The 461,373-nt window shown below is 32.1% G+C and carries 398 protein-coding genes, 2 tRNA genes, 3 rRNA genes, 13 pseudogenes and 1 CRISPR repeat array (2 of these 417 running past the window's edge); of the genes and pseudogenes, 233 read left to right on the top strand and 183 right to left on the bottom strand.

The annotated features are described in order from the left end of the window. On the bottom strand, positions 1–1,234 hold the 5' end (the start) of the coding sequence (locus tag GM3708_RS10950; protein ID WP_066346736.1) for a DUF3769 domain-containing protein. Its footprint begins 1,433 nt before the window's first position; the window shows 1,234 of its 2,667 coding nt (coding positions 1–1,234); its start codon is at positions 1,232–1,234; its stop codon lies off the left edge, out of view. Between the two features lie 247 nt (positions 1,235–1,481). Between GM3708_RS10950 and GM3708_RS10945 the strand changes: the two genes are divergently transcribed. Beyond that, positions 1,482–4,682, top strand: coding sequence for an alpha-mannosidase (locus tag GM3708_RS10945; protein ID WP_066346734.1), 3,201 nt, complete (start codon positions 1,482–1,484; stop codon positions 4,680–4,682). 472 nt (positions 4,683–5,154) lie between these two features. Here GM3708_RS10945 and ispG read toward each other — a convergent pair whose 3' ends face one another. From ispG to GM3708_RS10920, 5 genes are all read right to left on the bottom strand, one after another. Continuing rightward, positions 5,155–6,372: a (E)-4-hydroxy-3-methylbut-2-enyl-diphosphate synthase gene (gene ispG / locus GM3708_RS10940; RefSeq protein WP_066346731.1), complete on the bottom strand. Its 1,218-nt coding sequence runs from the start codon at positions 6,370–6,372 to the stop codon at positions 5,155–5,157. A gap of 108 nt (positions 6,373–6,480) precedes the next feature. After that, positions 6,481–7,566: an LOG family protein gene (locus GM3708_RS10935; RefSeq protein WP_396229632.1), complete on the bottom strand. Its 1,086-nt coding sequence runs from the start codon at positions 7,564–7,566 to the stop codon at positions 6,481–6,483. A gap of 55 nt (positions 7,567–7,621) precedes the next feature. Then, the gene (trxA, locus tag GM3708_RS10930) at positions 7,622–7,945 is read right to left on the bottom strand and encodes a thioredoxin (protein ID WP_066346726.1); all 324 of its coding nucleotides are present in this window, start codon (positions 7,943–7,945) and stop codon (positions 7,622–7,624) included. 375 nt (positions 7,946–8,320) lie between these two features. After that, complete coding sequence (locus GM3708_RS10925) at positions 8,321–9,712, bottom strand: NAD-dependent malic enzyme (protein ID WP_066346723.1); 1,392 nt, start codon at positions 9,710–9,712, stop codon at positions 8,321–8,323. Positions 9,713–9,920: 208 nt separating this feature from the next. Continuing rightward, positions 9,921–11,390, bottom strand: coding sequence for a glycoside hydrolase family 13 protein (locus GM3708_RS10920; protein WP_066349425.1), 1,470 nt, complete (start codon positions 11,388–11,390; stop codon positions 9,921–9,923). A 102-nt stretch (positions 11,391–11,492) separates the two neighbouring features. Between GM3708_RS10920 and cysH the strand changes: the two genes are divergently transcribed. Beyond that, entirely contained in the window at positions 11,493–12,245 is a 753-nt protein-coding gene (cysH, locus tag GM3708_RS10915) for a phosphoadenosine phosphosulfate reductase (RefSeq protein ID WP_066346720.1), read from the top strand. Positions 12,246–12,402: 157 nt separating this feature from the next. Here the strand turns inward: cysH and GM3708_RS10910 are convergent, their stop codons facing one another. Both GM3708_RS10910 and cax read right to left on the bottom strand, forming a co-directional pair. Further along, positions 12,403–13,080: an ATP-dependent Zn protease gene (locus GM3708_RS10910; RefSeq protein WP_066346717.1), complete on the bottom strand. Its 678-nt coding sequence runs from the start codon at positions 13,078–13,080 to the stop codon at positions 12,403–12,405. A gap of 112 nt (positions 13,081–13,192) precedes the next feature. After that, the gene (cax, locus tag GM3708_RS10905) at positions 13,193–14,287 is read right to left on the bottom strand and encodes a calcium/proton exchanger (protein ID WP_066346715.1); all 1,095 of its coding nucleotides are present in this window, start codon (positions 14,285–14,287) and stop codon (positions 13,193–13,195) included. A gap of 238 nt (positions 14,288–14,525) precedes the next feature. On the opposite strand from cax, the gene GM3708_RS10900 reads away from it, so the two are divergent. From GM3708_RS10900 to GM3708_RS10890, 3 genes are all read left to right on the top strand, one after another. Next, complete coding sequence (locus tag GM3708_RS10900) at positions 14,526–15,725, top strand: lipid-A-disaccharide synthase-related protein (protein ID WP_066346713.1); 1,200 nt, start codon at positions 14,526–14,528, stop codon at positions 15,723–15,725. Between the two features lie 117 nt (positions 15,726–15,842). Further along, a complete protein-coding gene (locus tag GM3708_RS10895; protein WP_066346711.1) occupies positions 15,843–16,082 on the top strand; it encodes a hypothetical protein in 240 nt (79 codons plus the stop codon). Positions 16,083–16,121: 39 nt separating this feature from the next. Continuing rightward, positions 16,122–16,854 (top strand): IS1 family transposase gene (locus GM3708_RS10890; protein ID WP_231932911.1). Its coding sequence is split into 2 segments (ribosomal slippage): positions 16,122–16,460 and positions 16,462–16,854, totalling 732 coding nucleotides; the frame shifts between segments, so codons are not numbered across the junction. 41 nt (positions 16,855–16,895) lie between these two features. Here GM3708_RS10890 and GM3708_RS19380 read toward each other — a convergent pair. The 5 genes and pseudogenes from GM3708_RS19380 to GM3708_RS10870 all read right to left on the bottom strand — a co-directional run. After that, positions 16,896–17,660 (bottom strand): annotated as a pseudogene (locus GM3708_RS19380) (IS4 family transposase); the annotation flags it as partial. 15 nt (positions 17,661–17,675) lie between these two features. Continuing rightward, positions 17,676–18,047, bottom strand: a complete 372-nt coding sequence (locus GM3708_RS19375; RefSeq protein WP_231932887.1) for a hypothetical protein — start codon at positions 18,045–18,047, stop codon at positions 17,676–17,678. Positions 18,048–18,202: 155 nt separating this feature from the next. Continuing rightward, positions 18,203–18,553, bottom strand: a pseudogene (locus GM3708_RS19370) (transposase); the annotation flags it as partial. Positions 18,554–19,079: 526 nt separating this feature from the next. Next, positions 19,080–20,345 (bottom strand): dihydroorotase, encoded by a 1,266-nt coding sequence (locus GM3708_RS10875; RefSeq protein WP_066346709.1) that lies wholly within the window; start codon positions 20,343–20,345, stop codon positions 19,080–19,082. A 34-nt stretch (positions 20,346–20,379) separates the two neighbouring features. Beyond that, on the bottom strand, positions 20,380–20,610 hold the full coding sequence (locus GM3708_RS10870) for a hypothetical protein (RefSeq protein ID WP_066346707.1): 231 nt from the start codon (positions 20,608–20,610) through the stop codon (positions 20,380–20,382). Between the two features lie 346 nt (positions 20,611–20,956). Here GM3708_RS10870 and GM3708_RS10865 point away from each other — a divergent pair, with 346 nt between their 5' ends. Continuing rightward, on the top strand, positions 20,957–21,157 hold the full coding sequence (locus tag GM3708_RS10865; RefSeq protein WP_066346704.1) for a hypothetical protein: 201 nt from the start codon (positions 20,957–20,959) through the stop codon (positions 21,155–21,157). A gap of 62 nt (positions 21,158–21,219) precedes the next feature. On the opposite strand, the gene glgA is transcribed toward GM3708_RS10865, so the two are convergent. The 6 genes from glgA to GM3708_RS10835 all read right to left on the bottom strand — a co-directional run bounded on the left by glgA (position 21,220) and on the right by GM3708_RS10835 (position 29,732). Further along, positions 21,220–22,593 (bottom strand): glycogen synthase GlgA, encoded by a 1,374-nt coding sequence (gene glgA / locus GM3708_RS10860; RefSeq protein ID WP_066346702.1) that lies wholly within the window; start codon positions 22,591–22,593, stop codon positions 21,220–21,222. Between the two features lie 815 nt (positions 22,594–23,408). Then, positions 23,409–24,260 (bottom strand): HIT family protein, encoded by an 852-nt coding sequence (locus GM3708_RS10855; RefSeq protein ID WP_066346700.1) that lies wholly within the window; start codon positions 24,258–24,260, stop codon positions 23,409–23,411. Between the two features lie 41 nt (positions 24,261–24,301). Continuing rightward, complete coding sequence (locus GM3708_RS10850) at positions 24,302–25,096, bottom strand: ABC transporter permease (RefSeq protein ID WP_066346698.1); 795 nt, start codon at positions 25,094–25,096, stop codon at positions 24,302–24,304. 317 nt (positions 25,097–25,413) lie between these two features. Then, the gene (locus tag GM3708_RS10845; RefSeq protein WP_066346696.1) at positions 25,414–26,034 is read right to left on the bottom strand and encodes a TIGR04282 family arsenosugar biosynthesis glycosyltransferase; all 621 of its coding nucleotides are present in this window, start codon (positions 26,032–26,034) and stop codon (positions 25,414–25,416) included. 43 nt (positions 26,035–26,077) lie between these two features. Next, positions 26,078–27,511, bottom strand: a complete 1,434-nt coding sequence (locus GM3708_RS10840) for a YcjF family protein (RefSeq protein WP_066346693.1) — start codon at positions 27,509–27,511, stop codon at positions 26,078–26,080. Positions 27,512–27,887: 376 nt separating this feature from the next. Next, positions 27,888–29,732, bottom strand: coding sequence for a hypothetical protein (locus GM3708_RS10835; protein ID WP_066346687.1), 1,845 nt, complete (start codon positions 29,730–29,732; stop codon positions 27,888–27,890). Positions 29,733–29,905: 173 nt separating this feature from the next. Between GM3708_RS10835 and GM3708_RS10830 the strand changes: the two genes are divergently transcribed. The 4 genes from GM3708_RS10830 (at position 29,906) to GM3708_RS10815 (ending at position 33,212) form a co-directional block, all read left to right on the top strand. Next, positions 29,906–30,310, top strand: a complete 405-nt coding sequence (locus tag GM3708_RS10830) for a ferredoxin (RefSeq protein ID WP_066346686.1) — start codon at positions 29,906–29,908, stop codon at positions 30,308–30,310. A 61-nt stretch (positions 30,311–30,371) separates the two neighbouring features. Further along, positions 30,372–31,010 (top strand): response regulator transcription factor, encoded by a 639-nt coding sequence (locus tag GM3708_RS10825; protein ID WP_066346684.1) that lies wholly within the window; start codon positions 30,372–30,374, stop codon positions 31,008–31,010. A gap of 37 nt (positions 31,011–31,047) precedes the next feature. Next, the gene (gene cobW, locus GM3708_RS10820) at positions 31,048–32,067 is read left to right on the top strand and encodes a cobalamin biosynthesis protein CobW (protein WP_066346674.1); all 1,020 of its coding nucleotides are present in this window, start codon (positions 31,048–31,050) and stop codon (positions 32,065–32,067) included. A 266-nt stretch (positions 32,068–32,333) separates the two neighbouring features. Further along, entirely contained in the window at positions 32,334–33,212 is an 879-nt protein-coding gene (locus GM3708_RS10815; protein ID WP_066346670.1) for an IS982 family transposase, read from the top strand. 97 nt (positions 33,213–33,309) lie between these two features. On the opposite strand, the gene GM3708_RS10810 is transcribed toward GM3708_RS10815, so the two are convergent. Both GM3708_RS10810 and GM3708_RS10805 read right to left on the bottom strand, forming a co-directional pair. Beyond that, positions 33,310–34,749, bottom strand: coding sequence for an NAD(P)/FAD-dependent oxidoreductase (locus tag GM3708_RS10810; RefSeq protein ID WP_082714076.1), 1,440 nt, complete (start codon positions 34,747–34,749; stop codon positions 33,310–33,312). 43 nt (positions 34,750–34,792) lie between these two features. Continuing rightward, positions 34,793–35,776, bottom strand: a complete 984-nt coding sequence (locus GM3708_RS10805; RefSeq protein ID WP_231932909.1) for a glycosyltransferase family 2 protein — start codon at positions 35,774–35,776, stop codon at positions 34,793–34,795. Between GM3708_RS10805 and GM3708_RS10800 the strand changes: the two genes are divergently transcribed. The 16 genes and pseudogenes from GM3708_RS10800 (at position 35,769) to GM3708_RS10730 (ending at position 55,559) form a co-directional block, all read left to right on the top strand. After that, positions 35,769–36,992, top strand: a complete 1,224-nt coding sequence (locus tag GM3708_RS10800; protein WP_197671656.1) for a glycosyltransferase family 4 protein — start codon at positions 35,769–35,771, stop codon at positions 36,990–36,992. The two genes, GM3708_RS10805 and GM3708_RS10800, sit on opposite strands and share 8 nt — an antisense overlap. A 144-nt stretch (positions 36,993–37,136) precedes the next feature. Further along, a complete protein-coding gene (locus tag GM3708_RS10795; RefSeq protein WP_066346661.1) occupies positions 37,137–38,234 on the top strand; it encodes a UbiA family prenyltransferase in 1,098 nt (365 codons plus the stop codon). Between the two features lie 60 nt (positions 38,235–38,294). Continuing rightward, the gene (locus GM3708_RS10790) at positions 38,295–39,344 is read left to right on the top strand and encodes a prenyltransferase/squalene oxidase repeat-containing protein (RefSeq protein ID WP_066346658.1); all 1,050 of its coding nucleotides are present in this window, start codon (positions 38,295–38,297) and stop codon (positions 39,342–39,344) included. A 99-nt stretch (positions 39,345–39,443) separates the two neighbouring features. Then, positions 39,444–40,385: a phytanoyl-CoA dioxygenase family protein gene (locus GM3708_RS10785; RefSeq protein WP_066346655.1), complete on the top strand. Its 942-nt coding sequence runs from the start codon at positions 39,444–39,446 to the stop codon at positions 40,383–40,385. A gap of 317 nt (positions 40,386–40,702) precedes the next feature. Next, a complete protein-coding gene (locus GM3708_RS19365; protein WP_231932887.1) occupies positions 40,703–41,074 on the top strand; it encodes a hypothetical protein in 372 nt (123 codons plus the stop codon). 15 nt (positions 41,075–41,089) lie between these two features. Continuing rightward, positions 41,090–41,854 (top strand): annotated as a pseudogene (locus tag GM3708_RS19360) (IS4 family transposase); the annotation flags it as partial. A gap of 575 nt (positions 41,855–42,429) precedes the next feature. Continuing rightward, positions 42,430–42,818: pseudogene (locus GM3708_RS19810) on the top strand (transposase). Positions 42,819–43,230: 412 nt separating this feature from the next. Next, the gene (locus tag GM3708_RS10770) at positions 43,231–43,410 is read left to right on the top strand and encodes a hypothetical protein (RefSeq protein ID WP_066346652.1); all 180 of its coding nucleotides are present in this window, start codon (positions 43,231–43,233) and stop codon (positions 43,408–43,410) included. 75 nt (positions 43,411–43,485) lie between these two features. Beyond that, positions 43,486–44,226, top strand: coding sequence for an ABC transporter permease (locus GM3708_RS10765; RefSeq protein WP_066346650.1), 741 nt, complete (start codon positions 43,486–43,488; stop codon positions 44,224–44,226). After that, the gene (locus GM3708_RS10760) at positions 44,223–45,599 is read left to right on the top strand and encodes an ABC transporter ATP-binding protein (RefSeq protein WP_066346646.1); all 1,377 of its coding nucleotides are present in this window, start codon (positions 44,223–44,225) and stop codon (positions 45,597–45,599) included. Before GM3708_RS10765 ends, GM3708_RS10760 begins: the two co-directional genes overlap by 4 nt. Before the next feature lie 144 nt (positions 45,600–45,743). Continuing rightward, complete coding sequence (locus GM3708_RS10755) at positions 45,744–49,001, top strand: thiamine pyrophosphate-dependent enzyme (RefSeq protein WP_082714071.1); 3,258 nt, start codon at positions 45,744–45,746, stop codon at positions 48,999–49,001. Between the two features lie 93 nt (positions 49,002–49,094). Further along, entirely contained in the window at positions 49,095–49,952 is an 858-nt protein-coding gene (locus GM3708_RS10750; RefSeq protein WP_066346640.1) for a phytanoyl-CoA dioxygenase family protein, read from the top strand. A gap of 142 nt (positions 49,953–50,094) precedes the next feature. After that, positions 50,095–50,988: a phytanoyl-CoA dioxygenase family protein gene (locus tag GM3708_RS10745; RefSeq protein ID WP_066346637.1), complete on the top strand. Its 894-nt coding sequence runs from the start codon at positions 50,095–50,097 to the stop codon at positions 50,986–50,988. Positions 50,989–51,487: 499 nt separating this feature from the next. After that, the gene (locus GM3708_RS10740) at positions 51,488–52,363 is read left to right on the top strand and encodes a phytanoyl-CoA dioxygenase family protein (RefSeq protein WP_066346635.1); all 876 of its coding nucleotides are present in this window, start codon (positions 51,488–51,490) and stop codon (positions 52,361–52,363) included. A 68-nt stretch (positions 52,364–52,431) separates the two neighbouring features. After that, entirely contained in the window at positions 52,432–54,273 is a 1,842-nt protein-coding gene (gene asnB / locus GM3708_RS10735) for an asparagine synthase (glutamine-hydrolyzing) (RefSeq protein ID WP_066346628.1), read from the top strand. Between the two features lie 5 nt (positions 54,274–54,278). Further along, a complete protein-coding gene (locus tag GM3708_RS10730) occupies positions 54,279–55,559 on the top strand; it encodes a glycosyltransferase family 4 protein (RefSeq protein ID WP_066346626.1) in 1,281 nt (426 codons plus the stop codon). 78 nt (positions 55,560–55,637) lie between these two features. On the opposite strand, the gene GM3708_RS10725 is transcribed toward GM3708_RS10730, so the two are convergent. After that, the gene (locus GM3708_RS10725) at positions 55,638–56,483 is read right to left on the bottom strand and encodes a hypothetical protein (protein WP_066346625.1); all 846 of its coding nucleotides are present in this window, start codon (positions 56,481–56,483) and stop codon (positions 55,638–55,640) included. A 233-nt stretch (positions 56,484–56,716) separates the two neighbouring features. On the opposite strand from GM3708_RS10725, the gene GM3708_RS10720 reads away from it, so the two are divergent. Next, on the top strand, positions 56,717–58,051 hold the full coding sequence (locus GM3708_RS10720) for a glycosyltransferase family 4 protein (RefSeq protein WP_066346623.1): 1,335 nt from the start codon (positions 56,717–56,719) through the stop codon (positions 58,049–58,051). A gap of 380 nt (positions 58,052–58,431) precedes the next feature. On the opposite strand, the pseudogene GM3708_RS19805 reads toward GM3708_RS10720, so the two are convergent. Continuing rightward, positions 58,432–58,859: pseudogene (locus tag GM3708_RS19805) on the bottom strand (oligosaccharide flippase family protein). Between GM3708_RS19805 and GM3708_RS10710 the strand changes: the two are divergent. Further along, positions 58,849–59,095, top strand: a pseudogene (locus GM3708_RS10710) (hypothetical protein); the annotation flags it as partial. The pseudogenes GM3708_RS19805 and GM3708_RS10710 overlap by 11 nt on opposite strands. 33 nt (positions 59,096–59,128) lie before the next feature. Beyond that, positions 59,129–59,470 carry a hypothetical protein gene (locus tag GM3708_RS19010; protein ID WP_066346614.1) on the top strand — a complete coding sequence of 114 codons (342 nt, stop codon included), beginning with the start codon at positions 59,129–59,131 and terminating at the stop codon, positions 59,468–59,470. A gap of 31 nt (positions 59,471–59,501) precedes the next feature. Here GM3708_RS19010 and GM3708_RS10700 read toward each other — a convergent pair whose 3' ends face one another. Continuing rightward, entirely contained in the window at positions 59,502–60,533 is a 1,032-nt protein-coding gene (locus GM3708_RS10700) for a TauD/TfdA family dioxygenase (protein ID WP_066346611.1), read from the bottom strand. 99 nt (positions 60,534–60,632) lie between these two features. Between GM3708_RS10700 and GM3708_RS10695 the strand changes: the two genes are divergently transcribed. Beyond that, positions 60,633–61,646, top strand: a complete 1,014-nt coding sequence (locus GM3708_RS10695; RefSeq protein WP_066346608.1) for a hypothetical protein — start codon at positions 60,633–60,635, stop codon at positions 61,644–61,646. Between the two features lie 163 nt (positions 61,647–61,809). Beyond that, positions 61,810–63,579, top strand: a complete 1,770-nt coding sequence (locus GM3708_RS10690; protein ID WP_158505868.1) for a glycosyltransferase family 2 protein — start codon at positions 61,810–61,812, stop codon at positions 63,577–63,579. Positions 63,580–63,722: 143 nt separating this feature from the next. Here the strand turns inward: GM3708_RS10690 and GM3708_RS10685 are convergent, their stop codons facing one another. Together GM3708_RS10685 and GM3708_RS10680 are read right to left on the bottom strand one after the other, a co-directional pair. Then, the gene (locus GM3708_RS10685) at positions 63,723–64,913 is read right to left on the bottom strand and encodes an ABC transporter ATP-binding protein (protein ID WP_158505867.1); all 1,191 of its coding nucleotides are present in this window, start codon (positions 64,911–64,913) and stop codon (positions 63,723–63,725) included. A gap of 25 nt (positions 64,914–64,938) precedes the next feature. Continuing rightward, a complete protein-coding gene (locus GM3708_RS10680) occupies positions 64,939–65,796 on the bottom strand; it encodes an ABC transporter permease (protein ID WP_066346603.1) in 858 nt (285 codons plus the stop codon). Between the two features lie 57 nt (positions 65,797–65,853). Between GM3708_RS10680 and GM3708_RS10675 the strand changes: the two genes are divergently transcribed. Continuing rightward, the gene (locus GM3708_RS10675) at positions 65,854–66,459 is read left to right on the top strand and encodes a DUF1796 family putative cysteine peptidase (RefSeq protein WP_066346601.1); all 606 of its coding nucleotides are present in this window, start codon (positions 65,854–65,856) and stop codon (positions 66,457–66,459) included. Here the strand turns inward: GM3708_RS10675 and GM3708_RS10670 are convergent, their stop codons facing one another. From GM3708_RS10670 to GM3708_RS19340, 5 genes and pseudogenes are all read right to left on the bottom strand, one after another. Further along, a complete protein-coding gene (locus GM3708_RS10670) occupies positions 66,460–66,975 on the bottom strand; it encodes a glycosyltransferase (RefSeq protein ID WP_158505866.1) in 516 nt (171 codons plus the stop codon). Positions 66,976–67,052: 77 nt separating this feature from the next. After that, positions 67,053–67,541 (bottom strand): adenylyltransferase/cytidyltransferase family protein, encoded by a 489-nt coding sequence (locus GM3708_RS10665; protein WP_066346597.1) that lies wholly within the window; start codon positions 67,539–67,541, stop codon positions 67,053–67,055. Positions 67,542–67,573: 32 nt separating this feature from the next. Then, positions 67,574–68,650 carry a radical SAM protein gene (locus GM3708_RS10660; protein WP_066346594.1) on the bottom strand — a complete coding sequence of 359 codons (1,077 nt, stop codon included), beginning with the start codon at positions 68,648–68,650 and terminating at the stop codon, positions 67,574–67,576. Between the two features lie 142 nt (positions 68,651–68,792). Next, positions 68,793–69,254 (bottom strand): polysaccharide biosynthesis C-terminal domain-containing protein, encoded by a 462-nt coding sequence (locus GM3708_RS19345; RefSeq protein ID WP_255358448.1) that lies wholly within the window; start codon positions 69,252–69,254, stop codon positions 68,793–68,795. Between the two features lie 24 nt (positions 69,255–69,278). After that, positions 69,279–70,214: pseudogene (locus GM3708_RS19340) on the bottom strand (lipopolysaccharide biosynthesis protein); the annotation flags it as partial. A 122-nt stretch (positions 70,215–70,336) separates the two neighbouring features. Between GM3708_RS19340 and GM3708_RS10645 the strand changes: the two are divergent. From GM3708_RS10645 to GM3708_RS10630, 4 genes are all read left to right on the top strand, one after another. Continuing rightward, positions 70,337–71,212, top strand: a complete 876-nt coding sequence (locus GM3708_RS10645; RefSeq protein WP_066346586.1) for an ABC transporter permease — start codon at positions 70,337–70,339, stop codon at positions 71,210–71,212. A 1-nt stretch (position 71,213) separates the two neighbouring features. Then, positions 71,214–72,482, top strand: a complete 1,269-nt coding sequence (locus GM3708_RS10640; RefSeq protein ID WP_066346574.1) for an ABC transporter ATP-binding protein — start codon at positions 71,214–71,216, stop codon at positions 72,480–72,482. A gap of 10 nt (positions 72,483–72,492) precedes the next feature. Beyond that, a complete protein-coding gene (locus GM3708_RS10635; protein ID WP_066346572.1) occupies positions 72,493–73,350 on the top strand; it encodes a sulfotransferase family 2 domain-containing protein in 858 nt (285 codons plus the stop codon). Between the two features lie 528 nt (positions 73,351–73,878). Next, a complete protein-coding gene (locus tag GM3708_RS10630) occupies positions 73,879–74,916 on the top strand; it encodes a phytanoyl-CoA dioxygenase family protein (protein ID WP_066346571.1) in 1,038 nt (345 codons plus the stop codon). Positions 74,917–75,036: 120 nt separating this feature from the next. On the opposite strand, the gene GM3708_RS10625 is transcribed toward GM3708_RS10630, so the two are convergent. From GM3708_RS10625 to GM3708_RS10605, 5 genes are all read right to left on the bottom strand, one after another. Continuing rightward, positions 75,037–76,107 (bottom strand): hypothetical protein, encoded by a 1,071-nt coding sequence (locus GM3708_RS10625; RefSeq protein ID WP_066346569.1) that lies wholly within the window; start codon positions 76,105–76,107, stop codon positions 75,037–75,039. A gap of 37 nt (positions 76,108–76,144) precedes the next feature. Beyond that, positions 76,145–77,188: a UbiA family prenyltransferase gene (locus GM3708_RS10620; protein ID WP_066346560.1), complete on the bottom strand. Its 1,044-nt coding sequence runs from the start codon at positions 77,186–77,188 to the stop codon at positions 76,145–76,147. Continuing rightward, entirely contained in the window at positions 77,188–78,249 is a 1,062-nt protein-coding gene (locus tag GM3708_RS10615; RefSeq protein WP_066346558.1) for a hypothetical protein, read from the bottom strand. Before GM3708_RS10615 ends, GM3708_RS10620 begins: the two co-directional genes overlap by 1 nt. 153 nt (positions 78,250–78,402) lie before the next feature. Beyond that, positions 78,403–79,665 carry a glycosyltransferase family 4 protein gene (locus tag GM3708_RS10610; protein WP_066346554.1) on the bottom strand — a complete coding sequence of 421 codons (1,263 nt, stop codon included), beginning with the start codon at positions 79,663–79,665 and terminating at the stop codon, positions 78,403–78,405. Positions 79,666–79,689: 24 nt separating this feature from the next. Next, positions 79,690–80,796 (bottom strand): glycosyltransferase family 2 protein, encoded by a 1,107-nt coding sequence (locus tag GM3708_RS10605; RefSeq protein WP_066346545.1) that lies wholly within the window; start codon positions 80,794–80,796, stop codon positions 79,690–79,692. 761 nt (positions 80,797–81,557) lie between these two features. On the opposite strand from GM3708_RS10605, the gene GM3708_RS10600 reads away from it, so the two are divergent. Continuing rightward, complete coding sequence (locus GM3708_RS10600) at positions 81,558–82,031, top strand: hypothetical protein (RefSeq protein ID WP_066346543.1); 474 nt, start codon at positions 81,558–81,560, stop codon at positions 82,029–82,031. 280 nt (positions 82,032–82,311) lie between these two features. Here the strand turns inward: GM3708_RS10600 and GM3708_RS10595 are convergent, their stop codons facing one another. From GM3708_RS10595 to GM3708_RS19000, 8 genes are all read right to left on the bottom strand, one after another. Beyond that, a complete protein-coding gene (locus GM3708_RS10595) occupies positions 82,312–82,569 on the bottom strand; it encodes a hypothetical protein (RefSeq protein WP_066346537.1) in 258 nt (85 codons plus the stop codon). Positions 82,570–82,638: 69 nt separating this feature from the next. After that, positions 82,639–83,589 carry a lipopolysaccharide biosynthesis protein gene (locus tag GM3708_RS10590; protein WP_066346533.1) on the bottom strand — a complete coding sequence of 317 codons (951 nt, stop codon included), beginning with the start codon at positions 83,587–83,589 and terminating at the stop codon, positions 82,639–82,641. A 73-nt stretch (positions 83,590–83,662) separates the two neighbouring features. After that, entirely contained in the window at positions 83,663–84,529 is an 867-nt protein-coding gene (locus tag GM3708_RS10585; RefSeq protein ID WP_066346530.1) for a sulfotransferase, read from the bottom strand. A 39-nt stretch (positions 84,530–84,568) separates the two neighbouring features. Then, entirely contained in the window at positions 84,569–85,459 is an 891-nt protein-coding gene (locus GM3708_RS10580; RefSeq protein WP_231932904.1) for a sulfotransferase, read from the bottom strand. Between the two features lie 22 nt (positions 85,460–85,481). Further along, a complete protein-coding gene (locus GM3708_RS10575) occupies positions 85,482–86,489 on the bottom strand; it encodes a GNAT family N-acetyltransferase (protein WP_066346523.1) in 1,008 nt (335 codons plus the stop codon). Positions 86,490–86,509: 20 nt separating this feature from the next. Next, entirely contained in the window at positions 86,510–88,063 is a 1,554-nt protein-coding gene (locus GM3708_RS10570; RefSeq protein WP_066346520.1) for a GMC oxidoreductase, read from the bottom strand. 41 nt (positions 88,064–88,104) lie between these two features. Then, positions 88,105–88,530, bottom strand: coding sequence for a glycosyltransferase family 2 protein (locus tag GM3708_RS19005; RefSeq protein ID WP_231933166.1), 426 nt, complete (start codon positions 88,528–88,530; stop codon positions 88,105–88,107). A 6-nt stretch (positions 88,531–88,536) separates the two neighbouring features. Beyond that, a complete protein-coding gene (locus GM3708_RS19000) occupies positions 88,537–88,932 on the bottom strand; it encodes a glycosyltransferase family A protein (protein ID WP_197671655.1) in 396 nt (131 codons plus the stop codon). Between the two features lie 516 nt (positions 88,933–89,448). Here GM3708_RS19000 and GM3708_RS10560 point away from each other — a divergent pair. Further along, positions 89,449–90,399 (top strand): glycosyltransferase, encoded by a 951-nt coding sequence (locus tag GM3708_RS10560; protein WP_066346517.1) that lies wholly within the window; start codon positions 89,449–89,451, stop codon positions 90,397–90,399. A 33-nt stretch (positions 90,400–90,432) separates the two neighbouring features. Here the strand turns inward: GM3708_RS10560 and GM3708_RS10555 are convergent, their stop codons facing one another. Both GM3708_RS10555 and GM3708_RS10550 read right to left on the bottom strand, forming a co-directional pair. After that, on the bottom strand, positions 90,433–91,581 hold the full coding sequence (locus GM3708_RS10555) for a glycosyltransferase 87 family protein (RefSeq protein WP_066346516.1): 1,149 nt from the start codon (positions 91,579–91,581) through the stop codon (positions 90,433–90,435). Continuing rightward, positions 91,571–92,587 carry a glycosyltransferase family 2 protein gene (locus tag GM3708_RS10550; RefSeq protein WP_066346513.1) on the bottom strand — a complete coding sequence of 339 codons (1,017 nt, stop codon included), beginning with the start codon at positions 92,585–92,587 and terminating at the stop codon, positions 91,571–91,573. The genes GM3708_RS10555 and GM3708_RS10550 overlap by 11 nt, the downstream gene beginning before the upstream one ends. Before the next feature lie 186 nt (positions 92,588–92,773). Between GM3708_RS10550 and GM3708_RS10545 the strand changes: the two genes are divergently transcribed. Beyond that, positions 92,774–94,270 carry a DEAD/DEAH box helicase gene (locus GM3708_RS10545; protein ID WP_066346510.1) on the top strand — a complete coding sequence of 499 codons (1,497 nt, stop codon included), beginning with the start codon at positions 92,774–92,776 and terminating at the stop codon, positions 94,268–94,270. A 38-nt stretch (positions 94,271–94,308) separates the two neighbouring features. Here GM3708_RS10545 and GM3708_RS10540 read toward each other — a convergent pair whose 3' ends face one another. Further along, complete coding sequence (locus GM3708_RS10540; protein ID WP_066346507.1) at positions 94,309–95,322, bottom strand: thiamine phosphate synthase; 1,014 nt, start codon at positions 95,320–95,322, stop codon at positions 94,309–94,311. Between the two features lie 260 nt (positions 95,323–95,582). Here GM3708_RS10540 and GM3708_RS10535 point away from each other — a divergent pair, with 260 nt between their 5' ends. The 7 genes from GM3708_RS10535 (at position 95,583) to GM3708_RS10505 (ending at position 103,479) form a co-directional block, all read left to right on the top strand. Beyond that, entirely contained in the window at positions 95,583–97,205 is a 1,623-nt protein-coding gene (locus tag GM3708_RS10535) for an ABC transporter substrate-binding protein (protein ID WP_066346505.1), read from the top strand. 158 nt (positions 97,206–97,363) lie between these two features. Beyond that, entirely contained in the window at positions 97,364–98,296 is a 933-nt protein-coding gene (locus GM3708_RS10530) for an NAD(P)-dependent oxidoreductase (RefSeq protein ID WP_066346504.1), read from the top strand. Between the two features lie 158 nt (positions 98,297–98,454). Beyond that, the gene (locus tag GM3708_RS10525; protein ID WP_066346502.1) at positions 98,455–99,438 is read left to right on the top strand and encodes a glycosyltransferase; all 984 of its coding nucleotides are present in this window, start codon (positions 98,455–98,457) and stop codon (positions 99,436–99,438) included. Between the two features lie 108 nt (positions 99,439–99,546). Then, complete coding sequence (locus GM3708_RS10520; RefSeq protein WP_066349419.1) at positions 99,547–100,272, top strand: sugar phosphate nucleotidyltransferase; 726 nt, start codon at positions 99,547–99,549, stop codon at positions 100,270–100,272. Positions 100,273–100,299: 27 nt separating this feature from the next. Next, the gene (locus tag GM3708_RS10515; RefSeq protein WP_066346497.1) at positions 100,300–101,274 is read left to right on the top strand and encodes a folate-binding protein YgfZ; all 975 of its coding nucleotides are present in this window, start codon (positions 100,300–100,302) and stop codon (positions 101,272–101,274) included. A 165-nt stretch (positions 101,275–101,439) separates the two neighbouring features. Beyond that, positions 101,440–102,618, top strand: a complete 1,179-nt coding sequence (locus GM3708_RS10510; protein ID WP_066346495.1) for a YcjF family protein — start codon at positions 101,440–101,442, stop codon at positions 102,616–102,618. Positions 102,619–102,753: 135 nt separating this feature from the next. Then, a complete protein-coding gene (locus tag GM3708_RS10505) occupies positions 102,754–103,479 on the top strand; it encodes a heme oxygenase (biliverdin-producing) (RefSeq protein ID WP_066346487.1) in 726 nt (241 codons plus the stop codon). 287 nt (positions 103,480–103,766) lie between these two features. Here GM3708_RS10505 and GM3708_RS10500 read toward each other — a convergent pair whose 3' ends face one another. Beyond that, complete coding sequence (locus GM3708_RS10500; protein WP_066346486.1) at positions 103,767–105,497, bottom strand: ABC transporter ATP-binding protein; 1,731 nt, start codon at positions 105,495–105,497, stop codon at positions 103,767–103,769. 134 nt (positions 105,498–105,631) lie between these two features. Here GM3708_RS10500 and bchM point away from each other — a divergent pair, with 134 nt between their 5' ends. Further along, positions 105,632–106,336: a magnesium protoporphyrin IX methyltransferase gene (gene bchM / locus GM3708_RS10495; RefSeq protein WP_066346485.1), complete on the top strand. Its 705-nt coding sequence runs from the start codon at positions 105,632–105,634 to the stop codon at positions 106,334–106,336. Positions 106,337–106,369: 33 nt separating this feature from the next. On the opposite strand, the gene GM3708_RS10490 is transcribed toward bchM, so the two are convergent. Continuing rightward, the gene (locus tag GM3708_RS10490) at positions 106,370–106,930 is read right to left on the bottom strand and encodes a ComEA family DNA-binding protein (RefSeq protein WP_066346482.1); all 561 of its coding nucleotides are present in this window, start codon (positions 106,928–106,930) and stop codon (positions 106,370–106,372) included. 155 nt (positions 106,931–107,085) lie between these two features. Here GM3708_RS10490 and psaM point away from each other — a divergent pair, with 155 nt between their 5' ends. Then, positions 107,086–107,181, top strand: a complete 96-nt coding sequence (psaM, locus tag GM3708_RS10485) for a photosystem I reaction center subunit XII (RefSeq protein WP_066346475.1) — start codon at positions 107,086–107,088, stop codon at positions 107,179–107,181. A 95-nt stretch (positions 107,182–107,276) separates the two neighbouring features. Here the strand turns inward: psaM and GM3708_RS10480 are convergent, their stop codons facing one another. Both GM3708_RS10480 and GM3708_RS10475 read right to left on the bottom strand, forming a co-directional pair. Further along, complete coding sequence (locus tag GM3708_RS10480; RefSeq protein WP_066346473.1) at positions 107,277–107,669, bottom strand: hypothetical protein; 393 nt, start codon at positions 107,667–107,669, stop codon at positions 107,277–107,279. Between the two features lie 139 nt (positions 107,670–107,808). Continuing rightward, positions 107,809–108,900 carry a pentapeptide repeat-containing protein gene (locus tag GM3708_RS10475; protein ID WP_066346472.1) on the bottom strand — a complete coding sequence of 364 codons (1,092 nt, stop codon included), beginning with the start codon at positions 108,898–108,900 and terminating at the stop codon, positions 107,809–107,811. Positions 108,901–109,052: 152 nt separating this feature from the next. On the opposite strand from GM3708_RS10475, the gene GM3708_RS10470 reads away from it, so the two are divergent. From GM3708_RS10470 to GM3708_RS10455, 4 genes are all read left to right on the top strand, one after another. Then, positions 109,053–110,042: an aspartate carbamoyltransferase catalytic subunit gene (locus GM3708_RS10470; protein ID WP_173645010.1), complete on the top strand. Its 990-nt coding sequence runs from the start codon at positions 109,053–109,055 to the stop codon at positions 110,040–110,042. 91 nt (positions 110,043–110,133) lie between these two features. After that, positions 110,134–111,105, top strand: coding sequence for an SDR family oxidoreductase (locus tag GM3708_RS10465; protein ID WP_066346470.1), 972 nt, complete (start codon positions 110,134–110,136; stop codon positions 111,103–111,105). A 92-nt stretch (positions 111,106–111,197) separates the two neighbouring features. Beyond that, entirely contained in the window at positions 111,198–112,448 is a 1,251-nt protein-coding gene (locus tag GM3708_RS10460; protein ID WP_066346469.1) for a SufS family cysteine desulfurase, read from the top strand. Between the two features lie 120 nt (positions 112,449–112,568). Beyond that, positions 112,569–113,207, top strand: coding sequence for an LON peptidase substrate-binding domain-containing protein (locus GM3708_RS10455; protein WP_066346467.1), 639 nt, complete (start codon positions 112,569–112,571; stop codon positions 113,205–113,207). Positions 113,208–113,234: 27 nt separating this feature from the next. Here the strand turns inward: GM3708_RS10455 and GM3708_RS10450 are convergent, their stop codons facing one another. Then, positions 113,235–114,998: an N-acetylmuramoyl-L-alanine amidase gene (locus tag GM3708_RS10450; RefSeq protein WP_066346465.1), complete on the bottom strand. Its 1,764-nt coding sequence runs from the start codon at positions 114,996–114,998 to the stop codon at positions 113,235–113,237. Between the two features lie 518 nt (positions 114,999–115,516). Between GM3708_RS10450 and hpf the strand changes: the two genes are divergently transcribed. Then, positions 115,517–116,104: a ribosome hibernation-promoting factor, HPF/YfiA family gene (gene hpf / locus GM3708_RS10445; protein WP_066346462.1), complete on the top strand. Its 588-nt coding sequence runs from the start codon at positions 115,517–115,519 to the stop codon at positions 116,102–116,104. A gap of 75 nt (positions 116,105–116,179) precedes the next feature. Here hpf and GM3708_RS10440 read toward each other — a convergent pair whose 3' ends face one another. Both GM3708_RS10440 and GM3708_RS10435 read right to left on the bottom strand, forming a co-directional pair. Further along, positions 116,180–116,440: a MoaD/ThiS family protein gene (locus GM3708_RS10440; protein ID WP_066346460.1), complete on the bottom strand. Its 261-nt coding sequence runs from the start codon at positions 116,438–116,440 to the stop codon at positions 116,180–116,182. Positions 116,441–116,564: 124 nt separating this feature from the next. After that, positions 116,565–117,749: a TRC40/GET3/ArsA family transport-energizing ATPase gene (locus GM3708_RS10435; protein WP_066346458.1), complete on the bottom strand. Its 1,185-nt coding sequence runs from the start codon at positions 117,747–117,749 to the stop codon at positions 116,565–116,567. Between the two features lie 320 nt (positions 117,750–118,069). Between GM3708_RS10435 and GM3708_RS10430 the strand changes: the two genes are divergently transcribed. The 11 genes from GM3708_RS10430 to GM3708_RS10380 all read left to right on the top strand — a co-directional run bounded on the left by GM3708_RS10430 (position 118,070) and on the right by GM3708_RS10380 (position 130,099). After that, on the top strand, positions 118,070–118,504 hold the full coding sequence (locus tag GM3708_RS10430) for a hypothetical protein (protein ID WP_144439306.1): 435 nt from the start codon (positions 118,070–118,072) through the stop codon (positions 118,502–118,504). Further along, a complete protein-coding gene (locus tag GM3708_RS10425; RefSeq protein WP_071827612.1) occupies positions 118,479–119,093 on the top strand; it encodes a prepilin-type N-terminal cleavage/methylation domain-containing protein in 615 nt (204 codons plus the stop codon). Before GM3708_RS10430 ends, GM3708_RS10425 begins: the two co-directional genes overlap by 26 nt. A 298-nt stretch (positions 119,094–119,391) precedes the next feature. Next, positions 119,392–120,879: ribosomal RNA gene (locus GM3708_RS10420) — 16S ribosomal RNA — on the top strand. Between the two features lie 69 nt (positions 120,880–120,948). Then, positions 120,949–121,022: transfer RNA gene (locus GM3708_RS10415), tRNA-Ile, on the top strand. A 47-nt stretch (positions 121,023–121,069) separates the two neighbouring features. Beyond that, positions 121,070–121,142 (top strand) — tRNA-Ala (locus GM3708_RS10410). Positions 121,143–121,246: 104 nt separating this feature from the next. Then, positions 121,247–124,032, top strand: a 23S ribosomal RNA gene (locus GM3708_RS10405). Positions 124,033–124,093: 61 nt separating this feature from the next. Then, positions 124,094–124,210: ribosomal RNA gene (gene rrf / locus GM3708_RS10400) — 5S ribosomal RNA — on the top strand. The 16S, 23S and 5S rRNA genes sit together here with 2 tRNA genes alongside, the layout of an rRNA operon. A gap of 221 nt (positions 124,211–124,431) precedes the next feature. Then, positions 124,432–125,205, top strand: coding sequence for an SDR family NAD(P)-dependent oxidoreductase (locus GM3708_RS10395; RefSeq protein ID WP_066346455.1), 774 nt, complete (start codon positions 124,432–124,434; stop codon positions 125,203–125,205). A gap of 266 nt (positions 125,206–125,471) precedes the next feature. Beyond that, positions 125,472–126,539, top strand: a complete 1,068-nt coding sequence (locus GM3708_RS10390) for a DUF4432 family protein (protein ID WP_066346452.1) — start codon at positions 125,472–125,474, stop codon at positions 126,537–126,539. A 40-nt stretch (positions 126,540–126,579) separates the two neighbouring features. After that, positions 126,580–127,209 (top strand): NAD(P)-dependent oxidoreductase, encoded by a 630-nt coding sequence (locus tag GM3708_RS10385; protein ID WP_066346450.1) that lies wholly within the window; start codon positions 126,580–126,582, stop codon positions 127,207–127,209. 355 nt (positions 127,210–127,564) lie between these two features. Next, entirely contained in the window at positions 127,565–130,099 is a 2,535-nt protein-coding gene (locus tag GM3708_RS10380; RefSeq protein WP_066346447.1) for a hypothetical protein, read from the top strand. A gap of 314 nt (positions 130,100–130,413) precedes the next feature. Here the strand turns inward: GM3708_RS10380 and GM3708_RS10375 are convergent, their stop codons facing one another. After that, a complete protein-coding gene (locus GM3708_RS10375) occupies positions 130,414–131,130 on the bottom strand; it encodes an SDR family NAD(P)-dependent oxidoreductase (protein WP_066346441.1) in 717 nt (238 codons plus the stop codon). 160 nt (positions 131,131–131,290) lie between these two features. On the opposite strand from GM3708_RS10375, the gene GM3708_RS10370 reads away from it, so the two are divergent. Continuing rightward, on the top strand, positions 131,291–131,950 hold the full coding sequence (locus GM3708_RS10370) for a hemerythrin domain-containing protein (RefSeq protein WP_066346439.1): 660 nt from the start codon (positions 131,291–131,293) through the stop codon (positions 131,948–131,950). A 36-nt stretch (positions 131,951–131,986) separates the two neighbouring features. Next, entirely contained in the window at positions 131,987–132,454 is a 468-nt protein-coding gene (locus GM3708_RS10365) for a nuclear transport factor 2 family protein (protein ID WP_066346438.1), read from the top strand. A gap of 86 nt (positions 132,455–132,540) precedes the next feature. Here GM3708_RS10365 and GM3708_RS10360 read toward each other — a convergent pair whose 3' ends face one another. Beyond that, a complete protein-coding gene (locus tag GM3708_RS10360) occupies positions 132,541–132,966 on the bottom strand; it encodes a nuclear transport factor 2 family protein (protein ID WP_066346437.1) in 426 nt (141 codons plus the stop codon). Positions 132,967–133,060: 94 nt separating this feature from the next. After that, positions 133,061–134,713 carry an iron uptake porin gene (locus GM3708_RS10355; RefSeq protein ID WP_066346435.1) on the bottom strand — a complete coding sequence of 551 codons (1,653 nt, stop codon included), beginning with the start codon at positions 134,711–134,713 and terminating at the stop codon, positions 133,061–133,063. Between the two features lie 260 nt (positions 134,714–134,973). Here GM3708_RS10355 and GM3708_RS10350 point away from each other — a divergent pair, with 260 nt between their 5' ends. From GM3708_RS10350 to GM3708_RS10255, 20 genes are all read left to right on the top strand, one after another. Beyond that, positions 134,974–135,366 (top strand): nuclear transport factor 2 family protein, encoded by a 393-nt coding sequence (locus GM3708_RS10350; RefSeq protein WP_066346428.1) that lies wholly within the window; start codon positions 134,974–134,976, stop codon positions 135,364–135,366. Between the two features lie 156 nt (positions 135,367–135,522). Then, the gene (locus tag GM3708_RS10345; protein ID WP_066346425.1) at positions 135,523–135,870 is read left to right on the top strand and encodes a carboxymuconolactone decarboxylase family protein; all 348 of its coding nucleotides are present in this window, start codon (positions 135,523–135,525) and stop codon (positions 135,868–135,870) included. A gap of 47 nt (positions 135,871–135,917) precedes the next feature. Further along, on the top strand, positions 135,918–136,493 hold the full coding sequence (locus tag GM3708_RS10340) for a hypothetical protein (RefSeq protein WP_066346423.1): 576 nt from the start codon (positions 135,918–135,920) through the stop codon (positions 136,491–136,493). A gap of 68 nt (positions 136,494–136,561) precedes the next feature. Next, a complete protein-coding gene (locus GM3708_RS18005; RefSeq protein ID WP_082714062.1) occupies positions 136,562–138,784 on the top strand; it encodes a nuclear transport factor 2 family protein in 2,223 nt (740 codons plus the stop codon). 65 nt (positions 138,785–138,849) lie between these two features. Continuing rightward, on the top strand, positions 138,850–139,296 hold the full coding sequence (locus GM3708_RS10330; RefSeq protein WP_071827610.1) for a VOC family protein: 447 nt from the start codon (positions 138,850–138,852) through the stop codon (positions 139,294–139,296). 134 nt (positions 139,297–139,430) lie between these two features. Further along, entirely contained in the window at positions 139,431–140,021 is a 591-nt protein-coding gene (locus GM3708_RS10325) for a DJ-1/PfpI family protein (protein ID WP_066346418.1), read from the top strand. Between the two features lie 105 nt (positions 140,022–140,126). After that, complete coding sequence (locus GM3708_RS10320) at positions 140,127–141,947, top strand: AGE family epimerase/isomerase (protein ID WP_066346416.1); 1,821 nt, start codon at positions 140,127–140,129, stop codon at positions 141,945–141,947. Between the two features lie 50 nt (positions 141,948–141,997). Further along, positions 141,998–142,327 carry an STAS domain-containing protein gene (locus GM3708_RS10315; protein WP_066346413.1) on the top strand — a complete coding sequence of 110 codons (330 nt, stop codon included), beginning with the start codon at positions 141,998–142,000 and terminating at the stop codon, positions 142,325–142,327. Positions 142,328–142,409: 82 nt separating this feature from the next. Then, complete coding sequence (glgX, locus tag GM3708_RS10310) at positions 142,410–144,530, top strand: glycogen debranching protein GlgX (protein ID WP_066346405.1); 2,121 nt, start codon at positions 142,410–142,412, stop codon at positions 144,528–144,530. A gap of 56 nt (positions 144,531–144,586) precedes the next feature. Further along, a complete protein-coding gene (locus GM3708_RS10305) occupies positions 144,587–144,907 on the top strand; it encodes an STAS domain-containing protein (RefSeq protein WP_066346401.1) in 321 nt (106 codons plus the stop codon). Positions 144,908–145,076: 169 nt separating this feature from the next. Beyond that, complete coding sequence (locus GM3708_RS10300) at positions 145,077–145,502, top strand: ATP-binding protein (RefSeq protein ID WP_231932902.1); 426 nt, start codon at positions 145,077–145,079, stop codon at positions 145,500–145,502. Positions 145,503–145,608: 106 nt separating this feature from the next. Further along, complete coding sequence (locus GM3708_RS10295) at positions 145,609–148,059, top strand: response regulator (protein WP_082714060.1); 2,451 nt, start codon at positions 145,609–145,611, stop codon at positions 148,057–148,059. A 225-nt stretch (positions 148,060–148,284) separates the two neighbouring features. Beyond that, positions 148,285–149,304 carry a sulfotransferase gene (locus tag GM3708_RS10290; RefSeq protein ID WP_066346394.1) on the top strand — a complete coding sequence of 340 codons (1,020 nt, stop codon included), beginning with the start codon at positions 148,285–148,287 and terminating at the stop codon, positions 149,302–149,304. Then, positions 149,297–150,559: a chromate efflux transporter gene (gene chrA / locus GM3708_RS10285; protein ID WP_066346392.1), complete on the top strand. Its 1,263-nt coding sequence runs from the start codon at positions 149,297–149,299 to the stop codon at positions 150,557–150,559. The genes GM3708_RS10290 and chrA overlap by 8 nt, the downstream gene beginning before the upstream one ends. Positions 150,560–150,901: 342 nt before the next feature. Next, positions 150,902–151,264, top strand: coding sequence for a response regulator (locus tag GM3708_RS10280; RefSeq protein WP_066346390.1), 363 nt, complete (start codon positions 150,902–150,904; stop codon positions 151,262–151,264). A 36-nt stretch (positions 151,265–151,300) separates the two neighbouring features. After that, positions 151,301–153,073, top strand: coding sequence for a SpoIIE family protein phosphatase (locus GM3708_RS10275; RefSeq protein ID WP_066346388.1), 1,773 nt, complete (start codon positions 151,301–151,303; stop codon positions 153,071–153,073). Positions 153,074–153,168: 95 nt separating this feature from the next. Further along, positions 153,169–155,313, top strand: coding sequence for a ComEC/Rec2 family competence protein (locus GM3708_RS10270; protein WP_231932900.1), 2,145 nt, complete (start codon positions 153,169–153,171; stop codon positions 155,311–155,313). 198 nt (positions 155,314–155,511) lie between these two features. Further along, positions 155,512–156,864 (top strand): cation:proton antiporter, encoded by a 1,353-nt coding sequence (locus tag GM3708_RS10265; protein WP_066346381.1) that lies wholly within the window; start codon positions 155,512–155,514, stop codon positions 156,862–156,864. A gap of 49 nt (positions 156,865–156,913) precedes the next feature. Further along, entirely contained in the window at positions 156,914–157,813 is a 900-nt protein-coding gene (locus GM3708_RS10260; RefSeq protein WP_066346379.1) for an amino acid ABC transporter substrate-binding protein, read from the top strand. Between the two features lie 185 nt (positions 157,814–157,998). Then, complete coding sequence (locus tag GM3708_RS10255) at positions 157,999–159,348, top strand: cation:proton antiporter (protein WP_066346377.1); 1,350 nt, start codon at positions 157,999–158,001, stop codon at positions 159,346–159,348. A 228-nt stretch (positions 159,349–159,576) separates the two neighbouring features. Here the strand turns inward: GM3708_RS10255 and GM3708_RS10250 are convergent, their stop codons facing one another. Further along, positions 159,577–161,979 carry a phosphoketolase gene (locus GM3708_RS10250; RefSeq protein WP_066346375.1) on the bottom strand — a complete coding sequence of 801 codons (2,403 nt, stop codon included), beginning with the start codon at positions 161,977–161,979 and terminating at the stop codon, positions 159,577–159,579. 215 nt (positions 161,980–162,194) lie between these two features. Between GM3708_RS10250 and GM3708_RS10245 the strand changes: the two genes are divergently transcribed. The 4 genes from GM3708_RS10245 (at position 162,195) to cdaA (ending at position 166,258) form a co-directional block, all read left to right on the top strand. Beyond that, on the top strand, positions 162,195–162,839 hold the full coding sequence (locus GM3708_RS10245) for an ATP-binding cassette domain-containing protein (RefSeq protein WP_066346370.1): 645 nt from the start codon (positions 162,195–162,197) through the stop codon (positions 162,837–162,839). Then, positions 162,805–163,620, top strand: a complete 816-nt coding sequence (locus tag GM3708_RS10240; RefSeq protein ID WP_231932898.1) for an ABC transporter permease — start codon at positions 162,805–162,807, stop codon at positions 163,618–163,620. The genes GM3708_RS10245 and GM3708_RS10240 overlap by 35 nt, the downstream gene beginning before the upstream one ends. Before the next feature lie 164 nt (positions 163,621–163,784). Further along, positions 163,785–165,194 carry a diaminopimelate decarboxylase gene (lysA, locus tag GM3708_RS10235; protein WP_066349411.1) on the top strand — a complete coding sequence of 470 codons (1,410 nt, stop codon included), beginning with the start codon at positions 163,785–163,787 and terminating at the stop codon, positions 165,192–165,194. A gap of 113 nt (positions 165,195–165,307) precedes the next feature. Continuing rightward, positions 165,308–166,258, top strand: coding sequence for a diadenylate cyclase CdaA (cdaA, locus tag GM3708_RS10230; protein ID WP_066346368.1), 951 nt, complete (start codon positions 165,308–165,310; stop codon positions 166,256–166,258). 233 nt (positions 166,259–166,491) lie between these two features. Here cdaA and GM3708_RS10225 read toward each other — a convergent pair whose 3' ends face one another. The 3 genes from GM3708_RS10225 to GM3708_RS10215 all read right to left on the bottom strand — a co-directional run bounded on the left by GM3708_RS10225 (position 166,492) and on the right by GM3708_RS10215 (position 169,432). Beyond that, positions 166,492–167,526 (bottom strand): long-chain acyl-[acyl-carrier-protein] reductase, encoded by a 1,035-nt coding sequence (locus GM3708_RS10225; protein ID WP_066346365.1) that lies wholly within the window; start codon positions 167,524–167,526, stop codon positions 166,492–166,494. A gap of 539 nt (positions 167,527–168,065) precedes the next feature. Next, positions 168,066–168,758 carry an aldehyde oxygenase (deformylating) gene (locus tag GM3708_RS10220; protein ID WP_066346362.1) on the bottom strand — a complete coding sequence of 231 codons (693 nt, stop codon included), beginning with the start codon at positions 168,756–168,758 and terminating at the stop codon, positions 168,066–168,068. Between the two features lie 203 nt (positions 168,759–168,961). Continuing rightward, positions 168,962–169,432 carry a DUF4168 domain-containing protein gene (locus GM3708_RS10215; RefSeq protein ID WP_066346359.1) on the bottom strand — a complete coding sequence of 157 codons (471 nt, stop codon included), beginning with the start codon at positions 169,430–169,432 and terminating at the stop codon, positions 168,962–168,964. A gap of 159 nt (positions 169,433–169,591) precedes the next feature. On the opposite strand from GM3708_RS10215, the gene GM3708_RS10210 reads away from it, so the two are divergent. Continuing rightward, positions 169,592–171,742, top strand: coding sequence for a WD40 repeat domain-containing protein (locus GM3708_RS10210; RefSeq protein ID WP_066346357.1), 2,151 nt, complete (start codon positions 169,592–169,594; stop codon positions 171,740–171,742). Between the two features lie 131 nt (positions 171,743–171,873). On the opposite strand, the gene GM3708_RS10205 is transcribed toward GM3708_RS10210, so the two are convergent. Continuing rightward, a complete protein-coding gene (locus tag GM3708_RS10205; RefSeq protein ID WP_066346355.1) occupies positions 171,874–172,953 on the bottom strand; it encodes a GTP-binding protein in 1,080 nt (359 codons plus the stop codon). 158 nt (positions 172,954–173,111) lie between these two features. On the opposite strand from GM3708_RS10205, the gene GM3708_RS10200 reads away from it, so the two are divergent. From GM3708_RS10200 to cydB, 8 genes and pseudogenes are all read left to right on the top strand, one after another. Then, positions 173,112–173,486, top strand: coding sequence for a hypothetical protein (locus GM3708_RS10200; protein ID WP_066346352.1), 375 nt, complete (start codon positions 173,112–173,114; stop codon positions 173,484–173,486). Positions 173,487–173,761: 275 nt separating this feature from the next. Beyond that, complete coding sequence (locus GM3708_RS10195) at positions 173,762–174,277, top strand: diacylglycerol kinase family protein (protein ID WP_066346351.1); 516 nt, start codon at positions 173,762–173,764, stop codon at positions 174,275–174,277. A gap of 22 nt (positions 174,278–174,299) precedes the next feature. Then, on the top strand, positions 174,300–174,902 hold the full coding sequence (locus tag GM3708_RS10190; protein ID WP_066346348.1) for an aminodeoxychorismate/anthranilate synthase component II: 603 nt from the start codon (positions 174,300–174,302) through the stop codon (positions 174,900–174,902). Positions 174,903–175,006: 104 nt separating this feature from the next. Then, positions 175,007–175,810 carry an MBL fold metallo-hydrolase gene (locus tag GM3708_RS10185; protein ID WP_082714058.1) on the top strand — a complete coding sequence of 268 codons (804 nt, stop codon included), beginning with the start codon at positions 175,007–175,009 and terminating at the stop codon, positions 175,808–175,810. 43 nt (positions 175,811–175,853) lie between these two features. Then, on the top strand, positions 175,854–176,729 hold the full coding sequence (locus GM3708_RS10180; protein ID WP_071827609.1) for a carbohydrate ABC transporter permease: 876 nt from the start codon (positions 175,854–175,856) through the stop codon (positions 176,727–176,729). Positions 176,730–176,786: 57 nt separating this feature from the next. After that, positions 176,787–177,881, top strand: coding sequence for an RIP metalloprotease RseP (gene rseP / locus GM3708_RS10175; protein WP_066346343.1), 1,095 nt, complete (start codon positions 176,787–176,789; stop codon positions 177,879–177,881). 125 nt (positions 177,882–178,006) lie between these two features. Then, a pseudogene (locus tag GM3708_RS19800) lies at positions 178,007–179,429 on the top strand (cytochrome ubiquinol oxidase subunit I). 137 nt (positions 179,430–179,566) lie between these two features. Further along, positions 179,567–180,571 carry a cytochrome d ubiquinol oxidase subunit II gene (gene cydB, locus GM3708_RS10165; protein ID WP_066346340.1) on the top strand — a complete coding sequence of 335 codons (1,005 nt, stop codon included), beginning with the start codon at positions 179,567–179,569 and terminating at the stop codon, positions 180,569–180,571. Positions 180,572–180,592: 21 nt separating this feature from the next. Here cydB and uvrA read toward each other — a convergent pair whose 3' ends face one another. Beyond that, the gene (gene uvrA, locus GM3708_RS10160; protein ID WP_066346337.1) at positions 180,593–183,412 is read right to left on the bottom strand and encodes an excinuclease ABC subunit UvrA; all 2,820 of its coding nucleotides are present in this window, start codon (positions 183,410–183,412) and stop codon (positions 180,593–180,595) included. Positions 183,413–183,498: 86 nt separating this feature from the next. Then, positions 183,499–184,263 (bottom strand): DUF6816 family protein, encoded by a 765-nt coding sequence (locus tag GM3708_RS10155; RefSeq protein ID WP_071827663.1) that lies wholly within the window; start codon positions 184,261–184,263, stop codon positions 183,499–183,501. 214 nt (positions 184,264–184,477) lie between these two features. On the opposite strand from GM3708_RS10155, the gene GM3708_RS10150 reads away from it, so the two are divergent. Both GM3708_RS10150 and GM3708_RS10145 read left to right on the top strand, forming a co-directional pair. After that, positions 184,478–184,879 (top strand): hypothetical protein, encoded by a 402-nt coding sequence (locus GM3708_RS10150; RefSeq protein WP_066346333.1) that lies wholly within the window; start codon positions 184,478–184,480, stop codon positions 184,877–184,879. A gap of 36 nt (positions 184,880–184,915) precedes the next feature. Continuing rightward, complete coding sequence (locus GM3708_RS10145; RefSeq protein ID WP_066349406.1) at positions 184,916–185,764, top strand: ABC transporter permease; 849 nt, start codon at positions 184,916–184,918, stop codon at positions 185,762–185,764. A 166-nt stretch (positions 185,765–185,930) separates the two neighbouring features. Here the strand turns inward: GM3708_RS10145 and trpA are convergent, their stop codons facing one another. From trpA to GM3708_RS18995, 8 genes are all read right to left on the bottom strand, one after another. After that, positions 185,931–186,725, bottom strand: coding sequence for a tryptophan synthase subunit alpha (gene trpA / locus GM3708_RS10140; protein ID WP_066346328.1), 795 nt, complete (start codon positions 186,723–186,725; stop codon positions 185,931–185,933). Between the two features lie 250 nt (positions 186,726–186,975). After that, entirely contained in the window at positions 186,976–187,266 is a 291-nt protein-coding gene (locus GM3708_RS10135; RefSeq protein WP_066346325.1) for a DUF3007 family protein, read from the bottom strand. Positions 187,267–187,307: 41 nt separating this feature from the next. Continuing rightward, positions 187,308–187,559: an NAD(P)H-quinone oxidoreductase subunit L gene (ndhL, locus tag GM3708_RS10130; RefSeq protein WP_066346323.1), complete on the bottom strand. Its 252-nt coding sequence runs from the start codon at positions 187,557–187,559 to the stop codon at positions 187,308–187,310. A 67-nt stretch (positions 187,560–187,626) separates the two neighbouring features. After that, entirely contained in the window at positions 187,627–188,673 is a 1,047-nt protein-coding gene (locus tag GM3708_RS10125) for an aromatic ring-hydroxylating dioxygenase subunit alpha (protein ID WP_066346321.1), read from the bottom strand. 101 nt (positions 188,674–188,774) lie between these two features. Further along, positions 188,775–189,059, bottom strand: coding sequence for a hypothetical protein (locus GM3708_RS10120; protein WP_144439305.1), 285 nt, complete (start codon positions 189,057–189,059; stop codon positions 188,775–188,777). A 58-nt stretch (positions 189,060–189,117) separates the two neighbouring features. Then, positions 189,118–191,196 carry a choice-of-anchor Q domain-containing protein gene (locus GM3708_RS10115; protein ID WP_066346312.1) on the bottom strand — a complete coding sequence of 693 codons (2,079 nt, stop codon included), beginning with the start codon at positions 191,194–191,196 and terminating at the stop codon, positions 189,118–189,120. Between the two features lie 166 nt (positions 191,197–191,362). Next, a complete protein-coding gene (locus GM3708_RS10110; RefSeq protein ID WP_066346311.1) occupies positions 191,363–193,987 on the bottom strand; it encodes a choice-of-anchor Q domain-containing protein in 2,625 nt (874 codons plus the stop codon). A gap of 53 nt (positions 193,988–194,040) precedes the next feature. Next, a complete protein-coding gene (locus GM3708_RS18995; RefSeq protein WP_066346308.1) occupies positions 194,041–195,759 on the bottom strand; it encodes a choice-of-anchor Q domain-containing protein in 1,719 nt (572 codons plus the stop codon). Positions 195,760–196,513: 754 nt separating this feature from the next. On the opposite strand from GM3708_RS18995, the gene GM3708_RS10100 reads away from it, so the two are divergent. Beyond that, positions 196,514–196,894 (top strand): hypothetical protein, encoded by a 381-nt coding sequence (locus tag GM3708_RS10100; protein WP_066346300.1) that lies wholly within the window; start codon positions 196,514–196,516, stop codon positions 196,892–196,894. Positions 196,895–196,960: 66 nt separating this feature from the next. On the opposite strand, the gene GM3708_RS10095 is transcribed toward GM3708_RS10100, so the two are convergent. From GM3708_RS10095 to GM3708_RS10085, 3 genes are all read right to left on the bottom strand, one after another. Beyond that, positions 196,961–197,497 (bottom strand): DUF2808 domain-containing protein, encoded by a 537-nt coding sequence (locus tag GM3708_RS10095; protein ID WP_066346297.1) that lies wholly within the window; start codon positions 197,495–197,497, stop codon positions 196,961–196,963. 70 nt (positions 197,498–197,567) lie between these two features. Next, complete coding sequence (locus tag GM3708_RS10090; protein ID WP_197671715.1) at positions 197,568–198,152, bottom strand: 5-formyltetrahydrofolate cyclo-ligase; 585 nt, start codon at positions 198,150–198,152, stop codon at positions 197,568–197,570. Positions 198,153–198,215: 63 nt separating this feature from the next. Beyond that, a complete protein-coding gene (locus GM3708_RS10085) occupies positions 198,216–199,328 on the bottom strand; it encodes a geranylgeranyl reductase family protein (RefSeq protein WP_066346292.1) in 1,113 nt (370 codons plus the stop codon). A 119-nt stretch (positions 199,329–199,447) separates the two neighbouring features. Here GM3708_RS10085 and GM3708_RS10080 point away from each other — a divergent pair, with 119 nt between their 5' ends. The 3 genes from GM3708_RS10080 (at position 199,448) to GM3708_RS10070 (ending at position 204,290) form a co-directional block, all read left to right on the top strand. Continuing rightward, positions 199,448–201,097: an NAD(P)H-quinone oxidoreductase subunit 4 gene (locus GM3708_RS10080; protein WP_066346290.1), complete on the top strand. Its 1,650-nt coding sequence runs from the start codon at positions 199,448–199,450 to the stop codon at positions 201,095–201,097. A gap of 243 nt (positions 201,098–201,340) precedes the next feature. Beyond that, positions 201,341–201,697 carry a DUF1815 family protein gene (locus GM3708_RS10075; RefSeq protein WP_066346288.1) on the top strand — a complete coding sequence of 119 codons (357 nt, stop codon included), beginning with the start codon at positions 201,341–201,343 and terminating at the stop codon, positions 201,695–201,697. A gap of 139 nt (positions 201,698–201,836) precedes the next feature. After that, the gene (locus GM3708_RS10070) at positions 201,837–204,290 is read left to right on the top strand and encodes an endonuclease MutS2 (protein ID WP_066346285.1); all 2,454 of its coding nucleotides are present in this window, start codon (positions 201,837–201,839) and stop codon (positions 204,288–204,290) included. 203 nt (positions 204,291–204,493) lie between these two features. Here the strand turns inward: GM3708_RS10070 and GM3708_RS10065 are convergent, their stop codons facing one another. Both GM3708_RS10065 and GM3708_RS10060 read right to left on the bottom strand, forming a co-directional pair. Further along, on the bottom strand, positions 204,494–205,876 hold the full coding sequence (locus GM3708_RS10065) for a Rieske 2Fe-2S domain-containing protein (RefSeq protein WP_066346283.1): 1,383 nt from the start codon (positions 205,874–205,876) through the stop codon (positions 204,494–204,496). A gap of 405 nt (positions 205,877–206,281) precedes the next feature. Beyond that, positions 206,282–206,833, bottom strand: coding sequence for a thioredoxin family protein (locus GM3708_RS10060; RefSeq protein WP_066346281.1), 552 nt, complete (start codon positions 206,831–206,833; stop codon positions 206,282–206,284). A 51-nt stretch (positions 206,834–206,884) separates the two neighbouring features. Here GM3708_RS10060 and GM3708_RS10055 point away from each other — a divergent pair, with 51 nt between their 5' ends. The 6 genes and pseudogenes from GM3708_RS10055 to GM3708_RS10030 all read left to right on the top strand — a co-directional run bounded on the left by GM3708_RS10055 (position 206,885) and on the right by GM3708_RS10030 (position 213,345). Further along, entirely contained in the window at positions 206,885–207,289 is a 405-nt protein-coding gene (locus GM3708_RS10055; RefSeq protein WP_066346277.1) for an NIL domain-containing protein, read from the top strand. 257 nt (positions 207,290–207,546) lie between these two features. After that, positions 207,547–207,783, top strand: a complete 237-nt coding sequence (locus GM3708_RS10050) for a hypothetical protein (protein ID WP_066346272.1) — start codon at positions 207,547–207,549, stop codon at positions 207,781–207,783. Between the two features lie 239 nt (positions 207,784–208,022). Continuing rightward, positions 208,023–208,874, top strand: a pseudogene (locus GM3708_RS10045) (IS982 family transposase). Between the two features lie 363 nt (positions 208,875–209,237). After that, on the top strand, positions 209,238–210,350 hold the full coding sequence (locus GM3708_RS10040) for a reverse transcriptase domain-containing protein (RefSeq protein ID WP_066346271.1): 1,113 nt from the start codon (positions 209,238–209,240) through the stop codon (positions 210,348–210,350). A 28-nt stretch (positions 210,351–210,378) separates the two neighbouring features. Next, complete coding sequence (locus tag GM3708_RS10035) at positions 210,379–211,278, top strand: hypothetical protein (RefSeq protein WP_066346269.1); 900 nt, start codon at positions 210,379–210,381, stop codon at positions 211,276–211,278. A gap of 12 nt (positions 211,279–211,290) precedes the next feature. Next, positions 211,291–213,345, top strand: coding sequence for an AAA family ATPase (locus GM3708_RS10030; protein WP_066346266.1), 2,055 nt, complete (start codon positions 211,291–211,293; stop codon positions 213,343–213,345). A gap of 21 nt (positions 213,346–213,366) precedes the next feature. Here GM3708_RS10030 and GM3708_RS10025 read toward each other — a convergent pair whose 3' ends face one another. The 4 genes and pseudogenes from GM3708_RS10025 to GM3708_RS10010 form a co-directional block, all read right to left on the bottom strand. After that, entirely contained in the window at positions 213,367–213,588 is a 222-nt protein-coding gene (locus GM3708_RS10025; RefSeq protein ID WP_066346263.1) for a type II toxin-antitoxin system HicB family antitoxin, read from the bottom strand. A 137-nt stretch (positions 213,589–213,725) separates the two neighbouring features. Continuing rightward, positions 213,726–214,091 (bottom strand): annotated as a pseudogene (locus tag GM3708_RS10020) (type II toxin-antitoxin system VapC family toxin); the annotation flags it as partial. Positions 214,092–214,109: 18 nt separating this feature from the next. After that, entirely contained in the window at positions 214,110–214,343 is a 234-nt protein-coding gene (locus tag GM3708_RS10015; RefSeq protein ID WP_231932894.1) for a DUF2281 domain-containing protein, read from the bottom strand. Positions 214,344–214,511: 168 nt separating this feature from the next. Beyond that, positions 214,512–214,736, bottom strand: coding sequence for a hypothetical protein (locus GM3708_RS10010; RefSeq protein ID WP_066346261.1), 225 nt, complete (start codon positions 214,734–214,736; stop codon positions 214,512–214,514). Positions 214,737–215,040: 304 nt separating this feature from the next. Here GM3708_RS10010 and vap15 point away from each other — a divergent pair, with 304 nt between their 5' ends. The 6 genes from vap15 (at position 215,041) to GM3708_RS09980 (ending at position 220,019) form a co-directional block, all read left to right on the top strand. Next, positions 215,041–215,271, top strand: a complete 231-nt coding sequence (gene vap15 / locus GM3708_RS10005) for a type II toxin-antitoxin system VapB15 family antitoxin (RefSeq protein ID WP_066346260.1) — start codon at positions 215,041–215,043, stop codon at positions 215,269–215,271. Continuing rightward, positions 215,249–215,671, top strand: a complete 423-nt coding sequence (locus GM3708_RS10000; RefSeq protein ID WP_066346258.1) for a putative toxin-antitoxin system toxin component, PIN family — start codon at positions 215,249–215,251, stop codon at positions 215,669–215,671. Before vap15 ends, GM3708_RS10000 begins: the two co-directional genes overlap by 23 nt. Positions 215,672–215,969: 298 nt before the next feature. Next, positions 215,970–216,608, top strand: coding sequence for a hypothetical protein (locus GM3708_RS09995; protein WP_066346256.1), 639 nt, complete (start codon positions 215,970–215,972; stop codon positions 216,606–216,608). 92 nt (positions 216,609–216,700) lie between these two features. Continuing rightward, entirely contained in the window at positions 216,701–217,924 is a 1,224-nt protein-coding gene (locus GM3708_RS09990; RefSeq protein WP_071827608.1) for an AAA family ATPase, read from the top strand. Between the two features lie 47 nt (positions 217,925–217,971). Continuing rightward, positions 217,972–219,519 (top strand): hypothetical protein, encoded by a 1,548-nt coding sequence (locus tag GM3708_RS18990; RefSeq protein ID WP_071827607.1) that lies wholly within the window; start codon positions 217,972–217,974, stop codon positions 219,517–219,519. Further along, positions 219,516–220,019: a hypothetical protein gene (locus GM3708_RS09980; protein WP_066346253.1), complete on the top strand. Its 504-nt coding sequence runs from the start codon at positions 219,516–219,518 to the stop codon at positions 220,017–220,019. Before GM3708_RS18990 ends, GM3708_RS09980 begins: the two co-directional genes overlap by 4 nt. A gap of 13 nt (positions 220,020–220,032) precedes the next feature. Here the strand turns inward: GM3708_RS09980 and GM3708_RS09975 are convergent, their stop codons facing one another. After that, the gene (locus GM3708_RS09975) at positions 220,033–220,278 is read right to left on the bottom strand and encodes a hypothetical protein (protein ID WP_066346250.1); all 246 of its coding nucleotides are present in this window, start codon (positions 220,276–220,278) and stop codon (positions 220,033–220,035) included. A 242-nt stretch (positions 220,279–220,520) separates the two neighbouring features. Between GM3708_RS09975 and GM3708_RS19645 the strand changes: the two genes are divergently transcribed. Together GM3708_RS19645 and GM3708_RS09965 are read left to right on the top strand one after the other, a co-directional pair. Next, positions 220,521–220,652 (top strand): hypothetical protein, encoded by a 132-nt coding sequence (locus GM3708_RS19645; protein WP_255358386.1) that lies wholly within the window; start codon positions 220,521–220,523, stop codon positions 220,650–220,652. Between the two features lie 16 nt (positions 220,653–220,668). Then, the gene (locus GM3708_RS09965; RefSeq protein ID WP_197671654.1) at positions 220,669–220,866 is read left to right on the top strand and encodes a hypothetical protein; all 198 of its coding nucleotides are present in this window, start codon (positions 220,669–220,671) and stop codon (positions 220,864–220,866) included. 45 nt (positions 220,867–220,911) lie between these two features. On the opposite strand, the gene GM3708_RS09960 is transcribed toward GM3708_RS09965, so the two are convergent. Continuing rightward, positions 220,912–221,376: a hypothetical protein gene (locus tag GM3708_RS09960; RefSeq protein ID WP_066346245.1), complete on the bottom strand. Its 465-nt coding sequence runs from the start codon at positions 221,374–221,376 to the stop codon at positions 220,912–220,914. 486 nt (positions 221,377–221,862) lie between these two features. On the opposite strand from GM3708_RS09960, the gene GM3708_RS09955 reads away from it, so the two are divergent. From GM3708_RS09955 to GM3708_RS18715, 3 genes are read left to right on the top strand one after another with little or no spacing between them, the layout of a single operon-like run. Beyond that, positions 221,863–222,531: a hypothetical protein gene (locus GM3708_RS09955; RefSeq protein WP_066346243.1), complete on the top strand. Its 669-nt coding sequence runs from the start codon at positions 221,863–221,865 to the stop codon at positions 222,529–222,531. A 26-nt stretch (positions 222,532–222,557) separates the two neighbouring features. Beyond that, the gene (locus GM3708_RS09950) at positions 222,558–222,914 is read left to right on the top strand and encodes a hypothetical protein (protein ID WP_066346241.1); all 357 of its coding nucleotides are present in this window, start codon (positions 222,558–222,560) and stop codon (positions 222,912–222,914) included. Between the two features lie 5 nt (positions 222,915–222,919). Then, on the top strand, positions 222,920–223,066 hold the full coding sequence (locus GM3708_RS18715) for a hypothetical protein (RefSeq protein ID WP_158505864.1): 147 nt from the start codon (positions 222,920–222,922) through the stop codon (positions 223,064–223,066). A gap of 63 nt (positions 223,067–223,129) precedes the next feature. Here GM3708_RS18715 and GM3708_RS19795 read toward each other — a convergent pair whose 3' ends face one another. The 5 genes from GM3708_RS19795 to GM3708_RS09925 all read right to left on the bottom strand — a co-directional run bounded on the left by GM3708_RS19795 (position 223,130) and on the right by GM3708_RS09925 (position 228,226). Next, positions 223,130–223,444 carry a hypothetical protein gene (locus tag GM3708_RS19795; RefSeq protein ID WP_066346239.1) on the bottom strand — a complete coding sequence of 105 codons (315 nt, stop codon included), beginning with the start codon at positions 223,442–223,444 and terminating at the stop codon, positions 223,130–223,132. A gap of 75 nt (positions 223,445–223,519) precedes the next feature. Beyond that, positions 223,520–223,708 (bottom strand): hypothetical protein, encoded by a 189-nt coding sequence (locus tag GM3708_RS19790; protein ID WP_066346236.1) that lies wholly within the window; start codon positions 223,706–223,708, stop codon positions 223,520–223,522. Between the two features lie 987 nt (positions 223,709–224,695). Beyond that, positions 224,696–225,790: a Holliday junction branch migration DNA helicase RuvB gene (gene ruvB, locus GM3708_RS09935; RefSeq protein ID WP_066346234.1), complete on the bottom strand. Its 1,095-nt coding sequence runs from the start codon at positions 225,788–225,790 to the stop codon at positions 224,696–224,698. A 39-nt stretch (positions 225,791–225,829) separates the two neighbouring features. After that, a complete protein-coding gene (locus GM3708_RS09930; RefSeq protein WP_066346232.1) occupies positions 225,830–226,636 on the bottom strand; it encodes a sulfatase-like hydrolase/transferase in 807 nt (268 codons plus the stop codon). 117 nt (positions 226,637–226,753) lie between these two features. Further along, positions 226,754–228,226 (bottom strand): sulfotransferase family protein, encoded by a 1,473-nt coding sequence (locus GM3708_RS09925; protein WP_066346229.1) that lies wholly within the window; start codon positions 228,224–228,226, stop codon positions 226,754–226,756. Positions 228,227–228,560: 334 nt separating this feature from the next. Here GM3708_RS09925 and GM3708_RS09920 point away from each other — a divergent pair, with 334 nt between their 5' ends. The 9 genes from GM3708_RS09920 to GM3708_RS19335 all read left to right on the top strand — a co-directional run bounded on the left by GM3708_RS09920 (position 228,561) and on the right by GM3708_RS19335 (position 251,352). After that, entirely contained in the window at positions 228,561–230,183 is a 1,623-nt protein-coding gene (locus GM3708_RS09920; RefSeq protein WP_066346226.1) for a calcium-binding protein, read from the top strand. 718 nt (positions 230,184–230,901) lie between these two features. Next, the gene (locus GM3708_RS09915; protein WP_066346223.1) at positions 230,902–233,757 is read left to right on the top strand and encodes a calcium-binding protein; all 2,856 of its coding nucleotides are present in this window, start codon (positions 230,902–230,904) and stop codon (positions 233,755–233,757) included. A gap of 545 nt (positions 233,758–234,302) precedes the next feature. Beyond that, positions 234,303–235,034: a hypothetical protein gene (locus GM3708_RS09910; RefSeq protein ID WP_066346213.1), complete on the top strand. Its 732-nt coding sequence runs from the start codon at positions 234,303–234,305 to the stop codon at positions 235,032–235,034. 2 nt (positions 235,035–235,036) lie between these two features. Then, positions 235,037–236,650 carry a hypothetical protein gene (locus GM3708_RS09905; protein ID WP_066346208.1) on the top strand — a complete coding sequence of 538 codons (1,614 nt, stop codon included), beginning with the start codon at positions 235,037–235,039 and terminating at the stop codon, positions 236,648–236,650. Positions 236,651–236,701: 51 nt separating this feature from the next. Next, positions 236,702–238,348, top strand: a complete 1,647-nt coding sequence (locus GM3708_RS09900; protein ID WP_158505863.1) for a glycosyltransferase — start codon at positions 236,702–236,704, stop codon at positions 238,346–238,348. 176 nt (positions 238,349–238,524) lie between these two features. Continuing rightward, positions 238,525–240,093, top strand: coding sequence for a glycosyltransferase (locus tag GM3708_RS09895; RefSeq protein ID WP_066346203.1), 1,569 nt, complete (start codon positions 238,525–238,527; stop codon positions 240,091–240,093). Between the two features lie 183 nt (positions 240,094–240,276). Then, positions 240,277–242,175 carry a molecular chaperone DnaK gene (gene dnaK, locus GM3708_RS09890; RefSeq protein WP_066346202.1) on the top strand — a complete coding sequence of 633 codons (1,899 nt, stop codon included), beginning with the start codon at positions 240,277–240,279 and terminating at the stop codon, positions 242,173–242,175. Between the two features lie 207 nt (positions 242,176–242,382). Beyond that, positions 242,383–243,375: a glutaminase A gene (gene glsA, locus GM3708_RS09885; protein ID WP_066346201.1), complete on the top strand. Its 993-nt coding sequence runs from the start codon at positions 242,383–242,385 to the stop codon at positions 243,373–243,375. A 174-nt stretch (positions 243,376–243,549) separates the two neighbouring features. Next, on the top strand, positions 243,550–251,352 hold the full coding sequence (locus GM3708_RS19335) for a choice-of-anchor I domain-containing protein (protein ID WP_066346200.1): 7,803 nt from the start codon (positions 243,550–243,552) through the stop codon (positions 251,350–251,352). Between the two features lie 107 nt (positions 251,353–251,459). Here GM3708_RS19335 and GM3708_RS09875 read toward each other — a convergent pair whose 3' ends face one another. Continuing rightward, complete coding sequence (locus GM3708_RS09875) at positions 251,460–252,098, bottom strand: DUF3038 domain-containing protein (RefSeq protein WP_231933165.1); 639 nt, start codon at positions 252,096–252,098, stop codon at positions 251,460–251,462. Between the two features lie 194 nt (positions 252,099–252,292). On the opposite strand from GM3708_RS09875, the gene GM3708_RS09870 reads away from it, so the two are divergent. Then, the gene (locus GM3708_RS09870; protein ID WP_066346197.1) at positions 252,293–252,814 is read left to right on the top strand and encodes an adenine phosphoribosyltransferase; all 522 of its coding nucleotides are present in this window, start codon (positions 252,293–252,295) and stop codon (positions 252,812–252,814) included. Between the two features lie 87 nt (positions 252,815–252,901). On the opposite strand, the gene GM3708_RS09865 is transcribed toward GM3708_RS09870, so the two are convergent. Next, positions 252,902–253,876, bottom strand: coding sequence for a Sll0314/Alr1548 family TPR repeat-containing protein (locus GM3708_RS09865; protein ID WP_082714053.1), 975 nt, complete (start codon positions 253,874–253,876; stop codon positions 252,902–252,904). Between the two features lie 62 nt (positions 253,877–253,938). Between GM3708_RS09865 and GM3708_RS09860 the strand changes: the two genes are divergently transcribed. The 5 genes from GM3708_RS09860 (at position 253,939) to GM3708_RS09840 (ending at position 260,164) form a co-directional block, all read left to right on the top strand. After that, on the top strand, positions 253,939–254,619 hold the full coding sequence (locus tag GM3708_RS09860; RefSeq protein WP_066346196.1) for an ABC transporter ATP-binding protein: 681 nt from the start codon (positions 253,939–253,941) through the stop codon (positions 254,617–254,619). A gap of 48 nt (positions 254,620–254,667) precedes the next feature. After that, on the top strand, positions 254,668–255,825 hold the full coding sequence (locus tag GM3708_RS09855; RefSeq protein ID WP_066346194.1) for a tyrosine-type recombinase/integrase: 1,158 nt from the start codon (positions 254,668–254,670) through the stop codon (positions 255,823–255,825). A 225-nt stretch (positions 255,826–256,050) separates the two neighbouring features. Continuing rightward, complete coding sequence (locus GM3708_RS18710; RefSeq protein WP_158505862.1) at positions 256,051–256,215, top strand: hypothetical protein; 165 nt, start codon at positions 256,051–256,053, stop codon at positions 256,213–256,215. A 78-nt stretch (positions 256,216–256,293) separates the two neighbouring features. Beyond that, complete coding sequence (locus GM3708_RS09845) at positions 256,294–259,056, top strand: DUF5906 domain-containing protein (RefSeq protein ID WP_066346190.1); 2,763 nt, start codon at positions 256,294–256,296, stop codon at positions 259,054–259,056. An 859-nt stretch (positions 259,057–259,915) separates the two neighbouring features. Further along, on the top strand, positions 259,916–260,164 hold the full coding sequence (locus GM3708_RS09840) for a hypothetical protein (protein WP_066346189.1): 249 nt from the start codon (positions 259,916–259,918) through the stop codon (positions 260,162–260,164). Positions 260,165–260,233: 69 nt separating this feature from the next. Here the strand turns inward: GM3708_RS09840 and GM3708_RS09835 are convergent, their stop codons facing one another. The 3 genes from GM3708_RS09835 to GM3708_RS09825 all read right to left on the bottom strand — a co-directional run bounded on the left by GM3708_RS09835 (position 260,234) and on the right by GM3708_RS09825 (position 262,407). Continuing rightward, complete coding sequence (locus GM3708_RS09835; RefSeq protein WP_066346187.1) at positions 260,234–261,058, bottom strand: hypothetical protein; 825 nt, start codon at positions 261,056–261,058, stop codon at positions 260,234–260,236. A gap of 592 nt (positions 261,059–261,650) precedes the next feature. Further along, on the bottom strand, positions 261,651–262,139 hold the full coding sequence (locus tag GM3708_RS09830; RefSeq protein WP_144439304.1) for a hypothetical protein: 489 nt from the start codon (positions 262,137–262,139) through the stop codon (positions 261,651–261,653). Positions 262,140–262,188: 49 nt separating this feature from the next. Next, on the bottom strand, positions 262,189–262,407 hold the full coding sequence (locus tag GM3708_RS09825; protein ID WP_066346182.1) for a hypothetical protein: 219 nt from the start codon (positions 262,405–262,407) through the stop codon (positions 262,189–262,191). Between the two features lie 140 nt (positions 262,408–262,547). Between GM3708_RS09825 and GM3708_RS09820 the strand changes: the two genes are divergently transcribed. From GM3708_RS09820 to GM3708_RS09810, 3 genes are read left to right on the top strand one after another with little or no spacing between them, the layout of a single operon-like run. Beyond that, entirely contained in the window at positions 262,548–263,108 is a 561-nt protein-coding gene (locus tag GM3708_RS09820; protein WP_066346181.1) for a hypothetical protein, read from the top strand. A gap of 55 nt (positions 263,109–263,163) precedes the next feature. Further along, a complete protein-coding gene (locus GM3708_RS09815) occupies positions 263,164–263,376 on the top strand; it encodes a hypothetical protein (RefSeq protein ID WP_066346180.1) in 213 nt (70 codons plus the stop codon). Positions 263,377–263,435: 59 nt separating this feature from the next. After that, positions 263,436–263,849 carry a hypothetical protein gene (locus tag GM3708_RS09810; RefSeq protein ID WP_066346179.1) on the top strand — a complete coding sequence of 138 codons (414 nt, stop codon included), beginning with the start codon at positions 263,436–263,438 and terminating at the stop codon, positions 263,847–263,849. Here GM3708_RS09810 and GM3708_RS18705 read toward each other — a convergent pair. The 3 genes from GM3708_RS18705 to GM3708_RS09800 form a co-directional block, all read right to left on the bottom strand. Further along, a complete protein-coding gene (locus GM3708_RS18705; protein WP_158505861.1) occupies positions 263,846–264,007 on the bottom strand; it encodes a hypothetical protein in 162 nt (53 codons plus the stop codon). The two genes, GM3708_RS09810 and GM3708_RS18705, sit on opposite strands and share 4 nt — an antisense overlap. 17 nt (positions 264,008–264,024) lie before the next feature. Continuing rightward, positions 264,025–264,369: a hypothetical protein gene (locus GM3708_RS09805; RefSeq protein WP_066346178.1), complete on the bottom strand. Its 345-nt coding sequence runs from the start codon at positions 264,367–264,369 to the stop codon at positions 264,025–264,027. Positions 264,370–264,545: 176 nt separating this feature from the next. After that, a complete protein-coding gene (locus GM3708_RS09800; RefSeq protein WP_066346177.1) occupies positions 264,546–265,058 on the bottom strand; it encodes a hypothetical protein in 513 nt (170 codons plus the stop codon). Between the two features lie 252 nt (positions 265,059–265,310). Here GM3708_RS09800 and GM3708_RS09795 point away from each other — a divergent pair, with 252 nt between their 5' ends. The 4 genes from GM3708_RS09795 (at position 265,311) to GM3708_RS09780 (ending at position 268,433) form a co-directional block, all read left to right on the top strand. After that, entirely contained in the window at positions 265,311–265,580 is a 270-nt protein-coding gene (locus GM3708_RS09795; RefSeq protein WP_066346174.1) for a single-stranded DNA-binding protein, read from the top strand. 220 nt (positions 265,581–265,800) lie between these two features. Next, complete coding sequence (locus tag GM3708_RS09790; RefSeq protein ID WP_066346172.1) at positions 265,801–266,352, top strand: siphovirus Gp157 family protein; 552 nt, start codon at positions 265,801–265,803, stop codon at positions 266,350–266,352. A 125-nt stretch (positions 266,353–266,477) separates the two neighbouring features. Beyond that, positions 266,478–267,755: a MarR family transcriptional regulator gene (locus GM3708_RS09785; protein WP_066346170.1), complete on the top strand. Its 1,278-nt coding sequence runs from the start codon at positions 266,478–266,480 to the stop codon at positions 267,753–267,755. Between the two features lie 357 nt (positions 267,756–268,112). Beyond that, entirely contained in the window at positions 268,113–268,433 is a 321-nt protein-coding gene (locus tag GM3708_RS09780) for a hypothetical protein (RefSeq protein ID WP_066346167.1), read from the top strand. A gap of 468 nt (positions 268,434–268,901) precedes the next feature. Here GM3708_RS09780 and GM3708_RS09775 read toward each other — a convergent pair whose 3' ends face one another. Further along, positions 268,902–274,877 (bottom strand): hypothetical protein, encoded by a 5,976-nt coding sequence (locus GM3708_RS09775; RefSeq protein ID WP_144439303.1) that lies wholly within the window; start codon positions 274,875–274,877, stop codon positions 268,902–268,904. A gap of 359 nt (positions 274,878–275,236) precedes the next feature. Between GM3708_RS09775 and GM3708_RS09770 the strand changes: the two genes are divergently transcribed. Next, the gene (locus GM3708_RS09770) at positions 275,237–275,728 is read left to right on the top strand and encodes a hypothetical protein (RefSeq protein ID WP_066346162.1); all 492 of its coding nucleotides are present in this window, start codon (positions 275,237–275,239) and stop codon (positions 275,726–275,728) included. A gap of 283 nt (positions 275,729–276,011) precedes the next feature. Here the strand turns inward: GM3708_RS09770 and GM3708_RS09760 are convergent, their stop codons facing one another. Further along, positions 276,012–276,215, bottom strand: a complete 204-nt coding sequence (locus tag GM3708_RS09760) for a hypothetical protein (RefSeq protein ID WP_066346158.1) — start codon at positions 276,213–276,215, stop codon at positions 276,012–276,014. Between the two features lie 219 nt (positions 276,216–276,434). Here GM3708_RS09760 and GM3708_RS09755 point away from each other — a divergent pair. From GM3708_RS09755 to GM3708_RS09745, 3 genes and pseudogenes are all read left to right on the top strand, one after another. Then, positions 276,435–276,728, top strand: a pseudogene (locus GM3708_RS09755) (ATP-binding cassette domain-containing protein); the annotation flags it as partial. Positions 276,729–276,881: 153 nt separating this feature from the next. Next, positions 276,882–277,205, top strand: coding sequence for a co-chaperone YbbN (locus GM3708_RS09750; RefSeq protein ID WP_066346156.1), 324 nt, complete (start codon positions 276,882–276,884; stop codon positions 277,203–277,205). 100 nt (positions 277,206–277,305) lie between these two features. Then, a complete protein-coding gene (locus tag GM3708_RS09745; protein ID WP_066346154.1) occupies positions 277,306–278,475 on the top strand; it encodes an LL-diaminopimelate aminotransferase in 1,170 nt (389 codons plus the stop codon). A gap of 332 nt (positions 278,476–278,807) precedes the next feature. On the opposite strand, the gene GM3708_RS09740 is transcribed toward GM3708_RS09745, so the two are convergent. Further along, positions 278,808–279,491 carry a diacylglycerol/polyprenol kinase family protein gene (locus GM3708_RS09740; protein WP_066346151.1) on the bottom strand — a complete coding sequence of 228 codons (684 nt, stop codon included), beginning with the start codon at positions 279,489–279,491 and terminating at the stop codon, positions 278,808–278,810. Further along, positions 279,481–280,863 (bottom strand): IctB family putative bicarbonate transporter, encoded by a 1,383-nt coding sequence (locus tag GM3708_RS09735; protein ID WP_066346148.1) that lies wholly within the window; start codon positions 280,861–280,863, stop codon positions 279,481–279,483. The genes GM3708_RS09740 and GM3708_RS09735 overlap by 11 nt, the downstream gene beginning before the upstream one ends. A 394-nt stretch (positions 280,864–281,257) precedes the next feature. Here GM3708_RS09735 and pyrH point away from each other — a divergent pair, with 394 nt between their 5' ends. From pyrH to GM3708_RS09715, 4 genes are all read left to right on the top strand, one after another. Further along, positions 281,258–281,980 carry a UMP kinase gene (gene pyrH / locus GM3708_RS09730; protein ID WP_066346139.1) on the top strand — a complete coding sequence of 241 codons (723 nt, stop codon included), beginning with the start codon at positions 281,258–281,260 and terminating at the stop codon, positions 281,978–281,980. 16 nt (positions 281,981–281,996) lie between these two features. Continuing rightward, positions 281,997–282,518 carry a ribosome recycling factor gene (gene frr, locus GM3708_RS09725; protein WP_396229668.1) on the top strand — a complete coding sequence of 174 codons (522 nt, stop codon included), beginning with the start codon at positions 281,997–281,999 and terminating at the stop codon, positions 282,516–282,518. 249 nt (positions 282,519–282,767) lie between these two features. Continuing rightward, the gene (locus tag GM3708_RS09720) at positions 282,768–283,244 is read left to right on the top strand and encodes a hypothetical protein (RefSeq protein ID WP_066346129.1); all 477 of its coding nucleotides are present in this window, start codon (positions 282,768–282,770) and stop codon (positions 283,242–283,244) included. A 41-nt stretch (positions 283,245–283,285) separates the two neighbouring features. Beyond that, positions 283,286–284,248 (top strand): glutathione S-transferase family protein, encoded by a 963-nt coding sequence (locus GM3708_RS09715; protein WP_066346126.1) that lies wholly within the window; start codon positions 283,286–283,288, stop codon positions 284,246–284,248. Here the strand turns inward: GM3708_RS09715 and GM3708_RS09710 are convergent. The 5 genes from GM3708_RS09710 to GM3708_RS09690 form a co-directional block, all read right to left on the bottom strand. Next, complete coding sequence (locus GM3708_RS09710; RefSeq protein ID WP_066346123.1) at positions 284,245–285,195, bottom strand: ABC transporter ATP-binding protein; 951 nt, start codon at positions 285,193–285,195, stop codon at positions 284,245–284,247. The two genes, GM3708_RS09715 and GM3708_RS09710, sit on opposite strands and share 4 nt — an antisense overlap. A 46-nt stretch (positions 285,196–285,241) precedes the next feature. After that, the gene (gene obgE / locus GM3708_RS09705) at positions 285,242–286,282 is read right to left on the bottom strand and encodes a GTPase ObgE (protein ID WP_066346121.1); all 1,041 of its coding nucleotides are present in this window, start codon (positions 286,280–286,282) and stop codon (positions 285,242–285,244) included. Between the two features lie 160 nt (positions 286,283–286,442). Next, the gene (locus GM3708_RS09700; RefSeq protein WP_066346119.1) at positions 286,443–287,105 is read right to left on the bottom strand and encodes a Mo-dependent nitrogenase C-terminal domain-containing protein; all 663 of its coding nucleotides are present in this window, start codon (positions 287,103–287,105) and stop codon (positions 286,443–286,445) included. Between the two features lie 83 nt (positions 287,106–287,188). Then, complete coding sequence (locus tag GM3708_RS09695; RefSeq protein WP_066346116.1) at positions 287,189–287,563, bottom strand: group 1 truncated hemoglobin; 375 nt, start codon at positions 287,561–287,563, stop codon at positions 287,189–287,191. A gap of 74 nt (positions 287,564–287,637) precedes the next feature. Beyond that, a complete protein-coding gene (locus GM3708_RS09690) occupies positions 287,638–288,219 on the bottom strand; it encodes an HPP family protein (RefSeq protein WP_082714051.1) in 582 nt (193 codons plus the stop codon). A gap of 128 nt (positions 288,220–288,347) precedes the next feature. On the opposite strand from GM3708_RS09690, the gene accC reads away from it, so the two are divergent. From accC to GM3708_RS09670, 4 genes are all read left to right on the top strand, one after another. Further along, positions 288,348–289,697: an acetyl-CoA carboxylase biotin carboxylase subunit gene (gene accC, locus GM3708_RS09685; protein ID WP_066346113.1), complete on the top strand. Its 1,350-nt coding sequence runs from the start codon at positions 288,348–288,350 to the stop codon at positions 289,695–289,697. Positions 289,698–289,760: 63 nt separating this feature from the next. Beyond that, positions 289,761–290,336 (top strand): hypothetical protein, encoded by a 576-nt coding sequence (locus GM3708_RS09680; RefSeq protein WP_066346108.1) that lies wholly within the window; start codon positions 289,761–289,763, stop codon positions 290,334–290,336. Positions 290,337–290,687: 351 nt separating this feature from the next. Then, on the top strand, positions 290,688–291,500 hold the full coding sequence (locus GM3708_RS09675) for a squalene/phytoene synthase family protein (RefSeq protein ID WP_066346103.1): 813 nt from the start codon (positions 290,688–290,690) through the stop codon (positions 291,498–291,500). A 165-nt stretch (positions 291,501–291,665) separates the two neighbouring features. Continuing rightward, positions 291,666–292,259 (top strand): SIS domain-containing protein, encoded by a 594-nt coding sequence (locus tag GM3708_RS09670; RefSeq protein ID WP_066346101.1) that lies wholly within the window; start codon positions 291,666–291,668, stop codon positions 292,257–292,259. Positions 292,260–292,266: 7 nt separating this feature from the next. On the opposite strand, the gene GM3708_RS09665 is transcribed toward GM3708_RS09670, so the two are convergent. The 3 genes from GM3708_RS09665 to rsfS all read right to left on the bottom strand — a co-directional run bounded on the left by GM3708_RS09665 (position 292,267) and on the right by rsfS (position 294,300). Beyond that, entirely contained in the window at positions 292,267–293,220 is a 954-nt protein-coding gene (locus tag GM3708_RS09665) for an asparaginase (RefSeq protein ID WP_066346098.1), read from the bottom strand. Positions 293,221–293,328: 108 nt separating this feature from the next. Next, complete coding sequence (locus GM3708_RS09660) at positions 293,329–293,835, bottom strand: CGLD27 family protein (protein WP_066346097.1); 507 nt, start codon at positions 293,833–293,835, stop codon at positions 293,329–293,331. Between the two features lie 42 nt (positions 293,836–293,877). Continuing rightward, positions 293,878–294,300, bottom strand: a complete 423-nt coding sequence (gene rsfS, locus GM3708_RS09655; protein ID WP_066346095.1) for a ribosome silencing factor — start codon at positions 294,298–294,300, stop codon at positions 293,878–293,880. Positions 294,301–294,516: 216 nt separating this feature from the next. Between rsfS and GM3708_RS09650 the strand changes: the two genes are divergently transcribed. Continuing rightward, entirely contained in the window at positions 294,517–295,428 is a 912-nt protein-coding gene (locus GM3708_RS09650) for a metallophosphoesterase (RefSeq protein WP_231932893.1), read from the top strand. A gap of 285 nt (positions 295,429–295,713) precedes the next feature. Here GM3708_RS09650 and psaK read toward each other — a convergent pair whose 3' ends face one another. After that, entirely contained in the window at positions 295,714–295,980 is a 267-nt protein-coding gene (gene psaK / locus GM3708_RS09645) for a photosystem I reaction center subunit PsaK (RefSeq protein ID WP_066346094.1), read from the bottom strand. 142 nt (positions 295,981–296,122) lie between these two features. Between psaK and miaA the strand changes: the two genes are divergently transcribed. Continuing rightward, complete coding sequence (gene miaA / locus GM3708_RS09640) at positions 296,123–297,007, top strand: tRNA (adenosine(37)-N6)-dimethylallyltransferase MiaA (RefSeq protein ID WP_066346092.1); 885 nt, start codon at positions 296,123–296,125, stop codon at positions 297,005–297,007. A gap of 40 nt (positions 297,008–297,047) precedes the next feature. On the opposite strand, the gene GM3708_RS09635 is transcribed toward miaA, so the two are convergent. Both GM3708_RS09635 and GM3708_RS18700 read right to left on the bottom strand, forming a co-directional pair. Beyond that, positions 297,048–298,385 (bottom strand): histidine phosphatase family protein, encoded by a 1,338-nt coding sequence (locus GM3708_RS09635; protein ID WP_066346090.1) that lies wholly within the window; start codon positions 298,383–298,385, stop codon positions 297,048–297,050. A gap of 47 nt (positions 298,386–298,432) precedes the next feature. Then, positions 298,433–298,609, bottom strand: a complete 177-nt coding sequence (locus tag GM3708_RS18700) for a hypothetical protein (RefSeq protein ID WP_158505860.1) — start codon at positions 298,607–298,609, stop codon at positions 298,433–298,435. Between the two features lie 242 nt (positions 298,610–298,851). Here GM3708_RS18700 and GM3708_RS09630 point away from each other — a divergent pair, with 242 nt between their 5' ends. Then, positions 298,852–299,667: a class I SAM-dependent methyltransferase gene (locus tag GM3708_RS09630; protein WP_066346085.1), complete on the top strand. Its 816-nt coding sequence runs from the start codon at positions 298,852–298,854 to the stop codon at positions 299,665–299,667. Positions 299,668–299,967: 300 nt separating this feature from the next. Here the strand turns inward: GM3708_RS09630 and GM3708_RS09625 are convergent, their stop codons facing one another. The 5 genes from GM3708_RS09625 to GM3708_RS09605 form a co-directional block, all read right to left on the bottom strand. Continuing rightward, positions 299,968–301,146 (bottom strand): PleD family two-component system response regulator, encoded by a 1,179-nt coding sequence (locus GM3708_RS09625; protein ID WP_066346084.1) that lies wholly within the window; start codon positions 301,144–301,146, stop codon positions 299,968–299,970. A 117-nt stretch (positions 301,147–301,263) separates the two neighbouring features. Next, positions 301,264–304,167, bottom strand: a complete 2,904-nt coding sequence (locus GM3708_RS09620; protein WP_066346083.1) for a hybrid sensor histidine kinase/response regulator — start codon at positions 304,165–304,167, stop codon at positions 301,264–301,266. A gap of 86 nt (positions 304,168–304,253) precedes the next feature. Then, the gene (locus tag GM3708_RS09615; RefSeq protein WP_066346080.1) at positions 304,254–306,620 is read right to left on the bottom strand and encodes a methyl-accepting chemotaxis protein; all 2,367 of its coding nucleotides are present in this window, start codon (positions 306,618–306,620) and stop codon (positions 304,254–304,256) included. A 52-nt stretch (positions 306,621–306,672) separates the two neighbouring features. Continuing rightward, a complete protein-coding gene (locus tag GM3708_RS09610; protein ID WP_066346076.1) occupies positions 306,673–307,194 on the bottom strand; it encodes a chemotaxis protein CheW in 522 nt (173 codons plus the stop codon). 109 nt (positions 307,195–307,303) lie between these two features. After that, positions 307,304–307,663, bottom strand: a complete 360-nt coding sequence (locus tag GM3708_RS09605; RefSeq protein WP_066346073.1) for a PleD family two-component system response regulator — start codon at positions 307,661–307,663, stop codon at positions 307,304–307,306. Positions 307,664–307,930: 267 nt separating this feature from the next. On the opposite strand from GM3708_RS09605, the gene GM3708_RS09600 reads away from it, so the two are divergent. The 5 genes from GM3708_RS09600 to GM3708_RS09580 all read left to right on the top strand — a co-directional run bounded on the left by GM3708_RS09600 (position 307,931) and on the right by GM3708_RS09580 (position 312,224). Next, positions 307,931–308,950: a sulfate ABC transporter substrate-binding protein gene (locus GM3708_RS09600; RefSeq protein ID WP_066346070.1), complete on the top strand. Its 1,020-nt coding sequence runs from the start codon at positions 307,931–307,933 to the stop codon at positions 308,948–308,950. A 238-nt stretch (positions 308,951–309,188) separates the two neighbouring features. Continuing rightward, a complete protein-coding gene (locus tag GM3708_RS09595) occupies positions 309,189–310,217 on the top strand; it encodes a sulfate ABC transporter substrate-binding protein (RefSeq protein WP_066346068.1) in 1,029 nt (342 codons plus the stop codon). Positions 310,218–310,284: 67 nt separating this feature from the next. Continuing rightward, on the top strand, positions 310,285–310,683 hold the full coding sequence (locus GM3708_RS09590; RefSeq protein ID WP_066346065.1) for a hypothetical protein: 399 nt from the start codon (positions 310,285–310,287) through the stop codon (positions 310,681–310,683). 30 nt (positions 310,684–310,713) lie between these two features. Further along, on the top strand, positions 310,714–311,397 hold the full coding sequence (locus GM3708_RS09585) for a phosphatase PAP2 family protein (RefSeq protein WP_066346063.1): 684 nt from the start codon (positions 310,714–310,716) through the stop codon (positions 311,395–311,397). Between the two features lie 5 nt (positions 311,398–311,402). Continuing rightward, complete coding sequence (locus tag GM3708_RS09580) at positions 311,403–312,224, top strand: prohibitin family protein (protein WP_066346061.1); 822 nt, start codon at positions 311,403–311,405, stop codon at positions 312,222–312,224. 31 nt (positions 312,225–312,255) lie between these two features. Here the strand turns inward: GM3708_RS09580 and GM3708_RS09575 are convergent, their stop codons facing one another. Next, positions 312,256–312,597 (bottom strand): hypothetical protein, encoded by a 342-nt coding sequence (locus tag GM3708_RS09575; RefSeq protein WP_066346058.1) that lies wholly within the window; start codon positions 312,595–312,597, stop codon positions 312,256–312,258. Between the two features lie 349 nt (positions 312,598–312,946). Here GM3708_RS09575 and mreD point away from each other — a divergent pair, with 349 nt between their 5' ends. Further along, on the top strand, positions 312,947–313,486 hold the full coding sequence (gene mreD / locus GM3708_RS09570) for a rod shape-determining protein MreD (protein WP_066346055.1): 540 nt from the start codon (positions 312,947–312,949) through the stop codon (positions 313,484–313,486). Positions 313,487–313,548: 62 nt separating this feature from the next. Here mreD and GM3708_RS09565 read toward each other — a convergent pair whose 3' ends face one another. The 3 genes from GM3708_RS09565 to secA form a co-directional block, all read right to left on the bottom strand. Next, entirely contained in the window at positions 313,549–315,381 is a 1,833-nt protein-coding gene (locus GM3708_RS09565; protein ID WP_066346052.1) for a M48 family metallopeptidase, read from the bottom strand. A 52-nt stretch (positions 315,382–315,433) separates the two neighbouring features. Further along, positions 315,434–315,778, bottom strand: coding sequence for a hypothetical protein (locus tag GM3708_RS09560; protein ID WP_066346049.1), 345 nt, complete (start codon positions 315,776–315,778; stop codon positions 315,434–315,436). A gap of 182 nt (positions 315,779–315,960) precedes the next feature. Continuing rightward, positions 315,961–318,780 (bottom strand): preprotein translocase subunit SecA, encoded by a 2,820-nt coding sequence (gene secA / locus GM3708_RS09555; protein ID WP_066346046.1) that lies wholly within the window; start codon positions 318,778–318,780, stop codon positions 315,961–315,963. A gap of 410 nt (positions 318,781–319,190) precedes the next feature. Between secA and GM3708_RS09550 the strand changes: the two genes are divergently transcribed. Next, positions 319,191–320,591 carry a sensor histidine kinase KdpD gene (locus tag GM3708_RS09550; RefSeq protein ID WP_231932892.1) on the top strand — a complete coding sequence of 467 codons (1,401 nt, stop codon included), beginning with the start codon at positions 319,191–319,193 and terminating at the stop codon, positions 320,589–320,591. 28 nt (positions 320,592–320,619) lie between these two features. On the opposite strand, the gene GM3708_RS09545 is transcribed toward GM3708_RS09550, so the two are convergent. After that, positions 320,620–321,636, bottom strand: a complete 1,017-nt coding sequence (locus GM3708_RS09545; RefSeq protein ID WP_066346042.1) for an AI-2E family transporter — start codon at positions 321,634–321,636, stop codon at positions 320,620–320,622. Positions 321,637–321,905: 269 nt separating this feature from the next. Between GM3708_RS09545 and GM3708_RS09540 the strand changes: the two genes are divergently transcribed. Together GM3708_RS09540 and ppc are read left to right on the top strand one after the other, a co-directional pair. Beyond that, entirely contained in the window at positions 321,906–322,103 is a 198-nt protein-coding gene (locus GM3708_RS09540; protein WP_066346040.1) for a hypothetical protein, read from the top strand. A 548-nt stretch (positions 322,104–322,651) separates the two neighbouring features. Continuing rightward, the gene (ppc, locus tag GM3708_RS09535; RefSeq protein WP_071827606.1) at positions 322,652–325,699 is read left to right on the top strand and encodes a phosphoenolpyruvate carboxylase; all 3,048 of its coding nucleotides are present in this window, start codon (positions 322,652–322,654) and stop codon (positions 325,697–325,699) included. 250 nt (positions 325,700–325,949) lie between these two features. On the opposite strand, the gene GM3708_RS09530 is transcribed toward ppc, so the two are convergent. After that, positions 325,950–326,378, bottom strand: coding sequence for a YlqD family protein (locus GM3708_RS09530; RefSeq protein ID WP_066346033.1), 429 nt, complete (start codon positions 326,376–326,378; stop codon positions 325,950–325,952). A gap of 107 nt (positions 326,379–326,485) precedes the next feature. After that, positions 326,486–328,408: a long-chain fatty acid--CoA ligase gene (locus tag GM3708_RS09525; protein WP_066346030.1), complete on the bottom strand. Its 1,923-nt coding sequence runs from the start codon at positions 328,406–328,408 to the stop codon at positions 326,486–326,488. Positions 328,409–328,862: 454 nt separating this feature from the next. Here GM3708_RS09525 and GM3708_RS09520 point away from each other — a divergent pair, with 454 nt between their 5' ends. Together GM3708_RS09520 and GM3708_RS09515 are read left to right on the top strand one after the other, a co-directional pair. Beyond that, on the top strand, positions 328,863–330,407 hold the full coding sequence (locus GM3708_RS09520; RefSeq protein ID WP_066346028.1) for a calcium-binding protein: 1,545 nt from the start codon (positions 328,863–328,865) through the stop codon (positions 330,405–330,407). A 120-nt stretch (positions 330,408–330,527) separates the two neighbouring features. Continuing rightward, positions 330,528–331,769 (top strand): LL-diaminopimelate aminotransferase, encoded by a 1,242-nt coding sequence (locus GM3708_RS09515; RefSeq protein WP_066346026.1) that lies wholly within the window; start codon positions 330,528–330,530, stop codon positions 331,767–331,769. 30 nt (positions 331,770–331,799) lie between these two features. On the opposite strand, the pseudogene GM3708_RS19640 reads toward GM3708_RS09515, so the two are convergent. Together GM3708_RS19640 and GM3708_RS19785 are read right to left on the bottom strand one after the other, a co-directional pair. Further along, positions 331,800–331,991: pseudogene (locus GM3708_RS19640) on the bottom strand (hypothetical protein); the annotation flags it as partial. 146 nt (positions 331,992–332,137) lie between these two features. Next, positions 332,138–332,579: pseudogene (locus GM3708_RS19785) on the bottom strand (DNA methyltransferase); the annotation flags it as partial. 1,080 nt (positions 332,580–333,659) lie between these two features. Between GM3708_RS19785 and GM3708_RS09505 the strand changes: the two are divergent. Continuing rightward, positions 333,660–334,475 (top strand): SWIM zinc finger family protein, encoded by an 816-nt coding sequence (locus GM3708_RS09505; protein ID WP_066346024.1) that lies wholly within the window; start codon positions 333,660–333,662, stop codon positions 334,473–334,475. Between the two features lie 191 nt (positions 334,476–334,666). Here GM3708_RS09505 and rsmA read toward each other — a convergent pair whose 3' ends face one another. After that, positions 334,667–335,494: a 16S rRNA (adenine(1518)-N(6)/adenine(1519)-N(6))-dimethyltransferase RsmA gene (rsmA, locus tag GM3708_RS09500; protein ID WP_066346017.1), complete on the bottom strand. Its 828-nt coding sequence runs from the start codon at positions 335,492–335,494 to the stop codon at positions 334,667–334,669. A 231-nt stretch (positions 335,495–335,725) separates the two neighbouring features. Here rsmA and hisIE point away from each other — a divergent pair, with 231 nt between their 5' ends. Then, positions 335,726–336,376, top strand: coding sequence for a bifunctional phosphoribosyl-AMP cyclohydrolase/phosphoribosyl-ATP diphosphatase HisIE (gene hisIE, locus GM3708_RS09495; protein ID WP_066346014.1), 651 nt, complete (start codon positions 335,726–335,728; stop codon positions 336,374–336,376). Positions 336,377–336,426: 50 nt separating this feature from the next. Here the strand turns inward: hisIE and GM3708_RS09490 are convergent, their stop codons facing one another. The 10 genes from GM3708_RS09490 to purS form a co-directional block, all read right to left on the bottom strand. After that, complete coding sequence (locus GM3708_RS09490; RefSeq protein ID WP_066346011.1) at positions 336,427–337,080, bottom strand: Uma2 family endonuclease; 654 nt, start codon at positions 337,078–337,080, stop codon at positions 336,427–336,429. A gap of 58 nt (positions 337,081–337,138) precedes the next feature. Further along, positions 337,139–338,665, bottom strand: coding sequence for a peptide ligase PGM1-related protein (locus tag GM3708_RS09485; RefSeq protein WP_066346008.1), 1,527 nt, complete (start codon positions 338,663–338,665; stop codon positions 337,139–337,141). A 61-nt stretch (positions 338,666–338,726) separates the two neighbouring features. Then, on the bottom strand, positions 338,727–339,287 hold the full coding sequence (locus tag GM3708_RS09480; RefSeq protein ID WP_066346005.1) for a thioredoxin family protein: 561 nt from the start codon (positions 339,285–339,287) through the stop codon (positions 338,727–338,729). Between the two features lie 307 nt (positions 339,288–339,594). Further along, positions 339,595–341,121 carry a YifB family Mg chelatase-like AAA ATPase gene (locus GM3708_RS09475; protein ID WP_066346003.1) on the bottom strand — a complete coding sequence of 509 codons (1,527 nt, stop codon included), beginning with the start codon at positions 341,119–341,121 and terminating at the stop codon, positions 339,595–339,597. A 307-nt stretch (positions 341,122–341,428) separates the two neighbouring features. Then, positions 341,429–343,054 carry a chaperonin GroEL gene (gene groL / locus GM3708_RS09470; RefSeq protein WP_066346001.1) on the bottom strand — a complete coding sequence of 542 codons (1,626 nt, stop codon included), beginning with the start codon at positions 343,052–343,054 and terminating at the stop codon, positions 341,429–341,431. A 119-nt stretch (positions 343,055–343,173) separates the two neighbouring features. Further along, entirely contained in the window at positions 343,174–343,485 is a 312-nt protein-coding gene (gene groES / locus GM3708_RS09465; protein ID WP_066345994.1) for a co-chaperone GroES, read from the bottom strand. Positions 343,486–343,806: 321 nt separating this feature from the next. Then, a complete protein-coding gene (locus GM3708_RS09460; RefSeq protein WP_066345992.1) occupies positions 343,807–345,102 on the bottom strand; it encodes a phosphatidylserine/phosphatidylglycerophosphate/cardiolipin synthase family protein in 1,296 nt (431 codons plus the stop codon). A gap of 13 nt (positions 345,103–345,115) precedes the next feature. Then, positions 345,116–345,796: a uracil-DNA glycosylase family protein gene (locus GM3708_RS09455; protein WP_066345990.1), complete on the bottom strand. Its 681-nt coding sequence runs from the start codon at positions 345,794–345,796 to the stop codon at positions 345,116–345,118. Between the two features lie 63 nt (positions 345,797–345,859). Next, the gene (gene purQ, locus GM3708_RS09450) at positions 345,860–346,540 is read right to left on the bottom strand and encodes a phosphoribosylformylglycinamidine synthase subunit PurQ (protein ID WP_066345984.1); all 681 of its coding nucleotides are present in this window, start codon (positions 346,538–346,540) and stop codon (positions 345,860–345,862) included. Between the two features lie 46 nt (positions 346,541–346,586). Then, positions 346,587–346,847, bottom strand: coding sequence for a phosphoribosylformylglycinamidine synthase subunit PurS (gene purS, locus GM3708_RS09445; RefSeq protein ID WP_066345977.1), 261 nt, complete (start codon positions 346,845–346,847; stop codon positions 346,587–346,589). 430 nt (positions 346,848–347,277) lie between these two features. On the opposite strand from purS, the gene GM3708_RS09440 reads away from it, so the two are divergent. After that, complete coding sequence (locus GM3708_RS09440) at positions 347,278–347,508, top strand: ferredoxin-thioredoxin reductase variable chain (protein ID WP_066345975.1); 231 nt, start codon at positions 347,278–347,280, stop codon at positions 347,506–347,508. Positions 347,509–347,783: 275 nt separating this feature from the next. Here the strand turns inward: GM3708_RS09440 and gloB are convergent, their stop codons facing one another. Continuing rightward, positions 347,784–348,557: a hydroxyacylglutathione hydrolase gene (gene gloB, locus GM3708_RS09435; RefSeq protein WP_066345974.1), complete on the bottom strand. Its 774-nt coding sequence runs from the start codon at positions 348,555–348,557 to the stop codon at positions 347,784–347,786. A 257-nt stretch (positions 348,558–348,814) separates the two neighbouring features. Here gloB and GM3708_RS09430 point away from each other — a divergent pair, with 257 nt between their 5' ends. Next, positions 348,815–349,453, top strand: coding sequence for a hypothetical protein (locus tag GM3708_RS09430; protein WP_066345970.1), 639 nt, complete (start codon positions 348,815–348,817; stop codon positions 349,451–349,453). A 12-nt stretch (positions 349,454–349,465) separates the two neighbouring features. Beyond that, on the top strand, positions 349,466–349,999 hold the full coding sequence (locus GM3708_RS09425; RefSeq protein ID WP_066345968.1) for a pentapeptide repeat-containing protein: 534 nt from the start codon (positions 349,466–349,468) through the stop codon (positions 349,997–349,999). A 13-nt stretch (positions 350,000–350,012) separates the two neighbouring features. On the opposite strand, the gene GM3708_RS09420 is transcribed toward GM3708_RS09425, so the two are convergent. After that, positions 350,013–350,492 carry a DNA phosphorothioation-associated protein 4 gene (locus tag GM3708_RS09420; protein ID WP_066345967.1) on the bottom strand — a complete coding sequence of 160 codons (480 nt, stop codon included), beginning with the start codon at positions 350,490–350,492 and terminating at the stop codon, positions 350,013–350,015. A gap of 33 nt (positions 350,493–350,525) precedes the next feature. On the opposite strand from GM3708_RS09420, the gene GM3708_RS09415 reads away from it, so the two are divergent. Then, complete coding sequence (locus GM3708_RS09415; RefSeq protein ID WP_066345965.1) at positions 350,526–351,104, top strand: molybdenum cofactor guanylyltransferase; 579 nt, start codon at positions 350,526–350,528, stop codon at positions 351,102–351,104. A gap of 271 nt (positions 351,105–351,375) precedes the next feature. Beyond that, the gene (locus tag GM3708_RS09410; RefSeq protein WP_066345963.1) at positions 351,376–353,781 is read left to right on the top strand and encodes a GH116 family glycosyl hydrolase; all 2,406 of its coding nucleotides are present in this window, start codon (positions 351,376–351,378) and stop codon (positions 353,779–353,781) included. 3 nt (positions 353,782–353,784) lie between these two features. On the opposite strand, the gene recN is transcribed toward GM3708_RS09410, so the two are convergent. Next, positions 353,785–355,518 carry a DNA repair protein RecN gene (recN, locus tag GM3708_RS09405; protein ID WP_066345961.1) on the bottom strand — a complete coding sequence of 578 codons (1,734 nt, stop codon included), beginning with the start codon at positions 355,516–355,518 and terminating at the stop codon, positions 353,785–353,787. A gap of 90 nt (positions 355,519–355,608) precedes the next feature. Beyond that, positions 355,609–355,854 (bottom strand): hypothetical protein, encoded by a 246-nt coding sequence (locus GM3708_RS09400; RefSeq protein WP_144439302.1) that lies wholly within the window; start codon positions 355,852–355,854, stop codon positions 355,609–355,611. 154 nt (positions 355,855–356,008) lie between these two features. On the opposite strand from GM3708_RS09400, the gene GM3708_RS09395 reads away from it, so the two are divergent. The 6 genes from GM3708_RS09395 to GM3708_RS09370 all read left to right on the top strand — a co-directional run bounded on the left by GM3708_RS09395 (position 356,009) and on the right by GM3708_RS09370 (position 361,570). Next, positions 356,009–356,782, top strand: a complete 774-nt coding sequence (locus tag GM3708_RS09395; protein ID WP_066345954.1) for a transporter substrate-binding domain-containing protein — start codon at positions 356,009–356,011, stop codon at positions 356,780–356,782. 155 nt (positions 356,783–356,937) lie between these two features. Next, on the top strand, positions 356,938–357,240 hold the full coding sequence (locus GM3708_RS09390) for a hypothetical protein (protein WP_066345953.1): 303 nt from the start codon (positions 356,938–356,940) through the stop codon (positions 357,238–357,240). Positions 357,241–358,201: 961 nt separating this feature from the next. Next, entirely contained in the window at positions 358,202–358,600 is a 399-nt protein-coding gene (msrB, locus tag GM3708_RS09385) for a peptide-methionine (R)-S-oxide reductase MsrB (RefSeq protein WP_066345951.1), read from the top strand. Between the two features lie 304 nt (positions 358,601–358,904). Further along, positions 358,905–359,273 carry a YccF domain-containing protein gene (locus GM3708_RS09380; protein WP_066345948.1) on the top strand — a complete coding sequence of 123 codons (369 nt, stop codon included), beginning with the start codon at positions 358,905–358,907 and terminating at the stop codon, positions 359,271–359,273. A gap of 206 nt (positions 359,274–359,479) precedes the next feature. Beyond that, the gene (leuC, locus tag GM3708_RS09375) at positions 359,480–360,880 is read left to right on the top strand and encodes a 3-isopropylmalate dehydratase large subunit (RefSeq protein ID WP_066345943.1); all 1,401 of its coding nucleotides are present in this window, start codon (positions 359,480–359,482) and stop codon (positions 360,878–360,880) included. A 99-nt stretch (positions 360,881–360,979) separates the two neighbouring features. After that, positions 360,980–361,570 (top strand): GUN4 domain-containing protein, encoded by a 591-nt coding sequence (locus GM3708_RS09370; RefSeq protein WP_066345941.1) that lies wholly within the window; start codon positions 360,980–360,982, stop codon positions 361,568–361,570. Between the two features lie 241 nt (positions 361,571–361,811). After that, a CRISPR array of direct repeats spans positions 361,812–367,902; the repeat unit is 37 nt; unit sequence GTTTCAATCCCTGATAGGTATTAATAATAATTTAAAC. 226 nt (positions 367,903–368,128) lie between these two features. Here the strand turns inward: GM3708_RS09370 and cas2 are convergent. The 17 genes from cas2 to GM3708_RS09285 form a co-directional block, all read right to left on the bottom strand. Next, positions 368,129–368,404, bottom strand: coding sequence for a CRISPR-associated endonuclease Cas2 (gene cas2, locus GM3708_RS09365; RefSeq protein ID WP_066345939.1), 276 nt, complete (start codon positions 368,402–368,404; stop codon positions 368,129–368,131). Positions 368,405–368,415: 11 nt separating this feature from the next. Continuing rightward, the gene (cas1d, locus tag GM3708_RS09360) at positions 368,416–369,423 is read right to left on the bottom strand and encodes a type I-D CRISPR-associated endonuclease Cas1d (protein WP_066345935.1); all 1,008 of its coding nucleotides are present in this window, start codon (positions 369,421–369,423) and stop codon (positions 368,416–368,418) included. 60 nt (positions 369,424–369,483) lie between these two features. Beyond that, positions 369,484–369,852: a four helix bundle protein gene (locus tag GM3708_RS09355; RefSeq protein ID WP_066345934.1), complete on the bottom strand. Its 369-nt coding sequence runs from the start codon at positions 369,850–369,852 to the stop codon at positions 369,484–369,486. Positions 369,853–369,937: 85 nt separating this feature from the next. Beyond that, positions 369,938–370,531: a CRISPR-associated protein Cas4 gene (gene cas4, locus GM3708_RS09350; RefSeq protein ID WP_066349397.1), complete on the bottom strand. Its 594-nt coding sequence runs from the start codon at positions 370,529–370,531 to the stop codon at positions 369,938–369,940. A gap of 58 nt (positions 370,532–370,589) precedes the next feature. After that, positions 370,590–371,408 (bottom strand): CRISPR-associated endoribonuclease Cas6, encoded by an 819-nt coding sequence (gene cas6 / locus GM3708_RS09345; RefSeq protein ID WP_066345931.1) that lies wholly within the window; start codon positions 371,406–371,408, stop codon positions 370,590–370,592. Positions 371,409–371,539: 131 nt separating this feature from the next. After that, the gene (gene cas5d, locus GM3708_RS09340; protein WP_066345929.1) at positions 371,540–372,289 is read right to left on the bottom strand and encodes a type I-D CRISPR-associated protein Cas5/Csc1; all 750 of its coding nucleotides are present in this window, start codon (positions 372,287–372,289) and stop codon (positions 371,540–371,542) included. 60 nt (positions 372,290–372,349) lie between these two features. Beyond that, the gene (gene cas7d / locus GM3708_RS09335; RefSeq protein ID WP_066345926.1) at positions 372,350–373,369 is read right to left on the bottom strand and encodes a type I-D CRISPR-associated protein Cas7/Csc2; all 1,020 of its coding nucleotides are present in this window, start codon (positions 373,367–373,369) and stop codon (positions 372,350–372,352) included. A gap of 37 nt (positions 373,370–373,406) precedes the next feature. Then, positions 373,407–373,613, bottom strand: coding sequence for a hypothetical protein (locus GM3708_RS09330; protein WP_066345924.1), 207 nt, complete (start codon positions 373,611–373,613; stop codon positions 373,407–373,409). A 2-nt stretch (positions 373,614–373,615) separates the two neighbouring features. After that, positions 373,616–373,894: a hypothetical protein gene (locus tag GM3708_RS09325; protein ID WP_066345915.1), complete on the bottom strand. Its 279-nt coding sequence runs from the start codon at positions 373,892–373,894 to the stop codon at positions 373,616–373,618. A 20-nt stretch (positions 373,895–373,914) separates the two neighbouring features. Further along, positions 373,915–377,421 (bottom strand): type I-D CRISPR-associated protein Cas10d/Csc3, encoded by a 3,507-nt coding sequence (cas10d, locus tag GM3708_RS09320; protein WP_066345914.1) that lies wholly within the window; start codon positions 377,419–377,421, stop codon positions 373,915–373,917. A 69-nt stretch (positions 377,422–377,490) separates the two neighbouring features. Then, a complete protein-coding gene (locus tag GM3708_RS09315) occupies positions 377,491–377,745 on the bottom strand; it encodes a hypothetical protein (protein ID WP_066345912.1) in 255 nt (84 codons plus the stop codon). Positions 377,746–377,963: 218 nt separating this feature from the next. Further along, a complete protein-coding gene (locus GM3708_RS09310; protein WP_066345909.1) occupies positions 377,964–378,281 on the bottom strand; it encodes a hypothetical protein in 318 nt (105 codons plus the stop codon). Positions 378,282–378,547: 266 nt separating this feature from the next. Next, positions 378,548–380,728 (bottom strand): type I-D CRISPR-associated helicase Cas3', encoded by a 2,181-nt coding sequence (cas3, locus tag GM3708_RS09305; RefSeq protein WP_066345903.1) that lies wholly within the window; start codon positions 380,726–380,728, stop codon positions 378,548–378,550. Positions 380,729–380,785: 57 nt separating this feature from the next. Further along, positions 380,786–381,160 (bottom strand): type VII toxin-antitoxin system HepT family RNase toxin, encoded by a 375-nt coding sequence (locus GM3708_RS09300; RefSeq protein WP_231932890.1) that lies wholly within the window; start codon positions 381,158–381,160, stop codon positions 380,786–380,788. Positions 381,161–381,163: 3 nt separating this feature from the next. Next, positions 381,164–381,616, bottom strand: coding sequence for a type VII toxin-antitoxin system MntA family adenylyltransferase antitoxin (locus GM3708_RS09295; RefSeq protein WP_066345902.1), 453 nt, complete (start codon positions 381,614–381,616; stop codon positions 381,164–381,166). Continuing rightward, positions 381,609–381,953, bottom strand: a complete 345-nt coding sequence (locus GM3708_RS09290; protein ID WP_066345901.1) for a DUF86 domain-containing protein — start codon at positions 381,951–381,953, stop codon at positions 381,609–381,611. Before GM3708_RS09290 ends, GM3708_RS09295 begins: the two co-directional genes overlap by 8 nt. Positions 381,954–381,991: 38 nt before the next feature. Continuing rightward, positions 381,992–382,255, bottom strand: a complete 264-nt coding sequence (locus GM3708_RS09285; RefSeq protein WP_066345898.1) for a nucleotidyltransferase family protein — start codon at positions 382,253–382,255, stop codon at positions 381,992–381,994. Between the two features lie 127 nt (positions 382,256–382,382). Here GM3708_RS09285 and GM3708_RS09280 point away from each other — a divergent pair, with 127 nt between their 5' ends. The 8 genes from GM3708_RS09280 (at position 382,383) to GM3708_RS09245 (ending at position 388,664) form a co-directional block, all read left to right on the top strand. Beyond that, on the top strand, positions 382,383–383,237 hold the full coding sequence (locus tag GM3708_RS09280; protein WP_066345895.1) for a WYL domain-containing protein: 855 nt from the start codon (positions 382,383–382,385) through the stop codon (positions 383,235–383,237). Positions 383,238–383,364: 127 nt separating this feature from the next. Continuing rightward, positions 383,365–384,042 (top strand): response regulator transcription factor, encoded by a 678-nt coding sequence (locus tag GM3708_RS09275; RefSeq protein WP_066345893.1) that lies wholly within the window; start codon positions 383,365–383,367, stop codon positions 384,040–384,042. Beyond that, on the top strand, positions 384,008–385,357 hold the full coding sequence (locus GM3708_RS09270) for a cell wall metabolism sensor histidine kinase WalK (RefSeq protein WP_066345892.1): 1,350 nt from the start codon (positions 384,008–384,010) through the stop codon (positions 385,355–385,357). The genes GM3708_RS09275 and GM3708_RS09270 overlap by 35 nt, the downstream gene beginning before the upstream one ends. A gap of 152 nt (positions 385,358–385,509) precedes the next feature. Next, positions 385,510–385,800, top strand: a complete 291-nt coding sequence (locus GM3708_RS09265; protein WP_066345889.1) for a hypothetical protein — start codon at positions 385,510–385,512, stop codon at positions 385,798–385,800. A gap of 74 nt (positions 385,801–385,874) precedes the next feature. Then, a complete protein-coding gene (locus GM3708_RS09260; protein ID WP_066345887.1) occupies positions 385,875–386,066 on the top strand; it encodes a hypothetical protein in 192 nt (63 codons plus the stop codon). A 52-nt stretch (positions 386,067–386,118) separates the two neighbouring features. Further along, complete coding sequence (gene gcvT, locus GM3708_RS09255; RefSeq protein WP_066345885.1) at positions 386,119–387,222, top strand: glycine cleavage system aminomethyltransferase GcvT; 1,104 nt, start codon at positions 386,119–386,121, stop codon at positions 387,220–387,222. A 49-nt stretch (positions 387,223–387,271) separates the two neighbouring features. Then, positions 387,272–387,742: an MEKHLA domain-containing protein gene (locus GM3708_RS09250; RefSeq protein WP_066345883.1), complete on the top strand. Its 471-nt coding sequence runs from the start codon at positions 387,272–387,274 to the stop codon at positions 387,740–387,742. A gap of 100 nt (positions 387,743–387,842) precedes the next feature. Further along, positions 387,843–388,664: a lysophospholipid acyltransferase family protein gene (locus GM3708_RS09245; RefSeq protein WP_066345881.1), complete on the top strand. Its 822-nt coding sequence runs from the start codon at positions 387,843–387,845 to the stop codon at positions 388,662–388,664. A gap of 8 nt (positions 388,665–388,672) precedes the next feature. Here the strand turns inward: GM3708_RS09245 and GM3708_RS09240 are convergent, their stop codons facing one another. Next, on the bottom strand, positions 388,673–390,388 hold the full coding sequence (locus GM3708_RS09240) for an ammonium transporter (protein ID WP_066345879.1): 1,716 nt from the start codon (positions 390,386–390,388) through the stop codon (positions 388,673–388,675). A gap of 212 nt (positions 390,389–390,600) precedes the next feature. After that, a complete protein-coding gene (locus GM3708_RS09235; protein ID WP_066345878.1) occupies positions 390,601–391,674 on the bottom strand; it encodes a TrkA family potassium uptake protein in 1,074 nt (357 codons plus the stop codon). A 244-nt stretch (positions 391,675–391,918) separates the two neighbouring features. On the opposite strand from GM3708_RS09235, the gene GM3708_RS09230 reads away from it, so the two are divergent. Further along, entirely contained in the window at positions 391,919–394,093 is a 2,175-nt protein-coding gene (locus tag GM3708_RS09230; protein WP_066345877.1) for a glutamine synthetase III, read from the top strand. Positions 394,094–394,378: 285 nt separating this feature from the next. Here the strand turns inward: GM3708_RS09230 and rodA are convergent, their stop codons facing one another. The 3 genes from rodA to GM3708_RS09215 all read right to left on the bottom strand — a co-directional run bounded on the left by rodA (position 394,379) and on the right by GM3708_RS09215 (position 397,948). Further along, complete coding sequence (gene rodA, locus GM3708_RS09225) at positions 394,379–395,605, bottom strand: rod shape-determining protein RodA (RefSeq protein ID WP_082714048.1); 1,227 nt, start codon at positions 395,603–395,605, stop codon at positions 394,379–394,381. 152 nt (positions 395,606–395,757) lie between these two features. Beyond that, positions 395,758–396,819, bottom strand: coding sequence for an Mrp/NBP35 family ATP-binding protein (locus GM3708_RS09220; RefSeq protein WP_066345875.1), 1,062 nt, complete (start codon positions 396,817–396,819; stop codon positions 395,758–395,760). A 562-nt stretch (positions 396,820–397,381) separates the two neighbouring features. Then, the gene (locus GM3708_RS09215) at positions 397,382–397,948 is read right to left on the bottom strand and encodes an RNA-binding protein (protein WP_066345871.1); all 567 of its coding nucleotides are present in this window, start codon (positions 397,946–397,948) and stop codon (positions 397,382–397,384) included. Between the two features lie 539 nt (positions 397,949–398,487). On the opposite strand from GM3708_RS09215, the gene GM3708_RS09210 reads away from it, so the two are divergent. Continuing rightward, positions 398,488–398,664: an NblA/ycf18 family protein gene (locus GM3708_RS09210; protein WP_066345868.1), complete on the top strand. Its 177-nt coding sequence runs from the start codon at positions 398,488–398,490 to the stop codon at positions 398,662–398,664. Between the two features lie 64 nt (positions 398,665–398,728). Here the strand turns inward: GM3708_RS09210 and gap are convergent, their stop codons facing one another. From gap to aat, 3 genes are all read right to left on the bottom strand, one after another. Beyond that, the gene (gene gap / locus GM3708_RS09205) at positions 398,729–399,742 is read right to left on the bottom strand and encodes a type I glyceraldehyde-3-phosphate dehydrogenase (protein ID WP_066345866.1); all 1,014 of its coding nucleotides are present in this window, start codon (positions 399,740–399,742) and stop codon (positions 398,729–398,731) included. A 168-nt stretch (positions 399,743–399,910) separates the two neighbouring features. After that, a complete protein-coding gene (gene rsmI / locus GM3708_RS09200; RefSeq protein WP_066345864.1) occupies positions 399,911–400,744 on the bottom strand; it encodes a 16S rRNA (cytidine(1402)-2'-O)-methyltransferase in 834 nt (277 codons plus the stop codon). A 12-nt stretch (positions 400,745–400,756) separates the two neighbouring features. Next, positions 400,757–401,335, bottom strand: a complete 579-nt coding sequence (gene aat, locus GM3708_RS09195; RefSeq protein WP_066345863.1) for a leucyl/phenylalanyl-tRNA--protein transferase — start codon at positions 401,333–401,335, stop codon at positions 400,757–400,759. 59 nt (positions 401,336–401,394) lie between these two features. On the opposite strand from aat, the gene GM3708_RS09190 reads away from it, so the two are divergent. Continuing rightward, positions 401,395–401,727, top strand: coding sequence for a hypothetical protein (locus tag GM3708_RS09190; RefSeq protein WP_066345862.1), 333 nt, complete (start codon positions 401,395–401,397; stop codon positions 401,725–401,727). Between the two features lie 394 nt (positions 401,728–402,121). On the opposite strand, the gene GM3708_RS09185 is transcribed toward GM3708_RS09190, so the two are convergent. Continuing rightward, complete coding sequence (locus GM3708_RS09185) at positions 402,122–402,973, bottom strand: YaaW family protein (RefSeq protein ID WP_396229631.1); 852 nt, start codon at positions 402,971–402,973, stop codon at positions 402,122–402,124. A 164-nt stretch (positions 402,974–403,137) separates the two neighbouring features. Between GM3708_RS09185 and GM3708_RS09180 the strand changes: the two genes are divergently transcribed. The 5 genes from GM3708_RS09180 (at position 403,138) to GM3708_RS09160 (ending at position 407,997) form a co-directional block, all read left to right on the top strand. Continuing rightward, a complete protein-coding gene (locus tag GM3708_RS09180; protein WP_066345860.1) occupies positions 403,138–403,593 on the top strand; it encodes an NAD(P)H-quinone oxidoreductase subunit N in 456 nt (151 codons plus the stop codon). A 135-nt stretch (positions 403,594–403,728) separates the two neighbouring features. After that, entirely contained in the window at positions 403,729–404,418 is a 690-nt protein-coding gene (locus GM3708_RS09175) for a salt stress protein, Slr1339 family (protein ID WP_066345858.1), read from the top strand. A 5-nt stretch (positions 404,419–404,423) separates the two neighbouring features. Then, complete coding sequence (locus GM3708_RS09170; RefSeq protein ID WP_066345855.1) at positions 404,424–405,731, top strand: AMP-binding protein; 1,308 nt, start codon at positions 404,424–404,426, stop codon at positions 405,729–405,731. Positions 405,732–405,814: 83 nt separating this feature from the next. After that, a complete protein-coding gene (locus tag GM3708_RS09165; RefSeq protein ID WP_066345854.1) occupies positions 405,815–406,741 on the top strand; it encodes a TIGR01777 family oxidoreductase in 927 nt (308 codons plus the stop codon). A gap of 50 nt (positions 406,742–406,791) precedes the next feature. Further along, entirely contained in the window at positions 406,792–407,997 is a 1,206-nt protein-coding gene (locus GM3708_RS09160; protein ID WP_231932889.1) for an MFS transporter, read from the top strand. 195 nt (positions 407,998–408,192) lie between these two features. On the opposite strand, the gene GM3708_RS09155 is transcribed toward GM3708_RS09160, so the two are convergent. Next, complete coding sequence (locus GM3708_RS09155; protein WP_066345851.1) at positions 408,193–409,350, bottom strand: ferrochelatase; 1,158 nt, start codon at positions 409,348–409,350, stop codon at positions 408,193–408,195. A 189-nt stretch (positions 409,351–409,539) separates the two neighbouring features. On the opposite strand from GM3708_RS09155, the gene GM3708_RS09150 reads away from it, so the two are divergent. From GM3708_RS09150 to rlmN, 4 genes are all read left to right on the top strand, one after another. Next, entirely contained in the window at positions 409,540–411,552 is a 2,013-nt protein-coding gene (locus GM3708_RS09150; protein WP_066345849.1) for a glycoside hydrolase family 10 protein, read from the top strand. A gap of 82 nt (positions 411,553–411,634) precedes the next feature. Beyond that, positions 411,635–412,405: an SDR family oxidoreductase gene (locus GM3708_RS09145; RefSeq protein WP_066345841.1), complete on the top strand. Its 771-nt coding sequence runs from the start codon at positions 411,635–411,637 to the stop codon at positions 412,403–412,405. Between the two features lie 176 nt (positions 412,406–412,581). Next, positions 412,582–414,519, top strand: a complete 1,938-nt coding sequence (gene gyrB, locus GM3708_RS09140; RefSeq protein WP_066345838.1) for a DNA topoisomerase (ATP-hydrolyzing) subunit B — start codon at positions 412,582–412,584, stop codon at positions 414,517–414,519. 349 nt (positions 414,520–414,868) lie between these two features. Beyond that, positions 414,869–415,888: a 23S rRNA (adenine(2503)-C(2))-methyltransferase RlmN gene (gene rlmN, locus GM3708_RS09135; protein WP_066345836.1), complete on the top strand. Its 1,020-nt coding sequence runs from the start codon at positions 414,869–414,871 to the stop codon at positions 415,886–415,888. A 24-nt stretch (positions 415,889–415,912) separates the two neighbouring features. Here rlmN and mreC read toward each other — a convergent pair whose 3' ends face one another. Next, on the bottom strand, positions 415,913–416,671 hold the full coding sequence (gene mreC, locus GM3708_RS09130) for a rod shape-determining protein MreC (protein WP_066345828.1): 759 nt from the start codon (positions 416,669–416,671) through the stop codon (positions 415,913–415,915). A gap of 149 nt (positions 416,672–416,820) precedes the next feature. Here mreC and GM3708_RS09125 point away from each other — a divergent pair, with 149 nt between their 5' ends. The 3 genes from GM3708_RS09125 (at position 416,821) to queF (ending at position 419,988) form a co-directional block, all read left to right on the top strand. Then, positions 416,821–417,816: a glycosyltransferase family 2 protein gene (locus tag GM3708_RS09125; protein ID WP_066345826.1), complete on the top strand. Its 996-nt coding sequence runs from the start codon at positions 416,821–416,823 to the stop codon at positions 417,814–417,816. Between the two features lie 212 nt (positions 417,817–418,028). Beyond that, positions 418,029–419,399, top strand: a complete 1,371-nt coding sequence (gene tig / locus GM3708_RS09120) for a trigger factor (protein WP_066345823.1) — start codon at positions 418,029–418,031, stop codon at positions 419,397–419,399. Positions 419,400–419,592: 193 nt separating this feature from the next. After that, the gene (gene queF, locus GM3708_RS09115; protein ID WP_066345820.1) at positions 419,593–419,988 is read left to right on the top strand and encodes a preQ(1) synthase; all 396 of its coding nucleotides are present in this window, start codon (positions 419,593–419,595) and stop codon (positions 419,986–419,988) included. A 19-nt stretch (positions 419,989–420,007) separates the two neighbouring features. On the opposite strand, the gene GM3708_RS09110 is transcribed toward queF, so the two are convergent. The 4 genes from GM3708_RS09110 to GM3708_RS09095 all read right to left on the bottom strand — a co-directional run bounded on the left by GM3708_RS09110 (position 420,008) and on the right by GM3708_RS09095 (position 425,380). Then, on the bottom strand, positions 420,008–420,958 hold the full coding sequence (locus tag GM3708_RS09110) for a hypothetical protein (RefSeq protein ID WP_066345817.1): 951 nt from the start codon (positions 420,956–420,958) through the stop codon (positions 420,008–420,010). Between the two features lie 184 nt (positions 420,959–421,142). Further along, positions 421,143–422,420 carry an ATP-grasp domain-containing protein gene (locus GM3708_RS09105; RefSeq protein ID WP_066345815.1) on the bottom strand — a complete coding sequence of 426 codons (1,278 nt, stop codon included), beginning with the start codon at positions 422,418–422,420 and terminating at the stop codon, positions 421,143–421,145. Between the two features lie 99 nt (positions 422,421–422,519). Next, complete coding sequence (crtH, locus tag GM3708_RS09100) at positions 422,520–424,013, bottom strand: carotenoid isomerase (RefSeq protein WP_173645009.1); 1,494 nt, start codon at positions 424,011–424,013, stop codon at positions 422,520–422,522. 266 nt (positions 424,014–424,279) lie between these two features. Continuing rightward, positions 424,280–425,380, bottom strand: a complete 1,101-nt coding sequence (locus GM3708_RS09095; RefSeq protein ID WP_066345810.1) for an ArsA family ATPase — start codon at positions 425,378–425,380, stop codon at positions 424,280–424,282. 353 nt (positions 425,381–425,733) lie between these two features. Here GM3708_RS09095 and GM3708_RS09090 point away from each other — a divergent pair, with 353 nt between their 5' ends. From GM3708_RS09090 to GM3708_RS18695, 14 genes are all read left to right on the top strand, one after another. Beyond that, complete coding sequence (locus GM3708_RS09090; protein WP_066345809.1) at positions 425,734–426,189, top strand: PqqD family protein; 456 nt, start codon at positions 425,734–425,736, stop codon at positions 426,187–426,189. Positions 426,190–426,352: 163 nt separating this feature from the next. Beyond that, positions 426,353–427,408 carry a hypothetical protein gene (locus GM3708_RS09085; RefSeq protein ID WP_066345806.1) on the top strand — a complete coding sequence of 352 codons (1,056 nt, stop codon included), beginning with the start codon at positions 426,353–426,355 and terminating at the stop codon, positions 427,406–427,408. Next, positions 427,408–428,103, top strand: a complete 696-nt coding sequence (locus GM3708_RS09080) for a glycosyltransferase family A protein (protein WP_066345803.1) — start codon at positions 427,408–427,410, stop codon at positions 428,101–428,103. Before GM3708_RS09085 ends, GM3708_RS09080 begins: the two co-directional genes overlap by 1 nt. A gap of 14 nt (positions 428,104–428,117) precedes the next feature. Beyond that, positions 428,118–428,801 (top strand): glycosyltransferase family A protein, encoded by a 684-nt coding sequence (locus tag GM3708_RS09075; RefSeq protein ID WP_066345801.1) that lies wholly within the window; start codon positions 428,118–428,120, stop codon positions 428,799–428,801. Between the two features lie 9 nt (positions 428,802–428,810). Then, complete coding sequence (locus tag GM3708_RS09070; RefSeq protein ID WP_066345798.1) at positions 428,811–429,509, top strand: glycosyltransferase; 699 nt, start codon at positions 428,811–428,813, stop codon at positions 429,507–429,509. Between the two features lie 7 nt (positions 429,510–429,516). Next, positions 429,517–430,200: a glycosyltransferase gene (locus GM3708_RS09065; RefSeq protein ID WP_066345795.1), complete on the top strand. Its 684-nt coding sequence runs from the start codon at positions 429,517–429,519 to the stop codon at positions 430,198–430,200. Positions 430,201–430,226: 26 nt separating this feature from the next. Next, positions 430,227–431,438, top strand: coding sequence for a glycosyltransferase family 2 protein (locus GM3708_RS09060; RefSeq protein ID WP_066345788.1), 1,212 nt, complete (start codon positions 430,227–430,229; stop codon positions 431,436–431,438). Positions 431,439–431,610: 172 nt separating this feature from the next. Further along, entirely contained in the window at positions 431,611–432,369 is a 759-nt protein-coding gene (locus tag GM3708_RS09055; RefSeq protein ID WP_066345787.1) for a glycosyltransferase family A protein, read from the top strand. A 137-nt stretch (positions 432,370–432,506) separates the two neighbouring features. Beyond that, entirely contained in the window at positions 432,507–432,869 is a 363-nt protein-coding gene (locus GM3708_RS09050; protein WP_066345784.1) for a hypothetical protein, read from the top strand. Positions 432,870–432,947: 78 nt separating this feature from the next. After that, positions 432,948–433,265, top strand: coding sequence for a hypothetical protein (locus GM3708_RS09045; protein ID WP_066345782.1), 318 nt, complete (start codon positions 432,948–432,950; stop codon positions 433,263–433,265). A gap of 72 nt (positions 433,266–433,337) precedes the next feature. Next, on the top strand, positions 433,338–433,610 hold the full coding sequence (locus tag GM3708_RS09040; protein ID WP_066345780.1) for a hypothetical protein: 273 nt from the start codon (positions 433,338–433,340) through the stop codon (positions 433,608–433,610). A gap of 68 nt (positions 433,611–433,678) precedes the next feature. Then, complete coding sequence (locus GM3708_RS09035) at positions 433,679–434,143, top strand: SDR family NAD(P)-dependent oxidoreductase (RefSeq protein ID WP_082714046.1); 465 nt, start codon at positions 433,679–433,681, stop codon at positions 434,141–434,143. Between the two features lie 69 nt (positions 434,144–434,212). Beyond that, entirely contained in the window at positions 434,213–436,009 is a 1,797-nt protein-coding gene (locus tag GM3708_RS09030; protein WP_066345776.1) for an ABC transporter ATP-binding protein, read from the top strand. Positions 436,010–436,146: 137 nt separating this feature from the next. Then, complete coding sequence (locus GM3708_RS18695; protein ID WP_158505859.1) at positions 436,147–436,296, top strand: hypothetical protein; 150 nt, start codon at positions 436,147–436,149, stop codon at positions 436,294–436,296. Positions 436,297–436,306: 10 nt separating this feature from the next. Here the strand turns inward: GM3708_RS18695 and GM3708_RS09025 are convergent, their stop codons facing one another. Next, positions 436,307–437,548, bottom strand: coding sequence for a nucleotidyltransferase family protein (locus GM3708_RS09025; RefSeq protein ID WP_066345774.1), 1,242 nt, complete (start codon positions 437,546–437,548; stop codon positions 436,307–436,309). Between the two features lie 158 nt (positions 437,549–437,706). On the opposite strand from GM3708_RS09025, the gene GM3708_RS09020 reads away from it, so the two are divergent. Beyond that, entirely contained in the window at positions 437,707–438,711 is a 1,005-nt protein-coding gene (locus GM3708_RS09020; protein WP_066345771.1) for a nucleotidyltransferase family protein, read from the top strand. Between the two features lie 380 nt (positions 438,712–439,091). Here the strand turns inward: GM3708_RS09020 and GM3708_RS09015 are convergent, their stop codons facing one another. The 3 genes from GM3708_RS09015 to GM3708_RS09005 all read right to left on the bottom strand — a co-directional run bounded on the left by GM3708_RS09015 (position 439,092) and on the right by GM3708_RS09005 (position 441,044). Then, positions 439,092–439,292: a DUF2862 domain-containing protein gene (locus tag GM3708_RS09015; RefSeq protein WP_066345769.1), complete on the bottom strand. Its 201-nt coding sequence runs from the start codon at positions 439,290–439,292 to the stop codon at positions 439,092–439,094. A gap of 89 nt (positions 439,293–439,381) precedes the next feature. Further along, complete coding sequence (locus GM3708_RS09010; protein ID WP_231932888.1) at positions 439,382–440,221, bottom strand: DUF4382 domain-containing protein; 840 nt, start codon at positions 440,219–440,221, stop codon at positions 439,382–439,384. Between the two features lie 121 nt (positions 440,222–440,342). After that, on the bottom strand, positions 440,343–441,044 hold the full coding sequence (locus GM3708_RS09005; protein ID WP_066345767.1) for a fatty acid desaturase: 702 nt from the start codon (positions 441,042–441,044) through the stop codon (positions 440,343–440,345). A gap of 188 nt (positions 441,045–441,232) precedes the next feature. Between GM3708_RS09005 and GM3708_RS09000 the strand changes: the two genes are divergently transcribed. From GM3708_RS09000 to gcvH, 7 genes are all read left to right on the top strand, one after another. After that, the gene (locus GM3708_RS09000; protein ID WP_066345765.1) at positions 441,233–442,192 is read left to right on the top strand and encodes an orange carotenoid-binding protein; all 960 of its coding nucleotides are present in this window, start codon (positions 441,233–441,235) and stop codon (positions 442,190–442,192) included. Between the two features lie 146 nt (positions 442,193–442,338). Next, entirely contained in the window at positions 442,339–442,671 is a 333-nt protein-coding gene (locus GM3708_RS08995; RefSeq protein WP_066345763.1) for a hypothetical protein, read from the top strand. Positions 442,672–442,898: 227 nt separating this feature from the next. After that, entirely contained in the window at positions 442,899–443,342 is a 444-nt protein-coding gene (tsaE, locus tag GM3708_RS08990) for a tRNA (adenosine(37)-N6)-threonylcarbamoyltransferase complex ATPase subunit type 1 TsaE (protein ID WP_066345762.1), read from the top strand. A 149-nt stretch (positions 443,343–443,491) separates the two neighbouring features. Continuing rightward, complete coding sequence (locus tag GM3708_RS08985) at positions 443,492–445,126, top strand: AarF/ABC1/UbiB kinase family protein (RefSeq protein WP_066345757.1); 1,635 nt, start codon at positions 443,492–443,494, stop codon at positions 445,124–445,126. 581 nt (positions 445,127–445,707) lie between these two features. Then, complete coding sequence (locus GM3708_RS08980; RefSeq protein ID WP_066345751.1) at positions 445,708–447,474, top strand: iron uptake porin; 1,767 nt, start codon at positions 445,708–445,710, stop codon at positions 447,472–447,474. A gap of 243 nt (positions 447,475–447,717) precedes the next feature. Then, the gene (locus tag GM3708_RS08975) at positions 447,718–448,863 is read left to right on the top strand and encodes a hypothetical protein (RefSeq protein WP_066345749.1); all 1,146 of its coding nucleotides are present in this window, start codon (positions 447,718–447,720) and stop codon (positions 448,861–448,863) included. A gap of 134 nt (positions 448,864–448,997) precedes the next feature. Continuing rightward, on the top strand, positions 448,998–449,396 hold the full coding sequence (gene gcvH, locus GM3708_RS08970; RefSeq protein ID WP_066345747.1) for a glycine cleavage system protein GcvH: 399 nt from the start codon (positions 448,998–449,000) through the stop codon (positions 449,394–449,396). A gap of 33 nt (positions 449,397–449,429) precedes the next feature. Here gcvH and sfsA read toward each other — a convergent pair whose 3' ends face one another. The 6 genes from sfsA to GM3708_RS08940 form a co-directional block, all read right to left on the bottom strand. Beyond that, on the bottom strand, positions 449,430–450,161 hold the full coding sequence (gene sfsA / locus GM3708_RS08965; protein ID WP_066345746.1) for a DNA/RNA nuclease SfsA: 732 nt from the start codon (positions 450,159–450,161) through the stop codon (positions 449,430–449,432). 42 nt (positions 450,162–450,203) lie between these two features. After that, a complete protein-coding gene (locus GM3708_RS08960) occupies positions 450,204–450,680 on the bottom strand; it encodes a Dps family protein (RefSeq protein ID WP_066345744.1) in 477 nt (158 codons plus the stop codon). Positions 450,681–450,758: 78 nt separating this feature from the next. Next, positions 450,759–451,271 carry an anti-sigma factor gene (locus GM3708_RS08955; RefSeq protein ID WP_066345739.1) on the bottom strand — a complete coding sequence of 171 codons (513 nt, stop codon included), beginning with the start codon at positions 451,269–451,271 and terminating at the stop codon, positions 450,759–450,761. Positions 451,272–451,309: 38 nt separating this feature from the next. Then, on the bottom strand, positions 451,310–451,975 hold the full coding sequence (locus GM3708_RS08950) for a sigma-70 family RNA polymerase sigma factor (RefSeq protein WP_066345737.1): 666 nt from the start codon (positions 451,973–451,975) through the stop codon (positions 451,310–451,312). Positions 451,976–452,201: 226 nt separating this feature from the next. Further along, positions 452,202–453,284 (bottom strand): FkbM family methyltransferase, encoded by a 1,083-nt coding sequence (locus GM3708_RS08945; protein ID WP_066345734.1) that lies wholly within the window; start codon positions 453,282–453,284, stop codon positions 452,202–452,204. A 43-nt stretch (positions 453,285–453,327) separates the two neighbouring features. Further along, the gene (locus GM3708_RS08940; RefSeq protein ID WP_066345732.1) at positions 453,328–455,736 is read right to left on the bottom strand and encodes a glycosyltransferase; all 2,409 of its coding nucleotides are present in this window, start codon (positions 455,734–455,736) and stop codon (positions 453,328–453,330) included. A gap of 296 nt (positions 455,737–456,032) precedes the next feature. Between GM3708_RS08940 and GM3708_RS08935 the strand changes: the two genes are divergently transcribed. The 5 genes from GM3708_RS08935 to GM3708_RS08915 all read left to right on the top strand — a co-directional run bounded on the left by GM3708_RS08935 (position 456,033) and on the right by GM3708_RS08915 (position 461,081). Then, positions 456,033–456,515, top strand: a complete 483-nt coding sequence (locus GM3708_RS08935; RefSeq protein ID WP_144439301.1) for a hypothetical protein — start codon at positions 456,033–456,035, stop codon at positions 456,513–456,515. A 253-nt stretch (positions 456,516–456,768) separates the two neighbouring features. Continuing rightward, positions 456,769–457,818, top strand: coding sequence for a glycosyltransferase family 4 protein (locus GM3708_RS08930; protein WP_066345729.1), 1,050 nt, complete (start codon positions 456,769–456,771; stop codon positions 457,816–457,818). Then, positions 457,815–459,101 (top strand): glycosyltransferase, encoded by a 1,287-nt coding sequence (locus GM3708_RS08925; protein ID WP_066345727.1) that lies wholly within the window; start codon positions 457,815–457,817, stop codon positions 459,099–459,101. The genes GM3708_RS08930 and GM3708_RS08925 overlap by 4 nt, the downstream gene beginning before the upstream one ends. Further along, positions 459,102–460,697 carry a glycoside hydrolase family 3 N-terminal domain-containing protein gene (locus GM3708_RS08920; protein ID WP_066345725.1) on the top strand — a complete coding sequence of 532 codons (1,596 nt, stop codon included), beginning with the start codon at positions 459,102–459,104 and terminating at the stop codon, positions 460,695–460,697. A gap of 150 nt (positions 460,698–460,847) precedes the next feature. Next, positions 460,848–461,081 carry a DUF4327 family protein gene (locus tag GM3708_RS08915; protein WP_066345722.1) on the top strand — a complete coding sequence of 78 codons (234 nt, stop codon included), beginning with the start codon at positions 460,848–460,850 and terminating at the stop codon, positions 461,079–461,081. Positions 461,082–461,153: 72 nt separating this feature from the next. On the opposite strand, the gene cobD is transcribed toward GM3708_RS08915, so the two are convergent. Then, positions 461,154–461,373 carry the 3' end of a threonine-phosphate decarboxylase CobD gene (gene cobD, locus GM3708_RS08910; RefSeq protein ID WP_066345719.1) on the bottom strand. It continues 830 nt past the right edge of the window, so 220 of the gene's 1,050 nt are visible here — the last part of the coding sequence; its start codon lies off the right edge, out of view; its stop codon occupies positions 461,154–461,156.

Here is a 461,373-nt window from a genome sequence, read left to right as displayed (position 1 = left end):
CTTGTCCACCAATTGCCGCAGGATTACTACCGCCTCCTCTTCCCACTAAAGAATATTCTCTGATGCTACCCACAGCAAAACTCACACCTTCGGCAGAAACGACTCTTCTCAAGGGTTGATTTGCTTCAAACTGCCAACTCAATGGGTTTTGAGGGAGAGGATTATTCGCCGTTTGTCCTCGAAAATCTTGAGAAAGACTTGGCTGATAAATTTCACCGTTAGCATTAAATATAATTCCTTTGTCTTGCACAAAGTAGTACTCAAAACGATCGCCTTTAAGAGACTGATCTCCTCTTTTTAAGGTGACATTTCCTTCCGCCACGGCTATTCGATCAACTAAATTGACTAAAACTTCATCTGCAATTAAGATACCATTAGAGAAGCGAATAACTACATTTCCTTTAGCTTTGATAATTTGTTGTTGATCCAAATATTCTTGTTCATCAGCTAAAATTTCCACTACATTAGGAGGGTTAGTATTAGTTTCTGTTGTTTGGTTATTTTGTCCGATTTTTGGAGTATTTTCGGTATCTTGGACTATTTCAAAAGAAGATGAATTAAAATTATAATTAAACTGACGAGATTCTCCTTGACGAGAAGTAATAATTAATTTTTTGCTGATATTAAATTTTAAGGAAGAATTTTCATCTACTATAAATTCAGAATTTGATTGATTTAGCTTTAAACTCAGAGGTTTTCCTAAATCATTGGCACTAAGTTGGGGAGGATTTTCTACGGGGATTGAGACAGGAGAAGGTAAACTTTCCAGTTTTTTTTCTTGATTTAGAGGAAGAATCTCTTTCTCGCTAGAAGAAATGGTAATAGTAGAGGGTAAACTTTCCAGTTTTTTTTCTTGATTTAGGGGAAGAATCTCTTTCTCGCTAGAAGAAACGGTAATAGTAGAGGGTAAACTTTCCAGTTTTTTTTCTTGATTTAGAGGAAGAATCTCTTTCTCGCTAGAAGAAATGGTAATAGTAGAGGGTAAACTTTCCAGTTTTTTTTCTGTATCAATGGAAGTAAATTTTATACTTTTAGGGGATGATTCGGTTGAAGGAATTAGAGTTATAGACTCAGAATGAGAAGGAGAATTACGGAAAGATTCATTATCTACAGAATTAATATTATCTTCAACTATAGCCAGAGATGATTGAGAATGATCAATTTCCGTCAATTCAGACGTATCAATATGATGGGGAGTCGTGGCAATCAATACACTACTAATAATCGGAATCATCGGCTCAAAAATTAGCTAAATTAATATAATCAACAAATTAAGTATTAAAACTTATAGACTTTAGTATAATCCACAATTGATAATTGATAATCAATTCTATCCATTAATGTTTTTTTAGCATTGGAGCGGTTAAACCTTCATAAATAAAAAAGATAGCTTTATTGTCCTAATTTTTTTATTGAAATATTTTATTGATTTTTTTGTTTTAGAATTTAGTTTTTATTATTATTGAGCAATTTTTTTTATTATGCACTTACAAGAGACTATTATAAATTTGAGAAAATTAACGGAATTAAATATACAAAGTAATTGGTTTTTTCTCGATCAAAATTTAGATAAAGCTCCTTTAATCATAGAAAAAAATTGGCAAAAAGCAAGAGTCAATGATAAAAATTATTTAGTATGGGAAAAAGGAAATAAAATAAGATGGTTTGCTCAACAAATTATTATTCCCGAAACTTTAAACTATGGTTATACTTTAGAAGATTTAACAGTTAGAATCGCTTTAATATGGTGGGCAGAATCAGCTCAAATTTTCATCAATGATAAGTTAGTTTGTGAAGGTGATTTATTTGATTCTTCTAGTCGTATTTTATTAACAGAAAAAGCACAAAAAAATCAAAAGTTTATTATTAGTTTACGTCTGATTAGTCCTCGTCATGATATTGGTGGTTTAATGTCTTCTCAATGTCTTTATGAAAATAATTATAATGATATTGATCCTAGCTTTGTTGCTAATGAATTGACTATTTTAGATCGATATATTAATAAATTTTATACAGAAAAACAAGCCTTTTTAGAAGAAGAAACAAAAAATATTAATTGGAATAATATTCATAACCAGTCATTATTTAACCAAGAATTAACTAATCTAAGAAATCGACTTTTACCTTTATCTAATTATATCAAAGAACGTAATTTTTATTTACTGGGTCATGCTCATTTAGATATGGCTTGGTTATGGACAATTAAAGAAACTTATCAAGTAGCTCAAAGAACTTTTAATTCGGTTTTAAACTTACAAAAAAAATATTCTTATTTAACTTTTGGACATACAACAGCATATCTATATAAGTGGATAGAAGATAATAATTTACCATTATTCAATCAAATTCAAGAAGCAGTTAGTAATAATAGATGGGAAATTTTAGGAGGAATGTGGGTTGAACCTGATGTCAATTTAATTAGTGGAGAGTCTTTAGTTAGGCAGTTATTATATGGGCAAAAATATTTCTTAGAAAAATTTGGTAAATATAATAAAGTTGCATGGTTGCCAGATACTTTTGGTTTTCCTTGGCAGTTACCACAAATTTTACAACAGGCTGAAATTAATTATTTTGTTACAGGAAAATTGCACTGGAATGATACCACGAAATTTCCTCATGGTTGTTTTTGGTGGCAATCTCCCGATGGTAGTCGTATTTTTTCAACGATGTCTCCTCCTAATGTAGCGGGGGTGATGGATACCAATCCAATTACCATGACTAACTATAGCCTTGATTGGGAAAATCAGACGGGATTAAAAGATATTTTTTGGCTTCCGGGGGTTGGTGATCATGGTGGAGGTCCTACTCGTGATATGTTAGAAGTAGGAAAACGTTATAATAATTCTCCTTTTTTTCCAAAGATAAATTTTACGACTGCAGAAGAATATTTAGATAAAATTAGCTCTATTTCTCCAACAAATTTACCTATTTGGAATAGTGAACTTTATTTAGAATTACATAGAGGTTGTTATACCACTCATGGAGATCAAAAATCATTTAATCGTTACTCAGAAAGATTACTTTATCAGGCTGAGTTATTTTCAACTATTGCGACAACTTTAGATTATCAATTTGAGTCTAATATTAAAGTTAAAGCTAATTATAGAGAAAAAATTAAGAATATTTGGCAAAAAGTATTATTAAATCAATTTCATGACATTTTACCCGGTACATCTATAAATCCTGTTTTTACTGAAGCGAATCAACTTTGGCAAGAAATTATTAACGATACTCAATCTATTTTAAATGATAGTTTGAATGCGATAACATCTTATATAAATTTCGATAAAATAGCCTTAAAAGATAGTAAAATTTTAGTGATTTTTAATGCCTTAAATTGGCAAAGATCTGAAATTATTGAGTTAGAAATAGAAGGCAATAAATATCAAATTTTTGATGAAGAAAAAAAACCATTAAAAACACAAATTTCTCACGAAGGCAAATTATTATTTTTAGCAGAAAATATTCCTAGCATTGGTTATAAATCATATTATTTAATCCCCAATTCATCAAATAATGTCATAGTTAATCCCTTAAATCAAGAAGAAAGTTCATCAAATATAAAAGATTATAAATTTACAAATACTGCAACTATTAGTAATGACATATTGCCTGATAATACAATAATCACAGGTTTAAATCTTGTAACCATAGCTGAATTTATTTTAGAAAACGATTATGTCAAAATTATTGTCGAAGAAAAAACGGGTAACTTAATTAGTGTTTATGACAAAATTAATGACCAAGAAATTATAGAAGGTTATGGTAATGAATTACAATTATTTCAAGATCAAGGACAATATTGGGATGCTTGGAATATAGATCCTAATTATGAAAATCATAGATTAGAAAATCCAAATTTAACATCAATTAAATGGTTAGAAAAAGGAGAATTAAGACAAATAATCAGAATAGAAAAGTTTTTTAACTTTTCTACCTTTACTCAAGATTATATTTTAAACTTTAATTCACAAATATTAACTATCAAAAATAAAGTTAATTGGCAGGAAAAATATACCTTATTAAAAGTAAACTTTTCTCTAAATATTGAAAGTGATTTTGTTACTTATGACATAGCTTGTGCTAATATTAAACGTACAACAAAGCCTAAAAGTGAAGCTGAAAAAGCACAATGGGAAGTTTGTGGACATCAATGGGCAGATTTAAGTAATAATAATTATGGAGTCAGTTTACTTAATAATTGTAAATATGGTTATGATAGTAAGCCGAATCAATTAAGATTAAGCTTGTTACGTAGTCCACAATGGCCCGATGAAAAATCAGATCAAGGTTATCATGAATTTACATATAGTTTATATCCTCATAAATCTGACTGGAAAAAGGCGAAAACTGTCAGAAAAGGCTATGAATTAAATACTCCTTTACAAGTTTTATTCTTATCTAAAAATCAATCAAAATTAGCAGTTTTACCTCCTAATGCAGAGTTAATTAACATTAAAGAAAATAACATAATTTTAATGGCGTTAAAAATAACCGAGAATAATCCTAATAATATTATTTTGCGTGGTTATGAATGTCATGGAGAATCGACTAATTTATCAATAACAAGTCTTTTAGATTTATCCTTAAAAACCAGAGTTAATTTACTAGAAGATAAAATTAATAGTCAAGATCAATCAATTAAACCTTATCAAATTTTTAGCTTTATTTTTGGTGATTAATTTAATTCACAGAAAGAAAAAAATGATAAATCATGCACCTATTTTAAATTTCTTATTACTAAACAGAAAATCTTCTCTTTACACCTAAAGGGAGGATAATGAAGCTAAACAGAAGATTCAGTAAAGGATTGAATATGCTAATCTGGAGAAAAACAGATATTTTCAGTATTTATAGGGGAAGAAATAAAAAGAAAAGGAATAAGTGAATATATAGTTCGTCCGCCAGAAAAAGGAAGAAAATATAAAAGACAGAGTAATTTTTCGATTAGTTTAAATGAAATAAAATGGTTAAGTGAAATTTGCTTTTTATAAGAAAAATTATCAGAGTTAACTTCTTTATTTCCTCAGAAATACTGCTATTATCCTCAAGGTATCAGAGCTATTTTTTTATTTAATCTGCATTGTAATTGATTTGTTGCCCTTTCAGCTAATTTACTTATTACTTATTGATTATTACTTACTAATTATTTAATTATGGCTCAACCCATCTACCGTCAGCTTTAATTAAATTGATTAATTCTGTAACGCCTTCAGTTTCTGGGACTTTTTTAATTTCTTCCTTGCCACGATAAAGGGAAATAAAACCGGGTTGTTTACCCACATAACCGTAATCAGCGTCAGCCATTTCACCAGGCCCATTAACAATACAACCCATTACAGCTATATCTAAACCAGTTAAATGTTTTGTTGCTTCTCTGACTTTATGTAATACTTCTTCGAGATTAAACAAAGTACGTCCACAAGAAGGACAAGCTACATACTCAACCATAGTTTTACGTAGTCCTAGTGCTTGTAGGATACTGTAGCAGACAGGAATTTCTTTTTCTGGGGCTTCGGTTAAAGAAACTCGAATAGTATCGCCGATGCCATCTGCAAGTAGTGTGCCAATTCCTGCGGTAGATTTTATTCTGCCATATTCTCCATCTCCTGCTTCAGTTACGCCTAAATGTAGAGGATAATCCATACCCAAATCATCCATACGTTTTACCATTAAGCGATAAGCAGATAACATAACAGGCACACGAGAGGCTTTCATGGAGATGATTAAGTTACGAAAATCTAAAGACTCACAAATCTTAATAAATTCGATGGCAGACTCTACCATTCCTTCAGGAGTATCACCATAAGTGAATAGCATTCTTTCCGCTAAAGAGCCATGATTAACACCGATACGCATAGCTTTTCCTTGATCTCTTAAGGAAATTACTAACGGTTCAAGAGTTTCTCTAATCTTATCACCAATATCTTCAAATTCTGTATCAGAATACTCTATACGATCGCTTTTTGGTTTTTCAAAAACGTATAAACCCGGATTAATACGTACTTTATCAACGTGTTTAGCTACTTCAAGAGCAATTTTCATGCCGTTATGATGTACATCAGCAACTAATGGCACTGCTTGATAAGTTTTGATTAATTTAGCCTTAATTTCTCCTACAGCTTTTGCATGGGCAAGACTTGGCACTGTCACCCTGACAATTTCGCAACCAATTTCATGTAAACGACGAATAGCGGCAACAGAAGCATCAAGGTCGAGGGTATCTTCATTAATCATTGACTGCACCACAACAGGATTATTACCGCCAATTGTAATATTTCCGATTTTTACAGGGCGAGTTTTACGTCTATGAATACTACCATCAAATAAATTTTTATCGGAATTAGTTATAGGTTTATCAATAGTTTGCATCGTTTTCCCTCAATGGTTACGATTATTTTCATTTTAATTTTACAGCAATTGGCTATCACGAGTAATCAGTAATGAAAAGAGAAAACAAAATTTCTAATTCCTCATTGTTTAACGATATTGGGGTGGACAATAAGCCGAATCTTCACAAGGTAAAGTATTGATTAGGTTAATCATTTGATAAAGACGACTAAATTTTCTCGGTTGTAGATAAAAACCAATACTAGGTAAATGGGGAATTTCTCTTTTATCTTTTTTTGGAGTTGGCATTTTTTCTATTTTCCCTGTCATTAATATATCTTTGAAATTTTCGTTTAATTGTTCAATTTGATTAGGAGTTAAATCATAATTTAATCTCATAACGAATAAATCTTTCACATAGCGACAAGAATGATAGACTCGATAAAACTCTTGAATAACTTTACAAGCATGATTTACATTATCTGTAATGGTATAAAGTGCTGTATCTTCGGGTTGAATATAACCGTCTTTTAAAAGATGATCACAAATATAATTATGCCAACTTTGCCAATAATTACCATCAGGTTTATCAATTAATACCAAAGGAATAGGAGGTTGTCTGCCTGTTTGACACAAAGTTATAGTTTCAAAAGCCTCATCTTGAGTGCCGAATCCTCCAGGGAAAAGTGCAATAGCATCGCTTTCTTTTAAGAAAAACAATTTGCGAGTAAAAAAATATTTAAAATTAATTAATTTAGAATCATCTTTAATAAAAGAATTAGCATATTGTTCAAAAGGTAATTTGATATTTAAACCAAAAGAATTTTTGGATGTTGCACCTTCATTTCCTGCTGCCATAATTCCGCCACCAGCACCAGTTAAAACCATAAAACCTAATTCGGTAACTTCTTTAGCAAAATCCTTTGCAAGGTTATATTCTAAAGTATCAACAGGAGTTCTTGCTGAACCAAAAATAGTAATTTTACGATAGTGACGATAATCAGAAAAAATTCTAAATCCTTTTTCTAAATCTTTTAAAGTAGCTGTTAGAATTTTCCACTCTAAAACATCTATTTGATTTTTTTTTACTATTTTTCCTAAAGTTTTTAAAGACTTTTTCAACCATTTGTTACCATCATAATTAGGTAATTCATTTAATAAAGGTTGAAGATTTTTTTGTTGATATAAATATTTTTTATCACCAGACATTGATAAAGACATTAGTTTCTTATCCATCAAAAAAATTCCCACGAGATAATAACGTGGGAGAAAGTAAGTTTTAGATAAACTTTTAAAGATGTTTTTCTAAAGTGTTAGAAAGAGTAGTTTTAGGCACTGCACCGACTACCATTTCTTGTTTTTGCCCATCTTTAAAAACCATCAGAGTCGGAATGCTACGAATTCCATACTGACTAGCAATTTGAGGATTTTCATCAGTGTTGAGTTTGACAACTTTGACTTTACCTTCATATTGTTGAGCAATTTCTTCAACGACAGGTGCAACCATACGACAAGGGCCACACCAAGGCGCCCAAAAATCAACCAATACAGGAAGTTCACTTTCTAAAACAACTTCTTTAAAATCTGCTTCTTTGACTTCTGTCACTTCTGACATTTTGCTTATTCCTTAACTAGATTATTTGCATTAAAAATACTATCAGATTTTACCATAGCAAATATTTGATCTGTTGCTCTCAATTATTTCTATAAGTTTACATTGGTTGACTCAAAAACCTTTTTATGATTAAACAAAGAAATCCGCCCCTACAATGTAAGAGCGGGTTATGGTGTGAGGAGTGAACGGAAACTTTGTCTCCGTCATCTCTATTGTAGCTTACTTATGGGATTCTACATCCTTAATTTTATTTGAGTTCCATTTAAAAATAGTAAAAGACATAGAAGAAGACGGAGATTTGTTTTGTTAAAACTTAGGGAATTTCGTCAATATTTAGGCTATTTCTTGTTTTCATCAAAAAAATAATCAATTTTATTATAATTTAGCAACACCTGCTTCTCGGGCGGCTTGTTGCACTGCGGCAGATACTGTAGTAGCAACTCGATTATCAAACACAGAAGGAATAATATGTTCTTTATCTAATACATTAGGAGAAACTAAAGAGGCGATGGCTTTTGCGGCTTGAAGATACATCTCCGTTGTTAAGGCAGTAGCACGACAATCTAAAGCACCTCGAAATAAACCCGGAAAAGCCAACACGTTATTAATTTGATTAGGATAATCACTTCTACCAGTAGCAACAACAGCCGCAATATCTTGGATTAATTCCGGTTGAATTTCAGGGATAGGGTTAGCCATAGCAAAAACAATCGGGTTTTTTGCCATCATTTTTACCATTTCTGGAGTTAGAATTTTGGGGGCACTAACTCCGATAAAGACATCCGCCTCCACTAAAGCATCTTTTAGTAAACCACCTTTTTCTACCGCAAAAAATTGCTTTTCTGAGGTTAAATTTTCCCGATCTTTACTTATAATACCTTTAGAGTCACAAATAATTATATGAGTACAATTAGCTTTATTCAATAAACGAGCGATGGCAATACCTGCCGCACCAGCACCATTAATAACCACCCGAATGGTTTCCATTTCTTTTTTGACAAGTTTCAAAGCATTGATTAATGCCGCTACGGTGACAATCGCAGTACCATGTTGATCATCATGAAAAATAGGAATTTTTAATTCTTCCTGTAATCTTTTTTCGATTTCAAAGCAACGAGGTGCGGCAATATCTTCGAGGTTAACCCCACCAAAAACAGGGGCAATATTTTTAACGGTTTTAATAATTTCTTCGACATCCTGAGTTGCTAAACAGACGGGAAAAGCATCTATGTCAGCAAATTCTTTAAATAACATAGATTTTCCTTCCATGACAGGTAATGCCGCTTCTGGGCCTAAATTTCCTAATCCCAATACGGCACTACCATCAGTAACAATTGCTACACTATTACTTTTAATTGTCAAAGAATATACATTTTCGGGATCTTCATGAATAGCTTTACAAATTCTACCAACACCGGGAGTATAAGCCATTGCTAAGTCAGAGGAAGAGGTTATCTGGATACGACTTTGAATATGAATTTTTCCTCCTCGGTGAATATCAAAAGTGCGATCGCTTACATGAAGAACATTAACTTCAGCAACAGATTTAATTGCAGCGACAATTTTTTCTGCGTGTTCTGTGCTGAAAGCATCAATAGTCAATTCTCGTTTGATAGTTTTCAAATTCCGCTCAATGAGGGAAACTTGTCCCAAATTACCACCAACTTCGGCGATAGCTTTGGTAACTTTTGCTAATGTACCTGCTCGGTTTAATAATTCTAAGCGGACTGTTAAACTAAAACTAGAATTAGGGGTTAAATCTGCCATTTTTGAGAATATAAATATAAATATTCTTTGAATTGTATCCTAAACCATGAATAGCTTTTGATTCTGTTTGTTACGAAATCACTATTTTTTTTGAAAGTTTGACAAAAGGGAATATTCTGGGTAAAGAATAAAATTATTAGGAAAAAAGCAATAAATAATCCGTAAAATTGAGAATAATTAATTTCAGTTCTTAAACCCTAAATTAATCTTAAATATTAGCGAAAATAATGCTGTTACGGGCAGGAATAGTCAGAAATAAATCTATAGTAGAATCCTTTTTTTGATAATTATAAATTCCTTCACCGAATATAATTTTTATAGATATAAATGATAGAGAAAAATTTTTAATAATGATATTTGATTCACTTATACCGCTATTGATAGCAATTATTATTGTTTCTTGCTCAAGAGTGCGACTAAAAATATAAACATCTTTTTCTGCGAATAAAACTTGATAATTTCCCGTACGTAAAGCTGAATATTGATGACGTAATTTAATTAATTTTTTGTGATATTCTAATAATTCTAAATTCCAATCATCTTTAGCAGGAAAACTACGGCGACAATCAGGATCAAATCCACCTGCTAACCCTACTTCATCTCCATAATAAATACTAGGAGCTCCCGGAAATGTTAATAAAAGTAAAGTCGATAATTTGACTGTATTTATATCCTCTCCAGCGATAGTTAACAGTCTAGCGGTATCATGACTGGCTAATAAATTTAATTGAGTTAGGGTAATTTCCCACGGATATAATTGTAAAAGATGTTCTATTTTTTGCTGATATTCTGACGCAGATAAAAGGGGATAAGGTTTATAAGGTGGTTGCTCAACATATTCTTTAATAATACGATCACCGCCAATAAAAGCCATGGTTGACTCGGTAAAAAGATAATTCATCACCCCATCAAATTGAGTGCCATCCAACCATTGACGGGCATCTAGCCAAATTTCTCCCACAATATAAGCATCAGGATTAATCCCTTTAACACGATGACGAAACTCTTGCCAAAAACTTGCTGTGGTGATTTCATTCGGCACATCTAAACGCCAACCATCAATACCTTCTTGAATCCAGTATTCTGCCACTTGCATGATATATTCTTTGACTTGAGGATTATCATGATTAAATTGAGGCAAAGCACGATTATTAATCCAACTGGCATAATTAGCAGGATAAGAACCATCATAAGCAGATAAGGGCCAGTCTTCAACTTTAAACCAATCTAACCAAGGAGAATGAGGACCATTTTCAAGAATATCATTAAAATAAAAAAAGCCTCTGCCGACATGGTTGAAAACACCATCTAAGACAACTTTAATATTGCGTTTGTGAGCTTGTTGAAGAAATTCCTTGAAAGCAATATTACCACCTAAAAGAGGATCAACTTGATAATAATCATGAGTATGATAGCGATGATTACATGTAGATTGAAAAATAGGGGTAAAATAGATGGCGTTGATTCCTAACTCTTGTAAATAGTCGAGTTTATTAATGATGCCCCAAAAATTACCACCTTTATATTTTTGAGGAGTGGGTTTTGCTTCCCAAGATTCTAAATTCGATGATTGCCAATACCCAGAATAATTTATTTTAGGATGGCTATAGGCAAAACGATCAGGAAATATTTGATAAAAAACTGCATCTTTTACCCATTGAGGAGTTTGAATATTAATCATTAGGCTTCTTTTACATATTTAAGATAATATTGTGATTAGGAAAACATAAAAGCCATTTATTTATTGAAAGCAAACCCAGAGAAATCATCCCGAAAACCAGTGTATCAATTATCTAACTTTCATTTTGATCTCGATATTATCAATGATAATTTAAGTGTCGCCAGTGCTGAAGAAATCATAGCATGGGCAAGTAATGAATTTGGCAGACATTTAGTTATGAGTACCAGTTTTGGGATTCAGTCGGCAGTAATGTTGCATTTAGTCACTCAAGTTGTTCCTAATATTCCTATTATTTGGGTGGATACGGGTTATTTACCGAAAGAAACGTATATTTTTGCTCAAGAACTAACTGATAGACTTAATCTCAATTTAAAAGTATATCAATCTCATCTTTCTCCTGCTCGAATGGAAGCTATTCACGGAAAATTATGGAAACAAAAAGATTTAGATTCCCTGAATTTATATGATCGTATCAGAAAAGTTGAACCTATGCAAAGGGCTTTAAAAGACTTAGAAGCCAAAGCGTGGTTAGCAGGTTTAAGACAGAATCAAACAACATTTCGCCAAAAACTCAGTTATGTTAATCAACAAGGTGAGCAATATAAGATTTTGCCTATACTAACTTGGACTTCCAAAGACATTTATCAATACCTTATTAAATATGATTTACCTTATCATCCTTATTTCGATCAAGGTTATGTTTCTGTAGGTGATTGGCATTCAAGTCGTCCTCTTACCGCCAATGATAACAGTGAAAGAGATACTCGTTTTCATGGTGTTAAACAAGAGTGTGGCTTACATTTACCTGTAAGCGTTGAAGAAGCACAAAGTTTAGATTCTAGTCAACTATAAATAAGTTTCAGACGCATCTAAGTGGAGTTGTGAGAGTAGGCAAGAGGCAATAAATCAGAATTTCATCAATTTTTATGAATATTAAATTATGCTAGTTAAATATGTTTTAGCTTAATAAATAATTAGGAATTAGAAAATTATCTATTGTCTGTAATTGTTAATTATTTACGGTTTTTATAATGGCTTCACATTCTTTTACAGATTTTCTTTTTTTCATAGCTTCTACTAAGGCTAAATAAGACTCTTTATTAGTTTCAATAATCGAAGTTGCCTGTATAATTGCTAATCTTTGTTTAATCTGAAAATTAGAATAAGTTAAAGTTAAATTACTATAAATTTCTTGAAACTTTTGTCGATCTTCTTGCCCACCTTCGCTGTTATTATAGATAAACTTTTCGGCGGCAATTCCAGCCATTAACACAACTCCAAAACGCTCAATTATTAGATTAAATTCTTTTAAATCTTGAGCCTTTTTTTGAGTGATAAAATTATTATCAAATATTACCCCTGCAGAGCCTGAAATTTTCTTTTTGATTGCTTCCCAAGGGTTTAAAGTATAATCAATAATAGGAATTTGGTATAAATAAGCTGTTAAAAAATGTCCAGCTTCATGATAAATAATTCTTTCTTTTTCTTGTTGAGAAGCAAATATATTTAATAATAGATTTACCCCCTGATTTTTCCAAGATAAAGTATCAATGGTAATTAATCCTAAAATTATGAAAGTTGCTCCTGCAGGGATAAAAGGGGATAAGTTAAAAAGTGGTCCTAATAATACTGACAATGTTATCGAAAAAATAGCGATCGCTAAAATATTTAAACCAGTATCTTGCATAACAATTAACAATTAATAATTTTTAATTATAATAAATGATTCTTTAATGAAGACTTTACCATTAAAATTACATCTATAAAATACTTATTAATTATTAATTATTAATGATTTTCTAAGCTAATCCTTCGATAGCAGGATGGAAATAAAAGGCTAAGGCAATCACTACATAAGTAGCCAATAATAAAACACCTTCTAACCAGTTAGAATTACCATCGGAACTGATAGAATTAGCAATTAATACCGATACTGCCACCGCTACTAATTCAAAAGGATTAAAATTCAAATCCATGGGTTGCCCAATTATCCAACCTGCAATAACTAAGACTGGTGCAACAAATAAAGCTATCTGTAAACTTGAGCCTAATGCGACAGATACCGATAAATCCATTTTATCTTTCATTGCCACAGTTACAGCCGTAGCATGTTCGGCGGCGTTACCAATAATCGGCAAGAAAATTACCCCTGTAAATAAAGCAGGTAAACCTAAATCTTTAGTTGCTATTTCAAGGGATTCTACCAATAATTCTGATTCTACGGCTACTCCCAAGGTGACGATTAACAAAATTCCCACCCATAACCAAATATTTGGCTGATGAGAGGGTTTTTCCCCGTCTTCTTCTTCATTTTCCGCCACCCCTACATCATATAAATAGGAGTGAGTTTTCATGGAGAAAAACAAAGTTAATACATAAACACTAATTAAAACAAGAGCAACGGCAACGGATAAAGTTTGTATCGTTTCGGGTGCGATACCTGTGGAGGTATATTCTACTGCCGTAGGTAATAATAAGGCTATTACTGCTAAATTCATCGATGAAGCATTCAAACGAGCGGTGGTAGGCTGAAAATTTTGCTCTTTATAGCGTAATCCGCCCAAAAACATAGCAAATCCCATTACTAACAGTAAATTACCTATAATTGAGCCTGTTAATGTGGCTTTTACTACTTGCACTAATCCACTTTTTAAGGCGATGAAGGCTAAAATTAATTCTGTAGCATTTCCAAATGTAGCATTCATTAAACCACCCAAATTTGGTCCGACAACTACAGCAATTTCTTCTGTGGCAAGTCCCATAAATGCGGCTAAAGGTATAATAGCCATGGCAGAAGTTAAAAATATTACGGATTCACTCCAATGCAAAAAATGTCCTGTGATGGAAATAGGGATAAAGACTAATAAAATAGAAAAAATGAGATTTTTATTCATACTTATAAATCAATGATTGTTAACTTGAGTGTCAGCCACATTTATTTTAATTGATCTTAAAATATACAATCTAATTAACCCATAATGGTAAAACAGCTATTATCGTTACAGACGTTTTTATTTTATTAGTATATTAAAACCCCAAGATCATCAAAAGCTAAAAACTGCTTTGATTAATTGTTAGATTTTAAAATTTAGTTAATTATCTCTAAACTATACTCTTAAAAATTAACTTAATATGATCAAAAAAAAGAAAAAAATAACTACAATTTTATTAATTAGTAATGGTCATGGTGAAGACTTAAATGGTAGTTTAATTGGAGAAGCTTTAAAATCAGTTGATAATAATTTAACTATTGATGCTTTCCCTATTGTCGGCGAAGGAAAATCTTATTTTAGTAAAAACATTAACATTGTTGCTCCTCTTGAATCTATGCCTTCTGGTGGTATTTTTTATCTGGATCCTCTCAACTTAATTAAAGATTTATCTTCAGGTTTATTATCCTTAACTATTAAACAAATTATTACTATTAATAAACTTAAAAATAATTATGATTTAGTCATTTCAATTGGTGATATTGTATCGTTATTTTTTGCTTATTTAACTGATAACAATTTTGTAAGTTTTCTAGTGGCTAATTCTAGTTATTATGAAGGAAAATTAAAACTTCCTTTCTTAACTAAGATATTCTTAAAATCTTCTCGTTGTCAATTAATTTTTGCTAAAGATAAATTAACTGCCGATGATTTACAAACTCAAGGATTTAAAAAAACTATTTGTGAAGGTTATCCTATTATGGATGCTTTAAAACCCATTGGAAAAAATCTCGAATTATACCCCGAAATACCGATGATTGCCCTATTACCCGGTAGTCGTTTACCTGAAGCCTTACATAACTTGAGCTTACACTTAGAAGTCTGTAAAATTTTGGTAAAAATATCTAATCAAAATTGGCAATTTCGAGGTGCATTAGTACCAAATATTACCAATAATGACTTAAAAGCTATTGCTGATAATCTTGGTTGGGATTATAATTCAGGGGTTTTTAGTACAGAAATTGACGGTAAAAATGTCTTAGTGAAGGTTTATAACGATGCTTTTGCAGATATTTTACTACAATGTAACTTAGTTTTAGGCATGGCAGGAACTGCTGTAGAACAGGCTGTTGGCTTAGGTAAGCCTGTAATACAAAATTCAGGAAAAGGACCTCAATTTACGTATCGATTTGCTGAAGCACAAATGAGACTATTAGGGAGTAGTACAATTACTATAGAGGATGATGATAATAAAACCATAATTTATGAGAAAACGGCACTTAAGATAATAGAAATATTAAAAGATAAAGAATTTTTAGCTAAGTGTATTGATAACGGTAAAAAGAGAATTGGTGACAGTGGTGCATCATTAAAAATGGCAAAAAAAATCTTATTAATGTAACGACTTTCTTGCATACATCGAAAAAGATAATTTGATGGTGCTTTTTCAATTTTTGTTATTTATTACTATCAATATAAAAAGTCATTTCTTGTTATTTGTCAATATTATTATCATAGTATGGACTTAGAAAGATTAGAAAACAACCATCAAGAATGGTTAACCGATGAATTTGTGGGGGTAGCTAATGGGTTATTATCTCTCTGTCTTCCTGACATTAAGGGTAATAGCAAAGTTAAAGAAAAAATTAACATTCGTCTAGTGCGAAGTTACACCAGTCAAAGGTTGATGGATGAGCTTATTCGTCAAAATCGTTATGTTTTTTATCGTCATATTTATTTTTTAGGCGTTGGTGAATGAGGGTATGATAGAAAGAGGAAAAAAGTGAAGTAAAAAAACATGAAATGTCCAGAATGTGGCTCCAAGAATATCAATAAAAATGGCATAAAAAAAGGAAAACAAAATCATATTTGTGTTCATTGTCGCGGACAATTTATAGCTCCAGAACAACTCAGTGGTAAAGGTTATAGTGATGATCTCAGAAAAGAATGCTTAAAAATGTACGTCAATGGTATGGGTTTTCGAGCTATTGGGAGGATTAAACAGGTGCATCATACAACGATCATCTCTTGGGTTAAAGCAGTGGGTCAAATTTTGCCACAGAGCTATCATCCAGAAACGCGACCAGAAGTTGGAGAATTAGATGAATTGCAAACCTTTGTCGGCTCAAAAAAAACCAATCTGGCGATGGACAGCGGTAGATCATTTTCACGAGGGTATATTGGAATGGGTCATAGGGGATAGAAGTGCAAAAACATTTAGACCGTTGTGGGAGCAAGTAAAAAAATGGCATTGTTATTTTTATGTAACAGACGGGTGGAAAGTCTATGGAAACTTTATTCCTGAGGGCGACCAAATCATCTGTAAAACATACATGACCAGAGTGGAGGGAGAAAATACGAGATTAAGACATTATCTTGCTAGACTACATCGAAAAACTTTATGTTATTCAAAATCCATGGAGATTTTAAAGTATTCTGTTTCACTATTGATTCACTATCTCAAATTTAAAGATATACCAATTCCTTTTCGTCCTTTAGGGAGACCTACTTTTAGTCTTCTTCATACCTAAAATCACCAATGCCATTTTTTACTGAGGGGGCGACAGAACATTCAGAATGCAGATTGGATAAGGGAAATAGCCCTCATACCTTGACGATAATAGGACTGTTTCTGAGGAAATAAAGAGGTTAACTTATCTAATTGTTCTTGAAAAAAGCAGATTTCACTTAGCCATTTTATCCCATTTAAACCAATAGAAAAATCACTATATCTTTTATATCTTCTTCTTTTTTCTGTGGGTCTAACTAGATATTCACTTATTCCTTTTCTTTTAATTTCTTCTCCTATAAATGTTGAATAACTATAGGATAATGTTATCAGTATAATTAAAGAAATTAGTCGTTCATTTTCAAGTTTTGTACTTTCTAAGTTATAACCTCCTAATTTAAAATCTCTAAACATTTCTTCAATACCCATTCTTTTGGAATAAGCAGAGATTGTTTCCGACATACTTTCTAAATTTGTGAGAATAAACCATGGCTGTTTACTCGATTTATGTCTATAGTTTTTCTTCCATTTTGCTGCTAAATTAATTCCTGAGAATCCCTTGGTTTTTGTAACTTTTATTCCTCGATAATATACGGAGAATCCTGGAGATAAACCTAATTCACTCAATCGAAACCATATATCAGTTTCTAACTCCACATATTCACTCTTTTTTAAACGTAGAGATAAATAAACCTGTTTCTCTACTGATAACCATTTTGCTAAATCCACAGAGCAAAATTCTCTATCTCCTAAAACGATTATTTTATATTCAATTAATAAATTAATACTTGCTTCTAATACTTGTTTTTGTTCTGATAAATTACTACTTCCTTTTTTATTTAATCAGATAAAATATACAGGGATAGCTCCTTGATGATGAACTAAACTTACCATCAATATATTAATGTTTTGCCACTGTGTTCTATCCATGACTAAATAAATTACTTTGTTTGATTCCCATTGGTTCATAATCCATGATTTTAAAATCGGAAACCATATGGTTTCAACTTTCCAATTTTTCAGACTTAAAAATCTTTGTAACTTTTTAATTCTACTTCTTAATTTAATCGGATAAGGAAAAAGTTTTGCCATTTCTTCTAACCTAACAGTTTTAAGATTTTGAAGTAAATTAACTAAAAGACAAAGAGTTAAATATTGAGGTAAATTAAACTGTTTTTTTAAATACTCCTGATAAAATTGGGGAAGTTGAAACATCTTTTTCTATAGTAATTAATATAAAAACTAAAAACATCTTATTTTTATCCAGATTACCAGCTTCAATCTCTTATGCCATCGTCTGTTTACCTTCATTGTCGCCCCCTCAGCATTTTTTACAGTTATAGTTAGTTATTCCAAATATAAACTGAACACTAAGAAATACAATAATTAAAAATAATTTTATCTATAGAAGTTTCAACTGATACATACATTCTTGTTCTTTTTAAAGCACTAAAATCATATTCAATATCATTCAAATCTGGAGAGTAAGGAGGTAAGAATATGACTTTGTGTTATGTGTTTTCTATCAATTGTTTGATTATATTTTTGCGATGAATAGGTGCATTATCCATAATTAAAATTGATGGCATAGTTAATGAAGGTAATAAATAAATTTCTGGCCATTTTTCAAAACTTTTGGCGTTAAGACTTCCTCGAAAAATCATTGGTGCGATAAAATCTTTTTTGTATTTTCTTCTCCCAGCAATTAAATTGTCTCTAACTTCATTTTTTTCTCCCTTGCTCACCATAATTTTTTCTTGAAGTGTAAAAAAATATTTACTGATGACAACATACAAATATGTATCATTTTTTAATTATCGGACTCCAGAAAAAAGTGAGATCGACTTTTGTAAGGAGGGGTTCGATCACCTGTATAACTAAGACAAAAAAAGTAGTTTTTTTTACATAAACATACAATTAATTTTGCTTACTTAGTCATCGTTTAGACATAAAAAAATTAACAAACAATTAAAAAAGAAAAGGAAAAAGATATAGTGATTTTTCGATTGGTTTAAATGGAATAAAATGGTTAAATGAAATCTGCTTTTTGTAATAACAATTACAAGAGTTAACGTCTTTATTTCCTCAGAAACAATCTTATTATTATTAAGGTATGAGAGCTATTTTCTTTATTCAATCTGCGTTATAAATACTTCCTTTATCTCTTTCTAGTACACAATGGGTTTAAACCGATTTCTATAATAAGTTTGAGACAAATAAAACGCATAATTAATTTTACCCTTTTACTTAATTGTTAATTATTAAAACCACTTTCCCCTTTATTTCTTTATCTAACCAATAGGTATTTGAGGATAAAGATTTTAATTGAGACGAGGTTACTTGCCATGATTGTTGAGGTGAAAATAAAACTAATTCCGCAGATTGCCCAATTTGTAAGTTAATCGGTTTTTGATTTAAACACTTTAAGGGATTAACACTCAAACTACGCCATAATTCCAACGGTGATAAAACTCCTGTCGCAACTAAATTTTCCCATAACAAGGGTAATATTAATTCTAATCCTATTGCTCCTGTTGGTGTTTGAGCAAAGGCAACGGTTTTTTCTTCATAGGTATAAGGTGTATGATCAACGGCGATCGCATCTATTATATTATCTTTGAGGCTCTGTATTAAAGCAAGTCTATCTATTTCTGTACCTAAAGGAGGCTCAAATCGTAAATTAGGATTATAACTAGCTATAGTTTCTGTATTTAAGAGCAAATGATGCCAATTGACACTAGCTGTAACGGGCAAATTATTTTCTTTAGCTTGTTTAATTAATTCCACTCCTCTGGCGGTAGAAATGCGCATTAAATGAACGGGAGTTTTTGTTAAAAAGACAATTTCTAAAATAGAAGCAATACCAACTGCTTCCGCAACTTCAGGATTACCAACTAAACCAAGACGAATAGAAGTACTACTTTCCCGAATAACTCCATTTCCCCTTAATTGTATATTCGTTGGTACTAATGCCACTGGCAAATTCAAAGGTTGAGCATATTCTAATAACTTTCTTACCAATTGCAAATTATGATGAGGACGATTATCTGTAAAACCAATTACCCCTGCTTGTGCCAATTGTGCTAATTCGGCAATGGTTACACCTTCCAAATCTTTTGTTAATCCACCCCAAAGATAAAATTTAGTGTTACTGTGTGAAGTTTTTTCTTTTATCCATGTCACCATACTTGGATTATCAATAACAGGGTTAGTATTTGGTAAAATTCCTAAACGGCTAAAACCCCCGTCTTGTGAAGCTTCCATTAAACTTTTTAAAGTTTCTCTTTCTTCGTATCCGGGCTCACCACTTCTGCTATATAAATCTACTAATGCTGGTGCTAAGATTAAATTTGTACCGTCAATCACTTCAATTTGACCATCATCGGATATATTATGATCTCCTATTTCTGTAATAACACCTTGATCTAAGAATAAGTTAGTAACTTCATCAATACCTGATAATGGATCTAAAATTCTAATTTGTTGAAAAAACTTTCTATTATTCACCGTGATTTTTTGTTAACGTTTAATGTCGGCAATCAGAGTATTATGGTAAATTCCTCCATGCCTGAGTTACTATTTTACTTAACCATTGTCTTTGTACTTGATCTAATATTGGATCATCTTGTAAAACTTCTGCCACTAAATCATCTAAAGATTGTCCTTGATAACGTGCTGATTCTACCACACAGGCGATCGCTTCAGCTACTACTTCTTCAGAAACGGGATTATCAGGATTGGGAGGGGGAAAGTCAAAATGGAAACAGGGAATCATCATGATGAAAAATAAGAATAATGTTAAGATTTGTCAACCTTTTTTAAGATTAAGGTTCTCAAGAGTCTAACGCAAAAATAATAATAATAGTAAAAACTACTTTTTTTTTAATATTTTGTAAACTATTATTCAGTCTCTACTAATTTTGGTTGTTATTTTTGTCTTATAGATTTGAAAAAAATTACAATAATCTTGTAATCATTTTTAATAATTGTTCAAAAATCATAATCTCATGATTAATTTTCTCATAAATGTTAATTTTTATAAAGAAAACTGATTTTAGTAACAAATTATACAGAATCTTGTTTAATATATAAATATGTGGAAAACATTTTAGGAGAAAAGAAATATGGATACTCAAAAACAAGCCCGTGCCTTAATGATGCGTCATCATAAAATGATTAAAAATCGTCAACAGTCTATGTTGGGTCGTGCTGCTTCTGAAATAGGGATGGATATTAACCCTTCTGAATATTGGAATCCCACCCAAGGCAAACCTAACGCTAGTTTCCGTGTCACCTATGACCGTAGTAATGCTTCTTTAAGTTAAATTGACAATAAAAAATCAATAATGAAGCTTTTAATTGTTAATTGTTAGTTGATTATTAATTATTAATTCTTAATTGTTTCTTCATACATTTTTAGGTATTCAATGGCGGATTTATACCAACTGAAATCTTGATTCATACCTCGAATTTGCAGTTTTTGCCATTCTTTTTTAAAGCGGAAACCTTCATAGGCTCTGATCATACAGGTGTATAGATCTAATGGTTCATAACGATCAAAACTATAGCCAGTACCAGATTCGGCAGTAGGATCAAAGAAAGAAACAGTATCAACTAAACCGCCTGTTTTGCGTACAATGGGAATGGCACCATAACGCATTGCCAATAGTTGACTTATACCACAAGGTTCAAATCGAGAAGGCATTAAAAAAGCATCAATCCCGCTATAAACTCGACGAGAAATAGCTTCATTATGCAATAATTGTACGGAAATTCGTCCCCGATGACGAGAAGAAAGTTCCCATAATTGAGTTTCGTAAAAGCGATCGCCTGTACCCAAAAGAATTAATTGTGCATCAGTGTAAGCTAAAAATCGATCAATAGTTTGTAAGACTAAATCAATACCTTTTTGCTCTACTAATCTTGTCACCATTCCGACAAGAAAAGCATTACGGTTAACTTCTAAGCCCGATTCTTCTTGAAGTTTAACTTTATTTAGCCGTCGTTTATCAATAGTTTCAGTGCTAAAATTTTGATGAATTAATTTATCTGTAGCAGGATCATATTTTTCTGTATCAATGCCATTAACAATACCCCGTAATTTGCCACTAATCCAAGACAATAAACCGTGTAGGTTTTCCCCATATTCAGGGGTTTTTATTTGAGCAGCATAGGTAGGAGAAACGGTGTTAACTATATTTGCAAACTGTAAAGCGGCTGACATTACATTATCTCCCATCATATACCAAGGACACCATGTCATTGTTTCTAATATTTCTCGACTCGGTCCTTGATAGGCTAGATTATGAATAGTAAAGATAGTGCTAATATCAGGAGATTGGTGCATCCATACAGGAATCATACCTGTATGCCAATCATGACAATGAATAATATCTGGTTTCCAGTAATTCCAAGCAAATTCTGCTGCACCATTGGAAAAAAAGGTAAAACGCCAGTATTCATCATCGCCACCATAAACATTTCTGCCACCAAAACAAGGATGACCAAAAAGATATAGTGGTACATCTGTTTCTGGCAAAAGAGTTTCATAGACTGCAAATTTCTGAAACATAGCATCACCCCACCAAATTGGTTCACTAGGAACATCTAATTTATCGGGTAAAAAGCCATAATACGGCATGAAAATTCGCACATCATGACCTAATTTGCGTAAAATCTGAGGTAACGCACCCACAACATCTCCCATTCCCCCAATTTTAGCTACTGGTGCAGCCTCTGCCGCCACAAATAAAATTTGCATAGTGATTTAGTTTAAGTGTGATTTCTAAAGACTAGGGTGATTGTGCCATAATCTCAGTACTTATGCAAAATTTTTTTCTTTAACTCTGTTTTGGTAAACTCTGAATTGAAAGAGGAATAAAGGACTCATAATACAGGTTAAATGACAAAAACAGCGCTTATACTTTAACAATAATATGAGTATTTTTGAGGGAATAAGCTAAGACGTATTTAACCTTCTTTTTTTTACTCAAATCCTTTGCAATCAGAGATTTGGGATTGCAAAATAAATGCGTTTTAGTTCAAATAGGTTAATTATTTTAATTGTTCTTGAAAAAAGCAGATTTCACTTTTATTATTTTTAAAACAATCAAATAATCAAAATATCTTTTATGTCTTCTTCCTTTTTTTGTCGGACGAAATAAGTGTTTACTTGTACAAGTGTTGGATAACTATAGGCTAATGTTATTGGTATAGAACTAATTTGGTATTTATTATAATCTTATGAGAAAATGCTTGTAACTTTTGTTGTATTTAATTCCATACAAAAAGTAAACATATACTTTATCCCTTTTTTGTCACCTTCCATTTTTTCTATTACTAATATTTTTCACAACCGTTCAAAATCAAAGGACTAAACAGACTATAAATTATTTTTGTCAAATTTAAAATATTTTTTATTTTATAAAATCAAATAAGTGGATGGGCGGCGTCGCTGTCTCTTCAGCATTGCCTTCTATTAAAGGCTTATAAAATTATTGATAAATTGCAAGTATTTTGGAGTTTGACAAAATAGGATTAGTTTAAAGTTTTGATTTTTTTAATTTTTGCCAACAATTAAGGAATAACACATCGAATACCGTGTTTTTTTCCTTGATTATCTCCTCGATAGCGGGGAATTATGTGAATATTCGTATGATTAATTTTTTGTCCTCCTGCTTGGTGTATATTTAAACCAATATTAAAACCATCTATTTGATATTTTTTGGTGATGATATTTTGCACTTCATTTACCATTTGCCAACAGTGATTTTGAATAGAAAAAGGTAAATTAAAGTAATTTTCTTCGTGAATTTTCGGAATAATTAAACTATGTCCTTTACTAAGGGGATAACCGTCTAAAATAGCATAGGCTAAACTTGATTCAGTTAACAAAGTTAATTTAGAATAAGGATTACAGAAAATACATCGATTAGTATTATTTTTTTGTTGATTATAATGTCTATATTCATAAATTTCGCAAAATTCATCTAAGTATATAGATTTAAAAGGTAATGTTACTAAACATTGATAAGTTAATTTTTTGTGAATATAATGTTTTCTAAATCCTTCAGTTTTTAAATCTCTTCTTACAGCAAAATAAGCTTTTCCTTTTGGCTTTAATAGTTGGGAAATTGCTATAATTACTGATTCTTGTATTTCCTTTAAAAGTACATTTAAGACATAAATACAGCAAATTGTATCAAATTTTTTTTGAGGATATTGAGGAAAATAATAACTATCATATCCCTCGATATTCAAACCTTCTTTTCTTAAAACTTCAACATCTTTACCATAGCCACAACCAAAATCGAGAATATTTCCTTTCAATAATTTATTTTTCAGTAGATATTGTGTGGGAAGAGATATTTTTTCTCTTTCTATTGCAGTTAAATGAGTATATTTATTTTCTGACAAATCGTCTCTCATTTTTAAATCTTATTTTCCTTTCTATCATTCCTATTTATTATTTATTTTCTGGTAAATCTTAAAGTTTCTATAGATTGGGAAGTTAAAAATAAACCCAAAATTATATAGGTCAAAAATACGATTAAATTACTTGTTTCAAAAACTCCTCTAACAAAATTTTCATAATTTTTTAGTAAAGAAAAATGAGCAATTATTTCCCCAATTTGTCCACCAAAAAGATTTCCTATTCCATCTAAAATTGAAATAATAATCACGAGGGTAAATGTCATAATTGCAGAAAAAATTGTGCTATCTGTTAAAGAAGAAATAAACATTCCTAGAGATAATATTGATGCCGCCATTAAAATTAAGCCCACATGAGCTAAGATAATCACTTCAGGATTTACAGGAGGTGTTGCCCCTTGAAAAGCGATCGCTTCATATAATAAGATAGGCATGATCATAGTTATAAAAAATAGCAAAACTCCTAATAATTTACCTACTGCTACTACCCAATTGAAAATAGGAGAAGTTGCAAGTAACTCTATTGTACCTTGTTTTCTTTCTTCAGCATATAAACCCATGGATAAAATCGGTAAAATAAAGATAGTTAATGAACCAATTACACCGAAAAATATCTGCATAAACTCATAAACAACATCAATAGAAATCTGATTTCCCATTTGTTCTTGTACAGTAACATTTTGAATTACTCCTTGATCACTTAAAAGAATAAATATAAAGAATAAACCAGAAATTAACCAAAAAATTCCTGCAATACTAAAAGCTAAAGGAGATCTAAAATAACTTTGTAACTCTTTTTGTAAAATAGCGATTATATTGTTAATTATTCTCATATTTATTATTTTTAATAAAAATTACTTAAAGACTTGTAAAATTAATTTGTAAATTTGTCTAAGACAACAAAATATTGTAAATTAAGGACTTTCTTGAATTTGTTAGAGGATTTCTTTAATGTTATCAATTAGGTGTAAATTAAATTATTTTCAAAGGCATTATAGCTTATTTTTCTATTACACTTCACTTTTTATTTTGACAACTCAATCCTTAAACAGATAAAGGTTTTAATTTTTATTGGCAACCGTTAATTAGTTAAGCAGGATAATACTCTTTCTGTTGCTGAAAAAAAAGGATGGAATTGAGTAATTTTTTGTTAAAAAAAATCAATATGATAAAATTTTAGATCTTCAGGTGTGTCTATATCTCTTAACACTGGTAATTGATAAACACTCCATTTCAGTTTATTGGCGATCTCCATAGTTTGATTAAAAACTTGATTTGTACCCCAATTAATATTAGTAAATAAAGATTTTTTTAATTGATTTAAACCTAAGAGATAATAACCTCCATCCATAGCTTTACCGATGACTAAATCATAATTATTTAGAGCGATAAATGCTTCTTTTAAAATCTCAGAATCTAATGTTGGGCAGTCAATACCAATAATAATAACTTGTTGATTATCTTGATTAAAAATATCTTGAAAAGCAGAATACATTTTTAACCCTAAATCTCCTTCTATTTGTTGATAATAATGATATTTTTTCCCTAACCATGCTATCATTAAATCTAAATTACCACCGGTAAAATAAATATTAATTTCTACGGCTAAAAACTTCTTTAGTTTCTCTACTTTTAGAAGAGTTTTTTCTGTCATTATTTGTTGTAAATTTGCAGCTTTTTTTTTACCAATAGCAGGAATTAATCTAGTTTTTGTTTTTCCAATTTCTGGATAGCGAGTAAAAATAATTACAGACTTTTTCGGTAATAACATTATAATTTAAAATGTGGATTCTGCATTTCTATATTTGACCTTTTTATATATTTTGAAATTGTAAAGCAGTTTTTTGTACAAATTTCGTTAAGAAATTATTATCTTTATTTTTCTGAAAAATTAACTGTAATTTCTCTTTAATTTTAGTTAAATTTATCCCTTCATTATTGTTAAAATCGATTACTTCATAATATTCTATTAAACTTAAACCACAAATACGGGTTAAATAAGCCGCACTAATACCTTGAATAGCGCCCCCAGCTACGTAAGTAATGAGATTGCTTTTTAAAATAGCAGTTATGGCTTGACTGGATATTTCAACGATACCTAATTTAACCATTAATTTTCCTAAAGCGATGGAAATTTCTTGAGCTTGATTTAAAGATAATGACTGTTGATAAATACCACTTAAATCTATGATCATTTGAGTATTTATCGCCGCTGTTGCTAATAAATCTAAACTTGATACAGGATTAGCAAAAGTAGCTGTAGCCGCAATAATTTGATATTTTTCAATTAAAGGTAAAGCTTTCTGTTTTCTAATTAGATTAAATTTTTCTTGAATATCTTTTTGTAAATTAAGAATATTTCTATAGGCTGTGAATAAGATTAATTTTTCTTTCTCATCATCCACAATATCTTTAAAAATATTTGTTAATAATTTATAATCTCCTTGAGTGGTTTCTTCCCATTCTCTATAATTAATTTCATCATCATATTTTTTGACTTTAATTATCTGAGTTTTTGTTGATATTTTTATTAAATATTTTGATTGAATAATGTCTTTAACTTTAGTTTTAATATTTTCAAAAATTATAGCTTTTTCTTCAGCTAAATTATAATCTATATCATTGAATAAGACTAATATTTGCTGATTATTATTTGTAATTTTCTGAATAATATTTTTTTCCGATTCAGTTATATCACCATGAATCATAAACAAAATTAAATCTGATTGTAAAGATAATATTTCGAGATTAATATCTACATTTTCTAAGATATTAAAAGTTTCTATTTTGATATTAAATTTAAGGTCACTAAAATTAATTTTTAAAATATCCTTTAAACTTGATGGACTGACTTTATTACTACTAAGAATAACTATATCTAAATAATCTTTTTTACTATTATTCTCAATTATTGTTAATCTTTCCTCAAAATTATTATAGTTAATATTAAATTCTTTTTTATAATCAGATTCTTCTGCCTCTGTAATTAAATTACTGATCATTATTTTTATGGTACTAATTTTTTTTTGAAAATCTTGAGAAGTGATAAATAATTTCTGAGGCAAATTAATTAAATTTTGACTTTTTTTTCGTTTTATCAGTAACCAAAAACCAGCCATAATAGTTATGATCAAAACATTAAGATCACCTATTTCACCCACAGAATTTTTAAAAATTTGCAGAATCCAAAGTAAAAAAGAAATACTTATTCCTGCAAATAAAATAGGTTTTTTTATAGATATATTCATGATAATTAAGTTTAACAAAAAGAATTATTCAATATATAGCAAAAGGCAAGAGATAAACAAGAAATATGGACTTATAATTACTTCTTCGATTTTTAGAATGTCTTAATCAACTCGTTTTCTGCTATCATGATAAATCAATAATTAGACAAAATTATATTTACTTAAATTTTCTTTAACTAAGTTTCAAAAAAAAGTTATCGTGTTGCTTAATCTAGCTTAAGAATTATACACCACCACTAAATGTAGATTGGGTAATCCCCGCTCCACACTACTGTCAATATTCAAATCTGATCACAGTATTTTTTCTGTGTACCTTATGTAAGATGAAAAATATCCAATTAATTAATAATCATATTTCTAATCATCAATCCCAAGATTAATTATAAAAATTGGTTTCTTGAATAGGACTATTATCATTTATAGAAGGATTTAATTCATTTTTCCAACTTCTAATTTCTTGTCTGGCTTGATTATAAGCTGAACTACTAGACGGGATCATTTCCGCAATGCGAATAGCTTGTTCAATTGATGATGGTGCGTAATCTCCTGCTACTCTTCGAGCTATAATTAATAATTGTTCTGACCAACGATTGACAGCTTGACGACTTTGAGATTCTACAGTGGAAGAAGATGGTATTCTACGAGCGATACTAATAGCACTTGATAAGGATTGAGGATCATTATTTTGTGCTGTTTGATATGCTCTTTGTAAATCTTCTTGCGCATTGATTTCTCTACGCCATCGACGGATTTGGTTTTGTGCATCAGAATATAATGCCCTTCCTCTGCCAATACGACTAGCAATATTAACGGCTTCTTGGTAATTATTATTATTTCCTAGGGCGATAGCTTGATCTAATACGGGTTGATCTTCAACTCTTTCAATATTACGGCGCCATTCACGCATTAAATTACTAGCTTCAGTATATAATGCCCGATCCGATTTAATTTGACTAGCCTGATTAATAGCATTCTGCCATCCTTGAAGATTATTTACCCTTGCTAATTCTTCTGCTTTAGTTAATAAAGGTTTATCTTCTTGAATTTGAATGTCTCTTTTCCATTGTCGTATTTCTTGTCGTGCTTCCCGATAAAGAGGATTTTCGTTATTAACTAATTCAGCCTTCGCAATCGCAGCATTCAAATCACCTACTTGACCAGATCTCGCTAAATCTCTAGCATTAGCTAAATAGGTTAAATCTTCTTTTTGAGTCATCCATCCTTGAACTAATTCTCGACTTTGATTATAAAATTTACTATCACTAGGAATCTGTTCTACTTCAGCGATAGCTAATTCCATACCAGATACTGTACCTAAATTAGCATTTTTCCCGGCACTCGCAATAATGTTCCAATCTCTGGCTTGATTTTTAAGATTGCTATTATCAGGAATTTTCATTGTTAACTCTGATAAATTATTCCAATCCTGATTTTCGACAAATTTTTCAACAATAGCCGTAATTTTTTCTTCTGCTTCTTTAATTAATTTACTAGCTTCATTATAAGAATAACTAGAAGGGGGAATTACCGATGCGGTTTCAATGGTTTTAAGCAAACTATCAATATCACCAGCCCTCAAAGTAACATAAGCTCCATCTAGTTGTTTACTTTCCTCTCTGGCTAAATTAATGGTTTTAACTGTTTCTTGATATTTTATATTTTGCCAATAATCATTATCAATATTTAAAAATTTCACGGCTACTAAGAAAGCCTTATTCCATTGAGAATTTCTTAATTCGGCTTCTACTTCTTCTTGAATTACTTCAGCTTGATCCCAAATTTCAGTCCATTGGGCAATTTTGTCTTCGATAGCAGTATAATTTTTTACCTCTGAGGGGATTTTTCGAGCAATGGCAATGGCTTCTTCTAGTTTTCCTTTATTTAATTCTTTGTCTGCTAATAATAAAATATCATTAGACCATTCCTCCACATGACGATTAATTTCATTGCGTAAAGGATGATTAGGTGATAAAGCTTCCACCAAAGTAATCGCTTCTAATAAACTATCTACCGTGTTTTTTTCTGCCTGTAACTGTGCACAGTAAATTCTATTTGTAGCTGAACTGAAAAATAAAGAAATACGATTACAACTAGGATTATTTGGTAAACGTAATAAAGCAGTGGTAGCGATAAATCCCACCCCACCAAAAGAAACAGCTAAAATAACACTTAATAACTGCCATGAAATTTTCCAATTATTACTTTCAGTTTTTGTAATCATATGATCAGAGAATGAATTTAAAATTGCTTTTTAAGAGTAAATATAATTTAATTAAATGAAGGAGAATATTTCGAGGATTTAAAATAATGACAGAAGAAATTTTACTTAGCATATCTTAACATGACAATGAATTCTTGACACCCGAAACTTCACAATAACGATATGATCATTTTATGAGTAGTAAAAACCCCTTAGCTGAATCAATACAACAATTAGGATTATCGGTCATACAACGTCATGTTTTTTTGTGTTGTGATCAAGCTAAACCAAAATGTTGCTCAAAAGAAAATAGTTTAAAATCTTGGGAATATCTAAAAACTAGATTGAAAGAGTTAAACTTAGATCGTCCTACTTTAGATAATCCTCATTGTATTTTTAGGACTAAAGCTGATTGTTTAAGGGTTTGTATTGACGGACCAATTTTGTTAGTTTATCCTGATGGTACTTGGTATCGTCACGCTACACCTGAAGTAATTGAAAAAATTATTCAACAGCATTTAATTAACAATGAAATCGTGAAAGAATACTTATTTCATGAACATTCTTTGCCTTTATTGGAATCTAAAAACAATTCTTAAAAAGCTAATTTTTCAGTAACCATATCATAATAAATATATTACTTATTCAGTTATTAAAATCATGAAAGATTCATCTAAACAAAAATTATTACTTATTGATGATGATCCTAATTTAATTTTATTAGTAAAAGATTATTTAGAATTTAGTGGTTATCAAGTTTTAACGGCTAGTCAAGGCAGAGAAGCCATTAAAATTCTTGAACAAGATACTCCAGATTTGATTATTTGTGATGTGATGATGCCAGAAATGGATGGTTATACTTTCGTACAACAAATCAGGCAAAATCCTCGCTTAGAATGGTTGCCAGTGATTTTCTTATCTGCTAAAGGCCATAGTAAAGATCGTATTAAAGGTTTAACTCAAGGTGCTGATATTTATATGGTAAAACCCTTTGAGCCTGATGAGTTAGTGGCACAGGTGCAATCCACTCTTAATCAAAGTTTACGAATGATGGGGGGAAGTCATCGCAAAGTAGATAATATACCTCGAATTCAAGTGCCAAAAAGTGTAGAATTAACACCTACAGAAAAAAGAGTAGTAGATTTAGTGGCACAGGGAAAATCTAACAAGGAAATATCCCAAGAATTAGGAGTTAGTCAACGTACAATTGAAAGTCATGTTTCTAATATGTTAAATAAAACTGGTTTGCATAATCGCACAGAATTATCTCGTTGGGCGATTCAAAATGAAATTGTATAACTTCTAACTATATCTCAATTTAAAAATATAAATAAATATGCACAAAATACCCGTTACCGTCATTACAGGCTTTCTTGGAGCAGGAAAAACCACTTTATTACGCAATCTTTTACAAAATAATCAAGGCAAAAAAATCGCCGTTGTTGTTAATGAATTTGGCGAAATTGGGATCGATGGGGAATTATTGCGTAGCTGTCAAGTTTGTGATGATGATGGCGAAATTAATAGTAATATTATCGAATTAACTAACGGTTGTCTTTGTTGCACAGTTCAAGAAGAATTTTATCCCACTATGCAAGAATTGTTAACCAGAAAAGATCAAATTGATGCTATTGTCATCGAAACTTCTGGGTTAGCCTTACCAAAACCTTTAATACAAGCCTTTAAGTGGCAAGAAATTCGTAATCATACTACCGTTGATGGAGTTATTACTATTGTAGATGCCTATGCTTTGGCTAATGGTGCTATAGTCGGTGACTTAGATGCTTTAGAGAAACAAAGATCAGATGATCTAAATTTAGATCATGAAACCCCTATTGAAGAGTTGTTTGAAGATCAATTAGCTTGTGCTGACTTGGTATTATTAACTAAAACTGATTTATTAAAACAAGGTGAATTAAGTCAAGTCAAAGATTGGTTAGAAAAAAAATTGCCCCTCGGAATGAAAATTATACCCTGTCATCAAGGAGAAATTAATTCTGAGGTTTTATTAGGTTTTAATGCCGCCGTTGAAGATGATATTATTAATCGTCCTTCTCATCATGATACTGAGGAAGAACATGATCATGATGATGAAATTAATTCTTTAGAATTATCTATGGAAGAAACCATTAACCCTCAAGTTTTAGTGTCTCGCCTAAAAAATCTTGTCAAAAATTTAGAAATCTATCGTATAAAAGGCTTTGTTAATGTTACCGATAAACCTATGCGTATGGTGTTACAAGGAGTAGGCGATCGCTTTGAAACATTCTATGATCGATTATGGCAACCAGAAGAAAAAAGAACCACTAAATTAGTCGTCATTGGACGTAATTTAAAAGCCTCAGACTTTGAATAGTTAAATAAAGTAGTATTAAGTAAAGTCAGGCACATTTAATTAGAATAATAGGGTAAGCAGTCTTGCAATGGGTAAAAGTTTTTTGATTTTTTACCAATTTTAAGAAATGCAAGTTAAATATGTTTTTGCTTATCAGTGAAAAAAAGTGGAGAATATTTTTCTTTTACCAATTGCCGATTTTATTCTACTATTAACCTCAGTTTTGGATAAGAAAACAGGCAAATAGTAAGCTGAATATAGCAAACTATCAAACTAACTACTGCCTTATGTTTAATTTAGACTATTTATTTTGTCATGTCGATGATTTCTGCCAACAATTTGAGACTCAATGGCAACAAAAGCTCTTATCTCATGGAGCTATTACTCGTCTTAGAGCCAAAAGTCTTTGTCTAAGTGAAATTATGACCATCCTTATCGCTTTCCATCAGAACCATTACCGTAATTTCAAACATTTTTATCTCAATCACGTTCAACAATATTGGTTCGATGCTTTTCCAAAACTACCTAGTTATCAACGTTTTATTCAATGGGTACCATCAACTGTCATTCCTTTGTGTGTTTATCTCAAACATTGCTTTGGCAATTGTACAGGGATTAGTTTTATTGATTCTACGAAGATTCAAGTGTGTCATAATCGACGTATTTCACGACATAAGGTATTTCAGGATTTAGGGGCGAGAGGAAAAACCTCTGTGGATTGGTTTTTTGGTTTTAAACTTCATCTAGTAGTCAATGAACTGGGAGAAATTCTCCATATGAGTCTGACTGGGGGAAATGTGGATGACCGAAAACCAGTAATTGATCTTCTCCAAAAACTTTGGGGTAAAGTGTTTGCTGATGGAGGTTATGTATCTCAAAAATTAACGACCAAACTTTTGAAAGATTACGGAATCGAGTTTTTTGCCAAGAGGAAACGTAACATGAAAAACAAATTAATGCGTCTTCACGACAAATTACTATCTCGTAAGCGATCGATTGTCGAAACCATTAATGATCAATTAAAGAATATCTCACAAATAGAACATTCACGCCATCGTTCACCAATAAATTTTTGTGTCAAATTATTATGTGGATTAATCGCATATTCTCACCAAGCAAAAAAGCCGAGTCTCCTTTTAGAATGGCTTTTACCTCAATCTGCTTAACCAAAACTCAGGTTACTATTATATATTTTCAAATTTCTCGAAAAAGAAAACCGATTTAACGATGCAACTACATTTATATGATTCAGTATTATTTTAATTAATTTACAGTAGTTTTAGAACTTACCTGAAATTCTTCATAATAAGATTTTTCTGTATTAACTTTCCATAAGTCGTGTTTTTCCCCTAATATATTTTTAGCAGCTAATAATCCTGTTAACATAGAATGGTCTTGATTATTGTAACGGTGCATTCCATTTCTACCAATAGTTTGTAAGTTTTCAAAAGTGCCTAAATAATCTTTAATTATTGTTAAATATTCATAATAATTTTTGTCATAGACAGGATAGGCTTTTTTCTGACGTAACACTGTACCTCCTTCAACTAATTTATATCTAGCTAATCCTAATTCTTTTAATTCTTTAGTTGCTAATTCAATTAATTCTGGATTGGATAAATTCCATAAGTCATCACCTTCTGAGCAAAAATATTCCATTCCTAAACAAGTTTTAGTTATATCAGGTACCATTTTTGGACTCCAATTTTTAAAATTTTGAATCCTACCTACCCTAAAATTTTGGTCATGAATATATATCCAATTATCAGGAAATAAATTTTCTGCATCAATAATTAAAGCAACAATTAAAAAGTCTCTATAGTTTAATTTATTCGCTGTTTTTAAAACGTTTTCTGGTGGCTTTGGTTCAATTATATTTAACAATTTTGTTAACGGCATGCTAGAAATAAAATGCTTTCCTTCTATTATTTTTATTTCTCCTTTTTCTTCTACTTCTATCGATAATATTTTTGTGCTTTTTCGATTAATTTTAATTATTTTACTATTTAATTGTACTTTCCCTCTTTTATTTTCGATCACATCTGCAAAGGCTTCCCACATCATTCCAGGGCCTAGAATGGGATAGTCAAATTCATTGATTAAACTTTTAGCGTTACTTTTACCAAAAAAAATATTAATTATTGCCTCTTTCAAAGATAATCCTTTTATTCTTTGTTTTGCCCATTCAGCCTGAATTTGATTACAAGGAATTCCCCATACTTTTTCTGTATAAGTTTTAAAAAAAGTGTAATATAGTCTTTCTCCAAAACAATGAATTATCCAATCTTCAAAAGTTTCCGATTTTTTTTTGTTTATAATAAATCTTAATTTTGCTTTCAAATAACTTAAAATAATTAAGGAACTTTCTATTAAACCTAAGTTAAATAATGTACTTTTTAAAGATAAAGGATAATCAAAAAATTTGCCCTGATAATAAATACGAGATAAACGAGGTACTCGAATAAAATTATCTCCTAAAACTTCTCGCCATAATTGTTCTACTTGTGTTACTTTAGTATAGAAACGATGACCACCAATATCAAAACGATAACCTTCATAAACTTCAGTTCGAGATATTCCACCTACTAAATTTGCTTGTTCTAAAACTAAAGGTTGATGATTATTTTTTACTAATTCATAAGCACAAGTTAAACCAGCAGGACCAGCACCAATTATAATGATATTTTGGTAATTTATTTTCATTAATTTAAAATAAATATAATCTTCCTTTATATCATAAATTATCCTATTTGTTTAACAAAAATCCTATAGTATTAGCTATTTGAGAAACAATAAAGAGTATGATTATTTTAATATTTTTGATTTCTAATTTACCTTTAATGGGAAATATTAAGAGATTGAAATAAAAATTAAGGGGTTCTATTTTTATATTTGTGGAATTATTTTTTGCTTTAATTTTATGAAAATATCTTGCCCCTTTTCCATAATTTATATGTTGTCGCCAAAAAGTTTTGAGAGTTAAATAATGAGAATGTTTTACTTGAGCTTGGGGTGAATAAATCATTTTATAACCTTGAGAATAAATCCTTTCACACAATTCTCTATCTTCTGCTGCCGCTAAAGAAAAAGTAGTATTGAAACCGCCTATTTTTTCAAAAATTACTTTAGGAATAACAAAATTATTAGATGTAAAAAACTTAGCTTGATCGAGAATAACATTATAATAACTATAAAGATAATCAACTAATTTTTGACTAGCTTCTGAATAAATATTTTCCGTAAGTTTATTGATAGTATATCCTCCTAATATTGCATTAGGACTTCGTTGAAAACCGTCAGCAAAAATTGACAACCATGAAGGAGTTACTTCACAATCATCATCGATAAAAGCAATATATTTCCCTTGAGCTTGAGAAACCCCATTATTTCTTGCTGTAGCAGGACCAGAATTTTTTTGTTGAATAAATTTCAGCTTAATTAAAGGTTGAAAATAATTGATAATTGACTCTAAAGATTGAGAACTACCATCATCGACAATAATAACTTCAAATTGATCGAGAGGATAATCTAATTGAGTTATAGATTTAAGACAATTTTTTAGTTTTTTAGGACGATTATAGGTAGGAATAATTATAGAAAAAAAAGGTAATTTATTATTTGTATTTAACATTTGTATTATTAATGGTATAGTTATCATGCCCATTAATTGCCATAAATAAGATTTTAATACTTTAATGCCGAATTTATCCTCTTTTAAATTTGTGTTCATTAGTTCTTGTCCTGATTCTTGGGGAGGTAGCGAAGAACTTTGGTTTCAAACAGCTATTTATCTACATCAAGAACATCATCAAGTTAAGGTTTTTAAAACTTATGTTGATCAAAAACATAGAAAAATTCAAAAATTACAAGAGTTAGGAATTGACATTTTTGATATTTATAAATTAGGTTTCAAACTACTTCCCAAACCTCTTAAAAACTTACATTATCATATATCTTTCCCGAATTTTTTTTCTCATAAATTGATAGTTGAAGTAGTTGATAAAACTAAATTATACATGAATAAAATATATAAATCGTTGCGAATACAAGATTATCTTTCATTATTTTTTCTTAAATACTCTTTAGCATCGATTAAACCTGATTTAGTTTTGATTTCTCAAGGAGAAAATTTTGACGGTTTTATATATATGTATCTATGTCAATCTCTTGGACTCAATTATGCTATTCTTTCTCAAAAAGCCTCAGATCATATTTGGCCTTCTGATGAAATTCGCCCTTTACTAATAGAGGGTTATCAAAAATCTCTTTATAGTTTTTTTGTATCAAATCATAATTTAAAGTTAACACAATTTCAATTAGGGATTAAATTACTATTATCTGAAGTGGTTAAAAATCCTTATCAGGGAATGATTTCAGAACCTTTATCTTACCCTCAAGATGAGGAATATTTAAAATTAGCTTGTGTTGCTCGTTTATGGATATTAGATAAAGGACAAGATATTTTACTAAATGTTTTAGCACAAGATAAATGGCGAAAAAGAAATATAAAAGTATCTTTTTTTGGTCAGGGCGGTAACTATAATGGTTTAGTAGATATGGCAAAAATATTAGAACTAAAAAACGTTGATTTTTTGGGATTTAAGCAAAATATTATCGAAATTTGGCAAGATCATCACGGTTTAATATTACCTTCTAGGGCGGAAGGATTACCTCTCGCTTTAGTGGAAGCGATGATGTGTGGTAGAGTTTCGATCGCCACTTCCGTAGGTGGGATTCCAGAACTTTTAGAAGATGAAATTACTGGTTTTATTGCTCAAGGAGCTTGTGTTGAAGCCGTTGACTCAGCCTTGGAAAAAGCATGGCAATGTCGTTATGAGTGGGAAGAAATGGGCAAAATGGCTTCCATTGCTGCTAGAAAATTTATTTCACCACATCCTGAAAAAGATTTAGGAGAGCGTTTAATTCAATTGTGTAAAAACACTTAACAAAAAAAAATGTCATTCCAAGTGACAGGGTATTTTTTCCGAGTAAGGGTTTTAATCCTGATTCTTTTTTTCTTTAGTTATTTTCCTCATGAAGATATTAGTTACATTTGATCGCATAAAAATTACTTCATTAATCAATATTTTATGATTAATTCACAGATAAAAACTAATAAATTAACTTTTATCAAAGAAAAATTGGTATCTGTTTTTAATTTATTTCGTGGTAGTGATTGGTGGTTATCCCAAACTCCAAAATTACTTGCTGTTGGGTATGCTGAAATTTTACTGGAAGGAATATCCCCACAAAAATCAATTATGACAGTTATTCCCCTTATAACTTCTATGTTCTTTGTAGCTTCTTATGGTCATGTAATTAATGATACTTTTGACATTGACGCTGATTTAAAAGCAAATAAGCCAAATAGAATAGCTTACCTCTCTAAATTAAAACGTATTTTACTCATTATAGGATTGGCGATCGCGGGCCTAATTCCTTGGTTATGGATTGGATTTATGCCATTTTCAGCGATTTTACTGGCTACACTATATATTTCTCTAACCATTTATGCAGCACCGCCTTTAAGACTTAAAGAAAGAGATGCTTGGGGTGTCATTAGCGACGCTTTTTCAGTACATCTAATACCCACTCTACTAGTAGCTACTATATTTTCACACCTAAACTATCCGACTAGACCAGAAAGTTCATTCCTAGGTTTTGTATCAACTGCTTGTTTCTTTTTGATGGGGATTCGGGGAATTATATCTCATCAAATTTCAGATCGAGAGAACGATTTAAAATCTGGCGTTAAAACATTAATAACAAATCTAGAATTAGTGGGCATTAATCAAATTAAATTCTGGATAACTCGTATTGTCTTACCTACTGAAATCATTTTTCTGGTGGCAATGTTAACTATTATTTCTCAATCTCAACTTTTGCTGATAGCTTTCTTTGTTTTTTATGCTATTTTGAGTATTATCAATTTTAAACGGTGGTTCTTTAATACAATCGATTTAACTTATCTTGAAGGTTATTATATATTTCCTCACGATTTATATGAAGTATGGTTGCCCTTATCTTTACTGTGTTTTTTGTCATTACAAAAACCTTCTTTTGCTATATTGCTAATACTACATATACTTTTATTTTACCCCGGAATAATAGGTAGATGGAGTTCCTTAAGTCCAATTTTTGTGTCCACCATAAGTTATATTCAAGGAAACAAAAATTTCTGGAGATGAAATTATCCCCTAACTACAAATGTAAGCAATGAATTACAAACCAGATATACAGAATTATTTATGCGATCGCCTTCCACTGAATTAGAAATTAGTATATCCAAAGCGATAGATTATTTAGAGAAAAATCAACTAGATGATGGCGAGTTTCCAACCGCTTTACCAAAAGAAATGTTGAGTCTAACTTATCAAAATTTTGGTATTAATGAGGAGTTAACCGAAAATCTAGTTTTTGATAGTTCCCCCTTTGTTACTTCATTAATTTTGTATTCATTAAGTTTTTTAAGGCATAAAGATAAAGTAAAGAACTTAATAGATAAAGGGCTGAGTTTTGTTTTAAATGAAATGGAGAAGGGTGGTTTGTGGAGGTATTGGTCATCTAAGAATAAATTACACAGGACTATCCCCCCCGATTTAGATGACATCTCGTGTATATCCTACGTTCTCAAAATGAACAATGTTCCATTTCCAGATAACACTAAAATCATTTTTGAGAATAGAAACGATCGAGGTTTATTCTATACATGGGTACTAAACAATTCTCCCAGAAGACTAATTTTATCACTTTTAACCAAAGGTAAATCTTTTGCTCATGTCGATAAAATCTGGAACTTAACAAATAAGGAAGATATTTGTTGTACTGTTAATGCCAATGTCGCTTTATATCTAGGCGAAATCCCACAAACCCAAAAGTTAATTAATTATCTGATTGATGTTGTTCTTAAAGATACCGAAGATAAAGATATATCATTTTATAATCATAAAGTGAGTTTTTACTATATGCTTTCAAGAGCATATTTTAATGGTGTGACATCTTTAAGATTTGTAAAAGTCTCGTTGGTTAATAAAGTTTTGAATTTACAAAAATCCGATGGCTCTTTTGGCGATGAATTACTGACTGCTTTGGCAATATCTACATTGCTAAATTTTAATTACCAATCTCCAAATTTAGATAAAGCAATTGATTATTTATTAAAAACTCAGCAGACTGATGGTTCATGGCAGTTTATCCCTTTCTATGGGGGATACTATAAAGCAATCTTTGGCTCGGCAGTGTTAACCACTGGTTTTGCCATAGAAGCTTTAACTAGATATCGTACCTCACATAAATAAGACGAATCAAAACATTTATCCTAATATGATATATTGAGACTGACAGATTTAAAATTTTCTACTCCCTTGTAGTTGTTTGTTTTAGAAAAAATTTCCATTATGAAACCTTTATTCAGGGATATTACGCTTCAAGAAAAGTTCGATCAAGACGGTTTTTTAGTATTACCTATGCTTAGTCCTCAAGAAATTCAGGTATTATCGAAATTATATGAAGAAGTCAATCCTGGCGAATTGAAACGAATTTATTCCAATGTTTACAATAGGAGGGATCAAAAACAGAACCGTCATGTTGGTAAAGTTATTACGGATTTGTTTAAACCTCATATAGACCAAATTTGCATGAATCATAGAATTGCAGGAGGCAGTTTTCTGGTGAAAGGTGTTGGAAGTGAAAGTGCATCTCAACTGCATCAGGATTTTAACAACATTGACGAACGTGAGGGAATTTCCCTGAGTTTTTGGGTTCCTCTCGAAAATGTTAATGAGCATAACGGTTGCCTTCAAGTAATTCCAAGTAGCCATAAATTCTTCACAACAGTACGTTGCCTGACTAAGCCCAGCCTTTTTCTTGAGTTTGATGATGAGTTAGAACCTTGTTTGCAACCAGTGCCGATGAAAACAGGCGAAGTCTGCATTTATGCTCACAATCTCTTTCATGGGTCAAAGCCTAATAACTCTGACCATAACAGGGTTGCTGTAGTTTGCAGCGTATTCCCTGAAGATAGTAGAAATATTCATTATTATCAGGAATCAGGCGATGGCAAGCCGATCGAAATTTATGAGACTGACGACAACTTTTATTATGACAATTTTCCGGAGCTGATAGAAGGGAAAAGACCACAATGGTACAGAAATCTAGGACCAATAGACTTTGAGCCCGAATCACTAGATCGAAAGGCATTTTTTAGAAAATACCGACAGGAAAAAGGGATTCCCGAAAACACATCAGTTGTAATTGAAACATTATCAGAACCTAAAAAAATGGAACTTTTTCGCTGGGTTACTAAGAATATTCAAGCATTAATAAGACTTACGCAATAGCCTCTAGATTTAGGTTGAGAACGAGGATCACCTGAGTTTGATGTAAGAAAATAAGCTGTAATTTTTTGTCTGTATAAATTGGAAAAAGATGCGATGCCAAAGGCACAGCTACGCTGCACGCTACTCTCCTTAACAATTTTTAATATTTATTACTTATGTAATGAGGAAAAGTAATCAAATTTTATCAATAAATGTTAATTTTTTGACCTGAGGGGGCGACAATGAAGGTAAACAGACGATGGTATAAGAGATTGAAGCTGGTAATCTGGATAAAAATAAGATGTTTTTAGTTTTTATATTAATTACTATAGAAAAAGATGTTTCAACTTCCCCAATTTTATCAGGAGTATTTAAAAAAACAGTTTAATTTACCTCAATATTTAACTCTTTGTCTTTTAGTTAATTTACTTCAAAATCTTAAAACTGTTAGGTTAGAAGAAATGGCAAAACTTTTTCCTTATCCGATTAAATTAAGAAGTAGAATTAAAAAGTTACAAAGATTTTTAAGTCTGAAAAATTGGAAAGTTGAAACCATATGGTTTCCGATTTTAAAATCATGGATTATGAACCAATGGGAATCAAACAAAGTAATTTATTTAGTCATGGATAGAACACAGTGGCAAAACATTAATATATTGATGGTAAGTTTAGTTCATCATCAAGGAGCTATCCCTGTATATTTTATCTGATTAAATAAAAAAGGAAGTAGTAATTTATCAGAACAAAAACAAGTATTAGAAGCAAGTATTAATTTATTAATTGAATATAAAATAATCGTTTTAGGAGATAGAGAATTTTGCTCTGTGGATTTAGCAAAATGGTTATCAGTAGAGAAACAGGTTTATTTATCTCTACGTTTAAAAAAGAGTGAATATGTGGAGTTAGAAACTGATATATGGTTTCGATTGAGTGAATTAGGTTTATCTCCAGGATTCTCCGTATATTATCGAGGAATAAAAGTTACAAAAACCAAGGGATTCTCAGGAATTAATTTAGCAGCAAAATGGAAGAAAAACTATAGACATAAATCGAGTAAACAGCCATGGTTTATTCTCACAAATTTAGAAAGTATGTCGGAAACAATCTCTGCTTATTCCAAAAGAATGGGTATTGAAGAAATGTTTAGAGATTTTAAATTAGGAGGTTATAACTTAGAAAGTACAAAACTTGAAAATGAACGACTAATTTCTTTAATTATACTGATAACATTATCCTATAGTTATTCAACATTTATAGGAGAAGAAATTAAAAGAAAAGGAATAAGTGAATATCTAGTTAGACCCACAGAAAAAAGAAGAAGATATAAAAGATATAGTGATTTTTCTATTGGTTTAAATGGGATAAAATGGCTAAGTGAAATCTGCTTTTTTCAAGAACAATTAGATAAGTTAACCTCTTTATTTCCTCAGAAACAGTCCTATTATCGTCAAGGTATGAGGGCTATTTCCCTTATCCAATCTGCATTCTGAATGTTCTGTCGCCCCCTCAGTTTTTTGACTGATAGATTGTTTTCTTAAAGTTTAAATTCATAATAATTCTGTCGTTTTTGCTAAGAATGAATTTTATGGAATTAGAACAACTTTTTTGTGATGTTAACGATTTTTATCTGATGTTTGAACCATCTTTTCAGGCTCAACTTTTGTTCTCTTCTGAAAGAAAAAGAATCAAACATTCTCAATTATGTTTGAGTGAAATTATGACTATTATTATTTACTTTCACCATTCAAATTATCGTAATTTTAAACATTATTATTAACATCATATTTGTATATATCATCGCCAATATTTTCCCAATTTCGTCGGTTATAATCGTTTTTTTTACTCATGTCTCACGCTCTTATTCCTTTGATTTATTATATGAATACTCGTAAGGGAAAATAAATATACAGAAATTTCATTTATTTATACTATGGGAATAGCCATTTGTCATAATAAAAGAGCAAAAAGAAACAAGGTTTTTGATAAGTGAGCATCGTTGGGGAAAAGCTCTTTTGACTATTATTTTTGCTTTAAACTTCATTTAATTATCAATGACTAGGGTGAAATTATTAGTTTTAAAATAACTTCTGGAAATATTGATGAACGAAAAATAGTTCTTTACTTAACCAAGGATTTATGGGGTGTATTATTTGGAGATAAAGGCTATATTTCGCAAGATTTATTTCAAAAATTATATAGAAAAAATATAAAATTAATTACCCCTTTCAAAAAAATATGAACAATCGACTATTAGAAGTCTGGGAAAAATTAATGCTGAGAAAAAGATCATTAATTGAAACTGTTAATGATCAATTGCAAAACATATCACAAATAATTCATTTACGTCATCGTAGTTCCATTAATTTTTTAGTAAATGTAATTGCGGGATTAATTGCTTATACATGGCAAGATAAAAAGCCAAAACTACAACTAGAAAAAGATGAGATGAATTGATTATCTACTTTAGTAATTTAGTTATTTAAGTAATATTAATTTATATTAAAATTAAGCTAAAATTCTTATTTTTAGCTCCAATTTGTTATGATCATTTATAACAGAAAATAAGTTAAAAGCCTAAAACCTTTACTATACATTGTTTTCATGTTTATTTTTAGATCGAACTCAGGTTACTATCGCACTAAAACATAGACTTTTTGTCACTTACTATAATCAAGAGATAATCTCTAGTGTTGTTTTTAGTATTCTATTAAAATATGCGGAATGTGGGTTATAATCCTTGTCTATCACTACACCATCTATTGTTTGGTCTATATGTCTTTTATCTAAAAGAATCGTTATCTATTTTACCAAAAGAGCAGTTTCTATTCCTCAAGAGTGAGATTTATTAAGCGATCCATCAGGTACAATGAAAAGCGTTTATCAATTTTTGGGTTTATCTTATCATCAACTTAGTTTTTACAGAAATAGTAATATTGGTTCTTACTCCCCTATCTCCGATGATTTACGCTCTAAGCTAAAAGCATTTTATCGTGCTTATAATCAGGAATTAGAAAAATATTTAGGTATGGAATTTGACTGGGAGTGAGACAATTTAATGAAATACATGAGTAATAATCAAAGAAATAGCTTTTTTCTGAATTTTTATAAGTACAGGCGGTATATGTTTTACAACGCTTGGTACGAATTGCGTCATCGCTATGCTGGTACTGGAATAGGCATACTTTGGAATGTGATTAGCCCACTATTTGAAATCATTATTTATACGATCGTTTTCTCACTTTTGATCCCTAATAAAATCGAGGGTAATTCTTATTCGTTATATCTTATGGCGGCTTTATTACCCTGGCGTGGTTTTACAGAAACTATTGTTCAAGGTAGTGATGCTTTTTTTAAAAATGCTATCTATTTAAGACGTTTAGCAATCCCTTCAGAAATTTTTGTCGGTAAAGTTACATTAGCTTCCTTGTTCCTTGTTTATATTTATTTAGGCTTAATAATACTGATCACTCCTCTGTTTGGCAAAGATTTAGGCTGGAATATTTTGTTTTTACCAATTGTGGGGCTACTTTTTCAAGGATTAGCTTTTGGGATGAGTTTAGCTTTAGCAAATCTACAAATTCTCTTCCCTGACATTAAACAAATTTTACAATTTATTATTCCTCTGTGGTCTTGGACAATACCGATTTATTATCCAACCTCAATCATTCCCGATCGCTTCTTACCTTGGCTCTATGCTAATCCTCCCTATGCTTTCATTAAATCATTTCGTGATTTAGTTTTAGAAGATAGAATTCCAGATCTGAATATTTGGGTGATAATGATAGGCTGGATAGCTTCTTTTGTCTGGTTAGGGGCTAATATAAATGACAAACTCCAGAGTGAAGTTAGAGACAGGATATGAATGATGACATTATTTTGCGCGTAGAAAACCTAGGTAAATGTTTTAAGATTTATGATAATCCTTGGAATAGGGCTAGGGAATGGCTCAGTATAAGCAAGCGCAGCTATCATCAACCATATTGGTCAATTAAAGATATTTCCTTTGAAGTGCGTCGAGGTGATTTTATTGGTATTATTGGCGAAAATGGTGCCGGTAAAAGTACATTACTTAAAATCATTACAGGAGTACTACGATCAACAGAAGGAACCTATGAATTAAATGGTAAAGTTCTTTCACTATTGGAATTAGGGACTGATTTTAATCCGGAACTTAGTGGTAGGGCAAATGCTATTTATAGTGCCGAATTGTTAGGTTTTCCAGAAGGTTATGTTCAAGAAAGAATGGAAGAAATCGCTCAGTTTTCTGAGTTGGAAGAATTTTTTGATCGGCCGATGAAATTATATTCATCTGGAATGAAAATAAGACTAGCTTTCTCCCTCTTCGCTTTCTTGGAGAGTGATATCTTAATATTAGATGAGGTTTTAGCAGTTGGCGATATTTTTTTCAAACAAAAATGTTATCAGCTTCTCGAAGAACTTATTGCTAAAAAAACAACAATTATTTTAGTTACTCATGAGTTAGGTGCTGTGCAGCAATATTGTCAAGAAGTCTTATTATTACATCAAGGCAAAAAAATCTATCAAGGTCTTCCGAAGGAAGGTATTTGGCAGTTTCATCAGCTCAAGCATGGATTTATACAGAAGAAATCTCTGGGCATAAAAACAGATACTTCTAGCCAAAAATCATCTCTACCATCATTTAATAGTTCCGATAATTTTTCTTGGCCTAATGATGAATTTTTCATTCCTGTGGATTTTCCCGATGCTAGTTATGCTCAACTAACTCGCTATGCTATGTGTAATTCTAAAGGTGAGCCGACCTTAAATTTTTTACAAGGTGAAGAATCCTATATCTATTGTGAATTCCTGATTAAGCAAGATATAGGTGTGCCGATTGTTGGTGTGAGCATTACTAATAAGTATAATGTAATAATTCATAACAAAACTTCATTTCAGCACAAAATTAATGTTCCTAGCCAGGTTAATAAGGGCGATTGCATTCGCTTCAGTCGCCATATTACCTTGAGTATAGAGCCGAACGAATATGTTCTTAATATTGCATTCGGTACGATGTCTAAGGATGATTATGCCTCCTTAAACGTAGTTTTAAAAGATGAGTTTATTAGCCACTTACAAGTAGGCGATGTTTATGACGGAATTGTGGCGTTTAATCTTCTTCATCGTTACAGCTATGATGAACACTCGCATTTTGGAATTTGTAACTTACTCGGTGATTGCCAAATCCAAGTCAAGCCAAATAAGCAGAAAATATAACTAAATTTAAGATCTAACAATACTCCAGACAGTTTTAAAATATTGTATTATCAATTAGTATAAAGCGATATATTTTGTTCTTATCAAACCTGCTTATATCTAAATTTTCCTGTTTTTAAACCCTTACTAAGAATTATAGTCTATATGTCAGATTCTATTCTTCATTCTAATCCTTCTCCATTGTCTCCGGACTTGTTGAATCAATTTCTCAATCTTTATCAAAATATGATAACAGCAAGAGAAATTGATTATATAGAAGAGCAATACGTCACCCAAGGTGAAGCATTTTTTCATGTTTCTGGAGGTGGGCATGAGGCGGTTGCGATGCTAAACCCTCATCTCATTTCCGCAGATTACCTACATTTACACTATCGAGATAAAGCTCTGATGCTCGCTCGTGGTATCTCTCCTGAGATGTTTTTTCATAGCCTGTTTGCTAAAAATGATTCCCATTCACGCGGACGTCAAATGAGTGCTTTTATGAGTGATCGCAATACCAACATTGTAAATATGGTAGTACTTGTCGGGAATAATGCTTTACAGGCTGTCGGTATAGCAGCACAGATCAAAGAAAACCCTAATCATCCTTTAGTAGTCTGTGCTTTAGGTGATGGTACAACGCAACAAGGGGAAGTAATTGAAGCTATTGGCGAAGCTGTAAGGTTTTCATTACCAGTTTTGTTTTTAATTGAGGACAATCGTTTCTCTATCTCTACTGTCACCGACAAGAAGACTTTTTATAAATTGCCCGACCAAACTCCAGAGACTTTTTATGGATTGCCAATTCATCGTGTCAAAGGATGGGATTGCATTGCTTGTTATGAGACTTTTGAAAAAATTATCTCTAGCATTCGTCACACAAGGAAACCAGCCCTAATAGTTATGACTCTTGAACGATTGAATAGTCACACTAATGCTGATGATCAAACCCTTTATCGTCAGGTTTCGGAAATCGATCGGATACGAGCAGAAGCCGACCCGATTAAAAACTTGAGAAATTATCTACAGCAATTGGGGGTAACAACTAAGGAACTAGAAAAAATTGATGCTGATATTCAAAAATCAGTCAAAAATGCAGCCAAGAAATCTCAATCTAGCTGTGATCCCCAAGCAATTTTCCATGCTAAAAAAACTTTGTCTCATGGACTGTCTGATCCTTCTAGTGAATATACAGGGTATAACAGTGCAAATCGACTAACCATGCGTGAAGCTATCTGCAAGGTATTTTGGCATCGGATGAAAAGAGAACCACAGATTACTTTATATGGGGAAGACATCGAAGATCCAAAAGGAGATGTATTTGGTTTAACGAAAGGATTGAGTACAGAGTTTCCAGGACGGATCATCAACTCTCCATTGAGTGAATCAACTATTATTGGCACTTGTATCGGTAGAGCACTTGCTGGTGGTCGTCCAGTAGCTTTTTTGCAGTTTGCTGATTTTATGCCTTTGGCTTTCAACCAAATTATTTCTGAGTTAGGGAGTATCTATTGGCGTACCGATGGGGAGTGGGAATGTCCAGTCATCGTTATGATTAGTTGTGGTGGGTATCGTCCAGGACTAGGCCCATTTCATTCTCAGTCTTTAGAATCTATAGCAGTTCATACACCTGGTATTGATGTAGTTATGTGTTCAACGGCAGGAGATGCGGCCGGAACTCTAAACGCCGCTTTTGATTCCCATCGTCCTACCCTATTCTTCTATCCGAAAAGTTGCTTAAATTTGGTTGATTTAACCGCCACCACTTCGTCAGATGTTCATAAACAATTTGTTCCTATCGGTAAGGCTCGTATTGTCCGCACTGGATCTGACATTACGTTTGTTGCTTATGGTAACTTAGTACAGAAATGTAGCCAAGCGGCAGAAGCACTAGCGATTGTGGGTATCCAATCAGAGGTAATCGATCTGCGTTGGCTATCACCTTGGGATTCCGAGACGGTAATTGCTTCAGTTCGTAAGACTGGTAAATTAATTGTTACCCATGAGGATAATCACAGTTGTGGCATGGGAGGTGAAATTATGGCTACTGTTGCCGAGGCACTTAACTCCTCTGTCCGTATGAAACGAGTCACAAGACCTGACACCTATATTCCATTTAATTTTTCTAATCAATTGGAAGTTTTACCATCATATAAGCGGATACTTGAATCTGCTGTCGATCTTTTAGATCTTGAGATAGATTGGATTTTTACACCCGAAAAATCTCAAGAAGGTAGTTTTATGATTGAGGCTGTTGGAGTGGCACCTTCGGATGAAGTTTTAAAGGTTTTAGAGTTATGTGTTCAGGTAGGAGAAGAAATTTCTGAGGGGCAAACGGTAGCATTGTTAGAAACTTCAAAAGCAGTCCTTGATTTTGATAGTCCTGTCAATGGCATTATAGAAAAAATTTTTGTAGGTGAAAATCAAAAAATCTTAGTTGGCTCTCCATTGCTAGAAGTCAGCCTTTCTCGCAACCATTTAGTTGCACCTAAACCAGTCACACGTGAAGAAATAGGGACACCAGTATTTAAACAGAAGGAGCGAAAAAAGGTTTCATCGGAAGCCTCCGAAAAAAAAATCTATCCGATGAGCTTTAGCCACAAAGTTATTCTGCCCACTTTAACACCACCATCAAAAATTGAGAGAGTAGTAAGTTTGTCTTCTCAAGACAAAAACAATTTAGACTCTATAGCTATTGTGCCTCTGAAGTCAACCGGTCATAAAATACCATTTTTCTATGTACATGGGGTAACTGGTGATCATCCAAATGTCACCTTAGATTTTATCAAGTACATCGATCCAGAACGACCAATTTATGGAATGCAAGCGTTAGGAATTAATGGGGAAAATTCCCCTTATACAAAGATAGAGGATATCGCAAATTACTATATTCAGGAAATTCAGAAAGTGGTTTCTAAAGGACCTTATCTAATTGGGGGTGTTTGTATGGGCGGAAGTATTGCTTTTGAAATTGCACAAAAAATGACTAAACACGGTCAAGAAGTATTACCTATTATGATGGTAGATAGTCCCAAGCCATTTCTTTTGGAGAAGGATATTGGGTTCTTAGCAGATACAATTTCTCAACAAGGAAAATTTCCACCACCTTGGACTTATGATACAGAAGAATATCTATTGTCTGTTGAAAATCTTACTAGATTTAGAATGTGGAAGGCAAATATTAAAGCTCTAGGTAACTACAAGCCTCAATTATATGATGGCAAAATCATATATTTTTCAGCTACTGAAAAGATGATTGAGGGCAATTACTTTAATCCTACACAACCAAATAGTTGGAAGAGTCTTGTTTGCGGTGGATTTGAAATGCATCAAATTGAAGGTAATCATCTCTCTATTTTGTTCGATCCTAATGCGGAGAAGCTCGCTGAAAAAATTAATATTTGTTTAGAGCATTTTGATTAACTTGATCCTCTCCCACGAATTCACCTATAATCATGTGTGCAACTAAATTATGGGCATTGATGCAACGCCGAATTTTTTGAAGTAAAAAATATCATGCGACAAATATTTCAAGACAATGATTTACAGAAAAGCTTTTTGAAAAAAGGCTATGTACAAGTTCCAATGTTATCTTCAACGCAAGTTATGTATCTCTTAGAAGAAATAGCTAAGTTGCGTCCATATGACAATTTTGCACCAAAAAACTCTTACCATTGTTCATTCCTAGACCCAAATCTTGAATATAAACGCCAAACTTACAATCTAATTAGAGGGATATTTACGCCTTTTGTAAATGAATACCTTGTAGGATACGAAATTCTCAACTGCAATTTTTATGTCAAACCTCCCCATACAGGGGAATTTCAAATTCATCAAAACTGGCCAGCGATCGCTGATATTAACGACACTACAGTGACTATTTGGTGTCCGCTAGTGGATGTTATTGAATCAAACGGTGCTATTCAGGTTGTTGCGGGTAGTCATAAAATCCTGCCCCATATCGAAGCACCAAATAGTCCCCCCTATTTTGTAAACTTCCAAGAGGCATTGATTGAGAAATACCTCAAACCGTTCCCAATGAAGGCAGGAGAAGCGATCATTTTTGATGATGGACTCATTCATTGGTCTCGAAAGAATGACTCTGATCAGTCTCGCATTGCGATTCAAATACTCTGTATTCCCAGTGATGCTACCCCAACATTCTTTTTTAAAGAATGTGAGGAGAGATTTGAATTGATTCATGCGGACAGTGAATTCTTCCTCACAAGTCATGTCAGCGACTTGTATGGCGATCGCAAACCTGACTGGAAGAGTGTAGGTTTTGTCAAAAATCAAAATCGTTTGATTACAGAGGAAGAGTTTGCGAAACTTCTCAAAAATGGTGAAGAAATTAGAAGCCAAATCTATTCTTGAAAATAATTCAGAGTTATGCAAAACTGCTTTGAATGTCTGATTTTACCGTAAGGGTAATTCGTGAATTTCGTCACATTTTTGACACTTGCGTAAGTTTTATCTTCAAAATTTTAAAATTATTCACTCAATAGAGGTAAAATCCGTGATATTTGATGAAGAGAAGATCATTTTAGATATAAAAAGAGATGGGTATACTATAGTTGAATTTTTAGACTATCAGGAAATAATTGATATACAACATTTCTATGATTCTCTATCCCACAATTTTAATAGTGGTTTTGCACCTACTATGATAAGTAATGATATTCATTATCGTCAATTAATTAATAGTAGGCTCAAGAAAATTCTGGCACAAAAAATGAGCCATTTTTTCAAATCATATCGTCTTTGTCATTGGAGTTTTCTTGTCAAGCAAGCCCAAAGATTAGATAGCACACTAGGGCTACACTATGATTGGTCATTTGTGGATAAAGAAAAATTTAATTCCTTGAATATTTTTTGTCCGCTTATTGATGTTGATAATTCAAATGGTTGTCTTAAAGTAGTTAAAGGTAGTCACAACTTGAATAATAAACCATGGGGAGTATTTATGGATTTTCCTTATAAACATCTTTTATCAATAATTGAAGATAAGTATTTAACGGAGTTGCCGATTAAAGCGGGGGAAGCTGTAATTTTTGATACTAGGGTTTTTCATTGTTCACCACCAAATCAAACTAAGACCGAACGAGTGGTTTTATCAGGCATAATGATCCCTATCAATAGTACCATGCGTTATTATCATTGTGACACTGAAAAAAATGACTCGAAGATAGAAGTTTTTGAGGTTGATGATGAGTTTTATACCTCGCACATCTGGGGAGTTAGACCAGAAGGTTTAACTAGCTTGGGTTTTGTCGATCGTGAATTTGAGCCAATAACTATAGAAGATTTTGTTAATAAAATGGACAAAGACGGTCATCAAAATGGGAAACCGTTGAGGTGGGCAAAAGATTTCATTTCAAAATTATCTGACTATATAAACTGGGATAAATAAGAAGTTTGTTCGGTTGTCTTGTCGACCTATCTACTATTAGGCTTGACTATAATTGTGAGATACTGTAAAGTTTGGTAGCATTTTTAGTGTGAAGTAGGAATCATCTATATCGCGCTTGACTACGAAAGGGCTATATCTAAAATTAAAGCAATAAATTTAAATTTATTTAAGTTGTTTGGAGCTAATTTCATGCAGACAGTGAATTCTTTCTTACAAGCAATGTCAGCGAATTATATGACGATCGCAAACCTGAATGGAAGAGTGAAGGATTTGTCAAAAATCAAAATCGGCTAATTTCAGAAGAAGAGTTTGTGGAACTACTCAAAAATGGCGACGAAATCAGAAGCCAAATCTATTCTTGAGAAAAATTAAGATCTACGCAGAATAGCTTTGAATCTCTGTTTTTACCGTAAAGGCAATTCATGAATTCCCTCGCACGTTTGCATAGATCTTTTCCTCAGAACTTTAAAATTATTAACTCACTGGGAGGTAAAAATTCGTGATAGTTGATGAGAAAAAGATCATTTTAGATCTAAAAAAAGACGGCTATGCTGTCGTTAAATTTTTAGCTGATCAGGAAGTAGTTAGCATACAAGATATCTATAATTCTCTAACCCACAATTTTAGTAGTGGTTTTGTCCCTACTATGATGAGTAATGATATTCATTATCGTCAATTTATTAATAGTAGTATCAAGAAAATTCTTGCTCAAAAAATGGCTCATTTTTTGAGATCATATCGTCTATGTCATTGGAGTTTTCTTGTCAAACACGCCCAAAGATTAGATAGCACAATAGGATTACACTATGATTGGTCATTTGTAGATATAAATAGATTTAATTCTGTGGGGGTTTGGTGTCCTCTGATTGATGTTAATAATTATAATGGTTGTCTTAAAGTAGTTAAAGGTAGTCACAACTTGAATAACAAACCATCAGGAGGGTACAGTGATTTTCCTTATAAACATCTTCTGCCAACAATTGAAGAAAAGTATTTAACGGAATTGTCGATTAAAGCAGGAGAAGCCGTGATTTATGATACAAATATTTTCCATGGTTCGCCACCGAATCAAACTACCAACGAGCGAGTGGTTCTAGCTGGGTTAATGATTTCAATCGATAGTACCTTGCGTTATTATTATTGTGACACTGAAAAGGATGCCTCGAAGTTAGAAGTTTTTGAGGTTGATGATGAGTTTTATACCTCGAACATCTGGGGAGTTAGACCAGAAGGTTTAACTAGCTTGGGTTTTGTCGATCGTGAATTTGAGCCAATAACTATAGAAGATTTTGTTAATAAAATGGACAAAGACCGTCATCAAAATGGGAAACCGTTGAGGTGGGCAAAAGATTTTATTTCAAAATTATTTGGTTAGTTAGATTGGTACTAATGACTAGATAGAAATTTAGTTAACACATATTTTAAGAGACAATAATAACCATTATGTGTGGTATCACTGGCATTCTTCAATTCCAAGAAAAAGCTAATCGTCAAGACATTCAATTAATGACAAATTCCCTTAGTCATCGTGGTCCAGATGGCGACGGGATCTGGATCAATGGACAAGTGGCGATTGGTCATCGGAGATTAGCTATTATCGATTTAGATACAGGAGGGCAACCACTTTGCAATGAAGATGAAACTATATGGATAACATTTAATGGAGAAATTTATAACTATCAAGAACTAAGACAACAGTTAGTTAGTAAAGGTCATAGATTTAAAACCAATTCTGATACAGAAGTAATTGTACATAGTTATGAAGAATGGGGCGATTCTTGTGTCCAAAGATTTCGCGGAATGTTTGCCTTTGGCATTGTTGATTTGAATCGTCAAAAAGTTTTTATTGCTCGTGATCCATTAGGAATTAAGCCTTTATATTATATTTTTACCGATACTTTTTTTGCCTTCGCTTCAGAAATTCAGGCTTTACGTCAACTTTCAATTAACTTAGATATAGATTTACAAGCAATTGATCAATATCTTTGGTTAAAATATATTCCAGCTCCAAAAACCATATTTCAACAGATCAAAAAATTACTTCCAGCTCATTATATTAATATCACCTTTGGCGGTGCTATTTCCGAAAGCAAACAATATTGGCATTTAGACTTCAAGCCCAATAACACTAAAAATGAAGCAGATTGGTTAGAAGAATTTGACTTTGTTTTCAAGGAATCAGTCAAAGCACATTTGGAATCTGATGTTCCCTTCGGAGCGTTTCTCTCAGGAGGTGTTGATTCAAGTGCAATAGTTGCCTACATGAGTCAATTATTAGAACAACCTGTGAAAACTTTCAGTATTGGTTTTGATGAAGCTGATTTTAATGAACTTCAATATGCAGAAATTGTAGCTCAGAGATGGAAAACAGACCACCATACAGAAATTGTTAAACTGGAAGCACTAGAAGAGCTTTTACCTAAATTAGTTAAACATTATGGTGAACCCTTTGGAGACAGTTCAGCAATTCCAACCTATTACGTCAGTAAAATGGCACGTCAACAAGTAACAATGGTTTTGTCAGGGGATGGAGGCGATGAATTGTTTGCTGGCTATAATAATTATCTTGATTGGATGTATTGGCTACATAAATATCAAGAAGAAAAGCCCCGATGGGAAAAAATAACCCATCCTTTTTTTTATCGCTTTTGGAAACGAGATCACTATCCCTATCGTATTCCTGACTTGCAAACTTGGTTTCGGCATATAACTCAAATGTCCTCTGACGATCGCCTTGAATTATGGAGGAGGGAACATAATTCTATCGTTAATCAACCGATAAATATTTTTGAAGAAGAATACAAGAAAGTTAGTAATTATAATTGGAATCAAAAAGCTCAATATTTAGACATCAAAACTTATATGCCTTCTTGTATTTTGACAAAAGTAGATATAGCGAGTATGATGAACGGACTAGAAGTAAGAACACCCATTGTTGATACCAAGGTATTTGAGTTTGCAGGAAGTATTCCTGAGTCTTTTAATATTGGCAGAAACGATCAAGGGATTTGGGAAGGAAAGCTACTTCTTAAAAAATTACTAAGTCGTTATTATTCTGATGATTTTTTACATCGTCGAAAGATGGGATTTAGTCCTCCTATTGAAAAATTTTTGTCTGCTGATGGTAATTATAGAAAAATATTAGAGGCGCGTTTCCTAGATTCTGGGTGTAAAATATATGAATATTTCCGTCCAGAAACAATTAAGAAAATGATTGAACAGGAACAAACTAATTCCCTTTGGTTACTTCTTGTTCTGGATGAATGGCTTAATCAAAATATCTAATATTTATGGATTTAGTTATGGAAGATAATAAATCAATTTTAACAATTGTTTTAGTCACAACTGAGTATGTTACTGAAGACTTTTTTGATGGTGGACTATCTAACTATGTTCATAGAGCTGCCTTAGGGTTAAAAAAACTTGGACATAAACCGATTGTTTTCGTTCTCTCTCACGAAAATGAGGATGTATTTATTCATAAAGGTATTGAAGTACATAGATTTAGAGTTTACACTGGGATATTTTTTGAAATATTTAACTCTAGAAAGTACAATGATTCTCTATTTAGATTTTGGAATTGGATAACTTTTGGAAAACTGTATCACTCTACTATCCAAGTTTTAATGAGTTGGCAATTAAGAGAGAAACTCAAACAAATTGAACATCCCATATCTCTTGTTCAATATCCAAATTGTGCTGCCCTTGGACTATTCCACCTAAAAAATGTCCCTAAAGTAACTCGTATTTCTGGATATTTGCCTCAATGGAATGATGCCTATGGATTAAAAAGAACACTCGATATTTGGTTAATGGAAAAGCAAGAAGATTTGGCTAATAAACTATCGGATGCTTTATTTTGTCCTAGCAAACTCAATGCAATAACAATAGAAAAGATTGTTAGAAAAAATGTTGAGGTTATCGAAACACCGTTTATCATTGAGACTGAATCACTAAATTATAGTATTTACAAAGAGTATTTGGAAGGTAAACAATATTTACTATTCTTTGGAACAATTGGAATAATGAAGGGATGCGGATTAATTGCAGAAATAATTTATTCTTTGTTGGCTTTTAAGGAAAATTTGTTCTTTGTTTTTGTGGGAAAGGATAAAGACTATATGGGATTTCAGGGAAAAAGTACGATGGATAAAATCAGAGAAAATGCAGGGGAAAATAAGGACAGAGTAATTCATTTTGACAGGTTAACTCACGATTATCTTTATCCAATTGTTGCTAATGCTAATGCTGTGGTTTTACCATCTAGAATAGATAATTTTCCTAATACCTGTATTGAGGCTATGGGACATAAACGAATTGTTATTGGTACAAATGGCACAAGTTTTGAACAATTAATCGAAGATGGAGTAAGTGGTTTTTTGTGCGAAAATGATAACTCTCAAGATCTGTTAAGAGTTATAAAGGAAGTGTTAAACTTAACCGAAAAAAAAAGATTGGAAATAGGGGAAAAAGCATATCAGAGAATACAGGATTTACAACCAGAAAAGGTTATTAATCAGCTTGTTGATTTTTACAGACAAACGATCGATGATTTTCATTCAAAATATTGAAAACAATAGATGTCGTAATGTGAATAGATGGTATAAGAAAACTTTGTGACCCAACACTTGTTCACCGAGAAGAGATTATCAGATCCAATAATATTGATACCGAGAATCCAAAGATTCTGTTATGAAACCACCAATCGTTATTCTGTTAGTATCCCCCTGAACCGCATTAATCTTATGCCATATCCTATTTGCAGCAAAGATAATCATCTCGCCTTCGGATAGGCTTATATGCATTTGATCAAGGTTGTCTAAAAAGTTATTACGTTGTTCAGCCATAAACACTTCTGGACGGATATATTCTTTGGGTGTATTGTGCCATTGCAAATCGTACAATGTAAGAGCACCGCCACTACTGGGCTTTTGCAACATTAGATAGTAACTTAACTCGGTTTCTAAACGACTGATGGCAGCAATCTTTTGATACAAAGGAAAATACAGCCCAAATTCACGGTGAATATGGGCGTTCAGAGCTTTATGTTCTGGTTTACAAATTCTAACTGAAGCAGGACTAGTAGACTTATCAGTGTCTGGGAATCGAGCTTGAAACACTCTCTGTCCTCCAGTTAGTTTGGAAAGTACCCCTGTAACGAGAGAACAAAAATTACCTTGAAAAACCGACTCAAAAAAATTTAATGAACGACAAGCTCTATCTAAATAGGCTTTTAGATTATTTTCCATTAGTGAAGAACCAATTACAGAGCCAAAGTCTGTTTCTGCATACAGGTCACTCCCCTTGATCTGTTCTGAAAATTTTTGAAACTGAGACTGAAATGCCTTTAATTCGTTTGCATCAAATATCCCTGAAATGACCACTCCATCAAGCTTATCTTCCTGCATATCTTTCAAAAGGTTTCCAGATGGAGGAAGCTGCTCAAAAGAAAATTCTAAAAAATTGTATAAGCCTTTATTAATAAATTCAGCCATATTTTTCTTTTATACTATAAAGTTGGTGGAATTTGGATTTACGCTAGGCGGAAAGATTATAGCACAACCGTTTCGCAATAAATTGTGGGACAAATATGGTAAGTTTTTTAGTGTTTCAAAAATGGAGCATCAAGGAGTAAGAAACCATAAGAAAAAACTTCTCAAATGTGATACCCCTTGATTAATAAATTCAGATATAGTATCTTTTTTCTATCCAAACAATTTTTAGTATAATGACTGTTGCAAGTTATCATAAGCCCTCCCTAATTGCATTTGCCCACTACAGCAAAAAAAACGACATTGGTGGAGTTACAACTTGGTTACAAAAATTTTTATTGCATTTGCATAGTAATGAGATACCAATTATAGTTTACCTTATACATGGTGGTTTAGATGTCGAGGAATCCTCTCTATTGCATATTTTAAGAGAAGCTGGAATATCCTTTGAAATTGCTATGCAATCATCTTATATAGAAGAAGATATATCTAGTATGTTAGCTTTTATTAATCGCCATCAACCTCGAGTATTCCTGCCTCAATGTCTTGAATCAACATATCATACAGCAGGTATTGCAGGTTCCTATGGATTGCCTTGGGCAATGGCCATTCATTCTGATGATCCAGTTTACTGGGCTTTTGCTGAAACAGTTGCACCAGAAACGAATAATGGTTTGATGATAGGCGTATCAGATTACATAAGTAAAAAAGCTATACAGAAAGAGTTAGCTCATCAACCTATAACCATTCCCTACGGAGTATCCATGTTTGAAAATGCCGCTTTATTTTCTGATTCTCCATTTCGAGTTGTCTTTTGTGGGAGAGTGGTTGAAGAACAAAAAAGAATTTCCTTGGTTTTGGCAGCGATGTCTCAAGCCTGTTGTCTTGATCCACGGATTGAATGTTGGATAATTGGTGATGGCGATGAAATTAATAGATCTCGTGATTGGGTAAATGAGCGTGGATTAGGCGATCGCATTATTTTCTTAGGTCGCTTAGAATCATCGACAGTTCAATCTAGACTTGCTTTATGTCAGGTCATATTATTAATGTCTGATTATGAAGGTTTACCAGTTGCGTTACTTGAAGCGATGGCGATAGGAGTCGTTCCTATAGTTCGGTCAATTCCTAGTGGTATTCCTGAACTGGTTAAAAATAATGAATCTGGACTATTAGTGGATGATACTCCTGAACAGGCTGCCAATGCTATTGTTCGCTTACTCAATCATCCCCAACTTTGGTTGAAATGTTCTACAACATCTCAATCATTAATAGCTGAAAACTATAGTGAAGAAATCAGCTACCAGCGTTGGCTGAATGTAATTTTCGAACTTAGCGATCGCTCTACAATTACTTATCCTATAAAAATCCCCAAAAGAATTTGTTTACCACCAGTACACCCAGACTTAGTAGGACGCACTCAGGGACGAAAACCGCATATATTTAGATTATTTATGATAAATCTAAGACTAAGTATAGTCAGTACTTGTTTTGAGATTGGTAGGAAAGTTTTACCAAAATCATTTTGGCATCAACTATTTATAAAATATAGTAATTTTTTTTCTATTTAATTATAATTTTTTTCTTATTATTAAATTAATTCAAGGAGATTATCGAAATAGATTTCTTTTTAACGAAAAACAATGGAATGTAATTTCTTCAATGTGGGGGCTTATACATTTGTAAATTCTTTATCTGAAATAGAGTAATAATTATTTCTAGTGTTAAAGCCAACAACCCCAAAAATACAGGAAAAGCAATTAAACTAGTGAATTTTATTGCCTGTAAAAATGTTTGCTGGAAAAGAGCTATATCTGTTTATATTTCTGGAAATATAGAAAAGCTACTTGATTGATTACTCCTATTAATATAATTGAGTCATTACTTCTAAAATTCGATAAGTGATCGTATAATATCCTAAAGCGATTTCACTTAAAAAATAACCAATAAGTTAATTATCTGATTTTCTATAAAAAAACATTAAAAATTGACTAAAAAAAACGTAAATACTAAAATTTAGTAAATCTTGAAAATGTGGATAAGAAAATCTTAATTTTGATCGCCAATTAATCGCTCTCCACATTACAATAACTATCACAGATTCATCAGTAAATTGTTGAATTACTAAACTCCAAACTCCGAAGCCTAAAAATGTAAAAATCCACTAATAATAATTACTATTAATGATCGAACTGCTAAAATTTTGAAGCGTAACTCTTTTTTTTTAATTGCTTGAAATACATGACCAAAAGAATTAATAATAAACAGAAAAAAGAAACATTGAATAATAAAAGTTAATCGAGGTTGATGAAAAAGTATGACAATATTTTCCGCTAGAAAAAAACTAATAATAGTTAATAATATTCCGGCTATCGTCATGAATGCAAAAAGTTTTGAGAAATCCACCGATATTGATTATTTAATTACTAATGAAACTGGGAAAAAAGAAAAAAGTCTATGCAAATTGGATAGTAGAAGCTTATACACAAAGAAATTGGGCAGCATTTCGTACGGCAGTGTCTTTTCGTTTTTTTCAATGGTTAAAGGACAACGTCGAAGTATTTAGCTTATATAAAGCCAGTTTAGGGTTTATTCGATGCTCAATTTTTGTCTAAATACCGATAAGTAATTAACCGAGCTTGATATTCATGAATAATTCTGAAAACAACAAAACAAATGTCTCTCCTTCTATTGTTTATAATGCCAGTAGTCAATTAGTTCCCTTCAAGTCTTTTTTGCAAACTGTTAGAAATGATGTTATTCAAGTACTTCCTTTTGCTAAACGATTATTTATCCAAAATGTAGTTAAACGCTATCGTTACTCTTCTTTAGGGCTATTTTGGGCTTTTATTCCCTCAGCTTTAATTGCTATTTTATTAACTTTAGGTCAAAAGGCAGGTATTTCGGCTTTAACAACACAAAACGTTCCTCCCCAAGTTTATGGTATTTTTGGAATCGTGATGATGCAAATATTCTTAGAAAGTTTGTAAGCGTTTATGATTTAATCAATTTCTTTTTGTTTTAAAATTCTTCAAACATTCTTCTTCTGTCTTTGTCAACTAGATCTACAAAATCATCTACACTATGAAAAGCCCCTTTGTATCTGATTTGAGTTAATCTTTGAGATTTTTGAGTGTTAAAAATTTTATTTACATAAAAAATAGATCGAGCCATTGTTCTTTGATCTCCATCTTGAATGTTGGTTGGTCTTTTGTGTAAGGTAATTTCTTGATCCATAAACACAATTTGTCCATCTTGCCAATTCTGGGTATAAATGTATTTTTCGTTATAAGTTGTTTTTTTGATTTCATCCATGATGCGATCGCTCTCTGCCCTCGACATCCCTACAAATCCATCAAAACTGTGACTAGGGATTTTCATTCCGGGTAAACCAGAAGCTGTTTCACTATAAAGTCTAGTTTCCATCCCATCAATTGGAACCATACCATAACGGAGAGTGACATTTTGGAGAGAATTGAGTCCGGGAGCCATAAAATTGTCAACCCACTTGTGTTTCACAATAAGTTCTTTAATCATACTTTGCATCTGGGAACTCAAAGACTCATAGGCATCATGAGTACACAAAAACTGTGTTTGACTGTTTTCACTTCCACTTAAACTTTGAAGTCCGATAATTCTTTGACCATCATCAAAGGCACATTGATCGCTGTGCCAATTTAACTCACCATTCTGGAAAAAACCTAATGGTCTATTTTTCTTACTTTTCTTATAACTTATAATACTTGCATATTTAGGGATATTTTCATCGATTTCTTTATTCGGATAACCGACGTTAAGAAATATCTCTCTCCAGTGTCTGCCATGAACTTGTTTAGAAATAATTGCTTCATGAATAAGAGCGATACTGGGATCTCCCCAACGGATCATAACTTCATTGATTTTTTTGACAGGAATATTTTGATTAACAAAAACAATACATTGTGAAGCACACAATTTACCCAGTTCGATAATTTCTTCTTGACAATCCCAATCAATATTATATACTTCAAGTCCAACACTTGCTCCATAATTTGATAATGGTTTTGTTTTCATTTTTTCTTATCTCAGGATTTATTAATTATTTAATTTCAGATTATACTGTTTACAGCAATCAGTTGTTTAACCATTATTTGCTAGGCTCAAATCAGAATAATGACAATAAAAAAGGATATTATTGCAAATATTCTCAGAAAAATTAAACAAAAACTCAATTTGGTCAAGAGATTCTGCGAAGACTTCTTATGGGTATTATGTCGTCGCCTACGGTTTAAAATAGCTAGTCTGGTGGCAATTCTACCATTAGACTATTCTGTACAAAATAGCATTGCTTATCAACTTGGGCGTATATTGAGTCCTTTTCGTAGGGTACATCCTGTTTTGTTGTCATCTTTTCAGACTGCTCTCGGAGTCAATTTGTCTGAAGCAAAAACTATCTTAAATCAATGGGAAGCCAGTAAAGGGCTTAGTACTTTGAATATATTTAGATATTTCCAGATTGATAAAGAATGGATAAATCGATATGTAGAGATTGAAAACATTTCTGTTTTAGAAAAAATAGCAAAAGTGGGGGGATTAGTACTTACTTATCATACATTTCACCAAAATATGTTACCTATAATTTTTAGTTCTTTTGGAATACGTTTGATAGCAGTGGGAGCGAATCCATTTAAACATTTGCATTATCGTCATGTCACTCGATATAAACATCTTAGAAACAAGGCTATAGATAAGAAATTAAAATTATCTGGGGGGAATATTATTTACACTGATGATAAATATAATTTGATAAAAAGTGCGAAAACAGCTTTTGCCAACGGAGATGTGGTTTTGTTGGCTTGTGATACCCATCACATAGACAGCAAATTCCCCCCTCTAAATTTATTAGGACTTCCTATTAGGATAAATGCAGGAGGAATGTTACGGTTAGCCAAAAAAGCGAAAGTTCCCGTCTATTTTGCCATTCTTTATCCTAATTTTACAGGAGGATATAATCTTCATCTAAAGGCTATGCCACCATTAATGAATATTGAACAAGATATGCAAGGATATTTCGATTTTTTGGAAACACATTTACAGAATGTATCATGGGCTTGGGAGGGATGGTGGTGGTATCCTAGTATGTTAGATTGGGCATTGTATCCAGTACATCCTGTGATAAACATCTAAAAAGTTAAGTGTATCGATATAAACTTTTATAGTAAGCCGTATATTTTTAATGCTAAGTTCGTATTTTTATTTATTTCTTAATTTTTTGCAAAACTGCTTTAAATACTTAAAAAAACTTCTTCTTGACCCCAAATATTTTTTTAGAGTCTTATCTAGGATTAAATTGGAAGGAAGTAAAAGTATTTTCCTTTTCATGTTTCAGCCGAGAGAAATAACACCATTAATGTATCAAATTTGGCTTCAGAAATATAATATAAAATCAAAAGACTATCCAGTATTCAAAAATATAAGCAGTTCATGGCATAAACCTCCCCTTATTTCCATTATTATGCCTGTCTATAATCCAGACCGAAAGCATCTCATAGAGGCGATCAAGAGTGTTCAAAAACAGGTTTATCCTCATTGGCAATTATGTATCGCTGACGATGCTTCCTCGGAAACTTCTGGTATAAAGGATATTCTTCGTGCCTACGAACAAAAAGATTATCGCATTAAAGTAACCTTTCGTAGCTGTAATGGTCATATTTCTGCAGCGAGTAACTCGGCATTGAGCTTGGCAACGGGCGAATTTGTGGCATTACTGGATCATGATGATGTCTTGCATCCATTAGCTCTTTGGTTCGTAGCCGAATCAATTGTCAAAAATCCTAATGTCGGTCTAATTTACAGCGACCATGATAAATTATCCTTCGATGGGAAGCGTTATGATCCATACTTTAAGTGCGATTTCAATCTTGAATTGATGTTTACACATAATTTAGTCGCTCACTTCTCCTGTTATCGTCTTAATTTAGTCAATGAAATAGGAGGTTTGAGGGAAGGATTTGAGGGAGCACAAGACTATGATCTTGCGTTGAGATGTATTGAGCTTCTGGCGGCAGATCAAATTATTCATATTCCTTACGTTTTATATCACTGGCGAATGTCTAATACAAGTACATCGTTTACTCTCAAAGCCAAGCCTTATGCTGCTACTGCGGCGATAAAAAGTGTGTCAGATTATCTGAAAAGGAACAACTTACCGGGGAGAGTAGTCCCACATCCTGAACTTGAAGGGATGAATCGTATCGAACCAGAGTTTTCTTCTAGTAGTCTCCCGTTAGTTTCAATTATTATACCGACTCGAAACAGACTTGATCTGCTCAAACCTTGTCTTGATTCAATTTACTCTATGACCACTTACCCTTCTTATGAAATAATTATTGTAGATAATGCTAGTACAGATCCCGAAACCAAAGAGTTTTTAACACATTTAGAACAAAAAGGAGTAAATATTATTCGAGATGAAGGAATATTTAACTATTCCCGCTTAAATAATCTTGCGGCAAAAGAAGCAAACGGAGATCTTCTTTGTCTTTTAAATAATGATACCCAAATTATTACTCCTCATTGGCTTGAAGAAATGGTATTTTTCGCCATAAAATCTGATGTAGGTGTCGTCGGTGCTAAATTATTTTATCTGGATAATCGGATAGAACATTGTGGTGTTATACTTGGTCTGAGTATACATGGAATAGCAGGACATTCGTTTGATAGTTTATTGCCTGAAGAACCTGGATATATGGGTAGGGCAAAACTACAACAAGAAATAAGTGCTGTTACGGGTGCTTGTCAATTAGTGCGTAAGTCGGTATTCTGGGGAGTTAATGGTTTGGATGAGTCCCTAGCTGTTAACTACAATGATATAGATTTCTGTCTGAGAGTACGTCGTGCCGGTTATCGTAATATTTTGACTCCCTTTGCACAATTATATCATGTGAGATCCGCATCTCGTGGCCAAGATAGTACTCCCGAAAAGTTCTCCAGATTTGAGCAAGAGATAGAGTTCATGCAACAACGCTGGGGTTATTTGTTACTAAAAGATCCGTTCTATTCTTCAAATCTCAGTTTAGAAAATGACTATACTCTTGCATTTCCTCCTAGAAATTCGTAAATAAAAATCAAGATAAAATGAATAAAAATCAATTTTCAATAGTTTTAAATCAATAGACATCTCCAAAAATTTATAATGCTTTTATTTACAACCCACATTCCGCACGTCAACTTGTAATATTAAAGAAATGTCCAAATTGATTTTCAGCTATTTTCCGAATTATTAGAGCTTAACCATTGGTGAGGAATAGTTACTAATCCGGGTAAAATATGCTCTTGGTCAACAATAATTATACCAATATGTTCGGCGGCATCATAGACATGAATACCACGTTCACACATCAGAAAAACAGAAAGAGAATATTTCCCTTTTAATAAGGGTAACTTAGAATAAGTTAAGGTAACACTTCCTTTCCCCTCTGAATCCCTCTCAAGCACAATACCATCTACCCAACTACCATTACTTGTTATTTTTCTCCCATCAGCGGCATCAATCGTTACACCAACTGTCGGAGGAGGCAATTCTGGATCTGATTGGTAAGATAAAAATATTTCTAAGTTGCTAAAACCATTTCTTGCTCTTAGATGACTTCCTGTAACACCATCACAGCAAACTTTGATGTTAGATAGTTTAGCTTGTCCTTTTATAGAACTGTCTCCCCCGTATATTTGTGAATATGTATCGGTTTGAGATTGTTGATTCATCCAAGTTTCATATTCGGTAACGACTGATGAGGCTGATCCTTGTACCTGTAATTTTCCTTGGTGAAGCCACAGTGCTTCTTCGCATAATGCCTCTATTTGAAATAAAGAATGGGAGCAGAAAATCAATGTTACTCCTTGTTCTTTTAGCTCAAAAATGCGATCGAAGGATTTACGAGCAAATTGACCATCACCGACTGCAATCGCTTCATCAATTACTAAAATATCAGGTCGAATGCTAGTTGCGATCGCAAAAGCTAGGCGTACATACATACCGCTAGAATAGGTGCGTACAGGTTGATCAATAAAAGAACCGATATCTGCAAAGGCGATAATATCTTGAAGACTAGCCATAGTTTCTTCCTTAGAAAGACCTAATAAAGCGGCATTTAGAAAAATATTTTCTCGCCCAGTAAATCTCGGACTAAAACCTGCACCCAGTTCTAAAAGAGGTGCTACTCGCCCATTTACTTTGATCATTCCGGTTGTTGGGGTGAGTATGCCACAAATAAGTTGTAAAAGAGTGGATTTTCCCGCACCATTTTTGCCGATAATACCTATAGATTGACCAGCATATATGTCTAGATCTAATTGGGAAAGTGCATGAAAAGATCGTGTTCCACGAGGTCTAAAGCATAGCATACTGATAATACGATTGAGAGGCGTTCGATAAATATCATAAGCTTTGCTCACTCTCCGCGCTAAAATAACTTTTCGTTTAGACAACATCTGCAAAACCTCTGCGTAAACGATTATGCAATATAGCTCCAAGAATCGCAATGACTAGACAAGCACTTATTTCATTTATCCACATTTCCCAACTAGGGTATAAACCAGAAAAGATCGCTGATCGACTTTGTTCTATGATTAAGGTGAGAGGATTTAGATATATAATCCTTTGGAATCGTTCAGGAAGAACCGAAACAGTGTAGAATATGGGGCTTAAAAACTGTAATAATGGCACAAAAAGAGCAATAATATGTCGTAAATCTCGAAAATACACCCCTATGGCAGAGCAACCCCAAGTTATCCCTAACACCAAAGGTACTAAAGGAAACCAAATCAAAGGAAGAGTGAACCAAGCTGGAGTTATACTTGTTGCACCTAGTATCAAACAACTAAGAAGCAAGAATCCTATCAAAATGAGTGTAGAGAAACCTGTTGATATTAATAATGCCCAAGCTAATATTTCCGTTGGGAAACGAACTTTTTTGACTAAGTTGGGCTGTTCTAAAATTAACATTGGGGCTTGAATTACGCATTCTGCAAAAAATGAGAAAACTGCTAACCCAGTTAACATGAACAAAGCAAAATTAAACGTGTTTCCATCATTTTCAGTCCACTTCAACTTCAGAGCATACTGAAAAACGAAGGTATAAACCCCTAACTGAAATAATGGGGTTAACAAACTCCAAGCCAATCCCAAGACAGAACCACGATATTTAATTTGTATTTGTCTGGAAACGAAAAGTTGGAGCAGCCATCTGTCACTCCAAGGAATAAAATAAGGAAGATAACGATTCTTTATAAAATTTATCCAGAGTTTGATCAAACGATCTAATGACTTAAATATCATATTAAAGGAATATTATAGACAACTAAGAAATAATAAACCGAATCGGATCAGAATAAAATGGAAAGTATCTCATTGGGATGGAATTGTTATCCTGCAATTAAAGGTGTTCAGATGGGAATAAGAAAACGAAAGGAAAACGGATACAAAACGTGTCCTTTTGATGAATGTATAAGTAATTATAATGGCATCATTTTATGTTTGGAAGAAAATTTTGAATTTTTTTGTGACCCCAGATATTTAGAAATAATTGAAGCTCCTTTTTCGGTGGGCGGAATTATAAGGGGTGAAAAACTTTTATATAATAATAGATATAGATTTATTTTTAATCATGAAAGCCCTGGCCACGCTAATTTATACATAACGCAAAAATGGACTGGAGGAATCAACCATTATATCAAGAATAACTACTTTTTGTTTAAAAAACGTTACAGGGATAGAATAAACAATTTTAGAAGTTATCTCAGCAATGAGAACATGATATTATTTTTAATCTCAAGGTATCAAAAAAATATGGATATTCTCAATTATACAATCAACAAAAAATATCCTAAATTACGATACAATATTAAATGTTTTACACCTGAATTTAACAAAAAAATTATGGAAAAACACTATGAAATTATGAAATTGTCTAGGGATGAAATTAGAGATGAGTTAAATTAGTTAGTTGTTTATATAAAGACATTTGTTAACTCGAATCCAAGATGCACCCTGTTTTACCATATCTTGAATCAACAAACCGTCAGCTTCATAAATTGAGTGGTTATAGCCTACAGGACGAGCTTCTTTTACACAAACAAGTACATTTCCTCTATCAGTACCACCAATTATCGGATGTGCAACAATAACATTACTATCTGGACGATGTTTAAAATCACATAGAACAACATCAAAGCCTTCTCTTGCTCGTTTCATCATTTCTAACAAGTAATTATCCTCGTAATAACTATCTGCGTTGAAAAAGCAAATAAAGTCAGACGTTGCTTCTTCAATAGCTTGTTTACATTTACCATGTCCCCAATCATTTAAGTTCGGACATTGAACAATTTTCCATTCAGGGGGGGCATCTCCAAAATATTCGTTACTATAGTACAAAACAATATTGTCAGGTTTTTTTGTTTGACGTTCTATAATTCTTTTAATACCCTCTATATTTTGTTCATGGCAAATAATAGCCACAGTAACCGTTAGGTGCGATCTTACAAGATAGCAAATCTTTCTGTATAAAAAAACAAGACACTTTTTGGATAGATTAGCTATTTTTCGCCACAATCTGAAGATTTTTGCCATTGTTTTATAATCCTATTTTTTATATCTGTTGTACTAATCCCCTTATATCGAGGAACATATTTGACAACTCTATGAAATAAATCAAGATCAATATTGCTTACACCCATCTGAATCGGATAATTCTCAGAGTTCCAATCATCACCTATAACTATACTAAACATATTGCCATATCCGTGAGCAACAGCATGATTTTTAATGGTATAAAAACATTTTTCACACTCAACATTGGGAATAACCTGATTCACAAAACTATTCGTTATAATAATCGCTTCTCGCTCTTCATAAGACAGAATAGGTGGTTGCCCTTTATATGTTTCAATAAAATTATCTGTATTTAGCACAACTATCAAGAAATTTCCTATTTGGTTACACTTGCGAAATAACTCAACGTGTCCTTTATGCAACAGGTCAAATGTCCCAGCCGTATATACTATATGTCTTGATAATTGTTCCATTCCAACATTTCGATTAATTTACGGAATTCTTTTTAAGACTCCCAATCAACAAAGTGTAGTTTACACCATGTGTAATAAATATCCAACCAACTTTCAAAAGATTCAAGAGATTTTAATGCAGGTCTAATGCCATCCATTAGTTTAGTATATACTGATACATAGTGTCTACACTCTCGGCAGTCTGTGTTAGCAATACAACATTCGTTATCATCATAGGAAAAGTCTGTATGATGTTGTCGATGATATGGCTTGTTCAAAATTATGCAATCTTTAGCGATGTCTGTAGCTTTGTCGAAATTCCATAACGTTTTACCACTATTGACATATTCGTTATAGTATTTGGAATAAATTACGGTTTGAGGATCTTGATCTATTCTTTCCTCTAAGATGTCACGAATTCTTTTTAAATCATCTTGGGTTAGCATTAGATTATCGTCCTTTGTGGATAGACGAAATGTGCTATATTCTTGGGTTTTCTCATTCAATTCAATTTTGTTTTCATATTGACGAGAAGGACTATAGTGATTAAAGGAAATTTTAACCCCATGATCCTTACAAATTTTTACTACCTCGTTTATGTTATCAATGTTTTTTTTATTGATGGTGTACATAAATATTGACTTGTTGTCTCCTTGTGCATTTTGTAATGCTTTTTTGAAAACTGCTGCCCCTCTCAGATATTCATCGGTTTCAAAATTTCCCCAAACAGAAATATGTTTCATAAAAGTGATGGCAGGATCAAATTTGAATGTGCCATTGGTGTAAATTAATCCTCTATCCCAAAACTGGTTTGCAACTAATAACCTATCTTGTACTAATCCGGGTTCCGCACCAGCAAAGTGAGGATAAGTAATTCCACGTTTCACCTCATTAGCAAAAAAAACTTTATATTCTTCAATATTCTTGATTTCTTCGTATTTAGTTGATAATTCACCCTCAAAGAAAAAACATCCTTCACAACGAAGATTACACCGCTTTGTAATATCATATCCTGAGATTACTATATTACTGGCTTTATCCCTTACCTTAGTATATTTATATTTTAGATCTGGACGTGAATCAAGATAGGATTGTAATTTACTTTTTTTTGCTGTTTGATGTTGTGACATTAATATCCTTTTTGATTATTGATTTGATCATAGAATTGGGCTAAATTATTGATGTCTCAAACGAGTTTTATCTCGAACTAAGGTTAATCAGAGAATCAGAACTTACGCAATTTTACCAAAAATCATGATTATTTTTTAGGAATTATTCTTGTTGTTGCCTATTATATAAATTTTGTTTAGAGAATATTGCCTTAATTTGTAAAATACTTATTGTATAAGTTAATGAAGCGACTATTGTACAGATAATCAATAAAATTATTGTGTTGAAATACATCGCCAAAAAGTATTTAACCGATAAAATAGCCAATATCATGATAAGTGAACTAATTAAAGGAGTAATAAATTGCTGTAAATATTCTTTTAGAGAAATAGAGATTAACTTAATTAACATCCATAAAGCAAAAGGAAAAATTAAGTAACTACTAAAGACAAAAGCGAAAGCAACGGCAATAATTCCCCATTTGATAAGGAAACAAGCAAGAGTAACACTGAGGATAATAGTTATTAAAGTCAGGAAAAATTGTAAATAGGATTTTCCTAAAGTTAAAAATATTGCTCCCATACAGGAAAAAAAAGAAGATAAAATTCCTGAAAAAATTAATATTTGTAGTACTAAAATTGATGGAGTCCATTGTTTACCAAATAAGGTAATTATTATTTCTGGTGTTAAAGTTAATAAACCAAAAAATACAGGAAAAGCGATTAAACTGGTGAATCTTATTGCCTGTAAAAATGTTTGGGGTAAAAGATTTATATCCGTTTGTATTTTTGAAAAAGCTGGAAAGGCGACTTGATTAATTACTCCGATTAATAATTGAGTCATTACTTCTAAAATTCGATAGGCGATCGTATACTATCCTAAAGCGATTTCACCTAAAAAATAACCAATAAGTAGGTTATCTGATTTGCTGTAAAAAAAAATTAAAAATTGACTAAAGAAAATATAAATACTAAAGCTAAATAACTCGTGAAAATGCTGATTAGAAAACTTTAATTTTGGTCGTCAATCAATGGCAGTCCACATAAATATAACAATCACGGATTCATAAGCAAATTGTTGAATGACTAAACTCCAAACTCCAAAGCCTAAAAAGGCAAAAGTAATCGCTAAAAATCCACTAATAATAATTGCTATTAACGATCGAACTGCTAAAATTTTAAAGTTTAAATCTCTTTTTAGAATGGCTTGAAATACAAGACCAAAAGAATCAATAATAAACAGAAAAGAAAAACATTTAATAATAACAGTTAATCGAGGTTGATGAAAAAGTGTAGCGATATTTTCAGCTAAAAAAAAACTAATAAAAGTTAATGATATTCCCGCTATTAATTGAGTGCAAAAAGCTGTGTTTAAATGTTCGGATTCTAATTTTTCCCTTTGAATTAAAGCGGAAGTAAATCCTTGCTCAAGAAAAATATTCATGAAAGCTAAAAAAATATTAGCTAAACTTAATAAGCCAAAATCTTGAGGAGTTAGTAAACGGGCTAAAATTAAAAAGACAATAAATGAACCTGTTTGACTACCCCAATTTTGAATAACTGACCATAAAAATCCTTGAAACATCTGTTTATTAATGGTCATTAGATAATTATTTTTTTAACTTTGTAAAATCTATCAATTTAGGGTTTATTCGATGCTCAATTTTTGTCTAAGTACCGATAAGTAATTAACCGAGCTTGATATTCATGAATAATTCTGAAAACAACAAAACAAATGTCTCTCCTTCTATTGTCTATAATGCCAGTAGTCAATTACTTCCCTTCAAGTCTTTTTTGAAAACTGCTCAAAAAGATGTTATTCAAGTACTTCCTTTTGCTAAACGATTATTTATCCAAAATGTAGTTAAACGTTATCGTTATTCTTCTTTAGGGCTATTTTGGGCTTTTGTTCCCTCAGCTTTAATTGCTATTTTATTAACTTTAGGTCAAAGAGCAGGTATCTTAGCATTAACAAGCCAAAATGTACCCCCTCAAGTCTATGGTATTTTTGGCATTGTTATGATGCAAATATTTTTGGAAAGTTTTAATAGCCAAAGAATGTTTTTAACTTATAATCTTCACTTGTTCATACGTCAAAAAATTCCCCTTGAAGCTTTTATCCTAGCAGGTTTTGGCGAAAATATGTTTAACTTATTTATGCGCTTACCCGTTCTTCTAGCCGTCTTAATATTTTTTGATATTACACCAAAGGTAACTATTATTCTTCTGCCTCTTGGTTTTTTATTGTTGATTCTTCTTGGTTCTGGTATGGGATTATTATTAGCTCCTTGGAATGCTCTTAGTAACGATCTCGATAGTATAATGCAAGTTTTACCTTGGTTTTTGTTTGGTATCACTCCAGTATTTGTCATGCCGTCTGATGGAACTTTATTACATCGCATTTTTTTGTATAATCCTCTCACCCATATATTTGAGGCAATTCGCTGGTTAACTTATGGAGGAGAGATAAATCATCCCTTAATTTTTTGTATTGTAACTTTGATGACCATATTCTTGTTTTTCGTTGGTTGGTTATATTGCAAAATGTGTTTACCTTATGTAGTTGAACGAACCTTAAATTAAGATGGGAGATTTGCTTTTAGAAACTCAAAATTTATCTAAACGATTTTGTCGAGAGCCAAAACTAGCTTTCAGATATACTCTAACAGACATTTTTGGGGAATTTCGTTGTTTACCAGAAGCAAGTAAAAAGTTAAGAAAAGGCGAATTTTGGTGTTTGAAAAATATTAACTTTAAACTAAATAGAGGCGAAGCCCTTGGGTTAATTGGTCATAATGGTTCAGGGAAAAGTACTTTAATTAATTTATTAATGGGGATTATACGCCCCACAGAAGGTGAAATCCGTTGGTATACTGATAATATTGTTACGATCGATCAACAATCTGGATTAAACCCATTACAAACGGGACGAGAAAATATTTATAATAAATTATCCCTGCACGGTTTATCAACTCGAAAAATTGTCAAAGAAATTGACGGAATTATTCAATATTCAGGTATTTCTGACTTTATTGATGCTCCGTTGGGTACATATAGTGCAGGAATGAGATTACGTCTTGTATTTTCAATTTATACTCGTTTGCGTCCAGATGTATTTATTATTGATGAAGCTCTTGGAGTCGGTGATATGAGATTTCAGGAAAAATTTGCTTCTTTTCTAAGAAATTATCTTGATTCGGGGGGAAGCATTATCTTAGTTTCTCATCATCTGTATCAAATTCAATCTCTTTGTCATCGTTGTTTAATCTTAGATCAAGGACAAATTATTAGTCAAGAATCGACAGAAAAAGCTATGTCTGATTATTATGAATTAATGCAGATAAAAACACAAAGGGAATCAATGTTAGAACCTCTTTTTTGCGAGGAAACAAAGCAACTATTGACCGAAACAAAAGAAGAATATGGTTTAGTCAAAATCTTGGATTTGAAGATTACACCTTTAAATACAGAACAGATACAGTCAGGCGGAAAAGTTCTATTTGAGTTAATTTGTGATTCTCCCATTAAAAAACCATCGGTAGCCCCTTTTATTCTCATCAGTTTCGGTAACTCAAATCATTTAGCAGTTATGCAGAGCGGTGAAGGCGATCGTCTTTACTCACTGGAGATAGGAATTAATAAATTTTCTTGTGTCGTTGAAGAACTACCCTTAATGCCGGGGAAGTATGAGATTATCACAGCGATTAAAGATATTGATTCCAAAGCAACATTAACGGTTAAAGGATTAGAAGATTTACCATTCATCATGGAAGTCAAAAATTATCAAAACTCAGTTTTACAATTATCTCAAGCCTTAAAAACAAGCATATATATATCAGCAAAATGGAGTTAAAAACTCAAATATGAAAAACGTATCAAACCCATTCTATTTTTTGCATATACCTAAAACGGCGGGGACATCTTTATCAACTTTTCTGGAAACCCACTATCGTAAGGGAAAATGGTTAAAAGCTGATGAAATTAAAGACTTATTAACATTTAGTCAAGAAGAAATTAATTCTTATCAATGTTTTCATGGACATTTTGGTACTTTACTCTTTAGTTTGCTTAATAAACCTATTACCACAATTACCATGTTACGAGATCCTTTGGATCAGTTAATTTCACATATTTATTTTAGTAAAAAATTATTATATGAACATAAGGTATTTTATGAACACCTCTCGGATGAAGAGCTTAATTTAAAAAATCTACTTGAAAATAGTTCCCTAGAAGAAATTGTGGAAAATCCAATATTGAATATGCATTTATCAAACCTTCAATCTCGTTATCTAGGATGTGAATTAAATTTGGATAATGTCCGTAATGCTCCTTTAAAATTCCCGGATGTGTTGACTCAACAAGAAAAAGATATGGACATGATTGTAGCAAAGGCAAAAGAAAGATTAGATCAAATGGCTATAGTAGGTATAACAGAAAGATTTAATGATTCCTGTGATTTAATTTGTGATTTTCTCAACATTAAACCTCCTAAAATTTATCCTCAACTTAATGTCACTCCAAAACAATATAAAGTGAAAACGTCTAATAATATTTCTCCTGAATTAGCTAATAAAATTAGGGAAATAAATAAATATGATATGGGAGTTTATGAATATGGAAAAAAGATCTTTGAGAATCAGATGGAAATTTTTGAAGAAAAAAAAGCAAATAATTCTAGTTCCTTAATCCCTTGGATTTCTAAACTATTTCAACGTTGAAAATTACGATTAACCTTTTGACTAATAGATTAATTAAATTTTAAAAAAGTCTTGTTCTTATCCGAGTTAATGACTGATGGATTTATAAGTTAGCATCAATTTTAGGCACTGCTTATGCTACTGCAACGATTTTAGAAACATCTCTGATTTCGATAGCGAGTTTGGTGGTGGCTTCGTGATTTTTTCTTTTTACTAAGATGGGATATTCCAAATAAAATCTTAAAAAATATACATTAACTTATATATTTAATGAAATTTAGGCTACAATCGTGAAAATTCTAATCATTTACTGAAAACAATATAAAAATTGAGGAAATTTTGGAAACCTATGACGAAATCCTTCCGAAAATTTACTTTCCCAACACAAATCCTAACTCATGAGTCATCACCATGCGAAACATACTTCATAATAAAACTCAAAATAGCTTATTGATAAAAAGAGGCTATATTCAACAACAAATTTTATCAGAATCCGAAATTCAATATTTGTAGGATCAGGTTCGTAAAGTCTTTCCTGAAAGTGACTTTTTGCCCACTGGAGATGTTTCTTCATACCCCAACATCTTTTCCAGTTATCATTCGGTAAATACTCAAAATCTACGCATATTTGGTTCCAGGATTGTACAGGAAGTTCTATTCCCTCACGTTGAGCAACTTTTTGACAACTACCGTATCATTAGTTGTGGATTATTTATTAAAGCTCCAAAAGGCGGATGGATTGACATTTATTATCATCACCAGATAAACATTGATGAAGAGAAATATTGGATGATGGATATTTGGTGTCCTTTAACGGATACAAGTGTTTCTAATGGCACATTTCATGCTGTTCTAGGAAGCCACAAACTCTTTCCAAAAATCGTTCATCCTACCCATAGCTACGCTTCCTTTTTTCAGGATTATACCCAAGTTATTCGAGAGAAATACTCGATTCCGTTACCTTCTAAGGCCGGAGAGGCGGTAATTTTTGAAGATACTATGCTTCATTGGTCGCCCAATAACATGACTGACTACCCACGATATGCTATTCACTGTATTTGTATCCCAAAAGAAGTAACTCCCATTCATGTGCATTTTGATCCCAAGTCTCCCCAGCAATTTGAACTGTATGAGGCAACCGATAAATTTTTAACCGAAACCCTCTTTGATAAAGCATTACCGAGACCAAGTGATCTAAAATTGCTGGAAATTATCCCTAATAATAATCACGACTACACTTTGGAGGAGTTCGAGGAACGAATGCAGAATTCTGAGCAAATTCGCCGTGAACTTTATCCCGATACCCCTGATATTTCTGAGGCAGAGTTTCAGAAACTCATTGAGAAAGAGAAAGAAATCCGCCAAAACACGTCTTTTCCCAACACAACCCCTAACACTTCGGAAACCAGTCCCGAAACTAGGGTAAGTTGGTCTAATAATCTGGAGGAGGAACACATTGGTTCAAATACAGCTAAAATGCCACCACTTCTGATCCACATTATTTCGGCTTGCATTCGTCTTTTGGGTGTAAAGTCTCGATCAACGGCGAAAACCCCGTCTATTCCTCAGACATCAGGTGATGAGTAGATATAATCAGTTTCAACTGGGTTCTTTATGACAAAAATAGCTATTCTGAAACCAAGCTATAGTAGGCTTTTTTACTAAATGTCATGTTTTTTTGATATAAATGTCAGATTTCGCTCGTATCTAGTCTTCCCCCAATCCAGAAAAACATATAGCTTGTTGGTATCTTACCAGTGCTTCAATACAGATTCCAGTCGTTAACTCTGCGGATCCATACCAAGAAATACGTTTTGGACTATCAAAGTAAAAAGGACTAATAGCCCAACTTCCATCATTTCCTTGATTTGCTAACAAAAAGCCAATAGCTTTTTCTAAAGTGGGTGTTATCTGCCCGAAATTAAGAAATGTACAAGCGACTAATGCTGTATCAAGAGAATTGTCAAAGCCTTCTTGCTCAAACTTTTGTTCTGAATTTGAGATGATCGTTTCTTCCAAAACTTCTAGTCGTTTAACACCATTAAAATAAGCACGAGAAAGAAAATAGTAATGAGTAAAAATACTTAAATACCGTTTATCAGATTCTATCTCCTTTCCTTTAAGAGTTACATCAATTAAATAATCTATAACTTTGTTAGTTTCCTCAATTTCTCCTAAATAAAGAACAAGATTAGCACTTGCTCCAAGATCCACTTCATTCGATACAGGTGGAAATTTTTTCCACCATTGGGAATAAGGTGGAGTTGTTAATCGATACTTCAACCAATATCCAGTATGAGTAAACAACATAGAAAAACGAGGTGCGATCAAAGTAGAAATCAAACCATCTTGATTCCGATTGGCTAAAAGCAATTTCTTATTATTGACGACAATACCATACTTTTTTAAAACGAATGATATACAGGAAGTAGTATCTATGTCGGGGGGTAAAAAAAGAGTATGTAAAAACGGATTTACGGATGAATAATAGTACCATATTCCGGGGCGTAGCATATTGCTCAATAGAAAGTTTAGTCCTTCTAATCTCATCTTTTCGATTTTAGGAGTTTCTCGAAGAAAAGAAAGCGCATAAATAATTAATGCAGTCGAGAAGTTACAACTGTCAAAATTGCAAGTTATTCCTCTAACTTTTCTTTCTGTAACATAGGTTGCAAATTCACCATGGGGAAGTTGGTTAGAGTAAAGAAAATCAATAGCTCGATCGATGGTAGTTTCGAGTAGGGAATTATCAAATCTTAATTCTGGCTGTTGTTTCATTATTAGAAAAGTTTAAAAACAAGTAAAAGATAGCAGGTCAATTTTCTACTTTATGAAAATATTTTGGAATATCCCATACTAACAGAGAATAAATATCTCTGAGCCACCACCATAGACGATTTGAATAAAATATGGTAAAAAGTCCTAAAAAAATTAAATTGATTGGGTCTTGAGATATGGCTAAATATATAAATCCTAATGGGTAAAATATCTCATAATATTCAAATAAAGCAAAACGGTTATCAGAAGAAGGCACAACAATAATGATCTCCATCTTCCAAAAATAATGTCTGAGATATTCTGTTATTAAATAAATCAATAGTAAAATCCAAACTAAGGTATTATGAAAAAGAAACAACATTCCCATTAGGGCTGTAATCTCCACTGGAAAGACAATCCATTTTCCTAGTCTTTGTAAAGTTTGAGTAGATCTGTTTACAGCAAAAGTGTTAATTCCAGCACGAAGATCATTCTGAAGATCATCCATTTGATGCCACAAAATACTTCTTAATCCAGTTGCAAAAGACCAAACACTAACAAGAATGAGCCACATGACTGGTAAACCCTTGTGTACATTATTCACTATCAATAATGCGGTAAACAAGTGTGGGAGGAAACTTTCGCCCAATGCTATTGCCAAGATTCCCCAAAAACCACGTTGTTTAAGGCGGATTGGTGGTATTGAGTAAGTGACAAAAACTAGCCAGTTGCTCACATAAACCCCTAAAATTAAAGGTGTTGGTATCATTAATATTGACACCACTATCCCTAGTAAAATAGTAGCTGTTAAAATTAAGGCAATAAAAAGTGAAGATCTGCCAACCATGTAATTAACTTTTCCACTCAGTTGATCTTCCTCTCGATCGCAAATATTGTTAATTATGCTGGCGAAACTTGCATCCAAAATTACGGCAATTAGAAGGAATATCAAAGAAGACCAAAGGGAGAACAAAGAGACATTTAAAATGGTGGCAGTGGCATAAGCGGTTCCAAATATTGGTGCTATTTTGCATACCCACCAATCCTTTGCTCTAATGAGAGTAACTAAGTTCTGTACTTGAATAATAAACTTATTGATCATTAAGTTTGGGAAATATTTGAGGAACATATAGCCTGTTGGTATCTTATCAATGCTTCAACACAGACCCCTGTGGTTAACTCCAATGATCCAAAGCTTTTTGTGCGTGTTGGACCTATAAAGTAAAAAGGGCTACTAACCCAACTTCCATCATTTTTTTGGTTTGCTAACAAAAAGGCAATGGTTTCTTGTAAAGTAGGTGTTATCAGCCCAAAGTTGAGAAAAGTACAGGCGGCTAATGCTGTATCAAGAGGATTATTATAGCCTTCTTGCTCAAACTTTTGTTCTAAATTTGAGACGATCGTTTCTTTTAAAACGCCTAATCTTTTAACCCCATTAAAATAAGCACGAGAAAGAAAATAGTAATGAGGAAAACTGCTTAAATACCATTTATCAAATTCTGTCTCCTTTCCTTTAAGAGTTACATCAATTAAATAATCTATAACTTTTTTGGTTTCCTCAATCTCTCCTAAATAAAGAACAACATTAGCATTAATTCCACAATCAAGATCATTCGGACGACATTCAGAAAATCGCCAAAACGTTGAGTAAGATGGAATTGATAACAAAGAATTCAACCAGAATTGGGGATGAGTAAATAACATCGAAAAGCGAGGTATAATCCAAGTATAAAATAAACCATTTTGATTGCGATTCGCCAAAATTAGGTCTTTATTATTCAGAGTTATTTTGTATTTTTTAAAAATAAAAGCAACACAGCACGTATCATCTACATCAGGGGGACAAGTGTGACGAAACTTTGTTTTTGTAGAGAAGTAGCGCCAGAGTCCGGGTTGATCCATATTGGTATTGAGAAAGTTTAAGGCTTTTTCTCTTATCCCTTCAATTTTAAAATTTTCTCGAAAAGAAAGATTATAAAGAATAAGTGCAGTGCCGAAGGTACAGCTATCAAAAAAAGAGGTTTTCTCTGAATCGCTTTCTTGTGTTATGTGTACCTTAAATTCTCCATCGGGAAGTTGGTTAGACCAAAAAAAATCAATAGCTCGATTTATAGCACTTTCGATGGCGGAATACTCCAACTGTAATTCTGTTTTTTTTATCATTTCAGTATTTAACTTGAGTTCGGGATAATGTTGATGAAGGTAAGCCAGTCGTTGATCTTGTCAAAGAACTTTAAAGAAAAATATTTTGCGATCTCTCTAAAGATGTGACAAACATTTTATAGTTTATTTATATCAAATTGCTGTAACTATTCGTTATAGATGCTTTTTAAGTTCTTCAACATAGAGCTTTTGAGTTTTATCGGCTACTTCTTGAATAGTTAAACGTTCTGATATTCCAGTAGATAACTTTTCCCATAGTCCTTCTTCGTTTACCGCTCTGGTGATACAATTAGCTAAATCAATGGGATCACCAACCTTAAAATGTAACCCTGACTTTTCATGTTGTACTTTTTGATTCATGTTGTCAATATTACTACAAATTACTGGACGTTTGTGCATAAAAGCATCTTCTATAACTAAAGGAGCAACTTCCCACCAAATCGATGGAACAATTACCCAATCTACGTTAGATATTAATTGAGCTAATTCTGCTGATTGACCATATACTATGTAGCGGACACAGTCTTTAGTTTTATTGAGGAGTTCCGAAAACCTGTTCTGGAAAGACTTTGGCTGTAATTCTAAATTAGCTCCATAAATATCTAAAGAGATATTTTTTCGTGTTTCTTTAGTCAACTTTTCTATGGATTCTAATAATATAAAAATTCCCTTAAAAATATTGAGTTGTCCAAAGTAAGCAAAGTGGTTTCTCTGCTGATCTAATAGCTTTCTTGGTGGAACTGGAGTAACTGTAAGTTGTCCATGCTCGATATATATTATTTTTTCTCTTGCTATTCCCCAATTTAAATATCTTTCCAACAAAAACTGACTGGGTGCAATGAACACATCTACTAAGTTAAAAAATGATTTGATATACATTTTTCTAAGTTGAAAATCTTCAGGAGTTTTATGAGGAAAGCATTTATGACAGTCAATAGGATTAGGATCTGAACATAACTTGTAGTCAGATGTTTTCACCATTTTCCCATTATGATTACAGATTGCCCAATAGTCATTAAGTGTCACAATAATCGGGATATTTTTTGCATATTTATGTACTTCTCTAATCGCTTCAAGTCCAAGATGTATATAGTGATAAAAGTGGACAACATTAGGTGCAAAAGATTCCAAAAAACTGCGAAACTCATAACAAGTCAATCGAGTATTTAACTGAGATAGGATAAAATAATCAAAATTTCCTCCAGTTATTAGCACTTCTGAGCCATCAGATTTAAGAGTTTCAAAAGGGGTAGAAGAGTAAATAGGTTCACCTTGTCTATAAGCTAAAAAAACAACATCACAATTATCACGACTACGCAGTTCTTTAAAAAGATTATAAGCGGCAATTTCTCCATCTCCTTTGATTAGTTCGGGATGTCCGTGAGAGATAATTAAAATTTTTAGTCTATCTGGCATATTATTCATTACTCAAATTTGTCGTTAAAGATTTTTCTCATTAATATATTTCCCCCACTCTTGATTAAAAAGCCAACAATTATATTTTGTCCGATTGATTTGCCATAGTTCTTCGTTTTTATGGTAGAGTGACACAGATTGTCTTTCTAAATGAAATAGTTCTATCTCAGGTATGTAATAATTATCAAATCCTTGAGTATGAAGTTTTAAGCAAAAATCAGAATCTTCATAATCATTAATAATATATTCTTCATTTAGACCACCAACTTGATCATATAATTGCCTAGAAACCATCAAACAAGCACCTGTTACCGCCGTTAACTTTTGTTGTTTAGAGTCATACTCAGGAAAATTAGGTTGGTTTTTATGTGGGTGGTCATTAATCAATAAATCACCCCAAGGGGCACACTTCATAAATTTCATCCCAGCATGTTGAATACTGCCATTTCCATAAAGTAATTTAGGTCCGATCGTTCCTACATTATTAAGACTCTTATATATATTGACTAATGATGAAACCCAACCCGATTCTATTGGCATCACATCTGAATTTATAAGAAGGATTAGCTGTCCACTAGAAACAGATACTCCTAGATTGTTTGCCCCTGAGAAGCCTAAATTTGCCCCTGAATAGACTGTTTTAAATGGTACTTGGAAGGTGGCGGCTTGTGCCTCAGAATAATCAACAAAATCCTTATATAGTCGAGGATCGTCTAAAACATAGATCAACTCATTGTCTTGAAAGTCGGGATCATCAGCAAATAGAGCTAATTGATACTTCATAAAGTCTAGTCTGGCGTAGAGAGGAACAACTATAGAAACTTTAGGGTTACTTATCTTGCTTCCATATTCTTTGACAACTTTGATAATTTCTGGCTTTCTACGATTCTTCAGTATATTTCTAATAGTAGTTCCCAAATAACCATTTAGAGTCGAACTCATTGGATAGCCAGGAATAGGGAAAATCCTTAATAAAAATTTGATTATTTGTGGAGGATTATCAACTTTTTGAACGCTTATTTTCTCTTTTAAAATTTCTTGCGATCGCCTCACAAAATAAAAGAAAAAATTACTCAAAAGTTTTAATAGCTCTACGAAAATTTCAATTTTTAGCAAACTGTATTTAATCATTACTATTCTAACGGGACTTAAACTTAAACATAAAAATGAAAATACAAAGGTTATAATTTTTATTAAAATCGACTTTCCTGAGATATGAATATATCTTGATATTTCTTTACATTCTCAAAATTTATTCAACGATAAAATGTTGTTATCGAGGATTTGATCACCAAGGGTGGCGCTGCGTGATCGTACTCAATTCAATATTTACTGAGAATCTTCTTAACAAATATTTATATTAGCGTATGTCACTATAAATATCTAAAAATAGTGATACGAGTAATCGAGTTTTTTGCATACAACCCTTGCTGATTAACACTATAAATAGCTTTCTTCAATCGAACTTGATAATAATATAGCCCTACGCATCCCTCGTTTTATTTACTTTAAAACACCATGGAAATTAAGCAAATTTTGGAGACTTATGACGATGCCTATGCCCAAATAATCAAACTTTTCTTACGGATATTGAATCTTAAGTAAAAACTAAATGTGAACTGGAAATACTCAGCAAAATATTAAATCATAGAAAAAAAATGTTAGATGGTTAGATGTTGCCTGTGGAACTGGTTATGTTCTCAGTTGTTCTCCTGATATTGAAAGAACGGGATTAGATTTATCACCCTCAATGTTGCAAATTGCCAGAAAAAAAATCTGATATTAAATTAATTCAAGGGGATTACCGAAATAGAACTCTTTTTAAAGAAAAAGAATGGGATGTCATTTCCTCAATGTGATGGGCTTATACATTTGTAAATTCTTTATCTGAAATGAAACAATTTATTAGTAATGTATCTTATTGGTTATCTGATGATGGCATTTTTTTTATTCCCATTGCTGAATTTAAAAATTTAGTTAATGGAACACAATATAATGACATAGAATTTCCTTTTATTATTACAGACAATGCTCCTGTATATGGTGGTCAAATATTAGCAACTGCGTTTATGTGGTCTTGGGTAGAACCTAGTGGAAAAAGACATGATAACATGCTTGTTTCTCAAGTTGAAATAATGATCGAGATGTTTAACAAATATTTTCAAAGTGTGGAACTAATTGAATATGCAAATGGATATTATAAAGGAATTGTAGCTACAAATAATAAGCAAGACTTATCTGAATTAATATCTAATTTTTCTTTCAATAATAATGAAATGAGTAGTATATTACCAGAAAAATTATCATTAATAAATAAAGTTAAAAATAATTTTAAAAAAGTTTTAAATTTATTTAAGAAAAATTAAGTAAGTTTTATTACTCAATAATTATTTAAGTACTTATGCAAAATTAATTGTATAGAGTTAATCGATTTAAAACCCTTGTTAACATAGCTTTGAGAAAAATAAAAGGCATCGATTAATGTTACTCACTTACTTATTAGTTTTGTTTAAACGATATTGCCTTAATTTGTAAAATACTTATCATGTAAATTAATGAAGCGACTATTTATTGTACAGGTAATCAATAAAATTATTGTGTTGAAATACATAGCAAAAAAGTATTTAACCGATAAAATAGTAAACATCATAATAACAAAACAAAACTTATTAAAGGAGTAATAAATTGTTGTAAATATTGCTTTAGAGAAATAGACATTAACTTAGTTAACATCCATAAACTAAAGGGAAAAATTAAGTAACTACTGAAAACAAAAGCGAAAGCAACGGCAGTAATTCCCCATTTGATGAGAAAACAAGCAAAACTAACACTAAGGATAATAGTTATTAAAGTCAAATAAAATTGTAAATAAGGTTTTTCTAAAGCTAAAAATACTGCAAACATACAAGAAGAAAAAGAAGATAATATTTCTAAAAAAATTAATACTTGTAATACAGAGATTGATGGTATTCATTATTCCCCAAATAAAGTAATAATTATCTCTGGTGTTAAGGGTAATAAACCCAAAAATACGGGAAATGCAATTAAACTGGTAAATCGTATTGCTTGTAAAAATGTTTGCCGAAAAACAGTTATATCTGTTTGTATTTTTGAAAAAGCAGGAAAAGCTACTTGATTGATTACCCCTATTAATAATTGAGTCATTATTTCTAAAATTCTATAGGCGATCGTATAATATCCTAAAGCAATCTCACCTAAAAAATAACCGATAAGTAAATTATCTGACTTTCTGTAAAAAAACATTAAAAATTGATTTAAAAAAACATAAATACTAAAATTTAATAGATCTTGAAAATGTGTATAAGAAAATCTTAATTTTGGTCTCCAATTAATCGCTCTCCACATTATAATAACCAGCACAGATTCATAAATGAATTGTTGAATTACTAAACTCCAAACTCCGAAACCTAAAAATGCAAAAATAATCGCTAAAAATCCACTAATAATAATTGCTATTAACGATCGAACTGCTAAAATTTTGAAGTGTAACTCTTTTTTTAAAACTGCTTGAAATACATGACCAAAAGAATTAATAATAAACAAAAAAGAGAAACATTGAATAATAAAAGTTAATCGAGGTTGATGAAAAAGTGTGGCAATATTTTCAGCTATTAAAAAACTAATAAAAGTTAATAATATTCCGACTATTAATTGAGTGCAAAAAGCAGTATCTAAGTGTTCGGATTCTAATTTTTCTCTTTGAATTAAAGCTGAAGTAAATCCTTGTTTAAGAAAAATATTCATAAAAGCTAAAAAGATATTAGCTAAACTTAATAATCCAAAATCTTGAGGAGTTAGTAAACGGGCTAAAATTAAAAAAACAATAAATGAACCTGCTTGACTGCCCCAATGTTGAATGATTGACCACAAAAACCCTTCAATGGTTTTTTGTTTTATACTCATTGTTTCTTAGGCTAAAATGCCATTTAAGCAAATTTTGTGAAGATTTTTGACTTAATCTAAATTACTGATTTATTTAATCATTATAGTTATAACCGTGTAAAAATGAATAATGATTAATTCTATTTTGAACTTCCTCAATTAATTCTGATGTCCAAACAATACTGTAACGACTTTTATTTGGAAATTTATAGACAATGTTGGCACAATCTTCCAGATAGCTTTTTGTAGTACTAACCCCTAAAAAATTACAAATTTCTTCAAGATAGACTTTAGGATTTTCAATAAATAACTCATATTTTAATTCATATATTTCATCGGATTTAAGAGTTTTTTTAAACTCATTAACAATATTACATAGAAAAAAATAGTATTCAATACTTTTTGACAAATGAAAATCTAATTTTAAATTTTTTTTTGACATTGTGGTAATATTATCATAAGGATTTCTAATAATATGAATAAACTTTATTTTGACATTAATAATCTTCCTTAAACGCTGTAAAAAAAGAGGGCTATCTTCAATTTTTAAAGTTGTCCCTTCTCCTTTTTTGTCACCAATTACCAGTATCTGTGTAAATTTTCCTTGCCATTGATTAGGAACATCATAATTATATCCACCTGATTTGTCATTTGGGTTTACTCCTAATTTGGCTTTGTCGAGTAAAAGATGATAAAGTTGCCAACGTCTAAATCCCAAATAAGTATATTTTAAATCATTCAATTCATGGGCAATAACAATATTTGGATGAGCGTTTAATAATGCTCCAATTAAACTATGTCCACTTCTGGAATAACCAATAAATAAACAGTAGGTATTAATATTTTGCCAAAGTTGCCTATTTTCCCAACCTCCATAAGCCGAAGGAAAATATAATAGCAGAGCATCCCAAAGTTTAGTTAAATTCTTTAATAATGAATCATTTTTTATAGTTTTTTTCATATTTTTCCTGTACTTTAAGTTTTAAAGAAAATTTTTTTATTAAACACACCATTCCTGAAAATCTTTGTCTGTAAATTTTCGTAATTTATGAACATCCGTTTTAAAATATTGAATTAATTGATTTTTCAAATCTTTTTCTAGTATAGGTTTGCTAATTCCTTGAGAAAAAGGAAAATAAACTATTTTCTTAATATAATGTCTTAAAGGAGGAGATAGAGTATCAATATTATTTATTAAAGGGAGTTTACTAATGGTATTTCCCAAATCTGTTCTTCTTCGTTTATAAATAGAGCGATGAAGTTTTCTCTTATAGTTTATCATTTGAAAATTCTCGGATACTTCTAAAAATTTAAAAATAGTTTGGAGAGTTTTTTGAGGAAATTGGGATAATTCTTCTGTGGTAATAATCAGAATATTAGAAGGGGAAAAATATTTTAAATATTGTTCTAATTGAAAATAATAACGACTACAAGACAGATAATAACGATAACCATTTTCTTGACAATTGGCTAAAGCATCCGTGAGGGAGTGATTTTCTATTCTATCCGCATAGTGATGAATATAATGAGAAATTAATCTTTCAATAGGATCTCTAACTAAATAAATAAGTTTAGCATGGGGCACAGTTTGATACATCAATTTTGCTGTTTCTGACCATTTGGGAAAATAAGTGTAATTAGGGGATGCTTCTCCATAAATTTTACCATTACCCTGAAATTGAGATTGATACCACTGAATTCCCTTATTCCAATTTCTTTCATAAATGAAAAAGTTTAATTCTTTTTCCCTTGACATAGAAATTTCGGGATGACAATTAAGATAATAATGCAAACTGGTAGTTCCACATTTCATAGCACCAATAATAATAAAATTGGGAAGATTTCCTGATTGTTTTTTAGGTATGAATAAATTATTAATTAATTTCATCATTTGTACTTAGTGTTTATGTATATTAATCTTTAAAAGTCAATTTTTGATATATACGATAACTAAAATGGGGCGGTTTAATAACTATCCAGTTAGTAATTAATTCTCCTCCTATTTGATTTTTAAAATCTTTAACTTGATTCAAAGAAGCCCCTGTTAAATTATTACTTTCATAGCCAAGTTCGGCTAATCTTTCAAAGGATTTCCAACGTAAAAAAGGAATACTACCAAGATTTAGGTAATTAACATCACTACCAGTACAAACTGTATGACTAACGGGATGAGAACTTGTTAAAATTAAAAATGCACCGATCGATTTACCATTATCTAAACGTACTTGGTGAAGTTTGCAAAGATTTTTTTCTCGCAAAAGTTCAAAATATTGTCGATATTTATCTTCAGGAAGATACAACGAAAAATTTTTTCTTTGAGATGCTTCTAAATGCCATTTATAAAAACTATCAAAATCATCATCTTCAGTAAAAACGAAACCATTTTTAATTCCTCTGTTAACTAAACGACGAAAATTTTGCTCCATTTTTTGCCAAATTTGTTGAGTATCTTTTAGAGATACCATATAACCATAAACGGGCGAAACTTCCCAACCTACTTCCAGAAAAAGCCTCATATCGTTAATTAAATAAAAAATAGTTAGGTTTAAATATACATAAGGAAGGGTTGATAATTTATCAATTAAAGCTCGTAAAATAGCGGTATATTTACTTCTTATATGACTGGGATAATTACTTTCATAAGCTCGTAAAACTGGACTATGGTAAGATAAAAGTAGTCGAGGACAAGCTACGGCAACCAATGAAAAGAATTTCCACGTTTCATAAAGGGCAATACCCCCCACTAATTCATTACCTTGAAATACTGCTAAAATCCTGAAACGATCTCCTGTTACTGTACATAAAATTTCTAAATATTCAGGTAAACTATAAACACTTCCTGTGGGAGATTCACAAACAAATTTTGTCCATTTTTCATATTCATTTTCTGATAAAAACCTTGTGGTTAATTGTTGAGTCATAAATGTCAAAATTAGTATTGTTATTGATTAATTTGAAAAAGATGATCGGCTAAACGTAAAGCTAAAGCAACGATCGTAAAAGTAGGATTTGCCGCCCCTCCTGTTGGAAAAATAGAACTTCCTGCAATGTATAAGTTATCGACATCATGTACTTTACCGTTGGCATCAACTACTCCATAACGAGGATTGGGGTGCATTCTAGTAGTACCCATGGGATGATAACCAACTTTATCATAGAAAGTTAGATGTTGTAGGCGATCGCAATCATATTCTAACTGACCAAAACCCCTTTCTGATAAAATTTTACTGAGACAAGACATAGATCGATCGACACTTTCCCACATTTTTTGACTAAAATTCAAAGTAAGATTAACTAAAGGTTGTCCTAAAAAATCGCATTTTGACGATAAAGTAATACGATTGTGAAAATCTGGCTCTTGTTCTACTAAACCAACAAAGCGAATATGATCAAAATGAGCGGAGGGATTGAGTCTATTGTAAAAATGCCACCACAGATAACGAGGTATGACAGTCAAGTCACCTTGCCATAGTAATTGCCACTGCTGAATCATTTGGGAAAAATCACCTTGAGAAAATTGTTTTGCTAACTTTTTAGCCGTGATAACAGTTTGAGTGTCTTCTAAAAGATTGTAACGACAAATACGCCAGTGAATATTTAAAAGTTGTTCTCTATCTCGCAAATCATCACTTAAACCGAAAACATCTTGAGCATAGGTATTCCCAAAAGGGTAACGATGAGTAAAAGATGTGATAAATTCTGATTTTTGATTAATCGGCAAAATCCCCGCAACTTTGAAATAATGTTCCATGAAAAAGCGCCCTACTAAATCATTATGATTGCCTAAACCTTGAGGAAAATAACTATTCGAGGCTAATAAAAGTCGTGCATTTTCCATCCCCCCTGTAGATAAGATAACTGTACGAGCTTTAACGATAAAACCATTACCGTCACTTCCTTGCACCTTTAAAGATTCTATTAATCTCCCTTCCTGATGGGGAATTAACTCAATAACATTGCTATGAATAATCAGACTAATATTTTTGGACTCAATTATTTCCTGCTTATATTTTTTGCCTAAATCAAGGGGATTACTATATTTTAATATTTTCGTTTTTAAGGGAGATTGATGAAAAGGTGATTTATCGCTGAGATTCAAAGTTTTTTGTGGCAATCCGAAAATTTCTTCAGCTTTTTGATAATAAGGTAAAAGTTCGGACTTAGAAAAAGGCCAACCGCTATAAGTCAACCATGATTTGTGTTCAAAATCTCCCTCATCTAAAGGAATACATATACCACTCCAACGGGTAGTTGAACCTCCGAAACAACGAAAGCGAGATTCTTTAAAAGGGTAGATTTCGCCATCACTTGTACCATCTGCCAAAGATTGAGTCATGAGATCATTTTTTAAACCACCACTCTCTAAAAGTAAAACTGAAACTGAAGTATTATTAAATTGTCGAGCTAAAGTCAATCCTGCCGCCCCGGCACCAACAATACAAATATCGGCTTTTAAGATTTCTTCTTGTGGAATATTTTGTCCGTTAATAATCATTTTTCAGTTAGATTGTTTTTTCCCAGTAAAAACCCAGTCAGTTAGCTAGTTGAGCGATGAAAAGAATTAACCAATATTTTAAGGAGAATTGCAGTGAAAAACTCAAGGTAAAAGGAATAAGTTATCAGCTTTTGATAAAATTGTGGTTCAATTTTTAAACCGTGCAAACCTCGTTCAACTCTACTTTGATAAAATCTAAATGCTCCTCTACCATAATTAAAATGTTGTCGCCAAAAACTATCTAGTGTTAAGTAATGGTCATGGTAAACTAAGGTAGATGGTACATATTTTAAATCAAATCCTTTTTGCAACCAGCGATCGCAAAATTCCTGATCTTCCGAAGTGTAAAAACTCTCATTAAATCCTCCTAAATCTAAAAAATCAAAACGAGAAAGAGCAAAATTATTGGAAGCAAAAAAACGTAGTGTTTTCCCAAGTTGATGATAGTAACTATAAACTACATCAATAATAGCTTAAGATGTTACAGAATAAGGATTATCAAATAAAGCATTTTCTGTTTTACCTCCTACTAAACAATGAGGATATAATCTCAAAACTTCTACTAGAGATGTAAGCCAAGTTGCTGTGGGTAAACAATCATCATCGGTAAAAGCAAGATATTCACCTTGAGCGACTTTTGCTCCCGTATTACGAGCGGATGCCGCCCCCTGATTTTTCTGTGTAATTAATTTGATGTTTAGTTGAAACTCAAAATTTACAATAATATGTTCGATCGAGTTTACACTACCATCATCAATAATAATTACCTCAAAAGAAGGGTGTAGTATTTGACTTAAGGCTTTTAAACAATTAAATAATTGTTGTGGTCGATTATAGGTAGGATTGACACTCCATCGGGCTAAAGCCACGAGGATTCTTTAGAAGAGATAACTAACACAATGCTAGTCATTGCTCGAACAACTACATTTGTTCAAAGTGCCAAAACACTAATCCAAAAAGCAGTTCAAAAGGCGGTGTCAATTGCCTGTACACTGTTGGCTAATGCCTTCAGTTTACTTTTAGGTTTATGCTTTTCACTCCCTTAATATCTTTGCTTGTGGGGGCTGAGTCTGTAGTGTATTGCACCGAGTACCATTTCGGTAACTCATCTTTTCAACAGGTGTCCCACGACTGGGAGTTGCACTGTACAATTAAGGTCTTAGTGGCTACCTTGATTTTAACCTAAAACCACTAAATATAAAGCCGTCCTAGAAAGACGGGGTTTCAGATCCAAGAATTTTGATGATAACAGAAATCTCTAAATTTTCCATAAATTGCGATTATGATATTCATTTATTCCCATTTCTGATCAAGACTGAATTGAAAATTCTGACTCTCTTATTATCATTAACGTGGGTTAAAACTCAAATCCAATTTGTATATTTATGCCTTCTTTAATAGTTCCAAAAATGTCGGTTATTTTACCAACTCCAGATAAGTATCATACTATAGCGAAAACCCTTGATTATTTACGTCAACAAACTGTCAAAAAGAATTTAGAAATTATCATTGTTGCACCTTCGGCTTCTGAAATAACACCGCATATAAAAGAAATTGATGATTTTTTTGCGATCGAAGCTATTGGCATAGGTAAAATAAAATCTATTGCTTTTGCATACACAGAGGGTATTCGCCATTCCCAAGCCCCTATTGTTGCCTTAGCGGAAGATCATTGTTTTCCTGATGCTGATTGGGCAGAATATCTCATTGAAGCCCATAAACAACCTTGGGCAGTAGTCGGCCCCGTATTACGAAATGCTAATCCCAATAATGTCGTAAGTTGGGCAGATATGTTAATTGCTTATGCACCCTGGTTAGATTTTACACCTTCGGGAATAGTCAATTTTCTTCCAGGTCATAATAGTAGCTATAAAAAAGATATTCTGCTTTCTTATGAAGAAAAATTAGCAGAAATGATGGAGACCGAAACTATATTACATTGGGATATACAAAGTAAAGGTTATCAACTTTATTTAGAGTCAAGGGCAAAAACTTCTCATACTAATTTTGGTGATTTATTTACTTGGATTCAAGTGCAGTTTTATTGTGGTAAATTATTTGCTGGCGATCGTGTTAACAATCAAAATTGGAATATGGGTAAAAAGTTAATTTATACAATGGCTTCTCCTTTAATTCCTTTTGTTCGTTTATGGCGAATTTATCGACAATTAGAAGAGCGTAAATTACAAAAGTTATGGTCTTTAAAACTATTTTTAACTCTTTTTTTGGGCTTGATTATTGATAGTATTGGGCAAGGTATTGGTTACATTTTTGGAGTGGGAAAAGCCATGGCAAAAATATCAAAATTTGAATTTCATCGAGATCAATATTCTTAACACAATTAAAACTTTATCAGTAAATTATTGTTATCATTTTTTTTGAGCTATTAATAAATAAACTCCCGCTAAAATCCAAATAATAAACTGTATCTTATACTCATAAAAAGGAAATAAATTAACAGCTTTTGCAGGAATCCATAACGTTATTCCGACTATTAATAACACTATAAAATTTAATTTATCGGGATTTTTAAAAGTTAATTCTAATAATGCTAACAACAAAAAAACTATCATAACATTATCATAAATTAGATGATAAAAACAGACTCTCCCCATGATAGAGGCGATCGCAAATAGAGTTAATAAAGAATAATTGCGGTATAAATAAAAAACAGTTAAACAAATTATTATCCCCAACACTCCTAAAATAATCGTGGCATTATTAGGGGATATTCCTAAGGGTAAAAATAAATTAACTAAAGAGTTACCTTGTGCTGTGAAAAAATTAGATTGTTTATAAATATCCGTTAATATTAACAATAAATTTGTATTGGTAATTTTCACAATAGAAAAAGTGGCAACAATAATATAAAGTGAAAAAACTATGATCGTTTTCAATCTTTTTTGAGTAACAGGAATTAAAAAATAAAAAGCAGAAATATTTGGTTTTAACATAGCTATTCCTAAAAATAATCCTGCTAAACTATTTTGATTTTTCTGCAATGAAATATAAAAAATAATCAAAAGAGCATTAATAATTACACCATATTGACCTACCCCTAATGTTGAAGAATTAGCACTGATAGCTAAAACAGAAGCTACAGCAAATAAACTATAAGATCGGTAATAATTTTTCCCTAAATTATAGGCAAATAAACCTAAAATACTTAAAGAAATAAGATTCAAAAAAACATGATATACACGAGTTAAAGGATAAGAAATAGGGGGAAAAAATAAAAATCCACTAAAAAATGACCAAGGAAGATAACCTCCAGATTGGATTGCACCAATTTCTTTGATAACAAAATCCATACCTTCTCTGGCAAAATAAGGATAATATCCATGATAAATATATTGTTGTTCTTGCCAACGAAAATATAAATCACCTGCACCTTGATCATGAGATAATAAAAAACTAAAACCCTTAACAATATAAGCGATAATTAGTAATAATAAAAAAACAGATAAAATATTTAATTTTTGTGTAAAGCTGATCTTTTTAAAGAAATTAATTAACATTTTTGAACCTAAATAAAATTAAACCTAACATAAAACCAAAACCACCATATAAATAGTAAAACCAATGCCATAAAATAGCATTTAAACTAAAAATTAAGCCTTTTTTTTTATAAAAGAAATAATAAACTTTTCGATTAATTATTAATAGGGTAATGATGATAATAATAAATAAATAAACAAAGTTAAACCAAAAGGATAATACTGTCAATATTATAAGACTATAAATCAGTAAAATACTTACTCTATTCGTCCAACTTAAATTAAGATCATTAACCATATTACCGTATTTTAATAATAAAATAGTCCAAGGAATAGCTCGTTGAAAAATATCAGCTTTTAACAGAGAAATTATAGTCCATTTTTTCAAATGTTTAACCTGAATATCTTTAACTAAATTAATTTTATAACCTGCTTCGGTAAGTCGATAACCTAACTCAACATCTTCTACTGAAGGCAACTTATAACTATTATTAAAACCTCCTATTTTTTCAAAAATATCTCGCTTAATAACACCACAAGCACCCCAAAAAGTTAATGCGTTTTCTTGTCCTTGTTGATGGGTATAATGATGAAATAAATTTTTATATTGAGACAAAAAATTAATCGCACCGGGTTGATCATCATAAGAACCAATTAAGGCAGTTATTTCTGTGTTTTCTGCAAAAAATAGCTTAATTTTAGGAATAGTTTGTTCCTTAATAGAAACATCGGCATCTAAGAAAAAAAGTAACTCTCCTGTGGCAATTTTAGCACCTAAATTTCTTGCATTTGCAGGACCTAAAGCTTGATCATTTATAATTATTTTAGATGTAAATTTTTGAGCTAATTTTCTTGAATCATCAGTATCTCCATCAGCTACAACAATAATTTCTATTTCTGGAGGAGCAAATTTTTTGATACTTAATAAACAGTGATAAAATGCTTCACCTCCGTTATAGACAGGAATTACTATAGATAATTTTTGTTTTGTTTTTAAGTTTAAAGATAGTTTCTTTTCTTCAGGCATAACATTTTTTAATGATAAAATAATTTCTTTGATTATCTATTTTTAAATCAAATGGAATTTTATAAAATAAGAGAATGTTTAAAAATTTGTATATCTAGGATTAAGACTCAAATTAATTTTCTTCGTATCATAGGAATTATTCCTTTTCAACATATAATTGAGATGTTCATTTTGCTGTAATTATTAATGAGTCGTGCGACTAAATTAACTTATGATCGTGGTACACTAATTTTACATCCACCGCCAAGAGGTAAGGCATGGATTGAATTTGCAACATGGGATGACAGAATCGAAAAATTTCGCATTCCAGCTATTTATTATCGTGCATTAATCGAGGCTTTTGAGCAAGAAAACATTAATTTCGTTGACTCCGCCAAGGCATTTTTTCCCTTAGAAATTCAATCTAATTTAACCAAAACTCCTTATCCTCATCAAATAGAAGCCTTAGAAGCGTGGAAATTGGCTCAAAGAAAAGGGGTTGTTGTCTTACCAACAGCGGCAGGTAAAACTTATTTGGCACAATTAGCGATCGCCTGTACCCCAAGAACAACTTTAATAGTAGTACCAACTTTAGACTTATTACATCAGTGGTATGCACAAATTGAGTTAGCTTTTCCCAAGATAAAAGTTGGATTGTTAGGAGGAGGCTCACATGATCGCACTCCAATTTTAATAGCAACTTATCATAGTGCGGCGATTCATGCTAAGACATTAGGGAATCATTACGGTTTGTTGATTTTCGATGAATGTCATCATTTACCTACAGATTTTTTTCAAGTGATAGCAGAAGAATCCATTGCACCTTATCGTCTTGGGTTGACGGCTACCCCCGAAAGAGGTGATGGTAGTCATAGTTATTTAGACAATTTAATTGGTAAAATTATTTATCGTAAAACACCTCAAGAATTATCAAATAATACTCTTTCAGAATATCAAGTTATTCCCATAAAAGTATCTTTAGAAATAGAAGAAAAAAAAAGATATAATGAAGTCATAAATATTAGAAATACTTTTTTAAAACAGTCGAATATTTCTCTTTCTAGTCTCGATGGTTGGCAATTATTTGTTAAAGCCAGTGCCAGAACAAATGAAGGAAGAAGAGCAATGTTAGCCCATCGAGAATCAAAGGAAATCGCTTCAGGTACCACTGCAAAATTAAAGGTATTAAGTGAATTAATAGAAAAACATTATCCTGATAAAATCCTGATTTTTACTAATGATAATGCCACAGTTTACCGCATTTCTCAACAATATTTAATTCCAGCAATAACTTATCAAACACCTGTAAAAGAGCGTCATCAAATTTTAACAAAATATCATAGGGGAGAATATAAAATTTTAGCGGCTTCTCATGTACTTAATGAAGGCGTTGACGTGCCTGATGCTAAAATAGCAATTATATTGTCTGGCACAGGCTCAACTAGAGAATATATTCAAAGATTAGGGCGAATTTTACGCAAGGCTAATAACACTGAAAAATTAGCGATTTTATATGAAGTAATAGCGGAAGAAACTAGCGATGAAAAAACTGCCGCTAGAAGAAAAGGAGAGAGTTATCAAGACAATAAAAATAAGGAAAATTATCAAGGGGAAATTATACTTTATCGCCAAAATAGTCAACAAAATTCATCTTTAAAAGCTGCTGAATCTAAGCCTAATTGGAAAAAAAATGACGAAGGATAAAGAATTAACTATCAAGATAACCTTTATATTTTGCTTTTTCAAAAGTTTTTGAGAAGATTTTTTGTTTCTTCTGTGGGGTTTTCTGCCGCCATAATTGCCCTAACCACTGCCACTTTTGTTGCCCCTGCTTTTATGACATCTCGAATATTATTACTATCAATACCACCGATGGCAAACCAGGGAATTGTAGCATTAGATTGAGCATAACGAATATATTCTAATCCTGTCGCTTTTTTACCTGCTTTAGTAGGAGTTTCATAAACAGGTCCAACTCCGATATAATCAGCACCATCACTGATAGCTTTTGCCATTTCTTGAGGGTTGGTGGTGGATTTACCGATGATTTTTCCTGTGCCGAGAATTTGCCGTGCTAACCCTACTGGGCAGTCTGTTTGTCCTAAGTGTACTCCATCTGCATTCACCGCCAAAGCAATATCAATGCGATCGTTAACGATAAATAAAGCGTTATAGTTATTACATAATTGTTTTAATTTATAGGCTTCTTTAAGTTTTATTAAATCATCTTGATCTTTGTGACGATATTGGACTAACTTTAAACCTCCTTTTAAAGCAGATTCCACAACGTTGAAAAAATTATCCACAGGAGAAGTGACTAAGTATAGTGAAGATTTGACTAATAATTGTAAACGAGATTGACCAAATAATTGACTTTCAAGAGTATAAACTTGATATCGCATTTGTTTCATCGCCGCCGCAAATTCGACATCATATAATTTTGCATATTCTTCTAACACCCTCAAGGCTTCTTGCACTCTACATAAATTGGCTTGTAATAAATCAGGTAAATTCTCTCTTTCCGTTTCTTGAGGATGGGTTACATCTGTACCAACATCATTAGGTGTATCCCTGGCTGTGCGTAATTCTGAGGAATGCCAACTAGCTAATTCCTGACGCATTTCTTTACAGGTAGTTGCCATTTCTTTCTCATTCAAACCAAATCGACACCATTCCTCAATGATTCTTAATCCTTCTCTGGCTCGATCTAAGTTAGCATCTAGTATGCGATATATGGCGGTTTGTTGATTAATCATTAACTCAAAAAAAATCTAGGCACTTGCGTAATCGATTATATATTAGATTCATGAACAATAAACTATTTACTTTACTGAATATTTTTCTTGAAAAAATAAATTCATTATTTCTCTTCACCCTTATCTCCTGACTTCTAACTCCTATCCTCATACTTTTTCGTCACACCCTAATCATAAAAAAAAACAGACGTTATTACTTATCTTATTTGTGTCAAAATTTAACAAGTTTGCTGAAAATATAATGTTATTTGTAATAAAACATGAGGAAAATAGTTAAAATATTAAAATATATTGCCCTTTCTTTTGCCTGTTTAGGGTTAATTGTGGCGTGTAATGCTAATAATAGATTACAAAATACTCCTAATTCTACCACAAATAATAACGGTAGAATTACTATTGGAACTACATTGAAAGCTAGAACATTAGATCCAGCAGATAGCTATGAATTAGCAGGTTTAAACTTGATTTATAACATTGGTGAGAGCCTTTATACCTACAAACTAGGCACAACGGAATTAATCCCTTTATTAGCCACGGCGATGCCAACGATTAGTGATGATGGCTTAACTTATAAAATACCTTTAAGAGAGGGAGTCAAGTTTCATGATGACACAGTTTTTAATGCTGAAGCCATGAAGTTTTCTTTAGATAGGTTTATGAAAAATGGTGGTAAGCCTTCTTTTCTATTGAGTGATGCGGTAAAAGAAATTCAGGCAACGGGAGAATATGAATTAACTATTACTCTCAATAAACCTTTTGCGGCATTTCCTGCTTTATTAGCATTTCCTGGAGTTTGTGCAGTTTCTCCTCAAGGTTATACCATAGGTCAAGGACAATTTAAACCGAATGAATTAGTCGCTACAGGCCCTTACAAATTGACTGCTTTTAATAGTGATTCCGTTACTTTAGATGTTTTTGACAATTATTGGGGTGACAAACCAACAAATAAAGGTATTGATTTACAAATTTATGCGGGTAACTCTGCTAATCTTTATAATAGTTTCTTAACTGGTGCCGTCTCCGTCGCTTATCAAACTTTTGCTCCTGAGCAAATTACTACTCTAGTACAAGATGCTACTGCTGGTAGATTTCAAATGACGGAAGGATCTGGTACTGTTGTTAGTTATATGGTTTTAAATCGTAATCAAAAACCATTAGATCAACTTGAAGTACGACAAGCGATAGCAGCTTTAATTGATCGTAAATTAATCGTGGATAGGGTATTATTAGGACAATCTGAGCCTTTATATAGCTTAATTCCTAATGTTTTTGATGTTTTTCAACCAGCTTTTCAAACTAAATATCAAGACAATAATATTGCTTTAGCTAAAGAGTTATTAACTAAAGCGGGTTTTTCTCCTACAAATCCTGCTGTTGTAGAAGTTTGGTATCCTTCCGCCTCTAAAACTCGTAGTGCGGCAGCAAGTACATTGAAAGCCATCGCAGATCAACAATTAGAAGGTATCATTCAATTTATCCCTAATGCGGTAGAAAGTGCCACAGCTTTTAGTAACTTAGGTAAAGGAATTTATTCCTCATTTTTAGGTGATTGGTATCCTGATTTTCTCGATGCAGATAATTATATTCAACCTTTCCTACAATGCGTTAAAGGTAACGAAAAAGATGGGTGTTTGGAGGGTGGTGCACAAACTCAAGGCTCTTTTTTTTATAATACAAAAGTGAATCAATTAATCGATAAACAACGCCAAGAATCAGACATTGAAGTGCGAAAAACTGCCTTTGGTGATATTCAATCTATCATGGCTGAAGAAGTACCTTATATTCCTCTATGGCAAAATAAAGATTATGCTTTTGCCCAAAATGGTATCACGGGGGTTACTATCAATCCTAGTCAAAATTTTCCTTTTTGGACGATAAAGTAAAGGCTTATTCAATTCAGCTATCTACTTAAAGAATAGGAGATTATTCCCCAATAAAGGATTTTCAAGAATAGTTAATAATTTTCATTATTAATTGTTCAATGTCCTTTATGATTGAATACGGCAAAGATTAATAAATATTTAAACTTGATATTCTAACTATGAAAATTTTAATTACTGGAGGCGGTGGTTATATTGGCTCAGTATTGACACCTGTCTTATTAAGTAAAGGTTATGAAGTAACCGTAGTTGATAACTTCATGTTTCGTCAAAATAGTCTCGCTGAATGTTGTCAATACGATACTTTTAAGGTAATAAGAGGCGATTGTCGTGAAGAAAGTTTGATGAAAGACTTAGTTAAAGATGCCGATGTAATTATTCCTTTGGCGGCATTAGTCGGTGCACCTTTATGTGGTAGAGATAAAATTGCCACAGAAACCACAAATCGAGATGCGATTCAAATGTTATGTCGTTTGGCTAGTAAAGAGCAAAGATTTTTAGTGCCAATTACTAACAGTGGTTATGGCATCGGCGAAAAAGGTAAAATGTGTACCGAAGAAAGTCCATTACGCCCTATTTCCGCTTATGGTGTCACTAAAGTAGAAGCTGAAAAAGCTATTTTAGAAAGAGAAAATAGTATTAGTTTTCGTTTGGCTACAGTTTTTGGAATGTCTCCTCGTATGAGAGTGGATTTACTTGTCAATGATTTTGTTTATCGTGCCGTAACGGATCGCACTGTGGTAGTATTTGAAGGACACTTTAAACGTAATTATATCCATATCCGTGACGTGGTAAAAGTATTTTTACACGGTTTAGATAACTTTGAAACCATGAAAGGGAAACCTTATAATGTTGGTTTAGAAGATGCTAACTTGTCAAAATTAGAACTATGTGCGGAAATTCAGAAACAAATACCCAATTTCTATTATATTGAAGCACCTATCGGCGAAGATCCTGATAAAAGAGATTATATTGTTTCCAATGCCAGAATTTTAAGTACTGGTTTTACCCCTGATTGGACATTAGCCAGAGGGATTCAAGAGTTAATCAAAGGCTACACTATTCTTCGTAATACTATTTATTCCAACGTTTAGGATTTTGCCCCTTATTTGGTAGAATTTTATCGTCTTTTTTCTCAATTATGAGAAATTATTTTGTCTAATTTTTGCCCTTTTAATTCAATTATCCTAGAAAATCAATAAAGTTAAAGTCCCCAAAATTGGGGATTAAGGGTTTTTTTTATCTAAAAACTATGACACAACGGAATCTCTATTTTCTCTTTCCAGAAATGAACATCAATAGCGGTGGACATATTGCTCAACTGAAATTTATGGCTATTGCACAATCACTTTTTAAAGCTCAACCCGTTACTTATAAAAAAAAAGAAAAGAATATTTTGTTTCTAAATGATGTAATTAAAGATATTAATGCGACTAATAATATTTATATTATTCATTGGGGTCCTCACATTCAAGAACTTTTAACAAAACTTAAAAATTTTAATGTAGTTTATTTTGCTCACAGTACAGGATATAAATTTAAAATATCATCAAAAGTGCCAATAATAACCGTTAGTAAACATTCTCAAGCCTATTGGGGAAGATATGCCCCAAATAACTTAATTTTTTATCTTCCTAACGAGATTTCCGATAAATATCATAACCAACAACAGCAAAGAAAAATTGATGTATTGGTACAGAAACGCAAATCTTCAAAATATTTGATAGAAGAACTAGTACCAGCCTTAAATCCCCATTGTAATTTGACTTTAATTGATTATTGGGTAGAAGATTTAGCCACTATTTTTAATCAAACTAAAGTCTATCTTTATGACTCAACGGAATATTGGGTACAAGCAAAAGCTAGTGAAGGTTTCGGATTGCCTCCTTTGGAAGCAATGGCTTGTGGATGTACAATTTTTTCTAGTATAAATGATGCTTTATCAGACTATTTAGATCCTAGTTTTAATTGTCATAAATTGCGAGTTTATTCTAAAGAATATGATGTTCAAAGAATTTTAAAGGCTGTAGAAAATTGGCAAAACAATTCAGTCAATATAAACATAGTTAATAATTATCGTTTATCTTTAATTAAAGAGCGTATCGTAAGAATATTTGAGGAAATTAATAACTTTTTTGATCATCAACAATCTTTCTCTGAAAATATACCAAATATTATTAAATACAAGCCTTTTTCTTTAGATAAAGTTATAAAAAAAATAAGCTCATTTTTCTAAACTTGTTCGTAGTTTGGGCTTTAGCCCTAATAAAAAAATAACGAAAAAATCACTAAAGTCATTACTACAGACTATTAATTATATAATTATCCTATGATAAATTCTGAAATGCAAAATATAATCGCAGTTATTTTGGCAGGAGGTTTTGGTACTAGAGTTAAGCATTTATTACCTAACATTCCTAAGCCTATGGCAAAGGTAGCAAATAAACCTTTTCTTGAATGGATTATTAACTATTTACATCAACAAAATATAAATAACTGTATTGTTTCTACTGGTTATTTAGGTGATATTATTGAATCTTATTTTAATAACCAATATGTAGAAAATATTAATGTTAAATGTTATCAAGAAAGTGAACCTTTAGGCACGGCAGGAGGTTTTATTAATGTAGTCAATTTATCAAATCAACAACCCTCTTCATGGTTAATAACTAACGGCGATTCTCTTATTTTTACTGACTTAAAACCTTTATTTAATTATTTAGAAAATGATGAGATTGAAGGGGCTATTTTAGGGTTATCTTTACCTGATGCTTCTCGTTATGGTTCGTTAAAATATGATGACGATTATAATTTAATTAGTTTTGCGGAAAAACAACAAGGAAAAGGTGTTATTAATGCGGGGGTTTATTTATTTAAACACTCAGTTATGAACAAATTTCCCAACAAAAAACCTCTTAGTTTTGAATATGATGTTTTTCCTGAATTGCTCAATCAAGGTTGTAAAATAAAAGTACATATAACCGAAGCATCTTTTTTAGATATTGGCACACCGGAAACTCTAATTCAAGCTGAAAATTTTATCTTAAATAATTTTAAGATTAATAATTGATAATAATTAGAAAAATTTAGAAAAAATATGATTAATATAGATACTATTAAAAATTCTGTAGCTTTAATTGATAGAAGTAATTGGGGTTTATTAAAAGTAACAGGAGATGATAGACTTCGTTTTTTACATAATCAAACAACTAATAATATTCAAGGTTTAAAAGTAGGGGAAGGATGCGATACTATTTTTGTTAATTCCACTGGTAGAAATATTGATTTAGTTAGTGCTTATATTCAAGAAAATGAAGTTTTATTATTAGTATCTCCCGAACAAAATAAAAAGTTATATGATTGGATGGATCGTTATATTTTTCCTTTTGATAAAGTAGGGATCAAAGATATAACTAATGATTATAAAATTTTTACATTGATAGGAGAAAAAAGTGTTGAGTTGTTGTCAAGTTTGGTAGATAATGAGTTTTTAAAATCCCCTGAGTTTAGCCATAAAATTATTAAAATTGATGATATTGAATTAATCATTAGTGTTGGGTGCAATTTAAAATTAACAGGATTTAACTTAATTATTTCTCAAGAAAAAGCTTCTTATATTTGGAATAAAATAACTACAAAAAATCCCTTAATTATCAATAATCGAGATTACGAAAATTTACGCATTTTACAAGGGAAGCCAACGCCAAATAAAGAATTAACCGAAGAATATAATCCTCTGGAAAGTGGTTTATGGGATGCTATTTCTTTTAATAAAGGTTGTTATATCGGACAAGAAACCATCGCTCGTTTAAATACTTATAAAGGCGTTAAACAAAAACTTTGGGGTATAAAATTAAATAACTCAATTAATCCTGAAATAGATAATATTATCACTGTTGAAGGAGAAAAAGTTGGTAAAATAACCAGTTATTTAGAAACGAAATCGGAAAAATTTGCTCTTGGTTATATTCGCACAAAAGCAGGAGATATTGGCTTAAAAGTTAACATTGCAGAAGTGGAAGGAGAAGTAGTTAATTTACCTTTTATTCGCCATGAATACTATCAACCATAATCAATTTTAGCATTATTAATATTAATAAAAGTGTGAAATCAAAAATTTAAAATGATAGCTAAAAGTTTTTTTGCGTCTTTGTTTCATTACCTCATTACCTCTTTCTACCTTTGCGCCTTTGCCTGAAAAAATTCATTTTCTTATTACTTATTTCCTTCTTGACTTATGAAACTCTCTTTAGTAAAAGAAACCCTGCGTAAAACTTTTGATTTATTTAGGGTTGATGAAACAGAAATTGCTAATGTTTTAGAGTCCGTGCGATCGCAATTACCTACTACAGAAGCATTGCTCATCGGTAAACCCCAAGCAGGAAAAAGCTCAATTGTAAGGGGTTTAACAGGGGTTGGTAAAGAAATTATTGGACAAGGTTTTCGCCCTCATACCCAATATACTGAGCGTTATGCTTACCCTTCTGAAGATTTACCTTTACTGATTTTTACTGATACTGTTGGTTTGGGTGATGTTGATAAAAATACCGAAGAAATTATTACGGAATTAACGACTCAATTAGACATCGAAACTAAACGAGCAAGAATTTTAATTCTAACGGTAAAAATTAATGATTTTGCAACGGATAGTTTAAAAAATATTGCGGCAAATCTTAGAAAAAAATACCCTCAAATTCCTTGTTTATTGGTAGTAACTTCTTTACATGAACTTTATCCGAATCTCGACACTAATCATCCTGAGTATCCCCCTACTTTTACCGAAATTGATCGAGCATTTACTGAAATAAATAATACTTTTAGTGGTTTATTTGATCAAGCAATATTAATTGATTTTACTTTAGAAGAAGACGGATTTATTCCTGTTTTTTACGGTTTAGAAAATCTCCGAGATTCTTTGACAGAATTATTACCTTCAGCGGAAGCAAAAACCATTCATCAACTATTAGATGAAACCGTTAATTCTCAATTAGAAAATCTTTATAAAGACGTTGCCAGACGCTATATCTTAGCTTTTTCGATAATGGCTGTAACCCTTGCCGCCGTGCCTCTTCCCTTTGCAACTATGCCCGTTTTAACCGCTCTAGAAGTGACAATGGTAGGGGTTTTAGGAAGACTTTATGGACAAACCATTAACCCTTCTCAAGCCGGAGGAATTATAAGTGCCATCGCTGGAGGATTTTTAGCTCAAGTAATCGGTAGAGAGTTAATTAAGTTTATACCTGGTTTTGGCTCATTTGTCGCCGCTAGTTGGGCAGGAGCATACACATGGGCTTTAGGAGAAGGTGCTTGTGCTTATTTCGGAGATATTGTCGGTGGCAAAAAACCCGATGTGGAAAGAATCAAAAAGGTGATAAAAAATGCTTTCAATACAGCAAAAGAAAAATCAACTATGTAATCAAAAGAATTATGAAACTGTAAAAAATCTTAATGTAAAGTGACATTGATTCGGTTTAAGGTAAAAAATTAGCAATAAAAAAAGTTTTGTAAATTTTTATAACCAAAATCTTAGAAATCAAGGATAGTAAGAAGCATGAGCGTTAATTTAGCCACAATGTTAAAAGAAGGCACAAAAAAATCCCATTCTATGGCAGAAAACATGGGTTTTATTAAGTGTTTTTTGAAAGGAGTTGTTGAGAAAAATTCCTATCGTAAATTGGCAGCAAATCTTTATTTTGTCTATGGTGCGATGGAAGCAGAAATGGAGCGTTTAAAAGATCATCCTCTTGTTGGTAAAATTTATTTTCCTGAATTAAATCGTGAATCCAGTTTAGCAAAAGATCTTCAATTTTATTATGGTGCTAACTGGAGAAATGAAATTCAGATTACTCCCAATGGACAATTATACGTCGATCGCATTCATGAAATTGCGAACAATGCTCCTGAATTATTTGCTGCACACTCCTATACTCGTTACTTAGGTGATCTTTCCGGCGGACAAATCTTAAAAAATATTGCTCAAAAAGCGATGAATTTAGACGGTGAAGGCACTGCTTTTTATGAGTTTGAAACTATCAGCGATGAAAAAGCCTTTAAAACTATGTATCGCCAAGCATTAAATGATTTACCTGTAGATGAAGCAACCGCAGAAAGAATCGTACAAGAGGCTAATGACGCTTTCGGAATGAATATGAAAATGTTTCAAGAGTTAGAAGGTAATTTAGTAATGGCTATCGGCAAAATGCTATTTAATACTTTAACTTCTCGCCGTCGTCGTGGTAGTAATGAATCTAATCCTGAATTAGCAACCGCAGAATAATTGATATTTGGTTAAATAAGTAATAAGTAATAAGTAAATAGAGTTTACTGAAAAAATATGAGTGATGAGGGTAGATTTCAAGTTTCAAGCATCAGGTATTAAGTTAAATAATCGAAAATCAAGGTTTTTAGACTTTTAATGCTACACAAAAATACAAAGATAGTTTTAAAAATAAGGTCAAAAGTGTTCGCTTTTTGAATAAAAATCCTCAAAACTTAGCACTTTTCTGTTAATGTATTGTATCTAAACCTTTGATTTTAATCGCTTTGTAATTTGTTCAGCAAACCCTAATTGTTTAAAAATTGTTGGGCATGGAAACGGGCATATCTGCCTTCTTGGGCTAATAATTCTTCATGACTACCAGACTCTACAATTGTACCATGTTCTAAGACTAATATTTTAGTAGCTTTTCTGACAGTGGCTAAACGGTGGGCGATAATAAAAACTGTACGTTGCTCCATTATGCGCTCTAATGCTTCCTGCACTAATGCTTCCGATTCTGAGTCTAAGGAAGAAGTCGCCTCATCTAAGATTAATATTTTCGGGCTTAAAAAGATAGCCCTAGCGATGGCAATTCTTTGACGTTGCCCACCAGAAAGGCTAATTCCTCTTTCTCCCACATAGGTATAATAACCTTGAGAAAAAGTGCTAATAAATTGATGTGCATTGGCAATTTTACTTGCTTTTTCTACTTCTTCTATATCAAAATTAGTGCAACCAAAAGCAATGTTTTCAGCGATAGTGCCTGAGAATAAATTAGTGTCTTGGGGTACAATACCAATTTGTTTTCTAAGACTTTTAATAGTGACATCTTTTATATTTATATTATCGATTAAAATTTCTCCTGATACCACGTCATAAAAACGAGGTAGTAAATTAATTATGGTACTTTTTCCTGCTCCAGAAGCACCAACTAAAGCAATTACTTCTCCTTGTTTGGCAGTTAAATTAATATTTTTTAATACAGGTTGATCAATATTATATGCAAAAGTGACGTTACGATACTCGACTAAACCATTTATATTTGATAAAGAAATTGCATCTTTTTTGTCTATAATTAAAGGCTGAATATCCAGTAATTCTACTATGCGTTCAACAGATGCTTGTCCTTGTTTAAATTCATTATAATTATTAGTTGTAATCGAAATAGGATCAATTAATAAAGCAACCGCAGCAATATAACTAACAAAATCTGTGCCTGTCATATTTTGAGCAGAGATTTGCCATGCACCCAAAAAGAAAAGAAAAATAACGCTCATGGCTTCTAAAAAACCGACGACAACAAACTGTAAAGCCTTAATTTTTTCAGCCGCAAATTTACTTCTGCGATTATTTTCTGATTCCTGATTAAAACGATTAATTTCATATTCTTCAGCCGTATAAGCCTGAACTAATCTAATACCTGAAAAAACCTCAGTAATCAATGCGGATAAATTTGATACTTTACTTTGACTTTTTCTAGTCAATTCTAATAGTTGAGAACCAAATAAAGTAATTAAAAGTGCCATAACAGGGGCAACAATAAAAGTAGCAATAGTTAACCGCCAATTGACGTAAAACATATATCCTAAAACCACAATTAATTGTAAAACACTAGGAATAAATTGCTGAAAAATTTTATTAATAACTTCTCCAATTCTATCTATATCTTCTGTTAAACGATAAGCTAAATCACCTGTTTTTGCCACTTCAAAATAATTTAAACTTAAGGTTTGTAAATGAGCATATACCAATTTACGCAAATCGAAGGCAATCTTTAAGGCGGCTTTTGCCATAAAAGTATCTTGTCCGTATTGCACCGCACCTCTTACTAAAAAAACGATGGCGGCAAATCCTGCAAAATAAATAATTGAGTTTATATCGCCTTTTCCTACATATTCAGCCATACGCCCTGCTAACCATGCTAAGAGGGGCCAGAAAATAGTAAAACCAATAGTACAAACAAATGCTATACCAATAGTCTTGGCTTCTCGCCGAAGATAAGGGAATAAATAGCTAATTTTAGATGGTAATTTCAAAATAATTATGGTAACTCAACGTTTATGCAGTTTACCTGAAAATGTCCTTAAAAGTAAATGTAAAAACTTGAAACTCAAAACAATGATAAATTATTAAATTAGATTCTAATAATTTAATTTACACATATAGAAAAATGGTTAATACATTACAAAAAGGTCAAGATGATAAAGCTATTGTTAAAGATTACTTTAATGCTACTGGCTTTGATCGTTGGCGCAATATTTACGGTGACGGTGAAGTCAATAAAGTACAGTTAGATATAAGAGTTGGACATCAGCAAACTATTGATACTGTGGTTGGTTGGTTAAAAGATGATGGTAATTTATCCCAATTATCTATTTGTGACGCAGGTTGTGGTGTCGGTAGTTTAACAATACCTTTAGCCGAAGAAGGAGCGACAGTTTTCGCTAGTGATATATCCACTAAAATGGTAGGGGAAGCGGCACAGAGGATAAAACAAGTTATTAAAAATCCTCGCAATATTAGGTTAGCAGTACAAGATTTAGAATCTATTAGGGGAGAGTATAATACGGTTATTTGTTTAGATGTATTAATTCATTATCCTACCAATGAAGCCGCTGATATGATCAAACATTTATCATCTTTAGCAAAATCTCGAATAATCCTCAGTTTCGCTCCTAAAACTTTCTTTTTAACTATTTTAAAGCGTATTGGTGAACTTTTTCCAGGTCCTAGTAAAACTACTCGTGCTTACCAACATAAAGAAGAAGATATTATTAATATTCTTAAAAATAATGGTTTTGAAATTAAACGCACAGGAATGACTAGCACCAGTTTTTATTATTCTCGTATTTTAGAAGCGGTTAGAATCAATTAATAATTAACAATTAATAACTTTTAATAACTTTTTTTAAAATTGAAAATAATTCATTAGATGATAAGCAAAATCAGGAGTTAAATTTAATCTTTTTTGTAAATCGGCTATATTACGATAATTACCACTATTTTCTCTTTCAGTAATCATTTTTTTTGCTATATCCAAATCTAAATTAGGTATAGTGATTAATTGATTTAAACTGGCATTATTCAAATTAATTTTAGCGGGAAAATAAAAACTATCTGAGGCGTAATAGGCAAAATAAACAATGGGTTGCCAAGACTGAATTTTTAACACCGAAACACCTAAGGCTGACGCTAAATCTTCTAAGCATAAAAAATGTATCCCTGAATTGGTTATTTCTACTAAATTCCTAGCTTGATTAATAGATATTCCGGGTAATCTTAGCCAATCATCCACCGAAGCTAAATTAGCATCAATTTTTATACCTAATTCAGCAGCAATATTAATTTCTATATCCGATTGGAAGCGATAATAAGGATTACCTTGAATTTTTTTGACTATAGCTTGACGAGAAATATTTATTTTTTGAGAGATTTTTTTTGCCGATGATAGCCATTTTGGTAGAGTCATAAAGTGTCACCTCGAAAAAATTTACTACTCTTTTTCTTGATTTTCTGTTGCAAATTATTACGAAATCATGCAAAAGTTACCATCTTAAGGCAAATTAAATATTAATTTAAACCTAATTGTATCAATTTATCTTCATTAGAGGAGTATTTTAGATTATGTCTATTTCTGAAACTCAAGTTTTCGTTGCTTTAATAATTGCTCTTATTCCGGGTATTCTAGCTTTTCGTTTAGCTACCGAACTTTATAAGTAAACTAACTTGATGATATAACTATCAGGAGTAGGATAATGTTGTTAATTATAATTAATTCATGTCTTACTCCTTCGTAAAAACACTGCCCATAAGTTTTACTCAAATAAAATATCTTCAAAACATTTTTCTCCCACTTCTCGTAACTGTCGCCCTACTTTAGAGTTACTATCGGCTTGACGACTTATTTCTCTGAATTTTTCTGTGGCGTAACGTTTTCTAAATTCTTTTATACTGCAATCACAGACACTTTTTGCGGCTTCTGGGGGTAATCCTTCTTTTTGCGATCGCACTAAACACTCTTGTTTAAAATTGCACCATACAGAGGCTTGTTCAGTTTTTAAGCCTTCTTTGACAAAACCTTGAATACATTGTTGCTGATTAAAGATTGGTTTAGAAGATTGTGCGAAAGATTTAGAAGCAAAAACAGACAAAGAAAATGTGAATAATGATAAATTAACCACAGTTAAAATAATCTTAGAATTGAGCATGATTTATTCTCAACAAATTTATATTTAAGAGTTATTATTATTGAAGACGAGAATAATGTTAAAGAAGTTCCTAAAGAATTTTATAACAAAATATTTGATTATTTATAATAGAACAAAAAATTAAAATAAAGTTAATTAATTATTCAATAAAAATAGCTCCTTCTTTAATTAAGTCTTGTTTTTTGTCTTCATCTAAACCTAAATTTTTGCTAAAAATCGTCCCCTTGACATTAGTTTTGCCTAAGCTAGTATTTTGTAAATTAGTATTAGTTAAATTAGCATTGTTTAAATTCGCCCCAATCACGTTTGCTAATGCTAAACTGGCATTTTGTAAACTGGCATTTTGTAAATTTGTTCCGTCTAAATAAGCACCACTTAAATCAGCACCATTAAGTTTAATATATTGTAAATTAGCTTCACTTAAATCAGTATCAGTTAAATCAGCACCTCTAAGATTTGCAGAAGTAAAATTGCTTCCGCTCAAATTTAATCCGCTCAAATTGGCCGCAGTTAAATCTCCTCCCGCAAAATCTGTTAGGGGATTTAAACTTGCTATTTCTGCTAATTCAGTAAAACTATTTTTATTATTTTGATAAATAATTTGGATTATTTTTTTCAAAACAATACTTTGTTCTTTTCTAAGATTAGCTTGTTGTTCGTGAAACAAATTAGGAGTAAAATCTAAATTTTCAGAACCAAAAATTGCTTGAGAAATATAAGGCTTTAATTGAGTATTTTCTATAAATTCTGCTAATTTTCTCTCTAAAATTGCGTGTTTATTAGGACTAATATCATGAAACCATAAACCTTCAATATCAGTTAAAAAAACATCAGCTTTTTTTGCTAAAAGTTGAGCAGTTAATTGATAAGGATAACTTTGAATTTCTAAAATTCCTAACTGAATATTAATCAATTTATCTTCTAAGAATTTCTTCTGGGAATGATGACGAATTTCCCATGTTGGTTGTTTAGAAAAAGCATTATTAGTTACACTAATTAACGGAGAATTTAAAGATATATTTTCGATAAACTTAAGATTATTTAAACTCAATGATAACTTACTAGATCTAAGACTAAATTTAACTTTTCCTTCTAAAACTTCTTCTTGTTGTTGATTATATTGAAGATTAAGATATAACTCAAATTGATTATCAGTATTAGCTTTAGGAAGAATTTGTAATTCCATTAATACGCAATCTGGACATTGATTATGAGATTCTAATAACTGCATCGTAAGCTCGTTTGAAATAAAGTATAAATAAGTTTGATGATTAATTATCTTTAAACAGAATATCATCTCAGGTTATGATACTGAAGACAAGATTAGCATTGTTTAGTTAACTCAACAAAAAAAGCACTTATCCTTAATCAATTTAAACAGAAATGACTGCTATACCATGGACAAGAAAACATATTATTTCCTTAGAAGATTTCACTGTAGATGAATATAATGCTGTTTTAACTACCGCTTCAAGTTTTAAAGATGTTTTACAAAGTCGCACAAAAAAAGTTCCCGCCTTACAAGGGCAAGTAGTCGCTAATATGTTTTTTGAGCCTTCTACCCGCACTCGTAGTAGTTTTGAACTTGCAGCCAAAAGACTTTCTGCTGATATTCTTAATTTTGCTCCTAGTAGCTCTTCTTTAACTAAGGGTGAGACAATTTTAGATACAGCTAAAACTTATTTAGCGATGGGTGCAAATATTATGGTAATTCGCCATAGTCAATCAGGAGTGCCATTAAATATTGCCTTAGAAATGGATAAATTAAAATCAGGGGTAAGTATTTTTAATGCTGGTGACGGTTTACATCAACATCCCTCTCAAGGTTTATTAGATTTATTCACCATTTGTTCATTATTAGATGAAAAAAATCCGCACATTTCGTTACTAAAAGGCAAAAAAATTGCTATCGTTGGGGATATTTTACATTCTCGTGTAGCTCGTTCTAATATTAACAGTTTATTAGCGGGAGGGGCAGAATTACATTTAGCCGCACCTCCAACACTTTTACCCTCTCTATTCGCTGAAACTATCAACAATACCTATAGAGAACGTTTATTTTTACACTGGCAGTTACCACCAGCCTTAGAAAAAGCCGATTTTGTCATGACTTTAAGATTACAAAAAGAGCGTATGACAGATTATCTTTTACCTAGTTTAAGGGAATATCATCAATTATTTGGTATCAATTACGAGCGTTTACAGTATTGTCAACCTAACGTAAAAGTATTACATCCAGGACCTGTAAACAGGGGAGTTGAAATTAGTTCTGATTTGATGGATGATCCTCAGTTTAGCTTAATTTCTGATCAAGTTACCAACGGAGTGGCAGTACGTATGGCTTTGTTATATTTAATCGGCAATTCAAAATAATTGATGTTCATTTTTCATTGTTCATTGCTCTTCCTCTTTTCTGATAAAATCTTAATGAAATTTAAAAATATGTAAATAAACTTAATAATTAATGAAAATATTAGTAGTTGGCGCAACAGGCACTTTAGGAAGACAAATAGTGCGTCATGCCATAGATAAAGACTATCAAGTACGTTGTTTAGTTAGAAATAATGCTAAAGCCAGTTTTTTGAAAGAATGGGGTGCAGAATTAGTAAAAGGTGATATTTGTAAGCCTCAAACTTTAATTTCTGCTTTAGAAGGGGTAGATATAATCATTGATGCGGCAACGGCAAGGGCTACAGATTCTCTCAGAATTAAAGATGTTGATTGGCAAGGAAAAGTTAATTTAATTCAAGCGGCAAAGAAAGCTAATATTAAACGCTATATCTTTTTCTCTATACTCAATGCAGAAGATTTTGAAAGTGTTCCTTTAATGGAAATTAAGCATTGTACAGAGCTATTTTTACAAGAATCTGGCGTAAATTATACTATTCTGAAGTTAGCTGGATTTATGCAAGGTTTAATCGCTCAATATGGTATTCCTATTCTTGATAATCAACCTGTTTGGGTAAGTGGTGAAAATACCCCTATTGCTTATATGAATAGTCAAGATATTGCTAAATTTGCCATTAAAGCTATTGAAATTCCTGAAACGGTAAACAGTAGTTATCCTGTAGTTGGTACACGTCCATGGACTGGAGAACAAATAATTCAACTTTGTGAGCGATTATCAGGTAAACAAGCTAAAATTTCCCGTATTCCCATTAGTTTACTTCGTTTTTTACGAGGTTTTACCCGTTGGTTCAAGTGGACTTTGAATACATCTGATCGTCTTGCTTTTGCTGAAGTTTTAGCCAGTGGTAAACCTTTAGATGCTTCGATGGAAGAAGTATATAAAACTTTTAATTTAGATCCCCAAGATACTACCACTTTAGAAGACTATTTACAAGAATACTTTGATCGAATTATGAAAAAAATTAAAGAAATTGATTATGAGAAAAATAAAACTAAAAAACGCAAAAAAAACAGTTTTTTTAAATAACAATTAATTATAATTGACTATAACAGTCTTATTATAATCACACTAAAAATAATGAGCCTTAATGATTCATTATCAATTATCAATTATTTATCATGATTTTTACTCAAATTAAAACCATCGCTGATGAAGTTAGAAAAGATTTTCCGATTCTTCACCAAAAAATTCACGATAAACCTTTAATCTATTTTGATAATGCAGCTACGTCTCAAAAACCTAAGATGGTGATTGATGCTTTATGTCATTATTATGAACATGATAATGCCAATGTACATAGGGGTGCCCATACCCTTAGTAGCAGAGCAACTGATGCTTACGAAGGTGCAAGAGATAAAGTAGCTAAATTTATTAATGCCAAAAGTCGTAATGAGATTATTTATGCTCGAAATGCTAGTGAAGCTATAAACATTGTTGCTTACACATGGGGATTAAATACTCTTAAAGCTGGTGATGAGATTATTCTCACAGTTATGGAACATCATAGTAATATTGTCCCATGGCAAATTATCGCTGAAAAAACAGGGGCTGTAATTAAGTATGTAGAGTTAACTCCGACTCAGGAATTTGATTTTAATCACTATCAATCTTTATTGTCAGACAAAACTAAACTGGTATCAGTCGTCCATATTTCCAATACCTTAGGTTGTATCAATCCTGTAGAAAGTATCATTAATTTAGCTCATCAATATGATATAAAAATTCTCATTGATGCCTGTCAGAGTTTACCTCATTTACCCATTGATGTTCAAAAAATGGACTGTGATTGGCTTGTAGGTTCAGGTCACAAAATGTGTGCTACTACTGGTATTGGTTTTTTATATGGTAAAGAAGATTTATTAACAGCGATGCCTCCTTTTATGGGTGGTGGCGAAATGATTGCGGATGTCTATTTAGATCATTTTACCTGTGGTGAATTACCTCATAAATTTGAAGCTGGTACTCCCGCTATTGGTGAGGCGATCGCACTTGGGGCTGCAGTAGATTATCTTACTAAAATAGGGATGGATAATATTCATCATTATGAAGAAGAATTAACAGCATATTTATTTAAACAATTAAATGAAATACCAGACTTAACCATTTATGGAAATCAACCAACTTCCAATGGCAAAGGTAGAGCTGCTTTAGCCGCATTTAATGTTACAGGTATTCATGGTAGTGATTTAGCAACACTTTTAGATCAAGAAGGTATTGCTATTCGCTCTGGTCATCATTGTACCCAACCTTTGCACCGTTATTTAAACATTTCTGGTAGTGCAAGAGCTAGTTTATATTTTTACAATACTTTTGCTGAAATAGATACTTTTATTATTGCTCTTAAAGAAACTATTGCATTTTTCAAATAAGATAAAATCTAATTCTAATTAACAATTAATAATTAACTATTGAAAAATTTGATAGAACTTGCTTAATTGATGTCAAAATCCGCTAAATTAGAAAAAAGTGCATAATTAGAGCGAAAAATCATGGCATCTTCTTCCATCGCAGTTAGAGAATTACCTTTATTTCCCCTTCCTGAAGTAGTTTTATTTCCAGGACGCCCTTTACCTTTGCATATTTTTGAATTTCGTTATCGCATGATGATGAATACTATCTTAGAATATGATCGGCGGTTTGGAGTATTAATGATCGATCCTAACACGGGGGAAATTGCCAAGATAGGTTGTTGTGCAGAAATAATTCATTTTGAACGTTTACCAGATGATCGCATGAAGGTGTTAACTTTAGGGCAACAAAGATTTAGAGTCTTAGAATATGTCAGAGAAAAGCCCTATAGAGTTGCTTTAGTAGAATGGTTTGAAGATAATTCTACCCAACATAATTTGCGAGATAAAGCCAAGGAAGTAACTACTTTATTACATGATGTTGTTCAATTATCTGCTAAGTTAACAGATCAAAAAATAGAATTACCAGAGAACTTACCTACTTTACCAAGAGAATTATCTTACTGGATAGCTAGTAATCTTTATGGAGTAGCAGTTGAACAACAAGCATTACTGGAAATGCAAGACACTGCTGAGAGATTACAGAGAGAGATTGATATTTTGGCAACAACAAGAAGTAATCTAGCCGCTCGAACTGCATTAAAAGATGCTTTTAATTAAATGACGAGTTATGAGATTATTAATTTCTCATTTCTCATTTTTCATTATCCATGTATTTATTCCCTCGGCAATAGTCAAAGCTAATTTTTGTTGTGCTTCGGTATTTGTAATCCACTCAAATTCGTAAGGATTAATCATAAAACCTAATTCTAATAATACACTAGGGGCGATATTCGGGCGAGTGAGGGCAAGATTATTCCAAAATACCCCAGCAGAAGAACGATTTAACTTTTCTGTGAGATAATTGTGCATGAATACTGCTAAATCATGGGCTTGGGGATGATACCAAAATGTACTTACTCCCTTAGTTTTCTCCGCATCTCCGCCATCGGGTAAGGCGTTATAGTGTATGGAAAAAGCTAAAGTCGGTTTTAGTTGATTAATAATTTTTTGGCGATCGCCTAATGCAACAAACCTATCATCTTCTCGGGTTAAGTAAACCTGTGCACCTAGATTTCGTAAATTTTGAGCTAGTAATAGAGATACTACTAAATTAACATCTTTTTCAGGATAACCTGTTGAACCTAAAGAGCCTAATTCATTACCACCATGACCAGGATCTAATAAAATAGTCACACCTTCAAGATTATTATTGCTCAATTTCGGAGGATGATTGAATGTCAAAATCAAATTACTGCCTTCGTAACGCACATCATAACCCCATTGCTGAGGGGATTTAAAATTAAAAATATAGTCAACTTTTCTCGGCTGAGTTTGATACCAGTCTAAACGCTTAATCCAAGGGTTATCATCAAAACGAATCGTATCAGTTTCTGCGGTCGTGTTATATAAAGATAAAGTAAAAGTTTGATCACTTTGTTGAATGGCTATGGGTACAGGATTTTGTAATGGGAAAATAACTTCTGTCCTATTGCCGACCTGACGAGAAGTTACACTCCGAATAATGGTATAAGGAGGTACATTTGTCGGTAAAATTCGGGTTTCTTCTGCTTTTATCCAACCGCCATAATCTAACCGTAACCAATCTCCTTCTGTCGCTGTAACTGTTGCTCTTGTGCCTTTTGGTAGAGGAGTTAATCTTGAATGATTCGTACTAGCCCCAGTTCGTGCTACTCCTTGTTCTGCAATAACTTCAATTACCATTAAATTTTGAGGATCTAAAGTACTAATCTTACCTTGACTTGCTTGACTAATAGTTTTTCCTTCATAATTCATTACAAAAATAGGTTGAATATTCTTGCCTGTTTCTTCAAATTTAGTACATCCTTTTACCTTTTCCCAGTATTTTTTTATAATATTTTTACTCTGATTCTGATCAATTAAGATGGCAGAATTAGGAGGTAAATCAGCGATCAATAATGGTGAGGTCAAATTTAAGGTTTTTGTGCCTAAATTCACTGCTATTTGACCATTTAATGGAGCTATTGCTTCAAAACAAACTAATTCATTAGGCAATTTACTAATATTAATTTGAGGTGATAATAAGCTAGGAGATAAACTCAAAATATCTTCAATTTTAGGTTGATTATTAACTTTGGTGATAACTCTTTTTATTTCTTCTTTTCCATAACGAATTATTAACTCATTTTTCCCTATTTTTAACGGAAAACTAGGGGCGAAATTACCTTGAGGCGATCGCATAATGGGTTTATTATTAATAATAACATTACCTTGAGCATTAGCTGAACCAATAATAAAAATCGAATCAGCTGTTGTTTCATGATTAGCCGGAGGATAAACTACTTTCAAACTTTGAGCTGAAACTGACTCTATCATCAAGTTTAAGAAGAAAGTATAAATTATCCCTTGCCAAAAAAAAATTTGTTTCATTAGTTTTTTATTAAAAAAGTTGACTATAACTATTTTTATATTTTTTGTAGATTATCGCCCAAAATATAAATTCTTTTTTCAGTTAAGTATGCTTTAAAAACAGCATTATTTTAACATTAGATGGTTCAGAATTCATTATAAAAAATTTTTTTAGTTTTTTTTGGTTCTTTTTTGTTACAAAACTTTATAAACAGAAAGAAAACATGAAAATAAATTAAAATCAGTGCTTTTTATAACGTAAAAGTGCTAATCTATAAAGTATAGAGAAAGTTTTAAGGAGGAAAGATCAACTAAATAACATAAAACGCCCCTAAAAAAAGTTTTGTTATTTAGGTGAAAATAAATTGTTTAAAAAACTTAAATTCTCAAAGTACTTAACTTAATTTTATTAAGGATAACATTGGACATTTATAGCTAAATATACTATAACTGACTGATTTTTGAGGATTAGATGGAAAGACTTTCGTTAATTTTAAATAGAAAAGGTTAGTAATTGCCTAAGAAATGGAGTATTAATTATGAAATTTTTAATTCAAGGAAACAATATTGAAGTCACTGAATCTATCCATGATTATGTAGAGGAAAAATTAGAAAAAGCTGTCAAACATTTTCAAAATTTAGCCACAAAAGTCGATGTTCATTTATCTGTTGCTCGAAATGCTCGTATCAGCAACAAACATAAAGCGGAAGTTACCGTTTATGCTAATGGTACAGTCATTAGAGCTCAAGAACATAGTGAAAATTTATACGCCAGTATTGACCTTGTTTCTGATAAAATTGCTCGTCAATTACGTAAATATAAAGAAAGACAATTAGGTAAAAAAACTCATTCTCAAGTTAAAACTGCTGACTCTATTGAAGAAAAACCCGTTGAAACTAGCCTCATCGGCGATCGCCAACCAGAATTACCAACGGAAGTAGTTAGAATGAAATATTTTGCTATGACTCCTATGACCATAGATGAAGCATGGGAGCAACTTCAACTGGTTGATCACGATTTTTATATGTTTAGCAACAAGGAAACAGGAGACATAAACGTGATTTATCAGAGAAATCATGGTGGTTTTGGTGTTATTCAACCTCGTCAAGCTAATCATCAAGACTAAGTTATTTCTCAGTGAATAAATTGATAACCCTGTTACATAATTTTTTGATACCTAAAAAATAAAAATATATGTAATTTATCCTCCACTAACAGGAGGAATCAAGGCAATTTCATCACCGTTTTTAACTTCAAAATTAGGGGAAACAAATTCTAAATTCACTGCTAATTTAGTAATGTTTTCCCAATTTTTTAATGATGGTTGCTTCTGAATAATAATATCTAAAATATCTTTTACTTTACTTTGATCAGGTATATTTAAAGTAAGTTCTTTCTCTTTACATATTTCAGAATAAATAGCAAATAATTTGACTTTTACCGTAATTAGATTTTTAGTCATATCCTAATTAAATTTAATTTAAAAGTATCCTTCTAAAGTTGACTGATAATTAAAAAAGTTATAAATTTTTTATTCCTCCCCCCTGCAATAGAATTTTGAGGAGGAATAGGCTTTATAAATTTATTTATTGAATATTAGTAAATTTGATTTTTAAATAATCTTCTTCCATTTTTGCACCAGAAGGAGTTAAAGCCGCTAATGCTTGAGGCAAAACTAAATTGCGACGATGATTACCAATTCTAACATTCAATTCGTCTCCAGTTTTATTCAACTTTATTTGTTGTTTCGGAATACCAGGAAGATATAATTCTAAGCTATAACTATTATCTACTTTTACTACTCTAATTGTATTTTCTTTATAATATACTTTACTGGGATCTTCATCTTTTTCATAAAGTATATCTTTTAATCTTTCTAGGGCTTTTAAACCACACATTTCCTCAGAAAATAAAGGAGCTTCTTTAATAGGTAATGGATGAAAATTATCGTATATCTCTTGTTTATAAATAACCTGATTTTCTTTCCATTTTTTAAAAAAGGGATCTTCTACTTCTTCAGGAATAATACGATTAGCAATAATTAAATCTGTAGAAACGTTATATAGACTTAAATAAGCATGAGCCCTCAAAGATTCTTTAATAACCATTTTTTCAGGATTAGTGACCAATCTAACCGAAGTTTGAGCATTATCAGTTAAAACTTTTTCCAAAGCTTCTATTTGTTGATAAAATTCATAGGGTGCATCCATCACTTCATTAGTAGGTAAAGAAAATCCAGCAATAGGTTTAAAAATAGGCTCAAATAAAGGACGTAAAGCCGCTGACATACTCTGAAAAGGCTTATAAAATCGTCTCATATACCAACCACTCACTTCAGGAAGACTTAACAATCTTAATGCTGTACCTGTCGGAGCAGAATCAATAATTAGTACATCAAAATCTCCTTCATCATAATGTCTTTTCATCCGTACCAACCCAAAAATCTCATCCATACCCGGAAGAATAGCTAATTCCTCGGCTTGTACTCCATCTAATCCCCTAGCCTGTAAAACTTCAGTAATATAACGCTTAACCGCTCCCCAATTACCTTCTAATTCCATTAAAGCATCTAATTCCGCCCCCCAAAGGTTATTAACTACGGGTTGAGGATCATGACCTAATTCCAGATCAAAACTGTCAGCTAAAGAGTGAGCAGGATCTGTACTTAAAACTAATGTTTTGTATCCTAATTCAGCACATTTTAGACCAGTAGCAGCTGCTACTGATGTTTTACCGACTCCTCCCTTTCCTGTCATTAAAATTACGCGCATTATTTCTTCCTAACTAAGTTAAAATTTTTTGATATTAATAATTGCTATTCTCTTTAAAATATAACGTTTTGTTACGATTCTTTCTATCACAGTTTTAATTTTGTCTTTTAAAATCAAGTTTGATATGAGGTGTTATGTTATATCGATTCTTCAAGTTTATACTCTATAACGATCAAGTTTTATTCACTAATTATTCTTTAAAATTTTTCAGAAGTCATACTTTTAAATTCTTATCCCTTCAAAAGAAATCTGTCATTCCAAACCTCAAAGATAAATCAGACGAAAATGGATTTACAATTCTGGAAACATTAGTAACTATATTGGTTAGTGCAACATTCCTATTAGGATCATTACAAGCTACAGTTTTAGCTACCTTATTAAGAGTACAAGCTCAAAATAAACAAGAAATTTCTAACTGGATACAAGAGGATTTAGAGTTAATCAAGCATAGTGCTTTTATTTTGGCATCTAATTCAAATCAGTGTGGAAATTACGGTGATACTTTGAAAAACAATATAGACGGCACTACTTCGGGAAAATTTGTTTCCCAAGAAACTATTTCTATCCCTAATCATAATCCCAAACCCTATGATATAACCAGAGAATATTATGCTTCGGGAAACACTCTTAAAATTACCTATGTTGTCACCTATAGTGTTAACCATCCCCACTACACTAATTCGGGAACTAATAATCAAATAGCCACTTTCTTAACGGAGGTAATCCCCAATGCGGCACTTAATTGTAGTTTTTAACTCTATCCATAACAAAAAAAGTGGTTTTAACTTATTTGAATTAATCATAGCTTTAACAATTATCAGTATTTTAACCATCATCGCTTTACCAAATCTACTAGAATCTCATAGACAACAAAAAGTTAACGAAGCATTTACTCGCATTAGACAGGGGATAATTGAAGCTCAACTAAATGCCAATCGTCAAAGTCTTACCTGTACAATTAACATTACGAGTACAAAAATTACAGCTTCTCCTTCTGGTTGTATATTAGAAAACATTATTATTGATAATAAAATAGTAGAAATAATATCTAATCGTAATAGTCTCCCTTTAAGCATCCCTTTTTCATTTAAAGGAACAACAAGTCAATCTCAAACATTGCAAATAAGAAGGAAAGATTTTTCAGGTAAACCAATACCAGAAACAGGAAAATGTATTGTTATTTCTAGTATTGGCATGATTAGAACAGGTATTTATGATCAAACTATTCAGAGTACTAATTGTAACAATGTGGAAAATCAACGTTATGACAATTCCATTTCTTCCTCAATTTTGATTGATATTGATTCTAAAAAAATAAAAATCTCAAGAAATAAAAATACATAAATTTTATATCTAACATAGGTTATAGACTTGTATCGACTTCAAATTTGAAAAAATATTTAAAAAAGAGTTGCAGATTTTAGAATTATTAGTTATATTAGTAAATGTGCGATTGAGCCAATTGACTCAGTCTAACACACCACGAACCTCGACAATTTAATAGTTTGAAAGCCATTTTCAAATATAACATACACCCTTGTTAAAGAACTTTAAATTAACAAAACAAGTATTAAATTACTAACAAAAAGAGCAATCAAAAAGCTCGTTGAGAGAACTAAGTAACTTAGGTGAAAAGGAATCTACAATGGAGAGTTTGATCCTGGCTCAGGATGAACGCTGGCGGTATGCTTAACACATGCAAGTCGAACGGTCACTTAGGTGATAGTGGCGGACGGGTGAGGAACACGTGAGAATCTGCCTTGAGGTCGGGGACAACAGTTGGAAACGACTGCTAATACCGGATGAGCTGAGAAGTAAAAGATTTATCGCCTGAAGAGGAGCTCGCGTCTGATTAGCTAGATGGTAGTGTAATGGACTACCATGGCGACGATCAGTAGCTGGTCTGAGAGGATGAGCAGCCACACTGGGACTGAGACACGGCCCAGACTCCTACGGGAGGCAGCAGTGGGGAATTTTCCGCAATGGGCGAAAGCCTGACGGAGCAATACCGCGTGAGGGAGGAAGGCTCTTGGGTTGTAAACCTCAAAACTTAGGGAAGAAGAAAGTGACGGTACCTAATATAAGCATCGGCTAACTCCGTGCCAGCAGCCGCGGTAATACGGAGGATGCAAGCGTTATCCGGAATCATTGGGCGTAAAGCGTCCGTAGGTGGCATTTCAAGTCTGCTGTCAAAGACCGAAGCTCAACTTCGGGTAGGCGGTGGAAACTGAAAAGCTAGAGTATAGTAGGGGTAGAGGGAATTCCTAGTGTAGCGGTGAAATGCGTAGAGATTAGGAAGAACACCAGTGGCGAAGGCGCTCTACTGGGCATATACTGACACTGAGGGACGAAAGCTAGGGTAGCGAAAGGGATTAGATACCCCTGTAGTCCTAGCGGTAAACGATGGATACTAGGTGTTGTCTGTATCGACCCAGACAGTGCCGAAGCAAACGCGTTAAGTATCCCGCCTGGGGAGTACGCACGCAAGTGTGAAACTCAAAGGAATTGACGGGGACCCGCACAAGCGGTGGAGTATGTGGTTTAATTCGATGCAACGCGAAGAACCTTACCAAGGCTTGACATCCTGCGAATCTTTTGGAAACGAAAGAGTGCCTTAGGGAACGCAGAGACAGGTGGTGCATGGCTGTCGTCAGCTCGTGTCGTGAGATGTTGGGTTAAGTCCCGCAACGAGCGCAACCCTCGTCCTTAGTTGCCAGCATTAAGTTGGGGACTCTAGGGAGACCGCCGGGGAGAACTCGGAGGAAGGTGGGGATGACGTCAAGTCAGCATGCCCCTTACGTCTTGGGCTACACACGTACTACAATGGTTGAGACAAAGGGAAGCGAAGCTGCGAAGTGGAGCGAATCCCAGCAAACTCAGCCCCAGTTCAGATTGCAGGCTGAAACTCGCCTGCATGAAGGAGGAATCGCTAGTAATCGCAGGTCAGCATACTGCGGTGAATCCGTTCCCGGGTCTTGTACACACCGCCCGTCACACCATGGAAGTTGGTCACGCCCGAAGTCGTTACTCCAACCTGTAAAGGAGGAGGATGCCGAAGGTGGGACTAGTGACTGGGGTGAAGTCGTAACAAGGTAGCCGTACCGGAAGGTGTGGCTGGATCACCTCCTTAAAGGGAGACTTCGAATAGAAGTCAGCAAGAGTGAGAAAAAGGCATTCAAACTATTAAGAATAGGTTCACGGGCTATTAGCTCAGGTGGTTAGAGCGCACCCCTGATAAGGGTGAGGTCCCTGGTTCAAGTCCAGGATGGCCCACTTCTTTTGGGAGAAGAAGTAAATTTTTCCAAGAGAGAAAAAAGATTGGGGGTATAGCTCAGTTGGTAGAGCGCCTGCTTTGCAAGCAGGATGTCAGCGGTTCGAGTCCGCTTATCTCCAGGGAACAAATTAGCACCAAAAAATGGATGCTGAACCGTTGTTCAGTAAGAACCTTGAAAACTGCATAGAAAAAGTAAGTAGAAAAAGCTGTAAAATGACAGACAGGTCAAGCAATCAAGGGCTGATGGTGGATACCTAGGCACACGAAGGCGAAGAAGGACGTAGCAACCTACGAAAAGTCTCGGGGAGTCGGAAGCAGACTATGAGCCGAGAGTGTCCGAATGGGGCAACCCTAAAAACACACTACTATTAGTAGTGATGAGCGAACCTGGTGAACTGAAACATCTTAGTAGCCAGAGGAAGAGAAAACAAAAGTGATTCCCCTAGTAGCGGCGAGCGAAGCGGGAACAGCCTAAACCAGTGTTTACGAAGACTGGGGTAGTGGGACATCGAGATGGAAAGAAGAGGTTAAACGAACTAGCTGAAAACTAGACCAGAGAAGGTAAAAGTCCTGTAATTGAAAACCAAATTAATCCTAGGTGAATCCCGAGTAGCACGAGATAAGTGGAATCTAGTGTGAATCAGCCACGACCACGTGGTAAGGCTAAATACAAAGTGTGACCGATAGAGAAAAGTACCGCGAGGGAAAGGTGAAAAGAACCCCGGGAGGGGAGTGAAATAGAACATGAAACCATCAGCTTACAAGCAATGGGAGTCCGATTAAACGGATGACCGTGTGCCTGTTGAAGAATGAGCCGGCGACTTACAGGCAGTGGCAGGTTAAATCGAAAAGATGAAGCCAAAGGGAAACCGAGTCCGAAAAGGGCGTTAGTCACTGTTTGTAGACCCGAACCCGGGTGATCTAACCATGGCCAGGATGAAGCTTCGGTAACACGAAGTGGAGGTCCGAACCGACCAATGTTGAAAAATTGGCGGAGGAGCTGTGGTTAGGGGTGAAATGCCAATCGAACCCGGAGCTAGCTGGTTCTCCCCGAAATGTGTTGAGGCGCAGCGGTGTATCAGGAAATGGGGGGTAAAGCACTGTTTCGTTGCGGGCTGCGAGAGCGGTACCAAGATGAGACAAACTCAGAATACCCATAACTATAGCACTAGTGAGACGGTGGGGGATAAGCTTCATCGTCAAGAGGGAAACAGCCCAGACCATCAGCTAAGGTCCCAAAGTATTAACTAAGTGAGAAAGGAGGTGGGAGTGCTTAGACAACCAGGAGGTTTGCCTAGAAGCAGCAATCCTTGAAAGAGTGCGTAATAGCTCACTGGTCAAGCGCTCCTGCGCCGAAAATGAACGGGGCTAAGTTAATCACCGAAGCTATGGACTCAATGGAAACATTAAGTGGTAGGGGAGCGTTCTATATAGGGTGAAGCATTAGCGGCAAGCAGATGTGGACAGTATAGAAGTGAGAATGTCGGCTTAAGTAGCGAAAATTAAGGTGAGAATCCTTAACCCCGAAAGCCCAAGGGTTTCTCCAGAAGGCTCGTCCGTGGAGAGTTAGCCCGGACCTAAGGCGAAGCGAAAAGCGTAGTCGATGGCAAGCAGGTGAATATTCCTGCGTGGCTTTATGGGAGTCATCATCGGGACCCGTGAAAACTAAACACACCCTGAGTGGATTGGGAGCAGTTTACTGCGCGTGTAGAAAGATAGCGGCAAGAAAAGCGATGATGATGTTGAAAATAAAGTCCCGGTACCCGAAACCGACACAGGTGGGCAAGTAGAGAATACTAAGGGGAGCGAGAGAACTCTCTCTAAGGAACTCGGCAAAATGACTCCGTAACTTCGGGAGAAGGAGTGCCAACGGAAACGTTGGTTGCAGTGAAAAGGCCCAGGCGACTGTTTAGCAAAAACATAGGTCTCTGCAAACTCGAAAGAGGAAGTATAGGGGCTGACGCCTGCCCAGTGCCGGAAGGTTAAAGAAGTTGGTCAGGAGTAATCTGAAGCTAGCGACTGAAGCCCCGGTGAACGGCGGCCGTAACTATAACGGTCCTAAGGTAGCGAAATTCCTTGTCGGGTAAGTTCCGACCCGCACGAAAGGCGTAACGATCTGGGCACTGTCTCGGAGAGAGACTCGGCGAAATAGGATTGTCTGTGAAGATACGGACTACCTGCACTTGGACAGAAAGACCCTATGAAGCTTTACTATAGCTTGGAATTGTGTTCGGGCTTGCTGTGCGCAGTATAGGTGGGAGGCGTTGAAGGTATCCTTGTGGGGATACTAGAGCCAACAGTGAGATACCACTCTCAGAAAGCTAGAATTCTAACGGTAAAACCGGAAAGTTTCAGGTGGGTAGTTTGACTGGGGCGGTCGCCTCCAAAAAAGTAACGGAGGCGTACAAAGGTTACCTCAGACTGGTTGGAAATCAGTCGAAGAGTGCAAAAGCAGAAGGTAGCTTGACTGCGAGACTGACAAGTCAAGCAGGGTGGAAACACGGTTTTAGTGATCCGACGGTGCTGTGTGGAAGGGCCGTCGCTCAACGGATAAAAGTTACTCTAGGGATAACAGGCTGATCTCCCCCAAGAGTTCACATCGACGGGGAGGTTTGGCACCTCGATGTCGGCTCATCGCAACCTGGGGCGGAAGTACGTCCCAAGGGTTGGGCTGTTCGCCCATTAAAGCGGTACGTGAGCTGGGTTCAGAACGTCGTGAGACAGTTCGGTCCATATCCGGTGCAGGCGTGAGAATATTGAGAGGAGCCTTCCTTAGTACGAGAGGACCGGGAAGGACGTACCGCTGGTGTACCAGTTATCGTGCCAACGGTAAACGCTGGGTAGCCAAGTACGGAGAGGATAACCGCTGAAAGCATCTAAGTGGGAAGCCCACCTCAAGATGAGTATTCTGGTGTAAGGTCACGGGAAGAACACCCGTTAATAGGCACGAGGTGGAAGTGCAGTAATGTATGGAGCCAAAGTGTACTAACAGACCGTCCGCTTGACCTAATCTTAAAATCTATTTACTATTTCATGCAGTCTTGAGGGTTATTTAACTTTCATAGTCTTAGCTGGTGTGTTTAGCATTGTGGAACCACTACGATCCATCTCGAACTCGTGGGTGAAACGCAATCGCGGCGACGATACTCTGGGGGTAGCCCCACGGGACAATAGTTCCATGCCAGCTTTAATTTTCTCACACTCTAAATAAGATACATATCAGAACTTAAAAGCACTCTATCAATACTTAGGGTGCTTTTTTCCATAAAAATTTTCGAAATTTTATTGTTGTATTTTTTATAATTGCAAAATAAATATTAAAACTTAGGAAAATTTTGACCAAAAAAAATCATTCTAGGTTAACAATTAAGGTAGAAAAATTTTTTATTGAACAATTAATTCAAATTTATGAAGTTAGAAAATAAGGTTGCGATTGTTACGGGCGGTTCAAAAGGAATTGGAAAAGGGGTTGCGTTGGTGTTTTGCCAAGAAGGAGCAAAAGTTGTGATTGCGGCGAATGGAGTTAGAGAAGGACAAGAAGCTGTGGCAGAAATTAAGGAAAAAGGAGGAGAAGCTATTTTTGTTAAATGTGATATTGCGAATGAAAACGAAGTTCAAGATTTAGTGAATAAAACGATTGATACTTATGGTCGTCTTGATATTTTAGTAAATAATGCTGGTATTGGCACTTATAAATCTGTTTTGGAATGTACTAGCGAAGAGTGGGATCGTTGTTTAGCCGTTAATCTGAAAGGGTTTTTTCTTTGCTCGAAATACTCAATTCCTCATATGCAGTCTATTGGCAAAGGAGTGATTATTAATATGTCTTCTGTTCACTCTCATGCTTCTGCTAAAGGTACTGCTCCTTATTGCGCATCAAAAGGGGCAATTACTTCTTTAACTCGTAATATGGCTCTTGATTATGGTCCTGTAATTAGAGTTAATTCTATTGCTCCGGGCTGGGTGTTAACTCCTTTGATTGAAGATTTATTTAATAGTTATGATGATCCTGCGGCTGCTCGTAAAAAAATTGAGGATCGTCAAGTTATGAAAAGGATTGGCACTCCCGAAGATGTTGGTTATGCTTGTGCTTTTTTGGCCAGTGACGAGGCTTCTTTTATTACTGGTACTCAGCTATTTGTTGATGGTGGATTAACTGCTGTTTTAGAAGATTGGGAATAATCCTAGTATTTCATATTTTCATTTTAAATCTGAATTCGAGATAAAAATAATAAATAAAAGACGTGAAAGACGGACGGACAAAAAATATTTCTTACTGATAAATTAAAATTTGAGAAAATATTGATCACGATGAGATTTTATTTTTTCCCTTAATACTTCAACTTGTCCATCTGTCTTGTCTTTAACAATTTTCTTATATCGAATTGAGATAATTAAAACTCAAAAAGAAAAATACAATTTTACATTTTGAAAATTAAAATTTAATTATGTACACTCACGGCAGAAAACAAGGCTGTAGAATAAGTTTAGATTACACCTATAAAGGAATGCAGGTAGCTTTTCTTGAGAATGATTTGATCAGAATTGGTGTTTTAATCGATAAAGGTGGAGATATTTTTGAGTTTACTTACAAACCAAAAGATCTCGATTTTATGTGGCAATCTCCTATTCCGATGCGTCGTCCTTTTGTAGCTACAAGTGTTTTAGCTGAGGGTGCTTATCATGATTATTATTATGGTGGCTGGCAAGAAATTTTACCTTCTGCTGGTTGGTCATCTGAACCTTATCAAGGTACGTATCAAGGATTACACGGTGAAGTTTCTTTATTGCCTGTAGAAGCGAAAATTTTAGTGGATACGCCAGAATTAGTTACCTTAAAAACTGAAGTCACTTTTTATCGTTCACCATTAAAGTTAGAAAAGCAATTATCTTTGAAAAAAGGAATACCAGCACTATTTATTACAGAAAAATTGACGAATAATTCTCATCAAGACTTTGCTATTATGTGGGGACATCATCCAGTAGTTGGTGAACCATTTCTTGATGATAGTTGCGTTGTTCAAGCACCCGCAAAAAAAGTGGAAGTGATGGCTTATCATCCTAATGGTTTATGGGAAACTAACACGGAATTTGATTTTCCTATGGTTAAAAATCGCCGTACGGAAAAAATGCAAGATATAACCAAAATCTTAGGAAAAGATGCTAAATCTGTAGATGTCGTGTTTTTTAAAGAACTTTCTGAGGGTTGGTATGGTATTAATAACCATAATTTAAACTTGGGATTTGGTATGGCATGGGATCATAATCTGTTTAAATATATTTGGATGTGGCAAGTTTATCAAGGACACAATGATTATCCTTGGTATGGACGCACCTATAATATAGGAGTTGAACCCTTTACAAGTTATCCTCCATCTGGAATTAATAATGCTATCAAAAATGGTTCAGCATTAATTATGAAACCACAAGAAGTGATTGAAACGGAATTAGTCACCGTTGCCTATGAAGCCACTAAGATAAAAAAAATTACTTTAGACGGCACAGTTCATCTTTAAATAATGTTAATTAACTTAAACCAAAATATAAAGAAAAAAAATGAAAATCGCAATCATTGGTGCGTCAAGAGGTATTGGTTATCAATTACTAAAAACTTCTCTTGAGGAAGGACATGAAGTTTCTGCATTACTACGAAATACGACTGATTTTGATATTACTAATCCAAAATTAAATATCGTTAAAGGAGATATTCGTAATTTAGAATCAGTGAAAGCAGTAGTTAAAGATCAAGACGCCATTTGTATTTGTATCGGTATTTCACCCACCAATAAGCCTGTGGATATATTCTCCGTTGGTGCAAATAATGTACTTTCGGCAATGGGGGAAAATTCTTCACAAAAACTAATTTCAGTAACAGGAATTGGTGCAGGAGAAACAAAAGGACATGGAGGTTTTTTGTACGATCGGATTTTAAATCCTCTTCTTTTAAAGACAATTTATGCTGATAAAGATAGACAAGAAGCGATAATCAAAGCCAGTAAAGTTGATTGGTTAATTGTACGTCCGGGATTTTTAACCGATGGTGAAAGAACAGGAAAATATCGTGTTATTGATAATTTGTCTGGTATTACGGCGGGTAAAATTTCACGATTAGATGTCGCTGATTTTATTCTCAAGCAATTGGCAAATCCAACCCATTTCGGTAAAACGCCATTATTAATGTACTAAGATTAACTTCTTAGAAAATTTTTCTGAATTTAGAGGTTGATAATCCTTTTTTTGCATAAGTTTTAGGTATTAAGAGAATGATAATTTTAACAAATATTACTTGATTTCTAATTAGTAATTTAAGACTTTTATCTTCTCAAATAATTATTTGATAAAAATTGATATTTTTTGGTTTATAAAACTTAATATTTTATAATTTTTGATATTTTATAATGTTTTAAGTTTTAAAAGATTTTTTTGTCAAGAATTTAGAATATCATTGAAAATATCCTGTTTTTTATGATTAATAGTATTGATTTTTGGCAAAACAGGAATAATCTCAACTCATAAACTGAGCAATGGAGAATTAGGCTTTATGAATCCAGAATATTACATTTTTTTGAGTGGTCCAACGGATAATACCGTAAAAGTAGCAGATCCAGAAGGAAACTTTTTGGGTAATCTTGTTCAGTCTGATCCTAGTCTCAATGGCGGATTAGTTGGCACAGATGGTTTAGAAATTACTGTAAACGGAGATTTATTGGTTGGTGCTGTTCTTAGTGAAAATATTTTACGTTACAATGGAAGGACAGGAGAATTTTTAGGAGAATTTATCCCTCGTGATAGTGGAGGTTTTTTTGATCCTGAAAGACAAACAGGATTAGATACCGTCACACAAATTAAATTTGGACCAGACGGCAATCTTTATGTTAGTAATTTTATTGCTTTTGATGGATTTGACCCCGTTACTAGAGAACCTGTTTTGAGTACAGATCCTACTCAAAGTGTTGATAATGTTTTAGTATTTGATCCTAGTGGAAACTTTTTAACCCAGTATGATTTTCCTTCTGGCGGTCCAGAAATACCTCTAGGGATAGAATTTGTCGGTAATAAACTTTTAGTAGTAAGTCGTCTTGATAATGCGATTTATAAATTTGATGACATCACATCAGCAGATCTTACTCAACCGAATCTATTAACTCCATTTATAGATGGTAATGATCCTGATATTCCTTTAAATGGTCCTGCTGGTTTATTAGTTGCCTCAGATGGAAATCTTTATGTAAGTAGTTTAGACTCTCAACAAATTCAACGTTATAACCCTAACGATGGTAGTTTTATTGATATTTTTGTAGATAAAACTAACGAAAAGGGAATTACTGGACCTAGTGCTTTGTTAGAAACCCCTGATAGTAAAGAATTAATTGTCACAGGTTTTTCCAGTCTTAATGCCGCTAGAATCGATTTTGAGGGAGCAGATGCTGGTACTGTGATTGATGTTTTTATTCCTGTACGTGGAAATACTACTTGGGGATTTGGTAAAAATGAAGGTGCAAAAATTGTTACCCCAGAAGACATTGGTGGACCACTTCTTTTTAATAAGTCTTTATATGTCAGTAACGTTAATAATACTTTCGGAGTAGGTCCTGTTGTCAATATCAATTTAGACCTTGATGGTAATATCGAATCTGTAACTCCTAATTTTGAACCCGGAGTATATTACTCTAGTATCTTAGAATATAATGCTTTTACGGGAGACTTTTTGAAAGAGTTTGTACCGAAAGGTTCAGCTTCTCAAGATGGTATTTTCTTTTCTTCGGGTATTACTTTTAAAGACAACATTCTTTATGCTAATGATCAAGGATTTCAAGTTAATAGTGGAGTCGAAAATCCAGCAGATAGTCTTTATGGAAGAATTCTTAAGTTTGATGCTCGTACAGGGGAGTTATTAGGAGAGTTTATCTCTGGGGATAATTTAACAGCAAATGGATTAAACTTTCCTGAAGATTTGCTATTTGGACCTGATGGAGATATTTACATTAGTGGCTTAGGTGGCGGCGGTGTACAAAAATTTGATGGTGTTACGGGTGCTTATGAAGAGACTATCATCAAAACTAATCCTTTTACGGGTAAAGATTTGATTGCAGCGGGATTAAATTTTGGACCTGATGGTAATTTGTATATCAGTAGTGTATTGAATGATAACAGTATTATTCAGTATAATCCAACGACAAAAGCTGTTGAGCAATTTATTGCCCCAGAATTTGCACCACAAATTCCTTCAGGCTCTACGTTTACCCCAGATGGTAGTTTATTTTTAGATGGTACTTTTGTCAGCCTTGATGGTAGTCCTGTAACTATTCAACAATATGATGGAGAAACAGGAGAAAGTAAAGGCTTTTTTGTATCAGCCTCTAATAATGGAGGATTAACATCAGCTTCTAGGATGAGATTTGACGAAGGTGGAAATTTATATGTAAGTGATTTTAACGGTAGTCAAATAGTTCGTTTTGATGGGAATGGTAATCCCATTGATGGTGGTATTTTTATCCCTAGTGGTAGTGGTGGATTAAATAATCCCGGAGGTATTGCTTTTTATGCTTCTTCTTCTGAAAATAAACAGATTGATATAGCGCCCTTATATCGTTTCAAAAACATAAGTTATACTACAGGAGCTTATTTATTTGTTGGGGAAGAGGAAAAAAATTCTATTTTAGCGAACCCTGACTACAATAAAACTTTTAAACTCGAAGGCGGTGGAAATCCTGCTTTTCAAGTTAGCTTGGAACCCGGAGATAACTTAACAGGTTTTTATCGTCTCCGAAGTACTGAACTTGCTGGTACATACTTATTTGTAGGTAAAGAAGAATATAATTCTATCTTCTCCGAAAATTCTGATCAAAAAAATAAGTGGGTTAAAGAAGGTTTCGATAGTAACGGTAACGACATAGCAGATTTTTATGCTTATGGTGCAGATGCGGGCAAAGGTGAACCTTTTAATCGTTTTCAAAATAAGGAAAATGGTGGTTTCTTATTTGCTGGACCGGCAGAAACTAATAGTATTTTAAATAATTCTTCTTTAGCAAATGCTTTCATTAATCAGGGTGAAGCGTTTGAAGCTCTTGTCTAAGTGAGGGTTACTGAAAAGTCTTTTGGTGAGGGTAGGCTCATTGGCAACAGGCAGGAGTTTTAATGGTTTGGCAAGGGGCTTAAGCCCCTTGTTGGAATGAGAGTATTGGATTCTATAACATTTACCTATTTTCTGATTAAAATTTTCTAAAACTGTACATTTTTTAAGCAGTATTCTGTTCAAACTATTGGTTTTTATAATTTTTAAACCCGCAACCACAGCTCCTAAGTATTAGAATCTTTTAATTTTTTTTTAATAACTGCTTGTCCGTCAATATTTTTAAGGGACAAGCATTTTTTTGTCCAACCCAAACCTTATTGAGAACGTTGATTAATATGAAGAATACTATTAGTAATCATATAGGCTTCATCTGATGCTAACCAAGAAGTAAAATCGCCAATTTCTTTCGGAGTAATCCAGTTAGGTTGACTATAAGCCTCCATAACTTTAGTTTTCACCATACCTTGAATAATTACTTCATTAATTCTAACTCCACTATCTTTCATTTCTTCCATAACGATTTTTGCCATCATTAATTGTCCTGCGGCGGTAATTCCTACAGGGCTGACATTTGCCAAAGGAACTTCTGCCGCTGTACCTCCCAAGAGAGTATAACTACTACCTTTAGTTTTTGCTAACACGGGTAAAAAGGTTTTTGCACAGAGAAAATGAGAGGTGAGATTACCGTTTAAATAACTTTCCCAAGTTTCCAAATCTACTTCAGTGAGAGGCTTATTTCCAGTCCACCAACCACCAAGAGAAACTAATACACCATCTAACCGCCCAAATTTGGCGATAATTTCATCTCGTAATTTTTCTGCTCCTTCTAAAGTACCAATATTTCCGACTATTGGTACATAATTATCTGTCGCTAAATCTCCTAAAGATTGTCCGAGCTTATCTAAAGAATCTTGCCGACGAGAGGGAACAATTACTTTTGCACCTTGTTTTAGAAAAACAGGTACGATTCCCTCCCCTACATTACCAGAACCACCAGCAATGAATATGATTTTTCCATCAAGTTTTGCCATAATTAATCCTTATTATTTTTAGAAACTTTGTAGCTTTAATTTTCTTTTATATAATAGGCTTTTTTTTTGTTTTGAACATTTAAAAAAATATTAAGATTATGTAACTTTAATTTAATTTAATTTTGAGTTATATTATTACAAAATAAAATGATTTACGATTATGAATAATACTGTTGCGAAAGATCTTATTAGAATTCATATTGTCATTACTCGTGCTATTGTTATAGGTATTGAAAAATGTCAAATATTTAAAAATAATGGTAAAATCGATGATGTTTTAAAAGAAGGTTTTATTAATTATCTCAATAGTCTTCTGAGTTTATTTCATTCTCATCATTTAGTAGAAGATGACCTAATTTTTCCTTACTTTAAAAATAAACAATTTGATGCACCTTATGAAATAATGGCAACTCAGCATGGAGATTTATTACCCTTACTTGATGAGTTAGAAATTTGTATTAATAATTTGAACTCGAACTCTTCTAATCAAGAATTTATCGATAATTTATTAGAAAATTTAGAACAAATACAACAAGCATGGATTCCTCATTATCAGTTAGAAGAAGAATATCTTAATGATCAAAATATTAGTAATTTAATTAGTGATGAAGAACAACAAAAACAATGTCTTGAATTTGGAGAATATGCAGGAAAACATCTTGAGCCAGATTATTTAGTTATTCCTTTTATTTTATATAATCTTCCTCTTAAGGAAAGAGAGTTGATGGCTGAAGTCTTTCCTCCTGAAATTATTCAAGACTTAATTCCTCATGAATGGAAAGAAAAATGGCAATCAATGTCTCCTTTTTTCCTCATTTAATTAAGTTTTTTATTCTTTTTATTTATAAATAAAACAATGCCAGAAATAATTAATCAAAATAATCAAATTATTAATGAATTTTTGATTCAGAAACAAGTTGCTAAATTTGCTGATGCTGTTAATCGTCGTGATCAAAAAGAGTTTACTTCTTTATGGCTATCCGATGGTATTTGGGAACTAAAACCTCCTATGAATATTAATGTGCAAGGAAAAGAAAATATTGAGCAAACTTTTATTCAATTACTCAATAATTGGGAATTTTTTGTACAAATGGCACACAGTGGAGTTATCGAAATTAACGGTAATCAAGCAACAGCCCGTTGGTGCATGAATGAAATAGGTAGAGATTATGACGGAAAAGGATTTCAAAATTTTGGAATGTATGAAGATCAATTGATTTTACAAGAAAATATTTGGTTATTCATAAAACGTACTTATCATTTTGCTTATATTGATGAACCAAAATTATCAGGTACAGCTTTTTCTCTAAGTCATATTGTTTAAACTTGGATCTTGAAATTAACTATATATTTTGTCGCAAGGGGTTTAAATGCCCCTTATCTGATTAAAATCATCAATATTTGATTAATTTAAGGGGTAAAAGCCTCAATCCCTTGAACTGTATCCATAAAATCACGCATTCCTTTAATTTTGCCATTTTCTACCGTCCAAACAGCAACTAAATCATTTTCATATTCTTTTCCCGTGGCGATAGCTACTGCTTTCATTCGTCCAATTACTACTACTTTATTTTTATCAACAATAAATTCTTGCAAATCAAAGCCTTTCATTTGAACGGTATCGTGCATCACACCAAAAAACTTTTTAACCTCTTCTTTTCCTTCCCATTTTCCGCCAAAAGGAACTATTTCTCTAGGATGAGGCATATCCCATTGAGCATCATCAGTTAACATCTCTAAAACTGTAGGTATATCCCCTTTACCTAAAGCCCCATAAAAATTTTTTACTATCTGTAGATTATCTGTGGAATTGGAACTTTCGTTTGGATTACTCATGACTTAAAATCCTGTGATTTTAGATAAAATAATTAATCATTTTTACGATAACATTCAACTTATTTAGTTTTCTCAAAGTTTTATTAAGAAAAACTTAAAATTTAAAGGAAGTTCTCACTAAACCCATCAAAATATCCTGATTATTTTTGTCTTGATTAGGAGAATTAATCCAAATTAAAGCAGGGGTGATGGAAATATTATCATTAACCTGAAATCTATAATATGTTTCTATATGAAGCCCTGTATCCTTTTTAAAATCCTCATAAGGAAGAGATGTTTTTAAATCTGTTAAAGTCGGTTCAACGCCGATAATAAAGCCACCTAAGTTATTTTCTTTAAATAAATCAGGAAATGTTAAAGCAAACCAATAAGACCAAATATCTGCGTCTCCCATGCCAATTAATCTTGCATCAGTTTTATTGATTGAACCACCTATTAAGAATTTAGGGGTAATGGCAAAATAACTTAAAAGCATATAAGAATTAACACTCACATTTGCATCTCGATCAAATAAAACGCCCGATTCATCGAAGCGATTTGCCAATGCAGTACCAATAAAACCCTTATTAAAATCTAAACCATTATCATAACTAAAGCTACCTTTTCCAAAATAACCATTGAGATAGACAAATTCTGTATAAAAATCTTGACGAGGATTATAACTTAAACGACCAGTAGCAATATAATTGCCATTAAATAAACCTTGTCCTTGAGATGGATTGTTTCCCGCACTAGCATAATAAGATAAATTGAACATCAAAGAATCTCTTATTTTATAGTTAAGATCCGCTCCAGCACCAGAAGCAAGACGATAAATAGCGGGCATTTGAGCAAAAGTAGATACAGGTCCATCTCCAACGTTATAATATGGCAAAAAGTTAGAAGATAACATTGAACGACTAAAAAATTCAAATCCTCTCAAGGTTAGTGATAAATTATCATTAACGGGAAAACTATATTTTAAGTTAGTTAAAAAAGTCTGACTGTTAGTATTTCCTGCCCCTGCTATTAATGCCGTGCCTTCACGAGTTGATCCAATTTCTCTCCCATCATTTTCTGGAGCTAATTCTGGTAGAGGAGAGGCTGTGGTAGAAAACCCTAAAAATAAAGAATCTTTCCCTGTGAAACTGGCGTTCAAAACTGTAAAATTAGAATATTGCAATACTGTTGAATTATCTCCTTGACCTGAAAAAAATGATAAACTATTAATGCGAATTAATCCAAACATTTTCACGGTGGGAGAAAATTGATTCTCTTTTAAAGCGGATAATGATGTCTCTAAGGAATTTATTTGAGAAGATAAATTGGTTAATTCAAGATCTAAGTTTTTTGCCAAACGGTTTAAAATACTTATATCTTCAGATTTCAAGTTTATTCCTAATTGTTTACTTTTATCAATATTTTCTAAACATAATTGTAAGTAAGAAGCCAATTCATCACGAGTCAATAGAGATTGATTCAAATTAATGTTTTTTGTAAGGGAATTAAGGCAGTTATAATCAGCATCTAAATTTTTTAAAGCTGTTATTTCCCAATCTTGTTGTTGAAAAGATCTTAATTGAGAAACGGAGGGAATAGACTTTAAAGCCTCTTGATTGTTTTCAAAGTTACTATTCGCAATATCAATATCTTCACTAGGAAAATAAAATTTTAGATTAGACTCATCATCATTTTTTGTTTGTGCAAAAGAAGAACTTAAACCGCAAAATAAAGATATTAAAATTGTAAAAATATATTTAAGGAACATGAATTCAAAAACATCAATAAATAAATTTCATTAAAGTCAATATTTAATCTGAAAATAATTATTACGAACTTTTATGACAAAATTGTAATGTTTCTTAACTTTGTCTAATTATCATGACAATTACTAATTAAAATATCAGGGAAGAAATGTTAATAATTTAATAGTTTCTTAACAATAAATCTGAGCAATTGTGGCTATCATAAAAAGCAAAGTTGTACTAGACTTTTAGTAATCAAAATTAAACAATAAATGAGGTAAAAATGTCAGAAGAAAAATCCTTAAACAGACAGACTTGTGAAAAAATGTTTTCTTCCATGATCGCTCTCGATTGGGATTCTTTTCAAGAATGTTTAGCCGATGATGTCTTTTATCGTATTGGTTCGGGAGAAGAAATAATAGGAAAAGAAAACGTCACAAAAACTCTTCAGGGATTATATACTCAAGTATCAATGCAAGCCCCTGATGTTAGACAAGTTCTCGATTTGCCTGAACAAGATCAAGTAATTTTTGAATTTGAAGCTCACTATATATATTTAGCTGACGGTTCAACCTTAAATTTTGCCTGTACCGATGTTTTGAGAATGAAAGATTCAAAAGTAAATGAATGGCGGGTTTATGTTGATATGAAACCTTATTACGATAAACAAAAATAATTTTTATTTTGGGGATCAAAAATAGTTGATGGTTAAATTTATATGTGATTTATCCATCCTTTCTATTACTAATTATCTTGACTAATTGTCTATAGCAATTGATCCCTTTTTAAATGACACAAAACTTTAACCCAAAAACTGAACAGAAAAAGAAATATGACTTATAAAAATGCAGTTTTAGACGATAAAGAATTACAAGCAGGTTTAAACAGCATCAATCCCAAATTTGGTGATTTCTGTACCCGTGTAGCTGGAGAGGCATGGGGTTTACCGTTAATTGACCAAAAAACAAAAGCCTTAATTACGATCGCAATTGATGTTGTCAATCAAGATCAAGTAGGTGCAGGTAGTCCATTTGCCGCTCATGTTCATATGGCAATGAAACAAGGAGCAACAAAAGAAGAAATAGAAGAATTATTATTATTTACCTGTGTTTATGCTGGTTTTAATAAAGCGGCTGGTTGCTTTGGAACATTACAAGAAATATTTGCCGAAAAGTCTTAACTTAAAATAGTCATAATTGTTGGAAAAATGGAGTTTAAATAAAAAAAATGCCCCAAAATAAAAGAGTTAATTACTATCAAGATTTATCAGCAAATTATTCTCGACCTGGCTTAATTTCTCCTGAATTAGCAACGAAACTAATTGCTGAAGCAGAAAGAATACTCACCCTGAAAGAAGATAAAATACCCTCGATAGATGCTAACTACACTCTTGAACAAATTGAGCAAGAAAATAAAGATTGGTGGCCAACCCATTGTGAAGCCTTAAGACAAGGACGAGGAGATATTTTGACGGGGGAATATCGAGATGATCTGATTTATTTTTGTCAAGATGGTCCTTATAAAGGTTTAGAGCAACAAAAAGAACGAGAAAAACATTGGTGGGCTTTAATCGCTCAACCCGGTGTAACTATGTGTTGGCCTATTGTCATGTTTTCGGGAGAACATACTTATTTTGAGTGGAAGTGCGTTGATGATGAAACAAATGAAACTTTAGCTAAGGGGAATGTAACATGGGTTCGTCGTGGTCATAGAGGTGCGTGTTATCTAAAAACAGAGCAACTTACTTTTTATCGAGATGTGTTTGCCCCAGAATCATTAATTCAATTGATTACAACGGCTTAAATTGTGAAAAATATTCCCCGGAAGAAACATTAAACCCCAATGAAAAACTTTATTCAAGGATAAAAATTATGGTATCAATGGATTATTCAAGTCGAGATCAACAAGGTAAAGTAGCCTTTTATGTTTTGCTTTGGAAAAGACAAGGAATTTCTTTAGAATTATTTGATAATTACTGGAAAGACGTTCACGGTCCAGTTTGTGCTCGTTTACCCGGTCAACATCAATACTGGCAGTTTCATGTTGCTCACAATGAAGGTGGTTTCTGGTTAATGCCCGATGACTCCTTAAATGCCTCTGCCAAAGAAGAACAATTTGACGGTATTGCTGAATTAACTTTTACTTCCCCTGAAGAACGTAATATTTGGTTTAAGGCGGCGGGAATTTTAATGGATGATGAGCGAAATATTTTTAGTAAAGCGATCGGATACAACACAAATGTGGGAAATTCTATCACTTATGTGGATAAAATAGCCGATGGTTGTCCTAATGGTGAACAAAATCTGATTAAATATCATTGTCTGATTCGTAAAGCCGACGGTGTAGGAGTTTCTGAATTTCGTAAATATCTTAAAGATCGCTTAATTCCCGTATTTTCCAGTAGTTCTCATATCCTTAAATCTCGTCTCCATTTATTTGAGGAAATTGACAATTCTCGTCCAGAAGCAGGTCCTGTTGCCCATACAGAAACCCCTGGACAACAATATGATGCAGCATTAGAAGTCGCTTTTGCTAATCAGCTAGATGCGGCTTTATTTTTAGAATCTGATGCTTATCAAAATTTAGCTAAAGAATCTCGTCCATATATCAAGCATTTTAAACCTTTTCCTCAAAGAACAGCTCATACATTCGTACATAATGGAAACATTACTTTAGTAGGACAAAGAAGTTCTTTTGTTGCCAATCTAATTACAAGTATCGGTGCTTCAAATCAGGTTAGAGAAAATATCCTTAAGTTAATGATGGGTAGTAATGCTAGTTATACCAAGCCTAGTAGCACCACCGAAATTATACAAGGAAAAAGAACAGAATTAGTTCAAGCCTTATTTGCCAGAGGAGAAGCTTTTGATTCTCAAGGTTTTATCGAAATTTTCACTGATAAACCAGTATATCAATTTGGTAATTATGAACCCTGTTTAAATAAAGAAGCCATTTTTCAGTCTGTTAAATATTTCTTTAGTCAAGTATCTGCACTTTACCACGATATAAAAATGATGTGGGAAGTTGGTAGTACTGTTTTTGTAGAAATGGATGTTACTTATTGGCGTTTAGATGGTAGTGTAGTGACTTTGCCTTGTTTTGATATTTGTCGTTTTGAAGGGGAAAAGTTGGCAGAATTAAGAATCTTTATGGATGCTAACCCCGTAGGCGATGCAACTATTCCCGTTTCGGCGACTTCTTCTGTGATGACTTTACCTCATCAACAACGTTATCAACCTGCCGATGCTATGAAACGCTTTTTCATCGAAAATCCTTTAGGAAAACAGCGAGTCTTGCAAGGATTTACTCCCAAATGGGCGATCGCAGGTCCTCGTTGGTCTGTGGTTGATCAGAATACTCATTTTAACAGTGGCACAAATAATCCTCAATCTTCTTTATTAGAAACTTTACCCGGACGCAAAACGGAAATTGTCACTGCTTTATTTGCCAGAGGAGAAGCCTTCGATTCTCAAGGATTTACTGAATTTTTTGTAGATAATCCTGTATATCAATTTGGTAATTATGAACCCTGTTTAGATAAAGGAGCGATTTTTAATTCCGTTGAAGCCTTTTTCGGACAAGTTGCGGCACTATATCACGATATAAAAATGATGTGGGAAACAGGCAATATTGTTTTCGTAGAAATGGATGTTATGTATTGGCGTAAAGATGGTAGCAAAGTTACTTTACCTTGTGCTGATATTTTCCGTTTTGATGGCGAAAAAGTAGCAGAATTGAGAATATTTATGGATGCTAACCCCGTAGGTAATCCTAATATTCCTGTTACAGATACTTCTTCGGTAATGACTTTAAGTGAAGGTAGCAAATATGAACCTACGGATGTTATGAGAAAATTTTTCCTCGATCATCCCCAAGGACAAGCAAGAGTAGCACAAGGATATATCCCTAAATGGGCGATCGCTGGTCCTCGCTGGGCTGTAAATACTTCTATCATCAATATTGAAGCTAATGGCAACGGTAGTATCGCTAATAGTAATAACTTTAACTGGAGTCAATTGAGAAGTTATCTTAAAGGGTTAAAACTAGATGATTTAGTTCAACTTTTAGCCTCAGATATAGGGGAGAGAAGATAAAAGACAAAAATAGAGAATTGAACTGTTAATTATTCATTTAGCAAAAAATCCCAAAGAGGTAAATTATGATAGAAAGAATTTTCCATTTTAATATTAACTGTAGCAATTTACAGGAATCGGTGACATTCTATAAAAAGCTCGGATTTGAGGTAATTCTTGATTTTGGCGAAGGAATGGAAAGTAAAGAAATGGCAGAGGCTTTTGATATGGAAGTCGCAGACATCAAAGGAGTGCATTTACGAATTGGAGATAATACCAGTGCAACTCGTATTGACTTATTAGAATTTAAAAATCCACCGCCAACAGGTAAACCTTATCCTCACTTGTATCACACAGGTATTGCTAGAATGTGCTTAAAAACTACAGATATAGAAAAAGATTATCAAGACTTAAAAGCAAAAGGTATTGAATTTATTTCTGAACCAAAATTGTTGCCTGGCACTACTGTTAAAATTGTTTGTTTTAAAGATCCTGATGGCACTTTTCTCGAATTATTACAAGGAGATTTTTAACTAAAAAGTTATCCTTTTCATACTCTTAAAGAAAATAGTTAATAATTGTAAATTAATTGAGATAAAAAGCAATTAGTTAACTAGAATTTCAGTCAGAATGGTCTGGTAAATTTAAAAGTCATTATCCTAAAAAAATGTCAAAAGGTAAAATCGGTGTAATTATTGAAGAACATTTTGACGCAACAGAATTTAAGCGTTTTAATGAGTTCTTTCCTGAACATGGTTATGAGGTAGAATATATTTCCCATTTATGGGGTAATAAAGAACTTAAATTTGGTTCTAATCCTGAAAATGATATTATCGAATTTCATGCTACTGTCACTACAGAAATCAATGATGTTTCTCCGTCAGATTATAAAGGTATAATTTGCATTGGTGCTTACGCAATGGATAGGTTACGCTATCAAGTAAGTGTCAAAAAAGGACAAAAAAATCAAGCTCCAGCAGTGGAATTTTTACGAAAAGCAGTAACAGAAAATACAGTTAAATTAGGCACAATTTGTCATAGTTTATGGTTATTCTGTGCAGATCCTGATTTACTTAAAAACAAAAAAGTTACCTGTGCTCATAACATTATTTGTGATGTAGAAAATGCAGGAGGTGACGTAGTTTATGAAGGAGATGTAACGGCGGATTTAGTTATTGATGGTAACTTAATTACTGGCAAACATCCCGGTGTTGTCGAAGAATTTATGGTCGCTTTCATCGCAGAAATTGAAAAGTAGTTATTTAATTTTCATTCTGGATTAATAATAACTTTTAATAGCCTAGAAATCAAATAGTTTTGATGAACCAAAATAAGTTTATTGAGATAAATTACAGGTACAAAAATGAGTATTGCAATTGATTTTCCTTTTTCTGATCTAATCGCTGGTTATGTCACCAGTTATAATCAATCTCAAGATTTTTTCACAATTAAAACCTCTGACGAAAGAGAATTTAAAGTAAAAATAAGCCCGATGGCTTATGCAAAATTAATTCAAAATTTTGATGAAGGTTATCCCGATGCTACAGGTAGTATGCGATCGATGTTAGAAGTCGGTCGTTTTTTGTTTGTGTATGGAGTTTTCTATCCTGATAGTGATTTTTTTGACGCTAAACAAATTGTCTTTGCTGGACGTAAAAAGACAGATTTCGTTTTTGAAAAACAAAATTGGTGGATAAATCAGATTAATGCTTTAGGCAAATTTTATATTAAGGCACAATTTGGTGATGGGGAATTTGACTATCGCAAGTATCGCACTAATCTTTCTATCAGTGGCATTCAATCGGATACAAATTTTCGTCAGGAAACCGATACTATTTCTCGTTTAGTTTATGGTTTTGCTACAGCTTTTTTAATGACGGGCAATGATAGTTTTCTCAAAGCTGCCGAAAATGGGACAGAATATTTGCGCGAACACATGAAATTTGAGGATCTCGATGAAGGGATCGTTTATTGGTATCATGGTATTGATGTAAACGGCGATCGAGAAGAAAAAATATTCGCCTCAGAGTTTGGTGACGATTACGACGCTATTCCTGCTTACGAACAAATTTACGCTTTAGCAGGGCCGATTCAAACCTACCGTTGTACAGGCGATCCTCGTATTATGGCGGATACCGAAAAAACTATCAAACTTTTTAACGAGTTTTTCTTAGATAAAGGCGAACATGGTAGTTATTTCTCTCACCTTGATCCTATCATGTTAGACCCTCTCAGCGACACTTTAGGACGCAATCAAGGACGCAAAAACTGGAATTCCGTAGGAGATCACGCTCCAGCATATTTAATCAATCTCTGGTTAGCTACGGGTAAACAGGAGTATGCAGATATGTTGGAGGACACCTTCGACACCATCGCCAAACGTTTCCCTGATTTTGAGAATAGCCCTTTTGTGCAAGAAAAATTCTATCAAGATTGGACACCAGATCAAACTTGGGGATGGCAACAAAACCGAGGAGTTGTAGGTCATAACTACAAAATTGCTTGGAATTTGATGAGGATGCAAAGCCTCAAACCGAAAGAGGAGTATGTTGAATTAGCCAAAAAAATTGCTGATTTAATGAATGAACATGGAAGCGATCGCCAAAGAGGTGGTTGTTATGATGTAGTAGAAAGAATTGTACCTGAAGGAGAAAAATATCATCGTTATGTATGGCATGATCGCAAACCTTGGTGGCAACAAGAACAAATGATCCTAGCCTACTTCATTCTTTCAGGAGTATTAAATGATCAAGATTATCACCGTTTAGCTCGTGAATCCGCCGCTTTTTATAATGCGTGGTTTTTAGATTTAGAAGACGGCGGTATCTATTTCAACGTCTTAGCCAACGGTATTCCCTTCTTAGCTGGTGGTAACGAAAGAGGAAAAGGTAGTCACTCCATGAGCGGTTATCACTCTTTTGAATTATGCTATCTAGCGGCAGTTTATACGAATTTATTGGTAACAAAACAACCAATGGATTTTTACTTTAAACCTATTCCGGGAGGATTTGAAGATAATATTTTACGAGTTTCTCCTGATATTTTACCTCCTGGTAGTATCAAAATTGGCAAGGTAGAAATTGATGGCGAACCTTACAGTAACTTCGATGCGGAAGCCTTAACGGTAAAACTACCAAAAACTGACAGCAGAGTTAAAGTTAAAGTAACCATTGTACCAGTGTAATTAATTAATAAGTGATAAGTAATAAGTTTTGATTGTTTATATAGAGAGATATGGAAATAAATATAAATACCATTGATAATGTACAAATCGTAACTCTTAAAGGAGATATTGATTCTTCAGTGGCATCAGAAGTAACAGAAAGCATCATTCCTTTAGTAACAGAAAAAGTAAAAATTATCCTTGATATGACAGCCGTTAGCTATATGTCTAGTGCCGGTTTAAGGACTTTATTGTCAATACATCGTCAAGCATCTAATAACAATGTTCCATTGATTTTAGTTGGATTATCAGAGGAAATTCAAGACACAATGTCAGTTACGGGATTTTTAAACTTTTTTACCGTGAGTGATTCCCTTGAAAATGCAAAAGGGATGATTTAAGTAATAGATGTATTGCCTGTAATTGCTCATTCCTTGGGTGAAAATAATTCACTTTAAATAATTCCTCATTCTTCAAAAAATAATGCAAAGAATCGACATCCATCCAACCCATACCCATGGTAATTTTAAATTAAGACGGGGTAATCCTTCCCCTTTTGGAGCTACTTTTGTCCCCGGTGGTGTTAACTTCTCTATTTTTTCTAGTTATGCCACATCCTGCACTTTAGTTTTGTTCGAAAAACACGCTCCCAAACCTTTTGGAGAAATTCCTTTTCCCGATGAGTTTCGTATTGGTAATGTCTATTCTATGATAGTTTTTGATTTAGACTATGAAAATCTTGAATATGGTTATCGCATGGATGGACCTAATAATTTTCAAGAAGGACATTGGTTCGATCAAAATAAAATTTTACTTGATCCTTATGCAAAAATAATTGGTGGTAGGGATGCGTGGGGTGTAACTCCTGACTGGGATGATATTTATCATCATCGTGCTAGACTGGCTTTTGATGATTTTGATTGGGAAGACGATCGCCCCTTAGAAATTCCTCCAGAGGATCAAATTATCTATGAAATGCACGTTCGTAGTTTTACCAAACATCATTCATCAGGAATCAAAGAAAGTCATCGAGGCACATTTGCGGGGATTCGAGATAAAATTCCTTACCTGAAAGAATTAGGGGTAAATGCCATCGAATTGATGCCTATTTTTGAATTTGATGAGTTTGAAAATAGTCGTCCTAATCCCCAAACAGGAGAAACTCTTTATAATTACTGGGGTTATAGTACCGTTGGATTTTTTGCCCCTAAAGCTGGTTATGCCGCTACAGGTAGATTCGGGATGCAAGTAGATGAAATTAAAGCCTTAGTAAAAGAACTACATAAAAATGATATTGAAATTATTTTAGACGTAGTTTTTAATCATACGGCTGAGGGTAACGAAAGAGGACCAACTATTTCCTTTAGGGGAATCGATAATAAAACCTATTATATGCTTACCCCAGAGGGCTATTACTATAATTTCAGTGGTTGCGGTAATACCTTAAATTGTAACAATCCCATTGTGCGAGGTATCGTCCTTGATTGTCTTCGTTATTGGGCTTCAGAATATCACATTGACGGTTTTCGTTTTGATTTAGCCTCCATTTTAGGGCGAGATCCTTGGGGTGCTCCCTTAGCAAATCCGCCTCTATTGGAAACTTTAGCCTTTGATCCCATTTTGGCAAAATGTAAATTAATTGCCGAAGCATGGGACGCTGGAGGGCTTTATCAAGTGGGTTCGTTCCCCGCCTATGGGCGTTGGGGAGAATGGAATGGTAAATATAGAGATAGTATTCGCAAATTTATTAAAGGTGACGGTACGGTAGGGGATATGGCTCAAAGGTTACAAGGTTCACCTGATTTATATGCCCCTGCAGGAAGAGCTCCGGCAACATCCATTAATTTTATTACTGCTCATGATGGTTTTACTCTAATGGATACGGTTTCTTATGATGGTAAACATAACGAAGCTAACGGAGAAAATAATAACGATGGTAGTAATGATAATGATAGTTGGAATTGTGGTTGGGAAGGGGAAACCGATAATCCTCACATTAACGCCTTACGTCACCGTCAAATAAAAAATGCCATCGCTCTGCTACTTGTATCTCAAGGTGTTCCCATGATCTTAATGGGGGATGAAATGGGTCGTACAAAATATGGTAATAACAATACTTATTGCCACGATAACGATCTTAACTGGCTAAATTGGGATTTATTGAAGAAAAATAACGATCTATTTCAATTTACCAAAAATTGTATTGCCTTCCGTAAAGTTCATCCTGTATTGAGAAATACATGGCATTTTCAAAATCGTGATTACGTCGGTAGCGGTTATGCTGATATTACTTGGCATGGTACAAAGGCATGGGGTGCAGATTGGTCAACTATCAGTAAGACGTTAGCATTTATGCTGTGTGGCAAACACGCCAAAGGCGGTACTGTAGAAGATAACTACATTTATGTAGCCATGAATGTTTATTGGGAATCCCTTTGGTTTGAGTTACCTCAATTACCACCATCTTTGAAATGGCACGTTTTCGCTAATACAGGTGCACCTTTCCCTGAAGATAGTTGGACTGTTGGCAGTGAACCTGTTTTAGGAGATCAATCTGGGTTATTATTAGGCGATCGATCTATAGTTATTTTAGTAGGAAAGTAAATAATAAGTAATAAGTAATAATTGTCTTATTAAATCCATCAAAAAGGAGTAAAAAAATGTCTTTAGATATAAGTTTAGTGATAGAAAATGATGTTGCAAAAATTACTTTAGCGGGAGAATTAGATGGTAGTAATGCCTCTGATTTTAAGGCAAAAATTGAAGAAGCAGCGGCGGCTGATGCTAAAAAATTAGTTCTGTTTATGTCTGAATTAGAATTTATGGCTAGTGCTGGTTTACGAGTATTCGTATTTTCTAAACAAAAAATGGGTGCGGGGGTTGACGTTTATGTGATTGGAGCACAAGAAATGATTTTAGAAACTATTGAAAAAACTGGACTAAATCATAGTTTAATTATTCAAGATGAATATCACGATTAATTAGTAATTAAGTAATAAGTAATAAGTAATAAGTAATATACTTTTAAAAATTTTTTAATAGATATTTAATAAAGGCTTTAGCTCGAATTTAATCAATTAATTAAAGAGCATCAAATATTTAATTTGTATGAATAATTTAAGTTAGTAATAAATTCTAAACTCTAATTTTATGATGATAGAAAAATTAACAGTATCTGCCACATTAGACTCTCTAAAAAATATTGCTGAATATGTTGCTAAAGTCTCAAATTTAGCAAATTTAGACAAGAAAGCTATGTATAAATTACGTCTTGCTATTGATGAATTAGCTACAAATATTATTAGTTATGCTTATAGCGAAAATAATATAATTGGTGACATTTTTTTAGAGTCAGAAATTTCTGATCAAGTTTTAAGTATCAAGATTAAAGATTCTGGAATACCTTTTGATCCTACTACCAAATTAGACCTAGAATCTGAAACTATTGATATACCTATTGAAGAACGAAAAATTGGGGGATTAGGTATTTTTCTAGCTTTTGATGGGGTAGATGAATTTTCTTATGAAAGAATAAATAATGAAAATGTTAATACTTTAAAAATTTATCACAAATAAAACTAAGATAAGTAATTTTTACATATGAATAATATTATTGCTTTAATAACAATAAAAATACTAAGATCAAAAATAATTATACTGATTCATTATTATTTTAAATTATATGTTTTTCTTGAAGAATGATAAAAGACGGAACACAAAATCTATCAGAAAAAGACTTATTTACGGATATTTGATTGTTGTAAGTGTTGACTTAATTGGTACGGGTATTGGCTTAACCATTGGTAATTATTATCACAATAAAGCGGCACAAATTAGACAAAAGACCTTAGAACAAAGAGAATTTTTTAGTCAATTACAAATATTAGTTTTATATAATCGACCAGCAAAACAACTAACACCTTATGTAAAAAAACCAGCAGAATTTGAGAAAAATGCCAATCTATTAATTGGGAGACTAGAAGAAATCAACGTTTTTATTGATAATTATTTAGTTAAAAATAATCAAGGTAAACTTAAAAATGATAATCTCCAAGAGATAGAGGCTTTTTTTCATGAATATCAAATGGCAGTGACGAATTTTATTCAGATGTCGAAGAAAGAATTGCCAAGGATATATACTCTAACTAAATCACTAGATAACACCACAAAAGCTAGGAATTTATTAGTTCAATTTGTACAAAGCAAAATTTTTGACGAATTCATTGCATTACCTCAAAAACCACAATTTCAAAAATTTTATCGTGAAGCCATACGACAAGAAGAATTAGCAATAGTAGCAGAAGAAAAGGCTCGAAAGATAAGAGATCGAATCATTTTCATCAGCTATACTTTATCTCTTTTCATTGCCATTTCTCTCGCTCTTTATATCAGTCGCTCGATCGCCAATCCTATTCAACATCTAACTGCTATGGCTAAAAAAGTTGGTGAAGAATCTAATTTTAATTTACGAGCCACTGTCATGAGTAAAGATGAAGTGGGATATTTAGCGATGTCTTTTAATGGTTTAATGGAAAGAATGCAAGAACTTTTGGAAAAAGAAAAAAAATATACTGCGGAATTACAAATAGCAAAACAAGCCTCTGAAGAAGCCAATCAATCTAAAAGTGATTTTTTAGCAAATATGAGTCACGAATTGCGAACTCCTCTTAATGCGATTATCGGATATAGCGAACTTTTAAAAGAAGAAGCTGAAGAGATGGGAGAAGAAGAGTTTGTTAGTGATCTTAATAAAATTGAAGGAGCAGGTAAACATTTATTAGGATTAATTAACGATATTCTCGATATTTCTAAAATCGAAGCAGGAAGAATGGAGCTATATTTAGAAAATGTGGAAATAAAACCCCTCATTCAAGAAATAATGACTACTATTCAACCTTTAATAGAGAAAAATCATAATACTTTAACTATTAACTATCCTGAGAATGTTGGCTCAATGTATGGAGATGTGACAAAGTTTCGACAAATTTTGTTCAATCTCCTTAGTAATGCGAATAAATTTACGGAAAAAGGAACTGTTTATCTTGATATTCAACTATATAACGAGGAAAAAAAGGATTGGTTAGATATTCAAGTTCGAGATACTGGTATTGGTATGACACCAGAGCAATTAGGGAAACTTTTTCAGGCATTTAGTCAAGCTGACGCTTCCACCACTCGTAAATATGGTGGTACAGGTTTAGGATTAATGATCACAAAGAAGTTTTGTGAAATGATGGGGGGTGAAATTTCCGTTGAAAGTGAGCCAGGAGTAGGCTCGACTTTTAAAATCAAATTACCCATTAGAGTTGGAGAAGATCAACAAGAAGAGATTATCTCCCCAGAAAATAATTTATCTTCTACTTCAGATCCTACTTTGACAAATGCAGAAAACATCGTATTGTTAATTGATGATGATCCCACCACTCACGATATTATCACCAGATTTCTGACTCAAGAAGGATTTAAAATAGTTGCCACCGTTGATCCAGAAGAAGGGTTACAATTAGCTAAAGAAATACATCCTAGTGCCATTATTTTAGACGTAATTATGCCAAAAATTGATGGTTGGTCGATTTTGACTCGTCTCAAAGCAGATCCAAAATTAGCCTCAATTCCAGTGATTATGGCAACAATTCTCCAAGAACAAAATTTAGGTTACGCTTTAGGTGCAACAGACTATTTAACGAAACCCATTAATAGCGAACTGTTGAAAGGAATTATTCAAAAATATAAATTTGAATCCTCTCATAATTTAGCAATGGTTGTAGATGATGATCCTTTCAATCGTGATATGTTGCGTAATGTTCTAGAAAAAGAAGGATTAGAAGTAATAGAGGCGGAAAATGGCACTCAAGCTCTAAAAACAATTAAGGTGAGAAAACCACAATTAATATTACTAGATTTAATGATGCCTGAAATCGATGGGTTTGAAGTAGCTCAAATACTCAAACATAATCCTGAATGGCAGGAAATTCCCATAATTGTAATTACCTCTAAAGATCTGACTCTTGAAGATAGAAAGCGTTTGAATGGTTATGTTGAGGGGATTTTACAAAAAGGTGCTTACAGTCGTCAAATACTATTAGAACAAATTCATAATCTTTTGAAAAATGCCATTTCTTCTCAGAAGTAAGTGGGTAAAATTAATCAATGCCCTTTATTTTTGTCAAAGTTTTGGTAACAATGCAAGGGGTTTAAACCCCTTGTTAACCATTGCCTCTATACAATTAATTTTGTATGAGTACTTAATAAAAGGATAAGTAAATGAAAAACTAAAGTACTTATTTAACAATTAACTCTTTTATTATTTATTTTTATCAAGTATCCTAATAAGATAAATTAAATTTTTGTAATAATAATGAGACATCCAATTATCATGGTAGGGATTCAGCGATCAGGTTCTAATCTGCTGAGGTTAATGTTAAACCAGCTTTCATGTATCGCCGCCCCTCATCCGCCTCATATTATGGAAAGAATTTCACCTTTATTACCAACTTATGGAAATTTAGAAAATTCAGATACATTTGCATTACTTGTAGATGATGTTTGTCGATTAATTGAACTTAATCCTGTTCCTTGGGAAGGTGTTACTTTAGATCGTAGTCAAGTTCAAAAACGCTGTCGAGAAAATTCTTTAGTCGCTGTTTTTGTTGCTGTTTATGATATTTTAGCCGAGACTTGGGGTAGAAAAACTTGGTGTTGTAAAAGTCTAGCTAATATTTATTATTTGAAAGAAATTAATAGCTATCTCGACAATGCCAAATATATCTGGCTATATAGAGATGGAAGAGATGTCGCTTGTTCTTTTTCTCAAGCAGTGGTAGGAGAAAAACATTTTTATCATTTAGCCCATGAGTGGAAAAAAGCTCAATGTCTAGCTTTAAAAATGAGAAATCAACTTAGTAGAAATCGATTTTTCAGTCTAAGTTATGAATCTTTAATTTCAGATCCTGAATCAACCTTACAGTCATTATGTAAATTCTTACAAGTTGATTATACACCGAAGATGCTAGATTTTTATGAGTCAAAAGAGGCCGTCATGACAGCCTCATCGAGCTCTTTATGGAGTAATGTCAAAGCCCCCATTAAACAAGATAATACCAGAAAATTTCTTCATTATTCTTATCCCGAAGAAGTACGTATTTTTGAATTAATTGCAGGGGATATATTATCTATTCTTGATTATGATCGAGTTTATACAAAAGAAGGAGAAACACCCATTTTTTCATCAGCAGAAATTGCTAATTTCGAGCGTATCAATCAAGAAAGAAAAAAACAAATATCCCAAAATATGGATCTCGAAGATAGAGAAAAACGTCACAAACAAAGCTTTTTATTAGAGAACATAAAATTACGAAATCTCAAAAATTATGAATAATCAAGATGCTAATGTTTCAGTAAATCAAGAAATCATCACTCAACATCAACAAAAACCTCCTGTTTCTCTTGCCTATATTTTCTTTGCTTTTCTTAAAATTGGTGCAACTTCCTTTGGTGGTTTTATGGCATTAATTTCCGTTGTAGAAAATTTAATAGTTGAAAAAGAGAAATTACTCACTCATGAAGATATGTTAGATGGTGTCTCATTAGCAAGTATTTTACCAGGTCCAACGGCAGTAAATGTAGTGGTTTATGTAGGTTATCGTCTTCGAGGTATGTGGGGTGCATTAGTTAGCGGTATTAGTGTTTTATTACCTACTTTTATTTTTGTGCTAGGTTTTTCCATTGTTTATTTTCAATGGGGAGAAATTCCGCAAATTAATAAATTTTTTGAAGGGTTTATTCCCGCCATAGCCGCAATTATCTTTTCTGCCGCTTGGAATATGGGAAAAAAAACCATCAAAAATTGGCAAGGAATTTTACTGGCAGTGGCTTCAGGTATTATTCTCAAATTTGGAGGGGGATTTTATACGACTTTATTAATAATTTTAGTTTCGGGTATTCTTGGTTGTTTTTTCTATAAAGATGCTTTAAAATCAACCATTTCTACAACTTCTAATTCTTCGATTACCATCAATAATAGTCTTACTAAAAATAATTTAATAATAGGATTTAGTTTACTCATCTGTTTTCTTTTGTTGTATATTTCGCCTTTACCTTTTTTTATTGATGACAATAGTCTTGCCAATTTATTTATAATATTTTCAGGTATGAGCTTAATGTTGTTTGGGGGTGGTTATGTATTTATACCCCTAATTCAAGAAATAGTCGTTAATCAATACCAGTGGATAACTCAAACAGATTTTGTGAATGGTATTGCGATCGGACAAGTTACACCAGGTCCAATTATGATTACTTCTGCATTTATTGGTTATAAAGTACAAGGAATTTTAGGTGCATTAGTGGGAACGATTGGGATGTTTTTTCCTTCTGCATTATTGATGGTAATTTCTTCTAATTTCCTCGATAAAATTAAATCATCAATCATTATCCAAGCCGCCCTGAAAGGAATTCGTCCTGCTGTAGTAGGTATGATTTTTGTGGCAGGAATTGTATTTGCTCAAACAGCTCAAATTCATTGGGGAAGTTTAGTAATTTTTGCTATCTCAATATTTAGCATTTGGAAGCTAAAGTTAGAAGTGGTTTTTATCATCCCGATTGCTGGAATTTTAGGATTATTACTTTATAGATAAGCTGAAATATATCTAAGTTTCTCGGTTAAGGTAAGCCCATTGGCAAAAGTCAACCAATCAAGGTGTGATCAATTTTTACTGATATTTTAATATGTAAATTAAATGCGTCTTAACCTAACTAATACAAATCATTTATATGTTCTTAGATAAAAATTCCTGTTATAATTATTAGAACAAAAGTTCTGGGGAAAAAAGTTGAATTCTTTTGTAGAAAATATTATTTAAAAATGTAATTATAAACATCATCTTTACTGAAAGAAATTCACTTTTTAATTGCACAGGCTACGTTTTAAAATATTAAGATACACAAAATCAGCAAAAAATTATCAGGAGTTGAACATTATGTATAAAATTTTATTAGTAGAAGATAATGAAATGAATCGAGATATGCTTTCCCGTAGATTAAAACGTAAAGGTTACGAAATAATTATTGCCGTTGATGGTGGCGAAGGCATAGAAAAAGCCATATCCGAAAAGCCTGATTTAATCTTAATGGACATGAGTTTACCTGTGTTAGATGGTTGGGAAGCAACTAAACAATTAAAAAGTAAAGATGAAACAAAATCTACTCCTATTATAGCTTTAACAGCTCATGCTATGGCGGGAGATCATCAAAAAGCCATTAATGCCGGTTGCGATGATTATGATACAAAACCGATTGAATTACCTAGATTATTAGGTAAAATAGAATCTTTTTTACACTAAAAAACTATTTAATATTGATTATTAAAGAATAAAATAATGAATGATATTCAAACTAATAAAACAGAAAAATTAACTATCAATTCTTCCCTAATTTCTAATTTAAGACATGATTTGCGAACTCCCATAAATGCTATTTTAGGTTACAGTGAAATGTTATTAGAGGATCTTAGCGAGATTAATGATTTAGATAATAAGAATACTATCAAAAAATTAAATACTATTCAAATTAGTGGAAAAGAAATTTTATCCCTTATTAACCAACTTTTAAATCAAAATAATCAGGATGCTTATGAAGCAAATATTAAAGAAAGTTTATTGGTTTTAAAAAAAACTATTAACCCATTAATTCAGATCATTATAGATGATTGTCAATGGTTAAAAGCTAATCAAAAAAATAATGATTTTATTCTCGATATTGAGAGAATTTATAACTCAACGACTAATCTAAAAAATTTATTCATAGATATTGAAAAATTAAACTTTTTAACTACTTATAACAGTGAAGAAAATTTATCGCATATTCCTATAGATAATTTTGTCCATGTTAGATACCCAAAATCATCTTTAGAAAGTAGTGATAAAAAAATTACTGGACATATTTTAGTAGTAGATGATAACGAAAATAATCGAGATTTACTTTTTGCTCAATTAACAAGAGAAGGTTATACTGTTTCTACTGCTATTGATGGAAAAAATGCTTTAGAAATGATTGCCCAAAAAGAATATGACGTAATTTTATTAGATTTATTAATGCCAGAAATTGACGGTTATCAGGTATTAGAAAATATTAAAAATAACGATGCAAAAAAACATATTCCAGTCATTATGATTTCCGCCCTTGATGAGATGGAAAATGTAATTCGTTGTATCGAAATTGGGGCAGAAGATTACTTACCAAAACCATTTAATAAAGTTTTACTAAGGGCAAGAATTGGTGCATCTTTGGAGAAAAAAATTCTCAGAGATAGAGAAATGGAATATCTCAAAAAACTTAATCAAGAATTAGAAAAAGGGCGAGAAATGCAATTAAACTTTTTACCCCTTAAACCCTTACAAATTGCTAATTGGGAAATTGCTTCTTTTTTCAAACCCGCCCGTCAAGTAGCAGGAGATTTTTATGATACTTTTAAACTAGATACAAATAACGTTGTTTTAGTCTTAGCAGATGTATGTGATAAAGGTGTTGGTGCGGCTTTATTTATGGGATTATTTCGTAGTTTAATTCGTATTTTCTCTCAACAAGACACTATCGAAGGTGAAATTACAGATATATTATCAACTTATCAACCCTTAGAAACTGGCTGGATAAGTGCCGATATTGATACTAATATAATTCACTTAAATGCTCTTCAATCAGTGAGTTTAACTAATAATTATATTGGCAACAATCACGGCGAATTAGGGATGTTTGCAACTATGTTTGTAGGAATTTTAAATCCAGAAACAGGCTTGTTAAGTTATATTAATGGTGGCCACGAATCCCTAGTTATTACTGATTCTCAAGGTAATATTAAACATAAACTTAATTCTACAGGACCAGCAGTCGGTATGATGCCCAATATGGTTTTTAATTTTAAACAGATTTATTTAGAACCAGAAGACATACTTTTTGGGAATACTGATGGTGTTACAGAAGCTCGTTCTATCAATCGAGAATTTTTCCATCAAAAAAGATTAAGTGCGATTCTTCAACAACCGTTTAATTCTGCACAAATATTAGTAAATACTATTAAAGAGAATGTCTTAGAGCATATTGGAAATGCTGATCAATTCGATGATATAACAATGTTAGCAGTTAGAAGAAATTAATAATTAATAATTATAAAAAAATCAGTATAACAGTAGAAATAATAGTTCAGGTATGCTAGATAACTATTTTACCCTTTTTTTCTACATTTTTGGAGATGTTTAATAACTATTTGTATATCTGGATAATTGCTTATATTTTTGGTTTATTATTAACAGAATTTTTCTTTTTATCTCAAGGGCTTTTTTTCACTATTACTGTTTTAATTATTACCATTATTAGCAGTTTTTTACTACCAAAATGGCGAAAATTAAAGTTAAATATTCTGAGTTGTTTTGTTGCTGGTGTAATGATTATAGCTGGATTTTATTATCTACATTGGCGCACTCCAATCCCTGATAATTTTGATATTAGTCATCAAATAAATTCATCATCACAAAATTTTAATTTATCTACCACCATCACAGGAATAATTTTAAATACTCCTAGATTAAACCAAAATAATAACGCCAGATTTGTCTTTCAAACACAACAAATTAATAATAACGGGCAAATAGAAAAAGTAACGGGAAAAGTTTATGTTACCGCACCTTTATTGCAAGTTACTGGTTTATATCCTTCTCAAATATTAACTATAAAAGGAAGATTATATGTACCATCACCACCTTTAAATCCGGGAGGTTTTGATTTCGGTGGTTACTTAAAACGAGAAGGAATTTTTGCAGGATTCTCCGCTAATTCACTGGAAATAATAAAACAAGGTAACTGGTGGGCGAGAAATTTAGCTAATTTTCGTCAACGCATCATCCAAACCCATGCCCATTTTTTAAAAGTACCTTACGGAAACTTAGTTAGTTCGATGGTGATAGGCAGTCGGGCGGTAGATTTAGACTTAGATTTACAAAATGCTTTTCGTACCGCAGGATTAGCTCATGTCTTAGCGGCATCGGGGTTTCACATTTCTTTATTATTAGGTTGCATTTTATATTTAACTCGCTGTTATTCTCCCCGTGTACAGTTAATTGTTGGCTTGTCAAGTCTTTTAACTTATGCTACTTTAACGGGTTTTTTCCCTTCAATTTTACGAGCTTCTTTTATGGGAGTTGCGGTTTTAATCGCCATAATTAATGATCGGTCAGTTAAAACTTATGGTAGTCTATTATTAGCCGCACTGATATTGTTATTAATAAATCCTTTATGGATTTGGGATTTAGGTTTTCAACTCAGTTTTTTAGCGACTTGGGGTTTAATCGTTACTTTACCCGCCATTGTCAAGAAGTTAGATTTTTTGCCACCCACCATAGCCAATTTAATTGCTGTGCCTCTTGCCGCCACAATTTGGACTTTACCCCTTGTTTGTTATGCTTTTAATCGTATTCCTGTCTATGGAATTTTGACAAATGTTTTAGCAACTCCTTTGGTTATTATTATCACTTTAGGAGGAATTTTTACAGCAGTTATTGGTGTATTTATTCCTGTGCTTGGAAGTGCAATTAGTTATCTTTTATTTATCCCAGTTTGGTTATTAATTAATTTAGTAGAAATAAGTAATAAATTACCTTTTAGTTCATTAGCTGTGGGAGAAGTGAATATTTTTAGCGTAATTATTGCCTATAGTATTTTATTAACTATTACCTTTAATAAATGGAGTCAAAAAAGATGGAATTTAATAACAATATCAGCTTTAATTTTATTTATTATTCCCTTAATTTATCAAAAACTAAATTTAGTACAGATAACTGTAATGGCTAGTAGAAGTCAACCTGTTATAATTATTCAAAATCAAAATAATCATGCCGTCATTAATCTTAACGATAAAAATAATGTGAGATTTAATGTCGTTGCTTTTCTGAGAAATCAAGGGATAAATTCATTAGATTTAGTATTAATTCCTTATGATGGAGAAAATAAGACAGCTTTAAATTTGTTAAGAGAATATATTAGTATTAAAAATATTAGTTTATTGGAAAAAAAAGCAGTTAAAACTATTCAAATGATAGCTAAAAAACCTAATTATTTTCAGTTTAAATTTGCTGATAAAATTTGGTTATTAGTAATCAATAATAAAGAGCTTAATTTATCAGATATAGCCAATACTGATATTCTTATTTGGGATGGAAAAACCCTCAATATTCAACAATTAAAACAAATCAAGATGAAGAAGACGATCGCAAATATAGATAGAATGAATCAAGAAATATTAAGCTATTTAGAAATTAATAATATAGAAATATTCCCATTAGAAAAAGGTGCAATTCAATGGCAGGAAAAAACAGGTTTTAAAATATTTAATAATGAATAGAAAAAGGCAGAAAGCAGACAGCTAATGACTTTTTCGAGTTACTATAACAAGCATAATTTTTTTGATTTAGATGATGATTTTTTATACATAGGTAATTACAAATAGTTGATAGCTTTTCGATAGATAAAAATCGATTGTTAATTATCTTGTGATAAGGTATAGATTAAACAAATACAAACTAAAAATTAATTAATATCTATGACTGGGTTTTATCCTGTTTTAGCAGTGGCTACGGAAACGGAAACAGCAGATCCTTCCTTGATTTTAGCTGGTGTATTATTAAGTTTGGTGATGATCTATTTTGCCAGTAAATTAGGAGGGGAATTATGTTCTCGTATCGGCCTTCCCGCCGTTTTAGGGGAATTAGTCGGCGGTGTTATCATTGGTGTTTCTACTTTCAAATTCTTAGTCTTTCCTGAAGGCGGTTTAGGTGCGGAGGATTCCCTCATCATTCAGTTATTACAAAATACCGCTAACCTAACCCCCGGCACTGAAGAAGCAGTATTTCACAGCATGAGTGAAGTAATTTCCGTACTTTCAGAATTAGGGGTTATTATCTTACTGTTTGAAATTGGCTTAGAATCTGATTTAAAAGAGTTAATTAGAGTTGGCCCTTCTGCTGCTATCGTTGCTGTAGTCGGGGTTGCTGTACCTTTTATCTTAGGTACATTAGGGTTATTATACATTTTCCATCTTCCCTTAGTGCCATCGGTATTTGCGGGAGCGGCATTGACAGCTACAAGTATCGGTATCACAGCAAAAGTATTAGCTGAATTAGGAAAATTAAGCTCAGAAGAAGGACAAATTATCATTGGTGCTGCCGTTTTAGACGATATTTTAGGGATTATTGTTTTAGCCGTTGTGGCAAGTTTAGCGAAAACTGGAGAGGTAGAAGTAAGTCAAATCGTTTATCTAATTATTACCGCAGCCACATTTCTAATTGGTACAATTCTCATCGGTAGATTAATTAGCCCTTGGTTAGTCAGTATGGTTGAGGGGATGAAAACTAGAGGGAGTATCTTGATTACAGGGATTGTGTTCGCTTTTATCTTAGCTTACATTGCCAACGTGATTCAATTAGAAGCTATTTTAGGAGCATTTGCGGCTGGTTTAGTCTTAGCAGAAACGGAAAAACGCAAAGAATTAGAAAAACAAATTATTCCCGTTGCTGATATTTTTGTGCCTATTTTCTTCGTCTGTGTGGGTGCAAAAACTGATTTAAGCGTCTTAAATCCTGCTATTCCTAGTAATCGTGAAGGTTTAATTATTGCTTCTTTTTTGATCGTAGCCGCCATTATTGGTAAAGTGGTTACAGGTTATACACTTTGGGGACAACCAACCCTCAATAAACTCGCTATTGGAGTTGGTATGATTCCTAGGGGAGAAGTCGGTTTAGTTTTTGCTGGAGTCGGTTCTGCTAGTGGTGCATTAGATCTAGCTACAGATGCCGCTATCATTGTGATGGTAATCGCTACAACTTTTATTGCACCTCCGTTGCTTAAATTAGTTTTTAAAGACAAAACAGTGGAAGGAGAAACTGTTTCCAATTAAATAATTAACAATTAACAATTAACAATTAGTTAATTTATTTTCATCTATAATGTTTAAAAAAATCATTCAACTAGGGCTATCATTTTCTTTAATTAGCACTTTACAAATGCCTGTTTTTGCAGGGGAAATTTTCAATCAAATAAAGACAACAGGAGTAATTAAAGCGGGTTATCGTGAAGATACGCCACCTTTTGCCTTTGTTGATAGTCAAGGTAAACCAGTCGGTTACTCTTTAGATATATTAGAATTAATCCGTGCTCATACTCAAGAAGAATTAAGAAAACCGATAACATTAGAATTAATCAAAATTACTCCCAATAATCGCTTTGATAAAATTAAAAATGGTGACATTGCCATCGAATGTGGTTCAACTACTGTCACATGGGAAAGAGAGAAAATACTAGATTTTTCCGTGAGTTATTTTGCCAGTGGCACACAAATGATTGTCAAAAAGGGAAGTGGTTTTAGTAATAGCAATTCTTTAGCGGGAGCAAAAATTGCTGTAATTCCACAAACTACCAATGAAAAAGCGATGAAAATCTTTGCTAAAGGAGCGAATTTAATCCCTGTAAGCAGTGAAGAAGAAGGTTGGCAAAAACTTCAAAAAGGAGAAATTGATGGCTTTGCTGGGGATGGAATACTATTACAATCATTAAAAAAACAAGATGATAAATCTAATGATTATGAGATTGTGCCAGAATTTCCTTACATGATTGAAGCCTATGCTTGCACTGTTCCTGAAAATGAATCTCAATGGCGAGATATAGTAAATTATAGTATCGTCAAATTTATGCAAGGAGTTGTGACTGATACGCCGAGTTCCATTGATATTTACGATCGCTGGTTTGGAGAAAAAGGTAATACACCTTATCCAGTGGAAACTATGGCGGATTATTTTCAAGGTGTCGCTAACGGTTATGAGTGGATTTTAATTGACGAGCGATATTAAACAATTATTCATTAGATTTTTTTTAAGTTAGATAATCAGTGATACTACTTGAAATTAATAATTTGTTTTGTCGGATTGAGGTTACTAAGGGCTAAAGCCCTCATAAAAATAAAAATTATTAATTATTAGAGATATATGTCCATTAAAAACAAAAAAACATTAACTTAGTAACAGATAAAAAAACTATGACTTGGTTTTATCCTGTTTTTGCCATAACCACAGAAATACAAGAGGGGAATCCGTCCTTAATTTTAGCAGGTGTTTTGTTGAGTTTAGTTATGATTTACTTTGCCAGTAAAATTGGTGGTGAATTATGCTCCCGTATCGGACTTCCATCTGTTTTAGGGGAATTAGTCGGAGGTGTCATTATTGGTATGTCTGCACTAAAACTGATCATATTTCCTGAAAGTGGTTTAAGTGCAGAAGATTCTTTGATAATCCAACTATTGCAGACTACTGCAAATTTAACATCTGGTACGGAAGAAGTAGTATTTCACAGTATGAGTGAAGTTATTTCCGTACTTTCGGAATTAGGAGTTATCATTTTATTATTTGAAATTGGCTTAAAATCTGAGATTAAAGAGTTAATTCGAGTAGGTCCTTCTGCTATTATTGTAGCCATAGGAGGGGTCGCATTTCCTTTCTTATTAGGTACATTAGGGGTATTTTATCTATTTCATCTTCCCTTAATACCATCTGTATTTATAGGAGCAGTGTTGACAGCTACAAGCATTGGCATTACAGCAAAAGTATTAGCTGAGTTGGGAAAATTAAGCTCAGAAGAAGGACAAATTATTATTGGTGCGGCAATATTAGATGATATTCTCGGAATCATTATCTTAGCAGTAGTAGCAAATTTAGCAAAAACAGGAGAAGTGGAAATAAGTCAAATAGTTTACTTAATTATTACCGCCGCTACATTTTTAATAGGTATCATTCTCATCGGTAGATTAATTAGCCCTTGGTTAGTGACTATGATTAACGGAATGAAAACTAGAGGTAGTTTCCTTCTCACCAGCATTGTTTTCGCTTTTATTTTTTCCTACATTGCCAATATGATTGAGTTAGAAGGTATTTTAGGTGCATTTGCCGCAGGTTTAGTTTTAGCAGAAACCGAAAAACGCCGAGAATTGGAAAAACAAATTATCCCCATTGCTGATATTTTTGTGCCTATTTTTTTCGTGTGTGTGGGGGCAAAAACTGATTTAAGCGTTTTAAATCCTACTATTCCTAGTAATCGTGAATCCTTAATTTTGGCATCATTTTTAATTGTAGTAGCGATAATTGGGAAACTGGTTACAGGTTTTACCGTTTGGGGACAACCACACCTCAACAAACTAGCTATCGGTGTAGGGATGATACCCAGAGGAGAAGTCGGTTTAGTTTTTGCTGGTGTAGGTGCGGCTACTGGTGCATTCAATTCATCCATAGAAGCAGCTATTATTGTCATGGTTATTGCCACGACTTTTATTGCACCTCCATTACTTAAAATTGTATTTAAAGATAAGCCTTTTCAGGAAGAAACTGCTAATTAAGACATGATGAAAAAATGTTGAGGGGAAAAGATAGAAGATAGTAACAATAATTGACTTAAACTTATTTTATGTTGATTTTCTTTCCAATATTTATTAAGTGTTTTTATTTTAATACAAGATCTTAGTAAAAAAATTGCCAAAAATAAATTCTTTACTATAATATTTTCCTTTTGTCGAACTTAAAGTTATCTCTTCCCCCTCATGAGTATATTTTATCTTTTAGCTACATTAGTCATTCCATTTCCAGTTAGTTATTTCTTCTTTATCGATACCGTGAGTATGGGCATAGTTAAGATTTTCGATGATTTCGTCTTTCATACGCTCTTTTAAATACGCCGCACGAGATCCTAGTTTCGGTACACGATCGATTACATCTATAACGAGGTTAAAACGATCAACTTGGTTTTTGATGGCTAATTCTAAAGGTGTATTAATGTTACCTTCTTCCTTATAGCCTCTAACGTGGAGACGGTGAGAATTAGGATGACGGTAAGCTAATTTATGAATTAACCAAGGATAACCGTGAAAGTTGAAAATAATGGGTTTATCTTCGGTAAATAGCGTCACAAAATCTCTTTTAGATAAACCATGAGGATGCTCAGAATCATCTTGTAATTTGAAAATATCCACCACATTGATAAAACGCACTTTCAAATCAGGACATTCTTTGCGTAAAATTTCCGTTGCCGCTAAAGATTCCATCGTAGGCACATCACCACAACTAGCCATAATTACGTCTGGCTCATCAGGCAATACTCCTTGATGATCATTACTTGCCCATTCCCAAATACCAATGCCTTTTGTACAGTGGGTTACAGCTTCATCAATATTTAAGTATTGCAAATGGTTTTGTTTATCGGCAACGATTACGTTTACATAGTCTTTACTGCGTAAACAATGATCAATTACACTTAATAAACAGTTAGCATCAGGGGGAAAATAAACACGGGTTACATCCGCACTTTTATTGGTTACGAGATCCACAAAACCCGGATCTTGGTGGGAAAAACCGTTGTGGTCTTGTCTCCATACAGTAGATGACAATAAAATATTTAAAGAAGAAACAGGCGCACGCCAAGGCACATGATTTTTAGAAATATCTAACCATTTTGCGTGTTGGTTAAACATGGAGTCGATAACGTGGGCAAAGGCTTCATAGGTGTGGAATAAGCCATGTCTGCCTGTTAAAAGATAGGTTTCTAACCATCCTTCTAAGGTATGTTCGCTCAACATTTCCATGACACGACCATTAGGAGACAATTCGCCCCCGTCAGCATCTTCGGGTAAATAATCTGCCATCCACACTTTTTTTGAGACTTCGTAAATGGGGTTTAAACGGTTAGAAGCGGTTTCGTCAGGACCAAATACTCTAAAAGTATGAGGATTACGAGCCATAACATCCCTTAAAAAGATACCCATAATTTTGGTATTTTCTATCTCAATTTTACCCGGTTCGGTAACGGGTACGGCATAAATGGGATCTCGAAAATCTGGTAAATTCAAATCTTTACGCAATAAACCACCGTTAGTAATAGGATTGGCACTCATACGGCGATCGCCAACGGGGGCTAATTCTGCTAATTCAGGAATTAAACGACCATTTTCATCGAATAATTCTTCGGGTTTATAGCTTTTCATCCATTCTTGTAAAAGTTGCACGTGTTCGAGATTACTGTGCATTTCACCCATGGGAACTTGATGAGATCGCCAAAAACCTTCAACTTTCTTACCATCAACGCTTTTAGGACCAGTCCAACCTTTAGGAGATCTAAATACAATCATAGGCCATCGAGGACGTTTTGGCAAACCACTATTTCTAGCTTCTGTTTGAATTGCCTTAATTTTATTGACACATTCTTCAAGGGTTGCCGCCATTTTTTTGTGCATTATAGCAGGATCATCACCTTCTACAAAATAAGGCTCATAACCATAACCGATGAAAAGTGACTCTAACTCTTCATGGGAAATACGAGAGAGGATGGTAGGGTTAGCAATTTTGTAACCATTGAGGTGTAAAATCGGCAACACTGCCCCGTCACGGATAGGATTGATAAATTTGTTAGAATGCCAAGAAGTCGCCAGAGGACCTGTTTCTGATTCACCATCGCCCACCATCACCACAGAAATGAGATCAGGATTATCTAAAATTGAGCCATAAGCATGGGATAAACTGTAACCTAACTCACCACCTTCATGAATTGAGCCGGGGGTTTCGGGGGTAACGTGACTGCCAATGTGTCCGGGGAAAGAAAACTGTTTAAAAAACTTCTGCATTCCCTCTTCATCTTGGCTTTTATCGGGGTAAATTTCGGAATAGGTGTTTTCAAGATAAACTGGAGCTAAGATACCCGGTGCACCATGTCCTGGACCTGCTAAGTATATCATGTTGAGATCATACTTTTTAATCAAACGGTTAAGATGCACATAAACGAAACTTAACCCCGGACTTGATCCCCAGTGACCTAATAATCTATATTTGATATGTTCAGGTTTTAGAGTTTCTTTGAGTAAGGGATTACTGCGGAGATAAATCATCCCTACTGCTAAATAGTTACACGCACGCCAATAAGCATCAATTTTTGCTAATTCATCTTCAGCTAAAATGGTAGTGTTTGATGAAAGTTGAACCATGATTATAGTTAAAATGTTAATTTGGCTTCAGTCTATCACTGATATTTAAAATATTCAACTATTTTTTTATCGATTAATATTAAGAATAGATTAAGATTTTTTTAGATGTTTATCTTAAGTAATAATTAATAAATTTTCGATTATTTTTAGTATTTTAAATCTCCTTTTTTCTTATTTATTTTAGAAAGTATTTACAAGATTTCATAATAGTTATCATGATTGAAGTGAGAAAAATCGGGTGTAAAATAGATTCCCGTTGGTTATGGCGAGATCTTTCTTTTAATTTGAATAGTGGAACACGATTAGGATTAATTGGAGCTACAGGCACGGGTAAAAGTCTATTATTAAGGACAATTGCTGGGCTTGATCCTTTATTACAAGGTGAAATTAAATATCGAGATCAAAACTTATCCAGTTGGAATTTGCCTCTGTATCGTTCTCAAGTTATGTATTTACATCAACAAGCGATTATGTTTGAGGGAACGGTTGAAGCTAATTTGAAAGGAGTTTATCAACTAGCCGCCCATCACCATCGACATTACGATCGCAATTATACCTTTACTTTACTAGAAATGTTTGAACGTTCCCCAAATTTTCTTCAGCAATCTGCCACTAATTTATCAGGAGGAGAGCGTCAAATTATGGCACTAATTAGAGGTTTACAACTCAATCCTATCGTTTTATTATTGGATGAATGTACGGCATCTTTAGATCCTGATACCACAAAACAAGTAGAATTGGCGATCGCTACATGGTTACAACAAGATTCCCAAAGAGCCTGTATTTGGACGAGTCATGATGATAATCAAATTAAAAGAGTAACTAATGCACAGCTTTTACTTTCTGACTATATCGGATAATTATCTTTCTTTGAGTTATAGACAACTGGCTATTTCTTGCTTGTTAATTTTAATAAATGTCGCCTTATCCTTAAGGTTACGTTTAGGATTAGAACGAAATTTATTAGTAGCATCCGTGAGAATGGTAATACAGTTACTATTAATTGGTTATGTGCTTGAATGGTTATTTGCTCTTTCAGATCCTTTTTCCGTATTGGCGATCGCATTATTAATGGCTGGAATAGCAGGAATTTCGAGCGTTAATCGTACTTCTCGACGATTTTCGGGCATTTATTGGCAAAGTCTTTTATCGGTGTTAGTAGCTAGTTTTTTCGTTACTAATTTATCTGTAGCGGGAATTATTCAAGTAAAACCTTGGTACAATCCTCAATATTTAATACCAATGCTAGGAATGATATTAGGAAATACTCTCACGGGAATTTCTTTAGGTTTAGAGCGATTTATGGAAGGATTAGTAATTAACCGTCATGGCATTGAAACTTTATTAGCATTAGGTGCAACACGGTGGGAAGCTACCCATAGAGAAATTCAAATAGCAGTAAAAACAGGGATGATACCGACAATTAATTCTATGATGGTTATGGGTTTAGTCAGTTTACCCGGTATGATGACAGGTCAAATCTTAGCAGGAGCGAGTCCCATTGATGCAGTACGTTATCAAATTGTAATTGTATTTGCCATCGCCTCTGCAAGTGCATTGGGAACTATTGGTGTAGTTTTACTTGCTTGGCATACTCTTCTTAGTCCGAATCATCAACTTAGAAGTGATCGTTTACGGTAAACTAAGTTCTTAAATCTTCACATAAAAATACTTGATCGACATAGATAGATAGTAAAGAAAATCAATTCTTATCTCCTATCCCTTAATATTTTATGGTAGATGCAAGATATAAGGTAAACTCAGTTAAAATAGTAAGTTATACTTTATTTCAATTCTTATCTGTAATGTTATTAACAGAAAAATCTACAGCAGAAAAATTTATATTATCCTCTGAAACTAATACTTCTCCTAATCAACGATTATTACCTATAACTGCGACTATCAATGACAAAAATCATCTTGTTATCGGCGGTTGTGATGTTAGTGAATTAGTAACTCAATTTGGTTCACCTTTATATATTCTTGATGAAGAAACCTTGCGTACTTCTGCAAGTCAATATCGTGATGGGTTTAAAGAATTTTATGCTGGAGAATCTCAAGTCATCTACGCTTCTAAAGCATGGAGTTGTATGGCGATCGTCAGTATTCTCGCCAGTGAGGGAATCGGTTTTGACGTAGTTTCTGGCGGTGAACTTTATACCACCACAAAAGCCTTAGAAATGAGCGGTTTTACTACCGAACAAATTAGCAACAAAATCTATCTTCATGGTAATAATAAATCTGTAACTGAATTAGAATTAGCTATCGATAGTGAATGTAAAATAATCGTTGATAATTGGTTAGAATTAGAAACTTTAGCCCGATTAACCGCCGAGAAACAAAAATCTGTCAATATTTTAATTCGTTTAACTCCTGGTATTGAGTGTCATACTCATGATTATATTCGTACAGGAAGCATTGATAGTAAATTCGGTTTTGATGCCAATCAACTAGAAGGAGTATTTGCCTTTGTCAAAGAAAAATCATTTATTAACTGCATTGGTTTACACGCTCATATCGGCTCACAAATTTTTGAACTACAACCCCATAACGATTTAGCAGGTGTGTTGGCAGATTGGTTTAAAAAAGCTCTTGATTATGGTTTACCCCTCACAGAATTAAATGTTGGTGGTGGTTTAGGTATTCGCTACACCGAATCTGATGATCCTCCAAGTATTACAGATTGGGTTAAAACCGTAGCTCAAGCTGTAACTAAAGCCTGTGAAGAACGAAATTTAGCCTTACCTAAATTAATTGCCGAACCAGGGCGATCAATGGTTGCAACTGCGTGTGTTACTGCCTATACCGTTGGGGGCAGAAAAGTTATTCCTGATATGAGAACTTATGTTTCAGTAGATGGTGGAATGTCTGATAATCCTCGCCCGATTACCTATCAATCTCTTTATCAGGTAGTAATTGCCAATAAAATGCGTAGCGAAAATGCCGAAACAGTTACTATTGCGGGTAAACATTGTGAATCTGGGGATATTTTAATCAAAAACATCGAAATTCCTGATACTCAACCCGGAGATACTTTAGTGGTTTTAGCCACAGGTGCATATAACTATAGCATGGCATCCAATTATAATCGTATCGGAAGACCAGCAGCTGTTTTAGTTAATCAAGGAGAAGCTAATTTAATTATTCGTCGTGAAACTTACGATGATTTAGTCAGACAAGACTTATTACCCAGTCGATTAACAGTGAATAACTAATCAGCAATTTGTAAAGAGGAAAGGAAGAAAAGATTGAAGAATTATTCTTCATTCCTCATTTCTCAATGTGATATTATTTGTAAAGAACATGAGTAAGAGTGGATTGAAAATTGATGTTTTCGTCGGGTTTTCCTGACAATTTATATATTGTGTTGCGGCAAATTATTGATTTAGGGTTAGTTTTTAGCTCTTTTTACTTTCTTTCTATACTAATAAAAGAACGTCGTGCTCAATGGATGATTCGAGGATTATTAATTCTAATTATGATCCTTTTTTTAAGCGATAGAGTATTTAATTTAACTTTATTTAGTTTTTTTTTAGAAAGATTAATCCTTATTTGCTCATTATCAATGGCTGTGGTTTTTCAGTCAGATTTTCGTCGTTTTTTAGAACAATTAGGCAAAGGGCAATTGACTAATTTTTTTGAATCAAATCCTTATCTACCGAAAGAAGATAGCATCATTGATGAAATTGTTGATGCCGTTAAAGAATTATCTCAAAATCGTACTGGCGCATTAATGATCATCGAGACTTTTAATACCATTGAAGAAAGAATTTTTCTCAATCCAGGAGTCAAACTTAACGCCGAAATCACTAAAGAATTATTACAAACAATTTTTCAAACCAAAACTTTACTTCATGATGGTGCAGTTTTTATTCGAGGCTCAGAAATTGTCTCAGCTGGAGTTATTTTACCCTTATCTGATCGCAATGCTTCAAGACAGTTAGGCACTCGTCACCGTGCGGCTATGGGTATCACAGAAAGAGTTGAAAACTGTATTTGTGTCGTAGTATCCGAGGAAACAGGTTCAATTTCATTGGGTGAAAAAGGAGTTTTAAATCGTCCTTTAACCAGTACAAAATTAAAAGAATTATTAGAAGAAAAACTCTCGAAACCTAAAGAAGGAGAAGTGGTAACAGGAGTCACTCGCTTAAGTAAAAAATTAGGTTTTCAGGGTTTAAATATGTTGATGAGTTTTTTAAGATTAGATGATAGTAAATCTAATAATCAACGTTATATTGAGAAGGGTAAAGAGCCAAGGGTAAAGGGTAAAAAGAATTAATTAGGGGTTGCAGAAAAAGTTTTTTATTTTGATGGAGTAGCTATCAGCCTGAATGGGCAAAAATCAAAATTTTTAGTTAATTTTATTTTTTATATAATATAAGTTTTCACTTCAAAATTAAGTCGAAAATGTTTAGTTTTTTTGACAATTTTTGTTGAAAATATAAATTTTTTTGTTAATGTTTTATTTCTAAACCCCTTATTTTAAAAGCCTTCTGATTTATTCAGTAAACACTAATTATCCCCTGAAAAAGTTAGAAGAGGTTGAAAACCATGCTTAACTGAGGCTTTGCCAATTTGTTCCATTTTTTCTACAGAAATTTGATTTCTACCCCAAGAAAAATTAGTGTGCCATTTTTCAAAATCTAATAACATTGCTTCCGCAAAACAAGCAAACATTTGACGAGCGGGAATATCCATATTGACGATTTCCATGATTTTCCAATCAATATCTAAGGAATGTTCGACAATACCACCATTTAATACATAAATCTCTGGATGATTAAATTTTGTGCCTAAATTTTTCGGATAACCACCATCAATAAGTAAGCAAGGTTTTTTGAGGGTTTCATTATTAATTTCTACACCTCTTGGCATACTAGCCACCCAGACAACAATATCTGCTTGAGGTAAGGCTTCTTCTAAAGCCATTATTTTTCCTCTACCTAAATCAGATTGTAAATTTAATAAACGCTCACGATTACGGGCAATTAATAATAAATCGGCTACATCAGCTTTTTGATCTAACCAACGACAAACAGCACTACCAATATCCCCTGTAGCTCCACATACTGCTACAGTAGCTTTGCTCAAATCAATACCTAACTTTGCACTGGCTTGCTCCACCTGCCGACAAATGATATAAGCAGTATGAGTGTTACCAGTAGTAAAACGTTCAAATTCCAACTCCACATTACGCACTTGTTTATTATCTTTAAGGTTAAATTCTTCAAAGACAATGGAAGAAAAACCCCCTAAAGCGGTAATATCAATTTTAGTTTTTTGAGCCAAAGCCATCGCATTTAAAATTTTTCTGATGGCAGTTTTTATGCGGCGACTGTTGAGCATTTCAGGTAAAAAACAAGACTCTATATAACGTCCATGAATTTTTGCACCTGTAACACTGGTAACTTGAAACTCATCGACTAAAATAGGTGGGGCTGAACACCAAAATTCAAAGCCTTCGTTAGCGTATTCAGAATAGCCAAGTTTATGGGCTTCTGCTTGAGCGTGTTCTAAGTTGGTTAGATGACCGATGAGACCAAACATTTAGTAATTATTTTAGTTTATATAAAGTTGTTATTTTAAAACGAAAATCAATCAAAGCTAAGAATAAGTTAAGACTTTTTCTCATTTTACTAAAAAATGTAACAAAAAAACGATATTAGTCGTAATTTCTGATAACAATCTGATAACAAAAAGAATTGAATTATGAGCAATAAATCGTAAGCAATGAGTAATACATTAGTTAGGCATAAGAATCTTTAATGAATAAGTAATTGAAGCAATGAAAGTAAAGAATTAGTATTAACTTGAGTAAATATTTTGATTTGAAAAAATAATTGCAACACATTGTATAGTATGTGCTGTATTTCTCCTAGTCCTCTAGTCTGCTAGTCTCCTACCCCCATCAAAAGACTTTTTCATCACACCCTAATTAAAATAAAAAACCTCCCTGGAAAAAGGAAGGAATTGATCTTATTTTATGATTTACATTAGAAAGTTAATTTGATAAAGATGTTAATTTAATATAACTAAGTAACTTTTAGAAAAAAAATTTCTAGTGTTAAAAATCTTTTGGTCTTTTTTTAACCTCTTAAACCATAGGAAGACATTTTCATGATCTCACGAGTAGAAAAACCAATATTGGCTAAGGCTTCACCATAACTAATCATAAAGTCTTCGATTAATTCTTCTTTGGGCATACCTAATTCTTTCGCATCCGCTTCCACATCATTTAACATTTTCCAAATAATGGGTAAATTCTCACGGTTGGCTTCTTCTAATTCAGCTTTGGATTCTTTAAAATTAGCTTTTAACCATTCTTCTCCATAGTTGAGATGTAAATACTCATCTTTAACTACACCTTCAGTAATTTTACGTGCAAAAGGATCAGCTACGGGAATATAAATATTGTAAGCGGCAATGGCAAAAGCCTCAATTATTAAAGATTGAATTAATAAACAAGTAACTACTTTACCTTCTGCTTTTGCTTTTTGAAAGTTTCCGTGTAATTTGGAAAAATATTTAACAGCAAAATCCATGTCAGGAGTTACGCTTAAATTTTTTCCACAAGATTGAAAGCCTTTTTTATGACGCATTTCCATTTTTGCTAAACGGATTAATTCTTCTTTGTCATTGGGAAGCATTTCTGCTATGTCAAGATAATTACCATAGGCTTCTTGTTCACCTTCAATTACAATAGCATTAATGCGGCTATAAGCTGATTTATAAATATCGCTGTTGAAGTCAAGGGTAGGTAGTTCGGCAACTTGTTGCATAAATGTAAAAATCTCCTGTTTATTTGAGTAAATCGAAACTGACGACTTCAAAGGTCGTTTTCTATGAGAACAAGATAATGACTCATTTTAATATAGTTGTTACCTTATCTTATCGGTTTTTCCTGAAAATTGAAGATTTTATCTCATTACTTTTACTAATGGTTTTTATTATTTGCATTACTTTTTATCTATGATTAATAATTTTACATTTGTCCGACAATAGCTTGTAATTTTTGTTTTAGGGTTGGATTTTGTCTAACTTGTTGAGTAATTTGATTAAATTGAGTATTTGTTAATCCATATTTTTTGACAATTGTTTCGGATTTTTCACAATAACTAACAGCCATATTACGAGCATTATTTGGTAATTGATTAAAATTTTCTTCTTGATGACAATTTAGTTGATTAGGTGTTGATTTGCCGACAATACTTTCAATATTGTTAAGAGTACTTTTGCGCAAACTTTCAATTTCCACCGCCGCCTGAGCATATTTTCTTAAATCTTCATCAGAAACATTTTGAGCCATGGCTTCACTGGTGATATTCATGGTTTTGCTTTGCCAATTAATTTCAGGAATAATTCCGAGGGCAATGGCACTGGTGCTTAAAGAAAATAAAAGTAATATTTGATAGCCAGTTTTAATAAAATTTAGAGTACGATAATTGATTAACATAATTTAATTCAAAACAATAGTTGACAATAATTATAGATCTACCTATCTAGTATGAATAATTTTCATCTTCATTAGTTCCCTATTTATCGGAAAGTTCCTAAAATCTTGTCTTAATTTTGACTTATAATTAATCCTGAGAACTAAATTGGATTAAATTTCATGGATGCAGAGAAGTTTAAAAAGTTACAAGAAAAACTTTATAATGAAACTCCTTTAATTGGCGATCGCATAAGACAACAGGCTGCAAAAGAATTAATCCTAGAAAGAAACCCTCAAACTATAAAATTATTGACTAAAGCCTTAGTTTTTAGCAAAGACAAAAATTTGCAAAACCTAATTTTAAGCACATTACGCAACATCAAAATACAAGAAAAAGAATTAGTAGATGTTGTATGTCAAGTATGGGCACAAAATAGAGATTTAGAATTAAGTAAATTATTGAAATTAAAAGCGTGGGTAGCCTCAAAACCTTTAGAATTAAGATTAATCACGGCTTTAAATTTAGGTTGGCAAGGAATTATTGATGAACAAGGTAGTGTAATCATTGCATCTTTATTATCTTTTTTCCATGATGAAGATATTTTTATTCAACAAACGGCTAAAGAATGGGCATCAAATTTTAAAGCAGTAGAATTGCAAGAAGAAGTTTGTCGTCTTGCTAGTGAAGAAAATAATCAAGATGCCTTAGAAGTAGCAACTCGCTGTGGTTATACTCCTAGTGAGCCATCTCAAGGGGCTTTATTTTGTTACTTTACTCAACAATGGGATAAATATCAAGAACTTGATCCGCAATATCAGTTACTTGCACAAATTTATGATAACGCAACGGAAGAACTTAAAAAACGAATTGATGATCACGGCAAAGTTTATAAGCGTTTAGAGTGGCTATGGATGCGTTTAGGCGGAAAAGAAGGCACAAGAGTATCAATGATTAATTTATCTGAATGGGAAACTATTATTGATGTTTTAGTTAATGGTAAACATTGGGGAACTCTTTGGTTTTTAATTAAGTTTACTCCTGTTGTTTTTGCGAAAACTATTGTCAAACGATTAGAGAATATTCGTTGGAATAATTCTGAAGAAAAGACCAAATTTAATGAATATAGTAAAATTGTTAAAAATCTTAAAAGCAAAACACCTCCTCAAGGTAAATTAATCCGCTGTATTCACACTCTTTATGGCCATACTCAAAGTATCAAAGACATAATAGTAACTCCTGATAGTAAAACATTAATTAGTATTGGAGATGAGATTATTCGCCTTTGGGATATACGTGAAGGGAAATTAATTCATAACTTAAAAGGACATTTGAAAGGAGTTACAAGTATTTGTTTAAGTCAAGATGGTACAATTTTAACCAGTGGTAGTCGTGACAAAACGATTTCTATCTGGCGTTTACCTGATGGAAATTTACTAGGTAATTTATCGGCAAATGTAGCTTCAGTATGGTCACTAGCCATGACGAATGATGCTAAAATGATTGCTAGTGCTAGTCATCAAGAAGTTCGTTTATGGCAATATCCTCCCGGAAGATTATATAAAAATTTGCGAGGACATCAACGGGAAGTTGAAAAAGTAATTATTAGTGATGATGGTGGCTTATTAATTTCTGCTGGGGGTAAAAAAGACAATACTATCAGAGTTTATTCTTTACCCAGTGGAGATCATCAATATACTTTAACAGGTCATCAAGATGGTATTTGGGATTTAGCCATAAGTCCTGATAATCAAATTTTAGCAACGGCTAGTCAAGACCATACCATTAAATTATGGTCATTGTCTAATGGAACGGAAATTGCTACTTTAGATGATCATAAAGATAAAATTTGGTGTTTAGCTATAACTCCTGATGGAAAAACTTTAGTAACTGGTAGTGAAGATAATACAGTTAAATTATGGTTATTATCTACAGGTGAATTAAATAAAACCTTGATAGGTCATGAAGATGCCATATTTTGCTTAAATATTAGTCATGATGGACAATTATTAGCTACAGGTAGTAAAGATAATACTGTTAGGCTGTGGAATCTTAATACAGGAGAAAATGTTGGAGTTTTAACAGGACATCAAGATACTATAACAACAATCAAAATTACGGCTGATGGTGAAACTTTAATTACGGGTAGTGGCGATCGTACTTTAAAATTATGGCGTTGGGATTTATCTCGTTTATGTCATATTTCAGTTTCAATGATCACCCAAGAGGATCAAGAGTGGATTAAAAATGCTCTTATCAGTGATAATATAACTACTGGAGAGCGTAGTTGGCTACTTTTATTAGAAAAAGTCATTGAATTTGGACAACAATAGATCAGATCACTTTAAAATTCATCTTTTAATGTGAGTAATCTATCTTCTTTTTTTACGATTTTATCTCGAACTAAAGTGATTTTGTGGGCATTGCCCACCTTACTTATAGTTAAACGATTAATTCTAAATTTCTAATTATTAACAAGACATTTTTCTAACTTTTCTTTAATAGTTTTTTCATCAATATTTTGACCAATAAAAACTAATTTATTCTCTTTTTTTTGTCCTTTTTTCCAAATATCATCTTCAATAGTAAAACGCTTACCACTCAAATGAAATATATGTTTATCAGGACTTTCTTGAAACCATAAAATCCCTTTAGCACGAAAAACATTGGCTGATAATTCGTTATCTAAAAAACTCTGTAATTTACGAATATTAAAGGGTTTATCACTAACAAAAGAAACAGAAATAAAACCATCATTTTCTAAGTGATTTGAATGCTCATGATGATCATGTTGACAGTTGTGATCATGTTCATGATCTTCGGTACAATGATGATTATGCTCATGATGATGGTGGTCATGTTTATCATGGGAATCTATATTATCAAAATACTTGTCAGATTCAAACAATCCCACACTGAGAATTAATGGTAAAGGCACTTGAGATTTTGTGGTGCGTAAAATTCTTGCATCGGCTTTAATATCTCTTAATCTAACTTCTAATAAATCGACATCAGCTTCGTCAACTAAATCAATTTTATTCAGTAAAATAATATCACCGTAAGCGATTTGATTATAAGCCGCATCACTATTGAATAAATCAATACTAAAATTTTCACAATCAACTAAAGTAACGATAGAATCTAGTCTAGTTAAATCTCTTAATTCAGTACCTAAAAAAGTCAACGCAACGGGCAATGGATCAGCAATTCCCGTCGTCTCAACTACTAAATAATCTACTTTTTCTTCTCTTTCTAAAACATTATAGATAGCATCAACTAAATCGTTATTAATCGTACAACAAATACAACCATTGCTTAATTCTACCATGGTTTCATCCGCAGAAATAATCAAATCATTATCAATGCCAATTTCACCAAATTCATTAACTAAAACTGCCGTTTTTATACCATGCTGGTTTTGCAAAATATGATTAAGTAAAGTTGTTTTTCCACTGCCTAAAAATCCCGTGATAATAGTAACAGGTAAACCATGTTTAGGGGCATCAAGAAGACTACTAGAGGTATTGACTGATACTTGAGTCATAATAATAACAATAATTCTTAATTCTATATTCTGATAATCTATATCTAATATACACTGTTCCTATTGTGAGATCTAAAGTTTAACCATTACAAAATTTTAATTACGAAAAGATGTTAATATTTTGTAACAGTTCGTTATCTTATAGTTTTGTTTAAAATATGTATTATATTCCTGAACCGCCTTTAGGTTTATTATTTTTCGGTCTTTTTATTGGTGTTACTTGTGGTTTAGCTTTTGAATCATCGTTAAAACAACAAGTTAATAAATGGAGTAAACAAGGGAGAAAAGGTATAAAACCGAATATGGCTGAAATTTCCATCTTACAATTGCCATTTTTAGGTATTTGCTTCGGTATTTGTGTTTTTCTCGCCGCAGGATTAGAAATTTTTACTTATAACCGAGTATTATCCTATGCCGTTTCAGGTTTATTAACTATTTTTATCGGCTTGTTAATTTGGACACAGTTGAAAAAATTAATTGTCTTATTATTAGAAGGTGGCTCTCAAGCTCTTGATTTAGACTCTTTTTTTTAATAAATAATTAACAATTAGGGAATTAAAAACTAACAATATCTATATGTTTTAATTCTCTTATCCATTCCAAATTGAATAAGATACTATTTTATTTTTTTGCGACGATAAATGAACTTAAAAAACATTATACATAAGAAAAAATTATTAAAAACATAAGAAAATTATATATTTTTTCTTTAAAATAATAGTTACAATTCAACCATAAACCTGTAAATAATCAAAGATCTGCTTATACTGAGGAATCCATTAAAAACAATTTAACAAAAGTTAATAAAATGCCTAAATATCACCTGATCACTAATGATAAATCGGCTTTATCTGATGATAGTCCTGAACAAGCCCTAAAATCAGGAGAAAGATTTAATTTTTTAGGAAAACATCATTCTCAAAAAAAAGAAAAACGTAATTTAGCGTGGAAAGTAGCACCAGATTTATTCGCTAGTTTTAAATATGCTTGGCAGGGTGTTAAATATGCTTTTGCTACTCAGCGTAATTTTAGAATTCATACGGTTATGGCTTCTGTCGCTGTCACCCTTGGTTTTTATCTTCGTGCCACCACTGTGGAAATGGCAATTATTTGTTTAACTTGTGCCACAGTAATGGTTTTAGAGTTACTTAATACTTCTATCGAATCTGTCGTAGATCTGACGGTTAAACAAACTTATCATGAATTAGCAAAAATTGCCAAAGATTGTGCTGCTGGTGCGGTTTTAATTTCATCTATTGCCGCTGTTTTAGTAGCAGGTTTTATTTTGTTACCTCATGCGATAGACTTAATAATCTCAATCTAAATCTATCAGAGGAGAAAGCAGATTGATTCTGGTTATTGATAATTACGACAGTTTCACATATAATCTTGTTCAATACTTAGGGGAATTAAGTACAGAATTTCCTGTTGCTGAACAAATCAAAGTATATCGCAATGATGAAATCACCGTAAAGGATATTATTAATCTTAATCCTAATGGTATCGTTATCTCACCCGGACCAGGAAATCCTGACTCAGCGGGAATTTGCTTGGAATTAGTTCAAAAATTAGGTCAAAATTACCCTATACTTGGAGTTTGTTTAGGACATCAGACAATAGGCCAAGCCTACGGAGGAAAAGTTGTTTCTGCACCTACTTTAATGCACGGCAAAACATCCCCCATTAATCATAGTAATATTGGGGTATTTAAAGATATAAAAAATCCTTTTGCAGCAACCCGTTATCATAGCTTAGTAATTGATAAAAATACTATTCCCTCAATTTTAGAAGTTACAGCTTGGACAGATGACGGCATTATTATGGGTGTTAAGCATAAAGAATATCCTTTTGTTGAGGGAGTTCAATTTCATCCTGAAAGTATCTTAACGGATTCTGGATTACAATTATTACATAATTTTCTTGAATATATAAGTAAAAATAGTGAATAGATAATAAACAATGATAAATAACTGTTACATCTATGAATGTATATGGGAGAAAAAATAATTATTCATCGTCAACTATTTACTATCAACTATCAATTTTTATTAAAATGATTAATCGTCGTGACTGGATTCGTTTAACAGGTTATGGAGTTTTAACGACTCTTTTAAGTGCTAAATATTTTCACCCTCAAAAAGCGATGGCACAAAATTCATCATCTCAGGGTGTCACCATTGAGTGGTTAGGGCATAGTGCTTTTGTCTTTATAAATAATCAAGCTCGGATTTTAGTCAATCCTTTTACTCCTCTGGGATGTACGGCTAAATATTCAGCTCCAAAACCAACAGTTGATTTAGTGATGATTAGTAGTCGTTTATTAGATGAAGGTTCGGCAACGGGCTTACCTAATAATCCTCAATTAATGGTAGATGCAGGAGTTTATAAAGTTAAAAATATTGAGTTTCAGGGAATAAAAACTTTTCATGATCGAGAAAATGGTAGAAGATTTGGAGATAATATTGTTTGGAAATGGACTCAGGGAGGTGTAAAAATACTACACTTAGGAGGTATCGCTTCACCAATTAATATAGAACAAAAAATATTAATGGGAACTCCTGATATAGTTTTTATTCCCGTGGGCGGTGGTCCTAAAGCCTATAATGCAGAAGAAGCAATTAACGCCCTCAAAATCCTTAATCCTAAAATGGTGATTCCTACTCAATACTTAACCAATGCCACCGAAGTGGGTAAATGTGATTTACAAGGTGTGCAAAAATTTGTCAATTTAGCCAAAGAAGCATCAATAGATGTAAGAATTATTTCAGGTAATCGTCTTACTGTTAAACCTCAAGATTTGCCTCCAAAAGGCACTTTAATTAGGGTTTTTGATGGTCAAAATTTAATTAAAAATTAAAAAGTGTGTAGGGATAAATGGCATTCACTCAAGTAGTTAATTTATGATGAATAATTCTCGGTTTTGGCAAAAAATACAGCCCTATTTATTTTTACTTCCAGCACTAATTATTTTATCAATTATCGTTTTTTTCCCTGCTATACAAGCCTTTTCTTTGAGTTTTACTCGTTTTGAATATGACTTAACTCAAACTCCTGAATGGGTAGGGTGGGAAAATTTTGAAAGATTATTTCAAGATAAACTATTTCGTCAAGTAGTGACAAATACCCTTATTTATTTATTAGGTGTTGTACCTCCACTGGTTATTTTGTCCTTATTATTAGCTATTTTGGTGAATCAAAAAATTAAAGCTATTAACTGGTTTCGCACATCTTATTATACACCTGTAGTGATTTCTATGGTGGTGGCAGGAATAGCATGGAAAGCGATTTATTGGTCTAATGGTATTTTAAATCAATTTTGGCTCAGTCTAGGTTTTAAGCAAGGAATTCCTTGGCTAACAAGTCCTGATTGGGCGATATGGAGTGTCATGATAGTTACGGTATGGAAAGGATTAGGATATTACATGGTTATTTACTTAGCAGGATTGCAAGGAATTTCTCCTGAATTATACGAAGCCGCTTCCATTGAAGGTTCAGATGGTTGGAAAAAACACTGGGATATTACAATCCCATTAATGAAACCTTATATATTTCTCGTGGCGGTTATTTCTGCCTTAAGCGCCACAAAAGTATTTGAAGAAATTTATCTTTTAACTCAAGGTGGCCCTCGCAACGCTACGAAAACCGTTGTTTTCTATCTCTATGAAAAGGCTTTTAAGGAATTAGATATTAGCTATGCCTCCACCATGGGTTTAGTCTTATTTGTCTTTATTCTCATACTTTCAATCATTAACTTATCATTATCTCGGAAAGTATAAAACCGTTCCTTAAGAGTATAATGAAGTTTAAAGATTGTTTAACAAAAGTATAAAAATATGTCTGTATTGGCGGCGATTGCAGTTTTAGGTATTTTAATTGTTGTTCACGAATTAGGACATTTTGGAGCGGCAAGATTACAAGGTATCCATGTCAATAAATTTTCTATTGGTTTTGGGCCTGTATTAGTAAAATATGATGGCAAGGAAACAGAATACGCACTGAGAGCTTTTCCTTTAGGGGGTTATGTGGGTTTTCCTGATGATGATCCTGAGAGTAATATACCCTTAAATGACCCTAATTTACTGCGTAATCGTCCCGTTTTGGATCGTGCGATCGTTATAAGTGCAGGAGTAATAGCCAATCTGATTTTTGCATACTTTTTATTAGTCGGTCAAGCGGTAACAGTAGGCATACAAGATATAAACTATCAAGAAGGCGTTTTAGTACCACAAATTCTCACAGAAGTAACCTCTCCTGCGGCGAATAGTGGGTTAAAAAATGGAGATGTTATTTTAGCTATTAATAATCAAGTATTTCCTGCTGGTGAAACGGCGATGGAATCTTTAAGAAAAACGATTCAAGATTCTCCAAACCAAAGTTTAAATTTTACTATCAAAAGAGAAAACAATACTTTTAATGTTAATATTACCCCCGAATTAGGAGAAAATGGTAAAGGTAAAATTGGTGTGATGTTAGCACCGAATGGGGAATTAATTAAGCGTCGTCCCCATGATATTATCGAAGCATTTAGGGTGGGTGCACAACAATTCGAACGATATACCAAACTTACAATACAAGGTTTTGGGCAATTAATCACTAATTTTCAAGAAAGTGCGAAACAAGTAGCTGGTCCTATTGCAATCGTAGCTGTAGGTGCAGAATTGGCAAAAAATGATATTGGAAATTTATTTCAATTTGGTGCATTAATTAGTATTAATTTAGCGGTTATCAATATTTTACCTTTACCAGCTCTTGACGGTGGACAATTAGCATTTTTAATAGTAGAAGGAATTTTTGGCAAACCGCTACCGAATAAATTACAAGAAGGGATTATGCAAACAGGCTTAGTGTTATTACTTGGTTTAGGTATTTTCTTAATTCTTCGAGATACGGCTAACTTAGCTTTTTTTCAACAACTTTTCCCTGAATAAATTGTCAAATATAAGAAAGAAAAATGGTTTAAGTTGCGTTGTATAAAGAAAGACAATCGGTCAAATAAAAATAGTGACTACAATGAAAAAGCAATCAATAATAACTGTTTCATCAGTAGCCATTTATGGATTTTCTTTCTGATACTTTAATTCTTTCTCGGATGCAGTTTGCCTTTACTGCTATTTTTCATATGTTGTGGCCTGTTTTAATTACAGGTATGGCAATATACTTAATCATCGTGGAAGGTTTATGGTTAAAAACTCAAAATCCTTATTATTACTACCATGCCAGATTTTGGGTAAAACTTTATGTCCTGAATTTTGGAGTTGGAGTAGCATCAGGATCACCAATGGCGTTTCAATTTGGCACAAACTGGGCACCTTTTTCCGAATCTGTAGGAGATTTTTTCGGAAGTATCCTCGGTTTTGAAGCTACCATGGCGTTTATGTTAGAGGCAGGATTTTTGGGTATTATGTTATTCGGTTGGGGAAGAGTGCCTCCTTCACTATCTCGCTACTATTTTAGTGGCAGTGGGTGCAAATCTTTCTACATTCTGGATTCTCATTGCAAATTCTTGGATGTAAACTCCCGCCGGAGGAGAATTTATTGAGGGTAAATTCATCGTTGGCAATTATTTTTCAGCTATGGCAAATCCTTTTATGATTAAGAGTGTTTCCCATATGTTTTTAGCAACCCTCGAAACCTCTCTTTTCGTTATTGGCGGTATTAGTGCATGGTATTTGATTAATAAACGCAATACGGAATTTTTCTCAAAATCTCTCAAAATTGTTTTAGTCATTGCCATCGCCATTACTCCTTTACAAATTTTTGTAGGACATTTAAGTGCAGAACAAGTGTATTACTATCAACCCACAAAATTAGCGGCAATGGAAGCACAATGGGAAACCATCCCTGCCGGAGAAACAGCTGATTGGAGTTTATTGGCATTTCCTAACGAAAAAGCAGAAACAAATAACTGGGAAATCAATATACCTAACGCTTTAGGTTACATTTTAGAATTTAAACCTCATTTAACTAACCCTGTTTTAGGTTTAAAAGAATTTGCACCTAGCGACCGCCCAAAAATGGTAGTATTGATATACTATTCTTTTCGTTTAATGAGTGGTATCGCTTTTATTTTAGTCGGTGTGGTTATGGCAACGGTAGTACAATGGTTACGAGGTAAACTATCTGTCGAAAATATCAATCAACAAAAATTATTATTAATCTCTTGGATAGGGGCTGCACCTTTAGGATATTTAGCAGTAGAATCAGGATGGATAGTGCGGTGTGTAGGGCGACAACCTTGGACTGTTTACGGGGAAATTCGTACGGTAGATGCTGTTTCCAACCTTCCTGCAGGGGATGTCTTAACTTCTCTCCTTATCTTTCTCTCTATCTACACTTTACTCTTCTTTTGTGCCTTATTCTTTGCTAGTCGCATCATCAAAAAAGGGCCAGATTTTGACTTACCTATCCCCGGAGAAAAAGCCGAAGTAACTCTCAATCCTTCTCAACACATCCCCGATAGTCGCCCCATTAATTAATTGTAGGTTGAGTTAAGGTAACAAAACCCAAAATTTAATAATTACAAAAAGAGAGCAATTTCTTTGTTGGGTTGTAATGCCCGTTTAACCTAGCCGACTCAACTATTCATTATTCATTTCATTATTAACTATTCATTATGGAATCACTAAATTCTTTCTTACCGTTGATTTGGTTTGGCATTTTAGCCTTGTTTCTATTTCTCTATGTCATGCTAGACGGTTTTGACTTGGGAGTTGGTATTCTTTCCTTAACTTCATCTTCTGAAGAAAGACACGGTATTCTCATGACGAGTTTAAGTAATGTTTGGGATGCCAATGCTACTTGGTTAAATTTAATGGGGGGTAGTCTATTTGGTGCTTTTCCTCTTGCCTATGCCACCATTTTAAGCTCCCTTTATATCCCCATTATGATTATGGTTATCGGTTTGGTTTTTCGCACGGTATCCTTTGAATTTCGGGAAAATTCTGAGAATAAAGTTTTTTGGAATTATGCTTTTGGTATCGGTAGTTTTGTGGCAACTTTAGGGCAGGGTTTTGCTTTGGCTGGAGTTATTGAGGGTATCAAAGTCGATGTTAGTGGGCATTTTATCGGCACAACATGGGATTGGTTGAATTGGCGCAGTGTAGTGATTGCCTTAACTTTAATTCAAGGTTATGTTTTAATTGGCTCTTGTTATTTAATCATGAAAACCTCTGGTAAGTTGCAGGAAACTCACTTTAAAACAGCTAAACTTGCCACTATTACTACTTTTATCGGTGCGATCGCAATTACAACAGTCTTATCGATATTTTTTCAATTTGCTAGAGAACGTTTGTTCCAAGCTCCTTTTATTTATGTGTTTAGTATTATCCCGATTTTAGGAATAATTTTAGTTGCTTTATTGTTAATTAGCTTAAATAAAAAACAGGAGAAACTACCTTTTATTTTAACAATTTTAATTTTCTTGTTAACATTTTTGGGGTTAGCTTTAGTTGTTTTTCCCTATATTATTCCTCCTTCTATTACCATTTATCAAGCGGCTGTTTCTCCAAGTTCACTTGTTTTTATGTTAGTATTTGTTGGCTTTTTAATTCCAATTATGTTATTTTATAACATTTATAATTATTTTGTATTTAGAGGAAAAGTAACAAATCATAGCTAAAAACACATTATATTGACAAATTTACAATAACTTTTTTAGATATTTTGCAAGATAAGATTTTTTAGATTTAGCAATTTTTTCAGGTGTGCCAACTGCAATTAATTCTCCACCTTTATCACCACCTTCTAAACCTAAATCGATAATCCAATCGGCAGATTTTATAACATCTAAATTATGCTCAATAACGATAATAGAATTACCTTTATCGGCTAATTTTTGCAAGACATTTAGTAAGTGGTGAATATCGTAAAAAGACAAACCTGTAGTTGGTTCGTCTATTAAGTATATAGTTTTGCCTGTAGCACGACGAGATAATTCCGTAGCGAGTTTTACTCTTTGTGCTTCTCCACCTGATAAAGTAGGTGCAGATTGCCCTAATTTGATATAAGTTAAGCCAACATCCACAAGGGTTTGGAGGCGATTTACTGCACGGGGGATATTTTCAAAAACTTGCAATGCTTCTTCCACTGTCATGTTTAGTACATCGGCGATGGAAAATCCCTTATACTTAACTTGGAGAGTTTCACGGTTATATCTTGCACCTTTGCAAATGTCACATTGCACATAAACATCAGGTAAAAAATTCATAGAAATGACATTAACACCTTGCCCCCCACAGGCTTCGCATCTTCCCCCTTTAACGTTAAAAGAGAATCGCCCTGCTTTATAACCTCTGGCTTTGGCTTCAATGGTTTCCGTGAATAATTCTCGGATGACATCAAAAACTCCTGTATAGGTAGCAGGATTTGATCTAGGAGTACGCCCGATGGGTGATTGATCAATTACAATAACTTTATCGACTGCTTCTATGCCTTCCAGTGCGTCTAATTCTCTAGGAAAAGGCACATTACGGCTAAGATAATGTTGCAGAGAAGGGTATAACAATTCATTAACTAGGGTAGATTTACCGCTACCAGATACTCCCGTTATACAAACAAACTTGCCGAGAGGAATTTCTACATCGATATTTTTCAAGTTATTGCGGTGACAGTTTTTGAGAGTTAAATATTTACCGTTGCCTTCTCGTCTGGTGGCAGGAATTTCTATTTTTATTCTGCCTGATAAATAAGCACCTGTTAAGGATTCTTGACATTTTAAGAGATTTTCATAATCTCCTTGATAGACGATTTCGCCTCCATGTACTCCTGCTTTTACCCCAATATCAATAATATGATCGGCAAACTTGATCGTATCCTCATCATGTTCTACAATAATCAAAGTATTATCGAGATCTCGTAATTTTTTTAAGGTTTCCAGTAGGCGATCATTATCTCGTTGGTGTAAGCCAATACTAGGCTCATCTAAAACATACAGCACACCCGTTAAACCTGAACCGATTTGAGTCGCTAATCTTATTCTTTGGGCCTCTCCTCCTGATAAAGTCATGGCAGTTCGATCTAAACTAAGATAATCTAAACCTACATTCAGAAGAAATTGTAATCGATCTTTGATTTCCCTTAAAGCTAATTCGCCGATTTGGGCTTGTTTGGGAGTTAACTGTATATGATTAATGCGGTTAAGACATTCACCGATAGAAACGCTAGTTAAATCATAAATGGAATATTGCCCTAACTTCACGGACAAGGCTTCAGGTTTAAGACGTTTCCCATGACAAACTTCACAGACTTGATACTCTAAATATTGCTCTAATTTTTGCTTAATAAGTTCAGAATTGCTTTCTTGATAGGTTTTATCTAACATAGGAATTACGCCACGATAATAACCATACTGGATATTTTGAATTTCCTTATCGCCGTAAAGGATAATATGCTGTTGTTCAGGGGTAAGACTATTCCAAGAGTCAGTTAGTTTAAAATTATATTCTTTGCTAACGTATTCTAATAGTGATAAATAGTAAGGGTTATCTTTTTCTGCCCAAGGGGCGATCGCATTTATGACTTTTGCAGAAGGATCTGGTATGATTAGATGAGGTGAAAACTGTCTTAAACTGCCCAAACCGTGACAACTTTCACAAGCCCCATAGGGAGAATTAAAAGAGAATAAACGGGGGGATAACTCTTCCATTACTGCTCCATGAATAGGACAAGCAAACTTCTCAGAGAATACCACTTGCTCATCAATAAAATTTACACTTTCTCTTGGCGATTTTGCATCATCTTTGGCAGATAAATTATCTAACACCTCAACAATGGCGATACCATCAGCAATTTTAAGACAAGTGGAGAGGGAGTCAGCTAATCTTTCTTGAAGATTCGATTTAACGATAAGGCGATCAACTAAAACGCTGATATGATGAGATTGTGAGGCTTTAAGTTCAATATTATCAGCTAATTCTCGAATTTCGTTATTAATCTTTACTCTGACAAAACCTTGCGATCGCAAACTAGATAATAATTGATGATGATTACCTTTTTTTCCTCGAATAACAGGTGCTAATAAATGTATCTTGGTTTTTTCAGGTAAAGATAACACCTTATCGCACATTTCATCGATGGTCTGAGGAGTGATAGAATGATTGCACAGTGGACAATAAGGCATTCCTGCTCTACCATAGAGTAATCGTAAATAATCGTAAATTTCAGTAACAGTTCCCACAGTTGAGCGAGGATTATGGGAAGTTGATTTTTGATCAATAGAAATAGCTGGAGATAAACCTTCTATACTATCAACATCGGGCTTGTCTAATTGTCCTAAAAATTGTCTCGCATAAGCACTTAATGATTCAACATAACGTCTTTGCCCCTCGGCAAAAATAGTATCAAAAGCTAAAGATGACTTACCACTACCAGATACTCCTGTAAAAACAATTAGCTGATTACGAGGCAAATCTAAATCGATATTTTTTAAATTATGTTGACGTGCGCCACGAATACGAATCATTTTTTTTGAAGAATTTAGGAATTAGAAATTAAGAATAAGTAAGACAATAATATATTCTTTGATTTGTTAAAGTATTTTACCTTAAATTAAGGATTTTTTCTATGTAAATCTAAAGTATAATAATAAAACGCAACTGGTTGATCAAAGGCTAGGAAATAATCAGGATCTTGTGGTGATAAATAAATAGCGGTAACTTGTTTTCCTTGAATATAATTAGGGTTAATTAATCGATATTTAGTGATAGTTTCTACTAAGTTTAAATAAACACTATTAGGGCGACGAAAAAATTGCCTAGTGATTTCGCTGGTAATAAATTTTTCTTCAGAAACTATTTCTTGTTGTCTGCCTATTACTCTAGAAATTAACTCATTTTCTCCTTTAAATTTAGTTATTTGTTCGGTAGAATTATTTTGATTAATTATCACTTCTTTTACATTTTTTTTGCCTAAGTATGCTTCTGCGATTGATAAGCCATTAAAAGCTCGATCAGGAATAATAACTGATTTTTTATTAAGAATAGTAGGGACAAAATTATCATTTTTAGGAATTAAAATAGTAGGAATAAATTGCACTGAAAAAGTAATATTTTTATCAATATATTCTTGATTGCTATCAAAAGCAGGGGTTTTAAATTTTGGAGATAGGGGAGCAATTTGTTCGAGTAAAATATTATTAACATCCCATTTTCCTTCAAACCATGATGGGAAAATTAACTCTTGATTCGGAGTCGGTAAAGAAAATTGATGTTCCCAGTGAGGATATTGTGCTATCCTATCAGCTAAAATTCCACTATAAGCAGGATAAATATTCAAGAAAAAAGTACTTAATACTGATATAATAAATATCAGCATTTTGTTTAAAAAATTACTATTCATTTGTGATGATAATTCAACTAAATATTAGTATAATTAATAAGAAAATAATTTGAGCTTGATGAAATTATTCTATAAATAATAGCTAATAGATAACTATTCTTTATAACATTAATTGATGTTTTAATTAAGTATAATTATATCTACTTTTAACAAGAAAACTATATACTATAAATTTTCAATTATTAACTATATGGCACTAACACTAGATAACTTAATTTTAATGGCAGAAGATGAATTAACACAGTATAGCACCGAAGCTAGAAAAATTGAAAAGTTAAGAAGAAAAATTGGTATTGCTTTAAATTTAAAAGAACAACAAAAATTAAAACAAGAGTTATTAACAAAAATTCCTCAAGGATTCTGGGCAAAAAAATTAGAAAAAGAGCGTCAAACTTTTGCTTTACCTTTTTGGGGTATTGCAGGTTTGGGTTTATTATTAGGTATTTCTTCTCAACAATATTTAGATTTTCTTGCCCCTGCCATTGCTTTACCTATTGCCATCAAAATTCAACAAATTGGCTGGAAACTTCAAGCAAAAAGATTATTATTAAATACTTTTGAAGAAATTGAAAAAAAGGTTAATAATTTATAGCAGTCATTACTCATCATCTATTACTTAATTATGAAAATGTTTTGGCGTAAATTTACTAAAGATAAAATGGCGATTGCTGGATTATTAACCTTAGCTTTAATTATTTTCAGTATTCTTTTCTTACCAACTATTTATCAAAACCCTATCGATAAAATTGACTTCACACAATCTACCTTAACTCCTAGTTGGCAACATCCTTTTGGTACTAATGATCTAGGACAAGATCAATTAGCAAGAGCTTTATTCGGCGGTAGAATTTCCTTAATCGTAGGTATTGCCGCTATGGTAGTTGCTATTTCTATCGGTACAATTATCGGGGCGATCGCTGGTTATTATGGTGGTATAATTGACAGTATATTAATGAGATTAACCGATATATTTTTGTCACTACCACAGTTACCAGTTTTATTATTAGTGGTTTACTTGTTTCGAGATGCTGTTAAATCAATTTTAGGAGCACAATTAGGCATTTTTTTCTTAGTCGTGTTAATTATTGGTTTACTGAATTGGATGTCAGTGGCAAGATTAGTAAGAAGCTCATTTTTACAACTCAAAGAAAGAGAATTTATCAGTGCAGCCAAAAGTTTAGGTGCAAATTCAGGACGTATTATCATCATTCACATTTTACCCAACGTATTAAGTGTCATCATCGTTGCCGCTACCTTATCCGTTGGTAATGCCATTATTGTCGAATCTACCCTCAGCTTTTTAGGGTTAGGTTTCCCCCCAGATATTCCCACATGGGGAAGAATGCTATATGATGCCCAAAATTATCTAACTTCTGCCCCTTATATGGCGATTTTTCCCGGATTAGCGATATTTTTAACGGTTTTGAGTATTAATTATATTGGTGATGGACTTAAAGATGCACTTAACACGAAATAAATAATTGATTTTATCTCTCACAAAGATGCAAAAAAGAGAATTTAGAAATTATTTTGGGAGTTTATTAGGAGATTATCAAAGGAAAAATATCAGTCGAATTACCAGTAATAATCTTAATATTATCTATCATAAATTACATTATTAAACTGATAAATACAAATCTTATTTACTTTATTGCTTCTCTGAGATTGCGACACAATTTTTCCACCTCTTTTAATCCTTCTTCATGATTAGTATGAGTTAATTTTTTAACAAAAGCACTACCAACAATTACACCATCTGCACCCCATTGTTTCATTTGAGTAGCTTGAGATGGTTCAGAAATGCCAAAACCGACTCCAATTGGTTTATCGGTAACAGTCTTTAACTTACTGATTAAATCCTCTACCCGACTTTCAACTTGCGATCGCATTCCCGTAACCCCAGTGACACTAACAAGATAAATAAAACCCTGAGATTTTTCGGCAATATGCTCAATCCTCTCCATAGGAGAAGTGGGTGCAACTAACAAAGTAACTTCTATGTTGAATTTTTCAGCAACTTTTAAGAAAGTTTCAGCTTCTTCTAAAGGTAAATCAGGTACAACTAAACCCTTTACCCCAACATCAGCAATGGTTTTCATAAAATTTTCCACACCCCGATAAAAAATAGGGTTGTAATAGGTAAAGAGAATAATCGGAATAGTGATTTCATTTTGAAGGTTTTTGACAATATCAAGAACATCATTTAAACAAACACCATTTTTTAAAGCACGGGTAGCCGCCGCTTGAATTACAGGTCCATCGGCAAGAGGATCGGAATAAGGTACACCTAATTCAATCATATCTGCTCCATTTTCGGCTAAAATTTTGATAGCTTTAATAGTAGTTTTTAAATTGGGATCTCCAGCTGTTATGAAAGGAATTAAGGCACATTTATTTTCTTTTTTTAGTTGTGTAAAACGTTCAGAAATTGAAGTCATTTTTTATATATAAATATGTTAAATTAATAATAAGAATAATACGAAGAAAAGTTGACAATTAAACAATTAATAATTATTTTTTATCTTTCATTGCAATCTTGAAATTATTTTTTAATAATTGATTGAAGATTAAAAAATAAATTTGTAAATTTTACTATACCGTCACAGTTGATCAATGATAGCTAAACTTTTGAAAATTTTGCAAAATTCATAAAATCGTTCTATTTTCAGAATTTAATTATTGCTTAAATTAATCTTTTTCTCCCATTAATTTTTCTATTTCTTCAGAAGACATTTTTTCTAATTGTTTGGCAAAAAAAGCATCTTCATATTCTTTAACTTGTTGATGATAAGTCATATCATTAGTAAAAACTCGAAATAAATAAGTTAATACCCAACCAATTAAACCTAATATTAGAATTCCTTGACTCCAAACACCTGCTTTAGCAGAATCAACTCCTAACAATTGAAAAATAACATAAGCTAAACCGCCCAAAGAAAAAACTCCTAAGGCGATTAAAATAGCATCTATTCTTCTCATAACTAAATCCTGATTATTTTTTTATTTGAGTCTTTTTCTGATTAGATTAATTCTCGACGACGAGGACGAAAATTTAAAAATGGACTTAATAAGATCATTCCGGGAAATGAAAAGAATACCATGAAATACATAAAGCCTCTTTCAACAGAACTTGCTACATACCATCTTTGGTTGAGGTAAAAATAAACTCCAGCAGGAAGTAGTAGTAAATACAAACCGCTGAGACTTAAATATAAAATAGCGGTAATAATAGTTTCTAAGTCGATATTTTCGATGTTGAATAAGTTTTCCATAATTGCTGATTTTAATCTTACTTTTATCTATTTCTTATTAGTTACTATATCGCAATTTCTCGCTCAATTATTTATTTGTTATTACTTCATTTAAAATTAATTGTTGTACCTTGGCGATCGCTGGATTTAATTCATAAGTGCGTTCAAAAGGATTAAGTAAAAAGGCTTCTTGTTCTTGTTTGATCATAGCGACATCTTGACGAACTAAACCATCTAATAACCCTTTAGCCGCATCAAAAAGACTATTCTTGACAAAACGACGAAACGCAACAGGTAATTTATGTAACCGCCAAAAAGCCTCTAAAGAAGTGAAATGGAGAAGATAAGCCTTTGTTGTAGTTTCATTAATCGGACAAAAAAGGCAGTAAATTTTAAAATCTTTCCCTAAACTTGAACTCCAATGAGGATATATATAACTTACTGTTAAAAGTTCGGGATGTAAGCGGCGTAAAGCAGGAAAAAATAACTGAGAAATTGACCAAATTTTATCAATACGATAATAACTTTGAGCATCATACAACACATCAACCCGATGGTCACCAACCATAATGTTATTCAGAGAAGCCGAAGCCCATGCTTGATAATTGTTGTGTAAATGCCCATGATACATATCCATCAAATTTTCAATCAGATAAGAAAAATGTCCCGGACAATCGATAGTTGTCATGCTACCAATATAGTTTAAATGTTCCCATTCAGGTAATCCCATCGGTTTAATGTTTTCGCTATCACCATCCCCCGGAAATAACCAAATAAAACCGTCAAATTCTTTCACGGGATAGCGCTTTAACTGGCAATTAGGTAATTTTTGCTTCTCAGTTAAATAGGGTACAAAGGAGCATTTTCCGTCTCCATCAAAACGCCAACCATGATAAGCACATTCAAGATCATCATTAACAATTTGACCATCACTTAATTTTACTAAACGATGGGGACAGCGATCATCTAAAGCCTGAATTTTACCTTTACTATCACGAAACAAAACAATATTTTGATACCATAAAGTCACAGCTACAGGTTTATTTTTAATTTCAGAGCTACTAGCAACTACATACCAGTGATTGAGGTTAATACCGCAAGTGCGTATATTTGGTTTAACGTCTAACTGTCCCATCAGTAATGATTTTCAATAAAATTAAAATAATTATGACCTATATTTTAAACTTGTTCCTGAAAAATGAACTTTGTTTAATAGTTTTTGTCTTTGAAAAATATTTAATCAACTATCCAAGGGGGAAAAGGAGACTCAAACTGCCAGTCCACACCAATTATATCTTCATCTTCGTTTTCAATTAAATCCTTAACTGAATCAAATGCTTCCTCAGCACTAATGGCTACCAAAGTATTCATAGATTCTTTGATCCGTTTGCCTTCCGAGGAATTATTGTACCAAAAAGCAAACCACTTTCCATTATATTTTTGAATACTTAAGATATATCTATTTCCTGTACGACTATTATCTAAAGTCATACAATAACTTATTGATTCTGGGGTTATCATTATGAATATAAATAATAATCGGACTTACGCATTAACAAGAATTCAAATAGCTAATTAATTATCCTGCTTCAAAAGCAACTCCTTCTAAACGGTAACTAGAAGAAAAATTAGCTAGGATATTATTTTTTTCGGTTTCTCCTACAAATAAATAAGTACCTTCATTAGTTAGACTTTGAAAACGATAAATATCTTTTCCTTTATTCGCATCAGCACCATAAACATAGAAAGCGATACCTTCATCAACAAAATTACGATTATTCCGCAAAATACTTTGTCTTTCTTGTGCTCCAGCGTATAAATAAGTACCCGTTTTGGCAATGTTCTGGAAACGATAAATAGCGATTAAATCATCTTTAGGAACATCCGACACATTAAAAGCTATTCCTTCTTCTTGAAAATTAGAAAAATTATTGCGAATATTTTGAGATTCTTGACTACCAGCATATAAATAAGTACCTGCTACATTTTTATTTTGAAAGCGAAATACAGGACTATTTAATAAAGAATCATCTTCAATCAAATTATCATTAACAAATTCTTGAACATCAGGAATATTAACCCCAGAATTATCATTGACAACTGGATCATTGATAGGAGGATCGATGGTAACATTATCATTTCCTTGATTATTATCTGTACCAGTATTTGTATCCACAGGGGTAGGAGAAATTACTTCCGTCGCACCAGATTCATAAGCTCCTATATCTATAGCGTTACCTACAATCCTTTGAAATCCTCTTTGATCAATGGCTGGATCATCAGGGAAAAATAGAGGAAAATCGACCATACTGCTATCTCCTGCGTCAATGGCAAGACTTCCAGATAGTAAAGCATGGGTGGGAGTCGAACCACCATTATCTTGTAAAGGACCAATTATATTTGTTAGAGGGCGATCAGTTGTTTCACCGCCAACGATATTATTTTTATTGGCATCTAAAATTGAACCATTAGCGTTAGTCACCAAATTATAAGCACTACGACCATCGAAAAAACCATCTAAATCAGGACTCCCAATATTATCCCCGACGATGGTATTGTATAAAATTGTATTAGCGGTGGTAGTTTCTGAATAAATACCTGAACCGATTTGAGCTCTGTTATTAACAATAGTAGAGTTGATAATTCTCGTTGTACCTCTGGATAAAATACCACCACCACCATCCCCAGGTCCTTCTCTATTTTCTCCTGTGGCACTTCTATTACCTGATACTGTGGTGTTAACCATAATTAAAGTTCCACCAGCTTCATTGAGAACACCACCCCCACCACCTTCGATAATCTCTATGGCGGCGGCTTCAGCAAAATTGTTGATAATCGCACTATTACGAATAACTAACGTTCCCGTGTTATAAACACCACCACCGTTATCTCCCGATTGATGACCTTGAACAATACTTTTTTCTAAAGTTAAAGTCCCCTGATTATAAATGCCTCCTGCTTGGGTAGAGCTACTACTATTTTCAATAATACTATTAATAAAACTGGCATTTCCTCCAACTTCAATATTGATTGCACCACCATTACTTATAGTTTCAATATTAACATTAAGAGTTTCTTCGGTTACGGTGACAACTGGCTCGACTGGATCTACTGGGACGGTAGGATCATTAGGTGGTTCTGGTGTCGGGGGAATTGTTGTAACGGTTAAAATATTAGTAATTGATTCTTTAATCATTCCGTTGCGGACAGTAACATTTTCTAATATTAAAGAACCACCAGTTTCAGAGCCAGTACGTTCAGCAGAAAGAACATCGAAAACTCGATCGCTAAAAGGTTCAGGGGTTAAAACTCCTCCTTCGGGTATTTCTATTAAAGAGACAGTTTGTTCTAATCCCTTAGCATCAATAATGGTATTACTTGAATCATCTCCAATGATAGTGACATTCCCTGTTATATCTAAATCCCCTGTGGCTATGCGACTGCGAAAAAGAGTATCCGCATCTACACTTTGATCAGTACTGGGTGATAAAACATTTTTAATTGTTAGGTTATAAGTACCTGCAGGTAATATAATTTCATATTGATTTTCAGGATTAGCGTTAGCGATGAGGATCGCATCTCTTAAAGATAAACCACGAAAACTACTACCATCATTTTGATCTTCAAAAGTATCAACGGTTAAATTAATAGTTGCCATAATTTTAATTAGATTTATTTTATTAAAGTTTTTTACCTAAGTTAATTGTAAGGGTAAAAGATTAGGAATAAATGATTTTTATTTCTTTTTTAGCCCTAGAAAATATGAAAATAGGTTAATTTTTATTAAGTGAAAATATCAGTAAAAACACTGAATTTAATTAACTTTAAATGCCCACTTCAAAAGCAACTCCTTCTAATCGGAAGTTATTGTTCGTAGCAATAATATTATTTTTTTCGGTTTCTCCTACAAATAGATAAGTACCCGGATTATTAAGGTTTTGGAGACGATAAATGTCTTGTCCTTTATTCGCATCTGCACCATAAACATAAAAGGCAATACCCTCATCTTTAAAATTAAGATTATTAGTTAGGATGCTTTGTCTTTCTTGAGTACCCGCATAAAGATAAGTTCCGGGTTTTGAAGTATTTTGGAAACGATAAATAGGTATTAAGTCATCATTAGCAACTTGAGACACTTTAAATGCTAATCCTTCTTCACTAAAATTAGGGAAATTTGAGCGAATATTTTGAGCTTCTTGGCTACCAGCATAAAGATAAGTACCTGATACATTGCGATTTTGAAAACGATAAATAGGGGAATTTAATAAAGAATCACCTTCATTGAGAACTGCATTTACATCAGAATTATTCGTATTACTACTTCCAAATTCAACACTACCAATATCTACAGTACCGTTATTAATACGAGGATTCGCAAATTGATCTACTGGATTATTTCCGAAAAACTGACGTAATGAGACAATGGCATTATTTCCACTATTGAGAGCAAGACTTCCTTCAGATAATCCGTAAGCGATAATATTGCCTTGAGCATCAGTGATGGCTTCTAATTTGGGATTAACCGGAGTGGTTACACCACCCACTATATTATTATTAACACCATCTACAATGGGATTAACCGTACTAGCACCAATTAAATTAAAAGAACTACTGGCAGCAAAAAATCCATCAATATCACTAACAAAAGTAGGATTAGTTATGGTGGTTGTTCTAGTATCCACAACTCTATTTTCAAACCTTACTACATCAGTAAAGTTATAGAATGTATTATCTTCTTCATTTCGGACAAAATTAGCTTGTCTTTTATTATCATCATCTAATGCTAATCTATTATCAAAAGTATTAAAACTAAAAGTTTCTTGTTTATCCGCTACAAATATTTGTGCATTAAAATCAGGATTTTGATTAATATTGTTATCTTGAAGTACTAAAACTAATCTTCCTTGTCCATTACTATCGTTGATAAATTCAAACTCAGTTTCTAAAAAAACCAAATTATTGGAAGTGTCACGATAGGCAAAGCCGAAATTTTGATTTTCATTAGTAATTAAATTATTATCTTCACTACTAAAACCATTAATCCCAGTGAAAAAATTATCTAAATCTTCTCCAAAATAACTATTAAAAACAAATTGAATATCTCCATTAGAATCAAATATTAAATTATCTAAACGAACACTACTCGTGACATCTAGCCCTTCAGTGGGAAAAGGAGAAAAAGGATCTGAATCTCGATATAAAACTGTGAGATTATAAAAACTATCTTGAAAAGGAGTGACATCAGGGGGAACTTCAATTAAACGATTTGTGCCATTAACCACATCCCAAACAAACTCATTAATAAAATCAACGGATGTTTCCCCTCTAAGATTAAATTGATTGAAACTTCTAATTACGTCTTGTTTTAACTCAGTTGTTACTTTATTCTCTGCAACTATACTATTGGTAAGGGAAGTACTGGCTGATAACCCTTCAGAATAAACTCCTCCTCCCGCTTGGGCAATATTTTGTGTGATAGTGGAATTAATGATATTCGCTCTACCTTTAGTTAAAATGCCTCCCCCTACATCTAAACCCACATCATTTCCAGAAATAGTACTATTGAAGATAGTTAATGTACCAGTTGTATCATTGGCAATACCCCCACCACCTTCCTCAATTCGAGTGGGTAAAACTGAGGTTACAGTATTATTGATAATAGCAGTACGATCAATGTTTAAAGTTCCATTATTAAAAATACCACCACCAATAATAAATGGAGGAATAGTAAATCTAATATCTGGATTAATTTGTTTTGCTTGATTATTTTTGATTAAAGAATCAATGATGGTAAGAGTACCACTATTACTAATACCAGCACCTCTTTCTTCAGATTCTCCATTAGCAATAATACTATTGTTAATTGTTACATTAGCACCAGTAGCAACATTAATAATTGCACCATAAGGATTTGTGTCAATATTTCCTACCTGAACATCTCCATCAATAGAACCATCTCCATCAATATCAACTTCTATTGGTCCTACATCCCTTACTAAAATTCCATCTTGAACTGTGACATTATTTAAAGACAATACGCTACCCGGAACTATATCTAAAACTCGATCGCCCACTCGATAAGTAATTCCTGCACTGAATGTTTGTTGTAATCCTGCTCCCGAAATAATTGTATTAATTGGATCTTCTCCAATAATAGTTATATTTCCAGAAATATCAATATCTCCTGTAACCTTACGACTTTCAATAAGGGTATCAAGATCTGGACGATTATTTTCATCTTCATCAATAGCAGGAGGTGTTAAAAGATTTTTAATGGTTAAGTTATAAGTACCAGCAGGTACATTAATAATATATTCTTTGGAAGGATTTGCATTAGCTTGTAAGATAGCATCTCTCAATGAAAGTCCATTAGCCGTACTACCGTCATTTTGGTCTTCGGTGGTGGTGACGTTTAATATTACTTGGCGAGAAAAATCAAATGTTGTCATGGTTTTAATGGTTTTGTGATCTATAAAATTTAGTAACAGTAACAATATTTTCTTTAGGCTACTTCAAAAGCAACTCCTTCTGAGCGGAAGTTAGAGAAATTGTTAATAATATTATTTTTTTCTGCTTCCCCCACAAATAAATAAGTACCGGGTTGATTTAAGTTTTGTAATCGATAAATATCTTGTCCTTTATTCGCATCAGCACCATATACATAAAAAGCTAGTCCTTCTTCTTTGAAATTATTATAATTTTGTAAAATACTTTGTCTTTCTTCTTCTCCTACATAAAGATAAGTTCCAGCTTTTTCTTGGTTTTGAAAACGATAAATAGGAATTAAATCATCATCAGGGGTAATACCAACCCTAAATGCTTCTCCCTCTTCAATAAAGTTACGATTATTAGCTCGAATATTTTGAGCTTCTGATTCTCCTACAAATAAATAAGTACCACTAACGGTATTGTTACGAAAACGATAAATAGGAGTATTTAATTGTGAAGAAAAATTATTAGTATTAATTCCTGAATTTTGTATAACTTCATAACTACCTATATCTACTATTCCATCACTGATTCTAGGTGCTCCCCTTTGATCTTCATTACCATAGTTATTGAATAAATCTCTAATTTGACTATTAGCGTTATTTCCAGCGTTGATAGCCGGGCTACCTTCTTCTAAAGGATGAACTAATAATGCAGATGCTTGATCAGTAGTGGTAAATTGATTTGGTAAATCTCCAATAAGAGGATTAATGGGACTTTCAATTGTACCCACACTATTATTATTAAAATCGTTAACTAAACTTCCTCTTTCTGATGCCCCAATAAGATTATAAGAACTAAGGTTATTGAATATGCCTTGTATATCTGCACTATTAATATTTTCTGCGATGATGTTATTACGTAGTGTTGTATTTATTAAAGCATTTGCATTTTGAGGATTGCCCGAAAAAATACCTGCACCTCTTGAACCACTATTATTTGCTATCGTGCTATTAACGATGATAGCTTGATCTCCTTGAGTCCAAATGCCTCCACCAATTAAACTTGTGTTACCAGAAATAGTGCTATTAACTATGGTTAAATTACCGCCACTATCGTTGAAAATTCCACCACCACCAAGTAAAGCATTTTGATCTAAAGTATTACTGGTAGAGTTAAAAGCTATAGTACTGCGATTAATACTAACTATGCCACCATCACCATTATAAATTGCTCCACCATTACCAACGGAAAAATTAACTAATAAAACAGAGTCACTAATTTCTAAAACTCCGTTATTAGCAATGCCACCGCCTTTACCATTAGTTCTATTTTGAGCAATGATCACATTTTCTAAAGTTGCTTTTCCCGAAGGTTGAATACTAATTGCACCACCATCAACGGGAATATTCCCTGTATTTCCTTCGTCGTCAATGATGCCATTTTCTGTGCCAACATTCGCATCTTGGAGAGTTATATTTGCTAAATTAAGACTTCCATTTCTTGCTACGGTAAAAATACGATCGCCTAAAAAACCAGCAGTAATTAAAGTATTTCCAGCACTAGCTCCAATAATGTTTACATTACTGTTAATATCCAAAGAACCATCATCTGTGAGAGTTAAGTTATAAGTACCATCAGGCAGATTGATAGTATATTTTTTCCTCAGATCAGAATTGGCAATAATAATGGCATCTCTGAGAGATAAACCATCAACTTCACCACCATCGTTTTGATCTTCAAAGGTATTAACGTTTAAAAAAACCTGAGCTGAAAGGGTATTTTGATTCATCAGTTTTATCGTTGATTAATCGGTAGTTATTAAAAATCAATATTCAATATAGTCTATTACCAAAGTAATATCAATCAGTTATTTATAATTTCCTTTAATTTAAAATAATTTTAACAAAAAACCTTAATTTCTTCTCTCAAATTAATTTTATGTATTTATACGGATATTTTTCATCTATTTTTATTAATTTACTTTGTATTAAATAATTTAATTAAGTTTTTTTATTTTTCTTTCTTCTCTATTAATTAATATTAAGCGATCGCCGACAATAAATTCAGTATCCATCAATTAATTCTGAGGATCTTAAAGTTTTATAGATCTTTTTTCTTAATAAATTGTAATAAAGTTTGTGGATCTCAAAGATGATCTTGTATCCTAATACTGTGGGGATCAATTTTAAATTAAGGCTTTGAGAGTAATTATTTTTTTAAATCAAAGGTTTTAAAGTTAAAAAACTGATGTTGCTATTACTGTTTAAGCAAATAAATACAAACTTTTTCTTATTACTAATTAATTTAAACATTTTCATTAACAACTTTACACAAATAATAAACATTGATAAATAAAACCAATACTTAAGTAATAGAGGGGATCTTTGTATTAATAATCGATAATTTTAGTAACAATTATAAAAACCTAGTGAAATAAAAAATTGAAGGTAAGATTCTAAATCTATTTCTTCAAAATTTTCCATAAGCCTTGTGGACTGATTCTCTGATGAATATTAAACCATTCTTTAAAATAGAGGTGCAAAATGTCTAAAAGAAGAAAAAAATTCGCTTGTGGTCATCTAGGTTACGGTAGAGATTGTCATCGATGTGAACAAAAACAAGCACTTAGAGAAGAAAAAAGACAAGAAAAAAATGCTTGGCAAGAAACCTTTTCAAAAGATCCCATTGATTTAAGTTCTTTACCTCGAAATGTAGTATTAAAGGCTAGGCAAATAATTTATAACATTCAAAATCAGACCAGCTATACTAATTTTAGGGGAAAAAGATTAAGACATGATCGATTTATAATAAGTATTCCCGTTACGAGAAATTATCGTTTAATTTGTAGAGATTACGGTAGTTTCGTTGCTCCCGAAGCAGTAGTTTCCCATGAAGATTATAACGTTTGTAAACCCGGAATTTAGATAAAAAGTTGGGCGAATATCACTCGCCCAAATCATCGACTTTTAACTTTTATAATTATAAATTGATTAATTATTAATACTTAAAATCCATGTACCAACATTTAATCTTAAAGGTACTTGTCCGGGTGTTAAAACTTGAGCTTGAAAATAAAATGTACCACCATTTTCTGGATTTTTTACATTAGAAAATACCAATTCAACTCTATTACTTTCAAGTAAAGGTTGTTCTAGGTCAATTTCAATAATACGACTTTCTTTATCCCAAACAACTTCTCTAATAGGGAGTTTTTTATCTTTGACTCTAACTTGGATAGAATCAACATCAAATTTCCCCGTATAATATTCTGGATAGGTAATAAAAAATTTAGAAACTCCTTGGGTAATTTTTTTACCCGGAATTCTTAGACGATAACGATCCCATCCTCCTGCTTTACCACCAAAATCGAGATGATAATTAAGTATATCTTGACGATCAACACCACTAAAAAGAGTTAATCCGGGGTTACTTTGGGCGGAAACAAGATGAGGTAATCCCGTTACTAATGTAGTTGTTAATGCTAAAGTTGCCCAAAAACCTCTATTGTTAATTTTTAATAAATTCATTGTCATTTAATATATTATAGTTTCACTGATTGTTAGTCTAACAAACTGTACCCTGTGACGGAGAATTTTACTAATTTTGTTCCCTAATTCTGTGTTGATTAGTGATTTGCAATTCTGTACAAATATAATTTAATGGTTTATCCCATGATTCTCTCGGTAACTCAGACACATAGGCAAAATCAAAAACAATACCGATAGTTGGGATATTTTTCCACGAGGGTAATTCTAACATCCGATCATAATAACCGCCACCGTATCCTAATCGATAACCATTACGATCGCATATTACCGATGGAACTAGAATTAAATCAACAGAATTAACATCTATTAAAGAAGAATTAGAAAAAGGCTCATTGATACCATAGCAGTTTTTTTCTAATTTATCGCCCCATTGCCATTGACACCAGACTAAATTTTTTCCTTGACAACGAGGTAAACCAAAAATAATGTGAGATTGTTGATGTAATAAACTTAAATCTGGTTCTTGTTTAAAACTAAGATAACTTAAGATAACTTTTGCTTGATGAAAAATATCACTATTAAGTAAATTTTGACATAGGCGATTACTTTTTATTTGCCATTGAGGGGATGTTAATTGTAAACGTTGAGTAATAAATTCTTTTCTCAGTATTTTTTTTTGTTGAGAAACTGTCAAATTATAATCCTTGAAATTAATGATATTTTTAAACATGAAAATAGTATGTTTATGTTCAATTATTTAAAAAAATTTACTTAATAAATTAATACCTTTTTGTCCTACTTGAGAGTAGTTTAATTGACCACTAAAAATTTTTGTCATCGTATTAACAGAAGAAGGATGTTTTTCCATCACTTGATAACCTAATCGAGGAAAACGATAAAATACTTGTGATAATCTTTGTGCCCAAATCATCTCTTTTCCCCATTCTTGTCTCATAATTTCGCTATATTTTTCTAAGGCGTTAATATCTCCTGCCAAGGCATTATGAATGGCTTCTGAGGCTTTTAAACCACTAAAAATAGATGGACGAATTCCTTCAGCCGTAAAAGGATCAACTACACAAGCGGCTTCACCAACCAAAATTGCATTATCAGTGTGTAATTTTTGATTTCCATTCCATAAAGCAATAGGATGTCCATGCTCCGTAGCATCATCAAGAGTAAGATTAAATAAACTAGCATAATTACCAATAATTGTATGATAGTTTTGAGCTTTTCGCTGTTGAGAAAAAACTCCCGCGCCTATTGAATAACCATCAGATTTTGGAAAATTCCAAGCATAACCATGTTGCACTAAACCAAACTCAAAATAAGTTTCATTAGAAGGATGTTTAAAAGGGATTTCTATTTCTAAAGCACCAGCTACTAATTTTTTTTGTTTTTGAAAACCTAATAATTTAGGCATGTTACCTTTTGCACCATCGGCAGCAACAAGATAACGTCCATAAAATTCTTGATGAGGGGTTTTTACTATCCATTTATTAGCTTTAAATTCAATCTCAGTTACTTGGGTTTTATCTTGTAAAATTGCCCCTTGTTTAACAGCTTTTTGTACTAAAAAATAATCAAATACGTCCCTTCGCACCATCCAAATAGGATAATCTTTCGTATTGACTGCGATCGCTTTTTCATGTTCCCATGTGCAATAAACAGTTTCAGTTTTTAGAGAAATAGCAGGAGTAAAATCAAAATCAAACCATTCCTGAATAATAGAAGAAACCCCACCACCACAAGGCTTATAACGAGGTAAATGAGCTTTATCTAAAATTAAGACTGAATGTCCTTTTTTTGCCAAATGATAACCAACAGTACCCCCCGCAGGACCAGAACCGACCACAATACAATCGTACATAAAGAATTAACAATAAACAATGAACAGACAAAACTGATTATTTCGGTAATTTTAACAAAAGTTAACGAAATATAGTATGATTATTACACTAAAAATTAAATACTAATATTTAAGTAAATATGATAGCGGATCAATTTCCTTGGCTTACCGCAATAATTGCCTTTCCTGTGTTTGCTGCACTGCTTATTCCCTTCGTGCCAGACAAAGAAGGTAAAACTCTTCGGTGGTATGCTTTAGGAGTAGGGCTGATAGATTTTATTTTAATGTGCTACGTTTTCTGGCAACATTACGATACAAATAATGCTAGTTTACAGCTTGTGGAACAATATTCTTGGATTCCACAACTTGGCTTAAGTTGGTCAGTTTCGGTAGATGGTTTATCCATGCCTTTAGTGCTTTTAGCTGGTTTAGTGACTACTTTATCGATGTTTTCAGCATGGCAAGTAGATCGTAAACCACGTTTATTTTACTTTTTAATGTTACTGTTATATTCTGCACAAATTGGCGTATTTGTTGCCCAAGATATTTTGTTATTATTTATTATGTGGGAATTAGAATTAGTTCCCGTATATTTATTAGTATCTATCTGGGGTGGACAAAAAAGACGTTACGCCGCCACCAAATTTTTGCTTTATACTGCCTTAGCTTCTATTTTTATCCTCGTAGCAGGTTTAGGCATGGCGTTATATGGCGGTGGAGAAATCACCTTCGACATGGTGACATTAGGATTAAAAGAATATCCCATCGGATTAGAGGTTTTACTCTACGGTGGTTTATTAATTGCCTTTGGTGTCAAATTGGCAGTTTTCCCTCTCCATACATGGCTACCTGACGCTCATGGTGAAGCATCCTCTCCTGTATCAATGATATTAGCTGGAGTTTTGTTAAAAATGGGAGGTTATGGTTTAATTCGCCTTAATTTAGGCTTATTACCTGAAGCCCATATTTATTTTGCTCCTGTACTCGTTATTTTAGGGGTTGTGAACATAGTGTATGGTGGTTTTGCTTCTTTTGGTCAAACTAATATGAAACGGCGTTTAGCCTATTCTTCCGTGTCTCACATGGGTTTTGTTTTAATCGGAATTGCTTCTTTTACCGACTTAGGTATAAGTGGTGCAATGTTACAAATGTTATCTCATGGTTTAATAGCCTCATTATTATTTTTCCTTGCAGGGGTAACATATGATCGCACACACACCATGTTCTTAGATGAAATGGGAGATATAGGCAAAGCAATGCCTAAAGTATTCGCCTTATTTACAGCGGGTGCAATGGCTTCTTTGGCTTTACCCGGTATGAGTGGATTTGTGAGTGAATTAGCCGTTTTTATCGGTTTTAGTAATAGCGATATTTATGATTCAACTTTTCGCACGGTAACAATTTTTCTCAGTGCAGTAGGTTTAATTTTAACTCCTATTTATCTATTATCGATGTTAAGACAATTGTTTTATGGCACTAACAAAATTCAAATGTGTACCATTGGGGACACGAAAATCAATGAAAACTTTGATAATGATCCTGCGGTATGCTTTGGTACTAATTGTGTTTTACCCAGTGAAGCGGTTTACGAAGATGCAAAGCCGAGAGAAATATTTATTGCCGCTTGTTTTTTAGCCTTAATTATCAGTATTGGTTTTTATCCAAAATTAGCTACCCAACTTTATGATGCGAAAACCATAGCCGTAAATACTGAAATTCGTCAATCTTACATTGAAATTGCAGGAACAAATTCTCTAACTGTAGAGTCTAAACTAGCAATTAAGAATTAAGTATTTTATGACAACAGAACTGATATTAAATTTTTAGACTCCTTCCTAAAGGAGTTTTGAATTTTAAAATCTTGGTTTTGAGTCTAATATTATCCACTATTTTGAGAATTGGGATATGCTATTAAAAGAACTATATTAAGTAGTTTTGCACTTTTTGGAAAATATATCATATAATCTAAAAAAGAAATCTTAAAAAAATATTAAGAATCTGAGAAGATTGAATGGTGTCATAAGGAGGAATCAATGTTTATTCGATTAGCACATCAGTATAGAGAATTTGTGAAAGATTTAGTGATGAATCTTCAAGCTTTAGCAATAGTTTTAGAAAAAAGAGGTTATATTGCATCTTGCTATACCTGTGGGACAGAATTGACCAGTGCCTCTTTTATGGTTAGCTTAGGTGATAATCACTTAATTCGTTTTCTCGTGTCTGATTATGGTATTACTTGGACTGAAATGCAGGACGATAGAGAATTAATGAAGTTAGAGGGTGCAGAAGCCATCAATCAATTAGAAGAATTAGCAAATTTAGTCAAGTATCAAGTAAAATCCTCTGATAGCAAAGCACCTAGCTATGATCATAGTCTGTTAGTTTACTAAATTTGGTATATCATTGATAATTGACAATAGTTCTAATTAGTTATCTTTTACATTCATAAGAAAGTAGTGAACTTTTTTCGATATTATAGAGTTATTCTTAATTGATCATTTCATTGTTAATTGTTAATTATATTGAGCTTTGATAGAACAAGAAACTTTCCGTTTATTAGAATGGCAAAGATTATGTGAACATCTGTCCACTTTTGCTGCTACTAAATTAGGTGCAATGGCATCTAATAACTTGCTAGTGCCTTCTAGTGTAAAAGATACTAAATATTTATTGGCACAGACAAAAGAAGTTTGTGATATAGAAATCAACATCAACTCCAATTGGTCTTTTAATGGTATTCATGATATTGGAGAATCGATTGAAAGAGCAAAAATAGGAGGAATATTAAATGGTAATGAGTTATTAAACTTAGCGACAACTTTATCAGGTGTAAGAAAATTAAGACGGGTAATTGAAGAACAAGAAAACGCCACTACTCTTCAAGAATTGGTTAATGATTTACGAACCTTCCCTGAATTAGAGCAAGAAATTCACTATTGTATAGATGATCGTGGGGAAATCACAGAAAGAGCTAGTCCTCAATTAGGTGAAATTCGTCAAAAAATTAAGACTTTAAGAAATAAAATTCAGCAAACTTTACAAGGTATTATTCAAAGAAATACTAACGCATTACAAGAACCTGTGGTTACTCAAAGAGGCGATCGCTTCGTATTGCCAGTTAAAGCTAGTCATAGTGGACAAATTCAAGGCATAGTTCATGATACCTCTACCAGTGGCGTAACTTTATATTTAGAGCCGAGAGTTATCATTGAATTAGGGAATAAACTTCAAACTACCCGTAATCAGGAAAAACGAGAAGAAGAAAAGATTTTACGGCAGTTGACGGAAAAAGTAGCTGAAGTTTGGGAAGATTTAGAACAGCTATTGGCGATCGCTACTTCTTTAGATTTAGCCACTGCTAAAGCTCGTTATAGCGTTTGGTTGAATGGTTTTCCACCCGAATTTGTGGATTTTCGAGAAGGGGAGAGTATTTCTTTAAGACAGGTTAGACATCCTCTGTTAGTATGGCAGGAAAAACAGGAACAGGGTAGAGAAGTTATTCCTATTGATGTATTAATTAATCCAGAAACAAGAGTTGTAGCTATTACAGGACCAAATACAGGGGGTAAAACCGTTACTTTAAAAACTATTGGCATCGTAGCTTTAATGGCAAAGGTAGGCTTATTTATTCCTGCACAATATCCTGCTCAAATTCCTTGGTTTAATAGTATTTTAGCCGATATTGGCGATGAACAATCCTTAGAGCAAAGTTTATCGACTTTTTCAGGGCATATTCGCCGTATTATTCGCATTATTGATTTTTTACATATTATTAATTTCTCTACCTTGCAAAGCAAAGGGGAAACCAATTCCACAGGATCTTTAGTATTATTAGATGAAGTTGGTGCAGGTACAGATCCCAATGAAGGTACAGCGATTGCCATAGCTATATTAAAATACTTAGCAGAAAATAATTTATTAACCATTGCAACGACTCATTACGGAGAGTTAAAGAGTTTAAAATATAATGACTCTCGTTTTGAAAATGCGTCAGTAGAATTTGATGATAGTACTTTACAGCCTACCTATAAATTATTATGGGGTATTCCGGGGCGATCAAATGCTATTACCATTGCTCAAAGATTGGGATTACCCTTAGATATTGTCGCTGACTCACAAGAATTAGTTGGTGGTTTTTCTCATGATGTTAATGAGTTAATTTCTGCCCTTGAAAATCAACGTCGTGAGCAAGAAAATAAACATAAACAAGCTCAAGACTTACTATCAAAAACTGAATTATTTTATCAACAAGTAGAAGAAAAAGCTTCATCTTTACAAGCTAGAGAGAGAGATTTAAAGTTAAAACAAGAACAAGAGGTTCAAAAACTCTTATTTGATGCTAAAAGCCAAATTGCTCAAGTTATTAAGGAATTACAGAAAAAAAGTGATCCTACGGCAAAAGACGCTCATCAAGCAACAGAAACTTTGACAAAAATTGGCGATCGTTTTTTAACTCCCTTGAAAGTAAAATCAAATTATAAACCGAAGGTGGGTGAAAGAGTCAGAATTCTGAGCATTGGGCAAACGGCGGAAGTTTTAACCATAGATGAAGATATGGAGCAATTAAGTGCTCGTTTCGGTATCATGAAGATGGTAATACCTTTCACTGATATTGAATCTTTAGATGGCAAACGCTTTGAAAAAGTTAAAACTATCCCAGATAAAACCAAAATAAAAGTTAATAAACAACAGTCTAAACAAGTTAACATCATAAAAACTGAGTCTAAGCCGATTAATGTACGAACTTCTCAGAATACCATCGATATTCGAGGAAAAAGAGTACATTTAGCCGAACCTCTTTTGGAAAAAGCCATCGCTAATGCAACTGAAATAGGTTCATTATGGATTATACATGGTAAGGGTACAGGAAGTTTACGTACAGGAGTTCATGAATTTTTGACTAATCATCCTCAAGTTACTAATTTTGAACTAGCAAAGCAGGATGATGGGGGTGCTGGAGTAACAGTGGCATTCTTGAAGTAACAATAGTTGCACATAATAACTGTTTTATGGGGTTTAAACACTATCTGTTATTTACGTAAATACTCTCCACCCTATATTTAATTTTAATGCTTAGTTAATAACGATGAAAAAGGATGAGTAATAGTAATCAGGATAGAAGATAAAATAAATATTTATAATGATATTAATTTTAGTATTTATTAAGTCCTTATTAAATTAATTAATTATTTGTTTCTTGGAGGGATAATTTGCCCTTCATAAAATCTTTTTTCTAATTTACCCAAGTATAGATAGAATCCTACATTTATTAAGCTAATTAAAGAAATTGTAAAAATAATAAACTGTGGTGAGCTATTAATATATAGGCTAATTATAGGGTTTAATGACCATAAGATTATAGTGATAATTAGTAAAATCAAACGAATTTTTTTGATATTTTTTAAAGCTTCTCGACAACTTTTACATTTCTCAGTGTGAGAATAATATCTTTCTAATAAAATATCATGATTGGGTGTTTCAGGAAAAAGTTGATTAGGAAATAATTGAGCATTATATTTATTAACCCATTTTCTTAATTCTATGATAAATAAATCAGCTTTTGTTGGTAAATAATAAGTCTGAGAAAAATTTTTACTACCTCCTAATATTTCTAAATTTCGCTCTTGATAATACAAGAATATTTGGTCATCTTCAAGAATATTATTTTGATTAAGATGAGAAAACCAACGAGGAGTTAATTTTATAAATAGTGAAGGTATTTTAGATGAAAATTGAAAAGGAAATATAGCAAATAATCGACATTTACCTTTACTAATAGGGGTTGCATAAACTACTGTCATTGTTCTTCCAAATTGCTTTGATGTCAAGTCATGCCACATTAAATTAGGTGCGATAAAAGTCGTATATTGTGTACCTAATTTGCCTTTTCTTGGTCCTTCTTGCCACACTCCCTGAAAACCCTGTCTATCTGCATTAATAATTTCTAATTCTACGGGAGAAACATTAGCACGATTACCCACCGATTTGTGATGAGTATAAGGAATATGACTAGAATCTAAAACATTTTCAAGCAAGGTTAAAGCATCATAGGGAAGATCTCTAAAAGTATTAATAATTGTCCAATTTTTTTCATTTTCTGCGATAGGATCTACTATAGGTAAAGGAGTTAAAAATGCGTTTTCAGGATTTCCTGCATAAGCAAATAATAAGCCGTGCTTAATAGATGTTGCGTAAGATTTAACACAACTACGAGGGGATTTTTCTCCATTATTTCCGATTACCTGTTGAGGAATTATTTCACAATTTCCTTCACCTGAAAAAGCCCAACCATGATAAGGACATTCTAATAAACCTTCTTCGTTAATTCTACCTTCACTTAAGGGTGCGAGTCGATGAGGACATTTATCTGCAAATACTCGCCATTCTTCTTCATTTTTATCCCACCAAATGACCAAATTTTCTTCTAGTAAAGTAAAAGAATTCAACTTATTTTTATCTAAATCTTCGACAAAAAAAAGTGGATACCAAACTTCATGATAATTAAAGTTATTTTCGTCTTTCCCCCCTATGGGCAATGAAGTTAAATTGTCAATAATTGCTTGACTCATATAGTTATTAATAATTAGTAATTAAATTGATTTTCTTTATTTTACTTTTGAATTTAGCTAAAATTTTCATATATCTGAGTTTAACGGAATAATTTAAAAAAAACTTCTACTATGTAAAAATCACAAGTTTATATTACTAAAAATTCGGAATTAGATTACAAATTCAATTATGATTATAAACTTCTTCTGTCAATTTCTGATTTTAATTATTATTCAATATCGGTTTGATCGCACAGCGCAGCTTTTAACGATCAATTGATGTACAATAGTTTCAGAATTCAGAAATTACAAATGTTTTCGGAATTTGACAAAAGAGGGTTAAAGAAAAGAAATATTTATAAATTAACTGCTTTTAGCTTTTATCACCATTGCCTATTGTTTGATTTGCATTAAAAAATCTAATAATTAACCATGATCTCTAGGATTATCTTTGTTACCTTCAATAATTTGATTATTGGGATTTAAGGAAGAAATGTTACCGCTAGAGTTAGCATAAGGTATAGATTGATTAGCGATTAAGGCTTGTATATTACCTTCAAAAATACTTAACGGTTGCTCTCCAATAGTTTGTGCGATCGCATTTCCACTGTTGTCAAGAAACACAAAGTGAGGTATGCCATCAACACCATATTTTAAAACTTCTGGTAGCCATTTATTATTATCAACATTAAGCATCACAAAATTAACGTTTGCTTGATACTTTTGTTTCAAGATAGCTAAATCACCAGCCATAGCTTGACAACTTGTACACCAATTTGCATAAAATTCCACTAAAGAGGGTTTATCGTTATTTACTGCTATTTCTAAAGGGGTTGCTTGTTGAGATTGTGCCTCTAAAGATTCGGAATTAACAGTAGTTTGTGAACTCAATACCAACAAAATACCAAGAGTTATGGCTATTAAAGCAATAATAATATTACGAATTCGATTTTGACGATAAACATTATTTTCAGTCATAATTTTATTAATTGATAATTGATAATTAACCTATACAGTATCTCTAATTTTATGAAAAAAAGAGTAAATTTGACTTTTCCCCGTACAGTAGTACAAATGCCCGTTACTTACCGACTAGCTAAAGATTTTAATATCGCTGCTAATATTATCAGAGGACAAGTTGCACCAAATCAAGTAGGTAAATTAGTATTAGAATTATCAGGAGATATTGATCAATTAGATGCTGCTATTGATTGGATGAAGGCGAATAATATTGGTGTTTCCCTCAATACAGGAGAAATTGCCATTGACGAAGAAATATGCGTACACTGTGGATTATGTACAGGCGTATGCCCAACAGAATCTTTAACATTGAATCCTAGTAGTTATAAGTTACAATTTCGTCAGCAAACTTGTATTGTGTGTGAACAATGTATTCCTACTTGTCCTGTACAAGCTATTACCACAAATCTTTAAATCATTTTCAAAATCTCTGAATTTGCTATGAAATAATGAAGTTATAAAGAAATATAAAGTTTTGCAACAATGTCAATAAAAGTATCTCATTTATCTATGAAAAATAACTAAAAATGTTAACTTATAATCAAACAAAATAATAAATTGGCGAAAAAATATATTACTGAATATAGACAATTTTATCTAGTAATAAATAGTTTAATTAATAATTTTTGATATTAGATTGATTCTATTCCCAGATAATTGAGGTAAATATTATGATGATTCCCTTATTTTTAACGATGCTACTTTTAACTACTATTACTAGCATCTTTATCTATCAACGTACTAATCAAGAAGTTCATCTAGTTTTAGCCCTTTTTACTGCTATTATATTTCTCATCTGGGGATTAGCGATCGCTCATTGGTCAATACATATACTAGCATTATTAGCTTTACTGTGTATTCGTATTCCTCTTTTTTCGCCTAAAACTATCAAAATTTATGAGAAATAATCAACACACAATATAAATAATCTTTTTTGATTTGTGAAATGTTGGTAGGGATAGCAGTGAAGATTCGGTATTAATAGAAATATCAAAATATTATTTTATTTCTTATCAGCTATTGAGTAAAAAATACTATAGCAATTTTCCAACAAAGAAATTTTAAATATAGATAACGTGAGTTCGGGATAAGAAAATAAAAAACAGATAGACTGAAATTGACAATTTTCTCAGTATCCATCTGTCTTATGTTTATTTTAGGTGAATTATTTTGTTCTGTATGTGATTTTTGCCTCAAATTTGAACCCCATTGGAAAAAACAATTACTCGAAACTGGTCAAAATACTCGCATTCGTAAGCGTAGGTTAGCTTTAAGTGAAATAATGACGATTCTAATTTCTTTTCATGTTTCTGGTTATAAAGATTTTAAAACTTTTTACTTAGCTGTAGTAAGTAATTATTGGCGTTGTGCTTTTGCGAAATTGGTTAGTTATCAAAGATTTGTGGAATGGATACCCAGTACAATAATTCCCTTGATGGCTTATCTTCAGTCTTGTTTTGGGACTTCCTCTGGAATTGGTTTTGTCGATTGGACTTGTCTCAAAGTTTGTCATCATCGACGTATTTCACAACATAAAGTATTTCAAGTACTAGCAAAAAGAAGCAAAACATCCGTAGATTGGTTTTATGGTTTTAAGTTACATTTAGTGGTGAATCACCAAGAAGAATTATTAAATATAGCTTTAACAGAAGGGAATGTGGATGACCGAAAACCAGTACCAGAATTATTAAAAGGCTTAGGGGGGAAGTTTTTCGGCGATAAAGGTTATATTTGTGCACAATTAGCCGAAGATTTACGCAAAAAAGGAATTTTATTGGTCACAAAACTTAAAAAAAATATGAAGAATAAACTGATGGAATTGACGAATAAAAAACTTTTAAGACAACCAGCGATGATTGAATCAGTAATTGAACAATTGAAACACATTTAGATGATTGAATATAGCCGTCATCGTTCTCCTGCTAATTTTTTAGTTAATTTATTCGCCGGATTAATTGCTTATTGCCATCGTCAAAAAAACCATCTATTGCTATTATGAATTCTGTTTTAAACTGTTTCCCTTAAGCCAAACTTAGGTTATTAAGTAATTAGGGATAAGTAACTGATGAATATTTCGTCGTTAGCATCAAATCATTGGTTTTCTTTTTAGAGTAAGATAAGCTAATAGTATGACCTGAAAAAAGGTTAAAACTAAATAAATCACTTGTTGGGTAAGATATTGATTTCCATTGTAGATCCTGCGATGGTGTATTTCAAGGTTAGCTTTACGAGAGTGTTATTGGTTCATATCTGTTCCAGTAATGTATCTTATATGTGAGTAAGGTAGAATACTAACCGCAGGTGATTTTTATTTTAGTTTTCTTTTGAGTCACAAGTTTTTATTGTTAATTTAAGAGTAATAATGACGGCAAATCTTCCTCAATGGCAACTTATTTTTCCTCATCTGCAAAACCAAAATCCGTTATTACTCCAAGATTCTCCCGAAGAATTAACCATAAAATTCTATCAATTAAAAACTCCTTTAGATGTTGCTAAACTATTAAATATTCCTCATAAAAGATTAGTTTATCATCTTTATTTAGTTGATTCCCAGAGACGTTATAAAACTTTTACTATTCCGAAAAAATCTGGGGGTGAAAGACAAATATCAACTCCCATTACTGCCTTAAAAATTATTCAACAAAAACTCAATCAAGTTTTACAAGCAGTTTATCAGGTTAAGCCTTCAGTGCATGGTTTTGTGCAAGATAAAAACATTGTTACTAATGCTAAAGCCCATGTTAAAAAACGTTATGTTTTAAATTTAGACTTAGAAGATTTTTTCCCCTCCGTCAATTTTGGGCGAGTTAGGGGGATGTTTATGGGGATTCCTTATCATTTACCTCCCGATGTAGCTACTATCTTAGCCCAAATTTGTTGTCAGAATAATCAGTTACCTCAAGGTGCGCCTACTTCTCCCATCGTTACTAATATGATTTGTGGGAAGATGGATAGTCAGTTACAGCGTTTGGCAAAGGATTGTAAGGCAACTTATACTCGTTATGCTGATGATATAACTTTCTCTACTACTCTCAAGGATTTTCCTGCGGATTTGGCTTATATTGTCAATGAGGGTGATAAGGAAAAAGTTGTGGTAGGCGATCGACTTTTAAGTATTATTAGAGAGAATGGGTTTAGTGTGAATGAGAAGAAAACCCGTTTACAAACTAAAGGTAATCATCAAGAGGTAACGGGTTTAACCACTAATCAATTTCCCAATGTTGATAGATGTTTTGTGCGTCAAGTAAGGGCGATGCTTCATGCTTGGGCTAAATTTGGTTTAGAATCTGCACAGAAGGAGTTTGAAGAAAAGTATTATCATAAGGCTAGATTTTCGGGGAAAGAAACCCCTCGTTTTCAGGATGTGTTAAAGGGTAAAATAGAATTTATTGGTATGGTTAAGGGTAAGCACGATCAAATTTATTCTAAGTTTTTAAGTCAATATAGATTGCTATTAACCTTGAGTAATAATTAGTCATTAATTTATGTAAATTGAAAATTAAATGGATGAGTTAACTAAACAAATATTAGAGCAAATAAATTTAAACCTTAACCAAATTGCTATTTATATAGATAAGATTACTAAAGAAGAAATTAGTATCGATTCTGCAAAAATTTATTTAGTTGATTATTCTATTTATAAATTTTTAGATAAAGACAAAAATAAAGACATAAAAAATCGTTTAGAAGAATATAATCAACAAATAGCTAAAGCACAAATAGAAGATAATTTTTTAGATTTTTGTAGAGCAAGTTATTTAATAATAGAAATAATATTACATCAGTTTATCCGTCTTGAATTTGGTGAAGATCAAATTACCAATTGGGAATATTATAAGATTTATAGATTTCGTGATTTTTTTAAATCAACTACTGGTTATTCTCATAATGATAAAAATTTATCACAAAACCTTAAAAATAGATATTACACTACTTGTCATCTTATGGATATAAGAGATATTGGTAGTCATGCTAATCATAATTTTGAAACCATACAACAAAGAATTGAAAAAAAAGGAACAAAGTTAAAAGTTAATTTGAAAAACTTAGACAAACTTGAAGAAAATATTATTAAAAAGATATTTGCTCAATATACTGAAAAAGAAAAGGATAATAATGTTCAAATTTATTATAAACCAGAGGAAAATTTTGCTTCGATAACTCTTTATAATCTTAAAAATCAATTTTTATCGGTAGAAAATATAATCACAGATATAAAAAATCAATTTAATATCCTTAAATACAAATTAGGTATATCTGCTGCTAATGATATATATTATCCACCTAAACAACCCCCTAATAATATTAAAATATTTTTTGATAATAAAGACTATTTTGAAGTTAAAAATAGTATCATTTGGGTTTTAGAAACTTTTGATAAATATATTAATAATAAGGATTAACATATCAAAATTATGTCTATTATTTCACACATCTTAATTGGTTGCCCAAGTAGTGGTAAATCAACTCTAGCTAAACACATTATTAAACAAGACTCAAGTTATCAAATTATCTCTACAGATAACATTAGAAAACAACTTTTTGGAGATGAAAATATACAAGGAGATTGGCAGTTAATTGAAGCAGAAATATTTAAACAAATTGACAGTTATATTCAAGCAGGAAAACCGATTATTTATGATGCTACTAACGCTAAAAGATGGTGGCGAATTTCTCTGTTGGAAAAGTTAACACAATATGACAATGTTAACTGGATTGGTTGGTATTTAAAAACTCCTTTAAATATTTGTTTAGAATGGAATCAAAGGCGAAAACGCCAAGTACCAGATGATGTTATAACTAATTTATATCAATCCCTAAGAAATTTTCCTCCCCTTCCTGCGGAGGGTTTTTTAGCTGTTTATGACATACCTTTTAAAGATGATAAATTAGAAGTTCATCAATTCAATGATAAAGTCTCAAAATTAAGTCGCACTCAAGTTAATCGTCACAATCGCCCTGCTAATAGTAAAGTAAAATTTCACTCTTATTCAAGGTTACTAGATTTTGATCGACTTCTGCACCTCATCAGCTTAATTATTAAATATCCTAACATCGGTAATTTATCATCATATAACCCTGAATTGATAGAACAAATATTCGGTAAAAATATTAAATTTGACACAGAAATAGAGGAAATTTGTGCAATTTTAGCTCACCATATTCATCCTATTTATGCTCAACCAAAAGCCATCAAAAAAGATTTACTTTGGTTAGAAAATATTGGTATTATTGGCAGTAAATTTAATCAAAAAATAGAAATAAAAACACTCGAAATTGAGGATTTAGTTACTCATCCTTACTCAGATATTGAACCCTTTGAGCGATTAATTAAAACCATTAATTTTATTATTCATCACCCTTTTACATGGAATAAACAAGAAGGATGTTTACAAAGTCTAGTTAATGCTATGATTTCTCCAGGAATTATTAACTTTAACTGTCCTGATAGTATTCGTAAAGATATAGAAAAAGTTTTAAAACCCTTTGGAATTTTACCAGATTTTACTATGAAAAAAGGTTATTTTATTGGCACAGGAATCTTATCTGCAAACGAATTAATTAAACTATTTAGACTGTTAGAAGCCCAAGCTAATAGTTTATCAGATCCTGTCGCTTTATCGGTCTATGAAACCTTTAAAAGTCGTCTGGGAGATGCTAAAATTGCTCACCCCGAAAGTTACCCTGTTAGGGCAATTTATAATAAAAATATTGTCGATTTAAACAGTCTTCCTAATACCTCTTTAGCAAGTAAAATTGATCAGGTAGAAAGTTCGATCGAAAAGGGAGAATTATTAGAATTAAATCGTTTTTTAAGCAGTGCCGAATTTAATAATCATGACTTTCAAAATAATCAAACAGAAGATAATAGTTATTTTCTAATTTATCCATTACAAATAGTTTTTCATAACATTGGCTGGTATTTAGGTTATGAATGGGCAGAAGGAGAAAATAAAGGCTTACTGAAATTTGAAAGATTAGACAGGTTATTTTTAGGCAGAAAACAACATCAATCACGGGATGAAAAGCAACAAATAAATGCCTTAAATAAATTACAAAAACTATATCAAGCTAGTGGCGGAATTTTTCTTGGTAATAACGTCAAATTACAAAAACTATATTTCGATCGTAAACAGAAAAGTAAAGCCGAAATAACGATCGAATTATGGTTTAGTGATTATATTTTTAAGTTTATCAGTGAAGGTACAAATCGCTTTCCTTTAAAACAGATGAAAATGTCTCCCCCTCTTCATAAAAGTAATGAGAAAAAAGCCCCTTTTACCCTTAAAAAAACAGATGATAAAAACTATCCTAATTGTTTTCAAGTAAAATTACCATTATGGTCATTAGAAGATATTGATTTATTAAGATGGATTGTCGGTTTTGGTGGGCAAGTTAAGGTAATTAATCCCCCCGAATTAGTGAATAAAGTTAAACAAATAGGAGAGGCTATTGCTCTTTTATATTAAGATTTAAATATCGAAATTTAACTATCCAGCAATTTGATAAATAATTGGTTTATATTTAGGCAAAGGAATGAGCTTATTTTTTTCTTTAGCAACTTCTAACCATGCTTTTTTAGCAATTAAAACTTCTTGTAATGCTTCTTCTGGAGTTTTCCCGTAAGCAGAACAATATGTAAGATCTGGAATATCAGCAATATAACCTTGATCTTCTTCACTATAGAATATATTAATATGGTAGTCTTGCATATTTTATTCCTCTTTATCTAAAGTTAAATTATATTTTTCAATCAATGCTAAAAATTGTTTGACTTGATAGGGAGAAACTTGTCCTTTTTTGTTTTAAATATTAATAATTTCTGAGATGTCGTTACTTAGTTTGATTTTTATTCCCGTAATATTTCAATGGGATAAGCAGAAAATTTAGTATCTTTACTCACTAAAATTAATTCTCTTTCCATTGCTTGAACAATTAACATTCTATCAAAAGGATCTCGATGATATAATGGTAAATTGCATAGTCTTTGAGTGTTAGCAAAAGTAATTGGTAATAAGAGAATGTCCGATAATTTTAGTTCATTTTCAATATGTTGATAACTTTTTTTAAGGGATAATTTCCCGATATTGATTTTAATGGCAATCTCCCAAAGGCTAATAATACTTAAATAAACTTTTTCGGCGGAGTCAATTTTTTGTCTTAGATTAATTGGCAAATTAGGATCGTTTTCTGACAACCAAATAAAAGCATGAGTATCTAATAAATAACCATTTCATCTCATATATTCCTCAAAATCTTCTAAAGATTCATCAAAATCATCAGGTAAGGGTAAAACAAAAGTACCCTCTAAAATACCTGAGCGACGTTTTTGATTAGAAGTGTTTATATTTCCATTATTTTCGCTATATTTTTCCTGAAGATACTCCGCATAATGCAATAATTCTTCTTGCAAAGATACGGGCATTTTGTCTAAAGTTTCTAATATTTTAGTTTCAATATTTATCATAGTTTTTTATTATTTTAGTAAATATTTTTCAAGTTCAATATGTTGTAATAATAAAGTACCTAATTATGGTTTTATGGTTCATTTTTGCTCTAAATTGCAACCCATGTTTAAAAAATCAGTCAAATTCTTGATTGATAAACCAAAACCAAATATGTGTATCAAGGTTAATCATTTTAGGCATTCCCAGTCATCTTCATCAACAATAGGGCTAACAATATCTCCTAATGTTTTTCCTTTCCCCGCTATAAATTCAGGAGGTTGACGACGGCTAAAAACACTTTTATTCGATTCTTCAAGAATGGTTATAATGACATGGGCGGAAGTAACTTTTGGTGTATCTTCCAACCATTTCACTTGTCCATTGTCATAGATAGCTTCATAGCTTTTTAACATACTTTTTAAGGTTATTTATCATTACTTCGATTTTAGTTTAATTCGAGATAAACTGAATAATACAAGCATTACTATTTTTAAATGACAAATAAATTAACTATACTAATATAGTGATAAAGCTATTTCCAGAGGGCTTAGATTCCTTAAATTTTAGGCTTTATTATTATCGCCTTCGCAATTCCTTTGTGTTAAACTTAAAGGCTACAGTGTAAAGCAAGATTTTAAATAAAAGCTAGTCACATCTTAGCTTCGTTTAATTAGTTTAAATTTAACCTTTATTTATTCACTCTTATTTATTAATAATATGCCTCAGTTATCATTAAAATTGGAGTTTGAGCAAGTATTAGAATTAGTACAACAGTTATCTCAAGAAGAAAAAATTAAGTTAAGTCAAGCCTTAGAAAAAGATACTTTAAATCAAAAATTAACAGAATTTTTAGAAGTATTTAAAAATGATGAAATTTCTCTCGACATAGTTAATGAAGAAGTGGAAACAGTAAGAGCAGAAATTTATGAAAAACAACAAACCTTGTAAGGTAATTATAGATACTAACCTTTGGATTAGCTTTTTAATTGGAAAGCAATTAAGTAGTTTAAAAGATTTATTAGTTAACAAAACCATTCAACCTATTTTTTCTTCTCAACTGTTGGAAGAAATTAATGTTGTCACTAAAAGACCAAAATTACAAAAATATTTTTCTCCCGTTAAAGTATCGGAGTTAATTGATTTTTTGCAAGTTGTTGGGTTAGTTATTGAAGTAAAATCAACTGTTAATATTTGTCGAGATTTAAAAGATAATTATTTGTTAGCTTTAGCAAAAGATAGTAATGCAGATTATCTAATTACAGGAGATTTAGATTTATTAATTATTAAAGAGTTTGAGAAAACGAAAATTGTCACTTATCAAGATTTTTATAGCCTTTTTGCAGAATAAATAAACTATCCTAGTATCATCTTTATCGATATGGCTTTCCTCATTCGCATTAAATTATAGATAATTTCGTAAATGTCGGGATATGATAAATATAACCGTTGAAAACTAACACCAAAACCAATTATGACTCATCCTAACACAGAGGATAAAATCATTTTTCAGCAACTTATTCAACCTTGGCAGTTCAGAATATTCTTTAACTTCACTAATTGGACAACATACAGCAGTAAAAGATAAATCAGCCCAAATTCTTGAAAGTATCAACAATCAAATTAAGGAAAAATTATTAACAATTAAAGTGTGTTGTAATAATGAAAATGAATGCCAAACTTTACCTAAATTAATCAAAGAACGTGCTTATTATTTAGCGGTTTATTTAACCAACTCTACAGACATGGAATTAGTGAATCATTACGATGAGGAAATTTGCGAGGCTTTATCTAAATTAAACATTCAAAATCCTGAGCAACTTTACTACTATTTAGCTGAAATAGACTATCAACAACATTTATATAATTATTATCAAAAAAGCAGTAATATCTTGTTATATGTTGGGGCTTGGAATAGTCGCAAAAATATCAAAATAGGAGAATATTTAATTGAAGCCTTACAACTTGATAAAAATACAATTTCTCCAGAAAAATTATTAGATTTATTAGAAGATCCTCTCCATGAAATCGTTAAGGAATTTAGGGATAATGGTTTAGATGTCTCGCTAACTAAATCAAATACAGAAGAAAATAGTATTACGGATGATTATTTAGAATATGAAGATGAGATACAAGAAGATGAAGTAGATTGGCATGAACAAGAATCAGAGCCAGATGATTATGATGATTATCACTATTATAGTAACTCAGATCCTTATGAGGGAGTAGATTGGGGAGATCCTTCTACTTTTAATCAAGCCGCATGGGATCAATTTCGTGATGATTAGTGCAATGCGTTGATTACGTTGGTAGATATTATTTTAATTAATTCTCAAATTATAGTATTGTGACTTAATACCCTATATTTAGTACATTTAATATGCCTAGTAGTCCTATTCAAAAAATATTATTTGGAAATCCAGGTACTGGAAAAAGTTTTAAAATTGTTAATCAAATTCTTCCTAATGACTTAAAAATCAACGAAAAACTAAATCCAGAAAATGTAGTAAAAACAGTATTTCATCCAGAATATACTTATGGTGATTTTATGGGTAAACTTGTTCCTATAACTAAAGGAAAAAATGTTCAGTATAAATTTCATGAAGGTCATTTTTTAAGAGCATTAGCACAAGCATATAAAAATATCCTAGATCATTACGATGATCCAACAAAAAATAAAGATTACAAATTTTTAGATGAAGAAAAAAAAATTAAAGCTATTCAAGAGGCACGTCAAAAAGCTTGTAAAAAAGCGAATAATGTTGCCTTAATCATAGATGAAATTAATAGAGGTAATTCATCTGCTATTTTTGGCACAGTTTTTCAACTGTTAGACAGAGATGATCATGAACTAGATAACGGTTGGTCATCTTATAGTATTAATATTACTGAAATAGAACTTTTGACAATATTAAGGTTAATAGGAGTAGAAGAGAAAGAATTAGCAGGTGACGGGTTTGAATATAAATTCCCACACGAAGATCATTGGGTACAAAATTTATCAACATTTCAAAATAGAGTTGAATGCCTTTATATTAATTTAGACTCCAGATCAATTAAAATTCCTCCGAATTTATCAATACTAGGGACTATGAATACTTCTGATAATTCCATTTATTTTATGGATAGTGCTTTTAAAAGAAGATGGGAGTGGGAGTTTATTGACTGGGAAGAAAATAATGACATTCCAGAACCTAAATATGGGAATGGACATCCTGAGTATTGGGGTTATTTGGAAAAAGATGAATGGAGAGAATTAGTAAGAGGAGTTAACAAATTTATTAAAAGTCATCATCAATCTATTAGAGGTATTGAAGATAAGCAAATAGGATTTTATTTTATCAAGAACTATCCCGTAACATCCGAATCAATTAGAAATAAATTAATGTTTTTTCTTTGGGATAGTGTTTTTAATCGAGATAAAAAGCCTTTATTAGAGCTTTTAGATCTAGGCACAGATCAGTTAGTTACTTTTGGTGATTTTACAAGATTTCATAATCTTTTTATAGAAAAAATCAAAATTAAGTATGACTTAAATATTGTTATTGATATAGATGAAAATAGTTTCATAAACGTAAAAAATTTGGATAATATACCTTTTTAATAGATGAAATAATTTATTGACTATTTACATTATAATAATTTTTTGTTATGTTTAACTTTACAAGTTTAAGAATTAATAAAAATTCCAAAGATAATTTCGTAGGGATTAAAAAAAATATTGTAGAAGATTGTTTTGAATTTTATCTTCCTATTGGTTTTGATGAATTTCCTGAAGAAGATTTTGATTTAGTAAGGAAACTGTTTTTCGATCTTTATCGAACTTTTCGTAAATTTGAAAACGATAATATCGATAATGAGAAGTTTCAACTAAATAACTCAGAATATCAACAAGATCAAGATCAAACAACAACAAAAAATGGAGGTGTTACTCTTACAAATAATCAGCAAGAGTCTTGTATTATCTATAGTAAAATCAGAATGTTAGAAAATATATTAGAAGCCTATGATCCATTAATTATTCAATCCCTAAAAGATAAAATCAGGGCTAGTGAGAAAATTAAATATAGTGACATTCACAAGTATTTATACAAAGCAATTTATTTAAAAAATGATGTTATTTTTATCGATACAATGGACTTAGCTAGTCCAACTTTAGAAAATCAAAGCACTGATATTGTTACTTTATATTGCTATATTCTTGATGAAATTATTGAACAATTAGATGGTGACGTTTCTGAACAAATTAAAGATCATCGTCAGGAAATTAAATTTTTAAGTGAAACATTTCAAGATAATTATTTAACAAATCATCAGTCTATTTTTGATAGTGAGACATCATTAGAAACAATCAGTATTCTCAAAGAAACTTTAGAAAATATAGATAAAAATACGCATTATAAAGATAACAACTATTGGCAATTATATGAAGCTATAGAATTATTCTTATATGGAGAAATTAATCCTGAAGGCGAAGACGGAGAATACTGGGGAATTAAAGGATTTTCTTTTGTTTGGGAAGATATGTGTCACACTTACTTTTTCAAAAACTGTTTTGACAATATAGCTTATGCAGATACAGATATATGTATAAAAAAATATCATAATGATCTTAGAGATATTAATAAAATGAATAGAGTTGGTAATCATCTAATTTCTGCCAAAGATAAAAATAATCAAATATGGATTTATCAAACAGCATCTCCAGTAAAAAGTTTTAACAAAAAATATCTTTTAAACTGGCAAGATTTATTGTTAATAAAATATGATTTAGAACCTGTTATTTTTGTATATTCTAATCCCATATATACAAAAAGAAATTTTAAACAAGAATTACCTCGTCTTTTAAGACCTGACTTACTATTAAATTACTATGATGAAAAAAGTAAAAAAAATACTATTATTATTTATGATTATAAATATGTAAATCTTGAGTTTTATGTGCGTAATAACAATATACCTTTAGCAAATACTAATGATAAATACAGAATAGATTTAATTAAAGAACTTACTTATGAATTTGCTTTACAACAAAGTCAAGACTTAACAATATCAAAAAATTGTTATTTAATTCCTCAATTTTTTCATGAATATCAAAACACCATTTTTCAAGATTTACTTCAATTAAAAGAAGGAATTATTGTTCAATCTGTTGACTTTTCATTAATTCAAAAAAGTTATTTGGAGGAAAACTCGTGATAAATTTCTCAGGTAGTATTGTTGATAATTCAACTTTTATCAGTAAATATAGTCCTTTAATATCATTTAAGGATCAAACAGAACAAGAAATTATTAATAATTATATTTTGAAAGAAGCAGAAAAATTTTTTAATTATTTAAAAATCAACATTAATATTACCGAAAATTTTTTACCTTCATGGCAATTAATCACAGATAAAGATTTTATTCAAATTGATATAAAATATTTTTATGAAAATATATTAAATAATATACAAAGAAACTCAGAAGGAAAATTAGAACATCAACCAAAATGGGGGATAACTTTTGATCAAAAATGTACACCTATCAATAAATTAGCTTATGTTAGTCCTAAATATACGGGAAATAATCCACTATATGATCTCAAAAATCAGTCAATTCGTCCTTTTGGAATTTTTGAGATAAATCATAAACCAATATTTTACTATCTTTATTTTACTATGCAAGAAATACTTGATGCCATTAGAGATAATGAATAAACTAAATCTTACTTTATGTATTTTTGACTCTTCCTAAAGCAATTTTAATATCAGACAAATTATAAATTGTCTTAACTTTATCTTGGATAAGATTTATCAATGTTATTGCATCAATAAATTCATGATGTTCTCGTTCAAAATAAATATTTTGATTATCATCAATAAAGCAATCTGAAATCAAGCCACGATCTTTGGTTATCACTTTCCAATATAAGTTTATTTTAAATTTACCTTGAGAGTCAGTTATTTGAGCCAACATAAATTTTTATTGCTGAAAATAATAAAGTATATAAGTAAATTTTAGCATATTTATTAAGTACAAATAAATTGTTTATACTTCAATTTAATTAGCAGTGCTGGGTTGAGGTAAAGGCTCACCAGTAGCTTGATAAGCTATGATTAACGATTCCAATGCTTCCTCACCATTAGCCACCGCCGAACCATAAGTATCGCCATGAGTACGCCATTTTTGTCCAATAAAATCAGGAAATCCCCCAAGGAATGCCTCATTTAACTCTAAGTCAAGTATTTTCTGCCCTTGCTTATTACAGTGAATTTACAGAAGAAATTAACCACTATATTGAATTAAACCGCATTCCAGACCACTTGATAGATCCCCTCGTTAAAGATTAAACTATGAATCGTCTGTTTGCAGAAAAAAACTCTTGTCACTCACAATCGAGCCGACTTTGGAAAGTTAGTACAAGAATACTTTAATTTAAACCAAACTCATTATGGTGTTATTATTGCAGTCCGTCATCCTCCCCAAGAAATTGCCCGTAGATTATTGAAAATTGTCAATCATCTTACAGCCGATGAAATGCGTAATCAAGTTCGTTATATTTAACTGTAACTAACCAAAAAAAGGAGGCAAAAGCCCCCCAGAATTAGTTTACAAGATAATCAAACGACAACCCGAAAAGGGCGGACATTCATCAATCTCACGGTAGAGAATATCAATCCATTCCTCTTTTGTTCGAGGAAAATCTTTGGCTTTCACCAAGAAAACCCAATATTGCTCGATATTCAAAGCCTCTCGCAGTAAGCTACCTTCTTTACTTTTCATCGAAAAAACGAGATTTCGGGCATTTTTTTCCTTGTCTAATAAAGAAACGCCGACACGAATTGATTTACCCTCTTTATCTTCCAAGAGAATAACCGCATCAATGCCGAGAATTTCCCATAGAGTTGCACTATCGGTTAAATCAGCTCTCATTTTAACAGCTCGATCGAACCGTTTAGGATAATGCTCTTTTGCCACAGTGAGTAAATATTCTTCGTTTAAATCTTTTGCATTGTGATTTAAAACTTGAAGCTGAGAAGCGATGGCACGGAATCTTAAACGTAAACCTAACATGGAATTAACCTCCTTTTGTTTTAGACACTAGAATCCCCTGATTGGAGAATCTAGCTTGACAAAAGTAGTAAGATTAAAACACTGTTAGGTTTAACATTTGATTTATTAATTACAAAAAAATTGCTGTCTCCATAATATAACAAACAGAAAATTATTTTGACAACCCCTTAACTTTAGAACTATGAACTCAGAACTAAAATGCTTCTTTGACAAGGGTTAAATCAATTATCCGTAGATTAAACTAGGAAGCGTTTAAATTGTTTAGTTGAAGTAGGGAAAAGGGAACAGGTAAAGGTTTAAGTCATTTTTTAGAGTTAGTAAATAATGTAAATTAAATGCGTTTTGGCTTATTAGAATAGAACCTTAACAATCTTTTAAAATACATACTTATTGCAGAATAGTTAATTCGTCATTAGCATAAAAGATAACCAAAACTCTCAATCTTTGCATTAAAGTAGTAGAGTCGCAAAAAAATGGGGTAACAAGATGAGCCAAAAAAGCTATTTAGAACAATATCCGCCTATCACCCTACGAAATTATTACCGTGAGAAAATTTTGCATAATCAAGCCCACTGGTTTTTAGCTACTGAAACCGCCGTTACTTTTCCCCCTTTACATCAAAAAGGCTGGTGTTGTTACTATGCTATCCCCGATTTTGTCTCTAGCTATTTTCGTTTATTAGCTCAAGGCTCAGAAATTGTCGAGCAAATTTTAGAAATTAGTCAGCGAGACTACCTGGTTTCTCCTCAAGATAACCGCCCTGTATTGTTATCATTGATGGAATCTGACATTCATCGAGTTATTGCACCCATCGCTATTACCGCATGGTTAACAGTGGATGAGTTTCGCTGGGAAAAGTATATTCCCCAGATACCCCGTGATTTAAACTATGGTTTAGTGACTCAATATCCCGAAGCTATTTGTGCTTATGGGGCATTTATGGGTAATTTTAACCGCCCTCAATTCCTTAATCTCCTATCCACAACGACGATCGAAAAATGTGCTTTACTGGCTAGGAAAGAGGCTAATCGTCAAATACAAGAATTGAAAAGCAGAAGATTCGTAAAACATCATAGAGTTCGATCGCGCAGCGCCACCTTTGGCGATCGAACTTTTAAGACAGAAATTTTGAGTTTCGCTCGACATTTTCCGTAAAAATACTAACTTCTAAGAAATCACTAATGATTAATCATCTCAAAGATTTAGCACGTTGGTTGTATCCTAAACCTACTGTTAATTATTTATCAGATCATAGAATCGTTTTAATCACATTTCCCCAATGTCAAGAAATAGAACATGATAGGGAGCATCCGACGATCGACTTAACTTGTATTATGCTCAAATCAGAAGATTCAGAAGTTTCATACTACGTTAGAGAGCCTTTATTTACTATAGTAGATGAATATCAAGACTATATAATGATTGGTTGTTGGTATATTAACCCGAAAAGAAAAAAATCTTGGAATGAATATTTAGCCTTAGTTGAATTTACAGTTAGTAGAATTCATCCTGATTTAGAAGATGCAAAAAAACCTTAGATGCGATGAAACCATGTGCAACGGAAAAGGAAGAAAAAATATATTTAGATTGGCAACAATTTCATAAATTATTCACAACTAGGCAATGGATAGGATTACAGGATTTAGGATTGATTGAAATTATCAATGGAAAAATTATCTATTTATATTAATTCATTCATTCATTGATAAAAAACCGATAATAATGAGTGAATAGGATTAATTTAATTGACTGATCAAAAAAAACTGAAAAATATGAAAGAATAGAGAAATAACGAGAACAATCCTTCTAATAATCCAGATGAATTTACTATTTTTAACCATGGTGTTATTAACCAAAATAAGATTAATGGTTCAATCATCCTCATTATTTTCTTCAAACTTTTTTTCCAAGTATTTATTTCTTCTTTTTCTTCTTGTTCTTTCTTTTGTGCATTCAGAAATAGTAATTTTTTAAAGGGTTCTATTTGCCAACTTACCGTGGTATAAACACTATTTATTATTCCCCACCATTTCTCAATACTTTCTATTTTTATTAATGGACACCACATATTCCAGTTTTAACTCTTCTAATACTTCTAAAAAAGTACTACTTTCACCATATAAACTATGTGTTAATACTAATTCTATTTTTTAAAATCCCATTCTTTTAATTCTCTCACCATTTCTCCTGCCCTAACTGTCTTTGTTTTATAATTATCTCTTATTTTTAATCTCGACTTTAGTTTATATATTTTCGTCATTAATTGAAAGGTTATATTCTGATAAATACCATAGACATTAACCCAGACAATTCCCTGAGCTATTTTCCCCACATTTCCTCAATATTGTCTGGCAGTATAGTCTGTTTTATTACCTTTTTTTCTATCCCCTGTTTCATCCACTACAATAGTTATTGTTTCTTCCTATAATATGGTCACTAATTTATTTAATCTTCTTTGTTCTAGTTTGGATAATTACTAAGGTGATGACGTGAGAAAATGATGTAAAGATTGTGATGATACTCCCAGTACTTTTTCTAATTCTGGTAATAATTTTCGTTTCGGATGGCATTAGGAAATAAATCCTGATAGTAAATATAATATTAATCTACTAATGGTATAGTGGATTCTGGAGTTCGAGGTAAATGTTTACAAACTTGTTCTGCTACATCCATTATTGTTTATGCCCCCCCAAGTTCAATTTTTCTTTTTCTCCTATTATTTCATCTCGGAACATAACACAAGAGGGATATTCTATATTTTAAAATATTTAATCTCAATTATAATAATACCTAATTGCCAATCGAGAATTAAAATATCTACTTATTTTCTATGATCTTTACTGCAAAGAATAGGATAACGCTCATAAGCTAAATAAACCCTATTTTTAAAAACTTTTTTTACTATTTCTCATACAAAAGACTTTCTTTTTTTACTCTTATTATTAAATAATTCTGTGACAATAAATTTATCATTATTTTTATCATTATCAATCACTAATTACCTATCCTCATAGGTAAACTTAGATGCCTCTGAACTTATTATTTTATGACCATATTTATTTAAAATATATTAAGTTAATTCAATTTAATTCGAGGCTATTAGCATAGCTATAAAGTTAAAGTTCAATGCCTAAATTTTTAGCTACAGGTTTACGTTAATAATCTACGATAAATTTTCCCTTCACACTACCACTTCATTTTTTATTATACAGTTTCATTTTCTAAAAAATATGTTTGTCATCTTAAGATTATACTTAAATTCCTAGCTTTGGGATTTATTTCACAGTAGTAACTTTTGACGGATGCACTATATTACTAATTACCCATTACCTTTTAGTTGCAAATGCTCATAAGCCTTATCGGTGACAACCCTTCCTCTTGTGGTACGATTAATAAACCCGATTTGTAATAAATAAGGTTCGTAAACCTCCTCAATGGTTTTAGCATCTTCCCCTGTAGCCGCAGCGATCGCATCTAAACCCACAGGGCCACCTTTAAATTGTTCCATCATAGTAGATAATACCAGTCTATCAGTCCAATCTAACCCTAAGCGATCGACATTATGTAAATCTAACGCTTCCGCCGCTAATGGTTTATTGATATTCGATTTATGTTTTACTTGCACATAATCTCTTACTCTGCGTAATAAACGGTTACTGATTCTTGGTGTACCTCTTGAGCGTCTAGCAATTTCTTCTGCACCACCATAATCAATATCTAACTTTAAAATGGTAGCAGATCGCAGTATGATTTCCGTAAGTTCATCAAGATCATAAAATTGTAACCTTTGAATTAAGCCAAAACGATCACGCAACGGAGAAGTTAATGAACCAATTTTTGTTGTAGCACCTATAAGAGTAAAAGGAGAAAGGGGAATACTCCGAATTTTCGCCGATTGTCCTTTACCAATAGTAACATCTAAACGACAGTCTTCCATGGCCGGATATAATAGTTCTTCTGTCACTCGATTTAAACGGTGAATCTCATCAATAAATAAAATGTCACCCTGTTTAAGGCTTACCAATAAGCCTGTAATATCCCTCGGACGTTCAAGAGCTGGTGCAGCGGTTATTTTACAACTCACTCCCATTTCCTGTGCCAAAATTAAAGACATGGTAGTTTTACCCAATCCAGGAGGACCGTATAATAGAATATGATCTAAAGGATCTTTTCTTTGTTTAGCAGCTTCAATGGCAATAGAAATAACATCCTTAAGATCTTTTTGTCCGATATAATCCTCAAAACGATGAGGACGAATTTTATCCTCATTTTCCCCTAAATCTTCAATTATTTCTGTGGAAGATAAAAGGTTATCATCTTCTGACAAGACAGATTTAGGAATAGAAGTTTTATTTTTTCTTTGTCGAGGAAGAGATTCAGATTTATGATCAGAAGACGATCTTTTAATTGCCATAATTATAAATGTATTCTAGGGTGGGCAATGTCCAGGGATTTAACGACTATTGAGCTTAAAAATAAAAGGTACTTCTAATACCTTTTCATGATGAAAACCATGCTCCCATAAACCATCTTCTCCCCAACAATCACCATGATCAGCACAAATAACAATATTACTATGTTTAAACGCATCTAATAAAGGCTTTAAAGATAAATCTACATACTCTAAACAAGCAGTTTGTCTTTTGCGACACTCATCAGCATCATTATTTTTGGCGAAAGGAATACAAGGGTTATAATCTCGACTCCAATTTGCCCCTTGATAATAATAAGGAGTGTGAGTTTCTCCAATATTTAAAAAGGCAAAAACTTTATTTTCTGAAGAAAGCAAATGTTTTGTCAGCCAATTCAATTGTTTTTCTAAAGAATAGGTATCTCCCGGATAAAAAAAACGATTAAAATCTTTAATTAAGGATTGGGCAGTTTCTGTTTTAGGATTAAACCAACCAACCGCACCTGAACCGATGGTAAGATAACCTTGATGCTTAAAACCATCAATAATATTTTTTCCTTCTAAAATAAAATAATCAGTCTCTTTACTAAAAGCCGCACTGCCTCCCATCCGAAAAATTTTGCCGAACTTAGCATTAGTAAAAGGGGCAAAGTCTTGAGCAATACTAGGGGTAAATCCGACAAACATTGCTTGATGTGAGCCATAGGTAAAATAACTTGGAGCCATAGTTTTATAAACATTACCGATAGCTTTTAAATGGGGAATATTTGCCTCCATAAAAGTATCATAACGACAAGAGTCAAGGGTAATAAAGAGAACAGAATCAGGATGTTGTAAAGAGATATTCATAATAATTTAAAATTAATTAATAGACACAAGTACAAAACAAAAATCTATTTAAGGTGAAAAATTATTAATTTCAATAACCATTACCTATTACGTGACTTCTGCAAAAAGTCGAATGATTTATTCAATTTTTTCCCCTTTAAGGCGAAACCATTTATTTCTTAATTTCCAAAACTTACTACTTTCCATAAAAATAATTTTTTCTTGAGAATTTCGTAACTCCTCTTGTTTTCTTTGAAGATTCTCTTTAATCTCTATTACTTTTTCTTGAGTTTGTTTTAACTCTTCCTGAGAACGCTCGAAATAAAAATGTAATTCTTTGAAGGCCAACTCTTGTTGTTGCAATTCATATTTTTTGTCTTGCAATTCTCTTTGAGATTCTTGTAATTGAAACTTGTTATTTTCTAATTCTTGATGAGTTTGCTGTAGCTGAGATTGAGTACTATATAATTCTTGTTTTGTATTTTCTAATTCTTGATGAGTTTGCTGTAGCTGAGATTGAGTACTATATAATTCTTGTTTTGTATTTTCTAGTTCTTGATGAGTTTGCTGTAGCTGAGATTGAGTATTATATAATTCTTGTTTTGTATTTTCTAATTCTTGATGAGTTTGCTGTAGCTGAGATTGGCTATCCTTTAACTCTCGCTGAGATTCTCCTAAATGAAACTCAAAAGACTCTTTTTCGCCGATAGTTTCCCCTAATTTTTGATATACAGAATCAATATGCTCATCACTAATCTTTTTCTCTTGCTTCAGAGTTTTTTCTAAAATTCTGACATTTAACCAATCTTGCAATACCCAAGCATTATCTGATAAGTTTTCCAAAACTTCTTCCAAAGGCTCTTCAAAATTCGTCATTTTATTCAATTCTTGATATTGTTCCCATATATCAGGAAAATAAACTTTTAAAAGATGAGGACGTTGAGATTTTTTCGTATCAGTTTTGAGAGAAGAAGGATCATAAATATTAGAATCCACTGAAGGCAAAGATAAATTAAATTTTTCATTAATCATCTCTATCAAATAATTTGGATTAATTGTCACCTTTGCCAAATTAAATAATAAGGATTTGTCAGAATATTTTTGATAAAAATTTACAATTTGTCGATTATAACTACTCCAGGCTTGTAATGCTAACTCAGGATTATGACGAAAAATATCATCCCCCCTTCGATACAGTGAATCAAGAACTTCCCATGGTGATCGATAAACAAAGATAAAATAGGCATTAGGTAACAAATTTGACCAAAAATCTAAAAAAAGAGTCGTTCTTGGCTCTTTCCATCCCCAAGGTTGCTCAGGGTCTTGATTTCGTTCAATTAATTTTTTAGCCTCATCTATATAATGACAAGGTGGCTGACAATTTTCTAGGGTGGTCCAACCGATTTTATCAATACCCAGAGAAAAAAGTACATTTTCATGAAATTCAACAAAATCACTATTTTCAAAGTACCCTTTAGGATTACCATCATTAGCTGGAACTAACCTTTTACCAATATTAACCCCCGCACTTTGAAGCAAAGAAGATAATAAAGAAGTACCAGAACGGTGCATTCCCGTCAAAATCAGAGTTGCTGATTGATAAGTATTCATATACCTAGAAAAAAATAGAAAATTTGTTATTGATTTATTATATTCGGAGGTGAATAAAAAACTATTGACAAATAGAAACTACTTTGTTAGCATTATCATATCATACCAACTTGTAGTACTTAATAAAGAAAACAACTAAATAATTTCAATGTGAAACAAAAACTAATCGCTGAAATATTTAATAAATTCTTTCAATATCTTTTCATGCAAAAGATAAATTACAGGACTACTATTGGAATAAGTTAAACTCACGTTTTTTTTGTGAGATCTTAATCTTTTAATCTATAAAAATTAACTATACACATTAAATAATTCTTTAGTGTAGGAGTGGGTAATGGCAAGAGAAATTACATTGACAACAGGACCAGATTTGTGGCCTCAGGAAGATAGTTTAGTAAATGAAGCGGTATCCTTAAGTGCGTTAGAAGGTAATGACACTATTACAGGAACTTCATTTGATGACTTGATCTTGGGTAACCCAGGACGGGATCTTCTTAACGGTGGTGCAGGAAATGACACTGTTTATGGTGGTAAAGACAATGATACCATTAACGCCTCAGGTGGAGATAATCTTCTTTTAGGGAATCTCGGTGATGATTTAATTCTTGCTCTAGTAGGAAATAATATCATTTACGGTGGTCAAAATAACGACTCCATTTCTGGTGGTACTGGTAACAACCAAATTTTCGGAAACTTAGGAAATGACGGTCTTGTGTCTGGTAACGGCAGTGACTATATCCATGGCGGTCAAGGTGACGATACTATTTTAGCTAACAGATCTGAATTCGGTACTGGTGGTAATGATACTCTCCTAGGTGGTAAAGGTAACGACTCTATCGTTGGCGGTAGTGGAAATAGTACACTCTACGGTAACGAAGGAAATGACACCATTACACCCGGAACAGCTGATACTTACGTAGATGCTGGTGAAGGAAATGATCTTATTTTCGTTAGATCTACTGGTGTTGATACTCTCATCGGTGGTTTAGGAGATGATATTTTTGAAGTAGGGGCAGAAGGTATTGGTCCGAATACCATTATTTACGGAGAACTCCAAACTGGAGGTCAAGTACTTTCAGAAATTAATCTTTCTTCTGAAGGCTTAATCAGCGAAGGAATTTTAGCTGATGGTGATTTTAGAAATATTCTGAGATTTAGAGCTACTACTACTGTTCCTGATAGTGTTCGTAAATTTGATATTGAAGAGATCGATCTTCAGAATGGTGTGACAGTAACTGCTCCTATTTCCTTCGTAGAAGGAGTCACACGGTTTTCGGGAACTGGTACTGTTGTCCTAGATGGCACACCGGAAGAAGTTCAAGCATTTGTTGATGGTTTACCAGCAGGATCTTCCCCTGACATCGTTTTTGAATTACCTGATGGAACTGTAATTACTCCTGTTTTTCCTGTTTCGATAAACTCAACTCAATTTCCAGGAGTACCGGCGGGTGATTCTGTGTATGTAATTGATGTTACTGGATCTCAGCTTCCTGCTGGTACTGTTCCTAGTAATGTTGTTAGTGTTATCGGTGGCTTGGGAGTCCAATTTGGTGAGATTGCGGCTGGAAGTGATCCTTTAGTAAATCCACAAAGACAGGCTTTGATCAATTTCGGAAACTTGATTAATGATGCTCAATATATTGCTCAAATATCTCAAGCACAATATAATCAAGGTTTAGCGAATGAATTTTATCGTATCATTACGAATAACGGTGTTACGCCAGTAGAGACTCGCTTTCTTTCTGTTAAAGATGGTACAAATACCACCCTTTATTATGATGCTGCCGGTCAATTTGGACCGATAGTAGGAGCCGGTAATACTGTCGCCGATCAAGTAGTAACAACTTTAACTGGTCAAAATGCCTTTATCCCATCTAATATAGGAACTAATTTAGATTTACCAGGACAGACTGGTGGTACTTTAATCCCAGCAAGTACACAAATTGTGGTTATTTAACTACTTTTTCTCCTATCGTACCTTTAAAATCATCAAGCAAGGGTAAAAAACTAAACTCTTGAATCTAGTTTTATTAATTATATAAATATAGACTCTCTTCAAATCATGGGGGGAGTTTTTTTATTTTAATTCTCGAAATGAGGAAAAATTGCCGCTACTTGTGCGTTTTTGAGAAATTTTTATTAATTAATGAAAACATAATCTCCCTGTTTTCTCATCTATTTCTCTGCGGAGTCTTCCCAATCAATTATTTTCTATTTTTTTAGATCGAATTTAGTTGATGTCAAAAACAAAAGCTAATTTAGGACTTGCTGAAAAAGTTGAAAGTCTTTTAAAATTAGGCCTTGAAAAAGTGTAACATTTTTGCTGCTTTTATTGAAAAACCGAACATTTTAAATCCGATTCTATCAACAAAGTGTTTAAATGTGTTTTAAAACAATACAAAAAAATAAACATTTTTATCAATAATTATTTTTCTTATCTTTACCAAAAAAATCTTTCATCATACTGTGATTAGAAAATAAAGATCCCATTTTTAGAAAATTGATATATTATTAGAGAGTAATATAAAATTTAGTTGACAAAACTGATATTTACAGTAAACATCCTTGACAAGTAAAAACTACTTTGCTAACATTTATAGGTCAGAAAGATAAACTAAATAAAGTTTTGATAACTATTTTAAACAATTCATTAACTCATCGTGCAGGAGTGAATAATGGCAGAAATTAATTTAACGTCCGGACCCGATCTTTGGCCTCAATCTGGAGATTCTACAGCAGAAACAGTAACCATAAATGCGTTAGAAGGTAACGATACTGTTACTGGTACCAGCTTTAGTGATGTTCTTTTGGGTAACCAAGGTAATGATATTCTCAATGGTGGTCAAGGTAATGACACGATCTACGGTGGTCAAGGTGACGACTCTCTAGGTTCAGTGTTAGGAAATAACTTATTATTCGGTAATCTGGGTAATGATTTAATTATCGCAGGTACTGGTAATGATGAAATTTACGGCGGTCAAAATAATGATACCGTTGTGGGTGGTGGCGGTAATGACAGCATTTTCGGTAATTTAGGTGATGACTCCCTTGTGGGTGGTAGTGGTAATGACTACATCCATGGTGGGCAAGATAACGATATAATTGTCGCTAGTGCTGGCATTGATACTTTAATTGGTGGTGTGGGAGAGGATACCTTAAGGGTAACAAGTAATATAGATCTTTCTATATCCAACGTAATTAGCATCGAAACCTTTGATGTTGCTGAAGCTGTAACCCTAACCGCCTCTTTTGATAATTTAGAAGATGTCTCTATTTTATCAGGATCTGGGACTATTAAAATATTAGGTACGACAATTCAGGTACAACAGTTTCTTGCTACCCTAGGAAATGGTGTTTCTCAGAATTTAACCATTCAAGATCAAGATGGTAACAATGTAAACACAGTAAACTCTACATTAACGGTTGGTCAAGATATAGTAAGTACATCAGGTGTAATTAATGCCCCTGTCGTCTTTGTTCCTGCTATTGGTAACACTCCCACTTTAGAAAGTGTTGATGTATTAGAAGGTACTGGAACTGATGACTTGTTATTAGCTACTATGGACGGAACTATCTTTGGTGCTGATGGTACTTTAGAGATTACTCCTCGCATCACTGGTATTGAAACCATTAACATCCGTGCTATCAAAGATGTTGAATTTGACGCTATAAATACCACAGGTACTAACACTTTTATATCTGGAAGCAGCACAGCAACATTAGATATCCGAAGAATCCAAAATTCACCAGAAGCCTTCATCGCAAGAAATGCTTCTGGTTCTTTCATTGCTACAGTAGCAGATCTAATTCTTTCAGGTGGTAATGACTCAGTTAAAATAGTTTTAGAAAATGTTAACGGGATTGGAGAAGAAATAAGTATTGGTTCTATCACTGGTAACCAAGGCTATGAAACCTTTAATATTGAATCTACTGGGACTGTTATCAATAGACTTAATCGTATCGTCGGGGATAACGGTGGAGATCTCAAAACCATTAACATCACTGGAGATCAGGATTTAGAATTAATTGCTCAGAATGGTGTTTTTGAAGACAGTGTTGAGAAAATTGATGCTTCTGGGTTGGTCGGAAATTTGAGTTTTGTATCTTTCACTAACAATATCCTTACCTTTATCGGTGGAGAAGGAGACGTAATATTCGACTACAGTGACGATGGGAATGAAGATTTAACCTTTACTGGTGGAAAAGGTAACGTCGCCCTTGATTTCAGCGGTATGGACAATGATAAACTCGTTTTCACTGGTGGAGAAGGAGATGTGTCTATCAATATGGGTGAAAACTTAACTGATAATGATAAAATCGATGGTGGTGTCGGTGATAATTCTATCACTGCGACATTTACTGGTAATGTTGGACCTTTAGAAATCAAAAATGTTCAAACGTTACTCTTAACTACTCAATTCAATGCTCCTGCGAACGTATCTTTTGATAAGAGTGATAACTCCATCGACTTAATCCGTATTACCAATGATGGAGTTCAAAATGATCTTACTATTGATGCGATTAAAAGCTTACCAACAATTGAACTCCAAGGTAATAATCTTAGAACAGCAGATAACTCTAAAATCTTTTCTAATTTAACTATTCTTTCTACTGCTGTTAGTGGTACTGATGATACCTTGGCAATTGATATAAACAATCAAGGAACTCAAATTGATAGTAATGTCGCTTATGATTTTAACGGCGTGAGAGCTGATGGTGTGGAAAACTTTGAGCTTACCATTGCTGATGGTAATCTTAACTCTGCTACCAATATTGGTGGTGACATCAGAAGTACAACTCTTAAGTCCGTTAAGGTTACAAGTGCAAATAATGTTTTTTTAGGAAACCTCACAACTTCTGGAGCAAATAGTATTACCAGTGTTGATTCTACTGGGGTTACAAACCGTTTTGATGCTAAAAGTGATCGATTAGCAGAAAATGCGGTGATCAATCTTGGTAATGGTGGCGGTAAGTTTGATGCCACTGGCTCAACAACCAATGGAATCAAATTCAATGGTGGTACTGGAGTAGATACAATTATAGGATCTTCAGGTAATGATGTAATCACTGGTAATGCTGGTGCTGACATCATTGATCTTATGGCTGGTGGCAAAGATCGTGTAATTCTCAACCAAATTGCCACAAGAGATTCTATTACTGGCTTTAACTTAAATAATGATGAAATTGCTTTAAGTAATGCTACTTATGGAACTTTATCCCAAGGTCAAAAATATGACATCATCAGTGCTGCTAATTTTAATCCTGCTAATAATAATGTCGGTTCAACTATTATTCAAGGTACAACGGCAGAAATTCAGGGCTTAGGAAATACCCTTACCTCCAGAGTTCGTTTTGTTTCCGTTACTGGTACTGATGCTAATAACAATGGTACAAATGATACCCAATTGTTCTACTCTGCTAATGGTTCTTTTAGTAACCTAGGTAATGCTAACAGTATTGCTTTATTAGATAATTTAGGTGGCTTTACGCCTACAATACTGGGTAGCAACGAAATTATTCCTATTGCTTAATTTTCGTTAAATTTGATAGTTTAACAATTAATTAATTTTTATCCTCTCTATAGAGAGGATTTTTTGTGTTTATTTGTATGGTGGATTGCTCCTAAAACAAGGGTTTTTACTTTTTTATTTTTTAGAATTTTGCGGCTAGGAGTTTTTTTTGCGATTGTGATTATTATGAAAATCAATTAATTTTATAAGGATGACGTGAATAGTAAATTAGTGGAATCTTTAGTACAAGTAATATAAGCTTTAACATAAGAGAATTAATTATTATTTCAATAAACAATTAGTTTTTAAGAGTATTTAAAAAACAATAAGTATATGTGCTGAGCAAGCAAGGATTCGTAGTAAATATAATATTAATCAAAAATTCTACATAATATTTATTCTATCTCAATGTTATAAAAAACCTCAAGTATAATAACTTTTGTACTTACCTCACTTCTTTTGTCTTCATTATTTTTCTTCTATTGAACTAAGCTTAACTACAGACATGGAAGCTCGGCAAAATATGATAAAATTTTCTTATTAATGTTGAGTAACTTCAAAATGTTGTGAATACCTTCAATAAAAAAAATAATATTACTTTTTCTTCCGAAATAAAAGCACTATTTCCAAAGATAAATCCTGAAAAAATTGCTGTTTTACCTACTACTGAATATGAAGGAATTTTCCGTAATGGTGGTGTCGGCACTTATTATAAAAATTTAGCTAAAAAATTAAATTCTGACGGTTGGTATGTGATTTTAATTTCCTGTGATAATGAATCTAATTATCTTGGAGAATCAACTTTAGATGAACTTAAACATATATTTACCACGAATCAGGTTAAAAAAAGTCTGAATTTATCTTCTTTTCATCATCAGATTTTAGATTCTGTTGCCTCAGAATGGGTGGGTTACTTAGGCTATAGTTGTTTATTTTTTCTTCAGGCTATTAATTATCAATTTCCTGATAGTAAAATCTATGTAGAATTTCACGAAATGTTGGGTATTAGTCATCCAAGTCTGCAAGGAAAACAAACAAAAATTTTAGAGAATAATTGTGTTGTGGCGGTAACGATGCACAGTGGTCATGAATGGATTTATGAGGCGAACGAAAAGTATAATATAGAATATCCTGAATGGTTGTGGCAGGTGGCACATTATGAACAATATTCTTGCGAAAATGGTGATTTAGTGTTTTTCCCTTCTCATTATTTAACCACAAGAGTGCGATCGTATGGTTGGAATTTACAAAAAGGCGATCATATGCCTAATTATATACCGATAATAATTAATAATTAATAATGAATAATATTGACTTAAATAAGAAAAATCAAATAAGTTTTAAAAGTAAAATTTTAAAGCAATTTCAAGGAGAAGATTATTCTAAAATTGCTCTTTTAATTAGTAATGAATATGAAGGATTTTCCCGTAATGGCGGTATTGGAACTTATTACACGAGCTTAAGTCAAAAATTAGCTCAAGCCGGGTGGGCAGTAATTTTAATCCTCTGTCAAAGTGATGAAAAATATGCAGGAAAATCTCATATTCGGGCTTTAAAACATATTTTTTCAACCTCCGAAGTTGAAGATGTTTTAAACTTAACAGAAGAACATAAATTTATTTTAAACCAAGCTAAAGAAGATTATTATTTTAAATATCAAAGTGTAGCAAATTGGCTTTTGAGTCAAGGTTTTTCTAATAGTTTTAAAGAAAGTAAAATCTATATAGAATTTCCTGATGTTAATGGTTTTGGTTATGATACTATTCAAGCAAAAAAAGCTAACTTGTTAGGAAAAAATTGTTTGACAAATATAACTATTCATGGTTGTTTTGAATGGGTTTTTGAAGCAAATGATAGCATCAATAAGGAAGATTGGTTTGATAAATCTTGTCATCGTGAGCAAGTTGCTTACGAGAATGTTGATTTAGCTTTTTTCCCTTCTTTTTTCCTCAAAAATAAAGTTGAATCTTATGGTTGGCAAACAAATCATGCCCACAATCGTCCTTATTTTGTCCCGATTCAACCAATTTTAACTTATACAAAATACGAGTTAGAATCTCAACTTATTAATGTTTTAGGAATGACATCAAGAGAAGAAAGATCTTATGTGAAAGATTATGCTGAATATTATTATACTGGACAAGGAGAAATCGTTGATTTAGGTTGTTGGTTAGGCTCATTAACTTTACCTTTAATTTATGGTTTGGAAAAAAATAAGCAGGTTAATTCAACACAGATAAAAATTCATGCTTATGATTTATTTCTTTGGAAACAGTGGATGAATGCCGAAGTTGTTGGCACTGATTTAGAAAATAAATATCAAAATAATGATAGTTTTTTAGATAGTTTTTTTACCCAGATAAATCCTTATGAAAATAAACTAGAAGTTTATGAAGGGGATTTAACGACAATGACTTGGAATCAGGATAAACCTATTGAATTTTTATTAGTTGATGCCATGAAAAATTGGGATTTAACTAATCATGTTATTCAGCAATTTTTCCCTGCATTAATAACTAATATTTCCGTTGTTCATCATCAAGATTTTTGTCATTATAATTGTAGTTGGATTCATTTAATTATGTATCGTTTAAAAGATTATTTTGAACCTATATTATATGTGCCTAAAGGCTCAGTAATTTTTAAATACATTAAACAAATTCCATCAGAATATTTGCAAAAAACTTATTCTTTAGAAGATTTTTCTATAAAAGAAATAACTCAAGCTTTTGATTATTCTTTAAGTATAGTTCCTCCAGCCGCTAAACCAAACATTCTAGCAGCGAAAATCATGTTATTAATTAATTTAGGTGATATGATGGAGGCTCGAAAAGAGTTAAACTGGACTAAAAAAACTGCTCTTTATCAACCTGATACTGATTTATCTATAGTAGAAAAATTATTAATTAGTTAACTTTATTTAAACAAAATTTATTTTAAAATGATGTCACAAGAATCTTTAAATATGAAAAAAAAAGATCTAATTTCTTTAGTTTTTTTTGGACGTTTAGAAGAAAGAAAAGGTTTATGTACTTTTATCTCTGCTGTTAAGTTATTGCCCGTAGAATGGCAGAAAAAAATTCATATTATTTTCATGGGAAAAGTTGTGCCTTTATATTCAGCTGAATTAAAACACCTGAATAGTGAACAATATATTCAACAAGAATTAGATGATCATATTAACTACGAAATTATTAGCAACTTTTATAGTCAACAAGCCATCGAATATATTAGAGAATTAAATCATGCTATAGTATGTTTGACAAGTCCTCAAGAAAATTTCCCTAATACTGCCCTAGAAATGGGACAATTACCCGTAAGTTTGGTGGTATCAGATACGGGAGGATTCAGAGAAACTTTACAATTAGTGCAACGTACAGAAGGTTTATACTGGTTTAAACCAAAAGATGCTGATTCTTTGACGGAAAAAATAGAGGAAGCATTAACTGACTATCCTCAAACGCCGAAAGTTGCTGATAAAAATACTTTAGAAAATATTAATCAACAATTGTTACAAGAAAAAATAGCCTATATTGAAAAAGCCTTTGAAGGATTTAATGCACCACAAAAACCAAAAAATAAAGTAACTTTAGGGATAATTTGTCAAAATCAAGGTAAATATTTAGTAGATTGTCTTAGTAGTATTGAAACTCAGACTTATGATAATTTAGAAGTAATTGTTATTGATGATAACTCTCAAAATTCAGAAAGTAAAGACCTATTTTTTCATGCACAATCTCTATTCCCTAACTTTAAATTTATATCTTTAGAAAAAACCAAAGGTATTGGTGCAATTAATAATCATCTTTTAGAAATTTCTGAAGGTGATTTTTTCTTGTCTTTTAATCCTCAAGTCATCCTTTTTCCCCAAACCATCGAAAAATTTATCGAAACTGCGGTTAATGCTAATGCAGTTATCGTCACCAGTGCCCAAAAAGAAACTGGGGCAGTTGATCGCATAGTTAGTTATAGTGGAGGTACATTGCCTACCATGATGAAAGGTAACGCTTATGGTGGCGAATGTTGCTTATTTTCTCGTCAATTATTAAAAAAATTTCCCTATACCGAAGATAAAGACATTGATAGCCAAAACTGGGAAATTATCACCGCCGCAGTGGTTACAGGAGAAAATATAGTCTATTATCCTTACCCTTTATACGAATACTTTGTCACTGCGGAATATCCTCTTAATCAAGAAATGTCAGCTAAAGCGAAATACTCTTTACGTCAATTTTTAGCAAAAATTCCTCCTGAAAAATGGAATAAAAGACAAATTTATATGTTAATGACAGCAGTGCAACAATTGCAAGATTTACCTTCACAAATGAATAATTTAAGGTGGCAACTACAAAAAACAACAGAACAGTTGCATAAATGTGAAAATCATGTCTATCAATTAGAAAATAACTCTGCTGAGGAAAATACGATGATACAGGTTAGTTATTTTGACGAAGTGCAATATGGAGAAATAAAAAATGAAATGCGACAAATGGAAAATCAATTGAGAGAAGCTAACGAAAGAATTGCAGCGATGGAAAGTAGTAAATTTTGGAGCTTAAGACAAAAATGGTTTAAAGTTAAAAAAACTTTTGGTTTATCCGCCGAAGAATAATAAATAATTTATCAGGATTTGAGATTATGGTCAATAAGCTCATGCGCATTTAACCTAAATTTTTTATTAATTGTTAACAAGGGGTTTAAATCCCTTGCCTTAAATCAAACTCGCTTTTTGATAACTTTTGTCTGTTGCCTACCTTCACCAATAAACTTAGATGCAAACTAGCTTATATGAAAATCATTCATCTTAATACTTTTGATATTGCAGGAGGTGCAGCGAGGGCAGCTTATCGATTACATGAAGGTTTATTGAAAATAGGGAAAGAATCTCAAGTATTAAGTTTATATAAAACTTCCTCTGATCACCACGTTTTAGAATATCCACTAGATAAATCTCTAAATAATTCTGATTTTAACTATTCCAATTACATTCAAAAATATTATATCAATCATAATCGAACTCCTATTTCTAATACTTTATTTTCTTTAGGATATTCTGGATTTAATGTCGCTGAATTAGAATCTATAGTCAGTAGTGATATAATTAATTTACATTGGATAACCAGTGGTTTTTTATCTCCTTTAACCGTTAAAAAAATCTTAGATTTGGGGAAACCTGTGGTATGGACACTTCATGATATGTGGTCATTTACAGGGGGTTGTCACTATACAGCAGGATGTCAAGGTTATGAAAGTAATTGCTTAAATTGCCCTCAAATTTCTGAGGATATTTTTAATCTACCTTCTTATCTTTTAAAAGAGAAAATAGAATATTTTAATCATTCTCATTTAACGATTGTTACCCCCAGTCAATGGTTAGCTAAATGTGCAAAAAAAAGTCAAGTTTTTCAAAATCATAGAATTGAAGTAATACCTTATTCTTTAGATACTAATATTTTTCAACCTATTGATAAATTAGAAGCAAAAAGCAAATTACAATTTAACTTACATGATATTATTCTATTAGTAGGTGCTGTAACAGGTAAAGAAAAAAGGAAAGGATTTCTTGAATTAATTAATAGTTTAAAACTTTGTCAAAATAATCATCTATTTGCTGAATTAACCAAGAATAATATTTTAAAAATTTGTTGCTTTGGTGAGCCTAATGATGAATTTCAAAATTTAGGAATCACAGTTATTTCTTTTGGTAATATTAACTCTGATCAAGAATTAACTTTAATTTATTCTGCCGCAGATATTTTTATTCTTCCTTCTTTAGAAGATAATTTTCCTAATACAATGCTAGAATCAATGAGTTGTGGCACTCCTGTTATTGCTTTTGATATAGGAGGAATCCCAGATTTAATTAAAGATCAAGTTTCAGGAAGTATAGTTCCTTATAATAGTATTGAATTGATGAGTGAAAAAATTATACAGCTAATTAGTGATAGAGCATTATGTGCAAGGATGGGGAAAAAATCAAGAGAAATTATTACTAAGAATTATCACTTATCTGTTCAAGCTAATAACTATTTGCAATTATATCAAGAATTAATTAATAATCCACCTATAAATATTAATCAATATTCTTCATCATCAAATAACGATTTTAATCAAAATAATAGAGGAATATATTTTGATAAAATTTATGGTGACTTAGTATTATTCTCTATGGAAAAAGAATTAAAAATAACTTTAGAAAAACTTCATCAAACAGAAGTAAAACTTAGGGAAACTGAAAATATTGCATCTCAATATCAACAAACTATAACCGCCATGAAAAGTAGCAAATTTTGGAGTCTGCGGGAAAAATGGTTTAATTTCAAAAAAACTTTTGGCTTACCAACTAATGAAGATTAATAAGAAAAAAAGGTACGGAAAACTACACTACCTGAAAGAGGTCATTTTCCTTCAATATAGGAATAGAAAATCAATAATTGATAATTAATAATTAATGCACTTTAAAACTATTCATTCTTGTCAATGTTGATTAGTTAGTTTATTTTAAATTACATATAGTAAATCAAAAGGAAGTAATAATATATGGGAAAAGTCGTAGGTATAGATTTAGGAACTACTAACTCTTGTGTAGCAGTAATGGAAGGCGGTAAACCCGTTGTTATTGCTAATGCTGAGGGTTTTAGAACAACACCTTCTGTGGTGGCTTATGCAAAAAATGGCGATCGCTTAGTAGGACAAATTGCCAAACGTCAAGGGGTAATGAATCCCGAAAATACCTTCTATTCCGTTAAACGTTTTATCGGTAGAAGACATGATGAAGTTACCAACGAAACCACAGAGGTATCTTATAAAGTATTAAATGTAAATGGAAACGTGAAGTTGGATTGTCCCTCGCAGGGTAAACAATTCTCTCCTGAAGAAATTTCCGCACAAGTTTTACGCAAATTAGTAGAAGATGCCAGTAAATATTTAGGAGAAACGGTCACAGAAGCGGTAATTACCGTACCAGCATATTTCAATGACTCTCAACGTCAGGCTACCAAAGACGCCGGAAAAATTGCTGGGATTGAAGTAAAACGAATCATCAATGAGCCTACTGCTGCATCTTTGGCTTATGGTTTAGACAGAAAAAGTAACGAAACTATTCTGGTGTTCGACTTGGGTGGTGGTACATTTGACGTATCAGTATTAGAAGTAGGAGACGGTGTATTTGAAGTTTTAGCAACCTCTGGAGATACTCACTTAGGTGGTGACGACTTCGATAAAAAAATCGTTGACTTTTTAGCAGCAGATTTTAAAGGAAAAGAAGGGATTGATTTACGCAAAGATAAACAGGCTTTACAACGTCTTACCGAAGCCGCAGAAAAAGCCAAAATAGAACTTTCTAGCGTTTCTCAAGCTGAAATTAACTTGCCTTTCATCACGGCTACCCAAGACGGTCCAAAACATTTGGAATTGACTTTAACCCGTGCTAAATTTGAAGAATTATGTGCTGACTTAATTGATCGTTGTGCTATTCCTGTACAAAATGCTCTCAAAGATTCTAAACTTAGTGCCAGTGATATTGATGAAGTTGTATTAGTAGGTGGTTCAACTCGGATTCCTGCGGTCAAAGAAGTAGTTAAAAAAGTTCTCGGAAAAGAGCCTAATCAAACCGTTAACCCCGATGAAGTGGTAGCAGTAGGCGCAGCTATTCAAGGAGGAGTTTTAGCAGGAGAAGTTAAAGATATTCTCTTATTAGATGTAACACCTCTTTCTTTAGGAGTAGAAACCCTTGGCGGTGTAATGACGAAAATTATCCCTAGAAACACTACCATTCCTACCAAAAAATCGGAAACTTTCTCTACTGCTGTTGATGGACAAAGTAACGTCGAAATCCATGTTTTACAAGGTGAGCGTGAATTTTCTAAAGATAATAAGAGTTTAGGCACTTTCCGTTTAGATGGTATTCCTCCTGCCCAACGAGGTGTGCCTCAAATAGAAGTTATTTTTGATATTGACGCTAATGGTATCTTAAACGTAACCGCTAAGGACAAAGGTACTGGTAAAGAGCAGTCTATTTCTATCACTGGTGCTTCTACTTTACCTGATGACGAAGTTGATCGTATGGTAAAAGAAGCTGAAAATAATGCAGCGGCTGATAAAGAAAGAAGAGAAGCCATTGAGCGTAAAAATCAAGCGGATTCTTTAGTTTATCAAGCAGAAAAACAACTCACCGAATTAGGGGATAAAGTTTCTGGTGATGATAAAGCTAAAGCCGAAGGATTAATTAAAGATCTTAAAGATGCTGTAGCTAAAGAAGATGACGAAAAAATCAAAACTGTGATGCCTGAATTACAACAGGTTTTATACACCATCGGTAGTAACATTTATCAACAGTCTGGCGGGGCAACCCCTGGTGCTGATGCAGGTGCAACAGGTGATACCCCTCCTAATACTGGTGGTGATGATGTCATTGATGCTGAATTTTCAGATAACTAAATGATAACTAAATTTTTTGATAGGTTTCAGTTTTGTAAAGGTTTAAGATATTAAATCTCTATTGACTAACTGACTAGCTAAATTGATGATTTGTCATTTGATTAAAGTGAATTACAGTTAACTCAGGTGGACTTCGGTTCACCTTTTTTCGTTTATACTTTTTGCAGAAGTTAGACAAACCCAAAAGAAATTTAGAATTTAAACACCATGACAAATACTGAAAATTCCCCTTTTTATGATTATTTAGTCAAACTTCATCAAAAATATAGCTCTTTGAATAACGGTAAAATCCCTAATTATATTCCGGAGTTAACAGAGGCAAAAGCTGAATGGTTCGGTATTTCTGTTATTACTACTGATGGACAAATATTTGAAGTGGGTAATTGTGATCAGTTATTTACAATCCAATCTATTTCTAAAGCTTTTGTGTTTGGTTTAGCCCTAGAAGATCACGGACGAGAGTACGTCAATAGTAAAGTAAGTGTTGAACCTACAGGAGAGGCATTTAACTCCATTACCTTAGATGAAAAAACTAATCGCCCTTATAATCCAATGGTTAATGCTGGGGCGATCGCTACTGCGGATTTAATCAAAGGTGATACTGCTACGGAAAGGCTTAAACGAATACTAGCAATGTTCAAACGTTATACAGGGAAAGAACATGAAATTGATGTACCTGTATTTTTATCTGAAAAGGCTACAGGTAACAAAAATCGAGCGATGTCTTATTTAATGCTCAACTTTAATATGGTAAGTGACAGAATAGAAGAAACTTTAGATTTATACTTTCAACAATGTTCCATCAGGGTAAATGCTAGAGATATAGCCATGTTGAGTGCAACTTTAGCCAATGGCGGAGTTAATCCTATTACCCAAGAAAGAGCGATCGATGAACACTATGTTCAAGATGTAATTAGTGTTATGCTAACCTGTGGGATGTATGATGCTTCAGGAGAATGGACTTATAGAGTCGGGATACCTGCTAAAAGTGGTGTGGGTGGTGGTATTTCTGCGGTAGTTCCCAAAATTTTAGGAATTGGTACTTTTTCACCTCTTCTTGATGCTAAAGGAAATAGTATCAGGGGAATTAAAGTTTGTGAAGATTTATCCAGAGATTTTGGCTTACACTTATTCAATATGGGTAAACCAAAGCACAATTTACAAGAATGGATTGGAGAAGGAAAAATTGAGAATGACTAATTGTCCAATGCTCCATTACCTAACAAATCACCAATGATTAAATAAATTTGTTAACTATTCCTTATCGGTTACTTAATATTACCTTAATTTAGTTGAGCTAATTTAGGTATAAAATTAAGTCAAATTATGGCTTGTAGAAGATTGAATAACTAGTTTACGATTAGAAAAATTACAATGACAATTAATCTTAATTTTATTAGTAGATACGCCAGTGAAAATGGTGCTGAAATTCCAGCATTTGATGCTATCAGTGAACAATTATTTGTGGTAGCTGGAGATGTGGTAGAAATCCTGAATTTAAGTGATACCAATAACATCACGAAAATTGGCGATTTACCTCTTAACACTCAAGCAGTAGGCGATGGTTTTGCTTTAATACCCAATAGCGTTGCCGTTGGCAAACAAGGTACAGTCAGTGAAGGCGTTGTTGCGGTGGCTTTAGCCATTATTGAAACTGCCACAGGTAATCACGCTAGGGGTGAAGTTCAATTTTTTGATAGTACAACTGGGGAATTTTTAGGTAAGCAAACCGTAGGCTTTTTGCCTGATATGGTCACTTTTTGTCCTGATGGTACTAGGGTATTAAGTGCCAATGAAGGTGAGCCTAATGAAGATTATAGCTTTGATCCAGAAGGTTCTGTCAGCATTATTGATTTAAGCAATGGAGTAGCTAACGCAACAGTACAAGAAGCTACTTTTAACGCTTTTAACAGTCAAATTGATCAACTTCGTGCTGACGGAGTGCGTATTTTTGGTACAGATGCCACTGTAGCTCAAGATGTTGAACCTGAGTATATCGCTTTTTCTGGAGATGGCACAAAAGCATGGGTAACGTTACAAGAAAATAATGCGATCGCCATTGTGGATATTGCCACCGCTACCGTTGAGTCTATTCAACCTCTTGGCTTTAAAGATCATAGTGTTAATTCTAGCACACTGGAAACTTACGAAATTGATGATTTACCCTCCATTGGTACAACTATTGGCAACCAAGAAATTTTATTAGGTGGTTTCTCTGGTTTATTTTTTGAAGGCAAAACCGCCGATGGTAAATTAAAGTTTATCACTCATACCGATCGAGGGCCCAATGGTGAACCCACGGGGAGTAATCGCCCTTTCTTACTGCCAGACTTTAGCCCTGAGATAGTTCGTTTTGAGTTAGATCAAGCGACAGGGGAAATTACCATCACCGAAAGAGTTAGTATCAAACAAGCTGATGGCACTCCTATTACTGGTTTACCCAATATCAATATTACTGATGGCACGGGCAACACCCCTTATAATGACGAAATTCCTGTTGATTTAAACAATGAAGTAATCACTCCTCTCGATACCTTTGGTGCAGATTTAGAAGGCATCGTAGTTGCTGAGGATGGCACTTTCTGGATGGTGGACGAATACCGCCCTGGGATTTATCATTTTAATACCGATGGTACTTTGATCGATCGATTTGTACCGGAAGGCACAGGAGTTGCAGGGGGAGGCAGTGCAGGAGACTTTGGTATCGAAACCTTACCTGCGGTTATCGCTCAAAGAAGACAAAACAGAGGTTTTGAAGCGGTTGCCTTAGATATTGACAATAACAAATTATACGCCTTTATTCAAAGCCCTATTCGTAACCCTGATACTCTCAGCAATGGCACTTTAAATGGTTTAAATAACATTCGCATCGTTGAATTTGATCTTACCACCCAAACTACTACGGCTGAATATCTCTACCGTCTCGATAACCCAAATTTGGGTACAGAAGATAACACTCGCCCTGATAAAATTGGGGATGCGGTATATATTGGTAATGGTGAGTTTTTAGTCGTTGAAAGAGACGATGATGCGATCGACAGCGATCCTAGTGCTAACATTGAAAAGAAAGTCTATCGCTTTAGTTTAGATGGTGCAACCAACATCACTAATCAATCTGCACCCATCGACTTAGGGGAAGGAGTTTTCAAAACCGTTGATGAAATGACTCCCGAAGAATTAGCCTCTGAAGGTATAAATCTGATCAACAAAAATCTTTATGTTGACCTTAATCAAGCAGGTTACAACACCGTTGAGAAAGTCGAAGGTTTAGCCTACATGGGTGATAATACCATCGCAGTTATCAACGATAATGATTTTGGTGTAGCTGGAATTACTCTTAACGGTGATGGCACATTTACCCTCAATGATGATTATACCCCCGAACCTGTTACTTTAGGCATTCTCCAAGTCCAGTCTAACGGTTTAGACGCAAGCGATCGAGATGATATGATTGACATCAAAAATCATCCTGTTTTGGGTATGTATATGCCAGATGCGATCGCATCCTATACTGTTAATGGTGAAACTTACTACGTCACTGCCAATGAAGGAGACGCAAGAGTTCGCCCTACAGGTGATGATGTTTTTCCAGACTTAGAAGAAGGAGATTTGTACAACGAAGAATCAGGAGTTGATGATTTAATTCTTGATCCTGTGGCTTTCCCTAACTTCAGAGAGTTACAAGAAGATGAAAATTTAGGTCGTCTTAACGTTACCAATACTTTAGGACAGAGCGATCGAGCCGTTTTTGTGTCAGAATTAGATGGTAGTCAAGAAGTTACGCCTGTTGACACTGAAGCCGAAGGAGAGGCTTTAGCGTGGGTGGATGACAACGGATTTTTACAAGTGGAGTTAGAAGTAACAGGGCTTGATTTTGGGGCTTTAAACGGTAATCCTCTCACTCAAACTACTGCTGATGATGTCACCCTGTTACACATTCACGAAGCCTTCCGAGGGGCAAATGGTGGCGTTGTGTGGGATATTTTAGAAGATGCTGACACCGTTATCACCATCGGTGAAGATGGTACAACCACTTTAACCAGCACTTGGCAAGAAAATACCATCGAAAAAACTGACCAAGGAGAAGACACCGAATATTACTTTAACCTCCATACCACAGGCAACCCCGGGGGTGAAATTCGAGGACAAATTGTCGGTGAAATCGCTTACGATGAACTTTATGCCTTTGGTGCTCGATCGTTTACCATTTGGGATAGCGAAGGTAATCTCGTTTTCGACAGTGGCGATGATTTTGAACGTATTACTGCTCAAGCCTTTCCTGATTACTTTAACGCTAGTAACTCCAATAACAACTTTGATAACCGTAGTGATAACAAAGGACCAGAACCTGAAGGTGTTACCGTTGGCACAGTTAACGGACAAACTTATGCTTTTGTTGGTTTAGAACGCATTGGTGGGGTAATGGTTTATAACGTTAGTAATCCTGAGACTCCGGAATTTATTCAATATATCAACACCCGTGACTTTGAACAAGACCCTGAAACTAGCTTAACAGACTCTGGTCCTGAAGGTTTAACCTTTATCAGTGCACAAGATAGTTCTAATGGTAAACCTTTGTTAGTTGTCTCCAACGAAGTAAGTAACACTACTAATGTTTTTGAAATTGATGCTGGATTTACTCCTTCAAATCAACCTGCACAAATGCAAGGTTTAGAAACTTTTGAGGTGCAACCAGTCTTCACAGTCGGAGAAATTGTTCCTAGTGGCGATGGGGAATATTATGTACCCCCCGGTATTCTCGATGGTTTGGGTGCATTTGCTCTCGATGAAGACACTGTTCGAGTATTAGCTAACCATGAATTGAGTAGTGATGTGGGTTATGCTTACACCCTTGCTAATGGTACTCAATTAACTGGAGGGCGAGTTAGTTTCTTTGACATCAATAAAGAAACTCGTGAACTTGAAGGAGCAGGATTAGCTTACGATACCATTATTAACCGTGCTGGGGAAGTGGTGGACGAAGCCAGTGATCTTGATTTTATGGGGCTCGATCGTCTTTGTTCCGCTCAATTCATTATTGCTAATCAATTTGGTGATAATCGTGGTTTAGTGGATGGTTTATTCTTCACTGGGGAAGAAACCGACGGCGGTACTGAGTTTGTTTTAGATCCCGAAAGTAATACCCTTTATGCCGTGCCTTGGATGGGACGTGCCGCATGGGAAAGTGTTACTCAATTGGACACTGGTACAACAGATAAAGTAGCCTTGTTAATTGGAGACGATCGAGGTGGTGCGCCCTTACTTCTCTATGTAGGAGAAAAAGGACAAGGTGAAGGACCAGATATTCTCGTGCGTAATGGTTTAGCTCAAGGCAAACTCTATGTTTGGGTTGCAGACAATGGAGATATTGATCCTAGTCAGTTCAATGGTACTCAAGAAAGTCGATCGGGTAGTTTTGTGGAAATAGATTTTTATCGCCCCGAATTAGCCAACACAGAGGGTTATGATTCTCAAGGTTTTGCCACTCAAGAAAAACAAGATGCTTTAGCCGAAGAAGTTGGCGCATTCAAGTTTTCTCGCCCCGAAGACTTAGCTACTAATCCTAAAGATGGTACGATCGCTGTATTAGCATCCACTGGACGGGATAGTTTATTCCCTGAAGATAGTTGGGGTACAACTTATCAAATTGATGTGGACTTTACCGACTTGAATAATATTACAGCTCAAGCTGATATTTTCTATGATGGTGATGACGCAGGAAATGGTCAATTTGAGAGTCCTGATTTTGGGTTGCGTAGTCCTGATAACCTCGAATGGGCAACTAATGGCTTAATCTATATTCAAGAAGATCGCTCTTTTAGCGAATTTGGTCAAACATCAGGAGAAGAAGCATCCATCTGGCAACTTAGCCCCGAAACAGGTATTCTTACTCGTATTGCTCAGATCGATCGAACTGCTGTACCCGAAGGACAAACCGATAGTAGTCCCGATGACATTGGTAACTGGGAATCTTCAGGTATCATTGATGTTTCTAGCTTGTTTGATGAAACCCCCGGTTCATTATTCTTGTTTGATGTTCAAGCTCATTCTCTCCTAGATGGTGTCATTGAAAGAGAAGGATTAGTTCAAGGTGGACAATTAGCATTTTTAGAAAATACTGATAAAAACTTTACCCTACAACTACTTCACGCCTCGGATCAAGAAGCAGGTATCCCCGCCTTACAAGATTCGATCGGTTTTTCTGCCGTCATGAATGCCCTCGATGCACAATATGAGAATACTCTGAAACTCACTTCGGGAGATTTATTCATCGCAGGACCTTTCTTTAATGCTAGTCTTGATATTTATGGACAACAAGGCATTGCAGACATCTTAATTCAAAACGCTTTAGGTTGGGATGCCGCCGCCGTCGGTAATCATGAATTTGACGCTGGAACTTCTGCTTTCTATAATGCGATCGCCAGTAACCCAGCTATTCAAGGAGTAGGCATTGATCCTGAAACGGGTTATCTTGGTGCATTATTCCCCTACTTATCTACTAATTTAGACTATTCCACCGATAGCTCTAACTTGAAAAATTTAGTAGTAGAATCTGGCGAAGCACCTTTACCCAATAGTTTAACGGAAAGTGTGGTCATTGATGTTAATGGTGAGCAAGTGGGGGTAATTGGTGCAGTTGTGCCTTATCTTCCTGCCATTGCTAATATCGGTGGTATCACCATGTTAACCGATCCTACCAGTCGAGATATTGAGGTTAACGCCCAACTTTTAGCAGAGAATATTCAACCCTTTGTGGATGAGTTAGTTAGTCAAGGTATCAATAAAATCATCTTGATGACTCACTTACAACAGTTTGAAATTGAACAGGCTTTAGCTACTAAACTCACTGATGTTGATATTATCATGGGTGGTGGTTCTCATCGTGTTATGGCGAATACAGATGATCCTCTCCGTCAAGACGAAATTCAAACTCCCCCTGAGTTATTGCAACCTTATCCTCAAGTCTTCCAAGATGCTGATGGTAATGACGTTTATTTAATCAATACGGGTGCTAATTATCGTTATTTAGGGCAGTTAATTGTAGAATTTGATCCTAATGGTCAAATCCTTGAAATTGGTGATGATAGCGGTACTTTTGCCACTGATATTGAGGGTGTCGATCGACTTTACGAAGAGGAAATCACTACTTTTGAACAAGTAAAAGAATTAGCTAACCCTGACATAGTAGAAATTGTCGATAATGTAGGAGAATTTATCAATTCCTCAGACGGCACAATTTTCGGTAATACTGAAGTTTATCTTAACGGATTGCGTAGCAGTGTCAGAACTGAAGAAACTAACCTCGGTAACTTAACTGCCGATGCTAACCTCTGGTATGCCGAACAATATGGCTTTGACATTGATATTTCCGTCAAAAATGGCGGTGGTATCCGTGATCAAATCGGTGTTTCCTACATTGAAGGTGGCACAAACGAGTTAATTCAACTACCTCCCCAAGCTAATCCAGCAGTGGGTAAAGAAGAAGGAGATATTTCTCAGTTGGATATAGAAAATTCTCTGCGTTTTGACAACACACTCTCCGTAGCCGATATTTCTGCTCAAGGCATCAAAGACTTAGCAGAGCATTTTGTCGCTCAATGGAGAGAAGGCACAACCCCTGGGCAATTCGGACAAATCGGTGGTTTTAGCTTTAGTTTTGATCCTGATAATACAGCTATTCAGTTCACCCGTAATGGTAACGGATTAGCAACAGGTGTTGCAGTGGCAGGAGAAAGAATCCAAAATCTTGTTTTAAATCGTGAAGACGGTACAAAAGAAGCCATTATCATCGATGGGGAGTTAGTAGTTGATGCTGATACTATTTATAAAATGGTGATTCTAGACTTCTTGGCTACTGGAGGAGACGGTTATCCTTCTTTCTACTTTGACAATGTAATCAGACTTGATAGCTTAAACCCTGATGGCTTACCCAATAACTCTAATTTGACCATTGCAGGAGAGCAAGATGCCTTAGCAGAGTATTTAGCTGAGTTTCATCCTACTGCTGATGAAGCCTTTAACGAATCTGATACCCCTATCAGTGAAGATACAAGGATTCAAAATTTAAACTTCCGTAATGATACGATTTTCGACGGAGTTAATCCCAACCCTAATCCTAACCCCAACCCCAATCCAGAAATAGAAGAGATAAATTTGGGTAATGCTAGTGGTACTTTTGATTTTAGTGATCGCACCAACAACTTGAACATCATTGGTGGAGAAGGAGATCAAACTATCATCTCTGGTTCAGGAAATGATACGATTGATCCTGGTGATGGAAATAACATTGTTAATGCGGGTGCTGGAGATGATGTAATTATTGGAAAAGCATTACTCGGCGTAGATAATCGAATTGATGGGGAAGAAGGTTTTGATACCGTAATTTATGATGGTGCGTTTGCTGATTTCCCTATTAGTATTGTAAATAATATTGTCACCGTTGGTGCTAATACCGATACCTTAATCAATGTCGAACAACTACAGTTCGGAGATCGTACTGTTTTAGTAGAAGACTTAGTGACCGATCCTACCGATCCTACTGATCCTACTGATCCTACTGATCCTACTGATCCTACTGATCCTACTGATCCTACTGATCCTACTGATCCTACCGATCCTACCGATCCTACTGATCCTACTGATCCTACTAATCCTACTGATCCTACTGATCCTACCGATCCTACTAATCCTACCGATCCTACCGATCCTACCGATCCTACCGATCCTACCGATCCTACTGATCCCTTATTAAATGATCAAATTTATCGCTTCCAAACTAGCCCCGGAGGATATTTATATGTGGGAGAAACTGAAAAACAAATTATCTTACAAGGTGGTTTTAACTTTACAGAAGAAGGAGAAGCATTTAAAGTATCTTTTGAAGCTAATGACGAATTAATTCCTATTTATCGTTTCCGCAATCAAGATATTGGTAATGCTTACTTATATGTCGGTGAGCAAGAGCGTCAAAGTATATTGAAAAATAATCCTAATTTTATTCAAGAAGGATTAGCATTTTATACTTACGGTGCAAATGCACAACAAGGGAATGATGTTTATCGTTTTCAAACTGTGGCTGGAGCTTATATTTTCGTAGGTGAAGAAGAACGTCAAAGTATAGTACAAAGCAATTTTAACTTTGTGGAAGAAGGAGTTGCTTTTGAAACAATTTTGTAATTAAACAATTAGTAATTAACAATTAACCACTGAGAGATTTATTTATCATTTATAAGTATTTCTCCTAACTTTTGTAGGGATAGTTCATGAATTATCCCTACAATGTTTTATCCTATCTCCGACTTAACGTTAACTTCGCCATCAAAAAGACTAATCCAAAATCTCTCTTTTCCTCTAACACCGGTACAAAACAATAATTCTTCTAATAAAGATAATGCTAATTGATTTAATTCATCTGGGGTAGATAAATAAACCGATACTTTTGCTCGACGAGGATTCATACGATTGGCAAAATGAGCATGAAACCTTGAAAAATATTCTGAAAGGCGAAAATTATTTTCTAAAGGCATATCTTTATCTCTCATTTGTTGCACAGAAACTAACAATTGACGAATAGGGATTATACATTTTTTGGCACTTTCGCAAGTTATTAAAACTAATGTTTTTGCTTGAGATAAAGTCAATGAATTTCTGGTATAACATTTGCGCCAAGGATTGCTACAACGTAAACGCCATAAACTAAGACGATTTTTGATAATATTATTTAATTCTAACTCTTTCGCCGTTGCTAACATATATTCTGATCCCCCTAATTGTAGAGCTTCTAGGGCTAATAGTAATAGATCAAGATGTTGTTGTAACTTCATCATACCGCTAGTATTAGGCAAGGGAAAATCGGGTAGTTGACGAAGAATTGCTAGTTGTGATTGATCTTCGGTAATTAGTTCAAGGTTAGAGTCAGACATTAAAGAAGCAGATTGAGTCATCAGACAGTAATTAATAATTAATAATTGATAATTGATAATTGACAATTGATCAATAACTTTTGTTAGTTATCTTTTGCCTTACTCAATAAAGTCATTATATTATACAATTCATTGTCGAAACAAAAAAACTAGATTCTTCTATGGTCAAAATTTATTTTTAAATATTAATTATTATGGATTTAAAAGCTCTTATTCGTGATATACATGATTTTCCTCAACCCGGTATTATTTTTCGGGATATAACGACTTTACTCAGAAATCCTCAAGGTTTAAAGTATGTTATTGACAGTTTAGCTGTAGAAACAGAAAAACTAGATATTTTACCTGATTATGTTGTGGGAATTGAATCTAGGGGGTTTATTTTTGCTCCTGCTTTAGCCTATCATCTTGATGCTGGTTTTGTTCCTGCACGGAAAAAAGGTAAATTGCCAGCAGAAGTATTTTCTATTGAATATGATTTAGAGTATGGCACAGATATTCTCGAAATCCATCAGGACGCTTTTATTCAAGGGGCAAAAGTAATGATTGTAGATGATGTAATTGCTACAGGTGGCACAGCTAAGGCAACGGCGGATTTATTAACTCAAATCGGTTGTGAAATTGTTGCTTGTGGTTTTATTGTGGAATTAGAAGGTTTACAAGGTAGAAAAAAATTACCTGATGTACCAATGATTACATTGGTTAAATATAGTTAAAAAATTTAATAAATAACAATATTTATGGGTAAAAAATAAATCAATTTTTGGTTTTATGGGTGAATAGCATTCACCCCTACTCAATCATTAATTACGAGAAGATGTGCCTAATTCAGATATTTTTTCCAGAGTTTTACGTTTTTCTCTTTGTAAGGGTTTTTGTACTGCTTCTTGAGGTAATTGATTAGCTTTAGCTAACGCTATATCAAAATTTTTCACGGCTTCTTCTAATAATGGCAAATTATTTTCCTTTTGTCCTTTTTGTCTCAAAATTTGTCCTTTAAGATAATATAATTCAGGATTTGAAGGTGTACTTTCAATGGCTTTATTGACAAAAGTTAGAGCTAAATCGTAGTCTTTTAAATCTCTATAAGCTAAAGCAATACCACGATTAACTAAGTATTTAGGAGAAGCATAAGTTTGTAAATTATCAATGGCTTGTTGAGGACTAGAAAAAGGTAAATTTACTGCTAACATTAAGTTTAAATAACCTTTAATTAAATTTAATTCAGGATCATTTTGATCAATTTTTTCTGCTTTGTCAAAATAATCAAATACTAATTGTAATTTACCTAAAGCTGCGATCGCACCACTCTTTCTATATTCATTAGCACCATCTAAAAAGTTACCAACTGCTAAGTATAAGTTACTACGAAGAGGATCTTGTTTTGCGATGGTTTTAGCAATTTTTAAAGTTTCAGCCGTGTAAGTTTCCATAGCACTCCAATCCTGATCAGTATAAGCAAGAGAAGCTCTTAATGCTGGTAACATAGGATCATTATTAGAAGAATTTTGAGACGTGTTTAAATACTGTTTCGCTTGAGGATAATTGCCATCTTCAAATAAGGCTTTAAAAGCTGATTCTGTTTGAGGAGAAATATCACGAGCATTAGTAGTACGAAAAGGATCACCAGCGAAACTAGCTCCAGAAAAAAGAACAAGAGAAAATATTGACAATAAACCAGTAGTAGATAATTTTATCCAAGAATAAGAAATTTTCGGATTAACATTAAGCTGATATTGATTAGCCTTATTTTTAAAAATAGGAAGATAAAAATTCATACTTATCACGATTTTGAGCCACAATCAAATTACTTTGTTTACGATTTTAACTTAAACTTCTTATGCTTTACTTAAAAAACGTTACTTATCATCCGACGGCAACTACTCATCCTATTATTGAAGATATTACCTTAACCTTAGCACCTCAAAAACTTGGTTTAATTGTAGGAACAAGTGGATCAGGCAAGACTACATTGTTAGAGATTTTAGCTGGATTAGCCGAAAAAACCAGTGGTAAAATTCTTTGGGGTACTGAAGAACTAACATCAGAAGAATTACAACAACTAAGCGGTATCGTGTTTCAATTTCCTGAGCGTCACTTTTGTGGTAGAAATATCCTAGAAGAGTTAAGATTAGGTCATCCTGAGTTAAGTGCTATTCGTGTTAAGGAGGCTTTAACGGAAGTAGGATTAGATCATATTAATTATGATACTCCGCCCCATGCTCTTAGTGGAGGACAACAGCGACGATTATCTTTAGCTGTGCAGTTAATTCGTCAGCCGAATATTTTATTATTAGATGAGCCAACGGCTGGTTTAGACTGGTTAATGAAAGAACAATTAGTTAATTTATTATCAAGATTAAAACAACATTGGACTTTATTGATTGTTACTCATGATGCTAGTGATTTAGTTGATATTGCTGATAATGTTTGGCGTATTGAGGAAGGGAAAATTGAATTGGTTAATCCTGATGTTTTTAATCTCAAAGAAAAACAAAAAATTTCCCTCGATAAATGGTAAGTATATAGCCTTTTTAAGCCATTTTTACCCTTAATTTTGGCTTAAATTATGACAACTTCTATTAAACCACAAAATTGTAAAGTTACGATCGCAAATAATAATGGTAGTATCCAGTTAAGATACACATATTCTGGCACAAGACAACAGATAAACATTGGATTACCCTACACCCCAGAGAATTTAAGTAAGGCATATCAAACAGCTTACACAATAGATACAGACATTAAAAATGACCTTTACACCAACAAAAATAATTATAAGATCAAAAAAAGTGTAATCTCTCCTCACAAAGAAATAACCCCTGAAAAAGAATGGAACTTACAGGAAATATTTAGCTATTACTGTAATATAAAACATAATCCAGACCCCTCAATGAAAATTATCAGAAAAAGGGTAGCTACATGGTTACAAAAAACTCCTAATGAACTATTAAAACTTGATCAAGCTGATTTATGGTTAAATTACTTACGCTACGAAATACCACATAGCAAAGGCAGGGGATATTCAGACAAAACCATAGCTAATAGTTGGAGTATTCTAATAACAGGGATAAATTTAGCGATCGCCATGAAAAAAATAAGCTATAACCCCCTCATCCCCTTATCCCAGACCCTTAACACTAAAATCAGTAAAGAAATAAAAAGCTATAGTGGTGAAGAAATAAAGATAATATTACAAAAGTTTAGTGAATCATATTACAGAGACTTCATAGAGTTCAGATTCCTTACAGGATGCAGACCCTCAGAAGCAATAGCTCTGACCACCACAGACATAATTAAAAAGGATAATAGAACTTATATACTATTCAACAAAAGATATGTCAGAGGACAGCTAAAAGAAGGACTAAAAAACGGTAAACACTCAAGACTATTCCCTTGTAACCTAGACTTACAGGAATTAATCAATAACATTACAAATCCCCCTCATAACCCCCTAAATCTGTTATTCCCAAGCCCTCAAGGTTTATACATAAATACTGATAACCTGAGTCGTAGAATATGGAAACCAGCTATTGATGAATTAGTAGCAAACAATCAGCTACCTTTTTATCTACCTTTTTATGACTGCCGACACTGCTTTGGTTCACTTATCCTCAGAAAAACCTCAGACATTAAGACCGTCAGTACAATAATGGGTAACAGCCCCCAAACCCTATACAAACACTATCTCGCTGATAACCTTGATTTTGAAGTACCCCCCTTATAATCTCTGTACTATATCATGCTCTTGTGTGTACTTCTTATACTCTCTCCGACTTTTTCGAGCCATGTTTTGTTGCCCCTCTTTTTTCTCTACTCCCTTTTATTGATCAAACTTATAGATTATCTCCTAAATTATCAGTTATTTCTATAGTTTATTGCCTTTTATTTTTAACGTTTTATTATTTTCGCCCAATATATGTACAAAGAAATTAATTACAAAGTAAAAAATATGCTTTACAGAGAAAAAGAACCCGTGAAATGGATAAATAAATTTCAGATTACAGAAAACACTTACAAGCAACTTAAAGAACTACAATCTACCTTAAAAAAACCAATGGCAGAAATTAACAGAGAAGCAGTAACACTAATACTCGAAAAATACTCGAAAAAATAATCACTAAAAAAGGTAAGAACACCCCTGAAGTAATCTTACCTATTTCGTATAAATCTTTCAAATAAAATAATTAAAATCATGAACTTAGAAATTAACAACCATCTCAAGACCACTCTCAATCAAGCTGTTACCCCTACTGAATATATATTGGGCGATTCTCCAGAAAATCAAGAATTAACCACTAAAAGTACAGAGGTAATCTCAGAACAGACAAAATTATCTACTAATAATATTATAGCAGATTCTTGGAATGACAGCACAGAAAATAACTCTAACACTGATAATTGTTGGGATGATTTTGATTTTGACAAACAGAAAAATAGTAAAGAAATAAAAGATAACAACACAGAAATTAAGGAATATATACCTAAAACCCATCTCAGTAAAGAAGACCTAGAAATAGTTAACTCGGTATTTGACACATTAGGCTATAAAGAAAATGACTTAATCAGAATCAGAGGATTTGATGAAAAAGGGAAAACAGTGACGATTACAAACCCTTATCCCCTAAAACAACTAAATCTCAAACCCTTAACTGCTTATTATTTTGTACCTAACAGTTACGGACAAAAATCAGATATACCTCAAGGAGAACACCTTAAAAAATATGGATATAAACAAGAGCATATACTAACAGGAAGAACTCACTATATGGAGTTTGATAACCTCACCTACCAACAACAATTAACAATAATAGATAAACTGAAATTACCAAAACCTACCCTTGCCATACATACAGGTGGTAAATCAATTCATTTTTACTGGGTATTAAAAGACCCCACACCAGCAAAACAATGGAGAGCTTTACAGGATAAATTAATGGATTACAGTAAATCCGATACCTCACTAAGAGATATTTGTCAGTTACTCCGATTACCCCAATGTCCTTACGTTAAAAAAGGTACATACTCAGGCAAAGAAACAACAATACTCCATGACCTTTGCGACCGCTCTCTCAGATATACCCCAGAAGACCTTGATAAAGTAATCCCAATCACCCCTAAGCTAGATCGTACCAGTAGTTATAATAATCAGAAAGCCCCTGTAACCAATAACTCTCATAAAGTACCTGATTTAGTAGTATTACTGCATAAATTAGGGTTAAACTTACCTACCAACCCTTACCTAGCCAAAGCCCTTGAGAAGGAGTACCTAAAAGTTGCCAACCTCACAGACGACAGAAACAATTACCTAAATACCGCTAGTTACAATTTAGGACAATTAGTAAATCAAGGACTTAACCAAGACCTGATAGAAATGGTAATGCTACAAGCTAGTCACATAAACGGCAAAGTAGCAGACACAGGAATAAGTAATGTAGAAAGTACGATCAAAAGCGGATTAAACTCAGGAATAGCAGACCCCCGAAGTGATCGCCCTCAATCAAATAAAGAACTTAAAAATCAATACACTGAGTACACAAAAGCAGAAAATATACTGAATGAAATAGTAACGAGGTATGATAAAACCCTTTATTATTCTTCCCTTAGTCAATCATGGTATTATTACGGAACTAATAATCATTTCTCCATCATCACCGAAACAATGGTAAAGAAAATGATTGATAGCACCTACAGTGAAAAATCTCTGGAATGGTGCAATTTAACAGGTTATAGCCCCTTTAGTCACCAAATTAATGCTACTAAATCTAAAGATATTTACTACTTAATGACCATTAAATTAAGTCTTAGTAAGGAACAAGAAGAAAACAGAGAAAAACAAAGGCTTGAACTATATAAGAATTATTTACCCCTTAAAAACGGTATCCTTAACCTAACCACCAAAGAGCTATTACCCCATAACTCAGAGTTTTTAAATAATTACATCTTAAATTATGATTATATCCCAGATGCTCAATGTGAAACAGTCCTGAGATTCTTAAATGAAGGAGTCAGCAGAAAAGGAGATTTATTAATCCTAAAAGCCTGTGTAAGAGCAATATTAACCTCTCGGTATGACCTAGAATTTTTCTTAGAAATTATCGGTAAAAAAGGATCAGGTAAAAGCACCTTCACAGGATTAGTTACTGATTTAGTAGGACAAACTAACTGCTATAACACCTCAATAGAAGATTTAGAAGATAAATTTACCTTTGATGAATACCATGATAAAAAATTAGTAGTTATTTCTGAAGCCACACAGTTTCATAAAAGACCTAATAACCTCCTAAAAATCACAGGAAAGGAAGCCTTAAATATTAATAAAAAGCTACAAAAAGGAGGAGGGAGCAAACTATACGAAGGATGTGTATTAGTAAATGGTAATGAACGAGTAAGAGCCTCAGACCGTGCCAAAGCTCTTGAAAGAAGACGCAGACACATAGACTTTAATAATGTACCTAACACTCCTGATATTTACCTTGCTGATAAATTAAGAGCAGAAATCAGTGGTTTTCTCAATTATCTACTGGAAATGACCACCGAAGAAATGGAGAAAATAATAGCTAAACCTGAATCATACTCCGAAGGCTACCGAGAAAGAATGATAGAAGATGATTTAAACGAAGATCCCTTAACCAGCTACTTAAATGAATGGTTAGTCATAAGCCCTGATTCTAAACTAAGTACAGAAAAGTTATGGATAGACTTTATTACAAAAATGGAAAAATTAAGAATACAAACTAAATTCACTAATCATTGTAAATTAGGTGAAGCTATCAGAGGTATCCTTGATGATAAAAAAATACATTACACTCCTTGCAAAATCAAAATAAATAATAGTGAAAAAAGAGGACTTAAAGGATTACGAATTAAAGATGAAGGAGAAGAGCAACCAACCTTATTTTCTGGTGAACAAACAGGAGAAAAAATAGTTATTACCCCTGAAAATGCCCCTTGGTAAAATTTACTGTCCCCCATGTCCCATATTACATAAAATCTTGTAAACCTTAGAGCATAACAGTTCTGAGGTTTTGTTATTTTCACCTATTTTAACCAAAAATCTACTGTCCCCCTTACTGTCTCCTCTATAATCCTTATATAGCAAAAGTTTTAAGGAAAAGGGGACGGTAAGACGGACGGACAGCAGTTTCTTAGTATATAGGGATAGTTTTTTTCTAAATAAGCTAAATTTTTACCACAAACTACAATTAGCAATAAACATTTATCATTTTTTTTACGAACCAGTAGTTGAGGGTGGTGTTCCCTTTGCTGAAGAAATCAAATTTTACTGTCTTACTGTCCTCTTAACTATAAAAGCCTTGATATATATAGCTTAGACAGGGGGACGGCAAGGGGGACGGTAGGGGACGGCAAACAATTTACTGTCTCTCATTACTAATACTACAATATAAAGATTAAACCTTAGTAATTTCCCTTATTTTTGGCGATCGCTTACCAGAATATTTGTTTAGCACAGGATAAACCAGAGATTCTTGATAAATGAGGGAAAGCAGACGGGAAAGCCTTGATAATAGATTTTTGCTCAGGAGTCATATTACTGAAATGTTGTCATTATTTCTCTGAATATTAGTACAACAGTGCTGAGAAGAAAGAGAAGGGGGGGGGACTTTACTACTGGCACGAGAAAGCAGAGAAAAGTAATATAGTTAAAGTATAAAAATAAATAGCTACTAGCTTGACAGTGCAAGATAAAAAGCAAAATAATATAGAAAAACCCAGAAAATCATGTTACAATAGAAAAATTGATAGGAAGAAATACTACTATAAGGTTTTCGTAAATTCTGTATAGCAATAAAAATATGATGAACCACGAGCTAGAAATTAAGCAATTAAAAAAAGATGTGGAGTACTTAAAAGAGCAAGTTAGAAGTTATGTTCAAAAAGAAAAATGGCAAACCCTAAAAGAATCTGTCAGAATTACAGGAATATCTTATTATGTGGTCAAAAACAGAATTAAAAAAGGCATCCTAAAAAAAGGGGTAGATTACCGAATGAATGGTAATAGATATTTAGTAAACTGTGAAAATATCAAAAAAAAATTAAGCTAATCCCCCTAAATTCCGCTAAAACAATCAAAGACCTTTACCCAGACATTAAGGGGAGGTACATTAGTTCTATTATTTAGGTTTATCAGTACTAAATTTATTAACATAAACCCCATCAATTATCTCAAGGGCATTTAGGTAAGGTTGCCACCGAACCAATTTCTCAGGATTTTTCTTATATTTACTCAAATAAGTTTCAGGAATACCCAGAGCTAATTCTAAATCTCTTTGAGTATTAAATCTGTAAGGAAGAGCTTTTAACTTATCGATAAATACTTGACTAACAACAAAATCACCTTGAGAATCAGACTTATTAATTATTTCTGGGGTATCCTCAATATCCTTATCCTTTACTGTTTTAGTATTTAATTCTGCTAACATTTCAACATCAAAACTAGCTATGTCCTTAATACATAAAGGATTTAACCCTGCTGACTTTTCTAACAGTGGTATTCCTGACACTGCATTAACCTCAATATCTACAGACTCCATAACCTTTAACTCATTATCAGTACTAGCTATCTTATCAGCATTCTCACTGATTAATTTCTGGGTTTTTAATCCAGTAGCAGTAAGGATTTGAGCTTCTTTTACAGGGATGTTATTTGTATCTTTCAATTTTATGATATGGGATGAAACTAACTGAAGGAAATCAGGGTTATCAGCTACCATTTTAGCTAAATCCTGTAGATTATCCTTTACTACCTGTTCAATATCCTTACTATCAATTGCTACCTTATTGCTACCATCAGAATCAAAAGGGAACTTACCAGAGATTAATAGGGTGATCGCCCGTTCATAAAAACTTTGTTTACTAATCCCCAACTCCTTGATTTTTGCTGAGAAGTCATTGTAAACATCTGTATCTAGCCTGAAACTTACCTGAGTTGAACCCATAATTATTTACTACCATTTGCTACTAATTACTACCATACTAACATAAACTTGAGTGAATCTACCATTTACTTTTAAATAGCTACCAACTACATGACATCAAAGAGAAAATCCTCATAAATTAGATTCGGTAAAAATAGCCGAAACCTTCAGTGAAAATACTTTCAGGGTTTGGTGATTACTTATTGCTTATTAAATTTTAGTCATAGGGAACTATAAAAAATTCTTCAGGAATTAAGGAACAATGGTACGCAGAAGCAGGAAAAAAGCAAAGGTCAGTAACAAGAAAATCAGGTAAAATACAGAGCTTACGGAGTGCGGAATTAAAATGTTATTACGTTTCACTCATCAATTTTTGAGATTGTAACGCATTTAGGAAGGCGGTAACACATTTTAGGGAAAAATGCAGAGAATTAGGTGAAGTAACCGCCTAACATAAAATTAGAAGGGTGATAAGGGATGCGTTTAAGGTAAAAATGGGATTCGTGACACTAGCTAGAAGGAGAGAAAGGAAAAGAAAGGAGAGGAGAGAGAGGGTAAATTGTATATATAATTTCTCAAATCTTGCATGAGGGCTTCGGCTCTCAGAGTACAATTAAATCATAGTATATTGCTTAACAGGAGAGACTACGAACCAATCAGTTACAGAAGGAGAAAAACCCCATCCATGAGGTACAGGAAAACTATCAAGGTAAATAAAGCAAGGAACATTTAAGAAAATAGCATAAGCAAGAGTTGCCCATGAACCAGAACCCTTACCATTAAAAGGATTAGGAGAAGGCTTTAACCCAGAAGGACAAGGAGAGGAGGGAAAAGAAATAAGACACCCCCCAGAAGCCTTAAGTTCATTTACCATTACCATTGACCGCCGAGCAAAGCTAGATTTACCCGTACCATAATCAGAAGCCTTAAAGACCCTTAAATTAGGAGGAGAATAAGAGCGTACAGTGGCATCTACACCTCTAGCACAGCCTACATAAATCTGTTTATGCTTAACCAACTCAAGAACCTGATAAAGAATAGCAGGAGAACAAGAGCGAGAACCCGAAAAACCAACTACATCAAAATGTCTAATTTGCATCATAACCTCAAATGTATAGGAATAAAACCCCCCGAAGGAGGTAGAAAATAAACTAGAAAGGGCATTGCGTATCAAGAAAAGCCTTAAGCTCGGCAGAAGCAGAAACTAACTTCTCATAGTTTTCGACTCCTCCCATAAGTTCCAAATCTGCAAATAAAGTTAACTTTTTCATAGTGTCCAAAGCCTTGCGTAACTCCTCACAACGGGAAGCATAAACCGAAGATTTATAGGTAGAAAGCTCCATCCGAACGGGAAATAATTTAGCGGTCATAATAGATAATCCTCTTAACTTGATATTTCTATTATAACTCTTTATCTGTTAAATAGCAAGTAAAATATATGCTATTCTATTGTTATTTTTGTTAAAACGGATTATAATTAAGTTATCAAGTTAAAAAAGAAATACCAGTTATGTCACATATACTATTTAATTTCAGTAACATCGAAAAGGTTACATGGATTGATCGTAAGGATATAAAAATGATCAAGGTTAGCAGTAACGAATATTGCACAGTTCATCTAAAGTCAGAAGAAATTATTAAGGTAACTGCAAAAGAAGTTAAGGCAGTTATAGGAAAAGAGAGAAAAACCCGAAGCAATAACATAGAGATTGTAGATAACAAAGACAACACATATACAGCTAAGAACCTGATAAAAAGCACTGAATATACCTTAACCCCAAATGATTGCTTTGTTGATTGCACCTGTCCAGATTACGGTAATCAATGGATAGTATTTGAAGGAGAAAAAGCCTTATGTAAACATGGGTACGCATTATTAAATTATCTAGGGTTCAGCAGTTTTGAGGAATACCTCGAAGACATAGAAGAAAAACAGACACAAAGACAGTACCAAAGATACCTTGAGGAACAGGACTATTACCAGTTAATTAATGGTGAATTTGATTACATCGAGCATTACGAAAGATTAGACCGAGAAATAGCTAACTACCAAGCGAACCAAGGGATATAAAAACTACAGACAATTAACTGTTAACTACCTTTAACCTACACATAACTAAACGGACATGGGACAAGCAAAAGAAATCTACACTTTATGGCAAGAAGAACTAGACGAATTACTCACAAATTATTACGGTCACTACCCTGAATTTTTAGAAGATGACCAAGAATTATATATCGAATTATTCGAGGAAGGATTGACCCCTAACCAAGCCTTTAAACAACTAGATTTACAGCAAACAGACCAAGAATTTTACCTAGAACATCACAGATTATAACCAGCAGACAATTAACTGTTAACAGAGAAAAGAACATTTTACCACTGGCACGAAAAAGCATGAATCCATCACAGCAATTAATATCACAGCACTTCACCCCTAACCTTATTGATAAAGCCCTATGCCACCTTGATCGTAGTCATTATAATTATCGTTACCAAGATCTTAAATTTGATTTATGGTTTACAGGACTGTGGACTAACCTATCAGGAATTATCAGTTATAAAGATTATGCAGAGTTTCTAATGCTCTATACCCAAGCCAAAGCCTACCAATTACCTTACAAACAAGTAGGAGAAAATATCTATATTGTTAAAGGTAAACAAGCTAAATATTATACTGTCACCCCATATTCTTGTAATTGTCCATTATTCAGATTAAGACAGAAAAGAAAACAGGAATTACCGCAGTTTTTCCGATACTTCCCTATTACCTGTCACCACCACCAAGTAATCAAGAACCTAACGAACTAAAACCATTGCTTATTAATCTTTAACTTTAGCCCTAAGCGTCTGCGTCTTTCAGTAATAATTGGATGATTAAGGACTTTAGGGTTTTCTTTGTAAGTTTTAGTAGTATTTTTTCTGACAGACTTAGAAAAATCTACGATAATAACTTTGTCGGAATCCATACTTTTTATCTAAATCCTTAATTATTAGATTGCCATTTTAACAAATATTGCTCTACAGCATCAGCAACAAACTGACTTTTAGTAACCCCAGACTCTTGCAAAGCCTTATTAAATAAATCTTCTAAATCCTGATAAATAGCAAAAGTGATCGATGAACCTTTAGCCCTATTTGCTACCAACCAGCCCTTATCTCTTTTTAATTCATGAGTACTTGTTTTCTCAGTGGGCTGAATAGAAACAGCTTCATCAATATTCCACCCCCTTTTTAACCGTGCATAAACCGTAGTTAATGCCAAACCATTAGAAAGAGCTTTTTCTTTATATTCATTAGGTAACACATTACCTCTTTTACGAACAGACATAAAATAACCCCATATAAAAATCTTTAAAATAATAAGAAAAATCTAACATATTCTATCTTAACAACTTCTTAAAGTGATACCATATAATCAGAAGAACAACCGACACATAGGTATTTCTTTTAACTTGATTTGAACCAGAGTAGAAGTAAAAAAATTACTGACTACTCTTTTATTCCCTAATCCTCTAAATCTTGAGTAAAATATTCAGAAGCACCACAGACTATAAGCACACTACCCACAAGACTTCTTTTTTGTGCCATCTTACAAATAGTATTAACAATAGTATAATCTTTAGCTAATATTTGCTTAACAAACTTCTTTTCACGACTATTAGCAAGACCATCACATTGACCAACTAAATCACCATAACGAAACAAACTACAACGATAATGATAATGAAATAAATCCTTATCATAATCTACAATTTTATCAATTAAATCAAAGGTAGGGCGAAGTTTAAATAATCTAATTAATTTCTCTGCACCAGCCTTAAATAAAACATCTTTATTACCACAATAAGGAATCGTGCCATAATCTACTTTTTCTTTTAAATACCGTTTAACATATTGTCTCATAGCATCAAAAACAATACTAGCTTGTTCGATGTCATTATCTTCTAATAAATTAAACTTTAAAGGAACATTTACCAAGTCTTTATTAATTACCTGAATATCAGAATTATTGCTCATAAATTAAATTAATCTATACTATCTTTTCCTTATTATAGCATAAACAAAATATTAATTAGCATATATTTTACTTGCTATTTAATAAAATATAGAGTATAATAAAAATATAGCAAAAGGAAAGATTAAGAGAGAGAAAAAAGCCTTAATACTTACCTAAGTTATGCAAATTAATCAAGTTAAAAGGGAAATACCAATAATGATAAATACAGTAACAATAGCTGGTTATATAGGTGCAGAACCTACCATGAATATTTGACAAAAGTTAGTTTTTCAGTAGCAGTAAATTCAGTAATAAAAGGAGAGGAAAAAACCTCATGGATACCCTGTGAATGTTGGGGAAATCAAGCAATATTTGTTAATAACTATTTAAGCTCAGGGAGTTATGTAATAGTATCAGGAAAACTAGAACAAAGCTCATGGGAAACAGAAGAAGGAGAGAAAAAAACAAGACTATTTGTATATGCAAATCAAATAGAATCTCCGAAGTCTAAAACAGAAAATAAAGGAGGAAAAAAAAAGTAAATTAGAGAAATTAATAGAGGGTTTAACTGCCCTCATCTACTAATTACTATTAATTACTACCAAATTACTACCAAGCAAAAATAACATGACAAGCAAAGATTTTAAAACAGGATTTAGAAGAGCGAACTCATCAAAGAAAGGAAGAAACTCCCTCACATCTGAGGTATTTAACCGCCCTCACCTATTATCTACCATTTACTTTTAAATTACTACCAACTATATGACAGAAACTAAAGGCACATATAAACTCTATGAATTAACCAGTAAATTAGAGGAATTAGAGGAAACAATAGAAAACCTTGAAGGGGTAGATATACCTGCTGATTTACACTTAGAATACTTAGAGTTACTATCAGAAGCAAAAGAGACAGCAGAAGACTTTGAGGGAAAGATTGATTCTATCCTATCCCTAATACAATCAAGAAAAAGATGGTTAGAAATCAGGAAAGCCGAAGCAGACAGACTTACAAAACTGGTACGCAAAGACGAGAAAACAATCGAATGGTTACAAGAATACCTTAAGCAACATTTAGAAAAAATAGGAGTAGATAAACTAAGAACAAATAAATTTAATTTATCCATCAAAAAAGCATCGATCGCTCCGTTAATACTTAATGATAAAGTTAACCCTAATAATTACCCTGAAAAATATCAAAAAATAACAATAGAAATAGATAAAAAACAATTAAAAGAAGATGTTAAGGCAGGAAAAACAGAGGCTTTACGATATGGTAAATTAGGGGAAAAATCTACTTATCTTAGCGTAAAATAAGACAACAAAAGTTAAACAAAAGAGGGGTGTAAAAAGCCCCTTTAATAATACAAAACTAGAAAAAAGGCTTCACAGCTAACCACAAATTAACCATAAATCCTTAACATAATTACATTGTAACGATTATGAGCAAATTCTACAGATTAACAACTGAGACATTATTAGAGCTTAGGGAACAATTAACCGCCAATGAAGTATTAATATTTCTGTACCTTAAAGCTAATAACCCATTTACAGACACCTATAAGCGAATAAGAACAGCACAGATAAGCAATGACTTACAGATTACTCAAAGGACAGCCCAAAGAACTATAAAAAAGCTAAAAGCCTTAAAATTAATTGAGTACAAAATCACTGAGTTTGAGTATAAAACCAATAACCTTAAAAATGACATCATAGTAAATACTGATGAACTAGCGACATTAGGATCGCCTACCCGACAACAGGATCGTTATAGCGACAGTAAGATCGTGACAGCGACAGCAGGATCGCCCCAAACGACAATAGGATCGTGTTCAGACTCTGAAAGCATTGATATATATATATCTCAGAAGCCCTTAGACTTAAAGACTATTCAGACTAATCATACTTATTCAGAGAGCGAAGCACAAGAGAAAGAAATAGAGAACATTTTTAAAGAATTGCAAGAAGAAGAAAATCAATTAATAGAGCAATACAGTTCTATTGACCAAGAAAATAAAGAAAATACAGAAGATTACCAGCAAACCATCATTAAGGCAAATATTCCGAGCAGTAGTATAAATGATTATCCCTCAGACACTAAAGATAAAAAGGTAGGATTAGTGCCATTAAATCAGTTAATGAGTAAACATACCCTCACCCCCATCAATAGCTCTGTACAGTCCGTTAATTGGCAGTGGCTACCAGAGGGAGTATGGAACATCAACGGCAAACTTGACCCTAACTTTCATAACTGGTTAGCCCAAAAATGGTTAATAAAATATCCTGATTCTGACATCTATGAGACAAAAGCAAATGTCTTAAGTTACTTCCGCAATGACCCTGTTAAATTACCGATAAAATGGGAACAATACCAAGCAGAGTTTTTAGCCAAAGCAGAGAATATTAAGGAGAGACTGAATTTAGGTTGTATCATCTCAGAGCAACAGCAACAAGAGACAATGGCACGATTAACCGCCCTAAAGCCATTAAACCCTGAACAATCTATTACTATATACCAACAAGATACTTACCTCTCAGAACCCCAAGAACTCAAGGAAATAAAAAGCAGTGAAGGCGAACCATTAAAAATAGATATTGCCACCGATGCTGAAGGAAAAATCTACAAAACCTATACCGTAAAGGATGCCGAAGAAGTACCTGTAAATCCTAAAGCTAAGGGAGAGATTGCTAACTGGTTAAAAGCCATGAGGAATAAGTAATTACCATTAATTTACCGTGTCTTTTCTAAGAGAAAAGAAAAGCCTAAAGTTAGCCCCACTCAATAATATCTGTAAAAATCATAAATGGTGTCGCTCTCCGCCGCTAGGCACTGGCTCTCTACGTTCGCTCGAACCCGTGTAGGCATAGTACTACAGCTTTTCTATTATACCCTCACAGTGGTGTGACTATTTCATCATTTTTTATCGACTCCGTTCCGCCGCAATAGTTAGCTCTACTTGCCAAAACAGTAGTAACGGCTACACTCCGATTTTTTTTACCGAAATTGCACACATATCAAAGTACACGGATTAAAAAAGGACGGGTGAAAAGAAGCTGTCTTTTAGTAGGTAAAAATCATGACACAGTTAGTTAAAGAAAGATTAAACGTACCTTATCCCTTAATTGCAATAATAGCTCAAGAATCAGGAGCTAAAGAATATTATTGGCGAGAATCAACCAGAAGTTATACAGGTTTTGTAGCGGAGGTATGGTTCGATAAATTACCCAGTGAATTTATATACACATGGTCAGTAACTATAAAACAAAGTATTTTAGTAAGAAACGTAGAAGACTTAGGATTTAGCATTTCAATCCCTTGTATAGTGCCAGAAGGTCACATAAAACTAACTCAAGGCATACGCAACCATAACCGTACCAGAGTAGAGTTAATTCCTTAATCAGCTAAGACAATTAACAATTAACATTCAATACATTCTCAAATACTACACATAAATAAGATAATCAAAATGTTAGAAATTATAAACTCCATCATCGGCTTAACCATTATCTCAGTATTATTCATGTACGCTAACTACACAGTAAAAAGCAAAGAATACCATAAATTATCAATACTTACAGCTAAAGTATTAGGAGATTTAAACTATAAATTAAAGGTCAGTGCCAGAAATTTTTGGTATAATTTTTACCTTTTAGAAGACCAAATAATAGGCACTAAAACCCATAATATCAAGTATTTCTAGCGTCAGTAATTAACAATTAACAATTAACAATTAACAAACAAATCGCCCACCCTAATACTGTCTTGTTAAACTAAGTGAATACTATTATTTATTACCCTGCCACTTCAACAGGGTTTTTTAGTAACTACCATTTACTTTTAATTACTACCATAGCTACCACGAATCTTAAAAGCCTAAATTTTTACGGTAATTAGGGTTAAATTTAAGTTTATTTTGAATAATATTTGCCCCTGCTTGAGAAGCGTAATTAATACCTGCCATAAATTCTTCCTTCGACACATAATCAACGTTATTAATCCGTTTAACATTGTAATCTACTGTAATTTCTTGAGGAGTCATATTAGAATCATTAAAAGCACGGGCAAAACTATCAGGTATCTTGTCCATAGCTAAACCAACAGAATTAGGAACAGACTCAATACCTTTAATATTATTAGTAATTCTTTCCGAGTCATTAGAGTACATTTTTAAAGAATCCATCCCCAAACTTTGAGGTAAATTATCTATATTTAGCCCTACATCCCTCAACCCATTAGTATCAGTGTAATTAAAGTTACTTACCTGATCCCCTAACCCCCAACTCTCAGATTTACCCATCATCTCAGGCATCATAAATCTTGTTAACTCCTTACCCCCCAAATTTCCCAGATTAAATGACTTATTAGCTTCTGTTACCTCTTCAACAGACTTTCTAATATTCTTACTCAGATTTTTTGTTTCAATTACAGAATTTTCAGCAGACTTTTTGATATTTTTATAAAAATCTTTAACTATTTTATTGTTATCAAAATTACCTGATTTTTGTTTAATTCCCCTAAAGAATTTTTTAGTATTACCCCATAAAGATACAGGAGTTAAATCAATAGGATTATCTATATTTATAACTCCTTTAGTATCTGAAAAATTAGGATTAACCCCAAACATACCCCCTGAATTTAGTTTAGTTAATTTACTGTATAATTTAGGATTATTATTTCTTAAAATTCGGGTAGAATCAGCATTTACCACGTAATCACCAGCCTTTAACTGAGCAGGGATTACATCCCTTAAATTACTATTACCCCATCCCTTAAGCAAACCAGAACCTTTAAATATTCTACCTTTAGCTAAGTTATCACTAAATAAATTAGGATTAGGTAAACTCTTAATATTATCAGGTAAATAATCTATTATACCCCCTATATTTCTCTTATTTATTTTACTATAATCCTTAACATCTTTCCTTGATAATAACCCTTTAGTTACAGCTAAAATATCCCCTCTTTTTTTCATCCAATTAGTTATTCTTTTATTGGCTAAAAATGGGTCATTTCCAAACTCTGTTAATGATTTAATTCTTTCTTTTTCAGCTATTCTTTCTTGCTCTTGATTAGGGTCTTTTTTCTTACCAGCTAAAAAACTTAAACCCGTCATAGCAACCATAGGTAAATAATCTAACCAAGTTTTAGGTTTTTCAGGAGTATTCTTGGTAATAGTTTTTTCAATATCAGAAACATTAGAAAAAACTTCTCCCCCCTCATTTAGTCTCTGGATAATACCCCCTTCATTACGAGTTTGCCAGTAAGTAGGATTACCGTCCTTATCCTTTAGATATGCCCCTTCAGATTTTTCTACCTCATTAAGCATCGCAAAGGCTTTAATTCTTTTATACTGTAACTTCTTAGCTTTCTTAGGGTCAGGGGCAGGGTTCATAATCCCCCATAACTGCAAACCTAAAGTACCCAAACCACCAATAAAGGGCATTAAACCCTTAGTGCCAAAAAGGTTAGTATCATTATATTTGGAGTAGTCTTGTTTACCAAATATCCCCCCCATAAACTTATTATCAACATGGTTCGCCAATAAATCAGCAGTAGTATTATTAACAACAAAACTACCCCCTTCAAGTAAAGCAGGGATAGTATCACCTAAGTAGGAATTACCACCTTTAACCTTACCACCCCCAGAGAAAACATTACCTTTATGGAGATTATTGATTAACTCTAAATTATCATAACCAATAGTTTTAGCTTGACTAGCAGGGATAACTAACTCATTAGGGGTAAGTGCCGCATTAACTAAACCATAACCACCTACAGTACCACCATCATTAAACCCAAATAAACCCTTTAAGAGTCCTAAAGCCCCTACACCTTTCATCCCTGTACCTAAAAGACCAGTTAATCCCCCAGATTTTACCAAAGCTAAAATAGACCCTATTGTTAGACCAGCCTTTTGTATTTTCTCTGCATTACCATCCACCCTTAACCATGCTTCAACAGAACTAGCAGTTTTATTACTCGAGATACCATTAGCTAACCAAGACCAGAATTTATTATCAGCCGTCATCACATTAGCTAATACCTTACCCACAGAATTAACAGCAGGAGTATTAGAGGTAACAGACATATTACCCTTATTTTCATTGTTTACTGGTTTAGGGTTATTAGCAGTAGGATTAGTAGGTACAAACTGCATACCAGCATTAGTAAGAATAGGCAACCCTTGTTTATTAAGAGCTACAGTATATTGCAAAGTAGAACCCGTAGGAGTGTATTTGGAATTTACCGAAGTCTGAGCAACATTTTTAGCAGTCCTAATGAAATATTTAAAGTCCTTACCAACCTTTAATCTAGTGGTAGAACCTTCAGGGGCATTTATTAACTGCTCATAAACAACATTAGGAATTTGTTGACCTAAACTATTATATTGAGGAGTATTCGGGTTTACTTTAGGGGTATTAGCTACAGGTACTTTAGAAGGGTTAGTAAAAGGTATTTTAGTAGTATCAGAGACTCCTTGAGAGGGATTTACCGAACCATTAGAAGTTGAGAAAGCTCTATTAATGCTACTATTAGGATTATAAATGTCACTAAAAGAAGACTTTATACCCCCTTGATTAACTGATAAAGGTAAGTTAGAAGTATTATCACTTACATTCAGATTTTGTAACAAACTGTTAGTAGTCTGCAATAAACTATTAGTACTCAATAAGGTACTACTGAGGGTAACTAAAACACTATAAAGCTCTGTCAATCCTTGCTCACCTAATATATTAGAGGACAAACCAGATACACCTTCAGGAGATTTAAAGAAAGATAACCCCATATCCTTTAGTTGGTCATCTACAGTTCTACCCTCTCCTTTTTCATTAGCACGGTGGCGGATAATTCTAATGATTTTCGGTATATTTCTATTTCTTACAGCCCGTCTTATGCCCTCCATCTCATTGTCAGTGAATAAGTCCTCTAACTGAGAAGCAATTTCCAGTAATTCTTGTATAGTGTCATCAATATTTAAAGACTCCCCTTCCTGTTCACCGCCAGTACTATTATCGTCATCATCATCCTTATCTTTTTTATCCTTATCCTTTTTGAGTTTATTTACTAACCCCAATAACAGACTTCCTAAAACCCCTGACAATCCTATCTCTAAGGAATCCTTACCTATTTCCTTTAAATTCTCCTCTTCCTTTTTCTGTTTTCGTTCTAAATTTACTTGGTCAATATACCATTGCATATCAGAATCTAATTTAGATGAATCATTCGCACTCTCGTCAAGTTCGGGGTTATTAGGGTTATTATTATTGATATTATTTGAAGTAGTAACATTTCCCTGATTTTTACTAATATTATTCTTTATTTCCTGATTTATAGTCTTGAGTTTCTCATTTTCAGTATTAATACTATAATTACTCTTATTTCCTACTAATTTATCTAATTTACCACTAATACCCTTAAGGATACCTTCAATAGCTACAATAGAACTATTAACTGTTTCAAGGTTTACAGTATTAGCTAATTTATCCAGTAAGTCCCTATAAAATTTATCCAACTCCTCAAAGGGAAAATCAATCTTTATCTTTTCTACCTTCTCCAATAACTCTGTGGTAGATTGCTCCATACTACTGACAGCACTATCAAACTGGTTCGCCACAACATCAGATTGTTTCGAGTAGTTCTCTGATAATTCAAGTATAAGTCTATCTAACTTTATCCCTACCGTATCAAAGTCCAAAGAAGGTACATCCGACTTCTGCAATGCTACCTTAGTTTTATCAGGCTCACTAAAAGGCTTAAAGAAAGGAGCAATAAACCTATCAATGAGATTGCGTACCAGTATTTTTTGAATTAGTTTAGGAATATCACGAATAGCATCTAAAGCATTATCTCTTCCATCAATAATACCATCAAAAAAGCCCTTAATAGAATCCGTAACACTATTACCAATTTCTCTAAAAACCTTACCAAATAAATCACCTAAATTTTTTAATTTATCCTCAACACTACTAACAGACCTTTCGAGTTGTTGTTTATCAAACTCCAATTTAGCAATTTTTATCTTTCTTTCTTCCCTGTCAGTCTCCATCGATGCTTTATCAGTAGGTACAGGAGCAGAAATTATGTCAGCAATTTTACTATCAATAAAATCAATCTTAGCAGTAGCAGACTCCCTAGTTTTCTCTAACTCTAGCTCAAGTATTCTTCTATTAGCAAAGAAACTATCAGACTGATTACTAATTATTTCCTTAGTATTCTCAAAATTACTATCAAGAGTTTTAGTGTAAATATTTAAGTAATCATTATCAATATCAGCAAAACTAGCTTTGAATTTTGCAATCGCATCTTTTCTACTAAACTCAAGGGAATTAATAGCATCTTCAGTTTGAGTAATAGCAAGATTTACAGACTGTAATAATTTAATATCATTATCGACAATTGCCTTAACTTTTTGATTATTTAAAGTCTCAATTATCCCCTGATATTTCCCTGTTTCCTTATCAGAATATCTAACAGTTTTATTTACCTCATTTACCCTATCATTACCCCCATTAACCAAATCCCTAGAATCATTTACAATACCATCAATAAATCTTAAGACAGACCCTTTCTCACTGATTTTAGTTAAATTTTCCTCTGCTTTATCCTTTAAAATTAGAGATGCTATTTGTTTATCAATTATACCAGATTTTACCCCATTAATAACTGTAGCAATAGTATCATTTACCCTAGCGAAAGGGTCAGGATTATCCACAGAATTATTAACCCTTTGCTCTAGTTTATTCAGGATATTATCAACCCCTAAGATAGACTTACTAACAGTTAATTTCTCTATCTCATTTCTAGTATTTTCCTTACTTTTATCCCTATCCTTCTGAATATTATTAAGTTCTCTTACTATATCAGGGTAAGCTCTTGGTAACTTATTTTGAATACTATTATTAAGATTATTAATTGATTCTTTTAGTGCATTAAAAAAGCCTTTTATCTCCTGTTTAATATCCTGTAAAACAGACTTTATAGAGTCCTGAAATAATTTACCAACATTATCCCCTAAAAACCCCTTAATTACCTCAGTATTTTGATTAGTTATACCTGATTTATTAAGAAAATTAATAGTAGCTAATTTCTCATATACCCCCTTAATATTTTCCCCAAACCCTTGATAAGCAGACTGAATATTACTAAGATTATTGCCACCTAAAATATTATTATTGTTATTATTAATTATACCCTGAAAACCATCTCTAATAGATTTTGGTATTTCTAACATTAATCTGGTAGTATAATTCTTTGCTTCCTGTCTTATTATCTCTTCCTTAATCTTCTGTTTATCTAAAACTTGGCTCGATAACTTATCAATAATTACCTTTATATTTTCCTGTAACGGCTTAACCTTATCTGACTCCTTACCTATTGTTTCATTTATACTACCTTTTCTTAATCCCTGTAGTTGCCGTAATTCTCTGAAGGCATCTAACCTGATTTTCTCCAATTCCCTCACAAACATGACCGAGCCATTCAGTGTTGTTGAGGTTTTACCACCAACAGCCCCTTGCTGTAACACTAAATCTCTTTTCTTTTCCCTTATTTCTTGCTGATTACCTAAATATTTCTCTAGTAAATCTCCTTGAGTTACTTCAAGGTTAAAAGTCTTTTTCTGTAAATCAGACCTTTGTTTTAGTAGCTTATTCCTATTTATCAGGCTATCAATATTCTTTTTCTCAATCTTTATATTTTCCCTAATACTCCCCTCATTAGCCTTAATATATTGGTGTATATTTTCTAGTTCTTGAGTACTTAACCTATTCAGAGCTACACCTTTAAGGATAGTTTCTTTATACTCTCTAAGGGCTTTAAACAACACTATTCTTTGATTCATTAGAGTGACAGGGTAAATAGAAAAAAAACCCCCAAACAGGAGGGCAAAATTAAACTTAACAAAAAAATTCTATACAATAGTATTGGGCGATAGTACCCTTAAATTACTTGCAATTCTCCCAGACACTTCCTCACTTCCCTATTTTCCTGATATATAGAGATTAATCATTGTATAACTGTATAACTATAGAGTAATATATATGATTAACTGCTTTTATACATGGAGACTCAAAGAAAATCTTAAATATAATTTTTGAGCCTTACACCATCAACTCTTACAACTTTACCAACCCTTGTACAGATTAAGGTAATCTCGCTCATTCCTAGTTCATATTATATTATGGTAGTAATTAAAAGTAAATGGTAGGAAAACGGTCAGATAAATGTGAGATATGTGCATTAGCTAAACAGGGAGGTGACGGGTTAATTTTACTTGACAGAATTGACCACCTACTAATCAAAGGGGAAAGGGCAGACAAAATCAAAGAAATGTGTCAATCTTTTAACTTTTTCACCTCCACCAGTAAATTAGCTACCCACAGAAGATACCACCTTTTACAAGAAGTAGAGGAAATTACAGCAGACTTTAATCCTGAAAACATCGATACTCTACTACCAGAGATTAACGTAGATAATACAGAGACTCTGGTACGGGACTTAATCAAAGAGTGTGTACACTCCATCCAAAGGCAAATAGCTCTAACCAAGATTACCCGTACCATGAAAGAAGAATCAGTCCTATCAACTTCAATTAATAATTTACTGAACACAATCAGTAAGTGTAGTTATAGCTTTATCAATCCCTCAATTCTTCCTGAAATTAACGAAGAAATCAATGAATACCTAAAATAAATGGATACCATAACTTTACTTACAGAAGACCTCGAAAAAGGCTTAGTATTGCTCAAGAAACTTATCAGAAGCTCTAGTATAGGATTTACAAACTTTAAGGAAGTCACCAGCACTTTACAGATTATCGATAAATTACTTTACAGAATATCAGACATTACAGATAATGACGAGGAGGACTATAGCTTATCAATCACCCTAGATGACTCTGAACCTTACCTTTAATTTCCCTGCAATAAAAACCAGAAAAAATGTACACCAGCTACCCTAAGCTACTAACACAAGCTCAGGGGGGATTACCCGAAGCCTCGGATACTTTAAATAATCTTTGGTATATCCTGATTTCTTCTCCTGCTATATCATCAAACATAAAAAGTAAATCTTTATCTAAATTTTCATTATTATTCAACTCATTAATCATATCCCTAATCTGAAAAGCATAATCAGCAACTTTTTCCTCAAGTTCAATAACCATAGTATTATCACTCATTATTAAGTATTCCTTAATCTTAAATTTTACCTATTATTATTATATCTTATCCCCTAATTATTGACTACTAATTATTATTACTAATTAATATTATTTTTACTAAAAAATTAAATATTTCTTGATAACCACAGACACATATGCTAGGATGTTAGTGGCTTAAAAATGGCTTAAATATACCTTATTAAATTAAACAGAATAAACCTCATTAAAATACCGTGAGGACAACAGCGACGATTATCTTTAGCTGTGCAGTTAATTCGTCAGCCGAATATTTTATTATTAGATGAGCCAACGGCTGGTTTAGACTGGTTAATGAAAGAACAATTAGTTAATTTATTATCAAGATTAAAACAACATTGGACTTTATTGATTGTTACTCATGATGCTAGTGATTTAGTTGATATTGCTGATAATGTTTGGCGTATTGAGGAAGGGAAAATTGAATTGGTTAATCCTGATGTTTTTAATCTCAAAGAAAAGCAAAAAATTTCTTTTAATAAGTGGAATAATTGACATTTTTACCACGGAATATTTTCTTTTAAAAAAATTAGTGAACATTAACTGTTCATTGTTCATTGTGGAGTAAGATCATAAATGTTCTCATCTTAATTTCTATCGAGGACTATTAACCGTTATCAATGAAAATTTTATCAAAAATTAGCAATCATGAGTAAAGTAATTGAAATTAATGACTCTCAGTTTCAAGATGAAGTAATCAATGAAAATCAAACAGTTTTAGCCTATTTTTGGGCGAGTTGGTGTGGCCCTTGTCGTCTTGTGTCACCTTCTATTAATTGGGCAGCAGAAAATTATGGTGATCGCCTCAAAGTTGTTAAACTAGAAGTGGACGCTAATCCTGAAACTGTAGCTAATTGTAAAGTAGAAGGTGTACCAGCTTTAAGAGTATTTAAACAAGGTGAAATTGTTAGCAGTCTTGAAGGTGCGATAGGTAAAGATAAATTAAAAGAATTTATTGAGACAAGTATTTAATTAATTTAAAAATTAGCAATTAAAAAGAAATTTGAAATTTATAGGGGTGAATAGTATTCACCCAAAAAATAACAATATATTTATTCAAAATCATTAACTTATGCAATTATCAGAAAGAATAAAACCTTTAGAAAAAAATGTTTTTGCAGATATGGACACAGCGAAAACAGAAGCAATTTCCCAAGGTAAAAAAATTATAGATTTATCTTTAGGCTCATCAGATTTACCAACTTCTATACATATTATTAAAACTATTGAAAAATCTCTTAGTAATCCTGAAAATCATGGTTATTTATTACATGGTGGCACAGCAGAATTTAGAAAAATTGTGGCTAATTGGTATGAAAAAAGATTTGGTGTTTTTATCGATTGGCAAACAGAAGTTATACCTTTAATTGGCTGTCAAGAAGGTACAGCACACTTTCCTTTAGCTATCTTAAATGAAGGAGATTATGCCCTATTATTAGATCCGGGTTATCCCTCCCATGCTGGTGGAATTTACCTTGCGGGTGGAAAAATTTACTCGATGCCCTTATTAGCTGAAAATAATTTTTTACCTATATTTAATGATATTCCCCAACAGATTTTAACTCAAGCTAAAATGATGGTTTTAAGTTATCCTCATAATCCGACAACGGCAACAGCTTCTTTAGATTTTTTTACATCAGCTGTAGAATTTTGTAAAATCAACAATATCATTTTAGTACATGATTTTCCCTATGTTGATATTGTTTTTGATGAAAATCAACCCCCTTCAATTTTACAAGTTGATAGCAAAAAAGAAATATCTATTGAGTTTTTTACTTTTTCTAAATCTTATAATATGGGAGGATTTAGAATCGGTTTTGCTATTGGAAATCCACAATTAATTACGGCTTTAAAACAGATTAAATCCATTGTTGATTTTAACCAATATAAAGGCATTTTAGAAGGTGCAATTACTGCCTTAACTTCTTCTCAGGAATGTGTAAGTGAAACCGTTAAAATATATCAAGAAAGAAGAGATTTTTTAGTAACAGAATTGAATAAAATTGGTTGGAATGTATCTATACCCAACGCTACTTTATATGTCTGGGCGAAACTTCCCGAAAAATGGCAAAAAGATTCCATCAAATTCTGTGTAGAATTAGTTAAAAATACTGGAGTTGCATTATCTCCCGGAGCAGGTTTTGGTAATAATGGGGAAGGTTATGTAAGATTTGCGTTAGTTAAACCACCAGACATTTTAAAAGAAGCCATAGAGAAAATAGCATTTTTTTTAAATTCTTAAATTGTTAATTAGGGTGTTATGAAAAAGTTTTTTGGTAAGGGATAGGAAATAATATTAAGAATTGACTAAAAATCTTAATTAATTTTTTCAAAAAAACACTAATTTTCCTGCGTAACATCTTCCTAATTTTCTAACTGAGTTTGAGATAAAAATAGATAATTACTGACTCTCTTTGACAGGCAGACAAATAGATTATATTTTTCATGAATCAATAAAGTTATTTTAAAAAAGCACAAATATTAGTAATTTATCTAGCATTCTACTTGTGCACTTGTCTTATTTTCACCATTCTTATTTTGTCTGACAGAGGTAATCTTCTAGTCTCTTAATCTTTACTTCAACATCAATTGTAGATAATAAGTCATAATTCCACTCCCTACAGGCACAGTTAAATTATCGATGCCAATATAAGAAATTGTTTCTAAAATAGTAGCAAATACTCCTACAATTACAATAATAATTAAATTTTGCCATTGCCAATCACTGGTAAAAGTAAAAATAAAAATTCCTACTAAAATACTAACTAATGTCATTGTCAATGATCCTTCCCAACTTTTTTTATTTCCCCATAGTTGATAAGGATTTTTACCCCATTTTTTGCCAATTAATGCTGCCATGCCATCGCCATAACTCATGATTAAAATTCCTATGGCAGTATATTGTTGTTGCCCACTTTGCCAAAATAATGCTGTTAAAATTCCGATACTTATTGCATAAAATAATGTGCCTAAACTTTTTCTTCCTACTCCATTAATACTTGATAAGATAGGTAAAAAATAGGAAGCGATCGCCACTAAACCTGCAACAATAGAAGCAAGGATAATGATAGAAGCGGGAATATTTAGCCACCACGCCAATAAGATAACATTACCAGTACCGATATGAACTATTTTGCGACTTAATTCCGCATCGATTTTTTGATAACGACTAAAGATTTCAGCGATGAATAAGAGAATTGTTAAATAAACAGCAACCACGCTGATGGAAATAAAATTAGTAGATAAATCAGTTAACATCATTATCTCCAGAGATATTCAACACAGGAAAAGAAGCAATAACAGCGATAGATAACCACCACAATGTATTGACTTGAGGGCGATACCAAACTGTATCAAATAAGCCTTGAGTGGCTAAACCAGTCATCCCCGCAAGGGCAGCAATTACCCACATAGCTTGTGAATCATTTTTAAGTTGAAAGTTTTTAATGATTCTTATTCCCCTTTGAAAAGTAGCTATAATCACCCCTAAAAAGCTCATAATACCTATTAAACCTGTTTCAAGAGTGATTTCGAGAAAAATAGAATAAGCACTTAAAGCAGTAAATTTTGTTTGCATATAATTGGGATAAATTTTATTAAAAACCTCGTTTCCTGGTCCTATTCCAATCAAAGGATAATCTTGAAACATTTTAAATGCAGAGTTCCAGACATTGATGCGAAAATTATTACTACTGTCTCCTCTGCCAGAAAACAGGCTAAAAATTCTTAATCTCAATGTTTCACTAAAAATTGCACCAACGACAACTAAGACAATAAAACTACCTATAGCGATAGGAATTAGCCATTTACGCCAAAACGGTGATAAATAATCATTCCACCAAAATTTAAACGCTAATAAAAAGACTATTCCTGTGGCAACTAAAGCTAACCATGAACCACGACTACCAGTAAAATAAATACAGGCAATATTAATTGTTAAAGCAAAACCAGCGAAGATTTTTTGTGGTAAAGTTTGCCAGATAATCAAAGCCGCAACAGAAAAAGCCACTGCTGGAATTAAATAACTGCCTAATAAATTGGGATTTCCTAAATAACTATAAACTCTGGTAGCATCAGCCAAAGGTGAAGTAGGATCATTCCATGTAGCTAGAGGTTTTACACCGATAAATTGTTGTCTAACTCCATAACTGCTAACGATTAAAGAAATTAAAAGATAGAATGTTGTGATCCAAGATAGCAATTTTGGGTGGCGAAAAACCCTTGTCGCTAAAGCAAAAAAGAACAGATAAAGAGTGAATTTAATTAAACCTGATAATGCTTCAGATTTTAAAGGAGAAAAAGCAGTGGCTACCACCGAAATTAACCAATAAGCGAATATCCACAGATGAATAGCTGTTATTTGATTCGTTTTGACTTCCGAAATCGTTAATAACAGCCAAAATGCACCACTGGCAAATAAAATTAAACCGATAAGAGTATTATTTGTAAAAGGTGCGGCAATAATTACTAAACAAATAAAAATAGTAGCAATAATATCTTGATAACTTAAAAGATAACTACTAGAGTGCCAATGGGATAATAAACCAACAAATTTACCGATGATGCTTGTTTTACGCCAATACAACAGAGGCGATTTGGTTTCTTCTGGTGAATATTCTGCTTGAGTCATATTGACAGTGAACGTTTAACAATTAACATTTTAACTATTACTTTTCCATTGTCTTTTGTCAAATTAGAAATTACTGATTGATGGTAATAATTAAGAGTTTCGCCAAAATAATCTGAATTCGACAGAAGAAAAATAGTAAAGACGAGACAAGTGGACAAGTAGAATGGAAGAAAACTTCTCAATATTCGATGCACTTTTGAGAGAATTTTATTGATTCAAAAGAAATATAATCCCCCTGTCGGACTGTCTGCTTGTCAACCAGAGTCAGTTGTTACTAATAATTTTATGTCTAACTCACGTAAAATAGGGTAAATTATTTAAGCACCATTAAAATTAAGAGACAAAAACTGCTATCTTAACTGAAGAATTAATCAAAGAAAAAGGCAACAAAACAATGACTTACCAAAGGATTTTACTCAAATTAAGCGGTGAAGCATTAATGGGAGATTTGGGCTATGGCATCGATCCCAAAGTAGTTGCTGATATTGCAGAAGATATTGCAGAAGTAGTTCAGCTAAACGTAGAAGTTGCCATTGTTGTAGGCGGTGGTAATATTTTTCGTGGGGTTAAAGCTTCTGCGGATGGTATGGATCGAGCTACGGCAGATTATGTCGGGATGATTGCTACAGTTATGAATGCGATGACTTTACAGGATGCTTTAGAAAGAAGAAATGTTCCCACTAGAGTTCAAACTGCCATCGCTATGCAAGAAGTAGCAGAACCTTATATTCGTCGTAAAGCTATTCGTCATCTGGAATTAGGTAGAGTAGTAATATTTGGAGCTGGATCAGGTAATCCATTTTTTACAACTGATACTACGGCAGCTTTAAGAGCGGCAGAAATTGATGCCCAAGTAATTTTTAAAGCGACCAAAGTTGATGGAGTTTACGATTCTGATCCGATGAAAAATCCCAATGCTCACCGTTATGATACATTGAATTATAATCATGTGTTGACCCAAGATTTAAGGGTTATGGATGGCACTGCTATTGCTTTATGCAAAGAAAATAACATCCCCATTATTGTATTTAACCTTTTCGAGCGCGGTAATATTATTCGAGCAGTAAAAGGAGAAAAAGTAGGAACTACTGTAGGAGGTTTTTGTGAAGTTAACTGACGAAATTCGAGATAATATGCAAAAAAGTGTCGAAAAGACACAGCAAGATTTTAATACCATTCGCACCGGTAGAGCTAATGCTAGTTTACTAGATAAAGTCATGGTAGATTATTATGGAGCGGAAACTCCCTTAAAATCTTTGGCGAATATTAGTACCCCTGATGCCACTACTATTGTAATTCAGCCTTTCGATAAAGGAAGTATGAATCAATTACAAAAAGCTATTTCCTTATCTGATCTTGGTTTAACCCCTAATAATGACGGGCAAGTAATTCGATTAAATATCCCTCCTCTTACAACTGAACGTCGTCAAGAATTTGTCAAGTTAGCCGGGAAATATGCGGAAGAGGGAAAAGTCGCTATTCGGAATGTTCGTCGTGACGCTATTGAAAAAGTACGTAAACAAGAAAAAAGTAGCGAAATTTCTGAAGATGAATCTCGTGATTTACAAGATCAAATTCAAAAAATTACGGATAAATACACCGCAAAAATTGATGAAATTCTAGTCGTCAAAGAAAAAGAGTTAACCAATATTTAAAAATGAGGAATTAGCAAAGGGTTTAAACCCTTTGTTAGAAATTGGGAATTAGCAATATTTATTTAGATTTCTTACACAAGTCAATAGGTAATGGTTATTAAAACTAATAATTTTTACCTTAAATAGATTTTAATTGTTATTTTGCACTCGTGTCTATTATCTAAAACCTTGCAACCTATTTAGATGAGAAAAGTTCGTAATTCAAAAACTAATGTAGGATAGAAGAGGAAAAACAAGATTTGAGAATTTATGGACTTAGATCAACAACTAAGAAATTTGATTAACGAAGCACCTAATTATGGTGTTCCTGCTATTATTATGGAGCATGGGGTTATCCCTGTCATTAGTGCTTATGCTCATCAACTTGATTATAGTCAATATTATTTAAGACAGACCCTTGAAGATAATTTAGTCCTAACTATTTTAGCCAGTGATCAACATCCAGAAGTAGAAAAAAAAGTAATTTATGCCTTTCCAACGGTAGAAGATGCGGCAAAATTTCCCGATAGTAAACTTAATGATGGTAATATTGTTGCCCAGGGCATTCCCGTTAGTCAAATTCTTTTTCAAATGTTTACCATGAAAGAAGTTGATAGTGTTATTTTTGTCGAAAAACCAGAAAACTATCAACAAAGTAAGGAAATTTTTTGCAATAAGTTACAAACAGCTATCAATCAAAATTTAGTTCATTTAATTAACTCTAATCAGAATAATAGTGTTTGTTAATTTTCTCTATACATAACAACTAATCAAAATCGAAAAAAATTATGGGACTTTTAATTGATGGTGTTTGGCATGATCAATGGTATGATACAAGTAAAACTCAAGGTAAATTTGTCCGTCAGGCATCTCAGTTTCGTAATTGGATCACTCCTGATGGTAGTGCTGGAATAACTGGAAAAAGTGGATTTAAGGCAGAATTAGGACGTTATCATCTTTATATCTCTTTAGCTTGTCCTTGGGCTCATCGAACTTTAATTTTTCGGACTTTAAAAGGGTTAGAGAACATTATACCCATTTCTATTGTTCATTGGTTTATGGGAGAAAATGGCTGGACATTTGCATCGGGAGAGGGGGTAATATCTGATCCTTTATTCAACGCTGAATATCTCTATCAAATATATACTCAGGCTAATTCTAATTATACAGGTAGAGTTACAGTTCCTGTTCTTTGGGATAAACAAACTCAAACTATCGTCAATAATGAATCTTCAGAAATTATCAGAATTTTTAACAGTGCCTTTGATGAAATGGGTGCAAAAGAAGGTGACTATTATCCAGTGAGTTTAAGAGAAGAAATTAATAGTATAAATGATCGTATTTACCACAATATTAATAATGGGGTTTATAAATGCGGTTTTGCTACTACTCAACAAGCCTATGAAGAAGCATTAACTCCTTTATTTGAGACACTGAATTGGCTAGAAAACAAACTGTCAACACAACAATATCTCATTGGTGATCGCATTACTGAGGCAGATTGGCGATTATTTACTACCTTAGTTCGTTTTGATGCAGTTTATGTAGGACATTTTAAATGTAATATTCGTCGTATAGTTGATTATCCGAATATTTGGAATTATTTACGAAAACTTTATCAAATAGAAGGCATTGCAGAAACTGTTAATTTTCAACATATAAAAAGACATTATTACGAAAGTCATAAAACCATTAATCCTACAGGAATTGTACCATCTGGACCAGAAATTGATTTTTTATTACCTATTTAAGATACTTGTTTGTGTCCTAATTTTAAAAAAATACTTTCTAAATCTTCCTGTTGACAATGAAAATTACTGACAGGAATATTAGCATTAATTAAACTTTTTAAAAGCATTGCACTATCATTATCATTACCGACAAACTCTACTTTTATTGTTTGTGCATCAGGTAATTTTTCCCATGCTTTAACTGTCTCACAATTACGTAGCTCTACCTGTAATTTATCCCATTCTCCTAAGATTTTAATAATGATTTGTTGACGACTAAGACGACTATATAAATTCTGTAAAGAAGTATTTTCCACTAAACAACCTAATTCCATAATGCCCACTGATGTGCATAATTCCGCTAAATCTGATAAAACATGAGAAGAAATTAAAATAGTCATCTGTGCCTGTTGTAAGGTTTTGATGGTTTCCCGAAATTCCATCCTCGCAATGGGATCTAATCCAGAAACAGGCTCATCTAATAGTAAGATAATAGGTTGATGGATAATAGTACGTGCTAAACTTAATCTCTGTTTCATTCCACGAGAAAGAGTGGCAATTAAAGAATTAAATTTCGATTCGAGATTAACTAATTCCAAAACTTCTTCGATTCGGCGACGACGTTGAGGAGGTTTTAACTTATAAAGTCTTGCAAAATATTCTAAATAGTTAATTACCGTCAAGTCATCATATAAAGGAAAATCATCAGGAAGATAGCCGATATATTGTTTTAAATAACGGTTACTATCATCTATTAAAAGGCGATCGCCGTTAAGGTAAATTTCGCCTTTGGTGGGATTTTCGGCGGCGGCTAACATTCTAATTAAAGTGGTTTTTCCTGCACCATTAGGACCAATTAAACCATAAACATCGCCTTTTTTTACTTGTAAATCCACATCATTAACTGCGATATGTCCTTCAAATTGTTTTGTTAATCCGATGGTAGCGATGGCAGGTTCTGATTTCATAGCATAAAATTATTATTTTATCAAAAAAAATCTTGAAAATATTATTTTAGGTGTGCAAACTCTCTAAAAAACTAATTTCGGTAGTTGATTCTTTCGTCATGGTATCTAGTTGATTCCATACTGCTTGTAAAAGACTATCACAACCTGAACCTGTAACGGCAGAAATTAAGAAAATAGGATCATCCGTCAAAGCTTGAAACTCTGAGATGATGGTATTTTGGCTTTCTTCATCAATAGAATCAATTTTGTTCAATCCAATAATTTGAGGGCGATCGCACAATCCTTTTCCATAAGCGGATAATTCTCCTTGAATAACTTGATAATCATGGATAGGATCATCAGAATTAACATCTACTAAATGAACTAAAAGACGAGTGCGTTCAATATGACGTAAAAAATCGTGTCCTAAACCAATACCTTCAGAAGCACCTTCAATCAACCCCGGAATATCAGCAAAAACCGTACCATCTCCAGTAGGTTTACGAACTACTCCTAAGTTAGGTATAAGAGTAGTAAAAGGATAATCAGCAATTTTTGGTTTAGCAGAAGATAGAGAAGAGATAAGAGTTGATTTTCCAGCATTAGGAAGCCCGATAATACCAACTTCTGCTAACAATTTCAATTCTAACCTTAATTGTTTAATCTCTCCTTCCAATCCGGGCAAAGCATATTCAGGAGCTCGGTTACTGTTACTGAGAAAATGCTGATTACCTAAACCACCTTTGCCACCTTTTGCGATTAAAAATGTTTCATTTGGATGAACCAAATCAGCAATTAATTCTTCTGTTTGTGCATCATAAATCATTGTCCCACAGGGTATTTCTAAAATTAGATCTTTTCCTGCCGCACCTGTTCGATTATTTGGGCCTCCTCTACCACCATCATCTGCTTTAAAACGACGAGCATATTTAAAATCTAATAAAGTTTGTAGTCTAGGAGTCGTTGTAAAAATTATCGAGCCTCCTCTGCCACCATTACCTCCTGAAGGGCCACCTGCTGGAACATATTTTTCTCTACGAAAGGCTACAATCCCGTCACCACCTTTTCCCGCTTCTGCTTCTATCTCTACTTGATCGATAAATTTCATAAACTACGATTAGTCTTCTTCTTGACTAAATTTGAAAATAGATCCCTATTGTACCGTATCTCAGTTTTTAGGGAATAGGTGCTGTTGCAATGGGTAATAGTTTTTAAAATTTTTACTAATTTTTAAAAAGGTAAAAAGCTCAGATTAAATACGTTTCAGCTTATATGTATGGTGTAATATCTTCATTACAATCATCTGCCAGAAAAGAAAGAGAACGAAATCTTAAACCTACCATTTGATCATATAAAGGATTTAATTTGCACATGGGTGGAATATGAACTATTTTTTTCCCAAATAATTTAATATCTCGTTCAAAAGGGCATTGAGGAGGAATCATTTTACATAGAAAACGAGCAACTCTGGGATCATTTATATCCATGCCATCTAACCATTTTTTCACAGGTTGCAATAAATCAGGATGATTTGCTTCTTCTATTTGTTCATTTTCGGGATGCCAAAGGGTTGATTCTAAAGATTTTAGCGCTTCTAAATCTAATCCTAGTGCCGATTGAAATTGATGAACTGTATCCGCTTCTTGTTGACTATATACACCATTTGCGATCGCCATCATTACCGCAGTACGTAAAAAATTTTCTTTAGTATTAATATCCTCTCCTAAAGCCTGTGCTAATTCTTCAGGAGAAATGATTTCTAAACTACCTAAATCAGTACAAGGAATTAATTCATCTTGAGTGAGACTAGCAATAAATTCTTTTTCTTCAGGATCAAAATTACCATCAGCATAAGCCACGGTGAGTAAACCTCTTAACCATGCAGAAATTTGTTGAGAAGTATATTTATTAGGATCGCAATTTGTCGTCATAAATTAAGAATCAAGATTCAAGACTATAAAACCATTGTAACTTAGGATTTTTAGCTTGAATCATCGTGTTTTCTCTACAATTATTAACGGTTAAGAACATCATTTCTGTGTTGTACAGAACCGACAATTTTAACTACTTCATCTATGATATCTGGTGCAACCTTTAATTCTTGTAAAGTAATCACAAGATTTTCAGCGATCGCATCAAAATGAATATCTGTTAAACCCTTATTAGCAACTAATTCTTGATGTGCTTTTCTCATCTCATTGCCATCAAAGCCATCACTACCGCCAAAAGCATAAGTCATAAAGGCTTTTTGATGAGCTTTTTGTTTTACCATGTCAGTATTAACAAAAAAATCTTTAACTCGGTCATCCTTTAACACTTTGTCGTAAAATATATCTACAGCTACGTTAACTGCTTCTTTTCCGCCTAACTTTTCGTACAGTGTAGTCATAAAATGATATTCTATTATTGCATAACGTTATTTTGTCTCTATCTTACTTTATTAAACTTGTTCAAAATAAATGATTATTTGCGATAAGGATAAGATCGATCATCGGGAATATTATTAAAAATAAGAGCGACTATATACATAATAAAAATTGAACTGAATACAGGATTAAATAAATACAAAAATCCTAGAGCCTTAATTTTTGTAGAACCAATCACAGCAATTAAAGCCGTTGCTCCGCCAGGAGGATGTAAGGTTTTTGATATTTGCATAAAAACAATGGATAAAGCTACGGCTAAACCTGACGCAATCCAAATAAAATTTGGTGAAGGAATTAATTTAGCTATACTAACACCAATAAAAGCACCAATAAGATGACCACCAAATAAATTTCTTGGTTGAGCTAAGGGGCTATTTGTTGCACCATAAATTAACACAGCAGATGCTCCAAAAGAGCCAATCAAAAAAACATGATCAGATAATGGTAGTTGAGAATTTTGTAAGAATCCAATCAGAGAAATGCCAAAAAAAGCACCCAAAAAAGTCCATAAATGATCGATTGGTTTTAAAATTGTTTCCCGATAAATAATGTATTTCGCTATGCGATAGGCTTTTTTCTTTCTTAATCTTTTTTGAATATGACGAATATACTTTAACATTTTATCAATGCTATTTTTACATTATGTATAAAAATATACCAAAAATTTTATGGAGATTGTTATAGAAAAATTGCCACGAGTGCAAAAACAAAATATGATACAAAAGATATTAGATTTAATGTTTTAAAATGCCGTTTGCCAAAATTTTAATTGCTAATCGAGGAGAAATCGCTCTGCGCATCATTCACAGTTGTGAAGAAATGGGTATCGCTACAGTTGCTGTTCATTCTACCATCGATCGTAACGCCCTTCATGTAAAATTAGCAGATGAAAGTGTATGTATAGGGCCTCCTCCTAGTAATAAAAGTTATTTAAACATTCCTAATATTATTTCGGCGGCTTTAACTAGAGGTGCGGAAGCAATTCACCCCGGTTATGGATTTTTAGCGGAAAATGCTCGTTTTGCCCAAATTTGTGGTGATCATCAATTAAAATTTATTGGTCCTAGTCCAGATTCTATCATTGCTATGGGAGATAAATCTACGGCTAAAAAAACCATGCAAAATGCTGGTGTTCCAACAATTCCGGGTAGTAAAGGTTTAATTACCGATGAACAAGAAGCGGCCAGAGTTGCCGCAGAAATCGGTTATCCCGTAATTATTAAAGCTACTGCTGGTGGTGGTGGTAGAGGGATGCGTTTAGTTAAAGAAGAATGTGATTTAAGTCGATTATTAGCAGCCGCCCAAGGAGAAGCCGAAGCCGCCTTTGGGAATGCGGGAGTTTACATTGAAAAATTTATCGAATTACCTCGTCATATTGAGTTTCAAATTTTAGCGGATAGTTATGGTAATGTAGTTCATTTAGGAGAGCGTGATTGTTCTATTCAAAGAAGACACCAAAAATTATTAGAAGAAGCTCCTTCTCCTGCTTTAAATCCTAAAATTCGCCAAAAAATGGGACAAGCCGCCGTAAAAGCCGCAAAATCTATTAATTATGTTGGAGCTGGTACGGTAGAATTTTTATTGGATAAATATGGTAATTATTATTTCATGGAAATGAATACCCGTATTCAAGTAGAGCATCCTGTCACAGAGATGATTACGGGATTAGATTTAATTAGAGAACAAATTGCCATCGCTCAGGGGGAAAAATTATCATTCCGTCAGCAAGATATAGAAATTCGAGGTCATGCCATTGAGTGTAGAATCAATGCGGAAGATCCTGATCATGATTTTCGTCCAAATCCGGGGAAAATTATCGCTTATTTACCACCCGGTGGTCCTGGGGTAAGGATGGATTCTTTTGTTTATCCAGACTACGTTATTCCGCCCTATTATGATTCTCTTATCGGAAAATTGATCGTTTGGGGTAAAGATAGAGATACTGCCATAAAACGGATGAAACGAGCTTTAAGAGAATGTGCTATAACAGGTGTCCCGACAACCATTAATTTTCATCGTAAAATTTTAGAAAACCCTGAATTTTTAGCAGGAAATGTTTACACAAACTTTGTCGAAAAAAATATTCTAAATTTATAATTTTCTTTTGAAGAAAAATCTCTTTTTACTAAAAGAAATAATTAAACTATATTAAAAATACTAATGAATATTGATAATTATAATAGTTATGAAAAATTAGTTAATTTACTATTTGAACATAATATTGATACAACGAATTGGCATCATCAATATGGAAATAAAACTCTTGAAGAGTTATTCACAGAAATAGAAAAAGGAGAATCAACCTTAGAAATTATTAATGAGAAATTAGTACGATTATTAAAGGTTAGTTCTATTGATGTTAAATTTCAATTAGGAAATAAATATTTTCAATTAATAGAAGATCAGCAAATATTTTTAAGTAGTGTAGTCAGAAAAAGAGAATTATCAACAATAACCGAAAAACTCACGAAAAATGAAATTCCTTTAATGGGTGCTTATCGAGGTTTAGAAGAAGAAATTGGCTTAAAAATTGATTCAGGTTTAGTTTTTGAAGGAGAAACTACTTGGGAAAAATTTGCTCCTAGTTATCCTAATTTACTGACTACTTATCAGCTTTTTAACTATTCAATTATTTTAGGAGAAAAAGAACTTAAAAAGATTAGATTTTCAGAATTTCAAGAAGAAGAAAAAATACTCAGTCTTTTTACTTTAAAACCTTTAGAAATTAAGCAATAAGGCTGAATGTAGATAGATTATTGTCCACAAACCACTATAAATAGTGTTTAAACCTAATAAAAATAATTATTCTAGGTAATTTGTTAAAATCCTATTTCCCTATAGCAATCCTAAATCATTGGCAAATAATTAATGATTAAAAAATAAATCTGCAAATCTTACTACTATTTCACAAAAAGTCTGTCTTTATAGTAGAATAATCATCAATTTCTTATCTCAACTCAAAATTGTAGATGAAAATATTTCTATTGAGAAAACAATTTTTTCGTTCTATTTGAAGAAGATTCGGTTAAGATTACCTAAAACAGTATTAGTATTGTCCCATTGTGTGGGCGTGAGGAGTTAATATCAATGAATTTGAAGAAAGATGCCTTAAAAATACTTAAGGAAACAAGTCGAACTTTTTATATTCCCATTAGTCGTTTACCAAATGGATTACAAGAAGCCGTTACATCTGCTTACTTATGTATGAGAGCTATCGATGAAATTGAAGATCACCCGCACATTGATAATCTTACCAAAGCTAAAATATTAAGAGATATTAGTCTAGCTTTACAATCAGGTCATGAACATATTACCCATGAGGAAATGGCAAAAGCAATTAAATCCTATGAGTATATAATACCTGAGGTTAGTTATCGTTTTGGTGAATGGGCTTTACTTGCACCTCCTAGTATCGCAGGAAGAATTTGGGACGCTACAGGAGCAATGGCTGATAGAATGGCTTATTGGTCAGAAAATAATTGGACAATTAAAACTAAATCTAATTTGGATCAATATACTTTTAGTGTAGCTGGTTCTGTGGGTTTATTATTATCTGATTTATGGGGATGGTATGACAACACTCAAACAAATCGAGAGGATGCTATTGGTTTTGGTAGAGGCTTACAAGCAGTCAATATTCTCCGAAATCATCAAGAAGATAAAATTAGAGGAGTGAGTTTTTTTCCTCAAGGTTGGGAGTTAGAAGATATGCACCATTATGCCCGTTATAATCTCAGTTTAGCTGATGCTTATGCAAAGTCTTTACCAAAAGGTCCTGCTTTACAATTTTGTCAAATACCTTTAACTCTTGCTCATGCTACTTTAGAAGTCTTAATTTTAGGTAAACCTAAGCTAACACGTAATGATGTGATGGCTTTGGTTGCCCAAGTATGTGGTTAAATTGAGATCTTGCACCCACAATAAAATATACTGATGGGGGTAAGAGGGAAGAAATTTATTTGTTTATAGATAACGAGATTATATAGAACTTCAACGAATCTTAACTTAATTGTTGTTTCTAAGTTCTAAATTTTATATTCTAAATTTTATTAGAGGAGGCAAAAGTTGAATTACTGGGTACAAGAAAGACTACAATGTTTACAAGAATCTTTTAATCAAGAATACTGTGATGATATAGATAACGTAATTGATGTTGTTGCCTCTTGCTTTCAAGGTGGAAATACGTTATTGATTTGTGGCAATGGTGGCTCGGCGGCAGATGCACAACATATAGCGGCGGAGTTTGTCGGCAGATTTCAAATTGAACGTCCGGGTTTACCAGCTATTGCATTAGGTACAAATCCAGCGACTTTAACAGCGTGGAGTAATGATCATGAATTTGAAACAATTTTTGCCCGTCAAGTACAATCTTTTGGTAAAAAGGGAGATATTTTATGGGTATTGTCCACTTCGGGAAAATCTAAAAATGTGATTCTGGCTTTGAAAGAAGCTAAAAAAAGAGGTTTAATCACTATTGGTATGGCAGGAAATAACGGTGGTATGATGAGGGATTTAATTGATCATCCTCTTTTTGTCAGGGAAAAAAATACTCCGTACGTCCAAGAAATACATTTAATGACATATCATCGTATTTGTGAACAAGTAGAGGCTCAATTATTTGCTCATAACACCATCGAAAAGCCTTTGGTAGCAAGTTAAAATCTTATTAAAGTAAAGATAATTCCCCTGCTACTTCTAGACGTTTATAGTCATCAATGCGCAGAAACTTGTCTCCTAAATTTTCAGCTACAGTAGGGCTAATCCATCCCATTTGTTTTAAAACATGAATGGCGGTGGCACATTTTGCCCGTTTACTACCATCAAGAATTTTGATAGCTAAACCCATATTTTGACTCATATTACCAATACATTGGATACCTTCAGCTCCTGATTTACTAACTAATATTCCGTCAGTCAAATTCATTAATTCAGTGTCGAAAGCTCCTTCTCCTGCTATCATTGTGGGGTGATTTGTCATAGCTCGAATAATTCTTTCTAAATCGATGTTATTACCTGAAGCTAGTTTGGCGTATAGAGTAGCCATTTGTCCTAACTCTAGGGCGTAAGTTGGTACTCCGCAATCATCTCTAGCTGTCATAATTTCAGCCGCTGGAATAGATAATAATTCAGCTACTTTCTGTAAGATTAATTGTTGTACAGGATTAGAACGATGAAAATAATTATCTAAATTCCAATTTCTCTGTTGACACACAGCTAACATTCCTGCGTGTTTTCCTGAGCAGTTATATTGTAAGGCACTATCTTTTCCGTTAGGAATAGGACATTTAAGATAACTTGGTTCAATATCTGCCCTCCACAAAATATTAAATACTTGTCTGGCTTGTTCTATATTACCTTGATGGGAACTGCAAATAATGGCTAAATCTTTATCATTTAAGTCAAATCTCTCCATTACTCCAGTACTTGTAACAGCTAGAGCTTGAAATGGTTTCATAGCTGATCGCATAAAAGAAACGGTTTCTGTATTTCCAGCCACAGCGAGAATTCTACCTCTATCATCGGCAACTACAACTTCTCCTTGATGAATCGATTCAACGATGCCTTCTCTGAGAAGGTGTATTTCTAAACGAGGATGGGGAGGACGTTTTAATCTTGTCATTTTTAATCTAAGTAATAAGTAATAAGTAATAAGTAATAGATAGATAAATTAGTTATTCCCTATTCCTTAATCATTCTGTGTTCATTGTCTATTATCTAGTCTTGATTGTCAATTGATAGTTATCCATAATGCCAATAAACCAGTGCCTATTAAACTTAATAACAAGATAAAACTTTTTTTTAACTTAATTAGAATTGGTTGAACTTGATACTGAAAAATAAGTTGATCTCGACGATAAAATTCTAAAGGTTTTTCCCATATTTGACCGTCATACCAACTTGACTCTTCATAGACTATTTTTGTTTTTTTTAGGCGATCGCCAATATATGACCACCCTAAATATAAACGGACTAAAGAAAAAGTAACAAATAAAGATGCACCTAAACCACTAGACAAAATAAAGGCGAAACTTTGTTCTTTTGGGAAAAAACTTGCTGCGGAAATAGGTGTACAAATGAATAAACTTAATATCCATACCTTCGTTAGTTTAAGGGCAAATTCCCACTTAGATAATGTCGCCCATTGGAAAAACCATGATTGTGCTAATTCTTGATATTCATTTACAGGTTGTTGCTCTGGTGGTACAGGACAAAAAGTAGTTGAAGGTTGATTCATAAATCAATTAATAATTAACAACAGCTTATCAATATTTTTTTCTTACTTACTTTGAAAAATAGTTCTTTCTGCACTTCCCCAAAAAGCCTCTAAATCGTAAAAATCTCTGGCTTCTGGCAGGAAAATATGAGCAATAACGTCACCATAATCATGAAGTATCCAATTTCCTTCATTTTTACCTTCTATTCTTGTAGGAAGACGATGTAATTTTTCATAAACTTTATCTTCGATAGCCATAGAAATTGCTCGCAATTGTGGTTGAGAAAAACCTGTCATAATCACAAAATAATCTGCTAAATAAGATAATTTCTCTACATTTAACAATATGATGTTATTTGCCTTGCGATCATCAGCAGCATCAGCAATCATTAAAGCAAATTCCTGACTGCTTATAGAAGACGAAGTTGGTTGATTAATTTTTTGTTCGGTGGAATAGTTTTCGATGTGTAAATGTGATTTAGTCATTCAAATTCTTGATCTCTTTTCTACAATTATAAATAGATGCTAAGGTTTTTGGTTAATTCATCTTTGCTAATTTGAATTGTAGTTATCATAAATTGACGATTTGATATCTAAAAATTAACAATTTATAAATGTTTTTTTATTACTAATATGAGATTTTTAATAAAATGTATTTGTAGTTCATTACGCTTTCTTTCCTTATTAATAACTCTTTTTATTTTGAGTATTATTACTTTTTTGATTTATATTTATCAAATAGAGCCACAATGGATTGAATTAAAAAATATTGATCTAAATTTACCTAAGTTAAGTCAAGAATTTGAAGGATGGAAAATAGTTCAAGTCAGTGATATTCATATCAGCGAATGGATGACAGAAAAAAGGTTAGAAAATATTGTTAATTTAATCAATGAGCAAACACCAGATATAGTAGTTTTAACAGGAGATTTTTTCTCTGATAACATTACTTATTCCCATAGAGTTAATACAGGTTCTATTTCTTATCTCAATAAATTTTCTTCTATCTTTCAACGAGTTATGAATAAAATAGGTTTTTATAAGTCTAAATTTGTAACCAGATCTTTTGAGGATGATAAACAAGTTTTAAGTAAAACTCTCAAGAAATTAAAACCTCGTTATAAAAGTTTTTCCGTCTTGGGAAATCATGATTATAGTACAAATGTTGACTTAGTTCAAGAAGGCTTAAATGAAGCTAATATTATTAATTTAAAAAATGAGATCTACAGTATTAAAAATAATAACAGTATCTTTAATATTATTGGACTAGATGATATTTTATTTGGTAAAGATAATTTGGATTTAGTTTTGGAAAAATTACCACAAACAGGAGTTAATATTCTTTTAGTTCATGAACCAGATTTTGCACCCCAAAGTGCCGCAACTAATCGTTTTGATGTACAATTATCAGGTCACTCTCATGGTGGACAAATAACAATTCCTTTTTTTGGAGCACCTTTTTTACCTCCTTATGGGGAAATATATATTGATGGTTTTTATAAAGTTAAAAATATGATTCAATATACTAATCGTGGAGTTGGAATGGCTTATCCTTATATTCGTTTTAATTGTCGTCCTGAAATTACAATTTTTACTTTACACAAGCCCACGTAAGTTCAATATATATTTGTTGGGGAAAATGATACTAGGAGAACAGGGGAAGAGGAAAGAATTAACTTAAACATTATTCAAATTGATTTTCGACAATTATGGATCAAATTTAATTATTTTCAGTTGGTAAAATTTGAGATGTTATCAGTCTTCAATCTTTATTTTTCAAAGTTTTTACATCGAAGTGGGGTGAGATCAAATAATAAATAGACTATTGACAATGGACAATAAAGTGAACATTGAAAAAACACTATTGTCCATTATTCCTTGAATCATTATTGGCTGATATTATAGTACACCAAAACTAGATAAGCCTAAAATGACTCCAGCACCTAGCAAGTGTCCAAAACTGGTGGTAGCTAATACGGCTGGTAAGCCAAAACCACCAAATAATTCAGGACTAGGTAATTGAGGTCCTGAGTTAGGTTGTTGGATACTGAATTTACCAATGGCGATCGCTATAATATTACAAATGATCATAGTGATGGCAACGTTTAGATTCCATGTAATGGTAGTAGGAATAGCGGTGGCAACTAAAGAGGTTAAATATAACACTAATGTTCTCCAAAAATAATTGATAATGTTTTCAAAGTCTTAATTTTAATTCGTGAAGGGTAAAAAATAATTATTTTGTTGCAATACTTTGCATTTTTGTTAATTAATGTAAACTGTTAACTTGAGGTTAAGAAATAATAAGATGAAAACAGGTTTAATCGTTATTTGTGGTGCAACAGCAAGTGGTAAGTCTTCTTTCGCCCTAAAATTGGCTCAAAGATTGAATACAATTATTATTAGTGCTGATTCTCGTCAAGTGTATCAGGATTTTGATATTGGAACGGCTAAACCAACTTTACAGGAACAAACTTTAGTACCTCATTATTTGATTGATATTTGTCGCCCCACAGAAACTTTAACTTTAGCTGATTATCAAGAAAAAGCACAAAATATTATTAATTCTTCTTCTTCTATTCCTTTATTAGTAGGTGGTACTGGTTTATATTTAGATTCTATTACAAAAGGCTTGAAAATTCCTCGTGTTTCTCCTCAACCGAATTTGCGATGGCAGTTAGAATATTATAGTCAACAAGAAAAATATGGTTTTTTACAACAGGTTGATTCTAAATCCTGTAAAAAAATTCACTATAATGACGAAATTAGGACGATTAGAGCATTAGAAGTTTACTATGTTACAGGAAGACCAATTTCTGAGCAACAGGGAGAAAATCCACCTTTATATCCTATCTTACAAATTGGTTTATATTGGAATCGAGATGCTATTCATAAACGTATCGAACAACGCACAAAAATAATGCTAGAAATGGGATTAGTAACAGAAACGGAAAATTTGATTAATAAATATGGTTTCGATTTGCAATTATTAAATACCTTGGGATATGCAGAAATTAAACAGTATTTAAAAGGACAAATTTCCTTAAGCGAAGCAGAAGAATTAATCATTATTCATACTCGCCAGTTTGCAAAAAGACAACACACCTGGTTTAATGCCAATAAAAATATTATTTGGTTTAATGGAGATTCTTCCAATTTAATAGAAGAAGTATGGGATAAAATTAACAATTAAGAATTTTTTTATTACTTATTACTTATTACTTATTACTTACTTACAGTGCACCAGCAGCAGTTTGATCGAAAACACCACCACTTAAATGACTGGTTAAATTAATAGCTTGTAAAATGGGCATTCCATCTAAGCCATTATGATAATCAATGACAGTAACTGCACCATTACCTTGTTTAATGTTCCAAAAATTAGCTGGTTTTAAACCTAATAAATAACAGATAATTACTTTATTTATAGCATCATGAGCAGTGACTAAACCAGTTTTCATTTTGCCGTCTTCTAAATTTTCTTTGACGATTTCTTGCCAAGAATTAATTGCTCTTTGCCAAACATCATCTAAGTTTTCTCCTTCAGGCATTTGTACTGTTTCTGGTTTTTCTTTCCATTGATTTAATAATCCTGGATATTCAGCTTCTATTTCTTTTTCTAATTTACCTTCCCATAAACCATGAGAAATTTCCTCTAAATCTTTTTTGGTGGTTAAGGTAATATTAGGATGATTTTGCAAGATTATCTCTGCGGTTTCTTTCGGGCGAGATAATGGGCTTGTTACCGCAAAATCTAAAGGAATATCTTTCAGAAAGTCGGCGGCTTTTTGTGCTTGTTGTCTGCCATTATCATTTAAAGGAATATCTTTGACTCCCTGAAATCTTGACAGACGATTCCACTCGGTTTCCCCATGACGCACTAATAACAATCTTAATCCTTGTTTTTGCTCTGGGCGATAATCAGGTAACGGCATCCCTAAATGTGAAGTTTGGTTAAGAGATTCTAATTGTACTGGTTGTCCATAATCACCAGTAAAATTAAGTACGTTGATACAACAGTTAGATTGTTGAATGCTATGATAATGACTAGCTTCCATACCCAAGGCAGTAAGAATTAAACAACGATTAATGCCATTATGGGCAGTGATTAAAATTGTTTCGTTGTGATGGTGAGGAATGATTTCTTGCCAAAATTCTTCGGCTTGACGGTATAAATCTAAAACAGGATAAATTTCTTCACCGTCAAACGTCATTTTTAATTCATGGGGTTTTTCTTTCCATTGTTTATATTCATTCGGATATTCTCGTTTTACGTCTTCTTTTTTCCACTTTTCCCATATGGGTAAATTAATTTCTCGTAATTTTTCGGCAACGGTTAAATTTGGTTGATGTTGATTTAATTCTTGAATTATTTGAGCAGTTTTATGGGCTCTTTGTAATGGGCTACAATAAAAACCATCAATTTTTAAATTACTTAAGGCTTTTCCTAGCAAATTTGCCTGAATTTCTCCTTTTTCAGTAATTATTGACTCATTACAACGCCCTTGTATCATTTTTTGTGCATTGTAGCTACTTTGACCATGACGAACGATGATTACACGAGTAGTCATTAGAATATTTAATTAGTATAAGTGTTCAATTTACGGTTAAGAATAGGTTAAGCTATATTCTCAATTCTGTCAGTGGTAATTATATCTAACTTTTGTGCAATATAAATTTTATCTACTACGAAGAATTTTGCTCTACTTTGGCAATTTTTTATTTGTAGCTTAGTAGATATAATTCGTGAATTATCCTGACAGACGATAGAAGAAATAGTTTTTGATTCCCACACACAAACCGTAATTAAGCTAGTTTGCCTCTAATTTTATTGGTGAGAGTAGGCACTCATACAATAAAAAGCAAGTTTTTAGTCAAGGCAAGAGGTTTAAACCTCTTGTTAAGAATTAATAAAAAATGTAAGTTAAATCTGTTTCAGCTTAACAGTTTTTTAGAGCTTTTTGAGCTTTTTGAACTTTTTAAATTAAATATTATGATACAGTATAAAAAATAAATAAACAATCATCAAAATTAATAATGATAGAAAATATTTTTATCTTCTTAACAGAAGTATCACCCAAAATAAAACGTAAACTATGGCGTTGGTGGTACGAATTTTTAGCAAATTCTTATCAAAAATCTGATTGGGAATTTATGAACTATGGATTTGCTGATTTAAACTCACAATTAGCAACTTTAAATTTAACTGGTGATGATATAAAAAATCGTTATTTTATTCAATTATATCAATATGTAATTAATGGTATAAATTTAGAAGAAAAAAAAGTCTTAGAAATAGGATCAGGTAGAGGAGGTGGAGCTTTTTTTCTAGCAAAAACATTTAACCCTGAGCAAATTATAGGAGTTGATTTTTCTGAACAAAATACTTTATTAGCGAATAAACTTTATCATCTTCCTAACTTATTATATAAACAAGGAGATAGTGAAAACTTACCTTTTGATAATGATACTTTTGATGTTATTATTAATGTTGAATCTTCCCATTGTTATGGCTCAATGACTAATTTTGTACAAGAAGTTAAGAGAGTTTTAAAACCTGATGGAATTTTTGCTTGGGTAGATTTACGTCCTGTTAGTGAGCTAGAAAATTTAGAAAATATTTTTTTAATATCAGGATTAAAACAAATTAAAAAAGAAAATATAACGGCTAATGTGGTTAAAGCATTAGAATTAGTAAATGAATCAAAACTAGATTTAATTAATCTCAATGTTCCTAAATTTTTACGTCATGTTTTTCAAGAATTTGCAGGAATTAAAAATAGTAAAATATACAATGGTTTTGTTAATGGTGAAATGATTTATTTAAGTTATGTTTTTCAAAAAATTAATTAAAAATATCAGGAAGTAAAAGAATATATTCTATATCAAAATTAATCATAATTTCTTAAAAACTATAAGGCTTTTACTAAATTATGATCACTATTATAAACATAATTTTCTATACATAATTTTTCTTATTTGATGTAGAATTAAGAAAACAAGAGCAATTATTGGCACAAAAAATAGCACATTTTTGAAAATTTTTAGGGCAATTACCTAAATATAATATTCATTAAAATGTTGGGTTTTATGATCTAATTTAACCTATAATAAATCAGCTTTATTCTTTTAATAAAATTAAATAGTTTTCAGTTAACAATATTTATGAATAAGATTAATTAGGGTTTCTTTATTAAAAGGTTTTGGGAGAAAATCTCTTGCACCTGTTGATTCTAAAATATCCTTTTTAATGTTTGTTTCACCACTAATTAAAATAATAGGAACAAATTTAAAAATAGGACTACTTTTAAGAATTTGACATAACCGATTTCCATTAATTCCAGGCATAGAAACATCCATAATAATTAAATCAGGATTGCTTTTAAACAGAGAAGAAAGAGACTTCATAGGATCTGGAATAGTTGTTAAATTATATTTATCAGCATCTAAATAAGAGCTAATTATTTCTAACATTGCAGGACTATCGTCAATACAAACAATAGTATATTTTTGTTCAACAGGGACTAATTTTTTAGTTGTAGGTAAGTTGGGAGATAATTTTTGTGGAATTGGTTGAGGAATTTGAGGTAATAAATCTAAGGGTGATTTAGGAGGGTGTAATTGTAAAATTCCATGTTTAATATAAGTAGATAGTAATTGGGCTAATTTTAATTCATCTTGTTTAACAAAAAAAGCTAATTCACGCAGACTTAAGCCATGCATTAATTTTACTAATTGTTTTAACACTCCAAGAGAAAAAGTACCTGAAGGAACGGATTTTTCAAGTAAAGAAGTATTAGCACAAGTTGGTCTTTGATGAGGAGAAATAATAGTAGGACTTAATTTTTGCCATAGGTGCCATCGTTGTTCAATTTTTTTAATTAATGGCTTAATTTCTAATAAATATTCAGAATTAATTACTTCATTTTTTTGCCACTGTAAAGGTTTTATTTCTGGATTTAAAACTGATTCATTATGATGTTTACTGAGCCAAAAAAGTGATTCTAAAGCATCTTCTGTAATTTTCTTTTGTATAATAGCTTTTTGTTTAGCATTAATAAAATTATCTTTTTCTAAAAAATAAATTAGCTGTTTAATATTAGTTTTATTTTCTGTTAAAAAATCAATTCTGACTGTATTTTCATAACCAATACTGCGTAAATAATATTTAAGGGTATTTCCTGATTGTAACGAATGAGTCGCAAATTCTAGTTTTCCATCTAGTAAAGAAAGTTGCCAAGAAACAGCATTTTTTCTAATTTCTAATTGACCAGTTGTAGATGATAAACTAAGGTCTTCAAATAAATTAATCGGTTTTAAGGTAGTATTCATAATAGGTAATAAGTGATGAGTAATTTATAGAGGCAAATGGTATTCGCTCAAGTAATTAGTAATTTTGACATCGAAAATATATGTTATTTTGATTAATAAAGTGTTTATTTTTCATAATTATTTAGTAATTAAAAGTTCTAATTTTTGTAATAATTCTTGTTCGTTATAAGGTTTAGAAAAGTAGGCACTTGCCCCTAAGTTAAAAGCTACTTTTCGATGTTTTTCATTACTGCGAGAAGTTAACATAATAATTGGTAAATTATGAAATTCTTTTTTCCCTTTTACTTCTTCTAATAATCCATAACCGTCAAGACGAGGCATTTCGACATCGGAAATTACCGCTTTTACTGATAAACCATTAAATAATTTATCTACTGCTTCCCTACCGTCTTTTGCTTCTTCTACTTGATAACCAGCTTTTTCCAGGGTTAAAGCTAAGTAATTACGCACATTAATGGAATCATCAACTATTAAAATATGATTGCGAAATGGTGCTGGATGATAGATTTTAGTTAATTTGCTCACAGAATTATCAACCTGAATTGATGAGGCGGAATTTCCTAAGCATTCTTGCAACATTTCAGAAGGATCAATTAAAGGAATTACTCGCCCGTCACCCAAAATAATGGAATTATTGAAGCCAAGAGTTAAAGGAATTGGAGATTGTATCGGATACACAGTCACTTCTTGTTCACCCCAAACTCGATCAAGATAAATACCTCCTAGAGTGTCGTTATCTCCTACTATTACAAAGGTTGAGCGATCAATTTTTGGATTTCCTTTGAGAGGATTTGATTTATAAGGACGATTAAAAATTAAATGTTGTTCTAATTTAATAACAGGTATGTTTTCCCCTTTCCAAAGGGTTTTATCTTGGTTATCAATGGTATTAATTTCCCAAGTGTTAAAAGATTTTAATTCTCGAATACTATTCATTGGAATGGCAAAAACAAGCCCACTTCTTTCTAATAACATAACTCGTAAAACTGAGAGAGAAAAAGGGATATTAATAATAAAAGATGTACCGATACCTTCTTTTGTTTTTACTTGAATATCTCCTCGAATTTCTCTTAAATTAGTTTTTACAACATCCATACCAACTCCCCTGCCAGAAAGTTCAGTTACTTTGTCTTTTGTACTAAATCCGGGTTCAAAAATATAGTCAAGAATTTGAGCTTCTGACATTTTCTCGATGTCTGATGAAGGAATACCTTGTTGTAAGAGGCGATTTTTGATTTTCTGTAAGGCAATACCGTCTCCATCATCTTCAATGGTGATAATGGTTTGATTAGCACGGTTAACCGCCGCAATAGTAATATTACCTTGAGGAGATTTACCTTTAGCAATACGATTGTCAGAGGATTCTATACCATGATCAAAAGCGTTGCGTAATAAATGATTGAGAGGTGAATTAAGTTTGTCTAAAATGGATCGATCAATTAAAGTACCTTCACCTTTAATGTTGAGTTTAACCTGTTTTTTAAATTGTACTGATAAATCTCGCATCATTCTCGGAAACACTTTGACAACATCGGCAAAAGGAGTCATTTGTGTACGAGTGATATTTTTTTGCAAGGCGGTAGTAGTTTGATTTAACTCTCCGATTACCCCTTGCATATCTAACAATCCTAACTGAATATCGGTGCTAACCTCTTTGAGTTGTACAATGGTTTCAATCTGTTCTTGAGAAATCAAATGTAAATCTGTATAACGATCCATTTCCAGAATATCGAAATTATCAGTTTGAGACTCTTTAAGGATGGTATTAGATGAACCGTTACTGATGGCAGATGTTAAAATTTGAGAAGATGAAGTTATTAATCCTTCAATGGAAGCTCTATCATACCATTTCGTTAACTGTTGTTGGGATTCTTCTAATTGAATCATTCTGTCTCGTAATAAAGAAGCAAAGTTTTTCAACTCTTCCAATTGACGATTAATAGTATTTCTTTCGAGAATTAATTTACCAAAAATAGTATTAAATTGAGTTAATTGTTTGACAGGGATTCTCACCATTTGTAAGGCTTGTTCCGATGTGTTATCTTTTGTCAAAGAAGGCTCAATAATTTTCTTATTTTGATTATTTAAGATGGTTTGAGGTATTTTAATTTCTACATCTTTTAATGATAATGACTCTGATTGTTGTAATTGTGTCAAGTATTCATCATCAAGATTAAATTCTGTTTCTATGTCTAAATTAAAACCTTCGATTTCATCCCAATTCGTCTCATTCAATGAAGTATCAAAATTAAAGATTTCTGGCTCAAATATAGTTGGAATTTTATCTAAACTTCCTCGTAATACAAGAGAGTGCGATCGCTTCCAAATATTCACCGCCTGATGTGCAAAATTCGGTAAATCATCAGTCTCCATAAATAAAATTTGGGCTTGGATAGACTCAGAAAGTGCGGTAAAAGGTTCAATATCTGCCATTTGACTAAATACTATCAACTCTGCACATAAGACAATTAAACCCTGTTGTAATTCTTCCCCTGAAAGAGAAAAAATCTGCTGCTCAAATTGATTTAAAAGACGATCAACTTCTTCTTCAAATAGCTCTAATTCAACACCAGAGCTTTGTTCAAGGGCAAAAAGGGCATTTTCGTCATCTTCTTCTAAATCTCCTAAATATTGTCGTAAATTTTTAAAAATAGGATTAATTTGATTTTCGATAAAATCGTTATCAATGGGAGTTTCTTGACGATAGAAAGTGACAATATCTCTTAAAGCATCAACTCCTTTTAAAAGTAAACTTTCCACTTCACTGGTAAATAAAAGAGGATCATTTTTGACTTTGAGAATTTTGAAAAAATCTTCAATACGGTGAGAAACTTGACTTAAATAAGAAAATCCCATCATTCCCGCACCACCTTTAAGAGAATGTGCTGATCGCAATACAAGATCAAGACCAAAAGGATCGCAAGTGTCACTATTTAAAGTTAATAATACTGATTCAATTTGATCTAAATACCCTTGTGCTTCTTCTAAAAAATTGAACTTAATTTGCGTTTCTTTATCCATTAGTATAATAAGCTATTTTTTCAGTTAAATATTGAAGAAAAATCAAACATTATTGAATCATTAAAACCAATTTTCTTATTAATTATTTATTCAACTTTGAATTGTTCAACAGCAGATTGTAACTTTTGAGCAACTTGTGCGGTGTTACGCATTGATTCTGATACCTGTTGAGAAGATTTCAGTCTTTCTTCCGAATAACTAGCAATTTGTTGCATTAATTCTGTTACCAAAGATGAAGTATCTGTTTGGGTTACTGTTGCTTGAGAAATGGATTGCATTAATTCGTTAATGGATTGCGATCGCACTAAAACTTTTTCTAAACGTTGCTTGGTGGCTTCCACTAATCGAGTACTATCAACTACTTGAGTTGTACCTACTTCCATCGCTTGGGTTACTTCTTGAGTTTCTAACTGAATATTGGCAACAATTTTGGCAATTTCCTTCGTTGCCATTGCGGATTGTTCTGCTAATGCTCCAACTTGTTCTGCTACAATCGTAAAACCTTGTCCTTGTTCCCCCGCTCTACTTGCCTCAACACTAGCGTTAATAGCTAATAAGTTGGTTTTTAAAGCTATTTCTTCAATTAAAGACACCACCTGAGAAATTTTCTGGGAAGATTCTCCTAAACGCTTCATTTTTTTCGCTGTTTCTCCTACGGTTTTTCTCAAAGAGACAATACTACTTACCGTATCATCCATAACTTGCGTACCTTCTTGAGTTTCCCTAAAAGCATCTTCTGCCAGAGTTGCGGCTTGGTTAGCGTTTTCTGCCACAACTTCTATCGACTTTGACATTTCTTGCACAGATTCTAAAGTATTATTAGTGGCTTGAGCTTCTTTAATAGCCTGTTGAGTTAATTCTTGAATCGATAATTGATTTTCTGTTAATGATGATCCTACTTGAGTTGTGGATTGTTTTACCTGAATCGCAATCTCTCGTAAGTTGTCAATAATAGCGTTAATTAAATCAGCGACGGTACTAATTTCTATGGAGTCTAAACTGGCTTTAACCGTCAAATCTCCGTCCAATGCGTCTTGTACTTCTTCTAAGAGGGTATAAATTGACCCTTCTAAGGCTTCTTTTTCTTTCTCTCGCTCCTGTGCTACCTTTGTTTGTTCTGTAATGAGGTTATTTACCCGTTTTACTAGGTTATTAAAATTATTCCCTAAAGTATAGGTTTCTAATGTACCTTGTAACTCTACTTGTACATCTAAGTTACCTTCTGCTACCTGTTGAGCTTTCTTGGTTAAATTGGTTAAAGGTAAAGATAATTGTCTAGCTAATAATATTACAACCCCTGTGGCGATCGCTGCTAATACCACGGCAATGAAAGTTAAATTCAGAGCTAATTCTTGCCCTGCCTGAGCAATCTCACTTTTTGCCACCGACGCTACTACCGCCAAATCACTTTCAGGCACATTGAGAATGTTAAAAATACGATTTTGTAATTCAAAAGATAATACTAATTCATCGGTAACAGTATTGGTAATATTGACGTTAGAAATACCATTTTTACCTTGCAATTTCTTGATTACTTCTTGTGGCTCTTCAGGACTATCAGTAACTGAACTTTGAAAAAGCTGTATCGCTTCGATTAATGGTTTACCTCCGTTAACTTCTCCTAAAGCCGTAGCTTCTTCCACCGTAAAACTACTTAAGGCTTCTCCAGAACTTACACTAATTACTTGTACTTGTTGTGCATCAGAAATTTTTACTTTTAAAGAATCGAAAATTTGTTCATTTAAAAATTCAATGGATTTACTAACTTTAGTGATGCCTAAAAAATTAGTAGAAATAGGATCTTTTATAGTTCTAATTAAGGTAACAAAAGCAGTGCCAGAGGCTTCATCAAAGTAAGCTGGTTCAATTACTCTCCTGTTATCCAAAGAAACAGAATCCCACCAAGGATAAGTTGTTTCTACAATATCTGAAGGTTTCTGGCTATAACCAATACCGTTGCCTTTTTCTTCAATAATAATAATATTATCTAACTGTTTTCTATCGCTAAGTAACTTTAAATAGTCATTAACAGCAGGTATTTTTTTTGGTAATTGATTTTTTTGCACATCTTCAGAGGCAACTTTTAAAGCATTTGTTATGGTAGGATTTGCCTCTAAAATATCTGTCACTTCAAAAATCTCCTCCATTGATTGTCGAGTGGCTTCGGCGGCTAATCTTAAAGTTTGAATGGTATCAACTTCTAATCTATCTTTTGCTTGACGTTGAGTGAAATTAATGGCTACTCCAGAGGCGATCGCCAAAGGTATAATCACAGTAGGTAAAACAGTAATTAATAACTGATTGCGTAAAGTGCGACGAGAAGATTGAGAGATATTTTGAGGGAAAAATTTATTTTGAAAATCGGATAATACTTCATGAATGATATTTTTTCTTATCAGAGAATGAGATAATACTTGTTCTTTGATCAGATTTTTATTGTTAGATATAGTCATAATTACCCTCAACTGTGTTTTTATTAGGTGGTGAAATATGCTTTAAAAGTCCTTAATGGGATTGTTTAATCTCAGAAAATAATGTTGGCAAATCTAAAATTAATAATTCTTGCTCTTTTTGTTTGACAAATTTTTGGAAATAATTTTTCTCCATTGGAAAAAGGTTTTTAGTTGAGAATAAATCTAAAATTTCCTCCTGTGAAATACGGGTAACTCCTTGAATTTTATCTACGGCGATACCAATTAGTAATTCTGAAGAATCTTTTAGTACAACAATATGATACTGTCTTAAATAATTGGATAAAGAAGATAAACCCATTAATTGTCTTAAATCAAACACGCAAAACACCGTATCCCTGGAACTTATTATCCCTATCATGGATGAAGGCATTTTTGGAATAGGCGTAATTTTTTCCCCAGATACTAATAAAGATTCTTGAATACTTATCATCGGAATCAAGGCGGATAATTTATTGATCTCAAAACGCAAATAACGATCGCCCTTAATTTCAACACTTTGAAATAATTGAGGTAATAATTCTTGGAGTCTAGCTAGAGAGGAAGTTGTGGACATGGCATTTAATACTCATCTCAGAAATACATCAACAAAAATTAGTATCAGTTAATACTGATTTTCCTGACTTTTACAAACATTTTACTTTCAATTGAAATAAAATACAATCTTATTTGCTTATGGATTGAACTGCATTAATCAATTCTTCTTTTGTACAAGGTTTAACGAGATAAGCCTTAACCCCTTGTTTTTTTGCCCAAAGTCGATCAACATCTTTATCTTTAGCAGTACAAGCGATGATTGGAATATCAGCGGTGTTTGGATTCTTTTTCAGTTGACGACACAAATCTAAGCCTCCCATTTCTGGCATCATCCAATCAGTAACAATAGCATCAGGTTTATTCTCCAAAATTTTTTCTAAAGCTTCTTTACCATTATTCGCAGAGATAACGCTATAACCACTGGTACTGAGATATTCAGTAATTAAATCTAGTTCTGACTTTAAATCATCTACCACCAAAATTTGCATGATTTCTATTACATTTTTAAATCATTTCAATTTTATTATATCTTCGTTCTGGGAATTTGACTACTATCTAAAATGTATTGAAAAACTTTTTAAAATTCGTTATAATCTTTCTGAGAAACAAATAGGGTTGTCAGTTAATCATTGATGCCATGATAGTTACTCCATCAAAGATCTGAAACGATCTGGGGAAGATAAGCTTCTAAAGCTAAATTGATAAAGACAACTAGATTTGTTTATTAAAACTTATAATGCGTATAGAGATAAACAATGTTTCGTAGAAAAAGCCTCAGTTTAATTGGTTTAGGTTTAGCTAGTCTATCAGTTTCGGTTTTATTCCCCAATGTAGCTGCTAACGCTCAAAAACCCATAGAAATAACCCTTGTTTCTTATGCTGTAACTCAAGGTGCTTACTCAAAAATTATTCCTCAATTTACAGCCGATTGGAAAAAGAAAACAGGTCAAAATGTAATTTTTAAACAAAGTTATGGTGGTTCAGGTTCTCAAACTCGTGCAGTTATTGATGGTTTAGAAGCTGACGTTGTCGCTTTAGCTTTAGCAGGAGATACCTCTAAAATTGAAAAAGCAGGATTAATTAAGCCCGGATGGGAAAAAGAATCTCCTAACAATGCTATCGTTACTAAATCGGTGGTTGCTTTTATTACTCGCCCTGGTAAACCTCAAATTAAAAATTGGTCACAATTAGCAGATCCTAAAATTAAAGTGATTACCGCTAACCCGAAAACATCTGGTGGTGCAAAATGGAACTTTTTAGCACTTTGGTCATCAGTTACAGCTAAAGGTGGTACAGAAGCTCAAGCAAAAACTTTTGTGGATAAAGTTTATAATTCTGTACCTGTATTACCTAAAGATGCCAGAGAATCCACTGACGTATTTATCAAACAAGGGCAAGGAGATGTATTGTTAAACTACGAAAATGAAGCTATTTTAGCCAGACAAAAAGGTGCAAAAGATCCTTACTTTGTACCCACAGATGTTAATATCTCCATTGATAATCCCATTGCCGTTGTCGATAAAAATGTTGATAAAAAAGGGACAAGAAAAGTAGCAGAAGCCTTTGTTAAATTTACCTTTACTCCTCAAGCTCAAAGGGAGTTTGCAAAAGTTGGTTTTCGTTCGACAAATGCTCAAGTGGCAAAAGAATTTTCTAAACAATACCCTACCATTAAAAAGTTAGTTACTGTTAAAGATTTAGGCGGATGGAATCAAATTGATTCTAAATTTTTTGCAGACAAAGGAATTTTTGATCAGATTATGAGAAGTAAATAGTAGTTAATATTTTCTCAAAAATAACTTAATTTAAGTAGCTTAAATAAAATTAATTTTATGACGGTAAGGGGAATTCAACCCCTTATTATCATTAATTCTATTTATGATTAATGTATGAAAATATATAAATAATTAAGGGTTTAAAACTGCTATATATTAACAAAAAAGTATTTAAAATCGAGTTTTTTCTTTTAATACCATTGCCTATTGCTCGTTGCCCATTCTCTAATATATAACTATGTTTTCTAAATATTTACGATTAATTGGTTTAGGATTAGCCACTTTAAGCATCACACTTTTATTTTCCTTTAATTTCACCGCTACTGCCCAACAGCCTCTTACCGTAACGCTTGTTTCTTATGCCGTTACTCAAAGTGCTTACTCGAAAATTATTCCTAAATTTACTGCTGAATGGAAAAAGAAAACAGGACAAAATGTGGTTTTTCGTCAAAGCTATGCTGGTTCTGGTACTCAAACAAAAGCTATTATTAATGGTTTAGAAGCTGATGTCGCTGCCTTAGCTTTAGCAGGGGATACCAAAAAAGTTGAAAAAGCAGGATTGATTAAACCCGGATGGGAAAGCAGAGCACCAAATAATGCCATCGTTACTAAATCAGTCATGACTTTTATAACAAGAGAAAAAGGCGTAAAACCCAGAAAATGGTCAGATTTAGTCAATGAAAATGTCAAGGTGATTACCGCTAATCCTAAAACTTCTGGTGGGGCACAATGGAATTTTTTGGGTTTATGGGGTTCAGTTGCCCTCAATGGTGGCACAGAAGCTCAAGCTAGAAGTTTCGTTGAGAGAATTTATGGTAATATACCAGTACCTCAATTACCGAAAGATGCAAGGGAAGCTAGTGATGTATTTTATAAAAGAGGTAGGGGTAATGTGTTGTTAAACTATGAAAATGAGGCAATTTTAGCTAAGAAAAAAGGTTCAAAAGTACCATTTTATGTTCCCACAGACTATAATATTTCCATTGATAACCCCGTGGCAGTGGTAGATAAAAATGTTGATAAACACGGTACGAGAAAAGTTGCCGAAGCCTTTGTACAATTTCTTTTCACTCCCGAAGCACAAAGAGAATTTGCTAGTGTTGGGTTTCGTTCGACAAATCCTCAAGTGGCAAAAGAATTTGCATCTCAATATCCTGCGGTGAAAAAATTAGTAACCGTTAAGGATTTTGGGGGTTGGGGAGAAATTCAATCTCAATTTTTTGCAGATAAAGCTATTTTTGATCAAATTAATCGAAAAAGAGGCTAATAAACAATTAATAATTAACAGCTAATAAATAATATAACAAATTTTAATTAATATAATTTTAATTAATATGAATTTTACTAATTTTATTACATTGGAAAAATTAAAAAATAGCCTTATCTTTATAATCGGTTTTTTATTATCTCCTTTATGTTGGTGGAATGACTTAATTTTTAATTTACCTATTGCCTATGGGTTTGGCAAATTTATCAGTATTTTTTCCTCTGAATTATTGATTCCTGCATCTATTATTGGTTATTGGTTATCAAATATTATTGGTATTATTCTGATGCAATTAGGTACAGTAAACTTGATTAATAAATCGGATGAAAAACAAAATTTAGCTAAAAATATTTGGATGGGTGTAGGAACTTCTACTGCCTTTACTTTTTTAATGGTAATTTTATGGCAAAATAATTTATTAGATTTTTCATTACCCTCTTTTTTAACTAGCACAAATGTTTTTTAATCATGTTTCCGACTAAAATTATCTATAAAAATGCAAAATATAACTTTCAACAAATATATTAAAACTACTTATAAAAGATTTCAGCATAATCATAAAATAATTATTTGGGGGTTGGTACTGCCTTTAGTTACTTTTTTAATTTTAGCCTTAAATATTATTTCTTTAAAAGATAGTAATTTTTCATGGGATATTTTGATTTTATCTCATATTCATAAAAGCTCTCAACCTTTTTTAGATAATTTTGCCTCCGTTTTAACTAATTTTGGTGGATTTAGATTAATTTTGCTATTAATAACTCCGATTATTTTATTACTTTTATTTTTAAGAAAAAAAGGTTCATTAACTTATTTAACTATCAGCATTTTTAGCAGTGCAATAGTTAATTTTATCATCAAAATAATATTCCATCGTCCTCGTCCCCATTTATGGGAATCTGGTTATCCTTTTCCTTCAGACTTTTCTTTTCCAAGTGGTCACGCTATGGCTAGTATGACTCTCGCTTTAACTATTTTAGTCATTTTTTGGGATAGTTTTAAAAACCCATTGATCTTGATTTTAGCTGGAATTTATGTAATTTCCATCGCTTGGACTCGTTTATATTTAGGAGTTCATTTCCCTAGTGATATACTAGGAGGATGGTTATTAGCTATAGCATGGACAACCCTAGTAACATTTTTATTTAATTTCCCTGAAAACAACAAAAATACTAACTAAAATTTATGGGCAAAAATAAATTTTTATCTAAACCCATTAACTTACTTTTTTTATCTTTAATTCTTATAATTGTACTCAACCCTTTTGCCATTGTTAATGCAGGTGAAAGGGGTATTTTAATGCGTTTCGGGGAAGTGCAAAAAGATATTTTAGAAGAAGGAATACATTTTATTCTTCCTTTAGTTAATACTGTACAAAAAATAACAGTTAGGATTCAAAAAGAAGAAATTAGGACAGAAGCATCCACAAAAGATTTACAGGAAGTATTTAATGAAATTGCTTTAAATTGGCACTTAAATCCCCATAAGGTTAATTTAATTTTTCAGCAAATTGGTACAGAAAATGATATGATTCAAAGTATCATTAATCCAGCAATTCAAGAAATCGTTAAAGCTGTTTTAGCTAAATACACTGCCGAAGAAATCATCCTTAAAAGAGAAGAGTTAAAAAGAGAAATTGATTTATTATTAACCCGCAGATTAAATAAATATTTCGTAGAAGTTGATGATATATCTTTAGTTCATATTGACTTTTCTGATCACTTTATTGAAGCCGTAGAAGCCAAACAAATTGCAGAACAAGAGGCAAAAAAAGCAGGTTTTAAAGTCCTAAAAGCTCAAAAAGATGCAGAGGTTAATATCAGTTTAGCGAAAGGAGAAGCAGAAGCCCACCGTATTTTGCAAGAATCTCTAACCCCAGAAATTTTAAAAAGACAAGCAATTAATCAATGGAATGGAAATTTACCTTTAATGATGGGTAAAGATGATATAAAACTATTCAATTTAGACTTAGAAGATTGGCAGAATCTACCAAAAAAAAGTAAGTAAATTATTAATATTTATAATTTGAGAAAAAAACCTAGTTGATTTTAATTTCTTCGTTAGGAGATTCTGGTACATTATCTTCTAATTGTACTGACGAATCAGGTACTTCTTTTACTTCTACATTATCGGGAGATTTTATTTCTAATTCTGTCTCTAATTCATTCTCTTTTTCAGTTTTATTGACTTGAATTTGTTGTCGATTTTCTTGTTCAATTTGTTGAATTTGTTGCTCCATAATTTGATTCCCACGATCAAAAAATTGTTGAGAATCTTGTCCTCTAATTTGTGCTACAACAACATTCCCACCGGGATTAATTCCTAATATTGAAATAACCCCAATACCAGTGATTGATAAAATTTTATTAACAGTGTTCATTTTATCCTCCTTGATTTAAGATTGAACTACTTATAAAAATTATTTAGTCTATCTTTATTATGACAAAATTTATTTTAGCTGATCGTAAATAATTGCAAAGTATTAATAAAAGCCCAAAAACTTAAATTTTTAAGTATGAGTGATGAAGATACCAAATAGCACATAAGAGAAATACTTATAAATAAAGATGTCTATTTTAGTATTAAGACTAAATACAGAAATATTGAGTTATTGAATAAAAATAACCAAAATGTCGTACTTTTTTGTTAATTTAGTATTAGTATTTCTTGATACCTAATTTTTATAGTTTTCTGACTCCCATGAGCAAACCCTAATTATTAATATATTAATGTTAAAAATACTAGATATAAGTTGGAAAAATAATTATTGGTTACGAATATTTTTAATTATTTTTTCGTTAATTATTTGTTGTTTATTATTATTAGTAAGAATTTCAGGATTAGAATTAATTGGGATAACTCCGAATTGGTTATTAATTTGGTTAGTAATTTGGAGTGTTAAGCGCAATTTATGGCAAAGTATCGTAGCGGCTATTTGTTTAGGATTGATATGGGATAGTTTAACAGGTTTTTTCCCTTCTCATATTTTAGGTTTAGTGATAGTGAGTTTATTTACTAGCAATGTTTATAAAGATAAGTATGTTAAAGAAGATGTTATTTCCCTAACTTTAATAGTTTTTGGAATGGCAATTATTAATGAGACAATTATAGCCTTACAATACAGTCTTCAAACTGAAATACCTTTAATCGATATATGGTTAAATTATCAAAAAAATTCTTTAACTTCTGCCATTATTAGCAGTTTATGGACTCCTTTAATATATTATCCTCTTGATTATATTTTAAGTCCCTTACCTCATGAGAAATAAGAAAATGTTATTTAAACTTAACAAATCTTATAGTATAAGTGCATAGTTTGAAATTAATCAAATCATTTTAAGTTACTTTTTTTGTTTAAATATTTCCTAGCCCAATTATAACGTTGTGGATCTTTTTTTAGTAAATCCTTAATTATTTTATCTCTTTTTTGCTTATCTTTCATTCTTTCAATTGATTTCTTGATTTCTGAGTCAATAGAATTAGGAGAAGCTCCTCTTTTTATTGCTTCCGCAAACCATTTTTCTCCTTCATTATATTGGTAACGATCAAAACAAATTGCACCCATTAAAGTGTAAGGATGATGACTTGACGGCTGAAATTTTATTGCTTGTCTAGCACATTTTTCTGCTTCATTTAAGTTATCAATATCTCGAAAACTTCCTCCTCTAGTCGTTAAAATAGCGGATTTTAATTTATCTTCTTTGAGCTGATCAAAGTTTATATTTTCTGTTGATTGCAAAGCTTTTTTTGGTTGCTGTGCTTTACGCCAATGACTGCTAATATTGGGAAGATTCCACCTATTTCCAGTTTTTTTATAATCATCTTCATAAAATTGAGCTTCTATAGTGTGATAACAAATATATATCTTGCCACTAAATAAAGTTTTTTCTTTATATTCAAAATTATATAATCTTTGATTTGTCGGTAATTTATTCTCTTGTAAATAGACTATTTCTGTCGTATCTAACCTTTTATTATTGTCCAATTTTTGTAAAATTAAATATAATTTACTTTCTGGAAAATCATCAGAAAAAGCTTCTACCTCATATTTCTCTTTTAACTGATTAAAATGCTTAGTTTTACCTAATTTAATAACATCTTTTTTCTTATTTTTCTCAATCCAATCTAATTCTTGTTTATTTAATTCTTCTCCTAAAGATATTTTATTAACCAGAAAACTAGCATATTTTTCAACAGCAATATTAATTGTTTTTGTTAATTTTCTCTTATTCAAAAAGTTAATATCTGTTTCAGGTAAAGGAGTATCCGAATTAATTTTTTGAAGCACTTTATATAAATGACTTGTCAAAGATAAATCTTGATTTTCTGTTGCTTCATACTTAGATTTTAAAGCGATAAAATTAGCGATATTTAAGGTATCATTAAGATTGTTGGATGTTAGCCAATTAATTTCATGAGTTTTTAAGAATTGACAACCCTCAATATTTTTTAAAATTTGGTATAAAATACTATTAGGAGATGTTTCTACACAAGAAACAGCGTGATATTTTTGTTTGAGTTCTAAAAAATGTTTTTCTCTTTTTTTTTCTTGTAATTCATACTCTTTGAGAATGAAAGTTAGATGATTTTTTTGAATAAATCTTAAATCTTTATCCGTTAACTGTATTTGATTTTCTAATTTTTTTAAAATAGTATATAAACGATCATCAGGAGAGATATTAGAATATTCAATAGCATTATATTTTTTTTTAAGGTTGAGAAAATCTAATACTTTGTTGAATTTTACTTCATCTAATCTATTTGCTTTGAGATAATTAATTTCATCATAACTTAATAAATTTCCTGAGTCAAGTTTGATTAATATAGACGATATTGATTGTTGAAATATTTTGATACAATATTCAGTACTAAAATTATGCTTATATCCTAAAATATCACTGGGAGTAGAGATAAATAAGAAACTATATTTATTATAAATGGGAGTAAAAAAATCTTTAGCTAAAGAGATTATCTTACTATTTCTCTTCTCTTTATTTTTGTACAAAAAATTATAAACTTCAGGATATTTATTTTCCAACCAATTCCAGTCAACTTTATTCAAAAAATTTATATCTAAATCAGCTTTATTTAATATGAAAAGTAAATAAGTATTATTATTATTTTCAGCAATTTTATATTTATGTATAATTTTAGTGTCTAACATTATTGTATCTTAACAATTTAATATTATTTTTCCTATTGATTGAGAAAGAGAATTACTTAAATTTAACTTTATTATAAAGCCAATTAGAAACTTTACTGGGCAGATTTTTTTTCACCCATTGCCATGCAATAATTTTTACTAAAGGCTTAGGAGTACCCGATAAAAATTTAGCTAGTTTATTCATTGAACGATTAGAAATTTTTTTATTAATTAAGTTTATAATTCCAATATCATAAAGACAATCAATTATAAGTTTAATTGTCATTTCTTCATTGAGTGCTAAGTTTTCTAAAAGTAAGTAAATATCTCTTAATTTTTCTTCTTGAAAACGCTTTTCTTCTGGAGTTAATTTTGTTAAGGCTACTATTTCAACAGTTTCTTTTTGACGACTTAGCATCAGAAATAATGAATAATGAATAATTAATTAATGAACAATGAATAATTAATAATGAATACTTTAAACGATTCAATTATTATCGGGGAAGTTGAGGATAGGAAACCCAAAAAAAGCATACTAAAATTGGGTTTCGCCATTAAAATTTACTAATTACATACAAGATACCTATTACCTATGATTTATTAAACCGATTGGGGTTGTGCTTGAGGTTGAAACTGAAATAGAGAATAAACCACATTTCGGCGAATGTCAATCATCATCTCTAAAAACATTTCGTAGCCTTCTTGTTTATATTCGATTAACGGATCTTTTTGTCCGTAACCTCTCAAACCGACAGATTCTCGTAAACCGTCCATAGCTTGTAAGTGTTCACGCCACAAAGTGTCAATTTGTTGAAGAATAAAGAATCTTTCCGCTTGTCGCATTAAACCAGATTGTAATTGTTCCACTTGATTTTCTTTTAAATCATAAGCTTTATGCACCTCTTCATGAAGAAAAGTTTTCATTTCTGTTACCGTCATGTCTTCCAAGTCTTTAACAGTGACATCTTCTAATAAGTAAATAAATTCTTTAGCCTTATTAACTAAACCTTCTAAATTCCACTCATCAGGGGGTAATTCAGGGTTAACGTAAGCATCCACAATTTCATCCATTGTCTGAGTAGCATATTGCAATACTTGCTCTTTTAATTCTCTTCCTTCTAACACCCGACGACGCTCAGCATATATAGCACGACGTTGGTTATTCATAACTTCATCATACTCAAAAACGCTCTTACGGGCATCGTAATAGAAAGTTTCGACTTTTTTCTGTGCCCCTTCTAGTGAGCGAGTTAACATCCCTGATTCGATGGGCATATCTTCTTCAACTCGAAAGGCATTCATTAAACCAGCGACTCTATCACCGCCGAAAATCCGCAATAAATTGTCTTCTAGGCTTAAAAAGAAACGTGTTGAACCCGGATCTCCTTGTCTTCCTGCTCTACCTCTTAATTGATTGTCTATACGTCTTGATTCGTGTCTTTCTGTGCCAATAACGTGTAAACCGCCTTTTTCCACTACTAATTCATGTTCTTTATCAGTTAAACTGTCATAATCTTGACGAATTGCTCGATAAACCTCTCTTAATTTTAAAATTACAGCGTCATTGGTGGGAGCTTTTTCAGCGGCGATGGCAATTTTTTCTTCAGCATCTAACTCTGAAAGACTTTGTTGCCCATAGGTTTCAACGGCAAATTTTACGGCTTCTTTTAATTTTGTTTCGGTTTCAGAAGATAACTGACAAGGAAAAATATCGGAGGAAGGTTTCCAGTTTTTGACTTTTTTACCGTCACCATTAGCACCAAAACCTTGTCCTTTTGGACGTTTATTCATATCAATTCCGGGTACATTTACCATAAATTGATCATTCTCAGGAGTAACCATTTGAGGCATGAAATATTCCCGAATTTTCAATCGTGCCATATAGTCAGAGTTACCACCAAGAATAATATCTGTACCACGCCCCGCCATGTTTGTAGCGATCGTAATAGCACCTTTTCTTCCTGCCTGAGCGACAATTTCAGATTCTCTTTCCACGTTTTCTGGGCGTGCATTGAGAATTTGATGGGGGATTTCTCTTTCTACTAATAATCTTGCCAATAATTCTGATTTTTCAACACTGGTAGTACCAATTAATACAGGTCTGCCCGTTTCGTGCATTTCTTGACATTCCTCAGCAACGGCTTTCCATTTTGCCATTTCATTTTTATAAACGACGTCGGGTAAATCCGCTCTGTCAGAAGGGCGATTTGTGGGAATAATACTTACTTCTAGCTTATAAACTTTTTCAAATTCCGTCTCTTCAGTTTTTGCTGTACCTGTCATCCCTGATAATTTAGGATAGAGTAAAAAGAAATTTTGATAAGTAATACTAGCTAAAGTTTGAGTTTCTTTTTGAATTTCTACTCCTTCCTTGGCTTCAATAGCCTGATGTAAACCATCACTCCATCTTCTACCAGCTAAAACTCTACCAGTAAATTCATCGACGATAACGACTTCATTGTTACGGACAATATAATTGACATCAGCAGTAAATAATTCTTTAGCTTTGATAGCGTTAAATATATAATGAGCCCAAGGATTTTCTTGATCATATAAATCTTTTACCCCTAATAATTCTTCGGCTTTTGCGAAACCTTCATCGGTTAAAAGTACATTACGGGCTTTTTCATCCACTTCATAATCTCCGCCATCCCCTTCTTCCTCTTGTTTTTTCAATAATTGAGCAATTCTTGCCGCCTCCATATATTTTTCCATCGGTCGTTCCACTTGACCTGATATAATCAAAGGAGTACGAGCTTCATCCACTAATATAGAATCGACTTCATCAATAATGCAATAATTAGGCACTCTTTGCACCACTTCAGCAATATCCGTTGCCATGTTATCTCGCAGATAGTCAAAACCTAACTCACTATTTGTAGCGTAGGTAATGTCGGCACTATAGGCTTTTTGTCTTTCCCCTGATGTCATCCCACTTTGAATTAAACCAACACTTAAGCCTAAAAAACGGTGAATTTGCCCCATCCATTCTGCATCACGACGGGCAAGATAATCATTAACAGTAACAACATGAACACCTTTTCCTGTTAAACCGTTAAGATAAGCTGGAAGGGTTGCTACAAGGGTTTTACCTTCCCCTGTTTTCATCTCAGCAATTTGCCCTGTATGTAATACTACACCTCCTAACATTTGAACATCATAGTGACGCATCCCCAAAACCCTAACCCCTGCTTCTCTAACGAGGGCAAAGGCTTCTACCAATATTTCATCTAAAAGAATATCTCTTTCTTCCCGATTTTTAGCCTTAGCTAACATTTCTTTAAAAGAAGCTGTTTTCGCCCTCATTTCTTCATCGGTAAGTTTTTTATAATCTTCTTCTAGGAGGCTAATTTCAGTAATCAGAGGTTGTAGTTTCTTAAGTTTACGAGCGTTAGGATCTCCGAATAGCTTTTTAAACATATTTAATTTCTTATAATCTCTTTAATATATCTATTTAGTTTTTAATCATATCATTTATGGCAATGGACAATAGACAATGGACAATGAACAATTAATTTTTTATTTATAGTTATTTTTTAAGATTGTATTTTTATTAAATTTAGGGATTATTAATATCAGTGTTGTTTACATAATATAAATTATGCTACGGTGTTTATTAGTTTTTTACATTACCGTATCAAGTAAAAAATTCACTTTTAATAAAAAGACAAGACTTAGTCACAAATTCAGGATTATTAAATTAAAAGGGAAATCAGTATCTTAATGGTTCGGTTATAACACTTTAATAAAACTATTAAACAAGTTATCATTAATTTCTGTTGGAGGATTTTTTTGATGATTAAACCATGATTTTGTCTAATTGTTTGGAGATGAATTTAAGTGATATTTTAATGGAAGATGATTGGGGTAACGACTTAGAAGATTCTACCCATAATAGTGAGAATATATCAATTAAAGCACAACAAGAATGGAATGGAGCGATCGCTTCCTTAGAAAAATTATTAAATTTAACTATTGGGATTGATAACAAAAATAATGAATTAATACAAGGAGTAGTTTTTTCTTCTCCGACTCCTCTTATTACAGATATAAAATTAGTTTCTCGACTAGAAACAGTAGTTTTTTCTACTTCTAATAATAAGAGAATGGCGTTAATGCCTTGTGATTTTCATCATACATTTAAGCCAGTATCTCCATTACATTTTATTGATGTTGTATTAGATATTGATGATCTTTTAATTAAGGAACAATTTTGTTTAATTTTAACGGAAAAATTTTGCTGTTTAATTGTCAAGAGCATTGATAAAAATAATCAATCCAGATTTCAATTTTCTTTTACTCCAGAAATTATAAAAAAAGCATGGTTATTATTAAAGACTAGATTAATTTTTAGTCAAAATTATCAAACTGAATATTTGGAAAATTTAATCAAAAAATTTATTAATATTGTTCCTAATTATAAAATAGTTAGTCAATTTACTCGTTACTTATTGAAAGAATTAGAACATTTTAATACATCGAAAACTGAACAAGAAATAAACAAAATTCCTCGTCAAAGTCAAAGTATTTCTTTGAAAAAAACTCCTTTACCTCCTTATCCTGAGTTTGAATTATTACAAGCATTAACCCATGAAATTAGAACTCCTTTAACAACAATACAAACAATTACTAAATTATTAATTAAAAGAGCAAAATTAACTCCAGATTTAGTTAAACATTTAGAACTAATTGAACAAGAATGTACTGAACAAATTAACCGTATGGAATTAATTTTTAGGGCAGCAGAATTAGAATCACAATCGACAAAAAAAGAAGTAGTAAAGTTAGTTCCAACTTCCTTAGAAGAAATTTTAAATCGTACCATTCCTTCTTGGAAAAAACAAGCTCAAAGACGTAATATTATTTTGGACATAATCATACCACAAAAATTGCCAAAAATAGTTAGTGACCCGGCAATTTTAACACAAATTTTAGGTAGTTTAATCGAAAAATTTACTCGTAATTTACCTAGTGGTGGTAATTTTGAAGTATTAATTTTACCTGCTGGAAATCAACTAAAATTACAGTTTTTATCAGAATCAAATTTTAATAATGATCATGTCAAATGTTTAGGTAAATTGTTACTTTTTCAACCTGATACAGGTAGTTTATCTTTAAGTCATGATGTCACTAAAAATATTTTTCATGCTTTAGGTGGTAAATTAACTATTAAGCAAAAACCTCATAAAGGGGAAATTTTAACTATATTTTTACCTTTAGGAATAAAATAATTAGAAATCAAAAAATATTAATTATTATTTATATCCATCTATCTAAAATATCTTTAAATAAAATTTCATCAATCCAAGTTTTAAACACAACGGTGAGAGGAAGGGCTAATAATAATCCTAATAAACCAAAAGAAGTGGCAAAAAATATTTGTGCAAAAAGAGTTACTGCTGGTAATAATGATACTTTATCAGCCATTACTTTTGGGGTTAACCAATAACTTTCGATATTTTGAACAATAAAATACCAGATAATCACAGGAATAATTTTCCAAGGTGAATCGACCACTGCTATCATAATAGGAAAAACAACACTTAAAGTTGGTCCGATATTAGGAATAAAGTTTAATAATCCAGCTAAAAGTGCATGAACTAATACTAATTTTACACCTAAAATCCATAAACCAACACCGCTTAAAATGGCAATGAAAACGCAGTTAATAAGAATACCACTTAACCAACTAACTATAGCAATTTCACTTTGATTGAGAATATGATCAATACGGTTACGATAAAAAGAAGGGCATATTTTTAGAAAATAATAACGATATTGTTGTGGATTTAAAAGAAAAATAACTGTTAAAACAAAAACTAAGATTAGTTGTGATGTGACGATAAAAACATTAGAAAAAATAGCAATAAAATTATTGAAAATTGCCAAACTAGAAAAACTATAATTTGTTAAAATTTTGTCAAGATCGTTAAGAGGAGATAATATTTGATATTGTGTATAATCTATATTATTAATAAATTCAGTTATTTTTTTGATAACTTTAGGTAAAAGATTAATTAGTAATTGAAATTGCTCAATAAAAGGAGGCAAAATTAACAGTAATAAAATATTAATAATAATAATAATGCTGATAATAATTATGAAGATAGATTTTTTTCTATTTAAGTTGAATTGAGTTAATTTATTTACTAACCTATTTAAGACAACAGCAAAAATTATCGAAGTAAAAATTAATAGTAATAATTGACGTAATTGCCAGAGAATATAAAGAGAAATTAAAAAACATAAAAAACCGACAGATTCACCAAAATTCATAAGTACAAAAAAATATGATATGTATAATTTTTAGAAAATATCGAAAACATCAAATAATAAAAATTTTTTAAATGTATCTTTTGAAATGTAATAAAAAATAATCTTACCAAAAAAGTAATTAAAAAGTATATGGTAATTTCCCATAGATTTTAACTTATTCTTGCTTGATTAATCTCAATGGTTCTTTTTTTTGAGAACAGTGTAAGATCTCAGGTAAATAGGTCTTAAGTTAATTAGTTCATAAATACTATTAAATACAAATAAATATAATGAATCAAAATAATTTCAATACTTTTATTTCTCAAATGGCTTTGAGTTTATTTACTCCAACGGTTATTATTACAAAAATAGTAGAATCTGAATTAGTGGTGATGTTAGAAGATATGGGTAAAGCCAGTGAGGAGATTTTTAGAGGTGAAAGATTGCCGATTTTAAAAAACCATCAATTCAATAATGCCAAAAATTAGCAGGATAATGATCAATTATTTAATCAGTACTTAAGTAAAATTAATTGTATGTAGGTAATGGGTTTAAAGCAATTGTTATCAAGAGCTTTGTCAAAATAAAATTCACAATCAATTATACTTACCTATTCATTCTCTAAAAAAATGTATCGTAAAAAACTATATGCGATGGATCATTACCGTTAAAATTCTAGGATCGTATTATTTAACTTACAATTGAGTAGGAAAAATCAGAATTGCTTAAATTTAAAGTAATAAGATTTGATTAATAAAAAGGAGAACAAACAGTTTGAAAATAATTAACTATTATTAAGTATTCGTCTTTAGACAAATAAATTGTATATTAACTATGGGATTAATACCCTTTATATCAACTTCTGATAGTTACTTATAAATTTAAAATAGTGAGTAATGGTAGTTTTTTCTGATTAATTGTCCATTATTGCTCGATTATAAGTATGTGAAAGAAACAAAAATTATACCTTATGTTCTAACATTTCCTTTGTTTAAGTTAAGATCAACACCCATTAATTAAGATATAAAAGAAAAATATGATGACTTCAGCCATGACTAACTATACAGAAGAATTAAGTATTTATTCTAGTTCTGAATTGTTATTACGTCACCGACTCAAATTAGTAGAAAATTTATGGGAATCAGTCTTAACTAATGAATGTGGACAAGAATTAGTTGATTTATTAGATAAACTCAAGTCGGCTTGTTCTCCTGAAGGACAAACAAATGAAACACAGAATATATCAGTAAGTAAATGGATTGAACAATTAGAATTAGATGATGCTATTAAAGCTGTTCGAGCTTTTGCGTTATATTTTCAATTAATTAATATTGTTGAACAACACTACGAACAAAGAACACAAAAGTTAATTCGTAGAACCACAACTGAAGACCAAGTTAACGCAATTCAAAAACCTGAATCTCACAATCATCAACCCACAACATTAGATACTAAAGAAGAAGCACAAAGTTATTTTAATCCGAAAAGTAATCCTGCTAGTGGTGGAACTTTTCATTGGCTTTTTCCTTATCTCCAAAAGTTGAATATGCCGCCCCCAAAAATTCAACAATTACTAGATCAATTAGATATTAACTTAGTTTTTACTGCCCATCCCACAGAAATTGTTCGTCATACTATCCGCAAAAAACAACGTCGTATCTCTCATTTTCTTGAAAAATTAGATGCCGCCGAAGAATCTTTCCGTGCTATGGGTTTAACTAATTCTTGGGAGGCTGAGAATTATCGAGAATGTTTGACTGAAGAGGTGCGTCTGTGGTGGCGTACAGATGAGCTACATCAATTTAAGCCAACGGTTTTAGACGAAGTTGATTATGCTTTACATTATTTCCAAGAAGTTTTATTTCAGACTTTACCTGAGTTATCTATCCGTCTTAAACAGGCTTTACATAACACTTTCCCAAAATTAAAATCTCCTACTCACAAATTCTGTTATTTTGGATCATGGGTAGGAGGAGATCGAGACGGCAATCCTTTTGTAACACCTGAAGTAACGTGGTCAACGGCTTGTTATCAACGTAACCTTGTAATTGATAAATATTTAGAATCCATGGGGCAACTCAATGATATTCTCAGTTTATCTTTACACTGGTGTAACGTGATGCCTGAATTATTAGATTCTTTAGAACGTGATCGCATTGGAATGCCAGAACTATACGATAAATTATATGTTCGTTATCGTCAAGAGCCCTATCGCCTAAAATTAGCCTATATTGAGCAAAGATTAAAAAATACTCAGGTAAGAAACGAAGCTTTATCTGATCCTGAAACCAGAAAATCAATCAAATTAGCCAATAAAGATGATAGCCTTTATCCCTCTAAATTGGACTTATTAGAAGATCTTAATTTAATCAAATATAACCTTGAAAATACAGGATTAAAATGCAAAGAATTAGATCATTTAATTTCTCAAGTAGAAATATTTGGTTTTCATTTGACTCCCTTAGATTTTCGCCAAGATTCTTCTCGTCACTCTGATGCACTTAGTGAAATCGCTGAGTATTTAGGAGTTTTAGATAAACCCTATGAAGAATTATCAGAAACAGAAAAAACTGCATGGTTAGTACAAGAACTAAAAACCCGTCGCCCATTAATTCCTAGCGAAATTAATTTTTCTGATGCTACAGGAGAAACAATTGAAACCTTTAAAATACTCAGAGCGTTACAAACAGAATTTGGTTTAGATATTTGTCATACTTACATTATCAGCATGACTAATTATGTTAGTGATGTTTTAGAAGTTTTATTACTAGCAAAAGAAGCAGGATTATATGATCCTATTTTAGGAATCACAAGTATTCGTATTGTGCCTTTATTTGAGACAGTAGAAGACTTAAAACGAGCGCCTATGGTGATGACGGAATTATTTGAATTGCCATTGTATCGAGCTTGTTTAGCGGGAGGATATGAAAATGTAGCCAAATTACCTTCTAACCTTGTTTTACCAGAACTAAACCCCAAAAACTTACAGGAAATCATGTTGGGTTACTCAGATAGTAATAAAGATTCAGGATTTTTAAGCAGTAACTGGGAAATTCATAAAGCTCAAAAAACCCTTGCCAGAATTGGTGATAAGTATGGATTTAACATAAAAATATTTCATGGTCGTGGAGGTTCAGTTGGTAGAGGAGGAGGTCCAGCCTATGCGGCTATTCTAGCACAACCTACCTCCACCATTGACGGTAGAATTAAAATCACTGAACAGGGGGAAGTTTTAGCTTCTAAATATTCTTTACCTGAATTGGCATTATATAACCTTGAAACCATTAGTACTGCTGTAATTCAAGCTAGTTTACTTGGTAGTGGTTTTGATGATATTGAGCCGTGGAATCAGATAATGGAAGAAATTGCGGCATATTCACGAAAAGCCTATCGTCAGTTAATATATGAACAACCGGACTTCATTGATTTTTTCTTATCTGTTACTCCCATAGAAGAAATTAGTAAATTACAAATTAGTTCTCGTCCTGCTCGTCGTAGCAGTGGAAAAAAAGATATTTCTTCTTTACGAGCGATTCCTTGGGTGTTTAGTTGGACTCAAAGTCGTTTTTTACTTCCTGCATGGTATGGTGTAGGTACGGCATTACAAGAGTTTTTAAATCAAGAACCAGAGGAAAATTTGAAGTTATTGCGTTATTTTTATTTAAAATGGCCTTTCTTTAAGATGGTTATTTCTAAAGCAGAAATGACTCTTTCTAAAGTCGATTTACAAATGGCTAGTCATTATGTCGATGAATTGGCTAAAGATGAAGATAAAGAACGTTTTCAGAAAGTATTTAACCAAATTGCGAAAGAGTATTATTTAAGTCGTGATATTGTCTTGCAAATTAATGAGCAAGAAAGACTACTTGATAATGATCCTGAGTTACAACGTTCTGTGCAACTGCGTAACGGTACGATAGTACCTCTAGGATTTTTACAAGTATCCTTACTCAAACGTTTAAGACAATACGCCAGTCAAGATAAAGCAGGTTTAATTCATTTCCGCTATAGCAAAGAGGAGTTATTACGGGGTGCTTTATTAACTATCAATGGTATTGCTGCTGGTATGCGTAATACTGGCTAATTTCACCCCATTTTCTTAGAAGAAAAATTGTGAAGACGAGATAGGTGGACAAGAAGACAAGTAGAATGCTAAAAAAAATCTCAATATTTGTATATTTTCGAGAGAATTTTATTGATTCACAAAAACATAATCTTCCTGTCTGCCTGTCTTCCTTTCTTCTAAGTCAGTTATTACCTATTTTTATATCAAATTATTTGCTGTCAAGCTTCTTCGATATTAAGCTAAAAATTTTTTTCTTCAATTGTAATAATTAAATTGTTCCTCTAATTTCTTCAATTACCCCATCTCGAAGGATGATTTCTACATTAAGTTTTTCTACTAAATTATCTCCTTCTTGAACATCAAAAAAACTTTCCATTTGTGCTTGAAATACTTCTTGTCCTAATTCTAACAATTGAACTTGTTGCATTTGTTGTAAAAATTGATTTTTTTGCTGCAACATTTCACCTTTTTTCTGGTTAACTTGTCCTTGGATATTTTCTATTTGTTGGGGTGCTTGTAAACTGCCTTGTTTTTTTATTTCAGCGATCGCACTTTGTCCTTGTTGATCTATTTGTAACATTTGTTGATCAAGTTGATTAATTTGAGTTTGTAATTGTTTTTGGGCTTCATCTTGCCATGCAGGGGTAACAATTACTTTCACATTTACTGGACGTTTTAAGGTTAATTTCTGAGTCATGGTTATTAAGTTTTTCCTAATTTTAATGTTAATTATTGTTTATTAATTACTGATTTTTGGGTGAATCTAATTTTTCTTAGATAAATACTATTCACCCTTACAAATTACTAATTATTAAACATCGAATTAATCATATCTTGATAATGGCTTGTTATTACAGGACGTTTGATTTTTAATGTTTGGGTCATCATACCATTATCCATAGAAAAAGACTCTAATATCAGATTAAAAATAGCGATACGGTCATCAGGACGGTATCCAGCTCTATTTTTTACCTCTCGATTTAATTCTTGTTTATAGAGGCTTATAACCTCTTTTGCGTAAAGATCACTATTTTCTAGTTCTTCTGGGCTAGCAGAAACATCGGGAAAAGTTAAATTGAGATTTTGAGACTGTGCCCACTTTTGCAAAGCATCAATATTTGGCACAATTAACGCACCTAAGTACTTTTGATCTTGCCCGACTACCATGATTTGATCGATATAAGGGCTACGAATACAAGCATCTTCAAGGGGTTGAGGTTCGATATTTTCGCCGTTACTTAAAACAATGGTATCTTTTGCTCTGCCTGTAATGACTAAATCATTTTCAGGTGTTACCATGCCTAAATCACCACTATCAAACCATCCTTGACTGTCAATGGCTTTAGCGGTGGCTTCGGGGTTTTTATAATAACCTTGCATAACTTGACTACCTCGAATACAAACTAAACCAATTTCTCCTTGAGGTAAAGTTGCTTTAGTGTCTAAGTCGATAATTTTAATTTCAGTTTCAGGAATGGGTTGCCCAGATGCACCTACAATATTTCGAGTAACCCTTCGGGCATTGGTGACGGGAGAAGTTTCCGTTAAACCATAGCCAACTATCAATGGAATACCGACAATTTGAAAAAAGTTATCAATATGTTTCGCTAATGAGCCACCACCGCTAATCCATGTTTTAACACAACCACCAACACCATCTCTTATTTTTTGATAAACTAATTTATCTCCTAATTTATGCAATGGAAATAATGATAAAGCGGTAATTTGAGCGATAATTTTTTCAAGGAAAGTTGGATTTAATTTTTCTAGGGTTAAGCCCTTATAAATGCGAGTTGCTTCCAGATATTTTTCTGATAAGGAGAGGAAGAAAAAGACAAGTTTTTGTTGAGTTTTACTACCATCTCGAAATTGTTTTTGCACTCCTTCATAAATTGATTCCCATAAACGAGGCACTCCTACCATAAAATGAGGACGATATTCTTTTAAATCTCCTTTAAAATAGCGAATATTAGTATAAATTAGAGTTGTACCTCTGGATAGTAAGAAATACTCTGCTGCTCTTTCGTAAGAGTGCCAACTTGGTAAAATACTTAAAATGCGATCGCCGGGTAACGGTTTGATGACGGTTTCTAAATAACGTACTTGATGAAGCAAATTACCGTGACTTAACATTACTCCTTTCGGTTTTCCTGTTGTACCTGATGTATAAATTAAAGTAGCTAAATCATCCAAATTTTTCGATACGGGAGTAAAACTATGACTATCCCCTAATGCCATAAATTGCTCAAAATTATAGATAGGTTGAGAAAATTCCGTTTCTATGGCTTCATCAGACAATAAAATGATAGATTTTAGGTTAAATTCTTTTAATTCTGATTGTAATTTTTTGAGGGTAGCTAAATCTTGAACAACAAGGACAACACTATCACTATGACCTAAAATATATAATAATTCTTCTCGATGAGCTTGAGATGATCGCACAGCATCAACACAACCATTACGAATTATACCTTGATCTGCTATTAACCAACGAGGACTATTATCAGAAAATAAGGCAATTTTTTCCCCTGATTCAATACCTAAATATTGCAAACCCGCCGCAAATTGTTTGATATATTTATCTACTTCTCGATAGGTTAATTCAACTTTTGGTTGACTGTGAGGGTCAGATAAAGCGACAATATCTCCAAATTGGGATACCACTAAATCCCATATTTCACCGAGAGAGTTAAGCTGAAAATATTGAGAATTATTAACTTGATTCATGATTTAAACTTTTTAAAAATCTTTTCGTTTTTATCATAAACCTTTCATTCTTGTTTATCGATGATGAATGGGCAAGATAAAAAATTGGCATATTAGCGTCTTGTTATTGTATAGTTACTCAATTCAGAATATGATTAAATTTAAAAATAAGTCTCAGTATTCTTACTTAAAATCAGAAAAAAAGATACTCAATACTTAAGTCTTTATATAATTTTAAGAAAAAAATCTTTATCAAATCTTGATTATTTTTAGTAAAAATTGGTTGACTAACCTATTTATATTCTCTATTGATTAGATATAATAAAAACAATATTAAAAAAATATCTTAATTCTTTATAACAGTTAAAAAACGTCAAAATTTAGATGTTGAAATGCAGAAAAACTGATTTATTATGACTTCAGTTAATGAGAAGGTAACTTTTTCAATAATAAATTTTTAGAGGAAAAAAATAAAATGGCAGTAATAAAAGGAACAATAGAAGATGATAATTTGATCGGTACAGATCAAGCCGATCGCATTTTTGGTCTTCAAGGGGAAGATGTTATTGTCGGGATGAAAGGTAATGATGATCTTTATGGCGATGAAGATGATGATAGCTTGTATGGTGAAGAAGGTAATGATTACCTCTATGGAGCAGATGGAAATGATAAACTTTACGGCAATGGAAATGATGATATTCTCTATGGTGGAAAAGGAAATGATACCTCTTTAGGAGGACAAGGCAATGATAATCTTTATGGAGAAGAAGGAAATGATAATCTCTATGGAGAAGATGGTGATGATTTTCTTGATGGAGGAGAAGGAAATGATTTTTTTTTCGGTGGTGCGGGTAACGATAAACTAGATGGTGGTGATGGTAGAAATATATCCTATGGGGGAGCTGGTAAGGATATCCTTAATGGTGGTAATGGTAATGATGTTTTAACGGGTGATAATGATGATGATCTTTTAAGGGGAGAAAGTGGCGAGGATAATTTAGATGGTAGTGAAGGGAATGATCTTCTTTACGGTGGTTTTGATAATGATACTCTCTATGGTAGCGGTGGAGATGATACTCTTTATGGTGATGAAGATAATCCAAAAACAATCAATAATGATTCACAAATAAATACACAGAATGATCTCCTCAAAGGTGATGCTGGTAACGATCTTCTCTATGGGGGTATTGGTAAAGATACTCTCTATGGTGGTGTCGGTAAAGATAGTCTTTCTGGTGGTATAGATAACGATTACTTAAAATTAGGTAATCAAGATCAAGTTAAAGATGTAGTTTTTTATACTAAGGGCGATGGATTTGATATTATTGAAGAATTTGAGTCTCAATATGATCTTCTTTACTTCTCAGAAATCTATAATATTCGTTTAGAAGAAGTTAACGGTAATACCAATGTTTTTCAGTACATTAATCCCTTTACCCAAAATCTATTGATGACGTTAAACAATACTAAGGGTTTAACTACTAATAATTATTTCTTAAATTTTGATTTTCCCACTGGAAATATGCAGTCCGAAGATAATTTTAATGAAGAAGATGATCTTTTGTTCAATGAAACTAACTCCACTAATTCATTATTTGATACATCAATCTATCGTTTTCGAGATGTAAACACTATTGGTAACTATTTATTTGTAACAGAAGAAGAAAAAACCATCCTGCAAAACAATGATAATTGGATTAATGAAGGTTTTGCCTTTGGTGTCGCCGATAATGATAATGATGAGTTAATCAGAATCAATCGTTTTCAGAATTCCCAAGGAAAATATTTATTAGCAGGAGAAGTCGAAAGTGAGATAATTCGAGGAAATTATCCTGATTGGCAAGAAGAAGGAATCGCTTTTTATACCTATGATGGTAATGTTAGTAAGGGCATAGATATTTACCGTTTTCGTAATGAATCGGGTGGCTATATTTATGCAACGGAAACAGAAAAAAATAGTATTATCACCAATCATCCTGACTTTATTTACGAAGGAATCGCATTTGAGGCAATTATCTAAAAAAGATTAAAGTAACACAGACAACAAAGTCTTAATCAATGAAGGAAAAAATCTTCAAGGTGATAAGACTGTTAACTGATAATGATAAACTAATGAAAATAATCTTAATATATCTTCATAATGGCTAGAATTAACGATAATTACTTAAAATTAAAAGCAGGTTACTTATTCCCTGAAATTGCAAGACGAGTCAATACTTTTGCCCAAGAAAATCCCAACGCTAATATTATCAGATTAGGTATTGGTGATGTTACTGAACCTTTACCTCAAGCCTGTCGTGATGCGATGATTAAAGCCGTTGAGGACATGGGCGATCGCAGTAATTTTAAAGGTTACGGTCCTGAGCAGGGTTATGGTTGGTTACGGGAAAAAATAGCCGAACATGATTTTCAAGCTAGAGGATGTGATATATCTGCTGATGAAATCTTTATCTCCGATGGTTCTAAGTGCGATACAGGTAATATTCTCGATATTTTTGGCAAAAACAACAAAATCGCTGTTACTGACCCCGTTTACCCCGTTTATGTTGATACCAATGTCATGGCAGGAAACACTGGAGATGCGAACGAAAAAGGAGAATATGAAGGTTTAGTCTATCTTCCCATCAGCGCTGAAAATAATTTTACCGCCGAGTTACCTACTGAAGCCGTAGATTTAATTTACCTTTGTTTTCCTAACAATCCCACAGGTGCGATCGCAACAAAAGAGTATTTGCAGTCATGGGTAGAATATGCTAAAAAACACGAAGCGATTATTTTATTTGATGCAGCTTATGAAGCATTTATTACAGATCCTAGTTTACCTCGTTCGATCTATGAAATTGAAGGAGCAAAAGATTGTGCGATCGAATTTCGCTCATTTTCCAAAAATGCAGGATTTACAGGTACACGTTGTGCGTTAACAGTCGTGCCTAAAAATTTAACAGGAAAAGCCAATGATGGCAGTAAGGTAGAAATCTGGAAACTCTGGAATCGTCGTCAATCTACTAAATTTAACGGGGTTTCTTATATTGTACAAAGAGGAGCAGAAGCAGTTTATTCTGAAGAAGGTAAGTTACAGATTGCCGAATTAGTCAAATTTTATTTAGAAAATGCCCAAATTATTCGAGAAGAATTAAGTAAAGCAGGGTTAAAAGTTTATGGAGGAGTTAACGCACCTTATGTGTGGGTAAAAACTCCTGATGGCTTATCTAGTTGGGATTTCTTTGACAAATTATTACATAATGTTAACGTAGTTGGCACACCCGGATCTGGTTTTGGTGCAGCAGGAGAAGGTTATTTCCGTCTTAGCGCTTTTAACAGTCGTGAGAATGTCATTGAAGCCATGAGACGCATTACCGATACCTTCAATTTTATTGGTTAATTTAACTAATATTATTAATGATTTCCTCTATCATGGGGATTTCATTTCTTGAATAATTTTCATGGTTTCAACACTAACAGTAGTAACTTTCCTTAATAAGTAAATTACTTGCTCTTTATAATCAGCAAAGCGATAATTATTGAACTTTTCTGCCATAGTTTTATCTTTGAGTTTTTTCTCTTTATATTGATCTAATATCCACTCAATTGCACTACAATTACTTAGTTTATATTCCTATGCCAAAGGCGGAATTTTTTTTAAAGTTGTGACTTCATCAATGATGATTTTATGGTTAGTTTTATCGGCTTTTAACTTAACGTTGATTTCAGATAAAGGTTTAACTATGTAGTCAGGCAATGGGCTTAAGCCTCTTGTAAAATGTTTATTCAGTAAATAATCGGCACTTTCTACCATAAATTTTACTATTTCATTAGGTGTATAAACTATCCCTAACCTGTCAGCTTCTTTAGGATTATAGGCTTTATAAAAAGTCTCATAAACTACTTTTAAAAATTTCTGTTTTTCTTGATAATTAACTATATTAGAAGCAGTGCGAATAATGGTATTATAATAACTTTGAATTGTCTTAAAAGTATTCCTTTTAACATTACCAGTAAAGAAAGTTTTGATGACTTCTTGGAGTTAACGGGCAATGTTATTTTCTTGATGAAATTGACCTTCATTAAAAATATCTTCTGTTAAAATATGCTGAATAATCATCTCCCTAATATCAGCTATTTTGATGTCAGGATTAATGGATGCTTGACATACTTTTAAGAATTTATCCCTTGCCTCAATAAATGTTTGATTTATAGTCGTTTTAAATAAGAATGAAATAGTTTAAGAATAGTAATATTTATATCAAAAACCCAGATGGTGAGCGATGCCAACCCTACAAAATTTTTCAACGTGTCTCAAACTTAATTGAAATAACTATACTTTCTCATCCCCAGATTTGGTAACAATGGGCTTAAGCCCATTGCCTGATATATTTGATTCTGAGGAGCATTGACTATCAATGAAATTTCTGAGGGTATCTAAAATAGTCGGTAAATCTTAACTAAAAGTATTAATATTCTGACGAAAATATTTTACTTCTGCCCTTTCATAGTCTAAAAATTGATTAATTAACTTGTCTAAATCATCATCATTTTCCATATTAATCCGTAAAGATTCATCGCCATTTTGGATTAATACAGCTGTCTTGGTATCCTCAAATAAAATATTATCCCTAGGGTATTCTTTCTTAAATTTAGCCTAAATTTCAGCGTCTTTAGATTCCCAGTATCCCCAGTCAAAGCGTAAAGCATCTTTGATCATACCTTCAGGGCGAATAGAGGTATTGATGCGACTTTTAATCGTTAACTCATCTACCAAGATAAAATTACGAGGTTTACAGTAACCATTTAATAGGCTAGCAAAGGCAAATCTGACTGAGCTTTCATTACAACTACCACCATATCTAATTTTGGTTTCTAAATCTCGGCGATATTGATTAATGAGAATACAAAACGTAACTTATTTTTATTTTCTAAATTTTAAGTTTGTTTATAATATATTCATTACTTTATTAAATAATAATAGTATAAATTTCTTTATTATTCTACTCTCTTAATCTTCGTAAAAGATCATAAAAGATTTAGAACTCTTATGATACCATTGTCATTATTATTAATTTTTCAACATCGAGAAACAGATTATAGCAATCCTAAATAATTTGTGTCAAAATAAGTTTCAAAAATTTAGCGGCAAGGGGTTTTAAACTCTTGTTATATCATTATATAATTTATTGTTACTTTTAAATATTGGACAACTGATTTCGCATTGGTATATTTAAGTTTACTATTTCTAATATTCAGAAAGTTAAAGTTAAAAAACCCTATAAATAATATGATTAATAGACAATGGTGGGTAGAAAAATGGCTAGAATTATTAGATTCTTATCGTTTTAAAAAAAGGTTAGAAAGAGCTCGTAATTATTCCAGAGAAGGTAATGTTTTAAATATCGAATTTAAACAATCTCAATTAATCGCACAAGTGCAAGGCACGGAAGAAGAACCTTATAAGGTAACATTAGCATTAGATGCTTTTTCTGATGAAGATTGGGGATATGTGATTATGAGTATGTCAGAAAAGGCTATTTTGGCAGCTCAACTATTAGTAGGAGAAATGCCTTCAGAAATAGAACAAGTTTTTATTAAAAATGGTTTAAGTTTATTCCCTTTTAATTTAACTGATGTAAAATCCCGTTGCACTTGCCCTGATAAAGCCAATCCTTGTAAACATATTGGTGCAGTTTATTATCAATTAGCAGATCGTTTTAGTGAAGACCCTTTTATTATATTTCAGTTACGTGGTAGAAGTAAAGAACAAATTTTAGAGGCATTGCGAGTCTCTCGTAGTCATCAGTTATCGGGAAAAATGCTACAACCAGAAATGTTAGGAAAAATCAAGTCAATTCCTAAGCGCAAGAGTCATACTAACAAGACGGCTGCACCTTTAACTATCGATAACTTTTGGGAATATGAGGAAGGGTTAGATTCTTCTTTAGTAGTAATTGTGCCATTAACAGAAAATAAAACTATCTTGGATGTATTAGGAGATATTCCTCTATCCTATAATGATTCTCAGGCGGTAATGCAATATTTAACCCAAGTTTATAATACAATACCGAATAAAGCTATGGCGATCGCATTAAATAATTAGAGATTGCTGAAAAAGTTTTTTCGTGAAGGTGGGAGGTAGGAATTAGAAGAAATACTTATATATCAATAAAGATGTAAATTTTAGTTACCTAAAACCCATTTAACTTACATCTTTTAAAAGCAGTACAAAATAAAAAAATTTACCCTATGCATTATTTCTTATTGCTTATTACCTACCCCTATAAAAAAGAATTAGGTTTTAATTATGGGTTTTAAAAGATTACTTAATTCAATCCATTCTGATACACTCAAATTTTCTGCTCTCGCTTGATCATTTATCTTTAATTGTGATAATAAATCAGTTAATTTTTCTGGCTCAATGATAGATTTTAAATTATTTTTTAACATTTTTCTGCGACTAGCAAAACCTAATTTAATTAAACTATCTAAAAATTTAGGATTATCAGCAGGTTTTTTTATTTTTTTAGGGGTTATTTTGACTACTACAGAATCAACTTTCGGACGAGGATAAAATTCTTTTGCTAAAACATCACAACAAATTTCACAGTCTGCTAAGTATTGTACTTTGACTGATAATGCTCCATATACCTTATTATTTGGACTAGCAACAAGACGATAACCAACTTCTTTTTGAATCAATAAAACAATCGATTCTAGCGGATTTTCCCTAGGATTACTAATAGTACCTAATAATTTTTCAATGATTGGTCCTGTAATATTATAAGGTATATTTGCTACAACTTTATTATAATTTTGAAATGCAGGAAAATTTGTTAACATATCAGTTAAATTTAAGTCTAAAAAATCTCCTTCTATTAATAGAAAATTATCAATTTTTCCATATTTGAATACTAATTTTTTACATAAATCTCGATCTATTTCTACCGCTAATAATTTATCTACATAAGGAAATATTCTTTCTGTTAAAACACCTAATCCTGGTCCTATTTCTAAAATGCGATCACTTTTTTTTAGTTCCGCTGCTATAATAATTTGATTGAGAGCTTTTTCACTTTTTAACCAATGTTGGCCAAACTGTTTACGAGGTCTAATTGCCATATTTTTTTTGATAATTTATAACTAAATTTCGTATTTATTTGCTTAATACTTATAAGTATTATCGATAATATTAAATTGGTAAACAATAATTTTTTCTTTTATTAATATCAATATCGCCCTAAGTTTTATTCTTTAATTCTCAAATATTCAGAAAATCTAAATTTTTGTCTCCTAATCCTGATATGATGATAGAAAACTTAATTTTAGTCAATTATAAATCATTACCAGCCCATGTCTATTAATCCTTCCATTCCTCTAAGTCAATCAATCCCCGTTGATAAAATTAGCTACAATGAACAAGGATTAGTACCTGCTATTACTCAAGATTATCTCGACGGCACAGTATTAATGATGGCATGGATGAATGAAGAATCATTGCAAAAAACGTTAAGCACGGGAGAAGCATGGTATTGGAGTCGCTCTCGTCAAGAATTATGGCATAAAGGAGCAACTTCTGGACATATTCAAAAAATAAAAACTATTCGCTACGATTGTGATAGTGATGCTTTATTATTAAGTATTGAGCAAATTGGGGATGTCGCTTGTCATACTGGCGAAAGAAGTTGCTTTCATCAAATTGATCACTCTAAATCTGCACCTCCTGCGGATACTTTATCAGAATTGTTTAAATTGATTTGCGATCGCAAAGAGCATCCAGTAGAAGGTTCTTACACTTGTAAGTTGTATGAAGGTGGAGATAATAAAATCCTCAAAAAAATTGGTGAAGAAGCCGCAGAAGTCGTTATGGCTTGTAAAGATGATAACCCAGAAGAAATTGCGGGAGAAATTGCTGATTTGTTTTATCACTCATTAGTTGCTTTAGCTTATCATCAAGTTAATTTAAGAGATGTTTATAAAAAATTGCAAGAAAGAAGACGTTAAAAATCATTCTATTAAATTAAATTTAACTTCAATATAATGATGACAAAAGATTATTGAATATGATCAATATTATCTTTTATGCACTGACGAAATTGTTTTAAAGTAGCTGTTTCTCCGATGTTTAAACTTTGGTTAATTAGTTGGGGAATGAAATCTAAATTTAGCCAAGAAAATATTTTACTTTTGGGGCATTGTTGATGACTATTAGTTTCAGAATTAAAGCAAAATATAGTTAATTTTTGACCATTATAACGCCAAATTTCAGGCACTTTCAAAGTAGCATAAATCGGTAATTTATTTAATGAAGCACTGGTAATATCAATCTCTAAAACTAAATCAGGAGGAGGATCAGTGTCTAAGTCAATATGTTGTTTATTTCTCACTAAAGGCTCATTATTTATATAATAACAAGAGTCGGGTTCAACGGCTTGTTTTTCCTGATTAGATTTTAATGTAAGTGAGCCAAATTTTTTTAAATTAATATTAAGTTCATCAGCAATTGCTCGAATTATATCATCAATAAAACGATTGTTATTTTCATGTTCACCTAAAGGACTCATAATTTCTAAATTACCTAAATAATAACTTAAAAGTTGATTTCTTTGATCTCCTAATTCCTCAAGAAGACGATTAAAAGTTTCCCAACTAACATGATTTAATAAGATGATATTTTCGGCAATAGGTTTTGTTAAAATAGTAACCATTTTCTTTATTTTAATAAAAATATAGTATTTATAATAATTGTATGAACTAAATTAATGGTCAATTATTTTTTGTTTCTTCATCTAAAATAGCCTCAATATTATTGTAAATAGCCTCTGCTTCTTCTAAGGAATTACCAATACTGGTTAAACCTATTTTACCAAATTCTGATAATGCACCCATCAAATGAAAAACTGTTCCTGTTTTGGTGCTACTATCAAAATGTAAATGATGTTTAGCAATAATATCCATTAAATCATAGGGTAATAATCCATGATATTGAGGTTTTTGTAAATTATCGGAAGCTATATAATATTTAGCTTTTTCTTCAGGACTATAAAATAAACCATCTTCACAATTATAATGACCATTGGTTAAGAATTTTAACGTCATAAATGGGTGAGTTGTACCACCTTTTCTTAGGTTAATTTCTATGGCGTATAATATCCATTTTTCTTCTTCTTTTATAGCTAAAAAGTCCACAGAAAACCTTTCTATTGCCCCTTTTTTTGCTAATTCTAAACCCACTTTTAATCCTAATTCTTGTAATTTTAAACGGTAATTTTCTTGGGCTGGAAATTTACAACCTAGATAAATTTGTCCATCTTCTCCCCCTAAAATTTGATCATGAGTCGAAATTATTTCGACTTTTCCGCTAGGTGTTATATAACCCTGCATACTGGGGGAAAATTTTATTTCTCCTTCGATAAATTCTTCCACAATAACCCCTAATTCGGGAATGCGATCACAAAAAGTAAGCCATGTATCGCCTAAACCTTGTAATTTAGCTTCATGGATAATTTGAGCAACTAAATTTTGTTTTTTTTCTAAACTTAAATCATTTAAAAATAAGTGAGAAATACCACTAACATCTAAAACAGCATTTCCTTCTCCTGAAAAACCTTCATTTAATTTAATTACTACTTTATTCAAATAAGTTTTTCTGACTAATAATAGAGTAATTTCTTTAATTAAATCATCGATATTATAAACTAATTGACTACCATCAGGATAAAGAATATTACAATTTTTAAAAATTTCTCGACTACCACCTTTTGAACCCCAATATAATAATTCTGGACTAGAAGCTAATAAAGGAATATTTAATTTTAGTGATAATTTTTGTTCTAAAATAGTAGAATTAAAACAGACCATATAACTTTTATTAGGACGCAAAAAGTTTTTAATTTTACTTATTAAGCGTGGTCTTTCTAATATCTTTTCAGTTAAAGGTTTTTGAGAAGAATCATAGGTTGTTAATAATAATAAACGTTCTCTAGCGTGGGAAAAAGGAATACCTGGTAATAACTGTAAATAATAGTCAATAATTATTGGAGATAAAGGTTGAGCAGTAATATAAATTAAACGGGTATGAGGATTTCTTAAACGAATCAAAGAAAATAAAAGTCTTTCTTCATAGTGTAAAAAACCGACAACTTTTTTGCCAACTTTTTGATCAATACTAAAAGAAGGAATTACTAAAATATCTTGATCATCATCATCTAAAATATCCCCTTCTTGCCAATAGTTTTTTAACTGATTTTGTAATACTTGAAAATGTTGTTTTTCTTCTAAAGTAATGGTCATAATTTATAATTGATATTAAAGCTATTCATAATTTTGTTTCTATTGTTTATTTTTATAATGACTAATTATTTTTCCATTTAATATTACAACCAATACTTGGTTTTTGCTCTATATTTATGGGTTGATTTGTCAATAAAGCATCTATGGCATTGCGTAAATCTTTCCCCGTAACAGGAATATCTAAACTAGGACGACTATCATCTAATTGACCACGATATACTAATCTAAAATTACTATCAAATAAATAAAAGTCTGGAGTACAAGCCGCTAAATAATTTTTAGCTATTTCTTGAGTTTCATCATAACAAATAGGGAAATTAAATTCCTCTTGTTCTGCCATCAATTTAAGATTTTTAGGGGAATCATCAGGATAATTAATAACATCATTACTGCTAATAGCAATAACACCTAAATTTTTATTTTTATAATCATTGCCAATGTTTGCTAATTCTTTTTTTATATGTTTAACAAATGGACAATGATGAGAAATAAACATAATTACTAATCCTTTATAACCTCGAAAATCTGTCAAAGAAATAATCTTATTAGAGACAACATCAGCTAAACCAAAATTAGGAGCAATTGTACCTAAAGGCAACATATTAGAAGCAGTTAATACCATAATAATTAATAGTGAATAATAAATATTTAATAGTTATTTTACTTAAGATTATCACTCTAAAATAAAATTTAATTTCTAATTGGTCATTCCTAATCATTTATCAGCTCAGTGAACTGTAAAAAACCTTGAAAAATAAAAATTTAAAACTTTTAATATACCAAACTTTATCCTCATAGAAAAAATAAATTTAGCAAATAATTATCAAGAATCAATTGAAACAATGTTTAAGTTAATTCTCTCGTAGTCTTCTAGTCTTCTAATCTCCTTGTTTAATCTTCACCGATAATTTTATATCCAACTCAGGTATTTATTGCATTCGATCGATGGTACGATATTGTATCGCTTCAGCTAAATGATTGCTCTTTAAATCTTCATCTCCAGCTAAATCTGCAATAGTACGAGAAACTTTTAAAATACGATCCATCGCACGAGCCGATAAACCTAATTTACGAATTGCACCCTCTAACAAATTACGACTCATATCATCTAATATACAATATTCTCTTAAATGTCGTGATTGCATCTGTGCATTAAAACTGATATTATCATTCTTGAAGCGGTCTTGAGCTTTTTCTCTACCCTTTACAACCCTTTCCCTAACTATTTCTGAACTTTCACCTGTTTTTTGTCTAGTCATTTCTTCCGGTTTTAGCCGACTTACTACTACTTGTAAGTCAATGCGATCAAGTAAAGGACCAGATAATTTTGCCCAATATTGTTCTCTTTGTCGTGGTGAGCAAGTACAAGGTTGAATAGTATCCCCGAAATACCCACATGGACATGGATTCGTCGAAGCTATCAGGGTAAATTGTGAAGGGAAAGCCACTGATTGCCTTGCTCTTGAAATGGTTACATATCCGTCTTCTAAGGGTTGTCGTAAGAATTCTAATACGTTACGTTTAAACTCCGTGAGTTCGTCCAAGAAAAGTATGCCAAAATGTGACAATGATATTTCTCCGGGTTTTGGAAATGAGCCACCCCCTACAAGGGCAACACCAGAAGCCGAATGATGAGGACTACGAAATGGACGCTCTCGTATTAATGAGCCTTTATCTTTAAGTAATCCAGCGACTGAATAAATTTGCGATACTTGTAGTGCTTCATTAAAATCTAAAGGTGGTAAAATAGTTGGTAAACGCCTTGCTAACATGGTTTTACCAGCTCCTGGTGGTCCTACAAAGATAAGATTATGCCCTCCTGCTGCAGCAATTTCTAAAGCTCTACGGGCGTGATTCTGTCCTTTAACATCTTTTAAATTATTGATATTATTGAAGAATGGTTCAAATTCTGCTTGAAGGTTAAATTTTGTAGGGAAAAATTTTTCGGGTTGTTGCAAAAATTGGGCTACTTCATCTAAATTACTTAACCCATAAACTTCTATCCCTTGCACCACGGCGGCTTCTTGGGCGTTATCTTTCGGCACAATCATCCCTTTAAAACCTAATTTTACTGCCGTTGCGGCCATGGGCAACACTCCAGCAATAGGGCGTAAACTTCCATCCAGAGACATTTCTCCCAGAAATAAATAATCTCCTAACAATTGCGGATCAACTTGCTCTGAAGCGGCTAAAATACCTATACTGATGGGTAAATCAAAACTTGGTCCTTCTTTTCGTAAATCTGCGGGTGTTAAGTTAACCGTAATTTTACGTACAGGAAAAGCAAACCCAGAATTTTTGATAGCCGCTTTTACCCTTTCTCTTGATTCTTGCACGGCAGTATCAGGTAAACCGACAACAGTAATTTTTGGCAAACCGCCCGACACATCAACTTCAACTCCGACTTTTACCGCATCCACACCGATAATGGTGGCACTCCAAACTCTAGCTAACATAGGTATTAATAAATTAGCAATTAATAATTAACTATACTACTAAATTCCTAATTGGAGGAACTTTTTAGTAATTAATAAATCAATTACTACAAAAATCTATTTTCTTATATTGTATTTCTGTCGTCTGCTCATCTTCATTCAAATATTAAAAACCTACTTTGGTTAGATTGGAAAAGGGCTAAACAAATTAACTCCTACTTTGAAAATGCCCTATCATTTTAAACATTAAAAAGGTGAGCAATGCCCACCCTAAAATTATTTTTATTTATGAGTTGGATTGAAAAACAAAACCCAACACAATCTTTAATTAGTAATCAAAGTCACCACCACCGGCAGGAGCGGCAGCTTTATCTTTTTCAGGTTTATCAACGATAATACACTCGGTAGTTAATACCATACCTGCAATAGATGCAGCATTTTGAATACCAGAGCGAGTTACTTTAGCAGGATCAACAATACCTGCAGAGAACATATCTACATATTCATTATTAGCCGCATCATAGCCAGTGTTAAAGTCTTTTTCTTTAACTCTTTCAGCTACCACAGCACCATTTTGACCAGCATTTTCAGCAATACGTTTTAAAGGTGCGGTTAAAGCACGAGCAACGATTAAAGCACCAGTTAACTGTTCAGCGGTAAGATTAGCTTTAGCCCATTCCTCTAAGTCAGGAGCTAAATGTGCTAGAGTTGTACCACCACCAGGTACGATACCTTCTTCTACTGCCGCTTTAGTTGCGTTGATAGCATCTTCTAAACGTAGTTTACGATCTTTCATTTCAGTTTCGGTAGCCGCACCAACTTTGATTACTGCTACACCACCGCTTAATTTAGCTAGACGCTCTTGTAATTTTTCTTTGTCGTAGGAAGAATCAGACTCTTCGATTTGACGACGAATTTGATCGCAACGGGTTTTAACGTCTTTCTCATTACCTTCAGCTACAATAGTGGTGCTATCTTTAGTGATAGTAATACGACGAGCAGTTCCTAATTGATCTACAGTAGTAGTATCAAGTTTTAATCCTGCATCTTCACTGATCATTTGTCCACCAGTTAAGATGGCTAAATCTTCTAACATTTGTTTACGGCGATCGCCAAATCCGGGAGATTTAACAGCCGCAACGTTTAAAACACCACGAAGACGGTTAACAACTAAGGTTGCAAGAGCTTCTTTTTCGATGTCTTCAGCAATGATGATTAAAGGCTTACCTTGACGAGCAACTTGTTCTAAAACAGGTACTAAATCTTGAACTAAAGTAATTTTTTTGTCAGTAATTAAGATGAAAGGATCTTCAAAAACTGCTTCCATACGCTCGGTATCGGTTACGAAGTAAGGAGAAATGTAACCTTTATCAAAACGCATACCTTCGGTAATTTCAAGCTCGGTTTCCATGGATTTACCTTCTTCAAGGGAAATAACTCCTTCTTGTCCGACTTTTTCCATTGCTTTGGCAATCATATCACCAACTTCGGTGTCATTACCCGCAGAAATAGTACCTACTTGGGCAATAGCTTTGCTATCTTCTACTTTTCTTGCGTGGGCAGCGATTTTTTCAACTAAATGATCGGTAGCTTTGTCAATACCACGTTTGAGGGCGATGGGGTTAGCACCTGCGGCAACGTTGCGTAAACCTTCTTTAACGATAGCGTGAGCTAATACAGTAGCGGTAGTTGTACCGTCACCTGCAACGTCATTGGTTTTAGAAGCCGCTTGACGAATTAAAGCAACTCCAGTGTTTTCGATGTGATCTTCTAATTCAATTTCTTTAGCGATGGTAACACCGTCATTAACGATTTGGGGAGCTCCAAATTTTTTCTCTAAAACGACGTTACGTCCTTTAGGACCAAGGGTTACAGCTACTGCTTCTGCTAATAAATCAATACCTTTTTCCAGCGCACGACGGGCTTCTTCGTTGTAAATAATAGATTTTGCCATAATTAATCGATTCTCTTTATTTTATAATTTGCAATAATTTTGATTTTCTCTCGCAAAGTTGCAAAGACGCAAAGTCTTTATTTTCAAAGGAGATAGGTTTTCAAGGTTTTTAAGTATTATTATGATACTACCGCAAGAATATCTTTTTCAGATAGTAATACATAGTCATCACCACCGAGTTTGATGTCTGTACCAGCATATTTAGAGTACAATACGCGATCGCCAACTTTCACTTCTACAGGAGTGCGATCACCTTTATCATTTACTTTACCTTCGCCAACGGTAACAACTTCACCTACTTGGGGTTTTTCTTTGGCGTTATCGGGTAAGTAGATACCACCTGCAGTTTTTTCTTCTGCTTCACTAACTTTAACGAAAACTCTGTCGCCTAAAGGCTTAACGGTTGATACATTAATGGTAATTGCAGCCATTGATAGTTTGCTCCTTTTTTGCTTGATTATGATTTTTGATGAGTTCGTTTTTATTTTTAGCGCTCTCACCTTACGAGTGCTAATTTAACCGAAAATTCACCACCATAGCAACTACCTCAATTGTACGGGTTTCCGAACTTACCTGAGTTCGACAGAATAAAACTGATGGAGGCAAGACAGGGAGATGAGGTAGATTGTTTTCAAAATGAGTCAACATCTGAAACGAAAATTTTATATCGAACTCAGGTGATATAAGTATTAAACAGTAGAGACAATTAATGAATTATTTGTGCAGCGAATAAAATACTTGTTTATTACATTCTAATTATTAGAACATTTTGTTATTTCAGTGTCTATTTTTTCTTGAATATTGGAAGGGATACCTAAAATTGCATCACGATAAAGGTAATCAAATTCTCGACGAAAATGTTGGGCAATTAATGGATTATAAATTATTAAAAGAGTTTCATCATTAAGATTATTCGCCGCATTTGACCAATTATGAGACCCTGTGATAATGGTATAGTTATCAACAATGCCAAATTTATGATGTAATTTGTCTCCTTGAGCTAAATTAGGAATTCCAACAGTTTCGATGGGTTGTTGCCAAGGATTATTATTCTTTTCATATTTGCATTTATTGGGTAAAGCTAATCCTAACAAATCTAGTCCTTCACTATAGTATTGATAGGCAAAATTAGGATCAATTAAGGCTCTTATTTTTACTCCTTGTAACGATTCATTTTTTAAAGTATTTGCTATATCTTGATCGCTAAAAACAAATAATGCTAAATCAATAGAATTACTGGCAGATTTGAGAGTATGAGATATTAAACCGTTGGTGCTTTCTATCCATGATTTACTTTGAGAAGTAGGTGAAAATTTTATAACTATAGTGTTTTCTCCTATTTTAACTATTTTCTCTCGGCGATAAGGCTTTTTTAAACCAAATAAACTATCTTTTTTTCCCCCTACTCCATCTCCCCAAAGATAGTTAAATTCTTCTGTAAAAATATTGGCTAATGAAGAGCTATTTATTACTAGAATATGATTAGCATTGCCGATTGTTTCTAAATTTTCAAAATCTCCATGAATATCACTGAGGGTAAAATTAGCTGAACCTGTAACAATTTTTTCTCCATCAATAATGATAAACTTATGGTGCATTAATCCACTGCCTTTACTACCATCTTCTCTATCATCTATTATGGGAATATTGACTTGTTTTAAAATAGCTAAACCATCATTATTTTTCAATTGATTCAAGGGTAAATTATAGTTATTTTCTATAACAATTCTAACTTTTACACCTTGTTTTTTTTTATCTATAATCGCTTTTGCTAAGTTTGTTAAATTTATCTCTTGTACTGCTATATCTAAAGTTGATTTTGCTGTGTTTATTTGTTCGATAATAATAGCTTCTAAATTATCTCCAGTACGTTGAATATTACGATAAGGATCTAAATATTCTTTCCCCTTTGCCTGATTGTGATTAAAATAAACTTCTATGGCAGAATCTTGAGATAATGGAGGCAATTTTTTAACTTGACTTTGACAACCATTTAAAAATAATAAATAACTGATTATAGTTAAAGATAAAGAGATAATTTTGACCATTTATTTGGCATATTTAAAACTCTATTTGAGATAATGTATATTGCAACATTGCGGGGAATTTATTATAGTATTTTACGTTTAAAGGAGAAGGATGAGGTAAAGGAAAAATAGCAACTTTTTTTTGATGAATTTTCCCTTGTTCATCTAACGCTTTAATGGTGATATTTAAACTTTTTTGATAACGTTGATCCCCTTGAGACCAAAATTCATTAAAATCCTCTTTACTAGCATAATTTTCAAACCATTTAAAACCTTCTGTGCCTAAGGTGATAATTTGATTACCTTGCCAATGAATCACTAAAAATTGTTCTATAAAAGGACGAAATCTTTTTTTTACTTTCAGAGTATAAGCTTTATTTTCTGGTGGTTTATAGGGTACAGTATTAGTTAAAATTAAACGATCTTTTATTGATTCTAATTGAACTCTATCTTCTGTTTCTTTTTTATAGATTGCCTTATAAAAACCTTGTCTAACTAATTTACCAGCCGCTCCAATTAAAGGTTGTCCTGCCATAACTTCATCTTTACCCAAATCTCTTCCAAAAAAACAAATATTACTCTTTAAATTTCCAAAATATAAAATAGGTTTAGTCGGATCTTTTTTTGCTGATTCATAAACAGGAATATCAAGAGGAAATTCTTCTCTTTGGGCTTCTTTTTGGATTTGATTAATTAGGTTTTCTATAGTAAGCATTTACATTAATTTATATATTTTAGGAAGAATTTTATAATTTTTCAAAGTTTAAATAACGTTAATTTAGGTTAATAAACTGGCAAAGAGTGCTTTTCCATCTGTGAAACCTAATGCTATATCACTGGCTCTTTCTGGGTGTGGCATCATCCCTAAAACGTTACCTTTTTTATTAGTAATTCCTGCTATATTTTTACATGATCCATTTGGATTATTTTGACTATTAATTTCTCCTTTTTCACCACAATAACGAAATAAAATTTGTCCGTTATCTTCTAACTTTTTTAAGGTATCTTCATCAGCGTAATAATTTCCTTCACCGTGGGCAATGGGAAAAATAACTACTTCTTCTGATTGATAGCCTTTTGTCCAAAGAGAGTTATTATGTTCTACTTTAATTGGTATTTGATCACAAATAAAGTGTAAATCACGATTACGAGTTAATGCACCGGGTAATAATCCTGCCTCTGTTAATACTTGAAAGCCATTACAAATACCTAATACTAATTTGCCTTTTTCTGCGTGTTCGATAATACTTTTCATGACAGGAGAAAAACGGGCGATCGCACCACATCGAAGATAATCACCATAGCTAAAGCCACCAGGGATGACAACGATGTCTAAATCATCAATATCAGTTTCTTGATGCCATATCATACGTGTAGGTTGATTTAAAATCCCTTCTGTCACCATCGCTACATCTCGATCACAATTTGAACCTGGAAAAACTACGACACCAAATTTCATGTTAAACCTCTTTACAATTAATAACTTTGTCTTATCTGTTCGTCTTCTAATCAATAGGAATTAGATCAAAAGAATAATTTTCAATGACAGGATTAGCTAAAAGTTGATCACAAATTTCATGTAATTGTTTATCGGCGGATTCTTTATTTTCTGCTGTCAATGTTAATTCAATATATTTGCCAATTCTAATATTTTCTACTCCTTGATAACCCAATTGATGTAATCCTGATTCTACAGCCGTTCCAGCCGTATCTAATACAGACTTTCGTAAAGTAACATAAACACGAGAATTAAATTTTTGAGTCATGGATAGTTCCTAAAATATAAAATCAATGTGGAAATAGCACAGAGCTACTTCTAATGAAAATTTCCAAACTAAAAAGGATTTTAACATGAGTAAGCTCTGACGGATCTAACCTGAGTTCGATATAAAAATAGATGATGATTGACTCTTGTTGATACGAAGACAGGGAGATTATATCCTCAATGAATCAATAAAATTATTTTAAAGTGTACAAATATTAGGAATTTTTCTACCTGTTTCCTTGTCCACTTCTCCACCTGTCTCGTTTTCACAACTTTTCCTCTGTCGAACTGAGATGATCTAATGTTTACTCATTTTGTTAACTTTTTTAAGGTAACGTTTGCACCGATGACTAATTATGCAAAAATAATAAAGTTACCTTTTGGGCATATATCCTCAAGTTTATTCAAATTTATTATATTACATCTCAACTATGAACGTAGGCGATCGCATTAAAGTACAAGAATCAGTATTGGTATATCATCATCCTGAACATAAAAAAGAAGCCTTTGATTTAAAAGGGATGGAAGGAGAATTAATAGAAATTGTAACTCAATGGCAGGGAAGACCTGTAAGTGCAAATTTTCCTTATCTTGTGAAATTTGACAAAAAATTTAAAGCCCATTTTCGAGAAGATGAAATTTTAACTATTGATAATCAATAAAAACAGGCTTTTGATTACAGATAGACAAGAAAAATTTTCGGGGAATAAATAGCTTTGGATGAGCAAAAGGTAGAAATATTAGTACCTTTTCTACCTCTTTACTTGTCAATATTTGTCTTCAGAATTATTATTGCATCCAACAAAGATAACATTAGCAATTATCAATAGACGTTTCAAAAAAAGAAATTTAAAATAAATTCTTGTTTATCAATAATCAATTCCTATTACCAGTGCCCATTGCCTGAAATCTAAATAAAGTATAATATGTCTTTAAATTAAAAATTATCTTTCATCCCTCTCAAACGCCCAAAAACTCTCTCAGGTTCATCAAAACCCATCGCCGACTTAATCGTAGGTGTATCCCAACGGAAAAAAGGATTAGTTAATTTTTCTAATTGAATAGAAGATGGTATCGTAGAAATATTTTGTTGACGAGCAATAATAACTTGTTGATAACGTTTTTGTAAATCTTCATTATCAGCATCTACCGTTATGGCAAATTTTAAATTGCCTAAAGTATATTCATGCGCACACCATACCCTCGTAGAATCAGGAAGATTACGCAATTTACTTAAAGAAGTTACCATATCTTTTGGTGTTCCTTCAAATAATCGACCACAACCTCCTGCAAATAGGGTATCACCACAAAATAATTCCCCTGAATCTAACTCATTTATGGGCGGAAAATAATAGGCAATATGAGCATAAGTATGACCCGGAATGAAGAATATGTCTGCTTTTCTACCAGCAAATTCCACCGTATCACCTTCTTGCAGAAATACTTTTTGGAGAGGAATTCTACCTTTATCTTTAATGCCACCATAAACCACTGCATCAGGATAATGCTCTAATAATTCTTTATTGCCTCCTATATGATCACCATGGTGATGGGTATTAAAAATGGCTACTAAATTGCCACCAATTTTTTCAATTTCGGCTAATACAGGTTTTGCTTCGGCAGGATCAACTACAGCCACTTGGTTACTGTTAATATCATGAAGTAAAAATATATAGTTATCACTTAAAACGGGAATTCTGATAATATTCATGAAATAATCACCTGAAAAAACTTAATATCTTTATTTTACTTAGAACCTGTTGGAAAAGTTTAAAGAAAGAATGATAAGCTAAAACACATTTAATTTACATATATTTTTATTACTAATAAATCAATCTACTTTTTCTGCTCGATTTACAATCTAAATGCTTTCGAGCTTAATAGGCTCTGATTGATATTTGCCTTTTGATGGTTAATCATTGATAATTGATCACTGTTGACCAATACAATAGTTAAATTATTTAAAACATGAGTGTTGAACTCCGCAGTTACGTTTACTTAGACCGATTACAACCTCAACACGCTTCCTATATTGGTACAGTTGCCTTGGGTTTTTTACCTTTACCCGGTGATGCTTCTCTGTGGATTGAAATTTCTCCCGGCATTGAAATCAATAGGATTACTGATATAGCGTTAAAATCGGCGGTAGTACGTCCGGGAGTTCAATTTGTGGAACGTCTTTATGGATTATTAGAAATACATTCTAGTAATCAAGGAGAAACTAAAACTGCGGGAAGAGCTATTTTAGATGCTTTGGGAGTAAGTGAAAAAGATTGCATTAAACCTGAAGTGGTTTCTAGTCAAATTATCCGTAATATTGATCCTTATCAAGCACAAATTATTAACCGTAATCGTCGAGGACAAATGTTGTTAGCTGGGGAAACTTTATATGTTTTAGAAGTAAAACCAGCCGCTTATGCTGCTTTAGCCGCTAATGAAGCAGAAAAAGCCGCTTTAATCAATATTCTTTCCGTACAAGCAGTGGGTAGTTTTGGTAGAGTTTATCTTGGCGGTGCAGAAAGAGATATAAAAGCAGGAGCTCAAGCGGCTTTAGAGGCGATCGCCAACGTGGGAGGTAGAGTAATTTTATCAGAGATAAATGAGTAAAGGATAAGAAAAATGATTAATGATCAAGAATATTGGCAAAATTTAATTAAAAATGTCGAAAAATGGAATCAGTGGCGTAAATTTAATGATGATGTCAAGATTGAACTATCTGGGATAAATTGTAGTAATTATGACTTAGAAGGCATTGATTTGAGTAATTGTAAATTAACTGATGTGAATTTAATTGGTAGTAATCTCAGATTTGCTAATTTAAGAAATGCACATCTTACTAATGTCAATTTAATCGGTGTTAACTTAAGATTAGCTTGTTTAAGAAAAGCAATTTTAATCAATACTCAATTACACAGAGCAAACTTAAGCGAAACGGATTTAAACCAAGTAATCATCAGTGAATCAGACTTAAGTAATAGTATTTTATATGAAACGGAACTGGGAGAAGGGAAAATATATAAAAGTAACTTTAGTCATGCTCAATTAATTAATACTCATCTGATTAAAGCTGATTTAATTTTATGTAATTTTGACGGTGCAATTTTCCAAAATGCCGATTTTCGTTGGGCAAATATTATTAGGCATCTCCAATGATTGAGATAAATAATTAGAGCTTATCTACTAAAAATTTAGTTAAATCAAAATTAGCAGAAGTGGAACTAGATAATTGATTGTTTGCTTGACTTAAAATCAATAAAATTCTCTCACTATAATCTACTGCCCCTTTGAGTTGCTCTTGTAACTTTAGTAATCCGCCATTAGCATATTCTTCAAAAATAGTTACTCTTTCTTCTTCGGCGGTTATATCATAAGCTGAAATAATTTGAGGATTCAGATTTTCTGTGATAGCTAAAAGTTTAAATAAAAAATCATATCCACGACTGCTAAAAACATCTAAACTAATGGGAGAAGGTTCTTTGGCGATCGTCTCTAATGGTAATCTAAGTTTATTTTTCTTCCCTATCGCCGCCGCAAAAGCCATAACATCGGCATAAGTAGCAAATACTCCCTGATTATTTTCATTATTTAAGACCAAACTTTGTACTAAATTCGCTTTATCTTGAGAGATTTTAATTCTGATTGCCATGATAATTAAGAATAAATAATTGGTAATTAATTTATGAAAATTGTAACTTTAATTTTGGCGGGAGGAAAAAGCTCAAGAATGCAAAAAGATAAGGCTTTATTAGACATAAATGGAAAACCTTTATTAACTAATATTTATCATATAGCTGAACAATGTACAGATCAAGTTTATATAATTACTCCATGGCAAGACAAATATAGACCTATTTTGCCAGTTGATTGTAATTTTATTACCGAATCATCTTATTTTCAAGGAGGATTAATCGCTTTTTTTGAGGCATTAAATTATATTAACTCTGATTGGATTTTATTGTTAGCTTGTGACTTACCTTTTCTGACAGTAGATGATCTTAAAAATTGGATTAATACCCTTGGGAATATTTCTGAAAATACTATCGCTTTTTTACCGAAAAATGATAAAGGTTGGGAATGTTTATGTGGTTTTTATCGCCGTAATTGTCAAGATTCTCTACAAAAATCAATTCAAACAGGAAATCGATCTTTTCAGCAATGGTTAAATCAAGAAAATGTGAAGGAATTAGTAGTTAAAAATAAGCAAATTTTGTTTAATTGCAATACTCCTAAAGATTATGAAAAAGTAGTTAATTCTTGACGGGCAAAATTTCTTTTTTTCTTGACTTTAAATTATTAATTCCCTATGATGGTATTTAATAAATAATTGTGTTCTTCCTTTAAATTTTAAAATTGCACAGATTTCCACTATTGTAAAATAACATTTTTTTTCAAAAACTATAACCAAACTTAACAGCTTTTTTTGATTTTTTTTATATTTCAGTATTTTTAACTGTGATTTGATTGAATACGACTCCTAAAGGTCTTCTATCGCTTAAAATTAAAAAGAAATATATTTTAAATCAGTCAATATGCTAACAAAAATCGAACTCCCAAAGATTCCTCCTTCTGCTTGGCAATGTGAAATAGGCAAAATCTGGGAAAATCCTTATACTGTACGTTATCTAAGTAATTTGGATGATGGTGCTAATCATGGTATGCCCTTAGGAGGATTTGGTAGCGGTTGTATTGGTAGAGGGGTTAATGGTGATTTTAATCTCTGGCATATTGACGGTGGCAATCATATTTTTAAAGCATTGTCTGCTTGTCAATTCAGTGTGTTTGAACAGGTAGAAGGAGAAAGTCCTCAAGTTTATGCCATGAGTACAACACCTCCTGATGATGGTAGTTTATCAAGTTGGACATGGTATCCTCAAGGAAAAGGTACTTATTCGGCACTTTATCCTCGTAGCTGGTTTGATTATCAAGGAGTTTTTCAATCTCGTTTTGTCTGTGAACAATTTTCTCCTATTTGGGCAGGTAGTTATCAAGAAGCTAGTTATCCTGTGGCGATGTTTGACTGGAGTATTCATAACCCTACAGATAAAGATATTACTATTAGTATTATGTTTTCGTGGCAAAATAGTGTTGGTTGGTTTACTAATGCTATAAAAAGCCCTACCGTTCAAGTTAGAGATGATGGTAGCCCTGAATATGAATATCAGCCTCGTTGGGGAGATAGTACGGGTAATCTTAATCAGTGGATTGAGGATAGTTTTCGGGTAGGTTGTTTATTTGATCGTATTCGTATGGATGATGAACCTCAAGAAGGGGAAGGACAATTTGCGATCGCCAGTATCACCAATCCCAGTTTAGAGGTTTTTTATCATAGTCGCTGGAATCCTAAAGGTGATGGTAGTGATATTTGGGATTATTTTGCTATGAATGGAACATTACCTGATTACCAAGACGAGACACCTGCTGAGCCGGGAGAACAAATTGCTGGGGCAATGGCAATCAGATTTACCATTAAACCGGGGAAAACTAAGAAAATTCCTTTTATTTTGGCTTGGGATTTCCCAGTAACCGAATTTGCTCAGGGAATAAATTATTATCGTCGTTATACAGACTTTTTCGGTAGAAATGGAAAAAATGCTTGGGCAATAGTACGCACTGCCTTAAAACATAGTGATATGTGGCATAATCGCATTACCGAATGGCAAAAACCGATTTTAATGCGATCAAATTTACCAGATTGGTTAAAGATGGCGTTATTTAATGAATTATATTTACTAGCCGATGGTGGTAGTTTATGGACAGCTGCGACAGAGAATGATCCTGTAGGACAGTTTGGAGTACTAGAATGTATTGATTATCGTTGGTATGAAAGTTTAGATGTAAGGCTTTATGGTTCATTCTCCATGATCATGTTATGGCCTCGTCTGGATAAGTCTATTTTAGAAGCATTTAGCAAGGCAATTTCTAAGGGTGATGATACTCCTCGTGTTATCGGTTATAACCGTGCTAGTGCCATTAGAAAGGCTAAAGGAGCAACTCCCCATGACTTAGGTGCTCCCAATGAACACCCTTGGGAAAAAACTAATTATACTAGCTATCAAGATTGTAATTTGTGGAAAGATCTTGGTTGCGATTTTGTTTTACAAGTTTATCGAGATTATTTATTTACAGGCAGTCATGATCAAGATTTTCTTTGGGAGTGTTGGAATAGTATTGTCGAAACTCTCCACTATGTCAAAGGTTTTGATTTAGATGGTGATGGTATTCCTGAAAATTCAGGTGCACCAGATCAAACTTTTGATGATTGGCGATTACAGGGTATTAGTGCTTATTGTGGTGGTTTATGGATTGTTTCTTTAGAAGCGGCGATCGCCATTGGTAAAATTTTGATAGCCAATCCACCGATGAATCCTAACTTACAACCTGAAGATTTCCCTCAAGGAATTGAAAGTGCCATAGAAGTATTTGCAGATTGGTTACAAAAATCAAGGGCAATTTATCATCAAACTCTTTGGAATGGTGAATATTATAATTTAGATACAGGCAGTGGTTCAGATGTAGTTATGGCTGATCAACTTTCAGGACAATTTTATGCTCAAATTTTAGGATTACCTGATGTGGTAGAGTCTGAGTATGTAAAGTCAACTTTAAATAAAGTTTATGATGCTTGTTACTTGAAATTTCATGATGGAAAATTTGGCATCGCTAATGGCTTAAAACCTGATGGAAAACCAATGAAAGAAAATGATACTCATCCTCTTGAAGTGTGGACTGGTATTAATTATGGTATCGTAGCTTTTATGATTCTCAACGGCATGAAAGAAGAAGGGTTAAAAGTAGCGGAAACCGTAGTTAAACAAGTTTATGACAACGGTTTACAATTTCGCACCCCAGAGGCAATAACTGCCGTAGGCACATTTCGAGCAAGTCATTATTTACGAGCCATGGCGATATGGGCGATTTATCATGTGTTGAGCTAAGTTTTATCTCCTATTTTTTTCTTTGACTAACGCCGCCGTTTCTAATAAAGAATCAGCAAAAGCAATGGCATCTTCAGCAGAATGACCCCCTGTAAGCTCTGCCAATTCATCTCGACGATGTTTTTGATGTTCTAAGTGTGTTATTTTGACAACAGTTCTTAATTCTTGGTTTTTTTCAGATTTGGTGAGATGTTTTTCTACCCGAAAATGATGATCTGCCATTGCCGCTACAAGGGGTTGATGAGTGACACACAAAACTTGATGTTGTTTACTGAGAGTGTGTAACTTTTCAGCGATTGCTTGAGCTACTTTTCCTGAGACTCCTGCATCAATTTCATCAAAAATTAAAGTTTTATTCTCCATTTTTGATTGAGTAAAACAAGATTTTAATGCTAAAAGAAAACGACTCATTTCACCTCCTGATGCAGTCATAGCTAAAGGTTGTAAGTCTTCTCCCGGATTTGGACTAAAATAATATTCTACCTGATCTGATCCCATGATATTTGGGTTAACAGGAGTTACTCGACACTGAAATTGTACTTTTGCCATGCCGAGAGGTTTTAATTCTTGAGTTAATTGTGCTTCTAATTTCTGAGCGGCAATATGTCGAAGTTGGCTTAATTTAGCACATAGTTTGATTAATTTTCCTTGATTTTCTTGATATTCTTGCTCTAATTCTTCGATGGATTTGCCATTATCTGTTAATTCTGTTAATTCTTGTTTGAGGCTTTCATAATAATTAATCACGTCTTCTAATTTTGGTCCATATTTGCGACAAATCCGCTTTAAAAGTCTAACACGTTCTTCTACCTCTTCTAATCTATCAGGATCTGCTTCTAGCCCCGCCCCATAACTATATATTTGTTGCCCTGCTTCTACTACTTGATTTAAGGCTTCTTGGACAATTTCTAACACTGAAGTTAATTCTTTGTCATAATTTGCCATATCTGTAATAATTAACTCTGCTTTACCTAAAATATCTGTTACTGCTTGATTTTCCTCTGATTCACTTTGATATAGTAATTGATAAGCTTGATAGCTTAATTGTTGAAGCTCAACTACATGAGTAAGGCGATCGCTTTCAATTTCCAATTGTTCTAATTCTGTAGGTGATTGTAAATGAATAGTGTTTAATTCTTGAATTTGATGTTGAATTAAGTCTAATCTTTGTAACCTTTGTTGTTCTGATTGACGACGATATTCGAGGGCTTCTTCTGCCTGTTGTGTGATAGTAAAGGCTTGAGTCACTAACTCTCTTTGTTGAATTAACTCTTTACCTCCATAAGCATCTAATAAATCCCGTTGAGTACTTACAGAAAGTAATTGTCCTGTTTCATTTTGGGCTGTAACTTCTAAAAGACGATCACGTAATTGAGTTATAATTTGTTTATTAACCACAACACCGTTAACCCGACACCGAGAACGAAAATTGTCTTTACTGATGGTTAAATCACGACTACAAATAACTGTACCATCCTGAAAAGACTCCATTTCTTGAGATTCTAACCAAGTTTCTAACTCAGGATTAGTCTGAAAACAGGCTTCCACAATGGCTTTTCTTGCACCACTACGAATCATTCGCTGACTAGCTTTTCCTCCCAATACCACATCAATGGCATCGAGAATAATGGATTTTCCCGCACCAGTTTCTCCCGTCAAAACATTTAAACCGTTTCCACACTCTAACTCTAAATGATCTACTAAAGCAAAATTATCAATCCGAAGGGCAATTAACATGAACTAATGAACTAAGCATTGTTAAATATAGTTTATGTTATATTATTTACGTTTATTTGGGATAGATACTAATTCAGTATCTCAATCTTGTTAAAAACCAGAAGATTCTAACGTATTAACAAAAGCATCAATAAATCTCTTACCAAAAATACTTGATAGCAACCCAGATAATATAGTGATAAATAAAGCAAATCCTCCATTGATTAAATTTAATTCAACAACAGAAAACGAATAAACAATAACAATAGCAAAAGTAGCAATGGTAAAACCTCCGAAAAAAAGAAAGATTATTTTCTTGAAAGAAACTGGTTGAAGATTTTTTTTGTTAAAATTCATAGGTGTTTTTTCTTTAGTAAATTTATCTATAAATAATGATAATTTATTTATAAAAATCAATTTTGTTTTTGATTATAGTTGATTTTTTAACTGTTTTTCAATTATCGTAAGGATTCAGGGAATATTCAGCCGATTTAAGTATCAACTAATTTACATGATTTCTCAAAAATTACTATTTATCATCATCGCTTTTGTTATCAGTATTCCCGTAAAAGTTTATAGTGCGTCTTGGGAAGAAATTAACAAAAAGGGAGAGTTAGTTATTGGTGTCAAAGATAATTTGCGCCCTTTAGGTTATCGAGATTCTCAAGGTAATTTACGAGGTTTTGAAATTGATGTTGCTCGTCGTTTAGCTTTAGAATTGTTAGGCAGTGAAAATGCACTCAAGTTAATTCCTCTGTCTAATCAAGAAAGAATCCAAAAAGTAACAGATTTAGAAGTAGATTTAGCCATCGCTTTTATAACGGTTAATGCTTCTCGTCAGCGCATCGTAGATTTTAGTGATTTTTACTACCTTGATGGTACAGGAATTATCGTCAAAAAAGTGCAAATAAACCCTAATATCAGGAATTTTAGCGGTAAAATCGGCATTCTTAACAATTCCAGAGCTATTGCACAAATTAAGTATAATTTACCTCAAGCAAAATTAAAGGAAGTTTCATCCTATCAACAAGCCCTAGAATTTTTAGAATCAGGGGAAATTCAAAGTTTTGCAGGAGATATAACTATATTAACGGGATGGATACAGGAAAACCCCGATTATCAACTATTACCTACTATTTTCGGTGGTTATCCTTTGGCGATCGCATTACCGAAAGGAAGACAATATCAAGAATTGAGAGATAAAATTAATCAAGTTGTCAGAAAATTAAAACAAGAAGGTTGGTTAGAAGAAAGGGCAAAATATTGGGATTTACCAACGAATTAACCTGATTTATATATAGTTACTAGAATAAAAATATGATTTATACAACTCTACAAAAAAGTTTAAATATAGCTTTTTGGAAAGTAAAAGTTTTACGCTCATGTCTTGATATTTTTAAAGAAAGTTTAAATAGTTTATTGATGCAAACTTAAGAATAAATGGATAAATCTGAGGAGTTTCATAAAAATAATTTAAGAGATTTTTTAAATAAAGTTTATTACGAATCTTATCGCTATCTTAACATCAAAGATAATAATGATTTAGTTATTTATCACAGCAAAAATACTGATGGTAAAGTAGTCGCTAAAAATTATATATCTTCCAAAACATTTGATGAGAGTATTAAATACTTAACTACAATTAATAAAAAATTAGTTAAAGAGTTTGATTTTTTCTTAAATGGCTTAAATGCTGAAGAAATTAATATCGGTTTAAAGATACGTCAAAACTGTCAATTTTAAAATGATATTAGTCAAAATCAAAGAGGTGCAATGTTACAAAAATTTATTAGTGATAAAGGAAATTCTATAGTTATTGGTGGTGCAGAAGTTCAAAAGTATTGTATTTAAGGTTTTCAAGGTACAATTAATCGTAGTAGTATTAATGATCAAAAGCCTTCATTAAAACTAATTCTATCCTTATTCAAAATATAATAGCTCATATTATTAATCCAGTGGAGTATATTCAAATTACCGCAACAATTCCCGATAATAAAAATTATGTTTTAGTAGATACTATTAATTAAATAGAACTTAATAAAAATATTATTCCTGAATTTATTTGGGCTTTACTACACAGTCAATTAATTAATTTGCATGTTTACCATTTTGTGTTTGCTAAGGCTATTCATACAATGTAATATGATATTTTTACTACTTCAAAAATTCCCATTCCAAAAAATATTAATTGAAAATTACAAAAACTTTTTAAAAAATTAGTTACAGAAATTTTAAACTTGAAAAAAGAAAACTCTAATAATGATACCACAAAATTAGAAAAAGAAATTGATTTATTAGTCTATCAATTATATGGATTAACGGAGGAAGAAATCAAAATAATTGAGAAATCAAGTTAAGTATAAATAAACAATAAAAATTAAAATATAGTCTTAATTTTAATGATCTAAAATACATCAATCTCTCATTTAAAATTAATTATCTGTAGGCAAGGGCTTTAAACCCCTTGTTACTCTTTGTTATTATGATTTAAACCTATGCAATTTCTTTAGGCTAATAATTGAGTGTTTAAACTCTTTGTTACCCTTTGTTATCATAGATTTGAGAAAAGTAAAATGGAGTATGAATTTTGGATACTTACTCATAAACACCTAAGAAGTAATTATTTTATATATTTATTCTTTGTCATTTGTCTTTTACTTCTTACTCTTTGCTATAACTTTTAATCATAAAATCTCAAAATATCATGGTAGAAAAAATCAAAAAAACCGAAGCAGAATGGAAAGAAATTCTTACCCCTGAGCAATTCCAAGTAACCAGAAAACACGGCACTGAAAGAGCTTTTACTGGGGAATACAACAACAATAAAGCGGACGGAATTTATAGATGTGTTTGCTGTGGTAATGAATTATTTACCGCCGACACTAAGTTCGACTCTGGCACAGGATGGCCTAGTTTTTGGCAACCCGTGAGAGAAGATAGTGTTATCTATAAAACTGATGTTAGCTTCTTCATGAAACGTACAGAAGTGCTGTGTGGTGCTTGTGACGCTCATTTAGGTCATGTTTTTGATGATGGACCAAAACCGACGGGAAAACGTTATTGTATGAACTCTGTAGCGTTAGATTTTGAACCGCAAAAATAATCGTTACCCCCCTAAATACATTAACTGGGGGAATTTTTAATCGAAACTCTATTGATATATAGCAGTCCTCAATAATTTGTCTCAAAATCAGTCTCGAAAATTTAGAGGCAAGGGGTTTAAACCCCTTGTTAAACTTAGATTTTTACATTTTGTACTATTTTTAAATATCCCACAACTGATTTAGAGGTAAAGGGTTTAAACTCTTTGTTATATAATCGTTATATAATTTATTATTACTTTTAAATATTTGACAACTGATTTAGGATTGCTATAGTTTTTTAGATCAATAATTCAATTAATCTCCATGACTTTACTAGGCAACATTATTTGGTTAATTTTCGGCGGTTTTGTAAGTGGTGTCGGCTATATTTTTGGTGGTTTATCCCTTTGTGTCACCATTATCGGTATTCCCTTCGGTTGGCAAAACATTAAAATTGGCATTGCAATTATGACACCTTTTGGGAAAGAAAATTATATCACGCCAAACTATTCCAGTACCCTGAATACTATTTTAAACGTAATTTGGGCAGTGTATTGTGGATGGGTAATTGCATTATCTCATCTAATCTTTGGTGGAATTTTATTTATTACCATTATTGGTATTCCTTTCGCTCAACAACATTTCAAATTAGTACCTTTAGCCTTATTTCCCTTTGGTAGAGAATTTCGTTAAGTAGGTAAGCTAAATTAATTATAAATTTTATTTTTCTCAAGTCCATGATAACAAAGCTAGAACAACAAGGGAATTAAGCCTCTCGCCTTACCTATAGACAATTAATTTCTGATTCCTAATTCTCAATTTCTAAATTACCAATTGCTTAAATCATCGTTTCTCACAGATAATAAAAATAATTAGAGGATTTTCTATATAAAATTAATATGAGTAAAGGAACGTTATTTGATAAAGTCTGGAATTTACACACTGTCGGTATTTTACCTTCCGGACAAACTCAATTATTTATCGGTTTACACTTGATTCATGAAGTAACCAGCCCTCAAGCCTTCGCCATGATTCGAGAAAGAAATATTAAAGTACTTTTCCCCGATCGCACCGTAGCAACAGTAGATCATATTGTACCGACAGAAAATCAAGCTCGTCCGTTTGTAGATACTTTAGCGGAGGAGATGATTCAAGCCTTAGAAAATAACACTAAAGAAAACAGCATCAGATTTTATAACACCAATTCTGGTAATCAAGGTATTGTCCATGTAATTGCCCCAGAACAAGGCTTAACTCAACCCGGTATGACAATCGCTTGTGGTGACTCTCACACTTCCACCCATGGGGCTTTTGGGGCGATCGCTTTTGGTATTGGTACATCTCAAGTAAGGGATGTGTTAGCTTCTCAAACCTTATCTTTAACCAAATTAAAAGTGAGAAAAATTGAGGTAAACGGAGAATTACCCCAAGGAGTTTATGCTAAAGACATAATTTTGCATATTATCCGTAAATTAGGGGTAAATGGTGGTGTTGGTTATGCCTATGAGTATGCAGGTACAACTTTTGAAAAAATGAATATGGAAGAAAGAATGACCGTATGTAATATGTCCATCGAAGGTGGAGCTCGTTGCGGTTATATTAATCCAGATCAAGTAACTTATGAGTATCTCAAAAATAGAGATTTTGCCCCAAAAGCAGAAAAATGGGATGAAGCAGTGACATGGTGGGAAAGTATCCGCAGTGATGCTGATGCTGAATATGACGACATTGTAACGTTTAATGCTAGTGATATTGAACCTACCGTTACATGGGGTATTACTCCCAGTCAAGGCATTGGCATCAATGAATCTTTACCTACTTTAGACGGCTTACCTGAAAATGATAAAGAAATTGCCATAGAAGCCTTTAAATATATGCAGTTACAAGAAGGACAACCCCTCAAAGGTACTCCCATAGATGTCTGTTTCATCGGTAGTTGTACTAACGGCAGAATAAGTGATTTAAGAGAAGCAGCAAAATTCGCTCAAGGGCATAAAGTAGCGAATAATGTCAAAGCCTTTGTCGTACCCGGATCTGAAAGAGTAAAACAACAAGCGGAAGCAGAAGGACTACATCATATTTTTTTAGATGCAGGTTTTGAATGGCGCGAACCCGGTTGCTCCATGTGTTTAGCAATGAATCCTGACAAGTTACAAGGAGATCAAATTAGTGCATCATCTTCTAATCGTAACTTTAAAGGTCGTCAAGGTTCAGCTCAAGGGCGCACTTTATTAATGAGCCCTGCTATGGTAGTAGCTGCGGCTATCAATGGTAAAGTTTCTGATATAAGAGAACTATAAATAATTAACAATTAACAATTAACAATTAACAATTAATAATTAAGACTCAAATCTTCTATTTTTAATAATTTTAAAATATATAAATTAATACTGTCAAATATGAAAATTAAACCTTTTTTTCTTGCCCTTATTTTTACTTTTATCTCCACTAATTTCCTTAATAAAACTTACGCTCAAACAGCTTTATTAAATGAAAATCCTGATCTTATTTCCCCTGAAAGTAAAGTTGACTTCAATAATCTCGCTCAATATTTAGAAAGTCAAAATTGGCGTAAAGCTAATGATGAAACCAGAAATTTAATCTTACAAGCTACTGGTAGAAAATCTATTGGTTGGATTCCGCCTTCTGATTTAAAAAACATACCTTGCTGGGATTTAAAAACTATAGATAAGTTATGGTTAGAAAATTCTAATAATAGATTCGGTTTTAGTGCTCAACTACCTCTATATATTGAAACAGGAAATCGCCCCGGAAGACTTATTGGCGATGACGCTTATAATCGTTTTGGAGATCGTGTTGGTTGGCGTAAAGATAACGACTGGATTATTTTTATTGAAAATCTTAACTATACAGCTACAGCACCCATTGGACATTTTCCTAATCCTCGCCCTGAATACTCTATTACAGGAGGTAGGCTACTATATTCTGTTTTAGCAGAAAGAATGGTTCAATGTAATATGAATAAATAGTATAAATGCTTAAAAATATAAATAATGATAAACTTATCATGAGCTTAAGTAACGAGTGAACTAATCCACAAAGGTGTAAAAGTTAGATTATATCGTAGGATTCTTTCCTCGCAAAAGTCTAACAAACTGGGCGAAGTTAAAATTATGAACCTTGACAACTCATGATGATGGTAAGAGTGCATTCCCTCGGATGATGGAGCGATAGCGTAACCGAATGCTCATCAAAGCGAGGTGAAGGTTGGTTTCAATCCCTGATAGGTATTAATAATAATTTAAACTAATAAATAAATCTTCTCCAAGATTCTCTTTTAACGGTTTCAATCCCTGATAGGTATTAATAATAATTTAAACAGACCAGAAAGAGAATGAACAGGTGCGATCACACCAGTTTCAATCCCTGATAGGTATTAATAATAATTTGAACATTCAGTATTTTATCGAAATAAATCGATTTAGCAGTTTCAATCCCTGATAGGTATTAATAATAATTTAAACAGGGAACAGAACCAGAACGCCACGAAGAAGCAGGAACGTTTCAATCCCTGATAGGTATTAATAATAATTTAAACATAAGATAAATCTCCTGTTTTCCGATTATCGTTTGTTTCAATCCCTGATAGGTATTAATAATAATTTAAACCTAAACTAGGATCTTGACTTAAAGCACTTTGAGCCGTTTCAATCCCTGATAGGTATTAATAATAATTTAAACCTTTTAAAAAGGGATCGGAAAATTAAAAAGATAAGTTTCAATCCCTGATAGGTATTAATAATAATTTAAACAAAAATATTTCAGTATCAAAGTCATATCCTTCTTTGTTTCAATCCCTGATAGGTATTAATAATAATTTAAACAAATAAAAATAAAGATGGACAATGATTTTATCACGTTTCAATTCCTGATAGGTATTAATAATAATTTAAACGCTCATAATAGGGTTAGTAGGGTTATGTCTTCTCGGTTTCAATCCCTGATAGGTATTAATAATAATTTAAACAAGACTGAGTGGGGGTTGGCGGTATTGCCAGTTGTTTGTTTCAATCCCTGATAGGTATTAATAATAATTTAAACTCAATGGAATGTATGCAGTGGCTGTTAAGCATTACGTTTCAATCCCTGATAGGTATTAATAATAATTTAAACTGACGATTTGTAATTGTCCGTCTTCAAAATCTTGAGTGTTTCAATCCCTGATAGGTATTAATAATAATTTAAACCTTGAGTCCTGTAACTCGGGAGCGTTTACACTAAGTTTCAATCCCTGATAGGTATTAATAATAATTTAAACGGTAAATCACCTGAGATGATTTGTTGCCTTTTGGCATTAAGTTTCAATCCCTGATAGGTATTAATAATAATTTAAACAGGTTTGTTGCTGATTTTGTCTCTGAGTTTGATTTGTTTCAATCCCTGATAGGTATTAATAATAATTTAAACTCAAAAGACATATCATTGTTCACTAATCGATTAGCTGTTTCAATCCCTGATAGGTATTAATAATAATTTAAACAAGGTATGTTATTACCGACCTTTTTCTTTACTGTTTCAATCCCTGATAGGTATTAATAATAATTTAAACTCCCGCCATAGCTATTGCTCCTTATAGACTTCGACGTTTCAATCCCTGATAGGTATTAATAATAATTTAAACAAATGTATTAAAAACTTTAAACTACCACTGGCATTAAAAGTTTCAATCCCTGATAGGTATTAATAATAATTTAAACAGTTCTCTCTAATTCGTCTACGGCAGTTCTATATGTTTCAATCCCTGATAGGTATTAATAATAATTTAAACAGTCCCAAATCTAAGGCTGAGTTCGAGTCCTTAATGGTTTCAATCCCTGATAGGTATTAATAATAATTTAAACTCTATCGACTCCAGTTCTGTTAAAGTTGTGTATTTAGTTTCAATCCCTGATAGGTATTAATAATAATTTAAACAAGCATTCAGAAGAATCCGCTAAAAATCTCGAACAAAGTTTCAATCCCTGATAGGTATTAATAATAATTTAAACGAGTATATAGACGATAATTTATATTATTTTGGGATTGTTTCAATCCCTGATAGGTATTAATAATAATTTAAACGCTCTCTATGTTTCGTATCCTACGGGCGTAGCTTAGTTTCAATCCCTGATAGGTATTAATAATAATTTAAACGATTTTGATAAAATTATTGATTTAAGTGAGAAATTAAAGTTTCAATCCCTGATAGGTATTAATAATAATTTAAACTTGAGAATTAATATCATAGGAAATAACGAGCAATAATTAGTTTCAATCCCTGATAGGTATTAATAATAATTTAAACGGTACTGGACAACCTAATTATGGTACAGATGCTGATGTTTCAATCCCTGATAGGTATTAATAATAATTTAAACTATACTGCTAATGCTAGTCTGAAGAATAGAACAACTGTTTCAATCCCTGATAGGTATTAATAATAATTTAAACGGTACAGAGTCTATGACTACTAATCTTATACCTGTTTCAATCCCTGATAGGTATTAATAATAATTTAAACTAAGCTAGTAAGTACTCTAAATTCTTACTTAGATGTTTCAATCCCTGATAGGTATTAATAATAATTTAAACGATTTGATGTTGCTGAGTATGCGAGAAAATGGCAACCCAAGTTTCAATCCCTGATAGGTATTAATAATAATTTAAACTCCCGTACCACCGTTCCCCACCGCATTACTAGCATTTAGTTTCAATCCCTGATAGGTATTAATAATAATTTAAACAGGCAAACACGCTCGTATGTCTCAACAAAAAGTTGCTGTTTCAATCCCTGATAGGTATTAATAATAATTTAAACTACTAGAAAACAATCAATTAAGGTTAGTAAGGAATAAGTTTCAATCCCTGATAGGTATTAATAATAATTTAAACTCGTGGTTTTCCACAGATAAATATTGAATTTGTTGTTTCAATCCCTGATAGGTATTAATAATAATTTAAACCTTTCCCTAAATCCTCCTTAATTTTTTTCTCTTCGTTTCAATCCCTGATAGGTATTAATAATAATTTAAACATTCCCAGCCACGCTATCAGCTCCAGTATTAGATTGTTTCAATCCCTGATAGGTATTAATAATAATTTAAACCAGTGGCAAGATTAATGATTATTTAATTTTGTAATTGTTTCAATCCCTGATAGGTATTAATAATAATTTAAACTCTCTAAATAAAATAAGGTATAATGGAAATCTCTTTAGTTTCAATCCCTGATAGGTATTAATAATAATTTAAACTCCGTACCGACTCTGACTGGCACAAAAGAAAAATAAGTTTCAATCCCTGATAGGTATTAATAATAATTTAAACCTTATAAAGAAGCTATTGCTCTTGCAGAACAAACTGTTTCAATCCCTGATAGGTATTAATAATAATTTAAACGCATTAGCTACAGATACTTTCTCGCAGTTGTAAGCTGTTTCAATCCCTGATAGGTATTAATAATAATTTAAACAAAGAAAAAAAAGATTTTACACCATGCCTGAAATTCGTTTCAATCCCTGATAGGTATTAATAATAATTTAAACTAAAAGGCACATTAGCTTTATTTTCTGAATTAGGAAAAGTTTCAATCCCTGATAGGTATTAATAATAATTTAAACTTTCTTTATCTGTGGAGGACAAGGTAGTGTTATTGAAGTTTCAATCCCTGATAGGTATTAATAATAATTTAAACATCTTTGATTAATATACTTTTAATACTATTTAAAGTTTCAATCCCTGATAGGTATTAATAATAATTTAAACCTGTTATTTTTTCGTACCTCAAACGTCGTATTAGCGTTTCAATCCCTGATAGGTATTAATAATAATTTAAACTTTACAAATAGCAGAAAGTACTTTATGGAGATGGAGACGTTTCAATCCCTGATAGGTATTAATAATAATTTAAACACGTATGATAAATTATATCGAAAAAGGAATTGAATGTTTCAATCCCTGATAGGTATTAATAATAATTTAAACAAAAATGAAAGAAGCACCTTACATGGATGGGTCTAATGTTTCAATCCCTGATAGGTATTAATAATAATTTAAACCTTTTAGTGGCGGAATTTCACCGCCGTAATTGTTAATTGTTTCAATCCCTGATAGGTATTAATAATAATTTAAACTCGCTTAGATTCTATTAGCGACGATGATCTTAATGTTTCAATCCCTGATAGGTATTAATAATAATTTAAACTTATCCAATATACCATAACAAGCTGGAAACGTTGATATGTTTCAATCCCTGATAGGTATTAATAATAATTTAAACATTAATCGCATGAGGCTACAGGGCGGTAGGATAGTTGTTTCAATCCCTGATAGGTATTAATAATAATTTAAACTCCAAAAAGAAGGTAATTACAAAAACCCCAAAATAAGTTTCAATCCCTGATAGGTATTAATAATAATTTAAACTTTTTATCCTCAGTACGGAAAATTTGACCATCTTGGTTTCAATCCCTGATAGGTATTAATAATAATTTAAACTATTATCTTTATTCTTTACGATACCTCCTATGTTGTTTCAATCCCTGATAGGTATTAATAATAATTTAAACGTACTATCCCCATTAAATATATTATGTATCTTAGTTTCAATCCCTGATAGGTATTAATAATAATTTAAACAGCACCATTGAGATTAAAGCCAATTTGTTACCTCAAAAACGTTTCAATCCCTGATAGGTATTAATAATAATTTAAACTTCTATGTAAAGCGATCGCTAATAAAGAAGCTGTCGTTTCAATCCCTGATAGGTATTAATAATAATTTAAACTTGCTTAATAAGCGTTTCAGATAAAGTATTATCATTTAGTTTAAGTTTCAATCCCTGATAGGTATTAATAATAATTTAAACTACATTGACGATTTTTAGCTCCCCCATTAGAGAAATAGTTTCAATCCCTGATAGGTATTAATAATAATTTAAACCTAGCTCTTTATTATAAAAGGGTTTAAAGATTGAGTTTCAATCCCTGATAGGTATTAATAATAATTTAAACAACAGCAATCTTGATATACAATCTGATATATCATCTGATGTTTCAATCCCTGATAGGTATTAATAATAATTTAAACATTCGCTGAAGCCACATAACGACTGAGGCGTTTGCGTTTCAATCCCTGATAGGTATTAATAATAATTTAAACTCTATCTTAAAATCAGCACCATTGTTGTATTGGTGGTTTCAATCCCTGATAGGTATTAATAATAATTTAAACACAGGCTTTTGAAAGTGATCCCTCACGGGCTGTAAGTTTCAATCCCTGATAGGTATTAATAATAATTTAAACGCCTATATTGTCCGTAGTAATTTTAGTAATACCCGTTTCAATCCCTGATAGGTATTAATAATAATTTAAACTAAACAAATTGAGTTCAGTGCCACTAAAGCGATTTTTACGGTTTCAATCCCTGATAGGTATTAATAATAATTTAAACGGTCGATACTGGTAAATTAAGGGATTCGTTTCAGGTGTTTCAATCCCTGATAGGTATTAATAATAATTTAAACACCAGCCCTAAAGAAGAATGTTCGGCGGGATGATGTTTCAATCCCTGATAGGTATTAATAATAATTTAAACACATCACAGAAATATAGATTAATTCAAATCCAAGAAAGTTTCAATCCCTGATAGGTATTAATAATAATTTAAACATCTTTGGTTTATTTTCTCAAAAAATTTCAGAAGGTTTCAATCCCTGATAGGTATTAATAATAATTTAAACATTAATCAGAATAATAATCAAAATAATAGTCAAGTTTCAATCCCTGATAGGTATTAATAATAATTTAAACATCGCAGGAATTCCGCTGGATGAATTTGCCGAAAAAGTGTTTCAATCCCTGATAGGTATTAATAATAATTTAAACCTTCACTCATCCACTCGTAAGCATTCTCAAAAACGTTTCAATCCCTGATAGGTATTAATAATAATTTAAACGTCAAGGAAATCCTTTTATTGTTGAGCAAAAAATCGTTTCAATCCCTGATAGGTATTAATAATAATTTAAACTTCCATGAGCGCGATACTCCCGAATAGATTTCCTCTCCGTTTCAATCCCTGATAGGTATTAATAATAATTTAAACAAATCTTAAGCCTGATACAGAAAATTCTCTCAATATCCGTTTCAATCCCTGATAGGTATTAATAATAATTTAAACTTTGGTGAGGATTATTTTTCGGATTCTGTAAGAGGTTTCAATCCCTGATAGGTATTAATAATAATTTAAACCTTCACCTTTCTCATCCTTGATTTGTAACACATTTGTTTCAATCCCTGATAGGTATTAATAATAATTTAAACTGCCTTGAACAAAGCTATTGATAGATAAAGTTTTCAAGGTACAATTGCGTAAGCCCACTCAAATTCTATATAAAAATTAATAGAATGTCCATAAAAAATGCTGAAGTACTTATAGCATAAAGTACGTAAGGTTATCAAAGATAGAAAAACCCAAAACCGTTATGGCATAAACAGGATAAAAACTTTTGAAGGAAAAACCAATTTTATACCCTCTCCTTTACGGAAATTAGACAAAAAACATAGTATTATCTCTAGGTAATTCACCGCCAATACGCTCTATTTTACCTTGACAGCAACGACACATAAAATAAAAACGGATATTATCATTATCATCTTTTTTAATTAATTTACTGAGACGATGACGTAATTTTGCATATTGTGTTTCGGTGAGTTCACATTCAAAAATACTATACTGTACCCATTCACCATAAGATTTTAAAATGTTATGAATTCTAGTACGTCTTTTATTATCTGTAATATCATAACTAATAATTATATACATAATAATAATGATTATTTTTTAGTGATTAAAGGTGTATATTGTTCAGTTTCTGACATTAAATATTTACCTAATAAACGAGCTTGAATTTCAAAGGCTTCTTGGTAAGTACATTGTTTATTTAAAACTGGATGTTTAAATTTCGATTGTTTTTTTTCTTCATAAGATCTTAAAAATATTTTAAGTCCTTCTTTGGTTAAAGAAACAGCATTACTGATGGGTTCAGTGATAAAATCTTGAGGAGTTAATTTTTTATTATTAATCACATTTAAAACCATCGCATCAGTAATAATTGGTCTAAATTCCTCCATTAAATCTAATGCTAAAGCAGGTCTGCCATAATGAGCAACATGAAGATAACCTAAATAGGGATCAAAACCTACAATATTGACCGCACTTTGAATATCATGCCTTAATAAAGCATAGCCTAAACTGAGTAAAGAATTAACTGGATCAGTTGGAGGACGGCGATTACGAGTTTTAAAACTAAAGTTATTATTTTTAATAAAATCATTAAAACAACTAAAATAAATTGCACTTCCTGCACCTTCTAAACCTCTCAAAGAATTAATGTTATTTTTAGTATCTAAAGATTTAATTATTTGTTGAATTTGCTCGACCGAGCTTTCTAGTTTTTCATGATACTCTTGACGATTTCTTAACATCATTAAGTTGCGATAATTTTTTAGTTTACCTCGAATAAATCCGTTGACAACATGAATAGCTTTTGGAGAATTTTCTGTCACTGCCCATTGAGCTTTTCTGATGAAAATATTTTTAGTTAATTCTGGCTCTAATCTCCCTAAATATTTCCCAGTACTTGTTAAAAAACTGAGAGGTATTTTGCGAGTTAATAATTCAGAGACAATAGCAGGAGAAAAATTTGCTCGTCCTAAAATTACTAGACCATCTATCTTGATAAAAGGTACATCTAATAATTGTTTTTTATCAGCTTTAACTTGTAATCTTTCATCAGTTTTACCAATAAAAGCATCATCTTGAGTAATATAAATTGTTCCCATTTTTATAGTGAATAGTGAATAGTTAATAATGTATAGTTAATAATTAATAGTTAATGCTAATTAGCTGGTATCTTGTTTATTATTTTTTGCTTTTGTATTTTTTACGATCAAGCATAAAATTTTGCTAATTTCTACAGCATCTTGATTAATACTTTGATAACTTTTGACATCTATGACTTCAGAATCTTTGAGTAAAGAAAGCCAATATTGTGTCTCTAGTGATTCTTTGTAAGCAATGGACATTTTATGCCTAAAATCTGCTTTGGAAATTGCCCCACTAGCTTCGGCAATATTTGCCCCAATAGATGTAGCACTTCTTAATAATTGTTTTGATAAAATAAACTCTTTTTTTTCTTCAATTAAATATCTATATGCTTTAATAATTCTTAAAGAAAATTTATATGCTTTTTGATAAATAATACTATCCATTTTATTTGTTTATAATTTCAAAAATGACTAAAGAGTATTGATTATTAATTTGTTTAATTATCCACTATTCACTATTAATTATTCACTATTCACTTTCTCGGTAGCGGTTGACTTTGTCGTTGGCTATCGGCAGACAAGCAGAATAAAGGCTACAACCTTTACACTTTTTGCTATAAACTGCTTTTGGTATCTTTCCTGTTTGATTTATTTCTTGAATTGCTTTAATAATTACGATCGCATCTTTTTTTAAATTATCATCAATTTTTACCTCCTGTCGTTGATGAGTTTGAGCGTAATAAATATAACCAGTATGAACATTAGTATCAGTCATTTCTTCTAAACAAAGAGCTTGAGCGACAACTTGTAACTCATCATTAATCCATTCGCCTTTTTTACCTCGCTTGTATTCAACAGGGTAAAAAGTACCGTTTTCTGCTTCAATTAAGTCTGCTTTACCGATTAATTTATACCGTTCAGATTTGAGATAAATCGCTCTAATTTGCCATGTTTCTCCTAAGTTTAAATCGCCTACTGTATGGACTCGATCGTGTAAAGTTGTACCGTCGATCGTATATTGATTATCTTCAAATTCGTTAGCACAAAACATTCGCCAATAACGATGAGGACAGTAGGAATAATGGTTTAAAGAAGCAATAGAAATAAAGTCATTTTCCATAATATTTAAAGATAAGGTTATTTCACGCAAAGGCACAAAGACGCAAAGAATATTTAGATAATTAATTAAGTCTTTTAAGTACGCCAAATCCCATGGTCGTTTTTCTCCCTAATCCACTATAAAAACTATAGTCTGCTAAGGTATTAATTTGTTTAATTTTTATCGCTTCTATTTCTCCTAAAATTTTATAATTGATAGTACCAATACAACCGATAAATTTACTTTTATTATCGATAATTATTTCTGTTTTTATGTCAAAATAAGCCGGATATAATTCCTCAAAATTAATATTATCAAAAGGGATATTACTATATTTTTGCCACTTCCTTAATAGACTATTAAATACTAATTCAGCAGTAGGTAAAGATACATCATATTTCCCCTGTCTAAATGCTGTGGGAGTATATATTTTTAGGTTGATATTTCTTTGTGTTTCCGAAGCTCGATCGAACAATTCTTGATAACTCATCGCATTCGCCCAAGGGTGACTATCTGAACTGGCTAAAACACTGGTAATGAATAAGTCTCCACTTCCTAAATGATAGGGTTTTTCTGGTCTTAAATTAAGCCATAATTTGGTTAATTGACTAAATAAAGTATCATCTAATAATGTGATTTTCCACCAACAGTTACTACCTTTTTTGACAGTTTTTTGTTGTTGCCATTGTAAAAACTTATCTTGATTTTTATTACTATTAATAACCTGTAAAGAAGAAACCGTAAAACTTTTATTTGCCACCGATTGATGAAAATATTCCGCTAATTCTGGATTGACGGCATTAACTAAGGTAAAAAATAAGCCGTGTAGATGTTTCCCTGAAGTATAACCAAGAGGAATATCGGAAATAGGTGTAAAATTGATGACTAAACTGTGAGGCATATTTTAGTGAATAGTGTATAGTTAATGGGAAATAAATCATCTGCTAAATATTGAACATAAATTCTCATTCCCAAGTATTTGCTAAAGGTGTAAGATTAAGTTTGATCGATAATTTTCATGGTTTTTTTTTATTATTCAAAACGATAATTCATATTTACCGGTATATTAACTAATTGTTTAGAGTTTTCATCAAGACTGATTTGATAATGATCTCCCTTCATTGTCACATTTTTTATTAGGCTAACTGGTGGCATATTAATCACGTCGTAAGAGATTAGTTGATTAGTAAACATTACATCTAAAGGATTGAGGGGATAAGCACAAGTAAAATTACTATTTTTTTTGATTTTATAGTCTAGTTTGTTTATTATTACTTCAGCTTTACTCATCCATTTTCCTAAACGAATAAATTTTGGTATTTTCCATTGCCAAACATTAACTGTATTCTCTTTTTTAAAAGAGTTTTTACTAATAATAAAACACTCAAATTTACTCTCTGGAGCAATTTCTTTATTTCTACCAAAACTTGGAATATTTTTTTGTGTTTTTTCCATTTCAACATGATAATTATTATTGGCATATTTCCATGTATTTAATACGGCACTATGAGAAATGGATTTAGCAGGAGTTATATAAATTCCTTGTTCATTTAAAAGAGTTAAATGTTCTTTATATTTAGGTATTTGTTCTTGACAAAAATACTTATAGGAATATTCATCATTAACTGTTGTTCGATGTTTTTCACTGTCCACAAATCCTAACGCATAACAAAGGCTATAATTGTGTAAAATAGCTTCTGTTTCGTATAATCTACCTATTTCACGGGTGGCATAGTAAAGATTATCATGGAGTTCAATTTCACATTGATAAATATGTGTCATAATCAAAAATACAATTTATTTTCTCTAAGTTTTTTGTGCTGGGTAATGCCTACCCTACAGTTATTTTTTAGCTGATTTTTTCTTATCTTCTTGTTTACCTTTAATGTGTTTTTTAGCGTATGCTTTAGCTTCATCATCAGCTTGTTTTAACACTGCTTTTAGTTGTTCTTCATTACTCAAAATTACTTTGCTTTCTTCTAATAATTCTTTAAAAGAATTACCGATAAAATCTGTGTGAACAATAAATTCATCTCTCATTAAAGTTTCGATCGAATCTTGAGCATATTTAATAACATCGTCTTCATTTAAAGGATCAATATCATTGAACTTATTATTAGTTTTCAAAGTATCATAAATAGCTTGTGTCCAACGTAAATTACTGAAGATTTCACCATCCCCAAATATTACCCCAATTAACTCATTTCTCACTTTACCTGTGCGAGTAGTCTGCGCACCATAATGACGAGTTCTTAAGATATTATTAAAAACATATAAAAAACTACCTTCTGTGGGATCTTTTAAGGTGACAATACTAGGGAAAAATATTTGTGGTTTAATATGATCTTGTTGATTAATACGACTTGTTACTTCCCCCGGTTTACTTCCCTCTTCTCCTTTGGATGTCATTGTGCCGTTTTCATAGGGTGCGTTAAGAGTAAAGGTTTCGTGGGATTCATCAAAGGAAGTGATAGAAAAAGCTGTATCTACCATCACTTTTGATTTCTCTGAACCAGAATCGCCGATGGCAAATCCATAGATGATAGAATCAGGGTTATCCATCGCAAATTTAACATTATATTCGCATTCTTCGGCTGTCATAAAACCATAATTACGCATCAATTCACGCCCCATTAAACGCTCAGGAGATGATTGTTTTCGCTTAAACATGGCAAGGCGAGTAATAGGGGTTTTATCTTCAATACCACCACTAACTCTGGCTTTATTTAATTCTTCATCGGTTTGAAATAAAGGATAAGATTCTGTGACTCGAATAGTTAGAAAATGAACGTATTTTCCCATAGGTTTATAAGGGATTTCAGTATGAAAATGTTTAGAGTCGATCGATTTTAAAAAAGACATAATTTTTCTCCTTGATTTATTGATAAATTTTTTAGTTTTAAGAAATAGATGAAGATGATTGATATTTGTTAATTAGTTCAAGAATAGTTGGCACTAATTCTGTGGGAACTTGCATTAAGGTTTGTTGGGATGAGACAGTTTCATCTTCGGCTACTGCTTCATCTTCACTTTGGTTTTCATAATAATTGATGAGCTTTTTTACTCGTTTTTCATCCCATCCTTGCGGAAATTCATTTTTGATCATGGCTATTTTCTTTTTTTACGTTTACGATAAGCATTTAAAGGCTTTCCTATTAACTGATAAGCAGTGATAATAAAAGCACTATCCGATTCGGGTTCGGGAACATAAATAATTTTTAAGTAACGACCTGATTGAGTTTGTCCGATCGCAACTCGTGATCCATCTCTACCGGGTCGATCTTCTCCTAAGTTATAGAAAACTTCTTCTATTTCTTTTTCGAGAACATCATGGTTGTAGATATGGGGTAAATCCGTTTCGGGATCAATGTAAAATCTGAGATTCATAAATTAAATAATTAACCTAATTATTCCTCCTCTGAATTATCATCAGTTTTAATTAATCCTTGAGCTTTTTTTTCTTGAAATTCTTTATCATTTTCTAGGCGATAAAGAAACTCACAAGTATCTCGAATAATGTTTAATTGTCGTCCTGCTAAACGAGATCGATCGCCCTTAAATGCACCCATAAAAACCTCCTTAACAAAGTAATTTGCAAACTCTAAAATTGCCTGTCTTTCTTCATCTTTTTTAGCAATTATCCAACGCCCTTCCGCAGTAGATGAATGTACCCTTTCCATTAATTTAAAAATTCTTGCCCCCACCTCATAAATTAAGGCTTCTTCATTTTCTGAGATAGCTTTATCAACAGTTAAAATAACATCGGCGGCTTCATCAATAGGTTTAAGAATTGCATTAGCTTTAATAGGATTTCCTTTACTAGATTTAGCTCGATAAAATTTGCGATAAAGTAAAGTTAAATTTAAGGGATGATTTAAGGGTGATTCTGGTTGCATAATAAATTCCTCTTTTTCAAGATTAAAAGTTATATAAGGGTCAAAACAGGGATAAAAATTATAAGCATAGAGCTTAATTTTCTTAATTCCTGCTGAGTCCAATTTTTGTTTACGAACCCATTTATTGAGATAAGAAAAAACCGTTAAAGGACTGGTTTCTAAATCTTTTGTAAGTTCGGTTAATTTACCCCAATTAGGTTCATAACCGTTTTTAGTTTGTTTAGCATTAACATCAAGATGGATAGCATAAGAAGCCGTAAGAATATTTAAAGGAGAAGCAAAATTTTTATTATTTTCTTGCCAACCTTCTAAAATATAATCAAGACGAAATCTATCTTTTTTGACTAAACTTTTAATGCTGATTGGTGGACTATCTAAAAAGACAGTTTCATCAAATTCCGAACCATCAATAAACGGTGGAATTGGTGACTCAGAAACGGCAATTTTTACATCTAAAATCATGGGAAAAGCAAAACCTAACCATGTTGGCATAATCCATGATTCTGTATCCGTTACCTTTTTATCTTTTCCTTTTTTTTCTGGTGGTAATGCAATGAAATAAAATGTTAGTGGTTGACTTTCAGGATAAGATAATTTGAAAGTTTTATCTATGGTTTTAGAATTATCATTATCTAAATGAAAAATATCCACAGTTTGATAGTTTTCTAAACTAAAATCTGCTTGTAAATCTTTACTAATAAAATGATTACGAATCCCAGTGTCAAAACGAGTTTGTCTGATATTATCATAAGCCTTATGTAAAAATATATTAGTTTCAGGAGTGCAATAATAAGTCGAATAAAAGTAAAGATAACGATATTTTGCTTCTTCAAAATTTTTGCCAATGGCTTGAGTTTGACTCATTAAAATTTGTCTTAACATCATCTCTAAACCCGCAATACTAGAGATATTTCTGGTGGCATTAGAACCCCCTAACATTTGTTTATTAGTATAAACTTGGGGCATAAATAAAACGGCAGATTCTCTTTGTTCTGTAACGGTATAAGCTGAATGGGAAATAGAACAAATTTGTTGTTTTCCCCGCCCTTGTTTTTTTGCTAATTGATAATTATTTAATTCCTCTAAAAATTTATGATTATTTATATTTTTTGACTCTTTTTCTGGTAACATTATTACTTGTAAAACCCATGATTTTAAATCTTGCCAACCATCATCAATATTGTATTTGTTTATGGCAGGTTCAATGATAGTTTTTAAATATTCAATTAATTCTAAGCAAGGTTTTTTAATGTCTTCTATTCCTTGATTTTTTTCTAAATATTTAACGGCTAAATAGTACCATTCATAAGGAACTCCTCCTGTATTTCCTTTCAAGTTTTTATCTTTTAGTTTTTGGTTGATATTTTGAATACTATTAATTGCAAGTAAATGGTCAGATAAATCCCAAAATTCAGCAATTTTTTGAATTAATACTTCGGATGTTAAGTCAAGATTAGGAAGTTCGGGTAAGTTTTTATTATTTTTTCTTTGAGCTTTATTTTCTTTAATTAATTCTGTGATTTTTTCTACTTTTGTCCCCCAAATTTTACGGGTTACAGTATCTCCAAATTCTGCAATTCGATCGATCCTAATATCATCAGAAAATTGAAAGTTATAATAACTCGGTAAAATTTCTTGTTGCTGAAATTGAACTAAATTTTCACTACGACTAGCAGAAACAGGCAGTTTTTTGTCGTTAAGAATCTTAATAGTGGCATCGAGGGCAACTTCCATTAAACTAATATCATCAAAAAATAGCTCATAATAATCGGGATATTTAATGCCTTTACCGTCACGGTTAAACCCCGTTTGACGTTTTTTTAGTTCATCGTTACAAAGAGATTTAATCTTATCAACGACTAATACAGGAATATTGTCTTTATTGACATTCGGTGCATAACGATCGCACAAATAAACTACTCCTGTAGGCAAATAAAGTAAAGGATAATAGTATTTTTGTTCTGTTGTATTGAGATTGATATGGGCATCGATTAAAGCATTGTTAAGGATGTTGGTTAAAACGCCTCTATTTTCTGCAATACTATGGTAAGAAAGTTTTAACTGTCTGTTACTAAGTCGCCCAACTAAATCATTAAGACTAGATTGTAGTGCGTCTTGGGGATGTTTTATGATTGACGCAAAACGATCGGCTAAACAAGATAAATAGGCGAGGGAGTTTAATTTATCTCCTGTTAATTTCGGTGTTAAGTCGCTATGATGGGATAAATTCCAGTTGGTGTCATAACGGGTTTGAGTGTTATAGGCAATGAATAAAATATCGTCTAAATATTCTAAGTAACCCTCTGGATTTTCGGGATCAATAAGTCGATCGAGATTAAGATATTTAATGATAACCGTAATAATTTCTCGATGTTCAGCAACAGATAAATCTCTAATTTTTTTTGTCTCATCTTTTTGCAAATCTATATATTTTTGAGGCATTTCGGGAAAACGACTATAATCGAATTTCTCAAAGTCATGGAGAATAAAACCTGCGGTTGATAATCGTCTTTCTTTTTCTTTAATGACTCGTCTAACGGTAGTATCTAATTTTTGTAATTCTTTTTGAATCAAATTAGCTGGAAATAAGCCATTTAAAAGATGAGTATTGAGAGATTGATCACCTAATGCCCTTTTGCTTTTAATTCCTTCAGCTAACTTCTTTTCAATCCATTTCCCCCCCTTGGCAGTTACACCAATGGCAACTTTTAACAAATTAGGTAAAACATATTCGGCAAAGTCTGCCATGACTATATCATCAGGATTTTGTTTGATAATCGCTTCTTGTAAGAGTTTAAGGGTAATTAATTCTCTTTTTGGCGGTGCGATGGTGCGATCGCTATTTTCCCAGTCATCACCTAAATTAAAGTTATCATTATCATAGTCATAATCGTCAAATTCATCATAATTCATTAATTCTTCCTCTTGTGTAAATGTATCCTCTTGACTGTTATTATTGTATAAATCAAGCTGTAGTTGATTAGATTCTGAGTTAGGATTTTTGCTTTTTTTAGCCATAATTTTCTCTTCCAAAATATTAAGTATAGGTATGAAAGAGGGATAAAATATCCCCCAAAAAATTAATTATTAGCTTTTATTTCCATTAGTAAAAGAAAGCAATTGACGTACTGCAAATCTGACTTCTGTTGATTGAAATTCATCTCTGTGTAAGGAAACTTGAAAATCATTAATCACTTTTTCCAAAGTATCAAAAAGTTTTCTGTTTTTTCCTCTTACTTGTTTTTTCATGTCTAAAAATGGTTTTTGACTCGTAAATAAAGGTAAAGATAATTGGATATGCTCAAAGAATTGTGAGCTATTTTCACTTCGAGATTTTTTCATGAGAATGTCTCCTTTGTTTCAGATTAATTTTTTTATTTACAAAGAAAATTTCACAATAAATAAAAAAATAAAATAAATCAGTTTATCTGAATAATATAAGAGTTAAATACCAAATCAGCTCGAAATTATATGAGGGACTCGGATTGCTTACTCATGTACCCAGTGATGATTGTTACTTTTTCTAAAATTAAAACTGTAAAATTTTCTTTCTTGAAGATTTACTTTTCTTTTAGTTGAAAAGTCCATCCCAATTTACTGTTACTGGATAAGTCAATACCTCCTCTTTTTAATGCTTGTAGCACTTGGCATACAGTATTAGCATTTAAACCTTTTTCTCTATATGTTTGACTGTTTTCTTCTAAATATTGAGAAATTTGCCGAGATGTATAATGTTTATACTCACTATTACGCAAAACTTCTAAAATATCGAGACTAAGACGAAGACAAGGTTCTAAATACTTTCTACACTTCAAAGCATCAGACGTAATTAAAAACGAGGCGGCAGAAGTAATTTTATGTGCTGTTTTTTTGTTCATTACTTTTATTCTTACGATGTTTTAAACTCCTTTAATAAAACTAACAATCTAATAATAGCTTATTTTGATAATTAAGATACATGATTATTTGACCCCTTTTAGGGTTTATGTAGAATCAATCATTTTTGTGATATGGTAATTTAATCTATAAACTGTTTTTGTAAAGCATGAAAAAATACCTATGAGGGATTGAAACAAATACTCATGAATGCAATGACGTTTGCTTCTTTTATTAATGCCTTTAATACCTATGAGGGATTGAAACTCTAACAAATCCATGATTCACCTCCTTTACTTTTTAAACGATATGCTAGGGTATCGAGAAGTAAAGCTGATTGTCCAAAAGCGATCGAATAAGGAGGTTTTTCATCTCTGGCTACCTCATCAATGGGATAGATTTCAAAGTGCATAGGTAATTGTAAACGCCTCTTAACCCCCGACATAGGATAAGGCACAACATAACTAACTAATCCTTGTATTTTCAGTCGTTTATTAATCTCATTAATCCAACGGTTGTCGGGTTGATAAACTTGAATACCAGATAAAACCGTTACTTTCCATGAATCTGCGATCGCCTTTAAGTCACCACCATGGGTAAATTTCCAATTTAATCTTTCCTCTCGATAACCATTTAACTTCATAAAGCCTAAACAATGACGAAAACGCCCTTTAGGAATAGGTATATTCGTGTTAGCTTTAGTTTTCTCCAAAATTCGCTTAAATTCAGCTTCGGTTATCGGTTCGATGTCTAAATTGCTTAAAATACTAGGTAAATTATAGGTTTTAAAGCGATCGCACTCATTAACTTCTGTTAAGTCGTATAAACCACATTGAAGGGCGCTCGAACCTCGAAAACTACTAGCAGATTCAAGAATAGGATTTCCTTTTTTACCTGATAATTGTTGCCATTCTTCACCCCATTTTTTCATACAAAAAGCGGTCTTTTTAAGATTAAGATTAAATACTGTTTCACAATCTTTTTTAAATGCTTCTTTACTACCAGCAAATTGTTGTTCAATGGTTTTATGTCCTAATCCAGATTTACCACTGAGTAACACTGATAAAACCCCTCCCCAACGTTGATAATATCCTTCAAAGTTATTAATTTTGCGATAATTATTTCTAATTTGCTCATGAAAAAATGGTCGGTCGTAAATAGCATTTTCTTCTAAATTTTTATCCTGTTCATTGAATAGCCTTTCTACTAAAAAATTAGGAGTTAAAGCATAAGCTGTGAAGTTATCAAAATTAATTTTTTTCCCTTCCTTTTCATAGCTATCATGTCGTGCTAATCTGCCTAATCTTTGAATAAAACTTCCTGCATCTGCCGATTCAAAAATTAGAAAATTAATTTTAAAATCTACCCCAACATCGATCGTGCTAGTACCTATAACTAAATCAGCATCTAAAGATTTTTCCTTGTCTATTTTACCCGTTAAACTGGTATTTTCTTGAACTTTTAAGGGTGATAAAAATTCTTGTAATAAAGGTGTTAAACGCTTGACTGAAGCAATAGAATTAAGAATAATTGCTCCTTTACATCCTTGATATTTTTGAAAGTGAGATAAGATAATATTTTTATTTTCTTTTAGCCAATTTTCAGAAGCATTATAAGCAGATTCTAAAGGGATAAAGGTTAAGGATATTTCTCCTACTACTTTACGCCATTTTTTTGTTTCTAATTCTTGGTATTCTTCCAAAGTATCAGGAAATTGATATTTTTGTTCTTGATAGGGATCAATTACTTTACATTTAAACCCTACTTTTTGCAATCTTTCAATTATTTGAGTTTCTGGAGTTGCTGATAGAAAAAGATATTTTTTATCTCGATTGGTGTGACGTACTAATAACATCGTGTTGATAATATTAGTGATTTGAGGTGCATTAAATATATGAAATTCATCAAAAACAAAAAATTTGAATTTGTTATCCAAAGGACTCCATAATTTATCAGGACGATCTTTGGGCATTAAATAAGCCCCTTTTCTGAGATAATGTAGAATGTCGGGATTAGTTTGGATAATTTCTGAATTTTCAATTTTAGTTGCGATCGCCTCTTCTTTTCTGATGTCTTCGGTTTCAGCATAAATTTCTAAATCTGCACCACTTAAACGATTGATACGAGGCTCGTTATTAGGTTTAAATAAATCAATATAATGATTAATTTGTGCTTGTTGATCTCTAGCTAATTCATTAGTAGGATATAAAGCTAAAATATAACGAAATTGCTCATTTTTTTCTCCTTGTAAAGTATCTAAATAAGCACCTAAACTTTTACCATCTCCCGTCATTGCTATATTAAAAATAACATCAATATTTGGATCATTAATGGCTTTAAACGTTTCTAATTGATGCCAAGATAATGACCAATTTTCAGGTAAATTAATATCTTGAGGCATTTTATCCGCAGGGCAAGAATAAACAGGTTTTAATTTTATGCTATACATTATTTTCTAAGTTGTCTAAATAGTTTAAAATTTGTCTTTGATATAAAGGATAATCTCTCAGAGTTTCTTTACTTTAATAGCCAAATGGACAAAGGGAGGTTCAATTATTTCGTAAAGATGCACTAATAAATTACGCATTTTCCCTGACTCTTTTAATCTCAATGCCAAGTCTTCATCAAGGATTTTTAATTGGGCTAATTTGATAAAACTTTCCGCATTTTCTTCTGGTTGTTTAATTAATAATGATTTGAATAAATAACGGTTTACATCTAAGGCAACTTGTATTGTTAATTGTAGTAAACGTTCGATGGCAAATTGAATCATCTGATCATTTAGGAAAGTGTCATAATCAATATTTTCATAAACTTTTAATTTAACCAAATATTCTTTTTGTTTTTGAAATTTTCTGAGAATAATTCTTTCATCTAACATTGCTTAAACTCCACACTTTGTTAAAAATTCTTCTATTTCTGCCCTCATGTTTTTAGTTATGATTGTCATTTCTCTTTCTGTTTTTAATTTCTGTCGTTTAAACTGCTCAAATTCTCCTTGATCTTTTTCATATATTAAAACGCCATCACGAGCAATATAATGGGTGATAAAATCTGAACAATTATTCAAGTCCACAATGTCAATATGATCTGTTTTAAGCTCAAAAATATCATTCAAATCAATGGAGTAAGCAAACCAACCAGATGCTTTATTTTTCATAGTTTTTGCAACGATTTCTTTATCATAAGAAATAGCAAAATCCCAATCACTTCGATCGTGAATATCACCCCTTACCCTTGAACCAAAGAGAATTATCATTTTTATATAAGGCATTTTTTCGGGTATTTTTAGAGCTAATTTTTGTAATGTCTTAATGTCAGTATTTTGATTATTCATTAGATTGTATATCCCTTAAAATATCGTTAATTTGTTGCTTTAATTTTGGTAATTCATTTTCGACAATTTCCCAAACAATGTTTAAATCAACCCTAAAATATTCATGGACAATTAAATTCATAAAATCGGTTATTTTTAACCATAAAACTTGAGGATATTTACCTTTAAATTGTTCAGAAATTGCTCTATTAGCTTCACCAATAATCTGTAAATGATGAATAACCCACGTCTGAATTAACTCATCTTCATAAAAAACTCTTTTACCTTTTACTGCATATTTTTCTATTTTTTCAAGGCATTCCTGAATATCCCTGATTCTTTCGCTGTCATCTCTCATAAATTAATTGCCTCCTGAAATACTCTGTCTTTAATTCTTTATTTACAGACTTTTAATCCGTTGGCGGTGACAACATCCACTTTTTTGCCCAAAAAATCCTGCAAATCGTGAATTAACCCCACAGGAAACCAAGGGATAATTTTATTAATGTCATAATCAATCAAGAAGTCAATATCGCTTTTTTCGTCTGCTTCTCCCCTTGCAACTGAACCAAATACACGCACGTTATACGCTCCATGTTTTAGTGTGATCGCAATTATTTCCTCTCGTTTTTCTCGAAGTGACTTTATATTGATATTCATAATTTTCTCTATTTATTTTATTGTACTTTAACTATTATGCTATAATTTAATTAACATAAATCTAATATAACATCTTTTTTAAAAAGTACAAGTATTTAATTGATTAAAAATCAAAATTTATTTATAAATGGTGAGAAAAACAGAAACAATTACCTTATCAATCCAAAAAGGAACAAAAGAAAAGCTAGAAAATGTCGCCCAAAAGCTTAATCTTACTTGGGGTGATCGCCCTTCTATCTCGGCTTTAATGAATGCAATCGCATCTGAGGAAGTATATGTAGGAAAACCTTTTGAGTTAAACAATAATCAAATAAGAGCTTTAGAAACGGTAGTAAAATTACTTACAGATTCTGGAAAAATGCAATTTGCAAATATAATTGTTGAACTTTTACTAGAAAAAGGGAAACTAGAAACCCCAATGCAACAACAATTAATTAATCAGATTAGTCATGAGTTTGAAGGGTGGCGAAAAGCCATCGATTTCCATTTAAGCGAACAAAAACCCTTTTTATTAGTTTATGAAAATAGCCAAAAAGAGCAAGAAATTTTTAATGTTTGCTATGGTGAAATCCGATTCCACGAAAAAAGATTTTATTTAGAAGCATGGTGTGAAGAAGTTAATCTACCCCCTAAGATTCCCGAATTAACTCATAATTGGTGTTTTCGATTTGATAGAATTAAAAATATCCTTAAATCTAATAATCGTTGGCGAAAAGAGGGATTAGATTATATTGAAGTTATATTAAACTTTTATGGTAATATGATTAAGGCTTATGAGTCAAAATTAGAAGATATAACATTCATCACAGAAGAAGATCGAAAAGGGGATAAATTAGTAATAGTCAGAAAAGTTAGTAATCCTTTTTGGTTAATTAGAGAAGTATTACCCTATGGCGAAAATTGTCAAATTATTTCTCCTGAATCAATTAAGCAACAATTTATGATGGAAATAGAAAAAATATCTTTGCTTTATTTATCTTAATTATTTTCAACTATTTTTTCTTTTTTAAGATACTCAATAATTTCTTTTAATTAATGATTATCTATGAGTTGAAATATTTTATGATAAAATCAGCAAAAATAATTTAAGTATCCCTAGAGGTTGCTTTATGAAAATTTTAATAATAGAAGATGATGAAAGAATTTCCTCTGCGACTGCTGAAATATTAAAAGATAATCATTATTTAGTCGAAACAGCTTTTGATGGGCAGATAGGTTGGGAATTAGCTCAAACCATGAATTATGACTTAATTATTTTAGATTTAATGTTACCAAAAATAGATGGTATTACTTTATGTCAAAAACTTAGAAAAATTCATTGTCAATCTTTAATTTTAATGTTAACTGCTAAAGATACAAATTTAGATCAAGTAACAGGTTTAGATGCTGGAGCAGATGATTATGTAGTGAAACCTTTTGATTTAAAATTATTATTAGCGAGAATTAGAGCATTATTAAGAAGAAATCAATCCAATTTCCCGCCAATTTTAACATGGGAAAATATTAGTTTTGATCCTAGTAAATGCGAAGTAAAATATAATAATAAGCTGGTAGATTTAACTCCTAAAGAATATCATTTATTAGAATTATTTTTACGTAGTGGTGATCGTATTTTAACCAAAGGAATGATTATGGAAAGATTATGGTTATTGGAAGATATACCCTTAGAAGAAACAGTAAAAGTTCATATCAAAGGCTTAAGAAATAAATTAAAATTAGCTGGAGGAAATCCTAATTTAATTGAAAATATATATGGCTTGGGCTACAGACTTAATCCCAATTTCTAAAGATAAATTTAAAGACTTAAAAATTAAATTAATTCTTTATTATTTATCCGTAATGATAGCAATTTTTTCGGCTTCAGGATTATTGATTTATCATATTATTGCTCATCATTTATATAAACAATTTGAAGAACATATGTTAAGACTAGCAGAAAATGCTAGTAAAATATTGGAGTTAGTTAAACATGAACATGAAGAATATTATCATGAGCCTTTTTCAAGGTTAACTTTAGCTGATTTAATTAATAAATCAGAAAACAATAATCAAGTTACTTCTAAAAATTTATTTGCTGAGAAAAATCAATCAATACAGTGGTTTAATGAAAAACATCAGCTATTAATTCAAGAAGGTAATTTACTAAATAAGTGGAATAGTTTTGTACAAAATAAAACTACTCATGATTATGATCAACAAAAACATCTTTTTTCTTTAATTTTACCAGTTTATAGTAATAATGAATCTGGAGAATTAATCGGTTATATAAAAGTAACAGAATCAACACTAACTTTAGAAAAAAATTTAAAGTTATTGCAATGGAGTTTAACCTTAACAGGTTTTTTTATCTTGATATTAAGCACAGGAGGAGCAATTTTTCTAACTCAAGAATCTTTAAAGCCCATAAAAGCTAGTTTTCAAGAATTAAAACAATTTACTGCCGACGCATCCCATGAATTACGAACTCCTCTTACCGTAATTTCTACATCTACGGAAGTTATTTTATCTCATCCTGAAAAAATTGAGCCGTCAGATTTAACTAAAATTCAAGCTATTACTACGGCAACTCATCAAATGAAAATTTTGATTAATGATTTACTTTTATTAGCAAGAATGGATAATGAAAAGCTAGAAAAAGAAAAAAACTTATTAAATATTCCTATTGAAGAAATGTGGGAAGATTTACTCGATTTTGTTCAAATAAAAGCTGAATCAAAAAAAATTACTATAGAATCTCATTTAGTCAATAATATTTTAGTGAAAGGAAATATCAATCATTTACAACAATTATTCAGTAATATTCTTAATAATGCTTTGCAATATACTCCTGAAGGAGGAAAAATCATCGTCATCCTAGAAAAAAATTATCCCTATGCTGTAATTAAAGTAAAAGATACAGGTATTGGTATTAAAGAAACAGAATTAAAATATATTTTTCAACGTTTTTGGCGAGGGGAAGAAGGTAGAAATCATCGCCGAGAAGGCACAGGATTAGGATTAGCTATTGCCGAAAAAATTGTCACTAATTATGGTGGCAAAATAACTGTTGATAGTGAATTAGGAAAAGGAAGTCTTTTTTGCATTTATTTACCTCTTTCCTAGTTTTTTTTCTCTATTTTTCTTCTGAGTCTTCCCTCTTTCGTGTATTTAAAAATTTAGATATATTTTTACTTATTTTCATCTTCCCTGAATCTTTACTTTTGTTCTTTATACTCAAAACTATTAAGTAAAATAAAACTAATTTTAAGTTGATTATGGATATTAAAGCTTTAAGAAAATTACACCGTAAATTTGCACCGATAGTGTTTTTACCAATATTTCTAACGGCATTTACAGGAGTTTTTTATCGAGTGGCTAGAAGTTGGTTTGGTGCTTCTGATGAATTTGGAGAAATGATTTTGTTTATTCATCAAGGAGAATTTTTAGGGAAAGATTTACGAGTTTTTTATGTACTTCTCAATGGTTTGGGATTAATTGCTATGGTTATCAGTGGTATTGTTATGTCAGGAATTTTTCGTCGTCGTAAACCTCTCAATGAAGAATAAAAATTAATGTAAATTTTTGATTAATTTAGATAGAATGTTGATGCAATAAAACTATGCAATAAAATTAATCAATTATGTCTGAAGATATTAATAAAATCAAAAAAATGATTGAAAATGCCTTAGCTGATGGCAGATTATCTCGTGCGGAAAGTAAAATGATTAAACAAGCTATTTATGAAGATAAAATCGTTACCCCTGAAGAAGCACAACTTTGGCGAGAATTACAACAACTGGTAACAGAAGGGGAAATTTTACTGGAGGAATAGTGACTTCATGGGATAATGGTCAATGATTAACTTCATTATCCCATCAATCAACATGACTGAATCATCAAACTTACTACACACACCTCTTTATTCTTTATCCTGCCAATCTAAGGCTAAATTTACAGATTTTGCAGGGTGGGAAATGCCTTTACAATATAGTGGTTTAAAAAAAGAACATCAAGCAGTAAGAGAATCCGTTGGGATGTTTGATATTTCTCATATGGGTAAGTTTTCTTTACAAGGAAAGAATTTACGATCCAGTTTAAATTATCTTGTGCCTTCTGACTTAAGAATTTTAGAGAAAGGAAAAGCCCAGTATTCAGTCTTATTAAACCATAAAGGCGGCATTATTGATGATATTATTTTTTATTATCAAGGACAAAATGAAGATAAAATCGAATCAGGAATATTAATCGTTAATGCTTCAACTACGGCTAAAGATTGGAATTGGTTAACAGAAAATTTGTATAATCAAGACATCGAATTAAAAGATAATTCAAAAGACTTAGCCTTAATTGCCCTTCAAGGAAAAAAAGCTCTTGAATATCTTAATCCTCTTCTCACCGAAGACTTAGAAAGCATCCCTAGTTTTGGACATCTCACCACAGAAATTGACCAAGAAAAAATTTTTATTGCTCGTACTGGTTACACTGGAGAAGACGGTTTTGAAATTATGACTTCTCCTTCTATTGCTCAAAGATTATGGCAATATTTTCTTAACAATAACGTTATTCCTTGCGGTTTAGGCTGTCGTGATACCCTTCGTTTAGAAGCCTGTATGGGATTGTATGGACAAGAGATGAATGAAGAAATAACACCCTTAGAAGCTGGTTTAGGATGGATAGTAAATATGAATCATGAATTTATCGGCAAAGAAATTTTAGCCCTACAAAAACAAGAAAAAGTCAAAAAGCGTTTAGTTGCCATTGAAATGGAAGGTAAATATATCGCTCGTCATGATTATCCTATTATCATTAATAATCAAATGGTGGGAAAAATTACCAGTGGGACATTATCTCCTACCTTAAATAAGGCGATCGCTCTTGGTTATGTACCGTATAATTATAGTAAAATAGGACAAAAATTAACAGTGGAAATTAGGGGTAATTTATATCCAGCTACAGTAGTTAAAAAGCCATTTTATAGTCGTTTTTAATTATTTATTGATCATACCTCAATTTTTAATTTTTAATAAGTAAATAGTTATGAAAGAAATCTGGGAAAACAAAGAAATTATTAATTGGACACAAATTATTTTAAATAGTTATGAAAAGTTACTAAGAAAGCCTTTAATAGAGAGAAATAACCATGAGAAGCTGACTGAAGCTAAAAATTTATTTTATGCCGATTTCGTAGTTTTATCTCATAATAATAATTCAGATCCTATTTATAATTATGGTAATCAAAAAGCTTTAAATTTATGGGAAATGAGTTGGGAAGAATTAATAAAAACTCCCTCAAAAAATACTACTCAACCCATATCAAGAGAAGAAAGAGATGGATTATTAAAAGAAGCGAACTTAAAAGGGTATATCAGTAACTATGGTGGTGTTAGAATTTCTAGTACGGGCAAAAGGTATTATATAAAAGATATAATTCTTTGGAATTTAACCGATAATGAAGGCAAATTTTGTGGACAAGCAGCGACATTTTCTCAATGGGAACAGTTAATATAAGTAATATATTTTTAAGGTTTTATTCCTTCTTTTTTTCTGATTAATTGAGTGAGTATTATTCATCTCTACAGATTATTTATTTTTAATTATTATCAAATAAATGGATAAAAAAAATTTTGGTTGGTCATTAACACAAAGAGATCCTAAAACTATAGAACAATTAATGCCTTTATGGGAATTTCTTTATAAATATTATTTTCGAGTAGAAACCAGTGGTTGGGAAAATATTCCCGAAGGACAAGTTTTATTAGTGGGCTCTCATAATGGTGGTATTGCCGCCCCTGATATGGTCATGATGATGTATGATTGGTTTAGGCGTTTTGGTACTGATCGTTTAGCCTACGGTTTAATGCACCCTATTGCATGGACAGCTTATCAAGGTTTAACTCGTCTTGCCGCTAAAACTGGAGCTATTCGTGCTAATCCGAAAATGGCAATCAGTGCTATTGAAAATAATGCTAGTGTGTTAGTCTATCCCGGAGGTGCAGAAGATGTATTTCGTCCTTATTCAGAAAGAAATAAAATAAAATTCGTTGGTAGAAAAGGATTTATTAAACTAGCTTTACGTTATTCTTTACCCATTGTACCGTTAGTTTCTAAAGGTGCTCATGAAAGTATTTTTGTTTTAGCAGACTTATATGAACAAGCAAAAGAACTTAATAAAAGAGGTTTATTTCCTTGGATTTTCGATCTTGATCCTCAAACTTTTCCTATTTATTTAGGTTTACCTTGGGGTTTAGCTTTTGGTCCCTTACCTAATATACCATTACCTGTTTCTATGACCACTAAAGTTTGTTCTCCTATTTATTTTGAACGTTATGGAGAAGAAGCTCGAAATGATCGCTTTTATGTGCAAGAATGTTATGATTTAGTAGTCAATAGTATGCAAAAAGAATTAAATACTTTATATAATAAAGTATAATTTTATTGTCATTGTAAATTATTAATTAACAAAGATAATTCGTCTATTTTTTTTACTTTTAAAGTTTCAGAAATAAGATTAATTTTTTCAGCCAAGGAAAGACTATTAATTAGATTAATAATATTCTCGTTATTTTCAGGAAAACGAGTTTCTAAAATTTTCATAATAATATCTTGAATTAATTTTTCTTTATCTTTTTCTGCTAAAGTCAGTTGTTGTTGCGCACAGATTAAATCTTTTTGTTGTTTATTTAATTTTTCTAACATTTGTTGTAATGCTCGTGCTAAGATACCTAAATCATCAGGGCGATCGCAAAAATCATCAAAATCTGAAGGCTGAAAGTAATTATTTTCAATAGCAGACACAGCAGTGGCAGTTATAGTGTAAAGTTCTTCTAAAGATTCCACATTTTGACGATGATTTACTTCTAAAGCATCCATAACCTGATTGTAACGATGAGCTATATGTCCAATTTCCGTGAAAGGTTGTACAGGTACACGTAATGTTAAATCTTGATTTCTTGCTTGTGTGTCCATGACACTAAATAGTTCATAAGTATCAGTACTTGCTCCATGCTCAGAAATATTTAAACCGACTTCCTCATCTTCCGCCGATACCCGTAAAGAGTAATAACGATTAATGAGACTCAATAAGATAAAAGTTAATCCAAAAGCCCAAAGTAAAGCAACACTTATCCCTGTTAACTGTATTAAAATTTGAGTGCCACGACTATGATTAAGTAACTCTAAATTGCCAAATAAACCCACACAAATTGTACCCCAAATACCTGCCCCACCATGAACAGGCACAGCATCCACCGCATCATCAATACCCCAGCGTTTAAGATTCCCAGAAACTAAATTCGTGACACCAGCACTGCTAACACCTATCATTAAAGCTACAGGGCTTGAGACTAGATGACAACTCGCTGTAATCCCTACTAATCCAGCTAAACTACCATTAATTAATTCTTCTACTTCAATACGTTGATTTTGAACATAAGACAGAATCATACCGCAAATCATACCTCCCACTCCTGAAAGAATGGTATGAAGAATAATATCAGGAACTTTTTCGTTTAAAGCAAAAGTACTACCACCATTAAAACCAATCCACCCTACCCATAAAAGTAAAGCACCTAACACCGCAAAAGGTAAATTTGAGCCTTGAATTTTATTGATTTTTCCTGCCGAAAATCGTCCATTACGAGCGCCAATAACCATCAATGTGCCTAAACTTACCCATGCTCCAATACTATGAACAACAGTACTTCCAGCAAAATCAATAAAACCTATTTCCTTCAGCCAACCATGATCATTCCATGCCCAATTACCAAATAAAGGATAAATAAAAGCTGAAACAAGAATAGCAACAATTAAATAAGCAATAAATTGTAATCTTTCGGCTACTGCTCCTGAGATGATAGTAGTAGAAGTACCACAAAACATAGCTTGAAAGATAAAAAAGACGGCTATTGAAGGTTGTGTGGAGGAAGAAAAGAAAAAATTAGTTGTGCCAAACCACCCTGTTTGAGAAACTCCAAACATTAAGGCATAGCCAAAAGCCCAAAATAACAAGACAGATACCGCAAAATCGGCAAAGTTTTTTACAGCTACATTAATACTATTTTTTGAGCGAGTTAATCCCGACTCAAGACACATAAAACCGCCTTGCATTAATAACACTAATCCAGAACAAATTAATAACCAAAGTTGATCAATCATCTAAGTAGGTAAGTCTAGTTAACAATATGAGTTATGACATTTTTTTGATCAATTAAATGATAACTGAGACACCGTTTATGAATAGCTTTTGCTGAAAAGGTGATTTCCTAAGACTAGGAGACTGGGATAAATACTTATAAATCTTGTGAGTAAAGATATATCTTAGTAACATAATTAAAGATGGAAATACTTTATTTATATAGAGGTTGAAATCAAACCCTGTCGTTGTATGAACTTTTAATTCCTTGAGATTGATTATTACGATTAAGTTGATAAAAACGAGCGAATTGTGGTAAATCTTCTTGATGCCCTAATACAATCAAAATATCGCCAGAATTGAGTAATAAAGATGGATTAGGATGAGTAATTAAAGGTTCATTTCCTCGTCTTAAAGCCACCACAATAAATGCCCCTTTTCCCCTAATTTCTAGCTCTCTGACAGTTCTTCCCACTAAACGAGAAGTATGACCAACTACTAATTCTTCAATTTGAACATTAATTTGCATTAATAAATCATTGAGATAATTTTGTTCTTCTTTTTGAGCTAAAAAATCCACCATACTAGGGGAAGTGATTAAATTTGCCATGCGTAAACCGCTTACACTCGCTGGTAAAACCACATGATTTGCTCCCGCCAACCTCAATTTTTTTTCTGTGCTAGGAAGTTCTCCTCTAGCTAAAATAACTAAATCAGGGTTTAATTCCCTTGCCGTAAGAGTGATAAAAACATTAGTAGCATCATTAGGTAAAACAGTAGCTAATACTTTTGCTTTTTCAATGCCGACACTAATCAGTACATTTTCGTCAGTGGCATCTCCCTCTTGCACTGAATAAGATCTATTTTTAGCAGTACTCAAATTTTCTGCATCATTATCAATAACAACAAATAATTCGTCTGCTTCTTCTAGTTGTTTTGCTAAAACTTGTCCTATATGTCCAAAACCACAGATAATAACATGATTTTCTAAATTTGCTAAAGTTTTCCTTTGTCTATCAGCTTCAAAAGCCCGATTTATTTCTCCTTCCGTCACCATTTGAATAAAGCCTCCTACGCCATAAACTGCCGATGATGTACCAGCAACAATTACAAACATGGTAAAAATTCTTTGGGCAGGAGTCTCTAAAGGTTGTACTTCTCCATAACCAACTCCAAAAATTGTGATCACAACCATATAAATCGATTCAAGCCATGACCAACCAAAAGAAACATAACCAATGATAGCAATAATTATAGTAGTAACAAAAAAAATTGATCCGATAATAACTTTTCTAAAAGAACCTTGCATTGCTTAATTTTGCTATCTATTTTATTGATTATATCCCTGAGATTAGACACTTTATTATCTATTAAAAAAAAACCAAAATTAATATTAAAATCAATTTTAGATAATAAATCATCAAGTTATACCTTTGTTTTCTAAATTGACATTACTTTATTAATCTGAAACAAATCTAAAAATTGTTACTGATGAACTTTTTTTTAAACCCATATTTAGTTATGATAAAACATTGTCTAAAATAAAGTTAGTTATGAGCGGAAATAATTCACGGGTTCAAGCCATTTATCAGATTACAAATCGAGAAATTAAACCGTTTAACACCCCGAAACGGTTAGAAGATATGTGGGCAAAAGATGTTTTCACCCTCAGTAAGATGCAAGAATGTCTTCCCAAAACAATATTCAAATCTTTAAAAAAGACGATTCAAACAGGTGAACCCCTTGATATGTCCATCGCCGATGTGGTTGCTACTGCCATGAGAGATTGGGCGATTTCCAAAAAAGCTCTTTATTATGCCCACGTTTTTTATCCTCTCACTAACTCCACGGCTGAAAAACATGATGGTTTTGTCTCAGTACAAGGAGATGGTTCTGTAATTTCTGAATTTGCTGGTAAGGTATTAGTAAAAGGCGAACCTGATGGCTCATCTTTCCCTAATGGTGGTATTCGTTCTACTTTTGAAGCCAGAGGATATACAGCATGGGATGTCACCAGCCCCGCTTATGTCATGGAAACTGATAATGGCGTAACTTTATGTATTCCTACCGTGTTTGTTTCTTGGACAGGTGAAGCGTTAGATAAAAAAACCCCTCTGTTGCGATCAAATGCTGCCATGAATAAGGCTGCCCAAAAAGTATTAAAATTATTAGGTCATAAAGATATAGCTCCCGTTAATTCTAGTTGTGGTGCAGAACAAGAATATTTTTTAGTGGACTCCAATTTTGCCCATAGTCGCCCAGATTTATTATTAGCAGGAAGAACATTATTTGGTAAACCTTCTGCTAAAGGACAAGAATTTGATGATCATTATTTTGGAGCAATTCCTGAACGAGTACAAGTATTTATGCAGGATGTGGAAGAATCCATGTATCGTTTAGGTATTCCAGCCAAAACTCGTCATAATGAAGTTGCCCCCGGACAATTTGAATTAGCACCTTTTTTTGAAGCGGCGAATGTGGCAACAGATCATCAACAGTTAACCATGACAATTTTACGTAAAATGGCGAAAAAACATGGTTTTACTTGCCTACTTCATGAAAAACCCTTCGCTGGAATTAATGGCTCTGGTAAACACGTTAACTGGTCTGTCGGCAATGCTACTCAAGGTAATTTATTAGATCCGGGTGACACTCCCCATGCTAATGCACAATTTTTAGTTTTCTGTGGTGCGGTGATTCGAGGTGTTCATAAATATGGACCTTTATTACGGGCGGTGGTAGCTACAGCAAGTAATGATCATCGTCTTGGGGCAAATGAAGCTCCTCCTGCTATTATATCTGTATATTTAGGATCACAATTAGAAGATGTTTTTGAGCAAATTCTCAAAGGAGAAGTAAAAAGCTCAAAAGCGGCTGAAACCATGAATATAGGTGTCGATACTTTACCAGAAATTCCGATGGATCCGGGTGACAGAAATCGTACATCTCCCTTTGCTTTTACGGGCAATCGTTTCGAGTTTCGTGCCGTTGGTTCACATCAATCTGTAGCAGGTCCGTTGGTAGCTATGAACACAATCTTAGCAGAATCTTTGGATTGGATCGCTGGAGAATTAGAAGCTGAATTAAACAAAGGTACAGAATTAAATACAGCTATTCATAAGATCCTCAAGGAAATTATGGAAGAACATGGAAATGTAATTTTTGGTGGCAATGGTTACTCTTCTGAATGGCATAAAATGGCAGTTGAGGAAAGAGGCTTAAAGAATTTACCTACTACTGCTGATGCTTTACCTGTGTTAAAAGAAAAACATATTGAAGAATTATTCCAGAAAATGGGTGTCCTTTCTCCAAAAGAGTTAGAAAGCCGTTTTGAAGTTTATGCCGAACAATATTTATTATCTATTGAGGTAGAAGCAAAATTAGTCATTAGCATTGCTAAAACCACCATTTACCCCGCAGCGATGAAATATTTATCTAGTCTTACCAATACCATGGCTAGTCTTAAAGATATTGGCATTGAAATTGATAAAACCACCGTTAAAAAAGTCTCAGAATTAGCAGATTCTATGATGGCAGAAGTTCAAAAATTAAGTGATGCTGTTTCTAAACATGACTTTGAGAGCACAGAAGCTCATCTGAAATATTTTGCCACAACTATTCGTTCATTAATGGATGAAGTGCGCAAATATGCTGATGCTTTAGAAGAAGAAATTGCCGATGAATTATGGCCTTTACCTACTTATCAGGAGATGTTATTCATCAAATAGCTTGATTTTAGTTGAAAAATTAATTTTTGATTGGGGCAGGATTTACATTTCTGCCTTTATTCTTGATTGATCATTTAATTGATTATATGCCTCAGTTTTACATAAAATCTTTGGTGAAGCCAGGAGACAAGGGTTAGGAGATAGTAAAAAAAACTGAATTGAATTTGATAAATAATTATCGAGAATAAATTTTAATAATGTTTAAGTCAATTTGCTCCTCTCCCTGTAGTCTTCTAGTTTCATTTTAGACGATAACTTTATATCCAATTCAGCCATTGCCTATTATTAACGAGACTTAGCTATTTTCATAATTCTGGCATTAGCTACTGCTTCAACTAAACCAAAAGCGATAAAATTTGTTAGTAAAGATGATCTACCATAACTTAATAAAGGTAAAGGTATGCCTGTAATAGGTGCTAATCCCATGGTCATTCCAATATTTACAATGGTTTGAAATGCAATCATCGCTAATACTCCTATCGCTAATAATGATCCAAAATTATCTCTTGATCGCATCGCAATCATCACTAAACGCCAACAAATTAACCAATACACGATTAAGATAGTGATACCACCAATAAAACCAAATTGATCTGCGATCGCACTATAGATAAAGTCAGTATGTTGTTCAGGCACAAAGTTAAGATGAGTTTGGGTAGCGTCAAGAAAACCATTACCGTAAATTTTACCTGAACCAATGGCAATTCTTGACTGTATTAAATGATAACCGCCACCGAGAGGATCTTTTTCAGGAGTCAAAAATAAAGTGAGACGATCTTTTTGATAAGGTTTTAATAAATCCCAAAAAATATGCCCTAATTGTCCTGCTAAGTAATTCAAGAATAATGTAATTAAAGCCCAAATATGCTTAAAACGATAAGGAAGGGTAAACCAAGCAATCAAAATCATGGCAACCACGAAAATGAGCCAGAGGGGAAAAATAATATTAAACAAAAAAGCGGAAATAAGGGGAGATAAAATTAATAAAATCCAACCTAAATTCGCATTTGCCCAATATAACATGGTTAAAGTAATCGCTCCAAATACTAACCCTGTGCCTAAATCAGGTTGAATCATTATCAACACCCAAGGTAAACCAACTATGGCAATCACAGGCAGAAAATTAGAGAGTTTTGAAGCATCTCGATAATGTAAAAAAGCAGACAGAGAAATAATTAAACCGACTTTAGCAAATTCTGAAGGTTGAAATTGAAAACCAAGAATATTAATCCAACTTTGAGCACCATTAACCGTTGTACCAGCAAAAATGACCGCTAATAAAAGAAGATTAGTGATAAGATAAGTAACCCAGTGATACTTTAGCAATAGTTCATAACGATAATTTGATAAACCCAGTAATATAATTGAGCCAATAACAACCATAATTAGTTGACTTTGCCAATCTGTACCCTGTTTATAAATTTGAGTGCTATAAATAATTAAACTACCGAAGCTACTAATAGCAATAACTAAACTAATGAGAAACCAATCGAGATTTTTAGTATCATTCACGTTTGCTAATTGATCATTAATAAAGATTAAGACACAGAAAATATTATAATAATTTACTCAAATTTATTTTAAATTGATTTTCTTCACTATATCTATTAAGTAGTTTTATTGAAGGTGCAAGATCTCAGTTTAAAACAATTATTAATTATTAATTACTTTAATGCCATTACAGAGACTTTAGCGGCGATTTGTTGAGCTATTTTTGTCAGAGCGATCGCCGAAGCTGATTCAGGATTACCCACTACAATAGGAATACCAACGTCTCCACCTTCTCGGAGAGAAATTTCTAATGGAATACAACCGAGCAAAGGTACATTTAACTCTTTTGATGCTTTTTCACCGCCACCAGAGCCAAAAAGGTCATAATTCTTATTAGGCATATCAGGGGGGATAAAATAGCTCATATTTTCTACTAATCCTAAAATATTTGTGCCTAATTGTTCAAACATTTTTAAACCTCGACGAGCATCTTGTAAAGAAACGGTTTGAGGTGTTGTTACAATTACTGCACCAGCAAGAGGGGCTGCTTGTGCTAAAGTTAATTGAGCATCACCTGTACCCGGTGGCATATCGACGATTAAATAATCTAATTCTCCCCAATTGACTTGATACAAAAATTGACGTATAATTCCGTTTAGCATTGGACCTCGCCACATTACGGGTTGATCAGGATCAATTAAAAAACCCATGGAAACCATTTTAATACCATGATTAAAGGCAGGTTGTAAAATATCTCCTAATGACGATTTTTCTACCTCAATGGGTACATCATTTAAACCCAACATTGTAGGTGCATTCGGTCCATAAATATCAGCATCTAATAAACCTACCTTTGCACCCATTTGGGCAAGGGCAACAGCAACATTGACTGAAACAGTACTTTTTCCCACTCCTCCTTTACCGCTAGAAATAGCAATAATATTTTTAACTTGATTCACCGATTGCCTATCAGGTAAAGGCTTTTGCTGAGGAGTTTCGGCTGTGATTTCAACTGTAACTGAATTAACTCCTTCTAATGTTTTAATGGCTTTTTCACAATCTTCTCGAATAAACTCCCGTAATGGACACGCTGGAGTAGTCAAAACGAGGGTAAAACTAACATCACCATCTTTCACCGCTATATTACGGATCATGTTCAATTCTACTAAACTTTTTTGTAATTCTGGATCTTGGACGGGTTTTAAAACCTCTAAAATAGATTCTTGATTCAACATAATTTTTGACAATCAATTAATATAGAATTTAGTCTATAGATAAAATAATATTTATTATCAAATATCAATGTAAAATGGTCAAGATATTGATACTGAGTCACTAAATGCAATCTCAATTGTAACGGGCTATTCTCATTTCACATACACTTAACTAAACTAATCTTGATAAATCTTAGTAAATATCTGAGTTCTATCTAAAAATAGGTAATAACTGACTTGGGAGAGGTGCTAACAGTCAGACAGAAAGATTATATTTTTTGTTAATCAATCAAAATATGCTCTATCGGTAAGGTTTCTTACTTGTTTAATTGTGGTTTTTGTTAATAAGCAAGAGTAACCTATTTGTTTAACTATTCACTATACATTACTTTGTGGCTAGTTATGGGATGTCACGATTACTCAACTATAAAAATGTATTGAGCGTCAAAAAACTTTTCAAAAATAAGGAATTAAGATATTTTTTTGCTGGTCAAAGTTTATTACCCGTTGATTTGTAATGTTTTTGTTGCCAAATTCAACGGGAGTTTTTTTCTGACATGAAAGATATTATGGACAGAGGAATTTAGTTAGAAGTTTGAGCAGCAAACATTTCCTTTAATTTACTTAACTCATTCGCCCAACGAGGATCGGGTTGGATTGATTCAGAGACAGAAACAGATCTATCACCTTTAGGTTTAGCACCACCGTTACTTTTTCCACGAGATTTCTTCGTGGTGGTTTTTTTAGGACCTTCACGACGGCTAGGTTTAACGGTTTCTATTTCTGGAGTCGCTACTTTATTCTCAGCTCCAGATTGATCTTCACTACCTTCTGTGACAGTTCCATTTTCCTCTTTCTCACCTTTAGTGCGAGGTAAGGCTTTTTCGATTAATAATACAAAATCAGCTCCGTTTTCATCTTTAAAAGGTTCGTCGTTGTAAATAAAAACTTGATTATTGTATTTACTGATAAATAAATCAGCATCTTCATCGGTGGGCACCGTTACGAATCCAAAACCACGACACTCATTTTTTTTACGTTCTTTTATCAGTTTAGTGGTGAAAGAAGGCTCAAATTCACTGAACATTTTTTCAAAACCTTCTTTTTCTAATTCTGCCTTTGGTAACTTAACATAAAGACGTACTGACATTGAAGTTTTCTCCTATTTTTTTATATTGCAATTAATTTTTCTAAGATTTATAAAATTACCACAGATTAACTCAAATATTCACAATAAACGAGCTAGTAAATTACTTTGAATCACTAACTCTATTTTATTTTTGATTATTAAATTGTGTCTTATCATCCGATAAAGACTCACATATCATTGATTGCTTTATTCTCAACTTAATTATCAAAGTTTTGTTTAATTTGTTGTTTGATTTAGAATAATCTGGAGTTTTTTAAATGTTTTACCTTTACTATAAGCTATGTCTAGTCCTTAAATCCTAACATAGTTATAACTACCTTTTTAATCGAATTTTATTTTTAGGGAATTTTAACATTTACCCCAGATCAAAATTATCGAATTATAATAAGTATTTATACTCATTGTTCAAAATGAGCAGTTTAGTAGTTTTTGCTATGATATTTATTAAAGAGGTTATTTTATTCAAGGAAAGTGTTTCTGGCTTACCCTTGATCAAGAATAACAAGTTTTAGTTCTAAAGTAAAGGAGAATCTAAGATTATGTCTAATTCGATGGGATTATCGTTAGAGCAACAGTTCAATTTACGTTCTTTTCAAACTCAAGTCCAAAATATGAGTAGAGAACAAGCGGCAGATTTTTTAATTAAATTATACGAGGAAATGTTAGTTAGGGAAAATGTGTATAAGGATGTCCTTAAACATCAATGGGGACTCTGACAAAGTACAATGAATAATTAACAATGAACAATTTATCTATCAACTGTTAATTACTCATTACTGATTATTTATTCGCCATAAATAAAATCAAATCTATCATACGGTTAGAATAACCCCATTCATTATCATACCAAGAAACGACTTTAAAAAAGTTAGAGTTAAGTTCTATTCCAGCTCCAGCGTCAAATATACTGGAGTGGGAATCTGTAACAAAATCGGATGATGCTACGGCTTCATCAGTGTAACCTAAAATACCTTTTAAGTCAGTTTCAGAGGCTTTTTTCATGGCTTCGCAAATGCCTTGATAATTGGTGGCTTTTTCTGTGCGGAAGGTTAAATCTACTACGGAAACGTTAGGAGTTGGTACTCTAAAAGCCATACCTGTCAATCTTCCTTTCAGTTGAGGTAATACTAAGGCTACTGCTTTAGCCGCCCCTGTGGAAGATGGTATTATGTTTTGGGCTGCCCCTCTACCGCCTCGAAAATCTTTTTTACTTGGCCCGTCAACGGTGGGTTGAGTAGCTGTCATGGCGTGGATTGTAGTCATTAAACCTTCTGTTAAACCGAAGTTATCGTCTAATACTTTGGCGATAGGTGCTAAACAGTTAGTAGTACAACTAGCATTAGAAACTACATCATGGCTACTTGGATGATAATTTTCATGATTGACTCCCATTAATAAGGTAGCTACTTTTTCAGGATCTTTTGTAGGTGCTGAAATTACAACTTTTTTTGCTCCCGCTTTGAGGTGTTTTCCTGCACCTTCATAATCAGTAAATAAACCTGTGGCTTCCACAACATATTCTGCACCATATTCTTCCCAAGGCAATTCTTCAGGATTACGCACGGAAACGCAGGGAATAAATTTACCGTTGACTTCGATGCCATTTTCTTTCGCCTCTACAGTGCCGTTAAATTTACCGTGAGTAGAGTCATATTTAAGAAGATAGGCAATATTTTCTGGTGGCACTAAATCATTAATTCCCACAAATTCAATGTTAGGGTTATCAATTCCTGCACGAAATACTAATCTACCAATTCTGCCAAAACCGTTGATAGCTACTTTTATTTTAGACATGAAAAACTCTCTTAATTTTTAAGAACAAATGATTGCATAATTTTAGAACAATCACTTTAATTCTATTTTGTGATTCTATTTTTATCAACTCTTTTTTTTATGATTTTTGCAATATTTGCTTAAGCATAACTTTATGATTTTTGCCATTAAAAAAAGATTAAATAATTCCTAATTTTTACTAATCATTAATTGATAAATTTCTCGGCGAGATAAGTTAGTATATTTAGCTAATTTTTGACTAGCTTCAGTTTTACTCATACCTTGTTTTAATAATTTTTCAATTTCTTCTTTAATTTGAGTTTCTGATAATTCAATTTCTTCTTGTTCCTTATTTCCTTCGATAATAATAGTATATTCGCCTTTTGGTTCATGATGTTGATAAAATTCTATAGCTTTTTGTAGATTACCACGCCAAAAATTTTCATGAATTTTAGTTAATTCTCTTGCCAAACAAATATTTCTATTTATACCCAAAAAATCAGCTAAATCTGTTAAAGTTTTCTGTAATTTGTGGGGGGCTTCATAAAAAATGAGAGTGCGTTTTTCTGTTTGTAATTTATTTAATAATTCTTCTCTTAATTTCTTTTTTGTTGGCAAAAATCCCTCAAAACAAAATTTTTCGGTGGGTAATCCTGATGCGACTAATCCATTAATAGCAGCGATCGCACCGGGTATGGGTATAATGTTAATATTGGATTCAATACAAGCCAATACTAAATGATAACCCGGATCTGAAATAGCTGGTGTTCCAGCATCAGTTACCAAGGCAATATTTAAACCGTTTAATAATTTGGTGATTAATTCACTAACTCTAGCTTGGTGATTATGCTGATGGTAACTGATAGTCTGGGTTTTGATTTGATAATGATTTAATAACTTGGCGGTGTGTCTAGTATCTTCAGCGGCGATTAAATCAACGGTTTGCAAGGTTTCGATAGCACGAAATGTTATATCTTTTAAGTTACCAATGGGAGTAGCTACAAGGTAAAGTATTCCTGTCACAATAATTTTTCTTTATTTGCTAATAAAATTACATTGAGTGTCAAGGGCTTGTGATAATAGTTTCATATATTCTTTATTGTCAATGATATATGATCCAAATCTTTGAAGGTGAGGATTTTGCATTTGAGCATCGAATAAAACAAAATTTTGCGATCGCAAGTGTTCAACTAATTTTACCATCGCAACTTTGGAAGCTTCAGGAATATTAAAAAACATTGATTCACCGATAAAAGCACCTCGAATAACAATACCCAAAATACCTCCTGCTAATTGATCATTGTGCCATGTTTCAAAACTATAAGCCCAACCAGCACGATTTAATTCTATATAAATATCAATTAATTCGGAAGAAATCCAAGTTGTTTTTCGATTGGCACAACCTCGACAAACTCCTACAAAATCTCGATTAATAGCAACAGAAAAAGTATTTTTATTTAATACTCGTTGTAAAGATTTGGGATAACGAAAACGATTATCCAAAGGAATTAGAGTTCTTTGGTCACTAGAATACCATGCCAACTGTTGATAATCATCAGCCATTAAAAAATTACCATGGGCATACCCCTGAATAATAGAGGGAATATCGATCATAACTGTTGAACTAAATATATATAATTTCTAATAAAGGAAATCTATAATATTATTTAATCATGTCTCAACCTATTCCTCCTATTGTTTTACCCCCCTTAGAAAATGCTGATGTTGAACAAACTTGGCTTAAAACCAACTTACATCAATGGTTAGATCAAGAATTTATCCCTGAAACTATTAATGAAACAATTGCTTCAAGGGCGGCTCAAATCTTTATTCGTCAAAGACTAGAAGGAGAAAATGATCTTGGTTCGTTGGTTATTGCTATAGTTACAGAAATGCAGTCTTTTGATTTTCAAAAAAGTTTTTACAGTGAATTTGCGATCGCCAATGCCGTGAGTGATTTAATTCTCAAGAGTCTAGGCATTAATACTTGTTGTGGGCAAGATTAATACTAATAAACTTCTTTCAATATTAGGAAATAGGGAATAGACAATGGTTATTAAAATTGATAATTTCCCACCTAAAATTAAGAAGATGGCGACAGATTATATTCGCTCTACTATCGTCATATTTATCTTCCACCGCCTTTTCCCACTCCTGTGATTGCAAAATAATAATTAATTTAGGATTTACATAGTTTTGTAGTGTTGTTTTTAAACTTTTTTCTTAACCTGAGAAGACTCTGTTGTTAAAACAATAATTTTTAACTGTTATCCTGAAAATTCTGACAGTAAATTTAATAAAACTTGACTATTTTTAACTATTTGCACTGTGCAGACTATTTTTATGTTTTGATTTATTAACTTCATCATCAATAAAATAGTCATGACGATACACCCTAGTTTAACAAGGTAATAACTGCCAATCATCGCCACGAGTAAGGCGAATTTGTGCTAGGGTAAAAATAACTGGTATAATTCTTGTGTAATTAGTTGAGATTGCTCTCCAGCCTAAATCAGCAAAGAAACATCCCCATAATACAGGACCTAAGAAAGTAAAAATACCTCTTACTGCCGTATATCTAGCTGTACTCATCACCATTCCCCGTTTAGCCATTTGTAGAGTAAAATGATTTTGTAATTGAGTAGCTGTGGCAATGCCACCATTAATAATAGTTGTTTTAGCCACCTGATAGGTAGCGAAATGTATAGCAAATTGTTGGGCTATTTTTTGTAGCAACCAAGGTTTTAAAATAGAACTGACTGCAACAACACTGCTGCCCTGTAATAAAATTTTAACAGGATCATGTTGTAAATTTAAAGGCAAAGGTTCAGGAATTGTACTATCGGCTAAAGAAGAAATAACCCTACTTTTAAGGGATTTTTGTTCTGATGGTGGTAATTTATGCCATGCTTTTTGTAATAAGTTTAAGAAAATTTCACTTTCAATTTCAATAGTTGTCATTTGTTGAGCATAAGGAATTTTTAAATAACGACACACTTGAATTAAAGTGTCTCGATATGAAACTTTATCGGTTTGACGACGTAAGACTGTTACACCATCTGCCGCCAAAAAACGAAAACGCTTTTCTATAGTGTCTAACCATCCTTGCCAATCTTGACTTTGCACATCGAGAGGATCTGGGGTATTTAAGTAATCAATAGGATTAAATCTTCGACTAAAGAGAACTTTTGTAACTTGTTGCAATTCTTCTTCCGTCGCTAATTCTAACACAGCCCTTAATTCATTCACCATTTTGATGCCTCATCACACAACTTAATTAACCTAACCTATTATAGAAATTTTTATCGATGATTAAAGCATTTTAATTTATCAACTCATTTAACTGGATCAAATAAACACTCGTCCTATTATAATCAAGAAAATTGAGATAAATATTATTAGTAACAATAAAAAATATGCCATTATTAACTACAGGAAAAGGTTTTATCAAAGATTTAGAAAAATCAGGCATTGTAGCTGTCTATGCACCTCTTGAAGGAGGTTTTGAAGGGCGTTATCAAAGAAGATTAAGAGCTTCAGGTTATAATACTATTAATATTTCAGCTAGGGGATTAGGGGATTTAAGTGCTTATTTAATGGGCATTCATGGAGTGCGCCCTCCTCATTTAGGAAAGAAAAATATTGGTCAAGAAGGTGCAGTTGGACCTACTTATTTTATCCCACCTATTGCTCTTTCTCAACTAGAAAATATACCTTCTTCTTCTAAAGGTTTAGTTTTATGGATTATTGAAGGTTTTGTGCTTTCTAATCAAGAAAAAGAGTATTTAATTAGTTTAACAAAACAAGAACCAAAAATTAAAGTAGTTTTAGAACTTGGTGGAGAACGTTATTTCCGTTGGGAAGCCTTATAATCTATATTAGATATAGTTGCCTAGTGTTTAATGGGGTAGAAAAAGATACTTTTACTATCTAAACTTTTATAATTCTTCTACCCTACATAGTTCAAATAATGTTATAATTTAAGTGATATATACCTAATTTTAGCTATGAGTAATATAGATGATATTTTTACTCAAATTCAGAATAAGTATCAACAAAAACAGCAAAAAAAAAATATTATTAAAAATGCTATTAATACTTATTGTCAGCCAGTGAATAATAAAGAAAATAAAGATAATATAGATTCTTTGTTATCGGAGATACAAAATACTAAGAAATCTCAGAAACAAGAAGAAAAAGATGATGATTTATTGTCAGATATAGAAGCCAAATTTCAGCAACGAAAATCTACTACGACTAAAAAAAGTAATGCTTCACTAGATTTATTAACGGATGTAGAAGCCAAATTTCAACAACAAAAATCTACTATGACTAAAAAAAGTAATGCTTCACTAGATTTATTAACAGATATAGAAGCCAAATTTCAACAACAAAAATCTATCAATAAATCCGATAAAAAATCTTCTATAACTGAATCATCTTTACAAGATATAGCTGAAAATTTTAGTCAAAAACAGTCAGAAACAAAACATAATAAAAAAATTGATAATTTAGAAGATATTAGACAAAAAGAATTAGAAAAACAAAGGCAAGAAAAACAATTAAGAAGAAAAGCAGAAATTTGGTTAAAAAATTTAGATCCTTATTCTGATGAAGGTTTTTGGTTTGAACAATTTGCTTTATCTTATCAATCTAAGTTAGAAGCTGCTATTGATTATTTAAAAGCTTTACAGTAATTTTGATGCTTAAAAAGTCAAATATATTACCACAATTAAAATTATTAAATAATAATTGGAAATTTAATAATAAATTTGAAAATTTAGAACCATTAATAATAAATTATTTAACGGAAATTAATTTTGCTAAAATAACAATTAAAAAACCAATTATTTTCATCGCTGAAACAGAACACAGTAAATTTATTTCAGCTTTTTTTGCTAGTATTATTACAAATAGTTGTGTCTTTTTAATTAATTCTCATTGGCAGAGTAATGAATGGGAACAAATAAATAATATAGTTAAACCAGATATTATTTTTGGTAATATTAATTATAATTTTTCTTCTTTCAAGCAAAAGTCACCTAGTTTTACGGGGATAATGATTCCTACTGGTGGCACATCGGGTAAAATTAAATTTGCCATTCATACATGGGCAACTCTTACTGCTTCGGCTATAGGCTTTTATCAATATTTTGAGAATTTACCCATTAATTCTTATTGTTGTTTACCTCTTTATCATGTTAGTGGTTTAATGCAGGTGATACGAAGTTTTATTAGTCAAGGAAAGTTAGTTATTAATAGTTTTCAAAACTTAAAAAATAATTTAGATATTATAGAAGATTATCAAGATTATTTTATTTCTTTAGTGCCGACTCAATTACAGTTTTTCCTTGATAATAACCCTCAATATTTAAGTCAATTTAAAACTGTTTTAGTAGGTGGTGCATCTGTTTATCCTCATCAAATATTATTAGCTAATAAATATAATATTCCTTTAGCTTTAACTTATGGAATGACAGAAACAGCCTCTGGTATTAGTATTTTAAAACCAAAGGAAAATCGAGAAAATAATTATAATACTGGTCAAATTTTACCCCATGCTCAAGTTATAATTAATGATAACAAAAGTGATATTATTAAAATAAAATCAACCTCATTATTTAAAGGTTATTATCCTTATTTTCAAAATATAGATATTTGGACTACTGATGATATTGGTTATATAGATCAAGAGGGAAATTTATGGATTTTAGGGCGAAATAGTCAAAAAATAATTACAGGGGGAGAGAATGTTTTTCCTTTAGAAATTGAGAGTGTAATTTTAGCAACTAAATTGGTAAAAGATGTTCATATTATTGGTAAAAAAGATGATTATTGGGGTGAAGTTATTACCGCTTTTTATGTTCCCATTAATAATAGTATAAAAAACGAAGATATAAAAGTAAAACTTGTATCTCAAATTGCTAAATATAAAATTCCTAAAATTTGGCAAAAAGTTTCTCAAATTCCTCGTAATTCTCAAGGTAAAATTATTGAAATAAATAATTGAAAATAAATCTTTACTATTTCAAAATTTGATTATTGGTAGAATGATCATTTATTATTGACTATAATTATAAAGTAAAAAAATTAATGAAAATAGCTATTACTGGTGCGACAGGTTTTGTTGGTACAAAATTAGTAGAAAAACTAGCCCAAGATAATCAGATTATTATCTTAACTCGTAATATTGATAAGGCTAAATCAGTTTTTTTCCCTGCCATTTATCCTAATTTAGAGTTTATTTTTTATACTCCCAAAGAATTAGGAAGTTGGCAAAGCAAAATAGATGGTTGTGATGCTGTTATTAATCTCGCTGGTGCTCCTATTGCCGAAAGATGGAGTGATACTTATAAGCAGGAAATCCTTGATAGTAGGCTGTTAGGCACAAAAATGATTGTAGATGCGATCGCAAAATCTAATCAAAAACCCCAAGTATTAATCAATGCTTCGGCTATTGGATTTTATGGTACAAGTGAAACAGAAACTTATACAGAAAATAGTCCTGTAGGAAAAGATTTTTTAGCAAAAGTATGCCAAGGGTGGGAAGCTGAAGCCGAAAAAGTAAAGGAAGCAGGGGTAAGATTAGTAATTTTTCGTTTTGGTATCGTTTTAGGAAATGGAGGGGCTTTAGCTAAAATGATACCACCTTTTAAGATCTTTGCGGGAGGTCCTATTGGTGATGGTAAACAGTGGTTTTCATGGATTCATCGAGAAGATGTAGTGGAGATGATCATTCAAGCCTTGAAAGACAGTAACATTAATGGTACTTTTAACGCCACTGCACCTCATCCCGTCACCATGAATCAATTATGTGAAACTTTAGGAGATAGTTTAAAACGTCCATCATGGCTACCTGTACCCAGTTTTGCCTTAGAATTACTGTTAGGTGATGGTGCTAAAGTAGTTTTAGAAGGACAAAAAGTGTTACCCCAAAAGACAACAGAATTGATGAATTATAATTTTCGTTACCCCAACCTTAAACCAGCATTAGAGCAAATTATCACTAATGAATTTTAGTTGTCAAAGGTAGAAGAATAACTGTATTTTTTCCGGAGAAATTATTAATTGTGATAAATAATCTTAATTCTCAGATTTGGATATTAGCAGGAGGCAGATTATTATTACAATTTGGTACAGGTTTTACCTTATTTTATGCCCCAATTTTCTTTGTCAATCAGCTAGGTTTTTCCCCCACAATGGTAGGAATCGCTCTTGGTAGTGCATCAGTATCAGGAATTTTAGGGCGTTTTTTAGGAGGAAGTTGGAGTGATTCTCCTCAATGGGGTAGAAAGAAAATTCTTTTATTATCGGCGATTATTTCTGCTTTAGCTGATGTATTTTTGGCTTCTGCTTCTAATTTTTCATTTTTGTTATTAGGCAATTTATTAATGGGTTTAGGCATCGGATTTTATTGGCCTCCTGCCGAGGCATTAGTCGCAGATTTAACAACTCCATGTCAAAGAAATTCAGCTTTTGCCATTAGTCGTTTAGCAGATAATTTAGGTTTAGGTTTGGGTATTATTATCGGTGGTTGGATTATTGCCGCCACAAATAATTACCGTCTTTTATTTATCATTGATGGTGTTTCATTTGTTGTATTTTATCTGGTAATTCATTTTACTATCAAAGAAACTCATCCAATTGAGATAACTCAGCAAACAAAATTGCATGGTTGGCATCAGGCTTTTAAAGATAAAAGTTTATGGATTTTTTGCGTAGTTAATGTGATGTTTACCACTTATATTTCTCAAATTCAAACTACTTTACCATTATATTTAACTAACTTTACTGTTAATTATCAATTTTCGATCGCCAATATTAGCAGTTTGTTTAGTTTACATATTATTTTTGCCGCAATACTGCAATTACCAATACTCAGAATTCTGAATCGTCTGAATTGTATTCAAGGATTAACTTTATCTTTAATAATGTGGGGAATAAGTTTTAGCTTAATTTGGGCAACAGGAAATATGACGGAATTTGCGTTTTATTGGGCTATTTCTGGAGTTTTAATGGCAGCAATGGCGCTTATTACTTACAATCCTCCTGCTTCAGCTTTAATTGTGGATTTAGCCCCTGTTTCCCTACGAGGAATTTATTTTGCTATTAACTCTCAATGTTGGGCGATTGGTTATTTAATTGGTCCTCCTTTGGGTGGTTGGGTGTTAGATCAAGGTATAATGTACGCTCATAATTTTTGGTTGATATTAGCTAGTAGTATTTTTGTCGGGGTTATAATTTTACAATATTTAAAAGTAAATCTCATCAAATAAAAAAACTTTTTCTTAAAAATAACCTCAATTTATGAAATAAATTCTCAATATTGATTATCTGTTAATTTTAAAGAATCGCAATCAATAGTTAAAGGCGATCGCCTTTTTTCAGTTTTTTATATATTGATACAGTTATCGTAGATTATTTATGATTAACTTATTACTTATTACTTATTACTTATTGACGATTAATTATCAATGATGATGATGATGCCCATGACTATGCCCATGATCATGATGATGCCCACGACTATGACTTCCAGTGGCTAAACTAGGATTAATCACCATGGCGGTTTCCGTTAATAAGGCTTCAATTTGAGGATTTGCCCATTCTGCCGCCATTTCACAAAATTCATCGTTATCATTAACACATTCCATCTGTATATAGTTGACAGTTGGATATTTTTTTTGTAAAGTTTCAATAATATGCTCAACATCTAACAAAGTTTCGTGATTTTCGGTAGCGAAGCCAATGGGCATAAATACTAAGGCTTTTGCCCCCAATTCGATAAGGTTTCTCCCCGCTAATTCTGCATTGGGTTGAGTCCATTTAATTAAAGGTGTTTGATGATTTAACCAACCGACAGAAATCATCGGGAAACGATTAATGAGCTTTTCTCTAACTAAATCATAAAGTTTTTGACTCTCATCAATACCTGAAGTGAATCCTTTTGCTTCATGAGGACAACCATGATTCATTAAAATGATACCTATTTCAGAAGGTAAATAAGCCGAACTCAGATGATGACTTATTTCTTTTTCCACCATTTTAGCTAATAAATCAATATATTTCGGTTCATTATAGAAAGAAGGAAGGTAACGCATGGATTTAATCCAATGTTCTTCTAAATTCTTTGGTTTTGCTAAGGCTTCGTTTACTTGTTCTACCGCTATACCACTGGTGAAAATTGAATCCACTACTAATAAAGGATAAATCAAAATTTTATCAAAACCCTCTGTTTGGATTTGTTCTAACACTTGCTTGGGTAAATGAGGAGCACAAAAATTGAAGGCTTTAAATACTTTAACTTGGTCACCCCATGTATGTTGTAAGTGATGTTCTATATTTGCCCGTTGACGCTCAAAAATAGCGTTATGAGGTGAGATAAAATTACCATGTTGATGACTCCATTCATGTAAATCAAATACCGCCAATAATTTAGCAATGGGGGGATATATCCATGTTGGCACGGGAGCGAATTTTGCCGTTAAAAGATTTAATGCCTGTTCATTATAATTAGCAAAATCTTCATAGCTTTCTACTTCACCATATCCCATCAATAATACCGCAACTTTATCGTTGGAATTGACGGCGGAGTTATTATTAATAATTCTTTCTGGAGTTGCAACCACAATTGTTTCCTTGACTAACTAACTGTTCTTAATATCCATTATAGGGGGATATTTTTAAACAATGAACAATTAATGATTAACTATCAACTATCAATTATCAACTATTCACTACCATGACTTGGTATGATTTATTAATTATTATTTAATATTTCTTAAAGTTTTGCATTGCAACTGATTCTAATTATTATTATGACTAACATTAAAATAGTAAATTTAAGAAAAAACATTCAAAAGCTGTTAATTTTCGCTGGAATTTTTGTTTCTCCTACCGTTTATGCTCAAAATCTCCCTTCAGCATCAGATCTTAAGCCTATATCTTTTCCTTCATTTACTACAGAAGAAAATACACCTATTCAAGCGTCTTTACCTTTTAATAGTCCTTCTGCTCAGGAAATAAATCAGATGACAAGAGAGTTGCAAGATTTAATTCATCGAGTAGAAAGTACTTTAATTACTGTTGAAGCGAAACAAGTTCGATATAATGCTCCCATGACTGCCGTTGCCGATTATGTGCTTAAAAATCCTCCTAAATCTAGTGTTAATAATAGGGAAAATAAAGCTAATGAGCGTTTTAGCAATAATGAAGCATCGGAAGCCATTGCGAATGCTCGACAAGTGGTTCAAGATTTTCCCAGTTTAGCTATACAAAATTATACTCAAGCTAGACAATTATGGTTAGATGCTCGTCGTAATCTATGGGATAATTATCCCGTCGATCGCCATTTTGCTCAACCAGAAGTAAGAGCTATGTGGGTTGATCGAGGTACTATCGTTAAAGCTAAATCAAAAGAAGATCTTGCTCCTTTATTTGATCGCATGGCAGAATCGGGGATTAATACTGTATTTTTTGAAACTATTAACTCTAGTTATCCCATTTATCCTAGTCGGGTAGCTCCCGAACAGAATCCCATGACAAAAGGATGGGATCCTCTTCAAGCATCCATTGAATTAGCCCATGAAAGAGGCATGGAATTACACGCTTGGGCATGGATTTTTGCCGCCGCTAATCAAGGACATAATCGTATTTTAGGACAACCTGAAAATTATTTAGGACCAGTATTATCTCGTAATCCTAGTTGGGTACTCAAAGATCAAAAGGGAGAAGTCTTTAATCGTACTCCGGGTTTTAAAAAAGCGTTTTTAGATCCAGCAAATCCACAAGTTAGACGTTATCTATTAGCATTATTAGAAGAAATTGCCACTAATTATAATGTCGATGGTATTCAATTAGATTATATTCGTTATCCTTTTCAAGATGGAATAACTAAGCAAAATTTTGGTTATACGGATGTTAGTCGAAATTTATTTAAACAAACCTATGGTATTGATCCTAAAAACATCAAACCAAATTCTCCAGCTTGGAGTCAATGGACTGGTTTTCGCATTCGACAAATCACTAGCTTTGTGTCGGAAACTTCACAATTGATCAAGTCTAAACGTCCCGATTTAGTGATTTCTACTGCGGTATTTCCCATTGAACGTCGTGAACGTTTGTCTGTGTTGCAACAACATTGGGAAGATTGGATTTATAACGGATCTGTTGATATGATGGTTTTGATGACCTATGCACTAAATACTGGTAGTTTTGAAGATCGCACGAGATCTGTATATGAATTTTCTGCTAAAAATGCTAGTTTAATTATTCCTGGTATCCGTCTATTAAATGTACCGAATGCTGAAGCCTTTGATCAAATGCAATCTGTTCGTAATATGCCTTCTGGTGGTTTTGCTTTATTTGCTGCCGAAAATTTTAATACGGGTTTAGGCGCAATGTTTAAACAGACTCAAGGTAATACTAGCGAAGTTCAAGAACCATTACCCCATCGTCAACCATTTCAAACCGCTCTTGCCCGTTATCAGGCTCTACAAAAAGAGTGGAATTTTATGTTATTAAACCATCAAATGACCATTGATCCTAGCTCTCTCAAGCAATGGGCTAATCAAGTTGATCAATTAAGCGATCGCCTCAAACAATTGGCGGAAAATCCTACCAATAATAATTTAATAGCAACTCAAAAAGAATTATCATCCTTAAAAACAAGACTACCAAAATATTTGGGCAAATATCAACAGCAACAACCATTACAATTAGACACTTGGATGAATCGCTTAATTACCATCGAAAATTTACTGCAATATGGAGAAAGAACGATCATTGCCGAAAAAAATCAAAACAATCCGATTTCTAAAACTGTTCCATAAAAAACTTGACTAAAAAATCAACAAAAAAGTATTTCCAATACATACGTCAACTAATTCAATAACTTAACATCGAGAACAAAATATGACCAACAAAGTATTAATAACAGGGGCAACTGGTAGAACAGGATCTTTAGTCGTTAAAAAGTTACAATCGGATAATCATAACTGGCAAGTAATACCTTTTGCAAAATCAAAAAATAAAGCAGAAGAAATATTCACATCTACAAAAGGTTTTATTTTCGGTAATATTTTATCATCAGAAGATTTGACCATGGCAATTCAAGGATGTAATGCTTTAATTATTTTAACCAGTGCCGTGCCAAAAATGATTTCACCCCCCGAAGAAGGAAAACCACCAGAATTTGACTTTGAAGATAAAGGCAAACCAGAAGAAGTAGATTGGTTAGGGCAAAAAAATCAAATAGATGTGGCTAAAAATGCAGGAATTGAACACATAATATTAGTAGGTTCAATGGGTGGCACAAATGAAAATCATCCTTTAAATCGTCTGGGTAATGGCAATATTTTAATTTGGAAACGAAAAGCAGAGCAGTATCTCATAGACTCAGGAATTGATTACACTATTATTCGAGCTGGAGGATTATTAGATAAACCAGATGGAAAAAGAGAGCTATTAGTAGGCAAAAACGATGAATTTTTAGCTTCCCCTCCTAATGGCATTCCTACTTCTATCCCTAGAGGTGATGTAGCTAACGTAGTCATTCAAGCCTTAAATAATCCTTTTGCTAGAAACAAAGCATTTGATTTAATTTCTAAGCCAGAAAATGAGAATATTACCACTATTAACATTAACTGGGATCAACTTTTTCAACAAGCCAGTGCGGGCTTATAAAATCTATTTTTTTCAGTTTAACTTATTACTTAAATTTTTCATCTCCTATCCTTTTATGAATAAGCCTTGAATCGATGTTTAAATCGTGGTATTCTGTTATGTGTTATAATTTTTGATAAAAATATCATTCAAGGAAAAATAGCCGAAAAAAGCCTTGAATTGGAGTTAAAAAATAGATGAGTACAAAAAACCAGACAACAAACTACGGTGCGGAACAAATTCAAGTTCTTGAAGGGTTAGAGCCCGTTAGAAAACGTCCGGGTATGTACATTGGTACAACAGGACCTAGAGGTTTGCATCATTTAGTCTATGAAGTAGTTGATAATTCTATCGATGAGGCTTTAGCCGGTCATTGTAGTCATATAGAAATAGAACTGAACGCTGATGGTTCTGTCTCCGTCACCGATGATGGTAGAGGAATCCCTACAGATATTCACCCTACCACCAAAAAATCAGCATTAGAAACAGTTATGACAGTACTTCATGCTGGAGGAAAATTCGGCGGTGGAGGCTATAAAGTTTCTGGTGGTTTACATGGTGTTGGTATTTCCGTGGTTAATGCTCTTTCTGAGTGGGTAAAAGTTACGGTTAAACGTCAAGAACAAATTTTTACCCAACGCTATGAAAGGGGTAATCCCGTCACGGAGTTAATTGCTAATCCCTCCACTGATAATGCTACGGGTACATCTATCAGTTTTTTACCTGATAACCAAATCTTTACTGAAACAACGGAGTTTGATTATAATACCCTCTCAGGCAGACTCAGAGAATTGGCTTATCTTAATGCTGGAGTTAAAATTACTTTTAGCGATCGCCGTGTTACTCCTGAACGTATCGAAACTTATTGTTATGAAGGTGGCATCAAAGAATATGTCACTTATATGACAAGAGAAAAAGAAGTATTACACCAAGATATTATTTATGTAGAAGGGGAGAAAAACGGCGTACAAGTAGAAGTAGCTTTTCAGTGGTGTATCGACTCCTATAGTGACACTATTCTAGGCTTTGCCAACAACATTCGTACGATTGATGGTGGTACACACTTAGAAGGTTTAAAAACTGTTTTAACCAGAACTTTAAATAATATTGCCCGAAAACGGAACAAAATTAAAGAAAATGAGCCAAATTTGGGGGGAGAAAATGTTAGAGAAGGCTTAACGGCAGTTATTTCCGTGAAAGTGCCAGATCCTGAATTTGAAGGACAAACTAAGACTAAATTAGGTAACTCTGAAGTCAGAGGTATTGTTGATTCTTTAGTGGGAGAAGTTTTAAATGAATATTTAGAATTTAACCCCCATGTAGCTGATGCGGTAATTGAAAAAGCAGTACAAGCTTTTAAAGCAGCAGAAGCCGCTCGTCGTGCAAGGGAGTTAGTTAGACGTAAATCTGTATTAGAATCTTCTCCTTTACCCGGTAAACTTGCAGATTGTAGTTCTCGTGATCCTTCCGAATCTGAAATATATCTTGTAGAAGGAGATAGTGCAGGAGGTTCGGCAAAACAAGGGCGTGATCGCCGTTTTCAAGCTATCTTGCCGTTACGGGGTAAAATTCTTAACATCGAAAAAACCGATGATGCGAAAATCTATAAAAATAATGAAATTCAATCCTTAATTACGGCTTTAGGATTAGGCATTCGAGGAGATGAATTTGATCCGACTCAACTACGTTATCATCGTATTGTAATTATGACTGACGCTGATGTAGATGGTGCACATATTCGGACTCTTTTATTAACTTTTTTTTATCGTTATCAACGAGAATTAGTAGAACAAGGTTATATTTATATTGCTTGTCCTCCTTTATATAAACTAGAAAGAGGTAAAAATTATTTCTACTGTTATAGTGATAGAGAGTTACAGCAAAAAATAGCTGAATTTCCTGCTAATGCCAACTATAATATTCAGCGTTTTAAAGGTTTAGGTGAAATGATGCCTCAACAATTGTGGGATACGACGATGAACCCTGAAACTCGTATGATGAAGAGGGTTGAAATTGAAGATGCGGCTCAAGCGGATCATATTTTTACTGTATTAATGGGTGATCGTGTTGCACCACGAAGAGAATTTATTGAAACTCATGGACCTGGTTTAAATTTAACTCAGTTAGATGTATAGTCACCCCATCCAATATCAAAAAAATACCCAAATAAGATAGAGTGAACCAGTGAATAGGTAAAAAAAGATACTAATATTTCTGGTTTCTCTTGATTACAGACTATTGAATTTCTCTAGCCAAAAGTCCTACTATATTTTCTAAGAAAGAAAGTTTCACCAAATCGCCTCAGTTTGACACAAGAAAAATGATCAAGATAAAACAGATAAGTGAGTATGTAAAATTAATTGTGGATTTTATTTTTCTCAAAGCTATGATAACAATGGCTTTAAACCGATTGTCTATATACAATTAATTTTGCATCTTTTAAAACCAAGAGAAAAACTTTACATTTTATATTATTAATCAACTATGGGAAGTCAAGAAGTATTATTAGGAAAATCATTACCCGAATTAACAGAATGGATTATACAACAAGAACAACCATCCTATCGAGGAAAACAACTTTATCAATGGTTATATGAAAAGGGTGCAAGTTCTTGGCAAGATATGACTGTTTTTCCCCAAAAATGGCGAGAGATTCAAGATAACAATATTATTGGGCGATCGCAAATTCATCACTATAGTACAGCACCAGATCAAACTCGTAAATATTTATTAAAATTAGCGGATGGATTGATCATCGAAGCTGTGGGAATTCCTACCAGTAAAAGATTAACGGTGTGTGTATCTTCTCAAGTAGGTTGCATTATGGGTTGTGATTTTTGTGCCACTGGGAAAGGCGGTTTTACCCGTAATCTTAAAGCCCATGAAATTATCGATCAAATTTTGACAATACAAAAAGACTTTGGCGAAAGGGTTTCTAATGTGGTGTTTATGGGTATGGGTGAGCCTTTGTTGAATTTACCTGAAGTTATCAAAGCCATAAAATCAATCAATGAAGATATTGGTATTGGTCAGCGATCGCTTACAATATCTACCGTAGGATTACCGCAAAAAATATTAGAATTAGCACATCACCAACTACAAATAACTTTCGCCGTGAGTCTTCACGCTTCTAATCAAGAAACCAGAGAAAAACTAATTCCTAGTGCTAATCATTATCCTCTCTCACAACTATTAAAAGAATGTCGAGAGTATGTAAAAATCACAGGAAGAAGAGTAACATTTGAATATATTTTACTAGCAGGAATTAATGATTTACCTCAACACGCTCAAGAATTAGCACAACACTTACGGGGATTTCAAACCCATGTTAATCTTATACCTTATAATCCAATTTCCGAAGTAGATTATAAACGCCCGTCAAAGGAGAGAGTTAATGATTTTTTAAACAGATTGAAACAAGAAAATATCACCGTTAGTGTTCGTTATTCTCGTGGATTAGAGGCTTCGGCGGCTTGTGGGCAATTACGGGCTACAGTTAATTAGGGTTAGCAAATGGGAATCAGAAAGCTATGGAAAAACAGATTTTTCAGCTAAATCGACTACCACCCAATCCAAAAAATTAACAGGAGCAGTGAATTCTACTTGTGCTTCTGGTGCAGGACTTTTGTTGAGATCAATAGCAAAAATTTTGCCAATAGGTATATCTGGGGGAAAAATACTACTAACATTAGAAGTTGTGACAACATCCCCAATCTTCACATCTCCAACTTTGGCATAAAATTCCATTAAGCCAATACTTGTACCTTGTCCTTTAATAAAACCTTGATAACCATTCCTGCTAAGGGTTGCACCTACTCGACTATTATAATCACTTACCAATAAAACTCGGCTAGTATTCGCACTTACTTGTGTTACTCTACCTACCAAACCACCAACGCTCATGACAACATGATTTACTTTTATGCCTTTATTACTACCAACATCAATCGTAATCACCTGCCACCAAGCATCAGGACTTCTACCAATAACTCTAGCAGGAATTAATGGATCTGGTGATTTTTCGATATATTGAACTATTTTTTTTAGATTCTGATTTTGAGTTTCTAAAGCAACTATTTTATTACTTAACTCTTGAATAGTACGCTCTTTATATAAGCCTTGACGATCAATTTGAGAATTTGATAGCCAAGAAGGAGAAAGACGATATAAAGTTTCGGAAATAAAAGCCCCTTGACTATAGTAAACCTGTAAAGCGATAAGGATACTAGCCAATCCAAAGATTAATTGAATACCATATTTTTGCCACCAGCGATAGAGAAATTTCAAAGCCTTAAATCTAATATCAAAATCAATTTATTATCAACAATTAAATATACACTTCCTTGTCAATCTCTGTTCCCTTTCTTTTTTACTTATAATAGAGCATTGCAATAATTTTTCTATGATAATTATGTCAATAATATCATTTATTTCCTATGACTTATCTTGCAGTTATAATCATTGGTAGAAATGAAGGCGTTCGTCTTGTAAATTGTTTACTATCATTAAAAAAAGAATTACCACAAAATGCACCTATCATTTATATCGATTCTGGGTCAACTGATGATAGTGTTAAAAAAGCTCAGGAATTAGGTGTTATTACTATTAACCTTGATTTATCAATACCTTTCACCGCCGCAAGAGCAAGAAATATGGGCTTGGAATATATTATTAATCATTATCCTGATACTCAATATATTCAATTTCTCGATGGTGACTGTGAATTATTGCCTAACTGGTTACAATTAGCGATCGCAAAATTAGAAAAGAATGAAAAATTAGCTATTGTTTGTGGTAGAAGAAAAGAAAAATTCCCTGATAAATCTCTTTATAATCGTTTGATTGACATGGAATGGAATACCAGTATAGGAGAAGCAAAAGCTTGTGGAGGAGATGCTTTAATGCGATTAGAAGCACTCAAACAAGTAAATGGTTATAATCCTAGTTTAATTTGTGGAGAAGAACCGGAAATGTGTATTCGACTGCGAGAAAAAGGCTGGAAAATTGAACGTTTAGATCTCGATATGACTTTACATGATGCTGCGATGTTTAAATTTAGTCAATGGTGGAAACGTAGCATTAGAGGAGGTTGGGCAGTGGCAGAAGGTTATTTTATGCACGGAAAACCACCAGAAAATTATATGAAAAAAGAATATTTTAGTGGTTATTTATGGGGATTGATTATACCTTTTTTTGCTTTTAGTTTAATTTTAATCACTAAAGGTTTTAGTTTATTTTTACTTTTTGGCTACTTCTTTTTAATGATCAAAATTTATCGTTATCGTCTTAATTTTGGAGATAGTAAAAAAGATGCTAAACTATACTCTTTTTGGTGTGTTTTATCTAAATTTCCTCAATTTATTGGACAATATCAATACCTATTAAAAAAAATAACTAAACAAAAAGCAAGTATTATTGAATATAAAAATTAAATTACTGTCGATTAATATCAAATATTCTCTAAAATCAAAATCAATACAATAATAAAATCATTATATTAGCAGGTTTTAATATTTTAAGTAGCAAAGAATGATCACATTTATGATATGCTAGTAAAGTTGAGCAAAATTTGTCTGCTAAACAAGTATAAATATAAATTGTTATCGTAACGTGTGACTCGTTAAAAGGAAAAATAGTAATTTTTATGAAAATAACTCAGGAGAAACTTCCTGCTAGTCAAATCGGTTTAGAAATCGAGATTCCTGCAGAAACATCAAAAAATACCTACGAAAAAGTTGTTAAAGAAATAGCTAAAACTACTAATATTCCAGGATTTCGTAAGGGAAAAGTTCCTCGTCCAATTTTATTGCAACGTATCGGTAGTCTAAGAGTAAAAGGTGCTGTTTTAGAGGAATTAATTCAAGAAAGTATCCAAAAAGCAATTGAACAAGAATCTATTAATGTTTTAGGAAACTATCAATTAATCTCAGATTTTGAAGAATTAGTGAATGTCTATCAACCTGATGGAAGTTTTACTTTTAAAGCCTCAGTAGATGTGCCTCCTGAAGTCAATTTGGGACAGTATCAAGGTTTACAAGTACAAGCGGAAGAAGTAGTTTATAATAGTGAAGATGTCGATAAATTAATCGATGAACGTCGTCAAAAATTAGCGACTTTAATTCCTGTAGAAAATCGCAACGCACAAATGGGTGATGTGGCAGTTATTGATTTTGAGGGACGTAAACCTACAGAAAATGGTGAAGAAGGTGATATAATTCCGGGAACTGATGCTCAAGAGTATCAAGTAGATTTAGCAGAGGGTAAATTTATTCCGGGCTTTCTTGAAGGTGTTGTGGGAATGAAAATTGATGAGACGAAAAAACTCACTTTAACTTTCCCTGAAGATTATGCCCAAAAAGATTTAGCGGGAGAAGTTGTTGTTTTCACTGTCACCCTTAAAGATTTGAAAGAAAAAGAATTACCTGAATTAGACGATGAATTTGCACAAGAAGTTAGCGAATTCGAGACTATGGCAGCCTTAAGAGAATCTTTAGAAAAACAGTATCAAGAAAAGGCGGCTAATGATACTAAACAAAATATTCATAGTGCTATTGTAACCGAATTACTAAAGCATACAAGTATCGAATTACCTCATACAATGTTAGAGGAAGAAGTACAAAATATTCTTTTACAAACTGCTAATCAACTTCAAAGTTACGGCATGGATGTTAATCAGTTTTTCACTCGTGATGTTGTCACGAATATGCGTGAAACTGCTAAACCTGAAGCTAGTAAAAATCTGCATACTACCTTAATTATCGAGAAAATTGCCGAGCAAGAATCGATTACTGTCAGTGATGAAGAAGTAACTGCTAAAACTGTCGAAATTAAATCGACTCTTAAAGATCGTGATGTGGATGAAGTAAAATTACAAAAATATGTCAAGCACGATTTATTAGCAGAAAAAACTCTTGATTGGTTGCAAGAAAAAACTCAGGTAGAATTAGTGCCTTTGGGTAGTTTAACTAAAGAGGAAGAATCGACTGAAGAAGAAAATTCTGAGACTAATAACTAAGTTTTAATTGACAAAAATGATATTTTAGAAACTTAAATTTTTGATATTTATAATTAACTATCAATTAATGTAAGTTTCTATTTTTTTGTTATTAATTGCACTATTTTTCATATTCAATAAACCCTAGTTAGATTTAAAGGCAATTGCCTACTGTAATTTTTATCACTGATTTATTTATTTTATTGGAAATATTATGTCTGAAAATCAATTTTCTGAAGTAAAATATGGTGAAAGAGCCATTGAAGAAGGTAGCTTAATTACCTTTGCGAATCCTCGCCCTGGGAGAGTTTATAATGTTAGTATTACTTTGCCTGAATTTACCTGTAAATGTCCTTTTTCTGGCTATCCTGACTTTGCTACAATTTATATTAATTACTCTCCAGATGAGAAAGTTGTAGAATTAAAAGCCATCAAACTTTATATTAATAGTTATCGTGATCGTTATATTTCTCATGAAGAATCTATCAATCAAATTTTAGATGATTTTGTCAGTGCTTGTGATCCTTTATCGATAACAGTAAAAGGGGATTTCTACCCCCGTGGAAATGTCCATACTGTTATTGAAGTTAAACACGATAAAAATAAATAATTTTTTTAATTTCTAATGATTAATTATATATTTTTGAACGCCATTTATTAAGAGTTTGTTCACCTATAGCGGCTACAGTTTCTAATTCAGCAATACGAGATTCTAACTGATAAATGGTGTTTTTTTGCTGTTCATTAATACTAGCTAATTTACTATTAATAGAATCTTTGTTTTGTTTATTATGAGAGAGAATACGATTTTTTTCTATTTCTAATTCTGTTTGTAAATTTTTATATTTAATAATGGTTTCTTGAGCTTGTTGATTGCTATTATTTAATTCTGATATTTGTTTTTCGAGATTAGCAATTTGTTGATTCAATTTTTCAATAGTTTTTTTCTGATCATCGATTAATTTTTTAAATTCTTCTTCTGTCTTTTTCCCATGAGAATTCAAGGACGCTAATTCAGCTTTAAGATTATTTAATTCTTGATCTTTTTTTTCTAGGTTTTGTTTAAGTGAGATTAATTCACTATTATTTTTATGATTTTTTTGTAGTAATTTAGCCTCTGATTCTAAGGCTTTAATTTTGACTAATTGTGTTTCTAATTCTCTCGCCAAAGATTCATTAGCTTGATTTTTTTCGACTACTAATTTTTCTTGGGTAATAACTTGTTTTTCTAAATTTTCAATGTGTTGTTTCTGTTGTTCTAATTCTTTACTAATTGCTTCATTTGCACTTTTATTTTTTATATCATTATCTTGGGACAAAATATCATTTTCGGTATTATTATCTGTTAATTCACTGGTTAAAGAATCAGCATCTCCTGTAATTTTTACCACTTGATTTGCTGTATGACTAGAAATAGAAATAGTGCCACTTAAAATATTTTCAAATAAAGCTGATTTACTTAATCCAGTTTGTTTACTAATTATTTCTAATGTTTCAGTTGCTTTACTGGTAAGAGATAAATTGACTTTGGATTTAACAGTCATTAAACCAGTGGTTGTTCCAGTTTTTCTTCTAGCCATATAATATTAATCCTCTGAAAATATGATGATATTTTATACATTCAGAATATGGTATTATAGATTACTTTTTTTTGACTGATAATGCAATAAAACTTTACTCTTAATGGCGATTTTTGAGGAATTTTGCGAATAAGAGCTAATCGTAAGAGACAGGATTTATAATCAAAGAAGTTTGAATGATATATTAACTTAAATCCTTTTGTTTTAAAGCTAATTGAGAATATTTTATTGTTAGTGCTATTGTATTTTCTAATTCGTTGATATAGTGAATTGGTAATCCATTTAATTTTTCTGGAGAGATGAGAATATCAGAAGTAGAAACTCTTAAAATCCAATGAATTTGCCTGATAGGTTGAGAAGATTTTTTTTTCCAAGAAGATTCTGTTTGGAAAAATCTTACTCCTGTAGCCCTATCAGCTCTATCTTCACTACGTATAGCAGAAATAGGAGTTTGTTTTTGAAAATATTGTTCTATTTTCTGAATCAATAAATCAATTATATCACTCCAACAAGAAACATTAATTAAAACTACATCGATATTAGAATTATCAAGAATACTCGAAAATAATTCATCAACTTGTTCTTTTTTATTTTTGATATTTTCATTAAGTAAAAGATAACAACTATTGATTTTTTGTTCCTTAAAAATGAGAAAATTCACAGTAAAGATAGTTGTATCAATAGCGTCGGAAATAATTGCTAAATTACTATCAAAATCTAAGGTTAAAATTGGTTTATTAACTTCTTTAGCTATTGAATTGTAATGATGATATTGATTCGTTGTCGAAGAAGCTTGATGAGTTTCTCTTGTAAGAGATTTTAACAAATTTGGGTGACGATTTAAAGCATAATCATTAAGTCTAATTTTGCCATCTAAAGCCATTACTTCACCATTAGCATTAATAGCTAGAGGATTAATTTCAATAATATCAAGATCATGAGTTAGAAATAAATCATACATTTTTTCAATGATTTTACTAACAGAAGCAATAGCTTTCCCTGTTAAACCCATTTGTTTAACTAAACGACGGGCATAAAAAGGTGAAAATTCTTCTTCAATAACACAGGTTTGTAAATTATCTAATAATATCTCAATGTTAATACCACCATGAGACGAGCCGAGTAAAACAGGTCTTTTTAAAGCATAATCAAGCATAATAGCTAAAAAGAACTCATTCTCAGCATCATAACGAGCTTCTGCTAAAATTACTTCTGGATATTCCCCTTCTATCGGTAAATTAAAAATAGATTGGGCGGCGGCAATAGCATCAATCGTATTTTCGACAAATTTCACGCCTCCTGCTTTTGCCCTACCACTAGCCAAAACCTGAGATTTTAAAACAATAGGATAAGGAATATGCAAGTTTTTTAATTCACTAGGATCTGAAATGGATTGAGAAGGTAAGATAGGAATATCCACTTGCTCAAATAATTGTTTTGCCTGATATTCTAATAAATCCATTGAGATAAGTAATAAATAATTAAATAATAAATAAATATTTGGAATAAATACTAATAATTGAACATCAAAAATAATTATTAATTCTACATGATTAATTGCTTAGTATCCCAAGTCAACAGCGATACGATGGGCACAACTAAAACCAGAAAAAGCCACGGCATTTAAACCTTGTCCGGGAAATGTACTATCTCCGACACAATATAAGTTTTTGATAGCTGTACGATTGAAAGGCATTGATAATAAACCATTAAGACGTTTAGCAGGAATCGGTCCATATGTACCATTAATTCTACCTAAAAAGCGTCTATGGGTGCGGGGAGTGCCAATTTCCATATAGTCTAAACCAGCATCTAAGTGAGGGAAAATTTCTTCTAAACGCTCAATTACACGCCCAGCGGCTTCTTCTTTTTTATACTCATATTGTTGTGATGATAAGTTTTCCCAATATTCTATTGAGCTTGGGGTGAAAGCATGGATGATATGATAACCTTCAGGTGCTAAACTTGGATCTAGTAAAGTAGGTATAGAAACAAAAATTGTACCTTGTTCGGTTTCTAAGTTATTCCATTTATCTAAGATTATGTGATGACATTCTGGATTATGTGCTAAAACTCTGGCTTCAACTCCTAAATGTAGGCTTAAAAAACTAGGAGATTGATGATAATTTTTCTGCCATTTTTTTTCTTTTTTCGGTTTTTTATCTTTATCGATTAATTTATCAAAAGTATCCCAACGGGTAGCGTTAGAGACAATTTTTTGAGCAAAATATTCTTTGCCGTTGGCTAATTTTACTCCTATGGCTTGATTATTTTTAATAATAATTTCCCTAACTTTTGCTTGATAATGAATCTCTCCCCCTAGGTTTTGTAAACCTTCGGCTAAAGTTTCTGCTATTTTACCAACTCCTCCTTTAGGATAGTTTATCCCGCCATAATGGCGATCAGAAAATACCATTCCAGCGTTAATCATCGGAGTTAAATCTGCTGGTACAACTGACCAACAATAACACTCCATGTCAATAAATTTAAGTAATTCAGGATTTTTGATATATTTACGAGCAACATCACCAACATTTAAAGATAAATATTTAAGTAACCCAAGACAAGATAACGGATGCTGAAAAAAGACACGAGTTAAGTAGCGAATTTCCTCAAGAGAAAGTAATTCTATGGAGTTAAGACAGTTAAACACTTGCCAACATTCATTATAAAAACTTTTAATCCCTTTCTCTTCTTCTGGAAAATGATTATATAATTCTTGCAAAAATTTATCATAATCTCGATGAACTTTTAAATCAAGATTATTAGGTAAATGATAGTGAATTTGTACGGGATCTGGTATAGTCTCCATAGTGGCATTGACAGCAGATAAAGCACGGGTTAATAAATTGGTAGTGCCTTTTTCCCCGAAGCCAAAAATCATCGAAGCACCTACATCAAAACGATAACCTTCTCTTTCAAAATAACCGGCACTACCACCGGGGATAAGATAACTTTCTAAAACTAAAACTTTGATTCCTTTAGCCGCTAATTGGGTTGCTGTGACTAAACCACCAATACCAGAGCCAATTACAATTACTTGATACTCACTCATAATCTCGATCTTTGATTTACCTAAAATCTAGCTTATATAAGTTTAGCCTTTAGTTGCTCCAAAAAAAATTGGTTTATGGCAATCCTTTTTCATTTCTGAGATATTGGTAAGGTTAAGAATCAGGATTCAGAATTCAATAGACTTTTTCAAAAAGTCAGGCACTTTTGCAATGGTTATTACAATTGAGAAATTCTCATTTTAAATATATTTTAATTTTGAGAGATGTCTAATCTTGATACCTTTGCTATTGCCTTATGAAAATATTATTATAAATTTACGATTAAATAAGCATCCTGAAACTTTGCACCCTTGACAGATTGCCCTTTTAATGGTGGCGGTAAGAATATATTACGTCTTTGATCTCCCGCAGAAATAGTTAATTCTGGACCAGATTGAGTTAATTTTACTTGTTTTTTGTCAAATCCGGGCAAAAAGATCCGAACTTCTCGATTATTTGTATCAATAGTCAAAGGTTTTGGTGCTTTAAGTGCTTGTTTTTGAAAGTCTGGTAAAGCTGAAGATAATTCTTCTAAGTTGCTAGATTCCATGTTAGGAATAGAATTAATGGTTAAAAGATTAAAAGCGGTTTCAATTTCTGGGGTAATTTCCCTTTGATTTAGTAACACACCTCCCACAGTTAAGCCCACTTGTTGCGCACTTCCCCACCAATATCGAGCAGTAGCGATGGCTTCTGGGGTAGAATTGGTAATAAGAAAAGCCGATACTCGATTGGGATCATTGACAGCATTTTTACCTTGATCTAAAATCTGATTAGCTTCATTACTAGGTTGTTCTGCAAAATTATCCACACTCCAAGAAACATTTAAAACAGCGCTAGTGACTGGTTGCACAAAGGGCGATAAAGTTTTTATAATATCCGAATTTTCTAACAAATTTCGCATCCTTCTGATATACCAACTCAAGGTTTCAGGGATACCAAACATTCTCACAATATTAAGGCTACTTTTACCATCGTAAATAATTACGTCATATTTTCCCGTTTGATCTTGTTCTCTGAGATAATTTAACGCTAAAGCATCATCCATACCAGGGAATAAAGCTAATTCTTGGGCAAAGATATTATTTAGTACAGGCGATCGCAAATATTTCGCTTCTAATTTTTTTAATTCTTCCCAACTGTCATCTAATAATTGACTGCTTTGTAATTGAATGGCATCTAAATTTGAGCTTATTTCCGTGACGATAGATTTTACTTCAACTCCTATTTGTAAAAGAAAAGATGGTGTGGAATCCTGCACCACTAATAAAACTTTTTTGCCTAATTGAGCGTATTTTTTCGCCGATGCGATGGCAGTTGTGGTGCAACCAATGCCACCTTTACCTAAAAATGTAAGTATAAAAGCCATGTTAATAATTAAAAATTAATTTACGGTAATGATTAATAAAATATTAAACTAGAAATAAGACCATAACGATTTTATACGAGTTGTAAGATTATAATTGAGAAAATTTAGAATTAAGAAATAATATTTGGTGATTCATCACTAAAATTAACATTGAGACTTTTAGTGTCATTGTCTTGGCTTAAATTTTAATAGTTACGAAAAGTTTCAATCTGATTATCCTTAATTGAATTTTGGTAGTTATTATCAGGTAGAGTCAGTAGCTTGAAATAAATATTATTTTTGTTTTTGATCTACTCATTGTAGTAAGATTATCATAAAATGTTAGCCGAGCTTGAAACAAGAAAAAGATAATCATGTTACTAAACTATTTTAAAATTAATACCCCAAAAGTAGTTCAAGAAACTATTGATGGTGAAGTGGTAATTGTTAATCTCAAAAAGGGTTACTATTATAGTCTTCTTGATATAAGTGCAGAAATTTGGTCTTATATAGAAAACGGTATTAGTCAAGAAGAAATTATTAAATTAATTATTCAAAAGTATTCAGGTAATGAAGATGATATAATTATTCAAATTCAAGATTTTTGTCAACAATTATTAATAGAAGAAATTATTATTGCTGATCTTGCTCCTCAAAATATATCTAAAAAAAATACAATAATTAAAGAACATATAAATACGAATAAACCTTTTTTTATACCACCCAAATTAACTAAATATACCGATATGGAAGAATTATTGACACTCGATCCCATTCATGAAGTGGACGAAATGGGATGGCCTAATGCTAAAATTGATACTCTAATTTAAAACCAAAGCCAAAGAATTAAAGCAAAGCTAAATAAAGTCAAATTAATAGAGCTTCAGAACGTTTTAGTTATGAAAAAATTGTCGTTTATAAGTTAAGTTCAAAACCCAAAAGATTAAACAATTCCACAGGTAAAATCAGACAAAATTAAAATAGTTATTGCCTATGAATAATAATTTAGATTCTTTTCCACAACCATTAGAGTTTTTTAATGATATTTATTCTTATTATCATCAAGCAGTAATAAAATCTCAAAATATCTCTTATTATTATCAAATTGCTGGTTTTAATATCTGTTTAAATTTTGCATCTTCTGACTTAATTTCTAAAATTATTCCTGCTTTATATCATCTTAAAATCGATGAAGTTTCTTCAGCGGATTTAAATATTTATCTTTGGGATAGTCATTCTACTGGGGTAAAAATTCCTCCTCCCCCTTGGCAAAGAAATCATCTTCAAAAACGGGGTGAAATTATTGGTTTAAATTCGGATAAGATTTATACATCTTTTCAATGGGGAGCAAATGCTCTGAGTTTACTAGATTTAGAGCGGAATTTAGGAATATATTGGGTAAATAATGCCAATTTTGTTCCTTATTGGGAAACTAGCTCACCTTTACGCAGTATTTTACAAGTTTGGTTAAGTCAGAAAAATATACAACTTATTCACGGTGGAGCGGTAGGATTACCTGATGGAGGAGTATTATTAGTGGGGAAAGGAGGCAGTGGTAAGTCAACAACGGCTTTATCTTGTCTTGATTCTGAGTTATTTTACCTCAGTGATGATTATAGTCTAATCACGACTAATCCTATACCAAGAGCTCATAGTGTTTATTCAACGGGGAAGAAAAAACCTGATGATGTGGATAGATTGCCATTTTTAAAACCGATTATCAGTAATAGCGATCGCCTTGGGGAAGAAAAAGCTCTTTATTTTTTACATGAGCATTTTCCTGAAAAAATTATTAAAACTTTTCCTTTAAAAGCGGTTTTAATTCCGAGAATTACAGGAGAAAAAGATAGTTATTTAGAAAAAACATCATCAATTATGGGATTATCTTCTTTGATTCCTAGTACGATTAAACAGTTACCTCATACTGGGGAACAAGCCTGTAAAATAATGACTAATGTGGTTAATCAACTTCCTTGTTATTATCTTAATTTAGGTACAGAGATTAAACAAATATCATCGATTATTTTCAATTTTCTAAAGACAAAATAATGAATATAAATAATCCTTTAATTAGTGTAATTATTCCTGCTTTTAACGCTGAAAAATATCTAAAAGATGCTATAGAAAGTGTCATTAAGCAAAATTATCAACCATTAGAAATTATTTTAATTGATGATGGTTCAACGGATAATACTGCTAAAATTGCTAAAAGTTTTCAGAATATTAAATATATATATCAAGAAAATAGTGGTCCGGCGATCGCTAGAAATAATGGTATTAAAATAGCGGGGGGAGATTATATTGCTTTTTTAGATCAAGATGATTTATGGACACCAAATAAATTAAGTTTACAAATAAATTATCTTAAGGATCACTCTGATATAAGTTATGTATTAGGACAACAAAAAATATTTTTAGAGTCAGGAATAGAAAAACCTAAATGGCTAAAACAAGAATATTTAGAGACTATAACTCCTGCCTATTTATTAAGTGCTTTATTAACAAGAAAATCTATTTTTAATCAAATTGGTTATTTTGATTCAAGCTATAAACATGGTAATGATTCAGACTGGTTATTAAAAACTATTGATGCTCGTTTATCCATGTATATAATACCAGAAATAGTTTTATTAAAAAGAATTCATGATGCTAATCAATCCCATAATATTGAGGAGATGAAATCTGATGTATTAAGTTTTCTTAGAGCATCTATTCAACGTAAAAATAAGCAAAATAATCTTTAATTAATAATTATCATATGATTATTCAAAACCCATTTATTAGTGTAATTATTCCTGCTTTTAACGCTGAAAAATATCTAAAAGATGCTATAGAAAGTGTCATTAAGCAAAATTATCAACCATTAGAAATTATTTTAATTGATGATGGTTCAACGGATAATACTGCTAAAATTGCTAAAAGTTTTCAGGATATTCAATATATATATCAAGAAAATAGTGGTCCAGTTATCGCTAGAAATAATGGTATTAAAATAGCGAAGGGAGAGTATATTGCTTTTTTAGATGCCGATGATTTATGGACTGATGATCATTTAGAATTATTAGTCAATTGTTTTAAAAAAGATCCTTATGTAGAAGTAGCTATAGGTTATGTACAGTGTTTATTATTGAAAGAAAAAAACGAAGAAAAAGAGTATTTTGAGGAATTTTCAAACTCCACTATTAATGTTAATTTAGGTGCTGGATTATATAAAAAATCAGTATTTGAAAAGCTGGGTAATTTTGATCCTAATTTATCTTCCAGTGAAGATGTTGACTGGTTTTTAAGAATAAAAGAAGCGAATATTAATCAAATAATAGTTTCAGAAAGTGTGTTATGTTATCGTATTCATGATAGTAATGTAAGTAGAGATAGAAAAAATAGTTATTCTGCTTTTCTTAAATCTTTAAAAATGTCTTTAGATCGTCGTAAAAACTTATAAAATAAATATATGATAAATTTGCCATTAGTTAGTGTAATTATAGTAGTTAAAAATGGTGAAAAATTTTTACAAACTGCTATTGAAAGTGTTTTAAATCAAACTTATAAAAACTATGAAATTATTGTTATTGATGGTAATTCTAATGATAAAACCCCAATTATTGCTCAATGTTATTCTCAAATTCGTTATTTTTTACAAAATAGTCAAGGAATAGCCGATGCTTATAATCAAGGAATTGATGAGGCAAAAGCGGAATTAATTACTTTTCTTTCTTGTGATGATATTTGGACTGATGATAAGCTAAAAATCCAAGTAGATTATATGATTGATAATCCACAAGTTCAAGGTGTTATAGGCAAAGTAAAATTTTTTTTAGAAGAAGGAAATTTGCCACCATCAGGATTTAAAACTGAATTATTAGAAGGTGATCATGTGGGTAAAATTATGGAAACATTAATGGTCAAAAAAAGTGTCTTTGAAAAAGTTGGCAACTTTAATTCTGAGTTTTGGGTAGCAGAAGATGTTGATTGGTTTGCTAGGTGTCAAGATGCTAATATTTTTATAAAAGTTATCGATAAAATTCTGTTAAATAAAAGAATACATAACAATAATATTTCTTTAAATCGTCCTGAAAATAATCAAAATTTACTCAAAATTTTAAGAGAATCAATTCATCGTAAAAGAGAAAATTTAAGTAAGAATAAATAAAAAAATTATGTCATTAATTAGTGTAATTATTCCTGTTTATAATCGTGAAAAATATGTATCTGAAGCTATAGAAAGTGTTTTAAAACAAACTTATCAATTCCTAGATATTATCGTAATTGATGACGGTTCAACGGATAAAAGTGCAGAAATTATTAAAAGTTTTGGCTCAAAAATTAGATACTTTTATCAAGAAAATAGTGGGATTTCTTCGGCTCTAAATCATGGGTTAAAAGTGGCTAAAGGTGAATTTATAGCTTTTCTTGATTCTGATGATTTATGGACAGAAAATAAGTTAAATTTACAAATAAAAGTTTTAAAAAAAAATACTCAAGTAAGTATAGTATTTGCTCATATTCAACAATTTATTAGTCCAGAGTTAGACACAAATATTCAAGATAAAATAGATCTTCCTAATGAGATAATGAAAGGCTATGTAAAAGGAACTATGTTAGCAAAAAAAGAGGTATTTTCTCAGATAGGCTTATTTGATATTAGTCTAAAATTAGGCGATTTTATTGATTGGTATTTAAAAGCCTGTGAGCAAGGAATCAAAAGTTTTGTTTGTCCTGAAGTACTCTTAAAAAGAAGGATTCATGATACTAATATGGGAATTATTGACAAAAAAGATCGCAGTGATTATGTAAAAATAATTAAGGCATCTTTGGATCGTCGTCGTCATGAAGTAAAATAAAATGTAAAGTTAATTAAAAATTTTTTATGGAGAAAAAAACATCTGCTGAAGTAAAATTTCGATTAGCTAGAGCATGGCATTTAAAAGGAAAAATAGAACCAGCAATTAAAGGTTATCAAGAAACAATAAAACTGCAATCGAATCATCTTCAAGCACATTTTTATTTAGGTAAAATTTACTTTCAACAAAAACAATTAGATTTAGCTTTACAAATTTTAATTAAAGCTATTAATATTGATTCTAATGAAGCGGAAATTCATAAATGTTTAATTAATACTTTAATTGAAAAAGATGGCATTGATTCTGCTTTTGAATTTTATCAACTTCAGCGTCAACATTCAAAAAAAATTAATCTGCAATCTAGGGATATTTTAGTTTGTGTGGTGGTGAGAAATGAAGCACCTCGTCTTCCCTATTTTTTGTCTTATTACAGAGAAAAAGGTATTGCTAAATTTCTTATCATTGATAATCAATCAACGGATAATACTAGGGAATATTTACTAACACAAAATGATGTTTATTTGTGGCAAAGTAATCTTTCTTTTAATCTTGCTAATTTTGGTTCGGCTTGGTTTGAGATTTTGCTGAGAAAATATGGCTTAAATCATTGGTGTTTAATCGTTGATGCTGATGAACTTTTTTTCTATCCTAATGCAGAAAAAATTACTATTCCTGAACTGTGTTATAAGTTAGATTGTCTGCAAAAAAGGGCATTTACCTGTGTTCTTTTAGATATGTATTCTGATATTCCTATCAAAGATACATTATATACACCGGGAGAGAATTTTGTTGAAGTTTGTCCTTATTTTGATCGCCAATTTTACCATGATAAATATGATTTAGGAAGTTCTTATAAAAACCAAACTGTCTATATAGGGGGAGTTAGACAACGGATTTTTGGTACTAAAGGTGACTATTATCTCAGTAAAGTTCCCTTAATTAAATATACAGAAGATAGAGTATTAACAGGTGGGCAACACTCCACAAACTGTTTAAAAGAAGAAATTGCTAATGAAACGGGTTGTTTATTACACTTCAAATTTTTCTCATCTTTTTACGATTATGTACAAAGTGAAGTTATCAGAAAAGAACATTTTGGCGAGGGGATGCAATATAATCAATATGCGAAAGTTATTAACGAAAATGAAACTTTAAATTTATATGATTCTCAGCATTCTGTGAGATTTCAAAATAGTCAACAATTGGTAGAGTTAGGAATAATGAACTGTGATTTTTGATAATTAGCTATTATCATATATATTATTAATAAGAGAAATAAAAAGTACAAATTTGTTTAACTAAAAAATGGAAAATTATAGAAATATGAGTAATTTGTAGATCAAACGATGAAAAATTAAAGAGTTAGTTAATAATATAGTAATCTAAATCAATTGTATAAATGTGATCAATATGAGTATCAATAAAGATCAATTTCTAGTTAGCATAATTATCCCTGTTTATAATGGGGAAAAGTTTATTAAAAGTGCGATCAAAACCGTAAAAAAACAAAATTATCACCCTTTAGAAATTATTTTTATTGATGATGGCTCAACAGATAATACCGCTAAAATTATATCTGAATTAAATGATAACTTTAAATATATATATCAAGAAAATCAAGGGCCAGCATCTGCAAGAAATAAAGGCATAAAAATAGCTCAAGGAAATTTTATTACTTTTTTGGATGTGGATGATTTATGGGCTGAAAATAAGCTCAACAATCAAGTAAAATATTTACTAACAAATCCCACTGTTGACATAGTTCAGGGTTTAATACAGAAGATGAAAATAATAGTATATGATGATAATAGAGAAAATATTCTAACACCTTTATCTGAACCTTATAATTTTATTAGTTTAGATAGTGGTACTTATCGTAAATCACTGTTTGACAAAATTGGTTTATTTAATGAAAAAATGATCTATGGAGAAGATGTAGATTTCTTTTTTCGAGCTTGGGAAAATAATATTTCTAAAGTAGTTTTACAAGAAGTTTTTTTGTTTTATTGTCAACACGAATTTAATATGACTAAAGATAAAAATGTTATTGAATTGGGTTTATTAAAAATTCTCAGACAGCATTCTCTTCGTTGTCAAGAACAAGGTAAAATATTGAGTAATTCTAATATTAGTCTTCTTCAATATATAGGTATGTCACCCAAATTTTAATATTAATATAAACCTCTTCAATAATTATTGTATAAAAAATTTTAGCGAGACTATATTAATCATAAATAACAATAAACTATAGGATATAATTTTAATGATTTCAATACTTAAATTAATTTAAATTGAAAATTCTGTGGATGTCTAATTCTAATTCCAATTCTATGAATAAATTTTTGAATAATTTTAAAATTTTTGCTGGCATTAGAAAAAATGAATTAAGTGATTATATAAAATTTTTTGTAAATGAGTCTAATATACTCGAAAAAAAATTTATTGTTTTTGCTCATTATCGGACGGGTAGTACTTTATTGGCAAATTTATTAAATTGTCATCCTGATATTTTTTGTGATGGTGAAATTTTCCTAAAATTTATAAATGTCCATTTTAAAAAAGTATTTTTTCCTTGTATATATGCGGAAAGTCAGAGTTTAAAAAGTAATAAAAAAAATTATGGTTGTGATGTAAAACTTGATCAATTAGTAAAAATTTCTATAAAATAACTCAATTTTACTCTAAAAAATATTATTAATGACTTTCATCAAAATAACTGGAAAATTATCTATTTACATAGGGAGAATTTGTTAAATAAAGTTATTTCTAAGATTCAAGCAAATACTCGTCAAAAATGGCATGATCGACCAGAAGATAAATTAAAACGAAATTCTATTAATATTGATGTAAATAAATTAATTAAGCAGATGAAATCGTCAGAATCTTTAGCAATACAAGAACAAGAAATTATGAAGAAAATACCTCATTTAAAAATAATCGATAAAAACAATCTCTTACACTCAAAAGAGCATCAAAATACTGCTAACATTATTTTTGATTATCTAGGATTGCAGTCTGTTTCGGTAACTACAAAAATGAAAAAAGTTTTCTTAAATAGTGTCTGAGATGATGTAGAAAATGCTCAAGAAGTCATAGATTTTATTAAAGGAACTGAATATAGTATATATTTATAAATTATGAAAATTAAAGATAGGTTTAGAATTGCGATTAATACATTTATTAATCCTGAAAAAAGCATTAAACAAGTTATTCAATTAAAAGAAAAAGAACCCAGTAAAGTTTATGATAATCAATTATTAGCTGATAAAAATATCTTAATTACTGGTGCCGGTAAAAGTATCGCTATAGAAATGGCAAAACAAGGCGGTAACATTTATTTTATGGACAAAGATAAGGTAAAGATGTCAACAATTAGAGTTAGAATTAGAGAATTATTTCATCAAATATAAAAGTTTTGTTTTTGATATAAATAACACCCAAGAGATTGATTTGTTGATAAGTTTTTCAAGAAAATAATATTAATATTGATATTTTAATTAATAATATTGGCATTAATAATTATATAAAAGGCATTAAAGATATAGATTTAGAAGATTGGGAAAGGATATTTAATACAAATGTTTTTAAACCCATGTATTTGACGCAAAAAATAGTAGAAATGATGATTAATAATCCACAAGAAAAAAGTATAGTATTTATTACATCAACCCATAAATCTGCAATATCTCGTTTCGTTAGTTATAGTGCATCGAAAACGGCATTAGCGATGATAATCAAAGAATTAGCGATCAATTTAGCACCTTATAATATTAGAGTTAATGGTATTGCGCCCGGATGGGTAGCCGAAGATGAAAAAAAAAAACCATATTATCACCAATATATACCCTTTCATCAAAGTTCCATCAATCCTTGTTATATCGGTAGAAGTGCCGTTTATTTAGCCTCCACAATTATTTTTCTCATTTTACCACTGGTACAGTGATAACTATTGATGGAGGTTTATCTTTACGTAATTATTTAGTATTCTCCTAACCCTTTTGAAGAAAATTTGATGGCAAAAGTTAATTTAAAATTTTTACAACTATTTGATTCTCATGCACAATTTCACGCATTTAGTCTTGTTATTTTCATGATTATTGGTGCAATATTAGAAACTTTTAGTATCGGTATTATTCCCACATTTATTTACTTACTTAATAAACCAGATATTATCGAAAATAATGTCTACCTTCACTGGTTATCTCAACTTTTAAGGGTAAATTCTAATCAACAATTTCTGATTTATTTAACCATCGCTTTAATCATCATTTATGTTTTTAAAAACACTTATTTAACTTTTTTTGCTTATATTCAATCTCGCTTTATTTTTACTCAACAAATTAACTTATCTCGTCGTTTATTTAGTAGTTATTTATCTTACTCTTATACATTTCATCTTGAACGAAATTCTGCGGAATTAATTTTTCATCTTAACAATGAAGTAAATACTGCTTTTCGTCAGGTAATAATTCCCATAATGACTTTAGCCACAGAGTTAATTATTGTTACTTTTATTGTAGTTTTTTTGATTATAGTTCAACCTTTAGCTTCTTTAATATCCGTCTGTTTAATTGGAATAAGTGTTTCTATTTTTTATAAGTTTATTCATAAAAAAGCTCAAATTTTAGGAAAAAAAAGACAGTACCATCATAGCAAAATGATTCAAGGAATTAATGAATGTTTAGGTGGCATAAAAGAGATAAAAGTTTTAAGACGAGAAAAATTTTTTATCGATGAATTTATTAATCATTCCCGTAAATATAACAATATTTCCCTTTGGATAACAACTATTAACGCTACTCCTCGATTATTTTTAGAAACTATAGCGGTTACGTCCATTTTATTGATAGTTATTATCATCTTAATTCAAGGTAAAAATATTGACTCTATTCTTCCAATAATCTCTCTTTTCGCCATCGCTTCTTTTCGTTTAATACCTTCGGCTAATCGAATTTTGGTATCATTAATTTCTATTCGTTCTCATTATAATTCTATAGATGTTATTCATCATGATTTAGAGTTAATTTCTGAAAATAAAACGAAAAATCAATCAAATCAATCACCGGAAACAATATTACAATTTACCGATTCTATTAGCATCAAAAATATTCACTATCAATATCCTAATTCTTCTTATTCTTCTCTTGAAAATATTTGTCTTTCTATTCCTAAAAATCATTCTATCGCCTTTATTGGCACTTCAGGTGCTGGAAAAACTACTTTAGTCGATATAATTTTAGGTTTATTAACCCCTATTCAAGGAAAAGTGTTAGTAGATGGTAATAATATTCAAGACTATCTCAAAGATTGGCAACAAAAAATCGGTTATATTCCCCAAAATATTTATCTAGCGGATGATTCGATTCTAGCTAATATTGCTTTCGGTTTACCTGCAGAAAAAATTGATAAGGAAAAAGTTTATCAAGCTTTAGAAGCCGCACAATTAAAAGAATTAATTGATAGTCTTCCTCGAAAATTAGAGACGAAAGTGGGTGATAGAGGTATTCGTTTATCAGGTGGACAAAAACAGAGAATAGGTATTGCTAGAGCACTATATCACAATCCCGAAATTTTAGTAATGGATGAAGCCACCACCGCCTTAGATAATGAAACGGAGAGAGAATTTATCAAAGCATTAGATCGATTTAGTGGTAAAAAAACTATTATTATTATTGCCCATCGTTTAACTACAGTGCAAAAATGTGATCATCTTTATTTAATGGAAAAAGGTAAAATTGTTAGCAGTGGTAATTATGATCAATTATCAACAAATTGTGATAAATTTATGAAACTTAATGGTGTAAAATAACTGCTAAAAAGATTTTTTATTTTGATAAATATCGATAATGATAAAAGAATATATTACTGCTTTTAAAATTAGAATTAGAGAAGAATTAGATTGCTTTAATCATTTTCTATATTCCTTATCAAATTACAGAAGATAAAGTGTGTCAATATTTAGGGTTAGAATCTGATATTCTTAAAAGTTTAGAATCTCATCCTGTTAAAAGTAAATATCAAAAAGTTTCCTCTGATAATTTAGCAGATGAGATAGAAAACTATGAAGAAATAATTGATAAACTTCAACAAAGTTAATATCAAAAATTTATTGATTTTTAGCTTTAATAACAAATTTATATAATAATCTAAATGGTCTGATAAAATAATAAAATATCATAGGTAACTCATGAGATGCAAATAATGCCCAATCATCATGAGTTGGGACAAATAATAAGAAAAATATAGACTTAATTTGATCTATTAATCTTTCCCTAAATTGTATTGTAAATAGAAAATTATTTATTTTTTTTATTGGTTTGTTAGATTCAGAAAAAAGTAAGTTTTCTATCTTATATGTTAGATGTTTAATTTTTTTATCATTGATTATTTCTAGAGAGATAAAATCAGGCAGTGATATTTGATATAAATGATTAGCTAAAGATAATCCAACTAATAGTAATCTTAATGCACCTCTATTTTTTGCTTCTTTTATGAGTAATTTCCAATCTAATTGTGGATAAAAATTAATCAATTCTGCTATGTCACAAATTCTTGATAATTTATCCCAACCATCTTTAGTTCCATGACCACATAATAATAATAAATTATTTTCAGGTGAAAGAGTAGATATTTTTTGATTAAATACTATAGAATATTCTAAACTTAGGTTTAAATATTCTATAGGTAATGATAAAGGAAAATAATAACAAAACATTTGCCAATGTAAATCTACTTCTATTTTTTTATTTTTCCAATAAATTGTATAAGCTAAATGTTTGGCAAATTTTACAAACATATGATCATTAGTTATATATTCTTTTTTAAGATTATCCAATAATCTTAAAGAAAAATATCCTCCCATTGATAACAATATTTTTTTTGCTTTTAATAAATCTTTTTTAGCAATTAAAATATCAATATCATTAAATTGTCTCAAAGAAATATCACCATATATTGAAGCTGCTAAAGTTGCACCTTTAAAACAAATATAGTTAATATTATTAACTTTTAATAGCTGTACAATTTCTAATAATTCTTTACTTAAATAAATATTTTTTAAGGCATTCTTGCGAAATTCTATTTTTAATATATTTTTAATATTATCAGGTAAATTTTTGACACAATATTTCTGTAAATTATGAGCAACTAAAGGAATAACAGAATGAGATTTAGCTAAACTAATTAATTGTTGCCAATCAATTATTTGAGAAGTAATAACTTGAATTTTGTTAATATTTGATTTGGATAAAATTTTACGACTTGCTAATAATAATAATTGAACTTCAGGAGAAAATTTATCACTAATACTATTTTGTATTAACGCTTGATTTTTTAATTGGGATACCATTAATTTTAAAATAAAACTCTAATTGACAATCTGATTGACTGCTAATTATACTATAGTAGGTCTAAATTAAATCAGTTATGCAATTCTGTTGAGAAGGATTAATTTAACAGCAAATGCGTAAGTGTTATTGGTATGTGAAAGTAGTTAAGTAAATAATAATGAAAATAAATCACTGTTTAACAGAACAAAAAAAATTACTGTTACAAATTATTTTTGAGGAAGAAGAAAAATTATTATTATGGCAAAAATGGTATAAAAAAATTGATATTGAAAATGATATTGACTCAGAAATTTATCACTTATTGCCTTTACTTTACTTTACTTTATCATCTTATCAAATTAAAACGGAAGAAGAAAATAGATTAAAAGGAATTTATCGTCGCAGTTGGTACAATAATCAATTACATTATAAAAATCTTCAGGATATTTTAGCTAGTTTTAATCAAGATAATATTTTCCCCATAATTTTAGGAGATTTAGTAATGGCAACTCATTATTATCAAGAAATAGCCCTTCGCCCTATTTATAAATATGAATTATTTATTTTACCTAATCAAGTTAATTTAGCCATAGAAAAACTAGAAAAATTAGGATGGAAATCTACATTTAAACTAACTAAAGTTAAGGCAAATATTTATTCTAAGTTATTGTTGACTAATACCCAAGGACAATGTTTAATTCTATATTGGCAATTATGGATTGAAAAGTTATCCATTAAGAATCAAGAAGATATTGTCTCTATATCTCAAACAATAAAGATAGGAGATTATACGGGTTATATTTTAAAGCCCGTTCCGCAAATTTTAGCAATTTGTTTAGAGAATATTTTTTTAAAATATAATTATTTGACTAGATTAATTGTTGATTTAACTCAGGTATTAATTAATCATTCATCAGAAATTGACTGGCAATTATTAACAAAAAGAATAAAAGAATATCAGTTTAATTATAGTTATCAACTTATACTAGAAGAATTATTAAAAATAAAAAAAGATATACTCTTAAAAGAAATAGTAAATAGCTTTAAAAATTTAAAAATAACACCATTAGAAATTCAAGAATTAACCATCATTGAAAAGATAAATAATCTTACTATTAAAGATAAAATCATCAGAATGTATTTATTATATTTTAGAACCTATGGAAAAAGTGACTTTTGGTAGATGGAAGTAAGAACGATATTAGTACTTATGAGCTATGCAATCACCTGACGGGCTTTATCCAAATCTTGAGATTTTTTATATTAATGACTGCCGAATTTACTTAATTTACGAAAGTCGGCTATTACATAAGAATTTTATTAAAATACAATTTACTAACTTACGAAAAAATAATTCCACTATATATCTATCAGTGTCGTTTTAGGATTTTATGCAAAAATTCAGAAATTTTTAGAAAAAATTATTTATTTTTACAAGTTTAAAGATTTTTTATCTTGTAATTGAAGGCTTAAATGTATGAAACATAAAGACTTGAAATGCCCGTAATTTCTGATAGTTAGTTATTCGGGTGAAACCAATTCACCCCGACACATTATCAATGTCTAATTTACTACCTGAATTTCATCTTCAAAAAACCAGTTGGTAGTAGAATCAGAAAACTGTACAAAAACTCCGATACCACTACCATCAGTCATTTTAAAGGATTTGATTACCCCTTGTTGTCCTTGTTGTGCTTTTTCAATAATTTCAGGAGCTACTTTTTCTTTTAAACGACAAATTTTAACTTTTTGTCCTACTTCCATGATAATTTCTAATAGTTTATTTAATTAACAACTCTTCATTTTATCATAGAGCATCCTTATAAAAGGCTTAATCAGTGATTAGTAATTCTTTAAGAGTTTAAGCGACAATGTCCTTCTCCAACATGACCTAATGAGTTAAGATTATTCATTAATTTTTGATAATCTTCAGGGTTTAAAGTTTTTTCGAGAGTCGCTAAATTTGTTTTTAATTCTCCATTTTGGGCCAAAGTTGCCAAAGATTGAAATCCCAATGCACCCATATTCAAATCATCATCAGGGGGAGTTTGAGCATCTCCAAAAAGATGATCGAAATGAAAAGTAGTTTCTATTTCTGCAGTTTTTCCTGCTTCTAAAATTCCTTTTCTTTCATCACCCACAAACTCTCCACAACTATATTCTAAATTAACAGGCAAACTAATCAAAAACTTAATAATTTTATTGTCTTTAACTGCCGTGCCATCGAGGATTATACTACCAGTATTTTCTGGATTATTAACTAATTTCCATGATACAGCATTATAATTACCGACAGGAGCATTGGCTTGTGCCACTTTTATGGGTGGTGCATTTTCATCTCCTTGTGCTAAGTCAATCGTAGTTGCTGTATTAATTAAGGTAACGGATTCTATGGGTTTTATCTCTTTTTCTTTCTCGGCATTAAAAGAGGGATTAGTTTGATAAGCGATCGTATCTGCTAAAGTAACGTAAGCATGATTAAAATCTATACGCCATCCATCTTTACTGACAAATCCTTGGCGAATAAAATCTTCTCCGTTAGCGACTAAAGTTAAAGTTTCTCCTTGTGAAATTTGATTCTGAGGGTTAGATTCAGTGGTGTCAACTTCATTTTTTGTACTACAACTAGATAGAATTATGGCGATGATGATATTTCTAATAGGAATAGAAGGAAATTTTTTGACTATGCTCACGTTATTTATAAAAATTTGTTTTTAATTTGATAATGATTTAGCCTTAATTTTTTTTCAATCCCCCCATGATGGGTTTATAGATAGTTTAGGATAATGAATTTAAATTTTTTAACTGAAAATCTCATTTTTTAACAAAAGCTAAAGAAGGTAATTGCCACCAAGGCACGAAAGGATATTGATGATGTTCTCGATGATAACTAAAATGATAACAAGCAATTAATGATAAAAAAACTGGTAAATAAAGACTTTTAATGGATAATATTTCTTCTTTTTGATTGCATTGACGATGGGGTAAATAAGTGCCAAAAAAAAATAATTGTAATGAACTTAAAATTAAAGGTAATGCCCAAAATAATAATAAATAAACCCAAGTAATTTTACAAAAATAAGCAATAAATAATACAACTGCGGATAAGCGAAATAAATGTTTAACACTCAAATATTTATTCATAAACTCTCCATACCACCTTAAAAAACTTATATTATTAGTATTATGAAAATCAGGATCAAGATTTGTTCCCGAAAAACGATGATGTAAAAAGTGCTTTTCTTTTAAATTTTCATAAGATAAACAAGCATATAAGGTGAGGCAAAAACTACCAATAAAATGATTTAATTTTATATTAGTAGGGAATATAAGACCGTGCATGCCATCGTGTGCAATGATAAATAATCCCGTATTCAAAAAAGTTTGCCATAGAATTAATAATAAAATAATAAGATAATTAATTTTAGTTAAATCATTGATTTGATACATTGAAAATGTTAGTATCCAAAGGGCAATAATCACTAAAGCAATAACTAAACCCAAGTAATTACCCATAATATTTTTCTTTTTCTCTAGCAAAATTTATCTTTAAATCCAGAAAATAAACAAATAAATCGAGATTTCTAGGGTATCACGATATTCTCCTCTGTTGCTGTGGCAAAATCCGTACCTCAACACTAAATATTTTTTAGAGAAAGAATGTTAAATTAGTTACATAATTTTACAAATTTGGGGTTTAACTTATGCCTTTTACTATCGATTCAGCTCGTACAATTTTTCCTCAAACTCTAGCGGCTGACGTAGTACCTGCTACTATTGCCAGATTTATACAACTAAGTGCAGAAGATCAATTAGCATTAATTTGGTTCGCTTACTTAGAAATGGGTAAAACCATTACCATTGCTGCTCCAGGTGCTGCCAGTATGGTTTTAGCTGAAGCAACCCTCAACGAAATCAAAACTATGACTCCTCAAGAGCAATCACAGTTAATGTGTGATTTAGCTAACCGTGCAGATACCCCTGTTTGTCGTACTTATGCTGTTTGGTCTGCTAACGTCAAACTTGGTTTTTGGTATCAATTAGGAGAATTTATGGAAAAAGGTATCGTTGCTCCTATTCCTGAAGGTTATCAACTTTCCGCTAATGCGAATTCAGTATTAGATGCTATCAAAAAATTAGAACCTGGTCAACAAATCACTGTACTTCGTAACGCAGTAGTTGATATGGGCTATGATGTTAGCAAACTTGGTAACTATACTGCTATATCTGAGCCTGTTGTCCCTCCTCAAGAAGTATCTAAACGTACTAAAGTGACCATTGAAGGTGTTACTAACTCTACAGTTCTCAACTACATGGATAATTTAAACGCCAATGATTTTGATACTTTAATTGAATTATTCCTTCCCGATGGTGCATTACAACCTCCTTTTAAACGTCCTATCGTTGGTAAAGATAATATCCTTCGTTTCTTTAAAGAAGAATGTCAAAACCTTAAATTAATCCCTCAACACGGTATTACTGAACCAGCAGATGGCGGTTACACTCAAATTAAAGTAACAGGAAAAGTACAAACTCCTTGGTTTGGCGGTAACGTCGGTATGGATATTGCATGGCGTTTTCTTCTTAATCCCGAAGGCAAAATTTTCTTCGTTGCGATCGATTTACTAGCATCTCCTAAAGAATTATTAAACTTAATACGCTAAATTTTCCTGCCCAAAAAATTGATCTAATAAAAACATTAATCCTAAGAGTTTTTCTTTAATGAGAGACTCTTTTTTTGTTTTTTTCTCAAGTATATTGATAAAATATGAGGATGTTTAAATTTTCTTATCTTTTTTAATACAATATTATGACTACGATCATTACTGAATCAGGATGGACAACTAAAGAAATAGAAATTAGTCAACAAATTTTAAATAAAGCTTATCAGCGAGAAACAGAAACTTTAGTGGCACAGGTACAACACCAAATCAATAACATGACTGACATAGCACAATTGTGGCAAGTCCATGATCTTTTAAGTGCTAAACGCTATGATCTTGATGGTAAATATGATGCCAGAGAATCGATGTTAATTTTTACGTTTGCTCAACTTCTAAAAGAAGGCTGGATAAGTTTAGAAGAATTACACGGTTTAGATCAAGCAAAACTAGCTAAAGTTTCTTCTTTATCTAAAATATAAAATCTACTTTATTCCGCTATTATAAAACATATAGTAAGCCTAAATTAATCAAATAAATAACTTTTCTTTATTTCCTTTAACTTCGTTAATAAATAGAGAAAATAATTATCTCGCTGATAAATTTAGGTTTATGATCAGATTCTTATTTTTTATCTTTTTTACCATAAAAATACTTTTGGCGATTAATTCTAATTTATCTATATTTACTAAAAAATAAAATACGTTATATGAGTGAAAAAAATGAGGAAATTATTTTACTCCCTGATGAATGGGCAACAAGAAAATTAGGACAAAAATTAGCAGAAGAATTAACAGCTAATAGCGTTTTATTACTAAGTGGTAATTTAGGGGCAGGAAAAACAACTTTAATTCAAGGATTAGGAGAAGCATTAGGAATAAAAGAGGCGATTGTTAGTCCTACTTTTACTTTAATTAATGAATATTTTGAGGGAAAAATTCCCCTTTACCATATTGATTTATATCGTTTAAACTCCCAACAAATAAAAGAATTATACTTAGAAAATTATTGGCAAGGTATAGAATTTGACGCTGGAATAACTGCCATTGAATGGTCTGAATTATTACCAAATTTACCACCTAAATATATGAAAATAAATTTAGAAATGGATTACAAACTAGGTAGAAAAGTAACAATTATTAGAAAGATTTGAAAGATTACAAAACATAAATACATAATTGGTATTACTAAATATTTTTAAGCTCTTTTCATAATATTAAAAATATGATAATAACGAAGAAAAATACCCTCATTTACAAAATAAGCAATTAACATAAAGAATTAATCGTTAATTGTTGAATTATGTTTTCTTTAACTAAAACCAGCTCACGACAAAGAGAAATAGTTGAAATAGTCTTAGGTAATGGTTGGGATTATATGCGGGGAATTCTCACAGTCGGAAAATCCGATAAACCACAACTCCCTCCACCAGAAGTATTTCGTAAAATTCTTGTGCAACTAGGTCCTTTTTACGTTAAATTCGGTCAATTATTAAGTACTCGTCCTGATCTATTACCACCAAAATATATCGAAGCCTTAACCGCACTTCAAGCTCAAGTTCCCCCTGTAGCATGGGGATTAATTGAACAAACTTTAAAAGAAGAACTTAATCAACCTTTAGATAAGGTTTTTAGTATAATTGATCCAAATCCTATCGCCGCTGGTTCGATCGCCCAAATCCATCGAGGTACATTGATTACGGGAGAAGAAGTCGCCATTAAAGTTCAACGTCCAAATATTGATCGCATCGTCAATCAAGATGTTATTCTTATTAAAGGTGTTGCAGAAATTATTGCCTTAACTGATTTTGGTAACGATTACGACTTCATCAATTTAGCCGATGATTTCACCAAAGCGGTATTAGCTGAATTAGATTTTCGTCAAGAAGGAAATTTTACCGAAAAATTACGTTTAAATCTTAGTCAAAGTAGTTGGTTTGATACTGAACAATTAGTAATTCCTAAAATATACTGGCAATTTACCACAAATAAAGTATTGTTTATGGAATGGTTAGACGGTAAACCTATTCTATCCGCTAATATTCCTGATACTAGCAGTAAACGTCAAGAAGTAAGTACTCTATTGTTTAGAGCTTTTTTTCAACAAATATTTATCGATGGTTTCTTTCATGCTGATCCTCATCCGGGTAATATTTTTTATTTAGATGACGGTAAATTAGGCATTATCGATTGTGGCATGATTGGCAGACTTGATCCCCATACTCAACAATTATTAACAGAAATGTTACTAGCGATAGTCGATATTGATGCTCAAAGATGTGCACAATTAACCTTAGAATTATCTGACAGCAACACCGCTAATACAAACTTATCTCAACTCGAAAATGACTATCAGAGAATGTTGAGAAAATATTATAATCTCAGTCTTTCTCAATTAAATTTTAGTGAAGTTTTTTACGAAGTTTTGCAGGTTGCTCGAAATAATAAAATTAAATTACCCGGCAACATGGGATTATTTGCTAAAAGTTTAGCTAATTTAGAAGGTGTCGCTCGTAAATTTAATCCAAATATCAACCTACTTGAAGAAATTAAACCCCTCATAACAGATCTTTTTCGTCGTCAATTTTTAGGTGACACACCCTTTCAAACTCTTTTTAGGACGGTTTTGGATTTAAAATCTATTTCTTTGCGATCGCCTCGTCAAATAGATGTAATATTAGATCGTTTAAGCTCAGAGACATTTCTTTGGAACATACGCATCAAAGAATTAGGCGGTTTAAGGCGTAGCTTAGATGATTCAGCGAATCGACTATCTTTTAGTATTGTCGTAGGTTCATTAACCATAGGTGCTGCTATTATTTCCACAGGGGCAACTACAAGACAACTGATATTATTAAGTAACATTCTGTTTGCCGTTGCTAGTTTACTCGGACTATGGTTAATCGTTAGTATTATCAGATCTGGTGGACTAAAATAAGTTAAAGAGCAAAGTTATCTTAGAGAAAATATTTTAATTCTTTAATTCCTTTGTCTTGCCATTTTAAAAATTATGAGCTAGGATGTTTTCAGTCAAAAAGAATAAATACCGTTTAGGAATAAAGGAGGTGGTGCCCATGATAGAAAGTAGTAAGATGGTGGGTTTTAAGGTGATTCAAACTCGGCTGTGTGCTGAGGCTGTTTAACCAAGAAAATTGAAACAACAAAAAGCCAAAGGTTTTAGTAATAGTTTTTGATTTAGCTTGAAATTCCACTCAGCAGTCTGACACTAGAACAACTAAAAACCCACTGCACAAATAAATGCTCTTATAACTCTTGCCAATGGTAAAAGCTAGAGAGCATTTATACTAAAAACATTTTTTATTGCATTCAAATCCAACATCCAACTAAATCAAGTTGTTTAAGAAAAAGTTAAGAAACATTAACATAATCCAAAAAACTAAGCGATAAAAAAATCTTTTTATGTTATGATGAATAAAAAGTAAATCTGTTGACTGAAATAGCTGAAAAGTTTTATAAACCAGTAAATAGTAAAATCTTAAGGTGTGAGGATACCTAACCATGAAAAAAAATTTTTGGAATTCGATCAAATTAACTCCCGTATTAGTGGGTGCTAGTCTTTTAGCTACCTCTCAGGTAAAAGCTGAAGAAATTGCTCAGGTAAATGCTGATGCACAAATCATTAATCAATTAGATAGTTATAGTACTGAAGGTAGTAGCACATCTAAGGATCAAGTAACCAGCGTATCTCAACTCAGAGACGTATCTCCTACCGATTGGGCTTTTGAAGCTCTCCGTAGTTTAGTAGAACGTTATGGTTGTATCGTTGGTTATCCTGATCGTACCTTCAGAGGAAATCGTGCATTAAGTCGTTATGAGTTTGCCGCAGGTTTAAACGCTTGTATGCAGCAAATGGAACGTTTGATTGCGGCTAGTGAAGCGGTAATGAAAGAAGACATCGAAAAACTAAAACGCTTAATGGCTGAATTTGAATCTGAATTAGCTGCGTTAGGTGCAAGAGTAGATAACTTAGAAGGTAGAGTTGCTTTCTTAGAAGATCACCAGTTTTCTACTACCACCAAGTTGAAAGGGGAAGTTATCATGGCTTTAACCCAGAATTTCAGCAGTGGTAACCAAGCTATTTTAGCTGATCGTGTCCGTTTAGCCTTAAATACCAGTTTCACTGGAGAAGATAATTTAGTTACTCGTTTATCTGCAGGTAATGCTGGTGCTTTCAATGCTGATTATAACAACCGTTTCAGAACTAGCGGAGATCCTGTGACTAGAGTGGATGGAAGTGGTAATAGTGCACTTTTAAATCAGACTTTTAACCTTTATCCTGGTCAAAATAATGATGTTCAAGTTGATTGGTTAGCTTATTATGCACCTATTAAATTAAGTGAAAATAGCGAAATCAAAACCTATGTAGCTGCTTTTGGTGGTATTCATAGTGACTATGCCCCTACTTTAAATCCTTTCTTTGAAGATTATGATGGTGGTAATGGTGCATTAAGTCCTTTTGCGTCTGAAAGTCCTATCTACCGTATTGGTGGTGGTACTGGGGTTGCATTCAGCTATCGTTTAGGTTTCCTCGAAAGTTTGTTGGGTCCTAGCACCGCGACAATCAGTTATTTAGCTGGTGGATCTCCTAATTCTCCTTTAGACGGACAAGGTCTATTTAATGGTGACTATTCTCTCTTTGGTCAACTTAATTTCAATATCTCTGACAGTGTTGCTCTTGGTTTCACTTATGTTAATGGTTTCCATAAATCAGATAGCCCCGTATTTGGAGGCGGTGCTGGTAGTGGTTTTGGCATTGTTGGTACACAATTGGCAAACCAAAGTAATTCTCAGTTAAATAGTGTTCTCGAAAATAACTTTGGACCTGGTGTTACTGTTGATCAGCAAGATAAAATCAGTAATTCTTATGGTGCACAATTTGCGTGGCGTGTAGGTGATGGTGTTAGCTTAAGTGCTTTCTTCAACTATACTAATCTTACCAGAATCGGTCGTGGAAATGATGATATTTGGAGCTATGGTGGTGGTATCGCATTCCCTGATTTATTCAAAGAAGGTAGTGTTTTAGGTATCTTCGCTGGTGTTCAACCATATAATGGTTCTGCATCTTACTTCATTAATGATAATGGCGTAAGTCGTCAAACTCGTATTTCTAATGATACTGTTCCTCTTCACATTGAGGCATTCTACAGATACCAATTAACTGACAATATCTCTTTAACTCCCGGTGTTATTTGGGTTAATTCCACTAACCAAGGAAATAGTGATGACCAAGTTATTGGTACTTTAAGAACTACCTTTACATTCTAAGATAGTCCTTGAAAATTATCTGAAATATACTAAGCCTTACTTGTTAATTCAAGTAGGGCTTTTTGTTTATGCTGAAAAATATAATAAAGCAGACTCATTTAACTTACATTTTTTTCTAACTTCTAACAAGGCAACGATGCTCAAGCCCATTGTTAACTTTGTCTTGACTTAAAAGTTTACCTTTTCTCTCTTCCCTATCCCCTGATATAATTACTAAAAACTAACCGAAAATCCTAATTATTGATGATCAATTATCCTCCTATATTTATCTCTTTGATTCCCAATCTAATGGGTGGAGAAGGGCATATTATTCCTTATCATATCTCTATTACTGAAGCAACAAAAATTCTTGGTTGGCATCATGAGGTAGTGTATTCTCCTGAAGAAAATTTACCTGATTTGCCTAACAATTGGTATGGTGAATTAAGAGGCAATAAATTAGAAATAGATGAAAATTTTTGGCATAAATTAAGGCAAATAAAAATATTTACTGATAGTATTCAATCTTATTTAAAAAAAAAATTATTTAATAGTAAATCATCTCAAAATTATATTATTTTTATAGAAAGATTTATTCATTTACAATTGTTGGCTTTATGGTTATCAGTTTTATTTTTACCAAAAGACAACTTATATATTTGGGTTTTATATAGACACAATTTTCATCAACATAAAACAAATTTTATCTATAAACTTTTAAATAAACTGTTAAAAAAAGCTGTAAAAAAAAATCATTTTCATTTATTTAGTGATAGTGAATTATTAGCTGATTCTATGAGTAAATATTTTGAAGAATCTTTTACTGTGATGCCGATTCCTCATACTGAATTTGTAGAAAAGAGATCTCATGATAATGATAATATAATTTGTTGGTGGGCAGGGCCTCCAAGAGAGGAAAAAGGTTGGCAAATTATTAAAAATTTAAGCCAATGTCAAACTTCTTTGGCTGATAAGTTTATTTTAGTGGCGGCAAAAAGTGCTGATTTAATTACTATTAATCATGGGGTAAAAGTTGTTGCAACAGAAGATAATTTACCCCGTGAACAATATATTTCTTGGTTGGCAAAAACGGATATTATGTTAATACCTTATGATGAGATCGCGTATCAAGAAAGAACATCAGGAGTTTTTACTGAATCAGTCATTGCTGGAAATATTCCTTTAACAATGAAGGATACTTGGATGGCAAAAGAATTATTAAAGTTTGGTTTAGATAAATTAATCATTAATTGGGATAATCCACAAAAAGTTTGGCAAGAAATTGAGCAGATTATTAAGTGTCAACAAACCCAAATAAAATTAAAGATTATGCAGAAATCTTATCGGGATTTTCATAATATTTCAAGTTTTGCTCATCAATTTAAAATTAACTTTATCGAAAATAAATAAATTTAAAAAATATGTAAACTTTTAATTATTATGAATAATATATTTAAGATTTTTGTACATTGCTAATTAATAATTGTCAATTGTTCATTAATCATGAATAATGAGTTATTGATCTATAAATAAAGTTATTCCACATGACCTTAGAATATCCAGAAGATTTAAGATACCTTGATTCTCATGAGTATGTACGCTTAGACGGAGAAATAGCAACTATCGGTATCAGTGCTTTCGCTATTGAAGAATTAGGGGATATAGTTTTTCTCGAATTACCAGAATTAGGGGATGCCATTGGTGTTGAAGATAATATTGGTACAGTTGAATCAGTTAAAGCTGTTTCTGAACTTTATTCTCCTGTTTCTGGTACGGTAATTGATCGTAATGAGATGCTAATTGAATCCCCTGAAATGATAGCTGATGATCCTTATGGTGAAGGATGGTTAATTAAAGTTAGGTTAGATAATCCAGATGATGATTTAGAAGATATTTTATCAGCTTCTGAATATAAATCTTTAGTTGAACCGCAAGAAGAATAAAGCAATCTACCATCAACAATTAACAATCAACAATTAAATTATTTTTGCTACTCCTAAATATTTAACACCTTCAGGACTAACTTGAAAACGACAGGGTAAGATTTTTACTCTCTGATTCATCGCTTCATTAAATAAATCTCCATAAGTAGCATCATATTGTTTGCCAACGGCAAAAGTTTCGCAATCTTCTCGATTGATAAAATATAACATCACTGGTTTAACATCTTGTGGTAATGCCATTAATTCTTGTAAGTGTTTTTGTCCTCTAAGAGTTTCAGTATCAGGAAATAAAGCTACTTCGTTTTCAGCGAGAGTTGTATTTTTTACCTCTACATAAATTGGTGGTTGAAATTCATCACCAGTCAAAACAAAATCAATTCTACTTTTTCCATCATGACCAAATTTTACTTCGCTTTTTACTTGAGTATATTGTGACGCTAACTCAGGAATTAATTGTTGCTGTAAGGCTATTTTAATAATACGATTAGGTAAAGCAGTATTAATTCCCACCCAAATGGGATTATTTTCGCCAACGGCTATCATTTCCCATGTATAAGCTAATTTACGCTTAGGGTTATCGCTTTTAGATACCATTACATGACTACCTACGGCACATAATCCTAACATCGGACCGGTATTTGCACAATGAGCAGTAATTAATTCCCCTGTTTCTAATTCAATATCTGCTAAAAAGCGTTTATATCTTTTTTTTAAAATACCTGATGTTAATGAAGGATAACGGTATAAAAATGTATCAGTAGTCATGGAGTTAAAAATTAGTTATTTTTTTTGTCAGCAAAGAAAACACTAAAGAATGCTTCTCAACATCCAAGCATTTTTCTCATGGAGACTCATTCTTTGAGTTAATAAATCGGCTGTGGATTCATCATTAGCTTTTTCAGCAATAGGAAATACACTTCTTGCCGTTCTTACTACTGCCTCATTACCTTCTACCAATAACTTGACCATTTCTTCTGCTTTTGGTACTTTTCGGGTTTCTTCAATAGAAGACAACTCTGCATATTCACTATAGCTACCGGGTGCAATATATCCTAAAGTTCTAATTCTTTCAGCAATACTATCAACGGCTAAAGCTAATTCGGTGTATTGTTGTTCAAACATCAAATGCAAGGAATTGAATAGTGAACCTGTAACATTCCAGTGAAAATAATGAGTTTTTAAATATAATGTATAGGTATCAGCTAAAAGACGACATAATCCATCAGCAATATCTTTTCTATCGTTTTCTTCAATACCAATATTTACAGGTGCGTTTTTACTCATTTTTTTTATTTTATAATGTCATATCCTTAATAATAGTATTTTAAATTATAATTTCCTAGAATTAATCTGTTTTCATTCCTAGTTCTTTTTATTAATCTCGATTACTTCCATAAGAGAATGATCTAAGGGAATCATTAAAGCTTCTTCATTACTTGTCTTAGGTTCTATTTCGATGATAGGCTCATTTAAAGCAATGATTAAACTTTCATTATTGGATGTTGGTTGATTTTGTTGTGCCATTTGCATTAAAGGCATTCTGTTATCATTAAAAACACTACCAATAGCTGTTAATACCAGAGCGGCGATCGCACCACCACCCCATAACCAAATTTTTCTTTGTTGGTTTTGTTGATCTACTTTTGCAAAAACTGCTTCTGAAAGTTCTTTAGATGAATATTCAGATTGAGGAGTCGGTAAATTATTTATTTCTTGACGTAAGTATAATAATCTTCGATATAAACCTTGAATTTCAGGATCATGGGACAATAATTGTTGCACTTCTTGACGTTGTTCGGCAGTTACTTCACCATCTAAATAAGCACTTAAAAGTTCAAATGTACATTTATCAGGGGGGTGTGAATGATTAGTCATCATATGATGTCTCCTTAACTTAAAAATAGAATAAAAAATTAATTATGGTGATTATCGAGATAAGGTTGTAATAATAATTGCAGTCTATTTCTTGCTCTTGCTATTCTTGATTTTACCGTACCTAGGGATACTTGGGTAATTTCCGCAATCTCCTCATAGCTTAAACCTTGTATTTCCCGTAAAACTATTGTGATGCGAAAAGTATCGGGTAAATCGGCAATAGCTTGTTTTAGTTGATCATAAAATTCTACAGTAGTCAAATTTTCATCAGGTAAAGGCAAATCTGATGCTATTTCCCATTTTAACTCATTATCCTCGGTAGTGATGGAAGCATCCAAAGATAAGGGAGTTGCAAATCGTTTCTTTTTGCGAAGTTGATCATAAAATAGATTTGTCGTGATACGACTCAACCAGCCTTTAAATTTAGTGGGATCTTGTAAACTGTTGATTTTTTTATAGACTCTAATCCAAACTTCTTGAGATATATCACCTCTATCTTGCCAATCAGGTGCTAAATTATACAAAATTTTATCTACATAACTTTGATGACGGCGTAATAATTCAGAAAAAGCAGCCCTATCAGGTTGATGACCTTCTTGACAGCGTAAAATTAAATCAGGGTTAGATAATTGTTCAACTTTCACTCTTTGCTGTATAAATGGAATAGAAAAATTAGACCAAGATAGAGAACTAGATGATACCATAATATATTCTAAGCTGATTTAAGAATAGTTGTACTTAAATCGACTATCTACACCAAAAAAAGTTCCTGATCTTAAATCAAGATTTACAACTGATAAAAAACTGTGATCGAGTCTATCTTTTTTTATAATGATGAAATATAGTTTTTGAATATTTTAAATTATTAACAAAAAAATACTTGGAAAATTAATTTATCTTACTTCTATAGAATAGGATTTTTTTGATGAATTAATCAGTGGATAAACCCATTTTTTCTTTTATTTTAAACCATTTTTTTCTTAGTTTCCAAAATTTACTACTTTCCATTGCTTTAATTACTTCTTTATTTACCTCTAATTGTGTTTGTAAATATTTTAAATTATTTTCTAAACTAATTTTATCTTGATGATATTTATCAATAATATGATGTATATTTAAAACTTCACTATTTTGTTTTTCTATGAATTTTTGTTGTTCAACTAATATTTGTTCTAAATGTTTAATTTGAAAGTTTAAATCTTCTTTCTCATTTTTATTAATATGGATAGTTTTTTCTAAGTTACCTATTTTAAATGTTAAATCTTCTAATTCTTCATCTTTAATTTTAATGTTATTTTCTAAATTATTAATATGATGTTTTTTGTCATACTCTGAAAAACGAATAAAATTATCAAATACATTAACTGGAGTAGTAAAAAAGTTACACCAATGGGAAAATTCTTTGGCTAAATAAAAATCATTTAAACCATCAAAATAAATATATTGATAATTATGACTAGCTAAAAAATCAGAAATATTAGTTTCTTTTTTAATAGGAGAATTAGGAATAGTTGCCTCTAAAAGAATTATTTTTGGACGAAAATTTTGCCAATCATTACCTAAAATTACTTTTTCTTCCCAACCTTCAACATCTATTTTTAAAAAATCAATGGGTTGATTTACATATTGACGACAAATATCAGCCAATGTCTTCATCGCAACAGGATATTCATGTAAAGAAAAACCATCTTTTTGTGCTAATTTTTCCGCCATTTCACCATCAAAAGTTGATAATCCAGTATCTAATAATTCATGAAAATTTAATTCTCCTTTTTGATCACTAATCGCTATATTAAGATTAATATCATTGGGGCGATCATTTTCAAGTAAGTGAAAAAATTTAGACACTGGTTCAATATTAATACCTGTCCATCCTTTTTCATAAAAAGCCTTTGTAACAGAATCATAAATGGGATGATGAGCCCCAATATCAATATAAAAACCTCTTTTTTGATCTTTAAAAATACGATTTAATAAAACATCTTCAAAATTTTGTGCGTAAGAGATAAACATAATATTTTCTGAATTTGAATAATAAACTAACGATAATTTTTACTTAAATTAAACCTAATTTTTGTAAACGTTTTATATATCTTTTACCGGCATTTATAGGAGAATAATCAACGGCTATTTTATTTTGTCCAGCTAAAGCAATATTTTGAGTTTCAGAATGATTTTCTACTATTTTTTGCATAATCCAAGCAGCATGATTTAAGTCAGGTTTTGCCCATTTTTGTCCTTGTGCAAAAGGATATTCATCTGGTTTTAAAGAAACTAATTTATAATCTACAGGGAAACCTGTTTCTTGATTGATAAAATCACAGTTACCTGAATAATTAGTAGCAATTACTGGTTTACCTAATAACATTGCTTCTGCTAAAGTATAACCAAAACCCTCAGAACAATGCAGGGATACATAACAGTCACAACAATTCATTAAAGCCATAACCTCACTATGATTTAAATATTCATTGATAACAATAATATCGTCCTCTTCTTCAATTATTTCTAACAATTTTTGATAGTTTTTATTATCAGGATCATAACCTCTAGTTTTGATAACTAAACCAGTAGAAATATCTGATTTTTGATGACGAAAAGCCTTTCGATATGCAGTGATAACAGCTTCAGGATTTTTACGACTAGAAAAAGAGGCAAAATCAAAATTAAAATGAAATAAAAATCGATCTTTTGGTAAGTTGAAATATTCACGATTTACTGCTTTAACATTTCCAATAACTACTGCTGGTGGCATAAATAAAACTGGAAGCGAAAGTTTAGCTTGTAAAGCAACTTGTACAAATTTAGATTCTACCCAAACTTCATCAATATTACCATAATTAGCTACCCATTCTTGAGGAAACTTACTTAATTCCCAAGCTGGCATATTAATGGTAAAATCAGGTTTATTCCTATAATTTTTTACTTCTTGTTGTACTATTCCTAATTGATCGGCATTTACTTTATAAATATGTATAGGAGAATTAATTTTTGACACCAATAAATCACGTACTTGAAAGTCATTTTGACGGACAAAATTATTATCAATATGATAACCTTTAACGTTGATATTGACAGACTGTAAACTATTAATAACCATTCTACCAGCTTGTCCCACACCAGTTTCAGTTTTTAAATAACCAATAACATTGATGGGAAACTGGGATTTTTTTTGTGAAAAAGAAAGAGATTTATAATGACTAAGTTTACCAGAAATCTTATCTAAAATTGGTTGTAAAAAATAATATTCAAATTGATTTTCTTCTGCTGTTTCTAAAAACCAAAAAGTATATCTTTTTCTATCTTTATTATTATTAAAAATATTAAAACTTTGTTGCAAATCTAAGCGAGATTCCCAGAAAAAAACCATCAAGTTAGTTAAGGGAAAATCTGATAAATTATTATTAAAACTCCGATTAAATTGATTCAAGTAATCACAGAAAGAAAGGAAAGGATTTTCATACCAAACATTTTTTAATTTTCGATATATTTGCCTAATAATAGTAGAAATAAAAACACCGTTAGTAAAATTACCATAACAATATTTAGGCATAATATTATTCTGAAAACTATAATATTTAAGTTTAGAGATATAATTATCAATTAACTCTTGTAAATCTTCAGATAAATTGCCATGAAAAGCATTAGTATGTTTTGATAATCTTTGATTATTATTAATATTTATACCGCTAAAATGAAAGAATACTAAAGGTTGTCCATCAACGAACCAACTTTGCTCTTTTTTTTCTAAATTTCTTTGTAATAAATTCCAATAAGCAACATTAATATTAGTATCTTTTAAAATTTTGACATTATCATAAAATGCAGGTAACAAATCAACAAACTTTTGATCAACAAAAATCCCATTATGTTGTTCATTTACACAATAAAAACGTAATTTTCTTCCCCACCAATGTAAAAAATTAATGACTTGATGACTATTATTTACAGCAATAAATCCTAAATTATAAATTCCTGATTGCATTACCCCAATATCCCCCGGATAAGTGTTTTCTTCTGAAGGTTTAGTAATGTGAGGAGTAATGACAAAATTTGAACCATTATCTAAGGCTAAAAATACTGATTCCATCGGGGAAAATAGCTCAATGTCAGGATCTAAATAAACTACTTGATCAAAATTATATTCTTCAATTAATAACTGCATCATAAATGGTTTTACCGCAGTATTAAATTCCATAATATCATAACGAAAAGCAAAGTCATAAAAATCAGGAATATTTAATTTTTCAGCTTCTATAATGGTGATATTTTCTATTTCTAAAGGAAAGAGAGAATCTTGTTTATCAGCTAAACATAAAAAAAGTTTAGATTCAGGATGATATTTTAGCAGTGAATTAAATAATATTCTAACATAAGGAAAATAATTGTTAGAGCAAATACTCATAATTGCTCTTTTTTTATGATGGTTCGATTTTGTTAAAGATACAATAGAGTTATTGCTCATTATTTCTTAAAGTTTCTAGTAGATTAAAGCTAATTTTATTTTATGGGGACAAAACAATAGAATATCATACTATGCTTTGGAGAAAATAATATTATTATCTATAAGGATAAGAAAGAAAAGAAAGGAGAAGAAAGAAAAGAGATATATAAAAAAATAAATGTGTAAACTTTACGATACTGCCAAAGGTTACTACTGATAGCTAACATTTATAAAAATCTGATAACTCACATAGTAAGATTGCTATAGTTAATAGTCACATAGAGTAAAATAAAATTAATTGTTATAAATAGATGGTTATGCTAGAAATTAATATCCCTAATATTGGTATCAAAATTATTAAAAACAAAATTAAAGCTGAAATAAATTGTATAGAGAAACAAAAAAAATTAGATTCTGAAGAACAATTATTGTGGCATAATATTGAAGAACAAATTAAATATTTTCAAGGTTTTATTAATACAGCAAAATCTAGATCTGCGAGACGGAATAACTTACCTAACTCATGGACAAAAAAGCCATTTATTTTTTTACTAAAACCTTTTACTTTTATCTTTTTCAAGATTTTAAATTTTTTATTTAAAGATCAAAGAGAAGTAAATTTTAATGTTTTACAGGCTTTAGAAGAATCGGTTAAAATTAATCAAATGCTAGTGCAACAAATAAAAATTATTAATAAAAATACTGAAGAAGATTTAATTAGTTTAAAATTTATCGATTCAGATTTAAAAGATAAATATGAGTATTTAATAGAAAAAATTAATTATTTAGAAGAAAAATAGAAAAATTGTTGACATCAGAAGAAAATAAAAATTATTTTGATAAAGGCAAAGTAAATCAGATACTCTAATTATTGGACTTCTTGCAGAAGTCAGGTAATGGAGAATGGGCAATAGTTATTAAAATTGATAATTTCCCACCTAAAATAGATTTTTATTTTTATTTTGCACTCATGTCTATTTAACCAATACCAAATCCTGATAATGTTTTATGTAGAAGCTAATTAGCCGATAGATTTAATCATTATTTTTATCTATGAAAATTATAGTTGTATCAGTAAATGCACCTTTTGTCATGGGAGGGGCTGAAATTCATGCAGATTCATTAGTGAATATGCTAAAAGAATTCGGTTATGAGGCGGAGTTGGTAACTATTCCTTTTAAAACTTATCCTAATCAAAGAATTTTGGATAGTATGTTAATGTTTCGGCTTTTAGATATTACAGAATCTAGTGATAGAACAATAGATCTAATTATTCCTCTTAAATTTCCAGCTTATTTAACTCCTCATCCGAATAAAATACTTTGGTTATTACATCAACATCGAGATGCTTATGACTTATGGAATAATCAAATATGTGGTTTAGCTCAAAATGCTGATGGGCAACAAATTCGAGATACGATTATTAATGCGGATAATAATGCTTTGGCCGAGTGTCGTAAAATATATGCTAATTCTCAAAATGTAGCGAAAAGATTGAAGAAATTTAACAATTTTGACTCTACTCCCCTTTATCACCCTCCCAAAAATGCAGAAGAATTTTATTCTCATCATTCTCAAAGTTATTTCTTTTTTCCCAGCCGTTTAACGAAAATAAAAAGACAAGAATTAGTTTTAAATGCTATGGCAAAAACTCATCACGAAGTCAAAGTGATTTTTGCTGGTAGTGCTGATGACGGAAAATATGATCAACAATTAAAAGAAATATCAGAAAAACTAGGAATATCTCATCGTACGCTTTTTTTAAATAGAATTTCTGAAAAAGAAAAACTTAAATATTATGCTGAGTGTTTAGGGGTAATTTATCCCCCCTTGGATGAAGATTATGGTTATGTAACTTTAGAAGGAATGTTATCTTCAAAACCTGTAATTAGTTGTAGTGACTCTGGAGGACCTTTAGAATTTATAACCCACCAAGAAACTGGAATTATCACTGATTCTACACCAGAAGCCTTAGCTGAAGCAATGGATCAATTATGGGATAATCGTAATCAATCAGTGGTGATGGGAAAAAATGCCAGAAAACACTATGAAGGGATGAATATAACTTGGTCAAATGTTATCGAAAAATTGACAACTATATGAAAATAAATTGGTTTTCTCCTCTACCACCAGCTAAAACAGATATTGCTAACTATACCCAGAGAATTATCTATTATTTACAGCAGAAAATAGATATAACTCTATGGACAAATCAAAAAGAGTGGAATCAAGAATTAGAAAAATATACCACAGTTAAATATTATCAATTAGATAAAATGCCTTGGTTTGAGTTGAATCAAGGAGATATTAATATCTATCATCTTGGTAATAATGCAACTTTTCACGGTGACATCTGGAAAATTAGTCAACAATCGCCGGGGTTAGTTGTTTTACATGACTATAAGCTACAAGATTTTTTTTATATGTTATCTGCTGATAAAAATGAATATATTGAACAAATGAGAAGGATTTATGGAGAAAAAGGTGGTAAAGTCGCTCGATTATTTCTTAATGAATATTATTCCATGGAATTTATTGCCGAAAATTATCCTTTAACATCTTTAGCTTTAAAAAATGCTTTAGCAGTCATTACCCACAATCGAGAGACTTATATTTCTTTATCTCAACAAAATCAATGGTTAACAGCATATAATCCCTTACCCTATATTAATGATGATTTGAGAGGAAATATTGAAGAAAAAAAAACAAAAATTCCTTATCAATTAATCATTTTCGGTTTTATTGGCAGAAATCGCCGTTTAGATGTCATTTTCAAAAGTTTAGCCCAATTTAAACATAGAGATAATTTTCAGCTAAATATTTATGGACAATTATGGGATGAAAATTATATTAGAAATCAAGTAGAAGAATTAGGATTAGAAAGTATTGTCAAAATTCATGGTTTTGTAACTGATAATGAATTAGATTCTGCCTTATCCCATGCCGATTTAGCCATTAATTTGCGTTACCCCACCATGGGAGAAGCTTCTGGTAGTCAATTACGTATTTGGAATCATAGCTTACCTTCCCTCGTTACTAAAATTGATTGGTATGGAGATTTAAACCCTGAAGCTGTTGCTTTTATTAGATATGACTCGGAAATTGAAGATATTCATCAACATTTACAAAACTTTCTCGATAATCCTCGTAAATATCAACAAATGGGAATAAAAGGAAAACAAATATTGAAAAATGATCATAATCCTCAATTATATGCCCAAGCCATTATTGATGTGGCAAAACAAGTTTGCGAATATAGACATCATTCAGCAGTTGATCGCATAGTTCAAAGAGTAGCACAAGAATTAAATTATCTTAATCCTAATATTCCCTCAAACTCAAATTTAACTAATATCAGTGAAGTTATCGAATTTATTACACATTAAATGATGAATACAGAAAAATCAACAAAAACATTATCATTAAGGGAAAAAATTGGACAATTAATTGTTGTGCGCACAACAGGTTACATCTTTGATCATCAAATTCGCTATCCTGCATGGGAAGCCACCCAATCTCAACTAAAAAAATGGTTAGAAGAATTAAATCTCGGTGGCATTATTCTCCTAGGAGGTAGTTGTGCAGAAATTGCTTATCGTACTAAACAGTTACAATCTTGGGCAAAAACTCCTCTTTTCATTGCCGCCGATATTGAAGAAGGTGTCGGGCAAAGATTTACGGGTGCATCATGGTTTCCACCGCCTATGGCATTATCAAAAATTGCGGAAGATAACCTCTCATTAGCTAAAAAATACGCTCAAGCAATGGGTAATATCACTGCTAAAGAAGCTTTAGCTATCGGGATTAACTGGATTTTAGCACCCATAACTGATGTTAATAATAATCCTGATAATCCTGTGATTAATGTACGTGCTTTCGGGGATAATCCTCAATTAGTAGCAGATTTAGCCGAGGAATTTATTGACGGTTGCCAATCTTATCCTATATTAAGCACTGCGAAACATTTTCCAGGACATGGCGACACTTCTACTGATTCCCATTTAGACTTACCCAAAATTAGTCACCATTTACAGCGTTTGCAAAATATCGAATTATTACCTTTTCAACAGGCTATTAATAAAGGCGTTGATAGTATTATGACTGCTCATTTATTAGTTGAGGCTTTAGATTCTCATAATCCTGCTACCTTATCTTATTCCATCTTAACGAAATTGTTGCGATCGCAGATGAAGTTTCAAGGATTAATTGTGACAGATGCTTTGATTATGGGTGGTGTAGCAAAATACGCTTCTGCTGAAGAAATTGCCGTTAAAGCTATTCAAGCGGGGGCAGATATTCTCTTAATGCCTGAAAATCCCGAAATTGCGGTTAATTCTATCGAAAAAGCTATTCATAACGGTATTCTATCGGAGGCAAGAATTGAGGAGAGTTTAGCAAGAATTTCTCAAGCTAAGAATAAATTATTTGAAAATCCAGTTTCCCTTTCGATGAATGTTATTTCGACCTCTGAATCGACAACTATCGTAAATGAAGTTTTAAGGCAAAGCATGAGTCAAGGTGGAAATATACCTCTAAAATTGACCAATAGAGGAATAAATTTAGTAGTGGTACATGATTTGTTAAATTGTGATTTTCTTGATCGCCAAACTCCTGCGGTGACAATTCCTGAAAGTTATGGCTATAAAACTCAACTTTTTGATCATCGTAATTTACATCTAGCACAATATCAAGAGCAACCAATATTGTTACAGGCTTTTATTCGTGGAAATCCTTTCTTAGGTAATGGTGGTTTAACAGAATCAACAAAAATATTTTATCAAAAACTATTAGAAAGCGATCGCCTTAAAGGTATCATTATTTATGGTAGCCCATATATTTTAGAGTGGTTTAGAAAATACCTTAAATCCGAAATTCCTTGGGTATTTAATTATGGTCAAATGTCTGAAGCTCAAAGTTTATCCTGTCAAGTACTTTTTGGTTTATCAACAAATTATGACATTGATAAAGGTGATTTTTTGTAACAAAATTAACAGAAACCTTTGCTATTAAACACTTGTTACTGAGAATATCTCCATAAATGGTAACAAAATATACATTAAGTAGGTCTTTACGATCTTGATTTGTTAGACTATATTAAAGATTAACCAATTCAAGTTTATGGGGAAAAGCAGATGAAAACTTTAGAAAAAACTGCAACGGATTACTCCATCGAGATGATTAAAGACGAAGCACGTCATTTAGTTGAAGCAGGAACAGTTAGTCGTCATCAACCAATATACATTCTTTGTCAATATATTCCTGCCAGAGAGTGGGTTTGTGTGGAGTGTGAATTAGAGCAGTCAGATTATCTTCTCAGAGATCAAATCGGTGACTTAATTGCCTGTGAAAATTGGGATAATGATTAAATAATTAACAGTTAATAATGAATAATGAATAATTAATACCGAATTGGTAGTTTTTGTTTCTAATTCATTTAATTAAATATTGCCATAAATTTTCTTTAATCCACAGATTAACCGCCGATTTTGTTCGTCTTTTTTGACGGCAATCCGAAAATATTTTTCCCCTAAATCGGGAAAACTAACACAGTCACGGATCAAAATTTGTTCTTGTGTAAGTAGTTTTAATTGTAATGTTGTGCTGGGTATCTTTGTTTTAACTAAAATAAAGTTAGCACTACTATCAAAGGGTTTTAAT

It is taken from the genome of Geminocystis sp. NIES-3708 (genome assembly GCF_001548095.1).
Lineage (GTDB): Bacteria > Cyanobacteriota > Cyanobacteriia > Cyanobacteriales > Cyanobacteriaceae > Geminocystis.
Note: the sequence above shows the minus strand (reverse complement) of the source record. Positions and strands in the feature narration are given on the sequence as shown.

Excerpts from the sequence above, each read along its gene's own strand:
- GM3708_RS10945 (WP_066346734.1), top strand. The coding sequence starts at position 1,482 with ATGCACTTACAAGAGACTATTATAAATTTGAGAAAATTAACGGAATTA.
- ispG (WP_066346731.1), bottom strand. The coding sequence starts at position 6,372 with ATGCAAACTATTGATAAACCTATAACTAATTCCGATAAAAATTTATTT.
- GM3708_RS10935 (WP_396229632.1), bottom strand. The coding sequence starts at position 7,566 with ATGGATAAGAAACTAATGTCTTTATCAATGTCTGGTGATAAAAAATAT.
- trxA (WP_066346726.1), bottom strand. The coding sequence starts at position 7,945 with ATGTCAGAAGTGACAGAAGTCAAAGAAGCAGATTTTAAAGAAGTTGTT.
- GM3708_RS10925 (WP_066346723.1), bottom strand. The coding sequence starts at position 9,712 with ATGGCAGATTTAACCCCTAATTCTAGTTTTAGTTTAACAGTCCGCTTA.
- GM3708_RS10910 (WP_066346717.1), bottom strand. The coding sequence starts at position 13,080 with ATGCAAGATACTGGTTTAAATATTTTAGCGATCGCTATTTTTTCGATA.
- cax (WP_066346715.1), bottom strand. The coding sequence starts at position 14,287 with ATGAATAAAAATCTCATTTTTTCTATTTTATTAGTCTTTATCCCTATT.
- GM3708_RS10900 (WP_066346713.1), top strand. The coding sequence starts at position 14,526 with ATGATCAAAAAAAAGAAAAAAATAACTACAATTTTATTAATTAGTAAT.
- GM3708_RS10895 (WP_066346711.1), top strand. The coding sequence starts at position 15,843 with ATGGACTTAGAAAGATTAGAAAACAACCATCAAGAATGGTTAACCGAT.
- GM3708_RS19375 (WP_231932887.1), bottom strand. The coding sequence starts at position 18,047 with ATGTTTCAACTTCCCCAATTTTATCAGGAGTATTTAAAAAAACAGTTT.
- GM3708_RS10870 (WP_066346707.1), bottom strand. The coding sequence starts at position 20,610 with ATGATGATTCCCTGTTTCCATTTTGACTTTCCCCCTCCCAATCCTGAT.
- GM3708_RS10865 (WP_066346704.1), top strand. The coding sequence starts at position 20,957 with ATGGATACTCAAAAACAAGCCCGTGCCTTAATGATGCGTCATCATAAA.
- glgA (WP_066346702.1), bottom strand. The coding sequence starts at position 22,593 with ATGCAAATTTTATTTGTGGCGGCAGAGGCTGCACCAGTAGCTAAAATT.
- GM3708_RS10855 (WP_066346700.1), bottom strand. The coding sequence starts at position 24,260 with ATGAGAGACGATTTGTCAGAAAATAAATATACTCATTTAACTGCAATA.
- GM3708_RS10850 (WP_066346698.1), bottom strand. The coding sequence starts at position 25,096 with ATGAGAATAATTAACAATATAATCGCTATTTTACAAAAAGAGTTACAA.
- GM3708_RS10845 (WP_066346696.1), bottom strand. The coding sequence starts at position 26,034 with ATGTTATTACCGAAAAAGTCTGTAATTATTTTTACTCGCTATCCAGAA.
- GM3708_RS10840 (WP_066346693.1), bottom strand. The coding sequence starts at position 27,511 with ATGAATATATCTATAAAAAAACCTATTTTATTTGCAGGAATAAGTATT.
- GM3708_RS10835 (WP_066346687.1), bottom strand. The coding sequence starts at position 29,732 with ATGATTACAAAAACTGAAAGTAATAATTGGAAAATTTCATGGCAGTTA.
- GM3708_RS10830 (WP_066346686.1), top strand. The coding sequence starts at position 29,906 with ATGAGTAGTAAAAACCCCTTAGCTGAATCAATACAACAATTAGGATTA.
- GM3708_RS10825 (WP_066346684.1), top strand. The coding sequence starts at position 30,372 with ATGAAAGATTCATCTAAACAAAAATTATTACTTATTGATGATGATCCT.
- cobW (WP_066346674.1), top strand. The coding sequence starts at position 31,048 with ATGCACAAAATACCCGTTACCGTCATTACAGGCTTTCTTGGAGCAGGA.
- GM3708_RS10815 (WP_066346670.1), top strand. The coding sequence starts at position 32,334 with ATGTTTAATTTAGACTATTTATTTTGTCATGTCGATGATTTCTGCCAA.
- GM3708_RS10810 (WP_082714076.1), bottom strand. The coding sequence starts at position 34,749 with ATGAAAATAAATTACCAAAATATCATTATAATTGGTGCTGGTCCTGCT.
- GM3708_RS10805 (WP_231932909.1), bottom strand. The coding sequence starts at position 35,776 with ATGAACACAAATTTAAAAGAGGATAAATTCGGCATTAAAGTATTAAAA.
- GM3708_RS10795 (WP_066346661.1), top strand. The coding sequence starts at position 37,137 with ATGATTAATTCACAGATAAAAACTAATAAATTAACTTTTATCAAAGAA.
- GM3708_RS10790 (WP_066346658.1), top strand. The coding sequence starts at position 38,295 with ATGCGATCGCCTTCCACTGAATTAGAAATTAGTATATCCAAAGCGATA.
- GM3708_RS10785 (WP_066346655.1), top strand. The coding sequence starts at position 39,444 with ATGAAACCTTTATTCAGGGATATTACGCTTCAAGAAAAGTTCGATCAA.
- GM3708_RS19365 (WP_231932887.1), top strand. The coding sequence starts at position 40,703 with ATGTTTCAACTTCCCCAATTTTATCAGGAGTATTTAAAAAAACAGTTT.
- GM3708_RS10770 (WP_066346652.1), top strand. The coding sequence starts at position 43,231 with ATGAAAAGCGTTTATCAATTTTTGGGTTTATCTTATCATCAACTTAGT.
- GM3708_RS10765 (WP_066346650.1), top strand. The coding sequence starts at position 43,486 with ATGTTTTACAACGCTTGGTACGAATTGCGTCATCGCTATGCTGGTACT.
- GM3708_RS10760 (WP_066346646.1), top strand. The coding sequence starts at position 44,223 with ATGAATGATGACATTATTTTGCGCGTAGAAAACCTAGGTAAATGTTTT.
- GM3708_RS10755 (WP_082714071.1), top strand. The coding sequence starts at position 45,744 with ATGTCAGATTCTATTCTTCATTCTAATCCTTCTCCATTGTCTCCGGAC.
- GM3708_RS10750 (WP_066346640.1), top strand. The coding sequence starts at position 49,095 with ATGCGACAAATATTTCAAGACAATGATTTACAGAAAAGCTTTTTGAAA.
- asnB (WP_066346628.1), top strand. The coding sequence starts at position 52,432 with ATGTGTGGTATCACTGGCATTCTTCAATTCCAAGAAAAAGCTAATCGT.
- GM3708_RS10730 (WP_066346626.1), top strand. The coding sequence starts at position 54,279 with ATGGATTTAGTTATGGAAGATAATAAATCAATTTTAACAATTGTTTTA.
- GM3708_RS10725 (WP_066346625.1), bottom strand. The coding sequence starts at position 56,483 with ATGGCTGAATTTATTAATAAAGGCTTATACAATTTTTTAGAATTTTCT.
- GM3708_RS10720 (WP_066346623.1), top strand. The coding sequence starts at position 56,717 with ATGACTGTTGCAAGTTATCATAAGCCCTCCCTAATTGCATTTGCCCAC.
- GM3708_RS19010 (WP_066346614.1), top strand. The coding sequence starts at position 59,129 with ATGAATAATTCTGAAAACAACAAAACAAATGTCTCTCCTTCTATTGTT.
- GM3708_RS10700 (WP_066346611.1), bottom strand. The coding sequence starts at position 60,533 with ATGAAAACAAAACCATTATCAAATTATGGAGCAAGTGTTGGACTTGAA.
- GM3708_RS10695 (WP_066346608.1), top strand. The coding sequence starts at position 60,633 with ATGACAATAAAAAAGGATATTATTGCAAATATTCTCAGAAAAATTAAA.
- GM3708_RS10680 (WP_066346603.1), bottom strand. The coding sequence starts at position 65,796 with ATGATATTTAAGTCATTAGATCGTTTGATCAAACTCTGGATAAATTTT.
- GM3708_RS10675 (WP_066346601.1), top strand. The coding sequence starts at position 65,854 with ATGGAAAGTATCTCATTGGGATGGAATTGTTATCCTGCAATTAAAGGT.
- GM3708_RS10665 (WP_066346597.1), bottom strand. The coding sequence starts at position 67,541 with ATGGAACAATTATCAAGACATATAGTATATACGGCTGGGACATTTGAC.
- GM3708_RS10660 (WP_066346594.1), bottom strand. The coding sequence starts at position 68,650 with ATGTCACAACATCAAACAGCAAAAAAAAGTAAATTACAATCCTATCTT.
- GM3708_RS10645 (WP_066346586.1), top strand. The coding sequence starts at position 70,337 with ATGAATAATTCTGAAAACAACAAAACAAATGTCTCTCCTTCTATTGTC.
- GM3708_RS10640 (WP_066346574.1), top strand. The coding sequence starts at position 71,214 with ATGGGAGATTTGCTTTTAGAAACTCAAAATTTATCTAAACGATTTTGT.
- GM3708_RS10635 (WP_066346572.1), top strand. The coding sequence starts at position 72,493 with ATGAAAAACGTATCAAACCCATTCTATTTTTTGCATATACCTAAAACG.
- GM3708_RS10625 (WP_066346569.1), bottom strand. The coding sequence starts at position 76,107 with ATGAAACAACAGCCAGAATTAAGATTTGATAATTCCCTACTCGAAACT.
- GM3708_RS10620 (WP_066346560.1), bottom strand. The coding sequence starts at position 77,188 with ATGATCAATAAGTTTATTATTCAAGTACAGAACTTAGTTACTCTCATT.
- GM3708_RS10615 (WP_066346558.1), bottom strand. The coding sequence starts at position 78,249 with ATGATAAAAAAAACAGAATTACAGTTGGAGTATTCCGCCATCGAAAGT.
- GM3708_RS10610 (WP_066346554.1), bottom strand. The coding sequence starts at position 79,665 with ATGCCAGATAGACTAAAAATTTTAATTATCTCTCACGGACATCCCGAA.
- GM3708_RS10605 (WP_066346545.1), bottom strand. The coding sequence starts at position 80,796 with ATGATTAAATACAGTTTGCTAAAAATTGAAATTTTCGTAGAGCTATTA.
- GM3708_RS10600 (WP_066346543.1), top strand. The coding sequence starts at position 81,558 with ATGAAACAATTTATTAGTAATGTATCTTATTGGTTATCTGATGATGGC.
- GM3708_RS10595 (WP_066346537.1), bottom strand. The coding sequence starts at position 82,569 with ATGTTTGCAGTATTTTTAGCTTTAGAAAAACCTTATTTACAATTTTAT.
- GM3708_RS10590 (WP_066346533.1), bottom strand. The coding sequence starts at position 83,589 with ATGAGTATAAAACAAAAAACCATTGAAGGGTTTTTGTGGTCAATCATT.
- GM3708_RS10585 (WP_066346530.1), bottom strand. The coding sequence starts at position 84,529 with ATGAAAAAAACTATAAAAAATGATTCATTATTAAAGAATTTAACTAAA.
- GM3708_RS10580 (WP_231932904.1), bottom strand. The coding sequence starts at position 85,459 with ATGATGAAATTAATTAATAATTTATTCATACCTAAAAAACAATCAGGA.
- GM3708_RS10575 (WP_066346523.1), bottom strand. The coding sequence starts at position 86,489 with ATGACTCAACAATTAACCACAAGGTTTTTATCAGAAAATGAATATGAA.
- GM3708_RS10570 (WP_066346520.1), bottom strand. The coding sequence starts at position 88,063 with ATGATTATTAACGGACAAAATATTCCACAAGAAGAAATCTTAAAAGCC.
- GM3708_RS10560 (WP_066346517.1), top strand. The coding sequence starts at position 89,449 with ATGCCTTCTTTAATAGTTCCAAAAATGTCGGTTATTTTACCAACTCCA.
- GM3708_RS10555 (WP_066346516.1), bottom strand. The coding sequence starts at position 91,581 with ATGTTAATTAATTTCTTTAAAAAGATCAGCTTTACACAAAAATTAAAT.
- GM3708_RS10550 (WP_066346513.1), bottom strand. The coding sequence starts at position 92,587 with ATGCCTGAAGAAAAGAAACTATCTTTAAACTTAAAAACAAAACAAAAA.
- GM3708_RS10545 (WP_066346510.1), top strand. The coding sequence starts at position 92,774 with ATGAGTCGTGCGACTAAATTAACTTATGATCGTGGTACACTAATTTTA.
- GM3708_RS10540 (WP_066346507.1), bottom strand. The coding sequence starts at position 95,322 with ATGATTAATCAACAAACCGCCATATATCGCATACTAGATGCTAACTTA.
- GM3708_RS10535 (WP_066346505.1), top strand. The coding sequence starts at position 95,583 with ATGAGGAAAATAGTTAAAATATTAAAATATATTGCCCTTTCTTTTGCC.
- GM3708_RS10530 (WP_066346504.1), top strand. The coding sequence starts at position 97,364 with ATGAAAATTTTAATTACTGGAGGCGGTGGTTATATTGGCTCAGTATTG.
- GM3708_RS10525 (WP_066346502.1), top strand. The coding sequence starts at position 98,455 with ATGACACAACGGAATCTCTATTTTCTCTTTCCAGAAATGAACATCAAT.
- GM3708_RS10520 (WP_066349419.1), top strand. The coding sequence starts at position 99,547 with ATGCAAAATATAATCGCAGTTATTTTGGCAGGAGGTTTTGGTACTAGA.
- GM3708_RS10515 (WP_066346497.1), top strand. The coding sequence starts at position 100,300 with ATGATTAATATAGATACTATTAAAAATTCTGTAGCTTTAATTGATAGA.
- GM3708_RS10510 (WP_066346495.1), top strand. The coding sequence starts at position 101,440 with ATGAAACTCTCTTTAGTAAAAGAAACCCTGCGTAAAACTTTTGATTTA.
- GM3708_RS10505 (WP_066346487.1), top strand. The coding sequence starts at position 102,754 with ATGAGCGTTAATTTAGCCACAATGTTAAAAGAAGGCACAAAAAAATCC.
- bchM (WP_066346485.1), top strand. The coding sequence starts at position 105,632 with ATGGTTAATACATTACAAAAAGGTCAAGATGATAAAGCTATTGTTAAA.
- GM3708_RS10490 (WP_066346482.1), bottom strand. The coding sequence starts at position 106,930 with ATGACTCTACCAAAATGGCTATCATCGGCAAAAAAAATCTCTCAAAAA.
- psaM (WP_066346475.1), top strand. The coding sequence starts at position 107,086 with ATGTCTATTTCTGAAACTCAAGTTTTCGTTGCTTTAATAATTGCTCTT.
- GM3708_RS10480 (WP_066346473.1), bottom strand. The coding sequence starts at position 107,669 with ATGCTCAATTCTAAGATTATTTTAACTGTGGTTAATTTATCATTATTC.
- GM3708_RS10475 (WP_066346472.1), bottom strand. The coding sequence starts at position 108,900 with ATGCAGTTATTAGAATCTCATAATCAATGTCCAGATTGCGTATTAATG.
- GM3708_RS10470 (WP_173645010.1), top strand. The coding sequence starts at position 109,053 with ATGACTGCTATACCATGGACAAGAAAACATATTATTTCCTTAGAAGAT.
- GM3708_RS10465 (WP_066346470.1), top strand. The coding sequence starts at position 110,134 with ATGAAAATATTAGTAGTTGGCGCAACAGGCACTTTAGGAAGACAAATA.
- GM3708_RS10460 (WP_066346469.1), top strand. The coding sequence starts at position 111,198 with ATGATTTTTACTCAAATTAAAACCATCGCTGATGAAGTTAGAAAAGAT.
- GM3708_RS10455 (WP_066346467.1), top strand. The coding sequence starts at position 112,569 with ATGGCATCTTCTTCCATCGCAGTTAGAGAATTACCTTTATTTCCCCTT.
- GM3708_RS10450 (WP_066346465.1), bottom strand. The coding sequence starts at position 114,998 with ATGAAACAAATTTTTTTTTGGCAAGGGATAATTTATACTTTCTTCTTA.
- hpf (WP_066346462.1), top strand. The coding sequence starts at position 115,517 with ATGAAATTTTTAATTCAAGGAAACAATATTGAAGTCACTGAATCTATC.
- GM3708_RS10440 (WP_066346460.1), bottom strand. The coding sequence starts at position 116,440 with ATGACTAAAAATCTAATTACGGTAAAAGTCAAATTATTTGCTATTTAT.
- GM3708_RS10435 (WP_066346458.1), bottom strand. The coding sequence starts at position 117,749 with ATGCGCGTAATTTTAATGACAGGAAAGGGAGGAGTCGGTAAAACATCA.
- GM3708_RS10425 (WP_071827612.1), top strand. The coding sequence starts at position 118,479 with ATGCGGCACTTAATTGTAGTTTTTAACTCTATCCATAACAAAAAAAGT.
- GM3708_RS10395 (WP_066346455.1), top strand. The coding sequence starts at position 124,432 with ATGAAGTTAGAAAATAAGGTTGCGATTGTTACGGGCGGTTCAAAAGGA.
- GM3708_RS10390 (WP_066346452.1), top strand. The coding sequence starts at position 125,472 with ATGTACACTCACGGCAGAAAACAAGGCTGTAGAATAAGTTTAGATTAC.
- GM3708_RS10385 (WP_066346450.1), top strand. The coding sequence starts at position 126,580 with ATGAAAATCGCAATCATTGGTGCGTCAAGAGGTATTGGTTATCAATTA.
- GM3708_RS10380 (WP_066346447.1), top strand. The coding sequence starts at position 127,565 with ATGAATCCAGAATATTACATTTTTTTGAGTGGTCCAACGGATAATACC.
- GM3708_RS10375 (WP_066346441.1), bottom strand. The coding sequence starts at position 131,130 with ATGGCAAAACTTGATGGAAAAATCATATTCATTGCTGGTGGTTCTGGT.
- GM3708_RS10370 (WP_066346439.1), top strand. The coding sequence starts at position 131,291 with ATGAATAATACTGTTGCGAAAGATCTTATTAGAATTCATATTGTCATT.
- GM3708_RS10365 (WP_066346438.1), top strand. The coding sequence starts at position 131,987 with ATGCCAGAAATAATTAATCAAAATAATCAAATTATTAATGAATTTTTG.
- GM3708_RS10360 (WP_066346437.1), bottom strand. The coding sequence starts at position 132,966 with ATGAGTAATCCAAACGAAAGTTCCAATTCCACAGATAATCTACAGATA.
- GM3708_RS10355 (WP_066346435.1), bottom strand. The coding sequence starts at position 134,713 with ATGTTCCTTAAATATATTTTTACAATTTTAATATCTTTATTTTGCGGT.
- GM3708_RS10350 (WP_066346428.1), top strand. The coding sequence starts at position 134,974 with ATGTCAGAAGAAAAATCCTTAAACAGACAGACTTGTGAAAAAATGTTT.
- GM3708_RS10345 (WP_066346425.1), top strand. The coding sequence starts at position 135,523 with ATGACTTATAAAAATGCAGTTTTAGACGATAAAGAATTACAAGCAGGT.
- GM3708_RS10340 (WP_066346423.1), top strand. The coding sequence starts at position 135,918 with ATGCCCCAAAATAAAAGAGTTAATTACTATCAAGATTTATCAGCAAAT.
- GM3708_RS18005 (WP_082714062.1), top strand. The coding sequence starts at position 136,562 with ATGGTATCAATGGATTATTCAAGTCGAGATCAACAAGGTAAAGTAGCC.
- GM3708_RS10330 (WP_071827610.1), top strand. The coding sequence starts at position 138,850 with ATGATAGAAAGAATTTTCCATTTTAATATTAACTGTAGCAATTTACAG.
- GM3708_RS10325 (WP_066346418.1), top strand. The coding sequence starts at position 139,431 with ATGTCAAAAGGTAAAATCGGTGTAATTATTGAAGAACATTTTGACGCA.
- GM3708_RS10320 (WP_066346416.1), top strand. The coding sequence starts at position 140,127 with ATGAGTATTGCAATTGATTTTCCTTTTTCTGATCTAATCGCTGGTTAT.
- GM3708_RS10315 (WP_066346413.1), top strand. The coding sequence starts at position 141,998 with ATGGAAATAAATATAAATACCATTGATAATGTACAAATCGTAACTCTT.
- glgX (WP_066346405.1), top strand. The coding sequence starts at position 142,410 with ATGCAAAGAATCGACATCCATCCAACCCATACCCATGGTAATTTTAAA.
- GM3708_RS10305 (WP_066346401.1), top strand. The coding sequence starts at position 144,587 with ATGTCTTTAGATATAAGTTTAGTGATAGAAAATGATGTTGCAAAAATT.
- GM3708_RS10300 (WP_231932902.1), top strand. The coding sequence starts at position 145,077 with ATGATGATAGAAAAATTAACAGTATCTGCCACATTAGACTCTCTAAAA.
- GM3708_RS10295 (WP_082714060.1), top strand. The coding sequence starts at position 145,609 with ATGTTTTTCTTGAAGAATGATAAAAGACGGAACACAAAATCTATCAGA.
- GM3708_RS10290 (WP_066346394.1), top strand. The coding sequence starts at position 148,285 with ATGAGACATCCAATTATCATGGTAGGGATTCAGCGATCAGGTTCTAAT.
- chrA (WP_066346392.1), top strand. The coding sequence starts at position 149,297 with ATGAATAATCAAGATGCTAATGTTTCAGTAAATCAAGAAATCATCACT.
- GM3708_RS10280 (WP_066346390.1), top strand. The coding sequence starts at position 150,902 with ATGTATAAAATTTTATTAGTAGAAGATAATGAAATGAATCGAGATATG.
- GM3708_RS10275 (WP_066346388.1), top strand. The coding sequence starts at position 151,301 with ATGAATGATATTCAAACTAATAAAACAGAAAAATTAACTATCAATTCT.
- GM3708_RS10270 (WP_231932900.1), top strand. The coding sequence starts at position 153,169 with ATGTTTAATAACTATTTGTATATCTGGATAATTGCTTATATTTTTGGT.
- GM3708_RS10265 (WP_066346381.1), top strand. The coding sequence starts at position 155,512 with ATGACTGGGTTTTATCCTGTTTTAGCAGTGGCTACGGAAACGGAAACA.
- GM3708_RS10260 (WP_066346379.1), top strand. The coding sequence starts at position 156,914 with ATGTTTAAAAAAATCATTCAACTAGGGCTATCATTTTCTTTAATTAGC.
- GM3708_RS10255 (WP_066346377.1), top strand. The coding sequence starts at position 157,999 with ATGACTTGGTTTTATCCTGTTTTTGCCATAACCACAGAAATACAAGAG.
- GM3708_RS10250 (WP_066346375.1), bottom strand. The coding sequence starts at position 161,979 with ATGGTTCAACTTTCATCAAACACTACCATTTTAGCTGAAGATGAATTA.
- GM3708_RS10245 (WP_066346370.1), top strand. The coding sequence starts at position 162,195 with ATGATTGAAGTGAGAAAAATCGGGTGTAAAATAGATTCCCGTTGGTTA.
- GM3708_RS10240 (WP_231932898.1), top strand. The coding sequence starts at position 162,805 with ATGCACAGCTTTTACTTTCTGACTATATCGGATAATTATCTTTCTTTG.
- lysA (WP_066349411.1), top strand. The coding sequence starts at position 163,785 with ATGTTATTAACAGAAAAATCTACAGCAGAAAAATTTATATTATCCTCT.
- cdaA (WP_066346368.1), top strand. The coding sequence starts at position 165,308 with ATGTTTTCGTCGGGTTTTCCTGACAATTTATATATTGTGTTGCGGCAA.
- GM3708_RS10225 (WP_066346365.1), bottom strand. The coding sequence starts at position 167,526 with ATGTTTGGTCTCATCGGTCATCTAACCAACTTAGAACACGCTCAAGCA.
- GM3708_RS10220 (WP_066346362.1), bottom strand. The coding sequence starts at position 168,758 with ATGCAACAAGTTGCCGAACTACCTACCCTTGACTTCAACAGCGATATT.
- GM3708_RS10215 (WP_066346359.1), bottom strand. The coding sequence starts at position 169,432 with ATGTTAATCAATTATCGTACTCTAAATTTTATTAAAACTGGCTATCAA.
- GM3708_RS10210 (WP_066346357.1), top strand. The coding sequence starts at position 169,592 with ATGGATGCAGAGAAGTTTAAAAAGTTACAAGAAAAACTTTATAATGAA.
- GM3708_RS10205 (WP_066346355.1), bottom strand. The coding sequence starts at position 172,953 with ATGACTCAAGTATCAGTCAATACCTCTAGTAGTCTTCTTGATGCCCCT.
- GM3708_RS10200 (WP_066346352.1), top strand. The coding sequence starts at position 173,112 with ATGTATTATATTCCTGAACCGCCTTTAGGTTTATTATTTTTCGGTCTT.
- GM3708_RS10195 (WP_066346351.1), top strand. The coding sequence starts at position 173,762 with ATGCCTAAATATCACCTGATCACTAATGATAAATCGGCTTTATCTGAT.
- GM3708_RS10185 (WP_082714058.1), top strand. The coding sequence starts at position 175,007 with ATGATTAATCGTCGTGACTGGATTCGTTTAACAGGTTATGGAGTTTTA.
- GM3708_RS10180 (WP_071827609.1), top strand. The coding sequence starts at position 175,854 with ATGATGAATAATTCTCGGTTTTGGCAAAAAATACAGCCCTATTTATTT.
- rseP (WP_066346343.1), top strand. The coding sequence starts at position 176,787 with ATGTCTGTATTGGCGGCGATTGCAGTTTTAGGTATTTTAATTGTTGTT.
- cydB (WP_066346340.1), top strand. The coding sequence starts at position 179,567 with ATGGAATCACTAAATTCTTTCTTACCGTTGATTTGGTTTGGCATTTTA.
- uvrA (WP_066346337.1), bottom strand. The coding sequence starts at position 183,412 with ATGATTCGTATTCGTGGCGCACGTCAACATAATTTAAAAAATATCGAT.
- GM3708_RS10155 (WP_071827663.1), bottom strand. The coding sequence starts at position 184,263 with ATGCTGATATTTATTATATCAGTATTAAGTACTTTTTTCTTGAATATT.
- GM3708_RS10150 (WP_066346333.1), top strand. The coding sequence starts at position 184,478 with ATGGCACTAACACTAGATAACTTAATTTTAATGGCAGAAGATGAATTA.
- GM3708_RS10145 (WP_066349406.1), top strand. The coding sequence starts at position 184,916 with ATGTTTTGGCGTAAATTTACTAAAGATAAAATGGCGATTGCTGGATTA.
- trpA (WP_066346328.1), bottom strand. The coding sequence starts at position 186,725 with ATGACTTCAATTTCTGAACGTTTTACACAACTAAAAAAAGAAAATAAA.
- GM3708_RS10135 (WP_066346325.1), bottom strand. The coding sequence starts at position 187,266 with ATGAGAAGAATAGATGCTATTTTAATCGCCTTAGGAGTTTTTTCTTTG.
- ndhL (WP_066346323.1), bottom strand. The coding sequence starts at position 187,559 with ATGGAAAACTTATTCAACATCGAAAATATCGACTTAGAAACTATTATT.
- GM3708_RS10125 (WP_066346321.1), bottom strand. The coding sequence starts at position 188,673 with ATGGGACAGTTAGACGTTAAACCAAATATACGCACTTGCGGTATTAAC.
- GM3708_RS10120 (WP_144439305.1), bottom strand. The coding sequence starts at position 189,059 with ATGATAACCCCAGAATCAATAAGTTATTGTATGACTTTAGATAATAGT.
- GM3708_RS10115 (WP_066346312.1), bottom strand. The coding sequence starts at position 191,196 with ATGGCAACTATTAATTTAACCGTTGATACTTTTGAAGATCAAAATGAT.
- GM3708_RS10110 (WP_066346311.1), bottom strand. The coding sequence starts at position 193,987 with ATGACAACATTTGATTTTTCTCGCCAAGTAATATTAAACGTCACCACC.
- GM3708_RS18995 (WP_066346308.1), bottom strand. The coding sequence starts at position 195,759 with ATGAATCAAAATACCCTTTCAGCTCAGGTTTTTTTAAACGTTAATACC.
- GM3708_RS10100 (WP_066346300.1), top strand. The coding sequence starts at position 196,514 with ATGTCTAAAAGAAGAAAAAAATTCGCTTGTGGTCATCTAGGTTACGGT.
- GM3708_RS10095 (WP_066346297.1), bottom strand. The coding sequence starts at position 197,497 with ATGAATTTATTAAAAATTAACAATAGAGGTTTTTGGGCAACTTTAGCA.
- GM3708_RS10085 (WP_066346292.1), bottom strand. The coding sequence starts at position 199,328 with ATGTACGATTGTATTGTGGTCGGTTCTGGTCCTGCGGGGGGTACTGTT.
- GM3708_RS10080 (WP_066346290.1), top strand. The coding sequence starts at position 199,448 with ATGATAGCGGATCAATTTCCTTGGCTTACCGCAATAATTGCCTTTCCT.
- GM3708_RS10075 (WP_066346288.1), top strand. The coding sequence starts at position 201,341 with ATGTTTATTCGATTAGCACATCAGTATAGAGAATTTGTGAAAGATTTA.
- GM3708_RS10065 (WP_066346283.1), bottom strand. The coding sequence starts at position 205,876 with ATGAGTCAAGCAATTATTGACAATTTAACTTCATTGCCCATAGGGGGG.
- GM3708_RS10060 (WP_066346281.1), bottom strand. The coding sequence starts at position 206,833 with ATGACTGAAAATAATGTTTATCGTCAAAATCGAATTCGTAATATTATT.
- GM3708_RS10055 (WP_066346277.1), top strand. The coding sequence starts at position 206,885 with ATGAAAAAAAGAGTAAATTTGACTTTTCCCCGTACAGTAGTACAAATG.
- GM3708_RS10050 (WP_066346272.1), top strand. The coding sequence starts at position 207,547 with ATGATGATTCCCTTATTTTTAACGATGCTACTTTTAACTACTATTACT.
- GM3708_RS10040 (WP_066346271.1), top strand. The coding sequence starts at position 209,238 with ATGACGGCAAATCTTCCTCAATGGCAACTTATTTTTCCTCATCTGCAA.
- GM3708_RS10035 (WP_066346269.1), top strand. The coding sequence starts at position 210,379 with ATGGATGAGTTAACTAAACAAATATTAGAGCAAATAAATTTAAACCTT.
- GM3708_RS10030 (WP_066346266.1), top strand. The coding sequence starts at position 211,291 with ATGTCTATTATTTCACACATCTTAATTGGTTGCCCAAGTAGTGGTAAA.
- GM3708_RS10025 (WP_066346263.1), bottom strand. The coding sequence starts at position 213,588 with ATGCAAGACTACCATATTAATATATTCTATAGTGAAGAAGATCAAGGT.
- GM3708_RS10015 (WP_231932894.1), bottom strand. The coding sequence starts at position 214,343 with ATGATAAATATTGAAACTAAAATATTAGAAACTTTAGACAAAATGCCC.
- GM3708_RS10010 (WP_066346261.1), bottom strand. The coding sequence starts at position 214,736 with ATGTTAAAAAGCTATGAAGCTATCTATGACAATGGACAAGTGAAATGG.
- vap15 (WP_066346260.1), top strand. The coding sequence starts at position 215,041 with ATGCCTCAGTTATCATTAAAATTGGAGTTTGAGCAAGTATTAGAATTA.
- GM3708_RS10000 (WP_066346258.1), top strand. The coding sequence starts at position 215,249 with ATGAAAAACAACAAACCTTGTAAGGTAATTATAGATACTAACCTTTGG.
- GM3708_RS09990 (WP_071827608.1), top strand. The coding sequence starts at position 216,701 with ATGCCTAGTAGTCCTATTCAAAAAATATTATTTGGAAATCCAGGTACT.
- GM3708_RS18990 (WP_071827607.1), top strand. The coding sequence starts at position 217,972 with ATGTTTAACTTTACAAGTTTAAGAATTAATAAAAATTCCAAAGATAAT.
- GM3708_RS09975 (WP_066346250.1), bottom strand. The coding sequence starts at position 220,278 with ATGTTGGCTCAAATAACTGACTCTCAAGGTAAATTTAAAATAAACTTA.
- GM3708_RS19645 (WP_255358386.1), top strand. The coding sequence starts at position 220,521 with ATGCCTCATTTAACTCTAAGTCAAGTATTTTCTGCCCTTGCTTATTAC.
- GM3708_RS09960 (WP_066346245.1), bottom strand. The coding sequence starts at position 221,376 with ATGTTAGGTTTACGTTTAAGATTCCGTGCCATCGCTTCTCAGCTTCAA.
- GM3708_RS09955 (WP_066346243.1), top strand. The coding sequence starts at position 221,863 with ATGAGCCAAAAAAGCTATTTAGAACAATATCCGCCTATCACCCTACGA.
- GM3708_RS09950 (WP_066346241.1), top strand. The coding sequence starts at position 222,558 with ATGATTAATCATCTCAAAGATTTAGCACGTTGGTTGTATCCTAAACCT.
- GM3708_RS18715 (WP_158505864.1), top strand. The coding sequence starts at position 222,920 with ATGAAACCATGTGCAACGGAAAAGGAAGAAAAAATATATTTAGATTGG.
- GM3708_RS19795 (WP_066346239.1), bottom strand. The coding sequence starts at position 223,444 with ATGTGGTGTCCATTAATAAAAATAGAAAGTATTGAGAAATGGTGGGGA.
- ruvB (WP_066346234.1), bottom strand. The coding sequence starts at position 225,790 with ATGGCAATTAAAAGATCGTCTTCTGATCATAAATCTGAATCTCTTCCT.
- GM3708_RS09930 (WP_066346232.1), bottom strand. The coding sequence starts at position 226,636 with ATGAATATCTCTTTACAACATCCTGATTCTGTTCTCTTTATTACCCTT.
- GM3708_RS09925 (WP_066346229.1), bottom strand. The coding sequence starts at position 228,226 with ATGAATACTTATCAATCAGCAACTCTGATTTTGACGGGAATGCACCGT.
- GM3708_RS09920 (WP_066346226.1), top strand. The coding sequence starts at position 228,561 with ATGGCAAGAGAAATTACATTGACAACAGGACCAGATTTGTGGCCTCAG.
- GM3708_RS09915 (WP_066346223.1), top strand. The coding sequence starts at position 230,902 with ATGGCAGAAATTAATTTAACGTCCGGACCCGATCTTTGGCCTCAATCT.
- GM3708_RS09905 (WP_066346208.1), top strand. The coding sequence starts at position 235,037 with ATGAATAATATTGACTTAAATAAGAAAAATCAAATAAGTTTTAAAAGT.
- GM3708_RS09900 (WP_158505863.1), top strand. The coding sequence starts at position 236,702 with ATGAAAAAAAAAGATCTAATTTCTTTAGTTTTTTTTGGACGTTTAGAA.
- GM3708_RS09895 (WP_066346203.1), top strand. The coding sequence starts at position 238,525 with ATGAAAATCATTCATCTTAATACTTTTGATATTGCAGGAGGTGCAGCG.
- dnaK (WP_066346202.1), top strand. The coding sequence starts at position 240,277 with ATGGGAAAAGTCGTAGGTATAGATTTAGGAACTACTAACTCTTGTGTA.
- glsA (WP_066346201.1), top strand. The coding sequence starts at position 242,383 with ATGACAAATACTGAAAATTCCCCTTTTTATGATTATTTAGTCAAACTT.
- GM3708_RS19335 (WP_066346200.1), top strand. The coding sequence starts at position 243,550 with ATGACAATTAATCTTAATTTTATTAGTAGATACGCCAGTGAAAATGGT.
- GM3708_RS09875 (WP_231933165.1), bottom strand. The coding sequence starts at position 252,098 with ATGTCTGACTCTAACCTTGAACTAATTACCGAAGATCAATCACAACTA.
- GM3708_RS09870 (WP_066346197.1), top strand. The coding sequence starts at position 252,293 with ATGGATTTAAAAGCTCTTATTCGTGATATACATGATTTTCCTCAACCC.
- GM3708_RS09865 (WP_082714053.1), bottom strand. The coding sequence starts at position 253,876 with ATGAATTTTTATCTTCCTATTTTTAAAAATAAGGCTAATCAATATCAG.
- GM3708_RS09860 (WP_066346196.1), top strand. The coding sequence starts at position 253,939 with ATGCTTTACTTAAAAAACGTTACTTATCATCCGACGGCAACTACTCAT.
- GM3708_RS09855 (WP_066346194.1), top strand. The coding sequence starts at position 254,668 with ATGACAACTTCTATTAAACCACAAAATTGTAAAGTTACGATCGCAAAT.
- GM3708_RS18710 (WP_158505862.1), top strand. The coding sequence starts at position 256,051 with ATGCTTTACAGAGAAAAAGAACCCGTGAAATGGATAAATAAATTTCAG.
- GM3708_RS09845 (WP_066346190.1), top strand. The coding sequence starts at position 256,294 with ATGAACTTAGAAATTAACAACCATCTCAAGACCACTCTCAATCAAGCT.
- GM3708_RS09840 (WP_066346189.1), top strand. The coding sequence starts at position 259,916 with ATGATGAACCACGAGCTAGAAATTAAGCAATTAAAAAAAGATGTGGAG.
- GM3708_RS09835 (WP_066346187.1), bottom strand. The coding sequence starts at position 261,058 with ATGGGTTCAACTCAGGTAAGTTTCAGGCTAGATACAGATGTTTACAAT.
- GM3708_RS09830 (WP_144439304.1), bottom strand. The coding sequence starts at position 262,139 with ATGATGCAAATTAGACATTTTGATGTAGTTGGTTTTTCGGGTTCTCGC.
- GM3708_RS09825 (WP_066346182.1), bottom strand. The coding sequence starts at position 262,407 with ATGACCGCTAAATTATTTCCCGTTCGGATGGAGCTTTCTACCTATAAA.
- GM3708_RS09820 (WP_066346181.1), top strand. The coding sequence starts at position 262,548 with ATGTCACATATACTATTTAATTTCAGTAACATCGAAAAGGTTACATGG.
- GM3708_RS09815 (WP_066346180.1), top strand. The coding sequence starts at position 263,164 with ATGGGACAAGCAAAAGAAATCTACACTTTATGGCAAGAAGAACTAGAC.
- GM3708_RS09810 (WP_066346179.1), top strand. The coding sequence starts at position 263,436 with ATGAATCCATCACAGCAATTAATATCACAGCACTTCACCCCTAACCTT.
- GM3708_RS18705 (WP_158505861.1), bottom strand. The coding sequence starts at position 264,007 with ATGGATTCCGACAAAGTTATTATCGTAGATTTTTCTAAGTCTGTCAGA.
- GM3708_RS09805 (WP_066346178.1), bottom strand. The coding sequence starts at position 264,369 with ATGTCTGTTCGTAAAAGAGGTAATGTGTTACCTAATGAATATAAAGAA.
- GM3708_RS09800 (WP_066346177.1), bottom strand. The coding sequence starts at position 265,058 with ATGAGCAATAATTCTGATATTCAGGTAATTAATAAAGACTTGGTAAAT.
- GM3708_RS09790 (WP_066346172.1), top strand. The coding sequence starts at position 265,801 with ATGACAGAAACTAAAGGCACATATAAACTCTATGAATTAACCAGTAAA.
- GM3708_RS09785 (WP_066346170.1), top strand. The coding sequence starts at position 266,478 with ATGAGCAAATTCTACAGATTAACAACTGAGACATTATTAGAGCTTAGG.
- GM3708_RS09780 (WP_066346167.1), top strand. The coding sequence starts at position 268,113 with ATGACACAGTTAGTTAAAGAAAGATTAAACGTACCTTATCCCTTAATT.
- GM3708_RS09775 (WP_144439303.1), bottom strand. The coding sequence starts at position 274,877 with ATGAATCAAAGAATAGTGTTGTTTAAAGCCCTTAGAGAGTATAAAGAA.
- GM3708_RS09770 (WP_066346162.1), top strand. The coding sequence starts at position 275,237 with ATGGTAGGAAAACGGTCAGATAAATGTGAGATATGTGCATTAGCTAAA.
- GM3708_RS09760 (WP_066346158.1), bottom strand. The coding sequence starts at position 276,215 with ATGAGTGATAATACTATGGTTATTGAACTTGAGGAAAAAGTTGCTGAT.
- GM3708_RS09750 (WP_066346156.1), top strand. The coding sequence starts at position 276,882 with ATGAGTAAAGTAATTGAAATTAATGACTCTCAGTTTCAAGATGAAGTA.
- GM3708_RS09745 (WP_066346154.1), top strand. The coding sequence starts at position 277,306 with ATGCAATTATCAGAAAGAATAAAACCTTTAGAAAAAAATGTTTTTGCA.
- GM3708_RS09740 (WP_066346151.1), bottom strand. The coding sequence starts at position 279,491 with ATGTTAACTGATTTATCTACTAATTTTATTTCCATCAGCGTGGTTGCT.
- GM3708_RS09735 (WP_066346148.1), bottom strand. The coding sequence starts at position 280,863 with ATGACTCAAGCAGAATATTCACCAGAAGAAACCAAATCGCCTCTGTTG.
- pyrH (WP_066346139.1), top strand. The coding sequence starts at position 281,258 with ATGACTTACCAAAGGATTTTACTCAAATTAAGCGGTGAAGCATTAATG.
- frr (WP_396229668.1), top strand. The coding sequence starts at position 281,997 with ATGCAAAAAAGTGTCGAAAAGACACAGCAAGATTTTAATACCATTCGC.
- GM3708_RS09720 (WP_066346129.1), top strand. The coding sequence starts at position 282,768 with ATGGACTTAGATCAACAACTAAGAAATTTGATTAACGAAGCACCTAAT.
- GM3708_RS09715 (WP_066346126.1), top strand. The coding sequence starts at position 283,286 with ATGGGACTTTTAATTGATGGTGTTTGGCATGATCAATGGTATGATACA.
- GM3708_RS09710 (WP_066346123.1), bottom strand. The coding sequence starts at position 285,195 with ATGAAATCAGAACCTGCCATCGCTACCATCGGATTAACAAAACAATTT.
- obgE (WP_066346121.1), bottom strand. The coding sequence starts at position 286,282 with ATGAAATTTATCGATCAAGTAGAGATAGAAGCAGAAGCGGGAAAAGGT.
- GM3708_RS09700 (WP_066346119.1), bottom strand. The coding sequence starts at position 287,105 with ATGACGACAAATTGCGATCCTAATAAATATACTTCTCAACAAATTTCT.
- GM3708_RS09695 (WP_066346116.1), bottom strand. The coding sequence starts at position 287,563 with ATGACTACACTGTACGAAAAGTTAGGCGGAAAAGAAGCAGTTAACGTA.
- GM3708_RS09690 (WP_082714051.1), bottom strand. The coding sequence starts at position 288,219 with ATGTTAAAGTATATTCGTCATATTCAAAAAAGATTAAGAAAGAAAAAA.
- accC (WP_066346113.1), top strand. The coding sequence starts at position 288,348 with ATGCCGTTTGCCAAAATTTTAATTGCTAATCGAGGAGAAATCGCTCTG.
- GM3708_RS09680 (WP_066346108.1), top strand. The coding sequence starts at position 289,761 with ATGAATATTGATAATTATAATAGTTATGAAAAATTAGTTAATTTACTA.
- GM3708_RS09675 (WP_066346103.1), top strand. The coding sequence starts at position 290,688 with ATGAATTTGAAGAAAGATGCCTTAAAAATACTTAAGGAAACAAGTCGA.
- GM3708_RS09665 (WP_066346098.1), bottom strand. The coding sequence starts at position 293,220 with ATGACAAGATTAAAACGTCCTCCCCATCCTCGTTTAGAAATACACCTT.
- GM3708_RS09660 (WP_066346097.1), bottom strand. The coding sequence starts at position 293,835 with ATGAATCAACCTTCAACTACTTTTTGTCCTGTACCACCAGAGCAACAA.
- rsfS (WP_066346095.1), bottom strand. The coding sequence starts at position 294,300 with ATGACTAAATCACATTTACACATCGAAAACTATTCCACCGAACAAAAA.
- miaA (WP_066346092.1), top strand. The coding sequence starts at position 296,123 with ATGAAAACAGGTTTAATCGTTATTTGTGGTGCAACAGCAAGTGGTAAG.
- GM3708_RS09635 (WP_066346090.1), bottom strand. The coding sequence starts at position 298,385 with ATGACTACTCGTGTAATCATCGTTCGTCATGGTCAAAGTAGCTACAAT.
- GM3708_RS09630 (WP_066346085.1), top strand. The coding sequence starts at position 298,852 with ATGATAGAAAATATTTTTATCTTCTTAACAGAAGTATCACCCAAAATA.
- GM3708_RS09625 (WP_066346084.1), bottom strand. The coding sequence starts at position 301,146 with ATGAATACTACCTTAAAACCGATTAATTTATTTGAAGACCTTAGTTTA.
- GM3708_RS09620 (WP_066346083.1), bottom strand. The coding sequence starts at position 304,167 with ATGGATAAAGAAACGCAAATTAAGTTCAATTTTTTAGAAGAAGCACAA.
- GM3708_RS09615 (WP_066346080.1), bottom strand. The coding sequence starts at position 306,620 with ATGACTATATCTAACAATAAAAATCTGATCAAAGAACAAGTATTATCT.
- GM3708_RS09610 (WP_066346076.1), bottom strand. The coding sequence starts at position 307,194 with ATGTCCACAACTTCCTCTCTAGCTAGACTCCAAGAATTATTACCTCAA.
- GM3708_RS09605 (WP_066346073.1), bottom strand. The coding sequence starts at position 307,663 with ATGCAAATTTTGGTGGTAGATGATTTAAAGTCAGAACTAGATTTAATT.
- GM3708_RS09600 (WP_066346070.1), top strand. The coding sequence starts at position 307,931 with ATGTTTCGTAGAAAAAGCCTCAGTTTAATTGGTTTAGGTTTAGCTAGT.
- GM3708_RS09595 (WP_066346068.1), top strand. The coding sequence starts at position 309,189 with ATGTTTTCTAAATATTTACGATTAATTGGTTTAGGATTAGCCACTTTA.
- GM3708_RS09590 (WP_066346065.1), top strand. The coding sequence starts at position 310,285 with ATGAATTTTACTAATTTTATTACATTGGAAAAATTAAAAAATAGCCTT.
- GM3708_RS09585 (WP_066346063.1), top strand. The coding sequence starts at position 310,714 with ATGCAAAATATAACTTTCAACAAATATATTAAAACTACTTATAAAAGA.
- GM3708_RS09580 (WP_066346061.1), top strand. The coding sequence starts at position 311,403 with ATGGGCAAAAATAAATTTTTATCTAAACCCATTAACTTACTTTTTTTA.
- GM3708_RS09575 (WP_066346058.1), bottom strand. The coding sequence starts at position 312,597 with ATGAACACTGTTAATAAAATTTTATCAATCACTGGTATTGGGGTTATT.
- mreD (WP_066346055.1), top strand. The coding sequence starts at position 312,947 with ATGTTAAAAATACTAGATATAAGTTGGAAAAATAATTATTGGTTACGA.
- GM3708_RS09565 (WP_066346052.1), bottom strand. The coding sequence starts at position 315,381 with ATGTTAGACACTAAAATTATACATAAATATAAAATTGCTGAAAATAAT.
- GM3708_RS09560 (WP_066346049.1), bottom strand. The coding sequence starts at position 315,778 with ATGCTAAGTCGTCAAAAAGAAACTGTTGAAATAGTAGCCTTAACAAAA.
- secA (WP_066346046.1), bottom strand. The coding sequence starts at position 318,780 with ATGTTTAAAAAGCTATTCGGAGATCCTAACGCTCGTAAACTTAAGAAA.
- GM3708_RS09550 (WP_231932892.1), top strand. The coding sequence starts at position 319,191 with ATGAATTTAAGTGATATTTTAATGGAAGATGATTGGGGTAACGACTTA.
- GM3708_RS09545 (WP_066346042.1), bottom strand. The coding sequence starts at position 321,636 with ATGAATTTTGGTGAATCTGTCGGTTTTTTATGTTTTTTAATTTCTCTT.
- GM3708_RS09540 (WP_066346040.1), top strand. The coding sequence starts at position 321,906 with ATGAATCAAAATAATTTCAATACTTTTATTTCTCAAATGGCTTTGAGT.
- ppc (WP_071827606.1), top strand. The coding sequence starts at position 322,652 with ATGATGACTTCAGCCATGACTAACTATACAGAAGAATTAAGTATTTAT.
- GM3708_RS09530 (WP_066346033.1), bottom strand. The coding sequence starts at position 326,378 with ATGACTCAGAAATTAACCTTAAAACGTCCAGTAAATGTGAAAGTAATT.
- GM3708_RS09525 (WP_066346030.1), bottom strand. The coding sequence starts at position 328,408 with ATGAATCAAGTTAATAATTCTCAATATTTTCAGCTTAACTCTCTCGGT.
- GM3708_RS09520 (WP_066346028.1), top strand. The coding sequence starts at position 328,863 with ATGGCAGTAATAAAAGGAACAATAGAAGATGATAATTTGATCGGTACA.
- GM3708_RS09515 (WP_066346026.1), top strand. The coding sequence starts at position 330,528 with ATGGCTAGAATTAACGATAATTACTTAAAATTAAAAGCAGGTTACTTA.
- GM3708_RS09505 (WP_066346024.1), top strand. The coding sequence starts at position 333,660 with ATGATTAATAGACAATGGTGGGTAGAAAAATGGCTAGAATTATTAGAT.
- rsmA (WP_066346017.1), bottom strand. The coding sequence starts at position 335,494 with ATGGCAATTAGACCTCGTAAACAGTTTGGCCAACATTGGTTAAAAAGT.
- hisIE (WP_066346014.1), top strand. The coding sequence starts at position 335,726 with ATGTCTATTAATCCTTCCATTCCTCTAAGTCAATCAATCCCCGTTGAT.
- GM3708_RS09490 (WP_066346011.1), bottom strand. The coding sequence starts at position 337,080 with ATGGTTACTATTTTAACAAAACCTATTGCCGAAAATATCATCTTATTA.
- GM3708_RS09485 (WP_066346008.1), bottom strand. The coding sequence starts at position 338,665 with ATGACCATTACTTTAGAAGAAAAACAACATTTTCAAGTATTACAAAAT.
- GM3708_RS09480 (WP_066346005.1), bottom strand. The coding sequence starts at position 339,287 with ATGGTATTAACTGCTTCTAATATGTTGCCTTTAGGTACAATTGCTCCT.
- GM3708_RS09475 (WP_066346003.1), bottom strand. The coding sequence starts at position 341,121 with ATGTTAGCTAGAGTTTGGAGTGCCACCATTATCGGTGTGGATGCGGTA.
- groL (WP_066346001.1), bottom strand. The coding sequence starts at position 343,054 with ATGGCAAAATCTATTATTTACAACGAAGAAGCCCGTCGTGCGCTGGAA.
- groES (WP_066345994.1), bottom strand. The coding sequence starts at position 343,485 with ATGGCTGCAATTACCATTAATGTATCAACCGTTAAGCCTTTAGGCGAC.
- GM3708_RS09460 (WP_066345992.1), bottom strand. The coding sequence starts at position 345,102 with ATGGTCAAAATTATCTCTTTATCTTTAACTATAATCAGTTATTTATTA.
- GM3708_RS09455 (WP_066345990.1), bottom strand. The coding sequence starts at position 345,796 with ATGCTTACTATAGAAAACCTAATTAATCAAATCCAAAAAGAAGCCCAA.
- purQ (WP_066345984.1), bottom strand. The coding sequence starts at position 346,540 with ATGAAATTTGGTGTCGTAGTTTTTCCAGGTTCAAATTGTGATCGAGAT.
- purS (WP_066345977.1), bottom strand. The coding sequence starts at position 346,847 with ATGACTCAAAAATTTAATTCTCGTGTTTATGTTACTTTACGAAAGTCT.
- GM3708_RS09440 (WP_066345975.1), top strand. The coding sequence starts at position 347,278 with ATGAACGTAGGCGATCGCATTAAAGTACAAGAATCAGTATTGGTATAT.
- gloB (WP_066345974.1), bottom strand. The coding sequence starts at position 348,557 with ATGAATATTATCAGAATTCCCGTTTTAAGTGATAACTATATATTTTTA.
- GM3708_RS09430 (WP_066345970.1), top strand. The coding sequence starts at position 348,815 with ATGAGTGTTGAACTCCGCAGTTACGTTTACTTAGACCGATTACAACCT.
- GM3708_RS09425 (WP_066345968.1), top strand. The coding sequence starts at position 349,466 with ATGATTAATGATCAAGAATATTGGCAAAATTTAATTAAAAATGTCGAA.
- GM3708_RS09420 (WP_066345967.1), bottom strand. The coding sequence starts at position 350,492 with ATGGCAATCAGAATTAAAATCTCTCAAGATAAAGCGAATTTAGTACAA.
- GM3708_RS09415 (WP_066345965.1), top strand. The coding sequence starts at position 350,526 with ATGAAAATTGTAACTTTAATTTTGGCGGGAGGAAAAAGCTCAAGAATG.
- GM3708_RS09410 (WP_066345963.1), top strand. The coding sequence starts at position 351,376 with ATGCTAACAAAAATCGAACTCCCAAAGATTCCTCCTTCTGCTTGGCAA.
- recN (WP_066345961.1), bottom strand. The coding sequence starts at position 355,518 with ATGTTAATTGCCCTTCGGATTGATAATTTTGCTTTAGTAGATCATTTA.
- GM3708_RS09400 (WP_144439302.1), bottom strand. The coding sequence starts at position 355,854 with ATGAATTTTAACAAAAAAAATCTTCAACCAGTTTCTTTCAAGAAAATA.
- GM3708_RS09395 (WP_066345954.1), top strand. The coding sequence starts at position 356,009 with ATGATTTCTCAAAAATTACTATTTATCATCATCGCTTTTGTTATCAGT.
- GM3708_RS09390 (WP_066345953.1), top strand. The coding sequence starts at position 356,938 with ATGGATAAATCTGAGGAGTTTCATAAAAATAATTTAAGAGATTTTTTA.
- msrB (WP_066345951.1), top strand. The coding sequence starts at position 358,202 with ATGGTAGAAAAAATCAAAAAAACCGAAGCAGAATGGAAAGAAATTCTT.
- GM3708_RS09380 (WP_066345948.1), top strand. The coding sequence starts at position 358,905 with ATGACTTTACTAGGCAACATTATTTGGTTAATTTTCGGCGGTTTTGTA.
- leuC (WP_066345943.1), top strand. The coding sequence starts at position 359,480 with ATGAGTAAAGGAACGTTATTTGATAAAGTCTGGAATTTACACACTGTC.
- GM3708_RS09370 (WP_066345941.1), top strand. The coding sequence starts at position 360,980 with ATGAAAATTAAACCTTTTTTTCTTGCCCTTATTTTTACTTTTATCTCC.
- cas2 (WP_066345939.1), bottom strand. The coding sequence starts at position 368,404 with ATGTATATAATTATTAGTTATGATATTACAGATAATAAAAGACGTACT.
- cas1d (WP_066345935.1), bottom strand. The coding sequence starts at position 369,423 with ATGGGAACAATTTATATTACTCAAGATGATGCTTTTATTGGTAAAACT.
- GM3708_RS09355 (WP_066345934.1), bottom strand. The coding sequence starts at position 369,852 with ATGGATAGTATTATTTATCAAAAAGCATATAAATTTTCTTTAAGAATT.
- cas6 (WP_066345931.1), bottom strand. The coding sequence starts at position 371,408 with ATGCCTCACAGTTTAGTCATCAATTTTACACCTATTTCCGATATTCCT.
- cas5d (WP_066345929.1), bottom strand. The coding sequence starts at position 372,289 with ATGACACATATTTATCAATGTGAAATTGAACTCCATGATAATCTTTAC.
- cas7d (WP_066345926.1), bottom strand. The coding sequence starts at position 373,369 with ATGTCTTTTTTAAAATCGATCGACTCTAAACATTTTCATACTGAAATC.
- GM3708_RS09330 (WP_066345924.1), bottom strand. The coding sequence starts at position 373,613 with ATGATCAAAAATGAATTTCCGCAAGGATGGGATGAAAAACGAGTAAAA.
- GM3708_RS09325 (WP_066345915.1), bottom strand. The coding sequence starts at position 373,894 with ATGAATCTCAGATTTTACATTGATCCCGAAACGGATTTACCCCATATC.
- cas10d (WP_066345914.1), bottom strand. The coding sequence starts at position 377,421 with ATGGCTAAAAAAAGCAAAAATCCTAACTCAGAATCTAATCAACTACAG.
- GM3708_RS09315 (WP_066345912.1), bottom strand. The coding sequence starts at position 377,745 with ATGAAAAAATCTCGAAGTGAAAATAGCTCACAATTCTTTGAGCATATC.
- GM3708_RS09310 (WP_066345909.1), bottom strand. The coding sequence starts at position 378,281 with ATGAACAAAAAAACAGCACATAAAATTACTTCTGCCGCCTCGTTTTTA.
- cas3 (WP_066345903.1), bottom strand. The coding sequence starts at position 380,728 with ATGTATAGCATAAAATTAAAACCTGTTTATTCTTGCCCTGCGGATAAA.
- GM3708_RS09300 (WP_231932890.1), bottom strand. The coding sequence starts at position 381,160 with ATGTTAGATGAAAGAATTATTCTCAGAAAATTTCAAAAACAAAAAGAA.
- GM3708_RS09295 (WP_066345902.1), bottom strand. The coding sequence starts at position 381,616 with ATGAATAATCAAAATACTGACATTAAGACATTACAAAAATTAGCTCTA.
- GM3708_RS09290 (WP_066345901.1), bottom strand. The coding sequence starts at position 381,953 with ATGAGAGATGACAGCGAAAGAATCAGGGATATTCAGGAATGCCTTGAA.
- GM3708_RS09285 (WP_066345898.1), bottom strand. The coding sequence starts at position 382,255 with ATGAATATCAATATAAAGTCACTTCGAGAAAAACGAGAGGAAATAATT.
- GM3708_RS09280 (WP_066345895.1), top strand. The coding sequence starts at position 382,383 with ATGGTGAGAAAAACAGAAACAATTACCTTATCAATCCAAAAAGGAACA.
- GM3708_RS09275 (WP_066345893.1), top strand. The coding sequence starts at position 383,365 with ATGAAAATTTTAATAATAGAAGATGATGAAAGAATTTCCTCTGCGACT.
- GM3708_RS09270 (WP_066345892.1), top strand. The coding sequence starts at position 384,008 with ATGGCTTGGGCTACAGACTTAATCCCAATTTCTAAAGATAAATTTAAA.
- GM3708_RS09265 (WP_066345889.1), top strand. The coding sequence starts at position 385,510 with ATGGATATTAAAGCTTTAAGAAAATTACACCGTAAATTTGCACCGATA.
- GM3708_RS09260 (WP_066345887.1), top strand. The coding sequence starts at position 385,875 with ATGTCTGAAGATATTAATAAAATCAAAAAAATGATTGAAAATGCCTTA.
- gcvT (WP_066345885.1), top strand. The coding sequence starts at position 386,119 with ATGACTGAATCATCAAACTTACTACACACACCTCTTTATTCTTTATCC.
- GM3708_RS09250 (WP_066345883.1), top strand. The coding sequence starts at position 387,272 with ATGAAAGAAATCTGGGAAAACAAAGAAATTATTAATTGGACACAAATT.
- GM3708_RS09245 (WP_066345881.1), top strand. The coding sequence starts at position 387,843 with ATGGATAAAAAAAATTTTGGTTGGTCATTAACACAAAGAGATCCTAAA.
- GM3708_RS09240 (WP_066345879.1), bottom strand. The coding sequence starts at position 390,388 with ATGATTGATCAACTTTGGTTATTAATTTGTTCTGGATTAGTGTTATTA.
- GM3708_RS09235 (WP_066345878.1), bottom strand. The coding sequence starts at position 391,674 with ATGCAAGGTTCTTTTAGAAAAGTTATTATCGGATCAATTTTTTTTGTT.
- GM3708_RS09230 (WP_066345877.1), top strand. The coding sequence starts at position 391,919 with ATGAGCGGAAATAATTCACGGGTTCAAGCCATTTATCAGATTACAAAT.
- GM3708_RS09220 (WP_066345875.1), bottom strand. The coding sequence starts at position 396,819 with ATGTTGAATCAAGAATCTATTTTAGAGGTTTTAAAACCCGTCCAAGAT.
- GM3708_RS09215 (WP_066345871.1), bottom strand. The coding sequence starts at position 397,948 with ATGTCAGTACGTCTTTATGTTAAGTTACCAAAGGCAGAATTAGAAAAA.
- GM3708_RS09210 (WP_066345868.1), top strand. The coding sequence starts at position 398,488 with ATGTCTAATTCGATGGGATTATCGTTAGAGCAACAGTTCAATTTACGT.
- gap (WP_066345866.1), bottom strand. The coding sequence starts at position 399,742 with ATGTCTAAAATAAAAGTAGCTATCAACGGTTTTGGCAGAATTGGTAGA.
- aat (WP_066345863.1), bottom strand. The coding sequence starts at position 401,335 with ATGATCGATATTCCCTCTATTATTCAGGGGTATGCCCATGGTAATTTT.
- GM3708_RS09190 (WP_066345862.1), top strand. The coding sequence starts at position 401,395 with ATGTCTCAACCTATTCCTCCTATTGTTTTACCCCCCTTAGAAAATGCT.
- GM3708_RS09185 (WP_396229631.1), bottom strand. The coding sequence starts at position 402,973 with ATGGTGAATGAATTAAGGGCTGTGTTAGAATTAGCGACGGAAGAAGAA.
- GM3708_RS09180 (WP_066345860.1), top strand. The coding sequence starts at position 403,138 with ATGCCATTATTAACTACAGGAAAAGGTTTTATCAAAGATTTAGAAAAA.
- GM3708_RS09175 (WP_066345858.1), top strand. The coding sequence starts at position 403,729 with ATGAGTAATATAGATGATATTTTTACTCAAATTCAGAATAAGTATCAA.
- GM3708_RS09170 (WP_066345855.1), top strand. The coding sequence starts at position 404,424 with ATGCTTAAAAAGTCAAATATATTACCACAATTAAAATTATTAAATAAT.
- GM3708_RS09165 (WP_066345854.1), top strand. The coding sequence starts at position 405,815 with ATGAAAATAGCTATTACTGGTGCGACAGGTTTTGTTGGTACAAAATTA.
- GM3708_RS09150 (WP_066345849.1), top strand. The coding sequence starts at position 409,540 with ATGACTAACATTAAAATAGTAAATTTAAGAAAAAACATTCAAAAGCTG.
- GM3708_RS09145 (WP_066345841.1), top strand. The coding sequence starts at position 411,635 with ATGACCAACAAAGTATTAATAACAGGGGCAACTGGTAGAACAGGATCT.
- gyrB (WP_066345838.1), top strand. The coding sequence starts at position 412,582 with ATGAGTACAAAAAACCAGACAACAAACTACGGTGCGGAACAAATTCAA.
- rlmN (WP_066345836.1), top strand. The coding sequence starts at position 414,869 with ATGGGAAGTCAAGAAGTATTATTAGGAAAATCATTACCCGAATTAACA.
- GM3708_RS09125 (WP_066345826.1), top strand. The coding sequence starts at position 416,821 with ATGACTTATCTTGCAGTTATAATCATTGGTAGAAATGAAGGCGTTCGT.
- tig (WP_066345823.1), top strand. The coding sequence starts at position 418,029 with ATGAAAATAACTCAGGAGAAACTTCCTGCTAGTCAAATCGGTTTAGAA.
- queF (WP_066345820.1), top strand. The coding sequence starts at position 419,593 with ATGTCTGAAAATCAATTTTCTGAAGTAAAATATGGTGAAAGAGCCATT.
- GM3708_RS09110 (WP_066345817.1), bottom strand. The coding sequence starts at position 420,958 with ATGGCTAGAAGAAAAACTGGAACAACCACTGGTTTAATGACTGTTAAA.
- GM3708_RS09105 (WP_066345815.1), bottom strand. The coding sequence starts at position 422,420 with ATGGATTTATTAGAATATCAGGCAAAACAATTATTTGAGCAAGTGGAT.
- crtH (WP_173645009.1), bottom strand. The coding sequence starts at position 424,013 with ATGAGTGAGTATCAAGTAATTGTAATTGGCTCTGGTATTGGTGGTTTA.
- GM3708_RS09095 (WP_066345810.1), bottom strand. The coding sequence starts at position 425,380 with ATGGCTTTTATACTTACATTTTTAGGTAAAGGTGGCATTGGTTGCACC.
- GM3708_RS09090 (WP_066345809.1), top strand. The coding sequence starts at position 425,734 with ATGTTACTAAACTATTTTAAAATTAATACCCCAAAAGTAGTTCAAGAA.
- GM3708_RS09085 (WP_066345806.1), top strand. The coding sequence starts at position 426,353 with ATGAATAATAATTTAGATTCTTTTCCACAACCATTAGAGTTTTTTAAT.
- GM3708_RS09080 (WP_066345803.1), top strand. The coding sequence starts at position 427,408 with ATGAATATAAATAATCCTTTAATTAGTGTAATTATTCCTGCTTTTAAC.
- GM3708_RS09075 (WP_066345801.1), top strand. The coding sequence starts at position 428,118 with ATGATTATTCAAAACCCATTTATTAGTGTAATTATTCCTGCTTTTAAC.
- GM3708_RS09070 (WP_066345798.1), top strand. The coding sequence starts at position 428,811 with ATGATAAATTTGCCATTAGTTAGTGTAATTATAGTAGTTAAAAATGGT.
- GM3708_RS09065 (WP_066345795.1), top strand. The coding sequence starts at position 429,517 with ATGTCATTAATTAGTGTAATTATTCCTGTTTATAATCGTGAAAAATAT.
- GM3708_RS09060 (WP_066345788.1), top strand. The coding sequence starts at position 430,227 with ATGGAGAAAAAAACATCTGCTGAAGTAAAATTTCGATTAGCTAGAGCA.
- GM3708_RS09055 (WP_066345787.1), top strand. The coding sequence starts at position 431,611 with ATGAGTATCAATAAAGATCAATTTCTAGTTAGCATAATTATCCCTGTT.
- GM3708_RS09050 (WP_066345784.1), top strand. The coding sequence starts at position 432,507 with ATGTCTAATTCTAATTCCAATTCTATGAATAAATTTTTGAATAATTTT.
- GM3708_RS09040 (WP_066345780.1), top strand. The coding sequence starts at position 433,338 with ATGAAAATTAAAGATAGGTTTAGAATTGCGATTAATACATTTATTAAT.
- GM3708_RS09030 (WP_066345776.1), top strand. The coding sequence starts at position 434,213 with ATGGCAAAAGTTAATTTAAAATTTTTACAACTATTTGATTCTCATGCA.
- GM3708_RS09025 (WP_066345774.1), bottom strand. The coding sequence starts at position 437,548 with ATGGTATCCCAATTAAAAAATCAAGCGTTAATACAAAATAGTATTAGT.
- GM3708_RS09020 (WP_066345771.1), top strand. The coding sequence starts at position 437,707 with ATGAAAATAAATCACTGTTTAACAGAACAAAAAAAATTACTGTTACAA.
- GM3708_RS09015 (WP_066345769.1), bottom strand. The coding sequence starts at position 439,292 with ATGGAAGTAGGACAAAAAGTTAAAATTTGTCGTTTAAAAGAAAAAGTA.
- GM3708_RS09005 (WP_066345767.1), bottom strand. The coding sequence starts at position 441,044 with ATGGGTAATTACTTGGGTTTAGTTATTGCTTTAGTGATTATTGCCCTT.
- GM3708_RS09000 (WP_066345765.1), top strand. The coding sequence starts at position 441,233 with ATGCCTTTTACTATCGATTCAGCTCGTACAATTTTTCCTCAAACTCTA.
- GM3708_RS08995 (WP_066345763.1), top strand. The coding sequence starts at position 442,339 with ATGACTACGATCATTACTGAATCAGGATGGACAACTAAAGAAATAGAA.
- tsaE (WP_066345762.1), top strand. The coding sequence starts at position 442,899 with ATGAGTGAAAAAAATGAGGAAATTATTTTACTCCCTGATGAATGGGCA.
- GM3708_RS08985 (WP_066345757.1), top strand. The coding sequence starts at position 443,492 with ATGTTTTCTTTAACTAAAACCAGCTCACGACAAAGAGAAATAGTTGAA.
- GM3708_RS08980 (WP_066345751.1), top strand. The coding sequence starts at position 445,708 with ATGAAAAAAAATTTTTGGAATTCGATCAAATTAACTCCCGTATTAGTG.
- GM3708_RS08975 (WP_066345749.1), top strand. The coding sequence starts at position 447,718 with ATGATCAATTATCCTCCTATATTTATCTCTTTGATTCCCAATCTAATG.
- gcvH (WP_066345747.1), top strand. The coding sequence starts at position 448,998 with ATGACCTTAGAATATCCAGAAGATTTAAGATACCTTGATTCTCATGAG.
- sfsA (WP_066345746.1), bottom strand. The coding sequence starts at position 450,161 with ATGACTACTGATACATTTTTATACCGTTATCCTTCATTAACATCAGGT.
- GM3708_RS08960 (WP_066345744.1), bottom strand. The coding sequence starts at position 450,680 with ATGAGTAAAAACGCACCTGTAAATATTGGTATTGAAGAAAACGATAGA.
- GM3708_RS08955 (WP_066345739.1), bottom strand. The coding sequence starts at position 451,271 with ATGACTAATCATTCACACCCCCCTGATAAATGTACATTTGAACTTTTA.
- GM3708_RS08950 (WP_066345737.1), bottom strand. The coding sequence starts at position 451,975 with ATGGTATCATCTAGTTCTCTATCTTGGTCTAATTTTTCTATTCCATTT.
- GM3708_RS08945 (WP_066345734.1), bottom strand. The coding sequence starts at position 453,284 with ATGTTTATCTCTTACGCACAAAATTTTGAAGATGTTTTATTAAATCGT.
- GM3708_RS08940 (WP_066345732.1), bottom strand. The coding sequence starts at position 455,736 with ATGAGCAATAACTCTATTGTATCTTTAACAAAATCGAACCATCATAAA.
- GM3708_RS08935 (WP_144439301.1), top strand. The coding sequence starts at position 456,033 with ATGCTAGAAATTAATATCCCTAATATTGGTATCAAAATTATTAAAAAC.
- GM3708_RS08930 (WP_066345729.1), top strand. The coding sequence starts at position 456,769 with ATGAAAATTATAGTTGTATCAGTAAATGCACCTTTTGTCATGGGAGGG.
- GM3708_RS08925 (WP_066345727.1), top strand. The coding sequence starts at position 457,815 with ATGAAAATAAATTGGTTTTCTCCTCTACCACCAGCTAAAACAGATATT.
- GM3708_RS08920 (WP_066345725.1), top strand. The coding sequence starts at position 459,102 with ATGATGAATACAGAAAAATCAACAAAAACATTATCATTAAGGGAAAAA.
- GM3708_RS08915 (WP_066345722.1), top strand. The coding sequence starts at position 460,848 with ATGAAAACTTTAGAAAAAACTGCAACGGATTACTCCATCGAGATGATT.